Source organism: [Erwinia] mediterraneensis (assembly GCF_900604315.1).
In the GTDB taxonomy this organism is placed as follows: Bacteria; Pseudomonadota; Gammaproteobacteria; order Enterobacterales; family Enterobacteriaceae; genus Pantoea; species Pantoea mediterraneensis_A.
This window is the reverse complement of record NZ_LR026978.1, coordinates 1-461373: the sequence shown is the minus strand read 5'-3', so window position 1 is coordinate 461373 and position 461373 is coordinate 1. Positions and strand designations below refer to the sequence as shown.

At 55.3% G+C, this 461373-nt stretch carries 400 protein-coding genes, 9 tRNA genes, 4 pseudogenes, 1 riboswitch and 1 other annotated feature; of the genes and pseudogenes, 242 read left to right on the top strand and 171 right to left on the bottom strand.

Annotation, left to right across the window (positions count from 1 at the left end; translation table 11 throughout):
* Positions 1-19: 19 nt before the first annotated feature.
* The 11 genes from rpoE to acpS all read left to right on the top strand — a co-directional run bounded on the left by rpoE (position 20) and on the right by acpS (position 9395).
* Positions 20-598: an RNA polymerase sigma factor RpoE gene (gene rpoE, locus E0E17_RS02050; protein WP_010617748.1), complete on the top strand. Its 579-nt coding sequence runs from the start codon at positions 20-22 to the stop codon at positions 596-598.
* 27 nt (positions 599-625) lie between these two features.
* A complete protein-coding gene (gene rseA / locus E0E17_RS02045; RefSeq protein ID WP_130831064.1) occupies positions 626-1279 on the top strand; it encodes an anti-sigma-E factor RseA in 654 nt (217 codons plus the stop codon).
* A complete protein-coding gene (gene rseB, locus E0E17_RS02040; RefSeq protein ID WP_130831063.1) occupies positions 1279-2235 on the top strand; it encodes a sigma-E factor regulatory protein RseB in 957 nt (318 codons plus the stop codon). Before rseA ends, rseB begins: the two co-directional genes overlap by 1 nt.
* Positions 2232-2696, top strand: coding sequence for a SoxR-reducing system protein RseC (gene rseC, locus E0E17_RS02035; protein ID WP_130831062.1), 465 nt, complete (start codon positions 2232-2234; stop codon positions 2694-2696). Before rseB ends, rseC begins: the two co-directional genes overlap by 4 nt.
* Before the next feature lie 220 nt (positions 2697-2916).
* Entirely contained in the window at positions 2917-4716 is a 1800-nt protein-coding gene (gene lepA, locus E0E17_RS02030) for a translation elongation factor 4 (RefSeq protein ID WP_130831061.1), read from the top strand.
* Positions 4717-4725: 9 nt separating this feature from the next.
* Complete coding sequence (gene lepB / locus E0E17_RS02025) at positions 4726-5700, top strand: signal peptidase I (RefSeq protein ID WP_130831060.1); 975 nt, start codon at positions 4726-4728, stop codon at positions 5698-5700.
* Positions 5701-5831: 131 nt separating this feature from the next.
* Positions 5832-6512: a ribonuclease III gene (gene rnc / locus E0E17_RS02020; protein WP_033754012.1), complete on the top strand. Its 681-nt coding sequence runs from the start codon at positions 5832-5834 to the stop codon at positions 6510-6512.
* Between the two features lie 45 nt (positions 6513-6557).
* Positions 6558-7463 carry a GTPase Era gene (gene era / locus E0E17_RS02015; protein ID WP_130831059.1) on the top strand — a complete coding sequence of 302 codons (906 nt, stop codon included), beginning with the start codon at positions 6558-6560 and terminating at the stop codon, positions 7461-7463.
* A gap of 4 nt (positions 7464-7467) precedes the next feature.
* Positions 7468-8211 (top strand): DNA repair protein RecO, encoded by a 744-nt coding sequence (gene recO, locus E0E17_RS02010; RefSeq protein WP_130831058.1) that lies wholly within the window; start codon positions 7468-7470, stop codon positions 8209-8211.
* 72 nt (positions 8212-8283) lie between these two features.
* The gene (gene pdxJ / locus E0E17_RS02005) at positions 8284-9015 is read left to right on the top strand and encodes a pyridoxine 5'-phosphate synthase (protein ID WP_130831057.1); all 732 of its coding nucleotides are present in this window, start codon (positions 8284-8286) and stop codon (positions 9013-9015) included.
* Complete coding sequence (gene acpS / locus E0E17_RS02000; RefSeq protein ID WP_130831056.1) at positions 9015-9395, top strand: holo-ACP synthase; 381 nt, start codon at positions 9015-9017, stop codon at positions 9393-9395. The genes pdxJ and acpS overlap by 1 nt, the downstream gene beginning before the upstream one ends.
* 32 nt (positions 9396-9427) lie before the next feature.
* Here the strand turns inward: acpS and E0E17_RS01995 are convergent, their stop codons facing one another.
* Positions 9428-9676, bottom strand: coding sequence for a YfhL family 4Fe-4S dicluster ferredoxin (locus E0E17_RS01995; protein ID WP_130831055.1), 249 nt, complete (start codon positions 9674-9676; stop codon positions 9428-9430).
* 54 nt (positions 9677-9730) lie between these two features.
* Positions 9731-10570 carry a MurR/RpiR family transcriptional regulator gene (locus E0E17_RS01990; RefSeq protein ID WP_130831054.1) on the bottom strand — a complete coding sequence of 280 codons (840 nt, stop codon included), beginning with the start codon at positions 10568-10570 and terminating at the stop codon, positions 9731-9733.
* 217 nt (positions 10571-10787) lie between these two features.
* Between E0E17_RS01990 and yfhb the strand changes: the two genes are divergently transcribed.
* Both yfhb and tadA read left to right on the top strand, forming a co-directional pair.
* A complete protein-coding gene (gene yfhb, locus E0E17_RS01985) occupies positions 10788-11426 on the top strand; it encodes a phosphatidylglycerophosphatase C (protein ID WP_130831053.1) in 639 nt (212 codons plus the stop codon).
* Positions 11427-11497: 71 nt separating this feature from the next.
* The gene (gene tadA, locus E0E17_RS01980) at positions 11498-11992 is read left to right on the top strand and encodes a tRNA adenosine(34) deaminase TadA (RefSeq protein WP_130831052.1); all 495 of its coding nucleotides are present in this window, start codon (positions 11498-11500) and stop codon (positions 11990-11992) included.
* Here tadA and mltF read toward each other — a convergent pair.
* Positions 11989-13446: a membrane-bound lytic murein transglycosylase MltF gene (gene mltF, locus E0E17_RS01975; RefSeq protein ID WP_130831051.1), complete on the bottom strand. Its 1458-nt coding sequence runs from the start codon at positions 13444-13446 to the stop codon at positions 11989-11991. The genes tadA and mltF overlap by 4 nt on opposite strands.
* Positions 13447-13714: 268 nt before the next feature.
* On the opposite strand from mltF, the gene purL reads away from it, so the two are divergent.
* Positions 13715-17605 (top strand): phosphoribosylformylglycinamidine synthase, encoded by a 3891-nt coding sequence (gene purL / locus E0E17_RS01970; protein WP_130831050.1) that lies wholly within the window; start codon positions 13715-13717, stop codon positions 17603-17605.
* Positions 17606-18357: 752 nt separating this feature from the next.
* On the opposite strand, the gene narI is transcribed toward purL, so the two are convergent.
* From narI to E0E17_RS01945, 5 genes are read right to left on the bottom strand one after another with little or no spacing between them, the layout of a single operon-like run.
* The gene (gene narI, locus E0E17_RS01965) at positions 18358-19038 is read right to left on the bottom strand and encodes a respiratory nitrate reductase subunit gamma (RefSeq protein WP_130835430.1); all 681 of its coding nucleotides are present in this window, start codon (positions 19036-19038) and stop codon (positions 18358-18360) included.
* Positions 19038-19718, bottom strand: coding sequence for a nitrate reductase molybdenum cofactor assembly chaperone (narJ, locus tag E0E17_RS01960; RefSeq protein ID WP_130831049.1), 681 nt, complete (start codon positions 19716-19718; stop codon positions 19038-19040). Before narJ ends, narI begins: the two co-directional genes overlap by 1 nt.
* A complete protein-coding gene (gene narH / locus E0E17_RS01955; protein WP_130831048.1) occupies positions 19715-21250 on the bottom strand; it encodes a nitrate reductase subunit beta in 1536 nt (511 codons plus the stop codon). The genes narJ and narH overlap by 4 nt, the downstream gene beginning before the upstream one ends.
* The gene (locus tag E0E17_RS01950) at positions 21250-24957 is read right to left on the bottom strand and encodes a nitrate reductase subunit alpha (RefSeq protein ID WP_130831047.1); all 3708 of its coding nucleotides are present in this window, start codon (positions 24955-24957) and stop codon (positions 21250-21252) included. The genes narH and E0E17_RS01950 overlap by 1 nt, the downstream gene beginning before the upstream one ends.
* A gap of 35 nt (positions 24958-24992) precedes the next feature.
* Positions 24993-26375 carry a NarK family nitrate/nitrite MFS transporter gene (locus tag E0E17_RS01945; protein WP_130831046.1) on the bottom strand — a complete coding sequence of 461 codons (1383 nt, stop codon included), beginning with the start codon at positions 26373-26375 and terminating at the stop codon, positions 24993-24995.
* 244 nt (positions 26376-26619) lie between these two features.
* Between E0E17_RS01945 and E0E17_RS01940 the strand changes: the two genes are divergently transcribed.
* The 4 genes from E0E17_RS01940 (at position 26620) to glnB (ending at position 30569) form a co-directional block, all read left to right on the top strand.
* Positions 26620-28047 carry a sensor histidine kinase gene (locus E0E17_RS01940; RefSeq protein ID WP_130831045.1) on the top strand — a complete coding sequence of 476 codons (1428 nt, stop codon included), beginning with the start codon at positions 26620-26622 and terminating at the stop codon, positions 28045-28047.
* Positions 28048-28050: 3 nt separating this feature from the next.
* Positions 28051-28734, top strand: coding sequence for a two-component system QseEF-associated lipoprotein QseG (qseG, locus tag E0E17_RS01935; RefSeq protein WP_130831044.1), 684 nt, complete (start codon positions 28051-28053; stop codon positions 28732-28734).
* Positions 28734-30068 carry a two-component system response regulator GlrR gene (gene glrR / locus E0E17_RS01930; RefSeq protein ID WP_130831043.1) on the top strand — a complete coding sequence of 445 codons (1335 nt, stop codon included), beginning with the start codon at positions 28734-28736 and terminating at the stop codon, positions 30066-30068. Before qseG ends, glrR begins: the two co-directional genes overlap by 1 nt.
* A gap of 162 nt (positions 30069-30230) precedes the next feature.
* Positions 30231-30569 (top strand): nitrogen regulatory protein P-II, encoded by a 339-nt coding sequence (gene glnB, locus E0E17_RS01925; protein WP_017347796.1) that lies wholly within the window; start codon positions 30231-30233, stop codon positions 30567-30569.
* Between the two features lie 48 nt (positions 30570-30617).
* Here the strand turns inward: glnB and hmpA are convergent, their stop codons facing one another.
* Positions 30618-31802, bottom strand: a complete 1185-nt coding sequence (gene hmpA, locus E0E17_RS01920) for an NO-inducible flavohemoprotein (protein WP_130831042.1) — start codon at positions 31800-31802, stop codon at positions 30618-30620.
* Positions 31803-32130: 328 nt separating this feature from the next.
* On the opposite strand from hmpA, the gene glyA reads away from it, so the two are divergent.
* Together glyA and E0E17_RS01910 are read left to right on the top strand one after the other, a co-directional pair.
* On the top strand, positions 32131-33384 hold the full coding sequence (gene glyA / locus E0E17_RS01915) for a serine hydroxymethyltransferase (RefSeq protein WP_130831041.1): 1254 nt from the start codon (positions 32131-32133) through the stop codon (positions 33382-33384).
* A 150-nt stretch (positions 33385-33534) separates the two neighbouring features.
* On the top strand, positions 33535-34671 hold the full coding sequence (locus E0E17_RS01910) for a 3-phenylpropionate MFS transporter (protein ID WP_130831040.1): 1137 nt from the start codon (positions 33535-33537) through the stop codon (positions 34669-34671).
* Here E0E17_RS01910 and csiE read toward each other — a convergent pair.
* The gene (gene csiE, locus E0E17_RS01905; protein ID WP_130835429.1) at positions 34668-35936 is read right to left on the bottom strand and encodes a stationary phase inducible protein CsiE; all 1269 of its coding nucleotides are present in this window, start codon (positions 35934-35936) and stop codon (positions 34668-34670) included. The genes E0E17_RS01910 and csiE overlap by 4 nt on opposite strands.
* A 519-nt stretch (positions 35937-36455) precedes the next feature.
* Here csiE and E0E17_RS01900 point away from each other — a divergent pair.
* Entirely contained in the window at positions 36456-37472 is a 1017-nt protein-coding gene (locus E0E17_RS01900) for a YrzE family protein (protein WP_130831039.1), read from the top strand.
* Positions 37473-37530: 58 nt separating this feature from the next.
* On the opposite strand, the gene suhB is transcribed toward E0E17_RS01900, so the two are convergent.
* Complete coding sequence (gene suhB, locus E0E17_RS01895; RefSeq protein WP_130831038.1) at positions 37531-38334, bottom strand: inositol-1-monophosphatase; 804 nt, start codon at positions 38332-38334, stop codon at positions 37531-37533.
* Positions 38335-38454: 120 nt separating this feature from the next.
* On the opposite strand from suhB, the gene trmJ reads away from it, so the two are divergent.
* The 5 genes from trmJ to sseB all read left to right on the top strand — a co-directional run bounded on the left by trmJ (position 38455) and on the right by sseB (position 43390).
* A complete protein-coding gene (trmJ, locus tag E0E17_RS01890) occupies positions 38455-39186 on the top strand; it encodes a tRNA (cytosine(32)/uridine(32)-2'-O)-methyltransferase TrmJ (RefSeq protein WP_130831037.1) in 732 nt (243 codons plus the stop codon).
* 150 nt (positions 39187-39336) lie between these two features.
* Positions 39337-39834 (top strand): Fe-S cluster assembly transcriptional regulator IscR, encoded by a 498-nt coding sequence (gene iscR / locus E0E17_RS01885; protein WP_130831036.1) that lies wholly within the window; start codon positions 39337-39339, stop codon positions 39832-39834.
* Positions 39835-39923: 89 nt separating this feature from the next.
* Positions 39924-41096, top strand: coding sequence for an IscS subfamily cysteine desulfurase (locus E0E17_RS01880; RefSeq protein ID WP_130831035.1), 1173 nt, complete (start codon positions 39924-39926; stop codon positions 41094-41096).
* A gap of 184 nt (positions 41097-41280) precedes the next feature.
* Positions 41281-42567 (top strand): aminopeptidase PepB, encoded by a 1287-nt coding sequence (gene pepB / locus E0E17_RS01875; protein ID WP_130831034.1) that lies wholly within the window; start codon positions 41281-41283, stop codon positions 42565-42567.
* Between the two features lie 58 nt (positions 42568-42625).
* Positions 42626-43390: an enhanced serine sensitivity protein SseB gene (gene sseB / locus E0E17_RS01870; protein WP_130831033.1), complete on the top strand. Its 765-nt coding sequence runs from the start codon at positions 42626-42628 to the stop codon at positions 43388-43390.
* 32 nt (positions 43391-43422) lie between these two features.
* Here sseB and sseA read toward each other — a convergent pair whose 3' ends face one another.
* On the bottom strand, positions 43423-44265 hold the full coding sequence (sseA, locus tag E0E17_RS01865) for a 3-mercaptopyruvate sulfurtransferase (protein WP_130831032.1): 843 nt from the start codon (positions 44263-44265) through the stop codon (positions 43423-43425).
* A 428-nt stretch (positions 44266-44693) separates the two neighbouring features.
* Here sseA and ndk point away from each other — a divergent pair, with 428 nt between their 5' ends.
* From ndk to E0E17_RS20175, 13 genes are all read left to right on the top strand, one after another.
* Positions 44694-45125, top strand: a complete 432-nt coding sequence (gene ndk, locus E0E17_RS01860; protein WP_130831031.1) for a nucleoside-diphosphate kinase — start codon at positions 44694-44696, stop codon at positions 45123-45125.
* A gap of 187 nt (positions 45126-45312) precedes the next feature.
* Positions 45313-46482, top strand: a complete 1170-nt coding sequence (gene rlmN / locus E0E17_RS01855; RefSeq protein WP_130831030.1) for a dual-specificity RNA methyltransferase RlmN — start codon at positions 45313-45315, stop codon at positions 46480-46482.
* Positions 46483-46577: 95 nt separating this feature from the next.
* A complete protein-coding gene (gene pilW / locus E0E17_RS01850; RefSeq protein ID WP_130831029.1) occupies positions 46578-47312 on the top strand; it encodes a type IV pilus biogenesis/stability protein PilW in 735 nt (244 codons plus the stop codon).
* The gene (rodZ, locus tag E0E17_RS01845) at positions 47302-48354 is read left to right on the top strand and encodes a cytoskeleton protein RodZ (RefSeq protein WP_130831028.1); all 1053 of its coding nucleotides are present in this window, start codon (positions 47302-47304) and stop codon (positions 48352-48354) included. The genes pilW and rodZ overlap by 11 nt, the downstream gene beginning before the upstream one ends.
* 38 nt (positions 48355-48392) lie before the next feature.
* Complete coding sequence (ispG, locus tag E0E17_RS01840; RefSeq protein WP_130831027.1) at positions 48393-49514, top strand: flavodoxin-dependent (E)-4-hydroxy-3-methylbut-2-enyl-diphosphate synthase; 1122 nt, start codon at positions 48393-48395, stop codon at positions 49512-49514.
* A 107-nt stretch (positions 49515-49621) separates the two neighbouring features.
* Positions 49622-50896: a histidine--tRNA ligase gene (gene hisS, locus E0E17_RS01835; protein WP_130831026.1), complete on the top strand. Its 1275-nt coding sequence runs from the start codon at positions 49622-49624 to the stop codon at positions 50894-50896.
* 39 nt (positions 50897-50935) lie between these two features.
* Complete coding sequence (locus E0E17_RS01830) at positions 50936-51553, top strand: YfgM family protein (RefSeq protein WP_130831025.1); 618 nt, start codon at positions 50936-50938, stop codon at positions 51551-51553.
* Between the two features lie 19 nt (positions 51554-51572).
* Entirely contained in the window at positions 51573-52754 is a 1182-nt protein-coding gene (bamB, locus tag E0E17_RS01825) for an outer membrane protein assembly factor BamB (RefSeq protein WP_130831024.1), read from the top strand.
* Between the two features lie 175 nt (positions 52755-52929).
* The gene (gene der, locus E0E17_RS01820) at positions 52930-54417 is read left to right on the top strand and encodes a ribosome biogenesis GTPase Der (RefSeq protein WP_130831023.1); all 1488 of its coding nucleotides are present in this window, start codon (positions 52930-52932) and stop codon (positions 54415-54417) included.
* 165 nt (positions 54418-54582) lie between these two features.
* Positions 54583-55488, top strand: coding sequence for a transcriptional regulator GcvA (gcvA, locus tag E0E17_RS01815; protein ID WP_130831022.1), 906 nt, complete (start codon positions 54583-54585; stop codon positions 55486-55488).
* 74 nt (positions 55489-55562) lie between these two features.
* Complete coding sequence (locus tag E0E17_RS01810) at positions 55563-56390, top strand: EamA family transporter (RefSeq protein WP_130831021.1); 828 nt, start codon at positions 55563-55565, stop codon at positions 56388-56390.
* A 68-nt stretch (positions 56391-56458) separates the two neighbouring features.
* Positions 56459-56875, top strand: a complete 417-nt coding sequence (locus E0E17_RS01805) for a GFA family protein (RefSeq protein WP_130831020.1) — start codon at positions 56459-56461, stop codon at positions 56873-56875.
* Positions 56876-56950: 75 nt separating this feature from the next.
* Positions 56951-57478, top strand: coding sequence for a PBECR2 nuclease fold domain-containing protein (locus E0E17_RS20175; RefSeq protein ID WP_237680750.1), 528 nt, complete (start codon positions 56951-56953; stop codon positions 57476-57478).
* 226 nt (positions 57479-57704) lie between these two features.
* On the opposite strand, the gene E0E17_RS01795 is transcribed toward E0E17_RS20175, so the two are convergent.
* The 3 genes from E0E17_RS01795 to xseA are packed head-to-tail and all read right to left on the bottom strand — an operon-like array spanning position 57705 to position 60468.
* The gene (locus E0E17_RS01795) at positions 57705-58037 is read right to left on the bottom strand and encodes a protealysin inhibitor emfourin (protein ID WP_130831019.1); all 333 of its coding nucleotides are present in this window, start codon (positions 58035-58037) and stop codon (positions 57705-57707) included.
* Positions 58034-59047: a M4 family metallopeptidase gene (locus E0E17_RS01790; protein ID WP_130831018.1), complete on the bottom strand. Its 1014-nt coding sequence runs from the start codon at positions 59045-59047 to the stop codon at positions 58034-58036. The genes E0E17_RS01795 and E0E17_RS01790 overlap by 4 nt, the downstream gene beginning before the upstream one ends.
* A gap of 59 nt (positions 59048-59106) precedes the next feature.
* Positions 59107-60468, bottom strand: coding sequence for an exodeoxyribonuclease VII large subunit (gene xseA / locus E0E17_RS01785; protein ID WP_130831017.1), 1362 nt, complete (start codon positions 60466-60468; stop codon positions 59107-59109).
* 169 nt (positions 60469-60637) lie between these two features.
* On the opposite strand from xseA, the gene guaB reads away from it, so the two are divergent.
* Both guaB and guaA read left to right on the top strand, forming a co-directional pair.
* Positions 60638-62104 carry an IMP dehydrogenase gene (guaB, locus tag E0E17_RS01780; RefSeq protein WP_130831016.1) on the top strand — a complete coding sequence of 489 codons (1467 nt, stop codon included), beginning with the start codon at positions 60638-60640 and terminating at the stop codon, positions 62102-62104.
* A gap of 71 nt (positions 62105-62175) precedes the next feature.
* Positions 62176-63756, top strand: coding sequence for a glutamine-hydrolyzing GMP synthase (guaA, locus tag E0E17_RS01775; RefSeq protein WP_130831015.1), 1581 nt, complete (start codon positions 62176-62178; stop codon positions 63754-63756).
* A gap of 266 nt (positions 63757-64022) precedes the next feature.
* On the opposite strand, the gene E0E17_RS01765 is transcribed toward guaA, so the two are convergent.
* Positions 64023-64934 (bottom strand): LysR family transcriptional regulator, encoded by a 912-nt coding sequence (locus E0E17_RS01765; RefSeq protein WP_130831014.1) that lies wholly within the window; start codon positions 64932-64934, stop codon positions 64023-64025.
* A gap of 123 nt (positions 64935-65057) precedes the next feature.
* On the opposite strand from E0E17_RS01765, the gene E0E17_RS01760 reads away from it, so the two are divergent.
* The gene (locus E0E17_RS01760; protein ID WP_130831013.1) at positions 65058-65504 is read left to right on the top strand and encodes an ester cyclase; all 447 of its coding nucleotides are present in this window, start codon (positions 65058-65060) and stop codon (positions 65502-65504) included.
* A gap of 50 nt (positions 65505-65554) precedes the next feature.
* Complete coding sequence (locus tag E0E17_RS01755; RefSeq protein ID WP_130831012.1) at positions 65555-66475, top strand: NADP-dependent oxidoreductase; 921 nt, start codon at positions 65555-65557, stop codon at positions 66473-66475.
* A gap of 121 nt (positions 66476-66596) precedes the next feature.
* On the opposite strand, the gene E0E17_RS01750 is transcribed toward E0E17_RS01755, so the two are convergent.
* On the bottom strand, positions 66597-67568 hold the full coding sequence (locus E0E17_RS01750; RefSeq protein WP_130831011.1) for an AraC family transcriptional regulator: 972 nt from the start codon (positions 67566-67568) through the stop codon (positions 66597-66599).
* A 97-nt stretch (positions 67569-67665) separates the two neighbouring features.
* On the opposite strand from E0E17_RS01750, the gene E0E17_RS01745 reads away from it, so the two are divergent.
* The 4 genes from E0E17_RS01745 (at position 67666) to E0E17_RS01730 (ending at position 71311) form a co-directional block, all read left to right on the top strand.
* Entirely contained in the window at positions 67666-68418 is a 753-nt protein-coding gene (locus tag E0E17_RS01745) for an SDR family oxidoreductase (RefSeq protein ID WP_130831010.1), read from the top strand.
* Positions 68419-68779: 361 nt separating this feature from the next.
* On the top strand, positions 68780-69739 hold the full coding sequence (locus tag E0E17_RS01740) for an aldo/keto reductase (protein WP_130831009.1): 960 nt from the start codon (positions 68780-68782) through the stop codon (positions 69737-69739).
* Positions 69736-70347 carry a TetR/AcrR family transcriptional regulator gene (locus E0E17_RS01735; RefSeq protein ID WP_130831008.1) on the top strand — a complete coding sequence of 204 codons (612 nt, stop codon included), beginning with the start codon at positions 69736-69738 and terminating at the stop codon, positions 70345-70347. Before E0E17_RS01740 ends, E0E17_RS01735 begins: the two co-directional genes overlap by 4 nt.
* Before the next feature lie 169 nt (positions 70348-70516).
* Positions 70517-71311 carry a DUF3750 domain-containing protein gene (locus E0E17_RS01730; RefSeq protein WP_130831007.1) on the top strand — a complete coding sequence of 265 codons (795 nt, stop codon included), beginning with the start codon at positions 70517-70519 and terminating at the stop codon, positions 71309-71311.
* A 42-nt stretch (positions 71312-71353) separates the two neighbouring features.
* On the opposite strand, the gene E0E17_RS01725 is transcribed toward E0E17_RS01730, so the two are convergent.
* The 6 genes from E0E17_RS01725 to ppk1 all read right to left on the bottom strand — a co-directional run bounded on the left by E0E17_RS01725 (position 71354) and on the right by ppk1 (position 77800).
* The gene (locus tag E0E17_RS01725; RefSeq protein ID WP_130831006.1) at positions 71354-71533 is read right to left on the bottom strand and encodes a GDFGVC terminal motif YodC-like protein; all 180 of its coding nucleotides are present in this window, start codon (positions 71531-71533) and stop codon (positions 71354-71356) included.
* A gap of 65 nt (positions 71534-71598) precedes the next feature.
* Positions 71599-73029 carry a magnesium transporter gene (gene mgtE, locus E0E17_RS01720; RefSeq protein WP_130831005.1) on the bottom strand — a complete coding sequence of 477 codons (1431 nt, stop codon included), beginning with the start codon at positions 73027-73029 and terminating at the stop codon, positions 71599-71601.
* A 128-nt stretch (positions 73030-73157) separates the two neighbouring features.
* Positions 73158-73349: a YfgG family protein gene (locus tag E0E17_RS01715; protein WP_130831004.1), complete on the bottom strand. Its 192-nt coding sequence runs from the start codon at positions 73347-73349 to the stop codon at positions 73158-73160.
* A 217-nt stretch (positions 73350-73566) separates the two neighbouring features.
* Positions 73567-74169 carry a tellurite resistance methyltransferase TehB gene (tehB, locus tag E0E17_RS01710; protein WP_130831003.1) on the bottom strand — a complete coding sequence of 201 codons (603 nt, stop codon included), beginning with the start codon at positions 74167-74169 and terminating at the stop codon, positions 73567-73569.
* A gap of 38 nt (positions 74170-74207) precedes the next feature.
* Positions 74208-75734: an exopolyphosphatase gene (ppx, locus tag E0E17_RS01705; RefSeq protein WP_130831002.1), complete on the bottom strand. Its 1527-nt coding sequence runs from the start codon at positions 75732-75734 to the stop codon at positions 74208-74210.
* A 5-nt stretch (positions 75735-75739) separates the two neighbouring features.
* Positions 75740-77800, bottom strand: coding sequence for a polyphosphate kinase 1 (gene ppk1 / locus E0E17_RS01700; RefSeq protein ID WP_130831001.1), 2061 nt, complete (start codon positions 77798-77800; stop codon positions 75740-75742).
* Between the two features lie 150 nt (positions 77801-77950).
* Here ppk1 and E0E17_RS01695 point away from each other — a divergent pair, with 150 nt between their 5' ends.
* The 3 genes from E0E17_RS01695 to pstB are packed head-to-tail and all read left to right on the top strand — an operon-like array spanning position 77951 to position 82444.
* The gene (locus E0E17_RS01695) at positions 77951-80047 is read left to right on the top strand and encodes an ABC transporter permease subunit (protein ID WP_130831000.1); all 2097 of its coding nucleotides are present in this window, start codon (positions 77951-77953) and stop codon (positions 80045-80047) included.
* Positions 80044-81666, top strand: coding sequence for a phosphate ABC transporter permease PstA (gene pstA / locus E0E17_RS01690; protein WP_130830999.1), 1623 nt, complete (start codon positions 80044-80046; stop codon positions 81664-81666). Before E0E17_RS01695 ends, pstA begins: the two co-directional genes overlap by 4 nt.
* 10 nt (positions 81667-81676) lie before the next feature.
* Positions 81677-82444, top strand: coding sequence for a phosphate ABC transporter ATP-binding protein PstB (gene pstB / locus E0E17_RS01685; protein ID WP_130830998.1), 768 nt, complete (start codon positions 81677-81679; stop codon positions 82442-82444).
* Between the two features lie 58 nt (positions 82445-82502).
* Here the strand turns inward: pstB and purN are convergent, their stop codons facing one another.
* Entirely contained in the window at positions 82503-83141 is a 639-nt protein-coding gene (gene purN / locus E0E17_RS01680; RefSeq protein ID WP_130830997.1) for a phosphoribosylglycinamide formyltransferase, read from the bottom strand.
* Positions 83138-84178 carry a phosphoribosylformylglycinamidine cyclo-ligase gene (purM, locus tag E0E17_RS01675; RefSeq protein ID WP_130830996.1) on the bottom strand — a complete coding sequence of 347 codons (1041 nt, stop codon included), beginning with the start codon at positions 84176-84178 and terminating at the stop codon, positions 83138-83140. The genes purN and purM overlap by 4 nt, the downstream gene beginning before the upstream one ends.
* Positions 84179-84416: 238 nt before the next feature.
* Here purM and upp point away from each other — a divergent pair, with 238 nt between their 5' ends.
* The 3 genes from upp (at position 84417) to hda (ending at position 87295) form a co-directional block, all read left to right on the top strand.
* On the top strand, positions 84417-85043 hold the full coding sequence (gene upp / locus E0E17_RS01670; RefSeq protein WP_130830995.1) for a uracil phosphoribosyltransferase: 627 nt from the start codon (positions 84417-84419) through the stop codon (positions 85041-85043).
* A gap of 187 nt (positions 85044-85230) precedes the next feature.
* Positions 85231-86514 (top strand): uracil permease, encoded by a 1284-nt coding sequence (gene uraA, locus E0E17_RS01665; RefSeq protein WP_130830994.1) that lies wholly within the window; start codon positions 85231-85233, stop codon positions 86512-86514.
* A 79-nt stretch (positions 86515-86593) separates the two neighbouring features.
* Entirely contained in the window at positions 86594-87295 is a 702-nt protein-coding gene (gene hda, locus E0E17_RS01660) for a DnaA inactivator Hda (RefSeq protein WP_237680809.1), read from the top strand.
* Between the two features lie 19 nt (positions 87296-87314).
* Here the strand turns inward: hda and bepA are convergent, their stop codons facing one another.
* The gene (gene bepA / locus E0E17_RS01655; protein ID WP_130830993.1) at positions 87315-88778 is read right to left on the bottom strand and encodes a beta-barrel assembly-enhancing protease; all 1464 of its coding nucleotides are present in this window, start codon (positions 88776-88778) and stop codon (positions 87315-87317) included.
* An 835-nt stretch (positions 88779-89613) separates the two neighbouring features.
* Between bepA and E0E17_RS01650 the strand changes: the two genes are divergently transcribed.
* Positions 89614-90222, top strand: coding sequence for a DsrE family protein (locus E0E17_RS01650; RefSeq protein WP_130830992.1), 609 nt, complete (start codon positions 89614-89616; stop codon positions 90220-90222).
* A 55-nt stretch (positions 90223-90277) separates the two neighbouring features.
* A complete protein-coding gene (locus tag E0E17_RS01645) occupies positions 90278-90874 on the top strand; it encodes a DsrE family protein (RefSeq protein WP_207302034.1) in 597 nt (198 codons plus the stop codon).
* A 79-nt stretch (positions 90875-90953) separates the two neighbouring features.
* Here E0E17_RS01645 and bcp read toward each other — a convergent pair whose 3' ends face one another.
* Entirely contained in the window at positions 90954-91421 is a 468-nt protein-coding gene (gene bcp / locus E0E17_RS01640; RefSeq protein WP_130830991.1) for a thioredoxin-dependent thiol peroxidase, read from the bottom strand.
* Positions 91422-91576: 155 nt separating this feature from the next.
* On the bottom strand, positions 91577-92164 hold the full coding sequence (locus E0E17_RS01635; protein ID WP_130830990.1) for a glycine cleavage system transcriptional repressor: 588 nt from the start codon (positions 92162-92164) through the stop codon (positions 91577-91579).
* Positions 92165-92307: 143 nt separating this feature from the next.
* Between E0E17_RS01635 and dapA the strand changes: the two genes are divergently transcribed.
* The 6 genes from dapA to ypfH all read left to right on the top strand — a co-directional run bounded on the left by dapA (position 92308) and on the right by ypfH (position 98827).
* Positions 92308-93186, top strand: coding sequence for a 4-hydroxy-tetrahydrodipicolinate synthase (gene dapA, locus E0E17_RS01630; RefSeq protein WP_130830989.1), 879 nt, complete (start codon positions 92308-92310; stop codon positions 93184-93186).
* A gap of 14 nt (positions 93187-93200) precedes the next feature.
* Positions 93201-94232: an outer membrane protein assembly factor BamC gene (bamC, locus tag E0E17_RS01625; RefSeq protein ID WP_130830988.1), complete on the top strand. Its 1032-nt coding sequence runs from the start codon at positions 93201-93203 to the stop codon at positions 94230-94232.
* Between the two features lie 139 nt (positions 94233-94371).
* Complete coding sequence (purC, locus tag E0E17_RS01620; protein WP_130830987.1) at positions 94372-95085, top strand: phosphoribosylaminoimidazolesuccinocarboxamide synthase; 714 nt, start codon at positions 94372-94374, stop codon at positions 95083-95085.
* A 129-nt stretch (positions 95086-95214) separates the two neighbouring features.
* Positions 95215-96072, top strand: a complete 858-nt coding sequence (gene ypfJ, locus E0E17_RS01615; RefSeq protein WP_130830986.1) for a KPN_02809 family neutral zinc metallopeptidase — start codon at positions 95215-95217, stop codon at positions 96070-96072.
* Positions 96072-98057, top strand: coding sequence for a tRNA(Met) cytidine acetyltransferase TmcA (locus tag E0E17_RS01610; protein WP_237680749.1), 1986 nt, complete (start codon positions 96072-96074; stop codon positions 98055-98057). Before ypfJ ends, E0E17_RS01610 begins: the two co-directional genes overlap by 1 nt.
* 74 nt (positions 98058-98131) lie before the next feature.
* Positions 98132-98827 carry an esterase gene (gene ypfH / locus E0E17_RS01605; RefSeq protein ID WP_130830985.1) on the top strand — a complete coding sequence of 232 codons (696 nt, stop codon included), beginning with the start codon at positions 98132-98134 and terminating at the stop codon, positions 98825-98827.
* Positions 98828-98864: 37 nt separating this feature from the next.
* Here the strand turns inward: ypfH and E0E17_RS01600 are convergent, their stop codons facing one another.
* The 3 genes from E0E17_RS01600 to E0E17_RS01590 are packed head-to-tail and all read right to left on the bottom strand — an operon-like array spanning position 98865 to position 100574.
* Positions 98865-99053, bottom strand: a complete 189-nt coding sequence (locus E0E17_RS01600) for a YpfN family protein (RefSeq protein ID WP_130830984.1) — start codon at positions 99051-99053, stop codon at positions 98865-98867.
* Between the two features lie 23 nt (positions 99054-99076).
* Positions 99077-100204, bottom strand: coding sequence for a succinyl-diaminopimelate desuccinylase (gene dapE, locus E0E17_RS01595; RefSeq protein WP_130830983.1), 1128 nt, complete (start codon positions 100202-100204; stop codon positions 99077-99079).
* Position 100205: 1 nt separating this feature from the next.
* Positions 100206-100574, bottom strand: coding sequence for an ArsC family reductase (locus E0E17_RS01590; RefSeq protein ID WP_130830982.1), 369 nt, complete (start codon positions 100572-100574; stop codon positions 100206-100208).
* A gap of 401 nt (positions 100575-100975) precedes the next feature.
* Between E0E17_RS01590 and ypfM the strand changes: the two genes are divergently transcribed.
* The gene (gene ypfM / locus E0E17_RS20575) at positions 100976-101035 is read left to right on the top strand and encodes a protein YpfM (protein WP_165446248.1); all 60 of its coding nucleotides are present in this window, start codon (positions 100976-100978) and stop codon (positions 101033-101035) included.
* A 103-nt stretch (positions 101036-101138) separates the two neighbouring features.
* On the opposite strand, the gene acrD is transcribed toward ypfM, so the two are convergent.
* Both acrD and E0E17_RS01580 read right to left on the bottom strand, forming a co-directional pair.
* Complete coding sequence (gene acrD, locus E0E17_RS01585) at positions 101139-104252, bottom strand: multidrug efflux RND transporter permease AcrD (protein WP_130830981.1); 3114 nt, start codon at positions 104250-104252, stop codon at positions 101139-101141.
* A gap of 202 nt (positions 104253-104454) precedes the next feature.
* Positions 104455-105087 (bottom strand): response regulator, encoded by a 633-nt coding sequence (locus tag E0E17_RS01580; RefSeq protein WP_130830980.1) that lies wholly within the window; start codon positions 105085-105087, stop codon positions 104455-104457.
* A 287-nt stretch (positions 105088-105374) separates the two neighbouring features.
* On the opposite strand from E0E17_RS01580, the gene E0E17_RS01575 reads away from it, so the two are divergent.
* The 4 genes from E0E17_RS01575 (at position 105375) to E0E17_RS01560 (ending at position 109873) form a co-directional block, all read left to right on the top strand.
* Positions 105375-105647, top strand: a complete 273-nt coding sequence (locus tag E0E17_RS01575) for a YdgH/BhsA/McbA-like domain containing protein (RefSeq protein ID WP_130830979.1) — start codon at positions 105375-105377, stop codon at positions 105645-105647.
* 270 nt (positions 105648-105917) lie between these two features.
* Entirely contained in the window at positions 105918-107417 is a 1500-nt protein-coding gene (ansP, locus tag E0E17_RS01570) for an L-asparagine permease (RefSeq protein WP_130830978.1), read from the top strand.
* Positions 107418-107557: 140 nt separating this feature from the next.
* Entirely contained in the window at positions 107558-108136 is a 579-nt protein-coding gene (gene nudK, locus E0E17_RS01565; RefSeq protein WP_130830977.1) for a GDP-mannose pyrophosphatase NudK, read from the top strand.
* Positions 108137-108802: 666 nt separating this feature from the next.
* Complete coding sequence (locus E0E17_RS01560) at positions 108803-109873, top strand: DUF1176 domain-containing protein (RefSeq protein ID WP_130830976.1); 1071 nt, start codon at positions 108803-108805, stop codon at positions 109871-109873.
* Here the strand turns inward: E0E17_RS01560 and ampH are convergent.
* The 3 genes from ampH to tal form a co-directional block, all read right to left on the bottom strand.
* Positions 109870-111039 carry a D-alanyl-D-alanine-carboxypeptidase/endopeptidase AmpH gene (gene ampH / locus E0E17_RS01555; RefSeq protein WP_130830975.1) on the bottom strand — a complete coding sequence of 390 codons (1170 nt, stop codon included), beginning with the start codon at positions 111037-111039 and terminating at the stop codon, positions 109870-109872. The two genes, E0E17_RS01560 and ampH, sit on opposite strands and share 4 nt — an antisense overlap.
* Before the next feature lie 145 nt (positions 111040-111184).
* Positions 111185-113185, bottom strand: a complete 2001-nt coding sequence (tkt, locus tag E0E17_RS01550; protein WP_130830974.1) for a transketolase — start codon at positions 113183-113185, stop codon at positions 111185-111187.
* A gap of 63 nt (positions 113186-113248) precedes the next feature.
* Positions 113249-114199 (bottom strand): transaldolase, encoded by a 951-nt coding sequence (gene tal / locus E0E17_RS01545; RefSeq protein WP_130830973.1) that lies wholly within the window; start codon positions 114197-114199, stop codon positions 113249-113251.
* Between the two features lie 409 nt (positions 114200-114608).
* Here tal and maeB point away from each other — a divergent pair, with 409 nt between their 5' ends.
* Positions 114609-116888, top strand: a complete 2280-nt coding sequence (maeB, locus tag E0E17_RS01540) for an NADP-dependent oxaloacetate-decarboxylating malate dehydrogenase (protein WP_130830972.1) — start codon at positions 114609-114611, stop codon at positions 116886-116888.
* Between the two features lie 15 nt (positions 116889-116903).
* On the opposite strand, the gene hemF is transcribed toward maeB, so the two are convergent.
* Positions 116904-117812, bottom strand: a complete 909-nt coding sequence (hemF, locus tag E0E17_RS01535; RefSeq protein ID WP_130830971.1) for an oxygen-dependent coproporphyrinogen oxidase — start codon at positions 117810-117812, stop codon at positions 116904-116906.
* A gap of 174 nt (positions 117813-117986) precedes the next feature.
* On the opposite strand from hemF, the gene E0E17_RS01530 reads away from it, so the two are divergent.
* The 8 genes from E0E17_RS01530 (at position 117987) to cysM (ending at position 124603) form a co-directional block, all read left to right on the top strand.
* Complete coding sequence (locus E0E17_RS01530; RefSeq protein ID WP_130830970.1) at positions 117987-118412, top strand: GNAT family acetyltransferase; 426 nt, start codon at positions 117987-117989, stop codon at positions 118410-118412.
* 21 nt (positions 118413-118433) lie between these two features.
* Positions 118434-118892 carry a DUF2919 domain-containing protein gene (locus tag E0E17_RS01525; RefSeq protein ID WP_130830969.1) on the top strand — a complete coding sequence of 153 codons (459 nt, stop codon included), beginning with the start codon at positions 118434-118436 and terminating at the stop codon, positions 118890-118892.
* 64 nt (positions 118893-118956) lie between these two features.
* Positions 118957-119565, top strand: coding sequence for an RpoE-regulated lipoprotein (locus tag E0E17_RS01520; RefSeq protein WP_130830968.1), 609 nt, complete (start codon positions 118957-118959; stop codon positions 119563-119565).
* 271 nt (positions 119566-119836) lie between these two features.
* Positions 119837-120853, top strand: a complete 1017-nt coding sequence (locus E0E17_RS01515; RefSeq protein WP_130830967.1) for a sulfate ABC transporter substrate-binding protein — start codon at positions 119837-119839, stop codon at positions 120851-120853.
* Positions 120853-121686, top strand: a complete 834-nt coding sequence (cysT, locus tag E0E17_RS01510) for a sulfate/thiosulfate ABC transporter permease CysT (RefSeq protein WP_130830966.1) — start codon at positions 120853-120855, stop codon at positions 121684-121686. Before E0E17_RS01515 ends, cysT begins: the two co-directional genes overlap by 1 nt.
* A complete protein-coding gene (cysW, locus tag E0E17_RS01505; protein ID WP_130830965.1) occupies positions 121686-122558 on the top strand; it encodes a sulfate/thiosulfate ABC transporter permease CysW in 873 nt (290 codons plus the stop codon). Before cysT ends, cysW begins: the two co-directional genes overlap by 1 nt.
* A complete protein-coding gene (gene cysA, locus E0E17_RS01500) occupies positions 122548-123636 on the top strand; it encodes a sulfate/thiosulfate ABC transporter ATP-binding protein CysA (protein ID WP_130830964.1) in 1089 nt (362 codons plus the stop codon). The genes cysW and cysA overlap by 11 nt, the downstream gene beginning before the upstream one ends.
* A gap of 85 nt (positions 123637-123721) precedes the next feature.
* Entirely contained in the window at positions 123722-124603 is an 882-nt protein-coding gene (gene cysM, locus E0E17_RS01495) for a cysteine synthase CysM (protein WP_130830963.1), read from the top strand.
* A gap of 108 nt (positions 124604-124711) precedes the next feature.
* Here cysM and crr read toward each other — a convergent pair whose 3' ends face one another.
* The 5 genes from crr to cysZ form a co-directional block, all read right to left on the bottom strand.
* A complete protein-coding gene (gene crr, locus E0E17_RS01490; RefSeq protein ID WP_130830962.1) occupies positions 124712-125215 on the bottom strand; it encodes a PTS glucose transporter subunit IIA in 504 nt (167 codons plus the stop codon).
* 42 nt (positions 125216-125257) lie between these two features.
* The gene (gene ptsI, locus E0E17_RS01485; RefSeq protein WP_130830961.1) at positions 125258-126985 is read right to left on the bottom strand and encodes a phosphoenolpyruvate-protein phosphotransferase PtsI; all 1728 of its coding nucleotides are present in this window, start codon (positions 126983-126985) and stop codon (positions 125258-125260) included.
* A gap of 158 nt (positions 126986-127143) precedes the next feature.
* A complete protein-coding gene (gene ptsH / locus E0E17_RS01480) occupies positions 127144-127401 on the bottom strand; it encodes a phosphocarrier protein Hpr (protein ID WP_007889063.1) in 258 nt (85 codons plus the stop codon).
* Between the two features lie 386 nt (positions 127402-127787).
* Positions 127788-128759, bottom strand: a complete 972-nt coding sequence (gene cysK / locus E0E17_RS01475; RefSeq protein ID WP_130830960.1) for a cysteine synthase A — start codon at positions 128757-128759, stop codon at positions 127788-127790.
* Between the two features lie 151 nt (positions 128760-128910).
* The gene (cysZ, locus tag E0E17_RS01470) at positions 128911-129669 is read right to left on the bottom strand and encodes a sulfate transporter CysZ (protein WP_130830959.1); all 759 of its coding nucleotides are present in this window, start codon (positions 129667-129669) and stop codon (positions 128911-128913) included.
* A gap of 219 nt (positions 129670-129888) precedes the next feature.
* Here cysZ and zipA point away from each other — a divergent pair, with 219 nt between their 5' ends.
* The 3 genes from zipA to E0E17_RS01455 all read left to right on the top strand — a co-directional run bounded on the left by zipA (position 129889) and on the right by E0E17_RS01455 (position 133228).
* Entirely contained in the window at positions 129889-130917 is a 1029-nt protein-coding gene (zipA, locus tag E0E17_RS01465; protein ID WP_130830958.1) for a cell division protein ZipA, read from the top strand.
* A gap of 76 nt (positions 130918-130993) precedes the next feature.
* Entirely contained in the window at positions 130994-133012 is a 2019-nt protein-coding gene (ligA, locus tag E0E17_RS01460) for an NAD-dependent DNA ligase LigA (protein WP_130830957.1), read from the top strand.
* A complete protein-coding gene (locus E0E17_RS01455) occupies positions 133013-133228 on the top strand; it encodes a DUF3820 family protein (protein ID WP_130830956.1) in 216 nt (71 codons plus the stop codon).
* Positions 133229-133256: 28 nt separating this feature from the next.
* Here E0E17_RS01455 and E0E17_RS01450 read toward each other — a convergent pair whose 3' ends face one another.
* The gene (locus tag E0E17_RS01450) at positions 133257-134270 is read right to left on the bottom strand and encodes a bile acid:sodium symporter family protein (protein WP_130830955.1); all 1014 of its coding nucleotides are present in this window, start codon (positions 134268-134270) and stop codon (positions 133257-133259) included.
* A gap of 96 nt (positions 134271-134366) precedes the next feature.
* Here E0E17_RS01450 and E0E17_RS01445 point away from each other — a divergent pair, with 96 nt between their 5' ends.
* On the top strand, positions 134367-135287 hold the full coding sequence (locus E0E17_RS01445; protein WP_130830954.1) for a LysR family transcriptional regulator: 921 nt from the start codon (positions 134367-134369) through the stop codon (positions 135285-135287).
* Here E0E17_RS01445 and E0E17_RS01440 read toward each other — a convergent pair.
* From E0E17_RS01440 to E0E17_RS01420, 5 genes are all read right to left on the bottom strand, one after another.
* On the bottom strand, positions 135284-135601 hold the full coding sequence (locus E0E17_RS01440) for a FlxA-like family protein (RefSeq protein ID WP_130830953.1): 318 nt from the start codon (positions 135599-135601) through the stop codon (positions 135284-135286). The two genes, E0E17_RS01445 and E0E17_RS01440, sit on opposite strands and share 4 nt — an antisense overlap.
* A gap of 576 nt (positions 135602-136177) precedes the next feature.
* Positions 136178-136253, bottom strand: a tRNA-Lys gene (locus tag E0E17_RS01435).
* 4 nt (positions 136254-136257) lie between these two features.
* Positions 136258-136333 (bottom strand) — tRNA-Val (locus E0E17_RS01430).
* Positions 136334-136374: 41 nt separating this feature from the next.
* Positions 136375-136450: transfer RNA gene (locus E0E17_RS01425), tRNA-Val, on the bottom strand.
* A 38-nt stretch (positions 136451-136488) separates the two neighbouring features.
* Positions 136489-136564, bottom strand: a tRNA-Val gene (locus tag E0E17_RS01420).
* Positions 136565-136835: 271 nt separating this feature from the next.
* Between E0E17_RS01420 and gltX the strand changes: the two genes are divergently transcribed.
* Positions 136836-138251, top strand: a complete 1416-nt coding sequence (gltX, locus tag E0E17_RS01415; RefSeq protein WP_130830952.1) for a glutamate--tRNA ligase — start codon at positions 136836-136838, stop codon at positions 138249-138251.
* Between the two features lie 39 nt (positions 138252-138290).
* On the opposite strand, the gene E0E17_RS01410 is transcribed toward gltX, so the two are convergent.
* Complete coding sequence (locus E0E17_RS01410; RefSeq protein ID WP_130830951.1) at positions 138291-138644, bottom strand: YfeC-like transcriptional regulator; 354 nt, start codon at positions 138642-138644, stop codon at positions 138291-138293.
* A 114-nt stretch (positions 138645-138758) separates the two neighbouring features.
* On the bottom strand, positions 138759-139547 hold the full coding sequence (locus E0E17_RS01405; RefSeq protein ID WP_130830950.1) for a formate/nitrite transporter family protein: 789 nt from the start codon (positions 139545-139547) through the stop codon (positions 138759-138761).
* A 387-nt stretch (positions 139548-139934) separates the two neighbouring features.
* Here E0E17_RS01405 and E0E17_RS01400 point away from each other — a divergent pair.
* Both E0E17_RS01400 and E0E17_RS01395 read left to right on the top strand, forming a co-directional pair.
* A tRNA-Ala gene (locus E0E17_RS01400) sits at positions 139935-140010 on the top strand.
* A gap of 44 nt (positions 140011-140054) precedes the next feature.
* A tRNA-Ala gene (locus E0E17_RS01395) sits at positions 140055-140130 on the top strand.
* A gap of 152 nt (positions 140131-140282) precedes the next feature.
* Here the strand turns inward: E0E17_RS01395 and E0E17_RS01390 are convergent.
* The 6 genes from E0E17_RS01390 to E0E17_RS01365 all read right to left on the bottom strand — a co-directional run bounded on the left by E0E17_RS01390 (position 140283) and on the right by E0E17_RS01365 (position 147255).
* On the bottom strand, positions 140283-141155 hold the full coding sequence (locus tag E0E17_RS01390; RefSeq protein WP_130830949.1) for a hypothetical protein: 873 nt from the start codon (positions 141153-141155) through the stop codon (positions 140283-140285).
* A gap of 491 nt (positions 141156-141646) precedes the next feature.
* Positions 141647-143263, bottom strand: a complete 1617-nt coding sequence (locus E0E17_RS01385) for a rhodanese homology domain-containing protein (RefSeq protein WP_130830948.1) — start codon at positions 143261-143263, stop codon at positions 141647-141649.
* Positions 143256-143846, bottom strand: coding sequence for a cysteine dioxygenase family protein (locus E0E17_RS01380; protein ID WP_130830947.1), 591 nt, complete (start codon positions 143844-143846; stop codon positions 143256-143258). The genes E0E17_RS01385 and E0E17_RS01380 overlap by 8 nt, the downstream gene beginning before the upstream one ends.
* Positions 143843-144817, bottom strand: a complete 975-nt coding sequence (locus E0E17_RS01375) for an ABC transporter substrate-binding protein (RefSeq protein WP_130830946.1) — start codon at positions 144815-144817, stop codon at positions 143843-143845. The genes E0E17_RS01380 and E0E17_RS01375 overlap by 4 nt, the downstream gene beginning before the upstream one ends.
* A complete protein-coding gene (locus E0E17_RS01370; RefSeq protein WP_130830945.1) occupies positions 144817-145902 on the bottom strand; it encodes an LLM class flavin-dependent oxidoreductase in 1086 nt (361 codons plus the stop codon). Before E0E17_RS01370 ends, E0E17_RS01375 begins: the two co-directional genes overlap by 1 nt.
* 165 nt (positions 145903-146067) lie before the next feature.
* Complete coding sequence (locus tag E0E17_RS01365) at positions 146068-147255, bottom strand: NupC/NupG family nucleoside CNT transporter (RefSeq protein WP_130830944.1); 1188 nt, start codon at positions 147253-147255, stop codon at positions 146068-146070.
* A 366-nt stretch (positions 147256-147621) separates the two neighbouring features.
* Between E0E17_RS01365 and E0E17_RS01360 the strand changes: the two genes are divergently transcribed.
* Positions 147622-148863, top strand: a complete 1242-nt coding sequence (locus tag E0E17_RS01360) for an Nramp family divalent metal transporter (RefSeq protein ID WP_130830943.1) — start codon at positions 147622-147624, stop codon at positions 148861-148863.
* A 46-nt stretch (positions 148864-148909) separates the two neighbouring features.
* Here E0E17_RS01360 and E0E17_RS01355 read toward each other — a convergent pair whose 3' ends face one another.
* Positions 148910-149272 carry a DUF2502 domain-containing protein gene (locus E0E17_RS01355; RefSeq protein WP_130830942.1) on the bottom strand — a complete coding sequence of 121 codons (363 nt, stop codon included), beginning with the start codon at positions 149270-149272 and terminating at the stop codon, positions 148910-148912.
* A gap of 154 nt (positions 149273-149426) precedes the next feature.
* On the bottom strand, positions 149427-150416 hold the full coding sequence (gene mgrA / locus E0E17_RS01350; RefSeq protein WP_130830941.1) for an L-glyceraldehyde 3-phosphate reductase: 990 nt from the start codon (positions 150414-150416) through the stop codon (positions 149427-149429).
* 207 nt (positions 150417-150623) lie between these two features.
* On the opposite strand from mgrA, the gene E0E17_RS01345 reads away from it, so the two are divergent.
* The 4 genes from E0E17_RS01345 to alaC all read left to right on the top strand — a co-directional run bounded on the left by E0E17_RS01345 (position 150624) and on the right by alaC (position 155394).
* The gene (locus E0E17_RS01345) at positions 150624-152276 is read left to right on the top strand and encodes an alpha-keto acid decarboxylase family protein (RefSeq protein WP_130830940.1); all 1653 of its coding nucleotides are present in this window, start codon (positions 150624-150626) and stop codon (positions 152274-152276) included.
* 165 nt (positions 152277-152441) lie between these two features.
* Positions 152442-153407 carry a glucokinase gene (glk, locus tag E0E17_RS01340; protein ID WP_130830939.1) on the top strand — a complete coding sequence of 322 codons (966 nt, stop codon included), beginning with the start codon at positions 152442-152444 and terminating at the stop codon, positions 153405-153407.
* Between the two features lie 108 nt (positions 153408-153515).
* Positions 153516-154040 carry a GNAT family N-acetyltransferase gene (locus tag E0E17_RS01335; RefSeq protein WP_130830938.1) on the top strand — a complete coding sequence of 175 codons (525 nt, stop codon included), beginning with the start codon at positions 153516-153518 and terminating at the stop codon, positions 154038-154040.
* A 118-nt stretch (positions 154041-154158) separates the two neighbouring features.
* The gene (gene alaC, locus E0E17_RS01330) at positions 154159-155394 is read left to right on the top strand and encodes an alanine transaminase (RefSeq protein WP_130830937.1); all 1236 of its coding nucleotides are present in this window, start codon (positions 154159-154161) and stop codon (positions 155392-155394) included.
* A 39-nt stretch (positions 155395-155433) separates the two neighbouring features.
* Here alaC and ypdK read toward each other — a convergent pair whose 3' ends face one another.
* From ypdK to E0E17_RS01315, 3 genes are all read right to left on the bottom strand, one after another.
* Positions 155434-155505, bottom strand: coding sequence for a membrane protein YpdK (gene ypdK, locus E0E17_RS01325; RefSeq protein ID WP_130835424.1), 72 nt, complete (start codon positions 155503-155505; stop codon positions 155434-155436).
* 199 nt (positions 155506-155704) lie between these two features.
* Positions 155705-156733, bottom strand: a complete 1029-nt coding sequence (locus E0E17_RS01320; RefSeq protein ID WP_130830936.1) for an HlyD family secretion protein — start codon at positions 156731-156733, stop codon at positions 155705-155707.
* A 6-nt stretch (positions 156734-156739) separates the two neighbouring features.
* Positions 156740-158356 carry an MFS transporter gene (locus E0E17_RS01315; RefSeq protein WP_130830935.1) on the bottom strand — a complete coding sequence of 539 codons (1617 nt, stop codon included), beginning with the start codon at positions 158354-158356 and terminating at the stop codon, positions 156740-156742.
* 136 nt (positions 158357-158492) lie between these two features.
* On the opposite strand from E0E17_RS01315, the gene E0E17_RS01310 reads away from it, so the two are divergent.
* Positions 158493-159278, top strand: coding sequence for an IclR family transcriptional regulator (locus E0E17_RS01310; RefSeq protein WP_130830934.1), 786 nt, complete (start codon positions 158493-158495; stop codon positions 159276-159278).
* Between the two features lie 7 nt (positions 159279-159285).
* On the top strand, positions 159286-159738 hold the full coding sequence (locus E0E17_RS01305; protein WP_130830933.1) for a universal stress protein: 453 nt from the start codon (positions 159286-159288) through the stop codon (positions 159736-159738).
* Here the strand turns inward: E0E17_RS01305 and E0E17_RS01300 are convergent, their stop codons facing one another.
* The gene (locus E0E17_RS01300) at positions 159739-159963 is read right to left on the bottom strand and encodes a hypothetical protein (RefSeq protein WP_130830932.1); all 225 of its coding nucleotides are present in this window, start codon (positions 159961-159963) and stop codon (positions 159739-159741) included.
* A gap of 58 nt (positions 159964-160021) precedes the next feature.
* Between E0E17_RS01300 and E0E17_RS01295 the strand changes: the two genes are divergently transcribed.
* The 6 genes and pseudogenes from E0E17_RS01295 to E0E17_RS01270 all read left to right on the top strand — a co-directional run bounded on the left by E0E17_RS01295 (position 160022) and on the right by E0E17_RS01270 (position 167631).
* Complete coding sequence (locus tag E0E17_RS01295) at positions 160022-160303, top strand: lipoprotein (RefSeq protein ID WP_130830931.1); 282 nt, start codon at positions 160022-160024, stop codon at positions 160301-160303.
* A 493-nt stretch (positions 160304-160796) separates the two neighbouring features.
* The gene (locus tag E0E17_RS01290; protein ID WP_130830930.1) at positions 160797-161684 is read left to right on the top strand and encodes an SMP-30/gluconolactonase/LRE family protein; all 888 of its coding nucleotides are present in this window, start codon (positions 160797-160799) and stop codon (positions 161682-161684) included.
* Between the two features lie 145 nt (positions 161685-161829).
* Entirely contained in the window at positions 161830-162063 is a 234-nt protein-coding gene (locus E0E17_RS01285) for a hypothetical protein (protein ID WP_130830929.1), read from the top strand.
* 572 nt (positions 162064-162635) lie between these two features.
* Positions 162636-164075 (top strand): MFS transporter, encoded by a 1440-nt coding sequence (locus E0E17_RS01280; protein ID WP_165446247.1) that lies wholly within the window; start codon positions 162636-162638, stop codon positions 164073-164075.
* 65 nt (positions 164076-164140) lie between these two features.
* A complete protein-coding gene (locus E0E17_RS01275) occupies positions 164141-165820 on the top strand; it encodes a glycoside hydrolase family 43 protein (RefSeq protein ID WP_130830927.1) in 1680 nt (559 codons plus the stop codon).
* 641 nt (positions 165821-166461) lie between these two features.
* A pseudogene (locus E0E17_RS01270) lies at positions 166462-167631 on the top strand (IS3 family transposase).
* A 130-nt stretch (positions 167632-167761) separates the two neighbouring features.
* On the opposite strand, the gene E0E17_RS01265 reads toward E0E17_RS01270, so the two are convergent.
* Entirely contained in the window at positions 167762-168235 is a 474-nt protein-coding gene (locus E0E17_RS01265) for a recombinase family protein (protein ID WP_272940787.1), read from the bottom strand.
* 532 nt (positions 168236-168767) lie between these two features.
* On the opposite strand from E0E17_RS01265, the gene E0E17_RS01260 reads away from it, so the two are divergent.
* Positions 168768-169160, top strand: a complete 393-nt coding sequence (locus tag E0E17_RS01260; protein ID WP_130830926.1) for a hypothetical protein — start codon at positions 168768-168770, stop codon at positions 169158-169160.
* 84 nt (positions 169161-169244) lie between these two features.
* Here the strand turns inward: E0E17_RS01260 and E0E17_RS01255 are convergent, their stop codons facing one another.
* From E0E17_RS01255 to E0E17_RS01235, 5 genes and pseudogenes are all read right to left on the bottom strand, one after another.
* Positions 169245-169691, bottom strand: coding sequence for a DUF943 family protein (locus E0E17_RS01255; RefSeq protein ID WP_130830925.1), 447 nt, complete (start codon positions 169689-169691; stop codon positions 169245-169247).
* Positions 169684-170487: a DUF3289 family protein gene (locus E0E17_RS01250; RefSeq protein ID WP_130830924.1), complete on the bottom strand. Its 804-nt coding sequence runs from the start codon at positions 170485-170487 to the stop codon at positions 169684-169686. The genes E0E17_RS01255 and E0E17_RS01250 overlap by 8 nt, the downstream gene beginning before the upstream one ends.
* A 265-nt stretch (positions 170488-170752) precedes the next feature.
* Positions 170753-172009, bottom strand: a pseudogene (locus E0E17_RS01245) (tyrosine-type recombinase/integrase).
* A 179-nt stretch (positions 172010-172188) separates the two neighbouring features.
* Positions 172189-172263: transfer RNA gene (locus tag E0E17_RS01240), tRNA-Arg, on the bottom strand.
* Between the two features lie 75 nt (positions 172264-172338).
* A complete protein-coding gene (locus E0E17_RS01235) occupies positions 172339-173274 on the bottom strand; it encodes a formate/nitrite transporter family protein (RefSeq protein WP_130830923.1) in 936 nt (311 codons plus the stop codon).
* A 243-nt stretch (positions 173275-173517) separates the two neighbouring features.
* Here E0E17_RS01235 and ccmA point away from each other — a divergent pair, with 243 nt between their 5' ends.
* The 10 genes from ccmA to mlaA are packed head-to-tail and all read left to right on the top strand — an operon-like array spanning position 173518 to position 181262.
* Positions 173518-174135, top strand: a complete 618-nt coding sequence (gene ccmA / locus E0E17_RS01230; RefSeq protein WP_130830922.1) for a cytochrome c biogenesis heme-transporting ATPase CcmA — start codon at positions 173518-173520, stop codon at positions 174133-174135.
* Positions 174135-174794 carry a heme exporter protein CcmB gene (gene ccmB / locus E0E17_RS01225; RefSeq protein WP_130830921.1) on the top strand — a complete coding sequence of 220 codons (660 nt, stop codon included), beginning with the start codon at positions 174135-174137 and terminating at the stop codon, positions 174792-174794. The genes ccmA and ccmB overlap by 1 nt, the downstream gene beginning before the upstream one ends.
* A 49-nt stretch (positions 174795-174843) precedes the next feature.
* A complete protein-coding gene (locus tag E0E17_RS01220) occupies positions 174844-175584 on the top strand; it encodes a heme ABC transporter permease (RefSeq protein WP_130830920.1) in 741 nt (246 codons plus the stop codon).
* Positions 175581-175814, top strand: a complete 234-nt coding sequence (gene ccmD / locus E0E17_RS01215) for a heme exporter protein CcmD (RefSeq protein WP_130830919.1) — start codon at positions 175581-175583, stop codon at positions 175812-175814. The genes E0E17_RS01220 and ccmD overlap by 4 nt, the downstream gene beginning before the upstream one ends.
* The gene (gene ccmE, locus E0E17_RS01210) at positions 175811-176293 is read left to right on the top strand and encodes a cytochrome c maturation protein CcmE (protein ID WP_130830918.1); all 483 of its coding nucleotides are present in this window, start codon (positions 175811-175813) and stop codon (positions 176291-176293) included. The genes ccmD and ccmE overlap by 4 nt, the downstream gene beginning before the upstream one ends.
* Complete coding sequence (locus E0E17_RS01205; RefSeq protein ID WP_130830917.1) at positions 176290-178245, top strand: heme lyase CcmF/NrfE family subunit; 1956 nt, start codon at positions 176290-176292, stop codon at positions 178243-178245. The genes ccmE and E0E17_RS01205 overlap by 4 nt, the downstream gene beginning before the upstream one ends.
* Positions 178242-178799, top strand: a complete 558-nt coding sequence (locus E0E17_RS01200; protein WP_130830916.1) for a DsbE family thiol:disulfide interchange protein — start codon at positions 178242-178244, stop codon at positions 178797-178799. Before E0E17_RS01205 ends, E0E17_RS01200 begins: the two co-directional genes overlap by 4 nt.
* The gene (locus E0E17_RS01195) at positions 178796-179251 is read left to right on the top strand and encodes a cytochrome c-type biogenesis protein (RefSeq protein WP_130830915.1); all 456 of its coding nucleotides are present in this window, start codon (positions 178796-178798) and stop codon (positions 179249-179251) included. The genes E0E17_RS01200 and E0E17_RS01195 overlap by 4 nt, the downstream gene beginning before the upstream one ends.
* Complete coding sequence (gene ccmI / locus E0E17_RS01190) at positions 179251-180462, top strand: c-type cytochrome biogenesis protein CcmI (RefSeq protein ID WP_130830914.1); 1212 nt, start codon at positions 179251-179253, stop codon at positions 180460-180462. Before E0E17_RS01195 ends, ccmI begins: the two co-directional genes overlap by 1 nt.
* 35 nt (positions 180463-180497) lie before the next feature.
* A complete protein-coding gene (gene mlaA, locus E0E17_RS01185) occupies positions 180498-181262 on the top strand; it encodes a phospholipid-binding lipoprotein MlaA (RefSeq protein ID WP_130835423.1) in 765 nt (254 codons plus the stop codon).
* 63 nt (positions 181263-181325) lie between these two features.
* Here mlaA and fadL read toward each other — a convergent pair whose 3' ends face one another.
* Positions 181326-182618 carry a long-chain fatty acid transporter FadL gene (gene fadL, locus E0E17_RS01180; RefSeq protein WP_130830913.1) on the bottom strand — a complete coding sequence of 431 codons (1293 nt, stop codon included), beginning with the start codon at positions 182616-182618 and terminating at the stop codon, positions 181326-181328.
* A 355-nt stretch (positions 182619-182973) separates the two neighbouring features.
* On the opposite strand from fadL, the gene E0E17_RS01175 reads away from it, so the two are divergent.
* From E0E17_RS01175 to sixA, 4 genes are all read left to right on the top strand, one after another.
* Positions 182974-183270: a YfcZ/YiiS family protein gene (locus tag E0E17_RS01175; RefSeq protein WP_130830912.1), complete on the top strand. Its 297-nt coding sequence runs from the start codon at positions 182974-182976 to the stop codon at positions 183268-183270.
* Positions 183271-183431: 161 nt separating this feature from the next.
* A complete protein-coding gene (fadI, locus tag E0E17_RS01170) occupies positions 183432-184745 on the top strand; it encodes an acetyl-CoA C-acyltransferase FadI (protein ID WP_130830911.1) in 1314 nt (437 codons plus the stop codon).
* On the top strand, positions 184742-186874 hold the full coding sequence (gene fadJ / locus E0E17_RS01165) for a fatty acid oxidation complex subunit alpha FadJ (protein ID WP_130830910.1): 2133 nt from the start codon (positions 184742-184744) through the stop codon (positions 186872-186874). Before fadI ends, fadJ begins: the two co-directional genes overlap by 4 nt.
* Positions 186875-187067: 193 nt before the next feature.
* Positions 187068-187550 carry a phosphohistidine phosphatase SixA gene (gene sixA, locus E0E17_RS01160; RefSeq protein ID WP_130830909.1) on the top strand — a complete coding sequence of 161 codons (483 nt, stop codon included), beginning with the start codon at positions 187068-187070 and terminating at the stop codon, positions 187548-187550.
* Between the two features lie 32 nt (positions 187551-187582).
* On the opposite strand, the gene smrB is transcribed toward sixA, so the two are convergent.
* The gene (smrB, locus tag E0E17_RS01155) at positions 187583-188131 is read right to left on the bottom strand and encodes an endonuclease SmrB (protein WP_130830908.1); all 549 of its coding nucleotides are present in this window, start codon (positions 188129-188131) and stop codon (positions 187583-187585) included.
* A gap of 161 nt (positions 188132-188292) precedes the next feature.
* Here smrB and prmB point away from each other — a divergent pair, with 161 nt between their 5' ends.
* The 6 genes from prmB to E0E17_RS01125 all read left to right on the top strand — a co-directional run bounded on the left by prmB (position 188293) and on the right by E0E17_RS01125 (position 192926).
* A complete protein-coding gene (gene prmB, locus E0E17_RS01150; RefSeq protein ID WP_130830907.1) occupies positions 188293-189225 on the top strand; it encodes a 50S ribosomal protein L3 N(5)-glutamine methyltransferase in 933 nt (310 codons plus the stop codon).
* A gap of 43 nt (positions 189226-189268) precedes the next feature.
* On the top strand, positions 189269-190354 hold the full coding sequence (gene aroC / locus E0E17_RS01145) for a chorismate synthase (protein WP_130830906.1): 1086 nt from the start codon (positions 189269-189271) through the stop codon (positions 190352-190354).
* A 4-nt stretch (positions 190355-190358) separates the two neighbouring features.
* The gene (mepA, locus tag E0E17_RS01140; protein ID WP_130830905.1) at positions 190359-191183 is read left to right on the top strand and encodes a penicillin-insensitive murein endopeptidase; all 825 of its coding nucleotides are present in this window, start codon (positions 190359-190361) and stop codon (positions 191181-191183) included.
* An 8-nt stretch (positions 191184-191191) separates the two neighbouring features.
* The gene (locus tag E0E17_RS01135; RefSeq protein WP_130830904.1) at positions 191192-191989 is read left to right on the top strand and encodes a sulfite exporter TauE/SafE family protein; all 798 of its coding nucleotides are present in this window, start codon (positions 191192-191194) and stop codon (positions 191987-191989) included.
* A gap of 77 nt (positions 191990-192066) precedes the next feature.
* Positions 192067-192615 (top strand): elongation factor P hydroxylase, encoded by a 549-nt coding sequence (locus E0E17_RS01130; protein WP_130830903.1) that lies wholly within the window; start codon positions 192067-192069, stop codon positions 192613-192615.
* 29 nt (positions 192616-192644) lie between these two features.
* Positions 192645-192926 (top strand): YfcL family protein, encoded by a 282-nt coding sequence (locus E0E17_RS01125; protein WP_130830902.1) that lies wholly within the window; start codon positions 192645-192647, stop codon positions 192924-192926.
* A gap of 28 nt (positions 192927-192954) precedes the next feature.
* On the opposite strand, the gene mnmC is transcribed toward E0E17_RS01125, so the two are convergent.
* A complete protein-coding gene (gene mnmC, locus E0E17_RS01120; RefSeq protein WP_130830901.1) occupies positions 192955-194961 on the bottom strand; it encodes a bifunctional tRNA (5-methylaminomethyl-2-thiouridine)(34)-methyltransferase MnmC2/FAD-dependent 5-carboxymethylaminomethyl-2-thiouridine(34) oxidoreductase MnmC1 in 2007 nt (668 codons plus the stop codon).
* A gap of 154 nt (positions 194962-195115) precedes the next feature.
* Here mnmC and fabB point away from each other — a divergent pair, with 154 nt between their 5' ends.
* Positions 195116-196342: a beta-ketoacyl-ACP synthase I gene (gene fabB, locus E0E17_RS01115; protein ID WP_130830900.1), complete on the top strand. Its 1227-nt coding sequence runs from the start codon at positions 195116-195118 to the stop codon at positions 196340-196342.
* A 240-nt stretch (positions 196343-196582) separates the two neighbouring features.
* A complete protein-coding gene (locus E0E17_RS01110) occupies positions 196583-197758 on the top strand; it encodes an MFS transporter (protein ID WP_130830899.1) in 1176 nt (391 codons plus the stop codon).
* On the opposite strand, the gene pdxR is transcribed toward E0E17_RS01110, so the two are convergent.
* Entirely contained in the window at positions 197730-199169 is a 1440-nt protein-coding gene (pdxR, locus tag E0E17_RS01105; protein WP_130830898.1) for a MocR-like pyridoxine biosynthesis transcription factor PdxR, read from the bottom strand. The genes E0E17_RS01110 and pdxR overlap by 29 nt on opposite strands.
* Positions 199170-199256: 87 nt before the next feature.
* Here pdxR and E0E17_RS01100 point away from each other — a divergent pair, with 87 nt between their 5' ends.
* The gene (locus E0E17_RS01100; protein WP_130830897.1) at positions 199257-199700 is read left to right on the top strand and encodes a rhodanese-like domain-containing protein; all 444 of its coding nucleotides are present in this window, start codon (positions 199257-199259) and stop codon (positions 199698-199700) included.
* Between the two features lies 1 nt (position 199701).
* Here the strand turns inward: E0E17_RS01100 and flk are convergent, their stop codons facing one another.
* From flk to E0E17_RS01080, 4 genes are all read right to left on the bottom strand, one after another.
* Positions 199702-200742: a flagella biosynthesis regulator Flk gene (gene flk / locus E0E17_RS01095; RefSeq protein ID WP_130830896.1), complete on the bottom strand. Its 1041-nt coding sequence runs from the start codon at positions 200740-200742 to the stop codon at positions 199702-199704.
* Positions 200743-200862: 120 nt separating this feature from the next.
* Complete coding sequence (locus E0E17_RS01090; protein WP_130830895.1) at positions 200863-202371, bottom strand: tripartite tricarboxylate transporter permease; 1509 nt, start codon at positions 202369-202371, stop codon at positions 200863-200865.
* A gap of 11 nt (positions 202372-202382) precedes the next feature.
* The gene (locus E0E17_RS01085; protein ID WP_130830894.1) at positions 202383-202814 is read right to left on the bottom strand and encodes a tripartite tricarboxylate transporter TctB family protein; all 432 of its coding nucleotides are present in this window, start codon (positions 202812-202814) and stop codon (positions 202383-202385) included.
* A 12-nt stretch (positions 202815-202826) separates the two neighbouring features.
* Positions 202827-203807: a Bug family tripartite tricarboxylate transporter substrate binding protein gene (locus E0E17_RS01080; protein WP_130830893.1), complete on the bottom strand. Its 981-nt coding sequence runs from the start codon at positions 203805-203807 to the stop codon at positions 202827-202829.
* A 120-nt stretch (positions 203808-203927) separates the two neighbouring features.
* On the opposite strand from E0E17_RS01080, the gene tctD reads away from it, so the two are divergent.
* Both tctD and E0E17_RS01070 read left to right on the top strand, forming a co-directional pair.
* The gene (gene tctD / locus E0E17_RS01075) at positions 203928-204605 is read left to right on the top strand and encodes a transcriptional regulator TctD (protein WP_130830892.1); all 678 of its coding nucleotides are present in this window, start codon (positions 203928-203930) and stop codon (positions 204603-204605) included.
* Positions 204596-206002, top strand: a complete 1407-nt coding sequence (locus E0E17_RS01070) for a sensor histidine kinase (RefSeq protein ID WP_130830891.1) — start codon at positions 204596-204598, stop codon at positions 206000-206002. Before tctD ends, E0E17_RS01070 begins: the two co-directional genes overlap by 10 nt.
* Here E0E17_RS01070 and E0E17_RS01065 read toward each other — a convergent pair.
* Entirely contained in the window at positions 205968-206882 is a 915-nt protein-coding gene (locus E0E17_RS01065; RefSeq protein ID WP_130830890.1) for a DMT family transporter, read from the bottom strand. The genes E0E17_RS01070 and E0E17_RS01065 overlap by 35 nt on opposite strands.
* 97 nt (positions 206883-206979) lie before the next feature.
* On the opposite strand from E0E17_RS01065, the gene E0E17_RS01060 reads away from it, so the two are divergent.
* From E0E17_RS01060 to hisP, 15 genes are all read left to right on the top strand, one after another.
* A complete protein-coding gene (locus E0E17_RS01060) occupies positions 206980-207852 on the top strand; it encodes an AraC family transcriptional regulator (RefSeq protein ID WP_130830889.1) in 873 nt (290 codons plus the stop codon).
* Positions 207833-208969, top strand: coding sequence for a 4-phosphoerythronate dehydrogenase PdxB (pdxB, locus tag E0E17_RS01055; RefSeq protein ID WP_130830888.1), 1137 nt, complete (start codon positions 207833-207835; stop codon positions 208967-208969). The genes E0E17_RS01060 and pdxB overlap by 20 nt, the downstream gene beginning before the upstream one ends.
* A gap of 89 nt (positions 208970-209058) precedes the next feature.
* Positions 209059-210069: an aspartate-semialdehyde dehydrogenase gene (locus tag E0E17_RS01050; RefSeq protein WP_130830887.1), complete on the top strand. Its 1011-nt coding sequence runs from the start codon at positions 209059-209061 to the stop codon at positions 210067-210069.
* Positions 210069-210872: a tRNA pseudouridine(38-40) synthase TruA gene (gene truA / locus E0E17_RS01045; RefSeq protein ID WP_130830886.1), complete on the top strand. Its 804-nt coding sequence runs from the start codon at positions 210069-210071 to the stop codon at positions 210870-210872. Before E0E17_RS01050 ends, truA begins: the two co-directional genes overlap by 1 nt.
* Before the next feature lie 32 nt (positions 210873-210904).
* Positions 210905-211567 (top strand): DedA family protein, encoded by a 663-nt coding sequence (locus E0E17_RS01040; RefSeq protein ID WP_130835422.1) that lies wholly within the window; start codon positions 210905-210907, stop codon positions 211565-211567.
* 149 nt (positions 211568-211716) lie between these two features.
* Positions 211717-212628 (top strand): acetyl-CoA carboxylase, carboxyltransferase subunit beta, encoded by a 912-nt coding sequence (accD, locus tag E0E17_RS01035; RefSeq protein ID WP_130830885.1) that lies wholly within the window; start codon positions 211717-211719, stop codon positions 212626-212628.
* A 65-nt stretch (positions 212629-212693) separates the two neighbouring features.
* Positions 212694-213962: a bifunctional tetrahydrofolate synthase/dihydrofolate synthase gene (folC, locus tag E0E17_RS01030; protein WP_130830884.1), complete on the top strand. Its 1269-nt coding sequence runs from the start codon at positions 212694-212696 to the stop codon at positions 213960-213962.
* Positions 213952-214659, top strand: coding sequence for a cell division protein DedD (gene dedD / locus E0E17_RS01025; RefSeq protein WP_130830883.1), 708 nt, complete (start codon positions 213952-213954; stop codon positions 214657-214659). The genes folC and dedD overlap by 11 nt, the downstream gene beginning before the upstream one ends.
* 309 nt (positions 214660-214968) lie before the next feature.
* The gene (cvpA, locus tag E0E17_RS01020) at positions 214969-215454 is read left to right on the top strand and encodes a colicin V production protein (RefSeq protein WP_130835421.1); all 486 of its coding nucleotides are present in this window, start codon (positions 214969-214971) and stop codon (positions 215452-215454) included.
* Between the two features lie 37 nt (positions 215455-215491).
* A complete protein-coding gene (gene purF / locus E0E17_RS01015; protein WP_130830882.1) occupies positions 215492-217009 on the top strand; it encodes an amidophosphoribosyltransferase in 1518 nt (505 codons plus the stop codon).
* Between the two features lie 135 nt (positions 217010-217144).
* Positions 217145-217714 (top strand): UbiX family flavin prenyltransferase, encoded by a 570-nt coding sequence (locus E0E17_RS01010; protein ID WP_130830881.1) that lies wholly within the window; start codon positions 217145-217147, stop codon positions 217712-217714.
* Between the two features lie 273 nt (positions 217715-217987).
* Positions 217988-218770: a lysine/arginine/ornithine ABC transporter substrate-binding protein ArgT gene (argT, locus tag E0E17_RS01005; RefSeq protein ID WP_130830880.1), complete on the top strand. Its 783-nt coding sequence runs from the start codon at positions 217988-217990 to the stop codon at positions 218768-218770.
* Between the two features lie 197 nt (positions 218771-218967).
* Positions 218968-219657 carry a histidine ABC transporter permease HisQ gene (locus E0E17_RS01000; protein ID WP_130830879.1) on the top strand — a complete coding sequence of 230 codons (690 nt, stop codon included), beginning with the start codon at positions 218968-218970 and terminating at the stop codon, positions 219655-219657.
* Positions 219650-220366 (top strand): ABC transporter permease, encoded by a 717-nt coding sequence (locus tag E0E17_RS00995; RefSeq protein ID WP_130830878.1) that lies wholly within the window; start codon positions 219650-219652, stop codon positions 220364-220366. The genes E0E17_RS01000 and E0E17_RS00995 overlap by 8 nt, the downstream gene beginning before the upstream one ends.
* 8 nt (positions 220367-220374) lie before the next feature.
* Positions 220375-221148, top strand: coding sequence for a histidine ABC transporter ATP-binding protein HisP (gene hisP, locus E0E17_RS00990; RefSeq protein WP_130830877.1), 774 nt, complete (start codon positions 220375-220377; stop codon positions 221146-221148).
* Between the two features lie 53 nt (positions 221149-221201).
* On the opposite strand, the gene E0E17_RS00985 is transcribed toward hisP, so the two are convergent.
* Positions 221202-222155, bottom strand: coding sequence for a sugar-binding transcriptional regulator (locus E0E17_RS00985; RefSeq protein WP_130830876.1), 954 nt, complete (start codon positions 222153-222155; stop codon positions 221202-221204).
* Between the two features lie 199 nt (positions 222156-222354).
* On the opposite strand from E0E17_RS00985, the gene dalD reads away from it, so the two are divergent.
* Entirely contained in the window at positions 222355-223746 is a 1392-nt protein-coding gene (gene dalD / locus E0E17_RS00980; RefSeq protein WP_130830875.1) for a D-arabinitol 4-dehydrogenase, read from the top strand.
* A 139-nt stretch (positions 223747-223885) separates the two neighbouring features.
* On the top strand, positions 223886-225169 hold the full coding sequence (locus tag E0E17_RS00975) for an MFS transporter (RefSeq protein ID WP_130830874.1): 1284 nt from the start codon (positions 223886-223888) through the stop codon (positions 225167-225169).
* A 30-nt stretch (positions 225170-225199) separates the two neighbouring features.
* On the opposite strand, the gene E0E17_RS00970 is transcribed toward E0E17_RS00975, so the two are convergent.
* The gene (locus E0E17_RS00970; RefSeq protein WP_130830873.1) at positions 225200-226096 is read right to left on the bottom strand and encodes a TIGR01777 family oxidoreductase; all 897 of its coding nucleotides are present in this window, start codon (positions 226094-226096) and stop codon (positions 225200-225202) included.
* Positions 226097-226279: 183 nt separating this feature from the next.
* Here E0E17_RS00970 and yfcF point away from each other — a divergent pair, with 183 nt between their 5' ends.
* Both yfcF and yfcD read left to right on the top strand, forming a co-directional pair.
* Positions 226280-226921 carry a glutathione transferase gene (yfcF, locus tag E0E17_RS00965; RefSeq protein WP_130830872.1) on the top strand — a complete coding sequence of 214 codons (642 nt, stop codon included), beginning with the start codon at positions 226280-226282 and terminating at the stop codon, positions 226919-226921.
* Positions 226922-227036: 115 nt separating this feature from the next.
* Positions 227037-227585, top strand: a complete 549-nt coding sequence (gene yfcD, locus E0E17_RS00960; protein ID WP_130830871.1) for an NUDIX hydrolase YfcD — start codon at positions 227037-227039, stop codon at positions 227583-227585.
* Between the two features lie 65 nt (positions 227586-227650).
* Here yfcD and pta read toward each other — a convergent pair whose 3' ends face one another.
* Both pta and ackA read right to left on the bottom strand, forming a co-directional pair.
* Positions 227651-229801 (bottom strand): phosphate acetyltransferase, encoded by a 2151-nt coding sequence (gene pta, locus E0E17_RS00955; RefSeq protein WP_130830870.1) that lies wholly within the window; start codon positions 229799-229801, stop codon positions 227651-227653.
* A gap of 68 nt (positions 229802-229869) precedes the next feature.
* Positions 229870-231072: an acetate kinase gene (gene ackA, locus E0E17_RS00950; protein ID WP_130830869.1), complete on the bottom strand. Its 1203-nt coding sequence runs from the start codon at positions 231070-231072 to the stop codon at positions 229870-229872.
* Positions 231073-231409: 337 nt separating this feature from the next.
* Here ackA and yfbV point away from each other — a divergent pair, with 337 nt between their 5' ends.
* From yfbV to E0E17_RS00935, 3 genes are all read left to right on the top strand, one after another.
* The gene (yfbV, locus tag E0E17_RS00945; protein ID WP_130830868.1) at positions 231410-231862 is read left to right on the top strand and encodes a terminus macrodomain insulation protein YfbV; all 453 of its coding nucleotides are present in this window, start codon (positions 231410-231412) and stop codon (positions 231860-231862) included.
* 149 nt (positions 231863-232011) lie between these two features.
* Positions 232012-232506, top strand: coding sequence for a YfbU family protein (locus E0E17_RS00940; RefSeq protein ID WP_130830867.1), 495 nt, complete (start codon positions 232012-232014; stop codon positions 232504-232506).
* A 13-nt stretch (positions 232507-232519) separates the two neighbouring features.
* Positions 232520-233179: a sugar phosphatase gene (locus tag E0E17_RS00935; RefSeq protein ID WP_130830866.1), complete on the top strand. Its 660-nt coding sequence runs from the start codon at positions 232520-232522 to the stop codon at positions 233177-233179.
* A 22-nt stretch (positions 233180-233201) separates the two neighbouring features.
* Here the strand turns inward: E0E17_RS00935 and yfbR are convergent, their stop codons facing one another.
* On the bottom strand, positions 233202-233801 hold the full coding sequence (gene yfbR, locus E0E17_RS00930) for a 5'-deoxynucleotidase (RefSeq protein ID WP_130830865.1): 600 nt from the start codon (positions 233799-233801) through the stop codon (positions 233202-233204).
* 70 nt (positions 233802-233871) lie between these two features.
* Positions 233872-235089 carry a pyridoxal phosphate-dependent aminotransferase gene (locus E0E17_RS00925; RefSeq protein WP_130835420.1) on the bottom strand — a complete coding sequence of 406 codons (1218 nt, stop codon included), beginning with the start codon at positions 235087-235089 and terminating at the stop codon, positions 233872-233874.
* 976 nt (positions 235090-236065) lie between these two features.
* Here E0E17_RS00925 and lrhA point away from each other — a divergent pair.
* The 16 genes and pseudogenes from lrhA to uspA all read left to right on the top strand — a co-directional run bounded on the left by lrhA (position 236066) and on the right by uspA (position 254048).
* On the top strand, positions 236066-236989 hold the full coding sequence (lrhA, locus tag E0E17_RS00920; protein ID WP_130830864.1) for a transcriptional regulator LrhA: 924 nt from the start codon (positions 236066-236068) through the stop codon (positions 236987-236989).
* A 662-nt stretch (positions 236990-237651) separates the two neighbouring features.
* Positions 237652-238089 carry an NADH-quinone oxidoreductase subunit A gene (locus E0E17_RS00915; protein WP_130830863.1) on the top strand — a complete coding sequence of 146 codons (438 nt, stop codon included), beginning with the start codon at positions 237652-237654 and terminating at the stop codon, positions 238087-238089.
* Positions 238090-238104: 15 nt separating this feature from the next.
* Positions 238105-238782, top strand: coding sequence for a NuoB/complex I 20 kDa subunit family protein (locus tag E0E17_RS00910; RefSeq protein WP_130830862.1), 678 nt, complete (start codon positions 238105-238107; stop codon positions 238780-238782).
* Positions 238783-238883: 101 nt separating this feature from the next.
* A pseudogene (nuoC, locus tag E0E17_RS00905) lies at positions 238884-240697 on the top strand (NADH-quinone oxidoreductase subunit C/D).
* Positions 240672-241215: pseudogene (nuoE, locus tag E0E17_RS00900) on the top strand (NADH-quinone oxidoreductase subunit NuoE). The pseudogenes nuoC and nuoE overlap by 26 nt, the downstream one beginning before the upstream one ends.
* Positions 241216-241217: 2 nt before the next feature.
* On the top strand, positions 241218-242558 hold the full coding sequence (gene nuoF / locus E0E17_RS00895; RefSeq protein WP_207302070.1) for an NADH-quinone oxidoreductase subunit NuoF: 1341 nt from the start codon (positions 241218-241220) through the stop codon (positions 242556-242558).
* A gap of 212 nt (positions 242559-242770) precedes the next feature.
* The gene (nuoG, locus tag E0E17_RS00890) at positions 242771-245494 is read left to right on the top strand and encodes an NADH-quinone oxidoreductase subunit NuoG (protein WP_130830858.1); all 2724 of its coding nucleotides are present in this window, start codon (positions 242771-242773) and stop codon (positions 245492-245494) included.
* Positions 245491-246468 (top strand): NADH-quinone oxidoreductase subunit NuoH, encoded by a 978-nt coding sequence (gene nuoH / locus E0E17_RS00885; RefSeq protein WP_130830857.1) that lies wholly within the window; start codon positions 245491-245493, stop codon positions 246466-246468. Before nuoG ends, nuoH begins: the two co-directional genes overlap by 4 nt.
* A gap of 13 nt (positions 246469-246481) precedes the next feature.
* Positions 246482-247024: an NADH-quinone oxidoreductase subunit NuoI gene (nuoI, locus tag E0E17_RS00880; protein ID WP_130830856.1), complete on the top strand. Its 543-nt coding sequence runs from the start codon at positions 246482-246484 to the stop codon at positions 247022-247024.
* A gap of 10 nt (positions 247025-247034) precedes the next feature.
* Positions 247035-247589 carry an NADH-quinone oxidoreductase subunit J gene (gene nuoJ / locus E0E17_RS00875; RefSeq protein ID WP_130830855.1) on the top strand — a complete coding sequence of 185 codons (555 nt, stop codon included), beginning with the start codon at positions 247035-247037 and terminating at the stop codon, positions 247587-247589.
* Entirely contained in the window at positions 247586-247888 is a 303-nt protein-coding gene (gene nuoK, locus E0E17_RS00870; protein WP_130830854.1) for an NADH-quinone oxidoreductase subunit NuoK, read from the top strand. The genes nuoJ and nuoK overlap by 4 nt, the downstream gene beginning before the upstream one ends.
* Positions 247885-249720, top strand: a complete 1836-nt coding sequence (gene nuoL / locus E0E17_RS00865; RefSeq protein ID WP_130830853.1) for an NADH-quinone oxidoreductase subunit L — start codon at positions 247885-247887, stop codon at positions 249718-249720. The genes nuoK and nuoL overlap by 4 nt, the downstream gene beginning before the upstream one ends.
* A gap of 217 nt (positions 249721-249937) precedes the next feature.
* Positions 249938-251458 carry an NADH-quinone oxidoreductase subunit M gene (gene nuoM / locus E0E17_RS00860; protein WP_130830852.1) on the top strand — a complete coding sequence of 507 codons (1521 nt, stop codon included), beginning with the start codon at positions 249938-249940 and terminating at the stop codon, positions 251456-251458.
* A gap of 6 nt (positions 251459-251464) precedes the next feature.
* Entirely contained in the window at positions 251465-252922 is a 1458-nt protein-coding gene (gene nuoN / locus E0E17_RS00855; protein ID WP_130830851.1) for an NADH-quinone oxidoreductase subunit NuoN, read from the top strand.
* 118 nt (positions 252923-253040) lie between these two features.
* A complete protein-coding gene (locus E0E17_RS00850) occupies positions 253041-253505 on the top strand; it encodes a GNAT family N-acetyltransferase (RefSeq protein ID WP_130830850.1) in 465 nt (154 codons plus the stop codon).
* A gap of 102 nt (positions 253506-253607) precedes the next feature.
* Positions 253608-254048: a universal stress protein UspA gene (gene uspA, locus E0E17_RS00845; protein WP_130830849.1), complete on the top strand. Its 441-nt coding sequence runs from the start codon at positions 253608-253610 to the stop codon at positions 254046-254048.
* Positions 254049-254094: 46 nt separating this feature from the next.
* On the opposite strand, the gene E0E17_RS00840 is transcribed toward uspA, so the two are convergent.
* Complete coding sequence (locus tag E0E17_RS00840) at positions 254095-255753, bottom strand: glucan biosynthesis protein D (protein ID WP_130830848.1); 1659 nt, start codon at positions 255751-255753, stop codon at positions 254095-254097.
* Between the two features lie 304 nt (positions 255754-256057).
* On the opposite strand from E0E17_RS00840, the gene elaB reads away from it, so the two are divergent.
* Complete coding sequence (elaB, locus tag E0E17_RS00835) at positions 256058-256375, top strand: stress response protein ElaB (RefSeq protein WP_130830847.1); 318 nt, start codon at positions 256058-256060, stop codon at positions 256373-256375.
* 219 nt (positions 256376-256594) lie between these two features.
* Positions 256595-257794, top strand: coding sequence for a nicotinamide mononucleotide deamidase-related protein YfaY (locus E0E17_RS00830; RefSeq protein ID WP_130830846.1), 1200 nt, complete (start codon positions 256595-256597; stop codon positions 257792-257794).
* Between the two features lie 335 nt (positions 257795-258129).
* On the opposite strand, the gene yfaE is transcribed toward E0E17_RS00830, so the two are convergent.
* The 4 genes from yfaE to ubiG form a co-directional block, all read right to left on the bottom strand.
* Complete coding sequence (gene yfaE / locus E0E17_RS00825; RefSeq protein ID WP_130835419.1) at positions 258130-258390, bottom strand: class I ribonucleotide reductase maintenance protein YfaE; 261 nt, start codon at positions 258388-258390, stop codon at positions 258130-258132.
* A 2-nt stretch (positions 258391-258392) separates the two neighbouring features.
* Complete coding sequence (nrdB, locus tag E0E17_RS00820) at positions 258393-259523, bottom strand: class Ia ribonucleoside-diphosphate reductase subunit beta (protein WP_130830845.1); 1131 nt, start codon at positions 259521-259523, stop codon at positions 258393-258395.
* Between the two features lie 92 nt (positions 259524-259615).
* Positions 259616-261901, bottom strand: coding sequence for a class 1a ribonucleoside-diphosphate reductase subunit alpha (gene nrdA / locus E0E17_RS00815; protein ID WP_130830844.1), 2286 nt, complete (start codon positions 261899-261901; stop codon positions 259616-259618).
* 384 nt (positions 261902-262285) lie between these two features.
* Complete coding sequence (ubiG, locus tag E0E17_RS00810; protein WP_130830843.1) at positions 262286-263014, bottom strand: bifunctional 2-polyprenyl-6-hydroxyphenol methylase/3-demethylubiquinol 3-O-methyltransferase UbiG; 729 nt, start codon at positions 263012-263014, stop codon at positions 262286-262288.
* Between the two features lie 166 nt (positions 263015-263180).
* On the opposite strand from ubiG, the gene gyrA reads away from it, so the two are divergent.
* Positions 263181-265817: a DNA topoisomerase (ATP-hydrolyzing) subunit A gene (gyrA, locus tag E0E17_RS00805; protein ID WP_130830842.1), complete on the top strand. Its 2637-nt coding sequence runs from the start codon at positions 263181-263183 to the stop codon at positions 265815-265817.
* Positions 265818-266034: 217 nt separating this feature from the next.
* Positions 266035-268884: a two-component system sensor histidine kinase RcsC gene (rcsC, locus tag E0E17_RS00800; protein ID WP_130830841.1), complete on the top strand. Its 2850-nt coding sequence runs from the start codon at positions 266035-266037 to the stop codon at positions 268882-268884.
* A 51-nt stretch (positions 268885-268935) separates the two neighbouring features.
* Here the strand turns inward: rcsC and rcsB are convergent, their stop codons facing one another.
* From rcsB to E0E17_RS00785, 3 genes are read right to left on the bottom strand one after another with little or no spacing between them, the layout of a single operon-like run.
* Complete coding sequence (rcsB, locus tag E0E17_RS00795) at positions 268936-269589, bottom strand: response regulator transcription factor RcsB (protein WP_130830840.1); 654 nt, start codon at positions 269587-269589, stop codon at positions 268936-268938.
* A gap of 1 nt (position 269590) precedes the next feature.
* Positions 269591-272242: a phosphotransferase RcsD gene (gene rcsD / locus E0E17_RS00790; RefSeq protein WP_130835418.1), complete on the bottom strand. Its 2652-nt coding sequence runs from the start codon at positions 272240-272242 to the stop codon at positions 269591-269593.
* Positions 272243-272264: 22 nt separating this feature from the next.
* Positions 272265-273419, bottom strand: a complete 1155-nt coding sequence (locus tag E0E17_RS00785) for an MFS transporter (RefSeq protein ID WP_130830839.1) — start codon at positions 273417-273419, stop codon at positions 272265-272267.
* A 777-nt stretch (positions 273420-274196) separates the two neighbouring features.
* Between E0E17_RS00785 and E0E17_RS00780 the strand changes: the two genes are divergently transcribed.
* The 5 genes from E0E17_RS00780 to ompC all read left to right on the top strand — a co-directional run bounded on the left by E0E17_RS00780 (position 274197) and on the right by ompC (position 282806).
* Complete coding sequence (locus tag E0E17_RS00780; RefSeq protein ID WP_165446197.1) at positions 274197-276131, top strand: hypothetical protein; 1935 nt, start codon at positions 274197-274199, stop codon at positions 276129-276131.
* Between the two features lie 289 nt (positions 276132-276420).
* The gene (locus tag E0E17_RS00775; RefSeq protein WP_130830837.1) at positions 276421-277770 is read left to right on the top strand and encodes a TolC family outer membrane protein; all 1350 of its coding nucleotides are present in this window, start codon (positions 276421-276423) and stop codon (positions 277768-277770) included.
* 29 nt (positions 277771-277799) lie between these two features.
* Positions 277800-279941, top strand: a complete 2142-nt coding sequence (locus E0E17_RS00770) for a type I secretion system permease/ATPase (RefSeq protein WP_130830836.1) — start codon at positions 277800-277802, stop codon at positions 279939-279941.
* Positions 279938-281107 carry a beta-barrel domain-containing protein gene (locus E0E17_RS00765; protein ID WP_130830835.1) on the top strand — a complete coding sequence of 390 codons (1170 nt, stop codon included), beginning with the start codon at positions 279938-279940 and terminating at the stop codon, positions 281105-281107. Before E0E17_RS00770 ends, E0E17_RS00765 begins: the two co-directional genes overlap by 4 nt.
* Before the next feature lie 589 nt (positions 281108-281696).
* On the top strand, positions 281697-282806 hold the full coding sequence (gene ompC, locus E0E17_RS00760) for a porin OmpC (protein ID WP_130830834.1): 1110 nt from the start codon (positions 281697-281699) through the stop codon (positions 282804-282806).
* A 121-nt stretch (positions 282807-282927) separates the two neighbouring features.
* Here the strand turns inward: ompC and E0E17_RS20165 are convergent, their stop codons facing one another.
* A complete protein-coding gene (locus tag E0E17_RS20165) occupies positions 282928-283077 on the bottom strand; it encodes a hypothetical protein (RefSeq protein ID WP_165446196.1) in 150 nt (49 codons plus the stop codon).
* A gap of 199 nt (positions 283078-283276) precedes the next feature.
* On the opposite strand from E0E17_RS20165, the gene apbE reads away from it, so the two are divergent.
* The 3 genes from apbE (at position 283277) to E0E17_RS00745 (ending at position 286685) form a co-directional block, all read left to right on the top strand.
* Positions 283277-284278 carry an FAD:protein FMN transferase ApbE gene (gene apbE, locus E0E17_RS00755; protein WP_237680808.1) on the top strand — a complete coding sequence of 334 codons (1002 nt, stop codon included), beginning with the start codon at positions 283277-283279 and terminating at the stop codon, positions 284276-284278.
* A gap of 14 nt (positions 284279-284292) precedes the next feature.
* Positions 284293-284934, top strand: coding sequence for a DNA oxidative demethylase AlkB (gene alkB / locus E0E17_RS00750; RefSeq protein ID WP_130835417.1), 642 nt, complete (start codon positions 284293-284295; stop codon positions 284932-284934).
* 98 nt (positions 284935-285032) lie between these two features.
* A complete protein-coding gene (locus E0E17_RS00745) occupies positions 285033-286685 on the top strand; it encodes a multidrug ABC transporter permease/ATP-binding protein (protein ID WP_130830832.1) in 1653 nt (550 codons plus the stop codon).
* 147 nt (positions 286686-286832) lie between these two features.
* On the opposite strand, the gene E0E17_RS00740 is transcribed toward E0E17_RS00745, so the two are convergent.
* Both E0E17_RS00740 and E0E17_RS00735 read right to left on the bottom strand, forming a co-directional pair.
* A complete protein-coding gene (locus E0E17_RS00740; protein WP_237680747.1) occupies positions 286833-287543 on the bottom strand; it encodes a 4'-phosphopantetheinyl transferase family protein in 711 nt (236 codons plus the stop codon).
* Positions 287544-287807: 264 nt separating this feature from the next.
* A complete protein-coding gene (locus E0E17_RS00735; protein ID WP_130830830.1) occupies positions 287808-290132 on the bottom strand; it encodes an FdhF/YdeP family oxidoreductase in 2325 nt (774 codons plus the stop codon).
* A 303-nt stretch (positions 290133-290435) separates the two neighbouring features.
* Between E0E17_RS00735 and E0E17_RS00730 the strand changes: the two genes are divergently transcribed.
* On the top strand, positions 290436-290705 hold the full coding sequence (locus tag E0E17_RS00730; protein WP_207302033.1) for a hypothetical protein: 270 nt from the start codon (positions 290436-290438) through the stop codon (positions 290703-290705).
* A gap of 54 nt (positions 290706-290759) precedes the next feature.
* Here the strand turns inward: E0E17_RS00730 and E0E17_RS00725 are convergent, their stop codons facing one another.
* The 4 genes from E0E17_RS00725 to E0E17_RS00710 form a co-directional block, all read right to left on the bottom strand.
* Complete coding sequence (locus E0E17_RS00725) at positions 290760-290990, bottom strand: hypothetical protein (RefSeq protein WP_130830829.1); 231 nt, start codon at positions 290988-290990, stop codon at positions 290760-290762.
* Positions 290991-291248: 258 nt separating this feature from the next.
* Positions 291249-291325 (bottom strand) — tRNA-Pro (locus E0E17_RS00720).
* Positions 291326-291398: 73 nt separating this feature from the next.
* Positions 291399-293156, bottom strand: coding sequence for an LPS biosynthesis-modulating metalloenzyme YejM (yejM, locus tag E0E17_RS00715; protein WP_130830828.1), 1758 nt, complete (start codon positions 293154-293156; stop codon positions 291399-291401).
* Positions 293157-293178: 22 nt separating this feature from the next.
* Complete coding sequence (locus E0E17_RS00710) at positions 293179-293406, bottom strand: YejL family protein (protein ID WP_130830827.1); 228 nt, start codon at positions 293404-293406, stop codon at positions 293179-293181.
* Positions 293407-293564: 158 nt separating this feature from the next.
* Between E0E17_RS00710 and yejK the strand changes: the two genes are divergently transcribed.
* A complete protein-coding gene (yejK, locus tag E0E17_RS00705) occupies positions 293565-294569 on the top strand; it encodes a nucleoid-associated protein YejK (protein WP_130830826.1) in 1005 nt (334 codons plus the stop codon).
* 56 nt (positions 294570-294625) lie between these two features.
* On the opposite strand, the gene rplY is transcribed toward yejK, so the two are convergent.
* Together rplY and radD are read right to left on the bottom strand one after the other, a co-directional pair.
* Positions 294626-294910 carry a 50S ribosomal protein L25 gene (gene rplY, locus E0E17_RS00700; RefSeq protein WP_130830825.1) on the bottom strand — a complete coding sequence of 95 codons (285 nt, stop codon included), beginning with the start codon at positions 294908-294910 and terminating at the stop codon, positions 294626-294628.
* A gap of 133 nt (positions 294911-295043) precedes the next feature.
* Complete coding sequence (gene radD, locus E0E17_RS00695) at positions 295044-296798, bottom strand: DNA repair helicase RadD (RefSeq protein WP_130830824.1); 1755 nt, start codon at positions 296796-296798, stop codon at positions 295044-295046.
* 165 nt (positions 296799-296963) lie between these two features.
* Between radD and rsuA the strand changes: the two genes are divergently transcribed.
* The 3 genes from rsuA to E0E17_RS00680 all read left to right on the top strand — a co-directional run bounded on the left by rsuA (position 296964) and on the right by E0E17_RS00680 (position 299535).
* Positions 296964-297686, top strand: a complete 723-nt coding sequence (rsuA, locus tag E0E17_RS00690; RefSeq protein ID WP_130830823.1) for a 16S rRNA pseudouridine(516) synthase RsuA — start codon at positions 296964-296966, stop codon at positions 297684-297686.
* Positions 297687-297706: 20 nt separating this feature from the next.
* Positions 297707-298903: a Bcr/CflA family multidrug efflux MFS transporter gene (locus E0E17_RS00685; RefSeq protein WP_130830822.1), complete on the top strand. Its 1197-nt coding sequence runs from the start codon at positions 297707-297709 to the stop codon at positions 298901-298903.
* A 305-nt stretch (positions 298904-299208) separates the two neighbouring features.
* A complete protein-coding gene (locus E0E17_RS00680; RefSeq protein ID WP_130830821.1) occupies positions 299209-299535 on the top strand; it encodes a YejG family protein in 327 nt (108 codons plus the stop codon).
* A 9-nt stretch (positions 299536-299544) separates the two neighbouring features.
* Here E0E17_RS00680 and yejF read toward each other — a convergent pair whose 3' ends face one another.
* The 9 genes from yejF to yeiP form a co-directional block, all read right to left on the bottom strand.
* Positions 299545-301137 (bottom strand): microcin C ABC transporter ATP-binding protein YejF, encoded by a 1593-nt coding sequence (gene yejF / locus E0E17_RS00675; RefSeq protein WP_130830820.1) that lies wholly within the window; start codon positions 301135-301137, stop codon positions 299545-299547.
* On the bottom strand, positions 301138-302160 hold the full coding sequence (locus E0E17_RS00670) for a microcin C ABC transporter permease (RefSeq protein ID WP_130830819.1): 1023 nt from the start codon (positions 302158-302160) through the stop codon (positions 301138-301140).
* The gene (locus E0E17_RS00665) at positions 302160-303248 is read right to left on the bottom strand and encodes a microcin C ABC transporter permease YejB (RefSeq protein ID WP_130830818.1); all 1089 of its coding nucleotides are present in this window, start codon (positions 303246-303248) and stop codon (positions 302160-302162) included. The genes E0E17_RS00670 and E0E17_RS00665 overlap by 1 nt, the downstream gene beginning before the upstream one ends.
* 9 nt (positions 303249-303257) lie before the next feature.
* Positions 303258-305066 carry an extracellular solute-binding protein gene (locus E0E17_RS00660; RefSeq protein ID WP_130830817.1) on the bottom strand — a complete coding sequence of 603 codons (1809 nt, stop codon included), beginning with the start codon at positions 305064-305066 and terminating at the stop codon, positions 303258-303260.
* Between the two features lie 48 nt (positions 305067-305114).
* Entirely contained in the window at positions 305115-306692 is a 1578-nt protein-coding gene (gene pdeN / locus E0E17_RS00655) for a cyclic di-3',5'-guanosine monophosphate phosphodiesterase PdeN (protein ID WP_130830816.1), read from the bottom strand.
* A 232-nt stretch (positions 306693-306924) separates the two neighbouring features.
* The gene (gene mepS / locus E0E17_RS00650; RefSeq protein ID WP_130830815.1) at positions 306925-307500 is read right to left on the bottom strand and encodes a bifunctional murein DD-endopeptidase/murein LD-carboxypeptidase; all 576 of its coding nucleotides are present in this window, start codon (positions 307498-307500) and stop codon (positions 306925-306927) included.
* Positions 307501-308006: 506 nt separating this feature from the next.
* The gene (locus E0E17_RS00645) at positions 308007-308714 is read right to left on the bottom strand and encodes a phosphatase PAP2 family protein (RefSeq protein WP_130830814.1); all 708 of its coding nucleotides are present in this window, start codon (positions 308712-308714) and stop codon (positions 308007-308009) included.
* A gap of 41 nt (positions 308715-308755) precedes the next feature.
* Positions 308756-309733, bottom strand: coding sequence for a CobW family GTP-binding protein (locus E0E17_RS00640; protein WP_130830813.1), 978 nt, complete (start codon positions 309731-309733; stop codon positions 308756-308758).
* 111 nt (positions 309734-309844) lie between these two features.
* Positions 309845-310417, bottom strand: coding sequence for an elongation factor P-like protein YeiP (gene yeiP, locus E0E17_RS00635; RefSeq protein WP_130830812.1), 573 nt, complete (start codon positions 310415-310417; stop codon positions 309845-309847).
* 254 nt (positions 310418-310671) lie between these two features.
* On the opposite strand from yeiP, the gene E0E17_RS00630 reads away from it, so the two are divergent.
* Complete coding sequence (locus E0E17_RS00630) at positions 310672-310926, top strand: YkgJ family cysteine cluster protein (protein WP_130830811.1); 255 nt, start codon at positions 310672-310674, stop codon at positions 310924-310926.
* Positions 310927-311097: 171 nt separating this feature from the next.
* Here the strand turns inward: E0E17_RS00630 and E0E17_RS00625 are convergent, their stop codons facing one another.
* From E0E17_RS00625 to E0E17_RS00615, 3 genes are all read right to left on the bottom strand, one after another.
* A complete protein-coding gene (locus E0E17_RS00625; RefSeq protein WP_130830810.1) occupies positions 311098-311781 on the bottom strand; it encodes a GntR family transcriptional regulator in 684 nt (227 codons plus the stop codon).
* 120 nt (positions 311782-311901) lie between these two features.
* A complete protein-coding gene (locus E0E17_RS00620; protein ID WP_130830809.1) occupies positions 311902-313095 on the bottom strand; it encodes an enolase C-terminal domain-like protein in 1194 nt (397 codons plus the stop codon).
* 1 nt (position 313096) lies between these two features.
* Positions 313097-314410: an MFS transporter gene (locus tag E0E17_RS00615; RefSeq protein WP_130830808.1), complete on the bottom strand. Its 1314-nt coding sequence runs from the start codon at positions 314408-314410 to the stop codon at positions 313097-313099.
* Positions 314411-314986: 576 nt separating this feature from the next.
* Between E0E17_RS00615 and fruB the strand changes: the two genes are divergently transcribed.
* The 3 genes from fruB to fruA are packed head-to-tail and all read left to right on the top strand — an operon-like array spanning position 314987 to position 318763.
* Entirely contained in the window at positions 314987-316117 is a 1131-nt protein-coding gene (gene fruB / locus E0E17_RS00610) for a fused PTS fructose transporter subunit IIA/HPr protein (protein ID WP_130830807.1), read from the top strand.
* Positions 316114-317052, top strand: a complete 939-nt coding sequence (gene fruK / locus E0E17_RS00605) for a 1-phosphofructokinase (protein WP_130830806.1) — start codon at positions 316114-316116, stop codon at positions 317050-317052. Before fruB ends, fruK begins: the two co-directional genes overlap by 4 nt.
* Before the next feature lie 16 nt (positions 317053-317068).
* Positions 317069-318763: a PTS fructose transporter subunit IIBC gene (fruA, locus tag E0E17_RS00600; RefSeq protein WP_130830805.1), complete on the top strand. Its 1695-nt coding sequence runs from the start codon at positions 317069-317071 to the stop codon at positions 318761-318763.
* Between the two features lie 270 nt (positions 318764-319033).
* On the opposite strand, the gene nfo is transcribed toward fruA, so the two are convergent.
* Positions 319034-319879: a deoxyribonuclease IV gene (gene nfo / locus E0E17_RS00595; protein ID WP_130830804.1), complete on the bottom strand. Its 846-nt coding sequence runs from the start codon at positions 319877-319879 to the stop codon at positions 319034-319036.
* A gap of 57 nt (positions 319880-319936) precedes the next feature.
* Complete coding sequence (locus tag E0E17_RS00590) at positions 319937-320995, bottom strand: YeiH family putative sulfate export transporter (protein ID WP_130830803.1); 1059 nt, start codon at positions 320993-320995, stop codon at positions 319937-319939.
* Positions 320996-321098: 103 nt separating this feature from the next.
* Between E0E17_RS00590 and E0E17_RS00585 the strand changes: the two genes are divergently transcribed.
* The 3 genes from E0E17_RS00585 to E0E17_RS00575 all read left to right on the top strand — a co-directional run bounded on the left by E0E17_RS00585 (position 321099) and on the right by E0E17_RS00575 (position 323956).
* Positions 321099-321479, top strand: coding sequence for a YkvA family protein (locus tag E0E17_RS00585; RefSeq protein WP_130830802.1), 381 nt, complete (start codon positions 321099-321101; stop codon positions 321477-321479).
* Between the two features lie 9 nt (positions 321480-321488).
* Positions 321489-322355: a DNA-binding transcriptional regulator YeiE gene (gene yieE, locus E0E17_RS00580; RefSeq protein ID WP_130830801.1), complete on the top strand. Its 867-nt coding sequence runs from the start codon at positions 321489-321491 to the stop codon at positions 322353-322355.
* A 134-nt stretch (positions 322356-322489) separates the two neighbouring features.
* On the top strand, positions 322490-323956 hold the full coding sequence (locus E0E17_RS00575; RefSeq protein WP_130830800.1) for an amino acid permease: 1467 nt from the start codon (positions 322490-322492) through the stop codon (positions 323954-323956).
* A gap of 57 nt (positions 323957-324013) precedes the next feature.
* Here E0E17_RS00575 and fghA read toward each other — a convergent pair whose 3' ends face one another.
* The 3 genes from fghA to ptrR form a co-directional block, all read right to left on the bottom strand.
* Entirely contained in the window at positions 324014-324856 is an 843-nt protein-coding gene (fghA, locus tag E0E17_RS00570) for an S-formylglutathione hydrolase (RefSeq protein WP_130830799.1), read from the bottom strand.
* Between the two features lie 12 nt (positions 324857-324868).
* The gene (locus tag E0E17_RS00565; RefSeq protein WP_130830798.1) at positions 324869-325993 is read right to left on the bottom strand and encodes an S-(hydroxymethyl)glutathione dehydrogenase/class III alcohol dehydrogenase; all 1125 of its coding nucleotides are present in this window, start codon (positions 325991-325993) and stop codon (positions 324869-324871) included.
* 88 nt (positions 325994-326081) lie between these two features.
* Positions 326082-326996, bottom strand: a complete 915-nt coding sequence (gene ptrR / locus E0E17_RS00560) for a putrescine utilization regulator PtrR (protein ID WP_130830797.1) — start codon at positions 326994-326996, stop codon at positions 326082-326084.
* 246 nt (positions 326997-327242) lie between these two features.
* Here ptrR and folE point away from each other — a divergent pair, with 246 nt between their 5' ends.
* The 6 genes from folE (at position 327243) to mglC (ending at position 334241) form a co-directional block, all read left to right on the top strand.
* Positions 327243-327908, top strand: a complete 666-nt coding sequence (folE, locus tag E0E17_RS00555) for a GTP cyclohydrolase I FolE (protein ID WP_130830796.1) — start codon at positions 327243-327245, stop codon at positions 327906-327908.
* 56 nt (positions 327909-327964) lie between these two features.
* A complete protein-coding gene (yeiB, locus tag E0E17_RS00550) occupies positions 327965-329125 on the top strand; it encodes a DUF418 domain-containing protein YeiB (protein ID WP_130830795.1) in 1161 nt (386 codons plus the stop codon).
* A gap of 147 nt (positions 329126-329272) precedes the next feature.
* Positions 329273-330313: an HTH-type transcriptional regulator GalS gene (galS, locus tag E0E17_RS00545; protein ID WP_130830794.1), complete on the top strand. Its 1041-nt coding sequence runs from the start codon at positions 329273-329275 to the stop codon at positions 330311-330313.
* Positions 330314-330624: 311 nt separating this feature from the next.
* The gene (gene mglB / locus E0E17_RS00540; protein WP_130830793.1) at positions 330625-331620 is read left to right on the top strand and encodes a galactose/glucose ABC transporter substrate-binding protein MglB; all 996 of its coding nucleotides are present in this window, start codon (positions 330625-330627) and stop codon (positions 331618-331620) included.
* Between the two features lie 70 nt (positions 331621-331690).
* Positions 331691-333211: a galactose/methyl galactoside ABC transporter ATP-binding protein MglA gene (mglA, locus tag E0E17_RS00535; RefSeq protein ID WP_130830792.1), complete on the top strand. Its 1521-nt coding sequence runs from the start codon at positions 331691-331693 to the stop codon at positions 333209-333211.
* Between the two features lie 19 nt (positions 333212-333230).
* Positions 333231-334241 carry a galactose/methyl galactoside ABC transporter permease MglC gene (gene mglC, locus E0E17_RS00530; protein ID WP_130830791.1) on the top strand — a complete coding sequence of 337 codons (1011 nt, stop codon included), beginning with the start codon at positions 333231-333233 and terminating at the stop codon, positions 334239-334241.
* Positions 334242-334295: 54 nt separating this feature from the next.
* On the opposite strand, the gene sanA is transcribed toward mglC, so the two are convergent.
* The 5 genes from sanA to E0E17_RS00505 all read right to left on the bottom strand — a co-directional run bounded on the left by sanA (position 334296) and on the right by E0E17_RS00505 (position 339113).
* Complete coding sequence (sanA, locus tag E0E17_RS00525; protein ID WP_130830790.1) at positions 334296-335015, bottom strand: outer membrane permeability protein SanA; 720 nt, start codon at positions 335013-335015, stop codon at positions 334296-334298.
* A gap of 136 nt (positions 335016-335151) precedes the next feature.
* Entirely contained in the window at positions 335152-336849 is a 1698-nt protein-coding gene (locus E0E17_RS00520) for an NAD-dependent malic enzyme (protein WP_130830789.1), read from the bottom strand.
* A gap of 167 nt (positions 336850-337016) precedes the next feature.
* Positions 337017-337907 carry a cytidine deaminase gene (gene cdd / locus E0E17_RS00515; RefSeq protein ID WP_130830788.1) on the bottom strand — a complete coding sequence of 297 codons (891 nt, stop codon included), beginning with the start codon at positions 337905-337907 and terminating at the stop codon, positions 337017-337019.
* 122 nt (positions 337908-338029) lie between these two features.
* Positions 338030-338722: a CidB/LrgB family autolysis modulator gene (locus tag E0E17_RS00510; protein WP_130830787.1), complete on the bottom strand. Its 693-nt coding sequence runs from the start codon at positions 338720-338722 to the stop codon at positions 338030-338032.
* On the bottom strand, positions 338715-339113 hold the full coding sequence (locus E0E17_RS00505) for a CidA/LrgA family protein (RefSeq protein WP_130830786.1): 399 nt from the start codon (positions 339111-339113) through the stop codon (positions 338715-338717). Before E0E17_RS00505 ends, E0E17_RS00510 begins: the two co-directional genes overlap by 8 nt.
* 156 nt (positions 339114-339269) lie before the next feature.
* Here E0E17_RS00505 and E0E17_RS00500 point away from each other — a divergent pair, with 156 nt between their 5' ends.
* Positions 339270-339680: an endonuclease domain-containing protein gene (locus E0E17_RS00500; RefSeq protein WP_130830785.1), complete on the top strand. Its 411-nt coding sequence runs from the start codon at positions 339270-339272 to the stop codon at positions 339678-339680.
* A gap of 750 nt (positions 339681-340430) precedes the next feature.
* Here E0E17_RS00500 and metG read toward each other — a convergent pair.
* Positions 340431-342461 (bottom strand): methionine--tRNA ligase, encoded by a 2031-nt coding sequence (gene metG / locus E0E17_RS00495; RefSeq protein ID WP_130830784.1) that lies wholly within the window; start codon positions 342459-342461, stop codon positions 340431-340433.
* Positions 342462-342637: 176 nt separating this feature from the next.
* On the opposite strand from metG, the gene apbC reads away from it, so the two are divergent.
* A complete protein-coding gene (gene apbC, locus E0E17_RS00490; protein ID WP_130830783.1) occupies positions 342638-343750 on the top strand; it encodes an iron-sulfur cluster carrier protein ApbC in 1113 nt (370 codons plus the stop codon).
* Here apbC and E0E17_RS00485 read toward each other — a convergent pair.
* Complete coding sequence (locus E0E17_RS00485) at positions 343747-344202, bottom strand: GNAT family N-acetyltransferase (protein WP_130830782.1); 456 nt, start codon at positions 344200-344202, stop codon at positions 343747-343749. The genes apbC and E0E17_RS00485 overlap by 4 nt on opposite strands.
* A gap of 231 nt (positions 344203-344433) precedes the next feature.
* Between E0E17_RS00485 and ahpC the strand changes: the two genes are divergently transcribed.
* From ahpC to E0E17_RS20570, 5 genes are all read left to right on the top strand, one after another.
* On the top strand, positions 344434-344997 hold the full coding sequence (gene ahpC, locus E0E17_RS00480) for an alkyl hydroperoxide reductase subunit C (RefSeq protein ID WP_130830781.1): 564 nt from the start codon (positions 344434-344436) through the stop codon (positions 344995-344997).
* Between the two features lie 77 nt (positions 344998-345074).
* Positions 345075-346643 (top strand): alkyl hydroperoxide reductase subunit F, encoded by a 1569-nt coding sequence (ahpF, locus tag E0E17_RS00475; protein WP_130830780.1) that lies wholly within the window; start codon positions 345075-345077, stop codon positions 346641-346643.
* 417 nt (positions 346644-347060) lie between these two features.
* Entirely contained in the window at positions 347061-347369 is a 309-nt protein-coding gene (locus E0E17_RS20375) for a hypothetical protein (RefSeq protein ID WP_237680746.1), read from the top strand.
* Positions 347370-347392: 23 nt separating this feature from the next.
* Positions 347393-347587, top strand: coding sequence for a hypothetical protein (locus E0E17_RS20370; RefSeq protein WP_130830779.1), 195 nt, complete (start codon positions 347393-347395; stop codon positions 347585-347587).
* Between the two features lie 165 nt (positions 347588-347752).
* A complete protein-coding gene (locus E0E17_RS20570; protein WP_130835415.1) occupies positions 347753-347872 on the top strand; it encodes a type II toxin-antitoxin system YafO family toxin in 120 nt (39 codons plus the stop codon).
* A 420-nt stretch (positions 347873-348292) separates the two neighbouring features.
* On the opposite strand, the gene E0E17_RS00455 is transcribed toward E0E17_RS20570, so the two are convergent.
* Positions 348293-349036, bottom strand: a complete 744-nt coding sequence (locus E0E17_RS00455; RefSeq protein WP_130830778.1) for a hypothetical protein — start codon at positions 349034-349036, stop codon at positions 348293-348295.
* 54 nt (positions 349037-349090) lie between these two features.
* Entirely contained in the window at positions 349091-353617 is a 4527-nt protein-coding gene (locus E0E17_RS00450; RefSeq protein ID WP_165446195.1) for an NEL-type E3 ubiquitin ligase domain-containing protein, read from the bottom strand.
* Between the two features lie 448 nt (positions 353618-354065).
* A riboswitch (TPP riboswitch) is annotated at positions 354066-354162 on the top strand.
* 33 nt (positions 354163-354195) lie between these two features.
* Between E0E17_RS00450 and thiM the strand changes: the two genes are divergently transcribed.
* Positions 354196-354990, top strand: a complete 795-nt coding sequence (thiM, locus tag E0E17_RS00445) for a hydroxyethylthiazole kinase (RefSeq protein WP_130830776.1) — start codon at positions 354196-354198, stop codon at positions 354988-354990.
* Entirely contained in the window at positions 354987-355787 is an 801-nt protein-coding gene (thiD, locus tag E0E17_RS00440; protein WP_130830775.1) for a bifunctional hydroxymethylpyrimidine kinase/phosphomethylpyrimidine kinase, read from the top strand. Before thiM ends, thiD begins: the two co-directional genes overlap by 4 nt.
* Positions 355788-356141: 354 nt before the next feature.
* Here the strand turns inward: thiD and E0E17_RS00435 are convergent, their stop codons facing one another.
* The 16 genes from E0E17_RS00435 to E0E17_RS00360 all read right to left on the bottom strand — a co-directional run bounded on the left by E0E17_RS00435 (position 356142) and on the right by E0E17_RS00360 (position 381067).
* Positions 356142-356822, bottom strand: a complete 681-nt coding sequence (locus E0E17_RS00435) for a GntR family transcriptional regulator (protein WP_130830774.1) — start codon at positions 356820-356822, stop codon at positions 356142-356144.
* Positions 356823-356880: 58 nt separating this feature from the next.
* On the bottom strand, positions 356881-358383 hold the full coding sequence (locus tag E0E17_RS00430) for a mannitol dehydrogenase family protein (protein ID WP_130830773.1): 1503 nt from the start codon (positions 358381-358383) through the stop codon (positions 356881-356883).
* Positions 358384-358448: 65 nt separating this feature from the next.
* Positions 358449-359732 (bottom strand): MFS transporter, encoded by a 1284-nt coding sequence (locus E0E17_RS00425; protein ID WP_130830772.1) that lies wholly within the window; start codon positions 359730-359732, stop codon positions 358449-358451.
* A 71-nt stretch (positions 359733-359803) separates the two neighbouring features.
* Complete coding sequence (locus E0E17_RS00420) at positions 359804-360814, bottom strand: Zn-dependent oxidoreductase (RefSeq protein WP_130830771.1); 1011 nt, start codon at positions 360812-360814, stop codon at positions 359804-359806.
* A 10-nt stretch (positions 360815-360824) separates the two neighbouring features.
* A complete protein-coding gene (manD, locus tag E0E17_RS00415; RefSeq protein ID WP_130830770.1) occupies positions 360825-362039 on the bottom strand; it encodes a D-mannonate dehydratase ManD in 1215 nt (404 codons plus the stop codon).
* Positions 362040-362278: 239 nt separating this feature from the next.
* Positions 362279-363178 (bottom strand): lipid kinase YegS, encoded by a 900-nt coding sequence (gene yegS / locus E0E17_RS00410; RefSeq protein WP_130830769.1) that lies wholly within the window; start codon positions 363176-363178, stop codon positions 362279-362281.
* Positions 363179-363510: 332 nt separating this feature from the next.
* Entirely contained in the window at positions 363511-364857 is a 1347-nt protein-coding gene (trhP, locus tag E0E17_RS00405) for a prephenate-dependent tRNA uridine(34) hydroxylase TrhP (RefSeq protein WP_130830768.1), read from the bottom strand.
* A 116-nt stretch (positions 364858-364973) separates the two neighbouring features.
* The gene (gene baeR, locus E0E17_RS00400; protein WP_130830767.1) at positions 364974-365681 is read right to left on the bottom strand and encodes an envelope stress response regulator BaeR; all 708 of its coding nucleotides are present in this window, start codon (positions 365679-365681) and stop codon (positions 364974-364976) included.
* A 9-nt stretch (positions 365682-365690) separates the two neighbouring features.
* Complete coding sequence (baeS, locus tag E0E17_RS00395) at positions 365691-367064, bottom strand: envelope stress sensor histidine kinase BaeS (protein ID WP_439654639.1); 1374 nt, start codon at positions 367062-367064, stop codon at positions 365691-365693.
* Between the two features lie 8 nt (positions 367065-367072).
* On the bottom strand, positions 367073-368476 hold the full coding sequence (mdtD, locus tag E0E17_RS00390) for a multidrug transporter subunit MdtD (protein ID WP_130830765.1): 1404 nt from the start codon (positions 368474-368476) through the stop codon (positions 367073-367075).
* 16 nt (positions 368477-368492) lie between these two features.
* A complete protein-coding gene (gene mdtC, locus E0E17_RS00385; RefSeq protein WP_130830764.1) occupies positions 368493-371570 on the bottom strand; it encodes a multidrug efflux RND transporter permease subunit MdtC in 3078 nt (1025 codons plus the stop codon).
* Positions 371567-374689 (bottom strand): MdtB/MuxB family multidrug efflux RND transporter permease subunit, encoded by a 3123-nt coding sequence (locus E0E17_RS00380; RefSeq protein ID WP_130830763.1) that lies wholly within the window; start codon positions 374687-374689, stop codon positions 371567-371569. The genes mdtC and E0E17_RS00380 overlap by 4 nt, the downstream gene beginning before the upstream one ends.
* A complete protein-coding gene (locus E0E17_RS00375; protein WP_130830762.1) occupies positions 374689-375924 on the bottom strand; it encodes an MdtA/MuxA family multidrug efflux RND transporter periplasmic adaptor subunit in 1236 nt (411 codons plus the stop codon). The genes E0E17_RS00380 and E0E17_RS00375 overlap by 1 nt, the downstream gene beginning before the upstream one ends.
* Before the next feature lie 353 nt (positions 375925-376277).
* The gene (gene yegD / locus E0E17_RS00370; protein WP_130830761.1) at positions 376278-377630 is read right to left on the bottom strand and encodes a molecular chaperone; all 1353 of its coding nucleotides are present in this window, start codon (positions 377628-377630) and stop codon (positions 376278-376280) included.
* 87 nt (positions 377631-377717) lie between these two features.
* Positions 377718-380294: a diguanylate cyclase gene (locus E0E17_RS00365; RefSeq protein ID WP_130830760.1), complete on the bottom strand. Its 2577-nt coding sequence runs from the start codon at positions 380292-380294 to the stop codon at positions 377718-377720.
* A gap of 152 nt (positions 380295-380446) precedes the next feature.
* A complete protein-coding gene (locus tag E0E17_RS00360) occupies positions 380447-381067 on the bottom strand; it encodes a phosphatase PAP2 family protein (RefSeq protein ID WP_130830759.1) in 621 nt (206 codons plus the stop codon).
* Positions 381068-381323: 256 nt separating this feature from the next.
* Between E0E17_RS00360 and udk the strand changes: the two genes are divergently transcribed.
* The 3 genes from udk to asmA all read left to right on the top strand — a co-directional run bounded on the left by udk (position 381324) and on the right by asmA (position 384469).
* A complete protein-coding gene (udk, locus tag E0E17_RS00355) occupies positions 381324-381965 on the top strand; it encodes a uridine kinase (RefSeq protein WP_130830758.1) in 642 nt (213 codons plus the stop codon).
* A gap of 83 nt (positions 381966-382048) precedes the next feature.
* Complete coding sequence (gene dcd, locus E0E17_RS00350) at positions 382049-382630, top strand: dCTP deaminase (protein ID WP_130830757.1); 582 nt, start codon at positions 382049-382051, stop codon at positions 382628-382630.
* Positions 382631-382648: 18 nt separating this feature from the next.
* Positions 382649-384469, top strand: a complete 1821-nt coding sequence (gene asmA, locus E0E17_RS00345) for an outer membrane assembly protein AsmA (protein ID WP_130830756.1) — start codon at positions 382649-382651, stop codon at positions 384467-384469.
* 45 nt (positions 384470-384514) lie between these two features.
* On the opposite strand, the gene E0E17_RS00340 is transcribed toward asmA, so the two are convergent.
* Positions 384515-386080, bottom strand: coding sequence for a TerC family protein (locus tag E0E17_RS00340; RefSeq protein ID WP_130830755.1), 1566 nt, complete (start codon positions 386078-386080; stop codon positions 384515-384517).
* A gap of 791 nt (positions 386081-386871) precedes the next feature.
* On the opposite strand from E0E17_RS00340, the gene wbaP reads away from it, so the two are divergent.
* The 29 genes from wbaP to E0E17_RS00200 all read left to right on the top strand — a co-directional run bounded on the left by wbaP (position 386872) and on the right by E0E17_RS00200 (position 423160).
* Positions 386872-388305: an undecaprenyl-phosphate galactose phosphotransferase WbaP gene (gene wbaP, locus E0E17_RS00335; RefSeq protein WP_130830754.1), complete on the top strand. Its 1434-nt coding sequence runs from the start codon at positions 386872-386874 to the stop codon at positions 388303-388305.
* 293 nt (positions 388306-388598) lie between these two features.
* Positions 388599-389732: a polysaccharide export protein gene (locus tag E0E17_RS00330; RefSeq protein WP_130830753.1), complete on the top strand. Its 1134-nt coding sequence runs from the start codon at positions 388599-388601 to the stop codon at positions 389730-389732.
* A 15-nt stretch (positions 389733-389747) separates the two neighbouring features.
* On the top strand, positions 389748-390182 hold the full coding sequence (locus tag E0E17_RS00325) for an arsenate reductase/protein-tyrosine-phosphatase family protein (protein WP_130830752.1): 435 nt from the start codon (positions 389748-389750) through the stop codon (positions 390180-390182).
* A 12-nt stretch (positions 390183-390194) separates the two neighbouring features.
* The gene (wzc, locus tag E0E17_RS00320) at positions 390195-392372 is read left to right on the top strand and encodes a tyrosine-protein kinase Wzc (RefSeq protein WP_130830751.1); all 2178 of its coding nucleotides are present in this window, start codon (positions 390195-390197) and stop codon (positions 392370-392372) included.
* A 302-nt stretch (positions 392373-392674) separates the two neighbouring features.
* Positions 392675-393811, top strand: a complete 1137-nt coding sequence (locus E0E17_RS00315; RefSeq protein WP_130830750.1) for an EpsG family protein — start codon at positions 392675-392677, stop codon at positions 393809-393811.
* A 15-nt stretch (positions 393812-393826) separates the two neighbouring features.
* Positions 393827-394570 (top strand): SGNH/GDSL hydrolase family protein, encoded by a 744-nt coding sequence (locus tag E0E17_RS00310; RefSeq protein WP_237680745.1) that lies wholly within the window; start codon positions 393827-393829, stop codon positions 394568-394570.
* A gap of 24 nt (positions 394571-394594) precedes the next feature.
* A complete protein-coding gene (locus tag E0E17_RS20365; protein ID WP_237680744.1) occupies positions 394595-394840 on the top strand; it encodes a hypothetical protein in 246 nt (81 codons plus the stop codon).
* Between the two features lie 31 nt (positions 394841-394871).
* The gene (locus E0E17_RS00305) at positions 394872-395894 is read left to right on the top strand and encodes an acyltransferase family protein (RefSeq protein WP_337587003.1); all 1023 of its coding nucleotides are present in this window, start codon (positions 394872-394874) and stop codon (positions 395892-395894) included.
* The gene (locus tag E0E17_RS00300; RefSeq protein WP_130830749.1) at positions 395854-396771 is read left to right on the top strand and encodes a glycosyltransferase family 2 protein; all 918 of its coding nucleotides are present in this window, start codon (positions 395854-395856) and stop codon (positions 396769-396771) included. The genes E0E17_RS00305 and E0E17_RS00300 overlap by 41 nt, the downstream gene beginning before the upstream one ends.
* 83 nt (positions 396772-396854) lie before the next feature.
* Entirely contained in the window at positions 396855-397607 is a 753-nt protein-coding gene (locus tag E0E17_RS00295) for a glycosyltransferase family 2 protein (protein WP_130830748.1), read from the top strand.
* Positions 397608-397656: 49 nt separating this feature from the next.
* Positions 397657-398691, top strand: coding sequence for a glycosyltransferase family 4 protein (locus E0E17_RS00290; RefSeq protein ID WP_130830747.1), 1035 nt, complete (start codon positions 397657-397659; stop codon positions 398689-398691).
* A gap of 95 nt (positions 398692-398786) precedes the next feature.
* Entirely contained in the window at positions 398787-401003 is a 2217-nt protein-coding gene (locus tag E0E17_RS00285) for a phage tailspike protein (protein WP_130830746.1), read from the top strand.
* Between the two features lie 165 nt (positions 401004-401168).
* Entirely contained in the window at positions 401169-402431 is a 1263-nt protein-coding gene (gene wcaK, locus E0E17_RS00280) for a colanic acid biosynthesis pyruvyl transferase WcaK (RefSeq protein ID WP_130830745.1), read from the top strand.
* A gap of 4 nt (positions 402432-402435) precedes the next feature.
* Positions 402436-403659 carry a glycosyltransferase gene (locus E0E17_RS00275; protein ID WP_130830744.1) on the top strand — a complete coding sequence of 408 codons (1224 nt, stop codon included), beginning with the start codon at positions 402436-402438 and terminating at the stop codon, positions 403657-403659.
* Positions 403656-404996, top strand: coding sequence for a lipopolysaccharide biosynthesis protein (locus E0E17_RS00270; protein WP_130830743.1), 1341 nt, complete (start codon positions 403656-403658; stop codon positions 404994-404996). The genes E0E17_RS00275 and E0E17_RS00270 overlap by 4 nt, the downstream gene beginning before the upstream one ends.
* 275 nt (positions 404997-405271) lie before the next feature.
* Positions 405272-406168, top strand: a complete 897-nt coding sequence (galF, locus tag E0E17_RS00265) for a UTP--glucose-1-phosphate uridylyltransferase GalF (RefSeq protein WP_130830742.1) — start codon at positions 405272-405274, stop codon at positions 406166-406168.
* Between the two features lie 47 nt (positions 406169-406215).
* Positions 406216-407229 carry a UDP-glucose 4-epimerase GalE gene (galE, locus tag E0E17_RS00260; protein WP_130830741.1) on the top strand — a complete coding sequence of 338 codons (1014 nt, stop codon included), beginning with the start codon at positions 406216-406218 and terminating at the stop codon, positions 407227-407229.
* Between the two features lie 764 nt (positions 407230-407993).
* Entirely contained in the window at positions 407994-409139 is a 1146-nt protein-coding gene (locus E0E17_RS00255; RefSeq protein ID WP_130830740.1) for a glycosyltransferase family 4 protein, read from the top strand.
* Positions 409140-409354: 215 nt separating this feature from the next.
* Positions 409355-410479: a GDP-mannose 4,6-dehydratase gene (gene gmd, locus E0E17_RS00250; protein WP_130830739.1), complete on the top strand. Its 1125-nt coding sequence runs from the start codon at positions 409355-409357 to the stop codon at positions 410477-410479.
* A 10-nt stretch (positions 410480-410489) separates the two neighbouring features.
* A complete protein-coding gene (locus E0E17_RS00245; protein ID WP_130830738.1) occupies positions 410490-411413 on the top strand; it encodes an NAD-dependent epimerase/dehydratase family protein in 924 nt (307 codons plus the stop codon).
* Positions 411410-412576, top strand: coding sequence for a DegT/DnrJ/EryC1/StrS family aminotransferase (locus E0E17_RS00240; protein ID WP_130830737.1), 1167 nt, complete (start codon positions 411410-411412; stop codon positions 412574-412576). The genes E0E17_RS00245 and E0E17_RS00240 overlap by 4 nt, the downstream gene beginning before the upstream one ends.
* A gap of 185 nt (positions 412577-412761) precedes the next feature.
* Complete coding sequence (locus E0E17_RS00235) at positions 412762-413991, top strand: lipopolysaccharide biosynthesis protein (protein WP_130830736.1); 1230 nt, start codon at positions 412762-412764, stop codon at positions 413989-413991.
* The gene (locus E0E17_RS00230; RefSeq protein ID WP_130830735.1) at positions 413984-415033 is read left to right on the top strand and encodes a hypothetical protein; all 1050 of its coding nucleotides are present in this window, start codon (positions 413984-413986) and stop codon (positions 415031-415033) included. The genes E0E17_RS00235 and E0E17_RS00230 overlap by 8 nt, the downstream gene beginning before the upstream one ends.
* Positions 415023-415874 carry a glycosyltransferase family 2 protein gene (locus E0E17_RS00225; protein WP_130830734.1) on the top strand — a complete coding sequence of 284 codons (852 nt, stop codon included), beginning with the start codon at positions 415023-415025 and terminating at the stop codon, positions 415872-415874. The genes E0E17_RS00230 and E0E17_RS00225 overlap by 11 nt, the downstream gene beginning before the upstream one ends.
* 6 nt (positions 415875-415880) lie before the next feature.
* The gene (locus E0E17_RS00220) at positions 415881-416993 is read left to right on the top strand and encodes a glycosyltransferase (RefSeq protein ID WP_130830733.1); all 1113 of its coding nucleotides are present in this window, start codon (positions 415881-415883) and stop codon (positions 416991-416993) included.
* A 29-nt stretch (positions 416994-417022) separates the two neighbouring features.
* Complete coding sequence (locus E0E17_RS00215; RefSeq protein WP_237680742.1) at positions 417023-418438, top strand: mannose-1-phosphate guanylyltransferase/mannose-6-phosphate isomerase; 1416 nt, start codon at positions 417023-417025, stop codon at positions 418436-418438.
* 1 nt (position 418439) lies between these two features.
* Positions 418440-419813 carry a phosphohexomutase domain-containing protein gene (locus E0E17_RS00210; RefSeq protein ID WP_130835412.1) on the top strand — a complete coding sequence of 458 codons (1374 nt, stop codon included), beginning with the start codon at positions 418440-418442 and terminating at the stop codon, positions 419811-419813.
* Positions 419814-420408: 595 nt separating this feature from the next.
* On the top strand, positions 420409-421815 hold the full coding sequence (gene gnd, locus E0E17_RS00205; RefSeq protein WP_130830732.1) for an NADP-dependent phosphogluconate dehydrogenase: 1407 nt from the start codon (positions 420409-420411) through the stop codon (positions 421813-421815).
* A 70-nt stretch (positions 421816-421885) separates the two neighbouring features.
* Positions 421886-423160, top strand: a complete 1275-nt coding sequence (locus E0E17_RS00200; protein WP_130830731.1) for a Wzz/FepE/Etk N-terminal domain-containing protein — start codon at positions 421886-421888, stop codon at positions 423158-423160.
* A 34-nt stretch (positions 423161-423194) separates the two neighbouring features.
* On the opposite strand, the gene E0E17_RS00195 is transcribed toward E0E17_RS00200, so the two are convergent.
* The gene (locus tag E0E17_RS00195; RefSeq protein ID WP_130830730.1) at positions 423195-424310 is read right to left on the bottom strand and encodes a succinylglutamate desuccinylase/aspartoacylase domain-containing protein; all 1116 of its coding nucleotides are present in this window, start codon (positions 424308-424310) and stop codon (positions 423195-423197) included.
* A 244-nt stretch (positions 424311-424554) separates the two neighbouring features.
* On the opposite strand from E0E17_RS00195, the gene E0E17_RS00190 reads away from it, so the two are divergent.
* Complete coding sequence (locus E0E17_RS00190) at positions 424555-425652, top strand: sulfotransferase domain-containing protein (RefSeq protein ID WP_165446194.1); 1098 nt, start codon at positions 424555-424557, stop codon at positions 425650-425652.
* Positions 425653-425690: 38 nt separating this feature from the next.
* Here the strand turns inward: E0E17_RS00190 and E0E17_RS00185 are convergent, their stop codons facing one another.
* The 12 genes from E0E17_RS00185 to hisL all read right to left on the bottom strand — a co-directional run bounded on the left by E0E17_RS00185 (position 425691) and on the right by hisL (position 435168).
* A complete protein-coding gene (locus E0E17_RS00185) occupies positions 425691-426173 on the bottom strand; it encodes a YbaK/prolyl-tRNA synthetase associated domain-containing protein (protein ID WP_130830728.1) in 483 nt (160 codons plus the stop codon).
* Positions 426160-426492: a helix-turn-helix domain-containing protein gene (locus E0E17_RS00180; protein WP_237680741.1), complete on the bottom strand. Its 333-nt coding sequence runs from the start codon at positions 426490-426492 to the stop codon at positions 426160-426162. The genes E0E17_RS00185 and E0E17_RS00180 overlap by 14 nt, the downstream gene beginning before the upstream one ends.
* Positions 426489-427760 carry a type II toxin-antitoxin system HipA family toxin gene (locus E0E17_RS00175; RefSeq protein WP_237680740.1) on the bottom strand — a complete coding sequence of 424 codons (1272 nt, stop codon included), beginning with the start codon at positions 427758-427760 and terminating at the stop codon, positions 426489-426491. Before E0E17_RS00175 ends, E0E17_RS00180 begins: the two co-directional genes overlap by 4 nt.
* Before the next feature lie 169 nt (positions 427761-427929).
* Entirely contained in the window at positions 427930-428541 is a 612-nt protein-coding gene (hisIE, locus tag E0E17_RS00170) for a bifunctional phosphoribosyl-AMP cyclohydrolase/phosphoribosyl-ATP diphosphatase HisIE (protein ID WP_130830726.1), read from the bottom strand.
* Positions 428535-429311 carry an imidazole glycerol phosphate synthase subunit HisF gene (gene hisF / locus E0E17_RS00165; RefSeq protein WP_130830725.1) on the bottom strand — a complete coding sequence of 259 codons (777 nt, stop codon included), beginning with the start codon at positions 429309-429311 and terminating at the stop codon, positions 428535-428537. Before hisF ends, hisIE begins: the two co-directional genes overlap by 7 nt.
* Positions 429293-430030, bottom strand: coding sequence for a 1-(5-phosphoribosyl)-5-[(5-phosphoribosylamino)methylideneamino]imidazole-4-carboxamide isomerase (gene hisA, locus E0E17_RS00160; protein WP_130830724.1), 738 nt, complete (start codon positions 430028-430030; stop codon positions 429293-429295). The genes hisF and hisA overlap by 19 nt, the downstream gene beginning before the upstream one ends.
* Positions 430030-430620 (bottom strand): imidazole glycerol phosphate synthase subunit HisH, encoded by a 591-nt coding sequence (gene hisH / locus E0E17_RS00155; RefSeq protein ID WP_130830723.1) that lies wholly within the window; start codon positions 430618-430620, stop codon positions 430030-430032. Before hisH ends, hisA begins: the two co-directional genes overlap by 1 nt.
* Entirely contained in the window at positions 430620-431687 is a 1068-nt protein-coding gene (gene hisB / locus E0E17_RS00150; protein ID WP_130830722.1) for a bifunctional histidinol-phosphatase/imidazoleglycerol-phosphate dehydratase HisB, read from the bottom strand. The genes hisH and hisB overlap by 1 nt, the downstream gene beginning before the upstream one ends.
* Positions 431684-432760: a histidinol-phosphate transaminase gene (gene hisC / locus E0E17_RS00145; protein WP_130830721.1), complete on the bottom strand. Its 1077-nt coding sequence runs from the start codon at positions 432758-432760 to the stop codon at positions 431684-431686. Before hisC ends, hisB begins: the two co-directional genes overlap by 4 nt.
* A complete protein-coding gene (gene hisD / locus E0E17_RS00140; RefSeq protein ID WP_130830720.1) occupies positions 432757-434064 on the bottom strand; it encodes a histidinol dehydrogenase in 1308 nt (435 codons plus the stop codon). The genes hisC and hisD overlap by 4 nt, the downstream gene beginning before the upstream one ends.
* 4 nt (positions 434065-434068) lie before the next feature.
* Positions 434069-434968, bottom strand: a complete 900-nt coding sequence (gene hisG / locus E0E17_RS00135; RefSeq protein WP_130830719.1) for an ATP phosphoribosyltransferase — start codon at positions 434966-434968, stop codon at positions 434069-434071.
* Positions 434969-435024: 56 nt separating this feature from the next.
* Positions 435025-435145 (bottom strand) — a sequence feature (His leader region).
* Positions 435121-435168: a his operon leader peptide gene (gene hisL / locus E0E17_RS00130; RefSeq protein ID WP_100396937.1), complete on the bottom strand. Its 48-nt coding sequence runs from the start codon at positions 435166-435168 to the stop codon at positions 435121-435123. Its footprint overlaps the feature before it by 25 nt.
* Before the next feature lie 179 nt (positions 435169-435347).
* On the opposite strand from hisL, the gene E0E17_RS00125 reads away from it, so the two are divergent.
* Positions 435348-436175, top strand: coding sequence for an SDR family oxidoreductase (locus E0E17_RS00125; protein ID WP_130830718.1), 828 nt, complete (start codon positions 435348-435350; stop codon positions 436173-436175).
* Between the two features lie 27 nt (positions 436176-436202).
* Here the strand turns inward: E0E17_RS00125 and E0E17_RS00120 are convergent, their stop codons facing one another.
* Genes E0E17_RS00120 through puuD form a run of 3 tightly spaced genes read right to left on the bottom strand, consistent with a single transcriptional unit; the run spans position 436203 to position 438831 of the window.
* On the bottom strand, positions 436203-437480 hold the full coding sequence (locus tag E0E17_RS00120; RefSeq protein WP_130835410.1) for an NAD(P)/FAD-dependent oxidoreductase: 1278 nt from the start codon (positions 437478-437480) through the stop codon (positions 436203-436205).
* Positions 437481-437512: 32 nt separating this feature from the next.
* Positions 437513-438070 (bottom strand): HTH-type transcriptional regulator PuuR, encoded by a 558-nt coding sequence (gene puuR, locus E0E17_RS00115; protein WP_130830717.1) that lies wholly within the window; start codon positions 438068-438070, stop codon positions 437513-437515.
* Entirely contained in the window at positions 438067-438831 is a 765-nt protein-coding gene (puuD, locus tag E0E17_RS00110; protein ID WP_130830716.1) for a gamma-glutamyl-gamma-aminobutyrate hydrolase, read from the bottom strand. The genes puuR and puuD overlap by 4 nt, the downstream gene beginning before the upstream one ends.
* A gap of 201 nt (positions 438832-439032) precedes the next feature.
* On the opposite strand from puuD, the gene E0E17_RS00105 reads away from it, so the two are divergent.
* The gene (locus tag E0E17_RS00105; RefSeq protein WP_207302069.1) at positions 439033-440451 is read left to right on the top strand and encodes a glutamine synthetase family protein; all 1419 of its coding nucleotides are present in this window, start codon (positions 439033-439035) and stop codon (positions 440449-440451) included.
* Between the two features lie 374 nt (positions 440452-440825).
* Positions 440826-442181 carry an APC family permease gene (locus tag E0E17_RS00100; RefSeq protein WP_130830714.1) on the top strand — a complete coding sequence of 452 codons (1356 nt, stop codon included), beginning with the start codon at positions 440826-440828 and terminating at the stop codon, positions 442179-442181.
* 51 nt (positions 442182-442232) lie between these two features.
* On the opposite strand, the gene sbcB is transcribed toward E0E17_RS00100, so the two are convergent.
* Positions 442233-443660: an exodeoxyribonuclease I gene (gene sbcB, locus E0E17_RS00095; protein ID WP_130830713.1), complete on the bottom strand. Its 1428-nt coding sequence runs from the start codon at positions 443658-443660 to the stop codon at positions 442233-442235.
* 57 nt (positions 443661-443717) lie between these two features.
* Between sbcB and E0E17_RS00090 the strand changes: the two genes are divergently transcribed.
* The 5 genes from E0E17_RS00090 (at position 443718) to E0E17_RS00075 (ending at position 447570) form a co-directional block, all read left to right on the top strand.
* Positions 443718-444188, top strand: coding sequence for an acyltransferase family protein (locus E0E17_RS00090; RefSeq protein WP_130830712.1), 471 nt, complete (start codon positions 443718-443720; stop codon positions 444186-444188).
* 692 nt (positions 444189-444880) lie between these two features.
* Positions 444881-445258: a hypothetical protein gene (locus E0E17_RS00085; RefSeq protein ID WP_130830711.1), complete on the top strand. Its 378-nt coding sequence runs from the start codon at positions 444881-444883 to the stop codon at positions 445256-445258.
* A gap of 229 nt (positions 445259-445487) precedes the next feature.
* Positions 445488-445649, top strand: coding sequence for a hypothetical protein (locus E0E17_RS20155; protein WP_165446193.1), 162 nt, complete (start codon positions 445488-445490; stop codon positions 445647-445649).
* A gap of 364 nt (positions 445650-446013) precedes the next feature.
* Positions 446014-447072 carry an FUSC family protein gene (locus E0E17_RS00080; protein WP_207302032.1) on the top strand — a complete coding sequence of 353 codons (1059 nt, stop codon included), beginning with the start codon at positions 446014-446016 and terminating at the stop codon, positions 447070-447072.
* 159 nt (positions 447073-447231) lie between these two features.
* Positions 447232-447570 carry a DUF496 family protein gene (locus E0E17_RS00075; RefSeq protein WP_130830709.1) on the top strand — a complete coding sequence of 113 codons (339 nt, stop codon included), beginning with the start codon at positions 447232-447234 and terminating at the stop codon, positions 447568-447570.
* A 35-nt stretch (positions 447571-447605) separates the two neighbouring features.
* On the opposite strand, the gene E0E17_RS00070 is transcribed toward E0E17_RS00075, so the two are convergent.
* Positions 447606-448679 (bottom strand): LacI family DNA-binding transcriptional regulator, encoded by a 1074-nt coding sequence (locus E0E17_RS00070; RefSeq protein WP_130830708.1) that lies wholly within the window; start codon positions 448677-448679, stop codon positions 447606-447608.
* 101 nt (positions 448680-448780) lie between these two features.
* Between E0E17_RS00070 and E0E17_RS00065 the strand changes: the two genes are divergently transcribed.
* Positions 448781-449554 (top strand): YdcF family protein, encoded by a 774-nt coding sequence (locus tag E0E17_RS00065; protein ID WP_130830707.1) that lies wholly within the window; start codon positions 448781-448783, stop codon positions 449552-449554.
* Position 449555: 1 nt separating this feature from the next.
* Here E0E17_RS00065 and E0E17_RS00060 read toward each other — a convergent pair whose 3' ends face one another.
* The gene (locus E0E17_RS00060) at positions 449556-450470 is read right to left on the bottom strand and encodes a ketopantoate reductase family protein (protein WP_130830706.1); all 915 of its coding nucleotides are present in this window, start codon (positions 450468-450470) and stop codon (positions 449556-449558) included.
* Between the two features lie 189 nt (positions 450471-450659).
* On the opposite strand from E0E17_RS00060, the gene E0E17_RS00055 reads away from it, so the two are divergent.
* Positions 450660-451682, top strand: a complete 1023-nt coding sequence (locus E0E17_RS00055) for an LLM class flavin-dependent oxidoreductase (protein ID WP_130830705.1) — start codon at positions 450660-450662, stop codon at positions 451680-451682.
* A gap of 17 nt (positions 451683-451699) precedes the next feature.
* On the opposite strand, the gene E0E17_RS00050 is transcribed toward E0E17_RS00055, so the two are convergent.
* The 9 genes from E0E17_RS00050 to E0E17_RS00010 all read right to left on the bottom strand — a co-directional run bounded on the left by E0E17_RS00050 (position 451700) and on the right by E0E17_RS00010 (position 458749).
* Positions 451700-452449 (bottom strand): GntR family transcriptional regulator, encoded by a 750-nt coding sequence (locus E0E17_RS00050; RefSeq protein WP_130830704.1) that lies wholly within the window; start codon positions 452447-452449, stop codon positions 451700-451702.
* A 13-nt stretch (positions 452450-452462) separates the two neighbouring features.
* Positions 452463-453206, bottom strand: coding sequence for a sugar isomerase domain-containing protein (locus E0E17_RS00045; protein WP_237680739.1), 744 nt, complete (start codon positions 453204-453206; stop codon positions 452463-452465).
* Between the two features lie 14 nt (positions 453207-453220).
* A complete protein-coding gene (gene ulaA, locus E0E17_RS00040) occupies positions 453221-454531 on the bottom strand; it encodes a PTS ascorbate transporter subunit IIC (RefSeq protein ID WP_130830703.1) in 1311 nt (436 codons plus the stop codon).
* Complete coding sequence (locus E0E17_RS00035; protein WP_130830702.1) at positions 454528-454815, bottom strand: PTS sugar transporter subunit IIB; 288 nt, start codon at positions 454813-454815, stop codon at positions 454528-454530. Before E0E17_RS00035 ends, ulaA begins: the two co-directional genes overlap by 4 nt.
* 52 nt (positions 454816-454867) lie before the next feature.
* Positions 454868-455296, bottom strand: coding sequence for a PTS sugar transporter subunit IIA (locus E0E17_RS00030; RefSeq protein ID WP_237680738.1), 429 nt, complete (start codon positions 455294-455296; stop codon positions 454868-454870).
* A complete protein-coding gene (locus tag E0E17_RS00025) occupies positions 455286-456026 on the bottom strand; it encodes a creatininase family protein (RefSeq protein ID WP_130830701.1) in 741 nt (246 codons plus the stop codon). The genes E0E17_RS00030 and E0E17_RS00025 overlap by 11 nt, the downstream gene beginning before the upstream one ends.
* 9 nt (positions 456027-456035) lie before the next feature.
* On the bottom strand, positions 456036-457007 hold the full coding sequence (locus E0E17_RS00020) for a phosphotriesterase family protein (protein ID WP_130830700.1): 972 nt from the start codon (positions 457005-457007) through the stop codon (positions 456036-456038).
* 225 nt (positions 457008-457232) lie between these two features.
* Positions 457233-458459 carry a zinc-dependent alcohol dehydrogenase gene (locus E0E17_RS00015; RefSeq protein WP_130830699.1) on the bottom strand — a complete coding sequence of 409 codons (1227 nt, stop codon included), beginning with the start codon at positions 458457-458459 and terminating at the stop codon, positions 457233-457235.
* Positions 458460-458673: 214 nt separating this feature from the next.
* A tRNA-Asn gene (locus E0E17_RS00010) sits at positions 458674-458749 on the bottom strand.
* Positions 458750-459006: 257 nt separating this feature from the next.
* Here E0E17_RS00010 and E0E17_RS00005 point away from each other — a divergent pair.
* Positions 459007-460131 (top strand): Gfo/Idh/MocA family protein, encoded by a 1125-nt coding sequence (locus E0E17_RS00005; protein ID WP_130830698.1) that lies wholly within the window; start codon positions 459007-459009, stop codon positions 460129-460131.
* The last annotated feature ends 1242 nt before the right edge of the window (positions 460132-461373 follow it).

Here is a 461373-nt window from a genome sequence, read left to right as displayed (position 1 = left end):
TGGGGAGACATTACCTCGGATGAGCGAGCAGTTAACGGATCAGGTTCTCGTTGAACGGGTGCAGAAGGGAGATCAGAAGTCATTCAATTTACTGGTTATTCGATACCAGCATAAAGTGGCGAGCCTGGTTTCGCGTTATGTTCCTTCAGGCGATGTGCCTGACGTCGTACAAGAGTCCTTTATCAAAGCGTATCGCGCCCTGGAATCATTCCGTGGCGACAGCGCATTTTATACCTGGCTGTATCGCATTGCGGTTAACACTGCAAAAAATTATCTGGTTGCTCAGGGGCGTCGTCCGCCATCCAGCGATGTGGATGCGATTGACGCAGAAAATTTCGAAAGTGCCGGTGCACTCAAAGAAATATCGAACCCTGAGAACTTAATGTTGTCTGACGAATTGAAACAAATTGTCTTTCGAACCATTGAGGCGCTTCCTGAGGATTTGCGTATGGCAATCACCCTCAGAGAACTGGATGGACTGAGTTATGAAGAGATCGCCGCTATTATGGATTGTCCGGTAGGTACCGTTCGTTCACGGATCTTTCGCGCACGAGAGGCTATTGATAATAAAGTTCAACCGCTTATCCAACGTCAGTGATAACGGCAACAGGAAGGGTACTGAGGCATGCAGAAAGAAAAACTTTCCGCTTTAATGGATGGTGAAACTTTAGATAACGAGCTGTTGTCGGCGTTATCAAAGGACGCAGAACTTCAAAAAAGCTGGGAAAGCTACCATCTTATCCGCGATACCATGCGTGGTGATGTAGGCACACACCTGCATTTCGATATCTCCGCACGGGTTGCTGCTGCTATCGAACAGGAACCGCTACGCAAAGTAACCGAGCTGATCCCGGAAGCGCAGCCGGAGCCGTCTCGCTGGGAGAAAATGCCTTTCTGGCGCAACGTGCGTCCATGGGCATCGCAGCTGACGCAGATCGGGGTTGCCGCTTGTGTTTCGCTGGCGGTGATTGTTGGCGTACAGCACTATAACCAGCCAGCAGGCAGCGATGCCCCGGTTTCGGAAGCGCCGGTATTTAATACCCTGCCGATGATGGGCAAGGCGTCACCGGTCAGCCTGGGTGTGCCTTCCGATGCGTTTGACACCAACAGCGCAAACCAGCAGGTGCAGGAACAGCGCCGCCGGGTAAATGCCATGTTGCAGGATTATGAACTGCAACGCCGTTTGCATTCCGACAATCTGCAGTTCGATCAGCGCGCGCCACAGCAGGCGCAACTGCAGGTTCCGGGTAACCAGTCGTTAGGAATTCAGCAGCAGTAATGAAGCAATTCTGGTGTGCCGTTAGCCTGCTGGCTGGCAGCCTGCTCTGGACATCAACCGCCCCGGCAGAAACTTCTGCGCCCGGGGCGTTGTTACAACAGATGGAACAGGCCAGTCAGTCGCTGAACTACGAATTTGCCTATATCAACGTCTCTCGTCTCGGCATTGAATCGCTCCGTTATCGTCATGCCGTGCTCGATAACCGCATTTATGCGCAGCTGCTGCAGATGGATGGCCCGCGTCGTGAGGTTATCCAGCGCGGCAACGATATCAGCTATTTTGAACCTGGCCTTGAGCCTTTTTCGCTGCCCGGTAATCACATTATCGATGCTTTGCCGGCAGTGATTTTCGCTGACTTTTCCCGCCTCGACGACAACTACGATTTTATCCCGGTTGGACGTGCCCGTATCGCCGATCAGATGTGCGAGGTAGTGCGCATTGTCTCGCGTGATGGCACCCGCTATAGCTATGTGGTCTGGCTGGATGTGGATACCAAACTGCCGCTGCGGGTCGATCTGCTGGATCGCGACGGCGAGACGCTGGAGCAGTTCCGGGTGATCAGTTTCGCCGTGGATGAAGGCGTGCGTAACCTGATGCAGGGGCTGCAAAAAGCCAGCCTGCCGCCTTCGCTGTCGGTACCTGAAGGGGACAAGGTCACTCTGAACTGGCAGCCTGGCTGGTTGCCAGCTGGCATGAAAGCGGTCTCGCAGAGCCGTCGTAATATCCCGGCGATGAATAAAACCGTGGAATCACGTCTCTACAGCGACGGCCTTTTCAGTTTTGCCATTAATATCACCCCGGCGGATAAAAGCAGCGTCAATCAGACATTGCGCACGGGACGTCGTACAGTACAAATCAAAGTAAGCAATAATAGAGAAATTACTGTGGTGGGCGAATTACCCCCTGCCACGGCAAAACGTATTGCGGACAGTATTGATTCAGGTACTCAAAAATGATGAAAGAATGGGCCACGGTGGTTGCCTGGCAGGACGGTATTGCCACGCTGCATTCAGAGGCAAAAACTTCCTGTAACAGTTGCTCGGCACGCAAAGGCTGCGGCAGCCACATGCTGAACAAACTCGGCCCCAAAAATGCGCATGTGATGCAAATCGCCAGCGCGCAACCGTTACAGCCCGGTCAGCGGGTTGAAGTGGGCATCAAAGAGAGCAGCCTGCTGGGTTCGGCGCTGCTGGTCTATATGACGCCATTGCTCGGGCTGTTTGTGGTGGCGGGGCTGTTCCAGATGCTGTTTCATACTGACCTCGCGGCGGCCAGTGGCGCGCTGCTGGGCGGCGTCGGGGGTTTTATCCTGGCGAAAGGGCTCTCCACGCTGCTGGGCGATCGCGAAGCCTTCCAGCCGGTGATTCTGAACGTGGCGTTACCTCCAGATGCTCTGCGCGTTAATACCGACGCCTGATCCTGCCGTTGTGACCGCACGGGTTGCGGTCTTATCTGTTGGCTTACTTGCTGAATTCTGTTGCGATTACGCGGCGTTCCATTCTTTTATGCGCGGCGCTAACAGTGTAATATGCGACGTCATTAATGAGGCTGACAGGATTGTGGGTAAAGAGCGATCTTCCTGAATATGTCTGTGCTCGGGTTTTCAACTGATTTTCTACGTGAAGATACTCATATAAATGAAGCACATAAGAAACTTCTCCATCATCGCGCACATTGACCACGGTAAATCAACGCTCTCTGACCGTTTGATTCAGATTTGTGGTGGATTATCCGATCGCGAGATGGCCGCGCAGGTTCTTGACTCCATGGATCTGGAGCGTGAGCGCGGTATTACCATTAAAGCACAGAGCGTGACGCTCGATTACCACGCAAAAGACGGCGAAACTTACCAGCTCAATTTTATCGATACGCCCGGACACGTTGACTTCTCTTATGAAGTATCCCGTTCACTGGCCGCCTGTGAAGGTGCATTGCTGGTGGTGGATGCCGGTCAGGGTGTTGAAGCACAGACCCTGGCGAACTGCTATACGGCCATTGAGATGGATCTGGAAGTGGTGCCGGTACTGAACAAAATTGATCTGCCAGCGGCAGATCCGGATCGCGTCGCGCAGGAAATTGAAGATATTGTCGGCATTGATGCCACCGATGCGGTGCGCTGCTCGGCAAAAACCGGTGTGGGTGTTCCCGATGTGCTGGAACGTCTGGTGCGTGACATCCCGCCGCCGGAAGGCGATCCGGAAGGACCGCTGCAGGCGCTGATTATTGACTCCTGGTTTGATAACTACCTGGGCGTGGTGTCTCTGGTGCGCGTGAAAAACGGCACGCTGCGCAAAGGAGAAAAAATCAAGGTAATGAGTACCGGGCAGGTCTATAACGCTGACCGTCTGGGCATCTTTACACCTAAGCAGGTTGATCGTACCGAACTCAAGTGCGGCGAAGTAGGCTGGCTGGTCTGCGCCATCAAAGATATTCTTGGCGCGCCGGTGGGCGATACCCTGACCGGCGCGAAATACGCGGCGGACAAAGCGCTGCCGGGCTTTAAAAAAGTGAAGCCGCAGGTGTATGCCGGTCTGTTCCCGGTCAGCTCTGACGATTACGAAGCCTTCCGTGATGCGCTGGGCAAACTGAGCCTGAATGACGCCTCGCTGTTTTACGAGCCGGAAAGTTCGACTGCGCTGGGCTTTGGCTTCCGTTGCGGCTTCCTCGGTCTGCTGCATATGGAGATCATTCAGGAGCGTCTGGAGCGCGAATACGATCTCGATCTGATTACCACTGCACCAACGGTCGTTTATGAAGTAGAAACCACCGGCGGAGAAACCCTGTATGTGGACAGCCCTTCCAAGCTGCCGCCGCTGAATAATATCGCTGAGCTGCGTGAACCGATCGCCGAGTGTCATATGCTGCTGCCGCAGGAATATCTGGGCAACGTGATTACCCTCTGCGTCGAGAAGCGCGGCGTGCAGACCAATATGGTCTATCACGGTAACCAGGTGGCGCTGACTTACGAGATCCCGATGGCGGAAGTGGTACTCGACTTCTTTGACCGTCTGAAGTCAACCTCGCGCGGCTACGCTTCGCTGGATTATAATTTTAAACGTTTTCAGACTTCTGACATGGTACGTGTTGATGTGCTGATTAACGCAGAGCGTGTGGATGCGCTGGCGTTGATCACTCACCGTGACAACTCGCAATACCGTGGTCGTGAGTTGGTGGAAAAGATGAAAGATCTGATCCCCCGTCAGCAGTTCGATATTGCAATTCAGGCCGCGATTGGCAATCACATCATTGCGCGCTCTACCGTGAAGCAGCTGCGTAAAAACGTGCTTGCCAAATGTTATGGTGGCGACGTCAGTCGTAAGAAGAAACTGTTGCAGAAGCAGAAAGAAGGTAAGAAGCGCATGAAGCAGGTTGGCAACGTCGAACTGCCGCAGGAAGCTTTCCTGGCTATTCTGCATGTCGGCAAGGACAGCAAATAAGGATACCTGATGGCTAATATGTTCGCCCTGATACTGGCAGTTGCGACGCTGGTAACCGGTATTATCTGGTGTATCGATCGGTTTAAGTGGGCGCCTGAACGTCGGGCGAAACAGGCGGCGGCACAGGCGCAGACTGATAATGCGCTGGACAGTAAAACGCTGGCAAAAGTCTCTGCCCAGCCTGGCTGGATGGAGACTGCGGCGTCGGTGTTTCCGGTACTGGCCGTGGTATTTGTGGTGCGCTCGTTTATCTACGAACCTTTTCAGATCCCATCGGGTTCGATGATGCCGACACTGCTGATTGGTGATTTTATTCTCGTTGAGAAATTTGCCTATGGCATTAAAGATCCCATCACCCAGACCACACTGATTCCGACCGGTCATCCGCAGCGGGGCGATATTGCCGTCTTTAAATACCCGAAGGATCCCAGCCTGGATTACATTAAGCGGGTAATTGGCCTGCCGGGTGATAAAGTCAGCTACGATCCTTACAGCAAAACGCTGACGGTCGTGCCGGGCTGCGCGCAAGGGCAGCCCTGTGATAAAGCGTTGCCGGTGACCTATTCTGATGTACAGCCCAGCGGTTTTATTCAGACCTTTAGCGGCTTTAATGGTAATGAGAGCGGCAGCGGTTTTTATCAGGTTCCCCAGGGAGAAACCATGCGCGGTGGTCTGCGTTTGGGTACCCGCCAGGAGAGCCTGGGCGACGTGACGCACAATATTTTGTTAGTCAATGAAGCACAAAGCCAGGCCAGCATGTATTATCAGCAGCCGGGACAGCCGCAAGCCAGCTGGGTGGTCCCGCAAGGGCAATATTTCATGATGGGTGATAACCGCGATAACAGCGCCGACAGCCGCTATTGGGGTTTTGTCCCGGAGAAGAATCTGGTGGGCAAAGCGGTTGCCATCTGGATGAGCTTTGAGAAACAAGAAGGCCAGTGGCCCACCGGTGTACGCTTAAGCCGGATTGGTGGCATCCACTGACAACGCGTCCGCTATGGCGGACAGCACGGTTGGCTTCCTGCGGGAAGCCACTGCACACGAAACGGAACGTGTTGAACCCTCAGCCCTGTTTCGTATGCAGAGTTACAGACGCAAAAGATAACTGGAATCGCATGAACCCCATCCTCATCAACAAGCTTCAGCGCAAACTGGGCTACACTTTTACTCATCCGGAATTGTTGCAACAGGCGCTGACGCATCGTAGTGCCAGCAGCAAACATAACGAGCGTCTTGAATTTTTAGGCGATTCCATTCTCAGCTACGTGATTGCCAATGCGTTATATCACCGTTTTCCCCGTGTGGATGAAGGCGATATGAGCCGCATGCGTGCCACCCTGGTGCGTGGCAATACCCTGGCGGAGATGGCACGTGAATTTGACCTCGGCGAATGTTTACGCCTTGGACCGGGCGAGCTGAAAAGCGGCGGTTTCCGCCGTGAATCGATTCTCGCCGATACTGTGGAAGCCTTAATTGGCGGGATCTTTCTCGACAGTAATATCCAGACGGTAGAAAAATTGATTCTCGACTGGTATCAGTCGCGCCTGGAACAGATTAGCCCCGGCGATAAACAGAAAGATCCTAAAACCCGCCTGCAGGAGTATCTGCAGGGGCGCCACTTGCCGCTGCCTTCTTATCTGGTGGTGCAGGTGCGTGGCGAAGCCCACGATCAGGAATTTACCATCCACTGTCAGGTGAGTGGTATGGCTGAACCGGTAGTGGGCGTTGGCTCAAGCCGTCGTAAGGCTGAGCAGGCGGCCGCGGAACAGGCCCTGATTAAGCTGGGACTCGAATAGCAAAACCGCAGTGCCTGAACAGGCACTGATACACTCAGGACTCGAATGAGCGAACACGTTACTTATTGCGGCTTCGTCGCGATTGTTGGCCGACCCAACGTCGGCAAATCCACCTTACTGAACCAGTTGCTGGGGCAGAAGGTGTCGATCACCTCGCGTAAGCCGCAGACCACGCGCCATCGTATTATGGGCATCCACACCGAAGGGGAATATCAGGCAATCTATGTCGATACCCCCGGTCTGCACATTGAAGAGAAGCGCGCCATTAACCGTCTGATGAACCGTGCTGCCAGCAGCTCGATTGGCGATGTTGAGCTGGTGATCTTTGTGGTCGAGGGCACGCGCTGGACCGCAGATGATGAAATGGTGCTGAACAAGCTGCGCGACAGCAAAGTGCCGGTATTGCTGGCCATCAACAAGGTGGATAACATCCAGGATAAAAGCGTGCTGCTGCCGCATATCCGCTTCCTCAGCGAGCAGATGAATTTTCTCGATGTGGTGCCGATCTCCGCGGAAAGCGGGAAAAATGTGGATGCGATTGCCAGTATCGTGCGCAAGCGTCTGCCGCAGGCCGAGCACCATTTCCCGGAAGATTACATCACCGATCGTTCCCAGCGCTTTCTGGCGTCGGAAATTATCCGTGAGAAACTCATGCGCTTTCTGGGCGCCGAACTGCCGTACTCCGTGACGGTGGAGATTGAGCGTTTTGTCTCCAATGAGCGGGGCGGGTACGATATCAACGGCCTGATTCTCGTGGAGCGGGAAGGGCAGAAAAAGATGGTGATCGGCAACAAAGGGGCCAAAATCAAAACCATCGGTATCGAAGCGCGTAAAGATATGGAAGAGATGTTCGAAGCCAAAGTGCATCTCGAACTCTGGGTTAAAGTCAAATCGGGCTGGGCGGATGACGAACGGGCGCTGCGTAGTCTGGGCTATGTAGACGATCTCTGATTTCATGGAAGGCTGGCAACGCGCCTTTGTGCTGCATAGTCGCCCTTACAGCGAAACCAGTTTATTACTGGATCTTTTCAGCGAAAGTCAGGGACGCGTACGGGTACTGGCAAAAGGTGCCCGCTCGCGTCGTTCACAACTGAAAGGGGCGTTACAGCCCTTTACGCCGCTGCTGGTGCGCTGGAGCGGACGCGGTGAAGTGAAAACGTTACGCAATGCCGAAGCGGTGTCACTGGCGCTACCCTTAAGCGGTATCACTCTCTATTGCGGACTCTATGTCAACGAACTGCTCTCCCGCGTGCTGGAGCAGGAAATCCCTTTCTCTGATCTCTTCTTTGATTATCTTCACTGTCTCCAGACGCTGGCCGCTGGCACGGGTACGCCGGAACCGGCGCTGCGTCGCTTTGAGTTGGCCCTGCTCGGCCATCTGGGGTATGGCGTAGACTTCCAGCACTGTGCCGGCAGCGGTGAACGGGTGGCGGATGCGATGACCTACAGCTACCGGGAAGAAAAAGGCTTTATCGCCAGCCTGGTGGTGAATAATCGCAGCTTTACCGGGCGGCAACTGCGCGCCCTGTGGGAGCGTGAATTTCCTGATGCCGATACGCTGCGTGCCGCCAAGCGCTTTACCCGCATGGCGCTGAAACCCTACCTTGGCGGTAAGCCGCTGAAAAGCCAGGAGCTGTTCCGGCAGTTTATCCCGAAGAAACGTGCCGACCAGGTGACAGAGGATCCGCAAGCGAAGTAGTACTGGTCGTAGCGCAGGCGACAGCGGGCAATGTACACTGCATATCACTACGGATAAGAATTGAGGTTTCTCATGGCTGAATTGCTGTTAGGCGTCAACATTGACCATATCGCCACTGTGCGTAATGCCCGTGGCACAAATTATCCCGATCCGGTGCAGGCTGCGTTTGTTGCTGAGCAGGCGGGGGCTGATGGCATCACGGTGCATCTGCGTGAAGATCGTCGTCATATTACCGACCGTGACGTACGCCTGCTGCGAGAGACCATCCAGACGCGCATGAATCTGGAGATGGCGGTAACCGATGAAATGATCGCCATCGCCTGCGAGATAAAACCTCACTTCTGCTGTCTGGTGCCGGAAAAGCGTCAGGAAGTGACCACCGAAGGGGGGCTGGACGTGGCTGGTCAGCAGGAGAAGATCAGTGCGGCGGTAAAACAGCTGAGCGCTGCAGGTATTTTGGTTTCCCTGTTTATTGATGCTGACCTGCGTCAGATTGAGGCAGCGGCGGCCTGCGGCGCACCCTACATTGAAATTCATACCGGTGCCTGGGCGGAGGCGGCTGATGAGGCGGCGCGCGCGGCGGAACTGGCGCGTATTGCCCATGCGGCCACCTTTGCTGCCGGTCTGGGGCTGAAAGTGAATGCCGGACACGGACTGACCTATCACAACGTGCTGCCGATAGCAGCCCTGCCGGAGATGCATGAACTGAATATCGGTCATGCCATTATTGGCCGGGCGCTGATGAGCGGACTGGCGGAAGCGGTGAAAGAGATGAAGCTGCTGATGCGGGAAGCGCGTCGCTGATGGCTATTATCGGGCTGGGCACCGACATTGTAGAAATTGAGCGTATCGCTGGCGTACTGTCACGCTCGGGTGATCGCCTGGCACGTCGCGTGTTGAGTCAGGCGGAATGGCTGCAGTATCAGGCGCATCAGCAGCCGGTTCGCTTTCTGGCAAAACGCTTTGCGGTAAAAGAGGCGGCGGCCAAAGCTTTTGGCACCGGCATTCGCGGCGGACTCGCCTTTAATCAGTTTGAAGTTTATAACGATGAACTGGGCAAACCTGGCCTGCGTTTTTTCCTGCATGCCTCAGAGGTGGCAGAAAGGCTGGGAGTGAAATCAGTGCATGTGACGCTGGCCGATGAGCGCCACTATGCCTGTGCCACGGTGATTATTGAGAGCTGAAAAGAAGGGCCGATCAGACGTACCGGCCCGCTTCAGTGATATAAACCCACAAACTTCTCCCACAAGGTCTCACGGCTTTCATCATGCTGCGGATCGGGAATAATGGTGTTATCGATAGGGCAAACGCTCTGGCAGGTGGGGGCATCGTAATGACCCACGCATTCGGTACAGCGACTGACATCAATCTGATAGATCTCCGCACCCGGCGAAATCGCCTGGTTCGGACACTCCGGCTCGCACATATCACAGTTAATACATTTAGCGGTAATCAGCAGCGCCATGGTTTTGCTCAATAACAACAGAAAGGGCGCGGGTATTATACGCGCCTGCTTTCCTCAGACCAGTTTTTTCACCAGCGCCTCGCTGTGGCGAATATGGCTGGCGGCGCGTTCCGGATCCTGTTGTACCAGCGCCATAAACAGCAGGTCGGTCAGCGCCAGCTGAGCGCTGGTTGAGGAGATAGAAGCGCTGCGCATGCTCTGTTCTTCCGCCACGGTATAGAGCGAGTGAGTCGCACACTGCTGCAGAGTGTTGGGCGTAAAGCCGGTGAAGGCGATAACATGCGCACCGGCACGCGCCGCTTCCTGCGCCGCCAGATTGATTTCACGGCGTTCGCCGGTATAAGAGATGGCAAGCAGCACATCGCCGGGCTTCATCGCCTGTACGCTGGCCAGCAGGGCGTGCATATCCTGCTCCGCCACAGCATTAATGCCGATTTTCATCAGCTTCCAGGAGAAATCCTTGGCCACCAGACCGGATGCGCCAATGCCCACCAGCAAAATGCGCTGGGCGTTCTCCAGCAGGTGCAACGTCTCGCGCAATTTCTCTTCACTGTTAATATCGAGCGTGGCGCGGATCGCAGACTGCTTTTCAGTAAATAGCTTCTCTCCGACCACTTTGAGCGGATCGTCACTGAGAATATGGTTATGTACCGTAATCGCATCTCTGTCCGCCAGTGATTCGCTTAAGGCCAGTTTCAGCGCAGGAAAGCCTTTATAACCCAGTTTCTGGGCAAACTTTACAACGCTGGACTGGCTTACGCCCGCCTCTTCGGCCAGCTTTTGTGAGCTGAGGTGTCGTGCCCGATCCGGCTGTGACAACAAATAATCCGCCAGTCGACGCTCGTTAAGCGCCAGGCGCGGGTAGAGTTGACGGATACGCAGCAATGAACTCATGCCTGGTCCTTTTTCGCTAAGCTTTTTCTAAGCTGTAAATGGTTACGTCCTCGCACGGCGCAACGGACTGAAAACACACTTACGCCGGCGGGTGACGCAGAATAAACTATTCACCTGGCATTGTAGTCACTGGAATAAAAAAATGACATGCGTCGCCGCCGCGGTTGATGGCTACACTTGTACTGCACAGAGTTAACAACAATAAAGAGGAGCGCTTTTGACAACGGGTACGCAACGCCGGGTAATCTTTTTTGACCTCGACGGCACACTGCATCAGCAGGATATGTTTGGCACCTTCATGCGTTATCTGCTCTGGCGTCAGCCGCTTAATCTGCTGCTGGTCATACCGCTGTTGCCGGTTATTGGCCTGGGCTTAGTGGTGAAAGGGCGTGCCGCGCGCTGGCCGATGAGCCTGCTGCTCTGGTCGATTACCTTTGGTCACAGCGAACGTACACTGTTGCAGCGTGAGGAGGCGTTTGCGCGCTGGTTCCGTCAGCGTGTTATTGCGTTTCCGGTGGTGCAGCAGCGTCTGACCGAGTATCTCAGCAGTGACGATGCCGATGTCTGGCTGATCACCGGCTCACCGCAGTCGCTGGTGGAAAAAGTGTATTACGACTCTCCCTTTCTGCCGCGGGTTAAACTGATTGCCAGCCAGATGACGCGGGGATTCGGTGGCCGGGTACTGGCGATACGCTGTCTTGGTCATGAGAAAGTTGCTCAGCTGGAGGAAAAAATCGGCACGCCGCTCCAGCTTTACAGCGGCTACAGCGACAGTAAACAGGATAACCCGTTGCTCTTTTTCTGCCAGCATCGCTGGCGCGTAACGCCGCGCGGCGAACTGCAGCAGCTGGATTAAGGTCACGCTCCTCTTCGATTATGGCGGCGGGCCCGCTATAATGCGCGGCTCTCTTTAGCCTGGAGCCTGACGTGACTGAACTGAATGATGAATACTGGATGCGCCATGCGCTCAGACTGGCGCGCGTCGCCTGGGAGCAGGGAGAAGTGCCGGTAGGGGCAGTATTGGTTCAGGGCGATCGCGTCATCGGCGAAGGCTGGAACCGACCTATCGGCCAGCACGATCCCACGGCGCATGCCGAAATCATGGCCCTGCGCCAGGGCGGCAAAGTTCTGCAGAACTACCGCCTGCTGGACACCACGCTTTACGTCACGCTGGAGCCCTGTTTTATGTGTGCCGGTGCGATGATCCACAGTCGCATTACGCGGCTGGTATACGGCGCGCGCGATGAAAAAACGGGAGCGGCGGGCTCGCTGCTGGATCTGTTGGGACATCCGGGTATGAACCATCAGGTTATGCTGCATCAGGGGGTGTTGGCAGAAGAGTGTGCGGCCCTGCTCAGTGATTTTTTCCGCATGCGCCGGGCGCAGAAAAAGTCGCTGCGCCAGGCGCAGCGTATGCTTTAGTTCATGGCGATTTTCGGCTCAACGACCGGATGGCCATTCCCCTGTTCCGCCTCCAGGGCAGCGCGCTGTGCAAGTTTTCTTTCCTGATCCTGCAAATAGCCCACCAGGCTGACCTGATACTTACGGATATTCTCTACGTAGTTATAGGCTTCATGCCCGCGGGCGTAGCCGTAAGTGGTCTGCGTGTAATAGCGCTTCTGGCTCAGCATCGGCAGCCTTAGTTTGACGTCCGCCCAGCTGTCCGCATTGCCGCCCTGTTTTGCGGTAAGTTTGCGGGCATCCAGCATATGGGCATACCCCATATTATAAGCTGCCAGGGCGAACCAGATGCGTTCATCATCCGGCACGGTGTCCGGCACTTTCTCCATCATGCGCTGCAGGTAGGTGCTGCCGCCACGGATACTCTGCTCGGGATCGAGGCGATCGTTCACCTTCAGGCTTTCGGCGGTATTGCGTGTCAGCATCATCATGCCGCGTACGCCAGTCGGCGAGGTGGCCTGCGGATTCCAGTGTGATTCCTGGTAGGAGATAGCCGCCAGCAGCCGCCAGTCAATATGAGTGGCATACTTTTCGAACAGCGGCTGGATATCAGGCAGCGTATTGTCGATGGCGCGCAGGAAAGTACGGGTATCGACATAGTCAAAGGCGCCGACGTGGCCAAGATACTTCTCTTCCAGCCGCGCCATCGTACCTTCTTCACCCATATCGCTGAAAAAGTCGAGCATGGCAGCATTCAGGCTGTCGTCTTCACTGCGCGGCAGATACCAGGTCACCGGCTCTTCATCGGTGATATCAAAGGCAACCGCCAACTGAGGATGAATACGCTGCAGCAGACCGATAGTCACGGAATCGCTGATGGTATAGTCAAGCTTGCCGTCAGCCACCGCTTCCAGCAGCGCTTTTGGTGTGAGATCGGTGGAGATAGCCCAGTCGAGATCGGGATACTGGTTCGCCTTCACGCTGCGCAGCGATGAGAGGTAAGCGGAGCCGGAAGCCACCGTCAGACGGCCTTTCAAATCGCCGAGGTTTTTCGGGCGTGACTTATTCACGCGGTAGACTAACTGCTGCGATACGGAGTAGTAGCTCGGCCCGGTCTGATAACGGTTCAGCCTTTCGCTGTTGTAGATCAAGCCAGCCGCCAGCAAATCCGCTTTGCCATCATCCAGGTCGTCAAAGAGTTCACTGAGATTAGGACGCACCGTAACCTGCAGTTTAACCCCCAGATAATCGGCGAAGCGTTTTGCCAGCTCGTAATCCATCCCGGCCGGATCTTTATTGATGGTGTAATAGGTCAGGGGTGAGTTAATGGTACTAATACGCAGCACTCCCCGTGACTTTATCTGTGATATCGCATCTTGCGCACCGCCATACCAGGGTATTGAAGGCCATAAGGCCAGGGCAAGCAGTGCGGTGATAAGACCGATAAAAAGATAATTAAATTTTAGGCGTTTCAAATAGTTATCTCTCTCTGGCTCTCAGGCCTCTGTCTTTTATAAAGGCAGTATTGATCTTTTTTTAACTCCCAGAGCGAGGGGCATTTTGCGCAACAAAGTGAGCCAGAGCAACTTATATAGCAGCTACTGCACAATTTTCAGGCAAATACCAGGTGTCATTAAATCTACGCAAACGGTTTCGTAACGGGTGCGGTTTCTCTATAATACCGCCCGTTTTCCCTGTTGCGCCCAATGAAGCGTCGCCCGGCGCTCTGACGAGAGATCTTTAATGATGGAAATTCTGCGTGGTTCGCCCGCTCTGTCGGCATTTCGTGTTAACAAACTGCTGGCCCGTTTTCAGGACGCTCACCTGCCAGTGAGTGATATTTACGCCGAGTACGTTCATTTTGCCGATGTCGCCACCGCGCTGACTGCTGACGAAAAAGCCCGCCTGCAACGTCTGCTTAAATATGGTCCTTCTCTCGCTGAACATAGTCCGCAAGGGCGTCTGTTGCTGGTCACGCCGCGACCCGGCACGATTTCCCCCTGGTCTTCCAAAGCCACTGATATTGCGCATAACTGCGATCTGGCGCAGGTGCGCCGACTGGAGCGCGGCCTGGCCTTCTATATTCAGGCACCTCAACTGACGGAAGCGCAGTGGACGCAACTGGCTGCTCTGCTGCATGACCGTATGATGGAGACGGTATTCAGCGATCTGGCGCAGGCTGAGCAGTTGTTTGCTCATCATGAACCGCAACCACTGAAAAGCGTGGATGTGCTGGGCGGTGGGCGTGAGGCGCTGGTGCAGGCCAATATCTCGCTGGGCCTGGCGCTGGCGGACGATGAAATTGATTACCTGCTGGACGCGTTTCAAAAACTGGGGCGCAACCCGAACGACATCGAACTCTATATGTTTGCTCAGGCCAACTCTGAGCACTGTCGTCATAAAATTTTCAACGCTGACTGGATTATTGACGGCGAGAAGCAGCCTAAATCACTGTTCAAAATGATCAAAAATACCTTTGAGCAGACGCCGGACTACGTGCTCTCTGCCTATAAGGATAATGCGGCGGTGATGGAAGGGTCAGAAGTGGGCCGCTTCTTCGCTGACAGCGAGCAGGGGATTTACGATTACCATCAGGAAGCGGCGCATATCCTGATGAAAGTGGAAACCCATAACCATCCGACTGCCATCTCCCCCTGGCCGGGTGCGGCCACCGGTTCCGGCGGCGAAATCCGCGACGAAGGAGCAACCGGACGCGGCGCCAGGCCGAAAGCGGGTCTGGTCGGCTTTTCTGTGTCCAACCTGCGTATTCCGGGATTTGAACAGCCCTGGGAAGAAGATTTCGGTAAGCCGGAGCGCATCGTCAGCGCGCTGGATATCATGACGGAAGGTCCGTTAGGCGGGGCCGCGTTCAATAACGAATTTGGTCGTCCGGCGCTGAACGGCTATTTCCGTACCTATGAAGAGCAGGTCAACAGCCATAACGGCGTGGAACTGCGTGGCTACCACAAGCCGATCATGCTGGCGGGGGGTATCGGCAATATTCGTGGCGAACATGTGCAAAAGGGTGAAATCACCGTCGGCGCGAAGCTGATTGTACTGGGCGGACCGGCCATGAATATCGGCCTCGGTGGCGGTGCAGCTTCATCGATGGCGTCGGGTCAGTCTGATGCCGATCTCGATTTTGCCTCGGTCCAGCGCGACAACCCGGAAATGGAGCGTCGCTGTCAGGAAGTGATCGACCGTTGCTGGCAGCTGGGTGAAGCGAACCCGATTCTGTTTATTCACGATGTGGGCGCGGGTGGCCTTTCCAATGCCATGCCGGAACTGGTGAGTGATGGTGGACGCGGCGGCCGTTTCAACCTGCGCGATATTCTGAGTGACGAGCCGGGGATGAGTCCGCTGGAAGTCTGGTGTAATGAATCTCAGGAGCGCTATGTGCTGGCGGTCGCGCCCGATAAGCTGGCGCTGTTTGATGAGCTGTGTCAGCGTGAGCGTGCCCCGTATGCAGTCATCGGCGAAGCCACAGAAGAGCAGCATCTGACGCTCACTGACAGCCATTTCGCTAACAAGCCTATCGATATGCCGCTCGACGTGCTGCTGGGCAAAACGCCCAAAATGACCCGCGATGTCACCCGTCAGCAGGCGCAGGGCGAAGAGCTGCAGCGTCACGCTATTACGCTGGCCGAGGCGGTAAAACGCGTTCTGCATCTGCCGGTGGTGGCAGAAAAGACCTTCCTCGTTACCATTGGCGACCGTAGCGTGACCGGCATGGTGGCGCGCGATCAGATGGTGGGCCCGTGGCAGGTGCCGGTGGCTAACTGTGCGGTCACCACGGCCAGCCTGGACAGCTATCACGGCGAAGCCTTTGCCCTCGGCGAACGAGCGCCGGTTGCGCTGCTCGATTTCGCCGCCTCGGGGCGCCTGGCGGTCGGAGAAGCGCTGACCAACCTGGCGGCTACGCAAATTGGTTCGCTGAAGCGCGTGAAACTGTCTGCTAACTGGATGGCCGCAGCTGGCCATCCGGGTGAAGATGCCGGTCTCTACGCCGCAGTAAAAGCGGTCGGGGAAGAGCTGTGTCCGGCGCTGGGCATCACTATTCCGGTGGGTAAAGACTCCATGTCGATGAAAACCCGCTGGCAGCAGGGCAGTGAGCAGCGTGAAATGACGGCGCCTTTGTCGCTGGTGATCACCGCCTTCGCGCGCGTTGAAGATGTGCGCCGTACCGTAACGCCGCAGTTACAGCCTCAGCAGGAGAATGCGCTGCTGCTGATCGACCTCGGCAATGGCCATAACACCCTGGGCGCAACGGCACTGGCGCAGGTTTATCGTCAGCTTGGCGACAAGCCCGCTGACGTGCGTAACGCACAGCAACTGGCGGGCTTCTTTAACGCTATCCAGACGCTGGTGGCTGACGAGAAACTGTTGGCCTATCACGACCGTTCTGATGGCGGTTTGCTGGTCACGCTGGCGGAGATGGCCTTTACCGGCCATTGCGGTATCGAAGCGGATATCGCTACGCTGGGCGATGACGCGCTGGCTGCACTCTTTACCGAGGAGCTGGGCGCGGTTATTCAGATTAAAGCGGCGGATCGCGCGGCTGTTGAGCAGGTATTTGCTGAGCACGGCCTGGCAGATTGCGTGCACCTGATTGGTCAGGCTGTCGCGGGTGACCGTTTCGTGATTCGCGCCGGTGATAAGGCGCTCTACAGCGAGAGCCGTACCACGCTGCGTACCTGGTGGGCGGAAACCACCTGGCAGATGCAACGCCTGCGTGACAACCCGGCTTGTGCCGATCAGGAGCATGAGGCGAAACAGGATGATAACGATCCGGGCCTCAATGTGCATCTGACCTTTAAGCCGGAAGAAGATGTGGCGGCACCGATGATTGCGACCGGTGCGCGTCCGCAGGTGGCGATCCTGCGTGAGCAGGGCGTCAACTCCCATGTGGAAATGGGGGCCGCCTTCCATCGTGCCGGCTTTACGGCGGTTGATGTTCATATGAGCGACCTGCTGGCAGGCCGCCGTGGCCTGGAAGATTTCCATGCGCTGGTGGCCTGTGGCGGTTTCTCCTATGGCGACGTGCTGGGTGCTGGCGAAGGCTGGGCAAAATCGATTCTGTTCAACGCCCGGGTGCGCGATGAGTTTGAAGAATTCTTCCATCGCCCACAAACCCTGGCGCTGGGGGTCTGTAACGGTTGTCAGATGATGTCTAATCTGCGCGAGCTGATCCCGGGCAGCGATCTCTGGCCACGCTTCGTGCGTAACCAGTCTGAACGTTTCGAAGCGCGCTTCAGCCTGGTCGAAGTCGCAGCCAGTCCGTCGCTGTTGCTGGACGGTATGGCCGGCTCCCGTATGCCAATTGCGGTATCGCACGGCGAAGGCTTTGTCGAAGTGCGTGATGGCGCACATCTCGCGGCGCTGGAAGCCAAAGGTCTGGTGGCGCTGCGCTATGTAGACAACTACGGTAAGGTAACAGAACACTATCCGGCCAACCCGAACGGTTCACCTAACGGAATTACGGCGGTAACCAACGAAAGCGGGCGTGTCACCATTATGATGCCACATCCGGAGCGCGTATTCCGCACCGTCAGCAACTCCTGGCACCCGGCAGAGTGGGGCGAGGACAGCCCGTGGATGCGTATTTTCCGCAACGCCCGTAAGCAACTGGGCTAATTGCCATCCGCGACAAAAAGGAGGCCTCAGGCCTCCTTTTTTATGCGTGCTTTCGGGCCGGGAGCAATTTGTAGGTAACTGGCGACACTCCCTGTTTAACCTTGTCTCTGATTGGCGACATTTAAATTACTGATAATAAAACCGATAATTTTCCGTCTCGTTTTTTGTTGTTAAATGGCGACAGATTTGTCGTGCTGACGGGAGAGAAAAGGCGCTCGCATCAGCCATTCCCTGGCAAGCATCTGATTATCTGAGATTATTGAAAAGTGGCACGCTCCTTGCTAATATTAATGCGCTGCTCATTCTCCTGTTTATGATTGCCCCGCCACAGCGGACCAGAGCTCATAAAAACCGAATGACGCACAAAACGGTGCCTGCCGTCCACCAACCGATAATCGTTTGCTTTGCAACGTTATCAAGCATCGGGCGCAACGTTGAGTTAGGCACCACCTTATTCTTACGCGGGGCATTAAGGCGTCGCGTTAACGGCAGGCCAGCGCGCCTGCCGTTTTTTATTACCAACTTAAAACCACGTCCTGCGGGCGTGGTCATCAATACGTTTTGGCTCAGCCTTATCGTCTCTGGATTTGAATCTTACGGAACAGGCAGAGACTGCTTTTTAAGGTTTTTGGTACACCTCTATGGGGTACAATCAAAGCCGCCTTCTATGAAGGCGGATTTTTACTGCCTTCCGTCCCGCCTGTCTGCACCCTGCGCGAAACCGTTGCCTGGCGGGGCAGGGGAGAGGCAGGTTATCTGCGCAGGCGCACTACCTGGTAACGACGGGTCAGATATTCCAGTGGTGTGCTCCAGATGTGTACCAGGCGGGTAAAGGGAAACAGCAGGAACAGCGTCATGCCCAGCACCATATGGATACGGTAAATCATATCTACCCCCGCCAGCTGTGCGGCAGCACCGCCGCGGAAGGTGACGATCGCCTGCGCCCAGTTCACCAGCTTCATCATTTCGCTGCCGTCCATATGCTGCGCAGAGAAAGGAATCGTCACCAGCCCCAGCGCCGCCTGAACCAGCAGTAGCGCCAGAATAAGAATATCGGCACCACTGGAGGTGGCGCGCACGCGGACATGGGTCAGGCGGCGATATAACAGCAACAGCCCACCGATCAGCGTCAGCGCACCGCACAGGCCCCCGGCAAGCATGGCCAGCTTCTGTTTGCTGGCGATCGGCAGAAAACTTTCATACAGCCAGTGCGGGGTCAGCAAGCCGAAAAAGTGGCCGAACAGAATGCCGAGAATGCCGACATGGAACAGATTGGAGGCCAGACGCATTCCTTTACGGCTCATCAACTGGCTGGAACCGGCACGCCAGCTGTACTGGCCATAATCGTAGCGCAGCCAGCTGCCGAGCAGAAACACGCTTCCGGCGATATAGGGGTAAATATCAAAGAAAAACAGCGAAAGAAAATGCGACATCATCGACCTCCCGATGTCAGGTTCAGATACTGCACGGCGGTTTGCTGAGCCAGACGGCGCTGAGGGGGCGGTTGCATCGTGTTGCAGCCGCTATCGCTCAGGAAACGCACCTGTTCCTCGCGCCAGACGGCGTCCATCGCTTGCGGCGAGCGGTCATCACACTCCTGGCTGACCTGCGTCCGGAGCTGCTCAGCGTCTGACTGATAATCTATCCACGCCAGCAGCTGTTCCGGCAGCGCGGCGTAAGGACTTTGCTGATGGGCCAGCCGGGCCGCCAGCAGCGCCAGAATCGGTGCGATATCGCCGATCCCCTGACGCGCCTCCTGCTCGCTCAGTACGCTGAGATATTCCAGATAGAGCGGCAGATAGTCCGGCAATTCGCGTTCGTTCAGCTCCAGACCGGCACGGTGATAGCTCGCCAACAGATCGACCATCGCCTGACCGCGATCGCGTGATTCACCGTGTACGTGCTCAAACAGCAGCAGCGAGGTGGCGCGTCCGCGTTCAAACTGCGCAACCCAGCGCGCCTCGGCATCAAGCTGAGCGCTGGCGCAAAGGTCGCGGATAAAGGCCTGTAGCACGGGCGCGTCAGAACAGGCCTCCAGCAGCTCCTGCTGGTGCTGCCAGAGCGCCGCCTGCGGGTAATCCAGCAGCAGCGCAATCACTTTCAGGCGTTTCATCGGCGCTCTCCCTGGCGGGCGTCGATCTCGACGGCATCAATACGACGGCTGTTAAACAGGTTGAAGCGGGTATCGCTGCCGTGACAGCCATCACCAAAGGTAAACCCGCAGCCGTTGCGTTCCGGGAAGGCCTCCCGCGCCAGTTCGCGATGGGAAGAGGGCACCACGTAGCGATCTTCATAATTAGCGATCGCCAGATAGCGGTACATCTCCTCGGCTTCAGCTACGCTCAGGCCGGTCTGTTCCAGCGCTCGCGTGTCGCTGACCCCTTCCACGCTCTGCGCGCGTTTGTAATGACGCATCGCCATCAGGCGCTCCAGCGCACGTTTCACCGGCTTCTCATCCCCGGCAGTTAGCAGGTTAGCCAGATAGCGCAGCGGAATACGCAGCGTACTGACGTCCGGCAGCACGCCCTGCTGCGGCAACAGAGAAGCATCCGCCAGCGACTGCACCGGCGATAACGGCGGCACATACCAGACCATCGGCAGCGTGCGGTATTCCGGGTGCAGCGGCAGCGCCAGCTGCCATTCGACCGCCATCTTATAGACCGGCGATTTCTGTGCGGCCTCGATCACGCTCCAGGGGATACCCTGTTTCTCCGCCTCGGCGATCACCTGCGGGTCGTGAGGATCGAGGAAGATCTCCAGCTGACGCTGATAGAGATCCTGCTCATGTTCCGTGCTGGCCGCATCCGCAATGCGGTCGGCGTCATAGAGCAGCACGCCCAGATAGCGAATGCGCCCTACACAGGTTTCCGAGCAAACCGTCGGCATACCGCTTTCAATACGCGGATAACAGAAAATACATTTTTCTGATTTGCCGCTTTTCCAGTTGAAGTAGATTTTTTTGTAGGGACAGCCGCTGACGCACATACGCCAGCCGCGGCATTTGTCCTGGTCAATCAGCACAATGCCATCTTCTTCACGTTTATAAATTGCCCCGCTGGGACAGGTTGCGCTGCAGGCCGGATTCAGGCAGTGCTCGCACAGGCGCGGCAGATACATCATAAATGTCTGCTCAAACTGACCATAAACCTCGCGCTCAAGGCCATTAAAGTTGCTGTCAGCGCGGCGCTTGCTGAACTCGCCGCCAAGAATTTCCTCCCAGTTGGGGCCACCGTTGATCTTCTCCATACGCTGCCCCGTCAGCAAAGAGCGGGGGCGGGCAATCGGCTGATGCCTGCTTTTGGGCGCGTTTTGCAGATGCCCATAGTCAAAGGTAAAGGGCTCGTAGTAATCATCAATTTCCGGCATGACCGGGTTAGCAAAAAGGTTTTTCAGGACGCCGATCTTACTGCCGAGGCGCGGCTGCAACTGCCCGTTGATTTTGCGGATCCAGCCCCCTTGCCATTTCTCCTGATCTTCCCAGGCGTGGGGATACCCTACGCCGGGTTTGCTTTCCACATTGTTAAACCAGGCATATTCCATCCCTTCGCGACTGGTCCAGACGTTTTTGCAGGTCACAGAGCAGGTGTGACAGCCAATACATTTGTCGAGGTTGAGCACCATGCCCACCTGAGATCGAATTTTCATCACGCATGTTCCTCGTCAAGCCAGTCAACCCGCTGCATTTTGCGCACCACAACAAACTCATCGCGGTTGGAGCCGACGGTGCCGTAATAGTTAAAGCCGTAAGATTGCTGCGCATAGCCCCCGATCATATGTGTCGGTTTGGGCGTAATCCGCGTTACCGAGTTATGGATACCGCCACGCTGGCCGGTGATCTCGGAACCCGGAATATTCACCAGGCGCTCCTGAGCGTGATACATCATGGTCATGCCCGCCGGCACCCGCTGGCTCACCACTGCGCGGGCGGTAAGCGCGCCGTTAACGTTAAAGGCTTCAATCCAGTCGTTATCTTCGATGCCCAGTTCGCGCGCATCCGCTTCGCTGAGCCAGACAATCGGCCCGCCGCGCGACAGTGTCAGCATCAGCAGGTTGTCGCTGTAGGTTGAGTGGATCCCCCACTTCTGATGGGGCGTAATGAAGTTCAGCGCCTTTTCCGGATGACCATTCGGACGCAGATTCAGCATGCTCTGGACGCTACGGGTATCAATCGGCGGACGGTAAGCCACCAGACTTTCGCCGAAATCACGCATCCAGGGGTGATCCTGATAGAGCTGCTGGCGACCGGTCAGCGTGCGCCACGGGATCAGCTCATGCACATTGGTATAACCGGCGTTATAGGAAACATGCTCATCCTCCAGCCCTGACCAGGTGGGACTGGAAATGATCTTGCGCGGCTGCGCCTGAATATCCCGGAAGCGAATTTTCTCGTCTTCCTTATTCAGGGCCAGATGACGGTGATCGCGCCCGGTGATCTCGCCCAGCGCCTGCCAGGCGCGCACCGCTACCTGACCGTTGGTTTCCGGTGCCAGCGACAGGATGGTTTCCGCTGCATTAATCGCCGTGTCGATCGCCGCGTGGCCATTATCCTGCACGCCATTCAGGCGTTTAAGCAGTTCCACTTCGCTTTGCGTCTGCCAGTTAATGCCTTTACCCCCGTTGCCAAGGCTTTCCAGCAGCGGCCCCAGCGAGGTAAAGCGCTGATAGGTTTGTGGGTAGTTGCGTTCGACGCTGATCATCTGCGGCGCGGTCTGACCGGGAATCAGCGGGCATTCACCCTGTTTCCAGTCTTTCACATCGAACGGCTGCGCCAGCTCCGCCGGGGTATCATGCTGTAGCGGCAACAGCACCATATCGGTCTCTTCGCCGAGGTGGCCGGGGCACAGCTGCGAAAAACGCTGCGCCAGACCTTTGTAGATATCCCAGTCGCTGCGCGACTCCCAGGCGGGGTCGACCGCAGCTGTCAGCGGATGAATAAACGGATGCATATCCGAAGTATTCATGTCGTCTTTTTCATACCAGGTGGCGGTCGGCAGCACGATATCGGAATAGAGGCAGGTACTGGACATGCGGAAATCCAGCGTCACCACCAGATCGAGTTTGCCCTCGGTCGCTTGATCCCGCCATTCCACCTCCTGTGGCCGCACTTCTCCCTGCTCACCCAGATCTTTCCCCTGGATACCATGTTCGGTGCCAAGCAGATGCTTGAGAAAATATTCATGGCCCTTGCCGGAGGATCCCAGCAGGTTAGAGCGCCAGACAAACAAGTTACGCGGATAGTTCTGCTCCCGTTCCGGCTGTTCAGAGGCCAGGCGGAGTGCGCCTCGCTCCAGCTGTTGCGTCAGGTAATCTTTATCCGTCATGCCTGCCGCGTGAGCCGCGGCGTGGATATGCAGCGGATTGGTGTTCAGCTGCGGTGCCGAAGGCAGCCAGCCCATACGTTCAGCCCGCACGTTAAAATCGATCATCTGGCCCTGATAACGCGCTTTATCCGCCAGCGGTGACAGCAGACTGCTGGCGCTGACCGTTTCATAGCGCCACTGACCGCTGTGGTTATAGAAAAACGAGGTGCTGTTCATCTGGCGCGGCGGGCGCTGCCAGTCAAGGGCGAAGGCCAGAGGCTGCCAGCCAGTCTGCGGACGCAGTTTCTCCTGTCCCACATAATGCGCCCAGCCGCCACCGCTCTGTCCCACGCATCCGCAGAACACCAGCATATTAATCAGCGCGCGGTAGTTCATATCCATATGAAACCAGTGGTTGAGTCCGGCCCCCAGGATAATCATTGAGCGGCCACGGGTTTTCGCCGCGTTATCGGCAAACTCGCGGGCGATACGAATAATTTCACTGCGCGGCACACCGGTAATCTGCTCGGCCCAGGCGGGGGTATAAGCCGCGACCGTATTAAAATCGCTGGCACAGGGCTGCGCTTCCAGCCCCTGACTGACGCCATAGCTGGCCAGCGTCAGATCGTACACCGTGGTCACCAGCCTCTGACGGCCATCTGCCAGTGTGATCCGGCGCGCGGGCAGGGTGCGTACCAGCACATTGTCGAGTTCCACCGCGTTAAACTGGGGATGGGGATCGCCGCCGAAGTAGGGGAAGCCCACCTGTACCCGCTGGTCATGGTGATTTTTCAGGCCCAGACGCAGCGTTACCGCCTGCTGACTGGCTTTCGCTTCCAGGTTCCATTTCCCTTTTTCACCCCAGCGGAAACCAATGGAACCATTCGGCACGATCAGCTCACCGCTGGCGTCATCAATAGCCACGGTTTTCCACTGCGGATGATTGCTCTCTCCCAGCGCATCGCTCAGGTCTGAAGCTCGCAGTAAACGTCCTGCCACCAGATAGCCATTCTGATGTTCTTCCAGTATCACCAGCATCGGCAAATCGCTGTAACGCCGGGCATAATTGAGGAAGTAATCGCAGGGATTATCCAGATAAAACTCGCGCAAGATCACATGGCCCATCGCCATCGCCAGTGCGCTGTCTGTGCCCTGTTTCGGTGCCAGCCACTGGTCGCACAGTTTGGCCACTTCGGCATAATCGGGGGTAATGGCAACGGTTTTCGTCCCTTTATAGCGAACTTCCGTAAAGAAGTGGGCATCCGGGGTACGGGTCTGGGGAACGTTGGAACCCCAGGCGATAATGTAACCGGCGTTATACCAGTCGGCGGATTCGGGCACGTCGGTTTGCTCGCCCCAGGTCATGGGCGAGGCGGGGGGCAGATCGCAGTACCAGTCGTAGAAACTGAGGCAGACGCCGCCAATCAGGGAGAGATAACGCGACCCGGCGGCATAGGAGACCATCGACATTGCCGGAATCGGCGAGAAGCCGGCAATCCGATCGGGTCCCCAGGTTTTAATGGTATGAATATTCGCCGCCGCAATCAGCTCGTTCAGCTCGTTCCAGCTGGCGCGGACAAAGCCGCCGCGCCCGCGCGCCTGTTTCCAGCGGGCTGCCTTTTGCTTGTCGCTGACCAGAGATGCCCAGGCGGCGACCGGATCCGCATATTGCTGGCGGGCTTCACGCCACTGCGCGATCAGCGTCTGACGCACCAGCGGATGCTTCAGACGGTTCGCGCTGTAAAGATACCAGGAAAAGCTGGCGCCGCGCGGACAGCCCCGCGGTTCATGGTCAGGCAAGTCCGGGCGGGTGCGGGGATAATCTGTCTGCTGGGTTTCCCAGGTGACAAGGCCATTTTTAACGTAAATCTTCCAGCTACAGGAGCCGGTGCAGTTCACCCCATGGGTAGAGCGGACGATTTTGTCATGCTGCCAGCGCTGGCGGTAACCTTGCTCCCAGTCGCGATTCTGCTGCCAGTTCTGACCGTGATCGCCAGCGAAGGTGTCGCTTTTCTGGCGAAAATAGCGAAACCGGTCGAGGAATTTACTCATACGTCATTGCTCCCGTAAAAATACAGCAACACTGCTCACGCGCTTTTGCGTCCATAGACGCCAGCGGTGATCAATGCACAAATCAGGTAAAAACCGAGAAAAACGCCCATCGCGCCTGCGGCGGAGCCGGTGATTTTGAGTGAAATCCCGAAGGCGTTAGGGATAAAGAAGCCGCCGATAGCCCCGATAGCGGAGATAAACCCCAGAGCGGCCGAGGTGTCGGTTGCGGCCTGCTGCTGTGCCGCTTCATCACTGACGCCGCGGGCCCTGGCGCGGGCCAGCGTGCGGGCGCGAAACAGGGTCGCAATCATCTGAAAAGTCGAGCCGCTGCCCAGCCCGGCGGTGAAAAACAGCAGCATAAAGACCGCGTAGAAGGCGAAGAAATAGCCGTCATCCTGGGTGCCGGGGAGCGTCAGGAAAACCAGCGCGCTCAACAGCGCCATCAACAGATAGTTGACCAGCGTTACGCGCACGCCGCCCAGACGGTCAGAGATCATGCCGCCAATGGAACGCGCCAGTGCGCCGATGAAAGGGCCAAAAAACGCATAGCGCAGAATATCAGCATGCGGAAACTGGGTGCGGGTCAGCATGGTAAAGCCAGCAGAAAAACCGATAAAAGAGCCGAAGGTGGCGAGATAAAGAAGACCCAGCAGCCAGACATCAGCGCGCGCCAGCACCGGCAGTTGCTGGCGTAATGAGGCTTTGGCACAGGCCAGATCGTGCATGCCAAACCAGGCGAACAGCGTGGCGACCATCAGAAACGGAATCCAGATCCAGGCGGCGTTTTGCAGCCACAGCTGCCCGCCCTCCGGCAGGGTCACTGCGTTGCCGTTAAAGGCACCGAATACCGCCACCGACATCACCAGCGGCGCGATAAGTTGCATCACGCTGACGCCCATATTGCCGATGCCGCCGTTGATGCCCAGCGCGGCGCCCTGGCGTGATTTGGGATAGAAAAAGCTGATGTTCCCCATGCTGGAGGAAAAATTTGCCCCGGCGAAACCGCACAGCAGGGCAATGCTCATAAATACCTGCAGGCTGGTATTGCTATCCTGCACCGCGATACCGAGCCACAGACAGGGCAGGATCAGAATGGCGGTACTGATGGCGGTCCAGCGGCGTCCGCCCATCATCGGCACCATAAAAGCGTAGGGCACGCGCAACAGCGCGCCGGACACTGACGGCAGCGCAGTGAGCAAAAACAGCTCATCGGTGGTAAAGCGGAATCCGGCTTTCGGCAGATTGACGGCCACGGCGCTGAACAGCATCCAGACACAGAACGAAAGCAACAAACAGGGAACGGAAATCATCAGGTTACGGCGGGCTATGGCCTGCCCGGTCTGTCGCCAGAAGTGAGGATCTTCAGGCTCCCAGCAGGCGAGCGGCTGTCCTTTGCGCGTCAGCGAATTATCAGTCATTATCTTTTCTCTAAGCGAAACGATACCGCTACGGTAAAGATATTGCCGGGCAGTGGCGTTGATATAAATCAAGGGGAATCGGGTTAACGGCGTACAGGCGGGTAACGGCAGACTGCGCAGTAAAAAAATCGCTGCGCTGACCTGCGCCAGAGCGTAGTCGTGAGGCTTATGCCGCCCGGCGGACTGGCATAAGGGAGCGCAGCTGTTTACCATCAAAACGGCGTTTACAACAGGAACCGTTCGCGTGAAAAGATGGCGTTTATTTCCCCGCTCATTGCGTCAGCTGGTGCTGCTGGCGTTTTTGCTGGTGCTGCTTCCGCTGCTGGTGCTCGCCTGGCAGGCCTGGGAAAGCCTTTCGGCGCTCAGCGAGCAGGCGGCGGATACCAATCGCAATACCTTTACCGATGTGCGGCGCAGCGAAGCGATGGCGCGTACGGCGCTGGAGCTGGAGCGCAGCTATCGTCAGTATTGTGTGCTGGGCGATACCACCCTGGCGCGTCTCTACCAGACGCAACATATGCGCTACAGTCAGATGTTGACCATCCATGCAGAGCGGTTGCCGGCACTGGCGGCGCTGCATCACTTATCCAGCCTGTTACCACAGTTGAATCCGCTCAGGTGTGAGAACGGCAACCCGACACGCGGCGTTTCTGGCGCGCTGGAACGTTTTTCTGCCACCAATACCCGCATGGTGCAGGAGACGCGCGAAGCGGTCTTTTCGCGCGGTCTGCAGCTGCAACGTGAGATTGCCCAGCGCGGTCAGTTTTTTGGCTGGCAGGCGTTGATTCTGTTTCTTATCAGCCTGGTGCTGGTGCTGCTGTTTACCGGCATGATTATCGGCCCAGTGAAAAGCGTGGAGCGCATGATTAACCGTCTGGGTGAGGGACGCGAGCTGGGGCCGAGCGTGGCGTTCCGCGGTCCGCGCGAGCTGCGTTCGCTGGGGCAGCGCATTGTCTGGCTGAGCGAACGCCTGGCCTGGCTGGAGACGCAGCGCCATGAATTTTTGCGCCATCTCTCCCATGAGCTGAAAACGCCGCTGGCCAGCCTGCGTGAGGGCACCGAACTGCTGGCTGACCAGGTGGCGGGACCGCTGAATCACGAACAGCGCGAAGTGGTGGCGATTCTGGACAGCAGTAGTCGCCATCTGCTGCGGCTGATCGAGCAGTTGCTGGAGTATAACCGCAAGCTGGCAGAGGGCCCCACGCCGCTTGAACCGGTGGCGCTGGATAACATCATCGCTCAGGTGATCAGCGCCCACGCACTGACCGCGCGCGCGAAGGGGATGCAGACCCATATTGATCTGGCGGAACAGCACTGTCTTGCCGAACCTGTGCTGCTGATGCGCGTGATAGATAACCTTTACTCTAACGCCGTGAACTACGGCAGCGAATCCGGTAACATCTGGCTACGCAGTCAGCGCAAGGGTGATAAAGTCTGGATTGAGGTGGCGAACAGCGGCAACCCTGTTCCTGCCGGGGAGCAGGAGATGATCTTCGAACCGTTTTATCAGGGAAGTCAGCAGCGCAAAGGCGCGGTGAAAGGCAGCGGGCTGGGGCTGAGTATCGCCAAAGATTGTATCCGCCGGATGCAGGGCGATCTGCAACTGGTCAGGCACAGCGAGGCAGACGTCTGTTTTCGTATTGAACTGAATATCACAGACGGGAACCCCTGACAGATGAAATTATCCCTGATCCCTGCCGCGCTGAGCTGTTGTGTCTTATTGCTGCTTGCCGCCTGCAGTCAGCACGCGGTGACGCCGCCGGTGCGGCCAAAAAGTACGGTGCCGGAGCCGGAAGTGAAGCTGCCTGATTATCTGGCGGTGGAGTGTACGCACGTCTGGCCGGTAGAAAATCCCGACGCCATGCGCAATCCGCTCTACTGGCTGCGCGCGATGGACTGCGCCAGCCGCCTGACGTCGGCTCAGGCGCGTGCAGAAGCGTCGCGCTGGCCCGCTGAGAACTGGGCACGCGCGTTTAAGCAGGGGGTTTTGCTGGCCAATGGCAAAGTCACGCCGCCTGAGCGCCGCGAGTTTGTCGACACACTGGACAGCTACAGCAGCGACGTTCCCGCCAGCGTACGGCCGCTGATGCAGCTCTGGCGCAGCTATCAGGCGGCGGAACTCGATCTCTCCGCGTCACGTTTACGCTATGCGCATCTGCAGCAAAGCAATGACAGCCAGCTGGATACGCTGCGTCAGCAGCAGCAGAAGCTTACCCGGGAGCTCGCTGAGACCCGTCATAAACTGGAGCGGCTGACGGATATCGAGCGCCAGCTCTCATCGCGTAAATCATCGGATCTCCCGGACGGGAACCATGCAACCATGCCGGATGGCAATAATGTAACAAATGAGGATCACTGATGGTTAAACAGGCCGCCCGGCTACTGTTAGTGGATGATGATCCCTCGCTGCTGAAGCTGCTGGGGATGCGTCTGACCAGTGAGGGTTTTCAGGTCACTACCGCCGCCAGCGGCGCCGAGGCGCTGCGTCAGCTGCAGAAAGAGAAGATTGATCTGGTGATCAGCGATCTCTGTATGGATGAGATGGACGGAATGGCGCTGTTCGGCGAGATTCAGCGGCGCAACCCGGGCTTACCGGTGATTATCCTCACCGCACACGGTTCGATACCAGAGGCTGTTTCCGCCACGCAGCAGGGGGTGTTCAGCTTCCTGACCAAGCCGGTAGATCGGGATGCGCTCTATAAAGCCATCGACGAGGCGCTGGCGCAGCGCGCACCCGTCAGCGACGATCGCTGGCGTGAGGCGATTGTGACGCGCAGCCCGCAAATGCTGCGTCTGCTGGAGCAGGCGCATATGGTGGCGCAGTCGGACGTCAGCGTGTTGATTAATGGTCAGAGCGGCAGCGGCAAAGAGGTACTGGCGCAGGCGATCCATGCGGCCAGCCCGCGTGCCGGTCAGCCCTTTATCGCCATCAACTGCGGCGCTTTGCCGGAACAGCTGCTGGAGTCTGAACTTTTTGGTCATGCCAGAGGAGCCTTTACCGGCGCGGTCAGCGCGCGCGAAGGGCTGTTTCAGGCGGCGCAGGGCGGCACGCTGTTCCTGGATGAGATTGGCGATATGCCGCCCGCGCTGCAGGTTAAGCTGCTGCGGGTGCTGCAGGAGCGCAAGGTCAGACCGCTGGGGAGCAATCAGGATCTGGAGATTGATGTGCGCATTATCTCCGCCACCCATCGCGATCTGCCCAAGGTAATGGAAAGAAAAGAGTTTCGCGAAGATCTCTATTACCGGCTGAATGTGGTTAACCTGAAGATTCCGCCGCTGCATGAACGCGCAGAAGATATCCCGCTGCTGGCCAATCATCTGCTGCGTCAGTCCGCCGATCGCCACAAACCTTTTGTACGCAGCTTCTCTGTCGATGCAATGAAACGTCTGATGACGGCCAGCTGGCCAGGCAATGTACGACAACTGGTGAACGTAATAGAGCAGTGTGTGGCGTTGAGTACCTCACCGGTGATTAGCGGTGCTCTGGTTGAACAGGCGCTGGCCGGGGAAAACACTGTGCTGCCGACTTTTGTCGAGGCGCGTAATCAGTTTGAGCTGAATTATCTGCGCAAACTGTTGCAGATGACCAAAGGAAATGTGACAAACGCAGCACGTCTGGCTGGACGTAACCGCACCGAGTTTTATAAGCTGCTGGCGCGCCATGAACTGGACGCCAGTGATTTTAAAGAGTAGCTTGCTGCCGCAACGGCGTACTTTTCGTCCCGCCAGAGCCGTGCAGACAGGAAGGTTCCCTGTTTTCCCGCTGAGATGCGCCTTCAGTCTGCGCCAGCGCCGGGAGCATTTATACTATCAGTTACCCATCCGGCCACGGAGGGAGTGAGAAAAGGATCTGTCATGAAAAAGATTGATGCAATCATCAAACCATTCAAACTCGACGACGTGCGTGAAGCGTTGGCTGAAGTCGGTATTACCGGGATGACGGTAACGGAAGTGAAAGGCTTTGGTCGCCAGAAAGGGCATACCGAACTCTATCGCGGCGCCGAATATATGGTCGACTTTCTGCCCAAGGTCAAAATCGAAATGGTGGTGGGCGACGATATCGTTGATACCTGCGTCGAAACCATCATGAAAACGGCGCAGACCGGCAAAATCGGTGATGGCAAAATTTTCGTCTTTGACGTCGCGCGCGTGGTGCGTATTCGTACCGGCGAAGAGGATGAAGAAGCTATCTGACGATAGTAAAGAAAAAAGGCCCGCAGCGGGCCTTTTTGTTTATCAGATTTACAGCACTTTGTGCGGGCCAAAAACTTCGTAATGAATACGGCTCGCCTCAACGCCCGCTGCCAGCAGCTGACGCGCGACATACTGCATAAAGCCCAGCGGACCACACAGGTAAAATTCCCGGTTCTTTTCCTGCATTTCTGCGGACACCGCCGCCAGATCCATCAGCCCCTGCACGTCATAACGCCCGGCATCCTGCGCATGCGGTTCGCGATACCAGATACGCTGGGAAAAGTGGCTGAGCTGACTGCCGGTCCGGGTCACTTCATCACGAAAAGCGTGCTGCTCACCGGCTTCCGTAGCGTGCAGCCAGTTCACCTGCGCCGGATGCTGCGCTTGCGCCAGCGCATGCAGCATCGCCAGCATCGGTGTTAAGCCTACGCCCGCTGAAATCAGGCTCACCGGCGCTTCCGGCGGGACCTGCAGGAAGAAATCGCCTGCCGGTGCTGCCAGCTGAATCACATCGTCGACTTTTGCGTTATCGTGCAGCCAGCCGGAGACCGTCCCCTGCGCTTCGCGTTTCACCGCAATACGGTAACGCTGACCATCAGGCAGTTGGGTCAGGGAATACTGGCGGATCTGCTGATAAGCGAACGCTTCCGGCTGCAGATAGACCGCAACGTACTGGCCGGGCAGGTAATCCGCAACGGGTTGACCATCCACCGGCTCGAAGGTAATGCTCTTAATTACGCTGCTCTGTACCTCAATGGCGCTGATACGGAAGGCGCGGGTACCACGCCAGCCGCCAGTTTTCGTTTCTGACGCCTGATAGATCGCCTCTTCACGTTTGATAAAGACGTCGGCTAATACGGCATAGGCTCTGCCCCAGGCGGCCAGTACTTCATCGCCCGGATTCAGCAGTTCTTTAATCGTCGCCAGCAGATGTTCGCCGACTACCGCATATTGTTCCGGCTTCACATTCAGGCTGGTGTGTTTCTGGGCGATCTTTTCTACGGCGGGCAACAGCACCGCCAGATTATCCAGATTACCGCCGTAAGCGCAGATGGCATTAAAAAGCGCTTCGCGCTGACCGCCGTTACGCTGGTTATTCATATTGAAGACGTTTTTCAGCTCCGGATGATGAGTAAACAGGCGATCATAGAAATGCGCAGTAAGTTTCGGACCGACCTCAGCGATAGCGGGCAGGGTGGATTTCACAATGGCAATAGTTTGGGCATCGAGCATGAGTGTGCTCCTCAGGGGTTGCTATAAGTTGCATTTTAAATGCATCTTATAGCTGCCGTTTCGTTGTGTAAACAGATCCCTCTCTTTTTGATGAAAAAAGAGTGTAGAAGAGCAGCATGAAAAAACGCACTGAACAGAATGAGAAAATTTCCACATAGCCTAATGGGGATAAAAGGCGGTAAAAGCCTGTCATGCCGCCATGCCAATCGTTTGCGTAAAAAGAGGGTTTTCACGCTACCGTCCCCTGGCAAAACGGTTTACACTGTGGGCCTTCGCCCATTCAGGGGCCAAAAAGCCGTTTAAAAGTTAGCTGAGTCAGGAGATGCGGATGTTAAAGCGTGATATGAACATTGCCGATTACGATGCCGAGTTGTGGCAGGCGATGGAGCAAGAAAAAGTGCGTCAGGAAGAGCACATTGAACTGATTGCTTCTGAGAATTACACCAGCCCGCGCGTCATGCAGGCGCAAGGTTCGCAGCTCACCAATAAATACGCTGAAGGCTATCCGGGCAAACGCTACTACGGCGGTTGTGAATATGTGGATATCGTTGAGCAACTGGCGATCGATCGCGCTAAGGCGCTGTTTGGCGCAGATTACGCTAATGTACAGCCGCACTCCGGTTCTCAGGCTAACTTTGCCGTCTTTACCGCATTGCTGCAGCCGGGCGATACCATCCTGGGGATGAATCTGGCGCACGGCGGCCACCTGACTCATGGCTCACCGGTTAACCTCTCCGGAAAACTTTATAACGTCGTGCCTTACGGCATTGATGAAACCGGCAAGATTAACTACGACGAACTGGCTGAACTGGCGCAAACCCATAAGCCCAAAATGATCATTGGCGGCTTCTCCGCTTACTCCGGTATCTGTGACTGGGCGAAAATGCGTGAAATCGCTGACAGCGTGGGTGCCTGGCTGTTTGTGGATATGGCTCACGTGGCCGGTCTGGTAGCTGCTGATGTTTACCCGAACCCGGTTCCGCATGCGCACATTGTTACCACCACCACCCATAAAACCCTGGCGGGACCGCGTGGCGGCCTGATCCTGGCGAAAGGTGGCGATGAAGATCTTTATAAAAAACTGAATTCCGCCGTGTTCCCGGGCGGCCAGGGCGGTCCGTTGATGCATGTTATCGCCGGTAAAGCCGTGGCGCTGAAAGAAGCGATGGAGCCGGAATTCAAAATTTATCAGCAGCAGGTCGCGAAGAACGCCAAAGCCATGGTGGAAGTGTTCCTGGAGCGCGGCTATAACGTCGTTTCTGGCGGTACGCATAACCACCTGTTCCTGCTGGATCTGGTCGACAAAAATCTGACCGGTAAAGAGGCTGACGCCGCCCTGGGTCGCGCGAATATCACCGTGAACAAAAACAGCGTGCCGAACGATCCGAAAAGCCCGTTTGTGACCTCCGGTATCCGTATCGGTACTCCGGCGGTGACCCGTCGCGGCTTTAAAGAAGCGGAAGTGCGTGAACTGGCTGGCTGGATGGTTGATGTGCTGGACAACATCAATGATGATGGCACCATTGAACGCATCAAGCAGAAAGTGCTCGACATCTGCGCGCGCTTCCCGGTTTATGCCTGATCCGCTTTTCGCGCAGGCGATGTAATGAATAAGGATGGCGAAAGCCATCCTTTTTTTTGCCTCCCATTTACGCTTGTTCTTTTACGCAGGCGCTGCCAGAGTAGCGCCTCTGCTGTACCCGGAAAGCACACCATCATTGTCGGAGGGAAAATGACAATACGTTCCGCTTACTGGCTCGGTTTGGGCTACTTCACCTATTTCTTTTGCTACGGCATCTATCTGCCTTTCTGGGGCGTCTGGTTAAAGGGCACCGGTCTGGATGCGGAGAAAATCGGCCTGCTGCTCGGCTGTGGCATGGTGGCCCGTTTTATCGGCAGTCTGCTGATTGCTTCGCAGGTCAAAAATCCGGCGCGCCTGGTGACGGCCCTGCGTCTGCTGGCGTTGCTGACCTGCCTGTTTGCCAGCGGCTACTGGCTCGGCGAGCACTGGCTGTGGTTGTTACTGGCGATGGTGGGCTTTAACCTGTTCTTTTCTCCGCTGGTGCCGCTCAGTGATGCACTGGCGGCCACCTGGACGCGGCAAATCGGACTGGTATATGGGCCGGTCAGGCTCTGGGGCTCGCTGGCCTTCGTTATCAGTTCAGCACTCACCGGTATGCTGGTAAGCGGCCGGTCGACGCAGGCGATTCTGGCGCTGCTCTCGCTGGGACTGCTGGCGATGCTGGGTGGGATGCTGCTGCGACCCGCTACGCTACCACAAGGGGCGGAACGGCAGGGAACGGTGAAGAACGGCAAGTCCTGGGGCGCACTGTTGCAGGAACATGACGTCTGGCGTTTTATGTTATGCGTGACGCTGTTGCAGGGCGCGCATGCCGCCTATTACGGCTTCAGCGCCATTTACTGGCAGGAGGCGGGCTACTCCGCCACCCTGGTGGGGTATCTCTGGTCACTGGGCGTAGTGGCGGAAATCCTGACGTTTGCGCTGAGTAACCGGTTGTTTCACCGCTGGCAGGCACGCGATCTGCTGCTGCTCTCAGCGGTATGTGCGCTGGTACGCTGGAGTCTGCTTGGTGCGACCACCGCACTGCCGTGGTTGCTGATAGCGCAGATTTTACACTGTGGCAGTTTTACCCTGTGCCATCTGGCCGCGATGCGCTTTATTGCCGCCCATCAGGGGGCTGAAGTGATCCGTTTGCAGTCGCTCTATTCCGCGCTGGCGATGGGCGGCGGTATTGCGTTGATGACCATGATTTGCGGCCTGCTCTACAGCCAGCTGCACGGGCAGCTGTTCTGGGTGATGGCGGTTGTGGCGTTGCCTGCGCTTTTCTTGCGGCCGCGGGCAGCTTAAGACTCCAGCAAATGACGGATACGCTGCTGTTGATGCTCGCTGAGGGGCAGCTCGGCATGGATCAGCGGCGGCGAATAAAGAGGAAATGAGGTCGGGTAGGGGGTGATCACCAGCGCAATTTCGCGTGGCGCCCCCTCAGTCTGAAAGGCGCGCATATCCTGATAGCAGAAATTCACCGGCAACAGCGTAATTTCACGGATCTGCTGTTCAATATCCTGCTCCAGCTGCGCATTATCGCCGGTAAGCAACAACACCTGCTTCTCCTGTAACACATTATCCTGCATCAGCCAGGCGCCAAAAATCACGGCAATCAGGCCGATCTCCTCGGCGGAAAAGCGAATGGTAAACTCGCTTTCAAAGGTTTCCAGCGCCTGACGTGTGGTGCGCAGCAAGCGGGGATAGAGACGCGTCACTTCCTGCGTCAGAATATTATCGATGCCAACGCTAAAGTGGCAGCGATCCAGCGCCTGCGCCAGGTGGGTATAAAGCTGCTTTTGCAAGCCCGCCTGGTCACTGATAGATCGACCCGACAGATTTTCAAAACGCGCAATCAACTGCCGGGTCGCCTCCATCAGCCGTATTTCAGCCGCATGACGGATCGCTTCGGCGGACGGGGCATGGATCATGCTGAATAACAGCGTCCAGAAGTCAATTTCACTGGCATCCGGCGTTAAATGGCAGCGCTTACGCCAGTGATGAATCACATCCTCTGCTGCAGCGCGTTCCGCTTTTTGCAGCAGCCATTGCTGCTGTAATTCATTGAACAGTACGGCCTGACGCTGACACAGGCCATACTTCATAAAAATCTGCAGAAACAGGCGATCCCGGGCCGTAAACTCCCGTCCCAGCCGCAGGCTGCAGTGCAGAATCAGCGCCTGCAGGTTAGTTTCATCATACAGCGCCTTTTCGATTTTCAGCACTTTCAGTCGCTGGCGCAGCGCCGGGGCGAAATGCTGGCGGACAAAGTCTTCAGACAAACGCAGGCTACGCCGCAGCCAGTGCAGCAGGCAAAGCCGTCGTTGCAGTTCGGTGCCATGAATGCGAAAGCTGCCATCAACCATTTGATGCAGCTCCAGCTGATGGTAACGCTGTATCTCATCGCCAACATCGGCAATATCCTGTCGGGCAACGCCGGGCTCAACCCCATTGATCTGGCAGAGCTTATCGAGCGTGAGCGCGGGAGCAGGCAGATACAACAACAGTAAAAGATGGCAACGACGCTGCGAACGGCTGAAGAGTGGTGCTGTAGATGGAGCAGAACTCATCATGCAGGATTCCGTCGGTCATTTCTGGGTTTAGAATAGCTAATTATTTACCTGTTTTATTGTTCAAGCGGTGACTTTTAGTCAGAGCTTTAAGGCGGGTCACAGAATTTTTGCAAACAGCAGATCTGGCCTCTGCTTTTGAAGATTTTATAGCGCTGAAATCTCTCTGCCGATCTGTAAGAGCAGTCGGACATGGCAGGGGAAAAGAGCTGTATAGTTAATGTATAAAAAATAATAAGGAGACTAATATTTGCCGCTATCTGAAGTCTGTTTATATTAGTCTTTATTTTAATTGATATAATTAAACGCAGCGGTAGTGGTTATTTTCCGCTGCGCTTAAATAACGCTGTTTATCTCACCGCTGCGCTTGTTATTTTTATCTGTGCTTTATTTTTCTATTTTGCCGCTGGGCTGGAGAAAACAGATTTCACTGTCTACGATGTTATTAACCAAAAGGAAGATCATCTGTATGGATGAATAAATAAGAACGCGTCGATCTGTCTCATAAGGAGATTTACTATGCCCGAAACCTGGAAAAATAGCGGTAGAACGGAAACCGTTACTACGCATGAAGAACACGGATTACCCCTGAAGCGAATTTCCTGGAGCGCTGTTTTTGCGGGCGTAATCTGCGCACTGGTTGTGCATGTTTTACTTACCCTGTTGGGTACGGCAATTGGTGCGACAACCGTTGATCCGATGGAGGAACCCAATCCGTTACAAAATCTGGGAACCGGTGCGCTGGTCTGGACCGGTATTGAAATGCTGATTGCGATGGCCGCCGGTAGTTATATTGCCGGGCGTCTGGCGCAACGGGAAGGTGCATTACACGGCTTATTGATGTTTGGTATCAGTACCCTGTTTACTATCTGGCTGGCGATTACGCTGGTGAGCAGTGTGGTTGGCGGCGCCATGAATGTATTAGGCGCGGGTTTCCAGGCCATTGGCAGCGGTATTTCTGCGGCAGCGCCTTCGGTGACGCAAATGGCAAGAGATAAGCTGCAGGAAAATAATATTAATCTGGATGACTTGCAGAATGAACTGGAAACCACGCTGCGTCAGACAGGTAAACCTGAATTACAACCGGAAAATATCGAAGGCGATGTTAATCGCGAAGCAAATAATGCGCAGAATCAGGCGCAAGATACTGCCAGCCACCCACAGTCGGCCGATACAGATTTAGCCAACTGGATCCGTGGCGTAATGAATCGTCATGCCGATACGTTACAGGCAGCTGACCGTGATGCGCTGAAAAATATTATTAAAGCGCGTACCGGTAAGAGCGATCAGGAAGTGGAACAGATCGTCACGCAGACGGAGCAGAGTTATCAGCAGGCAGTGCAACAATATCAGCAGCTGAAACAGCAGGCGGAGCAGAAGGCGCGTGAAGCTGCCGAGCAGGCCGCAGCAGCGACCTCAAAAGCCAGCTGGTTTGCCTTCTTTATGCTGATTATTGAAGCGATTCTGGCCGGCGTAATGGGAATGGTGGGTCGGCGTACACAGCCGCGCCAGGTTCTGAGTCACGAACGTCGTTAATGGAACACAGGCATAAAAAAAGGCGGAGCAATCCGCCTTTTGCTTTTTTATTGGCAACTTAGCGTTTCAGCGCTTCGCTCAGTTCGTCACGCATGTTCGCCAGCAATGATTTCACTACGCGCGGGTTACCTGCCACCAGGTTACCGGAAAGCAGATAGCCGTGGCCGCCAGTGAAATCTGTTACCAGACCGCCCGCTTCACGCACCAGCAGTTCACCGCCAGCAAAATCCCACGGCTTCAGGCCGATTTCAAAGTAGCCATCCACGCGGCCGGCTGCCACATAGGCGAGATCCAGCGCTGCAGAGCCGGTACGACGGAAGTCGGCGCACTGGGTAAACAGTTTGCTGACCAGATTGATATAGGCCGCAGAGTGCTGTTTGGCTTTGAACGGAAAACCGGTGGCGAGAATGGTGCCATCCAGGTCGCGTGCATTGCTGCCGCGCAGACGATAGCCATTCAGCTGGGCACCCTGGCCACGTACAGCCGTAAAGAGTTCATTACGCATCGGATCGTAAACCACGGCCACTTCGGTGCGGCCTTTCAGGCGCACGGCGATAGAGACGGCAAAGTGGGGAAGACGTTTGATGAAGTTGGTGGTGCCATCCAGCGGATCGATAACCCATTGAACATCCTGATCTTCACCCGCCAGTTCACCGCTTTCTTCGGTGATAATGGTGTGCTGCGGATAAGATTTACGAATGACTTCGATAATCAGGCGTTCTGCTTCGCGGTCAACATTGGTAACGAAGTCGTTGCTGCCTTTCTGGCTCGCTTCAACGGCGTCCGGGGTTTCATAGTTCTTGGCAATTAAATTTCCGGCCTTGCGCGCAGCGCGCACGGCGATGTTGAGCATCGGATGCATCGGTATCTCTCACTGGATGTTAAAGAACGGGGAAAACGGCGCGGAGTATATCAGTCTGATCGGTAAATGTCCTGCTTTTATGTTAGGATGCGCAAAATCGTTATCTGGCTAACTTTAACTATGCTGCAAAATATCCGTATTGTGCTGGTGGAAACCTCACACACCGGCAACATGGGCTCAGTGGCCCGCGCTATGAAAACCATGGGCTTAAGTCATCTCTGCCTGGTAAACCCGCTGGTAAAACCCGACTCTCAGGCCATCTCGCTGGCGGCCGGGGCCAGTGATGTGATTGGCAATGCGCGCATTGTCGACTCGCTGGATGAAGCCATTTCCGGCTGTAGCCTGGTGGTTGGCACCAGTGCACGCTCACGCTCGCTGCCCTGGCCGATGCTGGATGCGCGCGAATGCGGCGTCAAAAGCGTAGAAGAGGGACAGCAGGCTCCGGTGGCGCTGGTTTTTGGCCGTGAGCGCGTTGGTCTGACCAATGAAGAGCTGCAAAAGTGCCATTATCACGTCGCGATCCCGGCGAACCCGGAATACAGTTCGCTCAACCTGGCGATGGCGGTACAGATTATCGCCTACGAAGTGCGCATGGCCTGGTTGCAGGCGCAGGAGCAGCAGCAGGAAAAACCGCAGTATGAGGAGTCACCTTATCCGCTGGTGGATGATCTGGAACGTTTCTACCAGCACATGGAACAGATGATGCTGAGCAGCGGCTTTATTCGCGAAGCTAACCCCGGTCAGGTGATGAGTAAGCTGCGCCGCCTCTATACCCGCGCCCGTCCCGAGCGTGATGAGCTCAATATCCTGCGCGGTATGCTCGCCTCCTTTGAAAAGCGGCGGGACGAGTAACCACGGGCGGCAGTAGTTGACTGTTTTACCTGGGTAAATACTTGAGTAATTTACCTGGTTAAATAGTTGACCAAAACACTCAGGAATGTCAGACTTGCGGCCATCTTTTATTAACCTCCGACAACCGGAAGATCACCGAGGTCGTACGCTATGAGACTGACATCCAAAGGACGTTATGCCGTCACTGCCATGCTTGATGTTGCACTTCACTCCCATCAGGGGCCAGTGCCGTTAGCTGATATTTCTGAGCGTCAGGGGATTTCGCTCTCCTATCTGGAGCAGCTGTTCTCGCGTCTGCGTAAAAACGGCCTGGTGTCCAGCGTACGTGGCCCGGGCGGCGGTTATCTGCTGGGTAAAGATGCCAGTACCATTGCCGTCGGTGCGGTGATCACGGCGGTCGATGAGTCGGTGGATGCCACTAAATGTCAGGGCAAAGAGGGATGTCAGGGCGGCGAGCGCTGTCTTACCCACGTGCTCTGGCGCGACCTGAGCGAGCGTATCAGCGATTTTCTTAACAACATTACGCTGGCCGAGCTGGTCAATAATCAGGAGATCCTTGATGTCGCGGATCGCCAGAACAACGCCGATAATCGCCGCTTTCAAAATAATCGTGTGCAGGAGACCATCAACGTTAATCTGCGCGCCTGAGTCAGGATTTCTCGCCCTTCCTGTTAAAGCAGGAAGGGGATTCAATGATATAACACGACGTATATGCCGTTATACGGAGCTCAAGTCTCATGAAATTACCGATTTATCTGGATTATGCTGCTACGACGCCGGCAGACCCGCGCGTGGCGCAAAAGATGATGCAATATCTTACTCTGGATGGCACCTTCGGTAATCCTGCTTCCCGTTCTCACCGTTTTGGCTGGCAGTCAGAAGAAGCGGTAGACGTGGCGCGTAATCAGATCGCGGATTTGGTGGGCGCCGATCCGCGTGAAATTATCTTCACCTCTGGCGCGACGGAGTCGGACAATCTGGCGATCAAAGGGGCTGCCCATGCCAGTCAGCAGAAAGGCAAGCACATCATTACCAGCAAAACCGAACACAAAGCGGTACTGGACAGCTGTTTGCAGCTGGAGCGGGAAGGTTTTGACATCACCTGGCTGACGCCACAGCCTGACGGCATTATCCCGGTCAGCGCTATCGAAGCGGCATTGCGCCCCGATACCGTGCTGGTTTCCATTATGCACGTCAATAACGAAACGGGGGTGGTGCAGGATATTGCCGCTATTGGCGAGCTGTGCCGCTCACGTGAGATTGTTTTTCATGTCGATGCCACCCAGAGCGTGGGCAAACTGCCCATCGACCTGAGTCAGCTGCAGGTGGATTTGATGTCTTTCTCGGCACATAAAATTTATGGTCCGAAAGGCATTGGCGCGCTGTATGTGCGACGCAAACCGCGTATCCAGCTGGAAGCGCAAATTCATGGCGGCGGACATGAACGCGGCATGCGTTCCGGTACGTTGCCGGTGCATCAGATTGTTGGTATGGGCGAAGCCTGTCGCATTGCCAAAGCGGAACAGGAGAGCGAGATGGCGCGTTTGCGACAGCTGCGCTATCGCCTGTGGCGCGGCATCAGCGAGCTGGATGGCGTTCAGCTGAATGGCGATCTGGAGCAGGGCGCGGCCAACATCCTGAATATCAGCTTTGCGCATGTTGAGGGTGAGTCGCTGATTATGGCGCTGAAAGATCTGGCGCTCTCTTCCGGCTCGGCCTGTACTTCCGCCAGTCTGGAACCCTCCTATGTGCTGCGAGCCCTGGGCATCAGCGAAGAACTGGCGCACAGTTCGCTGCGTTTCTCCCTTGGTCGTTTTACTACGGAAGAGGAGATCGACTATGCCGTGGCGCTGGTGCAGAAGTCAGTAAAACGCCTGCGTAACCTGATGCCTGCGGATGCGTCGCGCTGAGTGAGCCTCCTGCTGTAATGTAAGATGCCGACTTTTTCAACGGGCCAGGATGATCTTCTGGCCCGTTTTCGCTTTCATGCAGTACGATGTCGTAACAAGAAAGAACGCGGCAGCGGATAATATTTCCCTCCCGATTCTGTTAGTTTGGCTGGATAACGATACATAACGCATAAGGAGCCACGCGATGACCACACAACCCATGAATATTATGCTCAGTACCCTGGCGGCCGATGCGCGCTGGGGCGAGAAAGCGATCCTGAGTAGCAGTGATGCGGGCATAACGCTCCACCTGACTGGCAGTGAGCCACTCAACACTATCCAGAGCGCAGCACGTAAAATCGACGGTCAGGGCATTCGTCATGTCGCGCTGAGCGGAGAAGGCTGGGACCTGGAGAAAAGCTGGGCCTTCTGGCAGGGGTATCGTAACCCGAAAGGTCAGCGTCAGATCGTATGGGCGCCGCTGAGTGAGAATGACCAGGCTGAACTGGATCGCCGCCTGAAGGTGATTGACTGGGTACGCAACACCATCAACCTGCCGGCGGAAGAGCTGGGGCCAGAGCAGCTGGCGCGCAGCGCGGTCGATCTGCTCAGTGATGTGGGCGGCAAAGCGGTGACATATCGCATCACCAAAGGCGAAGATCTGCGCGAACAGGGTTATATGGGGCTGCATACCGTTGGACGCGGCTCCAGCCGTGCGCCGGTGTTGCTGGCGCTCGACTTTAACCCCAGCGGTAATGAGAAAGAGCCGGTGTATGCCTGCCTGGTGGGTAAAGGCATTACCTTCGATACCGGCGGCTACAGCCTGAAGCAGAGCAGCTTTATGGACTCAATGAAGTCGGACATGGGCGGCGCGGCGACTGTCACTGGCGCACTGGCGCTGGCGATTGCCCGTGGCCTGCAAAAGCGTGTGAAGCTCTACCTCTGCTGCGCCGACAATATGGTCAGCGGCAACGCCTTCAGGCTGGGCGACATCATTAAGTACCGCAACGGCAAAACGGTCGAGGTGATGAACACCGATGCCGAAGGACGCCTGGTGCTGGCGGACGGGCTGATTGACGCCAGCGCGCAGCAACCTGAACTGCTGATCGATGCTGCCACCCTGACCGGTGCAGCGAAAACCGCGCTTGGCAACGATTATCATGCACTCTTTACCTTTGATGATGTGCTGGCGCAGTCGCTAATGGGCAGCGCGGCCAGCGAGAACGAGCCGTTCTGGCGTCTGCCGCTGGCGGAGTTCCATCGCAACCATCTGCCGTCCAACTTTGCCGATCTCAATAATATCGCCAGCCCGGCACATTCCGCCGGTGCCAGCAGCGCCGCGGCTTTCCTGTCGCATTTTGTTGAGAAGTATCAGCAGGGCTGGCTGCATATCGACTGTTCCGCCACCTACCGTAAAGGCGCCGTGGATCAGTGGTCCGCCGGCGCCACCGGGCTGGGTGTGCGTACTCTGGCAAACATGCTGCTTAAATAAATTTCGCTCATTCAGGCAGGCGCGCTGTCGCCTGCCTTGTTAATTCAGAAAGGCAAACATGAACCGTCTTGAAGAGGTACTGAAGCTGGCGGCGACCGAACCGGCTCACCGTCCGGAATTTTTTCAACTGCTGTTAGCGGCTGACGCCTGGATCCCCGGCGAAAGCAGTGCCGCACAGCTGGATGCCAGCACCCCGGTCGACCTGCAACACTGGGAAAAAGAGGATGGCACCAGCATCATTCCTTTTTTCAGTTCGGAAGAGGCGATGGCGGAAGCCACCAGCGATGAGCAATCTTACGTCAGAATGCCGGTGCGCACGTTGTTTGAAATGACGCTGGGGGAAACACTGTTTCTCAATCCCAAACTGCCCACAGGGAAGGAGTTTACCGCGGCGGAAATTGCCCATCTGCTGGATGAAACGGGGAATGCGCTGAGTGAACAGAAGGTCCTGGAGGGCGGGCATCAGCTGCTGCTGTCGGAAGTGGCCGAGCCGCCTGCGCAGATGATCGATTCGCTCACCCAGCTGTTCAGTAAATATAAACAGGTGCGTCGCGCCTTTGTCGCCAGTATCCGGGAAAGCGCTGATGAGCAGCCGAATTTGTTGATCGGCATTGAAGCGGACAGTGATATCGAGGCGATTATTCAGGCGGCAGGCAGTGTTGCCACCGATACTTTACCTGATGATGCGCCCGTCGATATTTGTCAGGTCGTGGCCGAAGATCGTGGCATCAGCCACTTTTTTACTGCCCATATCCCGCCTTTTTATGAACGCCGCTGGGGCAGCTTTCTGCGTGATTTCAAAGGCAGTGAGCGCATCCTGTAAGGCAGACGCGGTCAGCTGACCGCGTCCGCATCTTATGGCGCAATGGGCAGATCGTCACGGCTGCCCCATTCCCCCCAGGAGCCGTCGTAGAGTGCCACATTGCGTACTCCCAGCGCCGTCAGCGCCAGAATCACTACTGCTGCCGTCACGCCCGATCCACAGCTGGCAACGACCGGCTGGTCGATATCGACACCGGCCCGGGCAAAAAGAGTACGCAGTTCCGCTTCCGGCTTCAGCTGGCCCTGTTCCACCAGCTGGTTCCAGGGCAGGTTGCGGCTGCCAGGGATATGACCACGGCGCAGGCCTGGACGCGGTTCGTCAACTTCGGCATTAAAGCGATTCGCCGCCCGCGCATCCACAATCTGCGCCGACCCTTCATGGCTGATCAGCAGGACGTCGGTAAGACGTTTCACCTGGCTGGCATCGAACTTCGCTTCAAATTCCGCTTCCGGCAGCGTTACCAGGCCTGTCGCCAGCGGCAGTCCGGCGGATCGCCACGCTTCCAGGCCACCGGCAAGCAGCGATACCTGCTCCACGCCAAAAGCGCGCAGCATCCACCAGGCGCGCGGCGCGGAAAACAGATTGCCTTCGTCATAGACCACCAGATGTTTGTCGCTGCTGACGCCCAGTTCGCGCATGACAACGGCAAAGGTTTCTGCGCGCGGCATCATATGCGGGTAAGGGCTGGTGTGATCGGAAAGCGCTTCAATATTAAAAAAGGCGGCGTTCGGCAGGTGGCCAGCCAGATATTCAGCGGTAATGTCGCGAAACGCCTCCTGACCGGGCGGCAACATACGCGCATCCAGTACCTGTACGTTTTCCTCGGTGTAATGTTCATTTAACCATTCAACGGACACAAACAGGGGAGCTGACATAGCAACCTCTTTTCATCATCGGGAAAGGGTTCAGTTTCCGGGAATGTGCAGGCTATCTCAAGGGCAGCGTTGATTAAATTAACGCAGCGCTGTGAAATTGCTCAACAAAGTCACTGGATCTTCCCGAACCGGCACTACCACCTGGCGAACAAACACACTCCGTTATCGCTCTTTCTGCACTTCAGTCGCCAGCGCAGCGCGGCTGGTGGTTATAAATGAAGCAGAGCAGCGGGCAGCGGGTGCGGTTACAGCGCAATAAAGCTGAGGTAGCGCATATTTCTTGTGGGCTCGCGCTGATTAACGTCAATATTTTCCATAAAACCGCCGATCGCGCATAGGCAACAGGCGTTGTTCTTCCTATAATCGGCGCGTTTTCTTACCGGGAGTGGGTTCCCGGTTTCTTCAGGTTAGTCAAGACAGAGGTCAATATGACAATCGAACGTACTTTTTCCATCATTAAGCCGAACGCAGTCGCTAAAAATGTGATTGGCGCTATCTATAACCGTTTCGAAAGCGCAGGTTTTAAAATCGTTGCGGCTAAAATGCTGCATCTGAGCAAAGAGCAGGCTGAAGGCTTCTACGCTGAGCACCAGGGCAAACCTTTCTTTGACGGTCTGGTTGAATTCATGACCTCTGGCCCGATCGTCGTGACCGTACTGGAAGGCGAAAATGCCGTTCAGCGTCACCGTGACCTGATGGGCGCGACCAACCCGGCGAATGCGCTGGCAGGTACGCTGCGTGCAGATTACGCAGACAGCTTCACTGAAAACGCCACCCACGGTTCCGATTCTCAGGAATCTGCGGCACGCGAAATCGCCTTCTTCTTCGGCGAAAACGAAATCTGCCCGCGTACCCGTTAATCATCAGCACCCGCCGGGTGGAGGCTGTGGTTTACAAATAATTACGCCTGTGCAGCCCTCCACCCTGGCATCAGGCTGAAGATGTTGTACAATTACGCGCCCTTGTTGAGACACCTCAGCGAGGGCGTTGTTTTTTTCCTATCCTTAACCAGAGCCATAACGTGTAACAACGAGGCCAGAGAAAATTATGTCCGAACAGATTGTGTCGCCGTCGTCCGCTTCCCCCGCGATTGTTTCCCCCAAAAGCGAAAAAATTAACCTGCTGGATCTCAATCGCCAGCAAATGCGCGAGTTCTTCGTCTCTCTCGGTGAAAAGCCATTCCGCGCTGATCAGGTGATGAAATGGATCTATCACTACTGCTGTGATGATTTCGAGCAGATGACCGATATCAACAAAGCGCTGCGCGCGAAGCTGATGCAGCTCACGGAAATCCGTGCGCCGGAAGTGGCGGAAGAGAAACGTTCTGCCGATGGCACCATTAAATGGGCGATCCGGGTTGGCGATCAGCTGGTGGAAACGGTGTATATCCCGGAAGACGATCGCGCCACGCTCTGCGTCTCATCTCAGGTGGGATGCGCCCTCGAGTGTAAGTTCTGCTCAACCGCGCAGCAGGGCTTTAACCGTAACCTGCGTGTGTCTGAAATTATCGGCCAGGTATGGCGTGCGGCGAAAATCATTGGCGCCGCCCGCGTCACCGGTCAGCGTCCGATCACCAACGTGGTGATGATGGGCATGGGCGAACCGCTGCTCAACCTGAACAACGTTGTGCCAGCGATGGAAATCATGCTGGATGACTTCGGCTTTGGCCTGTCGAAACGCCGCGTCACGCTGTCAACCTCCGGTGTGGTTCCGGCGCTGGATAAGCTGGGCGACATGATTGACGTTGCACTGGCAATCTCGCTGCATGCGGCCAATGACAAGCTGCGCGATGAGATCGTGCCGATCAATAAAAAATATAACATCGCGACCTTCCTGGATGCGGTTAAGCGTTATCTGGCGAAATCCAACGCCAATCAGGGCCGGGTGACCATCGAATATGTGATGCTGGATCACGTTAACGACAGCACCGATGATGCCCATCAGCTGGCTGCGCTGCTGAAGGATACGCCGTCGAAAATTAACCTGATTCCGTGGAACCCCTTCCCGGGCGCGCCTTATGGCCGCAGCTCTAACAGCCGGGTAGACCGCTTCGCTAAAGTGTTGATGGAATATGGTTTCACCACGATCGTCCGTAAAACCCGTGGCGATGATATCGATGCTGCCTGTGGTCAGCTGGCAGGTGACGTTATCGACCGTACCAAACGTACGATGCGCAAAAAAATGGCGGGTGAGCCGATATCTGTGAAGGCGCTCTGAAAGCTGAGGTCTGCGGGTTTTCCGTGGACCTGTCCCGTGCCAGTCTTGCAGGAGAGCAAGTTAAGGAGAAGGCTTCTGAGGGAACAGGAGGCAACATGGCCAGGGGATTACCGGGCGTTATACTGAGTCTGTTTGTTGTAACCGGGTGTGTCAGCCAGCCCGCGTCGCGCGGTACGGCGGAAGTGCGTTTACAGCTGGGCCTGCACTATCTGGCCCGCCACCATTATCAGGCCGCGCAACGTAATCTGTTGCGCGCTGAACAGGCCGCACCGCGCGATTATCGCGTGCCGCTGGCGCTGGCGCGTCTCTGGCAGATGCAGGGGAACCACGCTGAAACGCGCCGTTATTATCAGCGTGCTCTGGCACTGGCGCCGTCAAATGGCTATGTGGCTAACAATTACGGTGCGTTTCTCTGTGCTTTAGGGCAGTATGATGAAGCGCATCAACAGTTTAACCGGGCAATATCTGCGCAGGAAGCCGGTGCGCGCAGTGATGGGCTTGAACTCTCCGGCTATTGTTATTTAAAGTCGGGCAGGTTTTCCGCCGCACGGCAAAGATTGCTCGCCGCGCTGCAGGCCGATCGGGATAAAGGAACATCTCTGCTGAAAGAGGCTGAAAGGCATTATGAAAAGCGAGAGCTGGCAGCAACGCAGCTTTTGTTACAGGTATTTGATCACGCTCTTCCTGCAACGGCAGAAAGTCTGTGGTTAAAGATTCGTTTCGCCGCACAACAGAGTCACGCTGCTGACGTAACACGTTACGGTGACCAGTTGGCGCGAAGTTTTCCACAATCGATACAGTACCAGCGTTATTTAGCTAATGAATACTGAAGCCACTGAAGATAAAACTGCAGTACATTCCACAGGTGAACGCCTGCGTCTGGCCCGTGAGCAGATGGGGTTGACGCAGCAAAACGTTGCTGAACGTCTGTGCCTGAAACTCTCTACCGTGCGGGATATTGAGGAAGACAGATCGCCCGCGGATTTAGCATCCACCTTCCTGCGGGGTTACATCCGCTCTTACGCTCGCCTGGTGCATGTTCCTGAAGATGAACTGCTGCCGATGATGGCCAAACAGGCACCGGTGCGGGCGGCCAAAATTGAGCCCATGCAGAGCTTCTCGCTGGGCAAGCGTCGCAAGAAACGTGATGGCTGGTTAATGATTTTTACCTGGCTGGTGATCTTCGTGGTTATCGGCCTGACCGGTGCCTGGTGGTGGCAGAACCATAAAGCCTCACAGGATGATCTGGTGTCGCTGGCCGATCAAAACGTCAGCAGTGAAGACGCAGGTCAGTCGATTCCGCTGACCGACAGCGGTAGCAGCGATCCGAGCACAGATAATGCAGCGCCCTCTGCGCCGGACGATAACAGCGCGTTAGCCCCGACGGATAACGCCGCCGCCACTGCCGCACCGACCACGCCGGCCCCGACAGCGCCGACCGGCAACGGCACCCCTAATCCCGCTCCGGCCAACACTGCTGCTGCGCCTTCTGCGGCGAACAGTGCAGTGGTGTCTCCGAGTCAGGCCCCGGTGGATAGTGGGGCGAACCTGACCCCGGCACCGGCGGAGAGCAGCAACGGTCAGCTGCCGGTGGGCAATGCTGAACTTAATCAGCCTGCTGGCGATCCTAACGCCGTGGTAATGAACTTTAACGCCGACTGCTGGCTGGAAGTGACCGATGCGACCGGTAAAAAACTCTTCAGCGGACTGCAACGTAGCGGTGGTAAACTAAGCCTCGCCGGTACCGCACCCTATCGTCTGAAAATCGGTGCGCCTGCTGCGGTTCAGATTCAGTATCAGAACCAGCCGGTTGATTTAAGTCGTTTTATCCGTAATAACCAGGTTGCTCGCCTGACATTGGGTGCGCAATAACGCTGTATCGCGTCCCGGGGCAATTGTGGAGAGAAAATATGCATAACCAAGCACCCATTATCCGTCGCAAATCAACGAGGATTTACGTCGGCAAGGTGCCAATCGGCGACGGCGCGCCTGTTGCCGTCCAGTCGATGACGAATACCCGCACGACAGACGTCGAAGCCACGGTTAATCAAATTAAAGCGCTTGAGCGCGTTGGGGCAGATATTGTCCGCGTTTCGGTGCCCACTATGGATGCCGCAGAGGCGTTTAAGCTGATCAAACAGCAGGTGAACGTCCCGCTGGTGGCTGATATCCATTTTGACTACCGCATCGCCCTGAAAGTCGCCGAATATGGCGTGGACTGCCTGCGTATCAACCCGGGCAATATCGGCAATAACGAGCGCATCCGCCAGGTGGTGGACTGTGCACGGGATAAAAATATCCCGATTCGTATTGGCGTGAATGCTGGATCGCTGGAAAAAGATCTGCAGGAAAAATATGGCGAGCCGACGCCACAGGCGTTGCTGGAATCCGCCATGCGTCATGTGGATCATCTGGATCGTCTGAACTTCGATCAGTTTAAAGTCAGCGTGAAGGCGTCGGATGTGTTCCTCGCCGTCGAGTCCTATCGTCTGCTGGCGAAGCAAATCGACCAGCCGCTGCATCTCGGTATCACCGAAGCGGGCGGCGCGCGCGCTGGCGCGGTCAAATCGGCCATCGGCCTTGGTCTGCTGCTCTCGGAAGGTATCGGCGACACGCTGCGTATTTCGCTGGCGGCGGATCCGGTGGAAGAGGTGAAAGTCGGCTTTGATATTCTGAAATCACTGCGTATCCGTTCGCGTGGGATCAACTTTATCGCCTGTCCTACCTGTTCCCGTCAGGAGTTCGACGTTATCGGCACCGTGAACGCGCTGGAACAGCGTCTGGAAGATATCATCACGCCGATGGATGTCTCTATTATTGGCTGCGTCGTCAACGGGCCGGGAGAAGCGACCATTTCTACTCTCGGCGTGACCGGCGGTCATAAAAAGAGCGGTTTCTATGAAGATGGCGTACGCCAGCGTGACCGTCTCGACAATGAAGAGATGATCAACCAGCTGGAAACCCGTATTCGCGCCAAAGCGCTGATGATGGATGAAAGTCGCCGCATTAACGTGCAGCAGCTGGAAAAATAGTGAACGACGCGTGCCCGGCACGCGTTCCTTTTGTGCCAGAACCTGTGCGGTTTCATCCTCATAAGGTATGATGCCCAACAGGTTTTTTTGTATTAAGAGATTTTAACGTGGCGAAGAACATTCAAGCTATTCGCGGGATGAATGATTACCTGCCTGCGGATACGGCCATCTGGCAACGGATTGAAGGCATTCTCAAACAGGTTCTGGCCAGTTACGGCTACAGTGAAATTCGTTTACCTGTGGTTGAGCACACACCGCTGTTTAAACGTGCTATCGGTGAAGTCACCGACGTGGTTGAAAAGGAGATGTACACCTTTGATGACCGCAACGGTGAAAGCCTGACCTTGCGTCCGGAAGGCACCGCAGGCTGCGTGCGCGCCGGTATTGAGCATGGTCTGCTTTACAACCAGGAGCAACGACTCTGGTACATGGGGCCAATGTTCCGTTACGAGCGTCCGCAAAAGGGCCGCTACCGTCAGTTCCATCAGATTGGCGCTGAGGTATTTGGTCTGCAGGGGCCGGATATTGATGCCGAACTGATTATGATGACCGCGCGCTGGTGGAAAGCGCTGGGCATCGCCAGCCATGTACGTCTTGAACTCAACTCTATCGGCTCGCTGGAAGCGCGTGCGAACTACCGTGATGCGCTGGTGGCCTTCCTGGAACAGCACAAAGAAAAGCTGGATGAAGACTGTAAGCGCCGCATGTACAGCAATCCGTTGCGCGTGCTTGACAGCAAGAATCCCGAAGTGCAGCAACTGCTGAATGATGCGCCGACGCTGAGTGATTATCTGGATGAGGCGTCACGCGAGCATTTCGCCGGACTGTGCGGCCTGCTGGACGATGCCGGTATCGCCTACAGCGTGAACCCGCGTCTGGTGCGCGGCCTCGATTACTACAACCGTACCGTATTTGAGTGGGTCACCAACAGCCTGGGGGCGCAGGGCACCGTGTGTGCCGGTGGCCGTTACGATGGCCTGGTGGAGCAACTGGGCGGGCGTGCCACGCCGGGTGTCGGCTTTGCCATGGGCATGGAGCGTCTGGTGCTGCTGGTTCAGGCGGTGAATCCGGAATTTGAACCGACACGTATTGTTGATGTCTATGTTATCGCTTCCGGCCAGGGCGTACAGTCCGCCGCGATGCAACTTGCGGAAAAACTGCGTGATTCTCTGCCGGAACTGAAGTTAATGACGAACTTTGGCGGCGGAAACTTCAAGAAGCAGTTTGCCCGCGCGGACAAGTGGGGCGCGCGCATTGCGCTGGTGCTGGGCGAAGATGAAGTCAACGCCGGACAGGTCGTGGTAAAAGATCTGCGCACCGGCGAGCAGCAAACGCTGGCGCAGTCGGAAGCTGCGGCTACGTTACGCACGCTTCTGTACTGAGCGTCGTGCAGCTACGACCATTGAAAGGAGAAGGATTGCGTGGAAGTTTACAGCAACGAAAACGAACAGGTTGATGTGCTGCGTCGCTTTTTTGCCAACAATGGCAAAGCGCTGGCGGCAGGTCTGGTTATCGGCCTCGTCGCCCTGGGCGGCTGGCGCTACTGGGCCAGTCATCAGGAAAGTTCATCACAACAGGTCTCAGCGCGTTACCAGCAGCTGACCAGCGCGATGCAGGCAGACAAGCCGCAGACACTGGAAGCGGTGGAAAAATTCGCCAGTGAAAATAACAACACCTACGGTGCACTGGCCGCGCTTGATTTAGCCAAACAGTATGTTGACGGTAATCAGCTGGATAAAGCGGCTGCGCAACTGCAAAGCGGCCTGAACGATACCAAAGATGCCAATCTGCAGGCCGTTCTCAACCTGCGTCTGGCGCGCATTCAACTGCAACAAAATCAGGCAGACGCCGCATTGAAAACCCTGGAGAGCGTCAAGGGCGAAGGCTGGACGGCCATCGTAGCGGACATCCGGGGTGAAGCGCTGTTAAGCAAAGGCGACAAGCAAGGCGCACGCGATGCGTGGAGCAAAGGTGTTGCCTCAGATGCCTCTCCGGCGCTGAAACAGATGATGCAGATGAAGATGAATAACTTAAGCTAAGCCAGTCAAGAGAGAGCGCATGGAATTACGTAAATACCTGCTGCCGGGACTGATTTCAGTCACTTTGCTCAGTGGTTGTTCGCTGTTCAGCGGCGAAGAAGATGTGGTAAAAATGGCCCCGTTGCCGAAGGTGGAAAACCAGTTCGACCCGCAGAAAGTGTGGAGCGCGTCGGTAGGTGACGGCGTCGGCGACTTCTATTCGAATCTGCATCCCGCCTGGCAGGAAGACACGGTGTTTGCCGCAGATCGTTTTGGCGTTGTGAAGGCGCTTGATGCGGCGGACGGGGAAGAAAAATGGCAGGTTGATCTCTCTGAAAAAACCGGTTTCTTCTCGAAAAATCGCTCCGCGCTGCTCTCGGGCGGCGTGACCGCGGCGGGTGAGCATATCTTTATCGGTAGTGAACGCGGCCAGCTCTACGCCCTGAACAGCAGCGATGGCAGCATCGCCTGGCAGACAAAAGTCGCCGGTGAAGTGCTGTCGCGCCCGGTTGTCAGCGATGGCCTGGTGCTGGTCCATACCAGCAACGGCATGTTGCAGGGGCTGGATCAGAACAGCGGCACGCTGAAGTGGAGCGTCAACCTCGATATGCCTGCGCTCTCGCTGCGTGGTGAATCCGCTCCGGCTACCGCCTTTGGTGGCGCGATCGTCGGCGGCGACAATGGTCGCGTGAGCGCGGTGATCATCAATCAGGGACAGCTGATCTGGCAGCAGCGTATTTCGCAGCCAAGCGGCGCTACCGAGATCGATCGGCTGAGCGATGTAGATACCACCCCAGTGATCGTAAACGGCGTGGTTTATGCGCTGGCCTATAATGGCAACCTGACGGCGCTGGATCTGCGTTCTGGCCAGATTTTGTGGAAACGCGAAATTGGCGGCGTGAAAGATCTGATCGTCGATGCTGGCCGTATCTACCTTGTCGACCAGGATGACCGCGTAATTGCGCTGAATGCCGATGGCGGCGTGGCAATCTGGCGCCAGAGCGATCTGCTGCACCGCAACCTGACCTCGCCGGTGCTCTATAACGGCTATCTGGTGGTCGGGGACAGTGAGGGTTATCTGCACTGGCTCAATACCGATGATGGTCGTTTTGTTGCCCAGCAGGAGCTGGACAGCGCTGGCTTCCAGACCGAACCGGTGGTCGCCAGTGACAAGCTGCTTATCCAGTCTAAAGACGGTAAGGTCTACGCCATTACCCGTTAACGGATAACGCTTTTTGCCTGGACCTTCCTGGCGTTTCAACGGCTCCTGACGTTCAGGGGCCGTTTCGTTTTTAGTCAGGCATGATATTCTGTGCGCCTTAAGCCTGAACTCTGCGGCCTGAGCCGTTATAATCACGCCATTCGGGCGATTAATTTTTTAATTTGAGGCAAGTGTTATGATACCTGTGGTCGCGCTGGTTGGGCGTCCCAACGTGGGGAAATCCACGCTGTTTAACCGCTTAACGCGCACACGTGATGCGCTGGTGGCGGATTTTCCCGGACTGACTCGCGATCGCAAATATGGTCGCGCCGAAGTAGAAGGGCGCGAGTTTATTGTTATCGATACCGGTGGTATTGACGGCGGCGAAGAGGGCGTGGAAACACGCATGGCAGCGCAGTCGCTGCTGGCGATTGAAGAAGCGGATGTGGTGCTGTTTATGGTGGATGCGCGCGCTGGCCTGATGCCGGCGGATCAGCAGATCGCCAATCATCTGCGTTCGCGCCAGAAACCCACCTTCCTGGTCGCCAACAAAACCGACGGTCTCGATCCGGACTCCGCCGTGGTTGAGTTTTATGCGCTGGGTCTGGGCGACATCTACTCTATCGCCGCTTCCCATGGTCGTGGTGTCACCAGCCTGCTGGAAACCGTGCTGCTGCCGTGGATGGACGAACGCGATCCGCAGCCGCTCAGCGAAGAAGATGAAAACGAAGCCTACTGGGCTGCGCTGGCCGCCGAAGAGAACGGTGAGGAGCCGGAAGAAGAGGAGGAAGCCTTCGATCCTACCGGCCTGCCTATCAAGCTGGCGATTGTTGGCCGTCCCAACGTCGGTAAGTCAACGCTCACTAACCGTATCCTGGGCGAAGATCGCGTTGTCGTTTATGACATGCCGGGTACAACCCGTGACAGCATCTACATCCCGATGGAGCGTGATGGCCGTGAGTATATCCTGATTGATACCGCAGGCGTGCGTAAGCGCGGCAAAATCACCGATACGGTAGAAAAGTTCTCGGTGATTAAAACCCTGCAGGCGATTGAAGATGCTAATGTGGTGATGCTGGTCATCGATGCGCGTGAAGGTATCTCCGATCAGGATCTCTCCCTGCTCGGCTTCATCCTTAACAGCGGACGCTCGCTGGTGATTGTGGTCAACAAATGGGATGGCCTGTCGCAGGAAATCAAAGAGCAGGTCAAAGAGACGCTCGATTTCCGTCTCGGCTTTATCGATTTTGCCCGTGTACACTTTATTTCCGCCCTGCACGGCAGCGGCGTCGGTAACCTGTTTGAGTCAGTCACAGAAGCGTACGACTGCTCGACAAAGCGGGTAAACACCTCAATGCTTACCCGCATTATGCATATGGCGGAAGAGGATCATCAGCCGCCGCTGGTGCGTGGACGTCGTGTGAAGCTGAAATATGCGCATGCCGGTGGTTATAACCCACCGATTGTGGTGATTCACGGCAATCAGGTAAAAGACCTGCCCGATTCCTACAAGCGCTACCTGATGAACTATTTCCGCCGTTCACTGAATGTAATGGGTACCCCGATTCGCATTCAGTTCAAAGAGGGCGATAACCCGTTCGCCGGCAAGCGTAATACCCTGACGCCAACGCAGCAGCGTAAGCGTAAACGACTGATTTCGCACCTGAAGAAGAACAAGCGTTAAGACAACAGAGAGGGCCATGCGGCCCTCTTTTTTTATGGGCGGAACACAGAAGCGGCAGGTCCCTGTATTGCTCTCTTACGCAACCTGCTACGCGCTTCCACTAACGCTTGTACATGCCCTATGATGAACGTCTGCTCATCCATTACCGCTACCGGAAACTTTGCTATGAAAGATCTGCCGCCAGGCGCGACTTTGCGCGCTTTTGAAGTCGCTACCCGCCATGCCACCTTTACTTCTGCGGCAGAAGAGCTGCATATCACTCAAAGCGCCGTCAGCCATCAGCTGAAAAACCTCGAAGAGATGTGGGGACTGAAACTGTTTCAGCGCGGCAAGACTTTGAGCCTGACGCCAGCGGGCGCTGCACTCGCGCCCATTGTGCGCGAGTTTTTTACGCATCTGGAGATGACGCTTGCCGATCTGCGTGAGCAGAAGGGCAGGATCCGTCTGAAGGTCAGCACCACTTACTCCTTTGCGCTGAAATGGCTGCTGCCGAGATTGCCAGATCTGGCGCGCCAGCATCCGGAAATCATGGTGGCGCTGGAAACCACGGATCATGCGATTAATTTCGCCAGCGACGAAGCTGATGTGGCGATCCGTTTTGGGCACGATAGCTCTCCCGGTCTCTGGTCAGAGTTTATGTTCCGGGAGCAGGTGTTTCCGGTTGCCAGTCCCGAACTGCTGAGCCGCTTTGGCATGCCGCACGAACCCGCTGAATTATTGCGTTACCCGCTGTTGACCCGTAATGGTGCCGATCGGGTACCCAAATGGGAGCACTGGTTCCAGCAGGCCGGGGTTACTCTCTCCGCGCTTAAAGAGAGCGTCAGATTTGCTGATACCAATATGACTATTGAGGCGGCGCTGCTGGGGCAGGGGATTGCCTTAGCCCGTAGCGGGCATGTGGAAAGTGAAATCAGCGCGGGCACGTTAATCAGGCTCTTTGATCTGCCATATCCTTCGCCAGTCGCTTACGCTTTTGTCTGTCCCAAAGGCCGGGAGTCACAGCCCCACATCATCGATTTTCGCCACTGGTTGATGACGCAGTCGGCGCAGGCGCAGCAACGCTACGCCTGAAGTATGAGTGTTTATTCATAACGAAATGAGCAGACTTCGCTTTAATCATTTCAACAGCTTGCTTAGTATGCGTTATGCCTTATGACATTATTTTACTCGTCCTTCTTGCCGCACTCCTGCATGCCAGCTGGAATGCGCTGTTACGCAGCGGAGCAGACAAACTCTGGTCGATGACCATTATGTGTCTGGCGGTCGCGCTCGCCAGCGTTGCGCTGATCGGGTTTCTGCCGCTGCCGGATAAAGCCAGCTGGTTTTATGCGGGGCTGTCGGCACTGCTGCATGTCGGTTATAACCTGTTTCTGGTGAAGAGCTATCAGGCGGGCGATCTCGGCCAGACCTATCCGGTAGCGCGCGGCTCTTCACCGCTGTTGATTACGCTCGCGGCGGCGCTGTTCGCCGGGGAAACGCCTGGCATCGGCGCACTGGTCGGCATTCTGCTGGTTTCGGGCGGCATTATTTCACTTGCCTTCCGCGGACGACGCATTGCGGTACCCAGCCTGCCATATGCGCTGGGCACCGGCTGTTTTATTGCCGCTTACAGCGTAACGGATGGCATCGGCGTGCGCCTCTCCGGCGCGCCGCTGGCCTACACGCTATGGATGTCCGCGCTCTGGGGCATTCTGATGCCAACGGTTTATATCGCGCTGCGGGGCGCAAAGAGTCTGTTTACCTTGCGGCCTGGATTTACCGCCGCCTTTATGGGAGGACTGGTCTCGCTGCTGGCCTATGGCATTGTGATCTATGCGATGACCGGCGCGCCCATGGGGGCGGTCTCGGCATTACGTGAAACCAGCGTGTTATTTGCCGCTCTGATTGGTTACTTTTTTCTGGGAGAGGGTCTGACTCTGCGCAAGATGCTGGCGTGCACGGTCATCGCTCTCGGGACTTTTATCATTCGCTGACGCCGGCCGAAAGGGATGCAAACTGCCATCCGGCGATAGCACAGAACGAACAGCGACGGGAGATTGCCATGACCAGTAAAGTGTCTGCTCAGTGCCATTGTGGCGCAGTGGTGTTTAACGCTGAACTTCCTGACGGGCTGAACACGGCCCAGCGCTGCAACTGCTCCTTTTGCCGCATGCGCGGCGCAGTAGTGGTTACGGCGGCGAAAATCGAAGTAACTCAGGGAGAAGACAAGCTTACCGAGTACCGTTTTAATACTGGTGTAGCCGCGCACTACTTCTGTTCAGTGTGTGGCATCTATACCTTCCACCAGCGTCGCTCTGACCCGCAAAAATATGGCGTCAATGTCGCCTGTATTGCCGGGGTTTCCCCTTTCGATTTCCCATCTGTTAAGGTGGTTGATGGTATTAACCATCCCAAAGATGGCGGCAAAGGCGGGATCGCGGGCGTACTGACCTGGACGCCACAGCAGGACCCTGCGTAGCCAGAGGGGGGTTATCTCTGAACCTTGAGAATTTATATAGACCAGACGGTACAGGATCGGCGTAAAAAAGCCCGTATGCTGACAAGCCAGCGCACAGAGATGAGATGGCACGGGCTAATAAAAGGTTTGACCGGGTTCAGGGAATCAGGGCTTCCTGTTTTAAGAGAACCTGACAGTAAATACAGGAGAGACCCTGCGCCTGAAATCGTGGCAGCCAGGAGCGTTGAAGATGCTGTCGCTCTTCTTGAGTTGCATATGGGCTTTGTTTCTCCTGATATGCTTTATGTTTCCAAAAGAACCTTTATCGGCACCCTCTCTATTCTGCGAAAGAATCTGATCCATATCGTGGAAAAGCGTCTCGATGCACGTGAACGCTATGTACTTCTGGCGCTTGATACCCCTGAATATCCTTATGAAATATGGGAAACGCCCTGTGATGATCTAATGGTTCGTTATCTGTTTATTGGTACCTACAAGCAGAAACAGCAAATGCTCGTTGTGGCCGCGCCATGGGAAGGGAAAGTTCTCTGGAACTGTATGCATACTGAGGCAAAGAGCCTGAACAAACATCAGCAGGGTAATTTGCTGTATCGCAGGCATTAAAAAGCCGCCAGAGAGTGGCGGCCCGAAAAGCTGTGGCCTGTTTGTTTTACACTTTCAGGCGGGAGGTGTGTGGTTTCACCTGACACAGAATTTAGGGCTTCTGTGGCGTTCTTCCACCAACTCTTGCCCCTTAAAGCAGTTGGCTTCTCGCTCACTTTCAGATTGCTCAAATTTGATTCACCCGTCAATCAGGCCGCTCACCCGGTTTCAGGCATTAACCGCGCGGTTATTCTCCATCACGCCAGAGCGCCTCCAGCTCCGGCGGCGCAACCTGTTCCGGTATCAGAATCACCAGTGACCCCGATTCATTATGGGTGGCGTAGGTAATCTGGATACGAAAATAGCGTTGATCGCCGCGTCCAACCTTGCCGCTCTCCTCCTGGGGCTCACCGTACGGCAGCGCCTGCCGCAGGATATGGCAGACGCGCTCTTTTTGCGGTTGCGGCAGCTGACCCAGCATAAAGCGGCGCTCAGGGTTGAGTTTGGGAATCCAGGCAAACCCTCCTTCACGCGCCAGCTGCACAATGGCATCGTCGGTCAGTTCAGGCAGTGATTTCATAACACGCCAACCTCTTTCCACGCCTGCTCAATCGCCTGACCAACGGACTGATTGAAGCGCTGCTGGCCGTGGCGGATGGTGAAGCGGGCAAAAGTAGCAAAATCGGCATCCTGCGGCAGTTCCTTATCGCACAGGGTGTCGTACCAGGCGCGACCAGCCAGTTCCCAGGCGTAGCCGCCCAGCGCTTTTGCTGCCAGACAGAAGGCGCGATTAGGGATACCGGAGTTAAGGTGCACGCCGCCATTATCATCACGAGTTTCGATATAATCGTTCATATGGCCAGGCTGCGGATCTTTGCCCAGCATCGGATCGTCATAGGCGCTGCCCGGATCGGACATAGAGCGCAGCCCGCGCCCGTTGATCCCGGCGGCCAGCAGGCCCTCACCAATAATCCAGTCTGCCCGATCGGCGCTCTGCTTCAGATGATACTGTTTCACCAGCGAGCCAAACACATCTGACAGCGACTCATTGAGCGCACCCGCCTGAGAAAAATAGATCAGACCCGCTTCGCTTTCCGTAACACCGTGAGCCAGCTCATGGGCGACTACATCGATGGCGATGGTAAAGCGATTGAAGATCTCGCCGTCACCGTCACCGAACACCATCTGCTGGCCGTTCCAGAACGCGTTCTGGTACTCCTTGCCATAATGCACGGTTCCGCGCAGCGCGAGTCCCTGATTATCCAGTGAGTTGCGCTGATAGTTGCGCCAGAAGAAATCGTACGTCACGCCAAGGTAGTTCCAGGCTTCCTCCGCCGCCACGTCATTATTGCCGGGCTGGCCTTCCTGGCGAATCAGGGTGCCCGGCAGATTTTGCGTGTTCTGGGCATCGTAAATTTCCCGCTCAACACGACCGGCGCTGGCGGCAGGCGGGGCAGCAGGCTTCTGCCAGTGAGTGGCCATCAGATGCTGAACATGCATCAGGGTGCGACGCGCATAATCCTGCTGATGGGCAGAGCCATTATTGATGATTTTGCGCAAAATGTAGGGTGGGATAACGCAGTAAGACATACCAGGCTCCCGGCACGGTAAAGGTGCCAGAAAGTATAGTTGTCCCGTATGGGTTGTGCTTAGCGGCGGCGCGCTTTTTCCGGCTGGATACGTGTTACCTGACTCTCCACCCAGCCATCATCGAGCCGCGTACGCAGCAGATCGCCGTCATGCAGCTGAGCGGTCTTCTTCACCACCTGGCCATCAGCGGCGGTGGTGACGCTAAAACCTCGCGCCAGCGTGGCTAAAGGACTGACGCCTTCCAGCTGCGCCGCCAGCGTGGCGAAACGTTGTTTGCTCTGACTGAGCTGCGTACCCATCGCCTGCTGTAAACGGTAGTGCCACTGCTGCAGCTGCTGCTGCGCCTGCCAGAGGCGGGCCTGCGGCTGTTGCGTGCTGAGACGCTGCGTCAGACGCTCCTGCTGTCGCATGGCGAGACGCAGGCGGCTCTCCACAGCCTCATCCAGCCGCCGCTGCAGACGAAACAGGCTGGTCTGCTGGCGCGCCAGGCGCAGCTGCGGATGCTGCTGCTGCAGACGATGATGAATACGGGTAAATTGACGCTGCTGGCGGGCCAGATAGTAATCCATCGCCATTTCCAGCCGCTGCTGCTGTGACTGCAGCTGGCGCAGCAGCTCAATCTGATTACGGCTGACCAGTTCAGCCGCGGCAGAAGGGGTAGGGGCGCGTAAATCCGCGACGAAATCGGCGATGGTGACATCGGTTTCGTGACCCACGGCGCTGACAACGGGAATGCGGCTGGCGAAGATGGCGCGCGCGACGCGTTCATCGTTAAAGCTCCAGAGATCCTCCAGCGAACCGCCGCCACGCCCGACAATCAGCACATCACACTCCTGGCGCAGGTTAGCCAGCTCAATCGCGCGCACGATAGCGTCAGGCGCATCCACGCCCTGGACAGCGGTAGGGTAAATCACCACCGGCAGCGAGGGATCGCGGCGATGCAGCACGCGCAGCACATCATGCAGCGCCGCGCCGGTGGCGGAAGTGATAACCCCCACCTGATGCGCCGGATCGGGCAGCGGCTGTTTATGCTGCTGCTCAAACAACCCTTCCGCAGCCAGCCGCGCTTTCAGTCGTTCAAACTGCTGCTGCAGCAGACCTTCACCGGCGGGATGCATGCTCTCAACAATCAGCTGATAGTCGCCACGCGGCTCATACAGGGTGATGGTAGCGCGCACCAGAACCTGCTGCCCGTGTAGCGGGCGAAAGCTGACGCGTCGGTTGCTGTTGCGGAACATCGCGCAACGCACCTGGGCGCCATCATCTTTCAGCGTAAAGTACCAGTGACCGGAGGCGGGTTGCGTAAAGTTAGAGATCTCGGCGCTCAGCCATACCATCCCCATCTCTTTTTCCAGCAGCTGGCGCACCGTGGTGTTAAGGCGACTGACGGTAAAAATATTGGCGGTTGGCGGTAGCGACATGTGATGAGGATCAAATAATAAATCAGCGGGTTAATTAACCGATACTACATGGCTGGCAGAGGGGATCAAGACTTTTCCTGAAAAAAAGCTGGAGGCAATCGATTACGGCCTGTATAATGCCGCGGCAATATTTTATCTGTTCTCATTCACCCCAGGTTGAGATATTGCCATGCTAAGAATCGCTAAAGAAGCCCTGACATTTGACGACGTTCTGCTCGTTCCTGCCCACTCTACTGTTCTGCCTAATACGGCCGATCTCAGCACCCAACTGACCAAAAACATCCGTCTGAATATTCCTATGCTCTCTGCGGCTATGGATACCGTGACCGAAGCGGGTCTGGCTATCGCACTGGCGCAGGAAGGCGGCCTTGGCTTTATCCATAAAAACATGTCTATCGAACGCCAGGCGGATGAAGTCCGCAAGGTGAAGAAACATGAAAGCGGGGTGGTGACGGAGCCGCAAACCGTGCTGCCAACCACGGCGCTGAGCGAAGTCAAAGCGCTGACCGAGCGTAATGGCTTTGCGGGCTACCCGGTCGTGAATAAAGATAACGAGCTGGTGGGCATTATCACCGGTCGTGACGTGCGTTTTGTTACCGATTTAAGCCTGCCGGTATCTGCGGTAATGACGCCGAAAGAGCGTCTGGTGACGGTCAAAGAGGGCGAAGCGCGCGAAGTGGTTCTGCAGAAAATGCACGAAAAACGCGTGGAAAAAGCGCTGGTGGTCGACAGCAGCTTCCATCTGCTGGGCATGATTACTGTCAAAGATTTCCAGAAAGCCGAACGTAAACCCAACGCCTGTAAAGATGCTCATGGCCGTCTGCGTGTAGGCGCGGCAGTGGGTGCCGGTGCCGGTAACGAAGAACGTGTGGATGCGCTGGTCGCGGCCGGGGTCGACGTGCTGCTGATCGACTCCTCCCATGGTCACTCCGAAGGCGTGCTGCAGCGTATCCGTGAGACGCGCGCCAAATATCCCGATCTGGAAATTATCGGCGGCAACGTGGCTACCGGTGCAGGCGCGCTGGCGCTGGCCGAAGCGGGCGTGAGCGCCGTGAAAGTCGGTATCGGCCCGGGCTCCATCTGTACTACCCGTATCGTCACCGGCGTCGGCGTACCGCAGATCACCGCCGTGTCTGACGCGGTTGCCGCGCTGGAAGGCACCGGTATTCCGGTCATCGCCGATGGCGGTATCCGCTTCTCCGGCGACATCGCTAAAGCGATCGCGGCAGGGGCCGCCTGCGTGATGGTCGGCTCGATGCTGGCGGGTACTGAAGAATCACCAGGTGAAATCGAACTCTATCAGGGGCGCGCATTCAAATCTTACCGTGGTATGGGCTCGCTGGGCGCGATGTCCAAAGGTTCTTCTGACCGTTACTTCCAGACCGATAATGCCGCCGATAAGCTGGTGCCGGAAGGTATCGAAGGCCGCGTCGCCTATAAAGGCCGTCTGAAAGAGATCGTTCACCAGCAGATGGGCGGCCTGCGCTCCTGTATGGGCCTGACCGGTTGCGCCACCATCGATGAGCTGCGTACCAAAGCGGAATTTGTACGCATCAGCGGCGCCGGTATTCAGGAAAGTCACGTCCATGATGTGACCATCACCAAAGAGTCACCGAACTACCGCATGGGATCCTGATCCCTGAGATTTAGCGCCCGGCGATTGCCGGGCGAATTCATTATTTAGTCTATCGCCCTGGAAATGCCTTAATGACGACGGAAAATATTCATAAACACCGCATTCTGATTCTCGATTTTGGTTCGCAGTATACGCAGCTGGTTGCGCGTCGTGTACGCGAGCTGGGCGTCTACTGTGAGCTCTGGGCGTGGGATGTCACCGAAGAGCAGATTCGCCAGTTCAACCCGAACGGGATCATCCTGTCTGGCGGCCCGGAAAGCACCACGGAGCTGAACAGCCCGCGTGCGCCGGAGTATGTTTTTAACGCTGGCGTGCCGGTGCTGGGCGTCTGCTATGGTATGCAAACCATGGCGATGCAGCTGGGCGGCAAAGTGGAAGGCTCCAGCGAGCGCGAATTTGGCTATGCTCAGGTCGAAGTGAAAACCCCCAGCGCCCTGATCCGCGATATTGAAGATGCCATCAGCGCCGACGGCAAACCGCTGCTGGATGTCTGGATGAGCCATGGCGATAAAGTCACGGCGATCCCGCAAGGCTTTGTCACCGTTGCCAGCACCGAAACCTGCCCCTTCGCTATTATGGCAAACGAAGAGAAGCATTTTTACGGCGTACAGTTCCATCCGGAAGTGACGCATACCCGTCAGGGGCTGCGTATGCTGGAACGCTTTATCCGCGATATCTGTGCCTGTGAAGCGCTGTGGACACCGGCAAAAATCATTGAAGATGCGGTTGAACGTCTGCGCGTACAGATTGGTAACGACAGAGTGATCCTCGGTCTTTCTGGCGGCGTCGACTCCTCGGTCACCGCCATGCTGCTGCATCGCGCCATTGGCGACCGCCTGACCTGCGTCTTTGTGGATAACGGTCTGCTGCGTCTGAACGAAGCGGAACAGGTGCTGGAGATGTTTGGCGACCACTTTGGTCTGAATATTGTCCATGTGCCTGCCGAAATGCGCTTTTTAAATGCGCTGGCAGGGATTGACGATCCGGAAGCGAAACGTAAAACCATCGGTCGCGTCTTTGTTGAGGTGTTCGATGAAGAAGCTGGCAAGCTCACCGACGTGAAATGGCTGGCGCAGGGCACTATCTATCCTGACGTGATTGAGTCGGCAGCATCAGCAACCGGTAAGGCGCACGTCATTAAATCGCACCACAACGTGGGCGGTCTGCCGAAAGAGATGAAGCTGGGCCTGGTCGAGCCGCTGAAAGAGCTGTTCAAAGACGAAGTGCGCAAAATCGGTCTCGAGCTGGGTCTGCCGTACGATATGCTCTACCGCCATCCGTTCCCGGGGCCGGGCCTTGGCGTGCGCGTACTGGGCGAAGTGAAGAAAGAGTATTGCGACCTGCTGCGTCGTGCCGATGCCATCTTCATTGAAGAGCTGCGCCGCGCCGATCTCTATAACAAAGTCAGCCAGGCATTTACTGTCTTCCTGCCGGTGCGCTCGGTAGGCGTAATGGGCGATGGCCGGAAATATGACTGGGTGGTTTCGCTGCGTGCGGTAGAAACCATCGACTTTATGACCGCGCACTGGGCGCACCTGCCGTACGATTTCCTCGGCCGCGTTTCAAACCGCATTATCAACGAAGTGAACGGCATCTCCCGCGTAGTGTATGACATCAGCGGCAAGCCGCCCGCGACGATTGAGTGGGAGTGACGCCAGGCCTTTCGGGGAGCATCGTCAGCTATCGGAAATCTGTTGCAACGCATTGATTTAAAAAAATGCGATGTAGTGGCTATCGGTGGCTATCGCCAGTCAGTGGAATAGTCTGGCACCAGAAGTGACGGTATCGCCTGGCGGTACCGTCACCTTTCGCGGCTATTACCGTCTTAACGGCCGCCGCGAGACGCTCAACATCGGCCACTATGGGCCGCAAGACAACATGCGGGTCATCGATGATCGCCCGCTCTCGCAACACCGCTTCATAGCGCTTGTGCTACTGACTCAATCAGCGCTCTCAGCCATTGCTGCGCGAGATTGCCTTCGCTGCGCCGATGCCAAATCAAGTGAAAGACTATCTCTGGCAACGGTATGGGCGGCGGGAAAAATACGAGCTTGTGGCCCGCGGGGGAGCTGAGCGCGACCCGCTTCATGACCGTAGCGGTCATCCCCGTGCGCGCGACAACCGACGGCAAAGCGAACATCTGCGGTAGCGTCAGCGCGAGCGTGCGCTGCTTGCCTTGCTGCGCGAGCGCCTGATCCACCAGCCCATGCCGTTGCCCTTCCGGCGACGCCAGCGCATGCGGCAGCGACAGATACGTCTTCATGTTCATCCCACGCCGTGCCGCCGGATGTTGACTCGCGACAATCGTCACGAACTCGTCGCGCAGGATCGGACGCGTGAGGATCCGGCCTTCCGGATGCGTGGGCGGTACGCCGATAGCCGCATCGATCACACCCGCATCGAGCAGGTTCACCGCATCGTCGCGGTCATTGAACGCATGCACGTTGATCGCGATGCCCGGCGCCTGTTCACCGAGCGCTTCCAGCAGCGCGGGCAGCAGCACGAAGGCAGGGTAGTCCGACAAACCCAGATTCAACGCGAAGGCCGCCTTTCCGGGTACAAATTCTGGCTTTTTTACTAAAGTCGCTTCGATTTGCCGCAGCGCCTGCGCAATGGGATCGGCCAGTTCCCGCGCACGTGGCGTGGGCAGCAGACCACTGGCGCTGCGCATGAACAGCGGATCGCCGAGCAACTCACGCAGCCGCGACAGCGCCGCGCTCATGGCTGGTTGACTCACGCCCATTTGCGTCGCCGCACGGGTGACGTTGCGCTCGCGCATCAAAGCATCGAAGGCAGCCAGCAGATTCAGGTCGATCCCATGAAAATCCATAATTCAAATAATCATTTATATAGTTTATTTGTTGGACGAATTCTATAGCGGAGCGCACACTCCGGTCAATTCCACTCACAACGTCACGGCGACAAAACCGTGACGCAACCATGAGAGCCCATTATGAACGTCGCCGAACATCAACTCGCCGGGCGCCTGCGCATCGAGCGCCTGGCCGTAGAAACGCTGTACCGCGCCTTCAATGATAACGATCCCGATCTTGTCGACACTGTGCTCGCCCCTGATTGGGACGACATTCCGCTCGCGCCGGGCCAGGGGCGGGGACCGGAAGGTATCAAGCCGATCATCCGCAGCTTCGCGCAGGCATTTCCCGATGTGCGCATCGTCATTCACGACATGATCCAGGTACCGGGACAAATCGCGGTGCGCGCGGAAATCACCGGCACGCATCGGGGTGAACTGTTCGGCATCGCCCCGACCGGCAAGCAGGTCAGTTTCCGTCTGCACGAATTCCACACGCTGGACGGCAGGCGCGTGATCACCACGTGGCATATGGAGGACTGGTTCGGGCTGTTCCTTCAGCTCGGCCAGTTTCCGGCACAAGCCTGAACGTGCCGATTACCGACATCCCTGTCTCCTTGAAACCCTGGGAAAAAGCCATGAAAGCAGCACTTATCAATACTTTCGGCGGTCCCGATGTCGTCAGCATCGGCGAGACCGCGCTACGCGATATGTATCCCGACGAGGCCACTGTCCGTATCGAAGCAGCGGGCCTCAATCCGCTGGACCTGAAGATCATCGCGGGCTATATGCAGCAAGTCTTCCCGGTTGCTCTTCCCTACATTCCCGGCAATGACTTCAGCGGCGTGGTCGAGGCGGTCGGCACGCAGGTCACGCATCTGCAACCGGGCGACCGTGTGTTCGGCCGCAGCATGCCCGGCGCTGGCGGTGCATTTGCGCAACGTCTGGTGATCGCCGCCAGCGATCTGTGTGCGATGCCTTCGGAGATGAGCTTCGAGCAGGCCGCGTCCTTGCCGACCGCATTCGGCACCGCGCGACAGGCGCTGTTCGATTCGGGCCGCCTCCAGGGCGGACAACGCGTGCTGATCCACGCGGCGGCTGGCGGTGTCGGCAGTATGGCTGTGCAGCAAGCGCATCTGGCGGGCGCGTATGTGATCGGCACCGCATCGGCAGGCAACGTCAAACTGGTGAAGAGCCTCGGCGCCGATGAAGTCATCGACTACCGTACGCAGGACTTCACGCAACTGCGCGATATCGATCTTGTGCTTGATCCGATCGGCGGCGAAACACTCGAGAAGTCATGGCCGGTGTTGCGTGAGGGTGGACGCATCGCAACGCTGGTGGAGTTCGGCATCGAATCGCGAAACGGGCGTATCGGCGAGGCCGTATTTTTTCAAAGCGCGACGCCTTCGCTTCCCGAAGCGGTCAGACAATTTCAGGCAGGGCAGTTGCAGATCATTACCGATGCGATCTTTCCGCTGGATGACGCGCGCGCCGCGCTCGAAAAACTCGCGACCGGTCATGCACGCGGCAAGGTGCTGATCCGCACGCGCCAATGACGGACGGCAAAGAGCACTACGTCGCTCTGCCGCCGCGCTTGAAGCTGGATCAGTAGCCGACAGGCAACGAGTGACCGATATCTACAGACGCAGCGCCATGCTCGTTGATGGTGCGAAAAATTTAACCAAAGGGCCGATCGGCAAAGAGGAGAGGTTTATCCTCGTTGCCCGGTTGTGGAAGCGCAGAAGGGCTCGGGGCTACTGTTCGTGCATAACGGGCTGGGGGCATACCGACGTATCGTGCAAATGCAATGCTGAAACTGCTTGCCGATCGGTACCCCACCTTTACGGCGACCTGCTCGGTAGTGAGTTTCTGGCCCCGTAATAACTGTTTTGCGAGCGCCATACGCCAGGTCAGTAAATATTCCATGGGCGGCAGGCCGACGATGCGGTTGAATCTGGCAAAGAAGGCGGAACGGGACAGGGCGGCTTCGGTGGCAAGATCGGCAACTGTCCAGGTATGATCCGGGCGGGTGTGCATGGCGCGCAGCGCTGCAGCGAGGCGTTCGTCACCCAGGCCGCGGATTAGACCTGGTGCGGAGGTGGTTTCCGTTCCGCATCGCAATGCCTCGATCAACAGCACCTCAAGAAGCCGCGCCAGCACCAGGGCTTTTGCCGCCCGTTGTTCGCGTGTTTCCTCACCGATCAGTTGTATCAGCGTGGTAAGCCGGGGTTGACCGCGCACCACAATCACGTCGGGTAACAGCGAGACGAGCAGTGCGGCATCCGTTGCACCAAAGCTGCAATGCCCGATCAGCATACGCAGATCGGCAGGCCCCTGCTGGCGTCCGATGCGAAAATGCCCCTCGCTGATCCGTGTCGGCACTGTTGCGGGCAGGTCATCCGGTGCATTGAGGCTGTCGTTGACCATGTCACGCATTGCCGGGGCAAGTATAAAGTCGCCAGCCTGCAGAACGAACCGTTGATTACCGCCAAAGGTGATACGGCAGCTTCCTTCCAGGATGGCACAATAGAGCGGTTCGCGCGTCTCCTCGCGATGAATCCGCCATGAACCGGCAGCTTCCACCAGCTTGGAAAAACGGGCAGCAGGCTGCAGCAAGGTGACGATTTGCGCCAGCGGATCGATGGTCATAATCAGGACTCATTCTAAATCAATCGCGACTTTAAACTATATTACGTCCAGCTCTCTGCCACTACTATAAAAGCGTTAACTTTTAGTGGAGATGCTTATGCCTGCCATATTGATTACGGGTTGTTCATCCGGCTTTGGCCTGGAAACCGCGAAGCTGTTTATTGAAAAGGGTTGGGATGTGATTGCCACGATGCGAACGCCTCACGCAGGTTTACTGCCGGTTTCCGATCGGCTTCGTCTGCTTGAGCTCGACATCACCGCGCCGGCGAGTATCGCGCAGGTAGTAGAGGCAGCCGGTCCGATCGACGTGCTGGTCAACAATGCCGGTTTCGGGGCGCCCGCGCCAGTTGAGCTGACGTCACCGGAAACAACGCATGCCCTGTTTCAGACGAACACCATCGGAACCCTGGCGATGGTACAGGCTGTGGTACCGCAAATGCGCCAGCGCCGGGCTGGTGTGGTCATCAATGTGACCTCCTCGGTAACGCTCAAAACATTGCCGGTCGTCGGGGTCTATCGGGCCAGCAAAGCGGCCGTCAACGCCTTTACCGAATCGCTGGCGCTGGAAATGGCCCCGTTCGGCGTGCGCGCACACCTCGTTTTGCCCGGTCGCTCGCCGGAAACCCACTTCAGTGCCAATGCCCGCCCGCATGTGCGCGGCATGGACGAAGCGGATTATGCGCCGATGCTGCAGCAATTCGTAAAAAACGTCCAGGAGGAGAATGGTCCCGTGACCCATGCGTCCGATGTAGCCGCCGCGGTCTGGCGCGCAGCGACCGACCCCACTGCTCCGTTATATATTCCGGCGGGTGCAGATGCCGAGCTCTGGATGAGTGAGGCCGATGTATAACCGGAATGGTGGCTGGTGACCGCCGCCTGTCAACATACAGATGGCGGTCACGCCCGGCCTCTTGCTCGTGGATGCTGACTATGTGTCAGTATCACCTGGCTGCCCTTGCGAGCTCTGCGAAATATCCCTTCAACGCTGCCAGCGCCACGTTCACCTTTGCCGGGTGCGTATCGCGTCCGGCCGTCAGCAAAGTCAGAGGCTGCGACGGTGGGCGCATCTTCGGCGGTACCCTGACCAGCAGACTCTGTTCAAGTGCTGGTCATATATCGGTGTACTGTGTGCTGGTGACAAAATCAGAAAAATGTCATTTGTCATTATTACACCGGGGTCGAGCTCCGGTCCTGCAGCACGAGGTAATCTGATGACTTTCGCAACACGTAAGCTGGGTGCCAACGGTCCCACCGTTTCAGCGCTGGGTCTTGGTTGTATGGGGATGTCCGAGTTCTATGGTCATGCCGATCGCCAGAACTCACTGGATACTATCGCGGCGGCCCTTGACGCCGGTATCACCCTGTTCGATACCGGCGACTTCTATGGCATGGGGCACAATGAGTTATTGCTGGCCGAGGCGTTGCGCGGTCGGCGCGACAGGGCGTTTATTCAGGTGAAATTTGGCTCGCTGCGCGCGCCCGATGGCGCATTTCTGGGAATCGATGCCCGTCCCGCTACGATGAAAAATGCGCTCTCTTATTCGCTGCGCCGTCTCAATAGCGATCATATCGATCTTTATATGACCGGCTTCGATCCCGCCGTGCCGGTTGAAGAAACGGTCGGTGCGATGGGGGAGATGGTGCGTCAGGGCTATATCCGTTACGTCGGCCTGATGAATGTCGATGCCGAAACGCTGCGTCGGGCTCACGCCGCCTGGCCGATCACCGCTCTACAGTATGAATATGGCTTGCTCTCTCGTGATATGGAGCAGGAGATACTGCCGCTCTGCCGCGAGCTGGGCATCGGTATTACCGCCTATGGCGTGCTCAGCCGCGGCCTGCTCACCGGCAGCAGCGGGAACGGCGAAGGCGATGTCCGCAGCACTTACTATCCACGCTTTCAGGGCGAAAATCTGACGCAAAACAGGCAGCTGGCGGCGGCACTCGCCCGGGTTGCCGACAGTGAGGGCATTACCGTAGCGCAGGCAGCGATCGGCTGGGTGCTGAGTCAGGGCGAAGAGATTATTCCGCTGGTTGGCGCTCGTACCGTGGCGCGTCTGACAGAGGCGCTGAACGCTCCTTTGCAGCTTTCAGCGGCGGCGCTGGTGGTGATTGAACAGGTGGTGCCGCGCGATGCGGTGCAGGGTGAACGTTTTATGGTGCGCAAATGATGACGCCGAACGCTGCTGACGCTGAGGAGATGCTTACCCGCATTCTGGACAGCGCCGAAATGCTGCTTCGTCGCCACGGGTTGCAGAAGCTGAACGTGGTCGACGTGGCGCGCGCCATGAAGATGAGCCACGGCAATTTGTACCGCCACGTGCCAGGCAAGGCGGCGCTGCGTGCAGCGGTGATCCGGCGCTGGCTGCATCGTATCTCCACAGAGACGGGATTTATTGCCGCTAAGGATGCCCCCGCCGATGAACGTCTGGTGGAGTGGCTGAAAACCCTGGCGGTAATTAAACAGCGCAAGGTGACGGAAGATGCTGAACTGCTCGCGGCGGCAGCGCAGGTCGTGCGTGAGGAGCCCGACGTGCTGCATGAACACAATGGACTGCTACGGGCACAGCTGGCGGCTATTCTTGCCGCAGGCTGGGCGAATGGCTCGTTACCGGGCGTGCAGGATGCGCAGGCAACGGCCATCGCGGTTCTGAATGCCACCGCCCGCTACCATCACCCCGATATGGTGGTGAACGGGGGACCGCCTGCGCTACAGATGCAGGGACTTGAAGGCGTCATCGCACTGATTCTGGCTGGCCTGAGACACAGGCCTGAGTAAGTGCGGCAGCACAGCGCTGTACAAAAACCGCACATAAGGTGTAAGCGGGCCAGGGACAGCGTGGCTGGCTTGCTGTATGATTATTGCCCGCCCCGCAGTGTGGGCGCCACCGTTCGTCTGATCACTCCCATAGCCATTTCTTCCCTTACCACAGGAATCACGCACCACTATGACCTTTCTTAAACTGTTTTCTCTGCTTTTTATCGCGGTTGTGCTGCTGTCGCTGGGGCAGAGCCTGGCGCAGGCGACGCGTAACGGCGAGCCAGGCGGTCAGGGCGGATGGTGGTCAGCGCGGCGTGATTCGGCGGGCATCGCGCCCGACCCACATCGTCTGAGCGACACCGCCATTGTGCAGGTTTACGCTGCGCCAACCTACGGCTGGAAAGGGGCGGTAGCGGTGCATCCCTGGATTATCTTCAAGCGGGCAGGGGAAACCCGTTACCACCGCTATGAGGTGGTGAGTTGGGGCAGCAGGGATGTGGTACGCCATAACTATACGCTGCCTGATGGCTTCTGGTATGGGTCAAAGCCGCGACTGCTGATTGAACATCGTGGGACCGGCGCTGAAGCGATGATCCCGCAAATCGAAAGCGCGATTCAAAGCTATCCCTGGCCGCACACCTATCACGCCTGGCCAGGTCCCAACAGCAACACCTTCCTGGCGCATATTGGCCGCGAAGTACCGGCGCTGCGTCTGGATCTGCCGGCAAATGCCATTGGCAAAGATTATCGCCCGCTGTGGCGGCCAATCGGTTTATCCTCCTCCGGCAGCGGCGTTCAGGCTTCTCTCCTTGGCGTGCTGGGATTAACCCTGGCGCGGGAAGAGGGCATTGAAGTGAATGTGCTTGGGCTCAATCTCGGTATCGATTTTGCCCCGCTGCGTCTGCGCTTGCCTTTTATCGGCGGGCTGGGGGGCGACAATCTGCAAAAGAATAAAACGCCGGATGGGCAGCAGGAAGAGTAACGCTGCAAAAGCGCCCCGTCGTCGACGGGGCTGATCCGCACCTCAGCAAACGCCGAAGTCGCCTTCTTCGTGATAGCGGCTCACGCTGTCTGCTGGCACTTCAATCTCTTTCTTTGTCGTATCATCAATGCGTGCGCACCAGAGCGTATCGCCCTCCACACGCAGTACCAGCATTTTCGGGCCGCCGGTTTTTGACTGCACAATATCATCAGGTTGAAACATCTTCTTTCTCCGTGGTTTTTCTTGTCAGGCAGTTTGTTGCAGCATGGGTCAGGCGGGCGCAGCCGTCAACCCGCGCCGGGCTGATGCAAAAAAAGCGTGGCCAGACCCAGGAAAATAAAAAAACCGCCGGTATCGGTAATGGCGGTGATCAGCACGCTGGAGCCCACGGCTGGATCGCGTTTCATTCTGGTCATCACCAGCGGGGTCAGCACCCCCATCAGCGCCGCCAGCAGCAGATTCAGCACCATCGCCAGCATCATCACGCCGCCCAGCGCCAGATTATGGTAGAGCAGCCAGGTCATTACACCCATAATGCCGCCCCAGCACAGGCCGTTCAGCAGCGCCACGCCCAGCTCGCGCAGAATCAGAAAGGAGAAGTTGCCGGGTTCCACCTGATGCAGTGCCAGGGCGCGCACGATCATGGTGATGGTCTGATTACCGGTATTGCCGCCGATACCGGCCACGATGGGCATCAGGGTGGCGAGCGCTACCAGCTGCGAAATGGTCGCTTCAAACAGGCCAATTACCCGGGAAGCGATAAAGGCGGTACAGAGGTTGAGCGCCAGCCAGGCCCAGCGCTTGCGTACCGCTTTACGCACCGGGGCGAATACATCCTCTTCCTCGCTGATCCCGCCCATTTTGCGAATATTGCTTTCGCTGGTTTCATTGACCAGATCGATTACCTCTTCAACGGTGACACGGCCAATCAGCTTGCCCTGCGCGTCAATTACCGCGGCGGAGATAAGGTTATAACGCTCAAACGCACCGGCGGCATCTTGCGCTTTATCATCCAGCTGAAAGGTAGTGGGTGTGGGGTTCATCACCGCGGCAACAGTCGTTTGCGGCGGGTTCAGCAGAATATCGCTCAGCGCCAGATCGCCCAGCAGCTGGTTATTTTTGTCGGTAATAAAGATTTTATCGGTGCCTTCCGGAATGCGTTTTTTGCGGCGTAAAAAGCGCTGCACCGTAGCCAGGGTGACGTCGGCACGTACGGTAAGGATATTGAAATCCATAATCCGCCCGACACGATCACGATCGAACTGCACGACGCTGAGGACGCGGGCGCGCTGGTCGGGTGCCAGCGAGGTGAGCAGCCGTCCGGTAAGATCGCGCGGTAAGTAGCGCACCAGCCAGACCTGTTCATCGATATCCAGCGGCTCAATGGCGCGCAGAATATCGCGGTCGCTCATCTCTTCCGTCAGGCTTTCCCAGACGCTTTCGGAGGCTTCCACCAGCACGCGGCCGCGCCGCTCGCCAGGGATCAGCCGCCACAACGCCTGACGCGCCTCTTCAGGCAACGCTTCCAGAATATCGGCCAGGTCAGCAGCATGCAGCTGAGCAATATCCTCTTCCAGTGCGCGTTGCGCAGGATGAGCCGGGCTCAGCGGCGCGTCGGGCTTTTCCAGCAGCGCCTCTGTCAGCTGAGGCTCATCAAGCAGTAGCGTCAGGATACGATGGCGGGTTTCACTTAAGCGTTGGGCATGCGAAGCAGACATGACGAATCCCTTGTGTCTGTAAACAACACGAGGAAGTGTAGCGGTTTCGCTGAGAAAAAGATGCGAAAAAGAAGCTTGTCTTCAGTCAGTCAACGCAGGGGGGCAGCATTACACCGGGGTTGTAACCTTTAACGATTTTCGGCTGTGGTGGTCATGGCTGCAGGTACAGAAGAATCGGCTTTTTTGAGCTGATGATGTTCAATGGCGCCGGGGATGGTAAAAATCAGTCGGCCAATAAGGATGATAAAGCTAATCAGTAAAACGATACGGGTCATTGTACCGGTTTTATGACGTCTTCGGACGGGCATAGCGCTGTTCACGCGGTGTGTTTCCTGTAAAGAACCCCTGAAGGGCAATGAGGTTATTTAGACATACTCATGGGATGAAATCAATCATGTGATTTAAAAAATGTGCAAATTTTGCACAGCGGTTTTGTCTGCCCGCCGGCGTGCAGAAAGCAAGGAAACGGGCGGCGGTCATCAGGAAGGGGAGGGGACAACAGGGCCGCCCGGATGCAACGGCCCGGCGGCCTCAGTCTCAGTAGCTCGCTTTTTGCGCCAGCAGGGTGGCAAAGCGGCAGCTGATGCGATTGCCATGCTCATCTTTTTTATGCAGCTGGCCGACATGCTCGTTGTATTTCACAATATGCCAGTTGCGATAGTAGTGACTCAGCTCGCCCGATTTAAAGGTGAAAGGGAAGTCGACCGGGCAGGGAAAATCATCGGTGCTCATGGCCGCCACAATCAGGTTATAGCCATTCTTTACCGTACCGGCCTGCATATCGGCAATCAGCTGCGGAATGGTCGCGGGTTGCAGAAACATCATGACCACTGTCGACAGCACAAAATCCCAGGCACCGTTAAAGCGCGTCTGGTTGAGATCGCGCTGTTCGGTATGAATATGCTGCAAGCCTTCCTGCGCGATAATCTGATTCAGGCGTGTCAGACTGTCACTGTTCTGATCCCAGGCGGTCACTTCAAACCCCTGTTGATTCAGAAACAGGCTATTGCGTCCGCTGCCGCAGCCAAGATCCAGCGCGCGGCCTGGCGTCAGCAGCGGCAGCGCCGCGAGCACTTCCGAGTGGACCGGTGTCAGCCCATATTTTTCAGTGAAATTTACGTTATTCGTTAATGGCGTCATGGTGGTTTACCTCAGCGCAGTCCGGGGCTGCGTCGACATCAGGCTTCTTCTTCCAGCGTCAGCTTCCAGCCGCTGACATCGTTCCAGTATCCCTGTTCCCGTTCCAGATCGAGCTGTACAAGGGTATTCTGGCTTAAATAGCCTGCCGGAAATATCAGGGTCCAGTGCCCCTCATGGGTCTTCAGACGCAGCTCATCGGGTCGTGAGGTCGCCTGGCGCTGATTATTCAGCAACGTGCTGAGACGCAGGATGAAAATCAGCGGCAAAAACTGCTTTTTCTTGAACAGGGTAAAGCGCGGCATCTCTTCCGGTTTGACCCCTTTACGATGAAAGCGCACCAGCGTAGCCAGCAGCATTTGCTGATCCTGGTTGAAACCGGGCATGTTGGAGTGCTGCAAAATATAGGAAGAGTGGCGTTGCAGGCCGCTGTGGTTAATCGTCAGGCCCACTTCATGCAGCAGAGCAGCCCATTTCAGCAGGGCGGCCAGCTGCGGATTCGCCAGCTTCGGATTCTGATCGCGCCACTGGCTGTAAAGCAGCTCGGTGGTTTCCAGCACGCGTCGCGCCTGATCGTTGTCGATAGCGTAGTGATTGGCCAGGCTCTGTGCTGTGCGGCTGCGGATATCCTGATGGCGAAAGCGGCCCTCCATCTCATAGAGCACCCCTTCACGCAGCGCGCCGTCTGAAAGACGCAGTTCGCGAATCGCCAGCGCATCAAACACGCCACACAAAATCGCCAGACCCGGCACAAACACCACTTTGCGCTCTTCCGAGAGACCCGGCAGGCTCAGCGCGGAGAAAGATTTGTGTTTGAGCACTTCATCGCAGAGCCGCTCCAGGCGCTCCGGCGTAATCAGCTTCTCTTTTTCGCCCATCGCCTGCAGCACTTCGCAGGCGGCCTTGATGGTGCCTGATGCCCCCAGCGCATACTGCCAGCCTTGCAGGCGATATTGCCAGGAGAGGGTTTCCAGCTTCTGCACCGCCGCAAGGCGGGCACGACGAAAATTCTCGCGGTTGATTACGCCAGCGGGAAAATAGAGCTGGGCAAAACTGACGCAGCCCATACGGCGGCTTTCCACCAGCTGCGGCTCAAAGTCCTCGCCAATCACCAGCTCCGTTGAGCCGCCGCCAATATCAATCACCAGTTTGCGGCCTTTCTCCGGCTGCGTATGTTCCACCCCCATAAAAATCAGGCGAGCCTCTTCGTGGCCGGAGATCACTTCAATTGGATAGGGGATCACCTCCGCCGCGCGTTGCAGAAACTCTTCGGCATTGATCGCCTGGCGTAGGGTATGGGTGCCGACAATGGTCACGTTCGCGGCGCTAAAACCCTGCAGACGTTCAGCAAACAGCGTCAGACAGGCAAGACCGCGCTGCATCGCCTCTTCACTCAGGCGATTATTGGCGTCCAGTCCATCAGCCAGATGTACCCGCTGCTTAAGCCGTCCCAACACCTGCATTGCGCCATCGACCACACGGGCAATCACCATGTGAAAACTGTTGGAACCCAGGTCAATCGCCGCAAATTCCTGCGGTTTGGGCGTACTCTTATGGGAAATTGGCATAGGAATTATTCAGGTTGTTCCAGTTGCTTGATGTAATCGTAAATCGCCAGCTGGGCACGCACCTTACGGCGATTACCGCGCTGAACGTAACGGTTACTGAGTTCTTTGTCCACAATACGGGCTTTCACCGTATCACTGAACAGAATGGCGACGATATCCAGGATGCGCTGTTTCAGCCTGGGATCAAGGATCACTACGGCGACTTCAATGCGGTAATCGATATTACGCGTCATCCAGTCCGCAGAGGAAAGGTACACTTTTTTATCGCCGTTGTTTTCAAAGATGTAGACGCGATCGTGCTCCAGATAGCGGTCAACAATGCTGATCACGCGAATATTATCGCTGATCCCTTCGAGATCAGGAACCAGCGAGCACATGCCGCGTACCAGCAGATTGACCTGCACGCCGACACTGGAGGCAGTATATAGCCGATCCACCAGCCCCTCATCCACCAGATTATTGATTTTCAGCGTAATGCCGGCAGGGCGTCCCTGTTGCGCGTTGGCGATTTCTTCATCGATAAGCTGATAGAGCATGCGGCGTGAGTTTTGCGGTGACACCATCAGATAATCAAAGCTCACCGGGCGATAGGGGTTCTCGATAAAGTTAAACACGCGGCGCACTTCATTAGTAATGCGCGCATCGGCAGTGAGCAGCGAATAATCGGTATAGGTGCGTGCGGTCTTCTCATTGAAGTTACCGGTACCGATATGGGCATAGCGCACCACCTCTTCACCTTCACGGCGCGAGATAAGGAACAGCTTGGCATGAATTTTCAGGCCAGGGGCAGAGAAGATAACATGCACGCCCGCTTCCGTCAGACGCTTCGCCCAGCGAATGTTCGCCTCTTCGTCAAAACGTGCCTGCAGCTCCACCACCACGGTGACTTTTTTACCGTTGTAGGCGGCATGGATCATCGCATCGATGATGCGTGAGTTTTTCGCCACGCGGTAAATATTAATTTTGATCGCCAGCACGCTGGGATCAAAGGAGGCCTGACGCAGCAGCTCAAGCACATGCTCAAAGGTGTGATAGGGATAATAGAGCAGCACGTCGCGGTTACGGATCGCATCAAAGCCATTGCGGAAGCCGTCAAAGCCCATATGACGGATCTGCGGCAGCGGCTTGTTCACCAGGTTGGCCTTGCCGACGTTAGGGAAAGAGATGAAATCTTTAAAGTTATGGTAACGACCGCCAGGGATCACCGAATCGTAACTGGAGATGGAAAGCTTGTGGCGCAGCAGTTCCACCATGGCATCGGGCATATCGCGCTGATAGACAAAGCGCACCGGCAGCGCGGTGAGACGCTGCTTGAGACTGGAGGACATCAGCTCCAGCAGGCTCGACTCCGTTTCTGTGACCAGATCGTAATCAGCGTCGCGCGTCATTTTCATCGAGTAGGCGTTCAGCGTGTCGTAGTCAAAGAAGCCCTTGAAAATTTCATCCAGGCAGTAGCGCAGGATATTATCCAGCAGGATCATCGGTTTGCGACGACGCGGCGATTCCGCCGGCAGATTGACAAAGCGCGGAATTTTATCTGACGGAATTTCCAGCAGCGCATAGCGCGTGTCGCTGCCACGAATAATCTCCACCGCCAGATAGGTGTAATCGTCTTTCAGAAACTCGGTCAGGTCGGTGTCGTGGTTAATCAGAATGGGGGTAACGTGCTGGCGCAGATGATGTTTAAAATAGTGGCGCAGCCAGCTCTGCTGATTGGGCGACAGCTGACGCTCGTTGATCAGGAAAATCTGGTTGCGCGCCATCTCCAGCAGCAAGTCATTATACAGCCCGTCGAATTCCTGATCGGACTTCAGCACCCGCAGCTGGATCTTTTTCAGCAGGCGGCGCGGCGCGCTGGCGGATCCCTGTTCTTCACTGATCAGGATACGGCGTTTCAGGTCGGCGAAGCGGACTTTATAAAATTCATCAAGGTTATTGGAATAGATGCCCAAAAAGCGCATGCGCTCAATCAGCGGATTGCTTTTATCTGCCGCTTCCTGCAGGACGCGTTCGTTGAACGATAACCAGCTTAGCTCTTTTTCGATGTACAGCTTTTCCTGACCCATTCTGACTCCGTATGCTGTTGCAGGACTGGCGATCCCGTGTCCGCTCCCATTATGGCGAGAGCAGGGCCGTCTTGTCCAACCTCAACAGTTGTCATATCAATCAGCTACGGGCAACATAGCAACTAATCTCTGAATACTCTCCGGGCCTGCATGACCGATAACCGTATTCCCGTCCAGTTTAGCGACCGCAGCCGACGCTGGGCAGATCGCCTGACGCGCCGTATCGTCACGGCCAGTGGCGTCGCCATTTTGCTGCTGATGCTACTCCTGTTTTTCTGGCTGATCTGGGTGGTGGTCCCCCTTTTTGCTGCGCCAGGTCTGCAGGCGGGTGCAACGCAGCCGCTAACAGATAAGACGCCTTCGCTGGCGCTGGGGATGCAGGGGGACGCTGGCTGGCGCATCAGCCGCGCCGGTACGGTACGGTTTATTCCGCTGGACGGCGCGCCGCCGGAGCCGGTGCCGCCGCTGGCGCAAGCGCCGGAAGCCGTGGTGACCAGTGCCGATCAGCGCTCTCTGCTGATTCAGTCGCGTGGCACACTGCTGCTGCTGCAACCCGCGCGGCTTAATGGAGAAACGGAGTGGCGGTTTCCGCTGGGCGATAAGCCGCTGATGTTACCGGAAGGCCCGGCGCAACAGCTCGCGCTGGCAACGCCGGATGAGAATCGCTGGCGCATCGCGGCGGCAACGCCGGGCGGCGTGACGGTCACCACCCTGACGCGACAGCGTGAGGTAAAACATCAGCGTCTGAATCAGGCTCATGCCGATCTGCTGCTGCTTTCTCCCCGCGGCGATCTGCTCTATAGCGTGGAAGGGAGGCTGCTGCGCGTCTGGGAGCTGAGCACTGAGCAGGCCCGGCTGCGTGAGGTGATTACCCTGACAAAACGCCCGCGCTCGCTGCATCTGTTAGCGGGCGGGCAATCTCTGCTGATCGAAGATGACGACAGCATCAGCCAGTGGTTCGCCATCGCCGGCGAGCAGGGGGTGCGTCTGCAGAACATTCAGCGCTGGCCGCAGCCCCAGGGAGAACGGCTGATCGTAACCGAACCGAACCGGCGCGTGTTTGCTACCCTGATGCCAACGGGTCTGTTACAGCTCTATGCCAGCAAACAGCCTGGTCCCATTCTCAGTCGGCAGCTGGCCCCCGGCATTCGCCACGCCCGGTTTTCCGATCGCGGCGACAGGCTGCTGGTTGAACGGGAAAGCAGCTGGCAATCTTATCACCTTGATAATCCCTGGCCCGATTTCAGCTGGCGCAACCTGTGGCAAAAAGTCTGGTATGAAAACTACCCACAGCCGGACTGGGTGTGGCAGTCCACCGCCGCCGGGGATAACTATCAGGCCAAGTTCAGCCTGGTGCCGATGGTGATCGGCACCCTGAAAGCTGCCGCGCTGGCGTTGCTGTTTGCTACCCCGCTGGCACTGGCGGCGGCGATCTATACCGCCTGGTTTATGGCGCCGGGCCTGCGCCGCTGGGTGAAACCCGCCATTGAGATGATGGGCGCGCTGCCCAGTGTGGTGATTGGCCTGATTGCCGGTTTATGGCTGGCGCCGCGTATCAGCAGCGCGCTCTCCGGGGTACTGCTGTTGCCGCTGATGCTGGCGCTGACGCTGTTGATCTGCGGCGCGCTCAGCGCCCGCTTACCGGCGAGCTGGCGACAGCCCGGGCGGGAGATCTTGCTGCTGCTGCCGTTGCTGTCGGGCGTGACGCTGCTGACTCTCTGGTTGCTGCCGCAACTGACCGGCGATCTCAGTGAGCATCTGCAGCACTATGAACAGCGTAATTTGCTGGTGGCAGGTGTGGCGATGGGCTTTGCCCTGGTGCCCTTGATCTTTACCCTGGCGGAAGATGCCCTGTTCAGCGTCCCGGCGGCGCTGGGGCAGGGATCGCTGGCGCTGGGGGCAACGCCCTGGCAGACCCTGACGCGCGTAATATTGCCAGGCGCCTCCGCCGGTATTTTTGCCGCCCTGATGATCGGTTTTGGCCGCGCTGTCGGCGAAACCATGATAGTGCTGATGGCAACCGGCAACACGCCGGTCACTGACGGCGGGCTGTTCAGCGGCCTGCGTGCGCTGGCGGCGAATATCGCCATCGAAATGCCGGAAGCGGCAGCAGGCAGCGCACACTATCGCATTCTGTTTTTAAGCGCGTTGCTGCTGCTGATTTTTACCCTGGTGATCAATACACTGGCGGAAGTGGTACGCCAGCGCCTGCGTCAGCGCTACAGCCAGCATGAGGGACAGGGATGACGGCGTTACAACAAAACGATCGCTGGCGCTGGCTGACAGCCGGGGCCGTCACGGTATGTCTGCTGGCCTTTGCCCTGCTCACCGGGCTGCTCGCCTGGCAGGGGATGCGCGCTTTCTGGCCGCAGCCGGTCGATCTTTACCAGCTGCGCCAGCCCGATGGCACGACGCAGGTGTTGCTTGGTGAAACAGTAGAAACAACGCGCCTGTCGGCCAACGGGCAGGACGCGGATGGCAGCGTGACCCGTTACCTGCTGAAAACCGGCAACCGCGATGTCGCCGCGCCAGATTTCCGTGTAATCCTGAGCCGCGATGCGCTGACTGTGACGCAGCCGCCAGAGGTCATGGTGGTGCAACGTCGCAGCGGCGGCAACGCGCTGGGCTGGTTTGTCGAACTACGGCAGGATAATGAGACCCTCACGGCGCAGAATATCGCTGCGCTGCTGCAGCAGCGGCTGGAGAAGGTGCATACCCTGTTACGCCAGGCCAGCGCCATTCGCCATACCGACATGGCGCGCGTCAATAATCAGTTGCGCGCGCTGGAGACCCAGGCCGAGGCGCAGCGCAGCGCCAATGCCTTTACGCCGCAGACGCAATCGGAGTACCAGGCGAACCGGGCGGCGTTGCAGCGCCGCTTCAGCGAACTGAGTACCCGGCTGGCGGCCCTGCAACAGGAGAGCGTGCGCGACGCGCTGATCCTGCGTGATGTGCAGGGCAGGGAGCGCAGCATCCCACTCGCGCAAATCGTTGACGCCTGGCATCCCAACGCCATGTCCTTTAGCCAGAAATGGCACCATTTTTTACATCAGGTATGGCATTTTGTCAGTGACAGTCCGGCGGCCGGGCCGAGCGAAAAGGGGGCCTTTCCGGCGATTTTTGGTACTGTGCTGATGGTGCTGTTGATGTCAGTGCTGGTGATGCCGCTGGGAGTGATTGCTGCCGTCTGGCTGCATGAATATGCCGGACGCCACGCCCTGACCCGGCTGGTGCGCATTGCGGTGGTGAACCTCGCTGGCGTGCCCTCTATTGTTTATGGCGTGTTTGGCCTCGGCTTTTTTGTCTGGCTGGTGGGCGGCACCCTCGATCAGCTCTTTTTTGCCCGCACCTTGCCCAGCCCCACCTTCGGCACGCCGGGCCTGCTCTGGGCGGCATTAACGCTGGCGCTGCTGACCTTACCGGTGGTGATAGTGGCAACGGAAGAGGGCTTGTCACGTATCCCGGACAGCCTGCGCCAGGGCTCGCTGGCGCTGGGGGCGACCAAAGCGGAAACCCTCTGGCATGTGGTGTTGCCCATGGCGCTGCCCGCAATGTTGACCGGGTTGATTCTGGCGGTAGCGCGCGCGGCGGGCGAGACCGCGCCGTTGATGCTGGTGGGCGTGGTGAAAATGGTGCCGGAACTGCCGGTTGATGCTGTGTTCCCGTATCTGCATCTCGACCGGAAATTTATGCATCTGGGCTTCCAGATTTATGATCTGGCTTTCCAGAGCCCGAATATTGAAGCGGATCGGCCGCTGGTGTACGCCACTGCGCTGCTGCTGGTACTGATTATTTTATCCCTTAATCTGGTCGCGATGGGATTGCGCCACCGTTTGCGTGAGCGCTACCGGATAATGACTCAATAACCGAGAAACTATGACCTTCGATTCCGACATTGCACTCACGGTGAATCAGCTGTCGCTCTGGTATGGCGAACGCCAGGTACTGCATGATATCGCGCTGCGCATCCCGAAAAATCGCATTACGGCGCTCATCGGCCCCTCCGGCTGCGGAAAATCCACGCTGCTGCGCTGTTTCAATCGCATGAATGACGTGATCGATAGTTGCCGTATGCAGGGAGAGATTCTGCTGGAGCAGCGCGCCATTACGCAGCCCGGACAGGATCTGCCGGCGCTGCGGCGGCGGGTCGGCATGGTCTTCCAGCGCCCGAATCCTTTTCCGAAATCGATTTATGAAAATGTGGTGTACGGCCTGCGCTTACAGGGGGTACGCGATCGCCATATCCTTAATCAGGCCTGTGAACGCGCGCTGCGCGCTGCGGCCCTGTGGAGCGAAGTGAAAGATCATCTGGGACAAAATGCGCTGCAGCTCTCCAGCGGGCAGCAGCAGCGCCTGGTGATCGCCCGCGCGATCGCTATCGAGCCGGATGTTCTGCTGCTGGACGAGCCCACCTCCGCCCTGGATCCGATTTCGACGCTGGAGATTGAAGAGCTGATGACCACGCTGAAGCAGCACTTTACCCTGGTGCTGGTGACGCACAACATGCAGCAGGCGGCGCGCGTTTCCGACTACACCGCTTTTATGCATAACGGCATGCTGGTTGAGTTTGGCGCGACGGATGCGATATTCACCGCGCCGCAGGAGAAGCGCACCGAAGATTATATTACCGGTCGCTACGGCTAAACTACGGGCATAAAAAAAGGGAAAAGATGCGCTTTTCCCCTGCGTTTGCTCCCTGGGTTCAGTCGGATGCGTAGCCCTGCGCGGGTAGCGGCGCGCCGTCGAGCCAGGCGCGGTTATCGCGCATCACCAGCCGACCTTCAAGGAACCAGCCAATCACCAGTGGGTAGATAGCATGCTCCTGATGCTGCACGCGTGCGGTGATCTCCTCTTCCGTATCCCCGGCAAAAATCGGCACTTTAGCCTGCAGGATCACCGGGCCGCCATCCAGTTCGTCGGTGACGAAGTGCACCGACGTCCCATGCTGCGTGTCGCCATTCTCCAGCGCCTGGCGATGAGTATGCAGACCGGGATATTTGGGCAGCAGAGAAGGGTGAATATTCAGCAGCCGATCCTGATAGTGGGCAACAAACTGTGGGCTAAGGATACGCATATAGCCCGCCAGCACCACCAGATCCGGTGAAAAGGCATCGATCTCCTGCATCAGCTGGCAATCAAAGGCGGCGCGATCGGCAAAAGCGCTGGCGTCAAGGTAACAGGCGGGCACCTGCGCCTCGCGGGCACGGGTTAATCCGTATGCCGAGGCTTTATTGCTGAAAACGGCAGCGACGCTGCCGTTGATACGCCCGCTTGCGCAGGCGTCGAGGATGGACTGAAGATTACTGCCGTTACCGGAAATCAGTACAACCAGCTTTTTCATGCGTTAATGACCACACGCTCTTCCGCATCAGAGGCTTTGATCTCACCGATCTTCCAGGCCTGCTCACCGGCATCCTGCATCAGCTGCAGCGCTTTGTCTGCCTCCGCCGCGCTGACGGCGATCACCATGCCGACGCCGCAGTTAAAGGTGCGATACATTTCGTGACGGCTGACATTACCGGCCTGTTGCATCCAGGTAAACACCGCCGGCCACTGCCAGCTCTTCTCATCGATTACCGCCTGGGTGTTATCCGGCAGCACACGCGGAATATTTTCCCAGAAGCCGCCACCGGTCAGGTGTGCAATGGCGTGAACATCTACCTGTTCAATCAGGCTGAGGATGTTTTTCACATAGATGCGCGTCGGGGCCAGCAGGTGATCCGCCAGCGGCTTGCCTTCCAGCTGTTTGGTCAGCGGATCGGTTTGACTGACCTGCAAAATTTTGCGCACCAGCGAGTAGCCGTTGGAGTGCGGGCCGCTGGACGCCAGGGCGATCAGCACGTCGCCATCCTGCACCTTGCTGCCGTCGATAATTTCAGACTTTTCAACCACACCCACGCAAAAACCGGCCACGTCATAATCTTCGCCGTGGTACATGCCGGGCATTTCAGCGGTTTCACCGCCCACCAGGGCACAGCCGGATTGCAGACAGCCTTCGGCAATGCCGCTAATCACCGCTGAAGCGGTATCGACATCCAGCTTGCCGGTGGCGTAGTAATCGAGGAAGAACAGCGGTTCCGCACCCTGGACCACCAGATCGTTCACGCACATGGCCACCAGGTCGATGCCGATGCTGTCATGGCGCTTCAGATCCATCGCCAGACGCAGCTTGGTGCCAACGCCATCGGTACCGGAGACCAGCACCGGCTCACGATATTTTTGCGGCAGCGCACAAAGAGCACCGAAACCGCCCAGTCCACCCATCACTTCCGGGCGACGGGTCTTTTTCACTACGCCTTTGATACGATCAACCAGAGCGTTACCAGCATCGATATCAACACCGGCGTCTTTGTAGCTGAGAGAGGTCTTGTCGGTCACTGCGGAATCCCCACGCGAGTTGCGGTTGGTGGTTAAAATAAAGCGCGGCAATTCTAACAGCGCAGGCAAACGTTTGCGAGTCCCATCTCATCCAGAGATTGCGTGGCGGGAATTTTTCATCGATTCTTACTCTGAGCGTCATAAGCCGCCGCATTTCGCCATAAGCGTATGGCGCTGGCAGAAAAAGGCGGTATAATCCCGCGATTTTTTTTAGCTCAACTCATTCGGGGAGAACACAATGAAGATCGTGGAAGTCAAACACCCGCTGGTCAAACATAAACTGGGCCTGATGCGTGAGCATGATATCAGCACGAAGCGTTTCCGTGAACTGGCGTCGGAAGTCGGCAGCCTGCTGACCTATGAAGCCACTGCGGATCTGGAAACCGAGACGGTGACGATTGAGGGCTGGAATGGCCCGGTTGAAGTGGATCAGATCAAAGGGAAAAAGATCACCGTGGTACCGATTCTGCGTGCGGGCCTCGGGATGATGGAAGGGGTGCTGGAACATGTGCCCAGCGCCCGTATCAGCGTGGTGGGGATTTACCGCGATGAAGAGACGCTGGAGCCGGTGCCTTATTTCCAGAAGCTGGTCTCCAATATTGAAGAGCGTATGGCGCTGGTGGTGGATCCCATGCTGGCGACCGGAGGCTCGATGATCGCTACCATCGATCTGCTGAAAAAAGCGGGCTGCAACTCGATTAAGGTTCTGGTGCTGGTCGCTGCGCCGGAAGGGATCGCTGCGCTGGAGAAAGCGCACCCGGATGTGGAACTCTATACCGCCTCCATCGATCAGGGCCTCAACGAAAAAGGCTATATTATTCCGGGCCTGGGTGACGCGGGCGACAAGATTTTCGGTACCAAGTAACGCCTCTTCCGGATTAACACAGCGTCAGGCATAAGGATAAGGAGAACAGTGATGAAGCATCAGGGCGACCTGCAACTGCCGCTTTTTCTCCTTTGCGCCTGGGGGCAGACTTTCTGTTTTATACGTATTTCAGCCGACCTTAGCGTCGGCTTTTTTTTGGCTTATTAACATCTCAAGGGGATAGATCATGACTCGTCGCGCCATTGGCGTCAGCGAACGACCACCACTGCTGCAGACCATTCCGCTCAGCCTGCAGCATCTGTTTGCCATGTTTGGTGCCACCGTGCTGGTGCCGATTCTGTTTCACATCAACCCGGCCACGGTATTGCTGTTTAACGGTATCGGCACCCTGATCTATCTGTTTATCTGTAAGGGCAAAATCCCTGCTTATCTGGGCTCCAGCTTTGCCTTTATTTCACCGGTGCTGCTGCTGTTGCCGCTGGGTTATGAAGTCGCGCTGGGCGGCTTTATTCTCTGCGGCGTGCTGTTCTGTCTGGTGGCGCTGATTGTCAAAAAAGCCGGAACCGGCTGGCTGGATGTGATGTTTCCTCCGGCAGCGATGGGTGCCATTGTGGCGGTAATTGGTCTGGAGCTGGCTGGCGTGGCGGCGAACATGGCTGGTCTGTTGCCTGCCGAAGGCAGCCAGCCGGACAGTACCACCGTCACCATTTCGCTGGTCACGCTCGCCGTCACGGTGTTTGGTTCGGTGCTGTTTCGCGGCTTCCTGGCGATTATCCCGATCCTGATTGGCGTGCTGGTGGGCTACGTGCTCTCTTTTGTCATGGGCATCGTCGACTGGACGCCAGTCTATAACGCGCCCTGGTTCGCGCTGCCGACCTTTTACACCCCGCGTTTCGAATGGGCTGCCATGCTGACCATTTTACCCGCTGCGCTGGTGGTGATCGCTGAGCATATCGGCCACCTGGTGGTGACAGCCAACATTGTGAAACGTGACCTGGTACGCGATCCCGGCCTGCATCGTTCCATGTTTGCCAACGGCTTCTCTACCATTATCTCCGGCTTCTTCGGCTCGACGCCAAACACCACCTACGGCGAAAACATCGGCGTTATGGCGATTACGCGCGTTTACAGCACCTGGGTGATTGGCGGCGCGGCGATTATCGCCATTCTGCTCTCCTGCGTCGGGAAGCTGGCCGCCGCGATTCAGGCGATCCCGGTTCCGGTGATGGGCGGCGTATCGCTGCTGCTGTATGGGGTGATCGGCGCATCCGGTATTCGCGTGCTGATTGAATCCAAAGTCGATTACAACAAAGCGCAAAACCTGATCCTTACCTCGGTGATCCTGATCATCGGCGTCAGCGGAGCGAAAGTGCATATTGGCGCGGCAGAACTGAAAGGCATGGCGCTGGCGACCATTGTGGGAGTGGGGCTCAGCCTGATTTTCCGCGTTATTACGCTGCTGCGTCCGGAAGAAGTGGTGCTGGACGCTGACGAGAAATCGCAACCTTAAGCGAGACCGCCTGTTTCATCTCCGGCAGAAAACTGTGGTAAACTGCCCCGGTTTTCTGCCCGTTCACACCGAGGTGCTTCTGAACACGCCGGCACAGCTTTCACTGCCACTCTATTTACCGGATGACGAAACTTTTGCCAGCTTCTGGCCAGGCGAAAATCCGTCTTTGTTAGCCGCCATCAAAGGCGCGCTCTCCCAGCAGCACGGCAGCTATCTCTATTTCTGGTCACGGGAAGGCGGCGGCCGCAGTCATCTGCTACATGCGGCCTGCGCGGAAATGTCCGCACGTAATGAAGCGGTGGGCTATGTCCCGCTGGATAAACGCACCTGGTTTGTGCCGGAAGTGCTGGACGGCATGGAACAGCTGGCGCTGGTCTGCATCGATAATATCGAGTGCATCGCCGGGGAAGAGGCGTGGGAAATGGCGATTTTCGATCTCTATAACCGCATCCTTGAAACCGGCAAAACCCGTCTGCTGATCAGCGGCGACCGTCCTCCGCGTCAGCTTAATTTGCAGTTGCCGGATCTCGCGTCGCGTCTCGACTGGGGACAAATCTACCGGCTCCAGCCGCTCTCCGATGAAGATAAACTGCAGGCGCTGCAGTTGCGTGCCGGACTGCGCGGTTTTGAACTGCCGGAAGATGTGGGACGCTTTTTACTCAAGCGGCTGGATCGCGAAATGCGCACGCTGTTTGAGACGCTGGATCGTCTGGATCGCGCCTCTATTACCGCCCAGCGTAAGCTCACCATTCCCTTTGTGAAAGAGACGCTGGGTCTTTAGTGATCTCATTCCGTCACGCTTACCCTTTCTGATACTGGCGAAAACGCTGTTGCAGATGGCGCAGCTGGTCAATACGCGCGTCGTAGCGCGCCTGCTTCAGGCTGCCGAGCGGCACCGTCGCGCTGGCGCTGCTCAGCGCGGTAATCGCCTGATCAAGCTGACCATGCAGGGCTAAACCTTCAGCGCGTGCCGACAGCTCTTCATCGCGCAGTCCCTGGGCCGCAGCCGCCTGGGCCAGCAGCTCCCAGCCGTTGGGATCGTCACGATGCGCCCAGGTGTAGCGATTGAGCACGCGGATGGCATTAGCCGGCTGTTTCGCCTCGACCCAGGCGTTAGCCAGGTTCAGCTGGATAACGGGACTCTGGTTGTTGCTCGCCAGAGCTGCCAGTCGCCTTGCCGCCTGCTGCGGCTGATTCAGGCCAATATCGATGTCGGTCATAATGTCGAGCAACCAGACGTTATCCGGCTGTTTGGCCAGCAGCGGCTCAATAATCTTTTTAGCATCAGCGAAATTCTTCGCCTGTAAAAATTGCAGCGCCTTGCCATACCGGGCGGCCAGCTGTTCACGGCTGTTGCCTTTAGCATACTGTTCCAGCAGGTCGTCGGTCAGCTGGTTCTGGCCTGTGGCATACATGCCCAACACCCGCACTTTGGCCAGATAGAAATCGGCCGACGAGGAGGACGTCCGCGCCCGCATCTGGTTTGCGCGGTTGCGCGCATCGGCCAGACGGCTGTCGGGAAGCGGGTGGGTAAGCAGGATTTCCGGCGGTTTAGAGGAAAAACGGCTCTGATCCGCCAGCTTTTGCAGGAAGTTGGGCATCGCCTGCGGATCGTAACCGGCGCGCTGCAGCACCTGAATGCCGATACGGTCGGCTTCCTGTTCATTCCCCTGGGTAAAACTGATCATCCCCTGACGGGTGCCTGCCAGGGTGCCGGTCAGCGCCGCCATGCCCGCCTGTGGGTTCGCCATCGCCAGCAGAATAGAACCCAGCGCTCCTACCCAGGTCAGGGGGGCGTTACGTTTCTGATCCTCCATAGCACGCGCCAGATGGCGCTGGGTGACGTGTGATATCTCATGCGCGACCACCGAGGCGAGCTGGCTTTCATTATCGGCATAGCGGAACAGCGCCGCGTGCAGCACCACATTGCCGCCAAAAAAGGCAAAAGCGTTCAGCTCATCATTCTGAATAAGGAAAAAGTGGAACGGCGTGCGCACCGAGTCGGCATGTGCCACCAGACTCTGTCCGAGCTGGTCAATATACTGGTTCAGCAACGGGTCATTAATCAGAGGGGCGCTGGCGCGCAGCTGACGCACATAAAAGTCGCCCATTTGCAGTTCCTGATTGATCGACAGCGTAGAGCCTGCGGTAGTGCCTATATCAGGTAACGAATCGGTAATGTCAGCATGCGCGGGCAAGACGGCGGTAAGACTCAGCGTTGTGATAAGCGCAGCCAGCAGCGTTTTTTTAAACCGGTTATGCATGCCTTGATCCTGTAACATTGACCTGATGGGCGCCGTCTGCGTCATAAAGAGGCGGCTTTTTATTCGGGCGTTGTGCGTGTTGCACCTATCTTAACCACAGCCTGATGAGAAAGGAATCGCAGGCTTTTCTTTTACCTGCGGTGACAGGGCTGCGCCGGTTGCGCGTCTGCAAAATCGCCTGACCCGATGGCGATAATTTCATCCGCACGGCTATCAGAGCACCGGTTAATCAGGTTGTGCAGTGGTTAAACTCTCATAACTGAAAAATTTGATGTAGATCGCCGCATGATAAGCGCACCGGTGACACACACAATTTAAAGTTAAGTAAAGTTACTCAAAAAAACTGAACGTGGCATGTTTTTTGTCTAAGCATACTCTGAAAAAAGCGCTGAAATGTTAACAACACAACCAGAGTGAAAATAAAAAATTTTTATCGTTATGCCAGTTGTGAGCAATTGTTTTTATTTTCCTCTGGCTGTAAATGAAGATGAGCCCCTTATATTCTCTCAGGGGCGAAGAATAATAAACAGCGCCAGTGAGCCCCATAATTAATTTCCCGCCACAATTAATGCGAGTGATTAAATTCTCTTACATCTGAGGATTAAAAAAGAGGCGTGCCGCTGCAGGCCAATAATGTGCGCCGTGTGAAGTGAGTTCTCTGTGTTATAGATAAAAGCCTCTGCAAACGGGTGCGCTGAAAAATTGCTTCCATGCAGCAATGCGCAAGCAGGCATTGACGCTGAAGGGATGGGTCAGAAAGCGCTTGTCAGCGCGACACCAGGCTGCAGAGAGAACAGCCACACCCTATTTATCACCTCAGGCAGGAGAACAGATTATGCGTCCAGCGGCGTATATTGTGGTAGCAGCTGTTGCCGGTTTTATTGGCGGCAATGTTTTAGAGTTACCGGAAATGATTAATAAAGTCAGCGGGAAATTCAGTGAGCAACCCAGTGAGCCCGCAGATTTCTGGAGTACGCCAGCCATTGAAGGATATGGAAAAATACATTTCGTGGATACGCCCGCATTTAATCCCGGTATGACGCCAGGCCTGAGTAATAAAATTGTTTTCCAGATTAACCGAAGTGAAGGCGATATTCGTCAGCCCAATTTAGGTCTGGAACGCGTGGCGCGTGTGACTAATCTTTATTACGCTGCGGGCGTCCCGCTCGATCAGCTGAAATTTGTTGTTTCCATTAACAGCGATGCGGTACCCGCCGCGCTGACCAATGAGCAGTTTCGTAAAACCTACGGCGTGGATAACCCTAATCTGAAGCTGATTGGCGAACTGAAAAAAGCGGGCATTGAAGTCTCGATTTGCGACCAGTCGGTGGCCTTCCACCATCTGCAGCGCGAGTGGATTGACCCGATGATCACCCATACCTTATCCAGCGGTACCACCGTTGCTACCTTACAAAACGAAGGTTATGCCTTTCTGATGCTGTAACCCTGACTTCAGCGTGCCCTGGTGGGCGCGCTTTGTTGTAGAACAGGAGAAACTGATGCGTACCACGGTAATCAGCGCCACCGTTGCCGTTATCACCACGCTGATAACGCTAAAAGCGCCTCAGGCGTACGATCGCTTAAAACGAATGATCGATCCCCCACCGGCCGCAGCCGCCGGGTTCTGGCAGACCCCTACCATTCAGGGCTATGGCCCGATCCATACGGAAGCCAACAGCGCCTTTCATCCCGACAGGGGCCAGCACTACAAAGTGGTGTTTCAGATTGAACAGGGCAAGATCACGCCGCAGAAAGTCAGCCATGCGCTGGATCGGGTTGCGCGCACCGTTAATCTCTATGTGGATTCCGGGGTGCCGCTTTCACAACTCAGCTTTGTGGTCGCCATTGCCGGCAATGCCACGCCGATTGTGCTGGATAATGCGCATTATCGCGCCATTTACGGGGTCGATAACCCTAATCTTCCGCTGTTCAGAAAACTACGTGAGGCGGGCGTAACGGTAACGGTCTGCGATCAGGCGGTGGCCGGACATCGTTATCCGTTCGGCTGGGTGGACAGCTCAGTAACGCGCGCGCTGTCCAGTCTGGTCACCATCACCACACTGGAGCATCAGGGCTATACATTGATGCCCCTGTAACAGCGCCCCGCAGGAGCCGGGGGGGGCTAAGATGAAATAAAGGGCGCGGTTTCAACAGGTCACCACGCCCTTTGCGCATTCAGGCTGAAGCCAGGTAATCCAGCACGATATCGTGATGGTTGGCGGTTTTAAAATCGTCGAAGACTTTTTCCACTTTCCCGTCGGTGCCGATCAGGAAGCTGATGCGATGAATACCGTCATAGGTTTTACCCATAAAAGTTTTCTCGCCCCAGACGCCAAACAGCTCGCTGACCTGATGATCTTCATCAGAGAGTAACGTGAAGTTCAGTAGCTCTTTCTCGGCAAAGCGCGATAGTTTTTCCGGCTTATCGGTGCTGATCCCCAGGACTTCCACGCCCGCTTTTTTCAACTCATCCATGTTATCCCGCAGGCCGCAAGCCTGTGCGGTACAACCTGGCGTCATGGCCTTCGGATAGAAGTAAACCAGAACGCGCTGTCCCTGGAAGTCGGTCAAATTTACTTGTTCGCCGTCCTGATCGGGCAAGCTAAATTTCGGTGCAATATCACCGGCTTTCAGTGGATTCATCACTACTCTCCATTTTTTTTCTCTGCTGTGGGTAATACACCATCAGGCTGCAAAGTGCCAGATGGATTATCACCTCAGGGATATTTCACCACATAGCCCGGCAGCAACGCACGGCATAAGGCCAGGTGGAAAATTAACCCCAGGGCGACGCGTCGCTAAGGGGTACTGCTCAGGCTGGCTGCTGCAACGGCATCATCATCCATCACGCTGTACAGCCTGATGGTGCCCTGCGCATTCAGTTCGCTACATAAATGGTTAAACGCCTGTTCGATGGTGGAGCCTTCGGCGCTGGCCGGACTGTGTGCCGTCATCTGAATATAGAGCAGTGGCGGCTGCGTGGCCTGTGCTGGTTTGATGCGCGAAACCAGCTCCGCGATATTCATCTCATGTTTATCAAACAGGTCGGTAAAGCGCTCAATAATGTGCGGCGAGTCGGCCACCTCTACCTGGACAATCACGGTAGCAGGCATGGGCGGACGCGCTCTGGCCCTGGTGCGCTTCATGACAATCAGCAACTCCAGCTCCGCGCCCTTCAGCGGCAGCGTGGATTCAATCAGCGTAATGGCGTTCCAGCTGCCTGATAACAGCATGATAAAAGTAAATTCATCACCCAGCATCGCCAGGCGGCTGTCTTCAATATTACAACCGCAGCTGCTGACATGACGGGTAATGGTGTTGACGATACCCGGACGGTCAACGCCAAGCGCGGTGATGACCAGATGATGGGGCTGTGATTGCGGCAAAATGGCGTGTCCTGTTCATTCGCTAATAACCATAAGGTAAACATAAAAAAAACTGCTGACAAGCGCGGTTATGGTGTGGCTCGCTTGCTTTTCACCAGACGTAAAACGTACCATGAAGCACTTGTTTGTCGAGGGGATCGCCAATGTTCACGGGAAGTATTGTTGCACTCGTTACGCCAATGGATGACAAAGGTAATGTTGACCGTGCGAGTCTGAAAAAACTGATTGATTACCATATCGCCAGTGGCACCGCAGCGATTGTTTCTGTGGGTACGACCGGTGAATCCGCCACTCTGAGCCATGAAGAGCATGGCGCTGTCGTGATGATGACGCTGGAACTGGCCGACGGACGTATTCCGGTGATTGCCGGAACCGGCGCGAATGCCACCTCAGAAGGGATCTCTCTGACCAAACGTTTCGAAAATTCCGGGGTGGTGGGTTGCCTGACCGTCACGCCGTATTACAACCGTCCGACGCAGGAAGGGTTGTATCAGCACTTTAAAGCGATAGCCGAAAGTACCTCTCTGCCGCAGATGCTTTACAATGTCCCTTCGCGTACCGGTTGTGACATGCTGCCGGAAACTGTGGCGCGCCTCGCTGAAATCGACAATATTATCGGCATCAAAGAGGCGACCGGGAACTTATCGCGTGTAAGCCAGATCCAAGAGCTGGTTGATGATAAGTTCATTCTGGTTAGCGGCGATGACGCCTCGGCCCTGGACTTTATGCAACTGGGCGGTAAAGGCGTGATCTCCGTGACGGCAAATATTGCCGCGCGCGAGATGGTCGAGCTTTGTACGCTGGCTCAGCAGGGCAATTTTGCTGAGGCGCGTCGCCTGAATCAGCGCCTGATGCATCTGCACCAGACGCTTTTCTGTGAACCCAATCCGATCCCAGTGAAATGGGCGGCAAAACAGCTGGGATTAATCGCGAACGACACGCTGCGCCTGCCGATGACGCCGTTGACGGCACAGGCGCAACCCAAAGTGGCACAGGCACTGGTTGACGCGGGTCTGCGATAAATTAGGGAGTTTTAATGAGTTACTCAGTAAAGAGGTCAACGGTCGTCAGGGTGGTGGGGTTATCCACCCTGATGCTGCTGGCGGCATGTTCGAACGATCAGCGTTATAAGCGTCAGGTCAGCGGTGATGAAAGTTACCTGCAGACCCGTGAATTACAGGATCTTAAAGCGCCGGCAGGCACCATTCTGCCGCTGCAGAACGGCGATTATGATGTGCCGCGCGCCGGCGTAAAAGGCGCGTTTGGTAAAGAACTGGATATCCGCCCACCAGCCCAGCCGCTGGCGCTGATGAACGGTACGCGCGCGCAATTCTCCGGAAATACCGGCGTACTGATGATTGAGAGCAGCCGCGGTTCTGTCTGGCCGCAGGTCACTAATGTTATTCAGTCATATAAGTTCCCTGTTGCACAGCGCAACGATGCCGGGCAGCAGCTGACCACTGACTGGGTAGAATGGAACCGTGCCGACGAAGATAACCAGTATCGTGGGCGTTATCAGATCAGTGTTCAGTCACAGAACTATCAGCAGGTGCTGACGGTTCGTCTGCTGGAACTGCAGCAGGCGGGTAATAGCGTGACCTCTCCGGCGCAGATCCAGCGTTATACCGCGCAGATGATGAACGATATCAGCACTGGTCTCGATAAGATCGATACCGCCAACCAGAACGCCGCAGCGGGTGGCACCAGCGCGCAGATTGATGTGCAGAGTGGGGCTGACGATACCGGATTGCCGTTGCTGGTACTGCGTACACCGTTTAACGTGACCTGGCAGCGCCTGCCGGATGCACTGAAACGCGTCGGCATGACCATCAACGACAGCAATCGCTCGCAGGGCAGCCTTAACGTGACCTATAAAGCGCCAGGCGACAGTACCTGGGAAGAAATAGGAGCGCAGAACCCGGAGTTGCCGAATGGCGATTACAAACTGCAGGTGGGCGATCTGGATAACCGCAGCAGTCTGCAGTTTATCGATCCCAAAGGACATGTGCTGACGCAGTCGCAGAACGATGCGCTGGTAGCTGTGTTCCAGGGCGCGCTGAACAAATAAATTGCCTCAGGCCGGAGATTCTCCGGCCTTTTTTTTCATTCTTTGGCATAATAGCGCGCGGCGAGGTAAACGTTTGCGTCACGCCAGCCGCAGCGGCACAGGGCCGCTGGCCAGTTCTTTCATGTTTGGAGTTAACAAGATGCAAAAGCGAGCTGAGTTGTATCGCGGTAAAGCGAAAACCGTATACAGCACCGACAATCCGGATCTGCTGATACTTGAATTCCGCAATGATACGTCAGCAGGTGACGGGGCACGGATTGAGCAGTTTGATCGTAAAGGAATGGTAAACAACAAATTTAACCATTTTATCATGACCAAACTGCAGGAAGCGGGCATTCCTGTTCAGATGGAGGCGCTGCTGTCTGATAATGAAGCGCTGGTAAAAAAACTGGAGATGGTGCCGGTTGAATGCGTCGTACGTAACCGTGCGGCTGGCTCGCTGGTGAAGCGTCTGGGCGTGGAAGAGGGCATGATCCTCAATCCGCCGCTGTTCGATCTTTTTCTCAAAGATGATGCCAAACATGACCCGATGGTCAACGAGTCCTACTGCGAAACCTTTGGCTGGGTAAGCAAAGAGAATCTGGCGCGCATGCGTGAGCTGACTTACAAAGCGAACGACGTGCTGAGCAAACTGTTTGACGATGCCGGTCTGATCCTGGTGGATTTCAAGCTGGAGTTTGGCCTGTTCAAAGGGGAAGTGGTGCTGGGTGACGAGTTCTCGCCCGATGGTGCCCGTCTCTGGGATAAAAAGACCCTCGAAAAAATGGACAAAGACCGCTTCCGCCAGAGTCTGGGCGGGGTGATCGAGGCGTATGAAGCGGTGGCACACCGCCTGGGCGTCAAGCTCGACTAAGCCCTTATCGCCGCTGCGCAACACAAGGGAGAGCCACGGCTCTCCTTTTTCATTCTCTTCCCGCGCTGGTAGTTATCCCGCCATCCAACTAAAATCATCAGATTACAGCGAAAAAAGCAGGAGCAGCAGATGCGTTGGCAAGGGCGTCGCGAAAGCGACAATGTGGAAGATCGTCGCGGACAATCTTCCGGTATCGGTGGTGGACGCATTCCACTGCCCCGGGGCAAAGGCGGCATTATCCTGTTAATTATCGTCGCTGTGGCTGGCTATTATGGCTACGATCTGACGCCGTTGCTCACCGGCGGCGGGACGCCAGCACCTTCTTCGCAGCAGCGCAGCATCAGTCCGCAGGATGATGAGGCCGCAAAATTCACCTCGGTGATCCTCGCCACGACGGAAGATACCTGGGATAACCTGTTTCAGCAGATGGGAAAAACCTATGCCGCGCCTAAGCTGGTGATGTATCGCGGCGCCACCCGTACCGGCTGCGGCACCGGCCAGTCGGTGATGGGCCCGTTCTACTGCCCGGCGGATCAGACGGTGTATATCGATCTCTCCTTCTATGACGAGATGAAGTCCCAGCTGGGGGCTGATGGCGATTTCGCTCAGGGCTACGTTATCGCCCATGAAGTAGGGCATCACGTACAGAAGCTGTTAGGCATTGAGCCTAAGGTGCGTCAGATGCAGCAGGGCGCCAGCCAGACGCAGATTAATCAGCTGTCGGTGAAGATGGAACTGCAGGCGGACTGCTTCGCCGGCGTCTGGGGACGGAATATGGAGCAGCAAAATATTCTGGAAACGGGCGATCTGCAGGAGGCGCTAAACGCCGCGCAGGCGATTGGCGATGATAAGTTGCAGCAGCAGAGCCAGGGGCGCGTGGTGCCGGACAGCTTTACCCATGGCACCTCAGAGCAACGCTACAGCTGGTTCAAACGTGGCTTTGACAGCGGAAACCCGGGCCAGTGTGACACCTTCTCCAGCCGCTGATGCAGTCTGATATCCAGCAGGCGATGCAGCGCGCAGGCATACGCCGCCTGTGTGTGATCAGCGGCGACGCGCAATGGTGTCTGCACGCCGCCGCCCAATGGCAAAATGCGCTGGCTGGCGACTGGATCACCGTTAGTGAGCAGCCGCTCTCCTCAGCGCCGCACTGTGCGCCTGCCGCGCTGCGTAACCTGCTGGGCCAGGAGTTCCTGCACGCCATTTTTGATGCTCGCTCAGCCTTTCATGCCGAAGCTTTTGCCGCCTTGAGCGGAACGCTGCGCGCAGGCAGCTGGCTGTTGCTGCTCACGCCGCCCTGGGCGCGCTGGCCGCAGCAGATCGATGAAGACAGCCTGCGCTGGGCGGATGTGGCGCAGGCCATCGCGACGCCGAATTTTGTTCATCATCTGCAGGCCACATTGCTGGCCGATACGCAGGTCGTGTTGCAGCGTCAGCATCAGCCGTTGCATCTCTCACCATTGCCGCCCTTGCCAGGGTGGCGCTGCCAGGCATCGCAGCAACAGCAGGCGATCCTGCAGCAGCTGATGGAGATGCCCGCAGGGGTGGCGGTAATCACCGCCCCGCGCGGCCGCGGCAAATCGGCGCTGGCGGGGATGCTGGCAAAACAGCAGGACAACTGCCTGGTGACTGCGCCCGCCCGGGTCTCCACCACGGTGCTGGCTGACTTCGCCGCGCAGAGATTCCGCTTTATGGCGCCGGACGCCATTCTGGCCTGTCACGACAACTTACCCTTTGACTGGCTGATTGTGGATGAGGCCGCCGCCATTCCGGCTCCCCTGCTGCAGCAACTGGTTGAGCGCTTCCCGCGTGTGTTGTTAACCACCACGGTGCAGGGCTACGAGGGCACCGGGCGCGGCTTTATGCTGAAATTCTGTGCCGGCCTGAACGGGGTGCGTCATTTTACCCTTGATGAGCCACTACGCTGGTCGCGTCAGGATCCGCTGGAAGCGCTGGTGAATAAGCTGTTGCTGTTCGAGGATGCCGCGCTGCCGTGTGCCGCCAGCGCGACCTCTGTGCGGCGCATAGACCAGAAGTCATGGCTGACGCAGCCTGATTCGCTGGCGGCAGCGTATCGCCTGCTGGCAAGCGCGCACTATCGCACTTCACCGCTGGACCTGCGGCGCATGATGGATGCGCCTGGTATGCAGTTCTGGCTGGCGGGGGAGACGCAAGGGCTGCAGGGGGCGCTCTGGCTGGTGGACGAGGGTGGCCTTGCCCCGACGCTGGCGCAGGCAGTGTGGGCAGGGACGCGCCGTCCGCGCGGTAATCTGGTGGCGCAGTCGCTGGCGGCGCATGCCGGCTTTCCGGAAGCGGCGACGCTGCGATCGCGGCGCATCAGCCGCATTGCGGTGGCGGCAGAACAGCGTCGGCAGGGAACAGGCCGGGCGCTGGTCAGAGCCGCCAGCGACGCCGCCGGGGGTTGTGACTACCTGTCGGTCAGCTTTGGCTATACTGAGGCTCTCTGGGTTTTCTGGCGCGCCTGTGGTTTTTCCCTGGTGCGTATCGGCAGCCAGCGTGAAGCGAGCAGCGGCTGCTATGCGGCGATGGCGATACGCGCGCTCACGCCGGCAGGCGAGGCGCTGCAGCAGCAGGCCACGCGGCGTCTGGCGCGTGACTGGCCGCTGCTGGCGCCGCCGATTGCCGCAGGGCCGGTGATTTCTGATGGCAGTGAGATAAGCTTTACGGATGACGACTGGTGGGAGGCGGCAGGCTTTGCCTGGGCGCAGCGGCCATTTGAAGCCAGCTATGCCGCGCTCTGGCGACTGCTGCAGACGCGTCCGCTGACGTTACCGCTGCTCAGTGCCAGGGTAGGCGAAAAGCAGTCAGTCAGCGCGGTAGTACAACGTTTCGGCCTCAGTGGCCGCAAAGCGCTGACGGCGCAGTTACGTCAGGAAACGGCTCAGGCGTTAATCCTGCTGGATAACAAGCGGGCCGAAGCCATGCAACAGCAGCTGATGGCAATGCAATAAATTGCCCTGAGTTGTTCAAATTTTCTCGCTATGCCGCAGATGGCACGAGCGTATAGTGAAACGCGGAGGCCACAATGACATCTCAATACGTAATCGTTCAGCAGCCGGCACAGCCCGCTGCGCAGCTTTTCCTGCTTTATCACGGCACCGGCGACAATCCTGATGCGATGGGGCAAATCGGTAGCTGGTTCGCCCGGGCATTTCCACAGGCGCAGGTGGTATCGGTGGGCGCGCCGCAACCGAGCGGTCCGCCGCCGGGACGCCAGTGGTACGCAGAAACGGATATCCACGACGTTAGCTTACAGCAGCGCATCGATGCGGTGATGCCCGAATTTATGGAAACGGTACGTTACTGGCAGCAGCAGAGTAACGTCAAACCGGAAGCCACCGCACTGGTCGGCTTTTCACAGGGCAGTACCATGGTGCTGGAAGGCATTAAGGCACAGCCGGAACTGGCGGGCCGGGTGGTCGCCTTCAGCGGGCGCTATATCACCCTGCCGGAGCAGGCAACTACCCTGACGACCATCCACCTGATCCACGGCGAATATGATGAGAAAGTACCGTCACACTATGCGCAAGAGGCGGCACAACGCCTGACGGCGCTGGGCGGTGATGTTACGCTGGATATTGTGGAGGATCTGCCTCATGCCATTGACGATCGCAGCATGAAGCTGGCGCTTGACCATTTGCGCTATACCATTCCGCGGCGCTATTTTGACGAGGCGCTGGGCGGGGCGAAGCCCGGCGATGATGTGATTGTGATGATGTAAAACTCCCTCGCGCTGGCGAGGGAGCCTTTGCGGATGGCTATTTTTTCTTCGGCCAGTCGTCTTCGTCGTCCCACTTGTCGTTGAAATCACGATGTGGCGGCAGTTCCGGTCTGTTTTCCATAAACTTTTTATGGTCGATGCGTTTCAGATCTTTATAAACATTCATCAACACGCCGACCATCAGCAGAATCACAAGGATCCACCAGTACTCTTTTAACCATTCCATTTGCCTGCTCCTGGAGTGCGCCCTCAGGCGATCAGCTGTTCCATAATGCGCTGGTACATACGGCTCAGCAGCTGCAAATCGGACGCCTTTACGCACTCATTGATTTTGTGAATCGTGGCGTTAACCGGTCCCAGTTCCACCACCTGCGCCCCCATGCGCGCAATAAAGCGGCCATCAGAGGTGCCGCCAGTGGTTAACAGCTGGGGCTTAATTTCATTATAGTGCGCTACCGCATTCACCACGGCATCCACCAGCTTGCCGCGTTGGGTCAGAAACGGCTGGCCTGAAAGTTTCCATTCCAGCGTATAACGTAGCTGATGACGTTCCAGCAACGCCTCTACGCGACTACGGATATCCTGATCGGTCAGTTCGGTGCTGAAGCGAAAGTTAAACTGCACAAAGCAGTCGCCGGGGATAACGTTGTTGCTGCCGGTACCCGCCTGAATATTGGCAATCTGCATACTGGTGGGTGGGAAAAATTCATTACCCTTGTCCCATTCGGTGGCCACCAGTTCATTTAGCGCAGGCATCACCCGGTGCACAGGATTATCGGCCAGATGCGGATAGGCGACGTGCCCCTGTACGCCATGGATCGTCAGGTTCGCAGTAACAGAACCGCGGCGACCATTTTTTACCACATCACCCACCACTTCGGTGCTGGAGGGCTCGCCAACCAGACAGTAATCCAGGCGCTCATTGCGCGCCATCAGGCGCTCCACCACTTTTACCGTGCCATTGGCGGCGCTGGCTTCTTCATCAGAGGTGATCAGAAAGGCCAGACGTCCTTTATGATGCGGATTGGCACTGACAAAACGTTCTGCGGCCACCACCATCGCGGCCAGCGAGCCTTTCATATCTGCCGCACCACGACCAAACAGCATGCCATCGCGGATCGTGGGTTCAAACGGTGGATTGATCCAGCGGCTGACCTCGCCGGCAGGCACCACATCGGTATGGCCTGCAAACGCCAGTGTTTCGCCCTGGCCGCGCGTCGCCCAGAAATTTTGCGTATCGCCTGTGTTCATCGTCTCGACCTGAAAGCCAATCGCCTCAAGGCGGGCAATCAGCAGCGCCTGACATCCGGCATCATCGGGGCTGAGTGAAGGGCGACGAATAAGCTGCTGCGTCAGCTCAATGACCGGACAGAACATATTATGACTTCTCCTGAATAAAGGCGTGATAAGTGGACTCGCTGAAGCCCAGCAGCATAGAGCCGTCCGGCGCGCAGAGCAATGGGCGTTTGATAATGGCTGGCTGCGCCAGCATCAGCTGGCTGGCGCTGTCGGCATCTTTAATGCTGGCGCGCGCCGTTTCCGGCAGCTTGCGCCAGGTGGTGCCGCGGGTATTCAGCAGATCCTGCCAGTTGAACTGATCGATAAAGCCCTGCAGCAGCGCAGCGTCCAGACCATCGCTGCGATAATCGTGAAAACGGTAATCAACGCCCGCTGTCTCTAAATAACGGCGCGCTTTTTTAATCGTGTCGCAATTTTTTATCCCGTACATCACCCACTGCGCAGTCATGGTAATTTCCTGTTATTAAAGTAAAACACACTGATTAGTCAGATTCTAACATAGCGCGCCGGGTGGCGAGAAATCACTGGCGGGCGGTTTTTACCGTCGTTCCAGGGGCTGTAACAGATCCAGAGAATCACAGGCTGGCAGGAAAGCGTTTTCAGATGCGGGGCTTTGAGCTGCTGCTGGCTGATGAGCGGGGTAGTAAGGATATTCCTGGTGCACAAAAGCGTGCCGCAAACCGTCACCCTTTTTCCTGAGCTGAACCAGCGGGTTGCCAAAGTGTGCGCCACCCCACACAAAAAAAGGTGAAGAATTTTGCTGCTTTTGCCGATAGAGATAACAGGTGAAAACGTATTCACCAGCATGAAAAACGGCGTAAAATAAGTGGCTCTATAAGTGAGGGCAGTATGATCGACACCGAAATGGGAAACTGGAAAGAATTCATCGAAGCGATGTTACGTAAGTAACCCGTGAGAAGAAAAGCAGGGCAGTTAATAACTTGCTGTAATTCTGACCAAAAAATCAATAAGGCAGCCATTTTTCATGGCTGCCTTTGTTTTATCGGCGGTTTCAGTCCAGCGGCATATCGCGCAGTGGGAAACGCTGTCGTACCAGCACAAAGAAGAGCGGTACAAAGAAAATAGCCAGTACGGTGGCAGAGATCATCCCACCCATTACGCCGGTGCCTACCGCATGCTGGCTGCCGGAGCCCGCCCCGCTACTGATGGCCATTGGCAGGACGCCAAAGATAAAGGCCAGCGAAGTCATAATAATGGGCCGCAGGCGCTGACGTGATGCTGCCAGCGTAGCGGCGATCAGCTCGCCGCCCTTGCTGTTAATCTCATTGGCAAATTCAACAATCAGAATTGCGTTTTTGGCCGAAAGGCCGATGACCGTCAGCAAGCCCACCTGAAAATAGACATCGTTTTCCAGTCCGCGCAGCCAGGTGGCGATCAGCGCGCCAGCGACCCCCAGCGGCACCACCAGCATCACCGAGAAGGGAATAGACCAGCTCTCATAGAGCGCCGCCAGACAGAGAAAGACCACCAGCAGCGAGAGGGCGTAGAGCGCTGGTGCCTGCGCGCCGGAAAGCCGCTCCTGTAGAGATGCGCCGCTCCATTCAAAGCCGACGCCGAGCGGCAGCTGACGCACCAGCTGCTCCATCGCCGTCATTGCCGTGCCGCTGCTGACGCCTTTAGCGGCCTCGCCTACAATCTCCAGTGAGGAATAGCCGTTGTAGCGTTCCAGACGTGGCGAACCGGTTTCCCAGTGGCTGGTGGCAAAGGCGGAAAAGGGTACCATACGGCCGCTGTTGTTGCGCACGTACCACTTGTTGATGTCATCCGGCAGCATGCGCCAGGCAGGCGCCGCCTGGACATACACTTTTTTCACCCGGCCACGGTCGAGAAAATCATTCACATAGGTGGATCCCCAGGCGGTGGTCAGAGTGTCATTAATGGTGGTGATGGAGACGCCGAGCGCCTGCGCCTTGCGTTCATCAACATCAATTTGCAGCTGCGGACTGTCATCAAGGCCATTGTGACGTACCCGCGCCAGCGCCGGATCCTGGTCCGCCAGCGCCAGTAATCTGTCGCGCATCGCCATCATGCTCGTATGTCCAATGCCGCCATGATCCTGCAGCTGCAGATTGAACCCTGAGGCGTTGCCCATGCCGCTAATGGCGGGAGGGCTGCTGGCAATCACGCGCGCTTCTTTGATCTGGCGAAACGCCTGGGTTGCCCGTTCGATAATGGCAAAAGAGGTACGATCCTCTCCCGGACGCGCATCCCAGGGCTTCAGGCGCACAAACAGGCGCGCCACATTCTGACCATTACCGCCCGGTCCGGCGCCGATGGTGGCGAAAACCGACAACACATTATCTGCTTCCCGGGTCAGGTAATATTGCTCTACCTGCTCCACCACCTTTGCGGTTTGCTGCAGGGTAGAACCCGGCGGTAACTGCACCTGAGTGGTGAGAATGCCGCGATCCTCAAGGGGCAGAAAAGAGGTTGGCAGGCGCAGGAAAAGAAACGCCATCAGGGCAATAATCGCGAGATAGAGCAGCAGCCAGCGCCCGGTTTTAACCAGAATACGCCCTACGCCGCGCTCATAGCGTTCGCTGTTACGCACAAAGTGGCGGTTAAACCAGCCAAAAAAGCCGCGTCGCGCATGGTGATCGGCAGGCAGTGGTTTGAGTAAGGTCGCGCACAGGGCAGGGGTAAGGATCAGCGCCACCAGCACCGAGAGCACCATGGCGGAGACGATGGTAATAGAGAACTGGCGGTAAATCGCCCCCACGGTACCGCCAAAAAACGCCATGGGCACAAATACCGCTGAAAGCACCAGCGTAATCCCCACCAGCGCGCCCTGAATCTGCCCCATCGATTTGCGGGTGGCAGCGCGCGGCGAGAGTCCCTCTTCGCTCATGATGCGCTCAACGTTTTCCACCACCACAATGGCGTCATCCACCAGCAGACCAATAGCCAGCACCATGGCGAACATCGTCAGGGTGTTGATACTGAAACCGCAGATATAGAGCACGGCAAAGGTGCCGAACAGTACTACCGGCACCGCAATGGTGGGGATCAGCGTGGCGCGAAAATTTTGCAGGAACAGATACATCACCAGAAAGACCAGCAGGATCGCTTCCAGCAGCGTGTGTACCACGTCGGTAATCGAGGCTTTTACGAAGGGCGCAGTTTCATAGGCGACTCTGGCCTCCAGACCCTGGGGAAAATAGTGCGACAACTCTTCAAGACGGGCGCGTACCAGCTTATCGGTGTTCATCTCATTGGCGCCCGATGCGAGCTTGACGCCCAGTCCCGATGCGGGCTGGCCATTATAACGGCTGAGGTAATCGTACTTTTCGGCTCCCAGTGCCACCTCAGCCACATCGCCTAAGGTCACCACCGAGCCGTCCGGGTTGTTTTTCAGCGTGATAGCGCGAAACTGCTCCGGCGTCTTCAGCATCGACTGAGCATTCACCGTGGCATTCAGCGCCTGTTTATCCACGGCGGGCAGGCCGCCTACCTGGCCTACCGCCACCTGGTTGTTTTGCGCCTCGATGGCGCTGACGACATCACTGGTGGTCAGCGCATAGGCGATTAGCTTATTGGGATCCAGCCAGATGCGCATGGCGTACTGAGTGCCATAGGCATCCACCTGGCCCACGCCATCAATACGGCTGAGGGGATCCTGAATATTACTGGCGACATAGTCGGCAATATCTTGCTTATCCATGCTGCCATCGGTGGAGACGAAAGCGATCATCAGGATATTGCTGTCGCCGGTTTTGTTGACGCGGATGCCCTGAGACTGCACCGCCTGCGGCAACTGGCGCAGCGCTACCTGCAACTGGTTCTGCACCTGCTGGCGCGCTTCATCAGGATCGGTGCCGGCAGTAAAGGTGAGGTTGATCTGCGCCTGACCGGTATTGCTGCTGTTGGAGGACATATACATCAGATTATCGATGCCGGTCATATTCTGTTCGATAATCTGCGTGACGGTGTTTTCCAGCGTCTCGGCGGAGGCGCCGGGATAACTGGCGGTGATGCGCACGTTAGGTGGAGCAAGATCCGGATACTGTTCAACGGGCAGATAAATAATCGACAGTGAGCCGCAAAGACAAAGCAAAATCGCCAGTACCCAGGCAAAAATGGGACGGTCGATAAAAAATTTCGACATCGAAACGACACTCCTCAGCGTATTGTTATATTTTCAGCAGCGTTGTCCGTTGAAGCTTCCCGGCCACGCTGGCGGAGGCGACTGCGTTCACTGTGTGGTTTTATTTTCCCCGCCGTAGCTTACTCTACGTGGGACAAAACAGAGAAACGTGGAGAAATTGTGAAGAAAGTGTAAATCTCCACGCCTCTTCCCGATCGGCTTGTCAGCTATAACCGCTTTCCAGCCATAATACCGTAGCGGCTACGCGTGAGTGTACCTTCAGCTTGCGCAGCAGATGACGAATATGCACTTTTACCGTCTCTTCGGAAATACGCAGCGTGCAGGCGATCGCTTTATTTGATTGTCCGCGCGCCACCAGTTGCAGCACCTCACGCTCGCGTGCCGTCAGTTGAGCGAAAGGATCGCTGCGCTGCTGACGCGTCGCCAGCACCTGCTGCACCGGAGGGCTGAACACTTTTTCACCCGCCGCTCCCTGCATAATTTGCCTCAGCAGCGGTTCCGGCTCGCTCTCTTTCAACAAATAGCCATCGGCTCCGGCATCAACCAGCGTACAGATATCGTGGCTGGCGGCAGAAACGGTAAAAATCAGAACACGTGCCGCGCTGCCCTGCTGGCGCAGCGCCTTTAAGGTTTCCAGACCCGACATCCCTTTCATATTCAGATCGAGCAAAATCACGTCCGGCAACAGCTGACGCGCCATTGTCAGCGCCTCCATGCCGGTACTGGCTTCGGCGATGACCTGCAGGCGAGGTTCCTGCTCCAGCAACTGGCGCAGGCCGCGCCGCATCAGCGGATGGTCATCAACGATCATCAGGGTACAGTGAGACAGTTCCATTGTTTTTCTCCCGGAAAAAATGGCGAAACGCCGTCCAGAGCGCAGCACGTTGCTGCTGGCGGTTTGCCGCAGCATTATAGGCGAGGCCGGGGGCGGAACCAATGAAACGCCGCTCCGATTGTTTAATTTAATTTACCTTTCGTACAAAAAATAACCAAAGATGACAGGTGGGCGGATTTCTATGCATAAAACAGGGGGAGATTGCGTGCTTTTACGCGCGGTGGACGTTGGTTTTCGTTATCAGGCAAATAATTATGATTCTTACTGATCACCTTAAGGAGCATCCGATGAAAAAGCTCAGCGCTGTTTTGGCCGGTGCCCTGTTGGCTACCGCCTCCTTTGCTACCCTGGCTGCGATGCCGGTTGATCGTGAGCAGGCACAGGGTATGCGCAGCATAGGTAATGTTTCTGTTTCCAACGTTCGCGGTTCGCTGGATGATGCTACGCGTGAACTTTCTCAGAAAGCTGAAGAGAAAGGTGCCAGCCACTATCGCATTATCGGTGTGGAAAACCCTGGCGACTCCAGCCAGTGGAGCGGCACCGCAGAGATTTATCGTTAATTTCCTGCTGTAACTTTCCAGCCCTTCTGGTATGACCGGCCAATAGCATTGGCCGGTTTTTTCTGTTTAAAAAGAATTTGTTACTGAACTGATGCTGTCGCCCGGCAGTAAGTTTTGCTTCATTCCGGCAGAACAGGTAGGATTCTTCGCCAGAAATTTCTTCATCTGCATGTTTAATAACGCTCAGTTTGAAACTTTTCACGCCATTTCACACGGGGGTGCGCAACCGCCCGATCGCCGTGTCTGATGGTCAGGACAAACAGGAAACCTATGAAATCTACTAATAAATCTTCAGCTGAAATGCGTGCTGCAAAAAGGCGCTGGCTGAACTCACACGATAGTGGTTACCACAAAGCGATGGGTAATCGTCAGGTGCAGATGATTGCGATTGGCGGCGCCATCGGTACGGGGCTGTTTCTGGGCGCCGGTGGCCGCCTGCAGGCCGCCGGACCGGCGCTGGCGCTGGTCTATCTGGTCTGTGGCATCTTTTCATTCTTTATCCTGCGCGCGCTGGGCGAGCTGGTGCTGCATCGTCCTTCCAGCGGCAACTTTGTTTCTTATGCCCGTGAGTTTCTCGGCGAGAAGGCCTCCTATGTGGCGGGCTGGATGTATTTCGTCAACTGGGCGATGACCGGCATCGTCGATATCACCGCAGTGGCGCTTTATATGCACTACTGGGGCGCTTTTGGCGATGTACCTCAGTGGGTTTTCGCGCTGGCGGCGCTGGCGATTGTCGGCACCATGAACATGATCGGCGTAAAGTGGTTCGCGGAGATGGAGTTCTGGTTTGCGCTGGTTAAAGTGCTGGCGATTGTGGTGTTCCTGGTGGTCGGCGTGGTGTTTCTCGGCACCGGCAAGCCGCTGGACGGTAATGCCACCGGTTTTCACCTGATTACCGATAACGGGGGATTGTTCCCGCATGGCCTGTTACCGGCGCTGGTGCTGATCCAGGGTGTCGTGTTTGCGTTTGCTTCGATTGAACTGGTCGGCACGGCGGCGGGGGAGTGCAAAGATCCGGAAACCATGCTGCCCAAGGCGATCAACAGCGTTATCTGGCGTATCGCGCTGTTCTATGTCGGATCGGTGGTTCTGCTGGTGATGCTGCTGCCATGGAATGCCTATCAGGCGGGACAGAGTCCCTTTGTCACCTTCTTTTCAAAACTGGGCGTCCCTTATATTGGCAGCATCATGAATATTGTGGTGCTCAGCGCGGCGCTCTCCAGTCTGAACTCCGGTCTCTACTCAACGGGACGTATTCTGCGTTCAATGTCGATGGGGGGATCGGCACCGAAGTTCATGTCGAAAATGAGCTCCCATAAGGTGCCCTGGGCGGGCATTCTGGCGACCATTGGCGTCTACGTGATTGGCGTAATGCTGAACTATTATGTGCCGTCGCAGGTGTTTGAGATTGTGCTGAATATCGCTTCGCTGGGCATTATCTCCTCCTGGGGCTTTATCGTGGTCTGCCAGATGCGCCTGCGTAAGGCGATAAAAGAGGGCAAGGCGGACGATGTCAGCTTTAAGCTGCCCGGCGCGCCTTTTACCTCCTGGCTGACGCTGCTGTTCCTGCTGAGTGTGCTGGTGCTGATGGCGTTTGATTACCCTAACGGCACTTACACCATCGCCTCTATTCCGCTGCTCGCGGTGCTGCTGGTGCTGGGCTGGTTTGGCGTGCGGAAACGCGTTCATGCCGTCGCGCAAACCGAGCACGATCATCTGCAGCAGGCAGAAGCGCAGCCCGGCAAACTGGCGGAAGAGAAGCCGCAGTAAGTTTCCTGAGAAATAAAAAAGCCAGCAATGCTGGCTTTTTTACTGCGCGCCAGCAGTACCCCATCACAGCAATTCAGATAGTTTTCTTACCCGCTTCGACCTATTATCACGGGTTCCGTAAAATTTGCTGTGGAGCCGCTATGTCTATGAATATCAAAGTTATCAAAAACAAGTTGCTGTCGGATAACTGGTTCGTTCTGCGCAACTACACCTACGAAATCACAACGCAACGCGGTGAAGTGCTGCGTCACAAGCGCGAAGTCTACGATCGCGGGAATGGCGCAACTATCCTGCTCTATAACCGGGAGAAGAACAGCGTGGTGCTGACGCGTCAGTTCCGCATGGCGACCTGGGTAAACGGCAACGACAGCGGAATGCTGATTGAGGCCTGTGCAGGGCTGCTGGATGATGATTCGCCGGAAGACTGTATCCGCAAAGAGGCGATAGAAGAGACCGGTTACGCGGTAGGCACGGTGGAAAAATTGTATGAAGCCTATATGTCGCCCGGCGGCGTGACCGAACTGATTCACTTTTTTGCCGCTGAATATAACGAATCATTGCGCGACAACGCGGGCGGTGGCGTTGAGGATGAAGATATCGACGTGCTGGAGATCCCCTTTCCCGAGGCGCTGGCAATGGTAAAAGATGGCCGCATCCGCGACGGTAAAACCATTATGCTGCTGCAACATGCGCAGCTGGCGGGCTGGCTGCAGGCCTGATGCAGGCACCATCGGCTGGCAAGCGCACTCCGCGTGCTCTGCTGCGTGCGTCACAGGGTAATAACGTCGGGCGGCTTTCTGGCAATCGCCATTTCTGTTCGGCGTTTCATTCATGCGCTGCGAAACAATCATTCATATTCACTGACCCCGCGGCTGTTGCCCGGAATAGCCCTTATTTCACTTCTGCTCAGAATCGCACTGCTGTGAAATAAAAAACCGGATGGCGAATAATAAAAGGATACTCCGCAGGCAGGTATTTCCGTGGCGGCAATAAAAAGATGGGTTTAGGCTTTCCTTGCAATGAATAAATTTAATTGCATTTATTTGTGAAATAAATCACAAAATAAAGCGGTGCAGCACAATTATCTCTGTGCACATCGCTTGTATATGCAGGGGGACATTTACTGTAGCATGACCGTTTATGCCCGTTTCTGTGGATTTGACAGAATAGTGACGTGGGTTATTTGTCCGATAAATCTGATTGAGCGCTGCACAGGCGGGCATGATGATTATGCTCTATGCTTCATCCTTCACGCTAAGTCGCGTTATTGTCGTGGCCTCTGACGTAAAACGTACTTTTCGCCAGGTGTAACATTTACAGTTAAATCAGCGACCTGCGGTTACGCTATTATCGCCGCTCTATAAATTTGGGGACCGATTTTTTTAATGTCGTACTGGATGAAATCGCTGCTGTTAATGCCTTTTCTCTCTATTGCCTGCGCATCTGCAGAGCCACTACAAAAGTCATTTTCTGACTGGCAGGTGACCTGTAATAACGCAGCTTATTGCGTGGCGCGCAATATTCCCGGAGACAACGGGCTGGTGATGACCCTTTCACGGCATGCGGGTGTTAATGATCGCCCTTTACTACGTATCGATTACGGCAGCGCCTGGCGCGGTAAGCTGTCGGGTGGCGCGCTGAAGGATAATCTTTTGATTGACCAGCAGCGGCTGAAGCCCGATCTCAAGCACTGGCAGGTTGAACCGCATCATCTCGCCACCAGCAATCCGATCGCCATTGCCGAATTCCTTGCGCTGGTGATGGATGCTGACAATCTTCAGCTGACGTTTAATCCGCAGGCGATGATTTCGCTGCACGGCTTAAAAGCGGCCCTGCTGCTGGTTGATGATGTCCAGGGCAGGGTGAACGGCATGAGCGCCTGGATCAAACGGGGCGAACGGGCGGAGTGGGACGTGCCGCCACCGCCGCCATTGCCGCGACCGGCGCTGCCTGCTGCGCCGCCGCTCCCGTTAACCCGTGAGGAAACCAGTGGTCTGCTCGATTTCGGCACCTGGCGCGTGAATGCAGAAAATTGTTCACTGGATCCGATGCGGCGTGAAGTGAGCGTGGCTCCCCTGACCGACCACAAAGCGTTACTGCTGATCAGCTGCGAAATGGGGGCCTATAACGTCATTGATCTGGCTTATGAGGTCACGCGCAGCCAGCCTTACGTGGCGCGCGGTATGTCACTGACGCTGCCGTTCACGCCGCCCTTACGCAGCGATCGCCAGCTGGAATTAATTAATGCCGATTATGATGCCGCCAGCGGGCAGCTCTATACCTTTAACAAAGGTCGTGGGCTGGGGGATTGCGGCTCGGCGTCGCGCTGGCAGTTTAACGGAAAAGAATTTGAGCTGGCGGAGTATGCGGAGGAGTCCACCTGCGATGGCTGGCACAGCAGCGAAGAGTGGCCCACCCTGTGGGTGAGCCAGTTGCCGCAAGCGCCCGGACGTTAACGGCTTGCCTGTACCATCATGGCGGAACCGTTCTGGTTGGCTACCAGTTCCGCCAGCAAATCATTGACGCCATCGCTCATGGCCTTAAAGCGCGTCAGGTCTGTACGGGTGACCACCACAAAGACGCCGACATTGTGCTGCGGCACCATCGCCATATAGGTAATAAAGCCGCCACCGCCGCCCGTTTTCTGGATAATACCGGGACGACCATTTTTTGGTGCCAGCCAGACCCAGCCCATCCCGATCGCATCGGCTTTGCCGGGCACATCCATACCTTCCACTTTTGTCAGCTGTTCGCGACGATAGATCAGCGTTTGCAGACGATCCACCTGCGCACTGCGCTGGTTAACGGCGGAATTGAGAAACTGCTGCATCCAGCGGCCCATATCCTCTGGCGTAGAGTAGACGCCGCCGCTGCCAATGGCTGCCAGCGTGTTATTGCACGGGCTGGCGCCTTTTTCCGGCACCATCAGACGTCGGCACTGTTCCGGCGAAGGGGTAAAGGTGGTGTCCTTCATGCCCAGCGGACGCGTAATCAATTGCTGAAGCAGCGCAGGGTAGGGTAGACCCGCCGCGCGTGACAGCGCGTCGCCCAGCAGGTCGTAACCGAGGTTAGAGTAAGAGGCGCGTACCCCTGGCGGCGTGGTCAGGCTGGCATGGGAAAGCCATTGCCAGCGCTGGCTGCGCTCTGGCCAGACAAAGACCGGACGATGGGGTTTACCGCCCGGCTGCTCGCGCGGCAGGCCGCTGGTATGGGTTGCAAGATTAATCAGGCGAATCGGCTGCCCGGCGTAAGTCGGCACCTTCATGCCCGGCGGGGCATATTTGCTCAGCGGATCGTCCAGCTTAATCACCCCTTTTTCCGCCAGCTTTACCATCACTTCACTGGTCATCAGCTTGCTGAGGGAGGCGATGCGCACCAGAGAATCTTTCTGCGGACGTACGTTGTTGCCCGGTCGTGTCTCGCCAAAGCTGGTGAAAACACGCTGATCGCCATCGATGGCGACCATAGCCATCCCGGTCGCGCCGCTACCATAAAAAATATGTTCGGCATAGCGATCGACAATTTGCGATGACAACAGCGGATCAGGGACGATTTGCGCCATGCTCTTTATGGGCAGCAGGGAAATCATTAAGGTCAGTAACCAGGGCGTACGCTTTTTCAACAGGGGAGAGTCCGCAATTTAATCCGAAAGAAGCCTATAGTAATCAGTTTGCGGCAAGCGGGAAGAGGGGAAAGCGAATTTTTTTCTGTGACAGGCCTGGAAAACAAACTGGCCCTTCCTGATACGCCGGAAAGGGCCAAAAGTATTAATGTGGCTTCAGTAACGCTTCCGCATGGCTGACGATATTTTCGACCGTAAAGCCAAACTCAGCGAAGAGTTTATCTGCCGGAGCTGATTCACCAAAGGTGGTCATGCCGACGATCGCGCCATCCAGTCCAACATACTTGTACCAGTAATCAGCGATGCCCGCTTCCACTGCCACACGCGCTTTTACCGTGGAAGGCAGCACCGATTCACGGTAAGCCGCTTCCTGCTTATCAAACACATCCGTACAGGGCAGCGACACGACGCGTACGCGGTGACCGTTGCGGCTCAGTTTTTCCGCCGCACCGAGCGTAATCTCCACTTCGGAACCGGTGGCGATCAGAATCACCTCGGGCGTGCCGTCGCAATCTTTCAGCACATAGCCGCCACGGGCAATATTTTCCAGCTGCGCTTTGCTGCGCTCTGGCTGTACCAGATTCTGACGTGACAGAATCAGCGCGGTCGGGCCGTGGTGACGTTCAACGGCAGCTTTCCAGGCAACCGCAGTTTCAACCTGGTCGCAGGGACGCCAGACGCTCATGTTCGGCGTAATGCGCAGGCTGGCGAGCTGCTCAACCGGCTGGTGCGTCGGGCCATCTTCGCCCAGACCGATGGAGTCATGGGTGTACACCATGATCTGACGCGCCTTCATCAATGCTGCCATACGGGCGGCGTTGCGCGCATACTCGACAAACATCAGGAAGGTTGCGGTATAGGGGACAAAGCCGCCGTGATGAGCGATGCCGTTGGCGATGGCGGTCATACCAAATTCACGTACGCCGTAGTGAATATAGTTACCGTCAGCTTCTTCTTTGATCGGTTTCGAACCGGACCAGATGGTCAGGTTACTGGGTGCCAGGTCGGCGGAGCCGCCGAGGAACTCCGGCAGCAGTTTACCGTAGCACTCCAGCGCATTTTGCGACGCCTTACGACTGGCGATTTTTTGCGGGTTCGCCTGCAACTGCTCAATGAACTTCTGCGCTTCCGCTTCCCAGTTGCCTGGCATTTCGCCATTCATGCGCCGCTGATACTCCTGCGCCAGTTCCGGGAACGCCTGCTGATAAGCCGCCAGCTTCTCATTCCAGGCCTTCTCACGCCCGGCTCCCGTTTCGCGCGCATCCCACTGCTGATAAATCTCCTGCGGCACTTCAAACGGCGGGTAGTTCCAGCCCAGTTGTTTACGGGTCAACGCAATCTCTTCATCGCCCAGCGGCGCGCCGTGCGCCTCTTCTTTGCCCGCTTTGTTCGGCGAACCAAAGCCAATCACCGTACGACAGATAATCAGTGAAGGTTTATCCGTGACGCTCTGCGCTTCACGGATCGCGCTGGCAATCGCTTCAGCGTCGTGGCCGTCGATTTCGCCTACGACGTGCCAGTTATAAGCTTCAAAGCGTTTATGCGTATCATCGGTAAACCAGCCTTCGGTTTCACCGTCAATGGAAATACCGTTATGGTCATAGAAGCCGATCAGTTTACCCAGTCCCAGCGTACCGGCCAGCGAGCAGACCTCGTGAGAGATCCCTTCCATCAGGCAGCCGTCGCCCATGAAAACATAGGTAAAATGATCGACGATATCATGACCGGGGCGGTTAAACTGCGCTGCCAGCGTCCGCTCGGCAATCGCCAGTCCCACCGCATTGGCCAGGCCCTGGCCCAGCGGGCCGGTGGTGGTTTCCACGCCAGGGGTGTAACCGATCTCCGGATGACCCGGTGTTTTGGAATGCAGCTGGCGGAAGTTTTTCAACTCCTCAATCGGCAAATCGTAGCCGGTCAGATGCAGCAGGCTGTAAAGCAGCATGGAACCGTGACCGTTAGAAAGAATAAAGCGATCGCGGTCGAGCCAGGCTGGATTGGTGGGGTTATGCTTCAGGAAGTCGCGCCACAGCACTTCGGCGATATCCGCCATGCCCATAGGCGCGCCGGGATGGCCTGATTTTGCTTTTTGTACCGCGTCCATGCTCAGGGCACGAATCGCATTTGCCAACTCTCTGCGTGAAGACATAGATTTCTCCCTCTGGATTGGAGATAAGCGGGCGGGAATCCGCCCGACGTAAGAAAACGGGGATTACAGTTTGGCCGCCAGCACATCTTCCAGCTTCTGCTGGTCAACGGCGAACTGACGGATACCTTCGGCCAGTTTTTCTACTGCCATGGCATCCTGGTTATGTTCCCAACGGAATTCCGCTTCGCTGAGCGGCGAAGGCTGGTGGAACGCCTCGGTTGACGGCTCCAGCTTGCGTTCTACCGGCGCGTCGCTGGATTGCAGCTCCTGCAGCAGGTTGGGGGAGAGGGTCAGGCGATCGCAGCCCGCCAGCGCCAGAATCTGTTCCACTTTACGGAAGCTGGCGCCCATGATGATGGTTTCATAACGGTGCTTTTTGTAATAGTCGTAGATACGACGTACCGATTTCACGCCCGGATCTTCATCCGCCACGTAGGGATCAAGCGGTTTACGGCTGTTATACCAGTCATAAATACGTCCCACAAAGGGCGAAATCAGGAATACTCCCGCTTCAGCACAGGCGCGCGCCTGGGCAAAGGAGAACAGCAGCGTCAGGTTACAGTGGATGCCATTTTTCTCCAGCTCTTCCGCCGCGCGAATGCCTTCCCAGGTGGAGGCGAGTTTGATCAGAATACGCGAACGGTCAACGCCGTTCTCTTCATACAGACGCACCAGCTTTTCCGCTTTGGTCACGCACATACCGCGATCAAAGGAGAGACGCGCATCCACTTCAGTCGAAACACGACCCGGGACGCTTTTCAGAATCTCCATGCCGAGGTTAATCGCCACTTTGTCGCTGGCGTTGATGATTTGAGTCTCTTTGCTGCCGCCCTGCTTTTTCGCATATTCGATGGCGTCATCAATCAGATGCTTGTAGGCATCAAGTCCAGCCGCTTTCAGGATGAGAGAAGGGTTGGTTGTGGCATCTTCCGGGTGGTAGTGGCGAATGGATTCGATATCGCCGCTGTCCGCCACCACGGTGGTGAACTGTTTTAATGCGTCTAGCTGGTTCATCTCTGGACTCCTTGATAAGCAATCGATAAGGCAAAAGATTTACACCCCAGGCGTATCGCCCTGTTTTGTGCCCTTTGCGGTGGATGCAGGTCAAACACATTGCAACACCCGCTTTCATATGAAAATGCGTATTCTCTGATTGTTGCGGGTCTTTCTGGACAACCGGTGGTTGCATCATTACACCCGGTCCGGGCTGCGGCAAAGGTGTAACAGAGCGAATGTTGCCGTGCAGATGACGCCGGGATGAACTTTATGCCATCTCTAAGCATAGCAGCCTCACAAAAAGGCGTTGCTGCCGCGCGCAGAATCTCTGCGCGCCGGGAATAAGGTTCTTTGAACTGCTCAGCATCCTTTCTGCGGTACGGGTTTTATACTGGATGGTGAATTTTTCGCCAATAAAGGAATTCCCATGGACGATCAACTGAAGCAGAGCGCTCTCGACTTTCATCAGTATCCTGTGCCCGGAAAAATCCAGGTCTCGCCCACCAAGCCTCTTGCCACCCAGCGCGATCTGGCGCTGGCCTATTCACCAGGCGTGGCTGCGCCCTGTCTGGAAATCGCCGCAGATCCGCTGGCGGCGCATAAATATACCGCGCGGGGCAATCTGGTGGCGGTGATCTCCAACGGCACAGCGGTGCTGGGCTTAGGCAATATCGGCGCGCTGGCCGGTAAGCCGGTGATGGAAGGCAAAGGGGTGCTGTTCAAAAAGTTTGCCGGTATCGACGTGTTTGATATTGAAATTGATGAACAGGATCCCGATCGGCTGATTGAGGTGATCGCGGCGCTGGAGCCGACGTTCGGCGGCATCAACCTGGAGGATATCAAAGCCCCGGAGTGCTTTTATATTGAGGAGCAACTGCGTGCGCGCATGCATATTCCGGTGTTTCATGATGATCAGCACGGCACGGCGATCATCTGTACCGCCGCGGTGCTGAACGGCCTGAAGGTCGTGAAGAAGCGCATTGCGGATGTCCGGCTGGTGGTCTCGGGGGCAGGTGCCTCTGCCATCGCCTGTATGAACCTGCTGGTGGCGCTCGGCATGGCGAAGCACAACATTGTGGTTTGCGACTCGAAGGGAGTGATCTACCGCGGGCGCGAAGAGCCGATGGCAGTCACCAAAGCGGCCTACGCCGTGGAGGATAACGGCAAGCGCACCCTGGACGAGGTGATCAACGGGGCGGATATCTTTCTCGGCTGTTCTGGCCCCCGGGTGCTGACGGCGGAGATGGTGAAAAAAATGGCACCCTCGCCGCTGATCCTGGCGCTGGCCAATCCGGAACCGGAGATTATGCCGCCGCTGGCGAAAGCGGTGCGTCCCGACGCCATTATCTGTACCGGACGCTCCGATTTTCCCAATCAGGTGAATAACGTGCTCTGCTTCCCGTTTATTTTCCGTGGTGCGCTGGATGTCGGGGCCACAGCAATTAATGAAGCGATGAAACTGGCGGCTGTTGAGGCGATAGCGGAACTGGCGCAGGCGGAACAGAGCGATGTGGTCGCCTCCGCCTATGACGATCAGGAGCTCTCTTTTGGGGCGGAATACCTGATTCCGAAACCTTTCGATCCGCGGCTGATTGTGCAGATCGCGCCTGCGGTGGCGCGCGCGGCGATGCAGTCGGGCGTCGCTACCCGTCCCATCAGTGACTTTGATGCTTACCGCGAGCGGCTGACGGAATTCGTCTACAAAACCAATCTGTTTATGAAGCCGATCTTTTCGCAGGCGCGTAAGGCGCCGAAGCGTGTAGTACTGGCGGAAGGGGAGGAGGTGCGCGTGCTGCACGCCACCCAGGAGCTGATCTCACTCGGTCTGGCGCGGCCGATTCTGATTGGGCGTCCGAACGTGATTGCGATGCGCCTGCAGAAACAGGGGCTGAAAATCGAGGCGGGCAAAGATTTTGATGTGGTGAACAACGAATCTGACCCGCGCTTTAAAGCCTACTGGAGCGAATATTACCAGCTGATGAAGCGGCGCGGCGTGACGCCGGAACAGGCGCAGCGGGCGGTGATCGGCAATCCGACCCTGATCGGTGCCATTATGGTACATCGTGGCGAGGCGGATGCGTTGATCTGCGGTACGGTGGGCGACTACCGTGAGCATTATGAGGTGGTGGAAAAAGTGTTCGGCTTCCGCGAAGGGATCAAAGTGGCGGGGGCGATGAACGCGCTGCTGTTGCCGAGCGGCAACACCTTTATTGCGGACACTTACGTCAATGAGGATCCTGGCCCGGAGCAGCTGGCGGAGATCACCTTAATGGCGGCGGAAACCGTGCGTCGCTTCGGCATTGAGCCGAAAGTGGCGCTGCTTTCGCACTCCAGCTTTGGCTCTTCCAACGCGCCCGGCGCGCGTAAAATGCGCGAGACGCTGGCGCTGGTGCAGCAGCGGGCGCCGGATCTGGAAATCGATGGCGAGATGCATGGCGATGCGGCGCTGCAGGAGAGTATTCGCCGGGAGCAGATGCCGGACAGTCCGCTGAAAGGCACCGCCAACCTGTTGATCATGCCGAATGTCGAGGCGGCACGCATCAGCTACAACCTGCTGCGCGTCTCCAGCTCCGAAGGAGTGACCGTGGGACCGGTACTGATGGGGATCGGGAAACCGGTGCATGTGCTGACGCGGGTGGCATCGGTGCGGCGTATTGTGAATATGGTGGCGCTGGCGGTGGTGGAGGCGCAAACGCAGCCGCTGTAAGCGGCTGCGTCAGGCTTAAATCCAGGCTTTCACCGGCAGGAAGTCGGTATAGAGTGCCGCTTCCGGTGAGCCAGGCGCGGGATGATAATCATATTCCCAGCGCACCAGCGGCGGCATTGACATCAGGATCGATTCGGTGCGGCCGCCGGTCTGCAGGCCGAACAGCGTGCCGCGATCCCACACCAGATTAAACTCTACGTAGCGTCCACGACGATAGAGCTGGAACTGGCGCTCGCGTTCGCCCCAGGGGTAATCTTTACGCCGCGCCACAATCGGCAGATAAGCGTCCAGGAAGCCCTGGCCCACCGCCTGGGTAAAGGCGAAGCAGTGGTCGAAATCGGGGGTATTCAGATCGTCAAAAAACAGCCCGCCAATGCCGCGCTGTTCATCGCGATGCCGCAGATAGAAATAGTCGTCGCACCACTGTTTGTAGCGCGGATAAAGCTCTTCACCAAAGGGCTGGCAGAGATCGAACGCCGTTTGATGCCAGTGTACGGCATCTTCATGAAAGCCATAAAACGGCGTCATGTCGAAGCCGCCGCCAAACCACCATACCGCATCGGCTCCGGGTTTCTCAGCAATAAAAAAGCGCACGTTGGCATGGCTGGTAGGCACATACGGGTTTTCAGGATGGATCACCAGCGAAACGCCCATCGCTTCAAAACTGCGTCCGGCCAGCTCAGGCCGGTGCGCGGTCGCCGAGGCGGGCATCTGGTCGCCATGAACATGGGAAAAATTCACGCCTGCCTGCTCGAAAACAGCGCCGTTGCGCAGCACGCGGCTGCGTCCGCCGCCGCCGCCGGTGCGTTGCCAGCTGTCTTCAGCAAAACTCGCCTGGCCATCAGCCGCGGCCAGCTGTTCACAAAGGGTATCCTGCAGCGTCAGCAAAAAGGTTTTGACGCGGGAAATATCGGGAGTGCTCATAAGTCTCTCATCCGTCACGTTTGCGACAAGTATACCTGAGCGTGCGCCGGCTGTGACGATCCTGTTGCTGCGCGCTGCGCGTCACTTTTTTCCGCTGCGGGCAATGAGGAGGGTTGCGCCGGGAAAAGAATACGTGATAATCAGCAAATTGTGCTTAACCGCTGGGTGATGACGATGGAAATTCGTGCTTTCCGCCAGGAAGATTTTGAAGAAGTGATCACGCTCTGGGAGCGTTGCGATCTGTTGCGGCCATGGAACGATCCGGAAATGGATATTGAGCGTAAGCTGAATCACGATCCCGATCTTTTCCTGGTGGCCGTCGTCGGTGGGGAAATTGTCGGTACGTTAATGGGGGGCTACGATGGCCATCGCGGCTCCGTCTACTATCTCGGCGTTCATCCCGACTATCGCGGACGCGGTTTCGCCAATGCGCTGATGAACCGGCTGGAGAAAAAGCTGATTGCGCGCGGCTGCCCGAAAATTAATCTGGTGGTGCGCGAAGAGAATGATGCCGTGCTCGGCTTCTATGAAAAGCTTGATTACGAGATCGGCGACTCAGTGCTGATGGGTAAACGTCTGATTGAAGATCGTGAATATTAAGCCTGCGTGCGCAGGACAGCCATGATGGCGCTGAAATACCTTCCTGATGATTATGATCAGCGGGGGCAACTGCGCCTGCCGCTGCTCTTCTGGTTTATCCTGCTGCTGCAGGCGCGTACCTGGCTGCTGCTGCTGATGGCCGGCGCTTCCCGTCAGCAGGGTAACGATCTGCTGGCTCTGTTTTATCCGGATCGGCAGAGTTTCTGGCTCGGGCTGGCGTTGGGTGTGCCTGCCGCGATTGGGTTGTTGCTCACCGGCTATCGCCAGCGCTGGCCGCGGCTCTGGCAGCACTGGCGTCATGTTCTTATGGCATCGCTGCTGATCGCACTGATCGGGCAGGGTGCGCAGTTGACGCAGGAGGCGTTGCAGGCGTCACCTGTGCCGCTGCTGTTTAGCCTGTTCGATCTGCTGGCGCTCGGCTGGTTGCACTATAACCAGCGGCTGTGTGACTGTTTTCTGCCTGACGATCATCAGCTGTAAACTTTTTGCCGCATTGGGACTCCAACCTGATTCGCTCGTCTGCACTTTGTTAACAGGAGTTTTCATGAAAGCTGTTCGTCCCGCGCTCTTTATCGCCGCCACGCTGCTGGCAGGCTGCGCCAGTTCCGGTTCTGACTCTGCAAGTCAGGGCAGCTGGTGGAATCCCTTCAGTAAAATCTCCTGGTCGGCCATGGCACCCTGGAACTGGTTCGGTTCTTCACTGGAAGTGTCGGAGCAGGGCGTCGGCGGGCTGAATGGCAGCACAGCCATGACGCAGCAGGCGATCGATGAGGGTCTGAATGGCGACTATAAGCTGCGACAGGGGATGCGCGGTGATAACGGCCAGGTGATCAGCTTCTGGCAGGCGCTGCAGGATGATGAGGTAAAACTGGTTATCTCGGGTCAGAGCAGCGTGGAACGTATTGAGGTGATGGACAGCGCGATTGCCAGCGCCAGCGGCGTGCATGTCGGCAGCCGCTTCAGTGACACCTACAGCAAAGCCTTCAATAACTGTCAGAAAGCGGCCGCCAGCAACGAGGTGGAATGTAAAGCGCCCGACAGCCAGCATATCCGGTATCTCTACAGTGGCGAATGGCGCGGGCCTGAAGGGCTGATGCCGCCGGACGATACGCTGAAAAACTGGACGCTGAGTAAAATTATCTGGCAGCGCTGATTCCGCACGCGCTGCGGATTAAGGCAGGGGAGGGGCAGCGTCTCTCCCTTTCACGCCCCTTCCTTTTCGCACCCTGTATCTGCCTGCGGTTTACGCCCGGGCGTTACGATTTTTGCATTTTCATCTTCTGCATAAACACTTGCGCGGGCTTATGCCTTTTTCGACTTTGAAATCAACAAACGATATATAAAACCGTTACAGCTTTTCCCTGAGTTATAAATAAACTGGTCGGACGGCTGGTGTGAGTCGGATCAATATTTCAGGGTGCATAATGACTTTTCCCGCAATAAAAAAAATCGTAAGCGGTGTGGCGTTCTCACTGGTAATAGCGAATGCCGCACAGGCAACGCAGTTACTTAACAGCTCTTATGATGTTTCACGCGAGCTGTTTGTGGCTCTGAACACACCTTTTGAAAAACAGTGGAATGCCAGCCATCCAGGCGACAAACTCACTATCAAACAATCACACGCGGGCTCCTCAAAGCAGGCGCTGGCGATCCTGCAGGGCCTGCGCGCTGATGTGGTGACCTATAACCAGGTCACAGACGTCCAGGTGCTGCACGATAAAGGGAAGCTGATCCCCGCAGACTGGCAGGCGCGTCTGCCCAATAACAGCTCGCCTTTCTACTCCACCATGGCGTTTCTGGTGCGTAAAGGTAACCCGAAAAACATCCACGACTGGGCAGATTTGACCCGCAATGATGTGAAACTGATTTTCCCGAACCCGAAAACCTCCGGTAATGCCCGTTATACCTATCTGGCTGCCTGGGGCGCAGCGGATAAAGCGGATGGCGGCGATAAGGCAAAAACCGAAGCCTTTATGACCAAATTCCTGAAAAACGTCGAAGTGTTTGATACCGGCGGCCGTGGCGCTACCACCACTTTCGTGGAGCGTAATCTGGGTGATGTGCTGATCAGCTTTGAATCGGAAGTGAACAATATCCGTAACCAGTACGGTAAAGATGATTATGAAGTGATCGTGCCGAAAACCAACATTCTGGCGGAGTTCCCGGTGGCCTGGATCGACAAAAACGTCGAGCATAACGGCACCACCGAGGCGGCCAAAACCTATCTGAACTACCTCTACACGCCGGAAGCGCAGACCATCATCACCGATTTTTACTATCGCGTGAATAATCCGCAGTTGATGGAGAAACTGCAGGATCGCTTCCCGCAGACTGAGCTGTTCCGTGTTGAAGAGGCGTTCGGCGGCTGGGAAGCAGCGATGAAAACCCATTTCGCCAGCGGCGGCGAGCTGGATAAATTGTTAGCAGCGGGGCGTGGCTAATGTTTGCGCGCAGCCATAAGCGTGTTCTGCCCGGCTTTGGTTTAAGTCTGGGCACCAGCCTGCTGTTTACCTGCCTGATTCTGCTGTTGCCGATCAGTGCACTGATCATGCAGCTGTCGAACATGACGCTGGCACAGTACTGGGAAGTGATCTCCCATCCGCAGCTGGTGGCAGCCTATAAGGTCACGCTGCTGGCGGCGGGGGTGGCCTCGCTGTTCAATGCAGTGTTTGGCATGCTGATGGCGTGGATCCTGACGCGTTACCGTTTTCCCGGGCGTACGCTGCTGGATGGCCTGATGGATCTGCCGTTCGCACTGCCCACCGCGGTGGCAGGCCTGACCCTGGCGGGCCTGTTTTCCACTAGCGGCTGGTACGGTCAATGGCTGGCGCATTTTGATATTAAAGTTTCCTACACCTGGATCGGCATCGCGGTAGCGATGGCTTTTACCAGCATTCCCTTTGTGGTACGTACCGTACAGCCGGTGCTGGAAGAGCTGGGGCCGGAATATGAAGAGGCCGCGCAGACGCTGGGCGCAACGCCCTGGCAGAGCTTCCGCCGCGTCGTATTGCCGGAGGTGGCTCCGGCGCTGCTGGCGGGTACGGCACTCTCCTTTACCCGCAGCCTGGGCGAATTTGGCGCGGTGATCTTTATCGCCGGCAACATTGCCTGGAAAACGGAAGTCACCTCACTGATGATTTTTGTCCGTCTGCAGGAATTTGATTATCCGGCAGCCAGTGCGATTGCCTCGGTCATTCTTGTCGCATCGCTGCTGTTGCTGTTCGCAATTAACACCTTACAGAGCCGCTTTGGCCGTCGTCTGGGAGGTCACTAATGGCGGAAGTATCGCAACTGAACATTGAGCGTCAGCCGTTTAACTGGGGCAAATGGCTGCTGATTGGTACCGGTGCGCTGGTCTCCATCCTGCTGCTGGTGGTCCCGATGATTTCGATCTTCTGGGAAGCCCTGCATCAGGGCCTGGGGCTTGCCCTGAGCAACCTGTTTGAGCCCGATATGCTGCACGCTATCTGGCTGACGGTGCTGGTAGCGCTGATTACCGTGCCGGTTAACCTGGTCTTCGGTACGCTGCTCGCCTGGCTGGTGACGCGTTTTAATTTTCCGGGCCGTCAGCTGTTGCTCACGCTGTTTGATATTCCGTTTGCCGTCTCGCCAGTGGTAGCGGGTCTGATGTATCTGCTGTTCTGGGGCGTCAACGGGCCGGCCGGCAGCTGGCTGGATGCGCACAATATCCAGATTATGTTTTCCTGGCCCGGTATGGCGCTGGCCACCATCTTTGTCACCTGTCCGTTTGTGGTGCGCGAACTGGTGCCAGTGATGCTTAGTCAGGGCAGCCATGAAGATGAAGCCGCGGTGCTGCTGGGCGCGTCTGGCTGGCAGATGTTCCGCCGCGTCACGTTACCCAATATTCGCTGGGCGCTGCTGTATGGCGTGGTGCTGACTAATGCCCGTACCATCGGCGAGTTTGGCGCGGTTTCCGTGGTTTCGGGCTCGATTCGCGGCGAAACCTATACCCTGCCGCTGCAGGTTGAATTACTGCATCAGGATTACAACACCGTTGGCGCCTTTACTGCCGCCGCGCTGCTGACCCTGATGGCAATTGTGACACTGTTTCTGAAAAGCGTGCTGCAGTGGCGTCTGGAAAACCAGCGCAAGCGTCTGCAACAGGAGGAAAACCATGAGCATTGAGATTAACCAGATCAACAAAGCCTTCGGCAAGACTCAGGTGTTGAACGACATCTCACTGAATATTTCTTCTGGTCAGATGGTGGCGCTGCTTGGGCCGTCCGGTTCAGGGAAAACCACGCTGCTGCGGATTATCGCCGGGCTGGAACATCAGAATAGCGGTCAGATTCGTTTCAACGGCAAAGATGTCAGCCGTCTGCATGCGCGCGACCGTCAGGTAGGCTTTGTGTTCCAGCACTATGCGCTGTTCCGCCATATGACGGTGTTCGACAATATCGCTTTTGGTCTGACCGTGCTGCCGCGGCGCGAACGCCCCTCGGCGGCGGAGATTAAAAAGCGCGTGACCCGTCTGCTGGAGATGGTGCAACTGGCGCATCTCGCTAACCGTTTTCCTGCCCAGCTGTCGGGTGGTCAGAAACAGCGTGTGGCACTGGCGCGCGCGCTGGCGGTCGAACCGCAAATCCTGTTGCTGGATGAACCTTTTGGCGCACTGGATGCGCAGGTGCGTAAAGAGCTGCGTCGCTGGCTGCGTCAGCTGCATGAAGAACTGAAATTCACCAGCGTGTTCGTTACCCACGATCAGGAAGAGGCGATGGAAGTCGCCGATCGCGTGGTGGTGATGAGTCAGGGTAATATCGAGCAGGTGGGCGCACCGGATGATGTCTGGCGCGAACCGGCGACCCGTTTTGTGCTGGAGTTTCTCGGCGAGGTTAACCGTTTCACCGGCGAAGTACACGGCTCCCATTTCCATGTCGGCGCCCATCACTGGCCGCTGGGGTATGCTTCCGCCCATCAGGGCGACGTCGATCTGTTCCTGCGCCCGTGGGAGATTGACGTCAGCCGTCAGAGCAGTCTCGAGACCCCGTTGCCGGTACAGGTACTGGAAGTCAGCCCGCGCGGCCACTTCTGGCAGCTGGTAGTGCAACCGGCAGGCTGGCAGAGTGAGCCGGTGACCGTGGTTTTTGACGGCGACCAGACTGCCCCGATCCGTGGCGAACGGCTGTTCATTGGCCTGCAGCAGGCACGCCTCTATCATGGCAATGCCATGCTGCGCCCGGTTGCCTTTGCCGAAAGCGCCTGATATTTTGACAGGATGACAAGCATTTCTTCGGGCGGGACTTTCCCGCCCGACTTTTTTGCGCCTTTTCTTACCAGGAATAAACATTGTGACGACTCTGGAACAGACAATCGGCAATACACCGCTGATTAAATTGCAGCGCCTGACGCCTGCCAATGGCAGCGAAGTCTGGCTGAAACTGGAAGGCAACAATCCCGCCGGCTCGGTGAAAGATCGTGCCGCCTGGTCGATGATTCATCAGGCGGAGCTGCGCGGTGAGATCCAGCCCGGCGATGTGCTGATTGAAGCGACCAGCGGCAACACCGGCATTGCGCTGGCGATGATTGCGGCGATGAAGGGCTATCATCTCCGGCTGCTGATGCCAGAAAACATGAGTCAGGAGCGGCAGGCCGCGATGCGCGCTTACGGCGCAGAGCTGGTGCTGGTCACCCGCGAGCAGGGGATGGAAGGCGCGCGTGAGCTGGCACAGCAGATGGCGGATCGCGGCGAAGGCAAAGTGCTCGACCAGTTTAACAACTCTGATAACCCGCTGGCACACTACCGCACCACCGGCCCGGAAATCTGGCAGCAGACGCAGGGACGGCTGACGCATTTCGTTTCCAGCATGGGCACCACGGGCACCATTACCGGGGTTGCGCAGTATCTGAAAGAACAGAGCGCGCAGGTACAGATTGTCGGTCTGCAACCCTGCGAAGGCAGCAATATTCCGGGCATCCGGCGCTGGTCGCCAGCCTGGCTACCGGGCATTTTCCGTCCTGAGCTGGTGGATACGGTAATGGATATGTCACAGCACGAGGCGGAAGAGACGATGCGGGCGCTGGCGCAGCGCGAAGGCCTGTTCTGCGGCGTCAGTTCTGGCGGCGCGGTGGCGGGCGCATTACGTATCGCGCGTGATAACCCGGGCAGTATTGTGGTGGCGATTATTTGCGACCGCGGCGATCGTTACCTTTCTACTGGCGTCTACGGTTAACGCCTGTCCATCCTGAGCTGGCCTGCGCCCGGAAGACGGGTGGCAACAGCCGGATGCGGCGCAAACAAAAACGGCACCCTGGGGTGCCGTTTCGTTTACTGTCGGGACTTACTTCTTGATACGAATGACCGGTGTTTCACCTACGGTGACCTGGCCGGAGAGTTTGATTAACTCTTTGATCTCATCCATGTTAGAGATCACTACCGGCGTCAGCGTTGATTTTGCTTTCTCTTCCAGCAGCGGCAGATCAAATTCGATCACGACATCACCTTTTTTGACCTTCTGGCCCTCTTCAGCGATGCGTTTGAAGCCTTCACCTTTCAATTCCACAGTGTCGATACCAAAGTGAACGAAGAGTTCGATACCGTTATCAGACTCGATGGAAAATGCATGATTGGTTTCGAAAATCTTGCCGATAGTACCATCCACCGGGGCAACCATTTTGTTGCCGCTGGGTTTGATAGCAATACCGTCACCCACAATTTTCTCTGCAAACACGACATCTGGTACGTCTTCAATATTCACGATTTCGCCTGACAGAGGCGCAACGATGTCAATTGTTCCGGACGCGCTCTCTGTTTTGTCGCCAAAAAGTTTAGAAAACAAACCCATGATCTTCTCCTAAGCAGTAATTTTGGGCCAGCGTCTCGCGGATCAGCAGAGTGTTTTTTCTTTAATGAATTTATTAACCAGTTTCATTAAATCTTCCGCTGTGGGTTGAGCCAGAGCCTGCTCAGCCAGTGCCTTCGCATCTTCAAAATTGGTGTTACGTATAATTTTCTTGATGCTCGGGATTGAAATCGCACTCATGCTGAATTCATCCAGCCCCATTCCCAGTAACAGTAGTGTAGCACGTTCGTCACCCGCCAGCTCACCACACATGCCGGTCCACTTACCTTCCGCATGAGAAGCATCGATCACCTGCTTGATCAGGGTCAGCACGGACGGGGTCATCGGGTTATAAAGGTGCGAAATCAGGTCGTTACCACGATCTACTGCCAGAGTATACTGCGTAAGGTCGTTTGTCCCAATACTAAAGAAATCGACTTCTTTCGCCAGATGACGCGCAATCACTGCTGAAGCCGGGGTTTCTACCATGATCCCCACTTCAATGGTTTCATCAAAGGCTTTGCCTTCGTCACGCAGCTGCGCTTTCAGCAGCTCCAGCTCCTGCTTCAGGCTACGTACTTCTTCGACTGAGATAATCATCGGGAACATGATGCGCAGCTTGCCGAACGCCGAGGCACGCAAAATGGCGCGCAGCTGGGCGTGCAGGATCTCTTTACGGTCCATGGCGATACGTATAGCGCGCCAGCCAAGGAAAGGGTTCTCTTCTTTCGGCAGATTCATATAAGGCAGATCTTTATCGCCGCCGATGTCCATGGTACGCACGATAACCGCCTGAGAGCCCATGGCTTCCGCAACGGCTTTATAAGCCTGGAACTGCTCTTCTTCCGTTGGCAGCGCATTGCGATCCATAAACAAGAATTCGGTACGGTAGAGGCCGACGCCTTCAGCGCCGTTACGCTCAGCGCCCGCGATATCACGCACGGTGCCGATATTGGCGCAAACTTCAACCTGATGGCCATCCAGCGTAATCGCCGGTAGATCTTTCAGTTTCGCCAGTTCATGTTTCTCGGACAGATACTGCGTTTGTACCGCTTTCAGCTCTTCTGCCACTTCCGGGGTGGGGTTAATGTAAACTTTATTGTTAACCGCATCCAGAATCAGAAAATCGCCATTCTTAATGGCGTTGGTGACATTACCGGTGCCGACGATGGCAGGCAGCTCCAGTGAGCGCGCCATAATCGAGGTATGCGAGGTACGGCCGCCCAGATCGGTAATAAAGCCCAGCACTTTTTTCAGGTTCAGCTGGGCCGTTTCTGATGGGGTCAAATCCTTCGCCACCAGAATCGATTCTTCCTGAATCGCGCTCAGATCGACGATATGCAAGCCAAGAATGTTTTGCAGTAAACGTTTGCCGATGTCACGCACGTCGGCGGCGCGCTCTTTCAGATATTCGTCGTCAAGCTCTTCCAGCGCTTTGGCCTGCCCATCAATGACCGAGTAAGCTGCCGCGTCGGCTGAAGCTTTCTCTTTTTTGATCAGGTCGATGATTTCCTGCTCCAGCTCTTCATCTTCCAGCAACATAATGTGGCCTTCGAAGATGGCAGCTTTTTCTTCACCGAGGCTTTCACCGGCTTTGATTTTGATAGCCTCAAGCTGTGAAGCCGCTTTGCTGCGACCGTCCAGGAAACGCTGAACTTCCTGCTCAACCTGATCGTCAGAAATCTTTTTGCGGTTGATGACGATGTCATCTTCTTTCAGCAGCAAAGCTTTGCCGAAAGCGATACCTGGTGATGCTAAAATGCCTGAAATCATAACCCTACCTTTTTATCACGATGGCTCATTAACCCAAGGCGTTGCCATTGTCATGGAAAGTGTACTGTACGGATGCAATAACGCGGACAGATTGTCCGCGATCAAGATGTTTGCACTCAATGGGGCAGATGAGTCGGTTTGCGTAAAAACTGAGCGGGTTACTCCAGCTCAGCCATCAGTTTAACCAGATGTTCAACAGCCTGTTGTTCATCTTCACCTTCTGCTGACAAAGTTACAACAGTTCCCTGAGTCAAACCCAGCGTCTGCAACTTAAACAGGCTTTTCGCACTGGCAGATTTGCCGTTAGAGGTTACGGTGATTTCAGACTGAAACGCTTTGGCTTCTTTGACAAACTGCGCAGCAGGGCGGGTGTGCAGACCGTTAGGTGCAGTAATGGTAACTTCTTGCTGGAACATTCTATTTCCCCAACTTTATCAGGTTTGGTGTTATGGATCTAAAGTCTAGCCTGGAGCCGCAACTTTAGCCTGTGACAGGTGCGCTGGTATAGCATCTCGCTGACCAAAAAATGCGCCTGAATGAGTATGGCATTTTGAAGCGCCGATCAGAAAGTTTCTGACGGTTTTCTTCATTCATTATGCCGGGATTCGCCGTTTCGCCAATCTCAAAATCTGTTCAGCTTGATCCACTTCAAAAGCGTATTAATTTCAAGCATCGAAATAATTGCAAGCTTAAATACCAGAGCGGCATCACTGAAATCAATCTGCATGGTAGTAAAAGTGAGATCTGCGCCACAAAAAAGCACCCATTTGGGTGCTTTTTAATCCGCTTTCAGACGCTTTCCTTACTGCTGCAGCTCTTTTTCCGTGAAAAGATCGGCAAACAGTGCGGTACTTAAATAGCGTTCGCCAGAGGAGGGCAGCACCACCACAATTGTCTTGTTGGCGAAGGCTTCATCTTCCTGCAGTTTGAGGGCGGCAGCAACGGCGGCACCAGAGGAGATACCGGCCAGGATACCTTCTTCTTCCATCAGACGGCGGGCGGTTGAAATCGCTTCTTCGTTGGTAATGCCTACCACACGATCGATCAGGCTCAGCTCCAGGTTGCCCGGAATAAAGCCTGCGCCGATACCCTGAATTTTATGCGGGCCGGGTTTCAGCTCTTCACCAGCCAGCGCCTGGGCGATGACCGGCGAATCGGTCGGCTCTACCGCAACGGTAATCAGTTCTTTTTTGCCTTTGGTGTTCTTGATATAGCGGCTGACACCGGTCAGCGTACCGCCAGTACCCACACCCGCAATAAAGACATCAACCTCACCATCCGTATCTTCCCAGATTTCCGGGCCAGTGGTTTTTTCATGAATTTCCGGGTTTGCCGGGTTGTTGAACTGCTGTAGCAGCACATATTTATCAGGATTGCTGGCGACAATCTCTTCTGCTTTCGCAATGGCACCTTTCATGCCTTTTGCGCCTTCTGTCAGCTCAAGGTTCGCACCCAGCGCTTTCAGCAGTTTACGACGCTCAACTGACATGGTTTCCGGCATGGTCAACGTCAGCTTGTAGCCGCGTGCAGCAGCCACATAGGCGAGCGCGATGCCGGTATTACCGCTGGTGGGTTCCACCAGTTCAACGCCGGGCTTGAGAATACCGCGTTTTTCTGCGTCCCAAATCATATTGGCACCGATACGGCATTTAACGCTGAAGCTGGGGTTACGGGATTCAACTTTTGCCAGAATGCGGCCGTTACCGATGCGGTTCAGTCTAACCAGCGGCGTATGACCGATTGTCAACGAGTTGTCTTCATAGATCTTACTCATAGCCCGTCCTTAACTGTATGAAATTTGAGGGAACACCCAGAGCATACGCTTTCTGCCTGCGCAAGGAAGGAAAGAAATCGTATATCTATATGTCGCACGGCAATAAGCCTGCGCGAAAAAGCATAAGGCACGCTTTATACGCTCCCGCAGGTTACTGGCGGCCCAGCTGGCCGCGGTAGCGATCCACCCACATCGCCGTCGCGCCACATACCGCTACCGGCATAATCGCCAGATTCAGAACCGGGATGAGGGTAAACAAACTGACCAGCGCGCCAAACTGCATATTGGCGACTTTGTGCTGACGCAACGCGTTACGCATCTGTTTAAAGCTGATCTTGTGATTATCGAACGGATAATCACAATATTGCACCGAAAGCATCCAGGCGCTGAACAGAAACCAGAGCACCGGCACCACCGTCTGGCCAAAGCCGGGGATAAAGTAGAGCAGTAGCAGGCCCAGCGCACGCGGCAGGTAGTAGCCCAGCTTCTGCAGTTCCCGCTTCATAATGCGCGGCACATCTTTGAGCATCCCCAGCCAGCCGCTGTCGGGCAGCGGTTGTCCGGTTAACCGTCCTTCCAGTTGTTCCGCCAGCAGGCCGCAGAAGGGGGCGGCGATCCAGTTCGCCAGCGTGGAAAAAAAGTAGCTGAATACCAGCAGAATACAGATAGCGGACAGCGGCCAGAGCAGATAGCTCAGCCAGTGCAGCCAGTCCGGGATATGGCTCATCAGGCGTGGGATCCAGTCGCCCAGGCGGTAAAAAAGCCAGATAAATGCGCTACTCATCAGCAAAACATTCACCAGCAGCGGAATAACCACAAAGCGGCGCAGGCCAGGCAGGCGAATCAAACGCCATCCCTGGCTAAAGTAGTACACGCCATTAAACGATGAGACAGAATTCTCACTGGCCATAAACGCTAAATCTCCACAATTGTCGGGGGATGCCCATCATAACCTGGCTTTTTGTCTGGAACAGAGAAAGGTTTGGGTAAAAAATCAGCAAAAAAGCGTGGGGGAGCTATCTTATTTGTCAGAAAATAGTGTGTACGCTTGCACTTGTGTAGCAGGGCAAATACAGTTAGAGGATAAAGTTTGCCGCGGTGGCAAGGTATTGGAACAACAGAGAATACAATGATGCAGGATTTGCGTCTGATATTAATCGTTGTTGGCGCGATCGCCATTATAGCGCTGCTGCTTCACGGTCTGTGGACCAGCCGTAAAGAGCGCTCGTCAGTATTCCGTGATCGCCCGCATAAACGTCTGAAACAGCGTGATGATGAAGCCCTGAGCGAAGAAGATGAGGACGATACCACCGGTGAAGTCCGCATCCGCCGCGATCGTCCCGTGCATGAAGAACCTAAATTTGATGGTTTCAGTGAAACCGCTGATGACACTGCGGCGTCGCCTGCTGAGCCTGTACGTCAGTCAGCGCCGCGTCGCGAGCCGCAGGCCGACAGCGATCCGCTGTTTAGCGCGCCAGCAGAGCCACGTCCGCAACCGCAACAGCCGCCACGCGTGCAGCCTGCCGCTCAGCCGGAGAGAACCTCCCCGGTACAGGCGCAACCGCAGCCGACGCAGGCCGATCCTTTACTGGACCAGGATCCCCTGACGGCAGTGCAGCCGCAGCCCGCTTATCAGGCGGCGCCGGAACCTCAGCCCCAGCCGCAATCGCAGCCCCAACAGCAAGCTGAACCACCCGCCGACGCGCAACCACAGCGTGAAGCGGCGAAATCGGGCAGCAAAGAGGCGGTGCTGGTTCTGCACGTTGCGGCACATGCTGGCGGCGTTTTGAATGGTGAAGCGCTGCTGCAGGGTATTTTGCAGGCTGGCTTCCAGTTTGGCGAAATGAATATTTTCCATCGTCACCTCAGCCCGGCAGGCAGCGGGCCGGTTCTGTTCAGCCTGGCGAACATGGTTAAGCCGGGCTCTTTTAATCCCGATGAGATGACTGATTTTACCACCCCAGGCGTCTCTATCTTTATGATGGTGCCCTCTTACGGTGATGCGAATCAGAACTTCAAGCTGATGCTGCAGTCAGCACAGCGTATTGCGGATGATGTCGGCGGTGTGGTGCTGGATGATGAGCGCCGCATGATGACGCCGCAAAAGCTGGAAACCTATAAAGCGCGTATTCGCGAAGTGATAGAGGCGCAGGATTAATCTCTGACGCGACCACGCAACGCTAATGTTTTAACGAACCCCCGCCTGTCGGGGGTTTTTTATCAGATGGGGCCCTATGAAATCCATTCAGGATCAGCTAACCGAATTGCGCACCACGCTGCGCCATCATGAATATCTCTATCACGTTTTGGATGCGCCGGAAATCCCGGATGCGGAATATGATCGTCTGATGCGCGAGCTGCGGGCGCTGGAAGAGCAACATCCCGATCTGATTACTCCTGATTCGCCAACACAACGCGTAGGCGCTGCGCCACTCGCGGTGTTTGAACAGGTGCGTCATGAACTGCCCATGTTGTCGCTGGATAACGTTTTTGACGACGCCGGTTATCTGGCGTTCAACAAACGGGTACGGGATCGCCTGAAAAGCACGGAAGAGATCACCTTTTGTTGCGAACTCAAGCTGGATGGCCTGGCGGTCAGCCTGCTGTATGAGAATGGCCTGCTGGTGCGTGCCGCCACGCGCGGTGACGGCACCACCGGCGAGAATATTACCGCCAACGTACGCACCATCTACGCCATTCCGCTGCGCCTGCAGGGTGACAATATTCCCGCCCGGCTGGAAGTGCGGGGCGAGGTCTTTATGACCCAGAGCGGATTCGAAAAGCTTAACGAAGAGGCGCGCAGAACCGGCGGCAAAGTCTTCGCCAACCCGCGTAATGCGGCGGCAGGATCGCTGCGCCAGCTCGATCCGCGCATCACGGCGAAGCGGCCACTCACTTTCTTCTGCTACGGCTTTGGTCTGCTGGAGGGGGGAGAAATGCCCGCCAGCCACTGGCAACGCCTGCAACAGTTCAAAGCCTGGGGACTGCCGGTCAGCGACCGTATCCGGCTGGTGCATTCGGCGGAAGAGGTACTGGAATTCTACCATCAGATAGAAAGAGAGCGTCCTGAACTCGGTTTCGATATTGATGGCGTAGTGATTAAGGTGGATTCTCAGCAGCTACAGGAACAACTGGGCTTTGTGGCGCGCGCGCCGCGTTGGGCTATCGCCTTTAAATTCCCGGCTCAGGAACAGATGACCTTTGTTCGCGACGTCGAGTTTCAGGTGGGACGCACTGGTGCCATTACGCCGGTGGCGCGTCTGGAGCCGGTGCAGGTGGCTGGCGTGATGGTCAGCAATGCGACGTTGCATAATGCCGATGAGATTGAACGCCTGGGCCTGCGCATTGGTGACAAGGTGGTGATCCGCCGGGCAGGGGATGTGATACCGCAGGTGGTTAACGTTGTGACCTCTGATCGGCCGGAAGATACCCAGGCTGTGCTTTTTCCGACGCACTGTCCGGTCTGTGGCTCGGATGTTGAGCGGGTCGAAGGGGAAGCGGTCGCACGCTGCACCGGCGGCCTGATTTGCGGTGCGCAGCGCAAAGAGGCGCTGAAGCATTTTGTTTCCCGCCGTGCGCTGGATGTGGATGGCTTAGGCGATAAGATCATCGATCAGCTGGTGGAAAAAGAGTATGTGAAAACGCCCGCCGATCTGTTCCGCCTGACGGCAGGCAAGCTCACCGGCCTGGATCGCATGGGACCAAAATCGGCGCAGAACATTGTTGATGCGCTGGATAAAGCGAAATCCACCACCCTGGCGCGTTTCCTCTATGCGCTGGGGATCCGTGAGGTGGGCGAAGCGACAGCCGCCAACCTGGCGGCGCATTTTGGCACGCTGGAAAACGTGATGGATGCTGATCTGGAAGCGCTGATGGCGGTTCAGGATGTTGGCAAAGTGGTAGCCTCACACGTGCGTAACTTTATGGAAGAGGAGAGCAATCGCGCGGTCATCCATCAGCTGGTGGAAGAGGCGGGTATTCACTGGCCAGCGGTGCAGGTGGTGAACATCACAGAGAGCGATAACCCCTTCGCCGGTAAAACCGTGGTGCTCACCGGCTCGCTCACCATTATGACCCGTGATGAGGCAAAAGACCGCCTGACCGCCATGGGCGCAAAAGTCAGCGGCAGCGTTTCGAAAAAAACCGACCTGCTGATTGCCGGCGAAGCTGCGGGTTCCAAGCTGGCGAAGGCACAGGAGCTGGGCATCAATGTGATTGATGAGGCCGAAATGATCCGCCTGCTGGGAGAGTAAATGGACAAGCAGTTGTTGATGGAGATCGCCAACAGTGAAATGCCCTTTGGGAAATACAAAGGGCGAAAACTCATCGACCTGCCGGAACCCTATCTGCTGTGGTTTGCCCGCAGCGGTGACTTTCCGTCAGGTCGTCTCGGTGAACTGATGCAGTTAACGCTGGCGATCAAAACTGAGGGGCTGGAGGGGCTGATTAAGCCCCTGCGCAACAGCTGAAGCTGGCCGCCGCATCAGCCTGCCAGCGCTACTTTTGTGACTCAACCACGCGCTTTGCGGCGGCCAGCTGCTTCTCGCTCTTTTCCGCGCTTTTTTTATAGTGCTGGGCAATAAAGGAGCAGACCATCAGCTGCACCTGATGAAAGACCATCAGCGGCAGCACAATAATCCCGACGGCACTGGCGGGAAACAGAATATTTGCCATCGGCACGCCGTTCGCCATGCTCTTTTTCGATCCACAGAACAGCACCACAATCTCATCGGCGCGTTTAAAGCCAAACAGACGCGCTGCACCAAAGTTAATCGCCAGCGCCACAAACAGCAGCAGCAAGCTGCCAGCCAGAATCCACAGCAAGGTCACGACGCCCACACGCTGCCAGATGCCGTTGACGACCGCTTCACTGAACGCAGAATAGACCACCAGCAGAATCGATGTCTGATCCGTTTTGCCAATCAGAGCACGGTGTTTTTCTACCCAGCCGCCAATCCAGCGGCGGGAAAGATGACCGAGCACAAATGGCACCAGCAGTTGCATCATAATTTTACCCAGCTGTTCCAGGCCGTTGCCCGGCATATCGCTGTGTACGTTCATCACCAGATTCACCAGCAGCGGTGAAATAAATACGCCCAGCAGGCTGGAAGCGGAGGCGCTACATACTGCAGCCGCTACGTTACCGCCCGCCATGGAGGTAAAGGCGATAGCCGACTGGACGGTTGCTGGCAGAATGCACAGATAGAGGAAGCCGGTATAGATCTCTGCGCTGACGTTCACCGGATGCCACCAGACCAGCAGCAGGCCAAGGATGGGAAACAGCACAAAGGTACTGAACATAATCCATACGTGCAGTCGCCAGTGGCTGCTGCCAGCAATAATCTTCTCGCGCGACAATTTAGCGCCATGCATAAAAAACAGCAGGGCGATTGCGGCGGTGGTCAGCCACTCGAAGAAATCAACAAATCCGCCCCGCGCTGGCAGGAAGGTCGCCAGCAACACGGTGATGATCAGCTTAATCATCATTGGATCGAGTCGTAAAAATCCCATGGTTACAATCCGGTGAAAATAGAGGTGGTGATGATTGTGCGCGATGCAGGTTTAGAAATAAAATTGATTTATTGCATTAATCTATGAGCAGATTCGATGAATTATACGTTACGACAGTTAAGAACCTTTGTCGCGGTGGCGAAGCAGGGCGGATTCAGCCAGGCGGGGCAAGCGATAGGCCTGAGTCAGTCAGCGGTGAGTCACAGCATTAAAGAGCTGGAAGCGGAAATGGGGATACGCCTGCTGGATCGTACCACGCGCGAGGTGATACTGACGGAAGCGGGCCAACAGCTGGCATCACGCATGGAGAGGTTACTGGAAGAGCTGAATACCACGCTGCTCGATATCCGCACCTGGGGCGAACAACGCAGCGGCACAGTACGCATCGCCGCCAGCCAGACCATCTCGGCGCATCTGATGCCGCAGTGCCTGGCGGCGAGCCAGCAGAGCTACCCTGAGATTAAGGTAATCCTGCACGATCGCGTTCAGCAGTGGGTACTGCAGAGCGTGCGCAACGGGGAAGTAGATTTCGGCATTGTGATTGGTCCGCTGGCGGAGGCGGATTTTGATGGGCAGCCGATTCTGGATGAGCCGTTTTTGCTGCTGTGTCGCAATGACGATGCGCTGACCAGCACAGCACGGCCGCAATGGTCGATGCTGGCCGGACGCACGCTGGTGCTGCAGGATTACGCCTCTGGCAGCAGGCTGCTGATTGATGCCGCTTTGCGCCAGCAGGGAATTGAAGTGGATGTCGCACAGGCGGTGGGGCATCCTGCCACGCTGTTTCCTATGGTAGAAGCGGGCATTGGGATCAGCATCCTGCCCGCACTGGCGCTGCCGTTACCAGCTGGCCGCCCGCTGACCGTGCGACGGCTATATCCCGAAATTGAGCGCAGTCTGGTGCTGATTAAGCGGAAAACCCGTTCGCTGGCCCCCGCCGCAGAAGCGATCTGGCAGCAGGTGCGTCAGCAGGCAGAACTCCTGACGCAACAACGCGCCCTGAATCCGGCGTTTTAGATGTAAACGTTAAGTTGGTTTTCATCTGTTGGACGGTTAACACCGTCAGCCTTTGTTTCGCTGCTCTGGCTGATGGGTTGCGTCTGTTGGGCCTTTTCAGCCTGCTTCTGTTGCAGCTGAGCCAGCTGGGCCTGCAATATCTGAATCTGAGACTCCAGAAGCTGCTGCTGTTCGGCTTTTTGCTCGATGGTTAAATCGTCATTGTTGCTCAGCTCTTTGAGCTGTTTAGTGATACTTTGAATCTGCTGGTTGATACTGGCAATTTGCGAAGCGGCCTGACTGCTGCCGCTGTTGCTGATACCTGAAATGGTCATGCGGTTTCCTCTTTTCTGACGATGTAGTTTCTTTATCGGAACGAAAGGACATCAGCTTGAGGATATGAGGCGGGAATCTTTTTTAAAAGAAGGGGAAGGGCATCAGCCTGAATCGCTCCGGCGATGCAGTCGAACCTGCGCAGGTTCTCATCCTGCACCGTTCAGCATACTGCCACTGAAACGAAAAAAGCGCCCTGGGAGCGCTTTTTCTGGAATCTGGTGGGTCGTGCAGGATGTGCCTCGGCCCATCTCTGGGCCTCGCCCTGCGGGTGATGCTGCGTATCAGCCTGAATCGCTCCGGCGATGCAGTCAAACCTGCGCAGGTTCTCATCCTGAACGTTCAGCATACTGCCACTGAAACGAAAAAAGCGCCCTGAGGGCGCTTTTTCTGCAATCTGGTGGGTCGTGCAGGATGTGCCTCGGCCCATCCCTGGGCCTCGCCCTGCGGGTGATGCTGCGCATCAGCCTGAATCGCTCCGGCGATGCAGTCGAACCTGCGCAGGTTGTCACCCTGCATGTTCAGCATACTGCCACTGCAACGAAAAAAGCGCCCTGAGGGCGCTTTTTTCTGGAATCTGGTGGGTCGTGCAGGATTCGAACCTGCGACCAATTGATTAAAAGTCAACTGCTCTACCAACTGAGCTAACGACCCGAAGTGGTGGGTGATGACGGGCTCGAACCGCCGACCCCCTCCTTGTAAGGGAGATGCTCTACCAACTGAGCTAATCACCCACTTCGGTACTGCTTCACAAGCTTTTTATCAGGCTAAGATATGGTGGGTGATGACGGGCTCGAACCGCCGACCCCCTCCTTGTAAGGGAGATGCTCTACCAACTGAGCTAATCACCCATATCTTATTGCTTGTGCACTGCGGGCCACCTGAAGAGTGGTGGGTGATGACGGGCTCGAACCGCCGACCCCCTCCTTGTAAGGGAGATGCTCTACCAACTGAGCTAATCACCCCCGCTGTGTGGAGTCGCATTATAGGGATAGTTGTAAGTGAGTCAACGCTTTTTAAATCGAAAATGTGCGTTCGCCTTAAAATTAGCCAGGATGGCTCGTAATTCGCCAATGTGCTGGTTTTCTTACCAGAAAGCGCGCAAAACCTTTCCCCTCAGGGCTGTCCCGATGATTGAGGATTCATCTTCAGGTGTTAGAATGTGGGTACTATTTTTCGCGTCCAACCCGTTTTTTGTCATCCAGACAGAAAAAACGCGCATTAAGGCAATGCTGAATGAAATTGAAAACTCGCTTCGCGCCCAGCCCCACCGGCTATCTGCATGTGGGCGGCGCTCGTACCGCGCTCTACTCCTGGCTGTATGCCCGTCATCATCAGGGCGAATTTGTCCTGCGTATTGAAGATACTGATCTTGAACGCTCCACGCCGGAAGCGATCGAAGCCATTATGGATGGCATGAACTGGCTGAGCCTGGACTGGGATGAAGGTCCTTACTACCAGACAAAACGTTTCGATCGCTATAACGCGGTGATTGATGAGATGCTGGAAGCGGGCACTGCCTATAAATGCTATTGCTCGCGTGAGCGCCTTGAGCAGCTACGCGAAACCCAGATGGCGAACGGCGAGAAGCCGCGCTACGACGGCCATTGTCGCGACAGCCATGAGCATCATGCTGCCGACGAACCTTGCGTGGTCCGTTTCCGTAACCCGCAGCAAGGATCGGTGATCTTTGACGATCAGATCCGTGGCCCGATCGAATTCAGCAACCAGGAGCTGGATGATCTGATCATCCGTCGCACCGACGGTTCGCCAACCTATAACTTCTGTGTCGTCGTCGACGACTGGGATATGGGCATTACCCACGTGATTCGTGGTGAAGACCATATCAACAATACGCCGCGCCAGATCAATATTCTGAAGGCGATCGGCGCACAGGTGCCGATCTACGCCCACGTGTCGATGATTCTGGGCGATGACGGGAAAAAACTCTCTAAACGTCACGGTGCCGTGGGCGTGATGCAGTATCGTGATGACGGCTATCTGCCGGAAGCCCTGCTGAACTACCTGGTGCGTCTTGGCTGGTCCCACGGCGATCAGGAAATTTTCAGCGTGCCGGAGATGATTGAGCACTTTACGCTGGAAGACGTCAGCAAATCCGCCAGTGCGTTTAATACCGAAAAGCTGCTGTGGCTGAATCACCATTACATTAATACGCTGCCGCCGGAATATGTGGCAACGCACCTGCAATGGCATATTGAACAGCAGAATATCGACACCCGTACCGGCCCTGAGCTGGCGCAGCTGGTGAAACTGCTGGGCGAGCGTTGCAAAACCCTGAAAGAGATTGCCGCTTCCTGTCGCTATTTCTATGAAGAGTTTGATGAGTTCGATGCCGACGCCGCTAAAAAACATCTGCGTCCGGTTGCGCGTCAGCCGCTGGAAGTGGTGCGCGATAAACTGGCCGCTATCAGCGACTGGACGGCAGAAAATATCCATCAGGCGATTCAGAGCACGGCAGATGAGCTGGAGCTGGGGATGGGCAAGGTAGGGATGCCGCTGCGCGTCGCGGTCACCGGTGCCGGGCAGTCGCCTGCGCTGGATGTCACTGTACAGGCCATTGGCCGCAGTCGCAGCGTGGCGCGTATTGAAAAAGCGCTGGCCTTTATCAGCGCGCGCGAAGCGCAGGCGTAATCTCTCAGACCGGAGGCGGCAACGCTTCCGGTTTTCTTTTTACTCTTCGTGTATACCCAGCCGTTGCAATATGCCTTTGATCCCTTCGCGTAACAGCAGGGCAGTCAGCTGCTCACGCTCCTGGGGTGTCATTTGCTGGACAGAATTGATCAGTAACGCCGGTAGCGTATTCTGTTGCACGCCGTAGCTGGCGTTCGGCTCACTGGCATGACGGGTGGATTTGATAAAGTTTTTTACGCGTTCATCGATATAGATCAGCCGCGCCTTGCCGCCCTGAACGCCCGGTTTGGGTGCCGTTATCCAGTTCTCGCGCTTAATCCATTTATTAACGGTCTGCCGACTGTAACCCGTTTCCCGGGCAATCTCTTCGGGGGTTAACCATTCCTTTTTCACGTCGCTATCCCTGTTGCATACATTAGCACTACATATTACAACAAATCGTAACGGGAAAAAGTAAACAGGGAGGAAATTGCCTTTTGCCGGCTGGCAAAAGGCAAGAAGAACAACTTACTGCGGATTGCTGACGCGTTCGGCAGCAGGACGGAAGGCGAGGAAATAGGCCAGACCGACAAAGACCGCACCACCGACCATGTTACCCAGGAACACGGCAACAAAGTTCGGCAGATACTGCGCCCAGGTCAGCTCACCGGCAAAAATGGCTGCCGGAATGATGAACATGTTGGCAACAACGTGCTGGAAGCCAATGGCCACAAACGCCATTACCGGGAACCACATACCGAAGATTTTGCCTACCACATCTTTACTGGCGAAGGCCAGCCAGACCGCCAGACATACCAGCCAGTTACAACCGATCCCAGAAATAAAGGAGTGCATGAAATCAGCATTAACTTTAGCGCTGGCGATAGCGACTGTTTTCTTCAGGTAATCACCTTCAGTCATGCCGAGCAGGTGACCAAAGAACCAGGCCACAGCCAGGCTGCCGATAAAGTTAGCAAGGGTTGCCCAGAACCAGTTGCGCAATACGCTGAAGCCGCTGATACGACGCGCAAACCAGGCAATCGGCATGGTCATCATATTGCCGGTCAGCAGCTCGCCGCCAGCCAGAACGGTCAGGATCAGGCCGATGGGAAAGACAGCTGCGCCCAGCAGGCCACCAAAGGAGCCCCAGTCAGCAGGTAACTGGTTTATAACGTGTAGATCAAGCAGAAACCCTGTTGCAATAAATGCGCCGGCCATAAAGCCAAGAATAAGCAGTGTTGGGACGGAAGCCTGACTTTTAATCACGCCCGCCTGAATCGCCAGTTGAGCGATCTCTTTAGGTGAATGCAACGACATTATTATCTCGTTTATTATCAGTAGAAACACAGGAAATACTAACTCAGCAAGCGCGGCAGCAAGCGGCCCGGCCTACTTAATTAGCGCGCTAAGTTTTGCATGCTTAATTTATGAAAACAAGAAGATTCCTATAACATCCTTAACGCTTTTGTAACTTTTTAATACGTTTTTCTTCTGATTATCAGGCGGATTATCTGGTTTTCTCCGGGCCAGGCAGACGAAACGAAAGATGCCAGAAGAAGAGGGGGAATGGTGAAAAAAAGGGCAGTCAGCGCGGCAGTTGTCGCCTTTTTCAGCGATTGAACACAGAATCTGAAATTGGCGTTGACACTCTGAATCCTGTTTCATATTATGCCGTCCGTCGATAAGACGATGGTTTTTCGGTACGGGGCTATAGCTCAGCTGGGAGAGCGCTTGCATGGCATGCAAGAGGTCAGCGGTTCGATCCCGCTTAGCTCCACCAAACTTCTTCCCGGAAGTTTGATACTGAAAAACAATTCCAGATGTGGGGGTATAGCTCAGCTGGGAGAGCGCTTGCATGGCATGCAAGAGGTCAGCGGTTCGATCCCGCTTATCTCCACCACTTATTTTTCTGTGTTATCTCAATCCCTTTCTTGTCTTAACCCTTATAAAAGCCACCAGCATTGATCTTCTTCTGATACAGCTAAATCGTTTTTTAAGGCGATCCATGCCGATCGCCTGAATCTGGCTTTTCCTGTTATGAACTCAAGCCCATTACCGGTTTAGCGTCTGTGGCGCATTTATGGCTTCCTCATAAGAGGGCGGGGCATCGGGTAAAGCAACGCTGCAGGCATATTGCTCATAAGCGGGAGGGGCGTCGAGTAAAGCGACGCTGAGAGCATATTCCTCATAATATCTTGCTTTTTCTAATAAAGCGCTTTGCTCCTTACTGAAACTGGGGAATGGCCAGCTGTTATCAATTTGCAAAAGCGTCTCTTTGCTGGCAAGAAAATCATTTATTTCCTCCAGACGACGTTCAATTGACAATATGTTCGCGAATTTTTTTTCCAGAGACAGCCAGCCAGCTTTAATGCTCTCTGAATATCCGCTCGGGAACACTGCCCGGGTAACATGAGAGTTGTCACTGAACAGAGAGGGGTTTTTATAAGCTATATTTAAATTTGCATGATACCTTTGTCTCTCATCAGGCAAGAGATTAATAATTCCCTGCATTGATTGCTGGAGAGCATTCTGTATACTGGTTGCCTTTCTTTTCGCATCTTTCAGGGTGCTTATCGCATTCCATAATCTTACTCTCATGGTATTGGCCAGTTCTTCTTTCTCCGACTCAGAAAGAGCCTGACGAGCTATGCCATAAGCTCTTGATAGTAAGCCTTGTTTATATTTTAACTTTTTTGAGTCCTGTATTTCTAACCTTGATGCAATGCGATCTTTATATTCGCAAACATTATTCAAATCTGATACGGATAATATCTCTGAACAATTTATCACCTTCTTTAGCAGATGATCTAAACTGCTGCCGGATATTTTCCCTTTTTTATCGCCTTCGCTGGCGGCATTGGCGAAAGCCTGAACGATAGGATTGTCAGGTGCAGAAGTCGTTTGCTGGTAAGCCGTAACCGGCATAATCATCTCTCCTTGTTAAGAAATATTGTGTTAAGAGTGAACCGTCAAAATAATGCGAATGTAATCTTTTTTGCAAAGATAGCCATTAACCCCGGGTTTTTTACTGAATAAACAAGCCGGAATAACTGACAGAAGTGGGTGAAAGTTGTTTTTAATGTGCGCGATAAATTAAATAATTTTTTAATTTACATTGGGTGTGGCAGGAGGCTTTACCCTGCTTTTTTGCTTTCACTGGCATACCATAGAATATAATGGTAAACGCCTGGTATAATAATAAATAAACTTATTTTTTTAACTGATTAATAATGCGTTCTCTGCTGCTGTTTTTCTTCAAAAAAAACGGCATTAACAGCAGTGTTAATTATTATTTAATTATTTAAGTTTTTTTTATTTATCAGGTTAAACTGGCGCTTAGCCTGAGCGTACAGCCAGTCAGATATTGCTGGCTATACCGCTGAAGTTTCCAGAGGCGACTCCCTTCGCCCGCTCTTTTATGCCGTCACCGCCTGCTGTTGTGGAGTAAGCACCTTAAAGCCATGGGTCCCGTCGCGCTCCAGCTGGCCCACCAGGCCATATTCCCATTCCAGATAGGCCTGCATGGTGGCGGCATCAATATCGGTGCCTTCATAGGGCCGACGATAGCGATCAATGGGCGGTGACAACAGCTGGTGCCGATCGGTTTCAACCGGCAGTTCCGCTGCGCGCCAGGCTGCATTGCCTCCCGCCAGCACCCACACCGGCTTGCCGCTCAGTTCAGCGACCTGCGCCACGGCGTAGCGCGCCAGCAGGCTGCTGCCACAGGTCAACACGTAACGCTCCGCCGCTGGCAGCAGCGCTTTGCCCTGTTGCTGCAGGGTAGAGCGCAACAGCCAGGCCGCACCGGGAATATGCCCGTTGAGATAATTGGCGTGGCTGGTGAAATCCAGTACCTGAGTGTTTCCTTGCTGCAGCCAGGTTGCCAGTTGCGCGGGGGCAACCGTCTGCGCAGCCGCCAGTTGCGGCACCTGAGGCGTCCAGTCACCGCGGACGCTGAAATCGGCAGGTTCCACGCCCTCCAGCACCGCGACTTCCCAGCCCATCTGGGCCAGCCAGGAGGCGGTCATACTGGCACGCACGCCATCATCATCGACCAGCACGATACGCGCGCCCCGTACGCTGGCATAGTGATCGGTTTCCTGCACCAGCTGGCCGCCCGGCACGTGGCGACTGGCGGGCAGATGTCCGGCGGCATAGGCCTGTGCATCCCTGACGTCAAACAGATAAGTGGTACGTGGCTGCTGTTGCCAGTGGGCCAGCTGCGCCAGATCAATGCGCTGTACACCCGCCCGATCCGCTACCCGCCGCGCCTGTTCCGCCGCACGCCGCCGTGTTGTGTCACGTGTGTCGCCGTAGCGACGTGCCTGCCCCCGCTCCAGCGGCAGTCCCGCCAGCGTCCAGCCGATGGTGCCGTTACGCAAGGCGAAAACCGGGTTGGGGATGCCTGCATTGATCAGCGACTGCGTGCCGATAATGCTGCGGGTGCGGCCCGCGCAGTTGACGATCACCGTGGTGTCGGATGAGGGCACCAGATCCGCTATCCGTAACGTCAGCTCCGCACCGGGTACGCTGATGCTGCCGGGGATATTCATTGTCTGATACTCATCAAAGCGGCGCGCATCCACCACGACCACATCTGCCTGGCCGCGCAGCAGCGCCGCGACTTCACCAGCTGGCAGGGATGGCGTCGCGTTATAATGCTCAACCAGTTCGCCAAAGGCTTTGCTGGGCGAATTGACATCAATAAAAATTTCTCCGCCTGCGTCCCGCCAGCCGTTAAGATCCCCGGCCAGCAGAGCGACATCCTGATAGCCGAGTGCGGCGATACGTTCAGCCGCCGCCTGCGTCAGCCCTTCACCGTTGTCATACAGCGTAACGGGCGTGGTGCGTCGCGGAATCCGATCCAGCAGTTCCAGCTCCAGCTTTGACAGCGGAATATTGACGGCAAACAGTGGATGGCCTCTGGCATACAGCGCTTCGTCGCGCACATCCACTAACGCCACTTCCTGTTGCTGGCGCAGCGCCAGCATAATCTCTGCGGCCTGGCGCAGGGGAAACGTTTGTTCAGCCATGTGAAAGATCCCAGATGTTTGGTAGATAACGGTTGTTGTAGCCGGAGATAAACAGTTTTTCCGTACCGTCTTCGCGGTATACCGCGCGTTTCACCGCGCCGATATTGGCCCCGTAAACATGGATACTGACCGAAACGCGATCATCGTAAGCGTTACTCACATGATGGATATCGCCGATGGCGGGAGAGACCGCTTCTACGCTACCAGGCTTCAGCCAGACCGGCGCGCCTTCCGGTTGTAATTCTGTGCCGTTACGCTGCCAGCGCTGTGAAATTTCCGTGCCGCGCAGCATCCCGATTAACCCCCAGACGCGATGGTCATGAATCGGCGTCGACTGGCCGGGACCCCAGACAAAACTCACCACGGAAAAGCGCTGCTGCGCATCGACATACAGCAGATATTGCTGATAGCGCTGCGCATCCGGACGGGCGAAGGCGTCGTCCAGCCAGTCATCGTGGCGCACTAATTCGCGCAGCCATGCGCTGCCCTGTTGCAGAATCAGCGCTTCCGATGGCTGGCTGTCAAGCAGGCCAGCCAGCCTGGCGACAAAATCGCGCAGGCGCTGTGGTTGTATGCTGCTCATGGGGTGGTCTCCTGCTGCTGCGCAATCTGATTTGCCCCGGCGGCCAGACTAAAGTCAAAGGCCTCACTGACATCAACCGGTTTCGGCAATACCTGGTAGCGATGGAAAAAATCTGCGGAACGTTGCAGCGCCGGGATCAGCGTCTCGTTGAAGATCAGCGGACGAATGCGCGCATCCTCAATCCAGCTGCGGGTGATAGTGGTGGGCATGTTCAGCGTTTCGCTCAGCACCCGGGCAAATTCCTGCGGATGCTGTTGCGCCCAGACCTGCGCTTGTGCCAGACGCGTCAGCAGATCTGCGATGGCCTGACGTCTGGCGGGATCCTTTAACGCCTCATTGCGCGCCAGCGCATAAGAGTAACCCGACATTATGCCTTTGCCGCCACCATCCGGCACCCGTACCGTGCCGTCAATGTGCGTCGAGGTGGCAATATAAGGCTCCCAGGGGGCCCAGGCGGCGACCGCGCCCGAGGTAAGTGCTGCGCGTCCATCTACCGGGCCCAGAAAACGCAGCGTTACATCCTGCGGAGTTAACCCGGCGCGCTCCAGCAGACCGAGGATCAGATAGTGCCCCCAGCCGCCGCGATTGACCGCAATCTGTTTGCCCTTCAGATCCTGCAGGGAATGTACTCCCGCATCCGGGCGCGTCAGCAGAGCGATGCTGTCGGGATTGTTCTGCCACGCGCCCACCGCTTTTACCGGCGCGCCTGCGGCGTAGACAAACAGGAACGGCAGGTCGCCGGTGAGACCCACATCCAGCGCACCGGCGTTCAGCGCCTCCTGGACCGGAGCGCCGGAATCGAAGGCGGTCAGCCTGAGGTCATAAGGCAGATTATTTAACGCGCCGGAGGCTCTGAGCGCGGCAAAGCGGTCACCCTTTACATCCCCGAGGCGTAAAATCACTTTATCAGCGGCCTGCAGCGGCAGGCTGAACGCCAGCGCCAGGCCAGCACAGAGCAAGCTCAGACGCATCAGGCACTCCTTTTGCGGCGGTTCAGCGCGGCGACTTTTTCCCGCGTCAGCGGGATCAAAGCTTCTCCATACTCCAGCGCATCGTTCAGCGGATCAAAACCGCGGATCAGCACGCTGTCGATGCCCAACTGGTAATAGTCGAGCAGGGCATCAGAAACCTGCTCCGGCGTACCCACCAGCGCCGTGGAGTTATAGCCGCCCTGTACCAGTTTCGTGATGCCGGTCCACAGTAACTTATCCAGCCGGTCGCCCTGGCTGGCGGCGGCCAGCAGTCGCTGTGCCCCGGTGCTTTGTGGTTTGGGCAGGCCAAAGGTATAGCCGGTTTCCGACAGCTGCTGGCTGGCTACTTCCCGGATATGCTCAGCGCGCTCCCAGGCCTCTTTTTCCGTTTTGCCGAGAATCGGCCGGAAAGAGATATTGAATTTAATCTCCCGCCCCTGTGTTGCGGCGGCGGCGCGCACCCGCTGTACGGTTTCCGCCGCGCCTGCCAGCGGCTCGCCCCACAGGGCAAAGACGTCGGCATGGCGCGCCGCCACATCAATGGCTTCCGCTGAAGAGCCGCCAAAATAGATCGGCAGTTGTTTCTGCCGTGGCTTAATAGCGGAAAAGGCCTGTTCTGCCTGATAAAAGTGGCCCGCATGATCGTACGGCTGCGGTGAGGCCAGGCTCTGCTTCAGTACCGTGAGAAACTCATCGGTACGCGCATAGCGTTGCGCTTTATTCAGATAGTCACCGTCGCGCCGCTGTTCGCTGTCGCTGCCGCCGCTGATGATATGCACCGCCAGGCGACCATCGGTCAGGTGATCAAGAGAGGCGAACTTACGCGCGGCCAGCGTAGGAGAAACAAAACCCGGACGGTGCGCCAGCAAAAACTTCAGCGTCGAGGTATGCGCGGCGGCGTGTGCGGTGACCAGAAAACCGTCCGGTTGATCGGACCAGTAACCCACCAGAATACGATCAAAGCCAGCCTGCTCATGGGCACGCGCAAAGCGGGCGATATACGCTTTATCAAACAGCGGACCGCTGGGGGGAATAATTTCCGAGGCCAGACGATGGCCGATCATGCCGAGGAACTGAATGCTCATTATTTTCTCCTGAAGGGGGAAGTCAGGAAATAAAACTACGGTCATCCGGCAGGGGAAGGGAAATACGATATTGTGCAGAGGATTTGCGTCAGAGGACTAAAGGCGGCACAGCGTGCGGGGCAGCGCAGGGTAAAGCGCAGGGCGAGCCAGGCTCGCCCTGAGAGATCAGGCCAGTACCAGTCCGGCAATAGACGCGGAAAGTACGCTGACCAGCGTTGAACCGTACAGCAGTTTCAGGCCGAAGCGGGAGACCACGTTGCCCTGTTCTTCATGCAGACCTTTGATCGCACCGGCCACAATACCGATGGAAGAGAAGTTAGCAAAAGAGACCAGGAAGACGGAGAGGATACCTTCTGCACGCGGAGTGAGCTGACCGGCAATTTTCTGCAGATCCATCATCGCCACGAACTCGTTGGAAACCAGCTTGGTCGCCATAATGCTGCCGACCTGTAACGCTTCACCCGCCGGTACGCCCATCACCCAGGCAAAGGGGAAGAAGACGTAACCCAGCACGCCCTGGAAGGTGATACCAAAAATGGCATCGAACAGGGCGTTAATGCCGGAGATCAGGGCAATAAAGCCGATCAGCATCGCCGCGACAATAATCGCCACGCGGAAACCTGCCAGGATATATTCGCCCAGCATCTCAAAGAAGCTCTGACCTTTATGCAGATCCTGCAGCTGCAGATCTTCTTCACTGTCGACACGGTAGGGGTTCACCAGCGACAGCACGATAAAGGTGCTGAACATATTGAGGACCAGCGCAGCTACCACATATTTGGGTTGCAGCATGGTCATGTAAGCGCCCACGATCGACATCGAAACGGTAGACATCGCGGTCGCCGCCATGGTGTACATGCGACGCTGTGACATCTTGCCAAGAATATCTTTATAGGCGATAAAGTTTTCTGACTGTCCCAGGATCAGCGAACTGACGGCATTAAAGGACTCCAGTTTGCCCATGCCGTTAATTTTTGATAACACAGTACCGATACCGCGAATAACCCACGGCAGGATACGGAAGTGCTGCAGGATACCGATCAGCGCGGAGATAAACACGATCGGGCAGAGCACATTGAGGAAGAAGAATGCCAGGCCTTTGTCGCTCATGCCGCCAAAGACAAAGTTGGTGCCTTCTGCGGCATACTTCAGCAGATGGTCAAAGACGCCTGCGAAACCTTTGACGAAGCCCAGTCCCGCTTCGGAATTCAGGAAGAACCATGCCAGCAGCACTTCAATCACCAGAAGCTGGATGATGAAACGGATGCGAATACTTTTGCGATCGTGACTGACCAGTAACGCCAGCACGCCTACCACCACCAGTGCTAAAAGAAAGTGCAAAATAGAGGACATGTATGCTCCAAATTTGAGGAGGGTTATATTTTGCTGCGTATTCTATGTAACGCGTTACTTAAAAACGAGATCTAAAGCACATTATAAGTTTTCATTATCACCTTTTTCTCAGAAAACTCTTACCGATCACAACTCTTTCCGGAAAAAGAAAATGAATACCCACAAACTCGTTGTCTATACTTGCCCGGTAAGCTGATGGAAAGGAATTGCTCAAGCGCTAGTGATGGTTTACTGTACGGTATTATATAGCACTGGCTATACTTTATAGCTTTATCTATCACAGTGATAACAACAACCCAATTTCACTTGCGTCTGTATCCCCATACTCTGTACGGGTGAACAAGCGTTCAGACAGGGTAAGGAACTATGCTGGAAAGTCGCACCGCAGAGCGAGCCGCGCGCGGAGCCAGAAAAATCAAGCTTGCGTTACTGGGCCCGGCCTTTGTCGCAGCTATTGGCTATATCGACCCGGGTAATTTCGCCACTAACATTCAGGCGGGGGCGGCGTACGGCTATAAATTGCTGTGGGTAGTGGTCTGGGCCAACGTGATGGCGATGGTGATCCAGCTGATGTCCGCCAAGCTTGGTATCGCAACCGGTAAAAATCTGGCGGAGCATATCCGCGACCGTTTTCCGCGTCCTGCGGTCTGGTTCTACTGGGTACAGGCGGAAATTATCGCCATGGCCACCGATCTTGCGGAGTTTATCGGCGCGGCGCTGGGCTTTAAGCTGCTGCTGGGCATCTCACTGTTTCAGGGCGCGGTACTCACGGGCGTCGCCACATTTCTGATTCTGATGCTACAGAACCGCGGACAGAAACCGCTGGAAATGGTGATTGGCGGCCTGCTGCTGTTCGTCGCCGCTGCCTATATCGTTGAGCTTTTCTTTTCGCAGCCGAACATCAGCGGACTGGTCAAAGGAATGGCGCTGCCCTCGTTGCCTACGGCTGACGCAGTGTTTCTGGCTGCAGGTGTGCTCGGTGCCACTATTATGCCGCACGTGATTTATCTGCACTCAGCGCTCACCCAGGGGACTAAAGGTGGTACCCGGGCAGAACGTTACTCTTCAACCAAGCTGGATGTGGCGATCGCCATGACCATTGCGGGCTTTGTGAACCTGGCGATGATGGCCACAGCGGCGGCCGCTTTTCACTTCAGTGGTCATTCTGGCGTGGCGGAGCTCGATCAGGCTTATCTGACGCTGGAGCCCCTGCTTGGTCATGCGGCGGCAATGGTGTTTGGTCTGAGCCTGGTGGCGGCAGGTCTCTCCTCCACCGTGGTCGGCACCCTGGCGGGTCAGGTAGTGATGCAGGGCTTTATTCGCTTCCATATTCCGCTCTGGGTACGCCGTAGCGTGACGATGCTGCCGTCGTTTATCGTTATCTGGGCGGGCTGGGATCCGACCCGTATTCTGGTGTTCAGCCAGGTATTGCTGAGTTTCGGTATCGCCCTCGCGCTCATTCCGCTGCTGGCCTTTACCGGCAATGTGAAGTTGATGGGCGAGGAAATGGTGAACTCACGCCTGATGCAAAACGCCGGGCGGCTGATTGTGGTGTTAGTGCTGGCGTTGAATCTCTACCTGCTGGTGGGCGAAGCGCTGGGCCTTTAGCGCGCCACACAGCACAGAAAAAACCCGGCGACTGCCGGGTTTTTTGTCAGTGGCGATCGTGGCCGTGATGGCCGCGACCGGGATGATCATGATGATCGCGACGATGTTCATGTTTCCAGGCCTGATGACGCCGCTTTTCGTGCCAGCGACGTTCACGTTCCCAGGCCTGATGACGGCGCCACTCTTCATGTCGCCACCAGCGATGATTATTGTAGCGGTAATGGTTATGCCACCAGTATGGTTCACGCCAGTGACCACCGTCCCAGTAGTAACCGCGCTGATCGCGCTCACCCAGCTGCAGCCGGATGCCGGGGGCCAGGTCGATGGTTGCGCTTGTGGCTTGTGCTGTGTTGATAGTCAAAGGCGTCAGGGTTGCCAGCAAGGCGGCAAACAGAATTGCACGTTTCATCTTTTCTCCTTATCGGTAACCTTTTGCCTGCTACCGTAGCGTTATTCTGCCATAGCCTGGTACCAGCAACTTCAGAGGCCTCTGAAAAAATTAAGGAGAAATTAAGGAGCATGTTGTGCACAACACGGCCCGCCCGTTAGCGGGCGGGGCAGGGTCAGACCAGCGCAGCCTCGATGGCTGCCAGCTCATCCGGCGTAAACTGACGCCGGGCCAGCATCTCCACGGCGTCATCAATCTGCGCCACTTTACTGGCACCAATCAGGACCGAAGTGACGCGCTCATCACGCAATACCCAGGCAAGCGCCATCTGCGCCAGCTTCTGACCGCGCTGCCGGGCAATGGCGTGCAACTGATGCACTTTACTCATCTTCTCTTCGGTCAGCTGCTCCGGGCGTAAAAATTTGCTGCCGCTGGCAGCACGCGAGTCGTCCGGCACACCCTGCAGATAACGGTCGGTCAGGATACCGCCCGCCAGCGGGGAAAAGGCGATGCAGCCCACGCCCTGTTCATCCAGCGTCTGCAACAGCCTCTCTTCCGGACCGCGTTCAAACAGGGAATAGCGCGGCTGGTGGATCAGGCAAGGCGTGCCGAGATCGCGCAGTATCGCAATCGCCTCTGCAGCGCGCGGTGCCGGATAGTTAGAGAGCGCGACATACAGCGCTTTGCCCTGGCGCACCACCTGATCCAGCGCCTGCATGGTCTCTTCCAGCGGCGTTTCGGGATCGGGGCGATGGTGATAGAAAATATCCACATACGCCAGTCCCATACGGCGCAGGCTCTGGTCCAGGCTGGCGATCAGATACTTGCGCGATCCCCAGTCGCCGTAAGGGCCGGGCCACATGGTATAGCCCGCTTTGGTCGAGATAATCAGCTCATCGCGATACGCGCGAAAATCTTCACGCAGAATGCGGCCAAAATTCTCTTCCGCAGCGCCGGGCGGCGGACCGTAATTATTCGCCAGATCAAAATGGTTAATGCCCCGGTCAAAAGCATGGCGCAGCAGCGCCCGACTGTTATCCAGCCGGGAAGTATCGCCAAAGTTATGCCACAGGCCGAGGGAGACGGCAGGCAGTTTCAGGCCGCTGCGACCACTGCGGCGATACTCCATTTGCTGATAGCGTTCAGGGTGCGGAACAAAGGTCATAATGCCTTCTGTAAAAGAGAAAATGCCAAAAGGTCAGCAGTGTATACGTTTACACGATGCGGCAACGGGCGGGGGATCGCAACTTCACTATTTCATCAACAACGTAACGATAGCTTGCCAGTAGCGACCGGGAAACGGAGGGCAGTAAGGTCGACGGTGCGCCGGGATCTTTAATACTGCAATCATACCCGGAAAAAGGAGTGGCTGATGAAAACCCTCACGGTAACTGACTATCTGCTTGCGCGGCTGGAAGAGATCGGCGTGCGCCATCTGTTTGGCGTTCCCGGTGATTACAACCTGCAATTTCTCGACAGCGTAATCGCGCATCCGACGATTCGCTGGGTTGGTTGTACCAACGAGTTGAACGCCGCCTATGCTGCCGATGGTTACGGGCGCTGTAACGGTGCCGCCGCACTGCTGACCACCTTTGGCGTCGGCGAACTCAGCGCATTAAACGGCATCGCTGGCAGCTATGCCGAATATGTGCCGGTGCTCCACATTGTTGGCGCGCCCGTCAGCCAGGCGCAGCAGCAGGGTGATTGCGTCCATCATTCGCTGGGGGATGGCGACTTTCGCCACTTTCTGCGCATCGCCGGGGAGGTGAGCGCGGCTCATGCGATATTGAGCACGGAGAACAGCACGCAGGCGATTGATGAGGTGCTGGAACAGGCGATGCAGCAGCACCGACCGGGCTATCTGCTGCTGGCGACCGACGTCGCGCAGGCAAAGGTTGCGCCCCCCACGCGGCCGCTGGTACTGGAACAGACCTCTTCCGCCACAGCGCGCTCAGCCTTCCGTCAGGCAGCCGAACGTCTGTTAAGCGACGCCCGCCGCGTGTCGCTGCTGGCTGATTTTCTGGCCGATCGCTGGCGTCTGCAGCCGTTGCTGAACAGGCTGCGCCAGCGGCGCGCCATTCCCTGCGCCAGCCTGCTGATGGGCAAAGGGGTGCTGGATGAACAGCTGCCGGGTTATGTCGGTACCTATGCCGGTCAGGGCGGCGATGAGGCGGTATGTGCGGCGATTGAACAGGCGGATGTCACCCTCAGCGTTGGCGTGCGTTTTACCGACACCATTACCGCCGGTTTTACCCAGCAGTTTGACGCGCAGCGGCTGATCGAACTGCAACCTCACAGCGCCAGCGTGGCCGGTGAACGCTTTGCGCCGCTCAGCATGGCGGACGCGCTCAGCGAGCTTGATGCGCTGTTTCAGCGCTACGGCGCATTATGGCAAGAGGCGCAGCCCGCGCTTCACGCAGCGCAACCAGCCCCGGCGGCGCGCCTCGGGCAGCAGGCCTTCTGGCAGACGCTGCAGGATTTTCTCCAGCCTGGCGATTTGATTCTGGCGGAGCAGGGCACCGCAGCCTTTGGCGCTGCGGCGTTACGTCTGCCATCCGGCGCAACGCTGCTGGTGCAGCCGCTCTGGGGCTCCATTGGCTATACGCTGCCTGCCGCCTTTGGCGCGCAAACCGCCGAGCCGACGCGGCGCATTATCCTGATTATCGGCGACGGTTCGGCGCAGATGACCATTCAGGAACTGAGTTCCATGATGCGTGACGACCAGCAACCGGTCATTTTTATTCTCAATAACCAGGGTTATAGCGTGGAACGGGCTATTCATGGCGCAACACAGCGCTACAATGATATTGCACAGTGGAACTGGACGGCCCTGCCGCAGGCCCTGAGCCTGCACTGCCCGGCGCAGAGCTGGCGTGTGATGGAGACGATCCAGCTGCAGGAGGTACTGAAGCTGGTCGCCCGCACCCGACGGCTTTCCCTGATTGAAGTAGTAATGCCGCAGGACGACCTGCCGCCTCTGCTGAGAAAAGTGGCGGCCGCCCTGCATCAGCGTAACGGCGGCTGAGATTCAGAAAGTTGCCGCTGGGCAGAAGTGTCGTATCAGGGGTAAGGTTATGCCTTGCTTTTTAGCTGATACGCTCACCTTTCGTACCGGTGAGCGTTGTTGTTTTATTGGCAGGATTTTATAGTGTCCTCCAACTCTTAAAGACCCAAGCGGAGCAGCAGAAGAATGACAACATATGCCTTGGTCGGCGACGTGGGCGGTACTAATGCCCGCCTCGCCCTGTGTGAGGTGGAAAGCGGTAACATCTCCCAGGCCAAAACATTCTCAACATCAGAACACAGCGGTCTTGAAGCCGTTATCCGCCACTACCTTGACGAGCTGCAGCTGGAGGTCAGGGATGGTTGTATTGCGATCGCCTGCCCGATAACCGAAGACTGGGTCGAGATGACCAATCATGACTGGGCTTTCTCAACCCGTGAGTTAAAGGCCAATCTCGGCTTCGAGCATCTGGAAATTATCAACGACTTTACTGCCGTTTCCATGGCGATTCCGATGCTGACGGAAAACGATGTTATCCAGTTCGGCGGCAAAGCGGCGATAAAAGATAAGCCCATTGCGATTTACGGTGCTGGTACCGGTCTTGGCGTGAGCCATCTGGTGCATGTCGATAAGCGCTGGATCAGTCTGCCGGGCGAGGGCGGGCATGTTGATTTTGCCCCGAACAGCGAAGAAGAAGATCAGATCCTGGAGGTGCTGCGCGCTGAACTGGGGCACGTCTCCGCAGAACGTGTGCTTTCCGGAGCAGGGCTGGTGAACCTCTATCGGGCCATTGTGAAATCCGATAACCGGGTGCCGGAAAACCTGAAACCGAAAGATGTGACAGAGCGCGCGCTGGCCGACAGTTGCACCGACTGTCGTCGCGCCCTGTCGCTTTTCTGCGTCCTTATGGGACGTTTTGGCGGCAATCTGGCGCTGAATCTCGGCACCTTTGGCGGTGTCTATATCGCTGGCGGCATCGTGCCGCGCTTCCTGGATTTCTTCAAAGCTTCGGGTTTCCGGGCGGCGTTTGAGGATAAAGGTCGTTTCCGTGATTATCTGGTCGATATTCCGGTGTACATGATCACCTATGACCAGCCGGGCCTGCTGGGAGCCGGTGCCCATCTGCGCCAGACGCTGGGCCGCATTCTCTGATCGTTTCACCTGCGAACGGCCACTGGCCGTTCGCCTCGCCCGCGCATCATCTGGGTCGTTTCTCTTGCTGCGGCTGGCCGTCAGCATTCAGACCGACAGAGGTGTTATATGCAATTGCAAACCCCACGGTTAATCATCAGCAAACTTCAGGCGGAAGACTGGCCGCTGTTTAAACACGTGCACCAGGATCGCCTCAGCATGACCTGGATCGGCGAGATCCCTGATGATGAGGATCTGCGCCAGCGTTTCCTCGGACGCCTTGCGCCCTGGCAGGTGAGCAGTTTTCATATGCTCTGTCTGGTGGTGCGCCTGCGCGCCAGTAACGAGGCGCTGGGCCTGTTCGGTTGTACCGCTGAGTGGCAGCCCTGGCGTCAGGCGGAAGTGGGCTATATGTTGCTGAGTGAACACTGCGGGCAGGGTTATGGCAGCGAGGCGCTGGGCGCGCTGTGTGAATTTCTCTTTTCTGCCGGTTTTCACAAGCTTAAAGCGCTGGTGGTCGAAGGCAACTGGCCCTCGCGGCGTATTCTGGAAAAAAACGGTTTTCAGCTGGAAGGCACGCTGCGGGATAATTATCTGTTAAATGGTTGCTGGGTAAACGACTGGGTATTTGGTCGTCTGGAATCGCCAGAATAAAAAAATTTCCTGCTCCTCTCGACAAAATTGTTATTGCCACGTTATGTTCTTGTTGCGGTCACCGTCGTGACCCGCGTCGCTCGGACGGTCCGGGCGCTTACGTTACCCAGAGGATATTATGGCTGATAACAGCTTGCCGCGTCGTTTTTCCCGTATTGATCGCCTTCCCCCCTATGTTTTTAACATCACCGCTGAACTGAAGATGGCTGCGCGTCGGCGTGGCGAAGATATCATCGACTTTTCCATGGGAAATCCTGACGGTGCGACGCCACCGCACATCGTAGAAAAACTGTGTCAGGTCGCCCAACGCGACGATACCCACGGTTACTCTACTTCCAGAGGGATCCCGCGTCTGCGTCGCGCCATCTCGCGCTGGTATGCCGAGCGCTATCAGGTAGAGATCGATGCGGAATCGGAAGCTATTGTCACCATCGGCTCGAAAGAGGGGTTGGCGCACCTGATGCTGGCGACGCTGGATCATGGCGATACCGTGCTGGTCCCCAATCCCAGCTATCCAATCCATATTTATGGCGCGGTGATTGCCGGGGCGCAGGTTCGCTCTGTGCCGCTGGTGGCGGGCGTCGACTTTTTTAACGAGCTGGAACGCGCCATCCGCGAAAGCTATCCGAAGCCAAAAATGATGATCCTGGGCTTCCCGTCGAACCCGACCGCCCAGTGTGTGGAGCTCGACTTTTTCGAGCGGGTCATTGCGCTGGCGAAACAGTATAACGTGCTGGTGGTACACGATCTGGCCTATGCCGATATCGTCTATGACGGCTGGAAAGCGCCCTCGATTATGCAGGTACCGGGGGCGCGCGATGTTGCCGTGGAGTTTTTCACCCTGTCGAAAAGCTACAACATGGCGGGCTGGCGCATCGGCTTTATGGTGGGCAACAAAGAGCTGGTGGCAGCACTGGCGCGCATCAAAAGCTATCACGACTACGGCACCTTTACGCCGCTGCAGGTGGCCGCTATCGCCGCACTGGAGGGCGATCAACAATGCGTTCGCGATATCGCCGAACAGTATAAGCGCCGTCGTAACGTGCTGGTGAAAGGCTTGCATGAAGCGGGCTGGATGGTGGAGATGCCGAAAGCCTCGATGTATGTCTGGGCGAAAATTCCCGATCACTATGCCCATCTGGGATCGCTGGAGTTCGCCAAACGGCTGCTGCAGGAGGCGAAAGTGTGCGTTTCGCCGGGGATCGGCTTTGGTGAATATGGCGACACTCACGTTCGTTTTGCGCTGATTGAAAACAGCGATCGTATTCGCCAGGCGGTAAGGGGAATTAAAGCGATGTTCCGTGCCGATGGTATCCTGCCGGGAACGCTGAAGACCACAGAAGAACAAGCCTGAGAAAGACGAAGGGGGCGACCGGGTGTCGCCCCTGCGACATTACAGCATCAGCATAAAGGTGCCGATCCAGATTAACAGGAAGAACGAAATTCCCATCAAAGCGTATTTCACAAAGCAACTCCTCTGAGCGGTTACGACGATGGTGATCCCGAGCCAGCGCAACGCGAACAGATTGAAGAAAAGGCGAGCACGGCGAATAAGACACCTTTTCTGCTCAGGGCGTTCTGAACAGCTCAGAACAGGATCGAGCGCTAATGTACGCGCAATTGATCACAAAATAAATAGCGCATCCCGGGAGAATTTCCACCCCTTAGCGCGTGTTTATCTCCGCAATCACAGACATCCCCACACGCAGTTGTGCCAGATCCGCCTGGCGGCCATCCAGCACGATTTTCACCGGCAGACGCTGCACCACCTTGGTAAAGTTGCCGGTGGCATTATCCGGCGCAATCGCCGAAAAAGTCGCACCGGTGGCCGGCGCGATACTGTCCACATGACCGGTAAAATGCTGGCCAGGCAGCGCATCGACCGTTACCGTTACCGGTTGGCCCTGATGGACATCCGCCAGCTGGGTTTCCAGATAGTTGGCGGTGATATACGCTTGCTGCAGCGGCACCACCGCCAGCAGTCGCGTCCCTGCCGAAACCCAGGCGCCGGTGCGCACCGCACGCTGACCGACCATACCATCTACCGGCGCGGTAATACGCGTATAGGAGAGGTTCAGCCGCGCCTGATCGACACTGGCTCTGGTCGAGGCGACATCCGCTTCCGCCTGACGTACCGCAGCCTGCAGTACCCCGACCTCTTTCTGCGCGGCAGCCAGCGCAGCCTGATTCTGACGCACCTGCGCGGCGGCGGCATGCAGCGTAGAGCTGGCTTTCTGCTGTTCATCCGCCGCTACCGTGCCGCTCTTGTAGAGGCGGTTGTAGCGATCGGCGCTCTGCCCGGCGTACTGCGCTGAGGCCTGACTGGCCGCCAGGGTCGCCCGCGCTTCTTCAATCACCGACTGCTGCTGCTCCAGCTGCGCCTGACTACTCAGCAGCTTCGCCTCACTCACCTGCAGATTGGCGAGGGCGGTTTCCAGCGCCACGCGATAGTCGCGATCATCCAGGGTTGCCAGCACCTCACCCGCTTTTACCTGCTGATTATCCCTGACGTTCACGCTGGCTACATAACCTGATACTCGCGGGGCCACCAGGGTGTAATCCGCATTCACGTAAGCGTCGTTGGTGCGATGATCGTTGCTGATCATCGCCGACCAGACAAAAAAGGCCATCGCCAGTAAAACCAGCAGCAGCAGCGTCAGCAGCACGGTTTTTCTCTTCAGTAAAGCACGCATAATCTCTTATCTCGTTGTAGGCGTAACAGGTTGAATCAGGGTTTGTGGCGGCCAGGCACGTTTAGGCAGCCAGGCGGTGAACAGCAGCAACACGGCCGCTATCAGCGTCAGCATCAGGTAAGCGTCGCTGAGGCTCAGCACCATCGCCTGATGTTTCAGCAGGGCGGCAAAAGCGCCGAGGTTTTCTCCGCTGCTGATGCTGCCATCGGCCAGCAGCGGCTGGCTGCTGCTCGCCTGCTGGCTGGAGGGGGCCGTCAGCAGCCAGGAGCGACTGGCGGCGTTGTTGACCAGCACACTTGAGTGAAACTGTTCACGATGGCTGATAAACCACTCCACCAGGGTCGCCGCCGCGATGCTGGAAAAGCCGCGCACGGTATTGAACATCGCTGAGGCAAAGGGGCCTTCCGGCGGAGCCACCACGCTGGTGGAGTTCATCAGCACCGACAGGATGATCATCGGCTGACCAAACGCCTGCAGCCCCTGAATCAGCCAGAAGTTCTGCCGCGCCCAGTCGGTGGTAATCTGCGATCCCAGCAAGCAGGAGAGGACCAGCAGCCCGACACCGGTGCTCAGCATCCAGCGACTGTCGATCCAGCGAATATTGAGCAGGGCGGCAATCAGAGGGGCAATCACTAACTGCGGCAGCCCAATGGCCAGCGCCAGCGGCGCAAACTGCAGGGTACGAAATCCTTCTACCTGGGCGAAATAGGCGGCGGGCAGAGCGGATCCGGAGAGCGCCAGGATCAGCACGCATGCCAGCGCCAGCAGACCATACGCCAGATTGCGCCGCGCCAGCATCTGCAGTTTGAACAGCGGCAGCGGGTGAAACCACTCGTTAATCAGAAACACCAGCAGCAGCGCCAGCGCGGCGAGCAACATGGCGAGAAATAACGGCGAGGCCAGCCAGTCCAGACGTTCTCCCTGGGTCAGCGCCAGGATCAACAGCGCCATGCCGCTACAGCCGGTCAACATGCCGAACAGATCGATCTGCTGAAAGCGCTCCAGACGCAGCGGATCCTGCGGCAGTCCCCAGCTAATCAGCGCCACGGCGACAGTCATGGCCGGTACTACCTGCCAGAACACAAACATCCAGCCCACCTCATCCGTCCAGAAAGCGGCCAGTGAGGCGGCCATATTGGGCCCGAAGGTAGCAGTTAATGCGTAGGCGCTGAGACCAAAAAGTTTCACGGGCGGCGGCAGAAAGCGCAGCGCTACCGTCATCAGCAGAGGAGGCAGAGCGCCGCCAAACAGACCCTGCACCACGCGCAGCGTAATAAACAGCCCGGGCCCGGGCAGCAGCGGCAGGATCAGGCCGGTGAGGGTAAAGCCCAGCGCGACTGCAATGGCAAAGCGCCGCAGCGAAAAGGTGACGGCGAACCAGGGGGCGATCATCATTGCCGCCACTTCGGCAGCCTGATAGGCAGAGGTGATCCAGCTGCCCTGATCGTAACTCACGCCAATCGCGCCACGAATATCGGCCAGCGCAATATCGGTCACGCGATCGTTTAAGCCTGACGTCAGCGCAGCAATCAGTACCCCCAGCAAACCCAGCGCCAGGCGCAGAGTAAAAGGGTGGGGAACCGGTGCGGCGACAGGCTGTGAAGTAGTGGCGGCTATACTCATGATTAGCGATGCAGTGTATTGCAATGTGATACAGGGAGCGTATCTTACATCCTGATATGCTGTATTGCAATGTGGTACAGGGTGTAAAAGTGCTGCGTTTCGCGCTACAGTAAGGTAGCCCAAACAGGAAGGCGTTATGGTTGATTCTTTATCCTGCCGCGATGATGAAAAAGCAGGCGGCATTCAGGTCATTGCCCGTGCGGCAAAAATACTTAATGCGCTGGGAGAGCATCCCGGCGGCATGAGCCTTGGCGAAATCGCCCAGGCGGTGGATCTGCCGCGCTCTACCGTACAGCGCATTGTGGCAGCACTCGATAATGCCCAGCTGGTACGCAGCTCGGGTGCCGGCGGTTTACGTCTGGGGCCTGCGTTGCTGAAGCTGATCTCCGGCGTACACAGTGATGTGGTTGAGATTGCGCGTCCCTGGCTGGAATCGCTTTGTCGCGCCACCAACGAAACCGTCTCGCTGGCGCGCGCCAGCGGCACGCAGCTGGCGATTATTCATTTTCAGGTCGCCTCGCGGGAGTTGCGCGTAGTGCCGCGTATCGGACTCAATCTGCCCCTGTACAGCACCTCCGGCGGCCGGGCCTTACTGGCGCTGGAGAGCGATGAGGATGTTCGCCTGATGGTCGGAGAAGCCTATCGCGAGCTGACGGAAAAGACGGTAAAAACCCTGCCGGAACTGTTAAGCCTGATTGCGGAGGTGCGTCAGACCGGCATCTCTTACGACCGGGGCGAAACGCTGGAGGATGTCTCGACCATGGCGGTGGCCATCGATACGCTGTTTGGCCGCTTCTCTCTCTCTCTGCTGGCGCCCTGTGCACGATTTCAGAAACATGAAGCCCGTTATCGCGAAGAAATTCTGAAGTGCAAAGATGCGCTGTTGCGTGAAATCGGCAAAGTTGCCGCTTCAGAAGGATAACCCCTCGATGAAAACCTTATTGATCGCCATTGATAATACGCCGGTAGCGGAAAAGGTCATTGCGCTGACAATTGAAGAAGCGCAGGCGCACAAGGCGAACGTGGTGGTGCTCTGTTGCATTGACCCTGCCTACTCTTCCTGCAACCAGCCGATAGAGATCGATGCGGGAGAAGATCCGGTTGATTTTACCCCTGCGCAGGATGAGCAGAACACCGCTGAAATGGTGGTGCGCTATGCGCTGGCGCCGCTGTTACGCGCCGGTATTGCAGCGCGCGGGCTGATTCTCGCCGGGGAAGCGGCAGAAACCATTGTGGCGCAAGCGCAACAGCTCAATGCCAGCATGATTATTATGGGGCGTCGCCATCTTTCCCCCTTTAACCGTCTGCTGAAAGGTTCAGTGAGTGCGGCGGTGATTGAACGCGCTAATTGTCCGGTGCTGCTTGATCTGCGCCGGGGATAATTAAACGACAATAAATATGGCCTTATTCTGCTGGTGGGCAAAAAAAAGCCCGCTCAGAGCGGGCATAAATTTTTTATTAACTTCTTTCTTAATTAAATCACCTGGTGTGGTGCAGACTCTTATTCGATGCAAAATGATCGCATTTTCTGGCGCTGGAAACCAGACGCCCGGCTGAATCGATTTGATTGGTGAAATCTTGCTTTTAAAAGCAAAATCGCGCCCCATTCTTATAGTCTGTGCACGCCTGGCTGATTACACTGCGCTGCACTATGAGGATGAAACTATGCAGAAAATAATCACTGGCGCGCTGGCGCTCTTGCTGTTAACGGGCTGTAGTACCACCAGCCCGGACGGATTTGTGCGTATTGATGAAGATGAAAGTTCACAGACCGTACAATATCGTTACGATCCGCAAAACTTTAATAAAGATGCGCTGCAGGCTGACGTATCAGCATATTGCAGTGAGCGTGGATTTGATAAAGTCGAAGCTTTACCCGCTCAGGACAGCCATATTCCCGGTCTGAAGAAAGCCTGGTTTCAGTGTAATTATGCGCTGAAAAGTTAAACAGGGCGGGTAATATCCCGCCTTTTTATTTAGCTGCTTGCTGTGTGTTATCTTTGCCCGCGCTTATCGTCCGCGATGATGGCTATGACCGTGCCCATGTCCATGCCCGTGACTCCATCCTCCGCCGTGACCGTGGCCCCATCCTCTGCCGTGTCCATGGTCAATAATACAACCGCTCAGCATGCTCATCATGGCAACCACCGATACGATTTTAATCACTTTCTTCATGGAAAGTTCTCCTCTTTTCCGTTGGGAGTAACGTTACGCCGGAAAAGTGAAGCGAGAATGCAGAGAATGTAGAGTTATTTAGAGAAATATTGCAGGGTATTTCTGATAACAGCCTGTCTGGCCGGAGCAAGAATAAAACCAATCGGAAAGCGCTGAAAGCACTGGCATGGTAGCGAGAATATTCTGAAAAGCAAGTAAAAATAATGTCTGACCCCTTTTTCTCCAGACGCTACATTAATGATATCGATAAAAAAGAGAGAACAAAATGGTCTATAAAGTCGAAAATGTATTAGCGCTGCAGGCTGAGCTGGGAGAGTGTCCCCTCTGGTCAGTGGAAGAGCAGGTATTATGGTGCGTGGATATTCTGGCACCGGCTATTCATCGCTTCGATCCGCAGAGTGGTGAGGTGAAAACTTTTCCCCAGGCGGAAGAGGTCGGCTGTATAGGGTTGCGCGAACAGGGGGGATTGATTGCTGCATTGCGCAGCGGCGTCTGGTTGCTGAATGCAGAAGGCCAGCCTGAACGTAAGGTGGCCGATAATCCCGGCATCGCCAGTAAAAGCCGTTTCAATGACGGACGCGTCGATCCCTGGGGAAATTTCTGGTGTGGCAGCCTGTGGGAGCCGCAGGATAAAAATGGCGGCATGCTTTGCCGCGTGGACTGTCAGCTTAATCTGCAGGTAATGGCGCGTGACGTCAAAATTTCCAACGGACTGGCGTTCTCTCCTGATCGTCGCTGGATGTATCACAGCGATACTCCTAATGAAGTGCTCTGGCGCTATCCGTTAAGCGACAGCGGCGAACCCGGTGCACGCGAATGCTTCCGCCGTTTTGACGCCAGTGGAGGATTACCTGACGGCGCCTGTGTGGACAGCGAAGGATTTTACTGGTCGGCGCTGTTTGATGGCGGTCGCGTGGTGCGCATCGATCCACAGAGCGCGGAGATTGTGGATGAGATTCTGTTACCCGTGCGCTGGCCCACCATGGTAGCTTTTGGCGGTAAGGATCTGCGCACGCTTTATATCACCAGCTCACGGGAAAATCGCAGCGCCGGGGAACTGGCGCGCTATCCTCAGTCAGGCGATATTTTTGCCGTTGATGTTGAGGTAGCGGGCATAGCGGAGCCGCGTTTTAAACAACAGCCCGGAGCATGATCGGCGGCTCCACGGCTGCTGTGTCAGAGTGAGAGAGCCGGTGACCTGATATAACCATCGGTAAAACTCTGTGTCTGGACGGCAGTGCTGCCTGCAGCCTGGCGGATTATTTGCCAGGCTTATCAGTCAGACAACAGGAGGAACTATGAAAGATCAGGCACCTGATACCCTGTCAAACGAGGACGAGGTCCGCTGCATTATCGGGCAGGCTGTTATTGAGTTAAGCGACGAACAGCAGCCGGTAAACAAATCGACGCTCGCCCTGAAACTGCTTTCTATGGCTGACCGGGACAGAGACGACGAGCGTGCGCTGCTTTACTGGATCGCCCGCAAGGCCATTAATCAGCCGGGACAATTGTCATTCCACGGCCAACGCTGATTCAGGCTCTGTGCCCGGGCGGGTACTGCCCGCCCGGAAACAGGATTGCAGAAACGACAAAAGCTCCTCTGTTATCTGCCCATGTCTGTTGTTGCTATTGCTTCACGTTTAGTTCTGTCAATAGACCCGCCTTGCTGTAGAAGCCAGCTGCGCCAGCGCTGCATATTTTTATCTCATGCCCTTTTATTACTTTTGTTATGTATTGTTTTTATCAGGCAAATAAGAAACTGAGACATATTCTGTATTTTTCTCGCCGCTTGCTCAATTATGTTATTTAACTCGTATATTAAGAGAATGCTCAAATGTGAGCTGTCTCGCAAAATATATGACGGCAGCTGAAATAAAACGCTGTTTCTGTAGGGTACTTACCTCTGCTGCGGATATTGCTTGTGAGTTGCTGATGAATATTCTGGATATGAGGCCATAAGAATACCTTTGTCTCGATGATCACAGAAGTAAAAAATCATAATTAATTAATACAAAAACGTAATAGATCCTCCGATGTTAACTGTGTCAGAAAATGTTCCACATTCACAAAAATCGGAGATCTGATTAGAATGGGTAAGAACATAATGCAAAGTCGGCATGATGAATACCATAAATTAACCCGCGGAGAACGTATTGGTTATGGTCTGGGTGACTTTGCGCAAAATCTTGTGTTTGGCACAGTAGGCGGTTTTCTTGCTCTTCATATGTTGACTGTAAATACAATCAGTACAGCAACTGCAGGATTTATATTTCTTTTTGTCCGAGTTATCAATGTGTTTTGGGATCCGATGGTAGGAACCTATGTTGACAAAAGAAGTTCAGTGGCCGGCAAATATCGGCCCTGGCTGTTAAGAGCAGGGGTTCCCCTGGTTATTCTTTCCGCTTTAATGTTTGCCCCCATTCCTGGCGTCAGAGGTTCAGTTCCTTTTGCCTTTATCGTTTATCTGGCACTGGATCTGGTTTATTCCGTTGTGAACATTCCTTATGGTTCTCTGAATGCTTCACTGACAAGGGATCCTGAATCTATTGATAAACTGACAAGTACGCGAATGATGCTGGCCAATAGTGCCAATCTGCTTGTCTATACTCTGTTTCCAATGTTTGTACAAATGGCCTCACCAAAAGATCGAAGCCTCAAGGATACGGGGTTTTTCGGACTTGAGCTCAATATGGGGAACTATACTGATCCATCTGCTAACTACGCCTGGTTTGGCGTTTACTCTGTTTATATGCTCATTGGCGCTGCTGCACTTTTCTGCTGTTATAAATTCACAAAAGAACGTGTTGTCGCCACAGCAGAACAAACTGCCAATGTAAAAGCGACCGATCTCTTTCTTGAACTCAAAAACAATCGACCGCTAGTCATTCTCGGATTGTTTTTCATGCTGGCCTTTACCTTTATGTTTTTCATGAACACGGTTAATGGCTTTTTCAATCAGTTTGTTGTCGGCCATTCAGAATGGATGGGCGCTGTGGGTCTGGTCGCTTCCATTCCGGGGATTTTATTCCCGATTTTCTGGGCAGGACTCAAGAAAATTTTTGGTAAAAAGGGTTTCTTCCATCTTTTCCTGGGAATGTTTATTGCCGGTGAATTGTTGACTTACGTTTGGTCACGCGATGGCATGCATGATGCACTCTGGCTTGCTTACATTGCAACCTTCATTAAACAGTGGGGCTTAACCTCGGCTACCGGTTTCATGTGGGCACTGGTTCCTGAAGTGATTGCTTATGGCGAATTAAAATCTGGCAAGCGCAATGCCGCAATCATCAATGCGATTATGGGGCTCTTTTTCAAGGTTGGTTTTACTATTGGCGGCGCTGTGCCCCTTTGGTTACTGGCCGTTTATGGCTTTAGCGAAACAGGCGCGCAGCAAAGTGCAAATGCTATTGAGGGAATCATTGTTACCGCTGTCTGGATCCCCATCGTTTTAGCCGTTATTTCCATGATCATCATTCAAATTTATCCCATCTCAGATAAAAATGTTACTGACATCAATCGTCAGCTTGATGAGATACGGGTGTAATTTAAAATCAATCAGTAACTGTTTGAAATGTAAGTAATAAAATTTCAGAAAAAAGGTGTGGTTATATGTCGATTATTCAAAACCCTGTGTTACCTGGATTTAATGCAGACCCGAGTATCATCCGTGTCGAGGACACCTATTATATTGCAAACTCTACATTTGAATGGTTCCCTGGTGTTCGTTTACATGAGTCAAAAGACCTGAAACACTGGAATCTTCTTCCCAGCCCATTGTCAACAACAACCCTTTTAGATATGAAAGGGAATCCTTCATCAGGAGGGATTTGGGCTCCGGCGCTCTCTTATGCCGATGGAAAATTCTGGTTGGTTTATACGGATGTAAAAATCACCGAAGGCGCCTTTAAGGACATGACAAACTACCTGACCACCGCAACAGATATTCGTGGTCCATGGGCAGATCCCATCAAACTCAATGGCGTGGGTTTTGATGCTTCCCTTTTTCATGACGAAGATGGTCGTAAATATTTAGTCCAGCAAACCTGGGATCATCGGGAATACCGTCATCCTTTTAATGGCATCACCTTAACTGAGCTTGATATAAAGTCTCTGAAATTAAAACCAGAAACAGCACGTACTATTTATCGGGGCACCGCCGTTGCCCTGGTTGAAGGACCACATCTCTACAAACTGAACGGATATTATTATCTTTTCGCTGCGCAGGGGGGAACAGTATTTACCCACCAGGAAGTTGTTGCGCGTTCAAAAACCTTAGAGGCCGACAGTTTTGAAACAGAGCCGGGAGAAGTATTCTTAACTAACGTAGATACGCCAGACAGCTATATTCAGAAGCAGGGACATGGCTCTCTGGTTTCAACCCCTGCAGGCGAATGGTATTACGCCTCGCTTTGCGCTCGTCCGTGGAATCGTGCAGGTGAGTCAGCCTATGATCCGCGTGGCTGGTCAACGCTTGGCAGAGAAACTTCAATCCAGAAAGTTTATTGGGATGAGGATGGCTGGCCACGTATTGAAGGGGGCCACGGTGGCAAAACTTTTGTCGAAGGACCAAAAGATGCCATTTACACCGAAAGCGCAAAAGATCACAGCCAGTACGATGATTTTAAAACGTCCACGCTTGATCTCAACTGGAATACACTCCGTGTCCCGTTTACAGAAAAAATGGGTACAACAGGCGATGGAAAGCTGGTTTTAACCGGACAAGGTTCTTTAGCGAACACTCATGACCTGTCGCTTATTGCCCGACGCTGGCAAGCCTTTTATTTTGATGCTCAGGTGAAAGTTAAATTCAATCCATTTAATTATCAACAAATGGCAGGATTAACGAATTACTATAACGATCGTCACTGGAGTTTTGTTTTTATTACCTGGAATGAAATTAATGGAGCAGTCATCGAAATAGCTGAGAATAATCGTGGAAAATATACCTCTTATCTGAAGGATGATGCCATCAAGGTTCCGGAAAATACCGACTATGTCTGGTTCCGCACCAAAGTCAGGAAGGAGACTTATACTTACGAATATAGCTTTGATGGCATCACATTCACTGAAATTCCAGTCAAATTAGATGCCGCCATTCTTTCAGACGACTATGTATTGCAAAGTTATGGTGGGTTCTTTACCGGAGCCTTCGTTGGCCTTGCGGCTGTAGACTACTCTGGTTATGGCGCCAGCGCAGAGTTTTATAATTTCGCTTATCAGGAGCTTGGCGATGCATTAATTGCAAATGACACTTATAGCTGGGAAGCAAGCGAATCACGTTTTAATTAAAGGCTCAAGCACCTGCGTTATCGTTGAGATAACGCAGGTTGCGAATGCGTGAATATTTAACCCGTGATTTATTTTTTCGTGACCCGATGCTGATGTAGCGGCAAGATGACAGGTTGATTTTGCCCACGTAATGCGGACACGCCTCTGTTCGCGCAGCGATTCCCGCCGCCGTCTTCTCTGGCCTCTATTTCCGTGCAGGTTACGTCGCTGCAGCAGTGCCAGATCGGCACTTTCCTGCACAGGATCAGCCTTTTTCAGACACTGCGTATTGATTTTTCCAGACGTCAGAAGAGGTGTCTATGGTGTCCTGCAGAAATCGAACTTAGAGCTAATTTTTTGATTTAAAGAGTTTTAATTGAATTAAAAACCATTTATACCATCATAGATACCAACATTCAAAAATGACTTTAAAAGCAGTTGTTAGACACTGAAAAAACGTCTTAATTATACTCAATTTTATCCGCCATCATTACGGTTTCACAGCTTCTTGATTGGAAAGCTGGTCAAGGTGATGATGAACTGTCTTTTACATTGAGCTATAAAAACACAAATCTAAAGTCTTGGTATGGATACGGTTCTGAATCGCCACGGGTTTAACAGACACCTCAGAGTCATTTAAGATGACTTAAAGAGAGGTGCCCATGAGCGGTAAACGTTATCCCGAAGAGTTTAAAACTGGAGCAGTGAAACAGGTTGTTGATCGTGGTCATTTTGTTTCCAGCGTCGCAACACGTCTCGGTATCACTACCCACAGTCTTTATGCCTGGATAAAGAAGTACGGTCCGGATTCTTTCACTAATAAAGAACAGTCCGATGCTCAGGCCGGGATCCGCCGTCTCCAGAAAGAGCTGAAGCGGGTTACCGACGAACGGGACATATTAAAAAAGCCGCGGCGTACTTCGCAAAACTGTCCGACTGAGGTACGCCTTTATCCGTGACAACACCCGATGCTGGCCTGTTCGCCTGCTCTGTCGGGTGCTGGATGTTCATCCCAGTGGCTTTTACGCCTGGCTTCAGCAGCCGCATTCACAACGCCATCAGGTAGATCTGAGACTGACAGGACAGATCAAACAGTTCTGGCTGGAATCGGGATGCGTTTATGGCTACCGCAAGATCCATCTGGACCTCCGAGATAGCGGGCAACAGTGCGGAGTGAACAGAGTCTGGCAACTGATGAAGCGTGTCGGGATAAAGGCTCAGGTCGGGTACCGGAGCCCGCGGGCACGCAAAGGTGAGGCCAGGAGCGTTTCTCTGACAGGCTCCAGCGACAGTTCAATCCGGATGCTCCGGATGAGCGTTGGGTAACGGACATAACCTACATCAGGACCCATGAAGGCTGGCTGTATCCTGCCGTGGTTGTTGATCTGTTCTCACGCAAGGTTATCGGCTGGTTAATGCAATCCCGGATGACAAAGGACATTGTTCTGAACGCACTGCTGATGGCTGTATGACGGCGTAATCCCCAAAAACAGGTGCTGGTTCACTCAGACCAGGGCAGTCAGTACACGAGCCATGAGTGGCAGTCATTCCTGAAGTCACACGGTCTGGAAGGTAGCATGAGTCGTCGCGGTAACTGTCACGGTAATGCGGTTGCGGAAAGCTTTTTCCAGCTGCTGAAACGCTAACGGATAAAGAAAAATATCTACGGAACGCGTGAAGAAGCCCGTAGCGATATTTTTGATTACATCGAAATGTTTTATAACAGTAAGCGTCGGCATGGTTCGAGCGATCAGATGTCACCGGCTGAATATGAAAATCAGTATTATCAACGGCTCGAAAGTGTCTGGATTATCCGTGGCGATTCAAAATGAACATATTGAAGATCTTTTTTATTAGCTCGATTTCTTTCTTGGTTCCAGGAACAAGAACGATTCTGTCTGTTTGAAGGCCCTTTTTCTCACCGTGAGCAAGTATCATTTTGGGTTTGTTATTATTATCAAGCTATTTTCTTTTAAGCCCATATCCGGGTTTGCCACCTTGATAATATCCTTTCTTAACGAGATTCACATGTCCTGCAAAAACTTTTATTGCAAGATTTTTACTGAATGCACCTGCTGCATAGATGAGAGATAAAAGGATGAATGTTTCAGTTTCACTGTTTTCTGGGAGGTTTACTGCACAATAAATGGCATCCACATTGTTCATTTTCAACAGATATTTGTAATAAATACCCTCTTGAGGATCTTTGAAATGACCAAAACGACTGATATCGTATACAAGAACAGCATCAATATTTATTTCTTTCTTGAGGACATCGTTTACAAGCTTATTAAAATCATGTCTTCTAATTGTGGATACGCCACTTTTACCTGCATCGTCATAAGTATGGATGATTTCCATATTGTGCCCATCAGCATACTTTTTGATGAATTGGGCCTGGTTATCCAACGAAAACTCCTGGAGGTTTGTGGACATCCGTAGATACTGGTCGGCCCTAAAATTATGAATATGCTAAATTTTATCAGAAATTTAAGTTCATTAAGGGAACAGCAAAAAAATATTGGTTAAAAATTGATTAATTTTCAATCCGTTGCAACTCTTTTTTATTTCTCGTATGTCTTATTTTGTATAGTCCCTCCCATAAATTCTCAGTGAGAGTAGGCGATTGAGGAGAAGGAGGAGTGAGGACAGTATGAAAGAAAAGATATTTATATAACTCCAGATCTTAACCGTGAGTAAAGATTAAGGATGAGAGAGAGACAAATTATGAAAGAGTGGGTAGTAAATATAATATTTAAGCTCATATTTATTGAATGATATTGAGCAAGGAGCCAAAATTTTAGGAAGACTGTCTTTGCCGGGAAATAGGCAATGCAATTTTACACAACATTCAAAATTCATTTATTCCTCCTAAAGTCTTTTTCGCAAGCGAATCGAGTCTCTATAATTCATATTGACAAAAGTTCAATCTGCGTTAAAAGGATTATAAATAAAAATGGAGGAGTTCATGAATAAAGATAAATTGAAAGAGGAGCAAATATCATTTGCTGAGGTTAAAGAGTTGCTTAACAGAGTCCATGATGATTTAGTAGCTCTATTAGAAAGAATTAACATCACTGAAAGCTATAAAATGTATCCTGCTGAAAATATTGTTTATATTATGTTTAGGGAATATTACGACTCACAGGATTGCTTGAAAATTGTGAGCATAGTTGAAGGTATTGATATAACCGAACTTGTTGAATACAATAGTGTTCACTGGTGGTTTTTATCAGCCCTGGCATTTGATACTGATAATATTATTAAAATAATTCTAACAAAAATCATTAAAGAAGAAAAAAGTAAAGTAAGTTCTGTTCTTGTTAACGATGATGATGGGTTAGTTAAAAAAAGAATTTAATTTCCAAATATCATATAAAAATTCTGCCTTAACAAATTCAGATTTTTTAAACTTTGATGCCTTTTTTGGAGAGTTGCTTTTCTTTTATTTTGGTGATACTCTACCATCAGAAATCTGGATAAACGTTTTATCACCTATATTTATAAATGTTTTTCCATCGACGTTCCCTCTTATAACTAATGCTATGCTGTTATAGACACATTTTTTGTGCTCGCCATTAGTATCATCAAAGCAGGTATAGTCATTAATTGAACCGTCTCTGGTTCCTTTTGGTAATTTTTCATAGCCATTGAAATTCATGATGATAACTGTGAAGTTATCAGGAGTGTTGATAATATGATATTTATTCTGAAGTAAGTCTCTGTTTTTCAACCACCAATTTAGTTTTCCATCAGTAGTCATCGGTAAATGTTCTACAAAAACCGCACCATTATCTACTCTGACTATTTTGGTTGGTCTTACAGCAATCCATATACAGTATGCTGTTATTAATAAAACTAAAATTGCTCCAATCCTTTTATACTTAAACATTGTTTTCTCCTGTCAATGTTATAGTAGCTTCGAAATTTGTGAAAAATGGCTTTTGAGCAAAATGCTTTGCCCTCTGTAGAACGAACCAGATTCTAAAGAAAGTAATAGAGTTAAATTTAGTCTTTAAGATATCTTCTTTATCCAAGCCAAAATGATCTTGTGCTCTGTATTTGATAACCGCAGTATATTTTCTGCCCTGGAAGTTCAAGCTTTCAATAGAGATTTCTGTGCTGTTTATGTCATGGACGGTAATGCCCATTCCATTGACGAAATCTTTCCATCTTGTGTATTTAGGTAAATGGCTTTTAGATAACACACTTGAAAAATTTTCTTTCGTCAATTGAGAATTATTGAAATCAAATTGCTCAATAGTATTTTTAATGAGGGATAATGTGTTATCGACAGAGTTGTCACTTAAAATGAGATTTCTGTAAGCATTGTTCATAGCCGGATGTTGATAATCTTTTCCATTACTGCGTTGCATATGATTGAAAAGATCTATGATCAAGCCTTGGTATGGTCCTCGGAAAGAAAAGATATAGGACTGAGACCTTAGCTCATCATATAACATCGCTATGGCTCTTTCTCTACTAACTGGCTGGATCGCGTTAGTAGCGGGATGCTGACAGGAGGGACCAAAAGTAGTCCAATCGATGAAAGTTGATACTTGCCCAAGATGATAATGCTTTTTCAGTGTATCAACATCCATATCGCCACTTTGCATATCATCGGCATTTCTGTCATTGAATCTTTTTTTTGTGGTGAAGATGATTAGTTTCTTGTCGATTCCTTTCATTCAAAATAAATCCCTTTCAGTCAAATGAGTGACTATCATACAGCTTTACTGTAGCCCTGAAATTGAGTTTTGTCTTAACATACCACTGGCCGAGAATATTATATTGGTTTTGCCATCAAGGTAGATTCTTTACTACTACGCCTTAAGAAGTAAGCAACTACTCTTTATTAGTCGAGGCCTGTTTCAGGGCATAGGTAATAAAAAATATAAATTTTTGTAGGGTTTAAAACGCATTAAATTGATATTTACAGGATCATCACCTGTCTCAAAATCCCGAAACTTTTGAAGAGGAGAAAGGTGTTAGTGCCCCTTTTTTACATGCTTCGAGGTAGTCGGCCCACCATTGCAACATGAGTCTCCGTTCTTCCAAATGCTCCGCTTTGTGTATGTATGCAGCCCGGACACTATTGCGTTCCTGGTGGCTCATTTGTCTCTCTACAGCATCTCTCGACCATAATCCCGATTCGATTAATGCACTACATGCCATAGTCCTGAAACCATGCCCGCAGACTTCTGCTTACGTATCGTAGCCCATCGCCCTGAGTGCTTTGTTGACCGTGTTTTCACTGATAGGTTTGTCTTCCCCAGTAAAACCAATGAACATGAGCTCTTTGTCACCACTGATCGAGTGAAGCTCTTCCAGGAGCGCTTTGGCTTGTGTGCTTAGTGGAACCAGAGGTGGGGTTTTCATATTTGCCCCTCTTGCAGAATATTTTACCCCTTCCATAGGTTGTCCCTTTCCGGGGATAGTCCACAATGAATGCTTAAGATCGACTTCTGACCAGCGGGCAAACCGCAATTCACTCGAACGGACAAAGGTCAGGAGTGTTAACTGCACTGCAATTTGAGTAATGCCTTTTCCTTTATATGCTTCCAGTCTATTCATCAGTGCTGGCAATCGCGCCAGAGAAAGGGCAGGGCGATGAACACTTTTAGTGGAAACAACAACACCAGCGAGGTCGTTTGCAGGATTCTGTTCAATCAACGCATTGTGAACGGCATACCTCATTACTGCCGTAATGCGCTGTTGTAAGCGGGAAGCCAGTTCATTGTGTCCTGAAGCTTCTGCCTTTTTCAATGGAACCAACAGATCATGAGTCTTTAGATCGCTAATATTACGTTTGCCGATGACAGGGAATACATGGGTAACAAGACTGTTTAATACAGTTGTTCTATGACTGTCTGACCAGGTTCTGTTACTGGTGAGCTATTCTCGTGCAACTTGCTCAAATGTAAGCAAGCCCTTGCTCTCAATCTTTTGTGCTTTGCGCTTCTCACTTGGGTCTACATGGTTTGCAACGAGCTGACGGGCTTCGTCTCTTCTTCGTCTGGCTTCTGACAATGAAACCTCAGGCTAAACACCCAGTGCGAGAATTTTCTGTTTGCCAGCGAAGCGATACTGGAAACGCCAGTATTTGGAACCACTTGTGGTGATCAACAGATGCATACCATTACCGTCTGTCAATTTGACAGGTTTATCATAACCCTTTGTATTACTTACTGTTAACTCAGTGAGCGCCATACTAAAAACCCTCTTCTGATGGTATCTGCATTATCGAACTTAAAATACCAACATATGTACCAACAAAACAGCGTGGATTTTGAAATATGACGGTGTACGTTAACGGGCTACAAATGAAAGATAAGTGTTTGAAGTTGAAGAGTTGACCAGACTTTAAAATAGTTAGATGGGCTAACATATGGTGTCCCCTGCAGGAATCGAACCTGCAACTAGCCCTTAGGAGGGGCTCGTTATATCCATTTAACTAAGGGGACGCGGGCGGGCAGTATAACCTGGTTATCGCGCCAGATTAAGCACTTGCCTGCCCGTTTGCTTATTCTCTCAACAATTTATCCTTCAGATACGTCTGTATTTGTCTCTTTCTGGGATGACTGCTCTTGCGCCTGTGCCTTCGCCTTCGCTTTTGCCGCTTCGCTCATATCATTGCGGATTTGGGCATGGCTGATTAACGCGAAAATCAGCGTGCCGCCGGTGATATTGCCCAGCAGCGTCGGCAGAGCAAAGGGCCAGAAAAACTCATGCCAGCTTATCGCACCGTCGAACACCAGATAGAGGATCTCCACTGAACCTACCACGATATGGGTCAGATCGCCCAGGGCTACCAGCCAGGTCATCATAATGATCACAAAGATCTTTGCTGCGCCGGCATTTGGGAACATCCAGACCATAGTGGCAATAATCCAGCCTGATATCACCGCTTTGCCAAACATCTCGCCCGGTCTGTTTTCCATCACTTTTTCACTGATGGCGCTAAAAGCCTCACGGGTAGGCTCATCAAATACCGGCATCTGGTTAAACGCCAGCGCGGCCAGCGCGGTGCCGATCAGATTCCCCAGCAGGACGAAGCCCCAGAGGCGCAGCAGCAGGAAAAGGTTGCCCCTGGTCAGTTTGTGCATCACCGGTAACACGGCGGTGACCGTGTTTTCCGTAAACAGCTGCTGGCGCGCCATAATGACAATCACAAAACCAAATGCGTAGCCCAGGTTTTCCAGTAAAAAGGCGCCGGGAACGCCCGCCAGATGAACCTGAAAAACGCCTTTTGCCATCAGCGATGCGCCCATCGACAAACCTGCAGCAATGGCGGACCAGAGCAGTGCCATACCGTCACGCTCCAGCTCTTTCTGTCCCTCCTCCCGGATTTTTTCATGTATGGCCGCCGCGCGTGAGGGCAGGGCATCCTCATTACTCTCTATCTCTTTACCCTGCTCATTCTCTTCGCTGTCGACATCGTTCTCGCTCTGTGTTTCGTTTGCTTCAGGCTTCATTTTTCCTCCGGGTAATCATCCCACTGCGATATAAGCGTAGACGGTATTGTCCAGGGTGAAATGTGTCCCGCTTTTCGCACAAGCGTAACAAAGCTTTAAGCATGCCGCTTTTTCAGGCAAAGGGGGGCTTATTTGCGCGTTATTCCAGCATCTGACGCTACGCAGCGCGGCGTACAGGCTTCGGCCCACTGGTGACTTGTGGTATTATCGCCGCCTCACTTATTTAGCGCGATTCACCCCTGCATGCTGGAACTCATTAATCTCTCTTGTATTCGCGATGAGCGCGTACTGTTTCGCGAGCTCTCTTTTACCGTGCAGACGGGCGATATCGTGCAGATTGAGGGCGCAAATGGCGCGGGTAAAACTTCTCTGCTGCGACTGCTGGCGGGGCTGAGTCGTCCGGAGCAGGGTGACGTCCTCTGGCAAGCGGTGCCGATTCGTCAGCAGCGCGAGCGCTGGCATCAGGATATGCTCTATCTCGGCCATCAGCCCGGGGTGAAAGCGGTACTCACACCGCTGGAAAACCTGCGCTTTTATCATGCACGCTGCGATGATGTTCAAATCTTTTCGGCGCTGGAGGCGGTAGACCTGCTGGGCTATGAAGAGGTGCCGGTCGCGCAACTTTCCGCCGGACAGCAGCGACGCGTCGCTCTGGCGCGCCTCTGGCTCACCCCGGCTCAGCTATGGATCCTCGACGAACCCTTAACTGCCATTGATAAAGCGGGCGTAGAAAAATTAATGGCGCAATTCACCTGTCATGCCGATAACGGTGGCATGGTCATTTTGACCACCCATCAGGACTTGCCTGATGCGGCTAAACGGGTGCGAAAAATTCGTCTGCATGCAACGGAGGCGTTCTGATGCCAGGGCGGATTATTCAGCGTGAGCTGAAAATTGTATTTCGCAGCGGGGCTGAGGTGATCAATCCGCTGTGGTTTTTTTTAATCGTCATCACGCTCTTTCCGCTTGGGGTTGGTCCGGAGCCACAACTGCTGGCGCGCATCGCTGCCGGTGTCGTCTGGGTTGCCGCGCTGCTGGCGTCGCTGCTGGCGCTGGAGCGTCTGTTCCGTGACGACTTTCTTGATGGTTCGCTGGAGCAACTGCTGCTGCTGCCCACGCCGCTGCCGCTGACGGTGCTGGGAAAAGTGATCGCCCACTGGCTGGTCACGGGGGTGCCGCTGATCATTTTGTCGCCGCTTGCCGCGTTATTGCTGTCACTCGATTTTGTCAGCTGGCGCGCGCTGGCGCTGACGTTGCTACTGGGCACGCCGACCTTCAGCTTTCTGGGGGCGATTGGGGTGGGACTGACGGTGGGTCTGCGCCGGGGCGGCGTGCTGCTGAGCCTGCTGGTACTGCCGTTGGCTATCCCGGTATTGATTTTTGCCAGCGCGGCGATCGACGCGGCCAGCATGGGCCTGCCCGTGACGGGTTATCTGGCTATTCTGGGGGCGATGCTGGCGGCCAGCGCGACGTTGTCACCTTTTGCCACGGCGGCGGCACTGCGCATCAGCCTGCACTGACTGGCGCTAACACCAGTGCGAATAATTTTTTTATTGTGAGTAATGCATTATGTGGAAGTGGTTACACCAACTGGCAAGGCCCGAGCGGCTTTATCAGCTATGCGGACGTTTGATTCCCGGGTTTGCGCTAACGGGTAGCGCGACGCTGCTGCTGGGCTGGATATGGGGTTTTGGCTTTGCCCCTGCGGATTATCAGCAGGGAGAGAGTTATCGCATTATCTACCTGCATGTGCCGGCGGCGATGTGGTCAATGGGCATCTACGCGAGCATGGCCATCGCGGCCTTTATCGGGCTGGTGTGGCAGATAAAAATGGCCGATCTGGCGGCGGCGGCCATGGCGCCGGTGGGTGCCGTGTTTGCTTTTATTGCGCTGGTCACCGGTTCCGCCTGGGGCAAACCGATGTGGGGCACCTGGTGGATCTGGGATGCGCGTCTCACCTCAGAGCTGGTGCTGCTTTTCATCTATATGGGGGCGATCGCGCTCTACAGCGCCTTTGACGATCGGCGTATGGCAGGACGCGCGGCCGGGATCCTGATTCTGGTGGGCATCGTTAACCTGCCGATCATTCACTTCTCGGTGCAGTGGTGGAACACACTGCATCAGGGGTCGTCAGGTATGTTACAGCAGGCGATCGCGCCCAGCATGCGCACGCCATTACGCTGGTCCATTCTCGGCTACCTGCTGGTTTTCATCACGCTGACGCTGATGCGTCTGCGCAACCTGATTCTGTTGACTGAACGCCATCGCCCGTGGGTGGCGGACGTGGCACAGGGAGGACGTAAATCATGAAGCCCGCTTTTGCTTCCTGGGAAGCGTTTTTCGCTATGGGGGGATACCACTTTTTTGTCTGGCTGGCTGTCGCCTTTACCTTGTTGCCGTTGTGCGGTCTGGTGCTGCATACCTTCTGGCAACGCCACCGTTTGCTGACGGAAATTCGTCAGCGTCACGCGAGGGAGCGCCGTATTCGTGCGGCAAAAACAAAAAAAGCCGCCGGTGAAGCGGCAGGAGAAGCGTTGTGAATATCCGTCGACGTAATCGCCTGTATGTGGTGATCGCGATAGTAGTAGGGCTGGGGCTGGCGACCGCGCTGGTGATGTACGCGTTGCGTTCCAACATCGACCTGTTTTATACCCCGGGTGAAATTCTGAATGGCAAAGGCGAGGCTCGCCAGAAACCCGAGCCGGGACAGCGGCTGCGCGTTGGCGGCATGGTGCTGCCGGGTAGCGTGAAGCGCGATCCTGCGACCCTTGCCGTCTCATTCAAGCTCTATGATGCCAGTGGCGTGATAAGCGTGCATTACGAGGGCATTCTGCCGGATCTGTTCCGTGAAGGGCAGGGCATTGTGGCGCAGGGGGTGCTGGAAGCGGGCAACCTGGTGAAAGCGCAAGAAGTACTGGCGAAGCACGATGAAAAATATACGCCGCCCGAAATCGACGATGCGATGAAGAAAAATCATAACGGCGCGCCCGCGACTTATCAGCCAGGTGCTCAGTCATGATGCCGGAAATCGGAACTTTTCTGCTCTGTCTCGGGCTGGGGCTGGCGCTGTTATTAAGCAGTTACCCGCTGTGGGGCGCGGTGCGTCAGGATGCGCGTCTGATGGCGCTGGCACGTCCGCTGGCGGGCGGTCTGTTTTGCTGCGTTGCCGCCGCATTTTTGCTGCTGGTGCACGCCTTTGTGGTGAACGATTTTACCGTCGCCTATGTGGCCGCGAACTCCAACAGCTTATTACCGCTTTACTATCGCATCGCGGCGACCTGGGGCGCGCATGAAGGATCGCTGCTGCTCTGGGTGCTGCTGCTCAGCAGCTGGACGCTGGCTGTCGCGTTGTTCAGCCGCAAAATGCCGCAGGATGCGGTAGCGCGCGTGCTGGCGGTGATGGGGATGATTAACCTGGGCTTTCTGCTGTTTATTACCCTGACCTCTAATCCCTTTACCCGCACACTGCCCGATTTTCCCATTGACGGACGCGATCTCAATCCGATGCTGCAGGATATCGGCCTGATTTTCCATCCGCCGCTGCTCTACCTGGGTTACGTCGGCTTTTCGGTGGCCTTCGCTTTTGCTATCGCGTCACTGATGGCGGGACGACTCGATACCGCCTGGGCGCGCTGGTCGCGTCCCTGGACCACTGCCGCCTGGATTTTCCTCACCATCGGCATTGTGCTGGGCTCGGCCTGGGCCTATTACGAGCTGGGCTGGGGCGGCTGGTGGTTCTGGGATCCGGTGGAAAACGCCTCTTTTATGCCCTGGCTGGCTGGCACGGCGCTGATCCACTCGCTGGCGGTGACGGAAAAGCGCGGCACCTTTAAAGCCTGGACAGTGCTGCTGGCGATAACCACTTTTTCGCTCAGCCTGCTGGGGACTTTCCTGGTACGTTCCGGCGTCCTGGTGTCGGTACACGCCTTCGCCTCCGATCCGGCGCGCGGCCTGTTTATCCTGGCGTTTCTGGTGATCGTGATCGGCGGCTCGCTGCTGCTCTATGCCCTCAAAGGGGGCCAGGTGCGTAGCCGGATGCAAAGCGAAGCCTGGTCACGCGAGTCATTTCTGCTGGGCAATAACGTGTTGCTGATCGCCGCCATGCTGGTAGTGCTGCTTGGGACGCTGCTGCCGCTGGTGCACAAACAGCTGGGACTGGGCACCATTTCTGTGGGAGAGCCATTCTTCAATACCATGTTCACCTGGCTGATGGCGCCTTTTGCGCTGCTGCTTGGTATCGGGCCGCTGGTACGCTGGCGACGCGATGAGCCGCAGAAGCTGTTTAAACGTCTGGCGCTGGCCCTGCTGGTGACGCTGCTCTTTTCCATCCTGCTGCCCTGGCTGTTGCAGGATCGCATTGCGGCGATGACCGTGGTCGGGCTGATGATGGCGCTGTGGGTGATTGCGCTGACGTTGCTTGAACTGCACGAGCGCGCTACCCATCGGCACACTTTTTTCCGCGGCATGCGCCATCTTTCGCGCAGCCACTGGGGCATGGTGCTGGGGCATCTCGGCGTGGCCGTCACGGTTATCGGTATCGCCTTCAGTACCCAGTACAGTGTCGAGCGCGATGTGCGGATGAAAGCGGGCGACAGCGTGGATATCTATCGCTATCACTTTGTCTTCCGTGCGGTACATAACCTGCAGGGGCCGAACTACAGCGGTGGCGCGGCGCTGATTGACGTCACGCGCAACGGCAAGCCGGAAGCGGTGTTACAGGCGGAGAAACGCTACTACTCCGCTGCGCGCACCATGATGACCGAAGCGGCCATCGACGGCGGCTTTACGCGCGATCTCTACGCAGCCCTCGGCGAGGAGCTGGATGATGGCGCCTGGGCTGTACGCATCTATTACAAACCTTTTGTGCGCTGGATCTGGTATGGCGGCGTGTTGATGGCGATCGGCGGCTTGCTGTGCCTGCTCGATCCGCGCTATCGCTCCGCTAAAAAGGCGCAACGGGAGCTGGCATGAGCAAGAAAATCCTTTTTATTCCGCTGATCCTGTTTCTGCTGCTGGCAGCGGCGCTGCTGTGGCAGCTGACGCGCAACGCCAGCGGTGACGATCCCACCCGTCTGGAGTCTGCCCTGATCGGCAAGCCCGTGCCGCAGTTCAGGCTGGAAGCGCTGGAACAGGCGGGAAAAATCTATGACCAGCAGGTGCTGACCGACGGCAAACCGCTACTGCTCAACGTCTGGGCCACCTGGTGCCCGACCTGCCGCGCTGAACATCAGTATCTGAACCGCCTGGCGCAGCAGGGCATTCGCGTCGTCGGGCTCAACTATAAAGATAATCGCACCGGGGCGATCAACTGGCTGAATACGCTGGGCAATCCTTATGCGCTCAGCCTGTATGACGGCGACGGCATGCTGGGGCTGGATCTCGGCGTCTATGGCGCGCCGGAAACTTTCCTGATTGATGGCAAAGGCATCATCCGTTACCGCCATGCCGGTGACATGAATGCGCGTATCTGGGAGCAGGAAGTGAAGCCGCTGTGGGAAAAATATAGCCGGGAGGCGGGCGTATGAAGCGCGGCTTGCTGTTACTGTGCGCTCTGCTGTGCAGCCTGACCCTGTGGGCAGCCACTGAAACCCGATCTTTTGACTCGCCGGAACAGGAGCAGCAGTACCTTGAGTTGACCGCTGAGCTGCGCTGCCCCAAATGCCAGAACAACAGCATTGCCGATTCCGGTGCCATGATTGCAATGGATATGCGGCAGAAAGTCTATGAGCTGATGAAGCAGGGCCAGAGCAAACAGCAGATCATCGATTATATGGTGGCGCGTTACGGTAATTTTGTCACCTATGCGCCGCCGGTCACGCCATCGACCCTGATTCTGTGGGTCGGTCCGTTACTCTTTGTGATTCTGGGCGCGCTGACCATTATTTTACGCAGCCGCAGACAGAAAACGCGCAGCGAGCTGGATGAAAGCGAACAGCAACGCCTGGCCGCGTTACTCAACAATGACAGGAAGCCGTGATGAGCGCATTCTGGATTACCCTTTTCGTGCTGCTGGCGGCGGCCAGCGCACTCTTTCTGCTGGCAGGCTGGCGGGCGCGTAGCGTCAGCGCCGACGCACGCGATCGACTGAACAAAATCTTCTATCAGCAGCGTCTGCAGGAACTGACTCAGGATGAGGCGCAGGGCGTGGTCGCGGAGCGGCCGGTGATGGAGCGCGAACTGCAGCAGACCCTGCTGGCGGATATTCCGCAGGCGAGCCCGCAACAGGTGCACAGCAGCAGTCGCTGGATACTGCTGCCGGGAGTGATGGTGCTGGTCGGCGTGACCCTGGTGATGTACTGGAAAACCGGCAATCTGCCGGAAGTGATCGCATGGCAGCAAGTACAGGCGGACTACCCGCACTTACGCGCCCGGGTGATGGAACCGGCGGCGAAGCCCCTGACGATGGAGGAGCTGGCGCGGCTGCAACTCGGGTTGCGCAGCGCGTTACAGCAGGATGCACGCAATCCTGACGACTGGGCTATGCTGGGCCGTCTCGGCATGGTGCTGAACAACGTGGTCACTGCCCGTCAGGCCTTTAATCATGCTTTACAGCTCGCGCCCAACAACCTGGCGCTTAAGCTCGACTATGCTGAAGTACTGACACGCTCGGCTGATGTGCAGGATAACCGCGAAGGCGGGCTGCTGCTGCAGGATCTGCGTAAGCAGCAGCCGGACGATTTACGCATTCTTGGCCTGCTGGCATTTAACGCTTTTAATCAGCAGCATTATGATGAGGCCATTGCGGCCTGGCAGCAGATGATGGCGCTGCTGCCTGCGGAGGATGGTCGCCGGGCGATGATCGCCCGCAGCATTGAACAGGCCAAAACCAGCGCCGGACAGCAGAGCAGTCAGCTGGCGCTGACGGTAAGCCTGGGCGCAGAGGCAGAAAAAATGTTACCTCAGGACGGAGTGTTGTATATTTCTGTTTCTGACGGTGTTTCACCGGTGCCGGTGGCAGTCAAGCGCATACCGCTTAGCCACTTCCCGTTATCGCTGACGCTGGATGACAGCAATGCCATGATGCCGGATCGCCTGCTTTCGGCGCAGCATCAGGTACAGGTTCGGGTGCGTATTTCGCGTGATGGTAGCGCCACTCCTCAGTCAGGCGACTGGTTTGGCGTCAGCGCGCTCACCCCCTGGAATGGTCATCTGCAGCTGGCTGTGGAAATTAATCAGCAGCAGCCCTGAAGCGATACACACTTGACCCGCACAGGGAGATGAAAATGTATTACCGCCTGACCGGTTTGGTTCTGGCCAGTGTACTTCTGGCTGGATGTGCCAGTTCAAAGCCTGACAACGATGCGCCGCCGCAACGCAGCGATCCGCTTGAAGGCTTTAACCGCACGATGTTCAACTTTAACTACAATGTGCTGGATCCCTACGTCTTGCGCCCCGTGGCTGTTGCCTGGCGTGATTATGTGCCGACACCGGCGCGCACCGGGTTAAGCAACTTCTTTGGCAACCTGGATGAACCTTCCAGCATGGTTAACTACTTCCTGGAAGGGGATCCGCGTCGTGCGATGATCCACTTTACGCGTTTCTTCCTCAACACCACCCTCGGGCTGGGCGGGTTGATTGACGTGGCGGGCAAGGCGAACCCGGAACTGGCGCGGGAAGAGGCACATGGCTTCGGCAGCACCCTCGGCCACTATGGCGTAGGCTACGGCCCTTATGTGGAACTGCCTGCTTATGGCAGCTTTACGCCACGTCAGGAGGGCGGCGATACGGTTGACCTGCTTTATCCGCCGCTGAGCTGGCTGACCTTCTGGATGTCCGCCGGTAAATGGGCGCTGGAGGGCATTGAGACCCGGGCACAGCTGCTCGACTCCGATGCCATTTTGCGTCAGCAGGATGATCCTTACGTCTTTATACGCAACGCCTACTTCCAGCGTAACGACTTCCTGGCGAACGGCGGCAAGCTGAAGCCGCAGGAAAACCCGAACGAGAAAGCGATTCAGGGCGACCTGGACGAGATTGATGCGGAGTAAACCGCGTTCAGCATAAATAAACAAGGCGGCCCGCTGGCCGCCTTGTTTATGCGCTTCATCCCATCAGAACTTATAGTTAAGGTTCGCGCCGTACAGCCAGGCCTTACCTTCAGAGTTAAAGGTATAATTTTCTTCCTGCACCGTTACATGCTGACCGTGCATATAAGAGACGCCCACATCGACCGAGGCGGCATCGTTAAAGGCGTAAGAGGCACCGGCGCTCAGCCAGAGACGATCCTGATCGGGAATCGAGATAGAGCGATTATCTGCCGGTACCGGGCTGTCATCAAAGGCGATACCGGTGCGGAACGTCCAGTGATCGTCATAGGCGTAGGTGGTACCCAGCGCGATGCGGTACGCATCTCTGAAGTTCTCTTCTTTCTGGAACAGGGTCTGACCATTGCTGCCGGTCGCTTTCAGCTCTTCAAACTGGCTCCAGCTGGTGTAAGTCAGGCTGTAGTGCACGGCCCATTGCGGCGCGACCTGATGCCAGCCCGACAACTCCCACATCTCCGGCAGATTCAGAGTCAAAGAGCCCGGAATGGTGCTGCCGCCAGTCGCATACGGCAGGCCTAAATTCAGGGCCTGGTTAAGCGGGTTCACAAACTCAGGTAGCGAGCTCTTATAATCGCCGTCAAAGTCGATTTTCACTTCAGAGCGGTAGGTAAAGCCGAAACGGTTATTTTTATCCACTTCATACAGAATACCGGCATTCCAGCCGTAACCCCACTCATTGCCTTTTAAATGGGCAATTTGCGTATCGGCGGGAAGCGGCAATCCAGCTAAAGTGCCTGCTTCACCCGCGTAACGTTCGATTTTCGCCCGGGCATAGACCGCATCAAACCCCACGCCAAAGCTGAAATGTTCATTCAGCCGGTAAGCGGTACTCAGATTGAGGTTACTGGTCATCAAATCGGTTTTACCGCCATAGGGACCGGCGACATAATCGTTGTTGTATTCCGTCGCCAGACCGTAGTTAGTGGTGGCTGAAGCGCCGATCCACCACTGATCATTAATCGGCTGAACATAATGCAGATTCGGCACCCACTGCGTGGGGGCAATATTATTGGCGTTCAGGCTGCGGCCAGTGTAGGGACTGTTGCCACTGATATCGACATCAGCATCAATAAACACGGCACCGACAGAAAGGGCAGGGCGATCCATTAATGCCATCGTGGCCGGGTTACGGCTGGCAGAAGCTGCCGTATCCCCCATCGCACCTTCACCAGAGTAGGCGCGACCTAAGCCAATAGAGGAGAATTCATTCAGCTGAAAGCCCGCAGCATAAACCTGAGAAGTGACAAGGGCGACAGCAACCGCCACGGCTGATTTTACAAACAGGTTTTTATGGTTCATGACCACAACCTCATATGAATTATTATTAATGTGTTACCCCGGGTAACAGTGATGGCTAACCTCAGGCACTGATAGAAAGCCCACTTATCAGACCAGTGCGGCAAGTATAGGTCTGACCTGTCACCGGCTTGCAATATTGTTATTTAAAAATTGTCTCCAGGATCAATAAAATCACATTTGCTTAACGAATTTGCCGATCCTGGCCTTCAGCATAACTACTCTTGTTTGTTTTGGATCAAATTTTATTGTGATATTCGTCACTTAGCAGCGCAATCATAGCGACAAAAAGGCAACCGGCGTACACTGACAGATATAAAACATCACAATCGGTAAGGGAAAGCCCGGAGGAGAAAAGGTGTCTGAGGCGATAAAAAAATGTCAGGCTAACGAAACGGCCGCTTGCTGTTGCGTGGATGTCGGCACCGTTATTGACAACCGCGATTGCACCGCCAGCTGGTCACAATCTTTTACACAACGTCACGAAGCGGAAGAAATGCTGGCGCGCTTAACGGCAAAAGCGCGTCAGGTTGAATCAGAGCCATGCAAAATTGAGGCGCGCATTGATGAAACCGCAGAGGGTGTCCATTTAACCGCCGCGTTCAGCTTCGCTTGTCAGGCGGAAGCCCTGATTTTCCAGCTGGGATTACGCTGACTCTGGCAGGCCGCCGTCCGGCGGCCTTTTCGTTTGTTTCGTGTTTTTACTCTCATTTTTTTCCTTCACCGGTTGGCGAGCGGTGCGCTTCTGGTTAACACTGTGGATCAGGTCTGACCTCTTTTGGCCATGATGCCGGTTCCGAGTTACAGGTGAAAACAATGAGCAAAGCGCAGCCGCTGCAGACGCGTCAGGGCGATCGCATCGCTATACCCCACGGCTTACGCCCGCCGTTTGTCCGCCAGGCCACGGCCTTTCACGGCATCCCCGCCGTAGAGCTGGGGCGCATGGTGGTAAGTGAACTTATGGCACGCAGCGAACTGCCTGCCAGGATCATCGAACAACTGGTGTTTGGTCAGGTGATTCAGATGCCGGAAGCGCCCAATATTGCCCGGGAAGTGGTGCTCAGCAGCGGGCTGAGCGTACATACCGATGCTTACAGCGTCAGTCGCGCCTGCGCCACCAGCTTTCAGGCGGTGGCGAACGTGGCGGAAAGTCTGATGGCCGGGACCATCCGGGCGGGCATTGCTGGCGGAGCGGACTCGTCGTCCGTACTGCCGATTGGCGTGACGAAATCGCTGGCGCGCGCGCTGGTGGACCTCAACAAGGCGCGCACCTTCTCTCAAAAAATGAAAATTCTCACGCGCCTGCGCCCGCGCGACCTGTTGCCGGTGCCGCCCGCCGTTGCGGAGTATTCAACCGGGCTGCGCATGGGCGATACCGCTGAACAGATGGCGAAAAGCTATGGCATCAGCCGCGAGCAACAGGATGCGCTGGCGCATCGCTCGCACCAGCGGGCGGCGGCGGCCTGGCAATCCGGCAATCTGACAGCAGAGGTGATGCCCACCTTTGTGCCGCCGTGGAAAGCGCCGGTTGAGCAGGACAATAATGTGCGTATGAATTCCAGCGCTGCGGACTATGCCCGTTTGCGCCCGGCGTTTGATCGCCGGCATGGCAGCGTCACCGCCGCCAACAGCACCCCCCTTACTGATGGCGCAGCAGCCGTGATTCTGATGAGCGAGACGCGGGCGCGTGAACTGGGCCTGACGCCGCTGGGCTATCTGCGTAGCTACGCCTTTACGGCCTGCGATGTGCACCAGGATATGCTGCTGGGCCCGGCTTATGCCTCGCCGCTGGCGCTGGATCGCGCCGGGATTACGCTTAACAACCTGACATTAATCGATATGCATGAAGCTTTTGCGGCACAGACGCTGACCAATCTTAAAATGTTTAACGATCAACGCTTTGCCAGTGAAATACTGAATCGCTCCGCGCCGCTGGGCGAGGTCGATGAGGAAAAATTCAACGTGCTGGGCGGGTCTATCGCCTACGGACATCCCTTTGCCGCCACCGGCGCGCGCATGATTACCCAGACGCTGCATGAACTACGGCGACGCGGTGGCGGCCTCGGGCTGGTAACGGCCTGTGCGGCTGGCGGATTAGGCGCCGCGATGGTACTGGAGGTGGAAGCATGACGGTGAGCTCTGCGTTTCATTTACATCTGCGTCCCGATAACGTTGGCGTTATCACCATCGACGTGCCCGGGGAAAAGATGAATACCCTGAAGGCGGCCTTCAGCAGCGAGATTATGCAAATCATTGCCGAGGCGCGCCGCAACGCGCAGCTGGCGGGGCTGGTCCTGATCTCAGGTAAGCCGGATAACTTTATTGCCGGTGCCGATATCAGCATGATCGCAAACTGTCACAGCGCGGCCGAAGCGGAGGCGTTGTCACGTCAGGGACAGGAAACCCTGGCGCAAATCGCCGCACTGCCTTTTCCGGTGGTGGCTGCGATCCATGGCGCCTGCCTCGGCGGCGGTCTTGAACTGGCGCTGGCCTGCGACGCCCGCGTCTGCACCCTGGATGATAAAACCCGTCTGGGTCTGCCGGAAGTGCAACTGGGGCTGCTGCCGGGCAGCGGCGGCACCCAGCGACTGCCGCGTCTGATCGGCGTCTCGCAGGCGCTGACGCTGATACTGAGCGGCAAAACGCTGCGCGCCAGACAGGCGTTGCGGCTGGGCCTGGTGGACGATGCGGTGCCGCAGAGCATTCTGCTGGAAACCGCCGTGGCACTGATACGCAAAGGTAAAACGCGCCAGCGCACCTTACCGGCGCGTGAAAGAGTGATGCAGGCTCCGCTGGCGCGTCGGGCGTTGTTTAGGCTGGCGAAGAAACAGAGCGACAGCAAAACCCAGGGCAACTATCCCGCCACCGATCGCATTATTGAGGTTATCCGCCTCGGACTGGAGCAGGGCAGCCATCGCGGCCATGAAGCCGAGGCGCGCGCCTTTGGTGAACTGGCGATGACGCCGGAATCGGCCGCGTTGCGCAGTCTGTTTTTTGCTTCCACCGCCATGAAAAAAGAGCCGGGAGCTGAGGCCGCGCCGCGCGAGATCGCTGCGGTGGGAATTCTGGGTGGCGGCCTGATGGGCGGTGGTATCGCCAGCGTCACGGCGCTCAATGCCGGCTTGCCGGTGCGCATCAAAGATATCAACCTCACCGGGGTCAACCATGCGTTGCAATACAGCTGGGATCGCCTGAGTAAAAAGGTGAAACAGCGTCATATTAAACCGGCGGAACGCCAGCAACAGATGGCGCGCCTCAGCGGCGGCACCGATTATCAGGGCTTTGCCCGGCGCGATGTGGTGATTGAAGCGGTGTTTGAAGATCTGGCGCTGAAACGCCAGATGGTGAGCGAAGTGGAGCAGTATTGTCAGCCACACACCATTTTCGCCTCGAATACCTCATCGCTGCCCATAGGGGAGATTGCCAGCGGCGCGCAGCGGCCAGAAAATATTATTGGTCTGCACTACTTCAGTCCGGTAGACAAAATGCCGCTGGTGGAGGTGATCCCCCACGCCGCCACTTCTGCACAGACCATCGCCACCACGGTGAGTCTGGCGCGCCGTCAGGGCAAAACGCCGATTGTGGTGGCCGATCGCCCCGGTTTTTACGTCAACCGCATTCTGGCCCCCTATATTAATGAGGCGATGCGTTGTCTGCTGGAAGGGGAGCCCATCGAACATATCGACCGGGCGCTGGTGAAGTTTGGTTTTCCGGTCGGCCCGATTCAGTTACTGGACGAAGTGGGAATTGATGTCGGCAGTAAAATCACGCCGATTCTGCAGCAGGCCTATGGCGAGCGCTTTGCCGCACCGGACGCTGTTGCGGCCGTTTTACAGGATGGTCGTAAAGGGCGGAAAAACGGTAAAGGCTTCTATCTGTATAAATCTTCGCGCTGGCCAGGCAAGAAAAAAGCCGATCCGGAACTCTACCGGCTGTTAAATCTGTCGGTCACGCCGCGGCAGAGCGCTGAACAGATCGCCATGCGCTGCGTAATGATGATGCTTAACGAAGCCGCGCGCTGTCTGGATGAAGGGGTCATCCGCTCGCCGCGCGACGGCGATACAGGTGCGGTGTTTGGCATCGGTTTTCCGCCGTTCCTCGGCGGGCCGTTCCGCTATATGGATCGGCGCGGCGTTGCTGACATCGTTGATACATTAACCAGATTAATGCAGCAGCAGGGCGATCGTTTTGCCCCCTGTGAGGCGCAGCAACGCCGTGCCGCCGTGGGAGAAAAATTTTATTTTTCTGCGCCGGAGTGAGTATCCACAAAAATTCAGTGGGTTAGCTGCAAGGCCTGAAAAGGCCCTGACGGCACAATTCTGAGAAATTGACTATTTATTAAGCAAGCAGTTGACTCGACTCAAAGCATTAAGGTACAACACAGCGTTCATTCGCAGAATGAAGAGTTGACCAGCTGGCTGGTCAGCGATCTCTAATCAACAGCGGTGCTTTATGCAAGTTTTTATCATGCGTCACGGCGATGCAGCTCTTGAAGCTGCCAGTGATTCAGTCAGACCTCTTACTCATTGCGGCTGCAATGAATCACGCCAGATGGCAAGCTGGCTGAACAGCCAGACCCTGGATATTGAACGTGTACTGGTGAGTCCTTATTTACGTGCGGAACAGACGCTGTCAACGGTACGTGAAGCGCTGAATCTGCCTGAAGGGCACGAAGTGTTACCGGAGTTGACCCCCGGGGGCGATCCGGCCCTGGTCGCCTGCTATCTGCAGACCCTGGCGCGCGCAGGGGTAAAATCGGTGCTGGTGATCTCGCACCTGCCGCTGGTGGGCTACCTGGTCGCGGAACTCTGCCCGCAGGAAGCGCCACCGATGTTTGCCACCTCCGCCATCGCCTGTATCAATTTTGATGCCGACAGCTGCGAAGGCAAACTGGAGTGGCAGGTCAGCCCTGCCAAACTGGCGAAAGCGATCTAATCACTGGCGAGCCGACAAGGCGCAGACGCCTGTTACGGCAACTCAGGCGGTTGCCACTCTTCAACCTCAATCAATACCAGCAACGCTGCATCGCCGCCAAACATTTTGGGGGCCTGGTGAAATGCCATCACCCAGGGGTGTTGCGCCAGCCAGAGCGGCGTTTGCTGCTTGAGAATATGCTTACCGTGCCCCGTCATCACGCTGGCGCAGAACAGATGCTCACGGCGACAGGCGGCGATTAATGCCCCCAGTTCCTGTTTGGCCTGCTGTTGCGTTAAGCCGTGCAGATCGAGAAAAATCTCCGGCGTATAGTCGCCACGACGCAATTTTTTCAGCTCGTAATGGCTGACGTCGCTGCGCACGTAACGCACCGGTCCCTCGCTGGATAGCAGCGGCTGAAACTCATCAGAAAAGTAGTGGCTATTATCCGCCTGCTCAGAAAGCAGGCGTTTCAGCGGCACTTCCCGCGTTTTCACCGTCGGTTTATGCACGATGGTGTCCTGTTTCAGTTTGCGCGTCCCGGCCATCAGCTGGCGGAACAGCGCTTTATCCTCATTGTTAAGCGGATCTTTTTTACTCATGGCAGCGTCAGGGTCATCAGATAAGGCTGTCTGTCAGCCGGTGGCGTTACCTTAACCTTAAGCGTAAACAAATGTCAGCTTTTTCACGCTGCTGCGCTGAATTCTGCCCGGCTTCGTGGCAAACTATCGGCCGATTCAGCAAACGGCCTGCGGAGGGCTATGTGGACAAAATTTTCGTCGATGAGGCAGTCAACGAACTGCACACCATTCAGGATATGCTGCGCTGGGCCGTCAGCCGCTTCTCCGCTGCCGGTATCTGGTATGGTCACGGCACTGATAATCCCTGGGACGAAGCCGTTCAGCTGGTATTGCCCACGCTCTGGCTGCCCCTGGATATTCCGGAAGATATGCGCAATGCGCGTCTCACCTCCAGCGAACGCCACCGCATTGTTGAGCGCGTGATCCGCCGCGTGAACGAGCGCATTCCGGTGGCCTATCTCACCAATAAAGCCTGGTTCTGCGGTCATGAATTTTATGTCGATGAACGGGTGCTGGTGCCGCGTTCACCCATTGGCGAACTGATTGAGAATCGCTTTGCCGGTCTGATCGCAGAGACGCCGCGTCATATCCTGGATATGTGCACCGGCAGCGGCTGTATCGCCATTGCCTGTGCTTACGCCTTCCCGGAAGCGGAAGTGGATGCCGTCGATATCTCTGTCGATGCGCTGGCAGTGGCGGAGCAGAATATTGAAGCTCACGGCTTAATTCACCATGTGACGCCGATTCGCGCCGATCTGTTCCGTGGCCTGCCCGCGGTGAAATATGATCTCATCGTCACCAATCCGCCCTATGTGGATGCGGAAGATATGGACGATCTGCCGGATGAATATCGTCATGAGCCGGAACTGGGACTGGCGGCGGGCAGCGACGGACTGAAACTGGTGCGCCGTATCCTCGCCTGCGCGCCCGGTTATCTCAGCGAACAGGGCGTGCTGATTTGCGAAGTGGGCAACAGCATGGTGCATATGATGGAGCAGTATCCCGATGTGCCCTTTACCTGGCTGGAGTTTGACAACGGCGGCGATGGCGTCTTTATGCTGACGCGCCAGCAGATTGTTGATGCGCAACACCATTTTTCATTTTACAAAGACTGAATGACGGGCGATCCACGCCTGCGAACCTGTACAAGGAACTACCATGGCCGGAAACAGCATCGGGCAACTTTTTCGAGTAACCACGTTTGGCGAATCCCACGGCATTGCGCTGGGATGCATTGTGGATGGCGTACCGCCGGGCATTCCGCTGAGTGAAGCGGATATCCAGCACGATCTTGATCGGCGACGCCCGGGCACTTCACGCTATACCACCCAGCGCCGTGAGCCCGATCAGGTAAAAATCCTTTCCGGCGTTTTTGAAGGCGTGACAACCGGCACCTCCATCGGTTTGCTGATTGAGAATACCGATCAGCGTTCGCAGGACTACGGCGCGATTAAAGATCTGTTCCGTCCCGGCCATGCTGACTACACCTACGAACAAAAATATGGCCTGCGCGATTACCGTGGCGGCGGACGCTCTTCCGCGCGCGAAACTGCGATGCGCGTCGCGGCAGGGGCCATCGCCAAAAAATATCTGCAGATGCAGCACAACATTCAGGTGCGCGGCTATCTGGCACAGATTGGCGACGTCGCCTGCGAGCTGAAAGACTGGAGTATTGTGGAGGAGAATCCGTTCTTCTGTCCCGATCCGGCAAAACTTGACGCGCTGGATGAACTGATGCGCGGTCTGAAAAAAGAGGGCGACTCTATCGGCGCCAAAGTCACGGTGATGGCAGAGAACGTGCCGCCGGGACTGGGTGAACCGGTGTTTGATCGCCTGGATGCCGATCTGGCCCATGCGCTGATGAGCATCAATGCGGTGAAAGGGGTAGAAATTGGCGACGGTTTTGCCGTGGTCGGCCAGCGTGGCAGCGAGCATCGCGATGAGATCCGCGCTACCGGCTTCCAGAGCAACCATGCGGGCGGCATTCTCGGCGGTATCAGCAGCGGGCAGGTGATCAGCGCGAACCTGGCAATGAAGCCTACCTCCAGCATCACGGTGCCGGGCAAAACCATTACCCGTGACGGAGAAGAAGTGGAGATGATCACCAAAGGTCGTCACGATCCCTGTGTCGGGATCCGCGCGGTGCCGATCGCTGAAGCGATGATGGCGATCGTGCTGATGGATCATCTGTTGCGCCATCGCGCCCAGTGCGCCGATGTGATTTCCACCGTACCACGCTGGTGATGTGATGAAAGCGGCTTTACTCGCGCTCACGGCGCTGCTGTTCAGTGTCGCCACTCTGGCGGCAACCCCCTGGCAAAATATTCGCCAGCCGATCAGCGGTGCGCCGCAGTCCATTGGCGGCTTTGCCAATGGCTGTATTGTCGGCGCGCAACCCTTACCGCTGGAGGCGCAGGGCTATCAGGTGATGCGCCCCGATCAGCGGCGCTATTTCGGCCATCCTGACCTAATTCTGTTTATCCAGCGCCTCAGCGCTCAGGTGCATAACCTGCGGCTGGGCGAGGTGCTGGTCGGGGATATGGGCATGGCGGCGGGCGGACGCTTTAACGGCGGCCATGCCAGTCATCAGACTGGCCTTGATGTCGATATCTGGTTGCAGTTGCCGAAAACGCGCTGGTCTGCGCAGCAGCTGCTGAAGCCGCAGCCGCTGGATCTGGTGGCAGTCGACGGTAAAAACGTGCTGGCGCGTCACTGGCGGCCGGAAATCGTCAGTCTGATTAAGCTGGCGGCCAGGGATGACGAGGTATCGCGCATCTTTGTGAATCCGGCTATTAAAAAACAGCTCTGTGCCGATGCGGGCGCGGATCGCGACTGGCTGCGCAAGGTGCGCCCGTGGTTCGCCCATCGCGCGCATATGCATGTCCGGCTGCGTTGCCCGCCGGAGAGCCTGGAGTGTCAGGATCAGCCGCCGCCGCCGCCAGGCGACGGCTGTGACGCCGAGCTGGAAAGCTGGTTTGCGCCGAAAAAACCAGGTACAGGCGCGCCGGTAAAACGGCAACCGCCTCCGCTGCCGCCCTCCTGTCAGGCGCTGCTGGATCAACATTTACTCTAAGGAATCGCATGGATTGGTTCGTTATCAGCCCGCTGCTGGTCGGGCTCCTGTTCTTTGTCGCGATGCTGGCTGCTTTTATCGATTCTATCGCTGGCGGGGGCGGTCTGCTTACCGTACCGGCGCTGCTGGCGGCAGGACTCACGCCGGCGCAGGCGCTGGCAACCAATAAACTGCAGTCGGTCGGCGGATCCTTCTCCGCCAGCCTCTATTTTATCCGCCGCGGCGCGGTCAAACTGAATGAGCAGTGGCTGAATATCGCCATGACCTTTATTGGCTCGGTGCTGGGTACGCTGCTGATCCAGCATCTGGATGCGGAAATTCTGCGTCAGATCCTGCCGCTGCTGCTGATTTCCATTGGCCTCTGGTTCCTGCTGATGCCGCGTCTTGGCGAAGAGGATCGCGCCCGCCGTCTGCACGGTCTCCCTTTTGCGCTGATCGGGGGCGGCTGCGTTGGCTTTTACGACGGCTTCTTTGGACCTGGCGCAGGCTCTTTCTACGCGCTGGCCTTTGTGACGCTCTGCGGCTACAACCTGGCAAAATCCACGGCGCACGCCAAGGTGCTTAACTTTACCTCCAACTTAGCCAGCCTGCTGTTCTTTATGTTTGGCGGCAAAGTGGTGTGGGCTACCGGCCTGATTATGATGGTAGGGGCTTTTTGCGGCGCGCGCCTGGGTGCCCGTCTGGTATTAAGCCGCGGTCAGAAGCTGATCCGCCCGATGGTGGTTATCGTCTCGGCGGTAATGAGCACCAAACTGTTGTGGGACAGCCACGGCAGCGCGCTGCTCGCCTGGTTCGCCAGCCTGTAACGAATCGTATAACACTACTCATCATGCCGGGCGCCAGATGCGACAATGGCGCCGTTTTTTGACTACATACTGATACCATGACCACTACGCACCACTATCAACAGCTGATTGAGCTGTTCGATCGCTGTTTCGGCGACGACTTTCAGACCCGTCTAATTAAAGGCGATGATGAACCCATCTATCTTCCGGCAGACGACACCTCGCCGTGGAACCGGGTGGTGTTTGCCCATGGCTACTACGCCAGTGCGCTGCACGAAATTTCTCACTGGTGTATCGCCGGTGAAGCGCGCCGCAAGCTGGTCGATTTTGGCTACTGGTACTGCCCGGATGGACGCGATGCGCAAACCCAGAGCCAGTTCGAAGCGGTAGAGGTGAAGCCGCAGGCACTGGAGTGGATGTTTTGTGTTGCGGCAGGCTTTCCCTTCAACGTAAGTTGTGACAATCTCGATGGAGATTGTGAACCGGATCGCATCGCTTTTCAGCGCAAGGTACATGCTCAGGTTATCGCTTATCTGGAAAACGGGATCCCCGCCCGGCCAGCGCGTTTTATTGATGAATTAGGCAAATTTTATGGCACGCCGCCGCTGACGGCAGCGCAGTTTCCCTGGCCGGAAGATCTGAGCTGAACGGCGTCTGATGACAAAGAGGAATTGAGATGATCGCAGAATTTGAGGCGCGTATTCTGGCCCTGATTGACGAGATGGTTGACCACGCCAGTGACGATGAGCTGTTTGCCAGCGGGTATCTGCGTGGTCACCTCACGTTAGCCGTGGCGGAAATTGAGCAGAGTGGTGAGCATACGCCGGAAGCGTTGCAGATTCAGGTCACCAATAGCCTGCAGAACGCCATCGCCGCCGGCGAACTCTCGCCGCGCGACCAGGCGCTGGTGATTGGCATGTGGGATAATCTGTTTTTACAGGCACGTCAGTCTGCCTGACGGCAGGGCGGTGCGCCGCCCTTGCTGTTTACACCGCTTTTCCTTTCAGCAGTTTTCTTACCCAGTAGCGATTGGGGCTCAGTGCCGCCAGCGTCGCCGCATCCAGCGGCTGAGGCTCGCCCGCCAGCTGGGCTGCCAGCACTTCCGCCGCCAGCGGCGCACTGCACAATCCGCGTGATCCCAGCGCTCCCAGCAGCCACAGCCCCGACCAGACCGGTGCCTCAGCGATCGCTTCTCCCCGTTCACGTTGCCGCGCCAGCTGTGCATACTGCTGCAGTGTCGCTTCATAGTCGGGCAGGCTGCCCGCCATTGGCAGATGGTCGCGCGTGGCGCAGCGTACGCCCATGCGCGCCTCGCCTGCGCTGACATCCACCGCCTGCGCCCAGCGGGCGGCAGGCAGACAGCGCAGCAGACGCTCGCGATTTTCCTGCTGATCGTCCGGGCGATAGTGTGTGGCGGTATCGCCGCGATGATAGCTGGCCCCGATGGAGTGGGTGGCAAACTGCGGGCTTACCGGCGTGAGATAACCTTCGTAACAGAGCACGGTGTTCAGCGCCGACAACGCGGGGGTAGCGGGGATATGACTCACCTGACCGGCAACGGCATAGACCGGCAGTCTGGCGCTCTGCGGAAAATCGCTGAGGCGGTGGCCGGTCGCCAGCACCACCTGCTGGTGAAAGACGGGCGGCTGTGCGGAAAAATTCAGCTCCCAGCCTTCGGCGGCGGGAGTCAGCTGCGTCAGTTCATGCAGCCAGTGGATGCGCAATCCCTGTCCTTCTGCCTGTTGCAACATGGCGCTGGTCACCTCTGCTGGCGAGAGCCAGCCGCCCTGCGGGTAAAAAATGCCGCCACAGCCGGTTTCTACCCCGGCCAGCGCCTCCGCCTGCTGTTGATCAACGCCACAGGCGATGCTGCCGGGCAGAGTCATATCCAGCATTTGCGCGATTTTTTCAGCGCTTTTTTCATCCCAGCCCAGCTGTAAGACCCCGCTCCAGCTGTGCTCGAAGGGCAGCGGCAGGGCATCATAAAAACGACGAGCGAAGCTGAAGGCGGCGGGGAAAAACTGCGTCAGCGCCGCATCATGCTGATTAAGCAGTGGGTAGAGCGCTCCCTGGCGATTACCCGAGGCCCCCTGCGCCGGAGCGGCATCCGCACAATAGAGGGTGACGCGCCAGCCGCGACGCAGCAGCGCCAGGGCAAGGCAGGCGCTGGCCACGCCACCGCCAATCAGGGCGATCTCCTGGCTGCGCGCTGCTGGCCGGGCGTACCACGGCTGACGTAACGGCAGCGAGGGTGCCTCGTTCAGGCTGCCGCACAACATCTCGCGTTTATGGCCGAAACCTTTGCGTTTGCTGACGCTAAATCCCGCCGCCTGCAGGCCACGGCGCACAAAGCCTGCGGCGGTGAAGGTGGCCAGGGTGCCGCCCTGACGCGCCATGCGCGCCATCGCGGCAAAGAGTTCAGGCGTCCACATATCGGGGTTTTTGGCCGGGGCAAAGCCGTCCAGAAACCAGGCATCCACCTGGCGATGCAGGCTGTCATCAAAACGATCGATTAACTGGTTGATATCGCCAAACCAGAGATCGAGCGTTACCCGTCCCTGATCGAACAGCAGGCGCTGACAGCCCGGCAGCGCGGCAGGCCACTGCTGCTGCAGCTGGCGGGCATAATCCGCCAGTTCCGGCCAGTGAGCGTGTGCGGCGCTGAGATCATTCCGGGTCAGGGGGAATTTTTCACAGCTGATAAAGTGCAGGCGCTGCAGCCGGGCGTCCGGCTGCTGACGCTGAAAATTATCAAATGCCTGCCAGAGGGTAAGAAAATTCAGCCCGGTGCCAAAGCCTGTCTCCGCCACGATAAACAGATCGCGCTCATGACGGGCAAAACGCGCCGGCAGGTCGTTGCCGCCCAGGAAGACATAACGCGTCTCTTCCAGCCCATTTTCGTTTGAGAAATAGACATCGTCGAAGGCTCGGGAAACAGGTGTACCCTGTTCATTCCAGCTCAGTCTGGCATGTTCAACCGGGGTTAACTTCACAGGGAAAGGCTCATTCAGCAGGCAGTGGCGCGATTTTAGCGACCCCAGTCACATGACGCAAATTTACAATCAGAAATGGCTGATCGGACTTGTTCGGCGTACAAGTGTAAGCTAGAGTGCACGTCAAACAAAAGAAGTGGAAGAGGAAGAGTTAATGAAACGTGCAGTGATTACTGGCCTGGGAATCGTTTCCAGCATTGGTAATAACCAGCAAGAAGTGCTGGCTTCTCTGCGTGAAGGGCGCTCTGGCATTACCTTCTCGCAGGAGCTGAAAGATTCCGGCATGCGTAGTCACGTCTGGGGAAACGTTAAGCTCTCTAAAGAAGAGATCTCCAGCCTCATCGATCGCAAAGTGCTGCGTTTTATGAGTGATGCATCGGCTTATGCTTATATCTCCATGCTGGAAGCAGTTAAAGATTCCGGCCTGACCACTGAGCAATATCAGAACAATCCCCGCGTTGGCCTGGTGGCTGGCTCCGGCGGCGGTTCCCCGTTCTATCAGGCAGCCAGCGTTGACGGTATGCGCGCGAAAGGGCTGCGCGGCGTCGGTCCCTATATGGTGACCAAAGCGATGGCTTCCGGTGTATCCGCCTGCCTGGCGACGCCGTTTAAAATTCACGGCGTAAACTACTCTATCAGCTCCGCCTGTGCCACCTCTGCGCACTGTATCGGTAACGCGGTTGAGCAGATTCAGCTGGGCAAACAGGATATCGTGTTTGCGGGCGGCGGCGAGGAGCTGTGCTGGGAAATGTCCTGTGAGTTTGACGCCATGGGCGCGCTCTCCACTAAATACAACGACACGCCGGAAAAAGCGTCACGTACCTATGATGCGGAACGCGACGGTTTCGTTATCGCTGGCGGCGGCGGTATGGTTGTGGTGGAAGAGCTGGAACACGCGCTGGCGCGTGGCGCGCACATCTACGCGGAAATCGTCGGCTACGGCGCGACTTCCGATGGCGCAGATATGGTGGCGCCGTCAGGTGAAGGCGCCGTCCGTTGTATGCGTATGGCGATGCAGGGCGTAGATACCCCGATCGACTACCTGAATACCCACGGTACTTCAACGCCGGTTGGCGACGTGAAAGAGCTGGGCGCGATTCGTGAAGTATTTGGCGACAACTGCCCGGCCATGTCAGCGACCAAAGCGATGACAGGTCACTCTCTGGGCGCCGCGGGCGTACAGGAAGCGATTTACACCCTGCTGATGCTGGAGCACGGTTTTATCGCGCCGAGCATTAACATCGAGCAGCTGGATCCGGCGGCAGAAGGTCTGAACATCGTGACCCAACCGACCGAGCAGAAACTCACTACCGTGATGTCCAACAGCTTTGGTTTCGGCGGCACCAATGCCACCCTGACCATGCGTAAATACTCTGCCTGATCTTTCAGGCAGCATGAGGTGTCCTTCGTTGCACCTCTTCTTCACGGGGCCAGCTGATGCTGGCCCCGCTGTTTTGACAGCACGTCCAGGGCTTGTCACAATCCTGCCGCAATCTCTGTGCTTTTAACGATCTTGCATGACCTGCGCGTGTGCCTGGCGGCTTTCTGTCGCAGGGAAGCGCCAGCGCTGCGTGAGGTGATGCCATTCTGACGTCTGTCTGAACAAGGAGCTATGTTATTCATGTCGTCTCAGCCCGTTGAGCCTCATCACGCTTCGACCCTGCCGCTGGCCAGTGCTGCCTGCGCGGTCTTTCTTTCCTATCTGACCGTCGGGCTGGCGCTGCCGGTGATCCCGCTTTATGTTCATCAGTCGCTGGGCATGAGCAATGTCATGGTCGGCGTGGCGGTGGGTATCCAGTTTTTAGCCACCCTGCTGACGCGCGGCTTTGCCGGACGCCGGGCCGATCGGCATGGCGCGAAACGCACCACGCTGCACGGCATTTTTGCCATCGCGCTGGTGGGGGTCACCTATCTGGCGGCGGCGCAGCTGCCGTTGCCGCCGATGGCGAAATTCGCGCTGCTGGTGCTGGGGCGTCTGCTGCTGGGTTTTGGCGAAAGCCTGCTGCTGACCGGCAATCTGACCTGGGGGATGGGGCTGGTAGGGGCGAGACGTTCCGGCCTGGTGATGTCCTGGAACGGCATGGCAATTTACGGCTCGCTGGCCGCCGGCGCGCCGCTGGGCTTGCTGATCGAACACCACTGGGGTTTTGCTGGCCTGGGCATGGTGTCTGTTGCGCTGCCATTGCTGGCGCTGCTCTGTAATCTCTGGATCCGGGCGGTGCCGGTGCAGGGCGGAGCGCGCCCGTCACTGCTGAGCGTGGTGCGCACCATCTTCCAGCCCGGTCTGGCGCTGGCGCTGCAGGGTGCCGGTTTTGCCGTGATAGGCACCTTTACCTCGCTCTATTTTGCCGCCCAACAGTGGGACCATGCCGGGCTGGCGCTCAGCGCTTTTGGCCTGGCCTTTGTGCTGGTGCGTCTGTTCTTCGGCGGATTGCCCGATCGCTATGGCGGGGCGCGCGTGGCGCTGGTTTCGTTACTGATTGAGACAGTGGGGCTGTTGCTGCTGGCGCTGGCAACCCACGGCGGCATAGCGCTGCTGGGCGCTGCGCTCACCGGTGCGGGCTGTTCGCTGATTTTTCCGGCGCTCGGCGTTGAGGTAGTGAAACGCGTCTCGCCGCAGGTGCGGGGCACGGCGCTGGGCGGTTTCGCCGCCTTTCAGGATATTGCCTACGGTGCCAGCGGCCCACTGACTGGCTTGCTGGCTACGGCGGCGGGCTACGGTTCAGTTTATGCGGCAGGTGCCTGCTGCGCGCTGCTGGGGATGCTCGTTACCTGGCGCTTTGCCCGTCACGGCTGAACAGCCGGAGCAGTTTATCGCAGCCAGCTACCAGTTCCGCGCGTTCCAGCGCGGAGAATCCCAGAATCCAGCCTGGCTGCGCGGGCGCAGCGGCATACAGCGGCGACAGGCGCGGTAAGCTGAGGCCCAGCGCCGCCGCCTGCGCGGTCAGTTGCGCCTCGTCTCCTCTTTTCAGATGCACGATCATTTGCAGGCCGCCAGGCGCGGGTTGCGGTACCAGCCATTCACCCAGCCGGTTTTCCAGCTGCGCCAGCAGGAAATCGCGTCGGCTGTGGTACAGCTGACGCATCAGGCGCAGGTGCGCGGCAAAGTGGCCCTGTTGCAGGAAAGCAGCCGTCACCGCCTGCGGCAGCAGTGCGCTGTGACCATCCATCAGGCTGCGTGCCTGACCAAAGGGTTCAACCAGCGCTGGCGGCAGCACCATCCAGGCGAGACGCAGCGAGGGAAACAGCGATTTGGAAAAGGTGCCAAGAGAGATGACCCGATCCTGACGATCAAGTCCCTGCAGCGAGGGCACGGGCCGATCCAGATAATGAAACGCGCTATCGTAATCATCTTCAATCAGCCAGCTGTTCTGACATTGTGCCCAGTGAAGCCATTGCAGTCGACGCGCCAGGCTCATGGTGACGCCGGTGGGGTAGTGGTGCGAGGGCGTCAGGTACATCAGTTTTGCACCGCCTGGGCCGACGATAGCCCCTTCCGTGTCCAGCGGCACGCCGTGACAGCGCGCACCAGCCGTAAGAAAAGCATTGCGCGCGCCGGGATAACCGGGATCCTCCAGCCAGACCTCATCACCGGGATCGAGAAACATCATCGCCAGCAGCTGAAGTGCCTGTTGCGAGCTGGTCAGGATAACCACCTGTTCAGGCTGGCACTCTACGCCGCGTGCCAGCGCCAGGTAGTCGGCAACCGCCGTGCGCAGCGGCAGATAGCCGAGGGGATCGCCGTAGCGCATGACCGCCGCGCCGAGGGAGCGCTGCACGCTGGCGCTTAAACGCCGCCACAGCAGATGTGGAAAAGCGCGTAGCTCCGGAGAACCGGCAGCAAACGCGTGTGGAAAAGGGGGATCCTGACAGCCGCCGGTGATCAGCACCTGCTGTCCGCGTCGGGAAAAGCGTGGCGCGCGCGCCGGTCGCGCCTGGCGTAACGTCGCCGGAAGAGGAATGGTGACAAAAGTGCCACGCCCGGTTTCCCGCCGCAGGTAGCCTTCGCTCTCCAGCTGGCTGTAAGCCGCCTCTACCGTGACGCGTGAGATCTGGAGATCGGCAGCCAGCTGACGCGTGGAAGGGAGCTTTTGTCCATAGCGCAGATGGCCGGCGGTCATTGCCTGACGCAGGGTGGCACACAGGCGATCGCGCAGACCGCCCTGGGTGTGATGCTGAAAAAGGTGCAGCAGGGGAGAGGCCGCCATAATGGTCTTACCCGATGGTTATAATGGGTCTCATTGAGCAGTCCACTTTGCCGTAAACTGGCCTCTTTACACAACAGGAGATTCGCTATGTCCGCCGTTCTCGCTTTTCCTGCTGCCAGCGCGCAGCAGAGCCTGGAATATCTGCGCCATAAACTGACTTTTTATACCGATGCCTGGGATCTGGCTGAAGATCTGGCACAGGGGGTGTCGTCCATCGTGGTGATTGATGCGCGCGCCACGGCGCTTTACCGCAGCGGGCATATCTGTGGGGCGATCAGCTTCCCGCATCGCACGATGGATGCGGCCAGCACCGCCCGGCTCGATCCCGGCAAAGTGTATATCACTTACTGCGACGGCATCGGCTGCAACGGTTCGACCAAAGCGGCTTTCAAACTGGCGCAGCTGGGCTTTCAGGTAAAAGAGTTAATTGGCGGGCTGGATTTCTGGAAGCGTGACGGCCATCCGCTGGCCTGGGGCGATGCGCCAGGCGAATGGCCCGGGGCAGCGCCGACAGCGGTGTGTGGCTGTTAACTTACAGCAGGATCCACAGCAGCAATGCCACCACTACCAGCGCCACCACGGTGGTCACCAGGGGACGCTGGGTCAGCGGCTGTAGCACCGCAGGCAACGGCGTGACAAAAGGATTCCAGATCGGTTGCGGCTGGATCTCGCTGGCGGCCAGCGGCTGCTCGGTATTTTTTTCCGCGCGTCGGCTGAACAACAGATTCAGCAGATCCTGGGTCTGGGCGGCGGTCAGAATCGTCTGCGGCGTGGCCTGGAAGCGCTGCTGGCAATACTCTTCCAGCAGCCGATGCTCTGCGGCATCGGGCGGCTGCTTCAGGGACGACTCCACCAGCTGTAACGTCGGAGCGCTGTGCTGGCTGAATGTCTGACGCACCTGCAGATATTGTGTCAGCAGCGGAAAGTGGCGTGACGGAATCGGATCGCCGCTTTTCAGGTTCACCAGTTTAAGCATCGCGGCCCAGAGTTTGACCGGCTGTTCGCCGGTGGCCGCGGCGAGGCGCGCCACCTGCTGATTCAGCGTCTGATGCTCCGCCGGTAGCAGGGTACGATCGGTAATGCGCGTCTGCTGCGGCTGCGGGATCGCCATCTCGCCGTTTTGCAGCATGGTCAGCACCTGACGCAGCTGATCCTGCGACAGCGCGCTCAGCACCGTCTGACCAAACTGCTGACGGATAAAATCACTCACTGCCTGGCGATTATTGCCCTGCGGCAGCATACCGGTCAGTTGCTGCAGCAGCTGGCGTGTGGCGTGGCCATTTTGCACCTGCGTCAGACGTCCCGCTAAATATTGCTCCGCCTGGGGAAAGTGGCGCGACTGCAATTCGGTATCGTTTTTGACCCCAACTTCATGACGCACGCCTGCCCACAGTTCAGCGCCTTTTAAGGTACTGAGCGACATAATGCGCACGATTAACCGCTCCAGCGTGGTGCGCTGCGCCGGGGAGAGAGGCTGCTCGCCAGGGGCGGAACCGGGACGCGTCGCGCCAGATTGTGCGGTGACAGGAGAGCGATCGCCCACCGGCACACCGGGGCCGCTAACAGGTTGCATGGCGGAATCCTTGGAAAAACGGGTCAGATCCGGGTGGGCCGGAAGAAGAAGGGCATATGATAACAAAAGCCCCCGGGAAATCCCACGGGGGCTCAGTGCAAACTTCAGGCGAGCTGCAGATTATTTCGCGGTAGCCAGCGCCAGGCGCTTGCGACGCCAGCGTTTCCACAGCGGCGGTACCACCAGAATCGCCACCGCCAGTACCAGCAACACCTTACAAATCAGACTTTCCCACAGGATCGGCAGATTACCGTTACTGATGGAAAGGGCGCGACGCAGGTTTTGCTCCAGCATCTCCCCCAGCACAAAGCCGAGGATTAGCGGCGACATGGGGAAATCCATTTTGCGCAGGATGTAACCAAAAATACCCAGCCCTACCATCAGCAGCAGATCGAAGGTGGTGCTGTGCACGGCATAGACGCCCACTGCGGAGATGGAGGCGATGGCCGGAACCAGTACCCAGAGCGGAATACTCAGCATACGGGCAAAAACATTGACCATCGGCAGGTTCATGATCAACAGCATCACGTTACCAATCAGCAGGGCGGCGATCAGCCCCCAGACGATATCGGGCTGTTCGGTGAACATCGCCGGGCCCGGGGTGATGTTATACAGCGTGAGCGCGCCCACCATCACCGCCGTGGTGCCGGAGCCGGGGATGCCCAGCGTCAGCATCGGAATAAAGGATCCGCAGGCGGAGGCGTTGTTGGCCGCTTCCGGCGCGGCGACGCCACGGATATCTCCTTTGCCGAACTGATCGCTACCGCTGATTTTCTTCTCTGTCATCCAGGCGATGGCGCTGGCAATGGTGGCACCGGCACCTGGCAGCACGCCCACCACAAAGCCGAGCAGTGAGGAGCGCAGGGTCGCGCCGGTACAAAGTGCCGCTTCTTTCAGGTTAAACAGCATGCGCCCACTGGCGCGTACCGCTTTCTGGCCGCCGTGGGTCGATTCCAGCATCAGCAGAATTTCGCTCACCGAGAACAGGCCGATCACTACCACCACAAACTGAATACCGTCGGAGAGATGCACGCTGTCAAAGGTAAAGCGATAGACACCGGTGTTGGCGTCCACGCCTACCGTGGCCATACCGAGACCGATCAGCGCCGCGAGAAAGGATTTCAGCGGGTTATGGCTCATCATGCTGCCCAGACAGGCGATAGCAAACACCATCAGGGCAAAATATTCCGCCGGGCCAAAGGCCAGCGACCAGCTGGCCAGCAGCGGGGCAAACAGGATAATGCCGACGATAGCGATTGTGGAGCCGATAAACGAGCTGACTGCCGAGATAGAGAGCGCCACGCCCGCTTTGCCCTGTTGCGCCATCGGATAGCCATCCATTGCCGTCATAATGGCACCGGCATCCCCCGGCACGTTGAGCAGAATCGACGAAATACGACCGCCATATTCGCAACCGATATACACCGTAGCCAGCAGAATCAGTGCCGACTCTGCGGGCAGATGCAGGGCAAACGCCAGCGGCATCAGAATCGCTACGCCGTTGATCGGGCCAAGGCCGGGCAGCAACCCGACAATGGTGCCGATAAAACAGCCGATCAGGGCGATCATCAGGTTGCCCGGCGTCATGGCGACGCCGAAGCCCTGCATCAGAAAAGACCAGGTATCCATCAGGAACTCCTTTAACTCAGCCAGCTGCCGAACGGCAGGGTGACTTCCAGCAGGCGGTCAAACGCCCAGTACAGGGCGCAGCCCATCACCACGCCGGAAAGGGCGGCAGCCCACCAGCGGGCGCCAAACAGAACCCCCATGCCAAAAGCAAGCAGCGTGGTGGTCAGCGGAAAGCCGAGAGATTCAAACAGCCAGCCATAGAGAAACAGCATCAGGCTCAGCGCCAGCAGCCGTTTTAACATCGGACGGGCGGGCCACTGTACCGGGTCTGCTTTGCGGAACAGCATCAGCAACGCGCAGATCGCCATCAGACCGAGGATCAACATCGGAAAAGGGCGAGGCCCCACCGGTTCGTAGCTGTAATCGCTTTGAATGCCCCAGGCGACGAACAGGCCGCTGAGACACAGCAGCAGCCAGATCGCGGCAAAGATACGATCGCTCATCACGACCTCCGGTTATTTTGCCAGGCCAAAAGATTTTGCCTGCTCACGATAGTCAGCGACCTGTTTTTTCACATAGGTGTCCAGCTCGCTGCCGAACATGTTGAACTCAAACAGACCGCGCAGATCGCGCTGCTTTTTAAACTCGTCAGTTTCCACCATTTTTTTGAAGGCGCTTTCCCACCATTGATAGTCGGCGTCGCTCACTTTCGGGCCGAGGTAGTAGCCACGGATCACCGGCCATTCCACGTTAAAGCCCTGCTCTTTGGCGGTGGGCACGTCCGCCAGCTGGCCTGGCAGACGCTTGTCTGACATCACCGCCAGCACGCGCAATTTGCCCGCCTGCAGATGCGGCACCATTTCGCTCATATCGCCGGACACCACCTGAATGTGGTTACCCAGCAGGGCGGTTACCGGTTCGCCGCCGCCTTCAAACGCCACATAGCGCATTTTGCGTGGATCGATGCCCGCTTCACGCGCCAGCAGCGCGGTTTTCATCCAGTCCTGACTGCCAATTGAGGCACCGGCACCGACCACCACTTTGGTGGGATCCGCTTTCATCGCCGCCATCAGTTCTTTTAAATCTTTCCATGGGGCGTCGGCGCGCACGGCAATCATGCCGTAATCAGTGCCGATCGCCGCCAGCCACTTCACATCATCTACCGAGTAGCGACCAAATTTGCCCTGCGACAGGTTGAGCAGCGAGCCGCCGGAGAAGGCGACCACCGTACCGGCTTCTGCCGGACGCTGGGCAATAATGGCGTTATAGGCCACGGCACCCACGCCGCCAGGCATATAGGTGACGCGCATCGGGGAGGTGATCTGTTTCGTTTCCTGTAATGACACCTGTAACAGCTTACAGGTCAGGTCAAAGCCGCCGCCGGGTTTCGCCGGAGCGATACATTCGGTACGAGAGGGGGCGTCTGCCGCAAAAGTGGCCGGGATTGCCAGACAAAACAGGCTGCTGGCTAACGCGGTGCGGATCATTTTTTTCATTGTGCGCTCCATTCTTTCTTCCAGAGTGTGATTGCTCCCGAAAATTCGGGGTTGCTGAATTGTTAAAACAGTAACCTTTCAATTACCTTTCATTGCCCGGAAATAATGACAGGATGTGATATGCGTCTCTTACTGGTAGAAGATACGGCTGAACTGGCGCGCTGGTTACAAAAAGCTTTAACCCAGAAAGGTTTTGCCGTCGACTGGGTGGCGGACGGGGTCGCCGCCGACCATGTACTGCAGAGCGAACAGTATGCGCTGGTGGTGCTGGATGTATCGCTGCCGCGACTCGACGGTATGGAAGTGCTGGCGCGGCTGCGCAAGCGTGGCCAGAGCGTGCCGGTGCTGTTGCTGACCGCGCGCAGCGCACTCGATGATCGCGTGCGTGGCCTGAATCAGGGCGCGGATGACTATCTGACCAAACCTTTTGAGCTGGAAGAGCTGGAGGCGCGCATTCGTGCGCTGCTGCGCCGCAGCCAGGGTGAAGGCCAGGTGGCGCAGGCGCAGACCTTTGGCGACCTGCTGCTGGATAATGAAGGCTATTTTCTGCTGCGGGAAAGACCGCTGGCGCTGACACCGCGTGAATCGAGCGTGTTAACCACCCTGATGCAGCGGCGCGGGCGTCCGGTGTCGCGTCAGCAGCTGTATGAGCAAACCTTTACCCTGGCGGATGAGGCGAGCCCGGAAAGTATCGAACTCTATATTCATCGCGTGCGTAAAAAGCTGCAGGGCAGCAACGTGGCGATTGTTACCCTGCGCGGGCTGGGCTACAGCCTGGAGTATCATCCGTGCGCCTGATCCATTCACTGCGCGGTGAACTGCTGATCTGGCTTGGTATTCCGCTGCTGCTGTTCGGGGGATTTTCTGTCTATACCCATTATCAGAGCGCGCTGCATGCGGCGAATCACGCGTATGATCGCACGCTGCTCGCCTCGGCGCGCACCGTGGCGGAGCGGCTGGAGGTGCGTCACGGCAGGCTGGAGGTGGATGTCCCCTGGGTGGTGCTCGACAGCTTTGAACGTAATATGAACGATCAGCTCTTCTACCAGGTGATTTCGCCGGAGGGCAAAACCCTTTCCGGCTATGACAATCTGCCCGGCATCCCGGAAAACAGTAAGATGTCAACCAATTACCCGGCGCTGGTCTATTTTTACGATGCTGATTATATGCAGCAGCGTATCCGCGTGGCCGCCCTCTGGCAGCCGGTGAGCGAAGAAGGGTTCGAAGGCATGGCGCTGGTACTGGTGGCCGAGACGGTGAACTCGCGCCAGGCGTTTGCCGACGGCTTGTTGCGCACCGCGCTGTTGAGTCAGAGCCTGCTGGTGATCATGACGCTACTGCTGGCGGGGCTGATGCTACGCAAGGTGCTGCGCCCGCTGCGGCAGCTGTCACGCATTATGCTACAGCGCGATTCGGGCGAGCTGACGCCACTACCCGCGCTGCTGCCCTGGTCGGAACTGCATCCGCTGATTGTGGCTATTAACCACTACATGGAGCGACTACGCGGCCTGCTGGCGCGTCAGGAACGCTTCAGCGCCGATGTAGCGCACCAGCTGCGCACGCCGCTGACCATCCTGAAAACCCAGGTGGGGCTGGCGTTAAGCAGTCCGCAACCTGAACAGTGGCAGGAGAGTTTGCAGGGGATGCGTCATACCCTGGATGATACCATTCTGCTGACGGATCGCCTGCTGCAGCTGGCGCGTATCAAGGCGCGTCATGGCGAAGAGAAGCCGATGGCGCGCGTTGACCTGGCGGCGGTGGTGCGCGATGCCTGCTTTATCTGCTATCCGGCGGCACGTAACAAAGCGGTGGATCTCGGCTATGAAGGGGAGGAGCAGTGTCTGGTGGCGGGCGATCCGCTGCTGCTGGCCGAGCTGTGCGCTAACCTGCTGGATAATGCGATTAAATATTCCCCGCAGCAGGGCACGGTAACGGCGCGGATCCGGGATTACACGCTGGAGATTGAGGACAGCGGGCCGGGTATCGCCGAAGCGGAGCAGCGCCAGGCACTGCAGCCGTTTCGCCGCCTGGAAAACAGCAGCCAGCATCCGGGAGCGGGCATCGGGCTGGCGCTGGTGAATGATATCTGCAGCTGGCACGATGCGCAGATCCGCCTGGGGCGCAGCGCCACCCTCGGCGGGTTGCGCGTGCAGGTCAGTTTCAGGCCGTGGGATCCGATTTACATAGTGGAGTAAGCGCTTTGCGCCGGGTCAGCGGCGTTTTCAGCCGCTGGGCAATGATCACCCCGGCCAGCGTCAGTCCGCCGCCAATCCAGTGATAGCTGTGCAACTGTTCATGCAGGAAGATCACCGCAATCAGGGCGGTAAACAGCGGCACCAGGTTCATAAAGATGGTCGCGGTGCTGGCGCCCAGGCGCTGTACCCCCTGCACCCAGAGGAAAGGGGCGAAAATCGAGGCCGGAATGCCAGCAAACAGCACCAGCGGGATATTTTGCATATTCAGTGCCACCTGCGGTGCCAGCAGAAAGCCGGGCGTCAGCATCAGCACGCCGCACAGAATCTGCATATACAGGCTCTGCCACAGGGGTAACGGAATCGCCCAGCGTTTGGTCAGGACGCCATAGAGCGCATAAGAAGTGGAGGCGGCGATCATCATCAGCTCGCCTTTACCCAGCCCGTGACTCAGCAGCAGCGGCACATTCCCCTGGCTCACCAGCCACGTCAGCCCGCTGAAAGAGATGATGCCGCCGATCAGGATGCCGCGCGTTGGCGCCAGGCTGAGCAGCGGCAGGCTGAGCAGCACTGTCAGCAGCGGAACCAGGGCGTTCAGAATGCCCATAAACAGCGCGCTGACACTGTGCGCCGCGTAATAGGCGAGGCTCTGATACAGCACCATGCCCAGCAGGCCGAGGATCAGCAGACGCCACCCCTGCGCTTTAATCTGCTGACGATTGCGCCAGACGCTTGGCAGCACAAAGGGGGTCAGGACCAGCAGCGCCAGCAGCCAGCGATAAAACGAGATCGCAGCGGGATCGATCGCACCGGCGGACACTTTGCTGACAATGGCGTTGATCGACCAGATCAGAACGGCAAACAGCGGGAAAAGAAACGTCATACCACTCACCTCAATATGCAATGATGGTCAGTGTACGCTTGTCGGGTTTTTGGCAGATAGTTAAAATCGGACAATCTTTGTTTAGTAACCGGACAGAATGAATCTTCAGATAAACTATCAGCCCCCGGCGGATGCGGAACGTCTGCGCTATTTTTTGCGCTTTGACCAGGCGCATGCTCATACCGAATATCTGCCGCATCAACATTCCTGGGGGCAGATGATTCTGGTGAAAAGCCACGTACTGGAGATGCGTGTCGAAGGCGAACGGCTGCTGACGCCCGCCGATATACCCATCTGGATCCCGCCGGGCCATACTCATGCCAGCTATAATGCGCGGCAGTCCCGTTTTCTCACCTTTAACCTTGCCGCCGCGCTCTGTGACGGGCTGCCGGAACGCGCCTGTCTGATCAATATCGATGCCATCGCACACGCCATTCTGGAGGAGTTTGCCCGCCGTGGCCTGGAGCAGCCGCAGACGGAGGAGGATGTGCGGCTGTGCGATGTGGTACGCGATCGGTTGCGGCGCGCCCCGGTGCAGAAAAGCTACTTGCCCGTTTCGGACGATAAATTCCTCGCGCCGGTTTTACGCGCCCTCGAGGCTAATCCCGCCGACAACACCACCCTGGCTGAGTGGGCGAAGCGGGTGTTTACCAGCGAGCGTACCCTGGCGCGGCGCTGTCAGCAGGCGCTGAATATGTCTTTCAGCGAGTGGCGGCAGCGGCTGCGCTTTTTGCGCGCCATCGCCCAGCTGGAGCAGGGGCGCACGGTGCAGGCGATCGCGCTGGATCTTGGCTACAGCTCCGCCTCCGCGCTGATCGTGATGTTTCAGCAGCAGGCAGGCACCACGCCGGAGCGCTATCGCGCACGCTGGCATGCAGGGGAGGGAGGTTTTCATAGCGCCTTTGTGCCAGAATATCCCTCTTCACTCAGCAAGAAACAGGAACCGCGCTGTGAAAATTCTCGTCGATGAAAACATGCCTTACGCCCGTGAGTTATTCAGTCGCACCGGCGAGGTGGTCGCCGTGCCAGGACGCCCGTTACCGGAGGCGGCGCTGAACGACGCCGATGGCCTGATGGTGCGCTCAGTCACCAAAGTGAATGAGGCGCTGTTGCAGGGAAAAGGCGTGAAATTTGTTGGCACCGCCACTGCCGGTACTGACCATATTGACGAAGCCTGGCTGACGCAGGCTGGCATCGCCTTCTCCGCTGCGCCGGGCTGTAACGCCATTGCGGTGGTGGAATATGTTTTCTCTGCGCTGCTGATGCTGGCGGAGCGCGATGGCTTCCAGCTCACCGATCGTACGGTCGGTATCGTCGGCGTGGGGAATGTGGGTAGCCGCCTGCAGCGACGTCTGGCCGCCTGGGGGGTGAAAACCCTGCTGTGCGATCCGCCGCGTGCCGATCGCGGCGAGGCGGGCGAATTTCTGCCGCTGGAGACGCTGGTGGCGCAGGCCGATATCCTTACCTTCCATACGCCACTTTTTAAGCAGGGCGCGTACAAAAGCTGGCATCTGGCGGATCGCGACCTGTTGCTGGCGCTGAAACCCGATGCCATTTTAATTAACGCCTGTCGCGGCCCGGTGGTAGATAATGCCGCGCTGCTGGCGGTGCTGGCGCAACGTCCTGACCTGCGCGTGGTGCTGGATGTCTGGGAGCCGGAGCCGGAGCTGTCGCTGGAACTGCTGGAGAAAGTGGATATCGCCACGGCGCATATTGCCGGCTATACCCTGGAAGGCAAGGCACGCGGCACCACGCAGGTGTTCGAAGCCTGGACGCGTTTTCTCGGCGAACCGCAGCAGGTGGCGCTCTCCTCGCTGCTGCCCACGCCGGACATCAGTCAAATCCGGCTGCACGGGCCGCTCGATCAGTCAACGCTGAAACGGCTGGTACATCTGGTGTATGATGTACGCCGCGATGATGCGGCGTTACGCAAGGTTGCCGCCCGTGCAGGGGAATTTGATCGCCTGCGTAAAAACTACCAGGAGCGGCGGGAGTGGTCATCATTACAGGTGATCTGCGATCACGCCCCGGCGGCAGAGATGTTGCAGCAGCTCGGCTTTAGTGCAGAGTATCAGCCCGCGGGCTGATAGCGCCGGTCACTGGTAAATAATCCGAATCCCCGGGCGGTGAATCTCACCGCCTTCTGTTTTTATGTCATTGTCTGGAGTAAACCACCATGTCTGACGGCTGGAATATTGCGCTACTGGGCGCAACAGGCGCAGTAGGGAACGCTGTACTGGAACTGCTGGCGGAACGCCAGTTCCCGGTTGGTGAATTATATTTGCTGGCGAGTGAAAACGGTGCCGGTGAAAACAAGCGTTTCGACGGACGCACCCTGATTGTGCAGGATGCGGCGACGTTTGACTGGTCACAGGCGCAGCTGGCCTTTTTTGTAGCGGGTGCGGCAGCAGCGGAGCGTTATGCCGAAGAGGCGGCCAGCGCGGGCTGCCTGGTAATCGACAGCAGCGAACGTTTTGCCCTCGAGCCCGACGTGCCGCTGGTGGTGCCGGATGTGAATCCGCAGGTGCTGGCAGATTATCGCAATCGCAACATTATCAGCGTGGCCGACAGTCTGGTCAGCCAGCTGCTGACCGCCATCAAACCGCTGGTGGAAGCGGCCGGTCTGAGCCGTTTACAGGTCACCAACCTGATTTCGGTCTCCAGCCACGGTAAAAGCGCTGTCGATGCGCTGGCTGGCGAGAGCGCGCGTCTGTTGAATGGCGTACCTGCCGAAGATCATTTCTACGGACGTCAGCTGGCGTTTAACCTGTTGCCGCAGCAGGTCGACAGCAGCGGCAGCGTAGAGAGCGAGCGTCGTCTGGTGGATCAGGTGCGTAAGGTTCTGCAGGATGAGGGCTTGCCGGTGGCGGTGAGCAGCGTGCAGGCGCCGGTGTTTTATGGCAATGCGCAGATTGTCTATCTGGAAAATTTGCGTCCACTGTCGGCGGAAGAAGCGCGTGACGAACTTGCCAGAGCGGAGGATATTAGCCTGAGCGAGGAGAATGACTATCCTACCCAGGTGAGTGACGCTTCCGGCAACGGGCAGCTCAGCATCGGCTGCGTCCGTAACGACTATGGTATGCCGGAGCTGCTACAGTTCTGGTCAGTGGCGGATAATGTCCGTTTTGCCGGCGCGCTGATGGCGGTGAAAACTGCCGAGAAGCTGGTGCAGGAGTATTTTTACTGATGACCGACGGCAAGACCATGAAGCTGGCGTTGGGCATCGAGTATGACGGCAGTCGCTATTACGGCTGGCAGCGCCAGCAGGAAGTGCGCAGCGTGCAGGAGAAGCTGGAGCAGGCGCTGTCAAAGGTGGCGAATCATCCGGTCAGCGTCTTTTGCGCTGGCCGTACCGATGCTGGCGTGCACGGTACCGGGCAGGTGGTGCATTTTGAAACCGCTGCACAGCGCGCCGACGGTGCCTGGACGCTGGGCGTCAATGCCAACCTGCCGGACGACATCGCTGTACGCTGGGTCAGGGCGGTGCCGGATGAATTTCATGCGCGCTTCAGCGCCACGGCGCGCCGCTATCGCTATGTGATCTACAATCAGCGCCTGCGCCCGGCGATCCTCGGCAGCGGCGTGACGCATTTTTATCATCCGCTTGATGCGGAGAAGATGCACCGCGCCGGTCAGTGCCTGCTGGGCGAGAACGATTTTACCTCGTTTCGCGCCGTGCAGTGCCAGTCGCGTACGCCGTGGCGTAACGTGATGCACCTTAACGTGACGCGTCAGGGGCCTTACGTGATTGTGGATATCAAGGCGAACGCCTTTGTGCATCACATGGTGCGTAATATTGTCGGCAGTCTGATGGAGATTGGCTGTGGCAATCAGCCTGAAAGCTGGATGGCGGAACTGCTGGCAGCGAAAGATCGTACGCTGGCGGCGGCGACCGCCAGAGCGGAAGGACTCTATTTAGTGGCGGTGGATTATCCATCCCATTTTGCGTTACCTCAGCCGCCCATGGGACCACTGTTCCTCGCGGATTAACTGTTAACCGGAGAAGGATGTAAGGGAGCATGATGGAGTTCATCCATTTTATCGTTGATTTTATTTTGCATATTGATGTGCATTTAGCGGAACTGGTCGCGCAATACGGCATCTGGATTTACGCTATTCTGTTCCTGATTCTTTTTTGCGAAACGGGGCTGGTGGTGACCCCCTTTTTGCCGGGGGATTCGCTGCTGTTTGTCGCCGGCGCGCTCGCCGCGTTGCCGGGTAACGACCTCAACGTCCATATGCTGGTGGCGCTGTTGGTGGTGGCGGCCATCCTGGGCGATGCGGTGAATTACACCATCGGACGTCTGTTCGGAGAGAAACTGTTCAGCAACCCCAACTCCAGAATTTTCCGGCGCAGCTATCTCGATAAGACCCACGCTTTTTACGAGCGTCACGGGGGAAAAACCATTATCCTTGCGCGTTTCGTCCCTATCGTGCGCACCTTTGCCCCTTTTGTCGCCGGTATGGGACATATGTCTTATCGCCACTTTGCCCTGTATAACGTCGCCGGAGCGCTGGCCTGGGTGCTGCTGTTCACCTACGCAGGTTACCTGTTTGGCGATCTGCCGGTGATTCAGGAGAACCTGAAGCTGTTGATCGTGGCGATTATCATCGTCTCTATCCTGCCGGGCATTATTGAAATCTGGCGCCATCGCCGCCAGAATCGCCAGCAAAAACAGCCGTAAAAGCGGGCAGTGCGCAGCGGTTCGACCAGATTTTTATCCACAGTCCGGGCGGGTTGTGGTTTAATGAGCGACATCTATGGCCTGCTGAAGACGATTTCAGCAGCAACAAGAAGACTGGACCAGGTCAGATTCAAACAGAAAGGTCATCAATGAGCTGGATTGAACGCATTCTTAATAAGAGCAATATCACGCCGACGCGCAGAGCTAACATTCCGGAAGGCGTCTGGACGAAGTGCGACAGCTGCGGTCAGGTACTGTACCGTGCCGAGCTGGAGCGTAACCTGGAGGTCTGCCCGAAATGCGACCACCACATGCGTATGCATGCCCGTGAACGCCTGAACAGCATGCTGGATCAGGGCACCATGGTGGAGCTGGGTAGCGAACTTGAGCCGAAAGATATTCTCAAGTTCCGCGATTCGAAAAAATATAAGGATCGTCTGGCTGCGGCGCAGAAAGATACCGAAGAGAAAGATGCGCTGGTGGTGATGAAAGGCCAGCTGTACGGGATGCCGGTCGTTGCTGCGGCCTTTGAGTTCGCCTTTATGGGCGGCTCTATGGGTTCCGTGGTAGGCGCGCGTTTTGTGCGTGCCGTAGAGCAGGCACTGGAAGACAACTGCCCGCTGATTTGCTTCTCTGCCAGTGGCGGTGCCCGTATGCAGGAAGCGCTGATGTCGCTGATGCAGATGGCGAAAACCAGTGCGGCGCTGGCGAAAATGCGCGAGCGCGGTCTGCCTTATATTTCCGTACTGACCGACCCGACCATGGGTGGCGTCTCCGCCAGCTTCGCGATGCTGGGCGATCTTAACGTCGCTGAGCCTAAAGCGCTGATCGGCTTTGCCGGACCGCGCGTTATCGAGCAGACGGTGCGTGAAAAGCTGCCGCCGGGCTTCCAGCGCAGTGAGTTTCTGATCGAAAAAGGCGCGATTGATATGATCATCCGCCGCCCGGAAATGCGCTATAAACTGGCAAGCCTGCTGGCTAAAATGATGAACCTGCCGGCACCGCTGCATGACGGTGAGCAGTCTGCAACCGAGGCTGCACCGCAGAGCAACGAGGCCTGACAGGAGATGGAGAGGCGCCATTGCGGCGCCTTTCACCAATGCACCGTAAATTTGTAACGGGACACATGGACAATCTTCACCTTCCTCAAGCCACGTCGCCTCTGGCCACGTGGCTTCATTATCTTGAGCATCTGCACACGCAGACCATTGAACTGGGACTGGAGCGTATTCGTTGCGTGGCGGAACGTCTGGATCTGCTGAAACCTGCCCCCTTTGTTTTCACCGTTGCCGGAACCAATGGCAAAGGCACCACCTGTCGTACGCTGGAAACCCTGCTGATGGCGGCTGGCTATCGTGTCGGCGTCTACAGCTCACCCCATCTGGTGCGCTATACCGAACGCGTGCGCATTCAGGGCGAAGAGCTGGCTGAGGCGGCACACACCACCAGCTTTGCCGCCATTGAGGCGGGGCGTGGCGACACGTCGCTCACCTATTTTGAATTCAGTACGCTGTCGGCGCTGATGCTGTTCCGCCAGGCGCAGCTGGACGTGGTGATTCTGGAAGTTGGTCTGGGCGGGCGTCTGGATGCCACCAATATTGTCGATGCGGATGTCGCGGTGATCACCAGCATTGCGCTGGACCATACCGAATGGCTCGGACCGGATCGCGACAGCATTGGCCGGGAAAAAGCGGGCGTGTTTCGTGGTGGGAAACCCGCTGTGGTGGGGGAACCCGATATGCCTGCTACTATCGCTGCGGTCGCCGCGGAAAAAGGCGCGCATCTGCTGCAGCGCGATCATCAGTGGCGTTTTGAACGCCAGGGCGACAGCTGGGATTTCCGGGATCAACAGGGCGAACTGCGTCATCTGCCGCTGCCGCAGGTGCCGCTGCCCAATGCTGCCACCGCGCTGGCGGCGCTGCGCGCTTCAGGCCTCAGGGTAAGTGATGAGGTGGTGCGTGAGGCGTTGCCGCAGGCGCTGTTACCGGGACGTTTTCAGACCATCAGCACCGCGCCGCGCGTAATCCTTGATGTTGCGCATAATCCCCATGCCGCCGCTTATCTGGCGTCGCGGCTGGCGGAGTTGCCGCAGCAGGGGAAAGTGCATGCGGTGGTAGGCATGCTGCATGATAAAGATATCGTCGGTACCCTGGCCGCGCTGGCTCCGCAGGTTGACTGCTGGTACTGCGCGCCGCTTTCGGGGCCACGCGGTGCCAGCGCTGAGCAGCTGATCGCGCATCTGCCGCAAGGGCAGGCGTACGCCAGTGTCGAACAGGCCTGGCAGGCGGCACGCCAGCAGGCGGCCGCGCAGGATGTGGTGCTGGTATGTGGTTCGTTCCACACCGTGGCGCAAGTAATGGAATCCCTGGCAGCGGAGAAAGGCAGTGGCGAGTAAGTTTCAGAATCGTTTAGTCGGTACCGTGATCCTTGTTGCCGTCGGCGTGATCGTGCTGCCAGGCCTGCTGGATGGCAAAAAAAAGCACTATAAAGAGGAGTTCGCCGCGATTCCGCTGGTGCCCAAACCGGATGACCAGCAGGACAGTGAGATGGTGCCGCCAGTGACGCAGTCGTTGCCTGCCCAGCCGCCCGAAGGGGCAGGGGCCGCCGTAGAAGGCGAGAACGGCAAACCCGCCTCCGGTACGGCAGAGAACGGCAGCGAGAAGCCGGTGAGCAACAGTCCGCCGACGGTAGTCACCCCGCCGCCGGTACAGCAAAGTGCGCCCGTGAAGCCGAAACCGGTGGAAACGCCGAAGCCAAAACCGATCGAACAGCCGAAAGCGCCCGCGAAGCCGGTTGAACAGCCGAAACCGGTTGAGAAACCCAGGCCGGTCGAGGAGAAAGCGCCAGCCGGTCAGGCCTGGGTGGTACAACTGGGTGCGCTGAAAAATGCCGCTAAGGTGAATGAGATTGTGGCGCAGCTGCGTCTCTCAGGTTATCGCGCCTATACCGTGCCAGCCACGCCGGTACAGGGACAGATTACCCGTATCTTTGTCGGACCGGACGCGTCGAAAAGCAAAATGCAGAGTGCGGTTGGCGAACTGAAAGGTATTACCGGCCTGAGCGGCGTGGTGAAATCCTACAGCGTGCGCTAAGCCGGACGGTTGCCGCTGCGTTGTCATGCGCAGCGATAAGTAAAAAAGCGTTGATAAATGTGATCAGAGGCCAGCACAGGCCGCGCGAACGGCCTGGTTACCTCGCGTGTAGTACAGCGCTTTTGTTATTAATCTTTTGTTTTACAAAAGGTTATAAGCGATGATGTTAAGCGGGCGCGGAACAATTTTTTCCACGCCCTTTTTCTCAGGGCAGAACCGGAAAACGCTACGCAAACGTTTTCTTTTTCTGTTAGAATGCGCCCCGAACTGGATGCAGGGGTGCACGATGCACTGGCGCTGGAAGAGTTCATGATCTGGATTGATTACGTCATTATTGCGGTAGTTGGTTTTTCGGCTCTGGTCAGCCTGATTCGTGGGTTTGTCCGGGAAGCCTTATCTCTTGTTACCTGGGGATGCGCGTTTTTTGTCGCCAGTCACTACTACGCCTATCTGGCCGTCTGGTTTACAGGTTTTGACGACGAACTGGTTCGCAACGGAATTGCCATCGCGGTACTGTTCATTGCTACCCTGATTGTAGGGGCTATCGTGAACTATGTGATCGGCTCGCTGGTTGAGAAGACCGGCCTGTCGGGAACCGACAGGGTGTTAGGGGTCTGTTTCGGGGCGTTGCGTGGCGTGCTGATCGTTGCTGCCATTCTTTTCTTCCTCGATACGTTCACCGGCTTTTCCAGAAGCCCGGACTGGCAACAGTCTCAGCTCATCCCCCGGTTCAGCTATATCATCAGGTGGTTTTTCGATTACCTGACCAGCACGTCGAGTTTTTTACCCCGGTGACACTGCCGGGAGTGCGGCTTAATGAGGAAATGACAACATGTGCGGTATTGTTGGTATCACCGGTTTTATGCCGGTCAACCAGTCGATCTATGACGCGTTAACGGTGCTGCAGCACCGTGGGCAGGATGCCGCAGGCATTTGTACCATTGATGCGCTTAACTGTTTCCGCCTGCGCAAGGCCAATGGTCTGGTTAGCGACGTTTTCGAAGCACGTCACATGCAGCGTTTGCAGGGCAATATGGGTATCGGTCACGTTCGTTATCCTACCGCCGGCAGCTCCAGCGCGTCTGAAGCGCAGCCGTTTTATGTTAACTCGCCTTACGGCATCACGCTGGCGCACAACGGTAACCTGACCAACGCCCATGAACTGCGTAAGCAGCTGTTCGAAACCGGCCGCCGTCATGTTAACACCACCTCAGATTCCGAAATTCTGCTCAATATTTTTGCGCAGGAGCTGGACCGCTTTCCGCACTCTCCTCTGGAAGCGGACAACATTTTTACTGCCGTGGCGGCACTGCATCAGCAGGTACGCGGCGCTTACGCTGTGGTCGCGATGATTATCGGTCACGGTATGGTCGCCTTCCGCGATCCCAACGGGATTCGTCCGCTGGTGATGGGGAAACGTGAACTGAAAGATGGTCGCGTGGAGTATATGGTGGCCTCGGAAAGCGTGGCGCTGGACACGCTGGGCTTTGAGTTTATTCGTGACGTGGCGCCGGGCGAAGGGGTCTATATCACTGAGAAGGGACAGCTGTTTACCCGTCAGTGTGCGGAGAACCCGAAAAGTAACCCGTGTTTGTTCGAATATGTTTACTTTGCCCGTCCGGACTCCTTCCTCGACAAAATTTCTGTCTACAGCGCCCGCGTGCGCATGGGTACCAAGCTGGGCGAGAAAATTGCCCGTGAGTGGGAAGATCTGGACATTGACGTGGTGATCCCGATTCCGGAAACCTCTACCGATGTGGCGCTGGAGATTGCGCGCATTCTCAACAAACCCTATCGTCAGGGCTTTGTGAAAAACCGCTACGTGGGCCGCACCTTTATCATGCCGGGCCAGCAACTGCGCCGTAACGCAGTTCGCCGTAAGCTGAATGCCAACCGCGCTGAGTTCCGCGACAAGAATGTGCTGCTGGTCGATGACTCCATCGTGCGTGGCACCACCTCTGAGCAGATTATCGAGATGGCGCGTGAAGCCGGGGCGAAACGGGTTTATCTGGCTTCGGCAGCGCCGGAAATTCGTTTCCCCAACGTCTACGGCATCGATATGCCGAGCGCCACCGAGCTGATTGCGCACGGTCGTGAAGTGGATGAGATTTGCCAGCTGATCAAAGCCGATGCGCTGATTTTCCAGGACCTGAACGATCTGATTGACGCGGTACGCGAAGAGAATCCCGATATCGCTCAGTTCGAATGTTCCGTATTTAACGGCGTCTACGTTACCAAAGATGTGGATCAGCGTTATCTGGAGTATCTCCAGTCGCTGCGTAATGATGATGCCAAAGCGATTGCGCGTCAGAACGAAGTAGAAAATCTTGAGTTGCATAACGAAGGCTGACGGCTGAGTCATGTGTTGAGAAAGCAGGGCGGGTACTATCCCGCCCTGCTTGTTTTTACGAATCTGTGTTCCCCGGGCGACAGCGCACGCCCTCCCGCGTTATGATTACTGTTTTATTCTCAGCAGGGCAACTTTATGAAACGACTCATCATTGGCATTTCCGGTGCCAGCGGCGTGATTTACGGCGTACGCATGTTGCAGGTGCTGCAGGACGTGGCAGAGGTGGAAACCCATCTGGTGATGAGTCAGGCGGCACGCCAGACGCTGGCGCTGGAAAGCGACTACAGTCTGCGTGATGTGCAGGCGCTGGCGGATGTGGTACACGACGTGCGCGATATCGCCGCCAGCATCTCTTCCGGCTCGTTTAAAACTGCCGGGATGGCCATTCTGCCCTGTTCGATGAAAACCCTTTCAGGTATTGTCCACAGTTACAGCGACAGTCTGTTGACGCGCGCCGCCGATGTGGTGCTGAAAGAACGGCGTAAACTGGTGCTGTGCGTACGTGAAACGCCGCTGCATATCGGGCATTTACGCATGATGACCGCTGCCGCTGAACTGGGGGCAATCATTATGCCGCCGGTGCCTGCCTTTTATCACCGTCCCGTTACCATCGACCAGATTATTGATCAGACGGTTAACCGCGTGCTGGATCAGTTTGACATCGATTTGCCGCAGGCGCTGTTTACGCGCTGGCAAGGTGCATAAGCCGCTGTAATTGCACCAATATGGTGCGTATCGGCGCGCCCGATCACTCTTTGTGCATCTTGTGCACCAAAAGTTAACATCTTCGCTTTTTCGTCCTGACACTCCTGTTATATTTTCTTCGCAAACTAACGACCTGCGGTGACTGCGCCGCATCGCTTAGTCCGCTAATGAAATGCGCGCCTGTCTCGCAAAGCTGGCATGAAACATGCAAATCATTCAGCGCAAACACATCACGCACCATATAACAAAAAGTACTTTACTTGAGGGTAAACTATGAAAAAGCGAGTTCTGGCTCTTTCTCTGATGCTGGCGATGTCCAGTGCCGCAAGCGTGTTCGCGGCGGTGCCACAAACGTTGCGCATCGGAACCGATCCGACTTACCCGCCGTTTGAGTCTAAAAACGCCCAGGGACAGCTGGTGGGTTTTGATATCGATCTGGCTAATGAGATTTGCAAACGTATCCAGACCAAATGTGTTTATGTAGAAAGTGATTTCGATGCGCTGATCCCCTCCCTGAAAGCGAAGAAAATCGACGCCATTATCTCTTCCCTCTCCATCACCGAAAAACGTCAGCAGGAGATCGCCTTCTCTGAGAAACTCTATGCCGCCAACGCCCGTCTGGTGGCGGCTAAAGGGTCAAAAATTGAGCCGACGCTGGAGTCGCTGAAAGGCAAAAACATCGGCCTGCTGCAGGGTACCACTCAGGAGGTCTACGCGAACCAGTACTGGCGGCCAAAAGGCGTGAGCGTAACGCCTTATGCGAATCAGGATCTGGTGTATCAGGATTTGAACGCAGGTCGTATCGATGCGGCTTTCCAGGATGAAATCCAGGCAAGCGAAGGCTTTCTGAAACAACCGGTTGGCAAAGATTATGCTTTTGCCGGTCCGGCAGTAAAAGATGATAAAATCTTTGGTGTAGGTACCGGTATGGGCCTGCGTAAAGACGACAGCGATCTGAAAGCAGCGATTGATAAGGCGTTTGCTGAGATGCGCAAAGATGGCACTTACGATAAAATTGCGAAAAAGTACTTTGATTTCAATGTATACGGTGACTGAGTAAAACCTGTCGTCCCCTGACTTTATCTTGCGGGGCGCAGAAACGCTGGCTGCGCTTATTCTCCCCGGCCTCTTACTTTAGTAAGCTGCCGGGGAGGCGTAAGCTTGCCACCTTCCTGCGCCGCGCATTATCGGGCCAGGGCTGTCCATGAAGAGAGGGCAGCGTTTCGTTTATTCCCCACGACAGGATCATTTTCATGCTGTATGGCTATTCTGACGTAATTCTGAGAGGCACCCTGGTGACGCTGGAACTGGCGCTTACTTCGGTATTGCTGGCGGTGATCCTCGGATTGATTGGCGCAGGCGCAAAACTGTCGCGTCATCGTTCGCTGGCGTTGATTTTTGAGGGCTACACAACCCTGATTCGTGGGGTACCTGATCTGGTGCTGATGCTGCTGATCTTTTACGGTCTGCAGATTATTCTCAACCAGATAACGGATGCGCTGGGGATCAGCCAGTTTGATATCGACCCGATGGTGGCCGGTATTATCACGCTGGGCTTTATCTATGGCGCCTACTTCACAGAAACCTTTCGCGGTGCCTTCCTCGCCGTTCCGAAAGGACAAATCGAGGCGGCCACGGCCTTCGGCTTTACCGGTTCACAGGTGTTTCGCCGTATTCTCTTTCCGGCCATGATGCGCTATGCGCTGCCGGGGATCGGCAACAACTGGCAGGTGATCCTGAAAGCCACGGCGCTGGTCTCGCTGCTCGGCCTGGAAGATGTGGTCAAAGCGACCCAGCTTGCCGGAAAGAGTACCTGGCAGCCCTTTTATTTCGCCATTGTGGCGGGTGTGATTTATCTGGTGTTTACCACGCTGTCAAACGGCGTGCTGTGGTGGCTTGAACGTCGCTACACGGTAGGTGTGAAAAGGGCGAGTTATGATTGAGATTATTCAGGAGTACTGGCGGGCGCTGCTCTGGACGGACGGCTATCGCTTTACCGGCGTCGCGATTACCCTCTGGCTGTTAATTATTTCGGTGGTGCTGGGCGGCTGTCTGGCGGTGCTGATGGCCATTGCGCGCGTCTCGCCCAATAAGTTTATCAGCCTCCCGGTGTGGCTGTTTACCTATGTTTTTCGCGGCACGCCGCTCTATGTGCAGCTGCTGGTATTCTATTCGGGTATGTACACGCTGGAAGTGGTGAAAGGGTCAGATTTACTGAGCGCCTTCTTTCGCAGCGGTCTGAACTGTACGCTGCTGGCTTTTACCCTTAACACCTGCGCCTATACCACAGAAATTTTTGCCGGAGCCATTCGTGCCGTCCCCCACGGTGAGATCGAAGCTGCGCGCGCTTACGGTTTCTCCACTTTTAAACTCTATCGCTGCATTATTCTGCCCTCGGCGCTGCGCACCGCGTTACCGGCTTACAGCAACGAAGTGATTCTTATGCTGCACTCCACGGCGCTGGCCTTTACCGCGACGGTACCGGATCTGCTGAAAGTGGCGCGTGATATTAACTCGGCTACCTATCAGCCGTTTACGGCATTCGGACTGGCCGCTGTGCTGTATCTGATTATCTCTTACGGGTTGATTAGCCTGTTCCGCATGGCGGAGCGCCGCTGGCTGGCGCACCTGAAACCCTCCTCGTCCCATTGAGTATGACTATGGCTGAAAATAAATTAAGCGTCACCGAACTGCATAAACGTTATGGTGAACATGAGGTTCTGAAAGGCGTTTCGCTGCAGGCTGATGCCGGCGACGTCATTACCATTATTGGATCCTCCGGATCGGGGAAAAGTACCTTTTTACGCTGCATCAACTTCCTGGAAAAGCCGAGCGAAGGCACTATCAATGTGAACAACGAAACCATCCGTCTGGTGCGTGACAAGGATGGCCAGTTAAAGGTGGCGGATAAAGAGCAGCTGCGCACGTTGCGCACGCGTCTGACCATGGTGTTTCAGCACTTTAATCTCTGGAGCCATATGACGGTGCTGGAGAACGTGATGGAAGCGCCGATTCAGGTGCTGGGGCTGAACAAGCAGGAAGCGCGTGAGCGTGCTATCAAATATCTGGAAAAGGTCGGTATTGATGAGCGCGCGCGCATCAAGTATCCGGTACACCTTTCTGGCGGTCAGCAGCAGCGTGTCTCTATCGCACGCGCGCTGGCGATGGAACCGGAAGTGTTGCTGTTTGATGAACCTACCTCTGCGCTCGATCCTGAACTGGTCGGCGAGGTGCTGCGCATCATGCAAAAACTGGCGGAGGAGGGGAAAACCATGGTGGTGGTTACACACGAAATGGAGTTTGCCCGTCACGTCTCCAGCCATGTGATCTTCCTGCATCAGGGCAAAATCGAGGAGCAGGGCCCCCCTCAGGAATTGTTCGGCAATCCAAAAAGCCCGCGTCTGCAGCAGTTTCTCAGCGGTTCACTGAAGTAAGCCCTGCCTGTCCCGGCGCATGTCGCTGCGCCGGGAGCAGCGTCCGTCACGGGTTATGCTGGTTTGTCCAGTAAACGCAGCGCGGTCGCCTCATCGGTCACCAGTCCGGACACCCAGCGGCCATGCAACGCTGCCGCAATCGCCGGATATTTTCTCTCCCCTCCGGCAAAGGCGATGATGGCGCGTGGCGTCTGACTTTCCAGCGTTACGCTGGTGAGCAGTTCATCAGTTTCGCCGAAAACCCGTTCACCCTGCTGATTAATGAAATGGCCGAGCATTTCACCGACGACGCCGCGTTCATTCAGCGTGCGTACCTGCGCATCGGTGATAAAGCCCTCAGCGTGCAGCGGACAGCCGGGATTAACTTCGCCAATGCCGATAAAGGTCATGTTGGCCTGCAGGGCGCGTTGCGTAACGCGTTGATACACCTGATGCTGACACCACATCGCTTTATCTTCCGGGGTATCGGCGTAGAGGGGAGCCGGGATAAAGAAATATTTACCCTGCATTTTTTCCGCCAGCTTCAGCGGCACATCGTAACGGGTACCGGAATCGTCGCGGGCGATAGCGCCAATCATCGATACGCACTGATGTTGAGGCCGCTCTACCCAGGGCAGGGCATCAATAACGGCACGCAGCGTTTTCCCTGAACCGATGCCAAAGACCTGTGGCTCCTCCTGCAGGATATATTGCGCCATCACTTCAGCTCCCTCGACCGCCAGCATCTGCTGGATCGCCTCATCGTTCAGCGTCGAGGAAGGCACCACACGACATAAGCTCAGGCCGAATTTCTCCTGCACATCACGCGCCAGCCGCAGACAATGGCTCACCGGATGGTTAATGCGCACGCTGACAATACCCATTTCACGGGCACCGGAGACCAGGCGCTGAGCGACCTGACGCGATAATCCCAGCGTCTGAGCAATTTCATGTTGCGTCAGCCCGGCAACGTAATACATCCAGGCCGCACGGGCCGCCAGTTCCTGTTTTTTCTCTTCTTTATTCATCGTGGCATCCCTTGTTCAGTTCCCGCCATTCTAGCGCTAAATGTGCCGAAAGCACTATTTGAGCAAAAGCTCTTAAATTGGGCAAAAGTATTAATTGTGAATTGCTTCGCAGAATTCGGGCGCTTTTCGCGTCTACCATAGCCTTCTCGGGCAATTGCCCTTAATGACGACAAATGTTTATTTAGCTGGAGGTGGTTATATGACTTCACCGGTATGGATGCATATTGGCGCAGGCTCTTTTCATCGCGCCCATCAGGCCTGGTATCTGCATAAGCTGCTTGAGCAGGGGGAGGGAGAATGGAGCATCGCGCTGGGCAACATACGCAACGACGCCACTCCGCTGCTGGATCAACTGGCAGCGCAGCAGGGACGTTATGTGCTGGAAACGGTAACGCCACAGGGTGAGCGCGCCTGGGAAGCCATCACCTCCATCCGTCAGGTACTGCCCTGGGATCGCGATATCAGCGCGCTGGTCGCCTGTGGCGCGGCGCCAGAAACGCGGGTGATCAGTTTCACTGTCACCGAGGCCGGTTATTATCTGACCCCCGATCATGAGCTTGATCTACAGCAGGCGGATATTCAGGCCGACCTGCAGGGCGATATCCGTACGTTGTACGGCGCACTGACGCGTATTCTCCAGCAGCGCATCGCCAGTGAAGGCGGACCAGTAACCCTGCTGAGCTGCGACAACCTGCGCCATAACGGTGAACGTTTCCGGCACGGCTTTTTAGCTTTCCTCGCAGCGAAAGGCGAAAGCGCGCTGGCGCAGTGGGTTATGCACGCAACCACCTCACCCAACACCATGGTAGATCGCATTACACCGCGTCCCACTGCCGATATCGCGCCACGGGTCAAAGCCGCGACGGGCATTGACGATGCGGTGCCGGTAATGGCTGAGTCGTTTATCCAGTGGGTGATTGAAGATGATTTTATTGCCGGACGCCCGACGCTGGAGAAGGTGGGTGTTGAACTGGTTGACTCCGTGCTGCCGTGGGAAGAGGCGAAAATCCGCATTCTGAATGCTACGCACAGCGGTATCGCCTGGGCCGGCACCCTGATTGGGCTGGATTACATTGATGAGAGCACACGGCAAAAGGCAATTTATCAGCTGGCCTCGGCGTACATTACTCAGGATGTGATTCCGTCGCTGTTACCCAGCCCGCTGGATCTTGCCCGTTATCGTGATGTGGTGTTAGCCCGCTTCAGTAACCCCTGGATTAAAGACACCAATCAGCGTGTGGCGGCCGACGGGCTGTCGAAAATCCCCGGTATGGTGACGCCAACCCTGCGCGAATGCTATCAGCGTGGCGAAGTTCCCGCCGCCACGGCAGTGCTGCCTGCGCTGTTCTTTCTGTTTCTGCGGCGTCTGGCTCAGGGCAGCCTGCCGTATGAGTATCAGGATGGCGTGTTACAGCCGCAGGCGCTGCGTCAGCTGTTTGCCAGCGCCGATCCGCTGAGCGCTTATCTGCGCGACGAGTCGCTGTTTGGCACTCTGGCGCATTCAGCCGCATTCCATGCGCTGATGGCGCGCACGGTCGCCGGGCTGGAAAGCTGGATCGCCCAACCCGCACAGGCGCTGGCCGCCGTGTAATCAGGGCGGAGGTGGGCGCAGCGCCGGTGACGTTGTTGCACGCCTGGCAGACATGCCCACGTCCGCCGCCCATCGCCATGCCCTGACAGCGACCTGCTGCCGGGCGTCGAGCTGTCAGAAAACAGAGAGGAAGAGTGTGATGCAATCGAAAGCGTACTGGTTTGGCTTGCCAACAAAATTGCTCTGGGGATTCATTGCCATCGCCATTTTTATGGCAGGCGATGGGTTCGAAATGGCTTTTCTGTCACGTCATATTATCGACCTGGGCTTTACGCCCACGCAGTCGGCGGTGGTATTTACCTTTTATGGTCTGGCTGCCGCGCTGGCGGCCTGGGCATCGGGTGTGGTCGCTGAGTTGATTACCCCGCAGCGCGCTATGCTGGTGGGATTTATTCTGTGGATAGTGATGCATGCGCTGTTTATGTCCCTGGGGCTCGGGCTGCGCAACTATCCGCTGATGGTGCTGTTTTACGGCATTCGCGGCTTCGCCTATCCGCTGTTTATCTACTCCTTTATGTTGTTACTGGTGCAGGTGCTGCCGCGCGCGCATCTGGCCGCCGCCACCGGCTGGTTCTGGGCGATGTATTCGGTCGGCATTGGTGTGGTCGGCAGCTATCTGCCCAGTCTGATCATTCCGTCAATCGGCGAAACCGGTACCCTCTGGCTGGCTATCGCCTGGGTGGCCTGCGGCGGTATCCTGGCGTTTTTCAGCCTGCGTAACGTGCCGGTGGATCGCTCCCGCGTCAATCTGCCGCTGCGTGACAAAGTCACTGAGCTGACGCGAGCGGTGACCATTCTGTTCACCAATCAGCACATCTTCTACGCCTGTCTGATCCGCATTATCAACACGCTGTCGCTGTTTGGTTTTGCCATTATTATGCCGTCGCTGTTTGTCGACCGGCTCGGATTTACCCTTGCTGAATGGCTGCAGATCTGGGCGATCTTCTTTTTCGTCACCATTTTCACCAATATTTTCTGGGGTATCATGGGCGAGTATATCGGCTGGATCCGCCAGGTACGCTGGTTCGGCTGTCTGGGGATGGCGATCTCCAGTCTGGCGTTTTATTACCTGCCGCTCTATGCCGGGCATAACTTCTGGATCGCAGTGATTCCGGCGGTGATGCTGGGGGTGTTTGTCGCGGCCTTTGTGCCAATGACCGCAGTATTTCCCACGCTCGAGCCGCATCACAAGGGCGCGGCAGTTTCGATTTACAACCTCTCTGCCGGGCTGAGTAATTTCGTCGCTCCCGCTATTGCCTCCATGTTGCTGCCGTTCTTTGATATCGTCGGCGTGGTCTGGGCCTATACCGGTCTCTACCTGTTTGCCGGGGTGCTGACCTTTATCATCAAAGTGCCGCAGCCAGAGCGGGCGTCCCGGAACCAGATGAAGCAGACCGGCATCGCCTCACAGCAGCGTATTTAATCTCAGCCGGGGGAACAGGAGGTTCCCCCGTTATCCCGCCACATCCTGCAGCGCTTCCTGCAGATCATACCAGCGAAAGCCAAAGCCGGAGGCCTCCAGCTTCTTCGGCAGCGCATGCTGACCGCCAAGCACCAGTACTGCCGACTCACCCATCATCACTTTGATCGCGCTGGCTGGAGTGCGCATAAACGCCGGGCGGCGCATCGCATGTCCCAGCATGGCGGCAAACTGTTCATTACGTACCGCATAGGGCGACACCATATTAAAGGGCCCGCGTAAGGTCTCGTTATCCAGCAGCCAGAGAATGGCGTTGACCATATCGTCGATATGAATCCATGAGATGTACTGTTTGCCGCTGCCCATCGGACCGCCGATGCCGAGGTTAAACGGCATCTTCATTTTGCTCAGCGCGCCGCCTTCTCTGGAGAGTACCAGGCCGGTGCGTAACAGGCAGACCCGGGTACGCTCGCTTTCGGCGCTTAACGCCAGCTGTTCCCAGCGGGCGCAAAGATGATGGGTGAACTCATCCTGACCCGTATCCTCTTCGGTCATCACCAGGTCACCGGTATCGCCATAATAGCCGGTCGCTGAGCCAGACAGTAGCACCGCAGGCGGCTGACTGCTGGCATTGATCAGCGAGGCGATGCGTTCGGTGATCTGCCAGCGGCTCTCACACAGCCGCTGCTTCTGCAGTTCAGTCCAGCGCTTGTCCGCAACCGGCTCGCCCGCGAGGTTGATCACCGCATCAATGCCGTTGAGATCCTGCTGCTGCGCCAGACCGGACCAGAGCGCCACCCGCTTATCCAGCTTCTCGCGGGCGCGGGCGACGTCCCGGGTGACGACGCTGATCTGATGCCCGAGCAGCAGCAGGCGCGGAATCAGATGTCGGCCTATCAGACCGGTTCCGCCGGTGATTAAGATGTGCATACTGAGTCTCCTTATGATTGTTTTATCCACTCAGTTTCAGCATAGAAGAGAAGTTTGTTTATAGCGCAGTGCGCGGAAAGCAATGGGATCTTCTGCAAGATAACACTGCGTCAGGCCAGCCATTGCCTTGTGCATTAAAAATCGGTAAACATGAAGCAATCCAGAGAGCCAGTGAGGTGGCAGATGAACTATCCGGGCATTACCCTGTGGTCCGATTCATCGTTTTTTAGTCCGTATGTGATGTCGGTGTATGTTGCTCTGACGGAAAAGGGCATTCCCTTTACCCTGAAACGTATCGACCTGATGCGTGAAGAGCAGACGCAATCCGCTTATCGGGAACTCTCCTTAACCTGCCGCGTGCCTTTGCTGCAGGTGGATGATTTCCTGCTGAATGAGTCCACGGCGATTGCGGAATATCTGGAGGAGCGCTTTCCTGCGCCAGAGTATGAACGTCTCTATCCGCGTGATCGGGAAAAGCGCGCCCGGGCACGCGAATTACAGGCCTGGCTGCGCAGCGACCTGCTGCCGCTACGTCAGGAGCGGCCTACAGAGGTGTTGTTCGCCGGCGAAAGCTTCCCACCACTCTCCGCGGCGGCGCAACAATCTGCCGCTAAACTTATCAGTGCCACGCTGCGTCTGTTACCGGAGGGGCAACAGAACCTGTTCGGTGAGTGGTCGATTGCCGATACCGACCTGGCGCTGATGCTCAATCGACTGGCGCTGCATGGCGATCCCGTGCCGGTGAAACTGCTGAATTATGCCGAATTTCAGTGGCAGCGTGCTTCCGTCCAGCTCTGGCTGGCGGAATCGGGTAAAAAGCGCTGAGCCGCAACGGCACCGCTTGCCCCTGGCAGCAGAAGTTATTACCTTATGCACGCTATAACAATGACATAGCCAACAACGGCGCTCTTCAGGGCGCCAGAACAGAAAAGGGTTACCGATGGTGGAACAAACGGCGGGTAGTGACATCGAGTGGGTCGATATCGTCAGCGAAGAGAATGAGGTGATTGCGCAGGCGAGCCGGGCGCAGATGCGGGCCCAATGTTTACGTCATCGCGCTACCTATATTGTGGTGCATGATGGCATGGGCAAAATTCTGGTGCAGCGTCGCACCGAAACCAAGGATTTTATGCCCGGCAAGCTGGATGCCACGGCAGGCGGGGTAGTGCAAAGCGGCGAAGAGATGCTGGAGTCCGCACGGCGTGAGGCGGAAGAGGAGCTGGGCATCGCCGATGTGCCGTTCGCCGAACATGGCAAGTTCTATTTCGAAGATGCGCACTGCCGCGTCTGGGGCAGCTTGTTCAGCTGCGTCTACCACGGTCCGTTTGCGATGCAGGAAGAGGAGGTGGATGAGGTGTTCTGGATGACGCCCGAAGAGATCACTGCCCGCTGTGATGAATTTACCGACGATTCCCTGAAAGCGCTGTCTCTGTGGCTGAGCCGTAACAGCGAAGCCAACCGCGTCAGCGCGGAACCGGCGACAGAATAACGATCGGGACGTTGCGGACGAGACAACGCAAGAAAAGGCCGGACGCAGCGTCCGGCCAGTAAGTATCAGGCGTTATCTTCCGCCTGCTGAGACTGGATTGCCGTCAGGGCAATGGTATACACAATGTCATCTACCAGCGCACCGCGCGACAGATCGTTTACCGGCTTACGCATCCCCTGCAACATCGGTCCAATGGAGATCAAATCGGCTGAACGCTGCACTGCTTTGTAAGTGGTGTTACCGGTGTTGAGATCCGGGAAGATAAACACGGTGGCACGACCCGCTACCTGCGAATTTGGCGCCTTCGATTTTGCCACATCTTCCATAATGGCCGCGTCATACTGCAGCGGACCATCAATCACCAGGTCAGGACGTTTTTCCTGAGCGATACGGGTTGCTTCACGCACTTTTTCCACGTCACTACCGGCACCGGAGTTGCCGGTGGAGTAGGAGATCATCGCCACGCGCGGATCGATACCAAAGGCTTTGGCGGAATCGGCGGACTGGATGGCGATTTCCGCCAGCTGTTCCGCGCTGGGATCGGGATTAATGGCGCAGTCGCCATAAACCAGCACCTGTTCCGGCAGCAGCATGAAAAATACCGATGACACCAGCGAGCTGTTGGGGGCGGTTTTAATCAGCTGCAGCGGCGGACGAATGGTGTTGGCGGTGGTATGCACAGCACCGGACACCAGGCCATCCACTTCACCGCGCTCCAGCATCATGGTGCCCAGCACCACGTTATCTTCCAGCTGCTCCTGCGCCACCACTTCGGTCATACCTTTGTTCTTACGCAGTTCCACCAGGCGCGGCACATAGTTTTCCCGTACCACTTCCGGATCGACGATTTCAATACCGGTACCCAGCTCTACGCCCTGCGCAGCGGCCACGCGCTGAATCTCATCGGGATTACCCAGCAGGACACAGGTGGCGATGCCACGCTCTGCACAGATAGCGGCCGCTTTTACGGTACGCGGCTCGTCGCCTTCCGGCAGCACGATGCGTTTGCCCGCTTTACGCGCCAGCTCGGTCAGCTGGTAGCGGAAGGCTGGCGGCGAAAGGCGGCGGCTGCGCTCCGAGGCGGCGGTCAGGGATTCAATCCAGTCGGCATTGATATAGTTGGCAACGTACTCCTGCACACGTTCAATGCGCTGGGTATCATCCACTGGCACTTCAAGGTTAAAACTTTGCAGGCTGAGTGAGGTCTGCCAGGTGTTGGTTTTCACCATAAACACCGGCAGGCCGGTCTGGAAGGCGCGCTCACACAAGCGGGCGATGCGCTCGTCGATGGCATAACCGCCGGTAAGCAGAATTGCGCCAATCTCAATACCATTCATCGCCGCCAGGCAGGCCGCGACCAGCACATCCGGGCGGTCTGCCGAGGTCACCAGCAGCGAGCCGGGACGGAAATGTTCCAGCATATGCGGCAGGCTACGGGCGCAGAAAGTCACTGACTTCACGCGTCGCGTCTGAATTTCGCCTTCGTTAATTACTTCCGCGTTCAGGTGGCGGCACATATCGATGGCGCGAGTCGCGATCAGCTCAAAACTCCAGGGCACGCAACCTAATACCGGCAGCGGGCTGTTGGTAAATAGCTGGTCGGGATTGATATTCGCGATACTGGCCTTGGTGGAGTCATCAAAAATTTCCGAGAGGTCAGGGCGCGTACGACCCTGCTCATCTACCGGCGCGTTCAGTTTGTTGATGATCACGCCGGTGATGTTTTTATTCTTTTTGCCGCCAAAGCTGCTTTGCGTCAGCTCAATCCGCTCTTTCAGCTGCGCCGGCGAGTCATTCCCCAGCGACATGACGAAAACGATCTCGGCATTTAGCGTTTTGGCGATTTCGTAGTTCAGCGCGGTGGCAAATTGGTGTTTACGCGTCGGCACCAGCCCTTCCACCAGTACCACTTCTGCTTCTTTGGTATTTTCGTGATAGCGGGCAATGATCTCTTCCATTAACACATCCTGCTGATTCGAGCCCAGCAGCGATTCCACGCGCGCCATTTGCAGCGGCTCAGCTGCGGGAATGGAAGAGTTCTTGCGAATGATGGTAGTGGTCTGGTCCGGTTTTTCGCCGCCGGTGCGCGGCTGGGCAATGGGTTTGAAAACGCTCAGGCGGACGCCTTTACGTTCCATTGCCCGAATCACGCCGAGACTGACGCTGGTCAGGCCGACGCTGGTGCCGGTCGGAATGAGCATAATAGTACGTGACACGGTAGAACCTCTCAGGTGTTGCAGGGTGTCGAAATCATTCCGTCAGGCAGGCCTGACGGAGGAAAACTTTATGCGGTCAGGCGCGCAGCGTCCTGAGCAATCACTAACTCTTCGTTGGTCGGAATGACCAGCACCGGACGAGAGCCCTCTTTATTAATGTAACCTGCCTGACCGAAACGTGCTGCAAGATTGCGATCATGATCCACGTCCAGGCCGAGCAGCGCCAGCTTTTTCAGTGTCAGTTCACGTACCGTGGCCGCATTTTCACCAATACCGCCGGTGAACACCACTGCATCGAGGCGGCCTTCCATCAGCGCGCTGTAGGAACCGATATATTTCGCCAGTCGGTGACAGAAGACATCCAGTGCGCGGCGTGCGCCCGCGTTGCTGGCGTAATTTTCTTCCGCGTAACGGCAGTCGCTGGTGACTTCCGTCAGGCCCAGCAGACCAGACTCTTTGGTCAGCAGCTTGTTAATGGCATCCACGCTCATGCCCAGCGCGTCGTGCAGGAAAAAAATAATGGCGGGATCGATGTCGCCACTGCGGGTTCCCATCACCAGACCTTCCAGCGGCGTCAGTCCCATTGACGTATCAACGCAGAGGCCGTTACGTATCGCCGTGACCGAGCCGCCGTTGCCCAGATGGCAGGTAATGACGTTCAGTTCTTCAACCGGTTTATCCAGCATTTTTGCCGCTTCGCGGGAAACGTAGTAGTGGCTGGTGCCATGCGCGCCGTAACGACGCACGCCATGCTCCTGATAGAGCTTATAAGGCAGCGCATACAGATAAGACTCTTCCGGCATCGTCTGATGGAATGCTGTGTCAAAAACGGCCACATTCTTGTCAGAAAGATGCGGAAAGTTTTTCATCGCTTCGTCGATGCCGATCAGATGAGCCGGATTATGCAGCGGGGCAAAAGAGGAAGCGTCTTTAATACCCTGAACCACCGCTTCGGTGATGACGACCGACTGGGTAAGCTGCTCGCCGCCATGCACAATGCGATGACCAATTGCAGCGATTTGTGCCGAGAGCTCTGGTTTTTGTGCCAGAATTGTTTTAACAATGAAGTTAAGTGCCTCACTGTGAGCGGCACCGGCACCTAAAGGGGCTTCCTGTTTGCTGGCGTCCAGTTTCCATTTAATACGCGCTTCTGGCAGGTGAAAGCATTCCGCTAAGCCGGACAGATATTCATCCCCATTGGAAGGGTCCAGAATGGCAAATTTCAGCGAGGAGCTGCCGCAATTCAGAACCAGTACTAACTTACTCGACATGGAAGTACCTATTTGTTAAAAGTGGCTGAAAGTGGTGCGATCAGACTATCAGGGTAACTGATGAACGCTGCCAGATTCATGATAAATATCATAGGTTGGCGCAAATCTGATTCGTAATAAAAAATTTCAGTAATTTTACGAAAATTTTTGAATAATCGCTTAGCTAAACATGGCCTGGCCGCTCAACAAGCGTGAAACCAGGGAGTGAATGATAAGCCAAAGGGCGCCAGAATAGCGGTTGCCCGCTTTAAAGACAAAAAATTTTGAAGGATGTCACCAGAAGTTGCATTGCTCTAAAAAGTTTTTTTAATTTCTACAGGTTTAGTTGAGGCCCGCCATGGCAAATAACACAGGCAACGTAAGCTGGTTCAAATTATTCCAGCGTGGACAGCATTATATGAAGACCTGGCCGAACGATAAGCGCCTCGCGCCCGTCTTCCCGGAAAACCGGGTCAGCACCGCCACCCGCTTTGCGATCCGTTTTATGCCGCCGCTGGCGGTCTTTACTCTCACCTGGCAAATTGCGCTGGGCGGACAGCTGGGGCCTGCGGTAGCAACCGCACTCTTCGCCTGCAGCTTGCCGATGCAGGGACTGTGGTGGCTGGGTAAGCGTTCGGTTACGCCTCTGCCGCCCACCTTGCTGCACTGGTTCCACGAGGTACGGGCGAAGCTGGAGCAGGCAGGGCAGGCGATAGCGCCGGTAGAAGGCAAGCCCACCTATCAGTCGCTGGCTGATCTTTTGAAGCGCGCCTTTAAGCAGCTCGACAGAACCTTCCTTGACGATCTCTGAGCCTGCACGGGAGATGCCGTCCGGAAAATTCGACGCATATCCCGGGTCAAATCAAAGAAAAGGGGTATAGCCATACACCCGGCGCTTTCGGTGTGCAATGATTTCTGCATGTTCATTACCTGACGATCGCTACGATACGGGAGAGAAATGTGGAAATGACCCCGGCACAACGCCTGATTCTGTCTAATCAGTACAAAATAATGGCTATGCTGGAGCCGGAGAATGCCGCGCATTACCAGCGTTGCCAGACCATTATTGAACGCGGTTACGGCTTGCAGCTGCGCGAGCTGACCCATGAGTTCAGCGAACTTTCTGAAGAAACCTGCCGTACGCTCAACCAGATCCTGGAGATGTATCATGCGCTGCATGTCTCCTGGTCTAATCTGAAAACGCCTGGCGATCTCACGCTGCGTCATCTGACTTTTCACGGTTTCGATGCGACCAGCGAAGCCGATTATCTGGGCTATGTCCGCTTTATTATCTATCGCGAAGGGCGTTATACCCAGTTTGATTCGGGCACGCACGGCTTTAATGCGCAAACGCCAATGTGGGAAAAGTATCAACGGATGCTGTCAGTGTGGCAAAATTGTCCGCGCCAGTACCATTTGAGCGCGAATGAAATCGCGCAAATTATTAATGTGTAAAAAGGAGTGATGCGTGAAGTGTAACGGCTTTTTGTTTGATCTGGATGGCACGCTGGTCGATTCTTTACCTGTGGTGGAACGCGCATGGAGCAACTGGGGGGAACGTCACGGTATCCCCGCTGATGAGATCCTGAGCTTTATTCACGGTAAACAGGCAATCACTTCACTGCGTCATTTTATGGCCGGGCAGCCGGAAGAGGCGATCCAGGCGGAGTTTCGTCGTCTTGAGCAGGCGGAAGCGGAAGATACCGACGGTATCCGCGCGCTGCCTGGCGCGCAGCAGCTGCTGAACCAGCTGAACGCGCTGCAGATCCCCTGGGCGATTGTGACTTCCGGTTCGGTGCCGGTGGCGCATGCGCGTCACAAAGCGGCAGGTCTGCCAGCGCCAGAGATCTTTATTACCGCCGAACAGGTAGCACGCGGCAAACCTGAGCCGGATGCCTATCTGCTGGGAGCGGAAAAACTGGGTCTGGCGCCTGAGCGCTGTGTGGTGGTGGAGGATGCCGTGGCGGGTATCCATGCGGGTCTGAATGCCGGCTGTCCGGTGATTGCAGTGAATGCGCCGGCCGATGCGCCGCGTCTGGATGAAATCGCGCTCAGTCTCACTACGCTGGAAGCGTTAATCATTGATCAGCAGCCGGACGGCAGCTTTAGATTTCGCCAGCAGGCGTAGCTGTTAACTCCAGGACAGCCGGTTACAGAGGGCTGTCCTGAGAAATTTCATCCAGTGAGAGACTAAAGCTGGGCACAAACACTTCAATAAAGTAGTCCATCTCCGGCGAGCGGCGTTGATCCAGCGTTTTTTCCAGACGCGAGCGCGCCAGCAGAAATTCGTTATTCCCGGCGGAAAGTTCCTCCAGACATTTCAGATAAGCGCACAGGGCATCTGCCTGTTTGACCACCGCCTGCTCGGCTTCGCTGTGCAGATGCTCATCAAGTAACGGCCGATACGCCTCCTGCAATTCGGGTGGCAACATCTCAATCAGCTTGTGCTGCGCGATTTTTTCTATTTTTTTATATTCGTGGGCAATCTGCGCGTTGTAATACTTCACCGGCGTTGGTAAATCGCCGGTCAGCACCTCACTGGCATCGTGATAAAGCGCCAGCATGGCGATGCGATCGGCGTTCAGGTTGCCGCTGAATTTCTTGTTTTTAATGATGGCCAGCGCATGCGCGACCATTGCCACCTGCAAACTATGCTCCGAAACGTTCTCGGTACGCACATTACGCATCAGAGGCCAGCGGTTAATCAGTTTCAGGCGGGAAAGGTGGGCGAAAAAGTGGCTTCGGGTCATGAATATATCCTGTTCGCGAGACGGGGAAGGCTGCGCTTCCCCGAAATGCGATCAGTATACGCGTGGATGATTACTGACGGTAGCCTTGCAGAAAACGGTCAAACTTACCGATGGCCATTTCCAGATCGTCAACGCGCGGCAGCGTAACTATGCGCACATGGTCTGGCCATGGCCAGTTAAAGGCGGAACCTTGCACCAGCAACACCTTCTCCTGCAGCAGAAAATCGAGCACCATTTTCTGGTCGTCATGGAGATTGAATTTCTTCGCATCGATGCGCGGGAACATATACAGCGCCCCCTGCGGTTTCACGCAGCTTACGCCCGGAATATCGTTGATCAATTCCCATGCCCGCTGACGCTGTTGATAAAGACGTCCGCCCGGTACGATAAACTCGCTGATGCTCTGGTAACCGCCCAGGGCGGTCTGAATGGCGTGCTGTGCCGGAACATTAGCGCACAGGCGCATAGAGGCCAGCATTTCCAGCCCTTCAATGTAACCTTTCGCATGTTTTTTCGGCCCGTTCAGTACCATCCAGCCCTGGCGGAAACCGGCAACACGGTAGGTTTTTGATAAGCCGTTAAAGGTGACCGTCAGCAGATCCGGCGCCAGCGCGGCGATGGAGTGATGCTGGGCATCGTCATACAGGATTTTGTCGTAAATCTCATCCGCAAAAATGATCAGATTATGCTGACGGGCAATTTCAACAATCTCCAGCAGCAGCGCTTTGCTGTAGACCGCACCGGTAGGGTTGTTGGGGTTGATGATCACAATGCCGCGGGTGCGGGGGGTGATCTTACTGCGGATATCATCCAGGTCGGGAAACCAGTCGGACTGCTCATCGCAGAGGTAATGGACCGCTTTACCGCTGGAGAGCGAGACGGCGGCGGTCCAGAGCGGATAGTCGGGAGCGGGTACCAGCATCTCGTCGCCACTGTTCAGCAATGCCTGCATCGCCTGCACAATTAGCTCAGAAACGCCGTTACCGATATAAATATCTTCCACCGTGACATCGCGCATATCGCGCGCCTGGTAGTGCTGCATAATCGCCTTACGTGCGCTATACAGTCCTTTGGAATCACAGTAGCCCTGAGCGCCTGGCAAGTTGCGAATGACATCCACCAGGATTTCATCCGGTGCTTCAAAACCAAAAGGTGCCGGGTTGCCGATATTGAGTTTTAAAACTTTATTGCCTTCTTCTTCAAGGCGCTTCGCCTCTTTTAATACCGGACCACGAATGTCATAACAGACGTTATCCAGCTTACCGGATTTATCAATTTGAAAAGTCATCATACCGCCTTAATGGGCAGAATCCCTGTCGCTGCCGCAGAAAACAAAAACCTGCACAATGTACTCTCCTGTGGGTGACAAATGAAGGGCAGCAGCAGGTTTTGGCGCATTTACGAAGGTTTACTGTAGCTGTCAGTTTAAAAGGTAAATAACGGTAATTTTTCTGGTGAATTTATCTAACTCTAAATAATTTTACGCTATTTCATGCAGACAAGCGGCTGCAGAGAGTGTAAAGCGAGCTGTCCACTGCGTTACACGTCGAATGAGAAATTTTTAATGTGACGCAGGCTGAAAGATAAGATACGCAACAAATGAAATAGTTAAAAAATATTTTATATAAGGGCATAATGTCACCATGGACAGGTCAGAAAGGCGAGACGCAACAAATGGTACACATACGTGACTGTTAGCAGCGTATTTGAGAATGGTCCTGGAGATCAAAAAAGAAAGGACCAGTGAAACCCTGTGAAATCGTTTCCTGGCAGTACCACTGAGGATCGCTGCTGAGTTTAAGAACCAGGAGGGCTTAAAAAATAGGCGACAATGTGGCAGGATAGATAAATAACTCTGTTTGGTCAAAAATCGCGATGGTTAGAAGAAAACCATTTCCATTTTGTACCTAAAAATGATTAAGTATAATTTATTAGTCGAGGCGGCCTTGCGCCAGCTATCGACACGTTTGCGGGGAAGTTTGCCCACTTTGTTCCGGCTATTTTTTCTGACGGGACCTGAGACAACAACACAGCTTTCTGCATCAGTGTGCTTTAGCCTCCTGTCCGGAAGTTGTATCCGTTTATAGTGCTGTCGGTTTTGTCTGCTGCCAGACAAGCGCGTACAACGCCGTCCGCCAAAGTATTTACCGTATCATGCTTCACTCAGGGCTGATTTCGGGCACCATTACCGCTTATCACATTGATAAGCAGAGTAATAACACCAGGGTAGTAGTTTGTAAAAATCTTATAAGTGAAGAAAAAACATGACTAATGCAAATCGTCCGATAATGAATCTCGACCTCGATCTGCTGAGAACCTTCGTTGCTGTTGCGGATTTGAATACATTTGCCGCGGCGGCTGCAGCAGTTTGCAGAACGCAATCGGCAGTAAGTCAGCAGATGCAACGTCTGGAACAATTAGTGGGTAAAGAGCTATTTGCCAGACATGGACGTAATAAACTATTAACGGAGCACGGGATCCAGCTTCTCGGCTACGCCAGAAAAATCCTGCGCTTCAATGACGAAGCCTGTACCTCTCTGATGTACAGCAATATTCAGGGCGTGCTCACCATTGGCGCTTCTGATGATACCTCTGATACCATTCTGCCGTTCCTGCTGAACCGGGTAACATCGGTTTATCCTAAACTGGCTATTGATGTTCGGGTGAAGCGTAACCCCTTTATGATGGAGATGCTGAATCAGGGCGAAGTCGACCTGGTGGTCACCACCTCCAGTCCCGGCAACTTTACCTGTCAGGTGCTGCGCACATCGCCCACCTTGTGGTACTGCGCAGCGGATTACATTTTCCAGCGTGGAGAAGCGATCCCATTGGTACTGCTGGATGAGCCCAGCCCGTACCGCGATATGGCCATTGACCATCTGAACGAGGCGGGTATCCCGTGGCGCATCTCCTATGTGGCATCCACCCTGGCGGCGGTGCGTGCGGCAGTTAAAGCCGGTCTTGGCGTTACGGCGCGCCCGGTCGAGATGATGAGCCCGGAGCTGCGCGTGATGGGTGCCGCAGAAGGCTTACCGGTGCTGCCCGATACTCAGTATCTGCTGTGTCGTAATCCGGACAGTGATAACGAGCTGGCGCTGGCGATTTTCAACGCCATGCAGTCTTCGAATGACCCTTATAATCTGAGTGCGAACCCGGACAGCCCCCTGTTACTGGATGACGAAGAGTAATCACTTTTAAGCGGTTCTCATTCTCATCTGTACTGAGATCAGCTGCATTAAATTGTATAAAATAAGCCTTTTACCTGTGAATGCAGGTAAGAGGCTTTTTTTCAGATTCATTCTGCCTGAAATTCCTCTTATTTCCCGTTTTCAACCTCTTGTCATCATAATACCCCTTTCTTCCGTCGCCAGAAGTACAGGGAAGCGCCTGGCTGCATCGTTATTGTCTGTTTTTTATACTTGCCTGCGGCTGTTAATGCTGTTTTTTTTGGCAAAAAGGGCAAAAGTGTGTTCTGGATCAAAAAAATAACCCTGGCAGGGGGAAGGAAATCGGATTAATACCTGCCAAAATATGGTTGTTAAGCGAGCGATTGCGCTGGCTGAATTGCCGATACACTTAACTTATCCGGTTTGACTGAAGCGATTTAGCTGAAACTCGCTACGCTGGATGTTAATAAAATGATACTGTTGTAAAATAATGTTTGGATACTTTTGTCAAAGTTGACAAAAGGTTATTGAAAGGAGTAAAAAACCCCATAAAATTGCTGTTTAATGGCTAAAGACAGTATTGTTTATAAGGTTTTTCTCCTTCCCTTGAAACGTTGTGGTGCGTTTGCTGCCAGTGACACGAGCAGGATGCCATCGCCACTTTTGATGAGTAAGCAAAGAGTATGTCAACAACCACCGAAGTTATCGCTCATCACTGGGCGTTTGTTGTTTTTATTGTTATCTCGTTTGGTCTTTGCGCCTTTATGTTGGCCGGTGGCTGGCTTTTGGGCGGAAGAGCACGCGCAAGGCATAAAAATACGCCTTTTGAGTCGGGGATTGATCCTGTCGGCTCGACGCATATGCGCCTCTCAGCGAAATTTTATCTGGTTGCGATGTTCTTCGTAATTTTCGACGTCGAAGCCCTCTTTTTATACGCATGGTCGACCTCCATCCGCGAAAGCGGCTGGGTCGGCTTTGTCGAAGCCGCAATTTTCATTTTGGTGCTGCTGGCTGGTTTGGTTTATCTGGCGCGTATTGGTGCGCTGGATTGGGCTCCTGCGCGTCGTCGTGTAGTAGTCAAAACCGACACGGTCAGTCACATCAATCCTCATAAGCAGTAACAGCGAGGCATTAAGATGGACTATACGCTCACCCGCATAGACCCGAACGGTGGTGAGAACGACCGTTATCCCCTGCAAAAGCAGGAGATTGTCAGCGATCCCCTTGAGCAGCATGTTCATCGCAGCGTCTATATGGGCAAACTCGAGAATGCCCTGCATGACATGGTGAACTGGGGACGCAAAAATTCTCTCTGGCCGTATAACTTCGGCCTTTCCTGTTGTTATGTGGAGATGACTACCTCGTTTACTGCGGTACACGATGTGGCCCGTTTCGGTGCCGAGGTATTACGTGCTTCTCCCCGCCAGGCTGACTTTATGGTGATTGCCGGTACGCCCTTTACCAAAATGGCGCCGGTTATTCAGCGTTTGTATGACCAGATGCTGGAACCGAAATGGGTAATCTCCATGGGCGCCTGCGCCAACTCCGGCGGTATGTACGACATCTACTCCGTGGTGCAGGGCGTGGATAAATTCCTGCCGGTTGACGTCTATATTCCGGGTTGCCCGCCACGTCCGGAAGCCTATATGCAGGCGTTGCTGCTGTTACAGGAATCGATTGGCAAAGAGCGTCGCCCGCTCTCCTGGGTGGTTGGCGATCAGGGCGTCTATCGCGCCAATATGCAGTCAGAGCGCGAAAGGAAACGCGGAGAGCGCATCGCCGTGACTAACCTGCGCACGCCGGACGAAATTTAAGTAACCGTTTATGGATGGATTCAGACCCGCAGCACAACATCACAATTTAATGCGCGGCCCCATCCTGACGCCTTCTAGTGAGCGCCTGATTTCAGGCCGGAATGGTGAATAACGTATGACAGATTTAACCACGCAAGATCTCGCTCAGCCAGCATGGCAAACCCGGGATCACCTGGATGACCCGGTGATTGGCGAGCTGCGTAACCGTTTTGGGCCGGATGCCTTTACCGTTCAGGCAACCCGTACCGGCATGCCGGTTGTATGGGTAAAGCGTGAACAATTACTGGAAGTGGGTAGCTTTCTGCGTAAGCTGCCGAAACCCTATGTGATGCTCTATGACCTGCACGGTATGGATGAGCGTCTGCGTACGCACCGCGACGGTTTACCCGCCGCGGATTTTTCCGTGTTCTATCATCTGCTGTCGATTGAGCGTAACCGCGACATCATGCTGAAGGTTGCGCTGTCGGAAAACGATCTGCACCTGCCGACTTTCACCAAAATCTGGCCGAACGCCAACTGGTATGAGCGTGAAACCTGGGAGATGTTTGGCATCACCTTTGACGGACATCCCCATCTGACACGCATCATGATGCCGCCTACCTGGGAAGGGCATCCGCTGCGTAAAGATTACCCGGCCCGCGCTACCGAATTCGATCCCTATACGCTGACGCAGCAGAAAGAAGATCTGGAAATGGAAGCGCTGACCTTTAAGCCGGAAGATTGGGGCATGAAGCGCGGTACCGAGAACGAGGACTTTATGTTCCTTAACCTCGGCCCGAACCACCCGTCGGCGCACGGTGCTTTCCGTATTATTCTGCAGCTGGACGGTGAAGAGATTGTCGACTGCGTGCCAGACATCGGTTACCACCATCGCGGCGCAGAAAAGATGGGCGAGCGCCAGTCATGGCACAGCTACATTCCTTACACTGACCGCGTGGAATACCTCGGCGGCTGCGTTAACGAAATGCCGTATGTGCTGGCGGTAGAAAAGCTGGCGGGCATTGTGGTGCCGGATCGCGTTAATATCATTCGCGTAATGCTCTCCGAGCTGTTCCGCATTAACAGCCACCTGCTCTATATCTCCACCTTTATTCAGGACGTGGGCGCGATGTCGCCGGTGTTCTTTGCCTTTACCGATCGTCAGAAGATTTACGATCTGGTGGAAGCGATTACCGGTTTTCGTATGCACCCGGCATGGTTCCGCATTGGCGGCGTGGCGCACGATCTGCCGAAAGGCTGGGAACGACTGCTGCGTGAGTTCCTCGACTGGATGCCGAAGCGCCTGAAAGAGTATGACACAGTGGCGCTGCGTAACAGCGTGCTGAAGGGACGTTCGCAAGGGGTTGCTGCCTACAATCTGGAAGAGGCGCTGGCCTGGGGCTCGACCGGTGCGGGCCTGCGTGCGACCGGCATCGACTTCGACGTGCGTAAATGGCGTCCCTATTCAGGCTATGAAAACTTCGATTTCGAGATCCCGGTGGGCAACGGCATCAGCGATGCCTACAGCCGCGTGCAGCTGAAAATGGAAGAGATGTGGCAGTCGCTGCGCATTCTGGAGCAGTGCTACAAAAATATGCCGGAAGGGCCGTTTAAAGCGGATCACCCACTGACCACGCCGCCGCCGAAAGAGCGTACGCTGCAGCACATCGAAACGCTGATCACGCACTTCCTGCAGGTCTCCTGGGGACCGGTAATGCCGGCCAACGAATCGTTGCAGATGATCGAAGCGACGAAAGGGATCAACAGCTACTACCTCACCAGTGACGGCAGCACCATGAGCTACCGCACCCGTATCCGTACGCCGAGTTTCCCGCATCTGCAGCAGATCCCCTCGGTCATTCGCGGCAGCCTGGTATCCGACCTGATCGTTTACCTGGGTAGTATCGATTTTGTTATGTCAGACGTGGACCGCTAATTATGCACGATCAAAAAATTGCTATTCAAACGATCGACCCCAACGAGGTCTTCGTGCTGAGCGCGGAAGAGCGTAACGCTATTGAGCACGAAAAACATCACTATGAAGATGCGCGCGCAGCCTCGATCGAGGCGTTAAAGATCGTGCAGAAACAGCGTGGCTGGGTGCCTGATGGTGCCATTCAGGCTATTGCCGACGTGTTAGCGATTCCCGCCAGTGATGTGGAAGGGGTGGCGACTTTTTACAGTCAGATTTTCCGTCAGCCCGTGGGCCGTCATGTAATTCGTTACTGCGACAGCGTGGTATGTCATATCACCGGTTATCAGGGTATTCAGGCGGCGCTGGAGCAGAGTCTGAACATCAAGCCAGGGCAAACCACGGCGGACGGACGTTTTACCCTGCTGCCGACCTGCTGCCTGGGTAACTGTGATAAAGGGCCAACCATGATGGTGGATGAAGATACCCATGTGCATCTGACGCCAGAATCGATTCCCAGCTTACTGGAGCAGTATCAATGACAATCAAAGAGATCATTCGTACTGCGGAAACTCATCCGCTGACCTGGCGTCTGCGCGACGACAAACAACCGGTCTGGTTTGATGAGTATCGCAGTAAAAACGGCTATGCCGGCGCAGAGAAAGCGCTGAAAGGCATGGCGCCTGACGAGATCGTGGCGCTGGTAAAAGACTCTGGTCTGAAAGGGCGCGGCGGCGCAGGTTTCTCCACCGGATTGAAGTGGAGCCTGATGCCGAAAGATGAGTCGATGAATATCCGTTACCTGCTGTGTAACGCAGATGAAATGGAGCCAGGCACCTATAAAGACCGCCTGCTGATGGAGCAGATGCCACATCAGCTGGTGGAAGGCATGCTGATCAGCGCTTTTGCTCTGAAAGCCTACCGCGGCTATATCTTCCTGCGTGGTGAATATGTTGAGGCTGCGGTGCATCTGCGTCGCGCCATTGCTGAAGCCACAGAAGCGGGCTTCCTCGGCAAAAACATTCTCGGCACCGGCTTCGACTTTGAACTGTTTGTGCATACCGGCGCAGGCCGCTATATCTGCGGTGAAGAGACGGCGCTGATTAACTCGCTGGAAGGACGGCGCGCTAATCCGCGTTCCAAGCCGCCATTCCCGGCATCAGCGGGTGTCTGGGGCAAACCGACCTGCGTAAATAACGTAGAAACCTTATCGAACGTACCGGCTATCCTGGCAAACGGGGTGGAGTGGTACAAAGGATTGTCAAAAAGCGACGATGCCGGCACCAAAATGATGGGCTTTTCTGGTCGCGTGAAGAATCCCGGCGTCTGGGAGCTGCCTTTCGGCATTACCGCCCGTGAAATTCTGGAAGATTATGCCGGTGGCATGCGCGACGGCTTACGCTTCAAAGCCTGGCAGCCAGGCGGGGCAGGCACCGATTTCCTGACCGAACAGCACCTTGATCTGCCGATGGAGTTTGCCAGCATCGGTAAAGCGGGCAGCCGTCTTGGTACGGCGCTGGCGATGGCCGTTGACCATGAGATCAATATGGTGTCGCTGGTGCGTAACCTGGAAGAGTTTTTTGCCCGTGAGTCCTGCGGCTGGTGTACGCCTTGCCGTGACGGGCTGCCGTGGAGCGTGAAAATTTTACGTGCGCTGGAGCAAGGCAAAGGCCAGCCGGGCGATATCGAGACGCTGCAGCAGCTCTGCCGCCAGCTGGGCCCGGGTAAAACCTTTTGTGCCCACGCGCCCGGTGCGGTTGAGCCGTTGCAAAGCGCGATTAAGTATTTCCGTGAAGAATTTGAAGCTGGCATTGCGCCGCAGGTGTTTGGCAATACCCATGCAATTGGCGGTATTCAGCCCAACCTGCTGAAGGCGCGCTGGTAAAACAGCCAAAACGGAAACAGCTACGCGCCGCCTGTCCATCTTCAGGCAGAGAAGACAGCCAGGAGCGCTGTCTCCTGAATGATGAAGGGCTCTTGCCCTAAAGATTTCGGATTGCGGCAGGGCGGCCAACACCGCTGCAGCCTGAAAGCTGAAGGGCAACCGAATTATGTTTAACGCTCGTTAGTTACGAGCCTTACGGAAGCATGTTCACTATGGCTACAATCCATGTAGACGGTAAAGAATATGAAGTAGACGGGGCGGACAACCTGCTACAGGCGTGTCTCTCCCTCGGCCTTGATATTCCTTATTTTTGCTGGCATCCGGCGCTGGGAAGCGTAGGGGCCTGCCGCCAGTGCGCGGTAAAGCAATATCAGAATGCCGAAGATACCCGCGGACGTCTCGTCATGTCCTGCATGACGCCCGCCTCTGACGGTACCTTCATCTCCATTGATGATGGCGAAGCGAAAGAGTTTCGTGAGAGCGTGGTGGAGTGGCTGATGACTAACCACCCACACGACTGCCCGGTTTGTGAAGAGGGTGGCAACTGTCATTTGCAGGATATGACAGTGATGACTGGCCACAGCTTCCGTCGCTACCGTTTCACCAAGCGTACGCACCGCAATCAGGATCTGGGTCCGTTCATCTCTCATGAAATGAACCGCTGTATCGCCTGTTACCGTTGCGTGCGTTACTACAAAGATTATGCCGACGGCACCGATCTGGGCGTCTATGGCGCGCATGACAACGTCTACTTTGGGCGTCCGGAAGAGGGTACGCTGGAAAGCGAATTCTCCGGTAACCTGGTGGAGATTTGTCCGACCGGTGTCTTTACCGACAAAACCCACTCCGAACGCTATAACCGTAAATGGGATATGCAGTTTGCCCCCAGCATCTGCCAGCAGTGCAGTGTCGGCTGTAATACCAGCCCGGGCGAGCGCTATGGCGAACTGCGCCGTATTGAAAATCGTTACAACGGTACGGTTAACCACTATTTCCTCTGCGACCGTGGCCGCTTCGGTTACGGTTACGTCAATCGCAAAGATCGTCCGCGTCAGCCGATGCAGCGCCGTGGCGACGACTGGGTAACGCTGAATGCGGATCAGGCGATCAGCGTGGCGGCAGATGTGCTGCGCCAGGCGAAAAAAGTGATCGGTATCGGTTCACCGCGCGCCAGCGTGGAAAGCAACTTTGCGCTGCGCGAGCTGGTTGGGGCGGAGAATTTCTCTACCGGCATGCCGGCAGGCGAGCAGGCACGTCTTGAGCTGATGCTGAAAGTGCTGCGTGAAGGCGGCATCTATACCCCTTCTCTGCGTGAAATGGAAAGCTATGATGCCGTGCTGGTGTTGGGTGAAGACCTGACGCAGGTCGGCGCTCGCGTGGCGCTCTCGGTGCGTCAGGCGGTGAAAGGCAAGGCGCGTGAAATGGCCGCTGCGCAAAAAGTGGCTGACTGGCAGATCGCGGCGATCCTGAATATCGGTCAGCATGCGAAACATCCGCTGTTTGTTACCAACGTCGATGAAACCCGTCTGGATGATATCGCCGCCTGGAGCTACCGTGCGCCGGTAGAAGATCAGGCGCGTCTCGGCTTTGCCATCGCGCATGCGCTGGATGAGAGCGCACCGGCCGTTACGGATCTGGATCGTACGCTGGAAAGCAAACTGGACGTGGTGGTGCAGGCCCTCGCGGGCGCGAAAAAACCGCTGATTATCTCCGGCACCCACTCGGGCAGCGAGGCGATGATTGAAGCGGCAGCTAACGTTGCCAGAGCCTTAAAAGTGCGCGGCGCGGATGTCGGCATTACGCTGCTCGCTTCCCACGCCAACAGCGTCGGGCTGGGGCTGATCGGGGGTAACACGCTGGACGATGCGCTTGCGCAGCTGCAGCGTGGCGATGCCGATGCGCTGGTGGTGCTGGAGAACGATCTCTATCGTTATGCGCCGAAAGCGCAGGTCGATGCGGCGCTGGCCAATACCGCCAGCGTGATTGTGCTCGATCATCAACGTACCGCGACGCTGGAAAAAGCGGGGCTGATCCTTTCGACCGCCAGCTTTGCGGAAAGCGACGGCACCTCTGTTAACCATGAAGGGCGCGCACAGCGTTACTTCCAGGTTTATGACCCGGCCTACTACGACAACAATATTGTGATGCTGGAGAGCTGGCGCTGGTTGCACTCTTTGCATACCACGGTTGAAAGCCGTCGCACAGACTGGACGCAGCTCGATCACGTGATCGATGCGGTAGTCACTGCGCTGCCTCAGCTGTATGGCATCAAAGAGGCGGCGCCGGATGCCAGCTTCCGGATTAAAGGTCAGAAACTGGCGCGTTCACCGCATCGTTCCAGTGGCCGTACCGCCGCACGCGCCAATATTAACGTGCACGAACCGCGTCAGCCGGTGGATCAGGACACCATGTTCACCTTCTCTATGGAAGGTTATAACCAGCCGACGGAAGTCCGCTCACAGATTCCGTTTGCCTGGGCGCCAGGCTGGAACTCACCTCAGGCGTGGAACAAGTTCCAGGATGAAGTTGGCGGTAAGTTGCGTCATGGCGATCCGGGTGTGCGTCTGTTTGAGGCCGGCAATAGTCAGCTCGCCTGGTTTGACCGCGTTCCTGCGCGCTTTACCCGCAGCGAAGGCTGGCGTGTTGCGCCTTACTATCAGCTGTTCGGCAGTGAAGAGATGTCACAACGTTCACCGGTCTTTCAGCAGCGTATGCCGCAGGCCGCGCTGGTGATCAACCCGGACGATGCGGCGCGCCTCGGCGTGAATAACGGCGCGGCCGTAGAGTTTATCTGTTCAGGTGAAACGCTGCGTCTGCCAGTGCGCTTCTCCAGCGCGCTGCAGGCAGGGCAGGTGGGTCTGCCGCTCGGTATGCCGGGTGTGCCGCCTTATTTGTCAGGTGCCCACATTGAAAAACTGCAGGAGACGGCGCAATGAGCTGGCTGACATCGGACGTTATCGACATTTTGCTGGGTATCCTGAAGGCCATCGTCATCCTGTTAGTGGTGGTGGCCTGTGGTGCCTTCATGAGTTTCGCCGAGCGTCGTCTGCTCGGCCTGTTCCAGAACCGCTACGGGCCAAACCGTGTCGGCTGGGGCGGTTCGCTGCAGTTAGTGGCGGACATGATCAAAATGTTCTTTAAAGAGGACTGGGTGCCTCCTTTCACCGACCGTGCGATTTTTACCCTGGCGCCGGTTATCGCCTTTGTTTCCCTGCTGTTGGCGTTTGCCATCGTGCCGGTTTCGCCCACCTGGATGGTCACTGACCTGAATATCGGTCTGCTGTTTTTCCTGATGATGGCGGGTCTGGCGGTGTATGCGGTGCTGTTCGCTGGCTGGTCGAGTAATAACAAATATTCGCTGCTGGGGGCGATGCGTGCTTCGGCCCAGACGCTGAGTTATGAAGTGTTCCTCGGCCTGTCGCTGATGGGTGTGGTGGCGCAAGCGGGCTCGTTCAATATGAACGATATCGTTAACAGCCAGACGGAGTTGTGGAACATCATTCCTCAGTTTTTCGGCTTCCTCACCTTCTGTATTGCCGGCGTTGCGGTGTGTCACCGTCACCCCTTCGATCAGCCGGAAGCGGAGCAGGAGCTGGCAGATGGTTATCACATCGAATATGCCGGGATGAAGTTTGGTCTGTTCTTTGTCGGCGAATATGTGGCGATCACCACGGTGTCTGCGCTGATTGTCACCCTGTTTTTTGGTGGCTGGCATGGGCCGTGGTTGCCGCCTTTCATCTGGTTCGCCCTGAAAACGGCGTTCTTTATGATGATGTTCATCCTGATTCGTGCTGCGCTGCCGCGTCCGCGCTATGACCAGGTGATGTCGTTCGGCTGGAAAGTTTGTCTGCCGTTGACGCTGTTGAACCTGCTGGCAACTGCCGCAGTGATTCTGTACAACGCGCAGTAAGGGGTTTAACGAGATGACATTAAAAGAGATTGTCGTTGGTTTCGGTACCACCGTTCGCAGTATCTGGATGATAGGCATGCACGCCTTCGCCAAACGCGAAACGCAAATGTATCCGGAAGAGCCGGTTTATCTGCCACCGCGCTGGCGCGGCCGTATTGTGCTGACGCGCGATCCGGACGGTCAGGAGCGCTGTGTGGCCTGTAACCTGTGTGCGGTTGCCTGCCCGGTAAGCTGTATCTCGCTGCAAAAAGCGGAAACCAAAGATGGCCGCTGGTATCCGGAGTTTTTCCGTATCAACTTCTCACGCTGCATCTTCTGCGGCATGTGCGAAGAAGCCTGTCCGACTACCGCTATTCAGCTGACGCCCGATTTTGAGCTGGGTGAGTTTAAACGTCAGGATCTGGTGTACGAGAAAGAAGATCTGTTGATCTCCGGTCCGGGTAAATATCCGGAATATAACTTCTACCGCATGGCAGGATTGGCGATCGAAGGGAAAGACAAAGGCGACGCAGAAAACGAAGCCAAGCCCATCGACGTCAAAGGCTTGTTACCTTAAGGAGCCAGGCATGGAATTTGCGTTTTATCTTTGCGGCGTGGTTGCGGTACTGACAACTTTGCGTGTCATTACCCACAGCAACCCGGTACACGCGTTGCTGTACCTGATTGTCTCGCTGCTGTCGATTGCCGGGGTGTTCTTCGCGCTCGGCGCCTATTTTGCCGGGGCCCTGGAGATCATCGTTTACGCCGGCGCCATTATGGTGCTGTTCGTGTTCGTGGTGATGATGCTTAACCTGGGGAAATCCGCCGAAGAGCAGGAGCGGCAGTGGCTGCAGCCTTCTCTCTGGATTGGTCCGGGCATCGTCTCTCTGCTGCTGCTGGTTGTGCTGATCTACGCGATCATGACCGCGACCGATCAGGGCATTGACGGCACGGTAATCGATGCGAAAGCGGTGGGTATCAGCCTGTTTGGCCCTTATGTGCTGGCTGTTGAGCTGGCATCCATGCTGCTGCTGGCAGGCCTGGTGGTCGCGTTCCATATCGGGCGTGAAGAGCGTCGTGGCGAAGTGCTGAGCAACCGCGTCTCTGATGCGGCACAAGCGAATAAGAAGGAGCTCCCATGATCCCTTTACAACATGGCTTGATTCTGGCCGCCGTGCTGTTTGTTCTTGGACTCACCTCGCTGGTGCTGCGCCGTAACCTGCTGTTTATGCTGATTGGTCTGGAGATCATGATCAATGCGGCAGCGCTGGCGCTGGTGGTGGCGGGCAGTTACTGGGGCCAGGCGGACGGGCAGGTGATGTATATCCTGGCGATCAGCCTGGCGGCGGCAGAAGCGAGTATCGGTCTGGCGCTGCTGCTCCAGCTCCATCGTCGTCGTCAGACGCTGAATATTGACACAGTGAGCGAGATGCGCGGATGAATCTTATCTGGTTAACTATTTTATTTCCGCTGATCGGCTATGTGCTGTTGGCGTTTTCCCGGGGTCGCTGGTCGGAGAACCTGTCGGCTACGGTAGGCGTTGGCTCGGTAGGGCTGGCGGCACTGGTCACGATTTGGGTCGGCATCGATTTCTTTAATCAGGACCAGCCGGTCTTTAACCAGGCGCTCTGGACCTGGATGCAGGTAGGTGACTTTGATATCAAGGTGAACCTGACGCTGGATGGCCTGTCGCTGACCATGCTTTCCGTGGTGACCGGCGTGGGCTTTTTCATCCACATGTTCGCCTCCTGGTATATGCGTGGCGAAGAGGGCTATTCACGCTTCTTTGCTTACACCAACCTGTTTATCGCCAGCATGGTTATTCTTGTGCTGGCCGATAACCTGATGCTGATGTATCTCGGCTGGGAAGGGGTAGGTCTCTGCTCTTATCTGTTGATCGGTTTCTACTACACCAATCCGGATAACGGCAAGGCAGCGATGAAGGCCTTTATCATTACCCGTGTCGGTGACGTCTTCCTGGCGTTCGCGCTGTTCATTCTCTACAACGAGCTGGGCACGCTGAACTTCCGCGAAATGATGGAGCTGGCGCCGGCACACTTTGCTGCTGACAACCATATGTTGCAGTGGGCGACGCTGATGCTGTTGGGTGGTGCGGTAGGTAAATCGGCACAGCTGCCGCTGCAAACCTGGCTGGCGGATGCGATGGCCGGTCCGACCCCGGTATCTGCGCTGATCCACGCGGCGACCATGGTGACCGCGGGCGTGTACCTGATTGCCCGTACGCATGGTCTCTTCCTGCTGACCCCGGATGTGCTGCATCTGGTGGGCATTGTGGGTGCGGTAACCCTGGTACTGGCCGGTTTCGCGGCGCTGGTACAGACCGATATCAAACGTGTACTGGCCTACTCGACCATGAGTCAGATCGGCTACATGTTCCTGGCGTTGGGCGTGCAGGCGTGGGATGCGGCGATCTTCCATCTGATGACGCATGCGTTCTTTAAAGCCCTGCTGTTCCTCTCGTCGGGCTCGGTGATTCTGGCCTGCCACCATGAGCAGAACATCTTTAAAATGGGTGGACTACGCAAAAGCATCCCACTGGTTTACGTCTGCTTCCTGGTAGGCGGCGCGGCGCTGGCAGCATTACCGCTGGTGACGGCGGGCTTCTACAGTAAGGACGAAATCCTGTTTGGTGCGCTGGCTAACGGCCACATCAATCTGATGGTAGCGGGTCTGGCAGGCGCGTTCCTGACATCCATCTATACCTTCCGCATGATCTTTATCGTGTTCCATGGCAAGGAGCAGATCCATGCCCATGCGGGTAAAGGCATTACCCATCATCTGCCGCTGATTGTGCTGCTGGTGCTGTCGACCTTTATCGGTGCCCTGATTACGCCGCCGCTGGCGGGCGTGCTGCCGGAAAACCATTTTGGTGAAGACGGCAAGATGGCGCTGGAAATCACTTCAGGTCTTGTGGCGATTATCGGCATTCTGATTGCTGCAGCGCTCTGGCTGGGCAAACGCCAGCTGGTGAGCAGCATCGCCAACAGTGCGCCGGGACGTTTCCTCGGCACCTGGTGGTTCGCTGCCTGGGGCTTCGACTGGCTCTACGACAAGGTGTTCGTCAAACCTTATCGCGGTATCGCCTGGCTGCTGCAGCGCGATCCGTTGAATGCAATGATGAACCTGCCTGCGCTGATTTCACGTATCGCCAATAAGGGTCTGGTGGTGAGTGAAAACGGCTATCTGCGCTGGTACGTCGCCTCAATGGGCGTAGGTGCTGTCGTGGTGCTGGCACTGTTGCTGGTGGTTTAAGGTTGATGAGCGGGGTAGTCAGTTGTCGCTATCCCAGTTTTAGAATGTCAAAAATTGCGTGAATCACGGGCAGTATCAGCATAATCCGTGTCGTGCCCGTCAGAGCAGAGCAGTCGAAACGTACAGCAGTATGTGAGGATTGTGAACACTGACGGGGCGTTACGGGTAAGCCAGATAATTCGCCCGAATTCAGGCAGAAAAAAGGGAACAAAACGCCGTGTTACTACCTTGGCTAATCATCATCCCCTTCGTCGGTGGCTTGCTCTGCTGGCTGGCTGAGCGCTTTGGCGCAAAAATGCCGCGCTGGATCGCCCTGATCACGATGGGGTTAACGCTGGCGCTTTCGTTGCAACTCTGGTTGCAGGGAGGCTATTCGCTGACGCAGTCTGAAGGGCTGCCGCAGTGGCAATCCACTTTCTCACTGCCATGGATCCCGCGTTTCGGTATCTGGTTCCATCTGGCGCTGGACGGTTTGTCACTGCTGATGGTGGTACTGACCGGTCTGCTGGGCCTGATGGCGGTACTCTGTTCCTGGAATGAAATCGATAAGTATCAGGGTTTTTTCCACCTCAACCTGATGTGGATCCTCGGTGGCGTGATCGGCGTGTTCCTTGCCATCGATATGTTCCTGTTCTTCTTCTTCTGGGAAATGATGCTGGTGCCGATGTACTTTCTCATCGCGCTCTGGGGTCATAAAGCCTCTGACGGTAAAACCCGTATTACCGCGGCCACCAAGTTCTTTATTTATACGCAGGCATCGGGCCTGGTGATGCTGATTGCGATTCTCGGCCTGGTGTTTGTGCACTACAATGCCACCGGCGTCTGGACCTTCAACTATGAAGAGCTGCTGAAAACGCCGATGTCGCGTACCGTTGAGTATCTGCTGATGCTCGGCTTCTTCATCGCCTTTGCGGTGAAAATGCCGGTGGTACCGCTGCATGGCTGGCTGCCGGATGCGCACAGTCAGGCACCGACCGCAGGTTCTGTTGACCTCGCCGGGATTCTGCTGAAAACTGCGGCGTATGGCTTGCTGCGCTTCAGCCTGCCGTTGTTCCCCAATGCTTCTGCCGAGTTCGCGCCTGTCGCGATGTGGCTGGGCGTCATCGGTATCTTCTACGGCGCCTGGATGGCATTTGCGCAGACTGATATCAAACGTCTGATCGCGTACACCTCCATCTCGCACATGGGCTTTGTGCTGATTGCCATCTACACTGGCAGCCAGCTGGCGTTCCAGGGCGCGGTGGTACAGATGATTGCTCACGGTCTCTCTGCCGCTGCGCTGTTTATCCTGTGCGGCCAGCTGTATGAGCGTTTGCATACACGTGATATGCGTCAGATGGGCGGTCTCTGGTCGCGCATCAAGTGGATTCCGGGTCTGTCACTCTTCTTTGCGGTAGCGAATCTCGGGATGCCGGGCACCGGTAACTTCGCCGGTGAGTTTATGATCCTGACGGGCAGCTTCCAGGTGGTGCCGGTTATTATCGTGATCGCTACCTTCGGTCTGGTGTTCGCGTCGGTTTACTCACTGATTATGATGCAGCGTGCTTACTACGGCGCGCCGACATCGCAGGATCCGCTGCCGGGCATGTCGGCACGTGAATTCCTGATCATCATGGTGCTGGTGGTTCTGCTGGTGTTGCTGGGCATCTACCCGCAGCCGATCCTGGACACCTCACATGCTGCAATGAGTAACATTCAGCAGTGGTTTACCGCTTCAATTTCAACTACAAGGCCGTAATTCGCCATGACAATAACTCCTCAACAATTGATTGCGTTGCTGCCCCTGTTGATCGTCGGATTGACGGTGGTGGTTGTAATGCTCTCCATTGCGTGGCGACGCAACCACTTTGTCAACGCCACGCTAACGGTGATTGGCCTTAACCTGGCGCTGCTGTCGCTCTGGTTTGTGGGTCAGGTTGGCGCGATGGATGTCACGCCGCTGCTGCGCGTCGATGCTTACTCGATGTTCTATATCGGGCTGGTAATGCTGGCGAGCCTCGCCACCTGCACCTTTGCTTATCCGTGGCTGACCGACTTCCCGGATAATACCGATGAGTTCTATCTGCTGGTGCTGATCGCTGCGCTGGGGGGCATCGTGCTGGCCAGCGCTAACCATCTGGCCTCGCTGTTTATCGGTGTTGAACTGCTTTCTCTGCCGCTGTTTGGTCTGATTGGCTACGCCTTTCGTCAGAAGCGTTCACTGGAAGCCGCGCTCAAGTACACCATTCTTTCTGCCGCCGCCTCGTCGTTCCTGCTGTTTGGTATCGCGCTGGTATATGCAGACTCTGGCAACCTGAGCTTTGTTGAACTGGGCAAAAGCCTCAATGACAGCATGATCCAACAGCCGCTGCTGCTGGTGGGCCTGGGCATGATGATTATCGGTCTCGGCTTTAAGCTGTCGCTGGTGCCATTCCACCTCTGGACGCCAGACGTTTATCAGGGTGCGCCCGCGCCGGTTTCCACCTTCCTGGCGACCGCCAGCAAAATTGCTATCTTTGCGGTGGTGATGCGTCTGTTTATGTATGCGCCGGTAACGGACAGTGAAGCGGTGCGTACCGTGCTGGCAGCTATCGCCTTTGTCTCCATCCTGTTCGGTAACCTGATGGCGATTTCTCAGAGCAGCATCAAGCGTCTGCTGGGTTATTCGTCTATCGCGCACCTGGGTTATCTGCTGGTGGCGCTGATTGCGGTGAAAACCCATCAGCTCTCGCTGGAAACCGCCGGTGTGTATCTGGCCGGTTATCTGTTCAGCAGCCTGGGTGCCTTCGGCGTGGTCAGCCTGATGTCCAGCCCTTACCGTGGGCCGGATGCCGACTCGCTTTACTCTTATCGCGGTCTGTTCTGGCATCGTCCGATTTTCTCGGCGGTGATGACGGTGATGATGCTGTCGCTGGCCGGTATCCCGATGACGCTGGGCTTTATTGGTAAGTTCTACGTGATTGCCTCGGGCGTGAATGCCGAACTCTGGTGGCTGACCGCTGCCGTGGTGATTGGTAGCGCCATCGGTCTTTACTACTATCTGCGCGTTACTGTGAGTCTCTACCTGAGTCCGCCAGAATTGCACACCCGTGATACCCCGGCAAACTGGGCCTTCACCGCCGGTGGGGTGGTGGTGTTAATTTCCGCCATCCTGGTGCTGCTGTTAGGGGTTTACCCGCAGCCGCTTATCGAGCTGGTGCGTATGGCGCAGCCGATGATGTAATCTCTCTGCGCTGACAGAAAAAATCAGGCCTGCGGGCCTGATTTTTTTTATCTTTCTGCCAGATAAAGGCGCGGTTATGCAGGATGATTAACAGGTGACAGGAGAAGAGGAGCGAACAATGCAGATTTGCTGGCAAGACTTACCCCAGTCTGAAATGGATGTGCAGACGCTGTATACGCTGCTGGCGTTGCGGAACAGGGTGTTTATCGTGGAACAAAATTGCCCTTATCAGGATCTCGACGGCCAGGATTTACAGGGTGAGAACCGGCATATTCTTGGCTGGCGCGAGGGCGAGCTTGTCGCCTGTGCGCGTATTTTAGCGCCTGAGCAGGGCACGGCCCCGGTGGCTATTGGTCGCGTGGTGGTCTCCTCACAGGCGCGTGGCCTGAATCTCGGTTACCGACTGATGGAGCAGGCGCTGATGAGCTGTGCGCAAAACTGGCCACAGCAGGATGTCTACCTCTCGGCCCAGGCACATCTGCAAGCCTTCTATCAGAAACTGGGCTTTCAGGCGCAGGGTGAGATCTATCTGGAAGATAATATTCCCCACATTGATATGTTACGTATTGCCGGAATGGAATAACGCGGGCTGAGAGCTTATTGTTTGTTCACATCAGGTATAAGCTGAGTGGTGAGGGTCAGGGAGACCCACTACAGTCCCGCACTCGTCAACGGGGGTTATACCATGGCTTATAAACATATTCTGGTTGCAGTAGACCTTTCTCCCGAGAGCCAGTTACTGGTGAAAAAAGCCGTTTCTCTGGCGCAACCTTACAAGGCTAATCTCTCTCTGATTCATGTAGATGTGAGTTATACCGAGCTCTATACCGGCCTGATTGACGCTAACCTCGGCTATACGCAAAAGCATGTTTCGCGGGAAAGTTATCTGGCCTTACAGACTTTTTCAGCGGCAGCCGACTATCCCGTCAGTGAAATCCTCAACGGGCGGGGCGATCTGGCTGAAGTGTTAGAGGATGCGGTCAAAAAATATGATGTTGATTTAGTGGTGTGTGGTCATCATCAGGATCTCTGGAGCAAGCTGATGTCTTCAGCGCGGCAGTTGATCAATACCCTGCATATCGACATCCTGATTGTGCCGTTGCGCGATGATGGCGATGAAAAGTAGCTGTTCATAAAAAACGGGCGAAGCCTGGTATGCTTCGCCCGTTTGTTCAGAGCGACGACATCTGCCGGTCGTCGACGTGTTTACGTTGCTCCGGTGGCGGCGGGAAATACTGATAGAGCCAGGTTTCACTGAGCGTTTCCTGCTGCGTGCGCAGGAACAGGCGCATATCCACCGGGCGGGTAGAATCGCTGTCCGGATACCAGTCGAACAGAATGCGGTAGCCTTTCAGCGGTTCGACATAGAGGATCTCAACCTGTTTGATGCTGCCGGCCGAGACGCTAATCACCGGCTCAATGCCTTTCGGGGCGGCAGCCTGCAGATCGCCGCCGATAAAATCGACCGCGAAGCGACGGCACCAGGTTTCCGGGAAATGTTCACCCGGTGCCCAGCCTTCCGGGAAGCCGCCAATACCGGTGCGTGTGGCATCCACGCGCGCCAGCTCGCTCCGTACCGGCGGCAGACCACTCCAGTAGAGTTTGTACTGGAAATGCAGTTCGCTGCCCGCTTTCACCGGCTCGGCGGGCTGCCAGAAGCAGACCACGTTATCGAGGGTTTCCCCGGTGGTGGGGATCTCCATCAGGTTAATCGCGCCTTTACCCCATTTTCCTACCGGCTCCACCCACAGGCTGGGTCGTTTGTCATACCAGCCGATGACATCCTGATAATCAGCGAAGTTGTGATTTAGCTGCAGCAGGCCGAAGCCGCGCGGGTTTTCATCCTGATAGGCGTTAAACTGGAGACGCTGCGGGTTATTCAACGGACGTGCAATCCATTCGCCTTCACCGGTCCACATCGCCAGACGATCGGAGTCATGAATCTGCGGATGATAGGTGTTGCACATGCGGCGTTCGTTGGTGCCGCAGCTGAACATGCTGGTCATAGGGGAGATGCCCAGCTGACGAATATCTTTGCGCGCGTAGAGGTGGTTTTCGACCTCCATGACCACGCGTTTCGGTTCACAATGAATAATAAATTTATAGGCGCCAGTTACGCTCGGACCATCCAGCAGCGCATAGACGGTAAAGGTGGTATCGGTCGCTTGCGGGGTTTCAAACCAGAAGGCGGTGAAGTCCGGAAATTCCTCGTGGCCGTTGCTGAAGGTGTTGACCGCGACGCCGCGGGCCGAGAGGCCATACTGATAAGTTTCATCTACAGCGCGGAAGTAGCTGGCGCCGAGAAACGAGACGATGTCACGGCGTGACAGTTCCGGCTTTTTAAAAGCGCGAAAACCGGCAAAGCCGAGATCGGTTTTTCCTTCCAGCTGGCGGGTATCTACATCGGTGTTGCTGTAGTTGAACAGCTCGGGGCGAAAATGGATTTCACGCGCCTCACGGCTGGCGGCATCGACAGAGAACATGCGGATACGACGTTTGAAGCCCATGCCAACGTGGAAGAACTGCACATCGAGTTCACGATCGGCCACGTTGTTCCATAAGGAGTGCCCGGCATCATACTGAATCGCGTTATAGGCCTGCGGTGTCATGGTGGCAAGGGTCGGCGGCAGTTCGCCCGGCGCACCGCCCCAGGGCTGTCTGGCCAGCGTGGCGGCCTGATTTTTCAGCACTTCAAAGTCGAAGCGCACTGCGGTGCCGTCGGCAATGCCATCTTCTGCCCAGGCGGACTGCGCAAACAGCGCGGATAAGCCAGCCATTCCGCTTACCGCGGAGAAAGCCATTGACGCTTTCATAAACATTCTTCGATTCATGCCAGAAATTTGTTCCTTAGCTGTTCGAGTTTATCGTGTCTGTCGTGCTTCCGCACAGGTTACAGGGGGATACGACAGCCGCACCGGGGAAAGATTCCGTTGTCTGGAAATTTAACAGATTAATCAAAGAAGCGAAGGAAAATTCCTCTTTTCCTCTTCTGCTCTGGCCTGTTTCAGGGCAGAGCGCGCGTCAGCGGTGCTAACCTGTCTGAAAATCAGGACATTCCTGGCAACCAGCAGGCGCAGATATCCGATTTCTGACTATAGTTAATGGACACGCTTGTCAGGCCTACGGAGGAAGCAAATGACGACACCAAACGAACCCCAGGAAAATGAACCGCGTCTGGATGACGATATCACCCTGCTGACCGATACGCTGGAAGAGGTATTAAAATCATCGGGCGATCCTGCCGATCAAAAGTATATTGAACTGAAAAAGAAAGCCGAGCAGGCGTTGCATGATGTGAAGTCGCGCGTCAGCCAGGCCTCAGATAGCTATTACTATCGGGCCAAAAATGCCGTTTATCGGGCGGATGATTATGTCCATGAAAAACCCTGGCAGGGGATTGGTATTGGCGCCACGGCAGGTCTGATTCTGGGTTTGCTGATGGCCCGGCGTTAAGGGTGATTTGATTACTGGCAGTCGCTGTTGTGCTGTCAGGCGTATACTAACGGTGGGAGGTCTGCCCGCCGTTGTTTTTTCTTTTATCTGCGCCCCTCTGTGAAGCTGTTTCGCATAAATGTTATCCCTCTCCCTTTTCCGCTACGCTTTTTACGCTGATCGTTGTGTTTCCTGCATCTGCTTCCTACAGTAAGGCGAACAGCTAATGGAGAATCAACAGTGATCAGAGTAGAGATGCTCTCAACGGGCGATGAGGTTTTGCACGGGCAGATTGTAGATACCAATGCGGCCTGGCTCGCCGACAGGCTGTTTCAGCACGGACTGCCCATGACCAGCCGTTCTACCGTCGGGGATAAGCTGGCGTCGCTGATAGAAGCGTTGCAAACGCGCAGTGAAGTGGCGGATGTGCTGATCGTCAACGGCGGGCTGGGGCCGACCAGTGACGATCTCAGTGCTCAGGCGGCAGCGCAGGCCTGCGGTGTGGATCTGGTGCTGCATGAAGAGTGGCTGGCGACCATGGAAGCCTGGTTTGCCGGGCGCGGACGCGCTATGGCGGCCAGCAACCGTAAGCAGGCGGAGATCCCGGCCAACGCCGAGCTGATCGATAATCCGGTAGGCACCGCCTGTGGATTCGCGCTGCGCCTGAATCGCTGCTGGATATTCTTTACGCCGGGCGTGCCTTCTGAATTTAAGGTGATGGTTGATCAGCAGATTATTCCGCGCCTGAAAGCGCATTTTAATTTGCCGGAGCCGCCGCTGTGTCTGCGTCTGACCACCTTTGGCCGCGGCGAAAGCGATCTTGCCGCCGAACTGGAGTCTGTTGCGCTGCCGGAAGGAGTGGTGATGGGTTACCGTTCCTCCATGCCGATTATTGAGATCAAGCTCACTGGTCCCGCCAGTCAGCGGGTTGCAATGGAGCAGGCATGGCAGCAGGTGCGTTTGCAGCTGGCGGAGTGCACGATTTTCGAGGGGACGGAAGGGTTGCCCGCGCTGCTGGCGCAGACCATGCAAGCGCGTGCCCTGCGACTGGCGATCAGTGAACAGTTCACTGCGGGGCTGCTGCAGTGGCAGCTGGCATCGGTAGCGGTGCCGCTGGCGCGCGGCGAAGTGGCACCTGCAACAGAGGAAGATCTCATCACCCAGGCCAGCCGTACCCATACGTTTGCGATGGAGCAGGGGGCTGCGCTGGGGATCAGTGTCGGTTCGCTGAACGCCGACGGAGAAATTGCGCTGGCGCTGCATACGCCAGAGGCGACCTGGGCACAGCGGGTAAAATTCAGTCACTCCCGTCATAACCTGCAAACCCGTCAGGAAGTCGTGGCGATGATGGCGATGAATATGCTGCAGCGCTGGCTGCAGGGCAGAGAGGTAACGACCGGCCACGGCTGGATCGAGGTGATGGAAACGGTCAGGATGTAAAAGTTAGGGGCATGGCGGAATGTTCGGTGCCTGGGCGGAAAAGGTTCGCCCGATCGCAAAGACGGCGTGAACACGTCCGTATGACCTCAGCCTCGCCATCCATGGCTCGGATGCTTTGCTTTTCGGGCGAACCTTCCCGCCTGAATGGCAGCGCCATAGCTGTCAGAAAGACCGCAGCGGAGTTGGCATAAGGAGAAGATGACGGGCAGTGGAGTACAGCATCCGCCGCAGGGATGCGGCGGCTGAGGCTACAGGGATGTATTCACGCCATCTTTACGGAGCTGCCCGTTATCTTCGACGAAAGCGGCGGTTTTTGGGTAACAACGTGCAGGATGTTACAAATCAATCTCAATATCCCCCTGCGCCGTACAGCAGCAGGGTAAAATCTCACCCTGTTGCACAAAGGCAAGGGGCATTTCTGCGTAGCTGACTTCCCCTTTTACCAGGCGCATACGGCAGGAGCCGCAGTAGCCTTCGCGGCACTGGAACTCGACGCAAAAGTTATGCGCTTCCAGAACCGACAGCAAGTTAGGGTGCTCCTCCGCCCACTCCAGCCGGTCGCCGGAGGTGCGGAGGATAACGAACGGGCGTGCCATCATCAGAGCTGGAAGCCGTTGAAATCGTCTTCGCCCACTTCAGAGTCGATCTGACCCACCAGATAGGAGCTCACTTCCACTTCCTGCGGTGCCACCTGAACGTTGTCCGACACCAGCCAGGCGTTGATCCACGGGATCGGGTTGGAACGCGTCTGGAACGGCAGATCGAGGCCCACGGCCTGCATACGAATATTGGTAATGTACTCGATATACTGGCAGAGAATATCCTTGTTCAGACCGATCATTGAGCCATCGCGGAACAGATATTCTGCCCACTCTTTTTCCTGAATAGCGGCTTTCCTGAACAGCTCAAAACACTCTTCACGACACTCTTCCGCAATCTCTTTCATCTCCGGATCGTCTTCACCGCTACGCATCAGGTTTAGCATATGCTGAGTGCCGGTCAGGTGCAGCGCTTCGTCACGGGCGATCAGACGGATAATTTTCGCGTTGCCTTCCATCAGCTCGCGCTCGGCAAAGGCGAAAGAGCAGGCGAAGCTGACGTAGAAACGAATCGCTTCCAGCGCGTTCACGCTCATCAGGCAGAGATAGAGCTGCTTCTTCAGCGCGCGTACGCTGACGGTCACTTCTTTGCCATTGACCTGATGGGTGCCTTCGCCCAGCAGATGCCAGTAGTTGGTCATCTCAATCAGGTCATCGTAATAGGCGGAGATATCCTGCGCACGCTTCAGAATCTGCTCATTGGTCACGATATCGTCAAACACCAGCGACGGATCGTTCACAATGTTACGAATGATATGGGTATAAGAGCGCGAGTGGATGGTCTCGGAAAACGCCCAGGTCTCAACCCAGGTCTCCAGCTCCGGAATCGAAATCAACGGCAGCAGCGCCACGTTCGGGCTACGGCCCTGAATGGAATCCAGCAGCGTCTGATATTTCAGGTTGCTGATAAAAATATGCTTTTCATGTTCCGGCAGCGCCTGATAGTCGATACGGTCGCGAGACACATCCACCTCTTCCGGGCGCCAGAAGAAAGAGAGCTGCTTTTCAATCAGCTTTTCAAAAATATCGTATTTTTGCTGATCGAAGCGCGCCACGTTGACGGACTGGCCAAAGAACATCGGCTCTTTAAGCTGATCGTTTTTGTTTTGTGAGAAAGTGGTATAAGCCATAACAAAGCGTCCAGAAGTAAAGGGGCCGAATAAATTCGGCCCTTACGGGTTAGCACAAGGGCGAAGCGGCTTCGCCCCGTTGTGAAACGTCGTTAAATTTTGCAGGCACCGCTCTCGCAGCCATCATCCTGAATGGACGGGGCCAGGTCGTCCTGCGCATCCTCTGCACCATCACGGGTGTTCTGGTAATAGAGGGTTTTCACGCCGAACTTATAAGCGGTCAGCAAATCTTTCAGCAGCTGCTTCATCGGCACTTTACCGTTGGCAAAGCGTGACGGATCGTAGTTGGTGTTAGACGAAATCGCCTGGTCGATAAACTTCTGCATCAGACCCACCAGCTGCAGATAGCCGTCGTTGGAAGGCATGTCCCACAGCAGCTCATACTGATCTTTCAGACGTTCATACTCCGGCACCACCTGACGCAGGATGCCATCTTTTGAAGCTTTAATGCTGATATGACCGCGCGGCGGCTCAATACCGTTGGTGGCGTTAGAGATCTGCGAAGAGGTCTCCGACGGCATCAGGGCAGAAAGCGTTGAGTTACGCAGGCCGTGCGTTTTAATCTGCTCACGCAGGCCTTCCCAGTCGAGATGCAGCGGTTCGTTACAGATAGTATCGAGATCCTTTTTATAGGTATCGATCGGCAGAATGCCCTGGGCGTAAGTGGTTTCATTAAACCACGGGCAGGCACCTTGCTCTTTCGCCAGTTCATTCGACGCCTTCAGCAGATAATACTGAATCGCTTCGAAAGTCTTATGGGTCAGGCTGTTGGCGCTGCCATCAGAGTAACGTACGCCATTTTTCGCCAGGTAATAGGCGAAGTTAATCACGCCAATACCCAGGGTACGGCGCCCCATGGCACCGCGTTTCGCGGCCGGAATCGGGTAATCCTGATAGTCGAGCAGGGCGTCCAGCGCACGTACCGCCAGGGTCGCCAGCTCTTCCAGATCGTCGAGGCTGTCGATAGCGCCCAGGTTGAAAGCAGAAAGCGTACAGAGCGCAATCTCGCCGCTCTCGTCATTCACATCGTTCAGCGGTTTGGTCGGCAGCGCAATCTCCAGACAGAGGTTGGACTGACGTACCGGCGCGATGCTGGCATCAAACGGACTGTGCGTATTGCAGTGGTCGACGTTCTGGATATAGATACGACCGGTTGAGGCGCGCTCCTGCATCATCAGTGAGAAAAGATCGACGGCCTTCACACGCTGCTTGCGGATGCTCTCATCCTGCTCATATTGGGTGTACAGACGCTCAAACTCTTCCTGATCGGCAAAGAAGGCATCATACAGGCCCGGGACGTCAGACGGACTGAACAGGGTAATATCTTCCCCTTTCAGCAGGCGTTGATACATCAGCTTGTTCAGCTGCACGCCGTAGTCCATATGACGCACGCGGTTGCCTTCCACGCCACGGTTGTTTTTCAACACCAGCAGACTTTCCACTTCCAGATGCCACATCGGGTAAAACAGGGTGGCGGCTCCGCCACGCACACCGCCCTGCGAGCAGGATTTCACCGCGGTCTGGAAGTGCTTATAGAACGGGATACAGCCGGTATGGAAAGCTTCGCCGCCACGGATCGGACTGCCCAGGGCGCGAATGCGGCCTGCGTTGATGCCGATACCGGCGCGCTGGGAAACATATTTCACAATGGCGCTGGAGGTGGCGTTAATGGAATCCAGGCTGTCGCCGCACTCGATCAACACGCATGAGCTGAACTGACGCGTCGGGGTGCGCACGCCAGACATAATCGGCGTCGGCAACGAAATCTTAAAGGTTGAGATCGCATCATAGAAACGCTTGATGTAATCCATACGCGTAGCGCGCGGATAGCCGGAGAACAGGCAGGCCGCCACCAGAATATAGAGGAACTGCGCGCTCTCATAGATATCGCCGGTGACGCGGTTTTGTACCAGATACTTACCTTCCAGCTGCTTCACCGCTGCATAGGAGAAGTTCATGTCGCGCCAGTGGTCGATAAAGCTGTCCATCTGCTCGAACTCTTCCTGACTGTAGTCTTCCAGCAGATGGCGATCATATTTGCCCATGTCAACCATGCGCACCACCTGATCGTAAAGCTTCGGCGGCTCAAACTGCCCATAGGCTTTCTTACGCAGGTGGAAAATCGCCAGGCGAGCAGCAAGATATTGATAGTCCGGGGCGTCGCGGGAGATAAGGTCTGCTGCGGCCTTAATGATGGTCTCATGGATGTCTGAGGTCTTGATGCCATCATAGAACTGAATGTGCGAACGCAGCTCCACCTGAGAGACAGAGACGTTATTCAGCCCTTCGGCGGCCCAATCCAGTACCCGATGAATTTTATCGAGATTAATGCGCTCCTGGCGGCCATCGCGTTTAGTAACGAGCAGACTTTGGTTCATGTCGCGTTTTTACCTTGCGTGAGTATCCGTAAATTAAAGGAAACCCCGATTTATGCACAGCATATTCATTGTGAATAATGTTGTGGATAAACACTATATATAGGGGATTCAGGAAAAAAATATACTACATGGTGAGTATTCTAGTGTGATTGCAGCGGTTCACAACCCCCAAAATTGTGGTCCGGAGGGCTTGCTTTTTTTGCGATATTTCTTAAGCCCGCATCCCGTAAGGCGCTCAACTCTGTCAACGGGCAGAACAAAAAAATCAATTTTTTGATCGATCGCTGATTTTTCGCGCAGCGACTTTTCGTGCTGCGCAGAGAACCGCCAGGCCGGGAGCGGGGAGGGCGGGAAAGCGCGATGCGTTTCCCGCAGCAGGACGGGTTAAGATTTTACCGCGCGCGTATGCACCATATAGTTCACGTCAACGCCTGGCGCTAAACGGAACTTGTTGGTCAGCGGGTTGTAGTGCAGACCGATCATATGTTGTTCACGTAGCGACGTCTCGTCGACCCAGCCGAGCAGCTCAGAGGGACGAATAAACTTTTTGATGTCATGGGTGCCGCGCGGCACCATGCGCAACAGATATTCCGCGCCGAAGATCGCCAGCAGCCAGGCTTTCGGATTGCGGTTCAGAGTCGAGAAAAAGACCTCGCCTCCCGGTTTCGCCAGCCGGGCGCAGGCGTGTACCACCGAACGCGGATCGGGCACATGCTCCAGCATCTCCATACAGGTGACAATATCATAGACGCCGGGGTGCTGGTCGGCATGCTCTTCGACGGTCTGCTGAATATAGTCGAGCGTCACGCCGCTCTCCTGGGCATGCAGACGCGCCACCGCCAGCGGTTCCGCCCCCATATCGAGACCGGTGACGTTCGCGCCTTCACGCGCCATGCTTTCCGCCAGAATGCCGCCGCCGCAGCCCACATCCAGCACTTTCTTGCCGAACAGACCGTTACTGTGCTGCGCGATATAGCCGAGGCGCAGCGGATTAATACGGTGTAAAGGTTTAAATTCACCTTCCAGATCCCACCAGCGTGAAGCCACAGCTTCAAACTTGGCGATCTCCTGGTTGTCAACGTTCTGACGGCTCTCCTGAGGTTGTGCATTCATTGAATTGCTACTCCTGACAAAATTTCTCCTGAGTATATACGTTTAACGCCGGAATAGGCATGTGCAACGCCAAAGTAAAACGGCGGTTTACGTTCACCGTAGCAAGGAAATGTGATATACTTTCGCACCTTTGAAATCCGGGATTATGTAGAGGGATAGCGGCTCCATGAGCGACCTTGCAAGAGAAATTACACCGGTTAATATCGAAGAAGAGTTAAAAAACTCTTATCTCGATTATGCCATGTCGGTCATTGTTGGCCGTGCCTTACCCGATGTCCGCGATGGCCTGAAGCCTGTACACCGTCGCGTACTTTTCGCCATGAGCGAACTGGGTAATGACTGGAACAAACCCTATAAAAAATCTGCCCGTGTGGTCGGGGACGTCATCGGTAAATATCACCCGCATGGTGATTCCGCTGTGTATGACACCATCGTCCGTATGGCTCAGCCTTTTTCCCTGCGCTACATGCTGGTGGACGGTCAGGGTAACTTTGGTTCCATCGACGGCGACTCCGCCGCAGCGATGCGTTATACCGAAGTGCGCATGGCAAAAATCGCGCATGAACTGCTGGCTGACCTGGAAAAAGAGACGGTCGATTTCGTACCGAACTACGACGGCACCGAACAGATCCCTGAAGTTCTGCCGACTAAAATCCCGAACCTGCTGGTCAACGGCTCGTCCGGTATCGCCGTGGGGATGGCAACCAACATTCCGCCCCATAACCTCACTGAGGTGATCAACGGCTGTCTCGCCTACATTGACGATGAGAACATCAGCGTTGAAGGGCTGATGGAGCACATTCCGGGCCCCGATTTCCCGACCGCCGCCATTATCAATGGGCGTCGCGGCATTGAAGAGGCCTATCGTACCGGACGCGGCAAAATCTATATCCGCGCCCGTGGCGAGGTGGAAACGGACGCGAAAACCGGTCGTGAAACCATCATCATTCACGAAATTCCGTATCAGGTGAACAAAGCGCGCCTGATTGAGAAAATCGCCGAGCTGGTAAAGGAGAAGCGCATTGAGGGTATCAGTGCCCTGCGCGATGAATCCGATAAAGACGGCATGCGCATCGTGATTGAAGTGAAGCGTGACGCGGTGGGCGAGGTGGTGCTTAACAACCTCTACTCGCTGACGCAGCTGCAGGTCTCCTTCGGCATTAACATGGTGGCGCTGCACCAGGGGCAGCCGAAAATTATGGCGCTCAAGGAGATCCTTGAAGCCTTCGTGCGTCACCGTCGCGAAGTCGTCACGCGTCGTACCATTTTTGAACTGCGCAAAGCGCGCGACCGTGCTCATATCCTGGAAGGTCTGGCGATTGCGCTGGCCAATATCGATCCCATTATCGAGCTGATTCGTCGCGCGCCGACCCCGGCGGAAGCGAAAAGCGGCCTGATCGCCCAGGCGTGGGATCTGGGCAACGTCTCCGCGATGCTGGAGCGTGCCGGTGATGATGCCGCACGTCCGGAGTGGCTGGAGCCGGAGTTCGGTATCCGTGACGGCAAATATTATCTGACTGAGCAGCAGGCGCAGGCGATCCTCGATTTACGTCTGCAGAAACTCACCAGCCTGGAGCATGAAAAACTGCTCGACGAGTACAAAGGGCTGCTGGATCAGATCGCGGAACTGCTCAACATCCTGCAGAGCGCTGAGCGCCTGATGGAAGTGATCCGCGAAGAGCTGATTGCGATGCGCGATCAGTTCGGTGACGAGCGCCGGACGGAAATCACCGCTAACTCGGCTGATATTAATATCGAAGACCTGATTAATCAGGAAGATGTGGTGGTCACGCTGTCGCATCAGGGTTATGTCAAGTATCAGCCGCTCAGCGACTATGAAGCGCAGCGCCGTGGCGGCAAAGGCAAATCAGCCGCGCGTATCAAAGAAGAAGACTTTATCGATCGTCTGCTGGTGGCGAACACCCATGATACCATCCTCTGCTTCTCCAGCCGTGGCCGACTCTACTGGATGAAGGTCTATCAGCTGCCGGAAGCGAGCCGTGGTGCCCGTGGCCGACCAATCGTCAATCTGCTGCCGCTGGAAGCGAATGAGCGTATCACGGCCATTCTGCCGGTGCGCGAGTATGAAGAGGGCCTCAATATCTTTATGGCTACCGCCAGCGGCACCGTGAAGAAAACTGCGCTCTCTGAGTTCAGCCGTCCGCGCAGTGCCGGTATTATCGCCGTCAACCTGCGTGAAGATGATGAGCTGATCGGCGTGGCGCTGACCAACGGCAACGACGAAGCGATGCTCTTCTCGGCCGCTGGCAAGGTGGTGCGCTTCTCCGAAACCGCCGTACGCGCCATGGGCCGTACCGCTTCCGGGGTACGCGGCATCAAGCTGGCGGAAAGCGACCGCGTGGTATCGCTGATCGTACCGCGTGACGAAGGGGCTATTCTCACCGTCACGCAAAACGGCTACGGTAAACGTACCGCAACCAGCGAGTATCCGACCAAATCCCGTGCGACGCAGGGGGTCATCTCCATTAAGGTGACCGACCGCAACGGCCCGGTTATCGGCGCGGTGCAGGTGGTGGACAGCGATCAGATCATGATGATCACCGATGCCGGTACGCTGGTACGTACCCGCGTCTCGGAAGTCAGCATTGTGGGACGTAATACCCAGGGCGTTATCCTGATCCGCACGGCGGAAGATGAGAATGTGGTCGGCCTGCAGCGTGTGGCAGAGCCGGTAGCGGAAGAAGAGCTGGACACCATTGACGGTAGCGTCGCGGAAGGGGATGAAGATCTGGCCCCGGAAGTCGAACCCGAAGATGATGCGCCAGAGGCAGATGACGAGTAACTGAGCGTGCAGCGCGAGCCGTCAGACCCATGACGCCGCGCCGCGCAGGCAATCTCTCCGGCAGGACAGGGCAACCTGACCTGCCGGTTTTATTTCAGCGCTGCCGGATTTTGCGGGCCATAACAGACTGCACCCCGGCTGGCTTTTTTTGCGTGATAAAGCTAGTGTATTCCCATTCTTAACCGTCACGCTGATACCTTTTTGTAGTGAGCTTCCCTTGAAATATCTCGTCTCCTTTCGTACCACGCTTCGAATCTCGCGCTATCTGTTCCGGGCGCTGGCGCTGCTGCTCTGGACGCTGGGAGCCGTACTCACCACCTTTTACATTATTAACCTGCTGCACAGCAAAGAAACCCGGGTGCGCCAGGAGTTCAGCAGCAACTATGGTCAGACGGAATGGTTTGTGCGCCATTCTGCGGACATGATGCGCCAGCTGAAATATATCACTGAGAATCGTCTCACTAATTCCACCAGCGGACTGGATATGCTCAACCGCGTGCTGCCCAGTAAAGAGACGCAGCCGCAGTTTACACCGCTGTTTTCAGATGCCGACTGCTCATCGATAAGCAGCACCTGGCGTAATTCGCTGGAATCACTCAGTTACTTCATTAACTACTGGAAAAGCAACTTCGCGACCACCTATGAGCTGAACCGTGTGTTTTTTGTCGGTGGCGAAAGCCAGTGCCTGGCGGATTTCACCATTGGCAGCAGTGATATGGATCGCGATCGCAGCCTGAAGCTGTTGCGTGAGCGTGTGCTGCACTACCGTAACAGTAATGAAGAGGAGCGGCGTAACCCACTGTACTGGATTAGCGCCAGCACGCAGCCCGGCGTCGGCAATTTCTATATGGTGATGCCAGTGTATGTGGCTAACAAGCTGCAGGCGCTGCTGGGCGTCGAACAAAATATTCGCCTGGACGAGTTTATTCAGCCCGGCAGCCTGCCCATTGTTGCCACCATTATTGATGAAAATCACCGCCCGCTGCTGACGTCACGCCGGGGAGGCCTGGGCTTCTCCCTCGAAGAACTGCCGGAAGAGAAGAGCTGGTTCGGTTATATGGATAGCTATCGTCAGCTGGTGCTGAAAAAGCCGTTGCCGCCCTCCGGGCTGAGTGTGGTCTGGTCTGTGCCCACCAATGTACTGATGGGGCAGCTGCGGCTGATTCTGATCAACGCGCTGCTGCTGAATATCATCAGCGCCCTGGTCCTGTTCACTCTCGCCTGGCTGTTTGAACGGCGCATGTTTCTGCCTGCGGAAGAGAACGCGCATCGCCTGGAAGAGCATGAGCAGTTCAACCGCAAAATTGTCGCTTCCGCACCGGTGGGTATCTGTATCCTGCGTACGCGGGATGGCACCAACCTGCTGAGTAATGAACTGGCGCACAATTACCTGACGTTGCTGACGCAGGAAGATCGCCAGCGGCTCAATGAAATTATTGGCGGTCAGCAGGTTAACTTTGTGGATGTGCTGACCGGCAGCAACACCAACCTGCAAATCAGCTTTGTACACTCGCGCTATCGCAATGAAAATGTGGCGATCTGCGTGCTGGTGGACGTGTCGGCGCGTGTACGTATGGAACAGTCGCTGCAGGAGATGGCGCAGGCGGCGGAGCAGGCGAGTCAGTCGAAATCGATGTTCCTTGCCACCGTCAGCCATGAACTGCGCACGCCGCTCTACGGCATTATCGGCAACCTGGATCTGCTGCAGACCAAACCGCTGCCGAAAGGGGTCGAGTCGCTGGTCACCGCGATGAACAACTCTTCCAGCCTGCTGTTAAAAATCATCAGCGACATTCTCGACTTTTCAAAAATCGAGTCTGAGCAGCTGAAGATTGAACCGCGTCCCTTTGCGCCGCGCGAGGTGATTACCCATATCGCCTCTAACTACTTGTCGCTGGTGGTGAAAAAGCGCCTGACCCTCTACTGCTTTATTGAATATGATGTGCCGCTGTCGCTGGATGGCGATCCGCTGCGTCTGCAGCAGGTCATCTCCAACCTGTTGAATAACGCCATCAAGTTCACCCATACCGGCTGCATTATTCTCCACGCCAGTGTCAAAGGGGGCTACCTGGCCTTCCGCGTACGCGATACTGGCGTAGGGATCCCGGCAAAAGATGTGACGCGCCTGTTTGATCCTTTCTTCCAGGTCGGCAGCGGCGTACAGCGTAACTTCCAGGGCACCGGTCTGGGGCTCGCCATCTGTGAAAAACTGATCAATATGATGGATGGCGACATCGAAGTGGAATCTGAACCTGGTATGGGCAGCCAGTTTGTGGTGCGTATCCCGATCTATCGCGGCGTACCGCCGTCGCCGCCAGCGCTCGATGGGCTAAAGGAGAAACAGATCTGGATCGAGATGCGCAATGATTATCTCGCCAGCTTCCTGCTGCGCCTGTTACGTCAGCAGGGCATTCAGGTGGATCGCTTTCAGGGCGCAGCGCAGAGTGATGATGTGCTGCTGACGGACTACGAGGTTGAGCTGGCCGAGCCGCTGCGCGCAGTGGTTAAATTCAGTGGTCAGCATAATGATATGGCGCAGGAAGTGCGCCCTGGCTACTGGATTCACAGCACGGCAACGCCGCATGAACTGGCGGTACTGCTGGGTCGTATCTACCGCATCAGCATCGATACCGAAGACGCGCCGCTTTCGCTGCCGTCACCGATGGTGGAAAGCGTCAGCAACGATGACATTATGGTGCTGATCGTCGATGACCATCCTATCAACCGCATGCTGCTCTCGGAGCAATTAGGCACCCTCGGTTACCAGGTGAAAACGGCGCAGGATGGCGTGGATGCGCTGAATGTCATCAGTCGCAGCGACATCGATATGGTATTGAGCGACGTTAACATGCCGAACATGGATGGCTACCGCCTGACTCAGCGTCTGCGCCAGCTGGGCCATGTCTTCCCGGTGATCGGGGTCACGGCGAATGCGCTGGCGGAAGAGAAACAGCGCTGTATGGAAGCCGGGATGGATAACTGTTTGTCGAAACCGGTTACGCTGGACGTGCTGAAAACTACCCTGGCGCTTTATGCGGAACGGGTGCGGAAAAGCCGGGAAGGATAACGCGGACGGAAAGAACGCAGACGGCAACAGCGCCGTCTGCGTTACAGGGGGTTACTCTTTGTCAGCAGCAGGTGTGGTGCTGACGGAAGAGAGATAGTTGAGCAGGGCGATATCGTTATCTACGCCCAGTTTCATCATGGCCGATTTTTTCTGACTACTGATGGTCTTGATACTGCGGTTGAGCTTTTTAGCGATTTCCGTCACCAGGAAGCCTTCCGCGAACAGACGCAGCACTTCACTCTCTTTCGGTGACAGGCGCTTGTCGCCATAACCGCCGGCACTGATTCTTTCCAGCAGTTTTGCCACGCTCTCCGGCGTATATTTCTTCCCTTTCTGCAGGGCTGCCAGCGCTTTCGGCAGATCGGTGGGCGCGCCCTGTTTCAATACAATGCCTTCAATATCGAGATCCAGCACGGCACTGAGGATCGCCGGGTTATTGTTCATGGTCAGTACAATAATCGACAGATCGGGGTAGTGACGTTTGATATATTTGATCAGTGTAATACCGTCGCCATACTTCTCGCCTGGCATCGACAAGTCAGTGATCAGAACGTTGGCATTCAGCTTAGAAAGGCTGTTAATCAGTGCTGTCGAGTCTTCAAACTCACCTACAACGTTAACCCACTCAATCTGTTCCAGAGATTTACGAATACCAAACAGAACGATTGGATGGTCATCGGCAATAATTACATTCAGGTTATTCATCTTATTGGTTACCTTGCTGCAGCAGTTCGTTGACGTAATGGTCAATGTCACTGGTGGTATTTTTAATGTTTGAATCGTCACAGGCTTTAATGTGCTGTTCTAACTCTTCACAAAGCTGTTTGCCCGGAAGTAAATTTAACATGGCAAACACGCCCTTCAGGCGATGCGCTGTCTGAGCAAGCGAAGCGTAGTCCTTTTCCGCCGACTCAGTATACAGTCTCTTTACATCATCTGGTACTGTCTCTACAAACAGCTGAAAGTAGCCACCACTTAATAGCGGGGCCGGGGATTCATCGTCAGCATTATCCTCCATTACATCATGGGCCAGCTGTTTCTCAATCAGTGCCAGTAACGCATCCAGTAATGCATTACTGAGATTGAAGTTGACCCGATACTGCTGTTCGCTCAGCGCATGGTGGCCAGGTTCATCATCGGCCAGTAGCAGCGCCCAGCCGCTCAGTTTTGCCGGATCATCGGTGACCAGAATATCGTGATCCTGGCCAGAAATGCGTTCGTCCGGGGTAAGACATTTCGCGCCCCAGTTTTCCAGATGACGGCAGACAATCTTATGCACATCCTCTACCGCAATTTCTACCAGCACCGTCACGCCTTCCAGCAGTTTCTCTTCCTGCTGCGCCTGTTTCTCCAGCGCCATCGGCAGCTGGAAGGTGTAGCGTGTGCCAATATCTGTTTTGGCGACGATATCCAGCGTACCGCCCATCTGTTTGCACAGCTGTTTACACAGAAAAAAGGCCATGCCTGATGCCTGACCGTAGCGATCCTGCGCGGTATCCCCGAGGAAAGGGAAATCGACGTTCGCCAGTTCGTCGCCGTGCAAACCGGCGCCGGTATCCACCAGCTGGAAGATGAGCTGATCCGGGCGATCCGCCGCCGCCTGCAGATCCAGGGTGATTTTGCCCCAGCTGGTGGTGGTCAGGGCATAATGCATCAACGTAGCCAGCACCTTGCGCACGGCGCGTCGGTCTCCCAGACGCATCTCATCATTGGGCTGATGGTTATTGATCACCAGTGACAGCCCCTTACGCCGCATCAGGGGCAGGATATCCAGCGCGATCTCGTCCAGCATCTCCTGCAGGTTAAATACCGTGGCGTCGGGAGACCAGTCGTGAGCCTCGAGACGGTTCAGCAACACCACGTCATCGACCAGACGCGCCAGGCGCTGGCTCTCATCCAGCACATCGAGCACGGTTTCCTCTTCCGTCTGCTGGCTGAGTTGCACCAGCCGGGCGACGATTTTCTCCAGCGGGCGATTCAGCGCATGGCCGAGGTTCTGCAGCAGCTGCTGACGCATCTGATGATTGCGATCCAGCACCTGCTGTGCTTTTTGCAGCTTCTTGTTGACCAGCAATTCACGATCCTGATCGCGCATCATAAACAGCTGTGTATGGGGCGACAGCACGCTGCGCGCGTGGCGGATTTCATACACTTCATTGTTGATAGTGGCCTGCAGCACGCCCTGATGCTGATCGGACATATTGATAATCTTCTGCAGGTTCAGGTGTGGCAGCAGATGTTCTGCGATCTTGTTACTGAGAATGGTACGGTTGCTGGCAAAGTCATACACCAGCAGCCCCACCGGCAGGCTGGCTACGATCTCTTCGTTCAGTACCCGCAACGAATCGAGTTCAGCGCTCTGGTTCTCGCTGGGACGCAGCGATTGCTGACGCAGCAGCAGCATGCCGCTGATGGAGAGCACGAACAGCAGCAGGTTAATCAACAGCGGCCACAACAGATTATGCAGGGTATCCACTACCAGGCTGCCCAGCGACACGCGATACACCAGCTGCAGCGGGGTACTGGGTAACGATGCGGCGATCTCGATATTCGGGTTCACCAGCGAGATGCGGGTGTTGTCCGCGCCTCCTTCATCGCTGCTGTCCGCTATCGCCTCATCCTGACGCAACTGGAAATTCTCCAGCGGCATATTACGCGGGATCAGATCATTCACCGGCAGGTCAAAAGCCACCACGGTCGCCAGATGCCCCGGCTGATTGAAAGTGGTCCGCAGCGTAAAATAGTGATCGTTTTGCCAGGCGAAGTGGCGCAGCGGGGAAAAACTTTCGCGCTCATCCAGCGCATTCGCCTGTTGCAGCATCTCGCCACGGCGCGCATCCACCAGCAAATTGATGGTGTTTTCTTTATAACGCGTGGCCATATCTTTCAGCGGCAGGGTAGAGATCATAATCAGGCTGTTGTCCTGACCATTAAGAAAGTACATTGACCAGGTGGGATTTTCCGCGCCCCACAACGTATCGAGATAGCCTGACATGCGCATGGTCATGTCGAGGGTACTGCTGTCGTGCGATCCGAAAATTAACGCTTCTGTTTTACGGCGCGTTTTTTCCAGATAATAAACGTCGGGACGCAGGCGCGTCTCCTGCAGGCTGTTGCTCGGCGGCGTTCCGGCGGCGCTGGTAGCCAGATTTTCATAGATTTGCCAGGTGGCAAAACGGTAGGCGTCGATGCGTCTCTGGATGTTATGCGACAGATCGACCATCGCATAGCGCTTTTCAGCCAGCCAGGCATTAAAGGTGTTATACACCATAAAGCCGAGCGCCAGCAGCAGCACCAGATTAAAAATGACAAAGAAACGGGTGACATTGCTGGATGTCAGGGGAAACTTATAGGGCAACATAGCTATCAGGCACCTGAAATTATCGCGCAACCAGTCGGGCACTGGCCGCTACCGCCAGCAGCAGCAGAGCGATCAGTAAAAACGTGCTATTCAGCCCTATCGACTGGGAAAGGAAACCTATTAAGGCCGGACCTGAGAGGATACCTGCATATCCCAGCGTTGTCATGGCGGAAATGGCCAGATTCGCTGGCATAGCCTTTTGATTTCCCACTGCATTGAATAACATCGGTACCGTATTGGCGAGGCCAAAGCCCAGCAGCAGAAACGCGGCAAAGGCCAGTGCCGGCCAGGGGGCGAAGACCAGCAGCGTCACGCCCAGCGCTGCCGCCAGCGCGCCGGTCAGCATCACCGGATAACGGCCAAAGCGCAGAATAATTTTGTCACCGGTAAAGCGTCCCAGCGTCATGGCAACAGAGAACACCGCATACCCGAGACCGGCATGAGCCGCGGGCACCAGCTTATTGTGCATCAGCAGTAGCGCGCCCCAGTCCAGTACCGCGCCCTCGGCAAGAAACAGGATAAAACAGAGCATGCCAAGAAAAGCCACCCAGCCGCGCGGACGTACCAGCCAGGGCTGATTGGGTTGATGCAGACGCTCATTTAACAGGGCAGGCAAACTGATCAGCAGCAGTATCACCATCACGGTCATCACCGCCGCCACGGACAACAAAGGCGTCAGGCCAGTACTCATTAACAGGCTGACCGCACCGGCACCGAGAATACCGCCGAGGCTAAAGAAGCCGTGGAAACCCGACATCATCGGTCGTGCTGCCGCTTTTTCCACTTCTACCGCCTGATAATTCATCGCGACATCGAGCGTACCCAGCCCGGCGCCAAACAACATCAGGGCGACCGCCATGCCAGGCACCCAATGCAGGATCGCCAGTAGCGGCAGTGTCAGCAGAATCAACAGCGTTGAGCCAATCATCACCCGGCGGCAGCCGAGACGCCCCACCAGCGAACCGGTCAGCGGCATCGCCACCAGCGAACCGATCCCCAGGCAAAGCAGCAGGGCGCCGAGCGAGGCGCCGTTCAGGCTAAGACGATCGCGCGCGAAAGGCACTAACGGCGCCCAGGCTGACATCCCGAGTCCGTTAATCAGAAAAATGATACGGGTGGCCCATTGGCGGTATTGGGCCTTTTTGTTTTGCTGAGTCGCGTCCAGTGCAGTCATAATAAAATTCTTACATTAAGAAAAGGCCAAGTTTAGCAGTAAAGCTTTGCTGGCGAAATTTCCTGCAAAACAGGCCTGAAATCTGTTTCCAGACGCCTGGCATAGCCTGCAAAAGCGCGATTTTACCGCTTTTTTAACGCAGAATTTTCTTTTCCAGAACTTTCCTGGTCTGAGAAATCCTGTTGTGCCGCACTTAAATCAAATTATCTGCTGCTTCTCGCCGCTAAAACGCCGTCAGCGTCACCTTCCACTGATGAGCTATCTCTTCTTGCCGCCTCCCGGGCGAGGGTTTTGCCTGATTCAGCCGTTTTTTTCGCCCGCCTTCTGCGAATAACACTTTTCAGATTGTGGTCAGCTATCAGCACCCGCGTCTTATTTCTGATTAAAAAGCAAACCTGAATTTAAATTTATAAAAACGGGGGCTTTACCCGCGCACAATACTCAAGGTAGATTAATGAAATCAGCAGGGGCATGTGCCTTTGCTGATTTTTCTTTTTGTTTGCTCCCGGGCGTCACCAGCGCGTTATTCCCGTAATCTTCTTCAGCCGGGACTGTTGCTGCTGGCTGCGTGCGGTTAAAAAAACATAAAGTCAGCTTGCTGATGCAGGTTCGCTATCCTGACTGCGCCTTTGCGGTCATGCCTTCTTGTTACCTTGTCGGTAACCGATTCCACCAGGTGAAACGGGCTTTTTGCAGCCCGCACAAACACGGCCGTCTGCAAGCGTGAGTTCTGCCGCCTGCATGACGGCGCATAAGTGCTTTCCTGACACGAGGTTAATGATGGCAAACCGCAATCACACTGACGCCGCCCGCCTGGCCCGTCTTGAACAGGCGCTGGGCTCGCTGGCGACCGACACTACCCTTCCTCCTGCCACCCCCATGACCGCGCAGGCGGCGCAGCCGCTAACGGCGGAGACTGCCGATGCGCCTGCTATCGACACGCTTTTTGCCGACGGATGGCTGAATCTGGCGGAGAGCAGCAGCGCGCAAACCCTCAGCGGCAGCAGCGGACTGAGCGGCAGCGATCAGGAGGTCACGGTTACGCTCGGCAGCAGCAGCTACCAGGCGGAAGTGACGGAAGAGGGGCGCTGGACGCTGGAGATGACGCGCGATCAGCTGCAGGCGCTGGCAGAGGGTAAACAGAGCGTACAGCTCAGCACCAGCAACAGTGCCGGGGAGCAGCATGTCGCCCAGGCGACCTTCAGCAAAGATACCCACGCGCCGGATGCGCTGCGCATTTACGAACCCGTGGCGGCTGACGGCGTGGTTGCCGCCTGGGAGGCGAATAATCGCATTCATGTGCGCGGACGGGCGGAAACCGAGCCGGGATCCACCGTTACCCTGACCTTTGGCGATCAGAGTTGGCAGAGTAGCGTTAATGAGTGGGGCTACTGGAACGCCTCCATGCCGTCCGACGCGATGCAGGGATTGCCTGATGGCAACTACAGTTTCACGCTGACTATCACCGACAAAGCGGGTAACAGCACCACCACCGGGGTGGATTTTGGCTGGTATGTTGATCGCAGCGTGATGCCGACGCTGACGCTGGATCCGATTATGGAAGATAACGCGGTAGGCTGTCAGGAGGGGATGTACGGGATGCAGATCAGCGGCAGCTCCACCCATCTGCCCGCCGGATCCTGGGTAACGGCCACCCTTAACGGTCAGAGTTATCGTGGGCTGGTCGACAGCGACGGTCGCTGGTGGGTGTCACTTACCGACACCGAGCTGAGCACTATTCCGGATGGCATCTGGCGCGTTGAGGTCAGCGCGACCGATCCCAACGGCAAGCTGGCTACGACCTACGCCGACGTGACGCTTATCACCCACTGGGAGAGCCTGCCCGATATCCATTTTGATAATGTCACCCGCGATAACGTGGTGAATGCGCTGGAGTTGCAGCAGGACCTGCTGCTGACCGGCAGTCTGAGCCAGGTATTGCCCGGCCAGACGCTCTTTCTCAATGATGGCGGCGGCAAAGATTATCAGGCCAGCGTGCAGGCGGATGGCCGCTGGAGCCTGCTGATCCCGGCTGATGAGGTGGCGGATTTTATCCATCGGGGCGAGCTGCACGCCTGGAGCCAGGATGTGGCGGGCAATTTTGTTGATGGTCAGTTTGAGTTCAACATCATCACTACGCTGCCGCCGGTCTACTATGAACTTAACATCGGCGGAGATATGGTGTTGAGCAGGGAAGAGGCGCAAAGCGATCTCAGTTTTTATATTGAAGGGGTGAAAAGTCTGACCCTGAACGGCAAAACCTATCAGCCGGAGCAGGGGATGGTCACGCTGAGCAGTGAAGACCTGCTGGCGCTGCCGGACGGGCCGGTGACCGTGACGGTGTGGCAGCAGGATGAGTATGGCAACAGCGCCTCCAGCACCCTGACCAACTTTTTCACCGTGGAGACGCATAACTTCTCTACCCCCGCCCCGGATGCCCCGCTGACTGACAGCACGATTGAAAATGGCGATCTCGATCGCTGGCTGGATAACCTGACCACCGAAACCGAAACCGAAACCGAAACCGAAACCGCAACGTCCGCTTCCGACAGCGAAACGGCGGATGTCAGTCAGCTTGCCCGGCTGCAAAGCGACGAAGGGCACTGGCAGGCGCCGGACGTACAGGATGCAGACAGCACGGCAACTGCCGCGATATCAGTGACGCTGGCGGATCTGCTGCAGACGCAGCACGTGGTGCCGGGACTGGTATGAACAACCGTGGTTGATCAACCACGGGGCCGGCAGCAGCAGGCAGAGCGCTTTTCGGCTGCCTGCTGTTCAGCTTTTGTACGACAAAAAAATAATAAAAAATTCATCAACTTTTCGCAGGACGAAGCGGCAAATCTGAACTATTACTGTAAAGGCCAACAGGCAGCGCTGCGCTTTTTGCCGGACGCGTTTATTTAAAAAATCGCTTTTTCTTTGCTGCGCTGCTGGCGCGGCCTTTGCTGTAAACACCAGGAAAACACAATGACAATAAGATCGTTTGCTGGTGTGACTTATGAAAAAAATTATCCTTTCCCTGTGTCTGTCAGGCTGTAGCGGCCTGTTTGCGCCGCTGACGCAGGCCGCTCCTCTGGCGGACTTTAACTGGCAGGCCGCGCCGCAGCAGGAACAACGGGCCAGCCTGACGTTACGCGAAGCCATCTTACGTGCCTTTGCCCGGCATCCGGATATCGCCCGCGCCGCCGCCCAGATTCATGTAGGGGCGGGGGAGTTGGCCGCTGCAGAGAGTGGCTGGTATCCGCAAATCTCCCTGCAAGCCAGCGGCGGCCGCTCCCGTCAGACGGACTCTGCCGGCAGCCTGAACAACTCCGCCTCGGGCGGCATCACTCTCAGTCAGCTACTGTACGACTTTGGCCGCACCGGCGGCGCCATCGATGAGCAGCAGGCGCTGTCTGACGCCTGGCGCTACAGCCTCTACAACACCATGACCACGGTGGCGCAAAATACCCTGCAGACCTATTTACAGGTGAAGCGCTATCACTCGTTAGCGCAAGCCGCACGCGCCAATATCGCCTCACTGCAGCATGTACGCGACATCGCCAGAATGCGTGCCGATGCCGGACTCAACTCGCAATCGGACGTGCTGCAGGCGGAAACGCGCCTTGCGGGGATGCGCGCCACCCTTGAACAGTATCTGGCACAACAGCGTTCGGCGCAGGCACAACTGACCGTCTTTACCGGCGTGGTCACCGACTCGCTGCCGGAGTTGCCGCAGGCGCTGCTTAGTCAGCAAATCAGGCTGGATAACATTGCCTGGTCGCGCAGCGCGGCGGTACGCAGCGCTCAGGCGCAGCAGGTTGCTGCCCGCGAGCGGGTGCGCCAGGCGCAGGCGAACCACTGGCCCACCATCAGGCTGGAGGCGGGGCGTACACGCTACGAAAATGATCGCCGTTCTTACTGGGATGATGAATTGCAGCTGCGGGTTGAAGCACCGCTCTATCAGGGCGGGCTGGTGAGCGCGCGCACCCGGGCGGCAGAAGGGGAGCGCGAAGCGGCGCAGGCTGCGGTGCAGCAGGCCAAACTCGATATCGATCAGCACGCCTCGACCGCCTGGGCCGAGATGAATGGCGCTCAGCAGCGTCAGCTTGCCGGTGAGGCCCAGCTGGCCAGCGCTGAACATACCCGTAACGTCTATGCCGATGAATATCGTCTGAGTAAACGCAGCCTGAACGACCTGCTCAGCGTGGAACAGGATGTGTTTCAGGCGGACAGCATGCGCCTGATGGCGTTTTACGACAGCTGGGATGCCACGGTGCGCTATGCCGCCGCGGTTGACAACCTGCTCGACATCATGGGCATCGACCGCGAAAAGAGCAGCGGCGAACTCCTTCCTTCCCTGCAATAGCGTGGCGTACGCACGACAAGGTTTTCAACATGACTTCACAAAGCATTAATAGCGATAACTGGATTGCGGCCATGCTGCGCGTGGCTGCCCGCTTTGGTCAGCCAGCTGACAGCAAAACGCTGCATCAGCAGATGCGCTGGTTTGCACATTTGTCGGCGGAACAGCAGCTGGAGCGCCTGGCGGGCCTGCTGGGTCTGCATCTCACCCTGCTGCCACATACCCGGCTGCGCTGGCGTCAGGAGATTACCCCGGTGGTGCTGATGCTGGAAAATGGCAGCGTGGCAGTGATCGAGGCTATCGACAGCAATAACCAGGTGCGTTACTGGCTGAGTGAAGGCGGGGAAGTGGTGCGCGAAAGCGAGCTGGCGCTGCTGCTGGCGCGCAGCCAGCCTGAGGTGGGCGTTGTGGGCGTGGCGGCGCGCGGGCGCGATGCGCGTATCGATGAATTTATTCAGCCTTATGAGGCGCACTGGTTCTGGAAAAATTTTCGCGGCATGGGACGGCGTATCGCCGAAATCTCGCTGGCATCGGTAGTGGGTAACGTGCTGGCGCTGGCGGGGATTCTGTTCTCGATGCAGGTGTATGATCGGGTAATCCCGGCGCAGTCGCAATCCACGCTCTGGGTGCTGTTTGCCGGTGTGCTGCTGGCGGCTGCCGTTGAGTATCTGATTCGCCTGATGCGCACACAGGTGGCGGACCTGATGGGGAAACGCATCGACCTGAAGGTCTCTGCCATGCTGTTTGCCCGCGCAATGAATATCCGCAATGAAGCGCGCCCCAAATCTACCGGCTCCTTTATCTCCCAGCTGCGTGAAATCGACCAGGTGCGCGAGCTGCTGACCTCCACCACTCTGGGCGCGGCGGCGGATATGCCTTTCGTTATCCTGTTCCTGTTTATCATGGCGTTTATCGGCGGCTGGCTGGTGGTGATCCCGCTGCTGGCGATTCCGCTGATTATTATTCCCGGCCTGCTGGTACAAATCCCGATGGCGCGGCTGGCGAAAGAGGGGCTGCGTGAAGGGGCGCTGCGCAATGCCGTGCTGGTGGAAACCATTGAGGGCATTGAGGATATCAAAGCGCTGCAGGCCGAGCCCTATTTTCAGCGCCAGTGGGAGCAGACCCATGAAGTCAGTGCCGCCATCAGCAATCAGCAGCGGCTATGGGGGGCGCGCCTGACCGGCTGGGCTTCCACCGTTCAGCAGCTTACCTATGCCGGGATGCTGGTGTTTGGCGTTTATCTGGTGCTCGACAATCACATCACTACCGGTACCCTGGTGGCCAGCAGCCTGCTGTCGTCGCGCACCATTGCGCCGCTGATGCAGCTCACCATGGTTTTTTCGCGCTGGCAACATGCGAAAAGCGCCATGAAAGGGCTGGATGAGCTGCTGAAAAAGCCGCTCGATCAGCCTGACGCCACGACGCTGGCGCATTGTCCAACCCTGACCGGCCATTACGATCTGCGCAACGTCCAGTACAGCTGGGATGATGAGAATCAGAAAAATAGCCTGCATATCCAGCAGCTGCAGATTAAACCCGGCGAACGGGTGGCTATTCTCGGCAAAGTGGGTGCCGGGAAATCGACGCTGCTGAAAATGCTGGCCGGCCAGGCGCAGGCGACGCAGGGCAACGTTATTGTGGACGGCGTTGATATCAGCCGCATCGATCCGGTGGATTTACGCCGCCAGCTCGGCTGGCTCTCGCAGGACGCGCGTCTGTTCTTCGGTACGCTGCGGCAGAACCTGATGCTGGGTAATCCTCACGCCAGTGAGCAGGAAATGTTACAGGCACTGCGCGTCAGCGGCGCGCTGTCGCTGGTGCAGCAGGACGCGGCCAGTCTCGATCGTATCATTAACGAGGGCGGACGCGGCTTGTCCGGCGGACAGCGCCAGATGGTGTTGCTCAGCCGTCTGATCCTGCGTCAGCCGCAGGTGGTGCTGCTGGATGAGCCCACCGCCGCCATGGATGAACAACTGGAGAAGTATGTGGTGCGGCAACTGCAGGGGTGGGTCGCTGGCCGCACACTGGTGCTGGTGACCCATCGTCCGACGCTGTTAAAGATGGTGGATCGTATTGTGGTGATGGATAACGGTCGCATCGTCGCCGATGGTCCGCGTGATACGATCCTGCGCCGTGCGATGGGCAAGGCGCCAGCACAAGGAGAAACCGCATGAGTCTGGTGATGATCGACAAAGACCTGGCGCGCCACGAACGCAGAACGTCGGCGATTATCTGGATCTGCAGCGCCGCATTGCTGCTGTTCCTGCTCTGGGCGCACTTCGCTATCCTTGATGAGGTCACGGTAGGTACCGGCAAGGTGACCCCCTCCAGCCGTGCTCAGGTGATCGACAGCCTGGATGGCGGCATTGTGAAAATGCTGAACGTGCACGAAGGCAATATCGTGGAGAAAGGGGCGATCCTGGCGAAACTCGATCCTACCCGTTTTCAGTCCAGCTTTGGCGAGGCGCTGGCGAAAGTGCGTACCCTGCGCGCCTCAGCGGAACGGTTGCAGGCTGAACTGGCGGATGCGCCGCTGAAGTTCAGCAGCGAAACGCTGCAGGTTCCCGAGCTGGTGCAACGGGAAACCCAGCTCTGGCAGTCGCGTCGTCGTAACCTTAAGGAGACCATTAACAACCTGCAGCAGTCGCTGCGGCTGGTACAGGACGAGTTGCGCATGACGGAGCCGCTGGTGGCGAAAGGGGCGGCCGGGAAAGTGGAGGTAATTCGGCTGCGCCGTCAGGTCAGCGACCTGCGCGGGAAAATTGACGAGGCGCGCAACAATTATCTGGTACGCGCTCACGAAGAGCAGGTGAAAAACAACGCCGAACTGGAGGCGCAGCTGCAGGTACTGTCAGGGAAAGAGGATCAGCTGGAACGCGCCACGCTTTATTCGCCGGTGCGTGGTATTGTCAAGGACATTCAGGTCACTACCGTTGGCGGCGTGCTGGAACCGGGCGGCAAGCTGATGGAGATCGTGCCGCTGGAGGATCAGTTACTGATTGAAACGCGCATTAACCCACGCGATATCGCCTGGATCCGTCCCGGTTTGCCCGCGATAGTGAAAATAACGGCTTATGATCCGGCCATCTACGGTAACCTCACCGGAGCAGTGGAAAGCGTCTCGCCAGATACTCTGCAGGACGAAGTAAAACGCGATCAGTTCTATTACCGGGTGTGGGTACGCACGCAAAAAGCGGAACTGACTAACCACGCTGGCCGTACTTTCCCGATAGTTCCCGGTATGGTAGCGAATGTCGAAATTAAAACGGGCCAGAAATCCGTGATGGATTATTTACTGAAGCCGCTAAATAAGGTTAAGGAAGCGATGCGGGAGCGCTGAAATAGCGGGCCGGAGAAAATTATCTTTACCTGGTTACTTTCGGAAATTAAGTAAGTATCTCTCTGGTAAAATAAGGAAAACAAAATGTGAAATGCTTAACAAATAATGCGCTTCGTTTAACCAACTATTTTTATGGGCAAAAACAAGCTGACAAAATCAAAGCGTAACGAGAGTGGATAAAAAAAGCCGGACACAAGGCCCGGCAAGAATAAGGGTAAACATCTCATTCGGGGTGAATGAAGGTAATAATGAAATAAATGATGATAGCGGAATCCATTGTAAGCGTTGACAGCGCGAAAGTTTTATCATTCAGTGCTCATAATATTTTAATCTAACCAGCTGATTTTAATAGCTCATAAACCGGTTTATCAAATTGTGCGCTATTTTTTAACACTGCGTGCTGATGAGAAGTTCCGCAATATTTACATTTAGAAATAAACATTTTATACACTGAAACACTTTCGGAAAATTCGTAGCATTTTCGAGATAGATTATTACCCGCTATATATCAACAATGAGTTTGCCGGCTGAATTTTTAATCGTTCAGCTCGCAGTGGCAAATATAAGGCACATAACAGAGGGTAATAAAATGAAACTTCGCGTTCTCTCCCTGATGGTTCCTGCATTACTGGTGGCAGGCTCAGCAGGCGCAGCTGAGATTTATAATAAAGACGGCAACAAATTAGATCTCTACGGTAAAGTTGATGGCCTGCACTATTTCTCTGATAACGACGGTTCCGATGGCGACCAGTCCTATGTCCGTTTCGGCTTTAAAGGCGAAACCCAGGTCACCAGCGATCTCACCGGTTATGGCCAGTGGGAATATCAGGCTGCCCTGAACAACGCCGAGTCAGAAAATACCGCTGACAGCTTTACCCGTGTTGGCTTTGCGGGTCTGAAATTCAGCGACGGCAGCTCTTTCGACTACGGTCGTAACTACGGCGTTGCCTATGACATTGGCGCCTGGACTGACGTACTGCCTGAATTCGGCGGTGATACCTACGGCGCAGATAACTTCCTGTTCCAGCGCAGCAACGGCGTTGCCACCTACCGTAACAGCGGTTTCTTTGGTCTGGTGGATGGCCTGAATTTTGCCGTGCAGTACCAGGGTAAAAACGACAGCCCTGAAGAGTCTCCGAATGGTCGCGATGTGCTGGGCCAGAACGGCGACGGCTGGGGCCTGAGCACCACCTATGACATCGGCTCTGGTTTCGGTATTGGTGCAGCGATGTTCCAGTCTGACCGTACCAACGAGCAGAATGGTGGCGAGGCTGGCGTGCTGGGCCGTGGTGACAAAGCGGAAGCTTACACCGGCGGTCTGAAATATGACGCTAACAACGTCTACCTGGCTGCGATGTATACCCGCTCTTACAATGCTACCCGCTTTGGTTCCGTGAATTCCGGCGCCTTCGGTTATGCGGATAAAGCGGATAACTGGGAACTGGTGGCACAGTATCAGTTCGACTTCGGTCTGCGTCCTTCTCTGGCATTCGTGACTTCGCGCGCCACCGATCTGCAGACCTATGGCAAACAGAACCTGAAAAAATATGTTGATGTGGGTGCGACCTACTACTTCAACAAAAACATGTCTACCTATGTTGATTACCAGATCAACCTGCTGGATGACAACGAGTTCACCGACGCAGCCGGTATCAATACCGATGACGTCGTAGCACTGGGACTGGTTTATCAGTTCTGATTGCAGGGGAGCGCGGCCACCGGCTGCGCTCCCGGTTTGCTCTGCCCGCCTGTATTAGCCCCGCAACACATCCTTTTCTCTGCTTTTATCCTGTTAATATGCCAGTGACTGCCACGGCGGCTCAGTGCGTCGATCGCCAGGTACGGGATTTGGGCTGCGGCTGTTTATCGTTCTGTGGCATCGTCCCCTCCAGCGCCACTCCCGCCAGGGTAAAAGCGGAATAGCGCAGCCAGTGCTGCCAGTCGGGAGGCGAAGATCTCTTTTTCGTCATGGGATACCTCGTATTAGTGTGCGGTCTTTCTGTTCGTGCATTATCCATGCCAGCCTGATCGCTCTGACAGCCACGGATTTCCCGCTCAGTTTGTTACACTGCCCGCGCTTCCGGCTGGTGCAGCTGACTATTTTTGGTGCGGGGCCGCTTGTGAATGCCTGACAGAGAGAAGGATAAAAAGAAGATGCGTATAATCTGGATGTTGCTGGCGCTGCTGACGCTCAGCGCTTGTGATAACGCCCCGGGCACTCAGGTGCTGGAAGGGAAAACCATGGGCACGCAGTGGCGGGTCAGCGTGGCGGCGCTGGAGCCGCCACGGGCAGCGCAGCTGCGCCAGCGTATTCAGCAGCAGCTCGATGCGGATGACCACAATCTCTCTACCTGGAAAGCGGATTCGGTGCTGTCGCGCTTTAATCGTTATCAGGGCAGCGCGCCGCAGCCGGTGGACGCCGGTATGGCCGATATTGTCACCGTCGCGCTGCGCATCGGGCAGAAAACTGGCGGTGCGATGGATATTACCCTCGGGCCGCTGGTGAACTTGTGGGGATTTGGCCCGACAAAACAGCCTGTTCATACGCCGGATGCGGCGCAGATCGCGGCGGCCAGAGCGCAAACCGGTCTGCAGCACCTGCGCGTGATCCAGGGCGTTGCCGGGCAGTGGCTGCAAAAAGATCTGCCGACCCTCTCTGTTGATCTCTCCACGCTGGGTGAGGGTTACGCCACCGATCATCTGGCACGCCTGATGGAGCAGGAGGGCATCCGGGACTATCTGGTGTCGGTTGGAGGAGCGGTGCTCAGCCGGGGCAAAAACCCGCAGGGGCGTCCCTGGCGCGTGGCGATCCAGAAACCCACCGATCGGGAAAACGCGGTGCAGGCGCTGGTCGATCTGCAGGGGCACGGTATCAGCACCGCAGGCAGCTATCGCAACTATTATGAACTGGATGGCAAGCGCATCTCCCATGTGATCGATCCGCTCAGCGGTCGGCCGATTGAGCATAAGCTGGTATCAGCGACAGTGATCGCGCCCACAGCGCTGGAAGCGGACGGCTGGGATACTGGCCTGATGGTGCTGGGCAGTGAAAAAGCGCAGGCGCTGGCGTTAAAAGAACAGCTGGCGGTTTACCTGATCAGTAAAGAGGGCGATCGCTTTGTCAGCTGGATGTCGCCACAGTTTGCTGCCTTTCTGATCGGCGATGAGTAGCGGAGGAGAAAATGATGCTCGATCTGTTTAATGACGAAGCGCCCTGGCAGGAGCCGCTGGCGGAGGGAGCGCTGATTTTACGTCGGCGTGCACGCGAGCAGGGGGAAGCGCTGCTGGCGGAAATCGCGGCGATTGCCGCACGGCATCCATTCCGTCATCTGCTGACCCCGGGCGGGCATCGTATGTCGGTCGCCATGACCAACTGCGGCGATGTTGGCTGGTCCAGTAACCTGCGCGGCTATCGCTATAGCGCAGAAGATGAGGAAAGCGGACATCAGTGGCCCGCCATGCCGGTACTGTTCCGCCAGCTGGCGCAGCAGGCCGCGCGCGCGGCGGGTTTTGCCCACTTTACGCCCGATGCCTGCCTGATTAACCGCTATGCGCCCGGGGCCAAACTGTCGCTGCATCAGGATAAAGATGAGAAAGATCTGCAGCAGCCAATTGTTTCCGTCTCGCTCGGCTTACCCGCGGTTTTTCAGTTTGGCGGCTTTGCACGCGGTGATGCGACGCAGCGCGTGTTGCTGGAACATGGGGATATCGTGGTGTGGGGCGGACCGGCGCGCCTGCGCTATCACGGTATTCTGCCGCTGAAGGCGGGAGTCCATCCGCTGGCCGGTGCCTGGCGCTATAATCTGACCTTCCGCCGTGCCCGTTAAGTGCGGGCGCTTTCGCTGACGATAATAAGAATTATCATTGCTATCATTTCGCATCGCATTAAACTGCTGGCTGCTTTGTTCACCCATGGAAACTGTTAATGGCGTTGCTTCACGTGGTCTTTCGCCAGTATCGCTGGCCGTTTATTAGCGTTATTTTGTTGACGCTGCTCAGCGCCGCGCTGGGTATTGGCATCATTGCTTTTATCAATCAGGAACTGATTGTCTCCATTAATACCTCACTCAGCGTGCTGCCGAAATTTTTGCTGCTGCTGGTGCTGCTGATGGCGGTGACCCTCGGTTCGCAGCTGGCGCTGACGTTGCTGGGGCATCACTTTGTCTGGCGCCTGCGCGGCGAATTTATCAAGCGCATCCTTGATACGCAGGTGGAGCGCATTGAGCAGATCGGCAGTGCGCAGCTGCTGGCGGGCCTGACCAGTGACGTACGCGCCATTACCATCGCCTTTGTGCGTCTGCCGGAATTGATTCAGGGGATTATCATCACCCTGGGGTCGGCGCTCTGGCTGGCCTGGCTGTCGCCGAAGATGCTGCTGGTGACCACGCTCTGGATCACCATCACCCTGATCGGCGGCTGGCTGCTGGTTTCCCGCGTCTATCAGCACATGGCGAAGCTGCGTGATCTGGAAGACAATCTCTATCGCGATTACCAGACGATTATCGACGGACGAAAAGAGCTGCAGCTTAACCGTGAGCGTGCCCGGCTGATTTACGACACCGTTTATCAGGAGGATGCCCGCAGCTATCGTCATCATATCGTGCGTGCCGATACCTACCACCTGAGCGCCGTGAACTGGTCAAACATTATGATGCTCGGCTCGATAGGGATGGTGTTCTTTATGGCCAATACCCTCGGCTGGGCCAATACCGCGGTGGCGGCCACCTTTTCACTGACGTTACTGTTTCTGCGCACGCCGTTGCTGGCGGCGGTAGGGGCATTGCCCACGCTGCTGAGTGCCCAGGTCGCGTTTCGTAAACTGAATGCCTTTCATCTGGCTGAGTATCAGCCGCAATTCAGCGCGCTGGTGCCGCGCAAGCCCTGGCAGACGCTGGAGCTGCGCGACGTCACCTTTCATTATGGGGATCATGGATTTGCCGTTGGTCCCATCAATATGACCCTGCGCCGTGGCGAACTGGTGTTTCTGATTGGCGGCAACGGCAGCGGCAAATCGACGCTGGCGATGTTGCTTACCGGTCTCTACCGGCCTCATTCCGGTACGCTGCTGCTGGATGGCGAAGCGATCGACGCGCAGGATCTTGACGCCTGGCGCAAACATTTCTCAGCGGTCTTCACCGATGTGCATCTGTTTGATCGTCTCACCGGCCCGGAAGGTCAACCCGCCAATCCTGCCCTGGTGCAGCAGTGGCTGGCGCGCCTGAAAATGCAGGATAAGCTGAAGCTGGAAGGAAATCGCGTACTTAATCTCGAGCTGTCGAAAGGGCAGAGCAAGCGTCTGGCGCTGCTGCTGGCGGTGGCAGAGGAGCGCGACATCCTGCTGCTGGATGAGTGGGCCGCCGATCAGGATCCCCATTTCCGCCGCGTGTTTTATCGGGAGATCCTGCCGTGGCTGCAGGCGGAGGGCAAAACCGTTTTCGCCATCAGTCATGACGATCATTACTTTATTCATGCGGATCGCCTGCTGGAGATGCGCGACGGCCAGCTGGGCGAACTGACCGGCAGCGAGCGCGAAATGGCGACGCTGGATGCGGTAAAACGCACCGAAAGCCGTGCCTGATGTCAGTTGATATAGCTTAGCTAAAAGGGTTATTAGTCAGGGAGGCGCGGTCAGGTTAAGTTCTCTCTATGCAGAAATGCACAACAGTCTTCTGAGTAACTTGTGTTAATTCCGGCTCATGGTGTTATGAGCCGTTTTTTTATGGCTTCAGCAGGGATGGTTGATCAGCGTCATGACCTCGCCCGGTTGCAGGCGGAAATATGCCTTCAGCAGGGTTTCCTGCGGCAACGCCTGACTCAATCCCGTCGTCAGAGATAACCGCGCCTCGCCTGCCGGCATATCTACCGCCACCAGCGCCGCCTGATGAAAATCCATTGGCTGACGTATCACCGGCCAGAGCGCTTTATACAGACTCTCCTTGAGCGAAAAGAGCAGAGTGGCCGCGGCGGCAAAAGGCAGCGGCAATGCGCGCAACAACTGCCGCTCCGCCTGATTCATCAGCATCCCGGCCGTCTCTTCCGCTGTCTCCACCGACATCATCTGCTCGACGTCAATACCTACGCAGCGCGGCTGGCGGGTGGCAGCCATCACGGCAATTCCCCGGGTATGCGACAGCGAGGCGGCAATACCGTCAGGCCAGCAGGGGGAACGATCGGGCGCATTGGTGAGGAGAAAATCCGCATGACCCAAATCCTGTAACAGCTGACGCGCCAGAAAGCGGCTGGCCAGATACTCGGCGCGCCGCCGCGTTACCGCCTGCGCCAGACGCGCCGGCAGGGGAATGGCCAGCACCTGGCTGAGCCCGTCATGAAAGCGTTGCGTATCGAAACGGCAGTAGCCCACCCGCAGATCGCCCTGGCTGACAGCCAGCGCGGTAATAAATCCCCCGGGGGGCAGAACAGGAACAGGCTGGAACATGTGGATACTAATCAGGAAAAACACCATTTAATCAGCCGCCAGCAGGAAGCGCAAGTTCCGCCGGGAGCGGCGCAGCAAAAATAAAGGCCGCCGCAGCGACCTTAAAGGCTATTTTTTCTCGGGTTCAGGTTTCTTATCACCTGATTCTGGTGCTTCATTCGGATCGTCTTTTTCTATGCGGTACATTCTGCTCTCCTTTCGTTGTCCGTTAATATTAAAAAGTATAGACCATACAGCGACTTTGCTCCGACATTCCGCGCAAAATCAGCGCAGCGCCCCATCGGTTTCAACCGGTTGCTCGCAGGGTTCCAGCATAATGGGAATGCTTTTATACGCAGGAATACCGCTCTGCGTATCATGGCTGTCCAGCGGCACCATCACGTTGGCTTCCGGGTAGTAAGCCGCTACCGAACCGGGCGCCATGTCATACACCACCACGGTCAGGTTATCTAACCGGCGTGATGTCGGCTGCCCCTCGGGATCGAGCGCCACCATATTGACCTTGTCGCCGACGCGCAGATTGCGTTTCTCGGCTTCATCCGCGTTGATAAACAGCACATCACGCCGTCCGGTAACGCCGCGATAACGGTCATTTAAGCCATACAGGGTGGTGTTGTACTGGTCATGACTGCGCAGCGTGGTCAGCACCAGGTCGTGACATTTCAGCGAGCGCGGATCCTCGTTAATGCCTTCCATCACAATAAATTGCGCTTTCCCGCTCGGAGTCAGCCAGACGCGTTCTGACGCGGCGTTATATAAACGGAAGCCGCCGGGCTTCTGAATGCGCTTGTTGTAATCGGCAAAGGCGGGGAACACCGCTTCAATCGCTTCACGGATAAAGCTGTAATCGCCAATCATCCGGTCCCAGTTCACTTTTGAATGGGGTAAGGTGGCTTTGGCAATACCGGCCACCAGCGCAGGCTCTGATTTCAGCCAGGGAGAGGCGGGTTCCAGCGTACCGCGCGAGGCGTGCACCATCGACATGGAGTCTTCTACCGTGACGCTCTGTTCACCGGAAGCCTGCACATCGCGTTCGGTACGGCCCAGTACCGGCAGCAGGTAATTATGTTTGCCCAACAGCAGGTGGGAGCGGTTAAGCTTGGTAGCCATATGCACCACCAGATCGAGCTTGCGCATCGCTTCAAAGGTGACCTGAGGATCGGAAATCGCTTCCGCCAGGTTGCCGCCAAGGCAGAGCAGCGCTTTCGCTTTGCCATCACGCATCGCCTGAATAGCCGCTACCGCACCATGACCATGTTTCTGCGGCGGCTTAAAGCCAAACACGCGCTCAATACTCTCCAGCAGTTCAGGCGAGGGGATCTCGGTGATGCCAACGGTACGGTCGCCCTGTACGTTAGAGTGACCACGTAACGGACAGATGCCCGCACCTTTCTTGCCCATATTACCGCGCATCAGCAGCAGGTTGGCGATCTGCTGTACGTTCTGCGTGCCGTACTGATGCTGGGTAATACCCATGCCGTAACAGATAATGGTCTTTTCCGCTTTCGCATACAGACGGGCGATATTCTGGATCTCTTCATATTCCATACCGGAAACCTTCAGAATATGTTGCCAGTCGGTAGCTTCCAGATCTGCTTTCAGCGCCTCAAAGCCCTGCGTATGCTCGCTGATAAACGCTTCATCCAGTACCGGCGCTTCCCCCTCCTGTAGTGCTCTTTCATGCATCTTCAGCAGGACTTTCATGATCCCTTTCAGCATTGCCGCATCGCCACCAACGCGCACTTTATAGTAGGTGGAGGCGAGGGTGGTCGAGCCCAGCGACAGCATTTCAATCGGGCTTTGCGGTGAGGTAAAGCGTTCCAGGCCACGTTCGCGCAGCGGGTTGATGGCGACGATGGTCGCGCCGCGCTTCGATACTTCGCGCAGCGTGCCGAGCATACGCGGGTGGTTGGTGCCGGGGTTGTGGCCGATACAGAGCACTAAGTCGCAGTGATCGAAATCTTCCAGCTCAACGGTGCCTTTACCGATGCCAATAGATTGCGGTAAACCCACGCTGGTTGGCTCATGGCACATATTGGAGCAGTCGGGGAAGTTATTGGTGCCATATTCACGGGCAAACAGTTGCCAGAGAAAAGCGGCTTCATTGGAGGCCCTGCCGGAGGTATAAAACTCAACGCTGTCGGGATCATCGTAGCTTTGCAGCTTCTCGCCAATCTCGCGAAAGGCAGTTTTCCAGTCGATGGGCTGATAAGTGTCGCTGGCGGCATCGTACTTCATGGGATGCGTCAGGCGGCCTTCGCCTTCCAGCTCAAAGGCGCTGCGCTGCCATAGTTCGCTCACGGTATGGGCAGCGAAAAATTCCGGCGTGGTGCGTTTGCTGGTCGCTTCCCACGAAACCGCTTTTGCGCCGTTTTCACAGAATTCAAAGGAGGAGGCGTGACGCGGATCGGGCCAGGCGCAGCCGGGACAGTCAAATCCTTGTGGCTGGTTTACTTTGAAGAGCGCAATCACATCCTGTTTTATCGACATTTGACCACGTAAAGCGTCAGCGACCGCTTTCAATGCTCCCCAGCCACCGGCGGAGCCGCCATAGGGAGCGATACCAATATTTTTGTTCTGATGTTTCATACGTCTCCACACTCATTAAGGAAAGGTAATGAAAGCGTAGGTCAGGCTGGCGGGGTTAAAGCGGATAATCTGAAAAAAATTCCTTTTTTTACTTTCAGAATATTACGGCACAGCGCCTGAGGGCGGGACGCATCTCTGTTTCGTTGCCACTGAAACCGTCAGGCTGAAACGGCAGCAGCCTTGCTGCCAGCAGCGCGCCGTCGGAGATTTTTACGCCTGGGCCACAAATTTAAGCTGGACAGGGTTGGTTAAAAAATAATCAAACTAAACTTTATTAACCCGGGCGAGGTTAATGGAGGGGCTATGTATACCGAGGCTGAATCCCGCAGATGGGCGTCACAGATGCTGATGTCCGCGCTGCGCGGCAATCTGAGTCCTGAAGAAGTCACCCGTCAGGTAACTCTGGCGTTCAGGCTGCATGGTGCAGCCGGGCTGGAAAAATTACTGAATGATGTACTGACGGAAGCGGGGCGCATCGGACCCGGACATTGTGACGGCTCGCTCTACTGCAGCCAAAAGATAACTCTCACCCGGACGCTGACTCGCGAGGCGAGCCATGTCCGCCAACGGTAAGCCGGATGCCGATCCGCCTGCGGGCAGATTTTTTTGCCCGCGGCGCTGGTCTGGTCAGATACCCGGAATCAGATGGATCAAGCTAACAAAAGCAACATTATCTTCAACCGGCAGCCGGGCCGCTGAGATGTAATCGGTCTGATACCAGACGACATCATCCACTTTTACCGGCGTGGAACAGGTTTCGCAATAAATACGTTCTACCTGCTCAGCGAGCGGTGAGCTGACTGAGGCCCGAAACCGGTCGCCACCGCATTCGCGACAGGAAATCTTAATAACAGGCATAGCGCAGGCTCAGAAGGGAGAAGGATGACTACCATACATTAAGAATCGTCCTAATCAAGACATGCGCACAGTAATAGCATAAATTATGCCGCTTTTTGTCTGGACGCCCGAAACTAAAGGAAATTTCCCTTTGTGCATGACATGATGCTGTCATCAGGCAGAACATAAACGACAGGAGCGTTTATCAGCGGAAAAAGAGTCTGGGCAAATGGCAGGCAATAAAAAAGCAGCGTTAAAGGCTGCTTTTTCAGGGTAATTTGGTCGGCACGAGAGGATTTGAACCTCCGACCCCTGACACCCCATGACAGTGCGCTACCAGGCTGCGCTACGTGCCGAACTGTGGAGGGATATACTACCGGTTATTCGCGCAATTGCAAGATACCTGCGTTCTAACTGCCGTATTATTAATCAGTTAGCGATAAAACGCTTCTCTTCTGTCAGCACCTGCAGCAATAGCGCCAGCTGCGGCTTATGATCTTTCAACGGGTTACCCTGCGCATCGTACGCTTTATAGCTGCCGTTATTCTCCAGCACCAGCGTGGTCTGCGGTGTGGTGATCACCAGTTTATTCTCATCGCTGCTGGCGACCCAGTTGTGCCGCCGCTGGGCCGCAAACAGATCTTCACCCTGCGCGTAGTTAACCGGATCGGTGCGCACATGTAACAGTCGCTGCATCAGCGTCACCATCACATCCTGGTGATCCGACAAACGTTCTATCTGCTGGGCTGGCGTATTCGGCCAGTGTACCACCAGCGGCACCTGCAGCGCGGCGCGGTTACCTTCGCTCGCTGCATCTTCACCCAGAGTAATGCCACGCTGGGCGGTAATCACCACCACGGTGTTCTGCAGCAGATCGCGCTGCTGCAGGCGGGTCAGGACGTTATTAATCTGTTCATCCAGCGCGGCCGCCTGGCGGGCATAGCTGCGTTCACGCGCCCTGACGCTGTCGCCGCTGACCTGAATACCGTTAAAGGCGATCCAGGAAAACCAGGGCGTCTTGCTGTCCGCCTGATGACTGTTAAGCCAGTTTTGCCACTGAGCGAAAGTTTCCGCGTTCGACTGCTTGCCGTTGGCGGGCAGGGTGTAATCCGCCAGCAGAGCCTGCCGGTACAGCGGCTGGCTGAACCCTTCTGAAGAGAAGAGCCCAAACTGATAGCCCTGCGTGCTCAGGGCGCTGAGTAACGTAGAGGGGATACGTGCCGCCAGGATGCCATCCATATAACTGGAGGATATACCGTAGAACAGGCCAAACAATCCACTCTCTGCCGTGTTACCGGCGCTGAAATGGCGGGTAAAGCGAACATTTTCCTCCGCAAAGCGCGACAGCGCAGGCAGGCTTTTCCCGACGCTGGCGTTATGTACTCCCTCGACGGTAATAATCAGCAGATTCTGTCGTGTACCGGCATCGCTGAAGGCGATATCACGCAGGGGATACTGCACGGAAAGCGCTTCCGGATCGCCCTGTTGTACCAGCCGACGCTGATATTCCTGTGCATCCAGCAGGCCATGCTTCTCCAGAAAACGCCGCGCAGTCATTGGATAGGAGAGGGGCAAACTGGCGCGCTGCATGGTAATAGGGCGATAGAAGTTGGCATCGGCCCAGATATAAAGCAGATGGCTGGCGAAGAAGCAGCTGATAAACAGTGCCGCGAGCGGCTTGCCAAAGGATCGCCGGTTCAGGCTGCGTAATTTCTGCCAGCTCCAGGTGGCGACCAGCATCTCTACCAGAAAAATGGCGGGCACGCTGATAAACATCAGTTGCCAGTCGCGCGCCATTTCGCTCTGGTCGGGGTTGACCACCAGCTCCCAGACCATGGGATTCAGATGCAAATGGAAACGGTTAAAGACGGCGCTGTCGACCATCACCAGCGTCAGGCCGACGGTGGCGCCAATGGCGGCCAGCACGCGCAGCAGGCGCTGCGACATCACCACAAAGGTCAGGGGAAAAATGATCAGCAGGTAAGCCGCGAACACCAGAAAGCTGAAGTGACCGATCCAGCTGCTGTAAGCATAAATACGGCCTGCAAGGGAAGCTGGCCAGTCGGCTACCAGCAGATAGCGACTGCCTAAAATTAACGCAAAGAAAATATTAAACAGAGCAAACCAGTGTCCCCAGCTGATCATCTGGGAAACTTTTTCACGGTAGCGCTGCCGGTTGGTTACCATATTATCTGTTCAAATTAGCCTGTTAATGGGCGTTGTCTTCGCGTACCGAAGCCTGTAACGCCTCAGCGAAAGAACGGGCCAGGGTGCGACGCTGAGCGGGCGCAACGCTGGTGTTAATTAAATTGGTCACCATGTTTCCCAGTACCATCAGGGAAAGATCGGTCGGGGCCTGGTCTTTTTCCAGCACCTGGACCAGCTGCGCGAGGAGTTGTTCCACGCGTTCGTCACTATAACGGGATGATTGAGGCATATCGTCAACTAAGCAAGTTTCAAAAGGCGATATATTACCGTAACAACGCACCTTTTTCTGCACTTTTATCGTAAGCGCAAAGTTCGGGATGCGCACGGAGTTGAAAGCGGCGGCGCGCGGTGTTTGAATACGCCCCTGAGCTTAAAGGAGAACCTACCATGAGTCTGGATCTCAACCAGATTGCCCTGCATCAGTTAATCAAACGCGATGAAAACAATCTTGAGCTGGTGCTGCGCAACTCGCTGCTGCCAGCCAACGCCACCGTGGAAGCGATGGTAGAGGAGTTACACCGCGTTTACAGCGCGAAAAACAAAGCCTACGGGCTGTTCAATGACGAGAGCGAGCTGGCGGAGGCATTGCGCAACTGCCGCAAAGGCGAAGATGATTTCCTCGCCTTCAGCCGCGCGGCAACCGGGCGTCTGCGCGACGAACTGGCAAAATACCCCTTTGCTGAAGGCGGCGTGGTGCTGTTTGTGCACTATCGCTACCTGGCGGTGGAATATCTGCTGCTGGCGGTGCTCAACAGCCAGTCGAGTATGCATGTTAATGAACAGCTCGATATCAGCACGACGCATTATCTGGATATCAACCATGCGGATATCGTGGCGCGTATCGATCTGACCGAATGGGAGACCAATCCCGGGTCGACACGTTATCTCACCTTCCTGCGTGGCCGGGTAGGGCGCAAAGTGGCCGACTTCTTTATGGATTTCCTCGGTGCGAGCGTGGGTCTGGACACCAAAGCGCAAAACCGCGGTCTGCTGCAGGCGGTGGATGACTATTGCAGCGAGTCAAATCTTGATAAGAACGAGCGGCAGAACTACCGTCAGCAGGTTTACAGCTATTGCAACGAACAGCTGCAGGCGGGGGAAGAGATTGCGCTGGAGGATCTCTCTAAGGAGCTGCCGCCGCTGGGAGAGAAAAGTTTTCAGGCTTTCACCCAGGAGCAGGGCTATGAGCTGGAGGAGCATTTCCCGGCCGATCGCGGTACGCTGCGCCAGTTGACAAAATTCGCCGGCAGCGGCGGCGGTCTGACGATCAATTTTGATGCTTTGCTGCTGGGCGAACGTATTTTCTGGGATCCGACCACCGATACGCTCACCATTAAGGGTACGCCGCCCAATCTGCGCGATCAGCTTCAGCGTCGCACTGGCGGCCGCTGAGTTATAGCCAATAAAAAACGCCGCGATTGCGGCGTTTTTTTCAACTCATCGGGCGATTAAGCGCGAACGAAGTCGATGTGAGTCACTTTCGGCTTGAACGGGTGACGCTGTACAGCCTGAACTTTTGCTTTTACTTCCTGACCGTCAACAACCAGAGTCAGCACTTCAGAATAGAACTCAGGTTTAACCTGCATGTTCATTACCTGGTCTTGATCCAGTTCAACAGCAACAGCGGCTTCTTTACCACCATAAATGATGGCCGGGAATTTATTCGCTGCACGCAGGCGGCGGCTCGCACCCTTACCCTGCTCTTTACGTACTACTGCATTGATAGTAAACATCGTAATGTCTCTTTTGATGACGTCTGTTACAGGCGACCCAGCAACAGACAGGTTATTCAGTAATGCTTATGCGAAGGCAAAAGCGGGCGGCATTATAGCGGCATTGCCCGGTACGGGCAAATGATTCCATCAGTTAACGCAGCTCGTTGGCGCGGCGGAAGCGGCCCTGATAATCAAACAGCTTTTCGCGCACCTGCCAGAACTGCCCTTTGGCGCGCGCCACGACAAAATCGGGATGGCGTAGCAGCGGCTGCATCGCTACCACGTCGGCGGCCGTTTCCCAGCCGAGCGGGACGCCGGGCGCGCGCTGGTGCGGACGCATAAACAGCTGTTCAAACGCCTTGCGCTGCGCGGGCGTGCGCAGGCGGAAACGTTCGCTGACGCTGGTGCCCTCCTCGTCAAAATAGGTCGCTTTCAGCCATTCCCCCTGCGCATCCTGGCCGTGCGCAAGCGCCATCCCGCCGCAGCGTAGCACCAGCGCATCTTTCAGCTTCAGCGCCGCTTTCAGCATATCGTCGGGGTCCACCAGCACCTTATCGCACTGATGGCAGCGCCGCGCGGCGATATCATTTTCCGCGCCGCAGTCGGGGCAGCTTTTGAAGCGGAAGCGATAATCGCACTGCCAGCGCTCGCCCTCATCATTCTCCAGCACGCCCTGACAGCGCCGGCCAAAATGTTCAATCACCGTGCCGTCGCTGGTCGCTTTGCCCCAGAAGGTGTTGGCAAAACCGCAGGCGGGGCAAAAAACCTGCACCGGCTGATTATCGCTGGCGCCTTTGGGCGTGCCGACTTCGGGAGTAAACAGGTCGTGCGGGTTACCGGCATAATCCAGAATCAGACAATCGGTTTTTCCCGGCGCCAGACGCAGACCTCGTCCCACAATCTGCTGGTAGAGACTGACCGATTCCGTGGGGCGCAAAATGGCGATCAGATCCACATGCGGCGCATCAAAACCGGTGGTCAGCACCGCGACGTTCACCAGAAACTTCAGCTGCTGCGCCTTAAAGGCACTGATAATAGCGTCGCGCTCGCGCATTGCGGTGTCGGCGGAGACCAGCGCGCTGTCCGGCGGCAGCAGCGAGAGGATCTCGCGCGCATGCTCGACGGTGGCAGCGAAAATCATTACCCCGCGGCGATCTTCAGCGAACTCCACGATCTGGCGAATAATCTGTGGCGTGACGCGCTGCTGCTGTTTCAGCTCCCGGTTGAGATCCGCCTCGCTGAACAAGCCGTTAGCCTGCGCCGTGAGGCGGCTGAAGTCATACTGCACCACCGGCATATCAAGCCGTTCGGGCGGCACCAGAAAGCCCTGTTTAATCATGTAGCGCAGCGGCAGCTCATAGATGCAGTCGCGAAACAGCGCCTGCTCATCGCCGCGCACCATACCGTGATAGTGAAAATGGTAGATCCAGCCTTTGCCCAGACGAAAGGGGGTGGCGGTCAGGCCAAGCAGACGCAGTTGCGGATTGTGCTGACGCAGGTGAGTGAAAATCTGCTGATACTGACTTTCGGCATCGTCGGCAATCCGGTGACATTCATCGACGATCACCAGCGAAAAGGCGCTTTCAAACAGCGTCAGATTGCGCGCCACCGACTGGACGCTGCCAAATACCACTTTGCGCTGGCTCTCTTTGCGCTGCAGCCCGGCGGCAAAAATGTCCGCTTCCAGCCCGTAAGCCTGGTATTTGGCATGGTTCTGCTCGACCAGCTCTTTGACATGAGCCAGCACCAGTACGCGGCCACGCGCCAGCCGCGCCAGTTCGGCGATCACCAGACTTTTGCCCGCACCGGTAGGCAACACGATAACCGCAGGCTCCGCATGGCGGCGGAAATGGACGATGGTAGCGTCCACCGCTTCCTGTTGATAAGGACGCAGAGTAAATGACATGGCACTTCACTTTTCTGTAAACCAGCCGCCATTATGCCATGAAAGCCAGGCGACCGCAGGATCGGCACTGTTAGCGCGCCTGACTCCAGGCTATACTGGCGAAACTTTTTAACGGTTAAAAACACCGTTTCAGATTCCCTCCGAAGCAACAGGCAAAGCAACGTAATGCGACTCGACAAATTCTTATCTCAGCAACTGGAAATCAGCCGTGCCATTGCCGCACGTGAACTGCGGGCGAAAAAAGTCACGGTAAATGGCGAAGTGGTGCGTGATGGCGCATTTAAAGTTTTGCCGGAGCATGAGGTAGAATATGAAGGCAATCTGCTGCAAATACAGCAGGGTCCGCGCTATTTTATGCTGAACAAGCCGCAGGGCTATGTCTGCTCCACGGACGATCCCGATCATCCCACCATTCTCTATTTTATCGAAGAGCCGCTGGCGTGGAAGCTGCATGCTGCAGGGCGGCTCGATATTGATACCACCGGGCTGGTGCTGCTGACTGACGATGGCCAGTGGTCGCACCGCCTTACCTCGCCGCGTCACCATTGTGATAAAACTTACCGCGTCACGCTGGAGTCGCCGATTGCCGATGATGTGGCGGCGCAGTTCAGCGCAGGCATCCAGCTGCACGGCGAAAAAAACCTGACCAAACCGGCACAGCTGAAGGTGATTACCGCGCATGAAGTCCTGCTGACGCTGAGCGAAGGGCGCTATCACCAGGTGAAGCGGATGTTTGCTGCGGTGGGCAATCATGTTGTTGCGCTGCACCGTGAGCGCATTGGCGACATCGTCCTTGATGAAAATCTGGAACCTGGCGAATATCGCCCGTTAACCCCTGAAGAGATTGCCAGTATTGGCTTGCCCGATGAGTTAAAACAACAGAAATAATAAACAGCAGGAGCAGTGTAGTGCGCAAGGAAAAAAACTCGTCCACAGGACTGGTAGTGATACTGGGGTTGCTGGCCATGTTAATGCCGCTCTCCATCGATATGTATCTGCCGGCATTGCCGCAGATCGCGCGGGAATTTGCCGTGTCGGCAGGCAGCGTGCAGATGACGCTCAACCTCTATATCTTCGGCTTTGCTATCGGGCAGCTGGTGTATGGCCCGCTGGCGGACAGTTACGGGCGTAAACCCGTGATCCTGTTTGGTACGCTGATTTTTGCCCTGGCGGCAGCAGCCTGCGCCCTGGCGCAAACCATCGATCAGCTGATTTTCATGCGCTTCCTGCATGGCCTCTCTGCCGCTGCCGCCAGCGTGGTGATTAACGCCCTGATGCGCGACAGCTACTCGAAGGAGGAGTTTTCGCGCATGATGTCCTTTGTCATGCTGATCACCACTATTGCGCCGCTACTGGCACCGATTCTGGGCGGCTGGCTGTTGCTGCTGTGGAACTGGCACGCCATCTTCTGGGCGCTCTCGCTGGCGGCGGTGGTGACTACCGTGCTGGTGGTGACCCAAATTCGCGAAACGCTGCCGGTGGAAAAGCGCCAGCCTTTCCGCCTGCGGACCATGCTCGGTAATTTTGTTACGCTGTTTCGCCACCGCCGCGTCTTCAGCTATATGCTGGCGAGTGGTTTTTCCTTTGCCGGTCTGTTTACCTTTCTCAATGTGGGGCCCTTTGTCTATATCGAGCTCAACCACATTTCGCCACAGCATTTCGGCTACTACTTTGCCCTGAACATCGTGTTTCTGTTTGTGATGACTCTGATCAACAGCCGCTCGGTACGACGCTTTGGCCCGCTGGCGATGTTCCGCTGTGGGCTGGTGATACAGTTCTGTACCGGCCTGTGGCTGCTGGTGGTCAGCGCCCTGAACCTCGGCTTTATGCCGCTGGTATTCGGCGTGGCGATGTTTATTGGCTGCGTATCCATGGTGTCGTCGAACGCCATGGCGGTGATTCTGGATGAGTTTCCGCATATGGCGGGTACGGCGTCCTCACTGGCAGGCACGCTGCGTTTTGGCATGGGCGCGCTGGTGGGCGCGCTGCTGTCGCTGATCACCTTTAGCAGCGCCTGGCCGATGGTCGGGACCATTGCGCTTTGCGCCTCGCTCTCCGTGTTGTTTTTTTACTACGCCTCGCGTCCACGAAAAAAAGCCGCCTGAACCGGGGGCGAACGCCGCTTCGCCCCGGGTCTCTCCTCATCCGACAATAATGTTTCTGGCATGTAAAAATTAAATTATAAAAAAGTAATCAATCAGGGTCTAAAATGATTGTTAACTGAGCGTGAACGCGATACATATAGCCTGAAATGCGAGCTTGCTCGCAAATAATAATATTCGCGTGGCGTGGCAGGGCAGAACGAGAAGACAAGTCTTGACGTCCCTGATTTTTACTTCGACCAGGGATACGCTGCACAGATGCCATGCATCGTGAATGAAATTATCATCTCTGGGGGCTTGAGTTGAATATGCCGCAATTTTCCGTTGTGCATCGGCTGCCGCAGCGTTATCGCTGGTGTGCAGAGCGTCAGGGCGTAATTGTCGCGCACAAAACGAATGATATCGCTAACGAACAGGATTTGATTGCGCTGCGTCTGTTAAGTCATCACGGTCATCCGGCATGGGAGATTCTGCGCCAGCTGCAGGAGACGCTGGCGGAAATTCAGGTAGAGTGCAAAATCGCCGAGTGTGAAGGAGAGCCCTGTCTGTTTGTGCCACTCAGCGACGAGAGCGCCACCAGCTGCTGCCTGAAAAATCGCGGCGTCGCCATCGCGGAAAACTTTGCTGCTCAGTAACATGGCAGCTTAGCGCGCCAGCGACAACAACTGACGGGTATATTCCTGTGCCGGTGCGGCAAACAGCGCTTCGCACGGCCCCTGTTCCACCACTTCGCCCTGACGCAGTACTACCAGCTGATGACACAGGGCACGCACTACCTGCAAATCGTGACTGATAAACAGCCAGGCGATACGATGCTGCTGCTGTAAACGACGCAACAGCATCAGGATCTGCTTCTGGACCGAGCGATCCAGCGAGGAAGTCGGCTCATCCAGAATAATCAGCTCAGGTTCCAGCACCAGCGCGCGGGCAATGGCAATGCGCTGGCGCTGGCCGCCAGAAAATTCTGCCGGGTAGCGCTGTCGGCTCGCCGCATCCAGCCCCACCTCTTGCATCACCGCCACGACTTTTGCTTCCAGCTGCGCCGCACTTAATGTTGGCCGGTGCACCTGCAGACCTTCCGCGATAATCTGCTGCACTGTCATGCGCGGGTTCAGCGATGAGTTGGGATCCTGAAACACTACCTGGATACGCTGACGCAGCGGCAGCATCTGCTGACGGTTCATCTGGTGCAGGGGCTGGTTGTCGAACCAGATCTCTCCCCGCGAGGCGATAAGTCGCAGCAGGGCGAGGCCGGTGGTGCTTTTGCCTGAGCCCGATTCGCCGACCAGCCCCAGACTTTCGCCCGCACGCAGCGTAAAGCTCAGGCCGCGCAACGCATGATGTTCCGCTACCGTACGTTTCAGCAACCCGCGGCGGATGGGGAAAGCGACGGAGAGATCTTTAACCTGCAACAGCGCAGGCATGCGCGGATCTACCGGTTCGGGGATTCCCTCCGGTTCCGCCTGTAACAGCTCGCGCGTATAGGGATGCTGTGGCTGGCTGAACAACGTCTGGCTGCGACTCTGTTCCACCGCGGCGCCCTGACGCATCACCGTCACCGTATCGGCCAGCTGGCGCACAATATTCAGGTTGTGGGTAATAAACAGCATAGCCATGTTCATTTCGCGCTGCAGTTCGCGCAGCAGCGCCAGGATCTGCGCCTGTACCGTGACGTCGAGCGCCGTGGTCGGCTCATCGGCGATCAGCAGTTGTGGCTGTGTCAGCAGCGCCATGGCGATCATCACGCGCTGTCGCTCGCCGCCGGAAAGCTGATGGGGAAAGTCGTTCAGACGCGCTTGCGGCTGGCGAATACCCACGCGATCGAGACAGCTGAGCATTTCAGCGCGGGCCGCTTCCCGCCGCATCCCGCGATGTAACGACAGCACTTCGTACAGCTGTTTTTCTACAGTATGCAGCGGATTGAGCGAGACCATCGGCTCCTGAAAAATCATCGCCATCTGGTTGCCGCGTATGCCGCGCAGCGTACGTTCGCTGGCCTGCAACAGATCCTGCCCGTTAAACAGAATTTCACCATGCGGATAGGCCACTGGCGGCGAAGGCAATAAACGCATCACCGAAAGTGCGGTCACGCTTTTGCCCGATCCCGATTCGCCGACCAGCGCCAGGGTTTCGCCCGCCTCGATATGCAGAGAAATATCCTCTACCACGCGGCGCTGTTGTACGCCCTGACCAAAGGCGACAGCCAGATGATTAATGGCAAGCAGCGGCGACGACATTCAGCCTCCTTTCGCGGGATCAAAGGCGTCGCGCACCGCTTCGCCAATAAAAATCAGTAGTGACAGCAGGATCGCCAGGGCAAAAAAGCCCGAGAGGCCCAGCCAGGGCGCCTGCAAATTATTTTTGCCCTGCAGCAGCAATTCGCCCAGCGATGGCGACCCCACCGGTAAACCAAAGCCAAGAAAATCGAGCGAGGTAAGGGTAGTTATCGAGCCGCAGAGGATAAAGGGTAGAAAGGTGAGGGTCGCCACCATGGCATTGGGCAGCATATGACGTAACATAATGCGCGCGTCGCTGACCCCCAACGCCTGCGCCGCCCGGATATAGTCAAAGTTACGCGTACGCAGAAATTCGGCGCGCACTACGCTCACCAGACTCATCCAGCCAAACAGTACCGTGACCAGCAGCAGCCACCAGAAACCTGGCTGGATCACGCTGGAGAGCAAAATAAGCAGGAACAGCGACGGCATACCGGACCAGACTTCAATTATCCGCTGACCAATCAGATCGATCTTGCCGCCGAAGTAGCCCTGCACGCCGCCCACCACAATACCTGCCACGCTGGAAAAGAGCGTTAGCAGCAGGCCAAACAGCAGTGAAATGCGCGTGCCGTAGAGCAGCCGCGCCAGCACGTCGCCGCCGTTAGCGTCGGTACCCAGCCAGTTTTGCCGTGACGGCGGGGAAGGGAAAGGCACCTCGCTGGCAAAGTTGATGCTGTTGCCGCTGAAGCGGATCGGAGCCCAGAGCGCCCAGCCCTGTTGCGCGATGCGCTGCTTTAACCAGGGATCCTGATAATCCGCAGCGGTCGCCAGCGGGCCGCCATAATCGCTTTCGCTATAGTCGATAACCAGCGGGAAGTACCAGCGCTGCTGATAATGCACCAGCAGCGGCTTATCATTCGCCAGCAACTCGGCGCCCAGCGAAAGCAGAAACAGAATGAGAAAAAGCCAGAGAGACCAGTAGCCACGCCGGTTACGGCGAAAACGCTGCCAGCGAGCCTGGTTAACGGGAGACAAGCGCATCAGCGGCCCTCAAAATCGATACGGGGATCGACCAGCGTGTAGGTGAGATCGCTCAGGATATTCATCAGCAGGCCTGTCAGGGTAAAGATATAGAGCGTGCCGAACATCACCGGATAATCGCGCTGGATGGTGGCGTCATAGCCCAGCAAACCGAGCCCGTTCAGGGAGAACATCACCTCGATCAGCACCGAGCTGGTGAAAAACATGCTGATAAAGGTGGCGGGAAACCCGGCAATCACCAGCAGCATGGCGTTGCGAAATACGTGATGATACAGAATACGCCGCTCATCCAGGCCTTTGGCGCGTGCGGTTACCACGTACTGTTTACGCACCTCATCCAGAAAGGCGTTTTTGGTCAGCATGGTGAGGGTGGCAAAGCCGCCAATCACCGTTGCCAGCACCGGCAGGGCAATATGCCACAGGTAATCGATGATTTTTCCGTACCAGGGCAGGCTGTCAAACTGCGGCGAGGTCAGTCCGCGCAGCGGAAACCAGTCGAGATAGCTGCCGCCCGCGAACAGCACAATCAGAATAATCCCGAACAGAAATGCCGGCACCGAATAGCCGACAATAATAAAGGTACTGCTCCAGACATCAAACGCGCTGCCGTTGCGTACCGCTTTTTTGATGCCCAGCGGAATCGAGACCAGATAGATAATCAGCGTGCTCCACAGGCCCAGACTGATGGAAACAGGCAGACTCTCTTTGATAAGCTGAATCACCGAGGCGCTGCGGAACAGGCTGTCGCCAAAATCGAAGCGGACATAGTTCCACAACATCTCTACGTAACGCTGCCACAGCGGCTTGTCGAAGCCGTAACGCTGAGTAATCTCTTTTATCACTTCCGGATCGAGGCCGCGCGCGCCGCGATACTGACTGTCGCCGGGGTTGCCGCCGTTCAGACTGGCGCGGCCCGGCGCGTTATCGCTGCCGCCGGGGATGACACTGGTCTGACCAAACTGAATATTGGCCAGCGCCTGATCCACCGGGCCGCCGGGCGCAATCTGCACAATAAAGAAATTGAGGGTAATGATCGCCCAGAGCGTCGGGATCACCAGTAAGAGTCTGCGCAAAAAATAGGTGACCACCTGCTCTCCTTAACGTCGCTGAGCCGGCAGCTGCGCGGCTTTATTGGCATCGTACCACCAGTTATCCAGCCCGGTACTGTAAGCCGGCTTGATGGCCGGGCGGGAAAACTTGTTCCAGTACGCCAGTCGCTCTTCGGCGTTATACCAGAGCGGCAGCATGTAGTGATTCCACAGCAGTATCCGATCCAGCGCGCGACCCAGCGGCAGCAGCGCCTGCTGATCGCCCTGGTGCGCCACAATCTGTTTTACGAAATGGTCCACAATGGGATCTTTTACCCGCGCGGTATTCCAGGTGGAGTTAATAAAATCAGATTGCCAGAGGTACTGCAATGAGGAGGAGGGCCAGGGCATGGCGTAATAGTTTGACGGGATCATATCGTAATCCCCTTCGCGCAGACGGCGCAGATACTGTGAGTTATCCACCTGACGCAGCGTCATGGTGATGCCGAGGCGTGCAAGGTTATGCTGGAAGGGCAACGCCCACTCGTTGCTGGTGCCGCCGCGCAGCAGCAGTTCAAAGCGGAAAGGCTGGCCGGTCCGGCTGTTGACCAGCTGGCGATTTTTCAGCGTCCAGCCCGCCTCCTTAAGTAACTGCAGCGCCTGCAGCAGTTTGTCGCGCTCGTAACCGCTGCCGTCAGAGCGGGGCGGGGCCCAGACCTGGTGAAACAGCTCCGCTGGCAGCTGCGTGCGAAACGGCGTCAGCAGCTTCAGCTCGTCATCATCCGGCACGCCCTGCGCGGCATATTCGGTGTTCTGAAAATAACTGCGGGTACGTTTCCAGGCCCCATAGAACAGCGTTTTGTTCATCCACTCAAAGTCGAAGGCCAGCGTCAGGGCTTCGCGCACGCGGCGGTCAGCAAACAGCGCTTTTTCATTGTTAAAGGCGAGCCAGCGCGTATCGGTCGCGGCGCTGTTGTCGGTGACCGCTTTGACAATATTGCCCTCATCAAAGTGACGGCCACGATATTGGGTAGCCCATTTTTTGGCGGAAGACTCTTCGCGCAGATCGAAAGCTCCAGCCTTAAAAGCCTCAAAAGCGACATTATCATCAAGATAGTAGTCGTAGCGCAGAGTATCCACATTGAAACGGCCGCGATTGACCGGCAGGTCAGCTGCCCAGTAATCGGTGACCCGACTGTACTGAATAAACTGACCGGGTTTCCAGGCGCTAATACGCATCGGGCCGCTTGCCAGCGGCGGATAACCCAGCGGCTCGTTAAACGGCTTGTCCCGCCAGAATTTCTCAGGCAGTACCGGCAGCGTCAGCAGGTTAAGAAGCAGATCTTTATCGGCTTTCGGCATGGTGATACGCACCGTCCGGCTATTCAGCGCACTGACCGTCACGCCTTTAAAGGTAATGCGGAACTGCGGCACCCCTTCGGTCATAAATTTTTTAAAGGTGAAGGCAACATCCGGGGCGACAATCGGTGTACCGTCGTGAAAGCGTGCCAGAGGGTTAAGGGTAACCTCCATCCAGCTGAAATCGTCGGGATAACGCGCCGAGACGGCAATCAGCGGATAATAGCTGGCCGGTTCGTCGTCAGAGGTGGTAAACAGGCTGTCGTAAAGCGCATCGGTGCCGGCGCCGGGATTACCGCGCGAGGCGAAGCGATTGAAATTATCATAGGTGCCGATCACCGCCAGCGTCATTTTCCCCCCCTTAGGCGCGGCGGGGTTGGCGTAATCATAGTGGGTAAAGTCCGGCGCGTACCTGGGCGCGCCCAGACGGGAAAAGCTATTGCTCTGGTGGATGTTTGCCGCTGACAGTGACGCCAGTCCCCCCCAGAGCAGTAAAACGGTCACGATGCGAAGCAGCATAAGCGCGGCACTCTCCTGATCATTAACATCGCTGCTGAACCGCCAGCGCTACGCCTGTGATAAGGCGAGGGTCTGCTGGCGATAATAGTCGAGCAGCTTTTCCAGCTTCAGCGGACGGCTATAAAGGTAGCCCTGCAGATGCGTCACGCCGCGGTTAACCAGCCAGTTAGCCTGTTCGCGGGTTTCGACACCTTCGGCCACTGTTTTCAGATTCAGCTTTTTCGCCAGGCTCAGCACTGCATCCAGTACCGGCGAGGTGACCGTTTCCGTCCCGATGCTCTGGACAAAACCGCGATCGATTTTCAGATAGTCAAAGGGGTATTTTTCCAGATAGATCAGGGCACTGTGCCCGGTGCCAAAATCATCAATGGCGATTTTAATCTCATTGCTATGCAGCCAGGTAAAAATCTCACCGGCATTTTTTTCCCGCACCATGGTGCTTTCGGTAATTTCAAAAATGTAGCTGAAATGACCGTCCGGCATGGCGTCAAGCCACTGCCTGACGTCGCCGCGAAAGGCATCCGACGCGAGGTGCAGGGAGGACAAATTCAGCCCGATACGTGTCCCCTGCGGTACATACTGACACAACTGATGGGCATCGCGCGCGACCAGCTGAAACAGGTGACGCGTCAGAGGAATAATCAGATTTTGCGCTTCAGCATAGCTGATAAAAGCGTCAGGCGGTATCGCCCCTTTGGTGGGATGGTTCCAGCGCATCAGCGCCTCCAGGCCGTAGGGCTGTCCGTTCAGGGTAGCGATCAGCGGCTGATACTCCACATGAAACTCGCCGCGTCTGATACCGCGCATAATTTCCCGGCCTGGTCGCGGATGCTGCATCAGCACCAGCCAGCAGGCCACGCTGACCAGCAGCGCTAACAGAATACCGCTCAGGATAATCAGATAGTAATCGTGCGCGGTGAGCGTGCTGCCAAAGAGCACAAACTGGATCGGATAACCGGGCACGGCACTGCGCATTAATGCGTCAGCGGGCAGCGCGCTGACCGGCACGATAGTGGATTGTCCGCTGACCAGCGCATAATCCTGTACCACAATGGCCATACCGGTGATTTCCGGGTGATAAGAGGCCAGCAGCTGATAGGGCGTCAGCGTCAGGCTCATGGTTGCCAGCAAGCCGGTTTGCGCTTTTCCGGCGGTTTTCAGCCACATCCCAAGGGCCGCCTTATGCGGTTGCAGCGGCGTCCCCTCAAGCAGTTGAAAATCGCGGTCGCTGTCAAGATTCAGCGCTGAAGAGAGGGCATTGATCGGCAGCATCAGCGGGCCGGTCACCGAAGAGCAGTAGGCGTTGCGGTTACGTACCAGCAGCAGCGTGCGAATGTTTTCGGCAAAGGCGACGCGCGTGGTGAGTTCCTGCGCGACGCTGTTACAGGCAAACTGGGTATATTGCACCAGCGGATTAAGGGTATTAACCAGCGTATCCAGTACCTGCTGAAGATCATGCTGACTGTAGTTAACCAGCTGCTCGTGCTGCTGCACGCGCTTTTGCCAGGTAACAAGCAAGCCTGTCGTCAAAAACAACACAAAGAACGCAATGCCCGCAATCGCACTGTGCCGGGCGATACGGCGCGGATAAGTTGCATGACGCATCAGCGTCCTGGACAGTGGCATGGAGTACATTCCCCTTGTCGTGCCTTTTATTATTGAACTGCGCAACTGCTCTCTGGTGTAAGGGGATGAGAATATAACGAGAGTCGGGGAAATGTCTCGATATAATTATGATTCGCAATCGCTTTTCAGCAGGGGATGCGGCAAAAAGGCGATTTAAGTAAAATAAAAAAAGACGCTGCCGGGCAGCGTCTTTTTTATCTCTGGCTGAGAAAGGATTTCAGGAAAACCGGGCTTAGCTGGGATTACGGCCTAACACGCGACGGGCTTCGCGATAGCGCGCTTTCCAGTAACTTTCATTCAGGCTGGAAATCATGACGCCACTGCTGGTAGAGGCGTGAACGAAACTGTCGTTGCCCAGATAGATGCCCACGTGGCGGCCTGTGGAACCGGCACGAAATAACACCAGATCACCAGGACGCAATTTATTACGCGACACTTCTTTTCCGGTCTCTTTTTGTTCCCAGGTCGAGCGCGGAAGATCTAAACCGAACTGTTCGCGAAAGGTGCGCTGGACAAAAGCAGAGCAGTCGATACCGCCTTTGGTCGTGCCGCCCAGACGATAGCGTACGCCTTTCCAGTCGTCATATTGCTCCATAATGCGGGATTTAATATCGACATTGCGCACCATCTCTTCGAATTCATCCTGAGACGCCTGAAGTAAAAAACCATTCTGGTTGTTAACTTCATGCTTCTCGTTTTGCGCATTCTGACTGTTATGTGTACCGCTACATGCTGAGAGAAGGGTCGCCAGTGCTACGGCAGGCACTATTCGCCAGATATATCTCAGAATTGGTTGAGATTTGACCATTGTTGATGTTTTCCTTCGAAGTCCTTACGACATTATTGTCGTCAGCCAGATGACAAAACGGAATGAGATTAATAAGCAAATCGACCTAAGACAATTCCTTAATTAATAAAATGTGTTACTGAACACACTTTATCGCTAAAAAAAGTCCTGACTTTTGCTACGCCTGGTCTCACCGCAACTGAGGTTAACCGATTAAAAGCCGCGTGGCGAGCGGTTTTATACAAATATTTATAGGTTTTTTTGATATGAATCAAACTGTAATATTCTGGTTATTTTATCGACAATTGTGAGGAAATAAAGGCGGAAATAAGGGCTAATAAAGGCGGCATTTCAGGGGATCAATGCATTTTCAGAGATTTGCCACTGGACGAAGAATAAGCACGCTTATCTTATAAAGAAATATCCATAATCTTTTCTTTTGTCAGGATTTGATGAGTAACCTCACTATGTGACGTTTTTTACGCGCAGACGCACTATTACCGCATGGCAGGTCTGCGCGTGTGTAGTTAGCGTTGCGGCTTGTGCCGGCCAGGGAGATTAACCTGGAGCCAGTCAGTCAGCCTGTCGCTGCCCGGCGTCAGCAGCCACCAGCTCAAACCGACCAGCACTACTGACAGCGAGCCCACCGCAATATCGGTAAACCAGTGCGCCCCCGCCATCACGCGCGGCAGAGAGAACAGCACCACAATCACCACGCCGGTAAAAAAGGCGCGCAGGCCAAAGTAGCGCCACATAAAGCAGGCGAAGATCATCAGCATCATGCCGTGGTCACCCGGGAAGCTGTCCTTTGAGGCATCTTTGGCAGGGATACCGGTCAGCTCACTCACGCGGTGAATATTGTCGAAATAAAGGGTAGGACTGGCATGCTGGACTGGCAACAGATGCCCGAGCTGGTTCAGCACCACGGCGCTCAGCAGCATGGTGATGCCGATAGCCAGCAACCGGCGGCGTCCTGGCGGCGTTTCACGTTGCCAGTAGTGGAAATAAAGCAGCCCCATCGCCAGCAGCGAGACCAGATCAAAGCCGCGAAAGTTGGTGATCGCCACCAGCAAGGCGAAGCCAGGGTGATCCAGCAGAAGATCGTTAAAGCGGAAAAAGATCGCTTTATCCAGCCCAAACCAGAAGCCGTGCTGGGGTAACAGATACCAGGAAAGAAACAGGCCAATCCCCAGCAGATTCAGTAGCAGAACAGTAACCAGACGCGTTGCAGTCATCTTTTCGACTCAGCAGAAAATAACGGCAAAACCTACCGCAATCAGCTTAAACGAAGCTTCAACAATGTTGTCTGCAGAGCGTTCCAGTCAGTAAGCTGGTCATGAATGAGCTCAATCCGGCTGTCGGGCGGCGGCGACTGGCGGGTTTCAATTTGCAGATCCAGACCCTGGCGATTGATACTGACCAGACCTTCCGGAATACGCAACACGCCTTTGACGCGACCCACCGGGGCAAGACGCGCCCATTCCAGCACGCCGACGGTGTCAAATACCGTCTCCTGATCGAACACCCAGCCACAGGCGTAGTAGCCCTGGCCCTCATTCAGCGCCCGGCGCCAGCGCGTCTGACCATCGAGTTTTAACGCCGCCAATCCGCTGGCGGGCGCGCTATGCGCGTGATGGTGCTGTGCTGACGGCAGATCGCGTGCCGGGCCGCGCGGCGTATCCAGCAGCGCCGGATCGATATTGCCATAGCGCGCGACCACCAGCTGGCGATCCCCCAGCTGCGCCTGCTGCCACTCCGCCAGACGTGCTTCATCCTCTGTGCTCCAGCGATCACTTTTATTGGCGATAATAATGTCCGCTGCGGCCAGCTGATCGCGGAAGTTTTCATTCTCCCGCACGCGCGTATCGCTCAGCTGGCGTGGGTCGAGCAGGGTCAGCGTCGCATTCAGGGTCAGCCAGGGTTCATAAACCGGCGAGGTCAGCATGGTCAGCAGCTGCTTCGGATGGCCGAGACCGGTGGGTTCAATCAGCAGCCGATCCGGCTTAGCCTGCTTCAGCAGCATATTCAGCCCCACCTGCATCGGCAGACCGTTGACACAGCACATGCAACCGCCAGGAATCTCTTTCAGAATGGCGCCGCCCTCGGCCAGCAGCGCGCCATCGATGCCGATTTCGCCAAATTCGTTCACCAGCACCGCCCATTTTTCATGTTCAGGCTTGTACGCTAACAGATGAAGCAGCGTGGTGGTTTTTCCGCTGCCCAGAAAGCCGGTAAGTAAATTCACCCGCGTCATGCTCTCCTCCCGCTAAAAATAACGCAGCGTCGCAACAGGCGCTGCGCCGCTGTAAATATCAGGCTGTGGTGTGATAACCCTGAACGGCGCGCACTGCCTGCGCCAGGGGGATCAGTCCGCGCGGCTCATATAGCGACGCTCCGGAACATGGATACGGATGCGGTCACCGTTGCTGAGATATTCCGGCACCTGCACGACCAGACCGGTGCTCATACCGGCAGGCTTGGTGCGTGCGCTGGCAGAAGCCCCTTTAATGCCTGGCGCGGTATCCACAATCTCCATGTCAACCGTCTGCGGCAGCTCCAGCGCCAGCACCTGGCCATCCATTGTCAGCACCTGAATACCCGGGATACCGCCTTCCGGAATAAACAGCAACTCATCTTCAATCTGCTCTTTTTTGAAGATATAAGGGGTGTAGTCTTCATCATCCATGAACACATATTCATCACCGTCGATATAGGAGAAGGACACGGCGCGGCGGCTCAGGGAGATAGCATCAAGAATATCGTCGCCTTTAAAGCGCTCTTCCACTTTTAATCCGGTGCGAACATCGGTAAAACGCATTTTATACAGCGTAGCCGCACCGCGCGCGCTGGGGCTTTGAATATCGATATCTTTCACCAGCAGCAACTTGCCGTTCCAGCTGACGGCCATACCACGTTTAATCTCATTCGCTTTTGGCATCGCATTTCTCACTCAGTGATAAAAATTGTGCGCGCAACGTTACTCGTGCAGCGTAAAACAGGCAAGACACGACGCAGGAAATTTTGGTGTCCCCGGCCGGGTGGCGTGAACAGACGGGGCAGCCCGGGGCTGTTTGCTGATGCCAGCGGGCATCGGACAACTCTTGCCCGCGCTGCGCCGGGGTAAAATTTCATTCCCGCCTGCCAGGGCTTCTGGTATCGTCGCCCCACTGGTGATCAGAAGGGGGATTAAGCATGGAATGTCGTATTGATTGCGGAGCATGTTGCATTGCGCCTTCTATCTCTTCGCCGATTCCGGGCATGCCGCACGGCAAACCGGCGAATGTCAGATGCGTGCAGCTGTCGGACGATAACCTGTGTAACCTGTTTGGTTCAGCGTTACGGCCAAAAGTATGCGCCAGCCTGCGGCCTTCTGCGGAGATGTGCTTAACCAGCCGTGAGGAGGCGATGACCTATCTTATTGATCTGGAACGAAGCACGGCATCCTGAGGGCAGGGCGCGCAGCACCAATAAACTCCAGGCGCTGAGGGCTGTTTTATCTTGCTGCCGGCCAGAACTCTTCTTGTCTGCCGTATCGACTGCGGCCTTGCAGACGGGGGAGGTTTAGTTACGCGGGGAAACGGTTAAACGCCGGTTTTCCGGGGGCCCGGAGCAGAAGGGCTATTCGCCAAATTTTTCCTGAAAGATGCGTTGTATGCCGCCAAGGTGCCAGTTCAGTTTTTCCAGCGCTTCATTATCCTGTTCTTTGCGTAACAGTTCGACAATGCTTTCGTGATCGTTCTGCGAGCTTTCCAGCTCTTCCCGGGTTCTGGAGAGATGGTTTAAGAACGCGCGGATGCGATTGATATTGGTCTGGTAAAAATCGATCAAGTCTCTGTTTTGGCTGGATTCAATAATGGCCATATGGAAGGCGGTATCCGCTTCCCGGTAATCCTCCGGCGCACGTTCCAGCGCCTCGCGTCCCCACTGCAGATGGCGCTCCAGCAGGCTAATCAGGGACTGACGATCGTGGCGCAGCGCCAGCGTCAGCGCACCTGCTTCGAGGATTTGCCGCACCTCGGAGGTTTGCTGCATCTCCTGCGCATTAAAGGAAAACACAAAGGTGCCCCGCTGCGGAATAACCTGCACCAGCCGTTCCATTTCCAGCTTTTGTAAAGCTGCCCTGACCGGGGTACGGCTGACATTAAGCTGCGTCGCAATATCATTTTCAGAAATTAATGAGCCGGGCGCTATTTTGCAATTAACGATCAAATCACGAATATGATCGGCCAGCAGCTGGCTTAATGACTGAGGGCGGAGAATCTTTTTCGCTGACCAGTCTATAAGAAGTTTATCGGAGGACATAATAGCGCGTACTTCCTTTAAACAAATCAGGTTTATTGGCGCAATAGTTACATGGCCCACGGCGAGATGCAAGGCACCCGCCCGGCCAGCGGCGGGGAAAGCGCCGCTGGCCAAAGCGCATCAGGAGGTGAACAGATATTCCTGCTGCTGAATATGCGCCTGATTAAGGGCCATCCCCATACCGGGGCCTTGCGGCACCTGAATAAGGCCATTTTCCGGCACCAGCGGATCGCGCAGGAAATACTGGTGAATATCGTTCCATTTCACCAGATACTCCTGGTACGGTGTATGAATCGGCGACTGGGTGCTGGTAAAATGGGCGGTCGCGATAGTGGAATGGCCATGAGGAATCACCTGCAAATCGTACATGGTGGCCGCCGCAGCAATTTTTAACGTTTCAGACAGGCCGCCACACCAGTAGATATCTGGCTGGACCACATCCAGCACCTTTTCCTCGAAAAAGCGTTTGAAGCCCCAGCGGGTATACTCATGTTCTCCGCCCGCCAGCGGAATGGTGAGTTTCTCTTTCAGGCGGCGCATACTGCCGATTCTGTCGGGCATTACACACTCCTCCAGCCAGCGCGGGCGCCAGGGCGCAATGGCTTGCGCCAGCTCCAGCACATAGGTCACGTCCATGGACTGCCAGCAGTCAAACATCAGATCGTAATCCTCTCCCACCGCTTCACGCAGCGTCTTCACCAGCGCAACATTCTTTTTCAGTCCTTCCCGACCACTCATCGGGCCATGGCGGAAAAACCATTTTTGTCCGCGATAGCCGAGGGACTTGTAATATTGTGCGCGTTCACGTACCAGGCCCATATCCTGTACGGCAAAGCCCAGCATCGAAGCATAGGCCGGGATCGCCTCGCGCACTGATCCGCCAAGCAGACGATAAACCGGTTGTTGCATCCACTTGCCGCGCAGATCCCACAGGGCGCAATCGACGGCACTGATGGCCAGCATGGCGTCTCCCTGACGGCCATGCACCATGGCGCGATGCATTTGATCCCACAGGCGTTCACTGTCGCGCGCATCCTGGCCGATCAGTAAGCGGCGCAGACTGCTGTGGATAATGGCGGCAACCGCGTGCGGGATTGGACCCGCCAGCCCATCCACACCTTCGTCCGTGGCAATCTCCAGAAACACGGTGGTAATGGCGAAGCCCTCTTTCAGCTGAACGCCGCCGTCATGATCGTCAACGGCACGATATTCCGCATAAACATCCAGCGGGCGCGCCAGGCGCTCTTCCCAGAACGGCGCGTGACCGGGCATTACGCCTTTAACCTGAAGTAAGCGGATATCCACAATTTTCATCTTACTGACCCCTTATGTGAGTAGCGATTTTGCTGTACTGATGATGGCGACGGAAAATAAGGCTCAGGGTAATAATCGACAGCAGCGCCATGGCGGCTAACCAGTAAAATCCGCCGTTATAACTTCCGCTCCGATCGCGTATCAGGCCGATAACCCAGGGATTGATGATGCTGGCGATACTGCCCAGCGCATTAATCAGGGCAATACTGCCGGCGGCCACCGAGGCGGAGAAAAACTGCCCGGGCAGACCCCAGAAGACCGGCATAGCGCCAAAGAAACCAAAGGCGGAGCAGCAGAGAAACGCCATTCTGACCAGCGGATCATCGAACCAGGCGGCACTGACCAGACCCAGGCAGGAGATAATCAGCGCGAGATAGTTCGCCAGCAGACGCGAACCGGGACGGTCAGCCAGACGCCCCAGTACCAGCATGCCCAGCAAGCCGAAAATATAGGGAATGATGGTGACAAAGCCGGTCTGAATATGACTCAGGCCGGTTTCGCTGATAATCAGCGGCAGGAAAGTGCTGACCGCGCCATTGAGATTCGCCAGACCGTAATAGGTGAGGCTAAAGAGTAAAACCAGCGGGCTGAAGAGGGCTTTCAGCATCCCGCCATGGGCGCGTGGCGGCAGCGCTTGCTGTTCCGCCGCCAGCGTGGCGATTAGCCAGCCTTGCTCATCCTCTGTAAGAAAGCGGGCATCTTTTGGCTTATCGGGCAGCGCAAAGGGAACAATCAACCCCAACACCACGGCGGGAATGGCCTCCAGCAGAAACATCCACTGCCAGCCGCGTAGTCCCATCCAGCCATGCAGCTCCAGTAACAGCGTGGAAACCGGCGTGCCGATAATCAATGCGATGGGGATACCAGCCATAAACGCGGCAATAATGCGTCCGCGCCAGGCGGCCGGAAACCACATGGTGAGGTAGAAGACGATACCGGGAAAAAAACCGGCCTCGGCAGCGCCGAGCAGGGCGCGCATGACATACAGGCTGTTTTCATTCCAGACGAAAATATGCGCCCCGGAAACGATCCCCCAGGTCACCATAATTCGGGCAATCCACCAGCGTGCGCCTACTTTTTCCATCAGCAGATTGGAAGGCACTTCAAGCAGTGCATAGGGAAGAAAAAACAGCCCTGCCGCCAGACCAAAACTGGCCGCACTTAGCCCGATATCCGCGTTCATGGTTAAAGCAGCGACGCCGATATTGGCTCGATCAATAACGGCAATCACATAGCAAGCGATCAGCAACGGAATCAATCGCCAGGAAAGTTTGCGCATTACCATTTTTTCAACATCAGAATCAGCGTTTTGCATAGGGGTTCCTGATAGCAGCGTTATTGGTATTCAAGATACTTGTATACAAGTACATTTTTTATCCGCTTTCGTCGGCGCACTCAAGGAAAGGAATGCAAAAACGAGAGTTGAAGCGTTTCACAGGAAAAACTGTGATCCAGGTTGCGTTACGCGGGATTAACAGGCTGATACTGATAAGGTGCTGTGGCTGTTTTTACTCTGACGCTGCCGCATAACAGAGCCATACAGCACTAAAGACGCAGCCGGTCAGAAGTGAACAGGTGGAACAAACCCAACAGGCACTATTCGCTGCCTGCTGTTGCCAGCGCTGAACTGCTGCTGAAAAGTTGCCCTGATGGTGACAGCTTTAAAGCGAAGATTTCAGCACGGCGCTGAATAAATGAGTTACAGAATACGAAGTGTGCGTGGCATCAAAGATCTGCTACGCCATTTACGCATTTTCTTGCCTGCGTCCCTTGTGCTGCTCCATGATTATTGAAACGTTTCAGCGTTGTCGCCGCCCTGTTTGATGGCCGTGATAACGTCTTTTTTCGCCATCAGGCTGAAACGATTCAATTTCAGCAAGCGAGGAGAAATATGTTCCAGCTCGATCTGCAAGCTATTCATACCGGTGTCCGCGCCGGCAACAAAGAAGAGGCGATCCGTCAGGTTGCCGCTGCGCTCGCCGCCGCAGGAAACGTCGGGGAAGGCTACGTTGACGGCATGCTGGCGCGCGAACAGCAGACCTCTACCTTCCTGGGCAATGGTATCGCCATTCCCCATGGCACGACGGAAACCCGCGATCTGGTGCTGAAAACCGGCGTTCAGGTTTTTCAGTTCCCGCAGGGCATCGCCTGGGGAGAGGATCAGACGGCCTATGTGGCGATCGGGATTGCGGCAAAGTCAGATGAGCATCTGGCGCTGCTGCGTCAGTTAACGCATGTATTGAGCGATGAAAGCATTGCGGAGCAGCTAAAAACCGCGTCAGCGGAAGAGCTGCGCGCGCTGCTGATGGGCGAAAAACAGGCGGCAGAGTTCCGGTTTGACACCTCATTAATCAGCGTGGGGGTGGCCGCCAGCGATCTGATGACGCTGCAGGCGCTGAACGCCGGCCGTCTGCAGAGCGCCGGTGCGGTAGACACCCGCTTCGTGGCCAGCGTGATCGCTAACGCGCCGCTCAGCCTGGGGCAGGGGATCTGGCTGAGTGACAGTCAGCTGGGCAACCTGAACAGCGCCGTAGCGATAAGCCGCGCGGCAGCACCCTTTGAGCATCAGGGTGAAGCGGTCAACATGCTGATAACCGTTGCGGCGGTGGATGAGCGTCCGCTGCAGGTGCTTGGCTATCTCAGCGATCTGCTGCAGGCGCAGAAGGCGCATCGTCTGCTGGAGGCGGATGCGGCTGGCATCCTGGCGCTGCTGACCAGCGTGGTCGATGAGCAGGCTGATGTGCTGACCGCAGAGTTTATTGTCCGTAACGAGCATGGGCTCCATGCGCGACCAGGTACCGCTCTGGTCAGCATTATCAAGCAATTCAACAGTGAGATCACCGTGACGAATCTGGACGGCAGCGGCAAAGCTGCCAACGGGCGCAGCCTGATGAAAGTGGTGGCGCTGGGCGTGAAAAAAGGTCACCGGCTGCGCTTTACCGCCAGCGGTGACGACGCCGCTCAGGCGCTGGCAGCTATTGAAGAAGCGATTAACAGCGGTCTGGGCGAGGGGGTTGCATGAGCAGACGCGTAGCTACTATTACCCTGAATCCGGCTTATGACCTGGTGGGTTTTACCCCGGAAATCGAGCGCGGCGAAGTGAATCTGGTGAAAACCGCTGGCCTGCATGCGGCGGGGAAAGGAATTAATGTTGCCCGGGTACTGAAAGATCTTGGCATAGATGTCACCGTTGGCGGCTTTCTGGGCAAAGAGAATCAGGACGGCTTTCAGCAGCTGTTCAGCGAGCTGGGCATAGCGAACCGTTTTCAGGTAGTACCGGGGCGTACCCGGATAAACGTCAAGCTGACCGAGAAAAGCGGTGATGTAACCGATTTCAATTTCTCCGGCTTTGAGGTCAGCGCGCAGGACTGGGAGCGATTTACCAGCGACTCGCTTACCTGGCTGGGACAGTTCGATATGGTCTGCGTCAGCGGCAGCCTGCCCGCCGGAGTCGATCCCGACGCCTTTACCCGCTGGATGCGCGACCTGCGTAGCCAGTGCCCCTGCATTATTTTTGACAGCAGCCGTGAAGCGCTGGTGGCTGGACTCAAAGCCGCCCCCTGGCTGGTGAAACCGAACCGTCGCGAGCTGGAGATCTGGGCGGGGCGTAAATTACCTGAGCTGCAGGATGTGATTGGCGCGGCGCACGAACTGCGTGAGCAGGGCATTGCTCATGTGGTGATCTCCCTTGGCGCGGAGGGCGCACTCTGGGTAAACGCCTCGGGCGAATGGATCGCCAAACCCCCCGCCTGCGAGGTGGTCAGCACCGTGGGTGCCGGAGACTCCATGGTCGGCGGACTGATTTATGGCCTGCTGATGCGTGAATCCAGTGAGCACACGTTGCGTCTGGCTACGGCGGTAGCGGCGATGGCGGTAAGCCAGAGCAACGTCGGCGTCAGCGATCGTACCCGGTTGGCCGCGATGATGGCGCGCGTCGACTTACAACCCGTTAACTGACAGCAGGAGAGGCATAATGAAAACGCTGCTGAAGATAGATCCTTCACTGGGGCTGGCCTCCGGTTATATGGCAAAACAGCGCATGATCGCGGCGGCAGAGAAAGCCGGGCTCACGCTTACCGATAATCCTGAGGCGGCAGAGCTGGTGGTGGTCGCCGGGAACAACGTGCCAGAGGACGCCGCCCTGAACGGGAAAGCGCTCTGGCTGGGCGAGGTGCAGGAGGCGCTGCGCGATGCGGAAAATTTCCTGCGGCGCGCTCAGGCCGAAGCCAAACCCTGGCAGCCAGCCGCCCCGTCGGCGGCGGCACCGGCCACCACCGGCCCGCAAAGCGGACAGAAACGTCTGGTGGCGGTCACCGCCTGTCCTACCGGCGTGGCGCACACTTTTATGGCCGCAGAAGCTATTCAGGCGGAAGCCACGAAGCGTGGCTGGTGGGTGAAAGTGGAAACGCGCGGCTCGGTAGGCGCGGGCAACGCCATTACCCCGGAAGAGGTTGCGGCGGCGGATCTGGTTATCGTGGCGGCAGATATTGAGGTCGATCTCGCGAAATTTGCCGGTAAGCCGATGTATCGCACCTCAACCGGCCTGGCGCTGAAGAAAACGGCGCAGGAGCTGGATAAAGCGGTGGTGGAAGCGAAGCCGTTCCAGACCTCTGGCGCAGCGTCGGCCGGACAGGATGAGAAAAAACAGCGTGCCGGTGCCTATCGTCACCTGTTAACCGGCGTCTCTTATATGCTGCCGATGGTGGTGGCGGGTGGTCTGAGCATTGCGCTCTCCTTCGCCTTTGGTATTACCGCCTTTAAGGAAGAGGGCACCCTGGCTGCGGCGCTGATGCAGATTGGCGGCGGCAGCGCCTTTGCGCTGATGGTGCCGGTGCTGGCGGGCTTTATCGCCTTCTCCATTGCCGATCGTCCCGGCCTGACGCCTGGCCTGATTGGCGGCATGATCGCCACCTCGATCAATGCCGGTTTCCTTGGCGGAATTATTGCCGGTTTCATTGCCGGTTATGCGGCGAAGGCGATCAGCAGTCGACTGAAACTGCCGCAGAGTATGGAGGCGCTGAAACCGATCCTGATTATTCCGCTGCTTGCCAGCCTGATCACCGGCCTGCTGATGATCTACGTAGTGGGCAAACCGGTGGCGGGCATTATGAGCGGTCTGACGCACTGGCTGAGCAATATGGGCACGGCGAATGCGGTACTGCTGGGCGCTATTCTGGGCGGCATGATGTGCACCGATATGGGCGGGCCGCTCAACAAAGTCGCTTACGCCTTTGGGGTAGGATTGCTGAGTTCGCAAACCTATGCGCCGATGGCCGCGATTATGGCGGCGGGCATGGTGCCTCCGCTGGCGATGGGGCTGGCAACGCTGGTAGCACGGCGTAAGTTCAATAAAGGCCAGCAGGAAGGGGGCAAAGCGGCGCTGGTGCTGGGGCTGTGCTTTATCTCCGAAGGGGCGATTCCCTTTGCTGCACGGGATCCGATGCGCGTGCTGCCATGCTGTATTGTCGGCGGCGCAGTAACCGGCGCTATCTCGATGGTTATTGGTGCGCAGCTGATGGCTCCGCATGGCGGACTGTTCGTACTGTTAATTCCGGGAGCGATTACGCCAGTACTGGGGTATCTGCTGGCAATTATTGTCGGCACGGCGCTGGCCGGTTTTGGCTACGCCATCCTGAAACGGCCGGAAGAGGAACTGGCTACAGCCTGATGCCGTCAGTGGCCGCTGGCTGAACAACCGCGCTCGCCAGTCAGGGCGCAGCTTAAAAGGGTTCATGCCAGGCATGAACCCTTTTTTATTGCTGACAGCCGGACGACGTTGCCGTCAGCAAGCTAACCCGTGAGAAAGATGTGTTGATTATAAGGGCGGGAGGTCTTTCTCTTTCATCACCGCTTTCGCCGGGGCAGAGGCAAAAAACGGGATAAAAGCCTGCGCCAGGCTAAAAAGGGTTCCTGCGGAACCCTTATTACGCTAGTTTATTCAGGCGACCTGCTGCGCCTTCAGCCAGGCGATTTCATCTTTCCAGATATCAGGATTGATAGTTTCCAGAATCATCGGAATGCCGTCGAAACGCGCATCTTTCATCATCCAGCTGAAGACCGTGGTGCCGATATTGCCTTCACCCAGGCTGTGATGGCGATCCACGCGACTGCCGAAGGCGCTTTTCGCATCGTTAAGATGCATACCGCGCAGATAACGAAAGCCCACGACCCGCTCAAACTCGGCAAAGGTGGCTTCACAGTCCGCTTCGCTACGCAGATCGTAACCGCCGGCAAAGGTGTGGCAGGTATCGATACAGACGCCAACGCGTGATTTATCTTCCACATATTCAATAATGGTGGCGAGATGCTCAAAGCGAAAACCGAGGTTGCTGCCCTGACCGGCGGTGTTTTCGATCACTGCGGTAACGTTACGGGTTTTATCCAGTGCAATATTCACCGACTCCGCGATACGCTTCAGGCAGGTCTCTTCATCAATCTGTTTTAAATGGCTGCCGGGATGAAAATTGAGCAGTGTCAGACCGAGCTGGTCGGCGCGCTGGAGTTCATCAATAAAGGCGGCGCGGGATTTTTCCAGCGCCTCCGCTTCCGGATGACCCAGATTAATCAGAAAGCTGTCGTGCGGCAGGATCTGCTGTGGGCCATAGCCATATTTTTCACAGGCGTTGCGGAAAGCTGCAATGACGTCAGCTGTTAACGGGGCCGCACGCCACTGACGCTGATTTTTGGTGAACAGGGCAAAGGCGGTGGCTTCCAGTTCATGGGCGCGAATGACCGCCTGGTCTACGCCGCCTGACGCGCTGACATGGGCGCCGATATATTTCATGCCGCTTCTCCTGATAGGCTCGACTCAAATGCAAGCCGTGCATCATACCCGATGCCTTCAGCCCATGAAATGCTGAACCAGCAGATTGATCGCGCCGCCGCCCAGCACCAGCCAGAGAAAAATCAACAGCCCGAGCAGCAGCGGTTTGACCCCGGCCTGCTTCAGGGCGCTGAAGCGGGTAGTCAGGCCGAGGGCGGCCATCGCCATCGCCAGCAGCAGATTATCCAGCTGCGCGATCAGGTGAACCAGCGACAGCGGCAACAGTTGCAACGAATTGAACAGGGCGACCAGAATAAACAGCAGGGCAAACCAGGGAAAGGCGATGCGCGACGGCCGCGCGCGCTGTTGTCGACTGTCACGGCGCAGCCAGGCACCGAGCAGCAGCAGAAAAGGTGCCAGCATCATCACGCGCAGCATTTTGGCAATTACCGCGGCGTTTTCCGTTTCGGCGCTGATCGCGTGACCGGTTGCGACCGCCTGCGCCACTTCGTGCAGGGTCGAACCGGTATAGATGCCAAACTGCGTGGCCGTCAGGCCTGGAAAAAGCAGATGGGCCAGCGGCCAGAGCAGAGGATAGCTAAAGGTCGCCAGCGTGCCGAACAGCACCACGGTGGCGATGGCCACGGCGACCTTTGACGGCGCGGCTTTGAGCAGCGGCTCGGTAGCGAGCACCGCGGCGGCGCCACAGATGCTGCTGCCAGCGCCAATCAGCCAGACGCTGTCCCGATCCAGACGCAACAGCCGGCCGCCCAGCAGGCAGGTGAGCAGAAAGGTACTGCTGAGGATCAGAGCATCGATCACCACACCGCTCCAGCCGACGTCGGCGATTTGTTGCAGCGTAATGCGAAAGCCGTACAGCACGATCCCCAGCCGCAGCAGGCGCTGCTTTGCCAGCTGCACGCCCCCATCGCAGGCCGGGGCGAGGGCCGGATAACCGCTGTTTCCGGCCAGCATGCCCAGCGCCAGGGACAGCGTCAGCGCGCCCAGTCCCAGCTGCGACAACAGGGGGTGCTGCGCCAGCTGCGCGGCCAGGCTGGCGATAGCGCCGCACAGCAGCAAGCCAGGCAGCCAGTGACGCAGGGGAACAGCGGGTTTTGTGACATTGAGCTCAGCCATGATGATCTCCTTCTTGTATGGAGATAGCCTGCATGGCGCTGGTATAAAAGTGAAATTGATAATATATTTATTATTAACCAGAATAACAGGTAAGGGAGGATCCATGCTATTTACGCGTCTGCGCCGTTGGGCCACGCTGGTTAAAAAAGATGTGCTGACGCTGTGGTTCGCCTGCCGCGATCCCCGCACGCCCTGGTGGTATAAACTGCTGGCGGTGGGGCTGGTGGCCTATGCCCTGAGCCCCATTGATCTCATCCCCGACGTGATTCCCATTCTCGGTCTGCTGGATGATGCCATCCTGATTCCGCTTGGCGTGATGATCCTGCTGCGTTTGTTGCCGCGTGAGGTGCGTATCAGCAGCGCCGAACGGGCAGAGGTGCAGCGGGCACGCGGCAAAACCGTGGTGAGTTACGCCGGGTTAATGCTAATGCTGTTTATCTGGCTTGCCGTGATTGTCTGGCTCATCAACCACTACGCCCTGTAAGGATCGTCGATGCATATTACGCTGCGTCAAATAGAAGTCTTCACCGAGGTGCTGAAAAGCGGCTCTACTACTCAGGCGTCACAGATCCTGGCGTTATCGCAGTCAGCGGTAAGCGCCGCGCTGGCGGATCTGGAGAATCAGTTGGGGGTGCAGCTGTTTGACCGCGTGGGCAAGCGGCTGATGCTGAACGAACATGGGCGGTTGCTCTATCCGCGCGCTATCGGTCTGCTGGAGCAGGCGAGTGAAATCGAGCAGCTGTTTAAGGAGGATAACGCAGCGATCCGCATCAGCGCCAGCAGTACCATCGGCAACTATTTGCTGCCCGGCATGATCGCGCGTTACCGCCGCGATTTTCCCGGCCTGCCGCTTGAGCTGAGCGTCGGCAACAGTCAGGATGTGATTAATGCGGTGGCCGATTTCCGCGTCGATGTCGGGTTAATCGAAGGGCCCTGCCATATGACCGAACTGGTGAGCGAGCCCTGGCTGGAGGATGAGCTGGTGGTGTTTGCTGCCCCGGACGCGTCGATTCTGCAACAGCCGGTGACGCTGGAGACGCTGGCGGCGGCCTCCTGGATCCTGCGCGAGCGCGGCTCCGGCACGCGGGAAATTGTCGATTACCTGCTGCTCTCCCATCTGCCGCAGTTTCATCTCGGCATTGAGCTGGGTAACTCTGAAGCGATTAAACATGCGGTGCGCCACGGTATGGGCATCAGCTGCCTGTCGCGCCGGGTGATCGCCGATCTGCTGGAGACCGGCAGGCTGGTGGAAGTGCCGCTGCCGTTGCCACGCCTGTCACGCACGCTGTATCGCATTCATCATCGTCAGAAGCATATCTCCAAAGCGCTGAACCGTTTTCTCACCTACTGTCGTGAATAGCGGCGATTATCCGGCTAACCTCTTATAATCCTGGCGGGATCATGAAGGTAACTTATAACAAGGCGCAAATGCTATACAGCCCGGGGTAAGCTGCTACAATCTCGCCTCATTTTTATCCGGCATAGCGTTTACACATGCATAATGACTCAAAAACAACACAACAACCTGCGTTACGACGCGCGTTAAAGGCCCGCCATCTGACGATGATCGCCATTGGCGGATCCATCGGTACGGGTCTGTTTGTGGCCTCCGGCGCCACCATTTCTCAGGCCGGACCGGGCGGGGCGCTGCTCTCCTATGCGCTGATTGGCCTGATGGTCTATTTCCTGATGACCAGCCTCGGCGAGCTGGCTGCCTTTATGCCGGTCTCCGGCTCTTTTGCGACTTACGGCGCTAAATATGTGGAAGAGGGCTTCGGCTTCGCCCTGGGCTGGAACTACTGGTACAACTGGGCGGTGACCATCGCCGTGGACCTGGTCGCCTCGCAGCTGGTGATGGGCTACTGGTTTCCCGATGCGCCCGGCTGGATCTGGAGCGCTCTGTTCCTGGCGCTGATGTTCCTGCTGAATTACATCTCGGTAAAAGGTTTTGGCGAGGCGGAGTACTGGTTCTCGCTGATCAAAGTCGCTACCGTGATTATTTTTATCGTCGTCGGCGTGCTGATGATCACCGGCATTCTGCGCGGTGCGGAACATGCAGGCTGGCACAACTGGCAGGTGGGCGAAGCGCCTTTCGCTGGCGGCTTTGCTGCAATGATTGGCGTGGCGATGATCGTCGGCTTCTCGTTCCAGGGCACTGAGCTGATTGGTATCGCGGCGGGCGAGTCCGAAGATCCGGCAAAAAACATTCCGCGTGCGGTGCGTCAGGTGTTCTGGCGTATTCTGCTGTTCTATATTTTCGCCATCCTGATTATCAGCCTGATTCTGCCCTATACCGATCCCAAGCTGCTGCACAATGATGTCACCGATATCAGCGTCAGTCCGTTCACGCTGGTCTTCCAGAACGCGGGTCTGCTCTCGGCGGCGGCGGTGATGAATGCGGTGATCCTGACGGCGGTGCTGTCGGCGGGGAACTCCGGTATGTATGCCTCAACGCGCATGCTGTTTAACCTCGCGCAGGAAGGCAAAGCGCCGCGCATTTTTGCCCGACTCTCGGCGGGCGGCGTGCCGCGTAATGCGCTGATCGCTACCACGGTGGTAGCAGGGCTCTGCTTCCTGACCTCGAAATTCGGTAATCAGGATGTCTATCTCTGGCTGCTGAACACCTCAGGGATGACCGGTTTTATTGCCTGGTTAGGTATTGCCATCAGCCATTATCGTTTCCGTCGCGGCTATGTGGCGCAGGGAAACAGTCTGAGCGATCTGCCGTACCGTTCCGGCTTCTTCCCGCTGGGACCGATTTTCGCCTTTGTGCTCTGTCTGATTATTACCCTCGGCCAGAACTATCAGGCGTTTCTCGCCGATCGTATCGACTGGTATGGGGTAGCGGCCACCTATATCGGCATCCCGCTGTTTCTGATTATCTGGTTTGGCTACAAGCTGGCGCGCGGCACCCGTTTCGTGAAGTACAGCGACATGGAGTTCCCGCGTTTTAAAGGCTGAAGATATGATAAGAAAAGCGCGGTCAAATGACCGCGCTTTTTTTTCGCTGGCGTAATATCAGACCAGCAGATGGCGGGCATGAAAGCGCAGGTGATCTTCCACAAAGCTGGCGATAAAAAAGTAGCTGTGGTCGTAACCTGGCTGAATGCGCAGCGTCAGCGGGAAGCCGCTTTCGCTGGCCGCCGCTTCCAGGCGCTCCGGCTGCAGCTGATCGGAAAGAAACTGATCGCTGTCGCCCTGGTCAATCAGCATCGGCAGGCGGTGCTGTACCTCGCGAATCAGATGGCAGCTGTCCCAGGCGCGCCAGCGGTGACGATCTTCGCCCAGATAGGCCTGGAACGCCTTCTGTCCCCAGGGCACTTCGCACGGATTGACGATAGGCGCAAAGGCGGAGACCGAAGCAAAGCGGTTCGGCAGGCGCAGCGCCAGCATCAGCGCGCCATGACCGCCCATTGAATGTCCCATGATCGCCTGACGCTCGCTCACCTTGAAGTTATCCTGAATCAGCGCCGGCAACTCCTCGCTGAGATAGTCAAACATACGGTAGTGCGTCGACCAGGGCTCGCGGGTGGCGTTGAGATAAAACCCCGCGCCCTGGCCCAGATCGTAACTCTCATCATTAGGCACCTGATCGCCGCGCGGGCTGGTGTCCGGCATAATCAGCACCAGCCCCAGTTCGGCGGCCACGCGCTGCGCGCCCGCTTTGGTGGTGAAATTTTCATCGGTGCAGGTCAGGCCGGCGAGAAACCAGACCGCTGGCGGCGGCGTATCGCCGCCCGGATTGGGCAGGAAAATGCCAAAGGTCATCGGGCAGCCCAGGACCTCCGACTGATGCCGCCAGCGCTGTTGCCAGCCGCCAAACATGCGATGTTCTTCCAGTAATTCCAGCGTGGAAGCCATGGCTCCTCCTGCTTATTTGGTGAAATGGATCACGGAGCGGATCGATTTACCTTCATGCATCAGGTCAAAGGCGTTGTTAATCTCTTCCAGCGGCATGGTATGGGTGATGAAATCGTTCAGGGCGAACTTGCCGTCGAGATAATCCTGCACGATACCCGGCAGCTGCGAGCGACCTTTCACGCCGCCAAAGGCGGAACCGCGCCAGACGCGACCGGTTACCAGCTGGAACGGACGGGTAGAAATCTCTTTGCCTGCACCCGCGACGCCGATAATCACCGACTCGCCCCAGCCTTTATGACAGCACTCCAGCGCCGAACGCATCACGTTGACGTTACCGATACACTCAAAAGAGAAATCGACACCGCCGTCGGTTAACTCAACAATTACTTCCTGAATCGGTTTGTCGTAATCGTTGGGGTTGATCAGATCGGTGGCTCCCAGCTTGCGCGCCAGGTCAAACTTACTGGTATTGATGTCGATGCCGATAATGCGGCCCGCTTTCGCCATCTGCGCACCGATAATCGCCGACAGGCCAATGCCGCCAAGGCCGAAAATCGCGACCGTGTCGCCTTCTTTCACTTTGGCGGTGTTCATCACGGCGCCCATACCGGTGGTGACGCCGCAACCGAGCAGGCAGACTTCTTCCAGCGGCGCTTCTTTACTGATTTTCGCCAGCGAAATTTCCGGCACTACGGTGTATTCAGAGAAGGTGGAGGTGCCCATATAGTGGAAAATCGGTTTGCCATCCTTGAAGAAACGGGTGGTGCCGTCCGGCATCAATCCTTTCCCCTGCGTGGTCCGAATCGCCTGACACAGGTTGGTTTTGCCGGAGAGACAGAATTTACATTTACCGCATTCGGGGGTGTAAAGCGGGATCACATGATCGCCAGGTGCCACGCTGGTAACGCCTTCACCCACTGCTTCCACGATACCGCCACCTTCATGGCCGAGAATCGCCGGGAAAACGCCTTCCGGATCTTTGCCCGACAGGGTGTAGGCATCGGTATGGCACACGCCGGTCGCTACAATGCGCACCAGCACTTCGCCTTTCTGGGGCGGCATCAGATCCACTTCTTCAATTTTCAGCGGCTCGCCAGCGGCCCAGGCAACGGCAGCGCGGGTTTTGATCATATTCATGGTGTCCCTCTTATTGTTTCAGGAGTGGGCAGCACAGGCTGCTGTCTCCGGGTGATGGTGTGTAAAGATAAAAATAGCGCGTAAGTGGTCACTTTGACTGCGTTTTTTGCGTCAACGCTGCCTCTTCTGGCAGTTCGCTGTCGGCGAACTGTTCAATAATCAGGTACTTCAATGCCTCTACGTTGGGCGTAAAGGCGTCGCGCCGCCACAGTAGCCAGGTGGCGGTATCGTGGTACTGCGGCGGCAACGCATGGGTTTGCACGCGGTGCCGATCCGGCATTTGCGCCAGCACTGAGGCCGGGATCATCGCCACTCCCGCGCCGGCCGCCACGCAGGCCAGCATGGCGTGGTAAGACTGAATTTCCATCACGCTGTCGGGCTGGGTTTGGCTGTCGCGGTACCAGGCCTCCAGCTTGAGGCGATAGGAGCAGCTGTTGCGAAAGGCGAACAGGGTATCGCCAGCAGCATCGCGCGCGCTGCGAATCGGCGCATGATCCAGACTGGTGATCAGCACCATCTCTTCGCGAAAGGCGATACAGCCGTGGATTTCATCGTAGTGCGCCGGGCCGTCCACCAGCGCGGCCGCCAGCGTGCCTTCGCGCACCCGGTCAATAATTTCTCCGGAGGTGCCGGTAATCAGCGAAAGGGAAACCGCCGGATAGCGCTGATGGTAAGCGGCCAGCAGGGCGGGCAGGCGCGTCGCCGCTGTGCTCTCCATCGATCCCAGCGCAAAATTGCCTGCCGGTTCACCGGTACGCGTCAGGCTCAGCGCCTCGTCGCTCAGCGCGAGGATGCGTTGGGCATAGTTGAGAAAGTTATGCCCCATCGGCGACAGACGCAGGCGCTGTTTCTCGCGAATAAACAGGTCGACCCCCAGTTCTTCTTCGAGCTGGCGGAGACGGGTGGTCAGGTTGGAAGGAACGCGGTGCAGTTGTTCCGCTGCGCGTGCCAGCGAACCGGTTTCGGCCACGGAACAGAACATACGTAACTGGACTAAATCCATCTATTCTTTTCTCGTAAACAACTTGTGGGTGATTATTCACATTCTGTGAGTTTAACCGCCTGCCCGTCGCCAGGCAAGGGGAAAGCGTTTAACCCCAGATGCGCTGCTGCCAGGCATCATGAAAAGCTTTCGCGCCAATCAGATTGATTGCTGGATTACCTGCGCAGAGTGTTTCACAATACAGCCTCAGAACTACTGCCCGCTGGTCTGTCCGGCGGGTGCATCACCTGTCGGAGAGAAAAAGAGATGACCATCCTTAGTCAGGAAGCCGCCCTGGTTCATGAAACACTGCTGGCGCGTGGCCTGGAAACCCCGCTACGTGCGCCTGCGCGTGACATGGACGACGAAACCCGCAAGCGCCTGATTGCCAGCCATATGACCGAGGTGATGCAGCTACTGAATCTCGATCTGGAAGATGACAGCCTGATGGAAACACCGCATCGCATCGCCAAAATGTATGTGAATGAAATTTTCTCCGGCCTCGATTACGCGAATTTCCCGAAAATCACCCTGATTGAAAACAAAATGAAGGTGGATGAGATGGTAACGGTACGGGATATCACCCTGACCAGTACCTGTGAACACCATTTTGTCACTATTGATGGCAAAGCCACCGTCGCCTATATCCCGAAAGAGAAAGTGATCGGCCTTTCCAAAATTAACCGTATCGTGCAGTTCTTCGCTCAGCGTCCACAGGTGCAGGAGCGTCTGACGCAGCAGATCCTTATTGCCCTGCAAACCCTGCTCGGCACCAGCAACGTGGCGGTCTCTATCGACGCGGTGCACTACTGTGTCAAGGCGCGCGGTATCCAGGATGCTACCAGCGCCACCACCACCACCTCGCTGGGCGGCCTGTTTAAATCGAGCCAGAATACCCGTCAGGAATTCCTGCGCGCGGTACGCCACAACTAAGCACGTACTTTCCGGGCGATCCCCTGTCGCCCGTTTTCACTGAAACAGGATGCTGCATGCAACGCTATCTTGCGCTGGATTTCATTCGTGGTTGTGCCGTTCTCGGTATCCTGTTACTTAATATTGTCGGTTTCGGTCTGCCCGCCGCCGCCTATCTGAATCCCGCCTGGCAAGGCCAGATCACCGCGGCTGATGCCTGGACATGGGGCATCATGGATACGCTGGCGCAGCTGAAATTCCTCACCCTGTTTGCGCTATTGTTTGGTGGCGGGCTGCAGCTGCAGTTGCCGCGTGGCTCGCGCTGGCTGAGCGCCCGTCTCACCTGGCTGGTGCTGTTTGGTCTTATTCATACCCTTTTCTTCTGGGAAGGGGATATCCTGCTGGATTACGGCATCATCGGTCTGATTGCCTGGCGGGTGATACGCGATGTGCCCTCGACGCGATCGCTGCTGCAGACCGGCATACTACTTTATCTGACCGGCTGCGGCGTGCTGCTGGTGTTTGGTATGATCTCCAGCCCCTATGGCGGCAGCGGGTGGCTGCCGGGCGCGACAGAACTGGCGCTGGAGCGCGACTGGAAGCTGAACGGCGGCTGGCAGGCCTTTCAGCAGCGTCTTGATCAGCTCGCTTCCGGCCTGATGGCGCTGGCGTCGCAATATGGCTGGCAGCTGGCCGGGCTGATGATGATCGGCGCGGCTCTGATGCGCAACGGCTGGCTGAAAGGGGAGTTTAGTCCGCAGCACTACCGACGCAGTGCGCTGCTGCTGCTGACGCTGGGCTGGTTGATCGCCGTGCCTGGCGTTATCGCCCAGTGGCAGCTGGAGTGGGCGTTTCGCTGGAGCGGGTTCTTTTTGCAGGTGCCGCGCGATCTCTCCAGTCCTTTTATCAGCCTGGGTTATGCGGCGATCTGCTTTGCCTGGTGGCCGCAGATTGCCCGCTGGCGCATCAGCTATGCGATACAGTGCGTGGGACGCATGGCGCTGACCAACTATCTGCTGCAGACGCTGATCTGCACCACGCTGTTCTACCGCTTCCAGCTGTTCCTGCATTTTGATCGCCTGACGCTGCTTGTCTTTGTACCGGCTATCTGGCTGGTCAACCTGCTTTTCTCGGTGATCTGGCTGCGCTATTTCCCGCAGGGGCCGCTGGAGTGGCTGTGGCGCTGGCTGACACAGCATTCCGCTGGAACGACCCGCGATAACGCCCCCCTCAGATGATGACCTCCATCACAAAGGTCACATAATTGTATGTAACCGTTTTCATTCGTGTGACCTGTTTCACGCTGTGCAGTTGATGCGCCTGACAAAATAGCGCTCATTATCTTATCAGGCGCTACGCGCATTTTTCCTCTGTGGAACAATTGCATGATAACAATTCGTGATGTAGCTCGTCAGGCGGGCGTGTCGGTAGCGACCGTCTCGCGCGTACTGAACAACAGCAGTGTCGTCACGCCGGAAACCCGTGAAGTCGTCCTGCAAGCTGTTGAATCTCTCGGATATCGCCCAAATGCCAACGCGCAGGCGCTGGCTACTCAGGTCAGTGACACCATTGGCGTGGTGGTGATGGATGTGTCCGATCCCTTCTTTGGCGCGCTGGTAAAAGCAGTGGATACCGTGGCTCAGCGCATGCAAAAACATGTTCTTATCAGTAACTCCTGGCATCAGGAGGAGAAAGAGCGTCACGCTATCGAGGTTCTGATGCGTCAGCGCTGTAACGCGCTGGTAGTGCATGCCAAAACCCTTTCTGACGCGGAGCTGGCTGATTTTATGGAGCAGGTGCCCGGTATGGTGCTGATTAACCGCAGCGTGCCCGGCTATGAACATCGCTGCGTCTGTCTGGATAACGTCACCGGTTCGCTGATGGCGACCCGCATGCTGCTGCAGCAGGGACATCAGCGTATCGGTTATCTTTGTTCGGCGCATGCGATTGAAGATGCCGACCAGCGGCGCACCGGCTGGTTGCAGGCGCTGGCGGAGCAGGGCATTACGCCGCCGGAGGGCTGGATTGCCAGCGCCGAGCCCGATATGCAGGGCGGTGAAGCGGCAATGGTGGAGTTGCTCGGGCGCAACCTGCATTTAACGGCGGTATTTACCTATAACGATGGCATGGCGGCGGGTGCGCTGACAGCCTTAAAGGATAACGGCATTCAGGTGCCACAGCATTTTTCTGTCATCGGCTTTGATGATATTCCCATTTCACGTTATACCGATCCGCAACTGACCACCATCCGTTATCCTATTGTTTCTATGGCAAAACTGGCCACCGAACTGGCGCTGAAAGGCGCGGCGGGACAGCTGGATCCTGACGCCAGCCACTGCTTTATGCCGACACTGGTACGTCGCCATTCCGTGGCAGCCCGGCAAAATGTGGAGTTGGTCACTAATTCAGGCGATTCCTCCATGTAACCGTTTTCAATCTGTGATTACATTCACAGTTAATTAACAGGGCGCTCTCTATGATGACAGCATCTTACCGGACTGAAACATTATGTAACGCCACAGGCACCTGGCAGTCTGGTTGCAGTAACAAACAGCAAGGGTGCACAGCAGCTTTCAGGAAGGGGTAATGCACAGGGAAGTCAGGATTTGAACCGGGGTCCAGCGGCATCACGCAGCATTGCATAGCGTTCCGCCTGACCGATCGTTTTTACCGATTGCTCTGTTCTCCATCCCGGAGTCACAGAGCAAGAATACCCTGCAAAAAAACCGGAGATACCATGAATAAGAAGGTTTTCACGCTCACAGCATTGGTTGCCAGCATGATGTTTGGCGCAACTGCACAGGCAGCGGACACCCGCATCGGCGTTACCATCTACAAATATGACGATAACTTTATGTCGATGGTGCGCAAAGATATTGAGAAAGAAGCCAAAGCGCTGGGTGGCGTTCAGTTACTGATGAATGACTCACAGAACGACCAATCCAAACAGAACGATCAGATCGACGTGCTGATGGCGAAAGGCGTGAAAGCGCTGGCGATTAACCTGGTTGACCCGGCTGCGGCTGCGGTAGTGGTTGATAAAGCACGCAGCAACGACGTGCCGGTGGTGTTCTTTAACAAAGAGCCCAACGCCAAAGTGCTGGCCGGTTATGACAAAGCGTATTATGTGGGCACCGACTCTAAAGAGTCAGGCATTATTCAGGGCCAGCTGATTGAGAAGCACTGGAAAGCCACGCCAGCCTGGGATCTGAACAAAGATGGTCAGATTCAGTTTGTGCTGCTGAAAGGCGAGCCGGGCCACCCTGATGCGGAAGCGCGTACCAAATATGTTATCGATACGCTGAACAAGTCGGGTATTAAAACCCAGCAGTTAGCTATGGATACCGCGATGTGGGATACCGCGCAGGCGAAAGATAAAGTAGACGCCTGGCTGTCCGGCCCGAATGCCAACAAAATCGAAGTGGTTATCGCCAACAACGATGCGATGGCGATGGGTGCCGTTGAAGCGCTGAAAGCACACAATAAAACCTCTATTCCGGTGTTTGGCGTAGATGCCTTACCAGAAGCGATGGCGCTGGTGAAATCAGGCGCTATGGTGGGTACCGTGCTGAACGATGCGGAAAACCAGGCGAAAGCCACGCTGGACATTGCGAAGAACCTGGCGGATGGCAAACCTGCTACCGAAGGTACCAGCTTTAAGATTGCTGACAAAATTGTCCGCGTTCCTTACGTTGCCGTTGATAAAGACAATCTGTCGCAGTTCACGAAATAATACAGTTCCGGGCGCGGTCTCAGGCCGCGCCTTTTTCTCGTGACCAACGCTTTTTTTAGCCAGGTAAATTATGGCCAGTGATAATCCGACCGCGCAGCGTGAATATCTGCTGGAAATGACGAATGTGTCAAAATCATTTCCAGGGGTAAAAGCCTTAGATAATGTTAATTTAAAAGTGCGGCCACATTCCGTTCACGCCCTGATGGGAGAGAACGGCGCCGGGAAATCAACATTATTAAAATGCCTGTTTGGTATTTACAGTAAAGATACGGGGAGCATCCTGTTTCAGGGTGAAGAAGTTAACTTTAAGAGTTCAAAAGAGGCGCTGGAAAATGGCGTTTCTATGGTGCACCAGGAACTGAACCTGGTATTACAACGCACCGTGATGGATAACATGTGGCTGGGACGTTATCCGCGCAAAGGCCTGTTTGTCGATCAGGATAAAATGTATCGCGATACCAAAGCGATCTTTGACGAACTGGATATTAATATCGACCCGCGCGATAAGGTAATGAATTTATCGGTCTCGCAAATGCAGATGATCGAAATTGCCAAAGCGTTTTCCTATAATGCCAGGATAGTTATTATGGATGAACCGACCTCGTCGCTGACGGAAAAAGAGGTCAATCATCTTTTTACCATTATTCGTAAATTAAAAGACCGCGGTTGCGGTATCGTCTATATCTCGCACAAAATGGAAGAGATCTTCCAGCTGTGTGATGAAATTACGATTCTGCGTGATGGTCAGTGGATCGCCACCCAGCCGCTGGAAGGGCTGGATATGGATAAGATCATCTCTATGATGGTAGGCCGTTCCCTGAACCAGCGCTTCCCGGATAAAACCAACGTACCGGGTGAAACCATCCTGGAAGTGCGTAATCTCACCTCGCTGCGTCAGCCGTCGATTCGCGATGTCTCATTTGATCTGCATAAAGGGGAGATCCTCGGCATTGCCGGGCTGGTGGGCGCCAAACGTACCGATATCGTGGAAACCTTATTTGGTATCCGCGAAAAGGCGAGCGGCACCATTAAGCTGCACGGTAAACCGATCAATAACAATAGCGCCAATGAAGCCATCAACCACGGTTTTGCCCTGGTGACGGAAGAGCGTCGCTCCACCGGTATTTATGCCTATCTTGATATTGGTTTTAACTCGCTTATCTCCAATATTAAAAAATATAAAAACAATATCGGTCTGCTGGATAACAAACGCATGAAAAGCGATACCCAATGGGTTATCGATTCCATGCGGGTAAAAACGCCGGGTCATCATACGCAAATTGGTTCGCTTTCTGGCGGTAATCAGCAAAAAGTGATTATCGGTCGCTGGCTATTAACCCAGCCTGAAATCCTGATGCTTGATGAACCAACGCGCGGTATTGACGTTGGGGCTAAATTTGAAATCTATCAGCTGATTGCCGAGCTGGCGAAGAAAGAGAAAGGCATCATTATTATCTCTTCTGAAATGCCGGAGTTGTTGGGCATTACCGATCGTATTCTGGTAATGAGCAACGGTCAGGTGGCGGGCATTGTTGATACTAAAACGACCACGCAGAACGAAATATTGCGTTTAGCGTCATTACACCTTTAATGAAGCAAGGGCTGTTAACATGAAAGCGACTACAAAAAAGAATGCGCTAACCTGGCTGAAAGAGGGCGGCATTTATGTCGTTCTGCTGGTTTTGCTGGCCATTATTATTTTCCAGGACCCGACATTTTTAAGCTTAATGAACCTGAGTAATATTCTGACGCAATCTTCTGTGCGTATCATTATTGCGCTCGGGGTAGCAGGACTGATTGTTACCCAGGGTACCGATCTCTCTGCCGGACGTCAGGTGGGTCTGGCGGCAGTGGTTGCAGCGACGCTGCTGCAATCGATGGAAAACGTCAACAAAGTGTTTCCCAATCTGGAAACCATGCCGATTGCGCTGGTGATTGTGATCGTCTGCGCTATCGGTGCCGTGATTGGCCTGATCAACGGCCTGGTGATCGCTTACCTGAAGGTGACGCCCTTTATCACCACGCTGGGTACGATGATCATCGTGTATGGTGTGAACTCACTCTATTACGATTACGTCGGGGCTTCGCCGATTGCGGGCTTTGACGCGGGCTTCTCAAGCTTTACCCAGGGCTTCCTGAAATTCGGCGATTTCAAACTGTCGTACATCACCTTCTACGCCATGATCGCCATCGTGTTTGTCTGGATTCTGTGGAACAAAACCCGCTTCGGTAAAAACATCTTTGCTATCGGTGGTAACCCGGAAGCAGCGAAAGTCTCTGGCGTTAACGTACCGCTTAACCTGATCCTGGTTTACGCTCTGTCCGGCGTGTTCTATGCCTTCGGCGGTATGCTGGAAGCGGGCCGTATCGGCAGTGCGACCAACAACCTCGGCTTTATGTATGAGCTGGATGCGATTGCGGCCTGTGTAGTTGGCGGCGTCTCCTTTGCCGGTGGTGTAGGTACTGTCGCGGGCGTGGTGACCGGTGTGATTATCTTTACCGTCATTAACTACGGTCTGACCTATATCGGCGTGAACCCTTACTGGCAGTACATCATCAAGGGCGGCATCATTATTTTCGCCGTGGCGCTGGATTCCCTGAAATACGCGCGCAAGAAGTAATCATCTGCGCGACACATCGGGCGGCCTGCGGGCCGCCTTTTTTATGGGCAACGACTACTGGTGAAGTTTCTGTTCCATATCCAGCAACTGCTCGGGGGTAACCGCCGGATAGCTGGGGGCGTCCTGCGGAATCTCATGGATGGCAGGAATCGGCACCAGCGGACCGAGAAAGCGCGGTTCACGCTTCATGATGTAAAGGTCTACCAGCGCGCCGAGGCGGGCTCCCACTTCACGCAGGCGTACGCTGAGCATGTTTTTGGGGGAGGGCACGGCATAACATTGCGCCTGAATACCCAGATGCAGAGCGATAAACAGCGCGCGCTCGCAATGGAAGCGCTGAGTGATAATAATAAAATCGTTGGTATCGAACACTTTGCGCGTGCGCACAATCGAGTCCAGAGTACGGAAACCGGCATAGTCCAGCACAATATCCGCCGGATCGACCCCCGCCTTGATCAAATCACGCCGCATCGTCATGGGCTCGTTATAGCTTTGCTGGGCATTATCGCCGCTCAGCAGCAGATAATTAACCTTGCCGCTGTTATAGGCGTTCAGCGCGCCCTGCATGCGGTAGAGATAATACTGGTTGAGCACGCCGGTGCGGTAATACTTGGCGGTGCCCAGCACCACGCCAACCTGACGATGGGGCAGCGAGGCGACATTTTCATAGATGAAAGGCGCGGTTTTCCAGCCGATCCAGCGATCGAGCGCAAGCGCGGCCGCCACCATCGCTAAGATGATGAAAAGCAAACCAAAGAAAACGCGTTTCAGCATGCGTCCGGGCACTCGTTGTCAGACTGTTTTAATGGCACAAGGCTACTTGAGGCACCGCAGGGAAGCAAGCCGCTGCTGGCTGGCTGAGGCTTTTTTAAGCGCTGCCGGATCGCGCAGGATCCGGCAGGCAGGGAGATTAAATCGAGGTGCGGCGATAGTGGCGATACTGCGGCAGCCAGAAGTTATTGGCAATGGATTGTGACAGCACATCTTCCGAGGTGACGACCGCCACGCCGGCCAGCTGCGCCGCTTTGCCCACTTCCATGGCAATCACCTTAGAGACGCCCTGAATATCTTTGATTTCCGGCAGCACCGGGCCTTCACCTTCGTTCACCAGCGGCGAACAGTCGGCGAGCGCGCGGCTGGCGGTCATCAGCATCGAATCCGTGACGCGCGCGGCACCCGAAGCGATCACGCCAAGCCCGATACCCGGGAAGATATAGGCGTTGTTACACTGGGCGATGGGGTAGGTTTTCCCTTTCCAGCTGACCGGCGAGAAAGGACTGCCGGTGGCGACCAGCGCGGCCCCGTCGGTCCAGGCGATAATATCCGCTGGCGTCGCTTCCACGCGTGAGGTGGGATTTGACAGCGGCATCACGACAGGACGCGGACAGTGACGATGCATCTCGCGGATAATCTCTTCGGTAAACAGGCCTGGCTGGCCGGAGACGCCGATCAGGATGCTGGGTTTCGCGTTACGCACCACGTCCATCAGTGAAATAGAGTCGCTGGTGATATCCCAGCCAGCCAGTTTTTCACTTTTCTGCACCAGTCGGCTCTGGAAGTCGAGCAGGTTCGGCAACTTGTCGGTCAGCAGACCATAGCGGTCCACCATCATAACGCGCGAGCGCGCCTCTTCGTCGCTTAACCCTTCAGATTTCATCTGCGCGATAATCTGCTCAGCGATACCGCAACCGGCGGAACCGGCGCCGAGGAACACCACTTTTTGTTCACATAAACGGCTGCCCGCGGCACGGCTGGCAGCGATCAGGGTGCCCACGGTAACGGCGGCGGTGCCCTGAATGTCATCATTAAAACAGCAGATCTCATCGCGATAACGCTCCAGCAGCGGCATGGCGTTTTTCTGGGCAAAATCTTCAAACTGCAGCAGCACTTTCGGCCAGCGACGTTTTACCGCCTGGATAAATTCGTTGACGAAGGCGTCATACTCTTCGCCGGTAATACGCGGATGACGCCAGCCCATATAAAGCGGATCGTTAAGCAGTTGCTGATTATTAGTACCAACATCCAGTACCACAGGGAGGGTATACGCCGGACTGATGCCCCCGCAGGCGGTATAAAGGGAAAGCTTACCAATAGGGATGCCCATACCGCCGATCCCCTGATCGCCGAGGCCGAGAATACGTTCGCCATCGGTCACTACAATCACCTTCACGTTCTGCTTGGTGGCGTTTTGCAGCATATCTTCAATGCGGTCACGGTTCGGATAGGAGATAAAGACGCCACGCGCGCGACGATAGATTTCTGAGAAGTGCTCGCAGGCCGCGCCTACCGTCGGGGTATAGATAATTGGCATCATCTCTTCAAGATGATTGTCCAGCAGGCGGTAGAACAGGGTTTCGTTCGTATCCTGAATGTTACGCAGGTAAACGTGTTTGTCGTTGTTGTTCTTGAAATCCTGGAATTGACGCCAGGCACGTTTGGCCTGCTCCTCAATGGATTCCACCGCTTCAGGCAGCAATCCATTCAGGTTAAATTCGTTACGCTCTTCAATGGAAAAAGCGCTGCCTTTGTTCAGCAAAGGAAATTCCAACAAAATCGGGCCAGCGTAGGGAATATAAAGAGGACGTTTACTCTCGTAGTCGAGTTCCATGCAGTATTTGCTCCGGTTTCAGTTATTTCTGGCATTACGCAGGGCAAGGTAACGCCAGCCTTCATCGTTGTGAAGTGAATTCTGGCGCTCGATCCTATGAAATTTCCCGCAGATGTACAGCTTTTGTTAATAAAAGAATACAAAAGTGTTGGTCAGGAAAAAGAGAATTATCCTTTGCTCAGAGCGACAGAATCCATAACCTGGCAGCCAAGGGCAGAAAGCGTAGCGAAAGTAGCGTCCCGCTGCGTTATGCAGGCATTTTCTGCTTCGGCTAACACGGCGCGCTGGATCTGCTGGATATCTTCGCCCTGCATATTCAACAGGATCAGTGCGGACTGTAGCGGCGGCAGGCTGGGGTTAAAGGCTGCATTCTCGGCGTAGCGTCCGCTGACAATATGGCCTGAGGGCGTAAGCAGGGCCACGCCGCTGTGCGCGCGGGTGTAAGGGGCATGGCTGGCGCTGGCCGCCTGAATCGCCGCCTGGGTCAGGGCATCTCCCTCCAGACGATATCCGTGATCCACCTGATCCATCAGGCGTTCCTCAATGGCTAAGTCTCCCGGCCCAAAGGCGTCCGGCAGATAATCTGCCAGCGTACTGACCGCCCGGTCGGGCAGACTGATGCGAATGCCAGTGCCGCTGTTCATTTCATTCATAAACTGACGGCAATGCCCGCAGGGGGTGTAGTTTACCGTGATGGTTTCCAGCCGTGTTTCGCCGCGTAGCCAGGCGTGAGTAATGGCGCTCTGTTCTGCATGCACGGTTTGCTGCATTGGCGTATGAAGAAACTCCATATTGGCGCCAAAGTACCAGTGGCCACTCACGCCGCGTGCAATCGCGCCGACGTTAAAGCGGGAAAGAGGCACCACTGCGCAGGCCGCCGCCAGCGGCAGCAGCGCCAGCGCCAGGGCATCACTTTCCATACCGGTTTGCTGCCGGAGTCTGGCAATCTGGTCAGGGGTCAGCAGCGCCTGAAAGCGGTTATCCTCCAGAATGGGCTGAACAGCCGACTTCAACGGCTCCGCCAGCTGGTTAAAAGCGGAATGAAAACGTGGGTGCATGATTGCCTCGCTAAAATCGTCAAACGGCCGCGTGCCGCTTAACGGTTTATATGTGATCTGTATCGCTCTGACAATGCAAGCATTTCACCGTGTTTCAACTTTGCGAGATCTATCGCAAAGTTTTAGCCAAACCAGTACATCAGCACGGGAAAAAGAAAGGGGGCGAGTAACGAGGTAATAATCCCGCAAATCACCAGCGCCAGCGAACTGAACGCCCCTTCCTGATAATCAAGCTCGGCGCAGCGGGCGGTGCCCAGCGCGTGCGAGGCGTTGCCGATAGCCAGTCCCCGTGAGGCTTTGGTTTTGATGCGCAACAGATCGAGCAGCATATGACCAAAGACGGCACCAAATACGCCCGCCAGCAGTACGCAAATGGCGCTGATGGCCGGAATGCCGTGCAGCGAGCCGGAAATGGCCATGGCAATCGGCGTGGTCACCGATTTCGGTAAAATGGTGGCGGCGATTTGTGGCGTGGCGCCCATCCAGAGCGCAATTGCGGTACCGGAAACCATCGCCGTAATGCTGCCAATAAAGCAGACGCTGACAATTGATTTCCAGCGGGCGCGAATCTGATGCATCTGTTCATAGAGCGGCAGCGCCAGCGCGACCACTGCAGGCTGCAGCAGGTGATTCAGTATCTCGCTGCCAGCGAAATAGCGCGCATAGGGCATATGGGTCAGTAACAGGATGGGAATAATGATCGCCATGGAAACCAGCAGCGGATTCAGCAAGGGGATTTTCAGTCTGGCCGCCAGCTTGCGCGCCAGCCAGAAAGCCGCCAGCGTCAGCGGCAGCGACCACCAGATATCACTCATCGGCGGCCTCCCTGGTATTCACGCGGCCCGGGCCATGCAGGCGGTGGGAGCTGATCCCGACCACCAGCAGTACGATAACAGTACTGACCACACAGGAGACCACAATCGGGCCAAACTGGGCGCTGAGGACATCGGTATAGCTCATCACGCCCACGCTGATGGGAACAAACAGCAGCGCCATATTGCGGATAAGCAGGTGACAGCCCGGTTTTACCCAGCGCGTCGGCACAAGTTGTGAGGCGAGCAGGGCAAAGAGGATAAGCATACCAATAATGCTGCCTGGCAGGGGGAACGGCAGCAGGGTAGCAATACCGTTACCGGCATACAGGCACAGGTAAATAATGATAAAGGCGCGCAGGTAGCGCCAGCAGACAGACAGCACGGTGGGCATGACAGGCTCCTGTTTTTATTGCGGTTATCATACGCGTAATTCCATAAGCGTGCTACCGATCACATTTTGTGCGGCAGATTCCATTATTAGCGCTGAAAACGGACAACAGCGCCAGACCAGGTTCTCCTGAGGCCAGGATACAACAAGGAGAGCCTGATGAATAAGCATAAACAGCGCTGTCGCGCTTTGCGTCACCGGATGAGCGATGCTGAACGTCGGTTATGGCGTTATCTGAGAAATCGCGCTCTGCAGGGATGGAAGTTTCGCCGTCAACATGCGATTGGTCCTTTTATTGCCGATTTCGCCTGCCCGGAGTTACGGCTGGTGATTGAGCTGGATGGCGGGCAGCATCTGGCGCAGCAGGATTATGATGCCAGAAGGACACGCTATTTACAGCGCCAGGGCTGGCGGGTGTTACGTTTCTGGAATCATGAGGTGTTTAATGCGCTGGATGCGGTGTTGCGGCAGATCTGTGAGGTTGCTGGCCCTCACCCCAGCCCTCTCCCGCAAGCGGGAGAGGGGGCAGAGCGTGCCCCGACGGGAGAGGCGTGCAACAAAAGGCAGTGAGGTAGTGGGGGTGTTACATCGCCCTCACCCCAGCCCTCTCCCGCAAGCGGGAGAGGGGGCAGAGCGTGCCCCGACGGGAGAGGCGAGCAACAAATGGCAGTGAGGTAGTGGGGGTGTTACGTCGCCCCCACCCCAGCCCTCTCCCGCAAGCGGGAGAGGGGGCAGAGCGTGCCCCGACGGCGGAGGCGAGCAACAAATGGCAGTGAGGTAGTGGGGGTGTTACGTCGCCCCCACCCCAGCCCTCTCCCGCAAGCGGGAGAGGGAGAGGAAGGGCCCTGACAGGAGAGGCGAGCAACCAATGGCAGTGAGGCAGCGGGGGTGTTACGTCGCCCTCACCCCAGCCCTCTCCCGCAAGCGGGAGAGGGAGCAGAGCGTGCCCTGACGGGAGAGGTGTGCAACAAAAGGCGGTGAGGCAGCAGGTGTGTTACGTCGCCCTCATCCCAGCCCTCTCCCGCAAGCGGGAGAGGGGGCAGAGCGTGCCCTGACGGCGGAGGCGTGCAACAAATGGCAGTGAGGCAGCAGGGGTGTTACATAGCCCTCACCCCAGCCCTCTCCCGCAGGCGGGAGAGGGGGCAGAGCGTGCCCCGACGGCGGAGGCGTGCAACCAATGACAGTGGGGCAGCGGGGGTGTTACATCGCCCTCACCCCAGCCCTCTCCCGCAGGAGAAGCCGCACCGTACAATCCCCCTCTCCCTTTGGGAGAGGGTCGGGGTGAGGGGCAAGCGACGCAGCACAAGGCACAGAGCGCGCTTATTTCACCGGCATACCAGGCTGGGCGCCGCTGTCGGCGGAGAGAATAAACAGATCTTTCCCGCCCGGACCCGCTGAGAGCACCATGCCTTCTGAAACGCCGAAGCGCATCTTACGCGGCGCCAGGTTAGCCACAATAATCGTCAGGCGACCCACCAGTACGGCTGGATCCGGATAGGCAGCGCGAATGCCGGAAAAAATCTGACGTTTCTCGCCGCCCACATCAAGCTCCAGACGCAGCAGCTTGTCAGAACCTTCTACCAGCTCCGCTTTCTCAATCAGCGCCACCCGCATATCGACTTTGGCAAAATCATCAATGGTAATAGTCTCGCCAGCCGGCTCTTCGTTGATCGCCGCGCTGGCAGGTTTATTCGTGGCGGCGGCATCTTCTTTCGACGCCTCCACCAGAGTCGTGATTTTGGCCATCTCAATACGACTGTAAAGCGCTTTAAACGCCGTGACTTCATGATTCAGCAGCGGCTGTGCAATGTCATCCCAGTTCAGTTCGCACTGCAGGAAGGCTTCAGCGCGGGCGCTCAGCGACGGCATTACCGGTTTCAGCCAGGTCATCAGCACGCGGAACAGGTTAATGCCCATTGAGCAGATTGCCTGCAGGTCGGCATCGCGGCCTTCCTGTTTCGCTACCACCCAGGGAGCCTGCTCATCCACATAGCGGTTGGCCAGATCGGCCAGCGCCATGATCTCACGAATGGCACGGTTATATTCGCGGCTGGCCCAGGCTTCACCGATCTTCTCTGAGGCATCGGTAAAGGTTTTATACAGCGCCGGATCCGCCAGTTCGCCTGCCAGCTTGCCGCCGAAGCGCTTGTTGATAAAGCCGGCATTACGCGACGCCAGGTTCACCACTTTGTTGACGATGTCAGCATTCACACGCTGCACAAAATCTTCCAGGTTCAGGTCGATATCGTCGATGCGTGAAGAGAGTTTCGCCGCATAGTAGTAACGCAGGCTGTCGGCATCCAGATGTTCCAGCCAGGTGCTGGCTTTGATAAAGGTGCCACGCGATTTTGACATCTTCGCGCCGTTGACCGTCACGTAACCATGCACAAACAGGTTGTTCGGCTTGCGGAAGTTGCTGCCTTCCAGCATGGCGGGCCAGAACAGGCTGTGGAAGTAGACGATATCTTTACCGATAAAGTGATACAGCTCGGTGCTGGAATCTTTGTTCCAGTACTCATCAAAATCGATATCGTCGCGCTTGTCGCACAGGTTTTTGAAGGCGCCCATATACCCGATCGGTGCATCCAGCCAGACGTAGAAATATTTGCCTGGCGCATCCGGGATCTCAAAACCAAAGTAGGGTGCGTCACGGGAGATATCCCACTGCTGCAGCCCCGACTCAAACCACTCCTGCATTTTATTCGCTACCTGCTCCTGCAGCGCGCCCGAACGCGTCCAGGCTTGTAACATCTCGCTGAATGAAGGCAGATCGAAGAAGAAGTGCTCAGAGTCACGCATGATCGGCGTCGCCCCGGACACCACCGATTTCGGATTGACCAGCTCGGTTGGGCTGTAGGTGGCGCCGCAGACTTCGCAGTTATCGCCATATTGATCCGGTGATTTACAGATCGGGCAGCTGCCTTTCACAAAACGATCCGGCAGGAACATGCCTTTTTCCGGATCATAGAGCTGTGAAATAGTACGGTTCTTAATGAAACCGTTCTCTTTCAGACGGCAGTAGATGAGCGACGACAGCTCGCGGTTCTCATCGCTATGGGTAGAATGGTAGTTGTCATAGCTGATGTTAAAACCGGCGAAATCGGTCTGATGCTCCTGACTCATTTCGGCAATCATCTGCTCAGGCGCGATACCTAACTGCTGGGCTTTCAGCATGATCGGCGTGCCGTGCGCATCGTCAGCGCAGATGAAATGAACCTGATTGCCACGCATTCGCTGGTAACGTACCCAAATATCTGCCTGGATATGCTCGAGCATGTGGCCGAGATGGATAGAACCGTTCGCGTACGGCAGAGCGCACGTTACCATTATTTTTTTCGCGACTTGAGTCATAGTTTGCGTAGCTTTCTGTTGAATGAAAAACGGCTTTAGATGTTAACCGAAGCCTTCTCCTGCGTAAACACGGCTGGCGATGGTGCTGCCAGAGAGGCTCACATTTCATGGCGATCTGATATGATTAGTGACACGCCTCTGCATCACAGAGTGAAACAGAAAAGAAAGGAGCGGGGATGACTTTACAATCCCGGGAATACCATTCACCCGAAGCGCTGCGCGCGATTGTCGCCGGTGTGCTGAACAGTTTTGAGCACCCGACATTGACGAAAAGTCTGACGGCATTAAAAGCGCTGCATCATGTGGCGCAGCTGGATGGCAAGCTGCACATTGAACTGTTAATGCCTTTTGCCTGGGCCAGTGCGTTCGAGACGCTGAAAGAGCAAACCAGCGCTGAGCTGTTGCGACTGACCCACACCCGCGCGATCGACTGGCGGCTGCGTCACGATATCGCCACCCTGAAGCGGGTAAAAAATCAGCCGGGGGTGAATGGCGTAAAAAACATTATTGCCATCAGTTCCGGCAAGGGAGGCGTGGGCAAATCGAGCACGGCGGTGAATCTGGCGCTGGCGCTGGCGGCGGAAGGGGCGCGCGTGGGTCTGCTGGATGCGGATATTTACGGCCCGTCGGTCCCCAATATGCTGGGCACCGAACATGAACGTCCCACCTCGCCGGATGGCACCCATATGGCGCCGATTATGGCGCATGGCCTGGCCACCAACTCTATCGGCTACCTGGTCGATGACGAAAACGCCATGGTGTGGCGCGGGCCCATGGCCAGCAAGGCGCTGATGCAGCTGCTGAATGAAACCCTGTGGCCGGAGCTCGATTATCTGGTACTGGATATGCCGCCGGGCACGGGCGATATTCAGTTAACGCTGGCGCAGAACGTGCCGGTGACCGGCGCGCTGGTGGTCACTACCCCACAGGACATTGCGCTGATTGATGCGCGCAAAGGCATCGTCATGTTCGAAAAAGTGAACGTGCCGGTGCTGGGGATAGTGGAAAACATGAGCATCCACGTTTGCAGTAATTGCGGTTTTCATGAGCCGATTTTTGGTACCGGCGGCGCAGAGCGACTGGCGGCCGATTACGGCACCACGCTGCTGGGCCAGCTGCCGCTGCATATCAATCTGCGGGAAGATCTGGATGATGGCGAACCCACAGTGATCCGTCGTCCGGACAGCGAATTTACCGCGCTCTACCGCCAGCTGGCGGGACGGGTTGCCGCCCGGCTTTACTGGCAGGGCGCGGTCATCCCCGGCGATATCGCCTTCCGCGCCCTTTAGTCGGAAGGGGTTCCGCTGGCGCGCTGAGCCGCCAGCGGAAAGTGCATCAACAGCCAGCCGCCTTGTTCACTCTCTCCTGTTGCTACTGCCTGCCAGCCATGCTTTTTATAAAAACGCTGTGCCGCTTCATTTTTCAACAGGCATTTCAGGGCACCGGTGGCGGTAAAACGGCTCTGCACTACCTCCAGCAGCGCACTGCCCACGCCGCGCCCTTGCCAGGCGGGATCGACATACAGGCTGTGCAAAAAGTTATCGTCAGGCAGCAGCCCGGCGAAGCCGACGCGTTCTCCTTCATGCTCAGCGACGAGGATAATTTCGCCGGGAATAATGCTGTCAAAGTCTTCCAGTTGCCAGTCGCTGCCATCCAGCCACGTCCAGTTAGTGCGACGGGCGGCAAGATAGAGGGTGCGCAGGAAAGGGCGATCTGCTTCAGTAAAAGGACGAATTTGCATCAGCCAGGCTCCGCATCAACAGGGGACACTACAACCTTAGCTGTTATGCGCAATTTTGATAAATTGCATTAACTCCTTGTTTGTCTTGTGTACAATGCCTGTGCCCGGGTCATTTGCTGCTGCTCAGCACGCTTTGATAGCTTTCGTTTATTTAATTGATAATGAATGCGTATTAGAAGTTGGCCCGGAAATTCTGTAATTTGCATCACATCTTTTAACGGAGGCCATCTGATGTCGATTATCAATACCAAAATTAAGCCGTTCAAAAACACCGCTTTTAAAAATGGCGAATTCATCGAAGTAACCGAGAAAGACGTTGAAGGTAAATGGAGTGTTTTCTTCTTTTACCCGGCTGACTTCACTTTCGTTTGCCCGACCGAACTGGGTGACGTTGCTGATCACTATGAAGAATTCCAGAAACTGGGCGTGGATATCTACTCGGTTTCTACTGACACCCACTTTACCCACAAAGCCTGGCACGGTAGCTCTGAAACTATCGCCAAAATTCAGTATGCGATGATCGGCGACCCGACTGGCGCGCTGACCCGTAACTTCGAAATCATGCGTGAAAACGAAGGCCTGGCTGACCGTGGTACTTTCATCGTCGATCCGCAGGGCATCATCCAGGCGATCGAAATTACTGCTGAAGGTATCGGCCGTGATGCATCTGACCTGCTGCGTAAAATTAAAGCAGCTCAGTATGTTGCATCTCATCCGGGTGAAGTTTGCCCGGCGAAATGGAAAGAAGGTGAAGCAACTCTGGCTCCGTCACTGGACCTGGTTGGTAAAATCTGATTTTCCTTTTCTACCGGTAATTCGATCATTCTCACATCGGGTGCTTTGGCACCCGATTTTTTGACCAGGAATCCTCTATGCTCGACACCAATTTAAAAACTCAGCTCAAGGCCTATCTTGAGAAATTAACCAAACCTGTTGAGTTGATTGCCACGCTGGACGACAGTGCGAAATCGGCGGAAATCAAAGATCTGCTGGTCGATATCGCCGGGCTGTCTGATAAGGTCAGCTTCCGCGAAGAGAACGATCGTCCGGTGCGCAAGCCCTCATTTCTGATCACCAATCCTGGTGGCAACAATGGACCGCGTTTTGCCGGTTCTCCGCTGGGCCATGAGTTTACCTCGCTGGTGCTGGCGCTGCTGCAGACCGGTGGTCATCCTTCGAAAGAAGCGCAGAGTCTGCTGGAGCAGGTTGCCGCTCTGGACAGCGACCTTCATTTCGAAACCTATTACTCACTCTCCTGCCACAACTGCCCTGACGTGGTGCAGGCGCTGAACCTGATGGCGATCATCAATCCGCGCATCAGCCACACGGCAATTGATGGCGGCGTGTTCCAGAATGAAATTCAGGAACGCAACGTGATGGGTGTGCCTGCGGTTTACCTGAACGGTAAAGAGTTCGGTCAGGGCCGTATGAGCCTGGCGGAAATCGTCGGTAAAGTGGACACCAACGCAGAAAAACGTGCGGCAGAAGAGCTGAACAAACGCGATGCCTATGAAGTGCTGATCGTCGGCAGCGGCCCGGCGGGCGCAGCGGCGGCCATTTACTCCGCGCGTAAAGGCATCCGTACCGGCCTGATGGGCGAACGTTTCGGTGGTCAGGTACTGGATACCGTTGACATCGAAAACTACATCTCCGTGCCGAAAACCGAAGGTGCGAAGCTGGCAGGTGCACTGCGTGCGCACGTTGACGACTATAACGTGGACGTGATTGAAGCGCAGAGCGCGATCAAACTGATCCCGGCAGCGGTAGAGGGCGGCCTGCATGCGGTAGAAACCGCCAGCGGCGCCGTGCTGAAATCACGCAGTATCATTCTTGCGACCGGCGCACGCTGGCGCAACATGGGCGTCCCGGGTGAAGAAGAGTACCGTACCCGCGGCGTGACCTACTGTCCGCACTGTGACGGCCCGCTGTTTAAAGGCAAACGCGTAGCAGTTATCGGTGGTGGTAACTCTGGTGTTGAAGCGGCTATCGATCTGGCCGGTATCGTTGAGCATGTCACCCTGCTGGAATTTGCCGGTGAAATGCGCGCGGACCAGGTGCTGCAGAACAAACTGCGCAGCCTGCCTAACGTCAACGTGATCCTGAATGCGCAGACCACCGAAGTGAAAGGCGACGGCTCGAAAGTAACGGGCCTGCAGTATGTTGATCGTATTAACCAGAACACCCATGAACTGCCGGTAGCCGGTATTTTCGTACAGATCGGTCTGCTGCCGAACACGCCATGGCTGGAAGGCTCGGTTGAACGCAACAAGATGGGTGAAATCATCATTGATGCGAAATGCGAAACCAGCGTGAAAGGTGTTTTTGCGGCGGGCGACTGTACTACCGTGCCCTACAAACAGATCATCATCGCCAGCGGCGAAGGTGCCAAAGCGTCGCTCAGCGCCTTTGATTATCTGATTCGTACCAAACCTGCAGAATAAAGGTTCTGGTCAAGTCATTCCTCCGCCCCGGGTACTCCCCGGGGTTACGCGCAACGGGTTTCACCTGCTCCGCGTTTCACCGGAAAGGCGAGCATTATTAAAGCAACAAGCAATGTCGTGAAACCACCTTTATTCGGGTGGTTTTTTTGTGCCGGGAACTCAACATGCTCTGCACACTGCCTGAGAAGCAGGTCGACGCCTTTCCGGAAATGTCTGCAGAGGGTGCTCCGGTCGATAGCTATACCGAATTTTCCGCGCTGGTGAGCACTCTATAAAAAATCGAGCCGCAATCTGGCCTTTTGGTCTTTCATATTTTGCTACACGCGTCGCATGCGCAACCAACTTTTTTTAGCTTATAGTTAAGACCAGTAGTAGAAAACTACGCCTCGTCGATAAATGACGATTATGGCGTCTGTCATGGAATTTAAAATCCAGCATTTGCAGGCAGCCGTGGCGCTGGTACTTGCCAGTTTCCAGCCGCAGCCAAAAGCGGTGGCGTGCCAGCCTGCCATTGTAGAGCGGGTTTATGAGATGGCTGCCAGAGTCAACAAAACCGACATCAAAAAACTAACCGCTGCGTTCAACACGCTGGCGGGGGACTGCGCGACAGTCGTGCCGCACTTTTCCATTATGCTGGCAACGATTTTGAAGGTGCGGTCAGAACTGCGAATGAAATCCAGTTTCAGGCTATCCATGCCGCCAGTATTGCTGAACCCTTTGTGCTGATGTTGCCTGAAAAAGAGATTAGTATGTCTTATGACAAAAACTCCGTTGAGTTTGCGTTCGTGAAGGCTATCAAAATGGTCAGCATTGCGACTAAAAACCACCTCAGTCTTATCGACCAGCTTATTCGTAAAACCAATGTGCGCGATGCAAATATCAACCTTTTTGCCATGAACCATTTGTTGGATACAGGCAATAAGGCCGCAACTAAATGGCATTAACGGCTGAATACAGCCAGGTTACGTGAGATGAATTTTTCCAGCCCACCCTGGCCGTTTACCCCGCTCTTCACGAGCAGCTCAAAGCCGGGTTCATCACTTATAAATCAACAGACGCGCCATCAACCTGCCTGGCCGGGATGCGCCTTTTGACTTCCCCCGTTCGCGATTGATGCGAACGTCCAGCATATTCATGTCAATCTGCACTGTCAGCTGACCTGGAACGCCAGGCAAGAAAATGACAAGCGAACCTCTGATCACTATCTCGTCTATATTGAGCACATGTAGGAGAGTGACCGCTTTTTACTGATGGGCCTGATTACACCAGCTCACGAACGCATGCCAGCCAGAGACACCCGGTTGCTCAAATAGTTTTCAGACGTTGCTGAAAATTTACACGCAACTTAAACAAAAAGAAATAAAGTCGCGCACGAAAAGAATGATTTCATAGGGGATAGGTATGGAACCACAATTACTGATAAGGTAAATCGCCACTGAATAACTCAGTATATTTGTGTCTGCGTGATAGCTATATAATCCGGAAAACAGAGAGGGTATTTAATGCGTGCTGTTGCTACAAAAGTAGCATTCAAACCGGCTATGTTCTTTTACCGCAGGCATCAGGATAAGCGCAGATTTTATACTACAGCAAGTCATTTGCCCATACCGACCCACTGAAACAAGGATGGAGCGCCTGAGCTGAGATATTCACGCACCCTGTCCGATAGCCAGCTTAATACGTGCAATGACTTTATCTCTGTACTCCTGATGTCCGCGCATAGCTCTGGGATGAGCTATTCTGAAACAGGTTATATTGCCCGCTTTAAATTCCCACAACTTCCCGGGGGTAACAGAAACAGTTTTATAGCCATTCGGGTGATCATCAAATAAACGTTTAATGACATAATCCGTTCTTCTGGCCCCAGATGCGAATATCACAAAATCCGGTTTAAGATGATAAATTTGTGCCTGCAGCAGACGCAGCGAGACAGAGATTATTTCCTCACGTTCTGTGTGGGGGCGAATCAATGGTGTCTGGCGATCGTAATCCCATGCAAATAAATTAGCATACACTATTGCCTGTGGTGGGATGCTCAATTCCCGCGCCAGCCGGAAATGATATTGTCTGAAACGGCTGCGTGATTTCAGGTTAAGCGTCCCGTCAGTTTTGACTGCAATATGCTGACTGTAGCGGGTTAACGCTTCTTCAACCACATCTTCTACAGTCACATTGGCCACGAGGCCCAGCGCCCGTAATAGGGTATTTTTACCATTCAGGGTATTCCAGCCCGCAGTTTCTCGTCCCACCAGCATGATTTTTATCGGAGAGTGCCAGTATTCTTCAAAGGGAAAGGGCAGAAATACGCCAGAGTATTTATCTTCCTTCAGATCAAACGATTGGGCGTTAAGCCCCTTAAGAATTTGTGTGTAGGCTTTAATCAGCGTTTCCATGCTTTATCTCATTTTGTGATAACAATCTTTTTATATAACTATTTGATGATATTTTTAGTTTTTAAGCAACACTTCACTTTTCTCCGGTTCCCATACAGGTTTAAGCAAGTCCGCCAGTCCTCTGGCATGAAGAAAGCGCTCAGTAAGTTCCCTGTCGCTCTTTTCAACCATTTCATCGTAAATCACTTTTCCCATGGTGCGCGTGGTGTCGGCATTTTCCGGCAGCTGCTCAGCCGCTAACGCTTCTTTCACGCGCTGATCAAAATGATGCTCCATCTCATCCCGGAAGGCATTCATCACTGTGTCGTACAGCGCACCATCAAGCCGTTTAATTACCTCTTTCCAGGGCGTCCACTGGGCGAACCAGCTGGCAAAGTGAGCATCCTGCGCCGCCATCACTTGCGCTGCAGCGCGATTAAGGTCCTCTTTGGTAACCGAGGAAAACTTAAAGAAACGCATGGAGTCGACCCAGTCCTCAAGATGCAACACATCGCGTAACTGCACCTGAAAAGCGAGATAGACCTCAATTTCATCCACGGAACGCAGGGTTTTTACTTTGTCACTGGCAATCTTCGCCAGTTTATCCAGACAAAACATCTGCCGTCCTACGTCGACCAGGGTGGGCAGGTTTTGGTCATACTCGCCGCGCTCTACGTTTTCAACAATCGCGAATTTTTGCATCTCGTTAAAATTCAGCGCAACCCGGTCTTCGCAGGTGGCCGTCGCTTCCTGAGCAAGGGCAAAAGTTTTTTCGCGTAATTCCGCCGAGTCAGCCAGGCGATGCAGCCAGGTTACAACCTTATTTTTGAAACCTGGCGAGGTTTTTGCGCTGATTCCCTCCGCGAGGCGACTCAGGAAGTTGCTGAAGTGATCGGCATTCTCCTCAAGGTTGATGACGCGCCAGAATGTGCGGCTGATTTCCAGCTCCTCCGACGATAGCCAGAGCGCAACCGCCTGATCCAGCGGCAGGTTCACGGCTGCCGTCCCGGTACGCGGCAGCGTAAAACGAATGGTTCCCGGGCCAGACGCATTGGGGTTTTGATTCAGCTCCTGCAGTGACACCAGAGTACGACGGGTGAGGGGATTACCGGAGACATCTACCCAGGTAGTACGGGGCAGGCGAAACAGGGATTCCGGCAGCGTGGTGAGCTGATTATTCTGCATAAACAGGGTTTCCAGCGTCATGGGCAGCTCCGGCAACACCTGCAATGGGTTATTCATTACGGAGATATAAATTATCGCAGGCGGAAAAGCGCCGATTCCGGTCAGCTGATTATCATTTGCACACAACGTGGTCAGAGAAGAAGGCAGCGCAGGCAGCTGACGCAGGCGGTTATTGTTTACGGTTAACGCTTTCAGTCTGACAGGTAAAGGCGGCAATTCTGTCAGCTGGTTGTTACTGACCAGCAGTGATTCCAGTCCTTCCGGCAAGGGCGGCAAACTGCGCAGCTGGTTATAGCCTGCTGATAATTTGATGAGCTTCGGTGAAAGGGCAGCAATATGCCTGATTCTGTTACCGTCGACGGTTAATATTTCCAGATTACCCATATTTTTCGGCAGCTCAACGATGCCGTTATTGGCAGCATAAAAGTATTTTAACGACTTAAAAATATTCTCAGGCAGAAATTCAATTAAGTTCTTATTGACGTTGAGCTTGCGTAAGCGGGAAGGCAATCTTTTCGGGATGCTTCGTATTTTATTATCATGCAGATCCAGAACTTTTATTGTTTCCGGTAGGTTTTTCGGTATCCGCGCGATATTACAGCCGCGCGCCTGTACCTCAACGACGCCCGCAGGCAGGGCGTCAGGTAAGGCTCTCAGATGCACCTGGCCATTCAGAATCAGTTTTTTGCAGGGTGGCAGGAAGGCAGGTAAATCACTCAGCGGACCGACGTTAGCGGCTGAAAGATCCAGCGTGGTGGATGTCGGATCGGTCAGCACTTGCTGGAGCTGCTTCAGCGCCTTATCGCGCCTCGCTATTTCGCCAGCGACCGCTTTATCGCGCCAGGCGCGCCATCTGGCATAACATTTCGCTGCCTCTGATTGCCTGCCGGTTGCGCTGCTTTCTCCGCTGGGGCCGGGCAACTCTTCATCATGCCATTTTCTGGCGGCAGCCCTGGAACCCTTTCCGCCAAGTCCTTGTTCCAGAATCGCTTTCAGGCGTTTTCCTGTTGTGCCGGGTTGAGTGATTCTGACGCTGGCTATCCCGTCTTTCACCTGACTGATAAATTCATATCCCTCAGTGTTAAATTTGATCATTTTATCCAGCAAGATCATTAAGGCGATATTGGCGCTATCTGCAGCGATCTTATGCCATGCCTGTAATCTTTCCTGCGTAGTGTCAGCCTCAAAAGCCTGGGTCAGATGAATGCCCAGCGCTAAAAAAGGGGTCAGCGGATTAGGAATGATATTGGCCGCATCCATATAACGTTCCCACATACCGAGTCTGACTTCCGCATCAGAGGTGATCATGACATCGATATCGGCCAGGGTCTTTGCTTTCAACTGGTTATAATAAGTCTGGAAAAAACCTTTCTGCCGGATGCCCGCGCTCTGGATAGCTATTTTTTTATACAGACCGTGGTCGTTATGAATTTTTTTCAGCCAGCTGTCTACGCCCGACTGGAAAACGCCGTCCTGACGGGCATACAGTCTGAAGTGGGAGGCAATTTGCTCCCGGTGCTGTTGATCAGCACAGTGGTTAACGACCCAGCAACGCATGGCAAACATATCCTGAAAGCTGTTAAACGGGGTCGCAAAGCCGGGCAGATAAAGCGTGACCCGGCCGCTTTTTTTATTGTGAAAGACGAAGGCGTTGTCTGCTTCGTAACCATTAATATCAAAAAATGAGACGTTAATTTCCCGGTCATTGAGGAGCCCGGCACCGTTTAATACGTCCTGAGCATCATCCGGCTCAAGCTCACTCATGCTTAATCCCAGGATAAACTCGATAAAATATTTTTTGATATGGATATCAGGCTGGGAGAAGGCGTCAGCGATGATGTTTTTTGCCTGCTGACAGAAATCGATTTCCCAGACCAGTTTCACAAAATCTGACGGGCGTAATCTGACTTCATTGGTTTCATCATAAACGCTGGCCGGTTTCTCTGTGTCGCGGTAGATACCGCAGGTCGAATCAAGGGAATTAAGATGCTCTTGCGCATCGGGCGGGAAGTTAGTGAACAGATAGCGGGTCAGGGGATTTTTTTCTGCTGGTTCGCCGCGATGCTTCCAGCCGGTGATAGTGGCACTGCTGCTGGTGGCGAAGTCGAAGCGCGCGAAAATCACTTTATCGGGGTCAAGGTCGAGATGAAATTTTTCCTGGATCTTCTCTCGTAATAATCGTGCGGCGATAGTTTTTAAATCGGGCTGACGCGCATAATAAAAATCAAAATAATTTTTGATAGCACTCTTACCCGTTTCAATAAAACTATAGGCTTGTGGTTTATTCACAACGTCATAGTAATCGGGTGAGAGATTCATAATGACGCCATCCTTGTCATAAATCACAATCTGTTCATCACCCATGTGGCCAGCATACTCTTTTCTTTTCACCGGCGCGGCGCTGGCAACCGGCAACAAGAAAGCATCAGCAAACACCGGCATTAGCGCTTCCGGCGTAAAAGAGGGTTCCGGTTGTTGCATCGCGGCATGCAAATCGGCCTGATGCTCTTCCGGGCGCGGCGAGTGCGCGTTGAAGCGATTATCGGCGTGCTGTACCTGCTCTGCTGGCAAGCGTTGCGCCCTGTAACAGATCCCCTGTTCACGCATCTGCTGCAGCTGTGCTGCGCTGAGTTGAAAATCGCAACGCTGTTGCGGCTTCAGTGCCGGTAACGCCGTGGGGAGAATTTCATTACAGGTCCAGGCGGCGCGCTGGATCACTCCTTCTCTGACGGCGGCAGGCATAGTTTCCCTGACGCAATGGTAGTGGGCTGCGCCGTTTTCTGACGGCATCAGACAGGACGGCGGAGCGAACCGGGCCATCCGGCTCAGCTGATTCCAGTAGAAGTTGGCGCGGGTGAATAAATTGCCTATCACCGCCGGTAACTGCAGCCAGCGCCGCTGGGGAGCACTTTCATGGGAGAGCCAGTAGCGGGCGACAATGGCCAGTATGCCCAGCGCGGCAAATACCGGGCTGGCAGTTGCGGAATGCTGGTGCAGAAGCGGGGTAAAACCGGAGGCCTCCGAATAATCCTGTAAGGTTTGCCGGATATAATCCGCCAGCCTGGAGAGGGCATTACCATCGCTCAGCAGCGTCGATGAACATAACCCCAGGCTGTTCAGCAGGGCGATATCGATATTTTTTCTTTCCGTGAAGGCGGTATACAGGCTCTGCGCGGTAAGAATGACTTCGCCAGGTAATCCCGGAATCAGCGTACTCATGGCGCTAAACAGATATTCATTCTGTTTCAGGTCGGCAAAATAACGGATAAGTTGTTTAATACAGCGGCGAATATCATCACTGAGTGGAATCAAATCATCCGCTTTTTCTTCTGGCGTCAAGCCGTTATCCGTTGACTGCCCGACAGCGGCAGCCCATTCCCCGGTAATATTTACCCTGTTGGCCAGATCAAAAGTCATGTTATTCTCTTCATTAACCGCGGCGGGATAATAAATAGTATTATTATAATTTGTGCTGTTTGAGATAATGTCAGGCATGGTAACTCCTTTTACCTTTCAGACCGGAATAATTATTCTGCGGCTATTAATCGGCCAGTAAATTACACTGCACTAAATAATTCATAACTTTCGAATGAATTTAATCAATTTAATAATCTATATGGCTGCGGGCGAGACTTCTATCATATTTCAATCACTGTTTCGGGTCGGGAAGCGTAGTGCACAGGCTTACAGAGCGACAGATGACCGCTTTCACGGAAATAATTTGCCGCTTTTCTCATCGGCATGTTAGCTGCGCCAGGCATAGCCAAAAAAGGGCGGCTTTTAGCGTTTACAAGGCTTTCTGCTGGCATTACTATCCTCACTGGCGGTTAATGACGTACCTTAATCGCAACCAGTTGAATTTTAGCTAAATGACTCGGGGTGCCCTTCTTTGTGAAGGCTGAGAAATACCCGTACCACCTGATCTGGATAATGCCAGCGTAGGGAAGTCAGATGCCTGACCGCATTCGCCTTCTTGATCGCCGGTTGGGAGCTTTATGAGCCATCAACCTTTTTCTCTTCCTGATGCGCATGTTGCCCGTGCGCTCTCTCAGTTCCGTAGCCAGTCGCCGCTGGTGCACTGTATGACCAACGATGTGGTACAAAGCTTTACGGCCAATGTGCTGCTGGCGCTTCACGCCTCACCGGCGATGGTGATCGATGCGGACGAAGCCGCGCAGTTCAGCGCGCTGGCTGATGCCCTGTTAATCAATGTAGGAACCCTGACGCGTGAGCGGCGTGATGCTATGCAGGCTGCGGTAACAGCAGCGGTGGCGGCTGCGACGCCCTGGACACTGGATCCTGTCGCCGTGGGAGCGTTGTCGCTGCGCAGCGCGTTTTGCCGCCAGCTGCTCGACGCCTCACCGGCGGCAATTCGCGGCAACGCCTCAGAAATTCTGGCGCTGGCGCTGAACGCGCAGGGCGGTCGTGGCGTCGACAGCCTGCATCAGGCGGAGGCTGCGCTGACTGCGGCGCAGCAGCTGGCCCTGAATCATCGCACCATCGTAGTGATAACGGGCGAAGTCGATTACATCACCGATGGCGAACGCACATTGCGTGTCAGCGGCGGCAGCCCCCTGATGACGCGAGTGGTGGGCACCGGTTGCGCCCTTTCCGCCGTGGTGGCCGCTTTCGCCAGCTTGTCCGGCGATCGGCTGATAAATATCGCCTGCGCCTGCCGCATCATGGCGCTGGCGGGCGAACAGGCGACGCAGCAGGCGAAGGGGCCGGGCAGTTTCGTTGCGGCCTTTCTGGATGCTCTATGGCAACTGAAGGGTGAGGTAACCGCATGAAACGCATTAATGCCCTGACCATTGCCGGCACCGATCCCAGCGGAGGGGCGGGTATCCAGGCCGATCTGAAAGCTTTTTCCGCGCTGGAGGCCTATGGCACCAGCGTGATTACCGCACTGGTGGCGCAAAATACCTGCGGTGTGCAGCAGGTGTATCGCATTACGCCCGCGTTTGTTGCCGCGCAGCTCGATTCCGTACTGGACGATGTACGCATCGACAGTGCGAAAATCGGCATGCTGGCGGAAGCAGAGATTGTTGAAGTGGTGGCGGAAAAACTGCAGCGTGCCGCACTGCCATTTGTGGTGCTGGATACGGTCATGGTGGCGAAAAGCGGCGATGCGCTGCTCTCTCCGCAGGCGGTCGCCAGCCTGCGTGAACGCTTGTTGCCGCTGGCCTCGCTGATTACGCCGAATTTGCCTGAGGCTGCCGCGTTGCTGGAAACCCGCGTGGCGCAGACGGAGGCGGAGATGCTGGAGCAGGGGCGGGCCTTACTGGCGCTGGGCTGTCAGGCGGTACTGATGAAGGGGGGACATCTCAGCGATGACGAGAGCCCGGACTGGCTGATGACGCCGCAACGTGAGCTGCGTTTCAGCACGCCCCGGGTACATACCCGCCATACCCACGGCACCGGCTGTTCCCTGTCAGCGGCGCTGGCGGCGCTGCGTCCGCGTTATGCTGACTGGGCTGAGACCGTCGCTGAGGCGAAAGCCTGGCTACAGCAGGCGCTGGTGCAGGCAGATACGCTGGAAGTAGGCAGGGGGGTAGGGCCAGTACATCATTTCCACCGCTGGTGGTGAATGAGCATGGCCTGGCTTACTTGCCGGCCCGGGCTTGTGCAGCATCGTCCGTCCGGATTGCCTGCAACCCGGTAGCCCGCAGGGCTAATCCGTCAGGATCGGACGTAGCGAGCAATGCTCATGGACTTTGTGTCCACTCCGCTTGCTGCGCGCTGGACGCGCCCGATCCCGCTGCGCCGCCGACTGCCCTTGGGAGAAGTGCGGCTGGCCTGGCTTACTTGCGGGCTCGGGCTTGTGCAGCATCGTCCGTCCGGGTTGCCTGCAACCCGGTAGTCCGCAGGGCTAATCCGTCAGGATCGAACGTAGCGAGCAATGCTCGTGGACTTTGTGTTCACGTCGCTTGCTGCGCCCGTCTTACTCAAACCAGTCGCTGTTGCGTTCGGCGATCGGGGTAATTGAGAAGATCATCTCCTGCAGATGGCGGCGCATCGCGGCTTCAGCCGCTTCGGCGTCATGGCTGACCAGCGCGGCGTAGATCTCCTCATGCTGTTCAATCAGGTTTTCTGGCGGCGACACCTCGCTCAGGGTCAGAAAGCGCACGCGATCCATGGTGGCCTTGATGTTTTCTACCGTTTCCCACGCCAGCAGGCAGTCGATGCTCTCGGCAATCAGACGGTGAAACTCATCATCCAGCTGCAGAAAGGCCTGACTGTCCTGCCGCTCGGCGGCCAGCTTCTGCAGGCGTAAATTGTGCTCCAGCGCCATCAGGGCTGCGGGCTCCACCTCCAGCGCGGCGCGGCGCACCACAGCCACTTCCACCGCTTCGCGAATAAAACGGCCATCCGCCACGCGGCGGGCAGAAATCTTACGCACGAAGGTGCCGCGCTGTGGCAGAACCTGCACCAGTCCCGCCTCTGCCAGTTTGATAAAAGCCTCGCGTACCGGCTGGCGCGACACGTTAAAACGGGCGGAAACCTCTTTCTCCGAGAGCAGAGAGCCAGGGGAAATAGCACAGGTCACAATATCCCGGCGCAGATAACGATAAATCTGCTGATTTACCGGCTCACTGGTGGTAATAGTGTAGGCGATTGACATACTGCAATATCCGTATAACGGCTGGCCTGTGCCAGCCCGAGGTGGAAGACTAGTCTAATCAGCGCGCCGCGCCAGCGCCAGAAGTTTTGTTAGCGGCCAGGGTGTAGCCGGTCATCACCTGCGCTACGGTGGCGCGCGCACCCTGCTGACACAGCTGTTGATAGAGCTGGCAGAGCCGTGTCACAAAGCGCGGATGCTGCGCCAGATCGTCAGCGAACACCATATTCAGCGCCAGCAAGGCTCGGACACGCGCCTCGCCCTCGGCGCTCTGCGCCACACAGCGCGCCAGTTCCGCCTTTAGCGGATCCTTAATCTCAATCGCCTGGCCTTGCTCATCCCGCGCGCCGACATAACGCATCCAGCCAGCCACACCCAGCAGCAGCAGATCGCAGCAGCTGCCCCGCTGCAGGTGCCAGCGCACGCTGTCGAGCAGACGTTGCGGCAGCTTCTGCGTACCGTCGGAAGCGATCTGATAAGTGCGATGCCGGATGGCACGGTTCTCGTAGCGGGTTATCAGCGAGTCGGCATAGGCGGCAAGATCCACGTCGCGCGTACGCAGGGTGGGGGCCTGTTCCTGCAGCATCAGCGTATGGGCGGCCTGTCTGAACCAGGGGTCGGCCATGCAGTCGCTGATATGCTGATAGCCCGCCAGATACCCCAGATACGCAAGAAAGGAGTGGCTGCCGTTCAGCATGCGCAGCTTCATCTCTTCAAAGGGCAGTACGTCATCCACCAGTTCCGCCCCGGCCTTCTCCCAGGCGGGACGGCCCCGGACAAAGTTATCTTCAATCACCCACTGAAAGAAAGGCTCCGCTTCGACGCCCACCGGGTCCGTGCAGCCCAGCCGCTGGCTCAGCGCGGCAAAAGCCTCATCGCTCATCGCCGGGACGATGCGATCCACCATGGTGGAGGGAAAGCTCAGCTGCTGCTGAATATAGCTGGCCAGCTCCTCATCCTGTAGTGCGGCGAGCTGGATCATCACCTTGCGCGTTACCTGGCCGTTTTCCGGCATATTGTCGCAGGACATCACGCTGAAGGGAGGCAGTCCGCGGGCGCGACGACGCCGGATCGCGGCGAGGATCACTCCCGGCACCGAGCGCGGCGTTTCCGGCTGCTGCAGGTCATGCTGAATATCAGGATGATCGGGATTAAGATTGCCGCTGGCGGGCAGATGGCAGTAGCCTTTCTCCGTTACCGTCAGCGAAACAATCGCCACCTCGGGCTGGCTCATGGCGTCAATGACGGCGTCGATGCCATCGCTTTTACCGTGCAGCGCGGCCGTGATTACGCCAATCACCCGCGTGCTGAGATGATCATCCGCTTTCTCGGTCACGGTATACAGCAGCTGCTGTTCGCGCAGCGCCTGAATCACCTCGCCGCTGTTCAGGTTCACCTCACAATATCCCCAGTCGCTGCCCTGTTCTGCCAGCTTATCGCTGCACAGCGCCTGATGCGCGCGGTGAAAGGCACCAAAGCCGATATGCACCATACGCGTTTTTAACTGACTGCGATCCCAGCGGGGCTGCGCTATCCCGGCGGGAAGGCGCTCAAGCATTAACATAATCTCTCCTTAAGACAAACGGGGCGTCGGACGCCCCGTAAACAGTGGCGACAGGCAGCGGGTCCTCAGATCGACACGGTTTTGCTGTCCGCTTTCGGGCTGCGAATCACAAACAACACCAGCAGCGCGCCCAGTCCGGCAATCACCCCGGCCAGCACAAAGGCGCTGTCAAATTTGCCGGTGTGCTGCACAATAAATCCGGTCACAATTGGCCCGATAATGCCCGAGAGGCTACCGATCAGATGGATAAAGCCACTGATGCTGCCCACGCGGCTTTTATGCACCACATCCTGGATAATTGCCCAGTAGATGGCGCCGGTGATATAGAGGAAAAAAATAGAGATCGACATCATCATCACCGCCGAATTGACCTCTTTTATCGTGCCCGCCAGCGCCACACAAATTGCCGCCGCCAGCAGTGAGACCACCAGCACAATTTTTCGCGACAACAGCAGCTTGCCGGTGATGTTAAAGATCTTGTCGGAGATCCAGCCGCCCAGCGCCAGGCCCACAAAGCCGACAATCCATGGGATCATGGTGGTAATGCTCATCGCTTTGATATCCAGACCGTGCGCCTGCACCAGATAGGCCGGAAACCAGCTCAGGAAGAAGAACAGAATGTAGTTGTAACAGAAGAAGGCGAAGGCGGTGACCAGAATAATCGGCTGACGCAGATAGTAGCCCAGACCGTGCGCCGCGCCTGCGAGATCGGCCTCTTCGCCCGGCTGTTCGGCCTTGAGTTTCTCTACCAGCGCCCGCTCGGCGGCGGAAACGCGTTTGCTTTTCGCCGGGTTATCCGCCGCAACGAAAAACCAGAGCGCCATCCACACCAGGCCAATCAGACAGATAATCACAAAAGCGGGACGCCAGCCATAGGCCAGCGCCAGATAGCCAATAATCGGTCCGGCAACGGCCCCCCCTAATGGCGAACCGGCGCTCAGCAGGCCCATAGCGGTCGCCGCCTGTTTTTTAGGGAACCAGCCGTTAATCGCCTTGTTGGCCGAGGCGCAAATGGGACCTTCAGCCATCCCGAACAGCACGCGCAGTATCAACATCGACCAGAAGCCGGTCGCCAGCGCCGTCATGCCGCAGAACAGCGACCAGAGGGCGACCGCCGTACCCAGCACAAGGGTCGGACCAAACCTGTCGGTGGCGAGGCCGCCGACAAAGTTAAACAGCGCATAGCCAAAAAAGAAGCTGCCGAAGATCATGCCAAACTGCTCGGCATTGATCGCCAGATCTTTTTCTACCAGCGGCAGGGTCAGGGAGAGGGCGACACGATCGAGATAGTTGATCATGTAGACCAGAAATAACAGCAAAACGAGTGTCCAGCGCAGATTCTTAAACATAGAAACTCCGTGTGCTCAGAGGATGAAGCGGCCGTGCGTACGGCCGCCTCATGGTGGCTAGCAGGGTAAACTTATTCCACCTGCAAAATGACTTTGCAGCAGGTACGCGGTGCCTGTTCAAACAGCGTCATGGCGCGTTCAATGTCACTCAGTGGCAGATAGTGCGTGACCAGTTTTTCCGGCTTGATCAGCCCTTTTTCCATCCAGGCGATCACTTGCGGAAAGCGATGGCTGTTCAGGCGCGAGGTAAACAGCGAAAGCTCTTTACTGGTAAGGCTCTGCTGGGTAATCGCCGACGGCTCGCCGGAAAAACCCAGCAGACCGATACGTCCGGCGGGGGAGGCGAGGGCCGCCGCTTCCGCCAGAATCGCCGGATGACAGGCGGCATCGATGATCAGCGTGGGCTGGACTCCTTTCAGCTGGGCAGCCAGCGTCGTGCTGCTGTTGTTAAAGACGCGATCAGCGCCATTCGCCAGCGCCAGATCCAGACGTTCCGGCAGGCGATCCGCCACCAGCACCTGCTGTACGCCATAAACGCCTTTCAGCACCTGAATCACTGTCAGCCCCATCGGACCCGCGCCGTAGACCAGTGCGATATCCTGCTGCTGCGGCTGCAGAAAGGCGGTGATATTCGCGGCAATAGTAAAAGGCTCCACCAGGCTCGCCAGCTTATCGGGGATGGCGGCGGGTAGCCGCCAGGCATTGCGCGCGGGGACACACACATAATGGCTGAAACCGCCGTCGCGATGGACGCCAATCACCTGCAGCGCGCTACAGACGTTGGGACGTCCTACCGAACAGGGGTAGCAGTGGCCGCAGCTGATCACCGGATCGACGGCGACACGCTCACCGAGACGCTCAGCCTCAACCCCGTCGCCCAGCGCATCGATCACCCCGGAAAACTCATGACCTATCACCCGGGGATAACTGGCAAAAGGGTTATGACCGTGCCAGATATGCACATCTGAGCCACAGATGCTGGCGTACTGCACCTTAACGCGTACTTCCCCCGCCGCCGGCTGCGGCAGCGGCGTATCACACAGCAACAGTTCGCCGGGTTGTTGTACCACGACACTTTTCATCCGGCTCTCCTTACCAGTTCCACAGGGTGCCATCTTCCAGCCGCGCCACCGGCAGGTAAGCGGGCTCATAGGGATATTGCGCCGCCAGCTTCTCATTGAAGGTGATGCCGAGGCCGGGTTTGTCGCCCGGATGCATGTAGCCGTTATCAAAGGTCCAGCTGACGTCAAACAGCTCCATCATCTGTTCGGAGTAGCCCATATATTCCTGCACGCCGAAGTTCGGCACCCAGAGATCGAAATGCAGCGCGGCGGCCATGCAGACTGGTGAAAGGTCAGAAGGGCCGTGCGAGCCGGTACGTACCTGATAGAGCGAAGCGAAATCGGCGATGCGGCGCATTCCGGTAATGCCCCCGGCGTGAGTAATGGTGGTACGGATATAATCGATCAGCTGCTCTTCAATCAGCTGCTTGCAATCCCAGATGCTGTTAAAGACTTCGCCCACAGCAATCGGCGTGACGGTATGCTGACGGATCAGGCGGAAGGAGGCCTGATTCTCTGCTGGCGTTGGATCCTCCATCCAGAACAGTCGGTAATCCTCCACGCTTTGGCCAAAGCGCGCCGCTTCGATCGGGGTTAAGCGATGGTGCATATCGTGCAGCAGATGCTGGTCAAAACCGAACTTATCGCGGATAGCGGCAAAGAGTCTGGGGGTAAAATCGAGATACTTTTCGCTGGACCAGAGCTGTTCCTCCGGCCAGTTGCCTTTGGTCGCCGGTTCGTAGGCGAGCCCTTTGCCTTTGGCCATGCCGTAGGTGGTTTTCATGCCCGGTACGCCGCACTGCGCGCGAATCGCTTTGAATCCCATCTCTTTATGTCTGGCGTAATCGTCCATCACCTCATCGATAGTGTGGCCGGTGGTGTGGCAGTAAACCATCACGCCGGTGCGCGACGCTCCGCCCAGCAGCTGATAAAGCGGCATATTGGCAGCTTTGCCTTTGATATCCCACAGCGCCATATCCACTGCGGAGATCGCCGACATGGTGACCGGTCCGCGCCGCCAGTAAGCGCCTTTGTAAAAGTACTGCCAGATATCTTCGATTTGCCGGGCATCACGGCCAATCAGCTGCGGGCAGATATGATCTTTCAGGTAGGAGGCGACCGGCAGTTCGCGACCATTCAGGGTGGCGTCGCCAATGCCGGTCAGGCCGTCATCGGTGGTGATTTTCAGGGTGACAAAGTTTCTGCCCGCACAGGTGATAAACACTTCAGCGTTAACAATTTTCATCTCGAAGGCCTTTCTTACGTAGGGTCGATGACGAAAAAGTACGCTTGTTCATACTACCATACAAGTAATCATGAGAGAGTTGTGAACAGAATCACACTGTGCTGGGGCAGGCGTATCAGTCAGTCTCTGTTCTCACAGAGAGGGCAGATTTATCCTTGCAACAGGAGGCTTAGCCGCGTCGATAAAAAAAACCGCTCCTCGCGAGCGGTTTCCATGGGCAGTAAGAACGCCGGGCGCTTTCACACCAGCAGCGGGCATTGCGGGGGCAGGCGGCAGGCCAGCGCGGCTGGCAGCACTTCAATCTGGAATTCGCGTCCGGTCAGCGGCTCGCCATCCAGGTTAAACGTCATCTCATTGGGCGAGCGAATCGACAGCGACTGCAGCCGGGTGCTGACAATATTGGGGTTCTCTTCATCGCTGGTCAGGGAGTGCATCAGGGTAGTTAACAGCTCCTGCGCGGTGACAATGCTGATATCCAGCTGGCCGTCATTCACCAGCGCCGACGGACAGAGGCGCTGACCGCCGCCCGCCTGGCGTCCGTTGCCGATCCCAATGACCAGCGCATCCCCTTTCCAGAAAAAGCCGGACCCTTCAATCTGGCAACTGTCAGGTTTTAACGCGTCGACGCGCGTCAGACCATGAATCAGATAGGAGACGCCACCCAGCGCCGATTTCAGTTTCTCCGGCGTTTCACTGGTAATACGCGTGCCGAATCCGCCGGTCGCCATATTGATAAACCAGCGATCCTGATTCACGCGGGCGATATCGATCATGGTCGTTTTACCCAGAATCGCCAGTCGCAGCGCCGCTTCCGGATCTTCCGGAATTGCCGCGCTGGTAGCAAAATCGTTGGCCGTGCCGAGTGGCAGAATGCCGAGAACCGGACGACGTTCTGCGGGCTGCATCACCAGCGCGGCGGCAATTTCGTTCACCGTACCGTCGCCGCCGCCGGCGATCACCGTGTCGGCGTGCAGCGCTACTGCCTCTTTTACGTAGCGCAGACCATCATTCTTTTCCCAGGTCACGCGTACGGCAATATTAAAACCTTCTTCACGAAGCTGGGTTATCGCCGCACGTAACGCCTCGTCACCTGCGCCTTTACCATTAAGAATCACCAGCGTAAGCGGATGTTTAGTCATATTTCAGTCCTTGAAGAGAAAAAGTATCGACCTGTCATATTCAACGACGGCGTCACTGGCCGCACCTGTACCGCAGTCAGCGCAGGCGCTGAAACGGAACGGGAGAGACAGCGGTGCGTGACTGCTATATTCAGGATATAGCATAGTTGGGATAAGAATTTGATCGGCGAAAGACGGAAAAAAGAAAACCCGCGCGGGGGAGCCGGGCGGGTGAATGAGGTGGTTCCTGATACAACCTGCTGTTTATTGTTACTTCTGGTCAGCAGGCGCGAGTCTACGGGAGGACGAAGCGGCGGTCTGTGATCCCACTCTAAACTTCGTGAAACTCTTTCTCAAATGCTCACCGTTTTGCTATGGGGATCGCGCGTGGTGCTGCCATCGGGCAGGTTGCGCAGCAGCAGCGCCCAGGCAAGATCAATCTCTTCCGCCACCGGCAGCCAGACCTGATGCCCGTCTCCCGGCGCGACGCTGATCGCCTCGCCTTTGTTGTTTTCCAGCGCCGACAGCGTAAAGGTGAGGTTGCCCGCCGGCGTCATCATCTCCAGGCTGTCCTGCAGCAGGAATTTGTTCTTAACCGCCACCTGCGCCCATGCGCCGCGCCGCTCGCCGGTAAATTCACCGACAAACAGCTGACGATCGGACACCGAATGCCCCTGCTCGTAGTTCTGGTAGCTGTCGTGAGTATGGCGGCGTAAAAAGCCTTCGGTATAGCCGCGGTGCGCCAGCCCCTCCAGGGTTGTCAGCAGCGAGGGGTCAAAAGGTTTGCCGGCGGCGGCGTCATCGATCGCACGACGATAAACCTGGGCGGTGCGCGCGCAGTAGTAGAACGATTTGGTGCGCCCTTCAATTTTCAGCGAATGCACCCCCAGCTGACTCAGACGTTCAACATGCGCCACCGCACGCAGATCTTTCGAGTTCATGATGTAGGTGCCGTGTTCATCTTCAAAGGCGGACATGGGTTCGCCGGGCTTGAGCTTCTCTTCCAGCAGAAAAAGTTTGTCAGTGGGCTGCTGCACAACAGGTTGATACTGCTGCACAATATTGCCCACCTCGTCCTCTTTGCCCGGCTGGACATCATACTGCCAGCGGCAGGCGTTGGTGCAGGTGCCCTGATTGGGGTCGCGCTTATTCAGATAGCCGGAGAGCAGACAGCGGCCGGAATAGGCCATGCAGAGCGCGCCATGCACAAAGACTTCCAGTTCCATCTCTGGCACCCGCTGACGGATCTCTGCAATCTCCTCCAGCGACAGTTCCCGTGACAGGATCACCCGGCTCAGCCCCTGCTGCTGCCAGAACTGTACCGTCGCCCAGTTCACCGCATTGGCCTGCACCGACAGATGAATCGGCATGGCGGGAAAAGCGTTGCGTACCAGCATAATCAGGCCGGGATCAGACATAATCAGCGCATCAGGCTGCATGGCAATCACGGGTTCCAGATCGCGCAGAAAGGTTTTCAGCTTGGCGTTATGTGGCGCGATATTTACCACTACATAAAAACGCTTGCCCAGCGCGTGCGCTTCGGCAATGCCGCGCGCCAGCGTCTCATGATTGAATTCATTGTTGCGCACGCGCAGGCTGTAGCGCGGCTGACCGGCGTACACGGCGTCGGCGCCGTAAGCAAAGGCGTAGCGCATATTTTTCAGCGTTCCTGCCGGTGAAAGCAGTTCCGGTTTAAACATGGTTTTCTCACTGATGTCAGGTCAGCGCCCCCCAACAGGGACGTGCCGTGGCCGTGGGTAAACGGCCCGGCAAAAGGAGGGAAATTATAGACAGCCGCGCGGGGAGGTGACTTGCGCTAGATCAAACGACCCACATCCGCTTCCCAGCGATAGCCCATGCCGTAGACGGCGCGAATAAAGGGCTGCTCGCTGTCGAGATTTTCCAGCTTGCGGCGCAGGTTTTTAATGTGGCTGTCGATGGTGCGATCGGTCACCACCCGGTAGTCATCATAGAGATGATTCAGCAGCTGCTCGCGCGAGAACACTTTCCCCGGCTCCAGCGCCAGGGTTTTCAGCAGGCGAAACTCGGCTGGCGTCAGATCCAGCGGCTGGTCACGCCAGCTGGCCTGAAAACGGCCCTCGTCAATCACCAGCAGCGACGCTTTCTGCACCTCTTCCGGCGTGCGTTTACAGCGGCGCAGGATAGTTTTCACGCGCGCTACGACCTCACGCGGGCTGAACGGTTTGCAGATGTAGTCGTCAGCGCCGATTTCCAGCCCCAGCAAACGGTCGATCTCTTCGCTGCGTGCGGTCACCATCATGATGGGCAGTTCGGAAAAACGCCGGATTTCCCGACACAGGGTCAGTCCATCGGTGCCGGGCAGCATCAGGTCAAGCAGGATCAGATCGGGCGGCGTCTGCTGCACATACGCCAGCACCTGACTGCCATCGGCAATATGATGAGTACGATAGCTGGACGCGTGCAGATAATCTGTCATCAGCTGCGCCAGTTTGGGTTCATCTTCAACAATAAGGATCAGTGGATCCATTTTTTCCTGGCTCATGGTCGATGATCAATGGTGAACATGCGGCAATTGTAGCGTGATTTTCAGGCCACCTAAATCAGAGTGATCCGCACTGATGGTGCCCTCATGGGCTTCGACAATATTTTTACAGATTGCCAGTCCCAGCCCCGAACCCCCACTGGCGCGGTTGCGCGAGCCTTCGGTGCGATAAAAACGCTCGAAAATCTGCCCCTGCTGCGCCGCATCCACGCCCGGCGTGCTGTCAGCAAACGTCAGTTGCCAGTGGCCTCCGTCGTCGCGCAGTGCGATCTGCACCTGGCCGCCCGCATCGGTATAGCGCAGGCTGTTTTCCAGCAGGTTAGTAAAGAGTTGCATCAGGCGGTCAGGATCGCCAAAAAACGTGGCTTCGCCGGGCAACGCAAGCTGCAGGGCCAGCCCATGGCTGCGATAGCGCTCGGCAAAGCTGCCCGCCGCCACTTCCAGCAGCTGCACCAGATCCAGCGCCTGCTTGCGATACGCCAGCGCCCCTTTATCCGACAGCGAAAGCTGATGCAGATCGTCCACCAGTTTACTCAGCACCGCCACTTCGCTCTGCAGCGAAGCGATCGCTTCCGGCGTCAGCTTGCGTACGCCATCCTGCATCGCCTCCAGCTCGCCGCGTAAAATCGCCAGCGGGGTGCGCAATTCATGGGAAATATCGGCCATAAAGGCGCGCCTGTTACTTTCGTTTTTTTCCAGCGAACTCGCCAGACGGTTGAAATCCTGCGCCAGCTGGCCCAGTTCATCCTGACTGCTGACCTCAACGCGGCTGGCAAAATTACCCGCCGCCAGATGGTGGGTGCCGTCCACCAGCCGTTTGACCGGAGCCAGCAGGCCACGCGCCATTAGCCAGGTCACCAGCGCCGCCAGCAGCGTGGAAAGGCCGACAATCAGCCAGCTGGTGCGGCGCTGCTGACGATCAAAGTTGATATCGGTGCTGCGCGTCAGCCGTTCCGGCGGCGAGCCGATCACCCAGCCGACAATTTTGCCGTTACTGGTGGTGATATTGCGTCGCGATCCCTCGGGCGGCACCGGTAACCGTGGGCCCACCAGCACCCGGTAGCGTTGATCGATCACCCAGAACTGGGTGTGCCAGCCGTGCGGCGGCAGCGGTTTATCGCTGTCGGGATTCTGTTCCAGCGAGCGCAGAATAGTGAAAATCAGCCGGTTATTGTGACGCAGGAAATCCCAGCTGCCGTGCTGTTCATATTGATCGGCGAGGGCATCGCTCAGCATGGTGAGACGCTGCTCATTGCTGTTTTTAATGTAGTCAACAAAGCCATGTTCAAAGCTGAGGCGCACGCCCCAGTGCATGGTGATCAACACCAGCATGCAGGTGGAAAAGATGGCCATAAACAGCTTGGCACCTATGCCAAAACGCATCCTGTGCTTCACGTTTTTCTCCCCGGGGACAGATTCTGATTCTGGCTCATCTCTTGCGGCACGCGCCAGAAGATCAGCGCAGGCAGGATAATAATCACGGCGATACACAGCCAGGTATAAATAAAGGTCAGCTGCACCGCCTCGCTGTCAGCCAGCTCATTGTGGCCGAAAGCGCCCAGCAGCAGGCCCGCCACGGTTACGCCGATACTCATCGACAGCTGCATAATCATCGAAAGCAGGCTGTTGCCGCTTGAGGCCAGTTCATTGGGCAACTCTTTCAGCGTCAGGGTATTCATGGAGGAAAAACGGATGGCGTTGACCATCCCCAGCAGGAACAACACCAGCGGCAGCAGCCAGTTCCAGCCCAGCAACGCCACCAGCGGGAACAGCAGCACCACTACCGCCAGCGCCACGGTGGAGCCAACCAGCACATGACGATAGCCAAACAGGTTAACAATGCGCACCACCAGGCGCTTCATGCCCATATTGCCGAGCACCATCGGGATCATCATTAAACCGGCATGGAACGGACTGAAGCCCATGCCAAGCTGCAGGAACACCGGCGTCATAAACGGCAGCATGCCGCTGCCGATGCGTCCCGTCAGGCTGCCGAGCAGGCCGATGGTATAGGTGTGGTTATCGAAGAGTTTCAGGCTGAACAGGGCGTTATCATTGCTGCGCGCATGCATCAGATAAAACAGCAGCGATAACACGCCGATCAGGATCATCGCCCCCGGCAGCAACGCGCTGCCGCCAGCGGGGCTGCCGTCCATCGCCAGCGTCAGGGTCGCCATCCCGGCGGCCAGCAGCAGAAAGCCGACAAAATCGAAACGTCGGGTTTGCATGCGGTAATTGGGCATCAGCATCATAGTGGCGATGGCGCCGACAATGCCCACCGGAATATTGATCAGGAAGATCCAGTGCCAGCTGGCATACTCCACCAGCACGCCGCCCAGCGCCGGGCCAAGCAGCGGGCCAATCTGGCCTGGCAGGGTGACAAAGGTCATCGCCGCCATGTATTGCTCGCGCGGGACGATTTTCATCACCGTCAGACGCCCGACCGGCACCATCATCGCCCCGCCAATGCCCTGCACCACGCGCGACATCACCAGCTGATTCAGCGTCGTGGAGAGGCCACACAGCAGGGAGCCGATGCTGAACAGCACAATGGCGCTGAAAAAGATGTTACGTACGCCAAAACGATCCGCCAGCCAGCCGCTCAGCGGCAGGGTGACGGTCACGGTTAACAGATAAGAGACAATCACTGAATGCATATGCAGCGGGCTGACACCCAAATCGCTCGCCATTGCCGGCAGGGCGGTGTTAACAATGGTGGTATCCAGTGTCTGCATAAAAAAGCCAAAGGCGACAATCCAGAGTTGCCAGCGAACCGTTGCGTCCTGAGTACTCATCTGCGGTGGAATCCTCTTAGCTGTTCATAACATTGACCGTTTTTGCTCGTTTTCTGTCGCGCAGCTTATCCATCATTAAATAAACCACAGGTGTAGTGTAGAGGGTTAACAGTTGACTCATCACCAGACCACCGGCAATGGTAATGCCGAGCGGCTGGCGCAGCTCTGCGCCATCGCCACTGGAGATCACCAGCGGCAGCGCCCCCAGCAGCGCAGCCAGCGTAGTCATCAGAATCGGCCGAAAACGCAGCAGGCAAGCCTGGAAAATCGCCTCGCGCGCGCTGATATTGCCGTTGCGTTGTGCTTCCAGCGCGAAGTCCACCATCATAATGGCGTTTTTCTTCACGATGCCGATCAGCAGCAGAATACCGATCAGCGCGATCAGGCTGAACGGCGTATTGAACAGCTTCAGCGCCAGCAGCGCGCCGACTCCGGCAGAGGGCAGGGTAGAGAGAATGGTCAGCGGATGCACATAGCTCTCATACAGGATCCCCAGCACGATATAGACCGCCACGATTGCCGCCAGCATCAGCCACAGCTGGCTCGACTGCGACTGCTGAAAGATCTGAGCAGTGCCCGCGAAGCTGCCGCGCACGCTGGTGGGCACGCCGAGAGCAGTCATGGCGCGATCGATGGCGGCAGAAGCGTCTGACAGCGCCACACCTTCCGGCAGGTTAAAGGCGATGGTCGACGCCGCCGATAACCCCTGATGGCTGACCGAGAGCGGCGCATTGGCCGGTCGCCATTGCGCAAACCATGAGAGCGGGATCGCCTTGCCTGCGCTGTTAATCACAAACATTTGCGCCAGCGCGCTGATATCCTGGGTATAGCGCCGATCCACCTCCATCACCACCTTGTACTGGTTAAGCGGCTGATAGATGGTGGAGATCTGGCGCTGGCCAAAGGCGTTATTCAGCAGCGCATTGACATCGGCGACATCAATGCCGAGGCGCGCCATGCTCTCCCGATCGTAGGTCAGGGCCATTTCGCTGCCGTTATCCTGCTGATCGGAATTGACGTCCGCCAGCTCGGGCAGGGCAGAGAAGGCGCGACGAATTTTGGGTTCCCACTCACGCAGATCGTCCAGGTTGTCTGAGAGCAGCGTGTACTGATAGCTGGCATTCGCCTCGCGACCGCCGACGCGAATATCCTGCACCGCGTTCAGATAGAGACTGGCACCCGGCTCTTTCGCCAGTTTGCCGCGCAGCCGGGCGATCACCGCCTGGGCACTCTCTTTGCGTTCGGACAACGGCTTCAGCGAGATAAACATCGAGCCGCTGTTAGTGCGCGAGCCGCCGGTAAAACCGGTCACGTTCTCCACCGCCGGATCGGCGGCGATAATTTTCATGAAATCGGCCAGCTTACCGCGCATCGCCTGGAAGGAGATGCTCTGATCGGCAGAGATAAAGCCGCTCAGGCGGCCGGTATCCTGCTCCGGCAGAAAAGTTTTCGGCAGGGTAATAAACAGCCAGACGGTGAGCCCGATGGTGCCGAACAGCACCAGCAGCGTCCAGCGTGCGTGCTTCAGTACCCATGTGAGCGAACGGCCATAGCCTTGCTGAATGGCCAGCAGCAGACGTCCCGCCCCGTGACGACGCGGCTGGCTGCGGGCCGGCTGCGCTTTCAGCAGGTATGCGCACATCATCGGCGTCAGGGTCACCGAGATAAACAGGGAGATCAGTATTGCGACCGAAAGAGTGATGGAAAACTCCGTAAAGAAGCGGCCAATCAGACCACCGGTCATCAGCAGCGGCAGGAAAACGGCGATCAGCGACAGACTCATGGAGAGCACGGTGAAGCCCACTTCACGCACCCCCTGCAACGCCGCCTGCAGCGGTTTCATCCCCGCCTCGATGTGACGAGAAATATTCTCCAGCACCACAATGGCGTCATCCACCACAAAGCCGGTGGCGATGGTCAGCGCCATCAGCGACAGGTTATTCAGGCTGAAGCCGCACAGATACATGGCGGCAAAGGTGCCAATCAGTGACACCGGCACCGCAGCCGCAGGGATCAGCGTGGCGCGTCCGGAGCGCAGAAACAGAAATACCACCAGAATCACCAGCACCACGGCAATCATCAGCGACTGTTCCACCTCATGGAGCGAAGCCCGGATGGTGGGCGAGCGATCCTGGGCAATCTGCAGATCGATGGCCGCCGGGATCACGTTGTGCAGGGCGGGCATTTCGGCGCGAATACGGTCCACGGTCTCGATAATGTTCGCTTCCGGCGTTTTGCGCACCACCAGCAGCACGGCCGGTTTGCCCGCAGACATCCCGGCGTTGCGCACATCCTGCACCGAATCTTCCACCGTCGCCACATCATCCAGTCTCACCGCTGCGCCGTTGTTATAGTGGACAATCAGCGGCTGATACTCTTTGGCAGTTTTCAGCTCATCGTTGGTACGCAGTTGCCAGCGCTGCTGCTGATCTTCCAGCGCGCCCTGCGGTCGCCGCTGGTTGGCATTGCTGATGGCACTGCGTACCGCATCCAGCGATACGCCCTGATTAAACAGCGCCTGCGGATTGAGCGCGACGCGCACCGCCGGTAACGAACTGCCGCCCACGGTGACATCGCCTACCCCCTCAATCTGCGCCAGCTTCTGCGCCAGCTGCGTGGAGGCGTAATCGTAAAGCTGACCCGGATTATAGCTGTCCGAGGTGAGCGTCAGGATCATGATCGGTGCGTCTGAGGGGTTTGCCTTGCGATAGGTCGGGCGGCTCGGCATGCCGGTGGGTAACAGACTTTGCGCGGCGTTAATCGCGGCCTGCACATCCCGCGCCGCGCCGTTAATATCCCGGTCAAAATCGAGCACCAGAATAATGCGCGTACTGCCGAGCGAGCTGGTGGAGGTCATCTCGCTGACACCCGCAATACGGCCCAGCGAACGCTCCAGCGGCGTCGCCACTGACGAGGCCATGGTCTCCGGCGAGGCCCCCGGCAGGGAGGCGGAGACCATAATCACCGGGAAGTCCACCTGCGGCAGCGGCGCGACCGGCAGCAGGCGGAAGCCGAGAAACCCGGCCAGCGCAATCGCCAGCGTCAGCAGAATGGTCGCGACGGGGCGATGGATAAACAGCGCAAAGAACTTCACGGCTGCGCCTCCTCATGACCAAAGCGGCGGCGCGTCGCCCAGGCGAGGCGGTCAAACAGCAGGTAGATCACCGGCGTGGTGAACAACGTCAGGATCTGGCTGAGGATCAGACCGCCGACCATGGCAATGCCCAGCGGATGACGCAACTCAGCCCCGACGCCGGTGCTGAGCATCAGCGGCAGGGCGCTGAGCAGCGCCGCCAGGGTGGTCATCAGGATGGGGCGAAAGCGTAACAGACTCGCCTGATAAATCGCCTCATCCGGCGACATGCCCTGTTCGCGCTCGGCGGCGAGGGCAAAGTCGATCATCATGATGGCGTTTTTCTTCACGATCCCTATCAGCAGGATAATGCCAATAATGGCGATAATATCGAGCTCCTGACCGCTGAGTAGCAGCGCCAGCAGAGCGCCGACGCCGGCGGTAGGCAGCGTCGAGAGAATGGTGATCGGGTGGATAAAGCTTTCGTACAGCACGCCCAGCACGATGTACATCGCCACCACGGCGGCGACAATCAGCCAGACGGTGCTGGAAAGCGCCGCTTCAAAGGCCAGCGTGCTGCCCTGGAACTGCGTCATCAGATCCTCTGGCATGCCGAGCTGGGCTTGTGCCTCAGTCACCGCTTTCACCGCATCGCCCAGCGAGTAACCCTCGGCCACATCAAAGGCGAAGGTAGCGGACGGAAACTGATCAAGATGGTTAATGCTCAGTGCGGTATGCCGCTGCTCAACCCGGGCGATGGCGCTGAGCGGCACGCTGCCGCCATCACTGCTGGTCAGGCGGATAGCGTCAAGTCCGGCGAGACCAGGGGTTGCGCTGTTATCCTGCTCCAGCACCACGCGATACTGGTTGGCCTGGGTATAGATGGTAGAAATCAGACGCTGCCCAAAGGCGTTATACAGCGCATTGTCCACATCTGCCATGCTGATCCCCAGACGGCTGGCGCTGTCGCGATCGACATTGATATAGGCTTCCAGCCCCTGATCCTGCCAGTCGCTGCTGACGTCGCGCAGCTGCGGCAGCTGCTGTAGCTCAGCCAGCAGCGCCGGTACCCATTTACCCAGCGACACCAGCGAACCGGACTGCAGGGTAAACTGATACGGGGTACGGCTGCTCTGGGTCTCGATGGTGAGATCCTGCACCGGTTGCAGCCAGAGCTGGATGCCGGGCAGATGCGCTACCGCCTGCTGCAGGCGCTGTTGTACCTCCGGTATGCGCTCGTCGCGCTCCGCCAGCGGCTTCAGGTTGATCTGCAGACGGGCACTGTTCAGCGCCGCATTGGTGCCGTCCACGCCGACGAAGGAGGTCAGGCTCTGTACCGCCGGGTCCTTCATCACAACAGAGGCGACGTCGCGGGTGCGCTGCGCCATGCTGGCGTAAGAAACCGACTGCGGCGCCTGCAGCGTGCCCTGAATGATGCCGTTATCCTGCTGCGGGAAAAAGCCTTTCGGGATCACCATCCACAGCATCACGGTCAGCAGCAGGGTGGAGACCGCGACCGACAGCGTGAGCCACGGATGATTCAGCACGCGCTTCAGGGCACGCCCGTAAGCGGCGATGATGCGCTCAAACAGCGCCTCGCTGGCGCGTGAGAAGCGATTCTGGCGACGCAGCGATTCGGCGCTCAGCATGCGGGCGCACATCATCGGCGTCAGCGTCAGCGACACCACGGCGGAGATCAGTATCGCCACCGCCAGGGTGACGGCGAACTCGCGGAACAGTCGTCCTGTCACGTCGCCCATAAACAGCAGCGGGATCAGCACCGCAATCAGCGAGAAGGTAAGGGAGATAATGGTGAAGCCGATCTCGCCCGCCCCCTTCAGCGCGGCGGCCAGCGGCTTCTCGCCTTTCTCGAGATAGCGCGAGATGTTTTCAATCACCACGATAGCGTCATCCACCACAAAGCCGGTGGCGATGGTCAGCGCCATCAGCGTCAGGTTATTGATGGAGAAATCGAGGAAATACATGGCGGCAAAGGTGCCCACCAGCGACAGCGGCACCGCCACGGCCGGGATAATGGTGGCCGGTACATTACGCAGAAACAGATAGATGATCATCACCACCAGCGCGATAGAAAGCATCAGCTCATGCTGGGTGTCGGTGACCGAGGCGCGAATATTGTTGGTGCGATCGCTCAGAAGCTTCACCTCCACCGATTTCGGCAGCGAGGCGGTGAGGGCAGGCAGCATGGCCCGGATATTATCGGCGGTGTCGATAATATTAGCCCCTGGCTGACGCTGGACGTTAAGCAGAATCGCCTGATCGCGGTTGGCCCAGGCGCCGAGCCAGCTGTTTTCCGCGCCCTGTTCGATGGTTGCCACATCGCCCAGCCGCACCGGGGCGTTATTGTTGTAGCTGATAATCAGCTGGCGATAATCTTCTGCCGACTTCATCTGGTCATTGGCGGAGAGCGTGATGCTGCGCTCCGGGCCATCGAGGCTGCCTTTCGCCGAGTTAACGTTGGCGTTACTGATGGCGGTGCGCACATCCTCACTGCTCAGCCCGAGCGCGGCCAGCGCCTGGGTATTCATCTTCACGCGTACCGCAGGACGCTGGCCGCCGGAGAGCGTCACCAGACCGACACCGGACACCTGAGAGATTTTCTGCGCAATGCGCGTCTCTACCATATCCTGCACCTGGGTCATCGGCATGCTGGTGGTGGTCACCGCCAGCGTCATGATGGGCGGATCCGCCGGATTCACTTTGCTGTACACCGGGGGATTGGGCAGATCGTTGGGCAGCAGGTTAGTGGCGGAATTGATAGCCGCCTGCACTTCCTGTTCAGCCACATCCAGCGCCAGCGTCAGCTGAAACTGCAGGGTAATCACCGAGGCGCCGCCCGAGCTTTGCGAGGCCATCTGCTTCAGGCCCGACATCTGGCCGAACTGGCGCTCCAGCGGCGCGGTAATGGAAGAGGTCACGACATCCGGGCTGGCCCCCGGATAGAGCGTCACCACCTGAATGGTGGGGTAATCGACCTCCGGCAGGGCGGATACCGGTAAAAAGCGATAGCCCAGCACGCCAGCCAGCAGAATCGCCATCATCAACAGCGTGGTCGCGACCGGGCGCAGAATAAACTGACGGGATGGCCCGCCACTGGCATTTGGAGGCATTACCTGCATCAGTCACGGGCTCCTTTGGCGGGCTGCGTCGCGCGGCTGCCGCTGGTCGCCGTGCTCTGGGCGGCGACCACTTCCACCTGAGCCCCTTCGGTCAGGCGATCCAGCCCGTCGGTGACGACGCGCTCACCCGCGTCCAGTCCGGCGCTGATCACCACTTTCTGGCTGTCCTGAAGACCCGCGGTAACGCTTTTTTTGCTGACTTTGTTCTCGTTGTTGACCACCCAGACAAAGTTGCCTTCACTGCCCATCTGCAGCGCCGCCGTGGGGATTACCACCGCGTCCTGCAGGGTATTCACCTTCAGGCGCGCATTAACAAACTGATTGGGAAACAGCTGCTCATCCGCATTGGCGAAGCGCGCTTTCAGTTTGATGGTGCCGGTGGTGGCATCGATTTGGTTGTCGATGCTGAGCAGTTCGCCGCTGGTCAGCAAGGTTTTATTGCTGCGATCCCAGGCTTCGACGCTCAGCGGCTGTCCGCTTTTCTGCGCCTGCAGAATCTGACTGATGTTGTTTTCCGCTACGCTGAAGACGACGTCGATGGGTTGGGTCTGGGTAATCACTACCAGGCCGTTGCTGTCGCCGCTGCTGACATAGTTGCCGACATCCACCTGTTTCAGACCGACGCGCCCGGAGATCGGCGCGGTGATGCGACTGTAGGTGAGATTGAGCCGGGCGCTGGCCACGCTGCCCTCATCCGCTTTCAGGGTACCAAGGGTTTCACTCACCAGCGCGCGCTGGGTATCCAGTTCCTGACGCGACACCACCTGCGTCTTCGCCAGCTGCTCATAGCGCGCCAGGTCACGGCGTGCGTTAGCCAGCGTGGCCTGATCTCGCGCCAGCTGACCTTCTGCCTGGGTAAGCGCCACCTGGAACGGACGCGGATCGATCTCCGCCAGCAGCTGGCCCGCTTTCACCTGCTGCCCTTCCTGGAAATGAATCGCCTGCAGCTCGCCATCTACCCGGCTGCGTACCGTGACCGTACTGGCGGCGGCGACCGTGCCTAATCCGCTGAGGTATTGCGGCACGCTCTGCGTTTCTGCCGTGGCGGCCTGTACCGGTGCCAGCGGTCGGCGGGCGCCAGCGCCGCCACCTTTACCACCGCGCGCGCTGCGTGCCTCGGCGGTTTTTTTGTTATCGGGTTGCGTCGTATGCTGCCACCAGGCGTAACCGCCTGCGGCGGCGACAATCACCAGAATAATCAGGCTTTTTTTCACTAAAGAAGGTCGGGCATTCATGACGTTTATGTGCTCTCCAGCGGTGTAAATATCCCATCAACACGGGGGCAAAAAGCAAAAGTCCACAAGACCAGTGATTGTAGATGGCGCAAAGGGACAAAAGTTGAAGGAAATAAGGATAACTGTATAGCCGGGGTAAGTATTCCTGTTTTGCAAATAATCCGGCGGCAAAATCCGCAGGCGAACCCGGGTCTTTGCGCTGCTGCGTAGCAGGTGGACTTATTATACAGAAGCGAGCGTGCAGGGGCAGAATCAACGCGGTGAGCAGGGCGAGCGCGGCATGCAGGTGCCGCGTTCTGCCCCGGGTGGCAACTTATTTAGCTGGGCGACCAATGCGGGAGCCGCCCTTTGCCTCAGCGAAACAGCACCCCGGCCCAGCGTGCCAGACCGGCGGTCACGGAGCCAAAATCATCGCCGCTGGCGATGGGCGTTTGCGGCAGCTCCTGCTGCAACGCGGCGCGCAACACCGGGGAACGCGCGCTGCCGCCGGTGAGATAAATCACATCAGGACGGGTGGCGCTGCTGGCCAGCGCCAGCTTCACCTGCTCCAGAATGCGTGTCAGCGGCTGGTCAATCGCCTCCTGCAGGTGCTCTGCCGCGATGCGGGTGTGCAGCTGCGGCGCGATAAACGCCAGCGAGGTGTCACAGCTGTCACGCTGCGAAAGCGCGATTTTGCTCTCTTCCGCCGCCCGTACCAGACGATAGCTCAGCTTTTGCTGCCAGACTTTCAGCAGGCGCGCCACGCTTTCACTCTCCTGCGCATCGCGCACCAGATCGCGCAGCAGCTTACCGCAGGCCGCTGAATAGAAGTCGCTCTGCGCCGGAACATCGTTGATCGCCACGGCGTTCCACCAGGGCAAAGCAGGCAGAGCGATGCCTTTACTGGTGTTACCGCCCAGGCCCAGCAGCGGCATCAGGGTTTTAAACGCCAGCATAATATCGAGGTCGTTACCGCCCACACGGCAGCCGCTGTGACCCAGCAGGCTCTGCTGGCGCTCAGCTTTGTTGCGCCATTGCGGCCCCATCAGCAGCATCGAGCAGTCGGTGGTACCGCCGCCGATATCCACCACCAGCACGCGCGTTTCCTGCTCCAGCGTAGCTTCGAAATCGAGCCCGGCCGCGACCGGCTCAAACTGGAATTCCACGTCGCGGAATCCGGCCCGCTGCGCCGCACGCAGCAAAATGCCTTGCGCCTGACGGTTAGCGTCGTCACCACCGGTGCCCTGGAAGTTCACCGGGCGGCCAATTACCGCCTGATCGATGCTTTCTCCCAGCGCCCGCTCACCCTGCTGACGGATATGCAGCATCATGGCGCACACCAGATCTTCAAACAGCGCAATTTGCTGCGGCTTCAGGCCATTCGCCCCGAGGAATGACTTCGGCGACTTGACGAACCACACCTCTTCCGGATCGTCCATATACTGCTGCAGCGCGGTAAGGCCGAACTTCACGCTGTCAGGGGCGACCTCAATATCTTCTTCACGATTAAAGCGCAGCGCGCGTTGCAGCAGGGCGGTGGTTTCGCTGTCGGGGGTGGGAATCTGATGGTGACGATAGAGCCATTCGCTGATCGCCTCACGCGTCGGCGCGCTGATCATCGAGGGCAGCAGCGGCTGGCCCTGTTCCAGCGGCAGCATGCGCGGCGCGCCCTTCTCCATGACTGCGATCGCACAGTTCGCCGTTCCGTAATCAAAGCCGATAAACATGTCACCCCCTGCAAGCGAGAAAAAAGGGGGCGACTTTAGCGCAGCCTGAGGCGTCAGGCAAACAGTTACTTTTTTGCGTCGCGGCCCTTAACCGGTCTGGCCGCGCTGCAGCTGACGCGGTTCGAAAATCACATACTGGCCGCGTCCGCTGTGTTTGGCGTGGTAGCAGGCGATATCCGCCTGCGAGAGCACCACGCCCTGCTGGCAGTTGCGGGCGTCAATCTGTGTCAGGCCCGCGCTGGCGCCGACCTGATAGCGTTCGGCTCCCCACAGAAAAACGTGCTGTTCCACGGCATTGACAATGTGTTGCACCGTTTCACTCGCCTGGTCCGTCTGGCAGTGAGGCAACAGCAAGCCAAACTCATCGCCGCCAAGGCGCGCCAGAAAGTCGCTGCCCCGCAGCGAGCGTAACATCAGCTCAGCAAGCTCACGTAACAGCGTATCACCGGCGGCGTGTCCGGCGCTATCGTTCACCAGTTTGAACTTGTCGAGGTCGATAAACACCAGCACATGCTGGTGATGCGAGTCGGCGGCGTCCTGCAACAGGCGCAGCAGATGCTGTTCGAAGCTGGCGCGATTGGGTAAACGCGTCAGCGTATCGTGGGAGGCGCTGTAGCTCAGGTTCTTCAGCAGTTTACGCGACTCGCTGACATCCTGAATCACCATCACCGCGCCTATACTCTCGCCATCCTGCGTTCTCAGCGGCGCGATACTGTAATAGATATCAAACTGTTCACCGTTGCGGCTGTGCAGGACCAGATCCTGATCAGGGTCGGGGGTGATTTTCGCCATGGGCAGTTGGCTGAGGCGCGCGCATTCAATCTGCGCGCCCTGCGCCCCTTGCGTAATGCGCAGAATATGGTGCAGAGAACAACCCGCCGCCTCGGCCTGGGTCCAGCCGCTCATCTTTTCCGCCACCGGGTTGAGAAAGGTGACCTGCATTTTATCGTCCGTACTGATCACCGCTTCGCCGATGGAGTCGAGGGTAATCAGCATGCGCTCCTTCTCCTGAAACAGTGCTTCGTTCAGCGCGCGCAGCGGGGTGACGTCCTGACAGATGCCGAGCATACGTTCAATCTCACCGTCAGGGCCGGGAATACCGTTCGCCTGGGTACGGATATAGCGTGTGCCCTGCGGCAAATTGATGCGGAACTCCAGCTGAAAGGCGCTGCGCTGCGCAATGGCCTGTTGCACGGCGCGGTCGGCGTATTCACGCTCCTGGGCATTCAGACGCCGCAGCCAGAGGTCATAGCCGGGGATCTCATCGGCCCTCACCTCATACAGCTCATAGATGCGTTTATCCCAGTTCATCTCGCCGGTCACCAGATTCCACTCCCAGACGCCGATGCCGCCCGCCTCGTTGGCCAGGGTAATGCGCTCCATCAGCCGCTGATTGATTTGCTCGCTCTGTTTCAGCGCCGAGATATCCACAATCTGGGCAATAAAATAGAGCGGTTGCTGTTGCGCATCGCGCACCAGGGAGACGGTCAGCCGGGTCCAGACAATCCCGCCATCTTTACGCAGATAGCGTTTTTCCAGGTTATACGAGGCGGCGGCTCCACTCAGCAGTTTGTCCAGCATCCGGAGATCATTATCCAGATCGTCAGGGTGGGTGAGGGACTGAAAGCTAAGCTTTTTCAGTTCATCGCCGGGATAGCCCAGGGTGTTGCAGAGGGATTCATTAACCTGCAGCCAGCGCCCCTGGGGCGATAACAGTGCCATACCGATAGCGGTATATTCCATCGCATGACGGAAGCGGGTTTCGCTCTCGCTGATATGATTTTTCTCCTGGCGAAAGGCGTCCATGACCAGCGCCATCATATGGCTGGGGATCAGCACCAGCAGGAAAGGGAGCCAGGGCGAAAACTGCACCAGAGCGCTGCTGTTGACCGTGATGGTGAATAAATTCAGCGTCAGCAGCAGAGAGATCAGCGTGGCGTTGGCGAAAAACAGCAGAAAGGCTTCAAACTTCGGCAGACGTACCGCGCACCAGAACAGAATGACAATAATGAAGGTAAAGGGCCAGGGCATAAAGCGCAGCGAGAGGTAGCTGGCCGCAAGTGTGATCAGCAGCGTGACCAGGGTTTCAAACAGCCAGGGGGTGACGCGGCGCAGGCTGAGCGCTGGCCAGAGCAGCAGCACCGGCCCCAGCGTCAGCATGCCGATCATCTCTGAGATAACCCAGCTGTAAAAGAAATGTGGACAATGCTGTTCACCGGGCGCGATGCTCCAGGCGGCGAGGGCGCCGCCCAGCAGCGGGGCGATGATGCCCGCCGCCAGCACAAAACGGCTCCATCTCAGCAGAGAGGAGAGCGGCGCGCGACGATGGAGCAGCGCACGCAGCAGGATGCCGCCGATCACCGCCTGCACCAGATTTATCAGCGCAAAGTGCAGGTTCGCCCACGCCGGGCCAAAGGTCAGGGCATTCGCCAGCGCTGTCGCCAGCAGGCAGCACAGCAACGTCAGTGGTACCCGGCGCGAGGGGCAACGAAACACCACCATGGTCATCAACGTAGTGGAAAACCACAGCGGGGAGATTGAGCCGCTGACCAGCATCGGCTGCAGGCAAAACAGCGTGAGCAGGAAGCAGAGGGCTCCTGTCAGCAGGGCCGTCAGCCAGCGCTGCGGGGTTGCCGCTGGCGGAGAAAAAAGGTCAAAGGACATGCGCGGATCCGACAGTGCGCAGCGATTCGCAGCGGCGAAATATGCGCCAGTGAGTTATTTTCACGCATGCTAGCACATCCGGCAGCGGAAGATGCAGTCAATTCAGCGGGCTACAAGCGGCCGCCGCGCGCGGCCCCGTGACCGGCAGCCGGTTATTGCTGCAGACGGTAGAGGTCAGCGCGCGTATAAGGTTTTTCCAGTCCGGCCAGATCGGCGGAGAAGCGGGCAAGAAACTGCTGGGTAGTGGCGATACGGCCATGACCGATTAACAGCAGCGGCACCAGTAGCGCGGCGCCCACCTGCGGCCAGCTGAAGCCTTTTAACGCTGTGCGGCGCTGAGAAATCAGGAACAGGGTGCTCAGGGTAAAGCCCAGCAGCAGGCCGGACGCTACCTCGCTTTTTGAATGGGCATGGATCACCAGCCGCGAGTAGCCCACCAGCAGCGGAATCAGATAGCCGAATCCAATCGCCGCAGTGCGCCAGAAGGCGGGCCAGCGCCCCGACAGCAGCCAGAGCATGACCGGCCAGAGGGTGGCGGACATGGCGCTGTGGCCGCTGAAACCGGTAAAATTAAAGCGCGCGCTGCCAATGCCAAATCCGAGAAACAGAATTTTTGACAGGCTGACCAGCAGGCCGGCGACGCCAAAGGCCACCAGCCAGTACCAGACCGTACGCTGATTATCGCTTTTCCACGGTAAAATCAGCGCGATAATCACAGCCGTCGGGATCAGCAACATGCTGTCGCCAAAATAGGTTAAGCTCTTCCAGGTCATACTTTTCCTTGTTTTTCGGGCTTACGCCGGGTCAGAGCGTCGCGTTTCAGCACGCTTTTTGCTTCCGTGATAGTTTATCGGGGTTAGTGAAGGGTGCCAAAGGGGAAATTCTGAAAAGCCGCTGGCCGCATTTTTCTGGCATCAAAACGGCGAAATCCCTATAATCGCAGCCAAATCACCCTCTCATTTCGGCCCGTCTTCGCTACGGTGATAAACCATGCAGAGGCAGGCTCCAGTTATCAGGTCGTAAAAAAGTATGAGTGACAAGTCTCATCAATGCGTGATCGTGGGCATCGCAGGCGCATCCGCATCCGGAAAAAGTTTAATTGCCAGCACGCTCTATCGTGAGATCCGCGAGCAGGTTGGTGACGAGCATATCGGGGTGATCCCCGAAGATTGCTATTACAAAGACCAGAGTCATCTCACCATGGAAGAGAGGGTAAAAACCAACTATGACCACCCCAGCGCCATGGATCACGATCTGCTGTTTCAACATCTGCAGGCGCTGAAGGCGGGGCAGGATATCGATCTGCCGGTCTACAGCTACGTGGAACATACCCGCACCCGGGAAACGGTGCACCTGAAGCCGAAAAAAGTGATTATCCTGGAAGGCATTCTGCTGCTGACCGACGCGCGTCTGCGCCAGGAACTGAACTTTTCTATCTTCGTCGATACCCCGCTGGATATCTGCCTGATGCGCCGTATGAAGCGTGACGTCAACGAGCGTGGCCGCTCGATGGATTCGGTGATGAGCCAGTATCAGAAAACTGTGCGCCCCATGTTTCTGCAGTTCATCGAGCCATCCAAGCAGTATGCCGATATCATTGTGCCGCGCGGCGGGAAAAACCGTATCGCGATTGATATCCTCAAAGCGAAAATCAATCAGTTCTTTGAATAACCGGCGTCCGTCAGGACGTGACGCGCTGCAGTTGTCATCTCTTGCTGCAGCCCTGGCTACACTACTGTTATGGAGTAACGGCGATGAGATTATGCGACCGCGATATTGAGGCCTGGCTGGACAGCGGCAAACTGGCGATAACGCCGCGCCCGCCGGTGGAACGCATCAACGGCGCCACGGTCGATGTGCGTCTGGGCAACCAGTTTCGTACATTCAGCGGCCATACCGCCGCCTTTATCGACCTGAGCGGCCCGAAGCAGGAGGTCAGCGCCGCCCTCGATCGGGTCATGAGCGATGAAATAGAGCTGCCGGAAGGCGAAGCCTTTTTCCTCCATCCGGGAGAACTGGCGCTGGCGGTGACGCTGGAATCGGTCACGCTGCCGGACGACCTGGTGGGCTGGCTGGATGGCCGCTCTTCGCTGGCGCGTCTCGGCCTGATGGTGCATGTGACCGCACACCGCATCGATCCCGGCTGGCAGGGGCGCATCGTGCTGGAATTTTACAATTCCGGCAAGCTGCCGCTGGCGTTGCGTCCGGGCATGCTGATCGGGGCGCTGAGCTTTGAACCGCTCTCCGGCCCGGCGGCGCGTCCCTATAACCGACGGGAAGATGCCAAATACCGTGGACAGCAGGGTGCTGTCGCCAGTCGTATTGATAAAGATTGAACGGATACTGAGGACTGAATGAGAAGAGTGATAACCACGCTGGCCATCCTGTTTGTGGTGGTCGTAGCGGGAATGACCACACTGGTACTGCTGGTGAATCCCAACGACTTTCGCGCCTATATGATTAAACAGGTGGAACAACGCAGTGGTTATCGTCTTGACGTCAGCGGCGATTTACGCTGGCACGTCTGGCCCACCCTGAGCATTCTGGCCGGGCGGATGAGCCTCACCGCCCCCGGCGCGCCGGCGCCAGTGGTGACGGCGGAGAATATGCGCCTTGACGTACATCTGCTGCCTCTGCTGTCCCATCAGCTGAGCGTCAGTCAGGTGATGCTAAAAAACGCGGTGATCCGCCTGACGCCCGACAGTGAAGCGCGCAAACCGCAGAATGCCCCGGTCGGACCGCAGGATGCGCAGCCCGCCCCCTCGGACAACGGCTGGACCTTTGATATTGGCGAGTTGCAGGTCGTCGACAGCCTGCTGATCTGGCAGCAGCCCGGCGGTAATGAGATCAATGTCCGCGACCTCAATCTCAGCATGGAGCAGGACAGTCACAAGCAGGCGCGCATTGAGCTCAGCTCGCGCGTCTCGCGTAACCAGCGCACGCTCGATCTGGCGCTGAAAGGCCAGCTGGCGGCAGCGAACTACCCGCATCAGCTGAGCGGCGAGATTGAAAGTCTGGAATATACCCTGGCAGGGGCCGATCTGCCGCCGCAGGGCATTAAGGGCAACCTGAGCCTGAAAGGGGAATGGAACGGCAATAACGGGCGTTTCCGTGTGCCGCAGCTGCAGCTGAGCGCCAATGACAGCGCGCTGCAGGGCAGCGCGGAAGGCAGCCTGAACGCGCCGCAACGCTATGCGCTCAATTTGCACGTCTCTGAACTCAATCTGGATAATCTGCTCGGCGATACGCTGCCTGCGGAAACGGGAGAGCAGCGGGCAACCGTGACCCGAGCCCCGGTGATCGCCACGCCGCGGGAACGCCACAGTGAAGACTCCCCGCTCAACGCTATCGATCTCGCCTTAACCCTGCGTGCCGATCAGACCCGCTGGCGTGGACTGGAAATGACCGATGTACAGCTGGCGGCCAGCAATCAGCAAGGCCTGCTGACGCTGACAACTCTGCAGGGCAAGCTCGGTGCAGGCCACTTTTCTCTGCCGGGGGCGGTGGATCTGCGTCGACCGGTTGCGCACGTGACGCTGCAACCCCAGCTGAATCAGATCGCCCTGCAACCGTTGCTCAGGGCGCTGGCGCTGCCGCAGACGCTGCAGGGCGAGATCAGCCTGGCGGGAGAACTGGCTGGTGATGAGCTGAGCCTCGATGCAGCGAAACGTCAGTGGCAGGGCAGGGCAGAGATACAGCTGCAAAACGCCCGGCTGAGCGCATTAAATCTGCAACAGATGGTACGTCGCGCCGTAGAGCGCGCCAGCAGTCGGGTTACCAGCGACGCGCCTGCAGAGGAGAGCCTGCAACAGCTCTCCGGTCAGGCGGAAATCCACCGCGGTCTGCTGACCTTCAGGCAGTTGCAGGGCAGCAGCAACCATATGGCGCTGCAGGGCGGCGGTCAGGTGAATCTGCCGGAGCGGCAGCTTGATGTGACTCTGGGGATTACGCTGAACGGCTGGCAGGGCGATGATAAGCTGGTGGCCGCGCTGTCACAGCAGGCCATCCCGTTGCGCATGTATGGCAGCTGGGATGATGTACAGTACACCCTGCCAGTGGATCAGGTGTTGCGGCAGAAGCTGCAGGATGAAGCGAAATCGCGTCTCAATGAGTGGATTGAACGCCAGCCGCAGAGTGATGGCACGGATGCGCTGAAAAAAAGCCAGCGTCCCTGATCGCGTCGCGTGCCATGCCGCCGGTGGGCTGCCCCGCTGGCATACTCAGGCGTGATCGTGCTCCAGGCGGATAATTTCCACTTTCTGTACGCGATGGTTCTCCACCTGCAGGGTGCGCAGCAGATAATCACCGAGACGCAGCTCTTCACCCGCCTGCGGCACATGTTGCAGGCGATCCATCAGCAGACCGGCCAGCGTATGGTAATCGCGCTGCACATCCAGCGGTAAGTCGACCCAGCCCGCAACATCTTCCAGCGCCATCTGACCACTGGCAATCCAGCGGTTGGGGCTGACCTGCTGAATATCATGACGGGCATCGATCTCTTCCCCTTCGACAGGCAAATCGCCGGCGATAGTTTCCATCACATCGCTCAGGGTCACCACCCCTTCCACGGAACCGAATTCATCCACCACAAAGGCAAAGTGGGTACGCGCCTGGCGAAACTGCTCCAGCGCCTGTAATAGCGTCAGGCGTTCCGGAAATACCAGCGGCTGGCGGATCAGCGTCCGCAGGTCGAGGGAGTTGTTATGCAGCGACTGGTGGAGCAGGTCGATAACGTGCACCACGCCCAGCGGCTCCGCACCCTGTTCAGTAATCAACAGCCGCGTATGCTGGTTGCGATCGAGCTGCGCCATAATGACGTCGGGCGGATCGCTCAGGTCAATATGTTCCACATCGTGGCGCGAGGTCATGATGGTACTGATATGGCGCTGACCTAACCCCAGTACGCGAGCAATCATCCGCCGCTCCTGGCGGTTGAAAATGGCCCCTTGCTGGTTATCAGCCACCAGTGAGGCGGTGCGCGCATCGAGTTCCGCTTCTTCCGCCTCACCGCGCAACAGGCGCAACACTGCCTCAGCGGTACGCTGACGCAGCGGGCGGTCGGCAGAGAGAAAGCGTCGGCGATTAAATTGCGCCAGCTGATTAAAGGCTTCAATGAGTACCGAGAAACCGATGGCCGCATAGAGGTAGCCTTTGGGAATGGCGAAACCAAGCCCTTCAGCAATCAGGCTAAAGCCGATCATCAGTAAAAAACTCAGGCAGAGGATCACTATCGTCGGGTGGCTGTTAACGAAGCGCGTCAGCGGCTTGCTCGCCAGCAGCATCAGCAGAATCGCAATGGTCACCGCCGTCATCATCACCGGCAACTCGTTCACCATCCCTACCGCGGTAATGACCGCATCCAGCGAAAAAATCGCGTCCAGAACCACGATTTGCGCGACCACCGCCCAGAATTTAGCGCCGCCTTTTTGTTGGTTCTGCTCTTCATCCGATCCTTCAAGGCGACTGTTCAATTCGGTAGTCGCTTTAAATAACAGGAACAAGCCCCCCAGAAACAGAATCAGATCGCGCGCGCTGAAGGGGTGATTCCACAGCGTGACCAGCGGTTGCGTGAGGGTGACCAGCCAGGAGAGCGATGCAAGCAGCACCAGGCGTGAAGCCAGCGCCAGCAGCAGGCCAATGATGCGAGCCCGATCCCGATCTTTATCCGGCAGTTTTTCCACCAGAATCGCAATAAAGACCAGATTATCAATACCCAGCACCAGTTCCAGCAGAATAAGCGTGATCAACCCGGCCCAGATCGAGGGATCCAGCATCCATTCAATCATCTGTGAATCACCTTAATGTCAGAAAAACGCATAGCGTCAGGATAGTGGAGCGTATCTGGCGGCACAAATAAAGGCCTGAAAGAATTAACGGCGTAGCGGGCAGGGCAGGGGATTTATCTGAATATAGCGCAGCGGGGAAATATCTCGCGGGAGTTAAAGGCTAAATCATTTATTCTAACTGCGCATTAGTCTCTGGGGAGAGCAGGCGTACATTAGTGCCAGCAAATTTATCTGATAATTTATATGGAAGAAATCTGAATTTTAACCAGAAAAAAAGCGGCCAGTTCACAAGCTCAATACTTATCACTGGTAGTCTTTTTCCTAAAGTAGTGCAGGGATAGCGGGGCCTACTTGTAAACAAGCCAGTAATAACTAGTATAGCAACGTGTCAGTAAAAGTCTGCGCTGGCGTAGTTATTAGCGCGCTGATTCAGTATTTAATGTTGTGAATTGTGAACCTGTTCAGGTTTGCGCCCCGATTCATGCGCCTTTTACCGGGAGAGCAGACGGGAAAACAGGATGATGACAGCGGTATTGGCAGCGACAGCCAAGGGCGGTAGCGTGCCTGAAATGATTTCTCCGCTGATTAATAGAGCAACTTCTCCCTCGCATAAGTCAGAGTAATCTGTTGGTATTTATCACAGTTTTCTTGCTTAAGTTTAAAGAGGACTGGCATAAGCGCCGGACGTTATCTCATCACGTGAGATTTACACCAGAGTTCCATTATCGCTCGTTTATTGCACAGACAATAGGGTGTAACTGGTTTAAGGAAAATAAAATAAAGAGCTGAATATGCGCGATCCCAATTTTTCATTTAAAAGTCTCATTACCAAATTGCTGTTGGCTTGCTCAGATTTAATCCTTTTTAATGCTGCGTTATTTATTGCGTTAATAATTATTAATATGTTGCCGGAATCGCCGCTGGCAGGTATTTCTGAAAAAGATTTTAATTTAAAGGTTGTTACACACATCTGTCTTTCCGTAATTTGTGTCGGCTGGTTTTGGGTCAGGTTACGTCATTTCACCTATCGCAAACCCTTCTGGTTTGAACTGAAAGAGATTTGTCGCACCATTCTGATTTTCTCCATTATCGATTTATCAATCGCGGCTTTATCACAATGGCAAATGTCGCGTTTCGTCTGGTTATTAACCTGGGTGCTGGCGCTGATTTTGATTCCTGTGGGTCGTGCGTTATCAAAGCGCGTGCTGAACCATTACGGTTTATGGAAAAAACAGACGATTATTATCGGCAGCAATAAAAATGCCCGTGAAGCCTGGCAGGCGCTGCAGAGCGATGAGGTGATGGGATTTGACGTTGTCGCCTTCTTTGATGTCGATGGCAGCTGCCCGCAGGAGACCCTGTTTGACGTGCCGGTGCTGCGCGATGAAGAAGCGCTGTGGCGCATGATCAGTAGCGAGACGCAGTTTATCGTCGCCGTTGAGTTCGAACAGAGCCAGCATCAGGATAACTGGCTGAAGCGTCTGGCAATGCATAATTGCCGTTCGGTATCGGTCATCCCGACGTTGCGTGGCGTACCGCTTTACGGCACCGATATGGCGTATATCTTCAGTCATGAAGTGATGATCCTGCGTGTAAATAATAATCTGGCAAAACGTACCTCACGTATTCTGAAACGCACTTTCGATCTGGTTGGCGCGCTGGCGATTATTATTCTGCTGCTGCCTGCACTGCTGGTGCTTGGCTTTATGGTGGGTCGTGATGGTGGTCCGCCGATTTATGGTCATGAGCGTGTCGGGATGAACGGACGTAAATTTAAATGTCTTAAGTTCCGCTCCATGGTGATTAATTCCCAGGAGGTGCTGGAAGAGGTATTACGTACCGATCCCGCCGCGCGTGCCGAATGGGATAAAGATTTCAAACTGAAGAACGATCCCCGTATTACCAAAGTCGGTCACTTTATCCGTAAAACCAGTCTGGATGAGCTGCCACAATTATGGAATGTTGTGCGTGGTGAAATGAGCCTGGTGGGACCGCGTCCGGTTATTGAAGATGAACTCTGTCGTTATGCCGGTGATGTCGATTATTACCTGATGGCAAAGCCAGGCATGACGGGATTGTGGCAGGTCAGCGGGCGTAATGATGTTGATTATGAAACCCGCGTCTATTTTGATTCCTGGTATGTAAAAAACTGGTCGCTATGGAATGATATCGCCATTTTGTTTAAGACGGTGGGTGTCGTACTTAAACGCGATGGCGCTTATTGACAGCCAGTCAACCGGGAGAGGAACAGGCTTCTCCCGGAGAGTAATTGCCGGTGTTGGGCGTGTCTTTAAACTGATAACTGCCATTATCGGGGACGCAAAAAACATTATTTTCTGACCAATAATGTATTTTTATTCATGTTGTGCGGCCTTTACGGCGTCGACATAAAACGATAGGGAGCGAATGATAATGCACCACAGTTTCAGTGCCTGAACAGACCTTCTATTTTTGTAAGACGCTTACACAGCGGCGTTCTCGCCTCTATCAATCAATAACTGATAGCGATGATTCCAAGATGATTACAATGAAAATTAAATTGATACCTTTGTTGGTATCCGCCACTTTTCTCTCGGGATGTACTATCGAACCAGGTAGTCATCTTTCCACAAGCGGAAAAGATGTTATTGAACAGCAAGACAGTAATTTCGACATTGATAAATATGTCAATGTTTTCCCTCTGACGCCGCGTCTGGTTGAATCGATGCGGCCTAAACCGGTTGTGGCGCAGACGAACCCGCTACTGCAGCAGGAAATCCAGAATTATGAATACCGGGTCGGCGTGGGCGATGTGATTAACGTCACCGTCTGGGACCATCCGGAGCTGACCACGCCTGCAGGTCAGTATCGTAGCGCCAGCGACACCGGTAACTGGGTGCACGCTGACGGCAACATTTTTTATCCTTACATCGGCAAAGTGCGTGTCGTTGGCCGTACCGTGACGGAAATCCGTAGTGAAATCGCCCGCCGCCTGGCGCAGTACATTGAAAGCCCGCAGGTGGACGTCAGCATCGCGTCGTTCCGCTCGCAGAAAGCTTATGTGACCGGCGCGGTGACCACGTCGGGTCAGCAGCCGATCACCAACGTACCGCTTACTATTCTGGATGCGATCAACGCCGCGGGCGGTCTTGCCGCCGATGCGGACTGGCGCAACGTGATCCTGACGCATAACGGTCAGGAACGTCGCATCTCGCTGCAGGCGCTGATGCAAAATGGCGATCTCAGCCAGAACAGCCTGCTCTATCCCGGCGATATTCTCTATGTGCCGCGTAATGACGACCTGAAGATCTTTGTGATGGGTGAAGTCAGACAGCAAACCACCCTGAAAATGGATCGCAGCGGCATGACGCTGGCGGAAGCGCTGGGCAATGCACAGGGGATTGAGCAGACTACTTCCGATGCGACCGGCGTCTTTGTTATCCGTCCAATCCGTGGGGCTAACCGCACCAAAATGGCCAACATCTATCAGTTGAACACCAAAGATGCGGCGGCCATGGTGATGGGTACGGAATTCCAACTGGAACCCTATGACATCGTCTATGTCACCTCGACACCGCTTACCCGCTGGAACCGTGTAATTTCTCAGTTGCTGCCGACCATTGCCGGTATCGACGATGTGACTTCGAGCATCAACCGTATCAGAACGTATTAATGAGCAAGGCCTGAAATGATCAATTCTGTGTTAGTCGTCTGCGTTGGCAATATTTGTCGCTCCCCCACCGGGGAGCGCCTCTTCAAACGCGCGCTACCTGAAAAGCAATTTGCCTCGGCAGGGCTGAGCGCACTCAGCGGCTATCCTGCCGATCCAATGGCCAGTGAGGTGGCTGCACAGCATGGCCTCTCGCTGGAGGGTCATCAGGCACAGCAGTTAACGGCGCGGATGTGCCGTGAATACGATCTGATACTGGTAATGGAGAAAAAGCATGTTGAGCAGGTGAACCGCATTGATCCTGCTGCACGTGGCAAAACCATGTTGCTCGGGCACTGGCTCAACCAACAGGAAATAGCGGATCCGTACAGAAAAAGCCGCGAGGCTTTTGAGGGTGTGTACGAATTACTGGACAACGCTACCCAGAAATGGGTCAACGTATTAAGCCGATAGTTGGGATTATCCATGAATATAAAAAACAAGGTTATGACCGCGCCAAAAGAGGATTCTAATGGATGGGATCTGGCGCATCTTGTGGGACAACTTATTGATCACCGCTGGATTATTGTTGCTGTTACCGCCTTTTTTATGCTGGTCGGTACACTCTACACACTGTTTGCTACGCCCATTTACAGTTCTGATGCGCTGGTACAGGTAGAGCAGAAAAACAGCAGCGCGGTGCTGAATAACCTGCAGGAAGTGGTGCCCTCGACCCCCGCTTCTGCCACCGAAGTCGAAATCCTCCAGTCGCGCATGGTAATTGGAAAAACCGTTAGCGATCTGGGCCTCGACACTGTGGTTGAGCAGAACTACTTTCCGCTCATCGGTAAGGGACTGGCGCGCCTGATGGGCAACAAGCCGGCGGAAATTGCGATTTCACGTCTCGACATCCCGCGTAGCTGGGATAAGCGTGAAATCGAACTGGAGGTGAACGGCCCCCAGACCTATACCGTGAAAAAAGAGGGTGAAGAGCTGTTCCAGGGCCGCGTCGGCCAGCTGGAGCAGCACGGTGATGTCTCACTGCTGGTCAGCGGTATTAATGCCGATGAGGGGATCAGCTTTACCGTCACCAAGCTGAACGAACTGCAGGCGATCAGAATGGTGCTCTCTAACCTGACCGTTGCGGATAAAGGTAAAGACACCGGCGTGCTTGGCCTGAACTATCAGGGTGAAGATCCGGCTCAGATCAGCAAAGTGCTTAACCAGATTGTAAATAACTATCTGCTGCAAAACGTGGAGCGCAAATCAGAGCAGGCACAGAAGAGCCTCGACTTCCTGCGTTCACAGCTGCCCGCAGTACGCGCCAGGCTGGATGAAGCAGAAGATAAGCTGAACACTTTTCGTCGTCAGAACGAGTCGGTGGATATGTCGCTGGAAGCCAAATCCGCGCTCGACTCCGCCGTCAGCGTACAGAGCCAGCTGAATGAGCTGACCTTCCGTGAAGCTGAAGTACAGCAGTTGTTCACCAAAGATCACCCGACCTACCGCGCGCTGCTGGAAAAACGCAAAACGCTGGAAGGGGAGCAGGCGCAGCTGAACAAGAAAATCTCTCAGATGCCGCAGACGCAGCAGGAGATCCTGCGTTTAACCCGTGATGTGCAGTCGGGTCAGGAAATCTATATGCAGCTGCTGAACCGTCAGCAGGAGCTGGGGATCAGTAAAGCGAGCACCGTAGGCGATGTTCGTATCATCGACCGGGCAGAAACCGCGAACGCGCCTGTTGCACCGAAAAGAACGCTGGTGGTGCTGGCGAGCCTGGTGTTTGGTCTGCTGGTCTCTGTGGGGCTGGTACTGCTGAAAGCGCTGCTGCACCGCGGTATTGAAAACCCGGAGCAGCTGGAAGAGCTGGGCATGAATGTCTATGCCAGCGTGCCACTCTCTGACTGGCAGCGTAAGAAAGATACCGAAGCGCTGACCCGTCGCGGCAATAAAGTGAAAAGCGACCCGCATGATACGCTGCTGGCGCTGGGCAACCCCACCGACCTCTCCATCGAAGCGATTCGTAGCCTGCGTACCAGCCTGCACTTCGCCATGATGGAAGCGAAAAACAACATCCTGATGATTACTGGCGCCAGCCCGGGTATCGGTAAAACCTTTATCTGTTCTAACCTGGCGACACTGGTAGCGAAAGCGGGGCAGAAGGTGTTGTTTATCGATGGCGATATGCGTCGTGGTTATACCCATGAACTGCTGGGCGCTGATAACAAAATCGGTCTCTCCAATATTCTGTCGGGTAAAACGGAATTCAAACCCACCATCGTTCAGCACGGCGTCTGGGGATTTGACTTCCTGCCGCGTGGCCAGGTGCCGCCGAACCCTTCCGAGCTGCTGATGCATCGTCGTATGGGTGAATTGCTGGAGTGGGCGAGCAAAAACTACGACCTGGTACTGATCGATACGCCGCCGATTCTGGCCGTTACCGACGCGTCCATTATCGGTAAGCTGGCGGGAACCTCGCTGCTGGTGGCGCGCTTTGAAACCAACACCACGAAAGAAGTGGATGTCAGCTTCAAGCGTTTTGCCCAGAACGGCATTGAGATTAAAGGCGTCATTCTGAACGCCGTGGTACGTAAAGCGGCAAATGCCTATGGTTATGGCTACGACTATTACGACTACAGCTACACCAAAGATGCGAAGAGCTGATAGCTCAGGTTAAAAAAAGAGGCGGTTTTATCCGCCTCTTTTTATGGAACGCTTTTCACTACTACACGCAACGCTTTGTCTATGCAGTTCTGTTTAGATCATTGCCATGCCATAGCGGAAAAATCCTGTTATCTGACCAGCCCCTGTTCTGAAGCAGCTTGCCCTGTCACGCGCTGACGGACAGAGGCGGGCAAAGAACAGAAAAGTAAAAAAGAGATCACCAGTCGGCCCCGCTTTTGCGGCCAGGACTGATGCGCTGGCAAATGCATGCATGACAAATTGTAGGATTAAGGAATCAGTTCATGACTCCATACTGGTACATATCAGGATTTATCCTGTTAATTTCTCTTGTTGAAGTCCTCGTTAAAAAAGATGACAGAACAACGAATCTCCTGACCTTTATCTTTATGATTGCCGTGCTGACGCTGATTGTGTTTGGCGGCATCAGGGGATTAGGCACGGGTATGGATGATTATCAGTACCGTAGCTTCTATCAGGAGTTTTTAGCACGCATACAGGTTAATGGTTTCTGGGGGGCGGTAAGCTTCTTCCGCTATGAGCCGGTTATTTTCCTCATGGCCACCATTACCAGCGTTATCTCGCACAACTCCGATGTCTTTATTTTCGTCTTTGCCATTATTTCTGTTTCCATCAACGCCGTCTTCTTTAAAAAGATGTCGCCGTATCCGGTGCTGGCGCTGGCGCTCTATTCCGCACATATCTATATCAATAAAGATATGAACCAGATCCGTTTTGGCCTGAGTTCTGCGCTGTTTCTGGGCGTGCTCTATTTTGTCTGGCTGAAACGTTACTGGCTGGCGTTTGGCTTTCTGGTGGTATCGTTCTGGAGCCATAACACCGCCGTGATCGCGGTCTCCCTGCTGCCCTTTTTGTACATTCGTGAATCGCGCTATATTCCGGCGTTGATCATTCTGTTCAGTATCCCGCTCTCCAAATTTGGCGGTAATAACTTTGTGTTATTAATCTCCTCTCATCTGGGAACCCTGGGGGAGAGGGCCGCGGGTTACAGTAGTGACAGCTCCTACAGTACGGACGGCTCTATTTTTTCCGTCTCCAACCTGAAAAACGTGATGCTGGTGTTTATGTTCTGTTATTTCATGCTCAGCGATGAAATCAAACAGAAATCCTACGATCTCTACCGGCTGAATTATCTGCTGATACTGACCTTTGCCATCGGCGGCGCCGTCAGGATCTTCTTTTATAACTACCCCTCAGGCGCAAGGCTGTCGAACTACATGCTGCAGGTGGAACCGGTCATCCTCACCATGCTCATCGGCCAGTCTAAACCGATTTTGAAACCGGCGATGTTTGCCATGTTCGCCTTTTTTGTCGCTTATTATCTCTACTACAACACCATTTCGCTGAAACAGGCCGTGGTGGGTTATGAAGTGGCAACGTCATTCAGGCTGTTTCCCTGACTGAGGTCGGGCGAAGTGAAAAACGCGTTTACGGCCATGATGATAGGGGTTATGCCGCTGAGCGCCCTTGCGGCGCACAATCAGACAATTTTCACCATTGCGGCTTATGGCGATTCGACCACCGCCGGCGTCATCTCCTCTGGCGGTAAAAATATTATCGCCAGAGACAATGAAATGACCCACCTGCTGACCCTGCTGCAGGCACAATATGGTCCCGGGGTGCAGTTAAAAAATTACGGCGTCCCGGGCGCGCAGGCCGCCGAGCTGCTGTATGGCAAAAAGAAGCAACAGGGCAGTGCAGGCAGCTGGGCGCAGCGAATGGCGGCCTCAAATGCCGATATTATTCTGATTAACTACGCCATCAACGACGCGCTGCACTACTATTTCAAAGATAAACATGTGCATCAGGAAAGCCCGCAAGAGTATAAAAGGATCATCACGGAGCTGGTGAAAGTGGCGAAGCAGCATAATAAGCGAGTGGTGCTGCAGGAACCCAATCCCCTTTGTGGCAGGGCAGAGAGATGGAATGTTTACCCCTACGTTTATCAACTGAATCAGGTGGCTAAGGAGCAAAACGTCCCGGTTGTTAAGCAATATGCCAGAATCAAAGCGATGAAAGGATGGCAGAAGCAAATGTCACCAGATTGTATTCATCCTTCTGAAACGCTCTATAAAGACAAAGCGCAAGAAACCTTTAACGTTATTACTAAAAATTTTGCTGGCGCTTTTTTATACACACAAATTAATTCCCTTTTCTGAATCTTTTTATTCGTGGGGGGGTACATGTATATTGCTATTATGGTTGTTGCTTTTACGCTCGCCATTCTTATTTTACGTGCCTTATCCTTCCACCAGGGCATTTATCATGAAAATGACAAAAGCATAAAAAGTATCACGGGGTTGCGCTGTCTGCTGGCTGCCCTCGTCGCCTTTTCACACTTCGCACAATACATCTATTCGTTCGACCATCCCTGGATCTATAACAAGGATGACTTTGCCTGGTTTTCCGAGGGGGGATTTTTTTGTTAACTCAGGAAAGTTTGGCGTACTGCTGTTTTTTATGATTTCCGCCTTTCTGTTTTACCGCTGGCTTGATAACAGTACGCTGTCGCCGGCTCAGTTAACCAAAAAACTGATCGTCTCGCGCGTCAGACGTATTGTGCCTGTGTTCTGGTTCCCGGGTTTTATTGTTCTTAGCATTGGTCTTGCCGCCGGTAGCCTGTCGCCCACGCTGGCCGCAGGCAAAGATTTTATTGGGTGGATGCTGTTTATGGGCAGTTATCATGTGGGCGACCTGAACACCTCCTTTATCAATGCCGGGGTGGAATGGACGCTGCGCATCGAATGGCTGCTTTACCTTTTTATTCCGTTAATCTATCTGGTTAACCGGGCCACGAAAGGAAAATATCTTACCGCCATTATTCTGGCCTCCATCTGCCTGATCTTTATCCTGGCGGTGGCGATTCGTATTTATGGCAGCGCCTGTGCCGATCCGCGTCCGGTTTTAGGGTTCGCCATGGGCTATCTGGCTTATAAATATCGCGCCTGGTTTGTGCGTTACAAAAGCTCAAAACCGGCGGCCGGGCTTTCGCTTCTGCTGGCATGTTTTGCGCTGTGCTTTACCAGCAATACTTATTTCTACGTCATCTTCCTGGGCTGTCTGGCGCTGATGTTTTTTGTCGTCAGCAGCGGCAATGCGCTGTTCGGTTTGCTGAACAACAAAACGGTGGTTGCCATTGGTGAGGTTAGTTACAGCCTTTACCTGATGCACGGCATCGTACTTTACTTCATTAAACAGATCCCGGCCCCGGTGATTCAGCATTCATTTTTCTTTTATACGCTGCTGGCGCCCCTGTTTTTTGTGGGCTCCTTTTACGTAGCCAAATTTACTTATCTGATGATTGAAAAACCCTTTATCGGGAAAAGTACCAGGAAAGATGTCGCGATTAACGCAACACCCACCATTCAGGACATCGGGATGATTCTCCATGTCCGCATAACCTTTATCAAATCTGGAACAGCTGTTTTTAGAGGTGCTGGCAATGAAGGATATCCGTTTCTCCATCGTGATCCCGGCGTATAACGCATCGGAATCGATCGTCACCACGCTGGATTGCGTGAAAGCCCAGACTTACCGCAATTTTGAGGTGATCATCGTTGATGATAAATCTGCAGATGCTGCGGAACTGGAGAAGGTCGTTAACAGCGAGCGCTATCAGGAGCTGGATATTACCCTGGTGCTCTCTGAGGTAAAGCTGAATGGCGCAGGCGCGCGCAATAAAGGCATTGAACTGGCAACAGGAGATTACATCAGTTTCCTGGATGCGGATGATGAATGGCGAGCTGATAAACTGCAGCTGGCCAGTGAAAAAATCCACCAGCTGGAAGCGGCTGGCAAACAGCGCTTTGTACTCTATAGCCAGGTCAATATTTATGAGGATGGCAGTTTTCTCAAGGTGATGCCGATGCAGCCGCCGGGGAAAAATGAGACGGTCGCCGAATATCTGTTTGGTTGTTACGGCTTTATTCAAACCAGTACAATTGTGCTGAAGCGTGAAGATGCGCTGGCCATCCAGTTCGACACGCGCTATGTACGTCATCAGGATTACGATTTCTGCATTCGTGCTGACCGCATGGGCTATGAGTTTGTGATGATTGCCCAGCCGCTGGCGAACTACCATTTAATCACCAAATTTGGCTCCAGACATAAAGGTGAATCGGTAAAATATTCGATGTTCTGGCTGGATACCATGAAGCCGCATTTAACGGCGCGCGATATTTATACCTACAAAGCCTTTAAGCTGCCGCTCAGGTATAAAATGGATGGAAAAAACCTGCTCGCCGGCGTGAGTTTTGCCCGCTATTTTCTTCTGACCAATAAAGATAACCAGGCTTACTTTATTAACCGCTTGAAAGATAAAGTGAGAGCGCGCTTCAGCGCTAAAAAAGCCTGGTCCTGAAACTTTCCAGACGCTACACGATTCTTTTTTGCTCCTTTTCAGTGGGCATGTTCTCTGTTTAATTCTCCCGTTCAGGTATAAAGATGAATAATCATGTTGGAACCGTTGGAATTATTATTCCTGTGTATAACGCGCGCCAGACGATTTTGCGTGCCTTACAATCGGTCATTGATCAAAGCTACCCCGACTGGCACATCTACCTGATCAATGACAAATCCACTGACGACTCTTTTGCGCTGGTGCGTGAACATTTTAACGATGCGCGCATTACACTGCTGGAAAATGAAGTGAACCTTGGTGCGGCAGAAACCCGCAATGTCGGATTACGCGCCGCGAAGGAAGAGATTATTGCGTTCCTGGACAGTGACGATCAGTGGCATCCGGACAAACTGGCTGAACAGGTCGCGGCGATTGCCGCCGGTGATAATTTTGTCATTACCCATTATCACTACAAAACCAAAAACGCCGATCACGACATTACTTATCACCGGCCCTGGCTGCAGCAGGAAAACTTTGTGAAAAAGCAGTACCGCGTCTGTTTTTCCTCGGTCTGTTTTCGCCGTCCGCCGCAGGGGCTCTTTTTCCAGCGCAAAGGCCATGAAGATTTTCTGTTTCTTTATGAACTGTTCACTCTCTACAAACAGGCCCGCGTCATTCAAAAAACCCTGGTCAATTACTATGAACTGGGCGATTCGCTGTCACGCAACAAAAACAAAGCAGCGAAATGGCATCTTGAATTATTAAGAATTATCTATAAAAACAATCCTTTAAAAATATATTACTATTACGGCTGGTATATGGTGAATGGCGTGCTGTTTACCCTGAAACATCGATAAACGCGTTTTTCCCCGTAGGATTTTTTCTTTTTGAGGTGGATAGCTGTTCATGAAAAAAATAGTCCTGGTGATTAAGGATGCATACTCTTACGCGGGTACCGAGAACATCTGTAATTTTATGTCGGAATGTCTCGGTGAAGAGCACGATGTCACCATCTATTCCCTGGAGGGAAGTGGAAAAACCTTTTATCCCTTTACGCAGGTTAAAGAGATTGTTAGCTTCGCCGGACACCGCAACCCGATTAAAAGTATTGTTAACCGCGTCCATGCGGAGGATTTCGATGCCGTTTTCCTGATCAGCATGGGCCGCCTGAGCGTGATGTACGCCTTCTGGAGCCTGCTCTCCATGAAAAAGAAGCACGGCAAAGCCTATGCCTGCGAACATATCGCTATCAACTCCTTCAGTAAACCCATTAAATTCCTCAAGTATCTGCTGCTGCGCTATTACGACCGGGTGATTGTCCTGACCGATAAAGATCATCAGGTCTTCAGCCGGTGGCGCATCCCCAGCCAGCAAATCCCCAACCCGGTGGTGTACAAAGCCTTTAAACGTCACAGCCGCAGCCGTCAGGCGCTGGCGGTGGGGCGCCTTGACTATCAGAAAGGGTTCGATTTGTTGCTCGATATCTGGCGCGATTTTGTGAAAGCCCATGCCGACTGGACGCTGGTGATTGCCGGTGACGGCGAGCTACGTCAGGCGCTGGAGGAACAGGCGCAGACGCTGGGCATCCGTGACAGCGTGAATTTTGCTGGCCGGGTAAGCAACATTAATGACTATTACCGGGAAAGCGATATGGCGCTGATGACGTCGCGCTATGAAGGCTTGCCGCTGGTACTGCTGGAAGCAAAATCCTGGTCGCTGCCGGTGGTCGCTTATGATTGCCCGACCGGCCCACAGGAAATTATCAACCATGAACAAGATGGTTTTCTGGTGCCGATGAACGACAAAGCCACTTTCCTTGCCCGTATGGATCAACTGGCAAGCGACGACCGGTTGTTTTACGCCATGAGCGAGAAAACCGAAGATACCGCCCTGAAGTTTGACGGTAAGCAAATTAAGCAGAGCTGGCTGGCCCTGGTTTAAGACCAGATAAAAAACAGGACGCCCGCCAGCGGTGATCTGCCTCAGGGAATTTATTTTTGGCCCACACACGGCCTGTTGACTACGGGAATTGATGCATGAAAAGAAGAGAAGTCTTGCAAACGGCAGCCTCCTCCATTGTTGCCGCCCTGTCCGTGAGCACCTTTTCCAGCTTCGCCGCAAAAAGCGACGAACCTTCACTGAAGAAAGTCTCCCCGTCGGCGGTGCCAACAGGCAACGTGCCTGTGCTGACGCCAGAAAATATCTACGCCATGCCGCCCAAATTCTGGCAGAACTTTGAAGGCAAACTATGGATTGGCAAAGCGGGCAGTGATCCCACTAAAGCGGGCAACCAGATTCCACTCTTTCTGCGCGACGCAGCAGGCAAGGTGTCGCAGATTGAACAGCCGGTTGCGCTGAATAAAGGCAGCTTTGCGCGCTTTATTCATGATAATGCGGCCTTGATCGCCGATCCGGCACACTCAATGGCGGTGTATGACAACCACGGCAAGCAGCTTTTCTATATTCCCGATGTGACCCGTCCCAACAGCAGCGATTTTAACCAGCGCCTGGCACAGCCTGGCGGCTATCAGCTGATAGGCGAAACGCCGTCGGTGGAAGAGCTGCGTCAAACCCGTCCGCTGTTTGAAGGCGCCAAGATCAAGCTGAAAAGCTGGCATGAAGGGCTGGAAGTGGGCGGCGGCGAGTTTATCGGCAGCTTCAGCACGCAACAGGATGATGGCGGCGTGATTTTCAGCGGCGACGGATTTCACTGGCGGCGCGTGGTCGATGACTATAACCGTCTGACGCTGTTTGATTTTGGTGCCATTGCCGACGGCAAAACAGACAGCGCGCCCGCCATCAAGGCGATGTATCGCTGGTCGCAGGAGACGAATCAGCAGATTTGCGTACAGTTTCCGGCGGGCACCTTCTTTGTGTCGGAATGCGATTTTGGCGATGAGGAGCGTCGCTTCTTCCGCATTTCCGGCGCGATGGTGAACTTTGGCTATTTTCCGGCCACCACGCTGGTTTCTGATGGCCGCTCGCCGTTCCTGTTCCAGATTAACGCCCGCTGGGTAGAGATCTCTAACCTGATCTTTAATGGCCGGGTGGATAAAAAGCCCAATCGTCAGGGCCTGTTTCACAACACCTGCGTGGGCGGCCAGTTTTTCCGCGGCGCCTGTCTGCGTTTTACACGGGTTGGCGGCACGGCCATCAGTCTGCAGGATACCCTGGACTGTAAAATCGACCAGTGGTACGCCTCACGCTGTACTGGTGACGTTATCCGCTCCGGCTGGTCCAACTCGCCGAAAGGTAAGTGGGACCATAGCACCGCGATTGAGCTTTCCAACTTTAATGCCCAGTACTGCAGCGGCGGTATGGTGCTGAATCTGCCGCGTTGCGGTCAGTCGATTATTCATAACGGCTGGATTGAACATACCGAGAATCCGGGCGATCTCTCAAACGGTCAGTGGATTATTGACGCCCTGAGCCTGGAAGATTGTAAAAACCCGCTGATTGCCCATAACTCGCGCCTGAATATGCGCCAGACCAACCTGCAGTCGGGCAGCTGGATTGATAACTCGCGTCAGGGGGAAATGCTGCTCAGCGCCTGGGAGCAGGGTTCAACGCGCGTGGAATCTTACGGCATCGCGACCGACGGTAGCCTGAAATATAACTACATCACTTCCCGTTTCCGCATCGTCAACAATACCAATCAGGAGATCTGGTATGAACTGGGCAGACTCTACTCGCCGGAAGTCGGCGATTCCTGGGAAGTAGAGATTTTTGGTCAGGCAAGTTTCAGCAATGGCAGCGACAATCAGCCGCTGATGGATGTTATCAAGGGCAAAGCGACCGGCGGGCGCGCCGTGATCCATGTACAGCGTAAAACGGGCCAGGCGGAAGCGAGCTGGTCGGCAGAGGGCTCCAGCCCGATTGTGGATGTGCGCTACGTGACAGAGCATGACACTGATGCCCGCCTGTTTGTCAAACTGGCAGGCTGGATGCCTTCCGCCGTGGTGCTGATGAAAACCACGGCAAAAGATCGCTTCGCGACCGGCCGCTGCGCGCGCTTTGACAGCAAGATGCAGCCGGGCAATCCGCCCGCTGGCGACAACACCCACCGTGCGCCGCAGCGCTTCAGCCTGCATAACGGCAAAGCGGGGGTTGGCGGCAATGAACAGGGCGATCTGCTGCTGGCCTCGCGCAAGCTCACTGCGGACGAGGTCGATACCAGCCAGCCACAGGGGTTCGTTTCGGTGGTGATTAATGGTCAGCCGTGCGCCATTCCCTGGTTTGCTCTGAAATCCTGACTGAGTTTATTGCGCCTTATCTGCCGCAAACAGGGACGCGGCTTGAAACGGAACGGATAGCCTTTTTGGGCCGTAAGACCCTTTGATCGATTTGCAATCAGAGTTCACTTTGCCAGGTCGGGAAATGTTGGCCTGTAAAATTACAAAAAATTTTTTGGAGTCTTTATGAAGATTTTATTAGTGGGTAACCATACGTGCGGGAACCGCGGGGATGGCGCGATTCTCCGGGGGTTGATTGACTCACTCAAGTTAGCGCGCAGTGATTTGGACATTGATGTTATCAGCCGTTATCCAACCAGCTCAGGTTATTTACTTCAGCAGGATATCAAACAGGACACGCTCTATTTGCACAACCGCAAATCGGCGAAGGGCCTGGTGGGCACCCTGAAACGCAAAGTCGCCAATCGCCTGATGCCAAAAATCATGATGGCGCATCTGGGCAAAGGTGGTATCTGGAAAAGTTTTGCGGTTCCGCCACACCTGCAGCAGTTTACGAAAAGTCTGGAAAAGTATGATGCCATTATTCAGGTCGGTGGCTCGTTTTTTGTCGATCTGTATGGCGTTACTCAGTTTGAACATGCGCTCTGTGCGCTGCTGGCAAAGAAACCGCTGCATATGATTGGTCACAGCGTCGGTCCGTTCCAGAATGCACGTTTTAACGAACTGGCGAACTTTGTGTTTTCCCGGGTTGATAGCCTGGTATTACGCGAAGCGGTCAGCCATGATTTGATGAAGAAAGATGGCATTACCACCAGCAAGGTGAAATCAGGTGCCGATACCGCCTTTCTGGTACGGGCCCGTGAGATAGAAAACCCGGGGCATAATCTGCAGCACTGGCAAAAGATCATCGGGCAGCGCAAAACCATCGCGATTACCGTGCGCGAACTGGCACCCTTCGATAAACGCCTTGGGGTGACGCAGCGGGAATATGAGGCGGCTTTTGGACGCGTTATCAATGCGATGATCGCCGAAGGGTATCAGGTGGTGGCTTTCTCTACCTGTACCGGTATCGACAGCTATGCCAAAGATGACCGGATGGTGGCCCTGACGCTGATGGATCATGTGGATCAGCCTGAGCACTATCACGTCATTATGGACGAGTTCAATGACCTTGAACTGGGCATCCTGTTAAGCGATTGTCATCTGACGATTGGCACGCGTCTGCACTCTGCCATCATTTCTATGAACTTTGGTACGCCTGCTGTTGCCATTAACTATGAGCACAAGTCGCTGGGCGTGATGAACCAGCTGGGTCTGCCGCAAATGGCCACTGATGTGAAAAGCCTGATGGATGGCTCGCTGATCGGCAAAGTCCAGACTATTCTCGCAGACTATGACAACATCAGGCGGCAGGTTAACGAGGCCGTGGAGAAGGAAAGGGACGTCGGTAATAAGATCACTGAAGATATTCTCAAAGTATTAGGGTGATGGAATGAAACTGACCTTTTTCACCATGCGTTTCCCGGTCGCCTCAGAGACATTCGTCCTGAATCAGGTGATCTATTTTATCGATGCCGGATATGACGTTGAGATCATCTCTGTTTTTCCTGGTGATATGGTGAACCGTCACGCCGCCTTCGATGAGTATGGTCTTGAGCAAAAAACGCATTATCTGCTGCCGGATGAGAAAGTTTCCGCCCTGGAGAAACTGAACCAGCGTCTGAAGCTGGTGCTGCCCCGGGTGGCTAAGCCTGCGCTGCTGCGTTCGCTCAATGTGCGACGTTACGGCGCACAGGCCAGCAAGCTGTTGCTGCCCTCTATTGTGGCGAACGCCAGCGAGACCTATACCGCCGATGTGTTTCTGGTGCACTTTGGCTATGCCGGGGCGCTGGCCAATAAGCTGCGCGAACTGGGGGTGCTGGAGGGCAAGCAGGCGACCGTGTTCCACGGGGCCGATATCTCCCGTCGCCACATTCTCGAAGAGCACAAGCTCGATTATGTCAATCTGTTTGAGCAGAGCGAACTGATGCTGCCTATCAGTCATCTGTGGGAAAACAAACTGATTGAGATGGGGTGCCCGCCGGAAAAAATTCATGTGACACGCATGGGCATTGAGCCGGAGAAGTTCAACTTTATCCCGCGCCAGGGGTTTCACACGCCGCTGCGCATTGTCTCTGTGGCGCGTCTGACCGAGAAAAAAGGGCTGGACGTAGCGGTACAGGCGAGCGAAATCCTGCAGGCGCGCGGTGGTCACTTCGAATATACCATCATCGGCAACGGCGACCAGGAAGAGGCGCTGCGGGCGCACATTGCCCGCGCCGGTCTGGAGGAGAGGGTGAAGATGCCCGGCTTTAAGCCGCAGGATGAGATTCGTCAGGCACTTAATGAGGCAGACATTTTCCTGCTTCCCTCCAAAACCGCTGCGGATGGCGATATGGAAGGCATCCCCGTGGCGCTGATGGAAGCGATGGCGGTTGGCCTGCCGGTGGTGTCGACCGTGCACAGCGGTATTCCTGAACTGATCGAGCATAATGTTTCCGGCTGGCTGGTGCCGGAAAATGATGCCGAAGCGCTGGCGGATACGCTGTTGAAACTGTCGCAGAATGAAATTGATGTCGCGCCGGTGGTGGTGGCTGCACGCCATAAGGTGGAGACGGAGTTTAATCAGCATATCGCTTACCGCGAGCTGGCACAGATTCTGGAGCAACTGGCGTGAGTGGATTTAAATCGCAGGCGATGTGGTTATTTGGCAGTACCTGTTTTTCCGCACTGCTCCAGGTATTACAGCTCAGCGTGCTGGCGCGTCGCCTGGAAGCACATGAACTGGGCCTGCTGGCGATCATCAACGCCGTGCTGGCAGTGGCAACGGTGCTGCAGGACATGGGGATGAGCAGCTATCTGGTGCACCGTCAGCAGATTACCCGGCGCGAACAGAGCACCATCTACTGGGTAAACGTCTCGCTCAGCCTGTTGGCCGGGCTGGTTGTGCTCGCCATCGCCTGGCCGGTCGCCTGGTTCTACCATCTGCCGGAGCTGATGGGGCTGCTGATGCTCTCCAGCCTTAACTTCCTGGTGCTGGGCCACCTTTCGCAGTATCAGGCGCACTTTATCAAAACCAAACGCATGGTGTTGCTGGCTAAAATTGAGATGGCCACCAGGCTGTTTGCCTTTCTCTGCACCGTCGCGCTGCTCTGGTACACCCCGCTTACCGTGGCGGCGGCGATTCTCGGCCTCTTTATCAACGCCTTTACCCGCATTCTTTGCATGATTGCGCTGGGTGAAAAGTCCTGGCGTCCCACCTGGGAGTTCGACAAGCAGACCTTCTTCGGCGCGGTGCGTTACGGCATTTATCAGCTGGGCTCGCAGACCATTAACCAGCTGCGTACCCAGGCGGATGCGCTGATTGTGGGTAAAGTAATGGGTGCCGAGATGCTGGGTGTTTACTCACTGGCGAAAGAGCTGATTCTGCAGCCGCTGAAGCTGGTCTCCCCGGTGATTAACCGTCTGGCACTGCCGCGCTTTGCCGAGAAGCAACATGAGCCGGAGCAGCTGCAGAAGCTGTTCCTGAAAGGCACGCTGGCGATCATGATCTTCAGCAGCGTGATGTATCTGGCTATCGGCATTCTGTCGCCGGTGATTGTCCGCGTACTTTATGGCGCTTCCCATGAACAGGTCTATCACCTGATCCCGCTGATGCTGCTGTTTGGCATGCTGCGGCCAATGGGAGGACTCACCGGAGCCATTTCGCAGGCGAACGGCAAAACCAATGTGGAGTTCTACTGGAACGTCGTGGCCAGTCTGGTGGTGCTGGGCGTGCTGGCGACCACCTTTATCTGGCCGAATGTGCTCTACGTTGCCCTGACGCTCTCTATCTCGCAGGTGCTGATCTCGATTTTTGCTCACCCGTTCTTTATCAAGCCGGTGATCGGTATCCGCTTTATTCCCTATGCGCGTCAGTGGGTGTCGGTATCGATGCTGTTTGTGGCGGTGATCCTGCTGGTGAACCACTTCGACCTGTTCATCATGCCGCAATGGTTTGAGCGCTGGCTTTAATCCTTAATCATCAAATGCAACTCTTCGGGGTTGCATTTTTTTTGTTAATGGCTGGTCTTATTGCCTGCTGAATGTTTTATCGGCGCACTGAGAATATCTGTTTCTTTTGTCGGGCGTTTCCCTGGTTTTTAGCGGCCTGAACGCCTGCGGAAATGCCGATTTTCTATGGCGTGACAGGCAGTTACTGTTGGTTTTTCAGATTAAGATTATACTTGCTGTTCCGGCCGATCCTGCATAATCGACCCCATGTCTTCACTTCATTAAATGGATTAAATATGACCAAGCTTAAAGCAGTAATCCCGGTCGCGGGACTCGGTATGCATATGCTTCCTGCCACCAAAGCGATTCCGAAAGAGATGCTGCCGATCGTCGATAAACCGATGATTCAGTACATCGTTGACGAATGCGTTGCTGCCGGGATCAAGGAGATTGTACTGGTCACCCATGCCTCCAAGAATGCGGTGGAAAACCATTTCGATACTACCTATGAACTGGAAGCGCTGCTGGAACAGCGTGTGAAACGTCAGCTGCTGAGTGAAGTGCAGTCAATTTGTCCGCCGGGCGTGACCATCATGAACGTACGCCAGGCGCAGCCGCTGGGTCTGGGCCATTCCGTACTTTGCGCCCGCCCGATGGTAGGGGATAACCCTTTTGTTGTGGTTCTGCCCGATATCATCATGGATGATTCCACGGCTGACCATCTGCGTTACAACCTTGCCGCTATGGTGGCACGCTTCGAAGAGACCGGTCACAGCCAGGTGCTGGCAAAACATATGCCGCAGGCCGATCTCTCAGAATATTCAGTAATTACAACCGAACAACCATTGGATAATCCGGGCGATGTCAGTACTATTGTTTCCTTCGTCGAGAAGCCGGATGAGCCGCAGGCAATGAATTCCGACCTGGCTGCAGTGGGCCGCTACGTACTTTCAGCCGACATCTGGGGCGAGCTGGAACGTACTGAGCCGGGCGCATGGGGCCGTATTCAGTTAACAGATGCGATTGCCAAACTGAGCCAGAAGCAGCCGGTTGATGCCTGTCTGATGACGGGCGAGAGCTTTGACTGTGGTCGTAAGCTGGGCTATATGCAGGCGTTTGTCTCTTATGGTCTGCGTAACAACAGCCAGGGACGTGAGTTCCGCGAAGCTATTCAGAAAATTCTGGCGAAATAACTTTATTTTTCAGCGTCGCGCTGGCGGCGCAGCAGAAAGGAGTTCACATGGCAATTTTGGTAACGGGTGGGGCAGGGTACATCGGCTCGCATACGGTGCTGGCGCTGTTAGAGCGTGGCGACGATGTGGTCGTGCTGGACAACCTGTGTAATGCGTCACGCGAAGCCATTAACCGCGTGGAGAAGCTGGCCGGGAAAACGGCGACCTTTGTTGAAGGGGATATCCGCGATCGCGCCGTTTTACGCGATCTGTTTGCCAGCCATGCTATCTCAGCGGTTATTCATTTCGCGGCTCTCAAAGCAGTAGGGGAGTCCACGCGTATGCCGCTGGAGTATTACGAGAATAACGTTGCCGGTACTGTGGTGCTGCTGGAAGAGATGCGCAATGCCGGTGTCTGGAACTTTATTTTCAGCTCATCCGCCACGGTATATGGTGCCAATGCGCCAGTGCCTTATGTGGAAACCACGCCAATTGGCGGCACCACCAGCCCTTACGGCACGTCCAAACTGATGATTGAACTGGTGATGCAGGACTTTGCGAAGGCCGAGCCAAACTTCAGGGCGATTGCGCTGCGCTATTTCAACCCGGTAGGGGCACATGAGTCGGGCGAGATTGGCGAAGACCCGAGTGGCATCCCCAACAACTTGCTACCCTATATTGCACAGGTCGCGATTGGCCGTCTGGAGAAGCTGGGGGTGTTTGGCGATGATTACAATACGCCGGATGGCACTTGTCAGCGTGACTATATCCATGTGGTCGATCTTGCCGAGGGGCATCTGAAAGCGCTGGATCATCTGACGAAGGTAGAAGGCTACAAAGCCTATAACCTCGGCGCCGGCAAAGGTTACTCGGTGCTGGAGATGATCAAGGCGTTTGAAAAAGCGTCCGGTAAGGAAATTCCTTTTGAAATCAAACCGCGCCGCGATGGCGATTTGCCAGCGTTCTGGGCAGATGCCAGCCTGGCAGACAAGGAACTCGACTGGCGCGTAACGCGTGGCATTGATGAGATGATGCGAGATACGTGGAACTGGCAAAGCAAGAACCCGAACGGGTATCGCTGATCGGTGAAAGTTAAGTTTAAGTTAACAAACTCCCGCTTATGGGAGTTTTTTTATAGGTCAGCTATAACCTTGCTAAAATTTGAAATCATAAGGACATAATGCGTATCCGTAAATACCCCTGCATAATATGAATATCAAAAAACATAGATTATACTTGTGTTGTCGACTCTGACGGTTAAAATCTCCAATAGTGTTGATTTGTTGTAAACAAAAAGTGTCAGTAAAAGAATGCTAATGTATGATAGGCTCATAGAAGCTGCCGCTGGCATTGACTAAAACATAAGAGCCTTCTGGTAGCTACAGCCAGTGGCGGTAGCGTGTTCAAAAAGTAACTAATCTAGTACTATCTACTCATAAATTTAGCCATATTATAACGAAGTTAGCTATAGAAACGAGACCATGTTAATTAGGTATCAATATATCAATATGGGTAATAAAAAATTGTAGAACAATTTTTTTAATGTATAACTTTATTAGTAATTCTCCTTTAATTAGTAAATATTATAAAAAGTGAGCTAATTTATTAATTTATCTTTTAACGGATGCGGTGGAGTATAATAACATGGTTCTAACACAGTGCGGGTAAAACGTAGGCTGTAAATTAGCAATTAAAATTGCTTATGAGTTTTAGCGATAAATAAATACAATGATTCATCCTTATGGTCAAAAATATACAAAGAAAGAATGAAAGGCTTATTAAATGATAAATTCATGAGTAGGGGCATTATAAATAGAAACAAATAAAAATAAAATGATTTCTAAAAATGTGGAGTAGAAATTCTGTGCAATGCGGGAAAAAGTTAATAGTTGCTATAACGGCAAATACTAGTTGGTATATTTATAATTTCAGGAAAAATACTATTATAGCATTATTAAAGGAAGGATATGAGGTGATCGTATTTTCTCCTGAGGATGCTTACACTGACAAAATAAAAGCTTTAGGCTGTCATTTTAAAAACTTAGAAATTGACAGAGGTGGGAAAAACATCATAAAAGATGTTAAAGCCATATGGAATTTTTATATGTTTTATAAAAAAAATGAGATCGCAATTGCGCTCAATTTTACACCTAAAAATAATATATATAGTACAATTGCTGCAAGTTACAGTAATGTTAAAATCATTAACAACATAGCTGGCCTAGGAGCTGTTTTTGTTAAAAATAGTTTTTTAACTTTTATTTTAAAAAAACTTTATAAATTCAGCCAAAAAAAGGCAAGCTTTGTTTTCTTTCAAAATAAAGAAGATAAATTTTTATTTGACAAAGCCGGTATAAAAATATCTGAATTTGATATTTTGCCTGGCTCTGGAGTTGATTTAAAAAGGTTTACACCTTGCGAAGCTCCTGATAATGGAATTGTTGTGTTTGCTTTAATGGCTAGATTGCTGATCGAAAAAGGCATAATAGAATATGCCTTATCAGCTAGAGAGTTAAAAATTAAATATAAAGAAAAAGTCCGATTTTTACTGATTGGTTATATTGATGAAAAAACAAGGAGATCTATTACTAAAGAACAAATTAAATTATGGGTCGATGAAGGAAGTATTGAATATTTAGGTGGTACTGACAACATTGAACTAATAATAAAAAAAGTTGACTGTGTTGTACTTCCTTCATTTTATCGAGAAGGTGTACCAAAATCTCTTTTGGAAGCAGCGGCACTGGGTAAGCCTATTGTCACTACAAATAATGTGGGATGTAGAGAAACGGTAGATGACGGTTTGAGTGGGTATTTATGCGAACCAAAGTCAGTCACCGATCTCAAAGAAAAAATGGAGATGATTATTACTCATTCTCATCAAGAAAGGGTCACTATGGGCATGAATGGTCGGAAAAAAATGGAGAGCTGTTTTGATGAGAATATCGTAATTGATAAGTATTTGAAAGCAATAAAAAAATTATGTAATTAATCGAGTAATACCTTAAAAAACTTCACTTCATGATTATAAGTTTATTGTTCTTAATAACGGCAATAGAATTAATATAAAGAAATAAATACCTTGATATGCTCTTAGAAAGCAACTTATAAGTATCTAATCAATCATAACTTAAAATAAAGATTTTAACATTTATTCTTTTAAATATATAAAGGCGACTGAGCCTAACAAACACTAAAGAGGTTTAAATGAAAAAGGCGCTCATTACCGGAATCACTGGGCAAGACGGGTCATATCTTGCTGAATTTTTACTTGAAAAAGGTTATCAAGTGCATGGTATAGTCAGACGTTCATCATCCTTTAATACCCACCGAATTGATCATATTCATCAATCCGAAGATTATTCTTCTGGGAATTTCTTTCTTCATTATGGTGATTTGACTGACTCCTCAAATATAATGCGGCTAATAAAAGAAATTGAACCTGATGAAGTTTACAATTTGGGTGCTCAATCACACGTTGCTGTATCATTTGATTCTCCAGAATATACCGCTGATGTGGATGCTATAGGAACATTACGCCTTCTTGAAGCAATTCGAATTCTTGGTTTAGAAAATAAAACACGGTTTTATCAGGCATCGACTTCTGAACTTTACGGCCTTGTACAAGAAATACCACAAAAAGAAACAACGCCATTTTATCCTCGCTCTCCATATGCTGTGGCAAAATTATATGCTTATTGGATCACAGTTAATTATAGAGAAGCTTATGGCCTATATGCTTGTAATGGTATATTGTTCAATCATGAATCTCCTCGTCGAGGTGAAACATTTGTAACGCGTAAAATTACACGTGTATTAGCTAATATAACAGTAGGGTTAGAATCTTGTTTATATTTAGGAAATATGGATTCATTACGAGACTGGGGACATGCTAAGGATTACGTTCGTATGCAATGGTTAATGCTACAGCAAAGTCAACCAGAGGACTTTGTTATTGCAACAGGTAAACAAATCACAGTCAGAGATTTTGTAAGCATGTCAGCAGCAGAATTAGGAATAGAACTAGAATTTCAAGGGCAAGGTGTAAATGAGATAGGAATTATTAAGGCAATTAATAATAATGAATGCCATAATAATTTAAAAGTCGGGGATATCATAGTTAGAGTAAGTGAAAAATATTTCCGGCCTTCGGAAGTAGAAACTCTTTTAGGAGATCCTTCAAAAGCTAAAGAAAAGTTAGGTTGGGTTCCTGAAATTACTGTAAAAGAGATGTGCGCTGAAATGATAAAAAATGATTTAGAAAATGCTAAATCAATAGCTTTATTAAAAGAAAACAATTATAACATTTCTATATCCATCGAAAGTAAATAAAGAGAATAATATGAAAATTCTTCTTACTGGAGCTAACGGAATGGTTGGGAAAAATATTCTTAACCATGTGGAGGCCGAAAAATATTCATTCCTAACTCCATCAAGCCAAGAATTGAATCTGCTTGATAAATCTCTTGTTAATGCATTTATCATAGAACACAAACCTGAATTTATAATTCATGCTGCTGGCGTTGTCGGTGGAATTCAAGCCAACATCAACAATCCTGTAAAGTTTTTCGTTAATAATATGTTGATGGGAATTAATTTGATCACTACAGCTAGTGAAAATAATGTGAAATACCTCATGAATATGGGGAGTTCATGTATGTATCCGCGGAATATCCATCACGCATTGAGTGAAGAATTGATTCTTAAAGGCGAGCTTGAACCAACAAATGAAGGCTATGCACTAGCAAAAATTGCTGCAGCTCGACTCTGTGAATACTTATCGAGAGAAAATGCAGATCTTTTTTATAAAACAGTTATCCCTTGTAACCTATATGGTAAGTACGATAAATTTGATGAGAATAACTCTCATATGATTCCCGCCGTAATAAGGAAAATTGATATGGCGGTTAGACACAACCTTGACTCAGTCGCTATTTGGGGCGATGGAGAGGCCCGCCGTGAATTTATGTACGCTGAAGATTTAGCTGATTTCGTATTTTATGCTATTAAAAACTTTTACAAAATGCCACAAAATTTAAATGTTGGTATAGGCCACGATTATTCAATAAATGAATATTATAAAGCAATTGCTACGATTGTAGGCTTCAAGGGGTGTTTTAAGCATGACTTAACTAAGCCTGTAGGAATGAAACGAAAAGTTATTGATAGCAGATTATTGAGTGAGTTTGGATGGAAGTGCAATAATGATCTCTATCAAGGCATTGCCAAAACATATCAATATTTCTTAGATGAGATTATAAAATGATTACTTTCCCTTTAGCGAGCAGTACTTGGGATGAAAAAGAGATTGATGCCATCCACCGCGTTGTTGAGTCTAACATGTTTACGATGGGGGTTAATGTAGAAAATTATGAAAAAAAATTCTCTGAGTACTTTGGTTCAAAATATGCTGTGATGGTTAGCTCTGGCTCTGCCGCTAACTTATTGATGATAGCGGCATTATTTTTTACTAAAACAGCAAAGTTAAAACGTGGTGATGAAATTATTGTACCTGCTGTATCTTGGTCAACAACTTATTTTCCGCTTCAACAATATGGACTAAAGGTTAAGTTTGTTGATATAGATAGAAAAACATTAAATATTGATACGAAAAAACTTGAAGCAGCTATTACTAATGAAACAAAAGCTATCTTAGCAGTAAACTTACTTGGGAATCCTAACGATTTCACTGCTATTAATTCATTAATAAAAGATAGAAACATAATCTTATTGGAAGATAATTGCGAATCAATGGGGGCCGTATTTAAAGGTAAACAAGCAGGTACCTATGGGTTAATGGGAACCTTTAGTTCATTTTTTTCTCATCACATTGCAACAATGGAAGGTGGTTGTGTCATCACTGATGACGAAGAACTCTATCATATTTTATTATGCCTCAGAGCCCATGGATGGACGCGAAATCTTCCAGAGTTTAACCATGTTTCTGGACATAAAAACAGAGATCCCTTTGAAGAGTCATTCAAATTTGTTTTACCGGGTTATAACGTACGGCCTCTTGAAATGAGTGGAGCAATAGGTATTGAACAACTTAAAAAGCTGCCAAGTTTTATTAGCATAAGAAGAAAAAATGCTCAGCTTTTTCAACAGTTATTTAATGACAATGAACAAATTGATATTCAATACGAAATAGGTGAAAGTAGTTGGTTTGGCTTTGCGCTAATCTTAAAAGAAAATGCTACAATAACTCGTGGGCAATTAGTAAAAAAATTAGTCGATGCAGGGATTGAGTGCCGTCCTATCGTCACTGGGAACTTTTTAAAAAATGAAGGTGTGCTTAAATATTTCGATTATACAGTTTTTGGGGAAATGACAAATGCAGAATATATTGACAATAATGGATTGTTTGTTGGTAACCATCATATAGAACTTTCAAATGAGATTAATTATTTGCATTCTTTATTAAAATAACATCCTCAAACTGATAAGATACGTATTCAATGCGTATCTTATCAGACAGAAATAAACAATCCAAGATCGTAATTTTTTATATTGGAATGTATTTGAGGGTAAAGATTAGTCGAACAAAAATTTCTAAAAAACAATTGAAAAGCACAATAAAGATGAAGGGTTTTATTAAGTTAAATAAGTTTTTAATGCAAAAAGTTCTTCCGCCGGTCGCTGAAAAATTTTTAAATCCATTACTGATTTTTATATTAACCCCTTATATAATGAATACTTATGGGGAAAACACATATGGACTGTGGGTGCTGCTCATAGCTATATCAATGTTTTCTCAGGTGTGGTGTTTCGGTATCACAGCGTGGATTACAAAGCCAGTATCTGAAAGCCTTGCTTTGAATGATTCGGTTAAAGTAAAAAAAATAGTATCGTCGTCCTTAGGTTTTATTTTGACGGTATTTATGGTTTCGCTATTAATATTAATTGCTATATCACCATTTATAAATGATGAAGCAATTAAAATGAATTTCCTTTTTTTATGTATAGCAAGCGGTCTATTTAATGAAATTGACAATCTTTTGACTAATGCAACAAAAGGCTTTGAGTTTTTTTATTATTCATTGATAATGGAAATTATTGGTAGGTTAGCCTGGGGAGGGGGGGTTATATTAGGTATAAGTGAAAATAATCTTCTGTTGTTTACTTTTTTTGGTTTTTTTTTAAAAACGCTTATTAAATATATTTTCTTTTCATTTTTTGTCTTTCACTCTAAACTTATACCTTCATTTTGTGCTTATGAATTTAAATCTAGATTTATTGAGTCGCGCTGGATGCTGGTACAACTTCTTGGTGGTACATCGCTTAATTTATTTGATCGGCTTTTAATCCCAGCTCTTCTTGGTGTTAGTAAACTAGCCTCATACACGCCATGCATACAATTAGCGCAACTTGCATTTAGTATTCCTGCTGCAGCAAATCAAATTATAATGCCAATGTTTTCGCGATTCAATTCAAAAGGGAATTTCCCTGACGGATGGTATGCAACGTCTATATTGGCTTCACTTTTTTCAAGTATACCATGTTTTTTTCTTTGTTTATTCAGTCAAGAAATATTAACGCTATGGATAACAAAATCCTTTGCTGATGAAAATTATATGATATTACGTGTGCTTGCAATTTCATATGCTCTACTTTCTTCTCTTAGCGTGTTTCATTATATTATTTTAGGAATAGGAGAATCAAAACTTGCAGCTAAAATTAATTTGATTGCAGGGGTTATGACTATAATAGCAACTACATTTGTTGCGAATTTTGGTGTGGCATATATAGCATATGCTAAATTTATTTATCCACTAATTCAAATTTGCTATTTCCCATGCATTAAAAAACTGCGTGAAAGACATAAGGTTTCAAAAGATGGATAGCAAGGTCTTAATTAATATTACTGAAATGACGCTTGTAATAATTGGGGCGTTAACCCTAATAAAAAAAGCACCTACATTCAAAATTAAATATAATGATGCGTTGTTATTTCTTGCTTTTATTTTTATTATCTTTGTTGCCTGTTATGCAACTAATGGTAATTATTTTGTAGGCTTTTTGAAAGTAATTATGTGTTTGTGTATAGTCTGTTTCAGTTATCAATTTAGCCGCTACTCGCCTTATTTATTGATGGTTTTTTTGGTTTATTATTCGCTTCAAAACTTCATTATCAGTGGTACGCTTAATAAATTCAGTTATATACCTATCTCTTTTATTGCATTTCTTATTTATTCGATACACAGCGAGGGTGATAAAGTAAAATATGCTTTGTGTATATTTGTTTGTTTAGATTTACTGCAAAGCCTTTATACGCATTATCGTGGTCAGGTTTTATTTTGTAGTTTGTCTCTTATTTGTCTTTTATTTAATTTTTCTTTAAAAAAAAACTTGCCGCTTGTTTTTATTTCGTTTTCATTAGGTTATCTAGCTATAATATATATATCAGGACTTTACTTTTTCCTTTATCAAGAGCAGATATTATCAGCGACTTACAGCAATATAGAACGTTCAAGTATGATTTATTGGAGTATTAATAAATTTTATGATTTTATAATAAGTGCTCCTACGGTCAGTTTTTTTCAAGATAACGCCGGGCAATATAAAAATTTATATTTGATGAGTTCGGAGATTCCTAATGATCCGCATAATTTTTTTATAATGCTTTTTATTTTTTTGGGTTTATTACCAGCCCTAATGATATATATGTTTATTGTGAAATTACTCAGGTATATCTCTTTAAAACTTTCAGGCATATCCTCAAGCAATGCAGACTTTATCTCTCTAGCTCTTTTTCAAGTAATAATTATTTTTTCTTTGCATCCATTTAATTCCTTTTCAAGAGTGTTTTTCAGCCTAATGCTAGGGATTTGTTTTGCTTTTGGAAAAGGCAAATATTTAAAAAAAGGTGAGTATCATGGTAAGTAAAAAGCTTAGTATTATAATTGCTACATATAACGTAGCTTCAAGTATTGAGAAATGTCTCGATAGTATTTTATCGCAAACGTTTCAGGATTATGAAGTAATTATTGTCGACGGGGCTTCGAGAGATGAAACAGCGGATATTATCGCGCATTATAGAGATACACGTATAAAGTTTATCTCTGAACCTGATAACGGAATCTATGATGCCTGGAATAAAGGTATTTCACTTTCTAATGGTGAATGGTTGGCTTTTATTGGTGCTGACGATTGTTATAGCTCGTCATCATCTCTACAGTTACTAATTGATAGCATCCCTGTAAGCGATGATGCTCCTATAATTTATGGTAAAATTCATTCCGAAGGGCCTGCTGGAGATATTACTGGAGAAGGGGGCGAGCCATGGTTTGATGTATTTAGTTTGAAATTTAATTACCTTAAATGCAGGCTACCTATTCCTGTCATGAGTGCAATTTATTCAAGAAATTTCATAAAAAATGAAAAATTTGATTTGGCATTAAAAGTTACCGCAGATGCGGATTTATTATTGAGATGTTTACGTAGATGGAAGGGGAATCCTCCTTATTTCATTGCAAGTGATAAACCTATAGTACGTATGGGTTATGGAGGTATTTCGACTAACAGAAAAACATATATTATAACGTTGAAAAATTCATTAAAAACTAGAAGAAAAAATGGTATTTCAAACATTAATTTGGCAATGATGGTCAGGGTAATTAAAGTTTATATGATTTTGGCAGTTGGACGTTTTTTAGGAGATTCATTTTTAGTTAGTTCATTAGCAAAATATCATCTTATGAAAAAAAAGGTTAGGAGAGTAAACTAAATTCTCATGAAAATTATTTTTATTATTACAGGCATGGGTATAGGTGGAGCAGAAAAACAACTTTCTCTTTTAGCTAGTAAAATGTCAAGCCGCGGGCATAATGTATTGATTATATCCCTATCAGCAAACATAGAGGTCGACATTGATAGTAATATAGGCATTGAAGTTTTAGATATGAATAAAAATCCTTTAAGCTTGATATGTGCTTTATCAAAGGCTTCGAGAATAATTAACAAATTTAAGCCTGATATAGTACATAGTCATATGTTTCATGCTAACATATTTGCACGTATTCTTAGAGTCTTCAATCCATTCCCAGTTTTAATATCCACTTCACATAGTACTTTTGAAGGGGGAAAGTTAAGAATGCTTGCTTATAGAATCACTCAAAACATTCCTGATATTTCCACGAATGTGAGCCCTGATGCTGTAGCTGCATTTATAAAAAAGAAAGCTGCCTCATCAGGAAAGATGATCACTGTATATAATGGCATAGACACTGATAAGTTTAGATATTCTCTTATATCCAGGAACGAGTTAAGGAAAGAGTGGTCAATAGATTCAGAAACTAAAATTATATTAAGTGTCGGTCGCTTAGTTGTTAGTAAGGACTATCCTAACCTTATAAAAGCTTATAAATACTTGATACAAAAAAACTTATTGAAAAGCAATTCTAAATTAGTAATAGTGGGATCTGGACCGCTTGAAAGTTCGTTAAAAAAATTAGTTGATTCTTATGAACTGAAGAATCATGTACTCTTTTTAGGAGCCCGTAATGATATTGAAAAAATTTTTAGCACAGCTGATCTTTTTGTTCTCGCCTCTCAATGGGAAGGGTTTGGTTTAGTTGTTGCAGAAGCAATGGCTTGTGAAAGAATAGTTGTAGCTACAAATTCTGGTGGCGTTAAAAATGTAATAGGCCGGTTCGGTAGCCTTGTTCCTATAAAAAAACCAGTTATGCTTGCTGAAGCTATATCAGACATATTTAAAATGTCCGACGAAGAACGTTGTATTCAGGCATCTGATGGGAGACAGTGGATAGAGAATGCGTTTTCTATTGAAAAAATAGTAGATGAATGGATTAATATATATAAAAAGCAAATTGAAAAAAGTAATTAATTATTTATTTAACCAAAAAGTGTATTTTCATGAAAAGTAAAATTCTTCCTGTGATTATGGCTGGTGGTTCTGGCAGCAGACTATGGCCTTTATCAAGGGCTCTTTATCCGAAGCAGTTTTTATCATTGACATCTTCACGAACATTGCTTCAAGAGACTATAGCTCGGTTAAAAAATATACCTCATATAGATCCCATTTTTATATGTAATGAAGAACATCGTTTTGTTGTAGCAGAGCAATTACGTAATGAGCAAATTAGCTATGAAAGTATTATACTCGAACCTGAAGGGAGAAATACTGCTCCTGGAATAGCATTGGCCGCTTTTAAAGCAAGCTCTGATAATGAAGATCCATTATTATTGGTGTTGCCAGCAGATCACCTAATTGAGGACCCTAAGGCTTTTGAATTATCAGTTAGTAAAGCGATTACTCATGCGATTAATGATAAATTAGTAACATTTGGCATTGTTCCAAGTTATCCAGAAACAGGGTATGGATATATTAGTAGAGGTAAAAAAATTGATGACTCTACTTTTTCGGTTAATAGCTTTATTGAAAAGCCCAATGAAATTAAAGCTACGGAATATGTTAGTTCAGGAAATTATTACTGGAATGGTGGTATATTTTTATTTAAAGCTTCAGCATACTTGAAAGCTTTACAAGAATTTTGTCCTGATATCTATGAGTGTTGTTTCAAAGCTATTACATGTGCACATAATGATTTAGATTTTTTACGTGTTAATAAAGAAGCTTTCCTTAGTTGTCCAGGTATATCGATCGACTACGCTATAATGGAGAAAGTTAAAAATTCTGTCGTTGTGTGTATGGATGCTCTTTGGAATGATATTGGCTCATGGTCTGCCCTCTGGAGCGTTAGCAAAAAAGATAATAATGGCAATGCACTTCATGGCGATGTTATTGTTGAACAATCATTAAATAACTATATACATTCTGAGAGCCGTCTTGTTGCTGTTGTAGGTATCAACGATTTAATTGTGGTAGAAACAAAAGATGCTGTTCTGGTCGTTGATAAAAATAATGCTCAGAATGTTAAGGGAATTGTAGAGTATTTAAAAAATAATGAGCGATCTGAATATTTACAACATAAAGAGGTATTTCGTCCATGGGGTAAACATGACACTATTGCAGAAGGAGTTCGTTATCAAGTCAAAGCTGTTACTGTCAAACCAGGTGAGAAAACTGCAACACAGCTTCATTATCATAGGGCAGAGCATTGGGTGGTAGTATCAGGGACAGCAAAAGTAACTAAAGGAAATGAAACTATACTATTGACAGAAAATGAATCTATATATATACCTGTCGGTACAGCTCATTCAGTTGAGAATCCTGGTAGTATTTCTCTTGAGCTAATTGAAGTTCGTACCGGAGGATATCTTAGTGAAAATGACGTGGTAAGAATCGAAGAATATGGAGCTGGTTATTAGTATGTGCTCAATGAAATGTTTTAAAACGTATGACATACGTGGAAAAATTAACGATGAGATAGACAATAATATTGCCTATAAAATAGGGCGTGCTTATGGTGAATTATTTAGCCCAAAAACGGTTGTGGTTGGGCATGATGTTCGTTTAACTAGTGAATCTCTAAAACTTTCTCTTTCGCAAGGCTTGTTGGACAGTGGAGTAGATGTCTTTGATATAGGCCTATCAGGTACTGAGGAAATATATTATGCTACATTTTCTCTGGAACTTGATGGTGGAATTGAAATTACGGCTAGTCACAACCCTATAGAATATAATGGAATGAAGCTGGTAGGTCCTAAAAGTAGACCTATTAGTCGAGATAATGGATTGGCTGAAATTGAATTGTTAGTTGAAGAAAATAATTTTTCTAAACCTGTAGAACAGAAGCGCGGTTGTTATAAAAAAATTAATATTTTAGACAGATATATATCGCACTTGTTAAGTTATATTGAATTGGTTCAGATGAAACCAATGAAGCTGGTAATAAATTCCGGTAATGGTGCAGCTGGTCATGTTATTGATGCTATTGAAAAAGTCTTCAACCAAAAAATGGTTCCTATTGAAATTTTCAAAATCAATAATGAACCTGACGGCAATTTCCCACACGGTATTCCCAATCCATTACTTCCTGAATGTAGAAGTGAAACAGCTAATGCCGTGATCAATCATAATGCTGATATTGGTATTGCATTTGATGGTGATTTTGATCGTTGTTTTTTCTTTGATAATAAAGGAAATTTTATAGAAGGTTATTATATAGTCGGTTTAATTGCTAAATCTTTTCTCCTTAAGAATAAAAAAGAGCGAATTATTCATGATCCTAGGCTTACTTGGAATACTATCGATATTGTAAATAAATATGGAGGGATCCCTGTTCAATCTAAAACGGGTCACGCCTTTATTAAAGAGCACATGAGACAAGAAGATGCTATCTATGGTGGAGAAATGAGTGCACATCACTATTTCCGTGATTTCTCATATTGTGATAGCGGTATGATTCCTTGGCTATTAGTTGCTGAGCTAGTATCGAATTCTGGCTTGCCTTTATCACAGTTGGTTAGTGATATGATTGCTGCATATCCATCATCTGGCGAGATTAATATTATAATTAAAGAACCTTATATAGCTATTGCAAAAGTTGAAGGATTTTATCGGGATAAGGCGTTATTTATAGATAAATTAGATGGATTAAGCGTTGAATTTCACAGCTGGCGTTTTAATTTGCGAGTTTCGAATACAGAGTCTCTCTTAAGGCTTAATGTTGAGTCGAAAATGGATGTTGATTTAATGCAAGAAAAAACTAAAGAAGTTTTGGGTATTCTCCATTCTTCATGATAAAAAATATTTTTAAGGGTTTAGTTTATTTATTGTGGCATTAGGATGTTAAGTAGGGGTAATGTTATTATCTTTATTTTTTAACTTAATATGTTGAATTTCTATTTAGAGTGTTGAAAAGGATACAAAGATAATAAGTGGTTTAAATGGGAACGCTTAAGTATTTATATGGATTTTTATATGATACTGTTTGGATTTTTTTAAATAATTTTAACTAGCAGTTCAGTATGCAATAACGCACTTGGGTGTCTATAGGTGATTTATTTTAATTGTTTTAATTTTATGTTATAATTAATAAATAACTAACTGACTTTTGACTTTTATATAACAGCGATTGGTTATGCTTTGATTTTAAATAAAGTTACATTCATCATTGCATTTAAATAAATCAACAAGTGAATGATACATGGTTTGTGATGTTGAATTTACATGGTTAAGTATAGTCAATATGCTTATTCGCACAATGTTTATTGTTTCTTTCATGAAAAATCTTCGATATCAATGACTACCATTCCCCCCCAATACTGATTAATATGTTCATAAAAATGACCGCAGTTATTGTACTGCTGGTTTTCTCACCTAAACAGGAGTAGGTATGTCCAAGCAACAGATCGGGGTTGTAGGTATGGCAGTGATGGGCCGTAACCTGGCACTTAACATTGAGAGCCGCGGCTACACTGTGTCTATCTTCAACCGCTCACGTGAAAAGACCGACGAAGTTATTGCTGAAAATCCGGGCAAAAAACTCGCACCTTTCTATACCGTTGAAGAGTTCGTCGACTCCCTGGAAAAACCGCGCCGCATTCTGCTGATGGTGCAGGCCGGTGAAGCTACCGACAAAACCATCGCTTCGCTGACGCCGCATCTGGATAAAGGCGACATCCTGATTGATGGCGGTAACACCTTCTATAAGGACACCATCCGCCGTAACAAAGAGCTTTCCGAGCAGGGCTTTAACTTTATCGGTACCGGGGTTTCCGGTGGCGAAGAGGGCGCACTGAAAGGGCCTTCTATCATGCCAGGTGGTCAGAAAGAAGCTTATGAACTGGTAGCACCTATTCTGGATCAAATTGCTGCCCGTGCCGAAGGCGAAGCGTGCGTGACCTATATCGGTCCGGATGGCGCAGGTCACTACGTTAAGATGGTGCACAACGGCATCGAATATGGCGACATGCAGCTGATCGCAGAAGCCTACTCGCTGCTGAAAGGCGCGCTGGGTCTGAGCAATGATGAACTGGCGAAAACCTTCAGCGAGTGGAATCAGGGTGAGCTGAGCAGCTACCTGATCGACATCACCAAAGATATCTTCACCAAGAAAGATGAAGAGGGCAACTATCTGGTTGATGTGATTCTGGATGAGGCGGCAAACAAAGGTACCGGTAAATGGACCAGCCAGAGCTCTCTGGATCTTGGCGAACCGCTGTCACTGATCACTGAATCCGTTTTTGCGCGTTATCTCTCTTCGCTGAAAACCCAGCGCGTTGCGGCTTCTAAAGTGTTGACCGGTCCGCAGGCGCAGGCCTTCAGCGGTGATAAAGCAGAATTTATCGAAAAAGTACGTCGCGCGCTGTATCTGGGCAAAATCGTCTCTTACGCGCAGGGCTTCTCACAGCTTAAAGCGGCCTCTGATGAGTACAGCTGGAACCTGAACTACGGTGAGATTGCGAAAATCTTCCGTGCGGGTTGCATCATCCGTGCTCAGTTCCTGCAGAAAATTACTGACGCCTATAAAAAGACGCCAGAAATCGCTAACCTGCTGCTGGCGCCTTATTTCAAAGAGATTGCCGACCAGTATCAGCAGGCGCTGCGTGACGTGGTGGCCTACGCTGTGCAGAATGGCATCCCGACCCCGACGTTCTCTGCTGCTATCGCCTACTACGACAGTTACCGTTCTGCGGTACTGCCGGCTAACCTGATTCAGGCGCAGCGTGACTACTTTGGTGCGCACACTTATAAGCGTACCGATAAAGAAGGCGTGTTCCACACTGAGTGGCTTTCTTAATCCCTTCACCTCCCGCTCTGCGGGAGGTTTTTCTGTTATCCCTTTCCTTCATAATTGAATTAATTAACCTATGGCACAAGAAATTAGCAAAAGAAATGACGAGCAGGGTGTACTGCGGAAAATATTTTATAATGAGGATGATGAACTTGATCTTCTTGATGTCATCGTGCAGTTATGGAAAGGAAAAAAAACCATTATTGCCACGATCGTTGCTTTCCTCATTCTTGCCTTAATTTATCTCTTTTTAGCGAAGGAAAAATGGACCTCTCAGGCTATATTGACTCAGCCGAGCAGCGGTCAGGTAGCCAACTATAATGCCGCGCTGAATGTCTTGTACTCTCAGAACCCGCAGGATAAAATCAGTTTAGCAGCGCTTCAACAGCAGATTTTCAACCGCTTTAATGCTTCAATATCTGCCCTTTCTGGCTCGTTACAAAATCTGGACGATCCACGTTTTTTAAACGTTGAACCGGTGAATAAAAATGCCAATGCCGGTCTGACGGTTAATGTTAAAATGGGTAATGATAACGACGTTACCGATAATAGCACCAGTAAAAAGCCGCCCGTTATAAAAGCCAACCAATCAGACCAGCCTGTAGCTACGCAACAGGAAATCACGCCCAATAATAATGAACGGCAATCTGCTGATGGCGATAACGCAACACCGCCTGCGCCTTCGGCAGAGTCTCAGGAAGAGGAGCAACAGCTTGCCTTGTATGTTGAGCAGGTAACTAAAGGCCGGGACGATCCGCTAAGAATTAAATATACTGCAGAGTCAGCCAGAGAGGCGCAACAGCTGCTTACGCGCTTTATTGACGTGATCAATAAAGAAGTGGTTGATGACTATATGACGGATATTATGCACAATCTGGCAGCAAAAGAACGTGAACTGAGTGAATCGCTGGCGAACCTGCAGCGCATTGCACAGGGTAAAAAAGATCAGCGCCTGGCTGCGCTGAAGCAGGCATTAAAAATTGCCGAGGCGTCAGATATTGATAAATCACAACTGACTCAGGCAGAGTATCTTTCCAACGACACGCTCTATCTGCTGGGTTCAAAAGCGCTGGCGGCGATGATAGCTAACGAAGCGACCCGACCACTGGTTTTTGATGACAACTACTATCAGACTCAGTCTGCTCTGTTAGCGATACGCTCGCTGGTGGTCCCACCCAATAATCTACAGGCCTACCGTTATATTATGAAGCCAGATCTGCCCGTGCGTCGCGATAGCCCGAAAAGGAGGAGGACCCTGGTACTGGCGGTGCTGCTGGGCGGGATTTTCGGTTCAGCGATTGTGCTGGGCAGAAATATGATAGCCACTTATCGCGCCCGTCATAATGCATAACTGTTGTGTAGAGCCGGCCACTGAGCCGGCTTTGTTACGTCACCTGTAAGCTGCCTTTCCTGTGTGCATGTTCCCCTGCCAGCCTCGCGACCATCATTCCTGCGGTAGCAAAGCGTATCCAGTGTCTGGCATAAAATAGCCCACCATATTCCGCGATCAACGGCGTCACCAGATCGGTGTTCGGATCGACAATCTCAGCTACCACTTCACCCGCTTTTACCCGTTCGCCCAGTTCACGACGATACAAAATCAGACCGGAATGCGGTGCAGACAGATACTCGCAGCCGGCCAGCGGTGTCGGTTTTCCTGCCAGGGGGGGCAGGGGCGGAGCTTTGCCGCTGATAAAGCCAGCGTCAATCAGGGCATGAATAATCGCCTCTGCGTCCTGTTCAGCCTGATGTGGCGAGATGTCACGCATGCCGCATAGCTTGAAGGTTACTGGCTGTAGCCCATCAGGGATGGGGTAGTCATTACCAAAGCGCTGCTTAAGCGTGTTCCAGGGTTCACAACAGGCTTTATCAAACGATTCTCCTGCGGCATCCTCCGTCAGCAAATGCACCTGACTTCCCAGCCGTCGCGCCAGCGGCTCAATATGCGGCCAGGCCTGCCGCGTGGTACTGAGATGCGGCAACGCTTCCATATCGCTGTGCAAATCAATCATCAGGTCAGCCTGGGAGGCAATACGCATCAGAATGAAGCGCTGTGAATCCAGTTCGGTATGAGGGATACGATCGCGAAAATGGACATCAAGCGCATCGCGAATCAACTGTTTGTTCTCCACCATACTTGAGGTCAGTGTTTCCAGCAGCGCAGGGGCCAGCGCGTCGCCCAGCAGCGGGAACTGACGATTAAAATTCTGACCAGAAAGGGTATGAAAGCGTCCCACCGGTATACCGTGCGAGTGTTGCGCCAGCGCCAGCGGGTTAGCAACCGGCACCAGAGTAATAGCGGCGTTGAGTTTCCCTGCAGACTCCAGCGCCAGCAGCCGCTGTTTCAGATACCAGGCTACCGCCATACCGGGCAGTTCGTCGCCGTGCAGTGCGGCCTGAATATAGACCTGACGTTCAGACTCTTCACCAAAATGAAAACTGACAATGTGGCGCTGGGTACCCAGCGAAGCACTGAGCAGAGGATGATTTTGTTGTCGCATGACTGTCGGGCAATCTCACTGTTGGGAAAATCACGGGCGATGCATGTGCCAGCGATTTTATGAACCGGGAAGAAAAGTATAGTGGCGCTTTCGCCTCAGAGCAGGATGAAAGCGGTGGTATTGTGTGCAGAATGCTGACCGCGGTCTCGTTATTGGCTGTTTTTTGTTCTCCGGGGAGGTGAGCGTGGCGGTCTGCTGTATGCTTAACGGATGCACGCTCAATCCAGCCAGGAGAACCCCCTCTATGCCAGCAAATCAAAGCGAGCAGTCACAAGCGTTATCCCCGTCGTATCATTTAAATCCCGCAGTGGTGAGTCCCGACTTCAATACGATCTACTCGTTTGGCTCCCAGACGGGTAAACATTATGGTGAGCTTATTTTTGAGCCGGATGGGGGATTATATGGGTATAAAAGCGATAGTGAATGCCGCTGGATACATGAAGGGAATGAGATCTGCTTACTGAATCATGCTGGCGATATCACCAGCCGGTTCAGATATATAACCAGTAATATCTGGCGCGGCCATGAGGAAAACCGGGCTGCGCCGCTCTATCTGCTACCGCTGATTAATACCGATCCCTGGGTCAATAGCAGTGAGTATTGCTGTTCAGGTTTTCTGGTTAACAGCATTCCTAAATCCGGCACTTATTTTCTGGAGGCAGCGCTGAAAGATGCCGGTATTCATCCGATGCGTCTGCATTTGTCGGGGATCAATATTATTGATGATTTCAGAAAGCTGCGCGATGAAGAGGTACATGTGAATCCGGAACTCTGCAGAGTGAATGCGCCGGTGCATCTGGTGACCAAACTTCTCAAGGGCAGGGCGGTCGTCGGTCATATTGAATCTTCCCGCATGCTGGAGAAGATCCGCCAGCAGAACGTCTGCATCTTTAATGTGCGGCGAAACTTAAGAGACGTGCTGGTCAGCCTGTACCGTTTCAAATACAGCAAAGTAAAGCCGTTGAGCGGCAGGGATCTTTACTGGCGGGAAATGAGTGAGCAGAGCCGGTTTATTGCCTTCTTAATTGCCTATTCAGATTGCGATATTGCCCATATCAAAGCGATTGCTGGCATGATGCTGAACGACAGCGCCAGCATACCGGTTAAATATGAAGAGATGTGTGAAGACAGTTTTTCTGACGAGGTAAAAGCACGTCTTGATGAGATTAAACCGGGGTTTGCTCAGGCGCTGTCAGAAAGTTTTCGCGCCCAGTACGGGAAAAAGAACCCTACCTTTTCCGGCAGCCGCTCTAACTGGGAAGATTACTGGAGCGACGACGCCGAAAAGTATTTTGCTGTCAGCGGGCTCAGGGAAATTAACAGCCAGCTGGGGTATGAGTAATAGCGGGCAACGGGCAAATGGCTCTGATTTATCCCTGGTCACGCCTGGCGGATAATTGGGACCACCTGCGCCTGACACAGACGCTGATAATCGGTGGTTTTCAGCACCACGGATTTATCCAGCCGTCCGGCATTAAAGGCGATCTCGTCATAGCGAGCAAACAGCAATGGATCCACCAGCGGCTGTAAATCGGGATGGAAGCTGAAGGGAGGGATTGCACCAGACACGCAGCCGGTAAGCGCATCCACTTCCGCCGGGCTGGCCAGCGAGGCGCGCGTCCCGCCGACAGCGGCGGCGACTTTGCTGAGATCGGCCTGTTGATCGGCCGGTAAGATCGCCAGCACATGCTGTTTGACGCCGTTGCCTTTCACATGACAGACCAGCGCCTTGGCTCCCTGACCCACTTCGGTGCCGCGAATAGCGGCGACCGCTTCACATTTCCCGGTTGCTTCATGGGCCATCAGCGTATAACGGGCGTTGTGCTGTTCCAGCAGAGCGATAAGTTTTTCATGTGTCGTCATTGGCTTCATCCTTGTGACTCAATTGATGCAGCAACTGTTGCATCATTGTGTTCTGGCGCGGTAATAAACCCGCTTTTAAGCCCAGAGGCATAAAAGCCCGGTTTAAGGTGTTTAGTGAAGCGCTTTCTTTATCCTGCTCAATATCAGAAAGAGTACGACGACTGATGCCTGCAAGTGCAGCATAACGCTCCTGCGAAAATCCCAATACCTGTTTGCGCAACGTGCGAAGCAATTCCCCTGGCGTAACGTCATCTTCATACAAACGCTGCAATTCGCTCAGCAGTCTCGCCTCCCGCTCAAAAGGTGGCAGCGGCTTCATAATAATCCCCATGAATCGATACGCTGATCAAGGTAGTCAAAACCCATTCCCGGCATGTTGATAATGGATGCAGGTACGCCACGTTCCTGAAGTCGGGGCTTCAGCCCGATCAATTTTTCTGCCAGCGTTGCCAGTGAACGCAACAATTCTTCGGGAGGTACCAAATCGGCCAGCGCAACGGCAATTTTTTCCCATTGATAATTGCCCCCCTCTTCAAAAGGCGAGCCCCATTGTGTGGTGCGGGCAATACCTTCTGGATCGGCCTTCATCGGAGCAAAATCAAAAACGGGTGCCAGCTTCATCCCCTGATCTGTTTTCAAAATAGCGCTGTTACGACCATGGTTATCTGAATTGCCAAAGGCAATATTCAGCATGTCGCGTTTTACCCACTCGGTGACGAATGCTTTCCGACTGGTATCTTTGAATGGCAGGAGGGCGACCAGCTGGCGAATAACGTCAAAATGATTGAGATAGCTGCCTGGTGGCTTTTGTAGCAGTGAAAAAACAGACTCCAGTCCATATAAGGTTTTTTTACCCGCGATAAAGGCCACATCAAAGCGAGGCAGCCACAAAGAGGGATAGCGAGCTCCTTCTTCTAAACGCATCAGTCGGGTATCGATAGTCTCAATACCCAGCGCACTCAGTTCATGATAAAAATGATATTCTGCTCGCAAGATGTCACAATCAATTGCGCTGCGTTTCCCGCGCGGGTATTTCACCAGATAATGCGTATCCTGATTAAAAAGATCATCCTGCCAGGTATCAATCCACACGTCGTTGTCTGGCGAGCAGCGCAGAAGAAGTTTTGGTGCTTCGCCCCCCGCCCCGGTGGCACCACCGCTGGCGGCCCCCATCTGCTGTGCATATTCCAGAAAATCAGTATCGCGTTCGGTTGCCCATTCAGCCGGAAAACGTCTGTAGTGCAGCGTGCTTTGCGGTGGTAATACTGGCAGGGACTCTTTAATACGTAAATTACCTACAGGTGCAATAGTACCGCACTTCAATAACTGGTAGTCCTGCTCACCAGACGATTTACCCTGTAATCCCAGATGATTGATCCAGTAGCGGCGGCTTGCGCCTGCAGGCATGATATCGTCCAGAAAACCAAACCACGGCTGGGCATAATGACTGCCAATCAGGTTAACCGGGCAGTGCAGGCTGCAGCTTGCAATATCATTGCGTTCCAGGTAGTCCAGGGCGTAGGTAAATTCATAAGCCAGCTTTGCCTGACTAAATCGGCCTTTACGTGGTTCCTTGATCTCCAGCACGGCGGCGTCATGCCAGCTACCATCAATAAAGAGTTGGACTGTGAGCATCGTACACTTGCTGTTTGAGCAGAATATTGCTCAATCATAGCGGTAATACGAACTTTTGAGAAGAATTTTGCTCAAAAAAGAGGAGGATCCTCAATTTTGAGCAAAATATTGCACAAGTGGATTACTTGTGGCGGGCACGCAGATTCGCAATGATTGCGCTCAGATCCAGGTTCTGATCCTGCAGTAGCACCAGCAGGTGATAAATCAGATCCGAAGCTTCATTGGTCAGCTCGTGACGATCGTTCACCGTGGCGGCGAGGGCGGTTTCTACCCCTTCTTCGCCGACTTTCTGCGCAATGCGCTTGGTACCGCTGGCATAGAGTTTTGCCGTATAGGAACTGGCGGGATCGGCCTGTTTGCGTTCGGCGATAAGCTGTTCCAGCTGGTACAGGAAGGTCCAGTCCGGTGCCGCCGGTGAAAAACAGCTTGAAGTACCCAGATGGCAGGTAGGTCCGACGGGATTCGCCAGCACCAGCAGCGTGTCGTTATCGCAGTCAGGAGTGATACTCACCACATGCAGAAAGTGGCCTGAGCTTTCCCCTTTGGTCCAGAGACGGTTTTTGGTGCGCGAGAAAAAGGTAACCTTGCCATCGCTCAGGGTTTTCTGCAGCGCTTCCTGGTTCATATAGCCGTGCATCAGCACTTCGCCAGAGACGCTGTGTTGAATGATAGCGGGCATCATGCCGTCAGTTTTGACCCAGTCCAGGCGGGCCAGTTGTTCTTCAGTTAACACGCGCGAATCTCCACATGGTTTTCAATCAGAAAGCGTTTCAGCTCACCGATATTAATGATCTGTTTATGGAACACCGACGCCGCGAGCGCGCCGTCCACATTGGCCTGTTCAAAGGCGTCGAGGAAATGCTGCATGGTCCCCGCGCCGCCGGAGGCGATCAGCGGCACCGAACAGAGGTCGCGAACTTTTTTCAGCTGCACCAGATCGTAGCCGTTACGAACGCCATCCTGGTTCATCATATTCAGGACGATCTCGCCCGCGCCGCGCTTCTGCACTTCCTGCACCCAGTCGAGGGTTTCCCAGTGGGTGACTCGGGTACGCGCTTCGTCGCCGGTGTACTGGTTAACATGATATTTACCGCTGGTTTCATCAAACCAGGTATCAATGCCCACCACAATGCATTGTACGCCGAAACGATCCGCAAGGCGGGTAATCAGTTCCGGATCGGCCAGCGCGGGTGAATTGATGGAGATCTTGTCCGCGCCAAACGAGAGAATTTGCGCGGCATCTTCCGCCGTTTTAATGCCGCCCGCCACGCAGAAGGGGATATCGATCACTTCCGCCACACGCGACACCCAGCTTTTATCAACCACACGGCCGTCGCTGGAAGCGGTAATATCGTAAAACACCAGCTCATCGGCCCCTTCCTGCGCGTAGCGCTGGGCGAGGGGAACGATATCGCCAATAATTTCATGGTTGCGGAACTGAACGCCTTTGACTACCTGGCCGTTGCGTACATCGAGACAGGGGATTATCCGTTTTGCCAGCATGCGATCGCCTCCGAAACCGTAAATTTACCTTCCAGCAGCGCGCGACCCACAATCACCCCCTGCGCACCGCTGCCGCGCAGGGCGGCAATATCCGCCAGCGAGCCGATGCCACCGGAAGACTGAAAAGCAATGGCGGGATAGCGCGTCGAGACTTCGTGATAAAGCGCCACATTTGAGCCGCTCAGGGTGCCATCACGAGAGATATCGGTGCAGAGCACATGTTTCAGGCCAAAGGGCTGATACTGTTCGATCACCTCTTCCAGCGTCACGCCCGCCGCTTCCTGCCAGCCGCTGATCGCCACTTCTTTGCGGTTCGCCGCGTCGATGCGCACGTCGAGCGCCAGAACAATGGCGTCGGGGCCAAATTCGGTGAACCACTGCTGTACCATCTCCGGCTGCTTCACTGCCGTGGAGCCGACCACCACCCGCGAAGCGCCCGCTTCAAGCAGCGCCGCCACATCGTCGCGGCTGCGAATACCGCCGCCAACCTGTACCGGCACCTGCACCCCTTCCAGCAGCGTTTTCAGCAGTGGAATCTGGCGTTTTGCCGGATCTTTGGCACCGGTTAAATCCACCAGATGCAGGAGCGCCGCGCCCTGGCGTTCATACTCCTGCAGGCGCGGCAGGGGATCGCTGCCATAGTCGCGCTGCTGCGCATAATCGCCCTGATGCAGGCGCACCACTTTTCCTTCAATTAAATCTAAAGCCGGAATAATCATTACATCTCCAGGAAGTTTTTCAGCAGCTGGGCGCCCGCTTTGCCTGAACGCTCGGGGTGGAACTGTACGCCGAAGAAGTTATCTTTTTGCACCGCGGCGGTAAAAGGCAGGCCGTAATGGCACTGGGCGATGGTGTGCGCATTCACCGGCATCGCATAGCTGTGGACGAAGTAGAAATAGCTGCCTTCGTCGATGCCGCGAAACAGCCGGTTGCCCGCCTGTGGCAGAACCTGATTCCAGCCCATGTGCGGCAACGGCAGGCCCCGGGTATCCATCAGCGCGACCGGCGCGTCGATAATCCCGAGGGTGTTAACGCCGTTGCTCTCCTCGCTGCTGTGACCCAGCAGCTGCATTCCCAGACAGATGCCGAGCACCGGCTGGGTACAGGCTTTGATCAGTTCAATCAGCTCGCGCTCTTCCAGCTGATCCATCGCCGCCTGCGCGGTGCCCACACCCGGCAGGAAAAGTTTGTCGGCGCGCAACACCAGATCGGGATCGCGGCTCACTTCCACCTCGTAGCCAAGGCGGTTAATCGCCCATTTGACTGAGGAGAGGTTGGCGCAGCCGGTATCGAGAATCACCACCTTCATTACAGCACTCCTTTCGAGCTCGGCAGGGTATTGCCCTCAACACGAATCGCCTGGCGCAGGGTACGGCCAAAGGCTTTAAACAGGCTCTCCACGCGATGATGGTCGTTCTTGCCTTTGGTTTTCAGGTGCAGGGTGCTGGCCATGCTGTAGGAGAGCGAGCGGAAGAAGTGCTCCACCATCTCGGTGCTCAAATCGCCAACGCGCTGATAGTTGAACTCGGCGCGGAATTCCAGGTGCGGACGGCCGGAAATATCCAGCGCGCAGCGCGCCAGGCACTCATCCATCGGCAGCACAAAGCCAAAGCGACCAATACCACGCTTGTCGCCAAGCGCCTTTAACAGCGCTTCGCCGAGCGCCAGGCCGGTATCTTCCACGGTGTGATGATCGTCGATATAGAGATCGCCTTTCACCTCGATGTTCATGCGAAAACCGCCGTGGGTGGCAATCTGATCCAGCATATGATCGAAGAAACCGACGCCGGTATTGATTTTGCTCTCGCCTTCGCGATCCAGCCACACCTCAACCTGAATCTGCGTCTCTTTGGTGTTACGGTTCACCAGCGCATGACGATCACGCTTTGTCAGGCGCTGCTCAATCGCTTTCCAGTCTACGCCCTCTGCGCCGTAACGGATGCCCTCAATGCCCATGTTGTGGGCCAGTTCGATATCGGTCAGGCGGTCGCCAATCACATAGCTGTTGGCGGTATCGAGCGTCCCCTCCGCCAGCCAGGACGCCACCATTTTGGTTTTGGGCTTGCGGCAGTCGCAGGCATCCTCCGGCAGGTGCGGGCAGATCAGCACATCGTCAAAGCGAATGCCCTGCGAGGTGAGGATCTGCATCATCAGGTTGTGCGGACCATCAAAATCCGCCTGCGGGAAGCGGTGCGTACCCAGACCATCCTGATTGGTGATCATCACCAGCTGATAGCCAGCCGTCTGCAGCGCCAGCAGCGCCGGGATCACATCGGGCTCAAAGGCCAGCTTGTCCATGCGATCCACCTGAAAATCCTTCGGTGGTTCGGAAATGATGGTGCCGTCACGGTCGATAAAAAGGGTTTTCTGGCTCATGCTTGCTCCACAGGTAAGGCTTGCAACGCGGCGATCAGGCGCTCGCATTCATCACGGGTACCCATGGAGATGCGTAAACATCCCGCCAGGCCCGGGTTTTTGTTCTGGTCACGCAGGATAATGCCCTGATCCCACAGGGCTTTAAACACCGCCGGAGAATCGGTAAAGCGCGCCAGCAGATAGTTGGTTTCGCTGGGAAAGACCTGTTGCACACAGGCGCACTGCGCCAGCTGCGCCGCTAACCAGGCGCGATTGGCATTCAGCTCGGCCACATGCTGACGCATCAGGGCGATGCCTTGCTCGCTCAGCGCCTGCGCTGCCACGTCCGCTACCGGCGTCGGCAGTGGATAGGGGGCGATGACCTTCAGCAGCAGCTCGATCACCGGCGGATTTGCCAGGGTAAAACCGCAACGCAGTCCGGCCAGCGCAAAGGCTTTGGAGAGCGTACGCAGCACCACCAGGTGCGGATAAGTCTGCAGCCAGCCTGCCAGCGTCGCCTCAGGGCAGAATTCGATATAGGCTTCATCCGCTACCAGCAGTGCTTTTCCGGCAGTCATCTCCAGCAGGGTGCGGATATCGTCCGGGTTCACCAGATTGCCGGTAGGGTTATTCGGGCTGCAGATATAGACCAGCTTGACGCCGTCCAGCTTGTCGGCGATGGCGGGCAGGTTCAGCTGCCAGTCCGGGAGCGCCTCAACAGTACGGTATTCAATGCCGAGGGTTTCCGCGCTGACGCTGTACATGCCATAAGTGGGCGGGCAGAACAGCACGGCATCCTGGCCCGGCTCGCAAAAGGCACGCATCAGCAGTTCGATGCCCTCGTCAGCGCCACGGCTGGCAAGGACCTGGTCAGGCTGCAGGCCCGCATAGGCGGCATAGCGCTCAATCACCTGCTTTGGCTGACACTCCGGATAACGGTTCAGCGTCTGCTGCGACAGCTCAAAGGGCACCGGCAGCGGGTATTCATTGGCGTTCAGCCACACATCCCCGTTACCGCCCAGGCGACGTGCTGACTGATAAGGGGTCAGCGCACGTACGTTGGCGCGCGCCAGCTGTTCGATATTTACGCTCATGCTTGCTCCTTCAGGGCGGCGACGCGCAGAGTGACAGCGTTTTTATGGGCTTCCAGCTGCTCGGCGGCAGCCAGAGTTTCGATGGTGGCGGCAAGATTAAGGAAACCTTGCGGCGTCAGCTCCTGTACCGTCATGCGCTTCTGGAAATCGGCGAGGCCGAGGCTGGAACAGGTGGCGGTGTAGCCGTAGGTTGGCAGCACATGGTTGGTGCCCGAGGCGTAATCCCCGGCAGACTCCGGCGACCAGTCGCCGAGAAACACCGATCCAGCGCTGGTAATGCTATCCACCAGTTCACGCGGCTGGCGCGTCTGAATAATCAGATGCTCCGGGCCGTACTGGTTGGAGATCTCCACGCACTGCGCCAGGTCGCGTGCCACGATCAGACGGCTGCTTGCCAGCGCCTGACGCGCCGTGGCGGCACGTGGCAGCTGACCGAGCTGCTGCTCAACCGCGGCGGCCACTTCGCTTGCCAGACGCGTCGATGGCGTGAGCAGAATTACCTGCGAATCGGGCCCGTGTTCCGCCTGCGAAAGCAGATCCGAGGCGACAAATGCCGGATTCGCGCCTTCATCGGCGATCACCAGCACTTCCGACGGGCCGGCAGGCATATCGATGGCGGCTCCATCCAGACGCTGGCTTACCTGACGTTTCGCTTCGGTGACATACGCATTGCCCGGACCAAAAATTTTATCCACTTTGGGCACCGACTCAGTGCCCAGGGCGAGGGCCGCGATCGCCTGCGCGCCGCCAACCTGGAATACTTCTTTTACGCCGCACAGCTGCGCCGCATAGAGGATCTCATCGGCAATGGGCGGCGGCGAACAGAGCACCACGCGGCCACAGCCAGCGATGCGCGCGGGCGTAGCCAGCATTAATACCGTGGAGAAAAGCGGGGCCGAGCCGCCGGGGATATAGAGACCCACCGATTTTACCGGGCGCGTCACCTGCTGGCAGCGCACGCCGGGCTGGGTTTCGATATCCACCGTTGCCAGCTGCTGGGCGTTGTGAAAGGTTTCAATATTGGCCATGGCCACCGCCATCGCCTGTTTCAGCTCGTCGCTGAGACGGGCGCTGGCCGCCGCAATCTGCGCCTCGCTGACGCGCAGAGCATCAACTTCGGTTTTATCGAAGCGCGCGCTGAACTCACGCAGCGCGGCGTCGCCTGCGCTTTTCACTTTCTCCAGCACCTCACGCACTGTCTGACTGATGCTGTCAGAGGCGGAGATCGCCGGGCGGGTCAGCAGCGCCTGCTGTTGCTCAGCGCTGCACTGTTGCCACTCAATCACGGTATTAAATGTGCTCATCGTCTTACTCCATCATCTTCTCAATGGGCAGCACGAGAATAGAGCTGGCCCCCAGCGCCTTCAGCTTCTCCATGGTTTCCCAGAACAGGGTTTCGCTGCTCACCATGTGCATCGCCACGCGGCTCTTATCGCCCGCCAGCGGCAACACGGTAGGACGCTCTGCGCCCGGCAGCAGCTCGATCACTTCTTCCAGACGCTCGCTCGGCGCATGCAACATAATATATTTGGATTCACGCGCTTTAATCACGCCCTGAATACGCGTCATCAGCTTGTCGATCAGCTCCTGTTTGGCACCCGGCATCTCGCCATCACGCTGGATCAGCACCGCTTTAGAGCGGTAAATCACTTCCACTTCACGCAGGCCGTTGGCTTCCAGGGTGGCGCCGGTAGAAACCAGATCGCAAATCGCATCCGCCAGACCAGCACGCGGCGCGACTTCTACCGAGCCATTCAGCAGGCAGGATTTAAAGGCGATGCCTTGTTTATCAAGGTATTGTTTCAGCAGGTGAGGATAGGAGGTGGCGATACGGGCATTGTTGAGGCATTGCGGACCGCTGTATTCAGCATCAACCGGCATTGCCAGCGACAGGCGACAGCCGCCAAAGTCGAGGCGACGCAGGGTAAAGTAACGCGGGTCTTCTCCCTGAGCGCGACGGTTTAACAGCTCCTCTTCCAGCACGTTTTCGCCGATGATGCCGAGATCCACCACGCCATCCATTACCAGGCCGGGAATATCGTCATCACGCACGCGCATAATGTCGATAGGCATGTTTTCCGCAAACGCAATCAGACGCTGCTGCTGTAAGTTGATTTTAATGCCGCAGCGCGCCAGCAGTTCGCGTGAATCATCGCTGAGTCGGCCAGATTTCTGCATAGCTATGCGTAAGCGGGTGTTATCTAACATGGTTCCTGTCCTCTTATCCAGTCCTGTCTGCCATACGGCGCATGAAACGTCAGTCCAAAAAAAAGCCCCCGGAAGATGATCTTCCGGGGGCTCTCTTTGCGTTCACGCCACTGGAAGATCAGAATGTCTTCCAGCACACATCGCCTGAAAGACTAATCAGGGTGATGGTGATGATGGTGGTTGAACTGAACGCGTGTCATAACTATTCCGTATGAATGAGTATTCATTTGTGTACCGTTAAGCTAGCGAAGATATGCGTTATTAGCAACCTTTTTTTAACCGGCCATCTGAATTTAAAGCAGTAGTTAACGGTGGCCTGCCGTCGTCAGCAGCATTAAGATGATGTAAGAAGTCAGGCAGCCACAGGCAAGGAGTAAAGATGAAAAGAGTCGCGATTGTGGGGCTGGGATGGCTGGGAATGCCGCTGGCGATGGCGTTGACGGCGCGCGGCTGTCAGGTCACCGGCAGCAAAACCACGCCGGATGGCGTTGATGCGGCACGGCGCTGCGGCGTGGCGGCATTTCAGTTGCAGTTGACGCCCGAAATTGAAGCGGATGCGGAAGATCTGACGCAACTGATGCAGGCGGATGCGCTGGTGATCACCTTACCGGCCAGCCGCACCGCAGCCGGGGGCGAACACTATATGCAGGCGGTGCAAAATATTGTCGATACTGCGCTGGTGTATAAGATCCCGCGCATCGTTTTTACCAGTTCCACCTCGGTGTATGGCAACGCGCGCGGCGTGATGAAAGAGAACGCTCCTTTGCAGCCGCAAACCCAGGCGGGCCGAACCCTGGCTGCGCTGGAGAGCTGGCTGCACGATTTGCCGGGCACCAGCGTCGATATTCTGCGTCTGGCCGGACTGGTCGGCCCTGATCGTCACCCGGGGCGTTTCCTCGCCGGGAAAACCGACCTTGCCGACGGCGCGCATGTCGTCAACCTGGTGCATCTGGATGATGTGGTCGGGGCGATCACCCTGCTGCTGCAAACGCCGAAAGGGGGCCATCTTTATAATCTCTGCGCCCCCCGGCATCCTGCCCGTGAGCAATTCTATCCCTGCGTAACGCGCCAGCTGGGTCTGACGCCGCCGCAGTTTTTGCCTTCAGACAGCAAAGATCGGGGCAAGATTATTGACGGCAGCAAAATCTGCAATGAACTGGGATTCGAGTACAACTATGCGGATCCGCTGAAAATGCCGCTGGGCTGAGATGTTTTTCGGGAGCGGGCAGGGGGCTTAAACCCCGAGCCGGTCCCGTAACGCATACCAGACGGCGCCCATGGCGGTGAGGGGGATTTTAAAGCGCCGTCCGCCGGGAAAGGCGAGCTGGGGCAGGCTGGCGAAGGCATTAAAGCGCTCCGCCTCGCCGCGCAGCACCTCGGCAATCAGCTTACCCGCCAGATGGGTACAGGTGACGCCATGGCCGCTGTAGCCCTGCATATACCAGACATGTTTTTCCAGCCGGCCAAACTGCGGCATACGCGAGCGGGTCAGCAGGAAATTGCCGCTCCAGCTGTGGCTGATCTTCACGTTCTGCAACTGTGGGAAGGTTTTCTTCAGTTTGGGCCGGATCAGCGCGGCGATATCCACCGGTTCACGCGCACCATACACCACGCCGCCGCCATACAGCAGGCGGTTATCTGCGGTGAGCCGGAAATAATCCAGCAGATAGTTACAATCCTCTACGCAGTGGTTGCCAGGCAGCAGCGACAGCGCCTGATCCTGGCTTAACGGCTCGGTGGTAATGATCTGCGAGCCGCACGGCATGCTGGTGCGACTCAGCCGCGGCTCCAGCTGCGAGGGCAGATAGGCGTTGCCGGCAAAGATAACAAATTTCGCTACCACCTCGCCCTGCGTCGTTTTAACCCGGTTCGGCTCACCATACTGCACGCGGACGGCGGGCGATTTTTCATAAATCCGGCCACCGTGACGACGAATCGCTTCCGCTTCGCCCAGCGCCAGGTTCAGCGGATGCAGATGCCCGCCGCGCCGGTCGAGCAGTCCGCCGGTATAACGGTCAGAGGCGATCTCCCGCCGGATACCGCGTTCATCCAGCAGTTCCAGATGGTGATTGCCGTAACGCTCCCACCATTTTTTCTTCTTACGCAAATAGTTCATCTGACGCGGATTGAGCGCGGCAAAAATGCCGCCAGGGCGGTAGTCGCAGGCGATGGCGTAGCGATCGATCCGATCGCGGATAATATCGGCCCCTTCAAACATCATGCTGCCCAGCATCTGCGCCGTCTCTTTGCCGTAGCGCTGTTGAATCACATCGACATCACGGCTGTAAGAGTTCACCACCTGGCCGCCGTTGCGACCGCTGGCACCATAGCCAACGCGCGCCGCTTCCAGCACCACCACATCATAGCCCGCTTCGGTTAAAAACAGCGCGGCCGAGAGCCCGGTAAAGCCACCGCCGATAATGCAGACATCGCACTGCACGCTGCCGCGCAGTGTTGGCCAGGGAGCATGATGATTGGCTGATGCTGCATAATAACTTTTCACATGGTTCATCATAACCTCCCGGATGCTGATTAAGGACCCGCTCAGAAATTGGCGGGCGTATGGGCGCTGATAATGCGACAGGGCACTGTCGAGGTGTTGATAAAGCTATGCGGCAGGCCGGTATCAATGACGTAGCTCTCGCCCGCGCACAGGTGATAGCTTTGTCCGTTCACCACCAGCGTAATTTCGCCTTCTAATAAGGTGCCGGTCTCTTCACCGGCATGGCGCAGCTTTTCGCCGGTGGTGGCGCCTGGCTCATAGGTTTCCAGCAGCATCGCCAGCGCACGTTGCGAGCGGCCATTGTGGATCAGCTTGAGCGAAACCCCCTGGCCGCCCAGCTCCACCAGATCCGCCGGTCGCACTATGACCTGCGGCGGATCATCCTTTTTTGGCTCAGAAAAAAATTCTGACAGCGATAAGCCATATACCTTCAACAGTTTTTGCAGGGTACTGACCGCCGGACTCACTTTGTCCTGTTCGATGGTGCTGATGGCGCTGTGAGTCAGGCCTGACAGCTCGGCGACACGGCGCTGGGACAGTCCCAGTTCTTGCCGGATCTGCGAGAGGCGCCGTCCGGGCGCCAGCATACTGTCGTTCATGGTCTTTTTTCCTTGTGATAACAGAGAGAAGCCTCAATAAAGCCAGCAAACAACTGACGTGATACGGGAGATTCTGCCGCCCGCCATTCGGGATGCCATTGCAGCGCCAGCGCAAAAGGATGATGGCGCAGGCTGAGCGCTTCAATCAGCCCGTCGCCAGCACGCGCCTCGATGCGCAACTGCGGGCCAGGTTCGCGGATGCCTTGCTGATGCAGCGAATTGACCCACAGGCGCTCACAGCCATTCAGCAGGCGGTGCAGCAGGCCGTCAGGGGTAATAAAAACTTCATGGGCCGGCGCATATTGCTGCGCCAGCGGTTGCGAATGGTCTTCATGATGCCGCAACAGGCCAGGCTGCTGGCTGAGCTGACGATAAAGCGATCCGCCGTTCACCACCGCCAGCTCCTGCATACCGCGACAGATCGCCAGGATCGGCATCTTTTTACCAATGGCCTGGGTCAGGACAGCAAACGCCAGCCGATCGCGGCCCGGATCGGCATGCTCTTCGCTGCCTTCTTCACCATAATGCCAGGGTTCGATATTGCTGGGGCTGCCGGTGAGCAGCACACCATCCAGCACGGCCATGGCGCTGGCTAACAGGTCAGGGGAATCCGTCAGAGCGTGAGGAAGCGCAAGCGGGACTGCTCCCGCCTCTACCAGCGGGTCCAGATATTTATTGTGTACGATCTGTGCAGGATGGCCCTCTTTCTCGACCTGGCACATCACTACGCCGATCAAGGGCTTGTCAAATATAATGCCCATGTTTTCCTCGCAACACTGTTAAATATTTTCACCAACAGAGCGGGTATGGCGCAAAACTGTGCAATATATTGACAATCTAGCAATCGCCTGGCTAATCTTCAAACAGTTTTGTTACATTTGCACACTTTTTGTGTTAGGGCTATGGTTGAAGAGTGGTTGTTATTTTGAGCAGTGCACCGATCATCAGCAAAGGCGGGTGGGATTATGACGAACCTGGTGGAAGTGGAAGACTTCACGCGGCACAGTGAAGAGAAGCGAACCAGCGCGTTCCAGCTGGAGACAAAAGCCTGGCTGGAACGCCATCCTGATATGCAGTATGTGGATATTCTTCTTAACGATTTAAACGGGGTTTTTCGCGGCAAGCGCATTCCCGTCGCCGGTCTGGCAAAACTGGAGAAAGGCTGTTATTTTCCGGCATCGGTATTTGCCATGGATATTCTGGGCAATACGGTGGAGGAGGCCGGACTCGGACAGACACTGGGCGAACCTGACAACCTCTGTATTCCCGTTCCTGATACCCTTATTCCCTCTGCTTCCGACCCCGACCATATCGCGCAACTTCTGCTGACCATGCGCAACCAGGATGGTACTCCCTTTGACGTTGAACCCCGAAATGTGCTTAACCATCTGTGGCAGCAACTGCGTAAACGCGGCTTGTTTCCGGTGGTAGCGGTAGAGCTGGAGTTCTATCTGGTCGATAAAAAGCGTGATGCGGAAGGTTATATCCAGCCCCCCTGCGCCCCCGGCAGCGAAGAGCGCAATATGCAGAGCCAGGTCTTCTCGGTGGACAACCTGGATCACTTCGCTGAGGTGCTGCGTGATATCGATGCACTGGCGAAACTGCAGGGGATTCCCGCCGATGGCGCGCTGGCCGAAGCCTCGCCGGGACAGTTTGAAATCAACCTGCATCATACGCGTGACGTACTCAAAGCTTGTGACGCCGCCATCCAGCTGAAACGACTGGTGCGTCAGGTGGCAGAAAATCATGGCATGACCGCCACCTTCATGGCCAAGCCCTATGAAGAGTACGCAGGCAGCGGCATGCATGTGCATATCAGTATGCTGGATGCGGCCGATCATAACGCTTTCGCCACGGACGATGGCAGCGACTCTCCGCTGCTGAAACGGGCGCTGGCCGGCATGCTGGATCTGATGCCCGCCTCGATGGCGCTGCTGGCCCCTAACGTCAATGCTTACCGCCGCTTTCAACCCGACGCCTTTGTGCCGTTGCAGGCCTCCTGGGGACACAATAATCGCACCGTGGCGTTGCGTATTCCCTGCGGCGATCTGGAAAACCGGCGCGTGGAGTATCGCGTGGCGGGTGCGGACGCCAATCCCTACCTGGTGATGTCAGCGATTCTGGCGGGTATTCTGCACGGTCTTGATCATCAATTGCCCCTGCCGCCACCGGTACAGGGTAACGGCCACGAGGCGGCAGGCATCTCCTTGCCGATTCGTCAGAGCGATGCGCTGTATGAGTTTGAACAGAGCAGGGCGCTGCAAAAATGGCTGGGCGAACGTTTCAGTCGCGTCTGGTACAGTTGTAAGCATCATGAACTGATGCAATTTGAACGGCTTATCACCGCGACAGAGATTGACTGGATGCTGAAAAATGCCTGATCGGATTAATCTCAAGCTTTGTTACAAAGAATAGTTCCGGCATCTTGTTTTTCGCCTGGCATTTAAGGCAGAATATGCGACCTGCAAAAACAGATCATAACCGACGCTTATAGCGCCGGTTATTTTTTTGCATCGTACTTCATTGACTTATTACCGAGGCCGGGCGCGTTTCCGGATAGATATCTACCAGAAAACACGCTGTGTGCGTGAGATTGAGGATACACAGATGGGGTTGTTTAACCTGATGCCAGCAGTGACTGGCTCTCGCTTCCATGATGACTATGGTGCCGCATCCGCTGCCCGCGCTCATCACCTTATTCCCACTCGCGCTATGCCTGTGATGTTTTCCGCCTTCAGCGGAGGAATGACCAAAAATGCATAACGCTTCCGCCGCACCGCAGCGTGCCCATCTGAAAAAGACACTGACTCTGTTCCCGGTTGTGATGATCGGCCTGGCCTACATGCAGCCGATGACGCTGTTTGATACGTTCGGCATCGTCTCCGGCCTGACCAGCGGTCACGTCGCCACGGCTTACGCCTTCGCGCTGATTGCGATTCTGTTTACCGCCCTGAGCTACGGTAAGCTGGTACGTCGCTTCCCGTCAGCAGGCTCGGCCTATACCTATGCCCAGAAAGCCATCAGTCCGCATGTGGGCTTTATGGTGGGCTGGTCATCGCTGCTCGATTATCTGTTCATGCCAATGATTAACATTCTGTTGGCGAAGGACTATTTCGAGACGCTGGTGCCGGGGATCCCCTCCTGGATTTTCGTGGTGCTGCTGGTGGGCTTTATGACGCTCACTAACCTGAGGGGCATCAAAACCGTGGCCAACTTCAACAGCCTGATTGTGGTGTTGCAGGTACTGGTGATGGTAGTGATTACCGGTATGGTGGTTTATGGTGTGGCGCACGGCGTGGGTTCTGGCACCCTTGCCAGCACGCGTCCGTTCTGGTCGGAAGATGCCCATGTGGTGCCGATGATTACCGGGGCAACGATACTCTGCTTCTCGTTCCTGGGCTTCGACGGTATCAGCTCGCTGTCTGAAGAGACCAAAAATGCTGAGCGTACCATTCCGCGTGCGATCTTCCTGACTGCGCTGATTGGTGGCCTGATCTTTATCTTTGTCTCTTACTTCCTGCAGCTCTATTTCCCGGACGTGTCACGCTTCCAGGATCTGGACTCTTCGCAGCCGGAAATCATGCTGTATGTGGCGGGTAAAGCGTTACAGGTTGGTATTCTGATCTTCTCTGTGGTGACGGTACTGGCATCCGGTATGGCCGCACACGCAGGCGTTTCCCGCCTGATGTATGTGATGGGCCGTGACGGTGTCTTCCCGGAGCGTTTCTTTGGTTACATCCATCCCAAATGGCGCACGCCGTCTCTGAACGTGCTGCTGGTGGGGGCTATTGCGTTGCTGGCGATCAATTTCGACCTGGTGACCGCCACTGCGCTGATTAACTTTGGTGCGCTGGTTGCCTTCACCTTTGTGAACCTGTCGGTGATTGCGCAGTTCTGGGTGCGCGAGAAGCGCAACAAGACGCTGAAAGATAATATCCAGTACCTGCTGCTGCCGGTGTTGGGTGCGCTGACCGTTGGGGCTCTTTGGGTGAATCTGGAAGAGAGCTCCATGCTGCTGGGCCTGTTCTGGGCCGCGATTGGTGTTATCTGGCTGGCGTTTGTCACGCGCAGCTTCCGTAACCCGGTCCCGCAATACAGCGAAGAAGTGTAATCTGTCGTTATCTCTCAACCCCTCGCCACTGGCGAGGGGTTTTTTTATGCCTCAGGAAACCAGTTCGCGCGCGTAGCTATACAGCGCTTTCAGCTGACCCAGTTTCTCATTGTCACCTTCATGCAGATTCGCCAGCGACTCCAGCTCCAGTAAAAAGGCCTGCACGCGTTCCGGGTTCAGCATTTCACGACGGTGTTGCAACCAGCGCTGCTGCTCCGCATCATCCAGCGTGCCAGGGAAATTACGCGCCCGGTAACGAAACAGCAGTTTTTCAATGCGCCGATCGCCAAAGGTGAGGTCGAGCGCGGGCAGGTTAACCGGCGCGGTCTGACGAATGATATTCATAGCGGTACGATCGGCATCGCTGAAAAAGCCGTCGTAAAGCTGGGCATCAACATCATCGACCGGCACAAAAGGCTCCGCTTCCGCATAGAGCGTCACCACTTTTTCCCGCACTTCCGCATGCTGACGCAGTACGGCAAGGTTATCAAGGCAGTACTGACGGTCAATGCCCAGCCGCTCCGCATCCTGCGGACGCAGGGTGTTTGCCGGAGCCAGTACCGGACATTTATTGATATGAACCAGCTTGAGCGGGACAGGAAGTTGATCGCCGAGTTCGTTGTGACGCGTGTAAAGACGTGTGCGCAACGCGTCGGCATCCAGCTCCAGCAGCGGAGAGATATTCCCGGCGAGGTCAGCCACAATCAGTGCATTACGGTTATCGGGATGCCAGGCCAGCGGCACAACCCAGCTGGTGTTGCCACGCGCCGCACCAAACATGCCGGAGACATGCACCAGCGGTTTCATCTGCGGGATATCGATCAGCGTCATCAGTTTCTGCTTGTTGCGATGACGGTAGAGAAAATCGAACAGTTTCGGCTGCTTCTCCTTCACCAGCTTTGCCATCGCCAGGGTAGCATAGACATCGGACATGGCGTCGTGGGCGTTTTCGTGGGCAACGCCGTTCGCTTTTGTCAGATGCTCCAGCTTAAAGCTGGGGAAGCCATCGTCATTTTCAGGCCAGACGATTCCCTCAGGGCGCAGGGCGTAGCAGGCGCGCATCACGTCCAGCAGATCCCAGCGCGAATTACCGTTTTGCCAGCTCCAGGCGTAGGGATCGAAGAAGTTGCGGTAAAAAATGTTGCGCGTGACTTCATCATCAAAACGCACGTTGTTGTAACCGACCACACAGGTATTGGCTTCGGTGAACAGCGTATGAATGCGACTGGCAAATTCAGCTTCCGTCACGCCACGTGCCTGCGCCAGTTGCGGCGTAATGCCAGTGATCATCACCGCTTCCGGCTGCGGCAGATAGTCGTCAGCGGGTTTGCAGTAAAAAACCTCCGGCTCCCCCACGGGATTGAACTCGCTGTCGGTGCGCAAGCCAGCAAACTGCGCCGGTCGATCAAGCGACGGGCTTTTACCAAAGGTTTCATAGTCATGAAAGAGGAAGGTGGGTTGTGCGCTTTCGTTTGCCAAAATAGTTATCCGTTCACTTCAGTTTGCTGACAGGCTGGTTGGGCAGCAGGGGAGAGGGTGCAATCCACACTAACGCCCGTTTGGGTTCACTGCTGTATTTTACATGGTAAACCATATTGGGGTAGACCAGAAGGTTCAGGAAAAGGGATAAGCGCTCCCGTATCAAGCTTATTATCTACATTGGATATATTGCTTGTTGTGACGCTTTTACTGATTGCTGCAATGAGCAATTCCCCTTACATGAGGAAAATAGCTGATTTTATAAGTGTAGAGGATAATTATAATTTACTTGATCAGTACTCCCCACGCTGGCTAACTTTTCTGGGGGATATCTCATTTTCGCTGTATCTCTTACATACGCTTTTAAATAACGGGATTGGGAAACACTTACGCTGGACAGGCTTGACAGAAGGGGTCGCAGGTTTTGTTTTATATTCTGTGGTAGCTCTTACCCTGGCCACTTTATCATTTCGTTATATCGAAAAACCCTTCCTCTCGCGTGAAAGGCGTCTTCAGCCAGCTAAATGATTATGCTGCAAAATTATGCCCGGGGTTAAAAGGGGATCTATGCATAATGAGACTGTTCAGGTGTAACCAGCACCTGACTGTTTGCTGATTACACGAGATATGAAGTATCAACTATGCCGCTTTCTCTGTTAAAAGAAAGGGCATAGGGCCGCATTCACGCATATACCTAAGCTATCGCCTCGAATGGCGGCCATTTCCCCGGAAATTGTTGGTGAAATACCAACTTCGCCGCGTCTGGTATGTGAAGGAATTCCAGATGCGGATCATTGTTTTAGCAACTGAGCCAGGCATATACAGTTAAATTCACAACATTTTGGTTTCATAAGCCAGCCTTAGAGCTGGCTTTTTATGTCGGGTTGATCGTGCCCTGACAAATATTTTCTGGCGCGGCGCGGTCCATCCCAAAACGCCATATCGCTGCCTTTGCGGAAATGCTGAAAAATGTAAGCTGTAAATAAATATCGCTACATCTGACTCTTAGAGTTTGAGAGGTTGTCTAAATTATACCGGCTCTGAAAAAATTTGATTTAAGTCACTTTTGATGCACCTTTCCGCCAAATTTTATCCTCCATTACCACTTCCATCACGTTAAAAAACAACATTTTGTTCGTTGTTTCTCGTGTTTCACAGAGTTCCAGTTTTAGGACAATTCTGATAAAATATAATTTTTCTGATGCTACGGAACATTGATAATGAAAAGAAAATGGTTAACAGCAATCTTTCTGGTGGTGTCTGTGTGCGTGCTGTGCGGTGGCTATCGCTATGATGGCCGTCCCTTGTTTGTCAGCAAAGCTGAAGCGGAGACCGCTTCCTTCCTGCGCTATACCTATGGGCCAGGTAAATGTAATGCCAAAAGCGCGGCTAACGAACAGTGGGAAATGGAGTGCGTCTATGAAGATGGCGAAAAAGTCTTCCGCTATGCCCTGACTTCACCTGATTACACCCAGCATAAAAAGACTATCCAGTTTCACTTAGTGGCCCTGAACGAAAGCGCCAGCCAGACCGCACATGAAGGCCTGACAAAGCTGCTTTTAATCGAGACCCCGCAGAACAACGTCTACAAATCATGATCTGAATGAGCATGATGAACATATCACCATGCTTTGATGAACTTTCCGCTCGGTCTGTAACAGCCCTGACGCTTCAGACGATACTGTGTTTACCCGAAGGCTGCCTGATGGCGGCCTTTATTGTTATCAGCGCTGATGATCGCTGTCCGCCTGGCGCGAATGAACGTTATGCACATTCTCTATCCTTTACTACGCTCACAAAGAACCTTAACAGGGAGGAGTGAGCAGCATGAACAAACGAATACTCTTTGCAATACTGGCAATCGCGTTCCTGGTGGGATCTCTTCTGCGCTGGATGGCGGGCAGCGCCAGCTACGGGCTGATGTTATTCTTCTTCGCGCTGCTCTGCAGCTGGTTCAGCTTTAAATCGGGTAGCAACAGACCAGATTAAGCACAACCACCCGCAAAAACGCGCTGCCTGATGATAAGGGCAGCCGCTGACTGACTGAAAATATGACTGATCCTCTCATAGAGAGAAAACGGTAGCGGGCGATTCCCGCAGATAAGGTTTTAAATTAAATCCACTCACTCTTTTCCCACTCTATTAATCCACGCCTTAAGCCTTCGCGTATTAAAAGTCATTCCCCAGAAGTTGTGAGGAAAATGATTATTAAAAGTATGCCCGATGTAAACCTGCTGTTTTAGCCTTGTAGATTTTCTGCCGTAATGGGCGGTAAGAAGAAAATCGTACTAACCTGTCAGCCCCGCAGGGGGTAATATAGCCCGCGAACAGCCTCTGACAGCGGAAAGCCATTTTGCGTCCTGATAAACCTGTATCGAAAATTGAATTCTGGTTATATCGTCACTATCGCAGCGTGCATGGCGTGCGTATTGCCATCGCCTTTATTCTCTCGTTTCTCTTTGTGCGCATAACGGAAATTCCGGAAGGCACCTGGCCGTTAATTACCCTGGTTGTGGTAATGGGGCCGGTCTCCTCCTGGGGTAATGTCTTTCCGCGCGCTATCCAGCGTATTGGCGGCACCATTGCCGGTTCGATTTCCGGTCTGATCGCCCTCAAGCTGGAGATGATCTCACTACCGGTCATGTTAATCTGGTGTGCGATAGTGATGTTTATCTGCGGCTTTCTTACGCTGGGCAAACATCCCTATATGGCGCTGCTGATAGGCATTACCCTCAGCGTGGTCGTCGGCGCGCCGGCAGGTGATTTTACCGTTGCATTGTGGCGCGGCGGCGATGTGATCCTGGGATCGCTGCTGGCCTTGTTGTTCAGCGCTATCTGGGCACAGCGCGCCTGGCTGCACTGGCGCATCCAGCTTTCCGATGCTTTTCTGGCGATGGCGAAAATCTATCATGCCGGCTTTTCCCCCAATCAGGTCGAGCAGCCGCGCCTTAACAAACCCCTGCAGCGTCTGCTGAGCAGCGTGATCAAAATGCGTGCGCTGCTGGAACCGGCGAGCAAAGAGACGCGCATTCCGAAATCGGTGTTTGAAGCCATTCAGACCATTAACCGTAATATGGTGTACACCGTTGAGATGCAGATTAATGCCTGGTGGGCTTCGCGTGAGAGTCTGCTGATCATGCTCAACGCCACTACCTTACGGCGCACCCAGCAGATGACAGAAAACACCCTGCGGGCGCTGTCGGCCATGCTGGTGAGCGGTAAAAGCGATAAGCTGGCGGCGAACAGTCACGAGCTGGCGGAGATCAGTCGTGAACTGCGACAGCTAATCCAGGAGGGCGGCAGCGAGCGGCTGGAGGAGACACCGATCTACGGCTACGTCTGGCTGAGCCTGGAGCTGGCGAAACAGCTGGAGCGTCAGACCGATCTGATTCGCCTGGCGCTGCGCAAATAGTTCATCAGACAATGACTTAATGTGATTCGCTGTATCTTTGCGCTAAGATAAGCGCCAGTCCGATTTTAAATGTGAAAATTGCTTACGAGGCTGGCAAGCCGCTAAGCTGAAGGTCAAGACTGTTACGCCTGCCACGCAGGCCCAATAAAAGGTGCCATCATGGAAAATGCCAAGCAATCATTTCAGGACGTACTGGAGTTTGTACGTATGTTCCGTCGTAAGAACAAGCTGCAGCGCGAAATCAACGATATCGAAAAGAAAATTCGTGATAACCAGAAACGTGTGCTGCTGCTGGACAACCTGAGCGAATATATCAAACCAGGCATGAGCATCGAGGCGGTGCAGGAGATTATTGCCTCCATGCGCGTTGACTATGAAGATCGCGTTGATGATTACATCATCAAAAATGCTGAGCTCTCCAAAGAGCGTCGCGAGCTGTCGAAAAAGCTGAAGGCGATGGGCGAGCTGAAAGCGCAGCAAAGCTCAAAAGCAGAATAAACCAGGGCGGCGTTACAGCCGCTTTTTTAATGCCGCTATTCACACTCTCCCAACTGACGCGCCAGGACCTGTAGCTGGCGTACCAGCGCCTGACGGTCTGGTTTGCCCTGTGACGGCGGCGCGGTGGTCGCGCGCAGCACCAGTGAGGTCTCCAGTGCAGGTGTAGTATCCGTTTCCGCATGGAGGCGGGCCAGCAGGCGGTCGACGCTCACTTCGCCCAGCAGGCGCAAATCCTGGCGCACGGTGGTAAGCGGCGGCTGATACCAGGCGCTTTCCGCCGTATCGTCATAGCCCATCAGCGACATTTGCTGCGGGATGGCAATGCCAAACTGATGCAGCGCATGCATCGCGCCCAGCGCCATCTGATCATTGGCGACCAGCAGCGCCTGCGGCAGATTATCCGGCAGCAGCGTCATCATCGCCTGATAACCGGAACGGGCGCTCCAGTCGCCGCTCAGCACGGCATGCGGGCGCAACTGATGCGCCGCCAGCGCCTGCTCCCAGGCGTGAAAGCGCTGACGGGCAGAGATGGAGTGCATTGGTCCGTTAAGCAGCGCGATGCGCCGATGGCCGAGCGCCAGCAGATGCGCCACTCCCTGCTGCGCACCCATAGCGCTGCTGAACTGACATTGCGCCACCGCTGCGTCGTCGGCGACATCAAGAAACAGTGCCGGTTTCTCACCACATAATCCCTGCAGCTGCAGCGCCTCGCTATTTTCCAGCGGCAGATTGATCAGCAGCCCATCTACGCGCTGCGCCAGCAGTTCATTCAGAGTCGCGCGCGCCGCTTCAGCGCCGCTTGCGGCGGCCATGGCAATCACCAGATGATAACCGCGTGCGGCGGCGCGATGCTGAATCGCTGAGGCGATCTGGGCAGGTGCCATCAGCGCCAGATCGCTGGTGGCCAGGCCAAGGGTGCGCGTCGATTTGCCTGCCAGCTGCTGCGCAACCCGGTTAGGCACATAATTCAGTTGCTGCATCGCGGCGGTCACGCGCTCGCGTGTCGCGGGCGCCACCTGATCCGGGCGGTTAAGCACACGAGAGACGGTCTGATAGGAGACGCCTGCCAGACGGGCAACGTCATCGAGAGTGGTAGCGCGCGAAACCATTGATTTCTCCTGAAGTTGAAGCTGCGAGTGTAGCAAATTTTTTCCTTACCTCCTCTTCTGTAGCGGCTACACTGCGCAAAAGAGCCAACGGGAGAGCTGAGATGCAACTGACGCCAGATGAGATCCGTGACGTTAACACCCTTGCCGCCTGGCTGGCATGGGATGAGCTGGCACCGGACGGGGAGGAGAGCGCTGATCTGGCGATCCTGGCCGGGCACGCGGTACTGCCCGCTATCGAAGGGGTGATCGCGCTGGCGAAACGCTACCAGCTGCCGCTGCTGATTAGCGGGGGAACAGGACACTCTACGCCGCTGCTGGCGCAGGCGATGGCGACACATCCGCTTTATCACCACATCCCGACCAGGGGAAAAAGCGAGGCGGAGATGCTGGCAGCCATTGCCCGTGCCTTTGCCCATCTGCCGGAGGAACATCTGCTGCTGGAAAGCGCCTCACGTAACGGCGGAGAAAATGCCGCGTTCAGCCAGCGACTGCTGGACGAACGTCATATTCAGCCGCAGCGCGTTATCCTCAGCCAGGATCCGCTGCTGCAGCGTCGCACCACGGAAACCTTTCGCTGGCAGTGGCGCGATCGCGCGGATGCGCCGCAGTTTGTCAGCTGGCCGGTGTTTCAGCCGCAACTGGTGGAGGATAACGGCATGTTGCGTATTCTCGGCGCGCCGGTGCAGGGGCTGTGGTCGCTGGAGCGTTTTCTGGATCTGTTAATGGGAGAGGTGCCGCGGCTGCGCGACGATGCGCAGGGCTACGGTCCGCGCGGCAAGGGCTTTTTCGGCCATGTCAGTTTGCCGGAAGCGGTAGAGGCCGCCTGGCAGCGGCTGATGCAGGTGCCCGCCATTCAGGCCTGCATCAGCCGTTAACTCAGCGTGACTGTTGATAGACGCTGAGATTGACGTAAACCGCATTCAGTAACGGCACGCTGAGATCATGGCGCGCGGCGCGCGTCAGCAGATCGCCAATTACATGGTCAGCCTCAATGGCGTAGCCCTGGGTTAAATCGCGGTACATGGAGGAGGTCATTGGTATACCGGGCTGACTGATATAGTCATACACCTTCGCCGTGATGGCCGGGCGCTCCTGATAGCCATCGGCGCGCATCACGGCGAGCACTTCATTAAACAGATCCCGCAGCAGCGCGCCGCCGCCGGAGGTCTGCAGCACCTGTTGGGTATTGCCGCGTGACAGGCAGGTCATGGCGCCGAGAGTGCTGAGCAGCAGCCACTTTTCCCACAGCTCGCTCATCAGCGTGTTGGTAAGAATCGACTCGAAGCCGCAGTCGCGCAGTGTCGTATCCACCGTCTGCAGGCGCGCACCATTATCACCCTGCAAATCACCATAAAAGAGCTGATGCAGCGGCGTCATCTGCACAATTTCGCCCGCCGCTCCGAGGGTCGCGTGGATCTTACAGTAGCCGCCGATCAGCTTCTCCGCGCCAAAACGCTGCCGCAGGGTGTCGATATGGCGCATACCATTGAGGATCGGCATGATCAGTGTCTGCGCGCCTACCGCCGGGGCGATATCCTCCAGCGCCTGGGGCAGGGCAAAGCTTTTTACCGCCAGGATAATCAGATCGAACGGGGTGGTCAGCTCGCGCGCCAGCAGCAGAGCGGGCGTTACTGTGAAATCGCCGTGCGGGCTTTTTACCTGCATACTCTGCTGTTCCAGCTGCTGTTTGCGCGGTTCGCGTACCAGGAAGGTGACATCCCGTCCCGCCTGTGCCAGACGGGCTCCGAAATAACCGCCGGTTGCTCCGGCGCCGACAATAAGTATGCGCATGTTTCCCCTGAAAAATAAAAAGAAAGGGCATTACGATAAAACGACAGAGCAAAAGCTGCCAGCGTTACCTGCATCCGCCCGCCAGCGCACAATGTGCCTGGCCGCGCATTTGCGCTTCAGGGATGCGGGGCTTATGATCGGCTAATCGCGCCAGCGCCGCTGGTCACACCGAAAAAGGAAACACAGGGCATGAAAAAAATCGGTTTTCTGTCATTTGGTCACTGGTCGCCCACCGGGCAGTCAGCGACGCGTTCGGCGCAGGACGTACTGCTGCAATCTATCGATCTGGCGGTGGCGGCAGAGGAGCTGGGGGCCGATGGCGCTTATTTTCGCGTACACCATTTTGCCCGTCAGCTGAGCTCTCCTTTTCCCCTGCTGGCGGCAGTGGGAGCGAAAACCCGGCGCATCGAAATCGGCACCGGCGTGATTGATATGCGCTATGAAAATCCGCTCTATATGGCAGAGGATGCCGGGGCCGCCGATCTGATCGCCGGTGGACGCCTGCAGCTCGGTATCAGCCGCGGCTCCCCGGAGCAGGTGATCGAGGGCTGGCGCTATTTCGGCTATGTGCCGCAGGAAGGGGAGAGCGATGCCGATATGGGACGTCGCCATGCGGAAGTGCTGCTGGATGCGCTGCGTGGAGAAGGCTTCGCCAAACCCAACCCGCAACCGATGTTCCCCAATCCGCCCGGACTGTTGCGCCTTGAACCTTTCTCGGCCGGGTTGCGTGAGCGTATCTGGTGGGGCTCCGGCTCAAACGCAACGGCGGTATGGGCGGCGAAGATGGGGATGAACCTGCAAAGCTCGACGCTGAAAGATGATGAAACCGGCGAGCCTTTTCATGTGCAGCAGGCCAGACAGATCCGCGCTTACCGTGAGGCGTGGAAAGCGGCGGGCCATCAGCGCGAACCGCGCGTCTCTGTCAGCCGCAGCATCTTTGCGCTGGTGAACGACCAGGATCGTCTCTACTTTGGCCGCGGCGGCGCGGAGCAGGACACGGTGGGTTATCTGGATGAACATACCCGCGCCATTTTTGGCCGCAGTTATGCCGCCGAGCCGGAGACGCTGATTAAGCAGCTGGCGCAGGATGAAGCGATTGCGGAAGCGGATACGCTGCTGCTGACGGTGCCGAACCAGTTAGGGGTAGAGTATAACGCCCATGTGATTGACGCTATTCTCAGGCTGGTGGCACCGGCGCTGGGCTGGCGTTAACGCGGCGGGCTTATGCCTCAGGGCGTCAGGGTGGCGTGCCAGCGCCCGTCCTGCGCCAGCTGACTGGCGTTGATTTCCAGCGCCAGTTCGCCGCCAGCCACATAAAAGCGGCTGAACTCCAGCACGTTATCGTCAATATGGGTGGCGAGGCGTTCAATACAGAACAGCGCGCTGCCTTCGTCAACCGCCAGCAGACGCGCCAGACGGGCCGTCGCGGTCACCGGCAGATAGCGGTCGCGCGCATTGAGCGGCGAAATGCCGTGACTCTCGCGCAACTGCGCATAGAGCGAGCGATTCGCCTCAAGATGGCTGAGGCCGTTATAGATGTTGCCATCCAGCCAGGTAATGCCGTGACCGATAGTGCGCGTCTCCCGCCGCCAGCTGCGCTCCAGGCGCAGCAGCTGACTGCCCACCGCCAGATCCATTTTCTCCGCCACCTCCGCATCCGCCATAGTAGGCATTAACGAGGCGATATCGCTGATGAGCGGCAGCGCGGCGGCGAAATGCAGCAACAGCTCCGGCAGGTCGCGATAGTATTGCTGCAGAATAGCGCGGTTGATAAAGGTGCCTTTGCCCTGTTCGCGAAACAGGATACCGTTCTGCACCAGGGCGTCGATGGCCTGTTTTACCGTGCCGCGTGCGACATTAAATTCATCGGCGAGCACCAGCTCGCCGGGGAGTTTATCCTGATAAGAAAAAGCAATGATCCTTTCCAGAATGATATTTTTTATACGCAGGTACAGCGGTAAGCCCAGAGGCTCATTCATGCCAACGCCTTTCTTAAAGATAATGAATCTGACTGCGGTAACGGTTAAAGATATCCTGATTGATCTTCTGATTGCCGTCAATGTTAGCACTGGCCAGCAGTGGCGGCGTTAAACCCTCCGCCAGCAGCTGTTCGCTGATACGTAGCACCAGCAGATTACAAATTGTTGCCCCCAGCACGGTAGAAAGCGGTGCGGCTTTTTGCGCCACCTGCGGCAGCGCCACCGCGGCGTCACCGTAGTCGCAGTGATTGTTGATCACCACGTCGGCAACGTCACACAGCAGCTTGCCGCTGGAGTGGCGCGGCGTGACATGTTGCGCGGTATCAAGGCTGGTAATAGCGATCACCTGCGCACCGCGTGCGCGTGCCGTAAGGGCAACATCCAGCACCACCGGATTGCGGCCGGAAACCGAGTGAATCAACACCACGTCGCCTGCAGCTACCGGCGAGGCTTCCAGCAAGGCGCGACCCAGCCCCTCGACATTTTCCAGCGCGCTGGTGAGCGGCAGCGGGCGCACGTTCAGCATCAGCGCGGCAGAAAACAGCGGATTGACCACCGCCAGCCCGCCCGCGCGATAGCACATCTCTTCGCTGATAATCCCGGCATGACTGGCACCAAAAACAAACAGGTTTTTCCCGGCGATCACTGCCTGCGCCATCAGCGCGGCGGCGCGATCGTGCATAGCGCTGTCCGCCTCAAGCTGCGTCAGTTTCGTGCGGATGGCGGAAAAATAGTGTGCAGCGGCGTGGCTCATCATCGTCTCCCGTCAGGTTAAAACGCCAGTAATTTGCCGAGCAGGCTGATCAGCGGCGACAGAACGAACATATCGCTGTCGCCCGCCCACAGCGCCGTGTCGGGAATGGTGTGATTAATCAGGTAGCTGACGCAGAAATATTGCCCCCAGGCCACCAGCGTTGAGGTGATAAAGCCCGCCAGCAGCGCCCCTTTATAACCTCCGGTAACGTTACCGAACACGCCGGCGGTACCGGCATGGAAGAAAATCACAATCATACTGGGAATAAAGACGTAGCCGGTGGTGGTGCCGATCAGCATTAGCCAGAGTAGCGCGCCGATAAAGGCACCGATAAAGCCCAACACCACGGCGTTCGGAGCAAAGTTAAAGATAATCGGGCAATCGAGCGCCGGGCGTGCGCCGGGCACCAGGCGGGTGCCGATACCGTTAAAGGCGGGCACCATTTCACCGATAAACATGCGCACCCCCAGCAACACTACCGCAATGCCGCCGGTAAACAGCAATGACTGTTTCAGCACGTAGACATAAAAACTGAGCTCACCGGATCCGGCTAAAATTTCCCGCGCCTGCGGCGTGGCTTTGAGTTGCAGCAGCAGAGTGCCGATAAAGAACAGTAAGGTCATGGTGAGGGCGGTTACCACGTTGGAATCGCGCAAAAAACCGAGGTTTTTCGGGACGCGGATATCTTCGGCACTGACTTTGTTGCGGGCGAACAGATGTCCGGCCAGTGCGCCCAGCAGAGCCACGGAGGCGGAGGTATGCCCCAGCGCTACGTTATCGTTGCCGGTAATGCGCCGCATCCAGGGCTGTACCAGCGCCGGTTGAAAGGTCCAGTAGAAGCCGAGGAGCAGCGACAGCGCCAGGGTCAGTTTTGTCAGCGAAATATCGGGATGCTGATTGACGATCACCCCGGCGAAAATCATCGCAGTCCAGAACATCATATGACCGGTGAGATAGATATATTTAAAGCGCGTCAGCCGCGCCAGCAGCAGGTTAATGGCAAAACCGGCGGCGATAGCAATGGTCACCGCGCTGCCAAATCTTTCGCTGAAAACGCCCTGGCCCATAATATTGCGCAGAGTCATCTGCTGCAGACCAAACACTTCGGTCCAGATGGGCTGAAACACCAGCAGCGCCGAAACGATAATGCTGGCGCCCGCCCCGATAATCAGAAAGCCAAGAATGCCTTTCAGGGTGCCGGAAACGATATCCGCCAACGGTTTTTTTTGCAGCACCAGACCCAGCAGTACAATCAGACCGATCAGTATCGAGGCTTCACCGAAAATATTGACGGTTATCCAGTGTAAAACATCGATAAAACCGCTCATGAGGGGTTCCCCTGTGCAAACAGCCCGGAGCTGAGCAGCGCCTGCTCAATTTCCTGCTGGTCGATATAGTTATTCACGATCACCACCGGACAGTTTTTCCGGGTGAGATTGCCCGCCAGTTCCGCACTGGTCACCACCAGATCTGCCTCTACCGAGGCAGCGGCGGAAACATCCATATGTTCCACCGAGGCGCGGTAGCCCCGTTTCGCCAGCACTGTTTCCACATTCATTTTCAGGATCAGGCTGGATCCCATCCCTAAGCCGCACACGGTAAGAATTTTCATAACAGCGTTTCCTCTGTGGGGTAAAAGAGCACGTCGAAGCGGCTCAGGTTAATCAGGCGTTGAACAGGCGACACAGGGTATCGGGATCGCCACTGGCCAGCAGTTCCATATTCTGCGGTTGCGCCAGCACTGTGACCACGCGTTGAATCAGGGCAATATGGCTGTCGCTGCTGGTGGCGGACAGACCCAGCACCAGATGAACCGGGTCATTTTCCTGATGACCAAACGCCAGCGGCTGCGCCAGACGCACCAGACTCAGTTGTGCCTGCTTCGCCCCCTGTTCCGGGCGGGCATGCGGCATGGCAAGGCCGGGGGTGATGACAAAATAGGGGCCGAGACGCTGATAGTTCTCCACCATCGCTTCGGCATAACCGGCCTCGCAGGCGTCGACGGCAAACAGGGCGTCGCCGGCGCGGCGGATCGCCTGCTGCGGCGTGGCGGCGGCAAAATCACTGATAATGGCTTCGGGTTTAATGATCATGCTCGTCTCCGCGCAGATGCTGCTGCAGCGATGCCAGGGTGGTGGCGAACGCGGCATCCAGCAGCTGCTCGCCTTTGTGCGGGCTTGCCTGAGTGGGGTCGCCCAGCACGGCGTAATCGCTGAACTCGGTCCAGTGCACCTGACGGTAACTGAAATCAGCGGGAAAATCGGGATAGTGGGCGCGTGCCTGATCCATGCGTACCCATTCCGGGGCCAGTGTCTGCATCAGAGAAGTTTCGATTTCATCTGCATGCATATAACCGGGGCGCGCAGTTCTGGATACCTGCAGCTCACGCGCTTTATCGGCCATGCCCGCCCAGCTGTAGCTCAGCAGGGTAATCCCTTCCTCTTTCAGACGCCGCGCAGCGATTTTCAGCGCGTCGAAATTACCGAAATGCGCATTAATCACCGCCGTGGTAGGGATACCGTAGCCGTGCATATTGCGTGCCAGCGCCATCAGCAGATCAACCAGCAGATCGTGGCCGAGATCGATGGCTCCGGCGTGTCCGCGCAGTGACCAGACCTGTCCCCAGGGCAGCAGCGGCAGGCTGATAGCCCGGTCGCCGAGCGCGGCGTCAAGTCGTGCGCAGAAGCGTTCTGCCAGTAAGTTATCTGTCGCCAGCGGCAGATGATCGCCATGGGGTTCAGTGGCGCCGAGCGGCAGCAGCGCCACCTGCGCTCTGTCAAGCGCAGCACGCGCTTCGCTTTCATAAAGATGATCGAGTCGCATGGGGGCCTCTCAGGCGAAAGAAAAGTAGCGCGCCGGATTGGTGACAAAGAAGGCGTGCAGTAGCGCCTCGCCATCCATTCCCGCCGCCTGCGCTTCCTCAAGAAAGCGCGGACGCCACTCGCTGAGAATAAATTTCAGACCCAGCCCGCCTTTGCCGTAATGGGCGCTCATCGATTTACGGGCGAAATCGCCGCCGATGAGAATCTGATCCTGATAGCCTTTGCGGCACAGGGCAAGAATCGCTTCAGTACGCACATGCTCGGGGAAATACTTGGTGCGCGTGATGCCATCGAACGAGATAAAGGCACCGGTACGGGCCAGTTTCTGATGCAGCCAGGGGTCCGGATTGCGGTCCATATGCGCGAAGCAGATACGGGAGAGGTCCAGCCCGAGCTGGCGGAAAACAGCCGCCTGTTCCAGCGCCATGGTGCCCATTTCGGTATGGGTATGCATCGGTGCGCCGGTGGCCTGCTGCGCCCGCACCACCACCTCCAGGGTCTTGCGTTCCAGCGGGGAAATGGTGTTATAACCGGTGCCGCATTTCACCACCCCGGCGCGATGCTCGCTGCCGTCAATGCCGTGCTGCACTTCGTTGACCACTACTTCGGTCATCTCGTCAATCGAACTGCGACTGATCCATTCCGCCCAGGTTTCGCCGCTGGCATAGCGCGGACTGCTCCAGAGAAACCCTTTATTAAAGCCGGCGGTAGCGATGATGTGCAGCTTATGCTGACGTGCCAGCTGCGCCACTTCCACGGCGTGACGACCGTAGTCGGGGGCGGTGGCGTCATAAAAGGCTTGCCCGCCGGCCTGAACAAAATCGGCCAGCTCCAGGCCGGAGGCGTGCAAATCGTCCAGCAGCAGGTCTTCTTCCTGACGTTGCTGCCAGTAGGGCGGAATGCAGTAAATATGATCGTGACTGTAAGTCACACCCAGATCCTTGCTGTCGATATCACCATTAAGTGTGCGAACCAGGCCCATTGTTTTTCTCCTCCACGCCAGATGTGAATGAGAATTGAGCATGTCATTGTTCACATGACCATACAAGTGATCAAGTTCATATTTTATACTTATGGCTCATGGCCAACGGGCAAAACTATGCGCTTCCACAAAGAACGGGAAAATAAAAATGTCCGTTAACGGCGACATTAACGGACGGGGAAAGCGTGTTGTCTGAAACGGCCAGGGCTACGGCCCCGGGGCAGGTTACTGTGACGGCAACAGCTCGGTTTTGATCCAGCCAGGCTGACGTTTATCAAAACTCTCATAGGCGGCAATGACATCGGATAACGGCTCTACCTGGGTCAGTACCTGAGTGGGATCGATAGCGCCCATGCGTATCAGCTCCAGCAGATGCGGGACGATGGCGTGATGGTTACAGTTGCCCATTTTCATGGTCAGATTTTTATTCATCGCCATGCCGATAGGGAAGGTCTTCGCCGTCGGGGGATAAACACCAATAATGCTCAGCGTGCCCGCTTTTTTCAGCACCTGAATCGCCCATTCCAGCGCCTGGGTGGGCGCATCGCCCGGGATCCAGTTACCGTTATGTACGTGCTGATGTTCGGCGTTGTCCGGCGCTACCTCTGCGACCTCCTGCCGGAACTGCTCCGCTTGCTGTTCTGCCTGTCTGGCTGCCGGACCATGATGCGCATGCTGACTGTCAACACCCACCGCGTCGATAGCAATATCCACGCCGATGCCGCCGGTTAATGATTTAATGGTTTCCAGCGGATCCTCTTTTTCAAAGTTGACGGTAAACGCGCCCTGGCGACGCGCCATCGCCAGTCGATCGTCGTGTGGATCAATGGCGAACACCTGTCCGGCCCCCATCAGCAACGCGCTGGCGATAGCAAACTGCCCGACCGGGCCGCAGCCAAAGACCGCGACCGTATCGCCGCGTTGAATGCCTGCCATCTCTGCGCCAAACCAGCCGGTGGGGAAAATATCGCTGGTGAGAATCGCCTGTTCATCAGTGACGCCTTCCGGCACCTTCACCAGGGTATTTGAGGCGAAAGGAATACGTGCTTTTTCTGCCTGTAAGCCGTTAACCGGGCCGGTAGCTTGCGGGCCCCCGAAAAAACAGGTGCCCGCCTGCGGACCGTTTGGGTTGGCATTATCGCATTGCGCTGTATTTCCGCTGCGGCAGGGCGGGCAGTAGCCACAGGAGACGGTGGAACAAACCACCACCCGATCGCCAATATCGAAATTACGCACCTGATCGCCCAGTTGTTCAATAATCCCGACGCCTTCGTGACCGAGAATAGTGCCCGCTTTCATCCCGCTGAAGGTGCCGCGAATAAAATGCAGATCGGTGCCGCAAATCGCCGAGGCGGTGAGTCTGATCACCGCATCGCGAGGATGTTCAATCTGCGGATCGGCAACCTCATCAAGGCGGATATCGCCGGTAGCGTGCCAGACGAGTGCTTTCATACTGTCTCCTCTTTTCGGTGAATAGAACAGGGTGCATACCGGGCCGGGCGGCCTGATACCAGGGCCTGCTTTAACGTGCAGAGTTGAAAGTATAGCTAGCGATCGGGTCATACATGAGCGAACGGGGAAGACCCGGGCAGGATGGCGGAATGTGTTTGCAGCAGGGGAAAATGAAAACGCCCCGGTATTCTGATGAATACCGGGGCGTTGAATTTGGCTCCTCTGACTGGACTCGAACCAGTGACATACGGATTAACAGTCCGCCGTTCTACCGACTGAACTACAGAGGAATCGCTTGAACGGGGCGCATATTATCGGGCAGGCGAGGGCTTGTCAAAGCTCTTTTTCGCGATTTTTCACTGACTGCTGAAGAAAGCAGCAGTTTACGGGTACCACGCAACAGACAGCGGTAGCGGGATGCACTGTTGTGCAAAAACGGCCCAAAAATTCTCCCGCATTATGATCACATATATTTCATTTTGCGTTTGAAATCGGCGCAAATGAAATATATGTTTCGCGAAACCCCTTATCCCTCGCGGAGTGCATCATGAAAAAAGTCAGAATAGGCATGATTGGCAGTGGATATATCGGACGTTGTCATGCGATTGCTTATGCGCAGGCGCCCACAGTATTCAACCTGAAAGGTGAAATCGTACGTGAGATGCTGGCGGAAGTGGATCCGGCGCTGGCTGCCAGACAAGCTGCGGCTTTTGGCTTTGCACGCGCGACCGCAGACTGGCGCGAGCTGGTGAGCGATCCGGCGATTGATGTGGTGGATATCTGCGCCCCGAACTTTCTGCACAAGGAGATGGCGCTGGAAGCGATACGTCATGGCAAACATGTTTACTCCGAAAAGCCGTTGTCACTGACGGTAGCGGATGCGGAAGAGATGGTGCAGGCGGCGCAGCGGGCCGGGGTCAAAACGCTGGTGGGGTTTAACTATATGAAGAACCCCACCAGCCAGCTGGCAAAAGAGATTATTGCCCGTGGCGAAATTGGGGAGGTGGTGCATTTCTACGGCACCCACAATGAGGATTATCTTGCCAGTCCAACGACGCCGCTGGACTGGCACTGTCAGAAGGCGCTGGCCGGGCTGGGCGCGCTGGGCGATCTCGCTGCGCATATTGTGAATATGGCGCACTACCTGGTCGGAGAAATTGCAGAAGTGAGCGGCGATATGCAAACGGTGATTAAGCAGCGTCCCGACCCGAAAGAGCGCAGCCGTATGCTGCCGGTAGAAAATGAGGATCAGGCGAGTGCGCTGTTGCGTTTCAGTAATGGCGCGCACGGCGTGGTAGAAACCTCGCGTATTGCCTGCGGCAGTAAGATGGGGCTGACCTATGTCGTCACCGGCACCAAAGGAACGCTGCGTTATACCCAGGAGCGTATGGCGGAACTGGCTCTTTATCTTCATGACGATCCGGCGGGCCGTCAGGGATTTAAAACCATTCTTACCGGCCCGGCACACCCGGACTACGCCAGCTTTTGTGTTTCGGCCGGACATGGCATCGGGTTTAACGATCAGAAAACCGTGGAGATCCGTGATTTGATCAACGGCATCGCTGCTGGCGACCCGATGTGGCCCGATTTCGCGGAGGGACTGCGGGTGCAACGGGTGCTGGAAGCCATCGCGGTGTCCGCGCTGGAAAGGCGCTGGATAAGCGTAGCATAAGGGGGAGGGCCGCACGGACTATTCCCCTCTCCCCCCGGGAGAGGGTCAGGGTGAGGGGGAAGGCCGCACGGACTATTCCTTCTCCACCGGGAGAGGATCAGGGTGAGGGGAAGGCCGCACGGACTATTCCCTCTCCCTCCGGGAGAGGGCCAGGGCGAGGGAGAAGACCGCACGGACTATTCCCTCTCCCTCCGGGAGAGGGCCAGGGTGAGGGAGCAGACCGCACGGACTATTCCCTCTCCCTCCGGGAGAGGGCCAGGGTGAGGAGAAGGCCGCACGGACTATTCCCTCTCCCTCCGGGAGAGGGTCAGGGTGAGGGGGAAGGCCGCACGGGACAGTTCCCTCTCCCCCGGGAGAGGGTCAGGGTGAGGGGGAAGGTCGCACGGACTATCCCCTCTCCCCCCGGGAGAGGGTCAGGGAGAGGGGAAGGCCGCACGGACTATTCCCTCTCCCCCCGGGAGAGGGTCAGGGTGAGGGGGAAGGCCGCACGGACTATTCCCCTCTCCCCCCGGGAGAGGGTCAGGGTGAGGGGGAAGGCCGCACAGTTCCGCCCGCCAGGCGAGCGGCAGTTCCAGCGGCTGCGCCACACACGGCCGGGTTAAGGGGCCGTTTCGCCGGCCCCTTAACAATCCCCGCGACCGGCTGCCGTTGCGCAGCGCTGCGCGCTGTCCCTTCGTCACTCACGCCGTCCCACGGACCGCCCGGGACGCGCCCTCCCTGGCGCGGCCTGCACTCTCGCCGACGTCCTGTCGGCTCGTCCTGACCGTCGTTCCCTCCTCAGCGCCCCGGAAGCCGGAACCGGGGAGCCGTCTGCAGGTCCTCGTTTTTTTCTTTGGGTGTGGAGTGGGCTGGCTGTAAGCGAGTTCAGAGTCAGTGCGGTTTTTCCCTCACCCCGGCCCTCTCCCAAAGGGAGAGGGGGAAAACGTGCGGGCCGGGAGAATGGTGAGGAGGACAAACCGCACGGGCAGTCCCCTCTCCCTGCGGGAGAGGGTCAGAGTGAGGGGGAAGGCCGCACGGACTATTCCCCTCTCCCCCCGGGAGAGGGTCAGGGTGAGGGGAAGGCCGCACAGTTCCGCCCGCCAGGCGTGCGGCAGTTCCAGCGGCTGCGCCACACGCGGCCGGGTTAAGGGGCCGTTTCGCCGGCCCCTTAACAATCTCCGCGACCGGCTGCCGTTGCGCAGCGCTGCGCGCTGTCCCTTCGTCACTCACGCCGTCCCACGGATCGCCCGGGACGCGCCCTCC

What these genes read in the sequence shown, in the direction of transcription:
- rpoE (WP_010617748.1), top strand. Translation starts at nt 20, where the DNA reads ATGAGCGAGCAGTTAACGGATCAGGTTCTCGTTGAACGGGTGCAGAAG.
- rseA (WP_130831064.1), top strand. Translation starts at nt 626, where the DNA reads ATGCAGAAAGAAAAACTTTCCGCTTTAATGGATGGTGAAACTTTAGAT.
- rseB (WP_130831063.1), top strand. Translation starts at nt 1,279, where the DNA reads ATGAAGCAATTCTGGTGTGCCGTTAGCCTGCTGGCTGGCAGCCTGCTC.
- rseC (WP_130831062.1), top strand. Translation starts at nt 2,232, where the DNA reads ATGATGAAAGAATGGGCCACGGTGGTTGCCTGGCAGGACGGTATTGCC.
- lepA (WP_130831061.1), top strand. Translation starts at nt 2,917, where the DNA reads ATGAAGCACATAAGAAACTTCTCCATCATCGCGCACATTGACCACGGT.
- lepB (WP_130831060.1), top strand. Translation starts at nt 4,726, where the DNA reads ATGGCTAATATGTTCGCCCTGATACTGGCAGTTGCGACGCTGGTAACC.
- rnc (WP_033754012.1), top strand. Translation starts at nt 5,832, where the DNA reads ATGAACCCCATCCTCATCAACAAGCTTCAGCGCAAACTGGGCTACACT.
- era (WP_130831059.1), top strand. Translation starts at nt 6,558, where the DNA reads ATGAGCGAACACGTTACTTATTGCGGCTTCGTCGCGATTGTTGGCCGA.
- recO (WP_130831058.1), top strand. Translation starts at nt 7,468, where the DNA reads ATGGAAGGCTGGCAACGCGCCTTTGTGCTGCATAGTCGCCCTTACAGC.
- pdxJ (WP_130831057.1), top strand. Translation starts at nt 8,284, where the DNA reads ATGGCTGAATTGCTGTTAGGCGTCAACATTGACCATATCGCCACTGTG.
- acpS (WP_130831056.1), top strand. Translation starts at nt 9,015, where the DNA reads ATGGCTATTATCGGGCTGGGCACCGACATTGTAGAAATTGAGCGTATC.
- E0E17_RS01995 (WP_130831055.1), bottom strand. Translation starts at nt 9,676, where the DNA reads ATGGCGCTGCTGATTACCGCTAAATGTATTAACTGTGATATGTGCGAG.
- E0E17_RS01990 (WP_130831054.1), bottom strand. Translation starts at nt 10,570, where the DNA reads ATGAGTTCATTGCTGCGTATCCGTCAACTCTACCCGCGCCTGGCGCTT.
- purL (WP_130831050.1), top strand. Translation starts at nt 13,715, where the DNA reads ATGATGGAAATTCTGCGTGGTTCGCCCGCTCTGTCGGCATTTCGTGTT.
- narI (WP_130835430.1), bottom strand. Translation starts at nt 19,038, where the DNA reads ATGTCGCATTTTCTTTCGCTGTTTTTCTTTGATATTTACCCCTATATC.
- narJ (WP_130831049.1), bottom strand. Translation starts at nt 19,718, where the DNA reads ATGAAACGCCTGAAAGTGATTGCGCTGCTGCTGGATTACCCGCAGGCG.
- narH (WP_130831048.1), bottom strand. Translation starts at nt 21,250, where the DNA reads ATGAAAATTCGATCTCAGGTGGGCATGGTGCTCAACCTCGACAAATGT.
- E0E17_RS01950 (WP_130831047.1), bottom strand. Translation starts at nt 24,957, where the DNA reads ATGAGTAAATTCCTCGACCGGTTTCGCTATTTTCGCCAGAAAAGCGAC.
- E0E17_RS01945 (WP_130831046.1), bottom strand. Translation starts at nt 26,375, where the DNA reads ATGACTGATAATTCGCTGACGCGCAAAGGACAGCCGCTCGCCTGCTGG.
- qseG (WP_130831044.1), top strand. Translation starts at nt 28,051, where the DNA reads ATGAAATTATCCCTGATCCCTGCCGCGCTGAGCTGTTGTGTCTTATTG.
- glrR (WP_130831043.1), top strand. Translation starts at nt 28,734, where the DNA reads ATGGTTAAACAGGCCGCCCGGCTACTGTTAGTGGATGATGATCCCTCG.
- glnB (WP_017347796.1), top strand. Translation starts at nt 30,231, where the DNA reads ATGAAAAAGATTGATGCAATCATCAAACCATTCAAACTCGACGACGTG.
- hmpA (WP_130831042.1), bottom strand. Translation starts at nt 31,802, where the DNA reads ATGCTCGATGCCCAAACTATTGCCATTGTGAAATCCACCCTGCCCGCT.
- glyA (WP_130831041.1), top strand. Translation starts at nt 32,131, where the DNA reads ATGTTAAAGCGTGATATGAACATTGCCGATTACGATGCCGAGTTGTGG.
- E0E17_RS01910 (WP_130831040.1), top strand. Translation starts at nt 33,535, where the DNA reads ATGACAATACGTTCCGCTTACTGGCTCGGTTTGGGCTACTTCACCTAT.
- csiE (WP_130835429.1), bottom strand. Translation starts at nt 35,936, where the DNA reads ATGAGTTCTGCTCCATCTACAGCACCACTCTTCAGCCGTTCGCAGCGT.
- E0E17_RS01900 (WP_130831039.1), top strand. Translation starts at nt 36,456, where the DNA reads ATGCCCGAAACCTGGAAAAATAGCGGTAGAACGGAAACCGTTACTACG.
- suhB (WP_130831038.1), bottom strand. Translation starts at nt 38,334, where the DNA reads ATGCATCCGATGCTCAACATCGCCGTGCGCGCTGCGCGCAAGGCCGGA.
- trmJ (WP_130831037.1), top strand. Translation starts at nt 38,455, where the DNA reads ATGCTGCAAAATATCCGTATTGTGCTGGTGGAAACCTCACACACCGGC.
- iscR (WP_130831036.1), top strand. Translation starts at nt 39,337, where the DNA reads ATGAGACTGACATCCAAAGGACGTTATGCCGTCACTGCCATGCTTGAT.
- E0E17_RS01880 (WP_130831035.1), top strand. Translation starts at nt 39,924, where the DNA reads ATGAAATTACCGATTTATCTGGATTATGCTGCTACGACGCCGGCAGAC.
- pepB (WP_130831034.1), top strand. Translation starts at nt 41,281, where the DNA reads ATGACCACACAACCCATGAATATTATGCTCAGTACCCTGGCGGCCGAT.
- sseB (WP_130831033.1), top strand. Translation starts at nt 42,626, where the DNA reads ATGAACCGTCTTGAAGAGGTACTGAAGCTGGCGGCGACCGAACCGGCT.
- sseA (WP_130831032.1), bottom strand. Translation starts at nt 44,265, where the DNA reads ATGTCAGCTCCCCTGTTTGTGTCCGTTGAATGGTTAAATGAACATTAC.
- ndk (WP_130831031.1), top strand. Translation starts at nt 44,694, where the DNA reads ATGACAATCGAACGTACTTTTTCCATCATTAAGCCGAACGCAGTCGCT.
- rlmN (WP_130831030.1), top strand. Translation starts at nt 45,313, where the DNA reads ATGTCCGAACAGATTGTGTCGCCGTCGTCCGCTTCCCCCGCGATTGTT.
- pilW (WP_130831029.1), top strand. Translation starts at nt 46,578, where the DNA reads ATGGCCAGGGGATTACCGGGCGTTATACTGAGTCTGTTTGTTGTAACC.
- rodZ (WP_130831028.1), top strand. Translation starts at nt 47,302, where the DNA reads ATGAATACTGAAGCCACTGAAGATAAAACTGCAGTACATTCCACAGGT.
- ispG (WP_130831027.1), top strand. Translation starts at nt 48,393, where the DNA reads ATGCATAACCAAGCACCCATTATCCGTCGCAAATCAACGAGGATTTAC.
- bamB (WP_130831024.1), top strand. Translation starts at nt 51,573, where the DNA reads ATGGAATTACGTAAATACCTGCTGCCGGGACTGATTTCAGTCACTTTG.
- der (WP_130831023.1), top strand. Translation starts at nt 52,930, where the DNA reads ATGATACCTGTGGTCGCGCTGGTTGGGCGTCCCAACGTGGGGAAATCC.
- gcvA (WP_130831022.1), top strand. Translation starts at nt 54,583, where the DNA reads ATGAAAGATCTGCCGCCAGGCGCGACTTTGCGCGCTTTTGAAGTCGCT.
- E0E17_RS01810 (WP_130831021.1), top strand. Translation starts at nt 55,563, where the DNA reads ATGCCTTATGACATTATTTTACTCGTCCTTCTTGCCGCACTCCTGCAT.
- E0E17_RS01805 (WP_130831020.1), top strand. Translation starts at nt 56,459, where the DNA reads ATGACCAGTAAAGTGTCTGCTCAGTGCCATTGTGGCGCAGTGGTGTTT.
- E0E17_RS20175 (WP_237680750.1), top strand. Translation starts at nt 56,951, where the DNA reads ATGCTGACAAGCCAGCGCACAGAGATGAGATGGCACGGGCTAATAAAA.
- E0E17_RS01795 (WP_130831019.1), bottom strand. Translation starts at nt 58,037, where the DNA reads ATGAAATCACTGCCTGAACTGACCGACGATGCCATTGTGCAGCTGGCG.
- E0E17_RS01790 (WP_130831018.1), bottom strand. Translation starts at nt 59,047, where the DNA reads ATGTCTTACTGCGTTATCCCACCCTACATTTTGCGCAAAATCATCAAT.
- xseA (WP_130831017.1), bottom strand. Translation starts at nt 60,468, where the DNA reads ATGTCGCTACCGCCAACCGCCAATATTTTTACCGTCAGTCGCCTTAAC.
- guaB (WP_130831016.1), top strand. Translation starts at nt 60,638, where the DNA reads ATGCTAAGAATCGCTAAAGAAGCCCTGACATTTGACGACGTTCTGCTC.
- guaA (WP_130831015.1), top strand. Translation starts at nt 62,176, where the DNA reads ATGACGACGGAAAATATTCATAAACACCGCATTCTGATTCTCGATTTT.
- E0E17_RS01765 (WP_130831014.1), bottom strand. Translation starts at nt 64,934, where the DNA reads ATGGATTTTCATGGGATCGACCTGAATCTGCTGGCTGCCTTCGATGCT.
- E0E17_RS01760 (WP_130831013.1), top strand. Translation starts at nt 65,058, where the DNA reads ATGAACGTCGCCGAACATCAACTCGCCGGGCGCCTGCGCATCGAGCGC.
- E0E17_RS01755 (WP_130831012.1), top strand. Translation starts at nt 65,555, where the DNA reads ATGAAAGCAGCACTTATCAATACTTTCGGCGGTCCCGATGTCGTCAGC.
- E0E17_RS01750 (WP_130831011.1), bottom strand. Translation starts at nt 67,568, where the DNA reads ATGACCATCGATCCGCTGGCGCAAATCGTCACCTTGCTGCAGCCTGCT.
- E0E17_RS01745 (WP_130831010.1), top strand. Translation starts at nt 67,666, where the DNA reads ATGCCTGCCATATTGATTACGGGTTGTTCATCCGGCTTTGGCCTGGAA.
- E0E17_RS01740 (WP_130831009.1), top strand. Translation starts at nt 68,780, where the DNA reads ATGACTTTCGCAACACGTAAGCTGGGTGCCAACGGTCCCACCGTTTCA.
- E0E17_RS01735 (WP_130831008.1), top strand. Translation starts at nt 69,736, where the DNA reads ATGATGACGCCGAACGCTGCTGACGCTGAGGAGATGCTTACCCGCATT.
- E0E17_RS01730 (WP_130831007.1), top strand. Translation starts at nt 70,517, where the DNA reads ATGACCTTTCTTAAACTGTTTTCTCTGCTTTTTATCGCGGTTGTGCTG.
- E0E17_RS01725 (WP_130831006.1), bottom strand. Translation starts at nt 71,533, where the DNA reads ATGTTTCAACCTGATGATATTGTGCAGTCAAAAACCGGCGGCCCGAAA.
- mgtE (WP_130831005.1), bottom strand. Translation starts at nt 73,029, where the DNA reads ATGTCTGCTTCGCATGCCCAACGCTTAAGTGAAACCCGCCATCGTATC.
- tehB (WP_130831003.1), bottom strand. Translation starts at nt 74,169, where the DNA reads ATGACGCCATTAACGAATAACGTAAATTTCACTGAAAAATATGGGCTG.
- ppx (WP_130831002.1), bottom strand. Translation starts at nt 75,734, where the DNA reads ATGCCAATTTCCCATAAGAGTACGCCCAAACCGCAGGAATTTGCGGCG.
- ppk1 (WP_130831001.1), bottom strand. Translation starts at nt 77,800, where the DNA reads ATGGGTCAGGAAAAGCTGTACATCGAAAAAGAGCTAAGCTGGTTATCG.
- E0E17_RS01695 (WP_130831000.1), top strand. Translation starts at nt 77,951, where the DNA reads ATGACCGATAACCGTATTCCCGTCCAGTTTAGCGACCGCAGCCGACGC.
- pstA (WP_130830999.1), top strand. Translation starts at nt 80,044, where the DNA reads ATGACGGCGTTACAACAAAACGATCGCTGGCGCTGGCTGACAGCCGGG.
- pstB (WP_130830998.1), top strand. Translation starts at nt 81,677, where the DNA reads ATGACCTTCGATTCCGACATTGCACTCACGGTGAATCAGCTGTCGCTC.
- purN (WP_130830997.1), bottom strand. Translation starts at nt 83,141, where the DNA reads ATGAAAAAGCTGGTTGTACTGATTTCCGGTAACGGCAGTAATCTTCAG.
- upp (WP_130830995.1), top strand. Translation starts at nt 84,417, where the DNA reads ATGAAGATCGTGGAAGTCAAACACCCGCTGGTCAAACATAAACTGGGC.
- uraA (WP_130830994.1), top strand. Translation starts at nt 85,231, where the DNA reads ATGACTCGTCGCGCCATTGGCGTCAGCGAACGACCACCACTGCTGCAG.
- bepA (WP_130830993.1), bottom strand. Translation starts at nt 88,778, where the DNA reads ATGCATAACCGGTTTAAAAAAACGCTGCTGGCTGCGCTTATCACAACG.
- E0E17_RS01650 (WP_130830992.1), top strand. Translation starts at nt 89,614, where the DNA reads ATGCGTCCAGCGGCGTATATTGTGGTAGCAGCTGTTGCCGGTTTTATT.
- E0E17_RS01645 (WP_207302034.1), top strand. Translation starts at nt 90,278, where the DNA reads ATGCGTACCACGGTAATCAGCGCCACCGTTGCCGTTATCACCACGCTG.
- bcp (WP_130830991.1), bottom strand. Translation starts at nt 91,421, where the DNA reads ATGAATCCACTGAAAGCCGGTGATATTGCACCGAAATTTAGCTTGCCC.
- dapA (WP_130830989.1), top strand. Translation starts at nt 92,308, where the DNA reads ATGTTCACGGGAAGTATTGTTGCACTCGTTACGCCAATGGATGACAAA.
- bamC (WP_130830988.1), top strand. Translation starts at nt 93,201, where the DNA reads ATGAGTTACTCAGTAAAGAGGTCAACGGTCGTCAGGGTGGTGGGGTTA.
- purC (WP_130830987.1), top strand. Translation starts at nt 94,372, where the DNA reads ATGCAAAAGCGAGCTGAGTTGTATCGCGGTAAAGCGAAAACCGTATAC.
- ypfJ (WP_130830986.1), top strand. Translation starts at nt 95,215, where the DNA reads ATGCGTTGGCAAGGGCGTCGCGAAAGCGACAATGTGGAAGATCGTCGC.
- E0E17_RS01610 (WP_237680749.1), top strand. Translation starts at nt 96,072, where the DNA reads ATGCAGTCTGATATCCAGCAGGCGATGCAGCGCGCAGGCATACGCCGC.
- ypfH (WP_130830985.1), top strand. Translation starts at nt 98,132, where the DNA reads ATGACATCTCAATACGTAATCGTTCAGCAGCCGGCACAGCCCGCTGCG.
- E0E17_RS01600 (WP_130830984.1), bottom strand. Translation starts at nt 99,053, where the DNA reads ATGGAATGGTTAAAAGAGTACTGGTGGATCCTTGTGATTCTGCTGATG.
- dapE (WP_130830983.1), bottom strand. Translation starts at nt 100,204, where the DNA reads ATGTTCTGTCCGGTCATTGAGCTGACGCAGCAGCTTATTCGTCGCCCT.
- E0E17_RS01590 (WP_130830982.1), bottom strand. Translation starts at nt 100,574, where the DNA reads ATGACTGCGCAGTGGGTGATGTACGGGATAAAAAATTGCGACACGATT.
- acrD (WP_130830981.1), bottom strand. Translation starts at nt 104,252, where the DNA reads ATGTCGAAATTTTTTATCGACCGTCCCATTTTTGCCTGGGTACTGGCG.
- E0E17_RS01580 (WP_130830980.1), bottom strand. Translation starts at nt 105,087, where the DNA reads ATGGAACTGTCTCACTGTACCCTGATGATCGTTGATGACCATCCGCTG.
- E0E17_RS01575 (WP_130830979.1), top strand. Translation starts at nt 105,375, where the DNA reads ATGAAAAAGCTCAGCGCTGTTTTGGCCGGTGCCCTGTTGGCTACCGCC.
- ansP (WP_130830978.1), top strand. Translation starts at nt 105,918, where the DNA reads ATGAAATCTACTAATAAATCTTCAGCTGAAATGCGTGCTGCAAAAAGG.
- nudK (WP_130830977.1), top strand. Translation starts at nt 107,558, where the DNA reads ATGTCTATGAATATCAAAGTTATCAAAAACAAGTTGCTGTCGGATAAC.
- E0E17_RS01560 (WP_130830976.1), top strand. Translation starts at nt 108,803, where the DNA reads ATGTCGTACTGGATGAAATCGCTGCTGTTAATGCCTTTTCTCTCTATT.
- tkt (WP_130830974.1), bottom strand. Translation starts at nt 113,185, where the DNA reads ATGTCTTCACGCAGAGAGTTGGCAAATGCGATTCGTGCCCTGAGCATG.
- tal (WP_130830973.1), bottom strand. Translation starts at nt 114,199, where the DNA reads ATGAACCAGCTAGACGCATTAAAACAGTTCACCACCGTGGTGGCGGAC.
- maeB (WP_130830972.1), top strand. Translation starts at nt 114,609, where the DNA reads ATGGACGATCAACTGAAGCAGAGCGCTCTCGACTTTCATCAGTATCCT.
- hemF (WP_130830971.1), bottom strand. Translation starts at nt 117,812, where the DNA reads ATGAGCACTCCCGATATTTCCCGCGTCAAAACCTTTTTGCTGACGCTG.
- E0E17_RS01530 (WP_130830970.1), top strand. Translation starts at nt 117,987, where the DNA reads ATGGAAATTCGTGCTTTCCGCCAGGAAGATTTTGAAGAAGTGATCACG.
- E0E17_RS01525 (WP_130830969.1), top strand. Translation starts at nt 118,434, where the DNA reads ATGATGGCGCTGAAATACCTTCCTGATGATTATGATCAGCGGGGGCAA.
- E0E17_RS01520 (WP_130830968.1), top strand. Translation starts at nt 118,957, where the DNA reads ATGAAAGCTGTTCGTCCCGCGCTCTTTATCGCCGCCACGCTGCTGGCA.
- E0E17_RS01515 (WP_130830967.1), top strand. Translation starts at nt 119,837, where the DNA reads ATGACTTTTCCCGCAATAAAAAAAATCGTAAGCGGTGTGGCGTTCTCA.
- cysT (WP_130830966.1), top strand. Translation starts at nt 120,853, where the DNA reads ATGTTTGCGCGCAGCCATAAGCGTGTTCTGCCCGGCTTTGGTTTAAGT.
- cysW (WP_130830965.1), top strand. Translation starts at nt 121,686, where the DNA reads ATGGCGGAAGTATCGCAACTGAACATTGAGCGTCAGCCGTTTAACTGG.
- cysA (WP_130830964.1), top strand. Translation starts at nt 122,548, where the DNA reads ATGAGCATTGAGATTAACCAGATCAACAAAGCCTTCGGCAAGACTCAG.
- crr (WP_130830962.1), bottom strand. Translation starts at nt 125,215, where the DNA reads ATGGGTTTGTTTTCTAAACTTTTTGGCGACAAAACAGAGAGCGCGTCC.
- ptsI (WP_130830961.1), bottom strand. Translation starts at nt 126,985, where the DNA reads ATGATTTCAGGCATTTTAGCATCACCAGGTATCGCTTTCGGCAAAGCT.
- ptsH (WP_007889063.1), bottom strand. Translation starts at nt 127,401, where the DNA reads ATGTTCCAGCAAGAAGTTACCATTACTGCACCTAACGGTCTGCACACC.
- cysK (WP_130830960.1), bottom strand. Translation starts at nt 128,759, where the DNA reads ATGAGTAAGATCTATGAAGACAACTCGTTGACAATCGGTCATACGCCG.
- cysZ (WP_130830959.1), bottom strand. Translation starts at nt 129,669, where the DNA reads ATGGCCAGTGAGAATTCTGTCTCATCGTTTAATGGCGTGTACTACTTT.
- zipA (WP_130830958.1), top strand. Translation starts at nt 129,889, where the DNA reads ATGATGCAGGATTTGCGTCTGATATTAATCGTTGTTGGCGCGATCGCC.
- ligA (WP_130830957.1), top strand. Translation starts at nt 130,994, where the DNA reads ATGAAATCCATTCAGGATCAGCTAACCGAATTGCGCACCACGCTGCGC.
- E0E17_RS01455 (WP_130830956.1), top strand. Translation starts at nt 133,013, where the DNA reads ATGGACAAGCAGTTGTTGATGGAGATCGCCAACAGTGAAATGCCCTTT.
- E0E17_RS01450 (WP_130830955.1), bottom strand. Translation starts at nt 134,270, where the DNA reads ATGGGATTTTTACGACTCGATCCAATGATGATTAAGCTGATCATCACC.
- E0E17_RS01445 (WP_130830954.1), top strand. Translation starts at nt 134,367, where the DNA reads ATGAATTATACGTTACGACAGTTAAGAACCTTTGTCGCGGTGGCGAAG.
- E0E17_RS01440 (WP_130830953.1), bottom strand. Translation starts at nt 135,601, where the DNA reads ATGACCATTTCAGGTATCAGCAACAGCGGCAGCAGTCAGGCCGCTTCG.
- gltX (WP_130830952.1), top strand. Translation starts at nt 136,836, where the DNA reads ATGAAATTGAAAACTCGCTTCGCGCCCAGCCCCACCGGCTATCTGCAT.
- E0E17_RS01405 (WP_130830950.1), bottom strand. Translation starts at nt 139,547, where the DNA reads ATGTCGTTGCATTCACCTAAAGAGATCGCTCAACTGGCGATTCAGGCG.
- E0E17_RS01390 (WP_130830949.1), bottom strand. Translation starts at nt 141,155, where the DNA reads ATGCCGGTTACGGCTTACCAGCAAACGACTTCTGCACCTGACAATCCT.
- E0E17_RS01385 (WP_130830948.1), bottom strand. Translation starts at nt 143,263, where the DNA reads ATGGCTGAACAAACGTTTCCCCTGCGCCAGGCCGCAGAGATTATGCTG.
- E0E17_RS01380 (WP_130830947.1), bottom strand. Translation starts at nt 143,846, where the DNA reads ATGAGCAGCATACAACCACAGCGCCTGCGCGATTTTGTCGCCAGGCTG.
- E0E17_RS01375 (WP_130830946.1), bottom strand. Translation starts at nt 144,817, where the DNA reads ATGCGTCTGAGCTTGCTCTGTGCTGGCCTGGCGCTGGCGTTCAGCCTG.
- E0E17_RS01370 (WP_130830945.1), bottom strand. Translation starts at nt 145,902, where the DNA reads ATGAGCATTCAGTTCCTCGGCATGATCGGCCATCGTCTGGCCTCGGAA.
- E0E17_RS01365 (WP_130830944.1), bottom strand. Translation starts at nt 147,255, where the DNA reads ATGTCCTCTATTTTGCACTTTCTTTTAGCACTGGTGGTGGTAGGCGTG.
- E0E17_RS01360 (WP_130830943.1), top strand. Translation starts at nt 147,622, where the DNA reads ATGCTGGAAAGTCGCACCGCAGAGCGAGCCGCGCGCGGAGCCAGAAAA.
- E0E17_RS01355 (WP_130830942.1), bottom strand. Translation starts at nt 149,272, where the DNA reads ATGAAACGTGCAATTCTGTTTGCCGCCTTGCTGGCAACCCTGACGCCT.
- mgrA (WP_130830941.1), bottom strand. Translation starts at nt 150,416, where the DNA reads ATGACCTTTGTTCCGCACCCTGAACGCTATCAGCAAATGGAGTATCGC.
- E0E17_RS01345 (WP_130830940.1), top strand. Translation starts at nt 150,624, where the DNA reads ATGAAAACCCTCACGGTAACTGACTATCTGCTTGCGCGGCTGGAAGAG.
- glk (WP_130830939.1), top strand. Translation starts at nt 152,442, where the DNA reads ATGACAACATATGCCTTGGTCGGCGACGTGGGCGGTACTAATGCCCGC.
- E0E17_RS01335 (WP_130830938.1), top strand. Translation starts at nt 153,516, where the DNA reads ATGCAATTGCAAACCCCACGGTTAATCATCAGCAAACTTCAGGCGGAA.
- alaC (WP_130830937.1), top strand. Translation starts at nt 154,159, where the DNA reads ATGGCTGATAACAGCTTGCCGCGTCGTTTTTCCCGTATTGATCGCCTT.
- E0E17_RS01320 (WP_130830936.1), bottom strand. Translation starts at nt 156,733, where the DNA reads ATGCGTGCTTTACTGAAGAGAAAAACCGTGCTGCTGACGCTGCTGCTG.
- E0E17_RS01315 (WP_130830935.1), bottom strand. Translation starts at nt 158,356, where the DNA reads ATGAGTATAGCCGCCACTACTTCACAGCCTGTCGCCGCACCGGTTCCC.
- E0E17_RS01310 (WP_130830934.1), top strand. Translation starts at nt 158,493, where the DNA reads ATGGTTGATTCTTTATCCTGCCGCGATGATGAAAAAGCAGGCGGCATT.
- E0E17_RS01305 (WP_130830933.1), top strand. Translation starts at nt 159,286, where the DNA reads ATGAAAACCTTATTGATCGCCATTGATAATACGCCGGTAGCGGAAAAG.
- E0E17_RS01300 (WP_130830932.1), bottom strand. Translation starts at nt 159,963, where the DNA reads ATGGGGCGCGATTTTGCTTTTAAAAGCAAGATTTCACCAATCAAATCG.
- E0E17_RS01295 (WP_130830931.1), top strand. Translation starts at nt 160,022, where the DNA reads ATGCAGAAAATAATCACTGGCGCGCTGGCGCTCTTGCTGTTAACGGGC.
- E0E17_RS01290 (WP_130830930.1), top strand. Translation starts at nt 160,797, where the DNA reads ATGGTCTATAAAGTCGAAAATGTATTAGCGCTGCAGGCTGAGCTGGGA.
- E0E17_RS01285 (WP_130830929.1), top strand. Translation starts at nt 161,830, where the DNA reads ATGAAAGATCAGGCACCTGATACCCTGTCAAACGAGGACGAGGTCCGC.
- E0E17_RS01280 (WP_165446247.1), top strand. Translation starts at nt 162,636, where the DNA reads ATGCAAAGTCGGCATGATGAATACCATAAATTAACCCGCGGAGAACGT.
- E0E17_RS01275 (WP_130830927.1), top strand. Translation starts at nt 164,141, where the DNA reads ATGTCGATTATTCAAAACCCTGTGTTACCTGGATTTAATGCAGACCCG.
- E0E17_RS01265 (WP_272940787.1), bottom strand. Translation starts at nt 168,235, where the DNA reads ATGTCCACAAACCTCCAGGAGTTTTCGTTGGATAACCAGGCCCAATTC.
- E0E17_RS01260 (WP_130830926.1), top strand. Translation starts at nt 168,768, where the DNA reads ATGAATAAAGATAAATTGAAAGAGGAGCAAATATCATTTGCTGAGGTT.
- E0E17_RS01255 (WP_130830925.1), bottom strand. Translation starts at nt 169,691, where the DNA reads ATGTTTAAGTATAAAAGGATTGGAGCAATTTTAGTTTTATTAATAACA.
- E0E17_RS01250 (WP_130830924.1), bottom strand. Translation starts at nt 170,487, where the DNA reads ATGAAAGGAATCGACAAGAAACTAATCATCTTCACCACAAAAAAAAGA.
- E0E17_RS01235 (WP_130830923.1), bottom strand. Translation starts at nt 173,274, where the DNA reads ATGAAGCCTGAAGCAAACGAAACACAGAGCGAGAACGATGTCGACAGC.
- ccmA (WP_130830922.1), top strand. Translation starts at nt 173,518, where the DNA reads ATGCTGGAACTCATTAATCTCTCTTGTATTCGCGATGAGCGCGTACTG.
- ccmB (WP_130830921.1), top strand. Translation starts at nt 174,135, where the DNA reads ATGCCAGGGCGGATTATTCAGCGTGAGCTGAAAATTGTATTTCGCAGC.
- E0E17_RS01220 (WP_130830920.1), top strand. Translation starts at nt 174,844, where the DNA reads ATGTGGAAGTGGTTACACCAACTGGCAAGGCCCGAGCGGCTTTATCAG.
- ccmD (WP_130830919.1), top strand. Translation starts at nt 175,581, where the DNA reads ATGAAGCCCGCTTTTGCTTCCTGGGAAGCGTTTTTCGCTATGGGGGGA.
- E0E17_RS01205 (WP_130830917.1), top strand. Translation starts at nt 176,290, where the DNA reads ATGATGCCGGAAATCGGAACTTTTCTGCTCTGTCTCGGGCTGGGGCTG.
- E0E17_RS01200 (WP_130830916.1), top strand. Translation starts at nt 178,242, where the DNA reads ATGAGCAAGAAAATCCTTTTTATTCCGCTGATCCTGTTTCTGCTGCTG.
- E0E17_RS01195 (WP_130830915.1), top strand. Translation starts at nt 178,796, where the DNA reads ATGAAGCGCGGCTTGCTGTTACTGTGCGCTCTGCTGTGCAGCCTGACC.
- ccmI (WP_130830914.1), top strand. Translation starts at nt 179,251, where the DNA reads ATGAGCGCATTCTGGATTACCCTTTTCGTGCTGCTGGCGGCGGCCAGC.
- mlaA (WP_130835423.1), top strand. Translation starts at nt 180,498, where the DNA reads ATGTATTACCGCCTGACCGGTTTGGTTCTGGCCAGTGTACTTCTGGCT.
- fadL (WP_130830913.1), bottom strand. Translation starts at nt 182,618, where the DNA reads ATGAACCATAAAAACCTGTTTGTAAAATCAGCCGTGGCGGTTGCTGTC.
- fadI (WP_130830911.1), top strand. Translation starts at nt 183,432, where the DNA reads ATGAGCAAAGCGCAGCCGCTGCAGACGCGTCAGGGCGATCGCATCGCT.
- fadJ (WP_130830910.1), top strand. Translation starts at nt 184,742, where the DNA reads ATGACGGTGAGCTCTGCGTTTCATTTACATCTGCGTCCCGATAACGTT.
- sixA (WP_130830909.1), top strand. Translation starts at nt 187,068, where the DNA reads ATGCAAGTTTTTATCATGCGTCACGGCGATGCAGCTCTTGAAGCTGCC.
- smrB (WP_130830908.1), bottom strand. Translation starts at nt 188,131, where the DNA reads ATGAGTAAAAAAGATCCGCTTAACAATGAGGATAAAGCGCTGTTCCGC.
- aroC (WP_130830906.1), top strand. Translation starts at nt 189,269, where the DNA reads ATGGCCGGAAACAGCATCGGGCAACTTTTTCGAGTAACCACGTTTGGC.
- mepA (WP_130830905.1), top strand. Translation starts at nt 190,359, where the DNA reads ATGAAAGCGGCTTTACTCGCGCTCACGGCGCTGCTGTTCAGTGTCGCC.
- E0E17_RS01135 (WP_130830904.1), top strand. Translation starts at nt 191,192, where the DNA reads ATGGATTGGTTCGTTATCAGCCCGCTGCTGGTCGGGCTCCTGTTCTTT.
- E0E17_RS01130 (WP_130830903.1), top strand. Translation starts at nt 192,067, where the DNA reads ATGACCACTACGCACCACTATCAACAGCTGATTGAGCTGTTCGATCGC.
- E0E17_RS01125 (WP_130830902.1), top strand. Translation starts at nt 192,645, where the DNA reads ATGATCGCAGAATTTGAGGCGCGTATTCTGGCCCTGATTGACGAGATG.
- fabB (WP_130830900.1), top strand. Translation starts at nt 195,116, where the DNA reads ATGAAACGTGCAGTGATTACTGGCCTGGGAATCGTTTCCAGCATTGGT.
- E0E17_RS01110 (WP_130830899.1), top strand. Translation starts at nt 196,583, where the DNA reads ATGTCGTCTCAGCCCGTTGAGCCTCATCACGCTTCGACCCTGCCGCTG.
- pdxR (WP_130830898.1), bottom strand. Translation starts at nt 199,169, where the DNA reads ATGGCGGCCTCTCCCCTGCTGCACCTTTTTCAGCATCACACCCAGGGC.
- E0E17_RS01100 (WP_130830897.1), top strand. Translation starts at nt 199,257, where the DNA reads ATGTCCGCCGTTCTCGCTTTTCCTGCTGCCAGCGCGCAGCAGAGCCTG.
- flk (WP_130830896.1), bottom strand. Translation starts at nt 200,742, where the DNA reads ATGCAACCTGTTAGCGGCCCCGGTGTGCCGGTGGGCGATCGCTCTCCT.
- E0E17_RS01090 (WP_130830895.1), bottom strand. Translation starts at nt 202,371, where the DNA reads ATGGATACCTGGTCTTTTCTGATGCAGGGCTTCGGCGTCGCCATGACG.
- E0E17_RS01085 (WP_130830894.1), bottom strand. Translation starts at nt 202,814, where the DNA reads ATGAGCGATCGTATCTTTGCCGCGATCTGGCTGCTGCTGTGTCTCAGC.
- E0E17_RS01080 (WP_130830893.1), bottom strand. Translation starts at nt 203,807, where the DNA reads ATGAAAAAAATGATCCGCACCGCGTTAGCCAGCAGCCTGTTTTGTCTG.
- tctD (WP_130830892.1), top strand. Translation starts at nt 203,928, where the DNA reads ATGCGTCTCTTACTGGTAGAAGATACGGCTGAACTGGCGCGCTGGTTA.
- E0E17_RS01065 (WP_130830890.1), bottom strand. Translation starts at nt 206,882, where the DNA reads ATGACGTTTCTTTTCCCGCTGTTTGCCGTTCTGATCTGGTCGATCAAC.
- E0E17_RS01060 (WP_130830889.1), top strand. Translation starts at nt 206,980, where the DNA reads ATGAATCTTCAGATAAACTATCAGCCCCCGGCGGATGCGGAACGTCTG.
- E0E17_RS01050 (WP_130830887.1), top strand. Translation starts at nt 209,059, where the DNA reads ATGTCTGACGGCTGGAATATTGCGCTACTGGGCGCAACAGGCGCAGTA.
- truA (WP_130830886.1), top strand. Translation starts at nt 210,069, where the DNA reads ATGACCGACGGCAAGACCATGAAGCTGGCGTTGGGCATCGAGTATGAC.
- E0E17_RS01040 (WP_130835422.1), top strand. Translation starts at nt 210,905, where the DNA reads ATGGAGTTCATCCATTTTATCGTTGATTTTATTTTGCATATTGATGTG.
- accD (WP_130830885.1), top strand. Translation starts at nt 211,717, where the DNA reads ATGAGCTGGATTGAACGCATTCTTAATAAGAGCAATATCACGCCGACG.
- folC (WP_130830884.1), top strand. Translation starts at nt 212,694, where the DNA reads ATGGACAATCTTCACCTTCCTCAAGCCACGTCGCCTCTGGCCACGTGG.
- cvpA (WP_130835421.1), top strand. Translation starts at nt 214,969, where the DNA reads ATGATCTGGATTGATTACGTCATTATTGCGGTAGTTGGTTTTTCGGCT.
- purF (WP_130830882.1), top strand. Translation starts at nt 215,492, where the DNA reads ATGTGCGGTATTGTTGGTATCACCGGTTTTATGCCGGTCAACCAGTCG.
- E0E17_RS01010 (WP_130830881.1), top strand. Translation starts at nt 217,145, where the DNA reads ATGAAACGACTCATCATTGGCATTTCCGGTGCCAGCGGCGTGATTTAC.
- argT (WP_130830880.1), top strand. Translation starts at nt 217,988, where the DNA reads ATGAAAAAGCGAGTTCTGGCTCTTTCTCTGATGCTGGCGATGTCCAGT.
- E0E17_RS01000 (WP_130830879.1), top strand. Translation starts at nt 218,968, where the DNA reads ATGCTGTATGGCTATTCTGACGTAATTCTGAGAGGCACCCTGGTGACG.
- E0E17_RS00995 (WP_130830878.1), top strand. Translation starts at nt 219,650, where the DNA reads ATGATTGAGATTATTCAGGAGTACTGGCGGGCGCTGCTCTGGACGGAC.
- hisP (WP_130830877.1), top strand. Translation starts at nt 220,375, where the DNA reads ATGGCTGAAAATAAATTAAGCGTCACCGAACTGCATAAACGTTATGGT.
- E0E17_RS00985 (WP_130830876.1), bottom strand. Translation starts at nt 222,155, where the DNA reads ATGAATAAAGAAGAGAAAAAACAGGAACTGGCGGCCCGTGCGGCCTGG.
- dalD (WP_130830875.1), top strand. Translation starts at nt 222,355, where the DNA reads ATGACTTCACCGGTATGGATGCATATTGGCGCAGGCTCTTTTCATCGC.
- E0E17_RS00975 (WP_130830874.1), top strand. Translation starts at nt 223,886, where the DNA reads ATGCAATCGAAAGCGTACTGGTTTGGCTTGCCAACAAAATTGCTCTGG.
- E0E17_RS00970 (WP_130830873.1), bottom strand. Translation starts at nt 226,096, where the DNA reads ATGCACATCTTAATCACCGGCGGAACCGGTCTGATAGGCCGACATCTG.
- yfcF (WP_130830872.1), top strand. Translation starts at nt 226,280, where the DNA reads ATGAACTATCCGGGCATTACCCTGTGGTCCGATTCATCGTTTTTTAGT.
- yfcD (WP_130830871.1), top strand. Translation starts at nt 227,037, where the DNA reads ATGGTGGAACAAACGGCGGGTAGTGACATCGAGTGGGTCGATATCGTC.
- ackA (WP_130830869.1), bottom strand. Translation starts at nt 231,072, where the DNA reads ATGTCGAGTAAGTTAGTACTGGTTCTGAATTGCGGCAGCTCCTCGCTG.
- yfbV (WP_130830868.1), top strand. Translation starts at nt 231,410, where the DNA reads ATGGCAAATAACACAGGCAACGTAAGCTGGTTCAAATTATTCCAGCGT.
- yfbR (WP_130830865.1), bottom strand. Translation starts at nt 233,801, where the DNA reads ATGACCCGAAGCCACTTTTTCGCCCACCTTTCCCGCCTGAAACTGATT.
- E0E17_RS00925 (WP_130835420.1), bottom strand. Translation starts at nt 235,089, where the DNA reads ATGACTTTTCAAATTGATAAATCCGGTAAGCTGGATAACGTCTGTTAT.
- lrhA (WP_130830864.1), top strand. Translation starts at nt 236,066, where the DNA reads ATGACTAATGCAAATCGTCCGATAATGAATCTCGACCTCGATCTGCTG.
- E0E17_RS00915 (WP_130830863.1), top strand. Translation starts at nt 237,652, where the DNA reads ATGTCAACAACCACCGAAGTTATCGCTCATCACTGGGCGTTTGTTGTT.
- E0E17_RS00910 (WP_130830862.1), top strand. Translation starts at nt 238,105, where the DNA reads ATGGACTATACGCTCACCCGCATAGACCCGAACGGTGGTGAGAACGAC.
- nuoG (WP_130830858.1), top strand. Translation starts at nt 242,771, where the DNA reads ATGGCTACAATCCATGTAGACGGTAAAGAATATGAAGTAGACGGGGCG.
- nuoH (WP_130830857.1), top strand. Translation starts at nt 245,491, where the DNA reads ATGAGCTGGCTGACATCGGACGTTATCGACATTTTGCTGGGTATCCTG.
- nuoI (WP_130830856.1), top strand. Translation starts at nt 246,482, where the DNA reads ATGACATTAAAAGAGATTGTCGTTGGTTTCGGTACCACCGTTCGCAGT.
- nuoJ (WP_130830855.1), top strand. Translation starts at nt 247,035, where the DNA reads ATGGAATTTGCGTTTTATCTTTGCGGCGTGGTTGCGGTACTGACAACT.
- nuoK (WP_130830854.1), top strand. Translation starts at nt 247,586, where the DNA reads ATGATCCCTTTACAACATGGCTTGATTCTGGCCGCCGTGCTGTTTGTT.
- nuoL (WP_130830853.1), top strand. Translation starts at nt 247,885, where the DNA reads ATGAATCTTATCTGGTTAACTATTTTATTTCCGCTGATCGGCTATGTG.
- nuoN (WP_130830851.1), top strand. Translation starts at nt 251,465, where the DNA reads ATGACAATAACTCCTCAACAATTGATTGCGTTGCTGCCCCTGTTGATC.
- E0E17_RS00850 (WP_130830850.1), top strand. Translation starts at nt 253,041, where the DNA reads ATGCAGATTTGCTGGCAAGACTTACCCCAGTCTGAAATGGATGTGCAG.
- uspA (WP_130830849.1), top strand. Translation starts at nt 253,608, where the DNA reads ATGGCTTATAAACATATTCTGGTTGCAGTAGACCTTTCTCCCGAGAGC.
- E0E17_RS00840 (WP_130830848.1), bottom strand. Translation starts at nt 255,753, where the DNA reads ATGAATCGAAGAATGTTTATGAAAGCGTCAATGGCTTTCTCCGCGGTA.
- elaB (WP_130830847.1), top strand. Translation starts at nt 256,058, where the DNA reads ATGACGACACCAAACGAACCCCAGGAAAATGAACCGCGTCTGGATGAC.
- yfaE (WP_130835419.1), bottom strand. Translation starts at nt 258,390, where the DNA reads ATGGCACGCCCGTTCGTTATCCTCCGCACCTCCGGCGACCGGCTGGAG.
- nrdB (WP_130830845.1), bottom strand. Translation starts at nt 259,523, where the DNA reads ATGGCTTATACCACTTTCTCACAAAACAAAAACGATCAGCTTAAAGAG.
- nrdA (WP_130830844.1), bottom strand. Translation starts at nt 261,901, where the DNA reads ATGAACCAAAGTCTGCTCGTTACTAAACGCGATGGCCGCCAGGAGCGC.
- ubiG (WP_130830843.1), bottom strand. Translation starts at nt 263,014, where the DNA reads ATGAATGCACAACCTCAGGAGAGCCGTCAGAACGTTGACAACCAGGAG.
- gyrA (WP_130830842.1), top strand. Translation starts at nt 263,181, where the DNA reads ATGAGCGACCTTGCAAGAGAAATTACACCGGTTAATATCGAAGAAGAG.
- rcsB (WP_130830840.1), bottom strand. Translation starts at nt 269,589, where the DNA reads ATGAATAACCTGAATGTAATTATTGCCGATGACCATCCAATCGTTCTG.
- E0E17_RS00785 (WP_130830839.1), bottom strand. Translation starts at nt 273,419, where the DNA reads ATGACTGCACTGGACGCGACTCAGCAAAACAAAAAGGCCCAATACCGC.
- E0E17_RS00780 (WP_165446197.1), top strand. Translation starts at nt 274,197, where the DNA reads ATGATGGCAAACCGCAATCACACTGACGCCGCCCGCCTGGCCCGTCTT.
- E0E17_RS00775 (WP_130830837.1), top strand. Translation starts at nt 276,421, where the DNA reads ATGAAAAAAATTATCCTTTCCCTGTGTCTGTCAGGCTGTAGCGGCCTG.
- E0E17_RS00770 (WP_130830836.1), top strand. Translation starts at nt 277,800, where the DNA reads ATGACTTCACAAAGCATTAATAGCGATAACTGGATTGCGGCCATGCTG.
- E0E17_RS00765 (WP_130830835.1), top strand. Translation starts at nt 279,938, where the DNA reads ATGAGTCTGGTGATGATCGACAAAGACCTGGCGCGCCACGAACGCAGA.
- ompC (WP_130830834.1), top strand. Translation starts at nt 281,697, where the DNA reads ATGAAACTTCGCGTTCTCTCCCTGATGGTTCCTGCATTACTGGTGGCA.
- E0E17_RS20165 (WP_165446196.1), bottom strand. Translation starts at nt 283,077, where the DNA reads ATGACGAAAAAGAGATCTTCGCCTCCCGACTGGCAGCACTGGCTGCGC.
- apbE (WP_237680808.1), top strand. Translation starts at nt 283,277, where the DNA reads ATGTTGCTGGCGCTGCTGACGCTCAGCGCTTGTGATAACGCCCCGGGC.
- alkB (WP_130835417.1), top strand. Translation starts at nt 284,293, where the DNA reads ATGCTCGATCTGTTTAATGACGAAGCGCCCTGGCAGGAGCCGCTGGCG.
- E0E17_RS00745 (WP_130830832.1), top strand. Translation starts at nt 285,033, where the DNA reads ATGGCGTTGCTTCACGTGGTCTTTCGCCAGTATCGCTGGCCGTTTATT.
- E0E17_RS00740 (WP_237680747.1), bottom strand. Translation starts at nt 287,543, where the DNA reads ATGTTCCAGCCTGTTCCTGTTCTGCCCCCCGGGGGATTTATTACCGCG.
- E0E17_RS00735 (WP_130830830.1), bottom strand. Translation starts at nt 290,132, where the DNA reads ATGAAACATCAGAACAAAAATATTGGTATCGCTCCCTATGGCGGCTCC.
- E0E17_RS00730 (WP_207302033.1), top strand. Translation starts at nt 290,436, where the DNA reads ATGTATACCGAGGCTGAATCCCGCAGATGGGCGTCACAGATGCTGATG.
- E0E17_RS00725 (WP_130830829.1), bottom strand. Translation starts at nt 290,990, where the DNA reads ATGCCTGTTATTAAGATTTCCTGTCGCGAATGCGGTGGCGACCGGTTT.
- yejM (WP_130830828.1), bottom strand. Translation starts at nt 293,156, where the DNA reads ATGGTAACCAACCGGCAGCGCTACCGTGAAAAAGTTTCCCAGATGATC.
- E0E17_RS00710 (WP_130830827.1), bottom strand. Translation starts at nt 293,406, where the DNA reads ATGCCTCAATCATCCCGTTATAGTGACGAACGCGTGGAACAACTCCTC.
- yejK (WP_130830826.1), top strand. Translation starts at nt 293,565, where the DNA reads ATGAGTCTGGATCTCAACCAGATTGCCCTGCATCAGTTAATCAAACGC.
- rplY (WP_130830825.1), bottom strand. Translation starts at nt 294,910, where the DNA reads ATGTTTACTATCAATGCAGTAGTACGTAAAGAGCAGGGTAAGGGTGCG.
- radD (WP_130830824.1), bottom strand. Translation starts at nt 296,798, where the DNA reads ATGTCATTTACTCTGCGTCCTTATCAACAGGAAGCGGTGGACGCTACC.
- rsuA (WP_130830823.1), top strand. Translation starts at nt 296,964, where the DNA reads ATGCGACTCGACAAATTCTTATCTCAGCAACTGGAAATCAGCCGTGCC.
- E0E17_RS00680 (WP_130830821.1), top strand. Translation starts at nt 299,209, where the DNA reads ATGCCGCAATTTTCCGTTGTGCATCGGCTGCCGCAGCGTTATCGCTGG.
- yejF (WP_130830820.1), bottom strand. Translation starts at nt 301,137, where the DNA reads ATGTCGTCGCCGCTGCTTGCCATTAATCATCTGGCTGTCGCCTTTGGT.
- E0E17_RS00670 (WP_130830819.1), bottom strand. Translation starts at nt 302,160, where the DNA reads ATGCGCTTGTCTCCCGTTAACCAGGCTCGCTGGCAGCGTTTTCGCCGT.
- E0E17_RS00660 (WP_130830817.1), bottom strand. Translation starts at nt 305,066, where the DNA reads ATGCTGCTTCGCATCGTGACCGTTTTACTGCTCTGGGGGGGACTGGCG.
- pdeN (WP_130830816.1), bottom strand. Translation starts at nt 306,692, where the DNA reads ATGCCACTGTCCAGGACGCTGATGCGTCATGCAACTTATCCGCGCCGT.
- mepS (WP_130830815.1), bottom strand. Translation starts at nt 307,500, where the DNA reads ATGGTCAAATCTCAACCAATTCTGAGATATATCTGGCGAATAGTGCCT.
- E0E17_RS00645 (WP_130830814.1), bottom strand. Translation starts at nt 308,714, where the DNA reads ATGACTGCAACGCGTCTGGTTACTGTTCTGCTACTGAATCTGCTGGGG.
- E0E17_RS00640 (WP_130830813.1), bottom strand. Translation starts at nt 309,733, where the DNA reads ATGACGCGGGTGAATTTACTTACCGGCTTTCTGGGCAGCGGAAAAACC.
- yeiP (WP_130830812.1), bottom strand. Translation starts at nt 310,417, where the DNA reads ATGCCAAAAGCGAATGAGATTAAACGTGGTATGGCCGTCAGCTGGAAC.
- E0E17_RS00630 (WP_130830811.1), top strand. Translation starts at nt 310,672, where the DNA reads ATGGAATGTCGTATTGATTGCGGAGCATGTTGCATTGCGCCTTCTATC.
- E0E17_RS00625 (WP_130830810.1), bottom strand. Translation starts at nt 311,781, where the DNA reads ATGTCCTCCGATAAACTTCTTATAGACTGGTCAGCGAAAAAGATTCTC.
- E0E17_RS00620 (WP_130830809.1), bottom strand. Translation starts at nt 313,095, where the DNA reads ATGAAAATTGTGGATATCCGCTTACTTCAGGTTAAAGGCGTAATGCCC.
- E0E17_RS00615 (WP_130830808.1), bottom strand. Translation starts at nt 314,410, where the DNA reads ATGCAAAACGCTGATTCTGATGTTGAAAAAATGGTAATGCGCAAACTT.
- fruB (WP_130830807.1), top strand. Translation starts at nt 314,987, where the DNA reads ATGTTCCAGCTCGATCTGCAAGCTATTCATACCGGTGTCCGCGCCGGC.
- fruK (WP_130830806.1), top strand. Translation starts at nt 316,114, where the DNA reads ATGAGCAGACGCGTAGCTACTATTACCCTGAATCCGGCTTATGACCTG.
- fruA (WP_130830805.1), top strand. Translation starts at nt 317,069, where the DNA reads ATGAAAACGCTGCTGAAGATAGATCCTTCACTGGGGCTGGCCTCCGGT.
- nfo (WP_130830804.1), bottom strand. Translation starts at nt 319,879, where the DNA reads ATGAAATATATCGGCGCCCATGTCAGCGCGTCAGGCGGCGTAGACCAG.
- E0E17_RS00590 (WP_130830803.1), bottom strand. Translation starts at nt 320,995, where the DNA reads ATGGCTGAGCTCAATGTCACAAAACCCGCTGTTCCCCTGCGTCACTGG.
- E0E17_RS00585 (WP_130830802.1), top strand. Translation starts at nt 321,099, where the DNA reads ATGCTATTTACGCGTCTGCGCCGTTGGGCCACGCTGGTTAAAAAAGAT.
- yieE (WP_130830801.1), top strand. Translation starts at nt 321,489, where the DNA reads ATGCATATTACGCTGCGTCAAATAGAAGTCTTCACCGAGGTGCTGAAA.
- E0E17_RS00575 (WP_130830800.1), top strand. Translation starts at nt 322,490, where the DNA reads ATGCATAATGACTCAAAAACAACACAACAACCTGCGTTACGACGCGCG.
- fghA (WP_130830799.1), bottom strand. Translation starts at nt 324,856, where the DNA reads ATGGCTTCCACGCTGGAATTACTGGAAGAACATCGCATGTTTGGCGGC.
- E0E17_RS00565 (WP_130830798.1), bottom strand. Translation starts at nt 325,993, where the DNA reads ATGAATATGATCAAAACCCGCGCTGCCGTTGCCTGGGCCGCTGGCGAG.
- ptrR (WP_130830797.1), bottom strand. Translation starts at nt 326,996, where the DNA reads ATGGATTTAGTCCAGTTACGTATGTTCTGTTCCGTGGCCGAAACCGGT.
- folE (WP_130830796.1), top strand. Translation starts at nt 327,243, where the DNA reads ATGACCATCCTTAGTCAGGAAGCCGCCCTGGTTCATGAAACACTGCTG.
- yeiB (WP_130830795.1), top strand. Translation starts at nt 327,965, where the DNA reads ATGCAACGCTATCTTGCGCTGGATTTCATTCGTGGTTGTGCCGTTCTC.
- galS (WP_130830794.1), top strand. Translation starts at nt 329,273, where the DNA reads ATGATAACAATTCGTGATGTAGCTCGTCAGGCGGGCGTGTCGGTAGCG.
- mglB (WP_130830793.1), top strand. Translation starts at nt 330,625, where the DNA reads ATGAATAAGAAGGTTTTCACGCTCACAGCATTGGTTGCCAGCATGATG.
- mglA (WP_130830792.1), top strand. Translation starts at nt 331,691, where the DNA reads ATGGCCAGTGATAATCCGACCGCGCAGCGTGAATATCTGCTGGAAATG.
- mglC (WP_130830791.1), top strand. Translation starts at nt 333,231, where the DNA reads ATGAAAGCGACTACAAAAAAGAATGCGCTAACCTGGCTGAAAGAGGGC.
- sanA (WP_130830790.1), bottom strand. Translation starts at nt 335,015, where the DNA reads ATGCTGAAACGCGTTTTCTTTGGTTTGCTTTTCATCATCTTAGCGATG.
- E0E17_RS00520 (WP_130830789.1), bottom strand. Translation starts at nt 336,849, where the DNA reads ATGGAACTCGACTACGAGAGTAAACGTCCTCTTTATATTCCCTACGCT.
- cdd (WP_130830788.1), bottom strand. Translation starts at nt 337,907, where the DNA reads ATGCACCCACGTTTTCATTCCGCTTTTAACCAGCTGGCGGAGCCGTTG.
- E0E17_RS00510 (WP_130830787.1), bottom strand. Translation starts at nt 338,722, where the DNA reads ATGAGTGATATCTGGTGGTCGCTGCCGCTGACGCTGGCGGCTTTCTGG.
- E0E17_RS00505 (WP_130830786.1), bottom strand. Translation starts at nt 339,113, where the DNA reads ATGCCCACCGTGCTGTCTGTCTGCTGGCGCTACCTGCGCGCCTTTATC.
- E0E17_RS00500 (WP_130830785.1), top strand. Translation starts at nt 339,270, where the DNA reads ATGAATAAGCATAAACAGCGCTGTCGCGCTTTGCGTCACCGGATGAGC.
- metG (WP_130830784.1), bottom strand. Translation starts at nt 342,461, where the DNA reads ATGACTCAAGTCGCGAAAAAAATAATGGTAACGTGCGCTCTGCCGTAC.
- apbC (WP_130830783.1), top strand. Translation starts at nt 342,638, where the DNA reads ATGACTTTACAATCCCGGGAATACCATTCACCCGAAGCGCTGCGCGCG.
- E0E17_RS00485 (WP_130830782.1), bottom strand. Translation starts at nt 344,202, where the DNA reads ATGCAAATTCGTCCTTTTACTGAAGCAGATCGCCCTTTCCTGCGCACC.
- ahpC (WP_130830781.1), top strand. Translation starts at nt 344,434, where the DNA reads ATGTCGATTATCAATACCAAAATTAAGCCGTTCAAAAACACCGCTTTT.
- ahpF (WP_130830780.1), top strand. Translation starts at nt 345,075, where the DNA reads ATGCTCGACACCAATTTAAAAACTCAGCTCAAGGCCTATCTTGAGAAA.
- E0E17_RS20375 (WP_237680746.1), top strand. Translation starts at nt 347,061, where the DNA reads ATGGAATTTAAAATCCAGCATTTGCAGGCAGCCGTGGCGCTGGTACTT.
- E0E17_RS20370 (WP_130830779.1), top strand. Translation starts at nt 347,393, where the DNA reads ATGTCTTATGACAAAAACTCCGTTGAGTTTGCGTTCGTGAAGGCTATC.
- E0E17_RS00455 (WP_130830778.1), bottom strand. Translation starts at nt 349,036, where the DNA reads ATGGAAACGCTGATTAAAGCCTACACACAAATTCTTAAGGGGCTTAAC.
- E0E17_RS00450 (WP_165446195.1), bottom strand. Translation starts at nt 353,617, where the DNA reads ATGACTTTTGATCTGGCCAACAGGGTAAATATTACCGGGGAATGGGCT.
- thiM (WP_130830776.1), top strand. Translation starts at nt 354,196, where the DNA reads ATGAGCCATCAACCTTTTTCTCTTCCTGATGCGCATGTTGCCCGTGCG.
- thiD (WP_130830775.1), top strand. Translation starts at nt 354,987, where the DNA reads ATGAAACGCATTAATGCCCTGACCATTGCCGGCACCGATCCCAGCGGA.
- E0E17_RS00435 (WP_130830774.1), bottom strand. Translation starts at nt 356,822, where the DNA reads ATGTCAATCGCCTACACTATTACCACCAGTGAGCCGGTAAATCAGCAG.
- E0E17_RS00430 (WP_130830773.1), bottom strand. Translation starts at nt 358,383, where the DNA reads ATGTTAATGCTTGAGCGCCTTCCCGCCGGGATAGCGCAGCCCCGCTGG.
- E0E17_RS00425 (WP_130830772.1), bottom strand. Translation starts at nt 359,732, where the DNA reads ATGTTTAAGAATCTGCGCTGGACACTCGTTTTGCTGTTATTTCTGGTC.
- E0E17_RS00420 (WP_130830771.1), bottom strand. Translation starts at nt 360,814, where the DNA reads ATGAAAAGTGTCGTGGTACAACAACCCGGCGAACTGTTGCTGTGTGAT.
- manD (WP_130830770.1), bottom strand. Translation starts at nt 362,039, where the DNA reads ATGAAAATTGTTAACGCTGAAGTGTTTATCACCTGTGCGGGCAGAAAC.
- yegS (WP_130830769.1), bottom strand. Translation starts at nt 363,178, where the DNA reads ATGACTAAACATCCGCTTACGCTGGTGATTCTTAATGGTAAAGGCGCA.
- trhP (WP_130830768.1), bottom strand. Translation starts at nt 364,857, where the DNA reads ATGTTTAAACCGGAACTGCTTTCACCGGCAGGAACGCTGAAAAATATG.
- baeR (WP_130830767.1), bottom strand. Translation starts at nt 365,681, where the DNA reads ATGAGCCAGGAAAAAATGGATCCACTGATCCTTATTGTTGAAGATGAA.
- baeS (WP_439654639.1), bottom strand. Translation starts at nt 367,064, where the DNA reads ATGCGTTTTGGCATAGGTGCCAAGCTGTTTATGGCCATCTTTTCCACC.
- mdtD (WP_130830765.1), bottom strand. Translation starts at nt 368,476, where the DNA reads ATGAGTACTCAGGACGCAACGGTTCGCTGGCAACTCTGGATTGTCGCC.
- E0E17_RS00380 (WP_130830763.1), bottom strand. Translation starts at nt 374,689, where the DNA reads ATGCAGGTAATGCCTCCAAATGCCAGTGGCGGGCCATCCCGTCAGTTT.
- E0E17_RS00375 (WP_130830762.1), bottom strand. Translation starts at nt 375,924, where the DNA reads ATGAATGCCCGACCTTCTTTAGTGAAAAAAAGCCTGATTATTCTGGTG.
- yegD (WP_130830761.1), bottom strand. Translation starts at nt 377,630, where the DNA reads ATGTTTATCGGCTTTGATTACGGAACGGCGAACTGTGCGATCGCAGTC.
- E0E17_RS00365 (WP_130830760.1), bottom strand. Translation starts at nt 380,294, where the DNA reads ATGTCCTTTGACCTTTTTTCTCCGCCAGCGGCAACCCCGCAGCGCTGG.
- E0E17_RS00360 (WP_130830759.1), bottom strand. Translation starts at nt 381,067, where the DNA reads ATGACCTGGAAGAGCTTAACCTATTTTGGCGACAGCATGTTGCTGATC.
- udk (WP_130830758.1), top strand. Translation starts at nt 381,324, where the DNA reads ATGAGTGACAAGTCTCATCAATGCGTGATCGTGGGCATCGCAGGCGCA.
- dcd (WP_130830757.1), top strand. Translation starts at nt 382,049, where the DNA reads ATGAGATTATGCGACCGCGATATTGAGGCCTGGCTGGACAGCGGCAAA.
- asmA (WP_130830756.1), top strand. Translation starts at nt 382,649, where the DNA reads ATGAGAAGAGTGATAACCACGCTGGCCATCCTGTTTGTGGTGGTCGTA.
- E0E17_RS00340 (WP_130830755.1), bottom strand. Translation starts at nt 386,080, where the DNA reads ATGATTGAATGGATGCTGGATCCCTCGATCTGGGCCGGGTTGATCACG.
- wbaP (WP_130830754.1), top strand. Translation starts at nt 386,872, where the DNA reads ATGCGCGATCCCAATTTTTCATTTAAAAGTCTCATTACCAAATTGCTG.
- E0E17_RS00330 (WP_130830753.1), top strand. Translation starts at nt 388,599, where the DNA reads ATGATTACAATGAAAATTAAATTGATACCTTTGTTGGTATCCGCCACT.
- E0E17_RS00325 (WP_130830752.1), top strand. Translation starts at nt 389,748, where the DNA reads ATGATCAATTCTGTGTTAGTCGTCTGCGTTGGCAATATTTGTCGCTCC.
- wzc (WP_130830751.1), top strand. Translation starts at nt 390,195, where the DNA reads ATGAATATAAAAAACAAGGTTATGACCGCGCCAAAAGAGGATTCTAAT.
- E0E17_RS00315 (WP_130830750.1), top strand. Translation starts at nt 392,675, where the DNA reads ATGACTCCATACTGGTACATATCAGGATTTATCCTGTTAATTTCTCTT.
- E0E17_RS20365 (WP_237680744.1), top strand. Translation starts at nt 394,595, where the DNA reads ATGTATATTGCTATTATGGTTGTTGCTTTTACGCTCGCCATTCTTATT.
- E0E17_RS00305 (WP_337587003.1), top strand. Translation starts at nt 394,872, where the DNA reads ATGATTTCCGCCTTTCTGTTTTACCGCTGGCTTGATAACAGTACGCTG.
- E0E17_RS00300 (WP_130830749.1), top strand. Translation starts at nt 395,854, where the DNA reads ATGAAGGATATCCGTTTCTCCATCGTGATCCCGGCGTATAACGCATCG.
- E0E17_RS00295 (WP_130830748.1), top strand. Translation starts at nt 396,855, where the DNA reads ATGAATAATCATGTTGGAACCGTTGGAATTATTATTCCTGTGTATAAC.
- E0E17_RS00290 (WP_130830747.1), top strand. Translation starts at nt 397,657, where the DNA reads ATGAAAAAAATAGTCCTGGTGATTAAGGATGCATACTCTTACGCGGGT.
- E0E17_RS00285 (WP_130830746.1), top strand. Translation starts at nt 398,787, where the DNA reads ATGAAAAGAAGAGAAGTCTTGCAAACGGCAGCCTCCTCCATTGTTGCC.
- wcaK (WP_130830745.1), top strand. Translation starts at nt 401,169, where the DNA reads ATGAAGATTTTATTAGTGGGTAACCATACGTGCGGGAACCGCGGGGAT.
- E0E17_RS00275 (WP_130830744.1), top strand. Translation starts at nt 402,436, where the DNA reads ATGAAACTGACCTTTTTCACCATGCGTTTCCCGGTCGCCTCAGAGACA.
- galF (WP_130830742.1), top strand. Translation starts at nt 405,272, where the DNA reads ATGACCAAGCTTAAAGCAGTAATCCCGGTCGCGGGACTCGGTATGCAT.
- galE (WP_130830741.1), top strand. Translation starts at nt 406,216, where the DNA reads ATGGCAATTTTGGTAACGGGTGGGGCAGGGTACATCGGCTCGCATACG.
- E0E17_RS00255 (WP_130830740.1), top strand. Translation starts at nt 407,994, where the DNA reads ATGTGGAGTAGAAATTCTGTGCAATGCGGGAAAAAGTTAATAGTTGCT.
- gmd (WP_130830739.1), top strand. Translation starts at nt 409,355, where the DNA reads ATGAAAAAGGCGCTCATTACCGGAATCACTGGGCAAGACGGGTCATAT.
- E0E17_RS00245 (WP_130830738.1), top strand. Translation starts at nt 410,490, where the DNA reads ATGAAAATTCTTCTTACTGGAGCTAACGGAATGGTTGGGAAAAATATT.
- E0E17_RS00240 (WP_130830737.1), top strand. Translation starts at nt 411,410, where the DNA reads ATGATTACTTTCCCTTTAGCGAGCAGTACTTGGGATGAAAAAGAGATT.
- E0E17_RS00235 (WP_130830736.1), top strand. Translation starts at nt 412,762, where the DNA reads ATGCAAAAAGTTCTTCCGCCGGTCGCTGAAAAATTTTTAAATCCATTA.
- E0E17_RS00230 (WP_130830735.1), top strand. Translation starts at nt 413,984, where the DNA reads ATGGATAGCAAGGTCTTAATTAATATTACTGAAATGACGCTTGTAATA.
- E0E17_RS00225 (WP_130830734.1), top strand. Translation starts at nt 415,023, where the DNA reads ATGGTAAGTAAAAAGCTTAGTATTATAATTGCTACATATAACGTAGCT.
- E0E17_RS00220 (WP_130830733.1), top strand. Translation starts at nt 415,881, where the DNA reads ATGAAAATTATTTTTATTATTACAGGCATGGGTATAGGTGGAGCAGAA.
- E0E17_RS00215 (WP_237680742.1), top strand. Translation starts at nt 417,023, where the DNA reads ATGAAAAGTAAAATTCTTCCTGTGATTATGGCTGGTGGTTCTGGCAGC.
- E0E17_RS00210 (WP_130835412.1), top strand. Translation starts at nt 418,440, where the DNA reads ATGTGCTCAATGAAATGTTTTAAAACGTATGACATACGTGGAAAAATT.
- gnd (WP_130830732.1), top strand. Translation starts at nt 420,409, where the DNA reads ATGTCCAAGCAACAGATCGGGGTTGTAGGTATGGCAGTGATGGGCCGT.
- E0E17_RS00200 (WP_130830731.1), top strand. Translation starts at nt 421,886, where the DNA reads ATGGCACAAGAAATTAGCAAAAGAAATGACGAGCAGGGTGTACTGCGG.
- E0E17_RS00195 (WP_130830730.1), bottom strand. Translation starts at nt 424,310, where the DNA reads ATGCGACAACAAAATCATCCTCTGCTCAGTGCTTCGCTGGGTACCCAG.
- E0E17_RS00190 (WP_165446194.1), top strand. Translation starts at nt 424,555, where the DNA reads ATGCCAGCAAATCAAAGCGAGCAGTCACAAGCGTTATCCCCGTCGTAT.
- E0E17_RS00185 (WP_130830728.1), bottom strand. Translation starts at nt 426,173, where the DNA reads ATGACGACACATGAAAAACTTATCGCTCTGCTGGAACAGCACAACGCC.
- E0E17_RS00180 (WP_237680741.1), bottom strand. Translation starts at nt 426,492, where the DNA reads ATGAAGCCGCTGCCACCTTTTGAGCGGGAGGCGAGACTGCTGAGCGAA.
- hisF (WP_130830725.1), bottom strand. Translation starts at nt 429,311, where the DNA reads ATGCTGGCAAAACGGATAATCCCCTGTCTCGATGTACGCAACGGCCAG.
- hisA (WP_130830724.1), bottom strand. Translation starts at nt 430,030, where the DNA reads ATGATTATTCCGGCTTTAGATTTAATTGAAGGAAAAGTGGTGCGCCTG.
- hisH (WP_130830723.1), bottom strand. Translation starts at nt 430,620, where the DNA reads ATGAAGGTGGTGATTCTCGATACCGGCTGCGCCAACCTCTCCTCAGTC.
- hisB (WP_130830722.1), bottom strand. Translation starts at nt 431,687, where the DNA reads ATGAGCCAGAAAACCCTTTTTATCGACCGTGACGGCACCATCATTTCC.
- hisC (WP_130830721.1), bottom strand. Translation starts at nt 432,760, where the DNA reads ATGAGCGTAAATATCGAACAGCTGGCGCGCGCCAACGTACGTGCGCTG.
- hisD (WP_130830720.1), bottom strand. Translation starts at nt 434,064, where the DNA reads ATGAGCACATTTAATACCGTGATTGAGTGGCAACAGTGCAGCGCTGAG.
- hisG (WP_130830719.1), bottom strand. Translation starts at nt 434,968, where the DNA reads ATGTTAGATAACACCCGCTTACGCATAGCTATGCAGAAATCTGGCCGA.
- E0E17_RS00125 (WP_130830718.1), top strand. Translation starts at nt 435,348, where the DNA reads ATGAAAAGAGTCGCGATTGTGGGGCTGGGATGGCTGGGAATGCCGCTG.
- E0E17_RS00120 (WP_130835410.1), bottom strand. Translation starts at nt 437,480, where the DNA reads ATGAACCATGTGAAAAGTTATTATGCAGCATCAGCCAATCATCATGCT.
- puuR (WP_130830717.1), bottom strand. Translation starts at nt 438,070, where the DNA reads ATGAACGACAGTATGCTGGCGCCCGGACGGCGCCTCTCGCAGATCCGG.
- puuD (WP_130830716.1), bottom strand. Translation starts at nt 438,831, where the DNA reads ATGGGCATTATATTTGACAAGCCCTTGATCGGCGTAGTGATGTGCCAG.
- E0E17_RS00100 (WP_130830714.1), top strand. Translation starts at nt 440,826, where the DNA reads ATGCATAACGCTTCCGCCGCACCGCAGCGTGCCCATCTGAAAAAGACA.
- E0E17_RS00085 (WP_130830711.1), top strand. Translation starts at nt 444,881, where the DNA reads ATGAAAAGAAAATGGTTAACAGCAATCTTTCTGGTGGTGTCTGTGTGC.
- E0E17_RS20155 (WP_165446193.1), top strand. Translation starts at nt 445,488, where the DNA reads ATGAACAAACGAATACTCTTTGCAATACTGGCAATCGCGTTCCTGGTG.
- E0E17_RS00075 (WP_130830709.1), top strand. Translation starts at nt 447,232, where the DNA reads ATGGAAAATGCCAAGCAATCATTTCAGGACGTACTGGAGTTTGTACGT.
- E0E17_RS00070 (WP_130830708.1), bottom strand. Translation starts at nt 448,679, where the DNA reads ATGGTTTCGCGCGCTACCACTCTCGATGACGTTGCCCGTCTGGCAGGC.
- E0E17_RS00065 (WP_130830707.1), top strand. Translation starts at nt 448,781, where the DNA reads ATGCAACTGACGCCAGATGAGATCCGTGACGTTAACACCCTTGCCGCC.
- E0E17_RS00060 (WP_130830706.1), bottom strand. Translation starts at nt 450,470, where the DNA reads ATGCGCATACTTATTGTCGGCGCCGGAGCAACCGGCGGTTATTTCGGA.
- E0E17_RS00055 (WP_130830705.1), top strand. Translation starts at nt 450,660, where the DNA reads ATGAAAAAAATCGGTTTTCTGTCATTTGGTCACTGGTCGCCCACCGGG.
- E0E17_RS00050 (WP_130830704.1), bottom strand. Translation starts at nt 452,449, where the DNA reads ATGAATGAGCCTCTGGGCTTACCGCTGTACCTGCGTATAAAAAATATC.
- E0E17_RS00045 (WP_237680739.1), bottom strand. Translation starts at nt 453,206, where the DNA reads ATGATGAGCCACGCCGCTGCACACTATTTTTCCGCCATCCGCACGAAA.
- ulaA (WP_130830703.1), bottom strand. Translation starts at nt 454,531, where the DNA reads ATGAGCGGTTTTATCGATGTTTTACACTGGATAACCGTCAATATTTTC.
- E0E17_RS00035 (WP_130830702.1), bottom strand. Translation starts at nt 454,815, where the DNA reads ATGAAAATTCTTACCGTGTGCGGCTTAGGGATGGGATCCAGCCTGATC.
- E0E17_RS00030 (WP_237680738.1), bottom strand. Translation starts at nt 455,296, where the DNA reads ATGATCATTAAACCCGAAGCCATTATCAGTGATTTTGCCGCCGCCACG.
- E0E17_RS00025 (WP_130830701.1), bottom strand. Translation starts at nt 456,026, where the DNA reads ATGCGACTCGATCATCTTTATGAAAGCGAAGCGCGTGCTGCGCTTGAC.
- E0E17_RS00020 (WP_130830700.1), bottom strand. Translation starts at nt 457,007, where the DNA reads ATGGGCCTGGTTCGCACACTTAATGGTGATATCGACAGCAAGGATCTG.
- E0E17_RS00015 (WP_130830699.1), bottom strand. Translation starts at nt 458,459, where the DNA reads ATGAAAGCACTCGTCTGGCACGCTACCGGCGATATCCGCCTTGATGAG.
- E0E17_RS00005 (WP_130830698.1), top strand. Translation starts at nt 459,007, where the DNA reads ATGAAAAAAGTCAGAATAGGCATGATTGGCAGTGGATATATCGGACGT.